General features: G+C 48.4%; 372 protein-coding genes, 1 tRNA gene, 10 pseudogenes and 1 CRISPR repeat array (1 of these 384 cut by a window edge). Of the genes and pseudogenes, 218 read left to right on the top strand and 165 right to left on the bottom strand.

Annotated elements, in window-relative coordinates; translation table 11 throughout:
* Positions 1-268: 268 nt before the first annotated feature.
* The 6 genes from ACIDITHRIX25_RS69860 (at position 269) to ACIDITHRIX25_RS69885 (ending at position 8,062) form a co-directional block, all read left to right on the top strand.
* Positions 269-1,249 carry a bifunctional riboflavin kinase/FAD synthetase gene (locus ACIDITHRIX25_RS69860; protein WP_201732226.1) on the top strand — a complete coding sequence of 327 codons (981 nt, stop codon included), beginning with the start codon at positions 269-271 and terminating at the stop codon, positions 1,247-1,249.
* 78 nt (positions 1,250-1,327) lie between these two features.
* Positions 1,328-1,585 carry a 30S ribosomal protein S15 gene (rpsO, locus tag ACIDITHRIX25_RS69865; RefSeq protein ID WP_201732227.1) on the top strand — a complete coding sequence of 86 codons (258 nt, stop codon included), beginning with the start codon at positions 1,328-1,330 and terminating at the stop codon, positions 1,583-1,585.
* A 410-nt stretch (positions 1,586-1,995) separates the two neighbouring features.
* Positions 1,996-4,491 carry a polyribonucleotide nucleotidyltransferase gene (locus tag ACIDITHRIX25_RS69870; RefSeq protein ID WP_201732228.1) on the top strand — a complete coding sequence of 832 codons (2,496 nt, stop codon included), beginning with the start codon at positions 1,996-1,998 and terminating at the stop codon, positions 4,489-4,491.
* Positions 4,492-4,540: 49 nt separating this feature from the next.
* On the top strand, positions 4,541-5,347 hold the full coding sequence (dapB, locus tag ACIDITHRIX25_RS69875; protein ID WP_082058341.1) for a 4-hydroxy-tetrahydrodipicolinate reductase: 807 nt from the start codon (positions 4,541-4,543) through the stop codon (positions 5,345-5,347).
* A gap of 94 nt (positions 5,348-5,441) precedes the next feature.
* Entirely contained in the window at positions 5,442-6,368 is a 927-nt protein-coding gene (gene dapA, locus ACIDITHRIX25_RS69880) for a 4-hydroxy-tetrahydrodipicolinate synthase (protein ID WP_052603870.1), read from the top strand.
* Positions 6,365-8,062 carry a ribonuclease J gene (locus tag ACIDITHRIX25_RS69885; protein ID WP_201732229.1) on the top strand — a complete coding sequence of 566 codons (1,698 nt, stop codon included), beginning with the start codon at positions 6,365-6,367 and terminating at the stop codon, positions 8,060-8,062. Before dapA ends, ACIDITHRIX25_RS69885 begins: the two co-directional genes overlap by 4 nt.
* Positions 8,063-8,287: 225 nt before the next feature.
* Here the strand turns inward: ACIDITHRIX25_RS69885 and ACIDITHRIX25_RS69890 are convergent, their stop codons facing one another.
* Positions 8,288-8,446: a hypothetical protein gene (locus tag ACIDITHRIX25_RS69890; RefSeq protein WP_213333383.1), complete on the bottom strand. Its 159-nt coding sequence runs from the start codon at positions 8,444-8,446 to the stop codon at positions 8,288-8,290.
* Between the two features lie 52 nt (positions 8,447-8,498).
* Between ACIDITHRIX25_RS69890 and ACIDITHRIX25_RS69895 the strand changes: the two genes are divergently transcribed.
* From ACIDITHRIX25_RS69895 to ACIDITHRIX25_RS69920, 6 genes are all read left to right on the top strand, one after another.
* Positions 8,499-10,946, top strand: coding sequence for an FtsK/SpoIIIE family DNA translocase (locus ACIDITHRIX25_RS69895; RefSeq protein WP_201732231.1), 2,448 nt, complete (start codon positions 8,499-8,501; stop codon positions 10,944-10,946).
* 234 nt (positions 10,947-11,180) lie between these two features.
* Positions 11,181-12,467, top strand: coding sequence for a D-alanyl-D-alanine carboxypeptidase family protein (locus ACIDITHRIX25_RS69900; RefSeq protein ID WP_201732232.1), 1,287 nt, complete (start codon positions 11,181-11,183; stop codon positions 12,465-12,467).
* Between the two features lie 204 nt (positions 12,468-12,671).
* The gene (thrB, locus tag ACIDITHRIX25_RS69905; protein ID WP_201732233.1) at positions 12,672-13,556 is read left to right on the top strand and encodes a homoserine kinase; all 885 of its coding nucleotides are present in this window, start codon (positions 12,672-12,674) and stop codon (positions 13,554-13,556) included.
* 9 nt (positions 13,557-13,565) lie between these two features.
* Positions 13,566-14,906: a 30S ribosomal protein S12 methylthiotransferase RimO gene (gene rimO / locus ACIDITHRIX25_RS69910; protein ID WP_052603876.1), complete on the top strand. Its 1,341-nt coding sequence runs from the start codon at positions 13,566-13,568 to the stop codon at positions 14,904-14,906.
* Positions 14,907-14,913: 7 nt separating this feature from the next.
* Positions 14,914-15,474, top strand: a complete 561-nt coding sequence (locus tag ACIDITHRIX25_RS69915; RefSeq protein ID WP_052603877.1) for a CDP-alcohol phosphatidyltransferase family protein — start codon at positions 14,914-14,916, stop codon at positions 15,472-15,474.
* Positions 15,475-15,610: 136 nt separating this feature from the next.
* Entirely contained in the window at positions 15,611-16,852 is a 1,242-nt protein-coding gene (locus tag ACIDITHRIX25_RS69920; RefSeq protein ID WP_201732234.1) for a competence/damage-inducible protein A, read from the top strand.
* Positions 16,853-16,887: 35 nt separating this feature from the next.
* On the opposite strand, the gene ACIDITHRIX25_RS69925 is transcribed toward ACIDITHRIX25_RS69920, so the two are convergent.
* Positions 16,888-18,282, bottom strand: coding sequence for an NAD(P)/FAD-dependent oxidoreductase (locus ACIDITHRIX25_RS69925; RefSeq protein WP_201732235.1), 1,395 nt, complete (start codon positions 18,280-18,282; stop codon positions 16,888-16,890).
* Positions 18,283-18,864: 582 nt separating this feature from the next.
* Between ACIDITHRIX25_RS69925 and recA the strand changes: the two genes are divergently transcribed.
* The 5 genes from recA to ACIDITHRIX25_RS69950 all read left to right on the top strand — a co-directional run bounded on the left by recA (position 18,865) and on the right by ACIDITHRIX25_RS69950 (position 23,860).
* Positions 18,865-19,935: a recombinase RecA gene (recA, locus tag ACIDITHRIX25_RS69930; protein ID WP_052603880.1), complete on the top strand. Its 1,071-nt coding sequence runs from the start codon at positions 18,865-18,867 to the stop codon at positions 19,933-19,935.
* 637 nt (positions 19,936-20,572) lie between these two features.
* Positions 20,573-22,042 (top strand): tRNA (N6-isopentenyl adenosine(37)-C2)-methylthiotransferase MiaB, encoded by a 1,470-nt coding sequence (gene miaB / locus ACIDITHRIX25_RS69935; protein WP_201732236.1) that lies wholly within the window; start codon positions 20,573-20,575, stop codon positions 22,040-22,042.
* Between the two features lie 300 nt (positions 22,043-22,342).
* Positions 22,343-22,576 carry a hypothetical protein gene (locus tag ACIDITHRIX25_RS69940; protein ID WP_201732237.1) on the top strand — a complete coding sequence of 78 codons (234 nt, stop codon included), beginning with the start codon at positions 22,343-22,345 and terminating at the stop codon, positions 22,574-22,576.
* Positions 22,536-23,678 (top strand): IS1380 family transposase, encoded by a 1,143-nt coding sequence (locus ACIDITHRIX25_RS69945; protein WP_201732238.1) that lies wholly within the window; start codon positions 22,536-22,538, stop codon positions 23,676-23,678. The genes ACIDITHRIX25_RS69940 and ACIDITHRIX25_RS69945 overlap by 41 nt, the downstream gene beginning before the upstream one ends.
* The gene (locus tag ACIDITHRIX25_RS69950; RefSeq protein ID WP_201732239.1) at positions 23,639-23,860 is read left to right on the top strand and encodes a hypothetical protein; all 222 of its coding nucleotides are present in this window, start codon (positions 23,639-23,641) and stop codon (positions 23,858-23,860) included. The genes ACIDITHRIX25_RS69945 and ACIDITHRIX25_RS69950 overlap by 40 nt, the downstream gene beginning before the upstream one ends.
* A 315-nt stretch (positions 23,861-24,175) precedes the next feature.
* Here ACIDITHRIX25_RS69950 and ACIDITHRIX25_RS69955 read toward each other — a convergent pair whose 3' ends face one another.
* Entirely contained in the window at positions 24,176-24,835 is a 660-nt protein-coding gene (locus ACIDITHRIX25_RS69955) for a pyridoxamine 5'-phosphate oxidase family protein (RefSeq protein ID WP_201732240.1), read from the bottom strand.
* A gap of 230 nt (positions 24,836-25,065) precedes the next feature.
* Positions 25,066-26,622: an aldehyde dehydrogenase family protein gene (locus tag ACIDITHRIX25_RS69960; RefSeq protein WP_200891137.1), complete on the bottom strand. Its 1,557-nt coding sequence runs from the start codon at positions 26,620-26,622 to the stop codon at positions 25,066-25,068.
* Positions 26,623-27,749: 1,127 nt separating this feature from the next.
* Between ACIDITHRIX25_RS69960 and miaA the strand changes: the two genes are divergently transcribed.
* On the top strand, positions 27,750-28,676 hold the full coding sequence (gene miaA, locus ACIDITHRIX25_RS69965; protein ID WP_201732241.1) for a tRNA (adenosine(37)-N6)-dimethylallyltransferase MiaA: 927 nt from the start codon (positions 27,750-27,752) through the stop codon (positions 28,674-28,676).
* Between the two features lie 647 nt (positions 28,677-29,323).
* The gene (locus ACIDITHRIX25_RS69970) at positions 29,324-33,973 is read left to right on the top strand and encodes a PAS domain S-box protein (RefSeq protein ID WP_201732242.1); all 4,650 of its coding nucleotides are present in this window, start codon (positions 29,324-29,326) and stop codon (positions 33,971-33,973) included.
* A gap of 520 nt (positions 33,974-34,493) precedes the next feature.
* Here ACIDITHRIX25_RS69970 and ACIDITHRIX25_RS69975 read toward each other — a convergent pair.
* Complete coding sequence (locus tag ACIDITHRIX25_RS69975) at positions 34,494-36,041, bottom strand: metallophosphoesterase (RefSeq protein ID WP_201732243.1); 1,548 nt, start codon at positions 36,039-36,041, stop codon at positions 34,494-34,496.
* A 650-nt stretch (positions 36,042-36,691) separates the two neighbouring features.
* Here ACIDITHRIX25_RS69975 and dapF point away from each other — a divergent pair.
* The 5 genes from dapF (at position 36,692) to dapE (ending at position 42,287) form a co-directional block, all read left to right on the top strand.
* Positions 36,692-37,597, top strand: coding sequence for a diaminopimelate epimerase (gene dapF, locus ACIDITHRIX25_RS69980; RefSeq protein ID WP_213333384.1), 906 nt, complete (start codon positions 36,692-36,694; stop codon positions 37,595-37,597).
* A 27-nt stretch (positions 37,598-37,624) separates the two neighbouring features.
* Positions 37,625-38,890: a GTPase HflX gene (gene hflX / locus ACIDITHRIX25_RS69985; protein ID WP_082058345.1), complete on the top strand. Its 1,266-nt coding sequence runs from the start codon at positions 37,625-37,627 to the stop codon at positions 38,888-38,890.
* Between the two features lie 74 nt (positions 38,891-38,964).
* Positions 38,965-40,074, top strand: coding sequence for an aminotransferase class I/II-fold pyridoxal phosphate-dependent enzyme (locus ACIDITHRIX25_RS69990; protein ID WP_201732245.1), 1,110 nt, complete (start codon positions 38,965-38,967; stop codon positions 40,072-40,074).
* Between the two features lie 295 nt (positions 40,075-40,369).
* Positions 40,370-41,188 carry a 2,3,4,5-tetrahydropyridine-2,6-dicarboxylate N-succinyltransferase gene (locus ACIDITHRIX25_RS69995; protein WP_201732246.1) on the top strand — a complete coding sequence of 273 codons (819 nt, stop codon included), beginning with the start codon at positions 40,370-40,372 and terminating at the stop codon, positions 41,186-41,188.
* Position 41,189: 1 nt separating this feature from the next.
* A complete protein-coding gene (dapE, locus tag ACIDITHRIX25_RS70000; protein WP_201732247.1) occupies positions 41,190-42,287 on the top strand; it encodes a succinyl-diaminopimelate desuccinylase in 1,098 nt (365 codons plus the stop codon).
* Positions 42,288-42,410: 123 nt separating this feature from the next.
* Here the strand turns inward: dapE and lexA are convergent, their stop codons facing one another.
* On the bottom strand, positions 42,411-43,067 hold the full coding sequence (gene lexA, locus ACIDITHRIX25_RS70005; protein WP_052603893.1) for a transcriptional repressor LexA: 657 nt from the start codon (positions 43,065-43,067) through the stop codon (positions 42,411-42,413).
* Between the two features lie 121 nt (positions 43,068-43,188).
* On the opposite strand from lexA, the gene ACIDITHRIX25_RS70010 reads away from it, so the two are divergent.
* Positions 43,189-43,695: a LysM peptidoglycan-binding domain-containing protein gene (locus tag ACIDITHRIX25_RS70010; protein WP_201732248.1), complete on the top strand. Its 507-nt coding sequence runs from the start codon at positions 43,189-43,191 to the stop codon at positions 43,693-43,695.
* Between the two features lie 302 nt (positions 43,696-43,997).
* The gene (nrdR, locus tag ACIDITHRIX25_RS70015) at positions 43,998-44,456 is read left to right on the top strand and encodes a transcriptional regulator NrdR (RefSeq protein ID WP_052603895.1); all 459 of its coding nucleotides are present in this window, start codon (positions 43,998-44,000) and stop codon (positions 44,454-44,456) included.
* Positions 44,457-44,747: 291 nt separating this feature from the next.
* Here the strand turns inward: nrdR and ACIDITHRIX25_RS70020 are convergent, their stop codons facing one another.
* The 4 genes from ACIDITHRIX25_RS70020 to ACIDITHRIX25_RS70035 form a co-directional block, all read right to left on the bottom strand.
* Entirely contained in the window at positions 44,748-46,073 is a 1,326-nt protein-coding gene (locus ACIDITHRIX25_RS70020; protein WP_052603896.1) for a sugar ABC transporter permease, read from the bottom strand.
* Between the two features lie 2 nt (positions 46,074-46,075).
* The gene (locus tag ACIDITHRIX25_RS70025; RefSeq protein WP_235347486.1) at positions 46,076-46,885 is read right to left on the bottom strand and encodes an ATP-binding cassette domain-containing protein; all 810 of its coding nucleotides are present in this window, start codon (positions 46,883-46,885) and stop codon (positions 46,076-46,078) included.
* Positions 46,886-47,031: 146 nt separating this feature from the next.
* A complete protein-coding gene (locus ACIDITHRIX25_RS70030) occupies positions 47,032-48,303 on the bottom strand; it encodes a sugar ABC transporter substrate-binding protein (RefSeq protein ID WP_052603897.1) in 1,272 nt (423 codons plus the stop codon).
* Positions 48,304-48,776: 473 nt separating this feature from the next.
* Positions 48,777-49,565, bottom strand: a complete 789-nt coding sequence (locus tag ACIDITHRIX25_RS70035; RefSeq protein WP_052603898.1) for an inositol monophosphatase family protein — start codon at positions 49,563-49,565, stop codon at positions 48,777-48,779.
* Between the two features lie 1,200 nt (positions 49,566-50,765).
* Here ACIDITHRIX25_RS70035 and ACIDITHRIX25_RS70040 point away from each other — a divergent pair.
* The 6 genes from ACIDITHRIX25_RS70040 to ACIDITHRIX25_RS70065 all read left to right on the top strand — a co-directional run bounded on the left by ACIDITHRIX25_RS70040 (position 50,766) and on the right by ACIDITHRIX25_RS70065 (position 55,874).
* Positions 50,766-51,794, top strand: a complete 1,029-nt coding sequence (locus tag ACIDITHRIX25_RS70040) for a GntG family PLP-dependent aldolase (protein ID WP_052603899.1) — start codon at positions 50,766-50,768, stop codon at positions 51,792-51,794.
* Positions 51,795-51,837: 43 nt separating this feature from the next.
* Positions 51,838-52,557, top strand: coding sequence for a PIG-L deacetylase family protein (locus tag ACIDITHRIX25_RS70045; RefSeq protein WP_052603900.1), 720 nt, complete (start codon positions 51,838-51,840; stop codon positions 52,555-52,557).
* Complete coding sequence (locus ACIDITHRIX25_RS70050) at positions 52,558-52,926, top strand: uroporphyrinogen-III synthase (RefSeq protein WP_052603901.1); 369 nt, start codon at positions 52,558-52,560, stop codon at positions 52,924-52,926.
* A 136-nt stretch (positions 52,927-53,062) separates the two neighbouring features.
* A complete protein-coding gene (locus ACIDITHRIX25_RS70055; RefSeq protein ID WP_052603902.1) occupies positions 53,063-53,440 on the top strand; it encodes a DUF3040 domain-containing protein in 378 nt (125 codons plus the stop codon).
* A gap of 149 nt (positions 53,441-53,589) precedes the next feature.
* Positions 53,590-54,846, top strand: a complete 1,257-nt coding sequence (locus ACIDITHRIX25_RS70060; RefSeq protein ID WP_201732249.1) for an acyl-CoA dehydrogenase — start codon at positions 53,590-53,592, stop codon at positions 54,844-54,846.
* A 524-nt stretch (positions 54,847-55,370) separates the two neighbouring features.
* Complete coding sequence (locus ACIDITHRIX25_RS70065) at positions 55,371-55,874, top strand: HNH endonuclease (protein WP_201732932.1); 504 nt, start codon at positions 55,371-55,373, stop codon at positions 55,872-55,874.
* A gap of 501 nt (positions 55,875-56,375) precedes the next feature.
* On the opposite strand, the gene ACIDITHRIX25_RS70070 is transcribed toward ACIDITHRIX25_RS70065, so the two are convergent.
* From ACIDITHRIX25_RS70070 to ACIDITHRIX25_RS70085, 4 genes are all read right to left on the bottom strand, one after another.
* Entirely contained in the window at positions 56,376-56,762 is a 387-nt protein-coding gene (locus ACIDITHRIX25_RS70070) for a tetratricopeptide repeat protein (RefSeq protein ID WP_201732250.1), read from the bottom strand.
* Between the two features lie 5 nt (positions 56,763-56,767).
* Positions 56,768-57,286 (bottom strand): tetratricopeptide repeat protein, encoded by a 519-nt coding sequence (locus ACIDITHRIX25_RS70075; protein ID WP_052603907.1) that lies wholly within the window; start codon positions 57,284-57,286, stop codon positions 56,768-56,770.
* On the bottom strand, positions 57,283-58,308 hold the full coding sequence (locus ACIDITHRIX25_RS70080; RefSeq protein WP_201732178.1) for an IS630 family transposase: 1,026 nt from the start codon (positions 58,306-58,308) through the stop codon (positions 57,283-57,285). Before ACIDITHRIX25_RS70080 ends, ACIDITHRIX25_RS70075 begins: the two co-directional genes overlap by 4 nt.
* A 63-nt stretch (positions 58,309-58,371) precedes the next feature.
* On the bottom strand, positions 58,372-60,687 hold the full coding sequence (locus tag ACIDITHRIX25_RS70085; RefSeq protein WP_201732251.1) for a trypsin-like peptidase domain-containing protein: 2,316 nt from the start codon (positions 60,685-60,687) through the stop codon (positions 58,372-58,374).
* Positions 60,688-61,593: 906 nt separating this feature from the next.
* Here ACIDITHRIX25_RS70085 and ACIDITHRIX25_RS70090 point away from each other — a divergent pair.
* The 9 genes from ACIDITHRIX25_RS70090 to ftsW all read left to right on the top strand — a co-directional run bounded on the left by ACIDITHRIX25_RS70090 (position 61,594) and on the right by ftsW (position 72,661).
* Positions 61,594-62,286: a lipoyl protein ligase domain-containing protein gene (locus ACIDITHRIX25_RS70090; RefSeq protein WP_052603910.1), complete on the top strand. Its 693-nt coding sequence runs from the start codon at positions 61,594-61,596 to the stop codon at positions 62,284-62,286.
* Positions 62,287-62,676: 390 nt separating this feature from the next.
* Positions 62,677-63,237, top strand: a complete 561-nt coding sequence (locus tag ACIDITHRIX25_RS70095) for a division/cell wall cluster transcriptional repressor MraZ (RefSeq protein WP_052603912.1) — start codon at positions 62,677-62,679, stop codon at positions 63,235-63,237.
* Positions 63,224-64,243 carry a 16S rRNA (cytosine(1402)-N(4))-methyltransferase RsmH gene (gene rsmH, locus ACIDITHRIX25_RS70100; protein WP_052603913.1) on the top strand — a complete coding sequence of 340 codons (1,020 nt, stop codon included), beginning with the start codon at positions 63,224-63,226 and terminating at the stop codon, positions 64,241-64,243. The genes ACIDITHRIX25_RS70095 and rsmH overlap by 14 nt, the downstream gene beginning before the upstream one ends.
* Entirely contained in the window at positions 64,240-65,169 is a 930-nt protein-coding gene (locus ACIDITHRIX25_RS70105; protein WP_052603914.1) for a hypothetical protein, read from the top strand. Before rsmH ends, ACIDITHRIX25_RS70105 begins: the two co-directional genes overlap by 4 nt.
* 2 nt (positions 65,170-65,171) lie before the next feature.
* Positions 65,172-67,229: a peptidoglycan D,D-transpeptidase FtsI family protein gene (locus ACIDITHRIX25_RS70110; protein WP_201732252.1), complete on the top strand. Its 2,058-nt coding sequence runs from the start codon at positions 65,172-65,174 to the stop codon at positions 67,227-67,229.
* A 26-nt stretch (positions 67,230-67,255) separates the two neighbouring features.
* Complete coding sequence (locus ACIDITHRIX25_RS70115; protein WP_201732253.1) at positions 67,256-68,755, top strand: UDP-N-acetylmuramoyl-L-alanyl-D-glutamate--2,6-diaminopimelate ligase; 1,500 nt, start codon at positions 67,256-67,258, stop codon at positions 68,753-68,755.
* Entirely contained in the window at positions 68,752-69,792 is a 1,041-nt protein-coding gene (gene mraY / locus ACIDITHRIX25_RS70120) for a phospho-N-acetylmuramoyl-pentapeptide-transferase (protein WP_052603917.1), read from the top strand. Before ACIDITHRIX25_RS70115 ends, mraY begins: the two co-directional genes overlap by 4 nt.
* A gap of 91 nt (positions 69,793-69,883) precedes the next feature.
* On the top strand, positions 69,884-71,221 hold the full coding sequence (gene murD, locus ACIDITHRIX25_RS70125; protein ID WP_201732254.1) for a UDP-N-acetylmuramoyl-L-alanine--D-glutamate ligase: 1,338 nt from the start codon (positions 69,884-69,886) through the stop codon (positions 71,219-71,221).
* A 72-nt stretch (positions 71,222-71,293) separates the two neighbouring features.
* Entirely contained in the window at positions 71,294-72,661 is a 1,368-nt protein-coding gene (ftsW, locus tag ACIDITHRIX25_RS70130) for a putative lipid II flippase FtsW (RefSeq protein ID WP_052603919.1), read from the top strand.
* 606 nt (positions 72,662-73,267) lie between these two features.
* On the opposite strand, the gene ACIDITHRIX25_RS70135 is transcribed toward ftsW, so the two are convergent.
* On the bottom strand, positions 73,268-74,644 hold the full coding sequence (locus tag ACIDITHRIX25_RS70135) for a tryptophanase (protein WP_052603920.1): 1,377 nt from the start codon (positions 74,642-74,644) through the stop codon (positions 73,268-73,270).
* Positions 74,645-75,500: 856 nt separating this feature from the next.
* On the opposite strand from ACIDITHRIX25_RS70135, the gene ACIDITHRIX25_RS70140 reads away from it, so the two are divergent.
* From ACIDITHRIX25_RS70140 to ACIDITHRIX25_RS70215, 16 genes are all read left to right on the top strand, one after another.
* A complete protein-coding gene (locus ACIDITHRIX25_RS70140; RefSeq protein WP_502756195.1) occupies positions 75,501-76,376 on the top strand; it encodes an FAD binding domain-containing protein in 876 nt (291 codons plus the stop codon).
* Between the two features lie 2 nt (positions 76,377-76,378).
* Positions 76,379-76,876: a (2Fe-2S)-binding protein gene (locus tag ACIDITHRIX25_RS70145; RefSeq protein ID WP_052603922.1), complete on the top strand. Its 498-nt coding sequence runs from the start codon at positions 76,379-76,381 to the stop codon at positions 76,874-76,876.
* The gene (locus ACIDITHRIX25_RS70150; RefSeq protein WP_201732256.1) at positions 76,873-79,251 is read left to right on the top strand and encodes an aerobic carbon-monoxide dehydrogenase large subunit; all 2,379 of its coding nucleotides are present in this window, start codon (positions 76,873-76,875) and stop codon (positions 79,249-79,251) included. The genes ACIDITHRIX25_RS70145 and ACIDITHRIX25_RS70150 overlap by 4 nt, the downstream gene beginning before the upstream one ends.
* Positions 79,248-80,141: an XdhC family protein gene (locus ACIDITHRIX25_RS70155; protein ID WP_201732257.1), complete on the top strand. Its 894-nt coding sequence runs from the start codon at positions 79,248-79,250 to the stop codon at positions 80,139-80,141. The genes ACIDITHRIX25_RS70150 and ACIDITHRIX25_RS70155 overlap by 4 nt, the downstream gene beginning before the upstream one ends.
* 1,855 nt (positions 80,142-81,996) lie before the next feature.
* Positions 81,997-84,987, top strand: coding sequence for a bifunctional diguanylate cyclase/phosphodiesterase (locus ACIDITHRIX25_RS70160; protein WP_201732258.1), 2,991 nt, complete (start codon positions 81,997-81,999; stop codon positions 84,985-84,987).
* Between the two features lie 1,958 nt (positions 84,988-86,945).
* Positions 86,946-88,094 (top strand): UDP-N-acetylglucosamine--N-acetylmuramyl-(pentapeptide) pyrophosphoryl-undecaprenol N-acetylglucosamine transferase, encoded by a 1,149-nt coding sequence (locus ACIDITHRIX25_RS70165; RefSeq protein ID WP_152625759.1) that lies wholly within the window; start codon positions 86,946-86,948, stop codon positions 88,092-88,094.
* 52 nt (positions 88,095-88,146) lie between these two features.
* Positions 88,147-89,541 carry a UDP-N-acetylmuramate--L-alanine ligase gene (murC, locus tag ACIDITHRIX25_RS70170; RefSeq protein ID WP_201732259.1) on the top strand — a complete coding sequence of 465 codons (1,395 nt, stop codon included), beginning with the start codon at positions 88,147-88,149 and terminating at the stop codon, positions 89,539-89,541.
* Positions 89,541-90,506: a UDP-N-acetylmuramate dehydrogenase gene (gene murB / locus ACIDITHRIX25_RS70175; protein ID WP_201732260.1), complete on the top strand. Its 966-nt coding sequence runs from the start codon at positions 89,541-89,543 to the stop codon at positions 90,504-90,506. The genes murC and murB overlap by 1 nt, the downstream gene beginning before the upstream one ends.
* 161 nt (positions 90,507-90,667) lie before the next feature.
* Positions 90,668-91,480, top strand: a complete 813-nt coding sequence (locus ACIDITHRIX25_RS70180) for a cell division protein FtsQ/DivIB (protein ID WP_201732261.1) — start codon at positions 90,668-90,670, stop codon at positions 91,478-91,480.
* A 1,344-nt stretch (positions 91,481-92,824) separates the two neighbouring features.
* Positions 92,825-94,012 carry a cell division protein FtsZ gene (gene ftsZ / locus ACIDITHRIX25_RS70185; protein ID WP_201732262.1) on the top strand — a complete coding sequence of 396 codons (1,188 nt, stop codon included), beginning with the start codon at positions 92,825-92,827 and terminating at the stop codon, positions 94,010-94,012.
* Positions 94,013-94,512: 500 nt separating this feature from the next.
* The gene (locus tag ACIDITHRIX25_RS70190; protein WP_201732263.1) at positions 94,513-95,274 is read left to right on the top strand and encodes a purine nucleoside phosphorylase YfiH/LACC1 family protein; all 762 of its coding nucleotides are present in this window, start codon (positions 94,513-94,515) and stop codon (positions 95,272-95,274) included.
* Positions 95,275-95,333: 59 nt separating this feature from the next.
* Positions 95,334-95,996: an alanine racemase gene (locus ACIDITHRIX25_RS70195; protein WP_201732264.1), complete on the top strand. Its 663-nt coding sequence runs from the start codon at positions 95,334-95,336 to the stop codon at positions 95,994-95,996.
* 166 nt (positions 95,997-96,162) lie between these two features.
* Entirely contained in the window at positions 96,163-96,798 is a 636-nt protein-coding gene (locus ACIDITHRIX25_RS70200; protein ID WP_052603935.1) for a cell division protein SepF, read from the top strand.
* Positions 96,799-96,808: 10 nt separating this feature from the next.
* Positions 96,809-97,081: a YggT family protein gene (locus ACIDITHRIX25_RS70205; protein ID WP_201732265.1), complete on the top strand. Its 273-nt coding sequence runs from the start codon at positions 96,809-96,811 to the stop codon at positions 97,079-97,081.
* A 181-nt stretch (positions 97,082-97,262) separates the two neighbouring features.
* On the top strand, positions 97,263-97,937 hold the full coding sequence (locus ACIDITHRIX25_RS70210) for a DivIVA domain-containing protein (protein WP_201732266.1): 675 nt from the start codon (positions 97,263-97,265) through the stop codon (positions 97,935-97,937).
* Between the two features lie 1,119 nt (positions 97,938-99,056).
* Positions 99,057-102,158 (top strand): fibronectin type III domain-containing protein, encoded by a 3,102-nt coding sequence (locus ACIDITHRIX25_RS70215; protein WP_213333385.1) that lies wholly within the window; start codon positions 99,057-99,059, stop codon positions 102,156-102,158.
* 629 nt (positions 102,159-102,787) lie between these two features.
* On the opposite strand, the gene ileS is transcribed toward ACIDITHRIX25_RS70215, so the two are convergent.
* Positions 102,788-105,961: an isoleucine--tRNA ligase gene (gene ileS / locus ACIDITHRIX25_RS70220; protein WP_201732268.1), complete on the bottom strand. Its 3,174-nt coding sequence runs from the start codon at positions 105,959-105,961 to the stop codon at positions 102,788-102,790.
* Between the two features lie 395 nt (positions 105,962-106,356).
* On the opposite strand from ileS, the gene ACIDITHRIX25_RS70225 reads away from it, so the two are divergent.
* The 3 genes from ACIDITHRIX25_RS70225 (at position 106,357) to ACIDITHRIX25_RS70235 (ending at position 108,588) form a co-directional block, all read left to right on the top strand.
* The gene (locus ACIDITHRIX25_RS70225; RefSeq protein ID WP_201732269.1) at positions 106,357-106,923 is read left to right on the top strand and encodes a TraR/DksA family transcriptional regulator; all 567 of its coding nucleotides are present in this window, start codon (positions 106,357-106,359) and stop codon (positions 106,921-106,923) included.
* Positions 106,924-106,960: 37 nt separating this feature from the next.
* A complete protein-coding gene (locus ACIDITHRIX25_RS70230; RefSeq protein WP_213333386.1) occupies positions 106,961-107,509 on the top strand; it encodes a signal peptidase II in 549 nt (182 codons plus the stop codon).
* Positions 107,510-107,604: 95 nt separating this feature from the next.
* On the top strand, positions 107,605-108,588 hold the full coding sequence (locus ACIDITHRIX25_RS70235; protein ID WP_235347493.1) for an RluA family pseudouridine synthase: 984 nt from the start codon (positions 107,605-107,607) through the stop codon (positions 108,586-108,588).
* A gap of 406 nt (positions 108,589-108,994) precedes the next feature.
* On the opposite strand, the gene metX is transcribed toward ACIDITHRIX25_RS70235, so the two are convergent.
* From metX to ACIDITHRIX25_RS70250, 3 genes are all read right to left on the bottom strand, one after another.
* On the bottom strand, positions 108,995-110,128 hold the full coding sequence (gene metX / locus ACIDITHRIX25_RS70240; RefSeq protein ID WP_052603987.1) for a homoserine O-acetyltransferase MetX: 1,134 nt from the start codon (positions 110,126-110,128) through the stop codon (positions 108,995-108,997).
* A gap of 29 nt (positions 110,129-110,157) precedes the next feature.
* Complete coding sequence (locus tag ACIDITHRIX25_RS70245; protein ID WP_052603944.1) at positions 110,158-111,447, bottom strand: bifunctional o-acetylhomoserine/o-acetylserine sulfhydrylase; 1,290 nt, start codon at positions 111,445-111,447, stop codon at positions 110,158-110,160.
* A gap of 907 nt (positions 111,448-112,354) precedes the next feature.
* A complete protein-coding gene (locus ACIDITHRIX25_RS70250; RefSeq protein WP_201732271.1) occupies positions 112,355-112,636 on the bottom strand; it encodes a hypothetical protein in 282 nt (93 codons plus the stop codon).
* Positions 112,637-112,890: 254 nt separating this feature from the next.
* Here ACIDITHRIX25_RS70250 and ACIDITHRIX25_RS70255 point away from each other — a divergent pair, with 254 nt between their 5' ends.
* Positions 112,891-113,832, top strand: a complete 942-nt coding sequence (locus ACIDITHRIX25_RS70255; protein ID WP_201732933.1) for an IS1595-like element ISAxf1 family transposase — start codon at positions 112,891-112,893, stop codon at positions 113,830-113,832.
* Positions 113,833-113,950: 118 nt separating this feature from the next.
* On the opposite strand, the gene ACIDITHRIX25_RS70260 is transcribed toward ACIDITHRIX25_RS70255, so the two are convergent.
* The 3 genes from ACIDITHRIX25_RS70260 to ACIDITHRIX25_RS70270 all read right to left on the bottom strand — a co-directional run bounded on the left by ACIDITHRIX25_RS70260 (position 113,951) and on the right by ACIDITHRIX25_RS70270 (position 117,756).
* Positions 113,951-115,321 (bottom strand): CHAP domain-containing protein, encoded by a 1,371-nt coding sequence (locus ACIDITHRIX25_RS70260; RefSeq protein WP_201732272.1) that lies wholly within the window; start codon positions 115,319-115,321, stop codon positions 113,951-113,953.
* Positions 115,322-115,624: 303 nt separating this feature from the next.
* Positions 115,625-116,287 carry a dienelactone hydrolase family protein gene (locus ACIDITHRIX25_RS70265; RefSeq protein ID WP_152625770.1) on the bottom strand — a complete coding sequence of 221 codons (663 nt, stop codon included), beginning with the start codon at positions 116,285-116,287 and terminating at the stop codon, positions 115,625-115,627.
* A gap of 521 nt (positions 116,288-116,808) precedes the next feature.
* Entirely contained in the window at positions 116,809-117,756 is a 948-nt protein-coding gene (locus ACIDITHRIX25_RS70270; protein WP_052603950.1) for a sigma-70 family RNA polymerase sigma factor, read from the bottom strand.
* A 1,764-nt stretch (positions 117,757-119,520) separates the two neighbouring features.
* Between ACIDITHRIX25_RS70270 and ACIDITHRIX25_RS70275 the strand changes: the two genes are divergently transcribed.
* The 4 genes from ACIDITHRIX25_RS70275 to ACIDITHRIX25_RS70290 all read left to right on the top strand — a co-directional run bounded on the left by ACIDITHRIX25_RS70275 (position 119,521) and on the right by ACIDITHRIX25_RS70290 (position 124,368).
* Positions 119,521-120,714, top strand: coding sequence for a hypothetical protein (locus ACIDITHRIX25_RS70275; RefSeq protein WP_152625762.1), 1,194 nt, complete (start codon positions 119,521-119,523; stop codon positions 120,712-120,714).
* A 229-nt stretch (positions 120,715-120,943) separates the two neighbouring features.
* Positions 120,944-121,900 (top strand): ABC transporter ATP-binding protein, encoded by a 957-nt coding sequence (locus ACIDITHRIX25_RS70280; RefSeq protein ID WP_201732273.1) that lies wholly within the window; start codon positions 120,944-120,946, stop codon positions 121,898-121,900.
* Positions 121,890-122,693 carry an ABC transporter permease gene (locus tag ACIDITHRIX25_RS70285; RefSeq protein WP_052603954.1) on the top strand — a complete coding sequence of 268 codons (804 nt, stop codon included), beginning with the start codon at positions 121,890-121,892 and terminating at the stop codon, positions 122,691-122,693. Before ACIDITHRIX25_RS70280 ends, ACIDITHRIX25_RS70285 begins: the two co-directional genes overlap by 11 nt.
* A gap of 208 nt (positions 122,694-122,901) precedes the next feature.
* Positions 122,902-124,368: an NAD-dependent succinate-semialdehyde dehydrogenase gene (locus ACIDITHRIX25_RS70290; protein WP_052603955.1), complete on the top strand. Its 1,467-nt coding sequence runs from the start codon at positions 122,902-122,904 to the stop codon at positions 124,366-124,368.
* Positions 124,369-124,969: 601 nt separating this feature from the next.
* Here the strand turns inward: ACIDITHRIX25_RS70290 and ACIDITHRIX25_RS70295 are convergent.
* The 6 genes from ACIDITHRIX25_RS70295 to ACIDITHRIX25_RS70320 all read right to left on the bottom strand — a co-directional run bounded on the left by ACIDITHRIX25_RS70295 (position 124,970) and on the right by ACIDITHRIX25_RS70320 (position 133,489).
* Positions 124,970-125,878, bottom strand: coding sequence for an aldo/keto reductase (locus tag ACIDITHRIX25_RS70295; protein ID WP_201732274.1), 909 nt, complete (start codon positions 125,876-125,878; stop codon positions 124,970-124,972).
* Positions 125,879-125,987: 109 nt separating this feature from the next.
* Positions 125,988-128,072, bottom strand: coding sequence for an IS1634 family transposase (locus tag ACIDITHRIX25_RS70300; protein WP_201732275.1), 2,085 nt, complete (start codon positions 128,070-128,072; stop codon positions 125,988-125,990).
* Positions 128,015-128,218: an IS1634 family transposase N-terminal domain-related protein gene (locus ACIDITHRIX25_RS70305; RefSeq protein ID WP_201732276.1), complete on the bottom strand. Its 204-nt coding sequence runs from the start codon at positions 128,216-128,218 to the stop codon at positions 128,015-128,017. The genes ACIDITHRIX25_RS70300 and ACIDITHRIX25_RS70305 overlap by 58 nt, the downstream gene beginning before the upstream one ends.
* Before the next feature lie 1,830 nt (positions 128,219-130,048).
* The gene (locus ACIDITHRIX25_RS70310; protein ID WP_201732277.1) at positions 130,049-132,751 is read right to left on the bottom strand and encodes a bifunctional acetate--CoA ligase family protein/GNAT family N-acetyltransferase; all 2,703 of its coding nucleotides are present in this window, start codon (positions 132,749-132,751) and stop codon (positions 130,049-130,051) included.
* A gap of 95 nt (positions 132,752-132,846) precedes the next feature.
* Positions 132,847-133,341 (bottom strand): RrF2 family transcriptional regulator, encoded by a 495-nt coding sequence (locus tag ACIDITHRIX25_RS70315; RefSeq protein ID WP_249685618.1) that lies wholly within the window; start codon positions 133,339-133,341, stop codon positions 132,847-132,849.
* Positions 133,322-133,489 (bottom strand): hypothetical protein, encoded by a 168-nt coding sequence (locus tag ACIDITHRIX25_RS70320; RefSeq protein WP_201732278.1) that lies wholly within the window; start codon positions 133,487-133,489, stop codon positions 133,322-133,324. Before ACIDITHRIX25_RS70320 ends, ACIDITHRIX25_RS70315 begins: the two co-directional genes overlap by 20 nt.
* A gap of 131 nt (positions 133,490-133,620) precedes the next feature.
* On the opposite strand from ACIDITHRIX25_RS70320, the gene ACIDITHRIX25_RS70325 reads away from it, so the two are divergent.
* The 6 genes from ACIDITHRIX25_RS70325 to ACIDITHRIX25_RS70350 all read left to right on the top strand — a co-directional run bounded on the left by ACIDITHRIX25_RS70325 (position 133,621) and on the right by ACIDITHRIX25_RS70350 (position 140,762).
* Positions 133,621-134,823, top strand: coding sequence for an alkaline phosphatase family protein (locus tag ACIDITHRIX25_RS70325; RefSeq protein ID WP_235347494.1), 1,203 nt, complete (start codon positions 133,621-133,623; stop codon positions 134,821-134,823).
* 115 nt (positions 134,824-134,938) lie between these two features.
* Positions 134,939-135,445 (top strand): bacterial proteasome activator family protein, encoded by a 507-nt coding sequence (locus ACIDITHRIX25_RS70330; protein ID WP_201732280.1) that lies wholly within the window; start codon positions 134,939-134,941, stop codon positions 135,443-135,445.
* Between the two features lie 429 nt (positions 135,446-135,874).
* Positions 135,875-136,348 (top strand): ribose 5-phosphate isomerase B, encoded by a 474-nt coding sequence (rpiB, locus tag ACIDITHRIX25_RS70335; RefSeq protein ID WP_052603960.1) that lies wholly within the window; start codon positions 135,875-135,877, stop codon positions 136,346-136,348.
* 8 nt (positions 136,349-136,356) lie between these two features.
* Positions 136,357-137,445, top strand: a complete 1,089-nt coding sequence (locus ACIDITHRIX25_RS70340) for an alpha/beta hydrolase family protein (RefSeq protein WP_201732281.1) — start codon at positions 136,357-136,359, stop codon at positions 137,443-137,445.
* 447 nt (positions 137,446-137,892) lie between these two features.
* The gene (locus ACIDITHRIX25_RS70345) at positions 137,893-139,107 is read left to right on the top strand and encodes an amidase (protein ID WP_201732282.1); all 1,215 of its coding nucleotides are present in this window, start codon (positions 137,893-137,895) and stop codon (positions 139,105-139,107) included.
* A 398-nt stretch (positions 139,108-139,505) separates the two neighbouring features.
* The gene (locus ACIDITHRIX25_RS70350; RefSeq protein ID WP_201732283.1) at positions 139,506-140,762 is read left to right on the top strand and encodes a cytochrome P450; all 1,257 of its coding nucleotides are present in this window, start codon (positions 139,506-139,508) and stop codon (positions 140,760-140,762) included.
* A 507-nt stretch (positions 140,763-141,269) separates the two neighbouring features.
* Here the strand turns inward: ACIDITHRIX25_RS70350 and ACIDITHRIX25_RS70355 are convergent.
* Entirely contained in the window at positions 141,270-142,763 is a 1,494-nt protein-coding gene (locus ACIDITHRIX25_RS70355; protein ID WP_213333387.1) for a MutS-related protein, read from the bottom strand.
* Positions 142,760-144,358 carry a MutS-related protein gene (locus ACIDITHRIX25_RS70360; RefSeq protein ID WP_201732285.1) on the bottom strand — a complete coding sequence of 533 codons (1,599 nt, stop codon included), beginning with the start codon at positions 144,356-144,358 and terminating at the stop codon, positions 142,760-142,762. The genes ACIDITHRIX25_RS70355 and ACIDITHRIX25_RS70360 overlap by 4 nt, the downstream gene beginning before the upstream one ends.
* 1,059 nt (positions 144,359-145,417) lie before the next feature.
* On the opposite strand from ACIDITHRIX25_RS70360, the gene eno reads away from it, so the two are divergent.
* Both eno and merB read left to right on the top strand, forming a co-directional pair.
* On the top strand, positions 145,418-146,680 hold the full coding sequence (gene eno, locus ACIDITHRIX25_RS70365) for a phosphopyruvate hydratase (RefSeq protein WP_201732286.1): 1,263 nt from the start codon (positions 145,418-145,420) through the stop codon (positions 146,678-146,680).
* An 857-nt stretch (positions 146,681-147,537) separates the two neighbouring features.
* Positions 147,538-148,167, top strand: coding sequence for an organomercurial lyase (gene merB / locus ACIDITHRIX25_RS70370; protein ID WP_052603970.1), 630 nt, complete (start codon positions 147,538-147,540; stop codon positions 148,165-148,167).
* Between the two features lie 320 nt (positions 148,168-148,487).
* On the opposite strand, the gene ACIDITHRIX25_RS70375 is transcribed toward merB, so the two are convergent.
* Together ACIDITHRIX25_RS70375 and ACIDITHRIX25_RS000000104085 are read right to left on the bottom strand one after the other, a co-directional pair.
* Complete coding sequence (locus ACIDITHRIX25_RS70375; protein ID WP_052603971.1) at positions 148,488-149,915, bottom strand: DHA2 family efflux MFS transporter permease subunit; 1,428 nt, start codon at positions 149,913-149,915, stop codon at positions 148,488-148,490.
* Positions 149,916-150,072: 157 nt separating this feature from the next.
* Entirely contained in the window at positions 150,073-150,678 is a 606-nt protein-coding gene (locus ACIDITHRIX25_RS000000104085) for a TetR/AcrR family transcriptional regulator (protein ID WP_201732935.1), read from the bottom strand.
* 198 nt (positions 150,679-150,876) lie between these two features.
* Between ACIDITHRIX25_RS000000104085 and ACIDITHRIX25_RS70380 the strand changes: the two genes are divergently transcribed.
* A complete protein-coding gene (locus tag ACIDITHRIX25_RS70380; RefSeq protein ID WP_201732287.1) occupies positions 150,877-151,455 on the top strand; it encodes a beta-class carbonic anhydrase in 579 nt (192 codons plus the stop codon).
* 1,122 nt (positions 151,456-152,577) lie between these two features.
* Entirely contained in the window at positions 152,578-154,185 is a 1,608-nt protein-coding gene (locus ACIDITHRIX25_RS70385) for a hypothetical protein (protein ID WP_201732288.1), read from the top strand.
* A gap of 105 nt (positions 154,186-154,290) precedes the next feature.
* On the opposite strand, the gene ACIDITHRIX25_RS70390 is transcribed toward ACIDITHRIX25_RS70385, so the two are convergent.
* From ACIDITHRIX25_RS70390 to ACIDITHRIX25_RS70400, 3 genes are all read right to left on the bottom strand, one after another.
* Positions 154,291-154,767: an arsenate reductase ArsC gene (locus ACIDITHRIX25_RS70390; RefSeq protein ID WP_052603976.1), complete on the bottom strand. Its 477-nt coding sequence runs from the start codon at positions 154,765-154,767 to the stop codon at positions 154,291-154,293.
* A gap of 404 nt (positions 154,768-155,171) precedes the next feature.
* Positions 155,172-156,197: an IS630 family transposase gene (locus ACIDITHRIX25_RS70395; protein ID WP_201732289.1), complete on the bottom strand. Its 1,026-nt coding sequence runs from the start codon at positions 156,195-156,197 to the stop codon at positions 155,172-155,174.
* 1,048 nt (positions 156,198-157,245) lie between these two features.
* Entirely contained in the window at positions 157,246-157,443 is a 198-nt protein-coding gene (locus tag ACIDITHRIX25_RS70400; protein ID WP_201732290.1) for a hypothetical protein, read from the bottom strand.
* 1 nt (position 157,444) lies between these two features.
* On the opposite strand from ACIDITHRIX25_RS70400, the gene ACIDITHRIX25_RS70405 reads away from it, so the two are divergent.
* From ACIDITHRIX25_RS70405 to ACIDITHRIX25_RS70440, 8 genes are all read left to right on the top strand, one after another.
* Positions 157,445-158,866 (top strand): ABC transporter substrate-binding protein, encoded by a 1,422-nt coding sequence (locus tag ACIDITHRIX25_RS70405; protein ID WP_201732291.1) that lies wholly within the window; start codon positions 157,445-157,447, stop codon positions 158,864-158,866.
* A gap of 118 nt (positions 158,867-158,984) precedes the next feature.
* On the top strand, positions 158,985-159,905 hold the full coding sequence (locus tag ACIDITHRIX25_RS70410) for a TIGR03620 family F420-dependent LLM class oxidoreductase (RefSeq protein WP_052606810.1): 921 nt from the start codon (positions 158,985-158,987) through the stop codon (positions 159,903-159,905).
* Between the two features lie 73 nt (positions 159,906-159,978).
* Positions 159,979-161,211: a M24 family metallopeptidase gene (locus ACIDITHRIX25_RS70415; protein ID WP_052606809.1), complete on the top strand. Its 1,233-nt coding sequence runs from the start codon at positions 159,979-159,981 to the stop codon at positions 161,209-161,211.
* A gap of 87 nt (positions 161,212-161,298) precedes the next feature.
* Positions 161,299-163,059: a class I adenylate-forming enzyme family protein gene (locus ACIDITHRIX25_RS70420; RefSeq protein ID WP_201732292.1), complete on the top strand. Its 1,761-nt coding sequence runs from the start codon at positions 161,299-161,301 to the stop codon at positions 163,057-163,059.
* A gap of 146 nt (positions 163,060-163,205) precedes the next feature.
* A complete protein-coding gene (locus tag ACIDITHRIX25_RS70425) occupies positions 163,206-164,171 on the top strand; it encodes an ABC transporter permease (protein WP_152626141.1) in 966 nt (321 codons plus the stop codon).
* A gap of 106 nt (positions 164,172-164,277) precedes the next feature.
* Positions 164,278-165,114, top strand: coding sequence for an ABC transporter permease (locus tag ACIDITHRIX25_RS70430; protein WP_201732293.1), 837 nt, complete (start codon positions 164,278-164,280; stop codon positions 165,112-165,114).
* Between the two features lie 11 nt (positions 165,115-165,125).
* Complete coding sequence (locus ACIDITHRIX25_RS70435; RefSeq protein WP_201732936.1) at positions 165,126-165,338, top strand: ATP-binding cassette domain-containing protein; 213 nt, start codon at positions 165,126-165,128, stop codon at positions 165,336-165,338.
* Positions 165,339-165,373: 35 nt separating this feature from the next.
* Complete coding sequence (locus tag ACIDITHRIX25_RS70440) at positions 165,374-166,924, top strand: dipeptide ABC transporter ATP-binding protein (RefSeq protein ID WP_283770406.1); 1,551 nt, start codon at positions 165,374-165,376, stop codon at positions 166,922-166,924.
* A 606-nt stretch (positions 166,925-167,530) separates the two neighbouring features.
* Here the strand turns inward: ACIDITHRIX25_RS70440 and ACIDITHRIX25_RS70445 are convergent.
* From ACIDITHRIX25_RS70445 to ACIDITHRIX25_RS70460, 5 genes are all read right to left on the bottom strand, one after another.
* Positions 167,531-168,322 (bottom strand): hypothetical protein, encoded by a 792-nt coding sequence (locus ACIDITHRIX25_RS70445; protein ID WP_201732295.1) that lies wholly within the window; start codon positions 168,320-168,322, stop codon positions 167,531-167,533.
* A gap of 116 nt (positions 168,323-168,438) precedes the next feature.
* A complete protein-coding gene (locus tag ACIDITHRIX25_RS000000104090) occupies positions 168,439-168,573 on the bottom strand; it encodes an AAA domain-containing protein (protein ID WP_152626142.1) in 135 nt (44 codons plus the stop codon).
* A 3-nt stretch (positions 168,574-168,576) separates the two neighbouring features.
* Positions 168,577-169,260 (bottom strand): DUF4011 domain-containing protein, encoded by a 684-nt coding sequence (locus ACIDITHRIX25_RS70450; RefSeq protein ID WP_201732296.1) that lies wholly within the window; start codon positions 169,258-169,260, stop codon positions 168,577-168,579.
* Entirely contained in the window at positions 169,260-169,475 is a 216-nt protein-coding gene (locus ACIDITHRIX25_RS70455) for a hypothetical protein (RefSeq protein WP_201732297.1), read from the bottom strand. Before ACIDITHRIX25_RS70455 ends, ACIDITHRIX25_RS70450 begins: the two co-directional genes overlap by 1 nt.
* Before the next feature lie 377 nt (positions 169,476-169,852).
* Positions 169,853-170,623, bottom strand: coding sequence for a DUF5995 family protein (locus tag ACIDITHRIX25_RS70460; RefSeq protein ID WP_201732298.1), 771 nt, complete (start codon positions 170,621-170,623; stop codon positions 169,853-169,855).
* A 247-nt stretch (positions 170,624-170,870) separates the two neighbouring features.
* Between ACIDITHRIX25_RS70460 and ACIDITHRIX25_RS70465 the strand changes: the two genes are divergently transcribed.
* From ACIDITHRIX25_RS70465 to ACIDITHRIX25_RS70495, 7 genes are all read left to right on the top strand, one after another.
* Positions 170,871-172,145, top strand: a complete 1,275-nt coding sequence (locus ACIDITHRIX25_RS70465; RefSeq protein ID WP_201732299.1) for an IS1634 family transposase — start codon at positions 170,871-170,873, stop codon at positions 172,143-172,145.
* 18 nt (positions 172,146-172,163) lie between these two features.
* Positions 172,164-172,685: a hypothetical protein gene (locus tag ACIDITHRIX25_RS70470; protein WP_201732300.1), complete on the top strand. Its 522-nt coding sequence runs from the start codon at positions 172,164-172,166 to the stop codon at positions 172,683-172,685.
* Positions 172,682-173,710: an IS3 family transposase gene (locus ACIDITHRIX25_RS70475; RefSeq protein WP_201732301.1), complete on the top strand. Its 1,029-nt coding sequence runs from the start codon at positions 172,682-172,684 to the stop codon at positions 173,708-173,710. Before ACIDITHRIX25_RS70470 ends, ACIDITHRIX25_RS70475 begins: the two co-directional genes overlap by 4 nt.
* 98 nt (positions 173,711-173,808) lie before the next feature.
* Positions 173,809-174,171 (top strand): hypothetical protein, encoded by a 363-nt coding sequence (locus ACIDITHRIX25_RS70480; RefSeq protein WP_201732302.1) that lies wholly within the window; start codon positions 173,809-173,811, stop codon positions 174,169-174,171.
* Positions 174,172-174,320: 149 nt separating this feature from the next.
* Positions 174,321-175,346, top strand: coding sequence for an IS1634 family transposase (locus ACIDITHRIX25_RS70485; protein ID WP_201732303.1), 1,026 nt, complete (start codon positions 174,321-174,323; stop codon positions 175,344-175,346).
* Positions 175,347-175,966: 620 nt separating this feature from the next.
* The gene (locus ACIDITHRIX25_RS70490; RefSeq protein WP_052607011.1) at positions 175,967-176,215 is read left to right on the top strand and encodes a type II toxin-antitoxin system Phd/YefM family antitoxin; all 249 of its coding nucleotides are present in this window, start codon (positions 175,967-175,969) and stop codon (positions 176,213-176,215) included.
* 102 nt (positions 176,216-176,317) lie between these two features.
* The gene (locus tag ACIDITHRIX25_RS70495) at positions 176,318-176,611 is read left to right on the top strand and encodes a PIN domain-containing protein (protein ID WP_200891328.1); all 294 of its coding nucleotides are present in this window, start codon (positions 176,318-176,320) and stop codon (positions 176,609-176,611) included.
* Positions 176,612-176,896: 285 nt separating this feature from the next.
* Here the strand turns inward: ACIDITHRIX25_RS70495 and ACIDITHRIX25_RS70500 are convergent, their stop codons facing one another.
* The 5 genes from ACIDITHRIX25_RS70500 to ACIDITHRIX25_RS70520 all read right to left on the bottom strand — a co-directional run bounded on the left by ACIDITHRIX25_RS70500 (position 176,897) and on the right by ACIDITHRIX25_RS70520 (position 180,160).
* Positions 176,897-177,307 (bottom strand): type II toxin-antitoxin system VapC family toxin, encoded by a 411-nt coding sequence (locus ACIDITHRIX25_RS70500; RefSeq protein WP_200891329.1) that lies wholly within the window; start codon positions 177,305-177,307, stop codon positions 176,897-176,899.
* 4 nt (positions 177,308-177,311) lie between these two features.
* Positions 177,312-177,665 carry an AbrB/MazE/SpoVT family DNA-binding domain-containing protein gene (locus ACIDITHRIX25_RS70505; protein WP_200891330.1) on the bottom strand — a complete coding sequence of 118 codons (354 nt, stop codon included), beginning with the start codon at positions 177,663-177,665 and terminating at the stop codon, positions 177,312-177,314.
* Between the two features lie 45 nt (positions 177,666-177,710).
* Positions 177,711-177,968 carry a hypothetical protein gene (locus tag ACIDITHRIX25_RS70510; protein ID WP_052607014.1) on the bottom strand — a complete coding sequence of 86 codons (258 nt, stop codon included), beginning with the start codon at positions 177,966-177,968 and terminating at the stop codon, positions 177,711-177,713.
* Positions 177,969-178,619: 651 nt separating this feature from the next.
* A complete protein-coding gene (locus tag ACIDITHRIX25_RS70515) occupies positions 178,620-179,555 on the bottom strand; it encodes a hypothetical protein (protein WP_201732304.1) in 936 nt (311 codons plus the stop codon).
* Positions 179,540-180,160 (bottom strand): hypothetical protein, encoded by a 621-nt coding sequence (locus ACIDITHRIX25_RS70520; protein ID WP_052607017.1) that lies wholly within the window; start codon positions 180,158-180,160, stop codon positions 179,540-179,542. Before ACIDITHRIX25_RS70520 ends, ACIDITHRIX25_RS70515 begins: the two co-directional genes overlap by 16 nt.
* 607 nt (positions 180,161-180,767) lie before the next feature.
* Between ACIDITHRIX25_RS70520 and ACIDITHRIX25_RS70525 the strand changes: the two genes are divergently transcribed.
* Complete coding sequence (locus tag ACIDITHRIX25_RS70525; protein WP_052607018.1) at positions 180,768-181,970, top strand: IS4 family transposase; 1,203 nt, start codon at positions 180,768-180,770, stop codon at positions 181,968-181,970.
* A 463-nt stretch (positions 181,971-182,433) separates the two neighbouring features.
* On the opposite strand, the gene ACIDITHRIX25_RS70530 is transcribed toward ACIDITHRIX25_RS70525, so the two are convergent.
* From ACIDITHRIX25_RS70530 to ACIDITHRIX25_RS70550, 5 genes are read right to left on the bottom strand one after another with little or no spacing between them, the layout of a single operon-like run.
* The gene (locus ACIDITHRIX25_RS70530; RefSeq protein ID WP_201732305.1) at positions 182,434-182,745 is read right to left on the bottom strand and encodes a hypothetical protein; all 312 of its coding nucleotides are present in this window, start codon (positions 182,743-182,745) and stop codon (positions 182,434-182,436) included.
* Between the two features lie 25 nt (positions 182,746-182,770).
* Positions 182,771-183,286 carry a transposase gene (locus ACIDITHRIX25_RS70535; protein ID WP_201732306.1) on the bottom strand — a complete coding sequence of 172 codons (516 nt, stop codon included), beginning with the start codon at positions 183,284-183,286 and terminating at the stop codon, positions 182,771-182,773.
* Positions 183,287-183,291: 5 nt separating this feature from the next.
* On the bottom strand, positions 183,292-183,558 hold the full coding sequence (locus ACIDITHRIX25_RS70540) for a transposase (RefSeq protein ID WP_249685680.1): 267 nt from the start codon (positions 183,556-183,558) through the stop codon (positions 183,292-183,294).
* On the bottom strand, positions 183,455-184,255 hold the full coding sequence (locus tag ACIDITHRIX25_RS70545) for an IS1595 family transposase (protein ID WP_249685620.1): 801 nt from the start codon (positions 184,253-184,255) through the stop codon (positions 183,455-183,457). The genes ACIDITHRIX25_RS70540 and ACIDITHRIX25_RS70545 overlap by 104 nt, the downstream gene beginning before the upstream one ends.
* Before the next feature lie 8 nt (positions 184,256-184,263).
* Positions 184,264-184,941: a transposase gene (locus ACIDITHRIX25_RS70550; RefSeq protein ID WP_201732307.1), complete on the bottom strand. Its 678-nt coding sequence runs from the start codon at positions 184,939-184,941 to the stop codon at positions 184,264-184,266.
* Between the two features lie 153 nt (positions 184,942-185,094).
* Here ACIDITHRIX25_RS70550 and ACIDITHRIX25_RS70555 point away from each other — a divergent pair, with 153 nt between their 5' ends.
* Entirely contained in the window at positions 185,095-185,895 is an 801-nt protein-coding gene (locus ACIDITHRIX25_RS70555) for a helix-turn-helix domain-containing protein (protein ID WP_201732308.1), read from the top strand.
* A 297-nt stretch (positions 185,896-186,192) separates the two neighbouring features.
* Here ACIDITHRIX25_RS70555 and ACIDITHRIX25_RS70560 read toward each other — a convergent pair whose 3' ends face one another.
* Positions 186,193-186,807: an ImmA/IrrE family metallo-endopeptidase gene (locus ACIDITHRIX25_RS70560; RefSeq protein WP_201732309.1), complete on the bottom strand. Its 615-nt coding sequence runs from the start codon at positions 186,805-186,807 to the stop codon at positions 186,193-186,195.
* Between the two features lie 3 nt (positions 186,808-186,810).
* Positions 186,811-187,173 (bottom strand): helix-turn-helix domain-containing protein, encoded by a 363-nt coding sequence (locus ACIDITHRIX25_RS70565; protein ID WP_201732310.1) that lies wholly within the window; start codon positions 187,171-187,173, stop codon positions 186,811-186,813.
* A gap of 113 nt (positions 187,174-187,286) precedes the next feature.
* Here ACIDITHRIX25_RS70565 and ACIDITHRIX25_RS000000104095 point away from each other — a divergent pair, with 113 nt between their 5' ends.
* The 3 genes from ACIDITHRIX25_RS000000104095 to ACIDITHRIX25_RS70575 are packed head-to-tail and all read left to right on the top strand — an operon-like array spanning position 187,287 to position 189,329.
* Positions 187,287-187,556 carry a DUF3892 domain-containing protein gene (locus ACIDITHRIX25_RS000000104095; protein WP_201732311.1) on the top strand — a complete coding sequence of 90 codons (270 nt, stop codon included), beginning with the start codon at positions 187,287-187,289 and terminating at the stop codon, positions 187,554-187,556.
* Between the two features lie 11 nt (positions 187,557-187,567).
* Positions 187,568-188,431, top strand: coding sequence for a CBASS oligonucleotide cyclase (locus ACIDITHRIX25_RS70570; protein ID WP_201732312.1), 864 nt, complete (start codon positions 187,568-187,570; stop codon positions 188,429-188,431).
* A 4-nt stretch (positions 188,432-188,435) separates the two neighbouring features.
* Entirely contained in the window at positions 188,436-189,329 is an 894-nt protein-coding gene (locus tag ACIDITHRIX25_RS70575) for an S-4TM family putative pore-forming effector (RefSeq protein ID WP_201732313.1), read from the top strand.
* Positions 189,330-189,578: 249 nt separating this feature from the next.
* Here ACIDITHRIX25_RS70575 and ACIDITHRIX25_RS70580 read toward each other — a convergent pair whose 3' ends face one another.
* From ACIDITHRIX25_RS70580 to ACIDITHRIX25_RS70605, 6 genes are all read right to left on the bottom strand, one after another.
* Positions 189,579-190,118, bottom strand: coding sequence for a DUF8108 domain-containing protein (locus ACIDITHRIX25_RS70580; RefSeq protein ID WP_201732314.1), 540 nt, complete (start codon positions 190,116-190,118; stop codon positions 189,579-189,581).
* Positions 190,108-192,723: a TrlF family AAA-like ATPase gene (locus ACIDITHRIX25_RS70585; RefSeq protein ID WP_201732315.1), complete on the bottom strand. Its 2,616-nt coding sequence runs from the start codon at positions 192,721-192,723 to the stop codon at positions 190,108-190,110. The genes ACIDITHRIX25_RS70580 and ACIDITHRIX25_RS70585 overlap by 11 nt, the downstream gene beginning before the upstream one ends.
* The gene (locus ACIDITHRIX25_RS70590) at positions 192,716-195,835 is read right to left on the bottom strand and encodes a type I restriction endonuclease subunit R (RefSeq protein WP_201732316.1); all 3,120 of its coding nucleotides are present in this window, start codon (positions 195,833-195,835) and stop codon (positions 192,716-192,718) included. The genes ACIDITHRIX25_RS70585 and ACIDITHRIX25_RS70590 overlap by 8 nt, the downstream gene beginning before the upstream one ends.
* Positions 195,832-196,971: a restriction endonuclease subunit S gene (locus tag ACIDITHRIX25_RS70595; RefSeq protein ID WP_201732317.1), complete on the bottom strand. Its 1,140-nt coding sequence runs from the start codon at positions 196,969-196,971 to the stop codon at positions 195,832-195,834. Before ACIDITHRIX25_RS70595 ends, ACIDITHRIX25_RS70590 begins: the two co-directional genes overlap by 4 nt.
* Positions 196,964-198,553, bottom strand: a complete 1,590-nt coding sequence (locus ACIDITHRIX25_RS70600) for a class I SAM-dependent DNA methyltransferase (RefSeq protein WP_201732318.1) — start codon at positions 198,551-198,553, stop codon at positions 196,964-196,966. Before ACIDITHRIX25_RS70600 ends, ACIDITHRIX25_RS70595 begins: the two co-directional genes overlap by 8 nt.
* Before the next feature lie 239 nt (positions 198,554-198,792).
* Positions 198,793-199,776 carry a hypothetical protein gene (locus ACIDITHRIX25_RS70605; protein ID WP_201732319.1) on the bottom strand — a complete coding sequence of 328 codons (984 nt, stop codon included), beginning with the start codon at positions 199,774-199,776 and terminating at the stop codon, positions 198,793-198,795.
* A 216-nt stretch (positions 199,777-199,992) separates the two neighbouring features.
* Between ACIDITHRIX25_RS70605 and ACIDITHRIX25_RS70610 the strand changes: the two genes are divergently transcribed.
* The 10 genes from ACIDITHRIX25_RS70610 (at position 199,993) to ACIDITHRIX25_RS70655 (ending at position 207,559) form a co-directional block, all read left to right on the top strand.
* A complete protein-coding gene (locus tag ACIDITHRIX25_RS70610) occupies positions 199,993-200,328 on the top strand; it encodes a hypothetical protein (RefSeq protein ID WP_052606194.1) in 336 nt (111 codons plus the stop codon).
* Positions 200,325-200,534: a hypothetical protein gene (locus ACIDITHRIX25_RS70615; RefSeq protein ID WP_201732320.1), complete on the top strand. Its 210-nt coding sequence runs from the start codon at positions 200,325-200,327 to the stop codon at positions 200,532-200,534. The genes ACIDITHRIX25_RS70610 and ACIDITHRIX25_RS70615 overlap by 4 nt, the downstream gene beginning before the upstream one ends.
* Complete coding sequence (locus ACIDITHRIX25_RS70620; RefSeq protein ID WP_201732321.1) at positions 200,531-200,761, top strand: hypothetical protein; 231 nt, start codon at positions 200,531-200,533, stop codon at positions 200,759-200,761. The genes ACIDITHRIX25_RS70615 and ACIDITHRIX25_RS70620 overlap by 4 nt, the downstream gene beginning before the upstream one ends.
* Before the next feature lie 13 nt (positions 200,762-200,774).
* On the top strand, positions 200,775-200,963 hold the full coding sequence (locus ACIDITHRIX25_RS70625; protein ID WP_201732322.1) for a hypothetical protein: 189 nt from the start codon (positions 200,775-200,777) through the stop codon (positions 200,961-200,963).
* A 274-nt stretch (positions 200,964-201,237) separates the two neighbouring features.
* Positions 201,238-201,852: an MT-A70 family methyltransferase gene (locus ACIDITHRIX25_RS70630; RefSeq protein WP_201732323.1), complete on the top strand. Its 615-nt coding sequence runs from the start codon at positions 201,238-201,240 to the stop codon at positions 201,850-201,852.
* On the top strand, positions 201,839-202,075 hold the full coding sequence (locus ACIDITHRIX25_RS70635) for a hypothetical protein (protein WP_201732324.1): 237 nt from the start codon (positions 201,839-201,841) through the stop codon (positions 202,073-202,075). Before ACIDITHRIX25_RS70630 ends, ACIDITHRIX25_RS70635 begins: the two co-directional genes overlap by 14 nt.
* Positions 202,062-204,260: a type IV secretory system conjugative DNA transfer family protein gene (locus ACIDITHRIX25_RS70640; RefSeq protein ID WP_201732325.1), complete on the top strand. Its 2,199-nt coding sequence runs from the start codon at positions 202,062-202,064 to the stop codon at positions 204,258-204,260. The genes ACIDITHRIX25_RS70635 and ACIDITHRIX25_RS70640 overlap by 14 nt, the downstream gene beginning before the upstream one ends.
* A 217-nt stretch (positions 204,261-204,477) precedes the next feature.
* Positions 204,478-205,290, top strand: coding sequence for a replication-relaxation family protein (locus ACIDITHRIX25_RS70645; protein ID WP_201732326.1), 813 nt, complete (start codon positions 204,478-204,480; stop codon positions 205,288-205,290).
* 135 nt (positions 205,291-205,425) lie between these two features.
* Positions 205,426-205,812: a hypothetical protein gene (locus ACIDITHRIX25_RS70650; protein WP_201732327.1), complete on the top strand. Its 387-nt coding sequence runs from the start codon at positions 205,426-205,428 to the stop codon at positions 205,810-205,812.
* A gap of 43 nt (positions 205,813-205,855) precedes the next feature.
* Entirely contained in the window at positions 205,856-207,559 is a 1,704-nt protein-coding gene (locus ACIDITHRIX25_RS70655; protein WP_349632141.1) for a recombinase family protein, read from the top strand.
* On the opposite strand, the gene ACIDITHRIX25_RS70660 is transcribed toward ACIDITHRIX25_RS70655, so the two are convergent.
* The 5 genes from ACIDITHRIX25_RS70660 to ACIDITHRIX25_RS70680 form a co-directional block, all read right to left on the bottom strand.
* Positions 207,516-207,592 (bottom strand) — tRNA-Val (locus ACIDITHRIX25_RS70660). The two genes, ACIDITHRIX25_RS70655 and ACIDITHRIX25_RS70660, sit on opposite strands and share 44 nt — an antisense overlap.
* A 489-nt stretch (positions 207,593-208,081) precedes the next feature.
* Positions 208,082-209,164, bottom strand: a complete 1,083-nt coding sequence (locus ACIDITHRIX25_RS70665) for a queuosine salvage family protein (RefSeq protein WP_201732329.1) — start codon at positions 209,162-209,164, stop codon at positions 208,082-208,084.
* Entirely contained in the window at positions 209,161-209,958 is a 798-nt protein-coding gene (locus tag ACIDITHRIX25_RS70670) for an SDR family oxidoreductase (RefSeq protein WP_201732330.1), read from the bottom strand. Before ACIDITHRIX25_RS70670 ends, ACIDITHRIX25_RS70665 begins: the two co-directional genes overlap by 4 nt.
* Positions 209,955-210,728: a mycofactocin biosynthesis peptidyl-dipeptidase MftE gene (mftE, locus tag ACIDITHRIX25_RS70675; RefSeq protein ID WP_200891276.1), complete on the bottom strand. Its 774-nt coding sequence runs from the start codon at positions 210,726-210,728 to the stop codon at positions 209,955-209,957. The genes ACIDITHRIX25_RS70670 and mftE overlap by 4 nt, the downstream gene beginning before the upstream one ends.
* Complete coding sequence (locus tag ACIDITHRIX25_RS70680; protein ID WP_201732331.1) at positions 210,725-211,534, bottom strand: adenine nucleotide alpha hydrolase family protein; 810 nt, start codon at positions 211,532-211,534, stop codon at positions 210,725-210,727. Before ACIDITHRIX25_RS70680 ends, mftE begins: the two co-directional genes overlap by 4 nt.
* A 1,163-nt stretch (positions 211,535-212,697) precedes the next feature.
* Here ACIDITHRIX25_RS70680 and cas3 point away from each other — a divergent pair.
* The 14 genes and pseudogenes from cas3 (at position 212,698) to ltrA (ending at position 231,019) form a co-directional block, all read left to right on the top strand.
* Complete coding sequence (gene cas3, locus ACIDITHRIX25_RS70685; RefSeq protein ID WP_201732332.1) at positions 212,698-215,463, top strand: CRISPR-associated helicase Cas3'; 2,766 nt, start codon at positions 212,698-212,700, stop codon at positions 215,461-215,463.
* A complete protein-coding gene (locus tag ACIDITHRIX25_RS70690) occupies positions 215,460-217,076 on the top strand; it encodes a type I-E CRISPR-associated protein Cse1/CasA (protein WP_201732333.1) in 1,617 nt (538 codons plus the stop codon). Before cas3 ends, ACIDITHRIX25_RS70690 begins: the two co-directional genes overlap by 4 nt.
* On the top strand, positions 217,073-217,606 hold the full coding sequence (locus ACIDITHRIX25_RS70695) for a type I-E CRISPR-associated protein Cse2/CasB (protein WP_201732334.1): 534 nt from the start codon (positions 217,073-217,075) through the stop codon (positions 217,604-217,606). The genes ACIDITHRIX25_RS70690 and ACIDITHRIX25_RS70695 overlap by 4 nt, the downstream gene beginning before the upstream one ends.
* 43 nt (positions 217,607-217,649) lie before the next feature.
* Positions 217,650-218,870: a type I-E CRISPR-associated protein Cas7/Cse4/CasC gene (gene cas7e, locus ACIDITHRIX25_RS70700; RefSeq protein ID WP_201732335.1), complete on the top strand. Its 1,221-nt coding sequence runs from the start codon at positions 217,650-217,652 to the stop codon at positions 218,868-218,870.
* Complete coding sequence (gene cas5e / locus ACIDITHRIX25_RS70705) at positions 218,870-219,640, top strand: type I-E CRISPR-associated protein Cas5/CasD (protein ID WP_201732336.1); 771 nt, start codon at positions 218,870-218,872, stop codon at positions 219,638-219,640. Before cas7e ends, cas5e begins: the two co-directional genes overlap by 1 nt.
* Positions 219,637-220,278, top strand: a complete 642-nt coding sequence (cas6e, locus tag ACIDITHRIX25_RS70710) for a type I-E CRISPR-associated protein Cas6/Cse3/CasE (protein ID WP_201732337.1) — start codon at positions 219,637-219,639, stop codon at positions 220,276-220,278. Before cas5e ends, cas6e begins: the two co-directional genes overlap by 4 nt.
* Positions 220,279-220,310: 32 nt before the next feature.
* Positions 220,311-221,243 carry a type I-E CRISPR-associated endonuclease Cas1e gene (gene cas1e, locus ACIDITHRIX25_RS70715; protein WP_201732338.1) on the top strand — a complete coding sequence of 311 codons (933 nt, stop codon included), beginning with the start codon at positions 220,311-220,313 and terminating at the stop codon, positions 221,241-221,243.
* Positions 221,244-221,245: 2 nt separating this feature from the next.
* Positions 221,246-221,536, top strand: coding sequence for a type I-E CRISPR-associated endoribonuclease Cas2e (cas2e, locus tag ACIDITHRIX25_RS70720; protein WP_201732339.1), 291 nt, complete (start codon positions 221,246-221,248; stop codon positions 221,534-221,536).
* A 21-nt stretch (positions 221,537-221,557) separates the two neighbouring features.
* Positions 221,558-224,818: direct repeats of the CRISPR family, unit length 29 nt; unit sequence CTCTTCCCCGTACACGCGGGGGTCATCCC.
* A gap of 120 nt (positions 224,819-224,938) precedes the next feature.
* Positions 224,939-225,307, top strand: coding sequence for a Druantia anti-phage system protein DruA (locus tag ACIDITHRIX25_RS000000104100; protein ID WP_201732938.1), 369 nt, complete (start codon positions 224,939-224,941; stop codon positions 225,305-225,307).
* Positions 225,300-225,989 carry a transposase family protein gene (locus ACIDITHRIX25_RS70730; protein WP_201732340.1) on the top strand — a complete coding sequence of 230 codons (690 nt, stop codon included), beginning with the start codon at positions 225,300-225,302 and terminating at the stop codon, positions 225,987-225,989. The genes ACIDITHRIX25_RS000000104100 and ACIDITHRIX25_RS70730 overlap by 8 nt, the downstream gene beginning before the upstream one ends.
* Positions 225,968-226,267: an ISAs1 family transposase gene (locus tag ACIDITHRIX25_RS70735; RefSeq protein WP_201732341.1), complete on the top strand. Its 300-nt coding sequence runs from the start codon at positions 225,968-225,970 to the stop codon at positions 226,265-226,267. Before ACIDITHRIX25_RS70730 ends, ACIDITHRIX25_RS70735 begins: the two co-directional genes overlap by 22 nt.
* A gap of 264 nt (positions 226,268-226,531) precedes the next feature.
* Positions 226,532-227,475, top strand: a pseudogene (locus tag ACIDITHRIX25_RS70740) (IS1595 family transposase).
* 15 nt (positions 227,476-227,490) lie between these two features.
* A complete protein-coding gene (locus tag ACIDITHRIX25_RS70745) occupies positions 227,491-229,167 on the top strand; it encodes a putative transposase (protein WP_201732342.1) in 1,677 nt (558 codons plus the stop codon).
* Positions 229,168-229,750: 583 nt separating this feature from the next.
* Positions 229,751-231,019, top strand: coding sequence for a group II intron reverse transcriptase/maturase (gene ltrA / locus ACIDITHRIX25_RS70750; RefSeq protein WP_201732343.1), 1,269 nt, complete (start codon positions 229,751-229,753; stop codon positions 231,017-231,019).
* 113 nt (positions 231,020-231,132) lie between these two features.
* On the opposite strand, the gene ACIDITHRIX25_RS70755 is transcribed toward ltrA, so the two are convergent.
* Together ACIDITHRIX25_RS70755 and ACIDITHRIX25_RS70760 are read right to left on the bottom strand one after the other, a co-directional pair.
* On the bottom strand, positions 231,133-233,181 hold the full coding sequence (locus ACIDITHRIX25_RS70755; protein ID WP_201732344.1) for an IS1634 family transposase: 2,049 nt from the start codon (positions 233,179-233,181) through the stop codon (positions 231,133-231,135).
* Complete coding sequence (locus ACIDITHRIX25_RS70760; protein ID WP_201732276.1) at positions 233,124-233,327, bottom strand: IS1634 family transposase N-terminal domain-related protein; 204 nt, start codon at positions 233,325-233,327, stop codon at positions 233,124-233,126. Before ACIDITHRIX25_RS70760 ends, ACIDITHRIX25_RS70755 begins: the two co-directional genes overlap by 58 nt.
* 355 nt (positions 233,328-233,682) lie before the next feature.
* Here ACIDITHRIX25_RS70760 and ACIDITHRIX25_RS70765 point away from each other — a divergent pair, with 355 nt between their 5' ends.
* Both ACIDITHRIX25_RS70765 and ACIDITHRIX25_RS70770 read left to right on the top strand, forming a co-directional pair.
* On the top strand, positions 233,683-233,946 hold the full coding sequence (locus ACIDITHRIX25_RS70765; protein WP_201732345.1) for a DUF2249 domain-containing protein: 264 nt from the start codon (positions 233,683-233,685) through the stop codon (positions 233,944-233,946).
* A 75-nt stretch (positions 233,947-234,021) separates the two neighbouring features.
* On the top strand, positions 234,022-234,342 hold the full coding sequence (locus tag ACIDITHRIX25_RS70770) for a metal-sulfur cluster assembly factor (RefSeq protein ID WP_201732346.1): 321 nt from the start codon (positions 234,022-234,024) through the stop codon (positions 234,340-234,342).
* Positions 234,343-234,378: 36 nt separating this feature from the next.
* Here ACIDITHRIX25_RS70770 and ACIDITHRIX25_RS70775 read toward each other — a convergent pair whose 3' ends face one another.
* Positions 234,379-235,731 (bottom strand): hypothetical protein, encoded by a 1,353-nt coding sequence (locus tag ACIDITHRIX25_RS70775; RefSeq protein WP_201732347.1) that lies wholly within the window; start codon positions 235,729-235,731, stop codon positions 234,379-234,381.
* Positions 235,732-235,801: 70 nt separating this feature from the next.
* Between ACIDITHRIX25_RS70775 and ACIDITHRIX25_RS70780 the strand changes: the two genes are divergently transcribed.
* The 5 genes from ACIDITHRIX25_RS70780 to ACIDITHRIX25_RS70800 all read left to right on the top strand — a co-directional run bounded on the left by ACIDITHRIX25_RS70780 (position 235,802) and on the right by ACIDITHRIX25_RS70800 (position 240,230).
* Positions 235,802-236,560, top strand: a complete 759-nt coding sequence (locus ACIDITHRIX25_RS70780; protein WP_052606212.1) for a DUF2249 domain-containing protein — start codon at positions 235,802-235,804, stop codon at positions 236,558-236,560.
* Positions 236,553-237,080: a DUF2249 domain-containing protein gene (locus ACIDITHRIX25_RS70785; protein ID WP_249685622.1), complete on the top strand. Its 528-nt coding sequence runs from the start codon at positions 236,553-236,555 to the stop codon at positions 237,078-237,080. The genes ACIDITHRIX25_RS70780 and ACIDITHRIX25_RS70785 overlap by 8 nt, the downstream gene beginning before the upstream one ends.
* A 92-nt stretch (positions 237,081-237,172) precedes the next feature.
* Positions 237,173-237,892, top strand: coding sequence for a helix-turn-helix transcriptional regulator (locus ACIDITHRIX25_RS70790; protein ID WP_201732348.1), 720 nt, complete (start codon positions 237,173-237,175; stop codon positions 237,890-237,892).
* 904 nt (positions 237,893-238,796) lie between these two features.
* Complete coding sequence (locus tag ACIDITHRIX25_RS70795; RefSeq protein ID WP_201732349.1) at positions 238,797-239,639, top strand: hypothetical protein; 843 nt, start codon at positions 238,797-238,799, stop codon at positions 239,637-239,639.
* A gap of 162 nt (positions 239,640-239,801) precedes the next feature.
* On the top strand, positions 239,802-240,230 hold the full coding sequence (locus tag ACIDITHRIX25_RS70800) for a hypothetical protein (protein ID WP_201732350.1): 429 nt from the start codon (positions 239,802-239,804) through the stop codon (positions 240,228-240,230).
* 2,038 nt (positions 240,231-242,268) lie between these two features.
* Here ACIDITHRIX25_RS70800 and ACIDITHRIX25_RS70805 read toward each other — a convergent pair.
* The 9 genes from ACIDITHRIX25_RS70805 to ACIDITHRIX25_RS70845 form a co-directional block, all read right to left on the bottom strand.
* Positions 242,269-242,859: a TetR/AcrR family transcriptional regulator gene (locus ACIDITHRIX25_RS70805; RefSeq protein ID WP_052606217.1), complete on the bottom strand. Its 591-nt coding sequence runs from the start codon at positions 242,857-242,859 to the stop codon at positions 242,269-242,271.
* A gap of 18 nt (positions 242,860-242,877) precedes the next feature.
* Positions 242,878-244,482 carry an AMP-binding protein gene (locus ACIDITHRIX25_RS70810; RefSeq protein ID WP_201732351.1) on the bottom strand — a complete coding sequence of 535 codons (1,605 nt, stop codon included), beginning with the start codon at positions 244,480-244,482 and terminating at the stop codon, positions 242,878-242,880.
* A gap of 15 nt (positions 244,483-244,497) precedes the next feature.
* Positions 244,498-245,652: an acyl-CoA dehydrogenase family protein gene (locus ACIDITHRIX25_RS70815; protein WP_201732352.1), complete on the bottom strand. Its 1,155-nt coding sequence runs from the start codon at positions 245,650-245,652 to the stop codon at positions 244,498-244,500.
* Positions 245,653-245,789: 137 nt separating this feature from the next.
* Positions 245,790-247,343: a class I adenylate-forming enzyme family protein gene (locus tag ACIDITHRIX25_RS70820; protein WP_201732353.1), complete on the bottom strand. Its 1,554-nt coding sequence runs from the start codon at positions 247,341-247,343 to the stop codon at positions 245,790-245,792.
* Entirely contained in the window at positions 247,336-249,126 is a 1,791-nt protein-coding gene (locus ACIDITHRIX25_RS70825; RefSeq protein ID WP_201732354.1) for an acyclic terpene utilization AtuA family protein, read from the bottom strand. The genes ACIDITHRIX25_RS70820 and ACIDITHRIX25_RS70825 overlap by 8 nt, the downstream gene beginning before the upstream one ends.
* A complete protein-coding gene (locus ACIDITHRIX25_RS70830) occupies positions 249,123-249,938 on the bottom strand; it encodes a TIGR03084 family metal-binding protein (RefSeq protein WP_052606222.1) in 816 nt (271 codons plus the stop codon). Before ACIDITHRIX25_RS70830 ends, ACIDITHRIX25_RS70825 begins: the two co-directional genes overlap by 4 nt.
* Positions 249,938-250,702: an enoyl-CoA hydratase/isomerase family protein gene (locus ACIDITHRIX25_RS70835; RefSeq protein WP_052606223.1), complete on the bottom strand. Its 765-nt coding sequence runs from the start codon at positions 250,700-250,702 to the stop codon at positions 249,938-249,940. Before ACIDITHRIX25_RS70835 ends, ACIDITHRIX25_RS70830 begins: the two co-directional genes overlap by 1 nt.
* A complete protein-coding gene (locus ACIDITHRIX25_RS70840; RefSeq protein WP_201732355.1) occupies positions 250,699-252,690 on the bottom strand; it encodes an acetyl/propionyl/methylcrotonyl-CoA carboxylase subunit alpha in 1,992 nt (663 codons plus the stop codon). Before ACIDITHRIX25_RS70840 ends, ACIDITHRIX25_RS70835 begins: the two co-directional genes overlap by 4 nt.
* A gap of 11 nt (positions 252,691-252,701) precedes the next feature.
* Complete coding sequence (locus tag ACIDITHRIX25_RS70845) at positions 252,702-254,300, bottom strand: acyl-CoA carboxylase subunit beta (RefSeq protein ID WP_052606225.1); 1,599 nt, start codon at positions 254,298-254,300, stop codon at positions 252,702-252,704.
* Positions 254,301-254,500: 200 nt separating this feature from the next.
* Here ACIDITHRIX25_RS70845 and ACIDITHRIX25_RS70850 point away from each other — a divergent pair, with 200 nt between their 5' ends.
* Positions 254,501-256,150: an AMP-binding protein gene (locus tag ACIDITHRIX25_RS70850; protein ID WP_052606226.1), complete on the top strand. Its 1,650-nt coding sequence runs from the start codon at positions 254,501-254,503 to the stop codon at positions 256,148-256,150.
* An 823-nt stretch (positions 256,151-256,973) separates the two neighbouring features.
* On the opposite strand, the gene ACIDITHRIX25_RS70855 is transcribed toward ACIDITHRIX25_RS70850, so the two are convergent.
* Positions 256,974-257,192 carry a ferredoxin family protein gene (locus ACIDITHRIX25_RS70855; RefSeq protein ID WP_349632142.1) on the bottom strand — a complete coding sequence of 73 codons (219 nt, stop codon included), beginning with the start codon at positions 257,190-257,192 and terminating at the stop codon, positions 256,974-256,976.
* On the opposite strand from ACIDITHRIX25_RS70855, the gene ACIDITHRIX25_RS70860 reads away from it, so the two are divergent.
* On the top strand, positions 257,086-257,337 hold the full coding sequence (locus tag ACIDITHRIX25_RS70860) for a hypothetical protein (protein WP_249685623.1): 252 nt from the start codon (positions 257,086-257,088) through the stop codon (positions 257,335-257,337). The two genes, ACIDITHRIX25_RS70855 and ACIDITHRIX25_RS70860, sit on opposite strands and share 107 nt — an antisense overlap.
* An 18-nt stretch (positions 257,338-257,355) precedes the next feature.
* Here ACIDITHRIX25_RS70860 and ACIDITHRIX25_RS70865 read toward each other — a convergent pair whose 3' ends face one another.
* Genes ACIDITHRIX25_RS70865 through ACIDITHRIX25_RS70880 form a run of 4 tightly spaced genes read right to left on the bottom strand, consistent with a single transcriptional unit; the run spans position 257,356 to position 264,035 of the window.
* Positions 257,356-258,684: an FAD-dependent oxidoreductase gene (locus ACIDITHRIX25_RS70865; protein ID WP_201732357.1), complete on the bottom strand. Its 1,329-nt coding sequence runs from the start codon at positions 258,682-258,684 to the stop codon at positions 257,356-257,358.
* Between the two features lie 13 nt (positions 258,685-258,697).
* On the bottom strand, positions 258,698-260,014 hold the full coding sequence (locus tag ACIDITHRIX25_RS70870; RefSeq protein WP_201732358.1) for an electron transfer flavoprotein subunit alpha/FixB family protein: 1,317 nt from the start codon (positions 260,012-260,014) through the stop codon (positions 258,698-258,700).
* Positions 260,011-262,041 (bottom strand): mycofactocin system FadH/OYE family oxidoreductase 2, encoded by a 2,031-nt coding sequence (locus tag ACIDITHRIX25_RS70875; RefSeq protein WP_201732359.1) that lies wholly within the window; start codon positions 262,039-262,041, stop codon positions 260,011-260,013. Before ACIDITHRIX25_RS70875 ends, ACIDITHRIX25_RS70870 begins: the two co-directional genes overlap by 4 nt.
* A 2-nt stretch (positions 262,042-262,043) precedes the next feature.
* Positions 262,044-264,035: an oxidoreductase gene (locus ACIDITHRIX25_RS70880; RefSeq protein ID WP_201732360.1), complete on the bottom strand. Its 1,992-nt coding sequence runs from the start codon at positions 264,033-264,035 to the stop codon at positions 262,044-262,046.
* A gap of 763 nt (positions 264,036-264,798) precedes the next feature.
* Between ACIDITHRIX25_RS70880 and ACIDITHRIX25_RS70885 the strand changes: the two genes are divergently transcribed.
* From ACIDITHRIX25_RS70885 to ACIDITHRIX25_RS70895, 3 genes are read left to right on the top strand one after another with little or no spacing between them, the layout of a single operon-like run.
* Positions 264,799-265,098, top strand: coding sequence for a hypothetical protein (locus ACIDITHRIX25_RS70885; protein WP_201732361.1), 300 nt, complete (start codon positions 264,799-264,801; stop codon positions 265,096-265,098).
* Positions 265,091-265,345: a hypothetical protein gene (locus tag ACIDITHRIX25_RS70890; RefSeq protein ID WP_201732362.1), complete on the top strand. Its 255-nt coding sequence runs from the start codon at positions 265,091-265,093 to the stop codon at positions 265,343-265,345. The genes ACIDITHRIX25_RS70885 and ACIDITHRIX25_RS70890 overlap by 8 nt, the downstream gene beginning before the upstream one ends.
* Positions 265,342-265,584, top strand: a complete 243-nt coding sequence (locus tag ACIDITHRIX25_RS70895; RefSeq protein WP_201732363.1) for a hypothetical protein — start codon at positions 265,342-265,344, stop codon at positions 265,582-265,584. The genes ACIDITHRIX25_RS70890 and ACIDITHRIX25_RS70895 overlap by 4 nt, the downstream gene beginning before the upstream one ends.
* A gap of 360 nt (positions 265,585-265,944) precedes the next feature.
* Here the strand turns inward: ACIDITHRIX25_RS70895 and ACIDITHRIX25_RS000000104105 are convergent, their stop codons facing one another.
* On the bottom strand, positions 265,945-266,148 hold the full coding sequence (locus ACIDITHRIX25_RS000000104105) for a transposase (RefSeq protein ID WP_502756205.1): 204 nt from the start codon (positions 266,146-266,148) through the stop codon (positions 265,945-265,947).
* A gap of 119 nt (positions 266,149-266,267) precedes the next feature.
* Between ACIDITHRIX25_RS000000104105 and tnpA (ACIDITHRIX25_RS000000104110) the strand changes: the two genes are divergently transcribed.
* Entirely contained in the window at positions 266,268-266,516 is a 249-nt protein-coding gene (tnpA, locus tag ACIDITHRIX25_RS000000104110) for an IS200/IS605 family transposase (RefSeq protein WP_502756196.1), read from the top strand.
* Between the two features lie 458 nt (positions 266,517-266,974).
* On the opposite strand, the gene ACIDITHRIX25_RS70905 is transcribed toward tnpA (ACIDITHRIX25_RS000000104110), so the two are convergent.
* The 3 genes from ACIDITHRIX25_RS70905 to ACIDITHRIX25_RS70915 all read right to left on the bottom strand — a co-directional run bounded on the left by ACIDITHRIX25_RS70905 (position 266,975) and on the right by ACIDITHRIX25_RS70915 (position 271,326).
* A complete protein-coding gene (locus ACIDITHRIX25_RS70905; protein WP_052605375.1) occupies positions 266,975-267,460 on the bottom strand; it encodes a MarR family winged helix-turn-helix transcriptional regulator in 486 nt (161 codons plus the stop codon).
* A 48-nt stretch (positions 267,461-267,508) separates the two neighbouring features.
* Positions 267,509-270,703, bottom strand: a complete 3,195-nt coding sequence (icmF, locus tag ACIDITHRIX25_RS70910) for a fused isobutyryl-CoA mutase/GTPase IcmF (protein WP_201732367.1) — start codon at positions 270,701-270,703, stop codon at positions 267,509-267,511.
* 317 nt (positions 270,704-271,020) lie between these two features.
* Complete coding sequence (locus tag ACIDITHRIX25_RS70915) at positions 271,021-271,326, bottom strand: antibiotic biosynthesis monooxygenase family protein (protein ID WP_052605373.1); 306 nt, start codon at positions 271,324-271,326, stop codon at positions 271,021-271,023.
* 1,312 nt (positions 271,327-272,638) lie between these two features.
* Here ACIDITHRIX25_RS70915 and ACIDITHRIX25_RS70920 point away from each other — a divergent pair.
* Both ACIDITHRIX25_RS70920 and ACIDITHRIX25_RS70925 read left to right on the top strand, forming a co-directional pair.
* Complete coding sequence (locus ACIDITHRIX25_RS70920; RefSeq protein ID WP_201732368.1) at positions 272,639-273,460, top strand: class I SAM-dependent methyltransferase; 822 nt, start codon at positions 272,639-272,641, stop codon at positions 273,458-273,460.
* A gap of 159 nt (positions 273,461-273,619) precedes the next feature.
* Positions 273,620-274,438, top strand: coding sequence for a thioesterase family protein (locus ACIDITHRIX25_RS70925; RefSeq protein WP_201732369.1), 819 nt, complete (start codon positions 273,620-273,622; stop codon positions 274,436-274,438).
* Here ACIDITHRIX25_RS70925 and ACIDITHRIX25_RS70930 read toward each other — a convergent pair.
* The 3 genes from ACIDITHRIX25_RS70930 to ACIDITHRIX25_RS70935 form a co-directional block, all read right to left on the bottom strand.
* Positions 274,428-274,676, bottom strand: a complete 249-nt coding sequence (locus tag ACIDITHRIX25_RS70930) for a hypothetical protein (RefSeq protein ID WP_152625949.1) — start codon at positions 274,674-274,676, stop codon at positions 274,428-274,430. The two genes, ACIDITHRIX25_RS70925 and ACIDITHRIX25_RS70930, sit on opposite strands and share 11 nt — an antisense overlap.
* A gap of 408 nt (positions 274,677-275,084) precedes the next feature.
* On the bottom strand, positions 275,085-275,222 hold the full coding sequence (locus tag ACIDITHRIX25_RS000000104115) for a LuxR C-terminal-related transcriptional regulator (RefSeq protein WP_201732940.1): 138 nt from the start codon (positions 275,220-275,222) through the stop codon (positions 275,085-275,087).
* Positions 275,200-275,730 (bottom strand): response regulator, encoded by a 531-nt coding sequence (locus tag ACIDITHRIX25_RS70935; RefSeq protein WP_201732370.1) that lies wholly within the window; start codon positions 275,728-275,730, stop codon positions 275,200-275,202. Before ACIDITHRIX25_RS70935 ends, ACIDITHRIX25_RS000000104115 begins: the two co-directional genes overlap by 23 nt.
* Positions 275,731-276,213: 483 nt before the next feature.
* Here ACIDITHRIX25_RS70935 and ACIDITHRIX25_RS70940 point away from each other — a divergent pair, with 483 nt between their 5' ends.
* The 5 genes from ACIDITHRIX25_RS70940 to ACIDITHRIX25_RS70960 all read left to right on the top strand — a co-directional run bounded on the left by ACIDITHRIX25_RS70940 (position 276,214) and on the right by ACIDITHRIX25_RS70960 (position 279,938).
* The gene (locus tag ACIDITHRIX25_RS70940; protein ID WP_201732371.1) at positions 276,214-276,786 is read left to right on the top strand and encodes a hypothetical protein; all 573 of its coding nucleotides are present in this window, start codon (positions 276,214-276,216) and stop codon (positions 276,784-276,786) included.
* Positions 276,787-276,897: 111 nt separating this feature from the next.
* Entirely contained in the window at positions 276,898-277,488 is a 591-nt protein-coding gene (locus ACIDITHRIX25_RS70945; RefSeq protein WP_201732372.1) for a hypothetical protein, read from the top strand.
* Between the two features lie 480 nt (positions 277,489-277,968).
* A complete protein-coding gene (locus ACIDITHRIX25_RS70950) occupies positions 277,969-278,271 on the top strand; it encodes a hypothetical protein (protein ID WP_152626215.1) in 303 nt (100 codons plus the stop codon).
* 86 nt (positions 278,272-278,357) lie between these two features.
* On the top strand, positions 278,358-279,308 hold the full coding sequence (locus ACIDITHRIX25_RS70955; RefSeq protein WP_201732373.1) for a hypothetical protein: 951 nt from the start codon (positions 278,358-278,360) through the stop codon (positions 279,306-279,308).
* 156 nt (positions 279,309-279,464) lie between these two features.
* Positions 279,465-279,938, top strand: a complete 474-nt coding sequence (locus ACIDITHRIX25_RS70960) for a relaxase domain-containing protein (RefSeq protein ID WP_201732941.1) — start codon at positions 279,465-279,467, stop codon at positions 279,936-279,938.
* Between the two features lie 335 nt (positions 279,939-280,273).
* On the opposite strand, the gene ACIDITHRIX25_RS70965 is transcribed toward ACIDITHRIX25_RS70960, so the two are convergent.
* From ACIDITHRIX25_RS70965 to ACIDITHRIX25_RS71015, 11 genes and pseudogenes are all read right to left on the bottom strand, one after another.
* On the bottom strand, positions 280,274-280,579 hold the full coding sequence (locus ACIDITHRIX25_RS70965; RefSeq protein ID WP_201732374.1) for a hypothetical protein: 306 nt from the start codon (positions 280,577-280,579) through the stop codon (positions 280,274-280,276).
* 281 nt (positions 280,580-280,860) lie between these two features.
* On the bottom strand, positions 280,861-281,715 hold the full coding sequence (locus tag ACIDITHRIX25_RS70970) for a transposase (RefSeq protein ID WP_201732375.1): 855 nt from the start codon (positions 281,713-281,715) through the stop codon (positions 280,861-280,863).
* Positions 281,716-281,872: 157 nt separating this feature from the next.
* On the bottom strand, positions 281,873-282,466 hold the full coding sequence (locus ACIDITHRIX25_RS70975) for a hypothetical protein (protein ID WP_201732376.1): 594 nt from the start codon (positions 282,464-282,466) through the stop codon (positions 281,873-281,875).
* Between the two features lie 455 nt (positions 282,467-282,921).
* Complete coding sequence (locus ACIDITHRIX25_RS70980) at positions 282,922-283,239, bottom strand: hypothetical protein (protein ID WP_213333390.1); 318 nt, start codon at positions 283,237-283,239, stop codon at positions 282,922-282,924.
* Between the two features lie 525 nt (positions 283,240-283,764).
* Positions 283,765-284,256, bottom strand: coding sequence for a hypothetical protein (locus tag ACIDITHRIX25_RS70985; protein ID WP_213333392.1), 492 nt, complete (start codon positions 284,254-284,256; stop codon positions 283,765-283,767).
* 5 nt (positions 284,257-284,261) lie between these two features.
* Positions 284,262-284,855, bottom strand: coding sequence for a hypothetical protein (locus ACIDITHRIX25_RS70990; RefSeq protein WP_201732376.1), 594 nt, complete (start codon positions 284,853-284,855; stop codon positions 284,262-284,264).
* A 583-nt stretch (positions 284,856-285,438) separates the two neighbouring features.
* Positions 285,439-285,663 (bottom strand): hypothetical protein, encoded by a 225-nt coding sequence (locus ACIDITHRIX25_RS70995; protein ID WP_201732379.1) that lies wholly within the window; start codon positions 285,661-285,663, stop codon positions 285,439-285,441.
* A 613-nt stretch (positions 285,664-286,276) separates the two neighbouring features.
* Entirely contained in the window at positions 286,277-287,230 is a 954-nt protein-coding gene (locus tag ACIDITHRIX25_RS71000; RefSeq protein WP_201732380.1) for a class I SAM-dependent methyltransferase, read from the bottom strand.
* A gap of 1,100 nt (positions 287,231-288,330) precedes the next feature.
* Positions 288,331-288,528, bottom strand: a pseudogene (locus ACIDITHRIX25_RS71005) (transposase); the annotation flags it as partial.
* A gap of 58 nt (positions 288,529-288,586) precedes the next feature.
* Positions 288,587-289,231 carry a response regulator gene (locus ACIDITHRIX25_RS71010; protein ID WP_052607128.1) on the bottom strand — a complete coding sequence of 215 codons (645 nt, stop codon included), beginning with the start codon at positions 289,229-289,231 and terminating at the stop codon, positions 288,587-288,589.
* Entirely contained in the window at positions 289,228-289,893 is a 666-nt protein-coding gene (locus ACIDITHRIX25_RS71015; RefSeq protein ID WP_201732381.1) for a sensor histidine kinase, read from the bottom strand. The genes ACIDITHRIX25_RS71010 and ACIDITHRIX25_RS71015 overlap by 4 nt, the downstream gene beginning before the upstream one ends.
* Before the next feature lie 67 nt (positions 289,894-289,960).
* Here ACIDITHRIX25_RS71015 and ACIDITHRIX25_RS71020 point away from each other — a divergent pair, with 67 nt between their 5' ends.
* The 3 genes from ACIDITHRIX25_RS71020 to ACIDITHRIX25_RS000000104120 all read left to right on the top strand — a co-directional run bounded on the left by ACIDITHRIX25_RS71020 (position 289,961) and on the right by ACIDITHRIX25_RS000000104120 (position 292,537).
* Complete coding sequence (locus tag ACIDITHRIX25_RS71020) at positions 289,961-290,278, top strand: hypothetical protein (RefSeq protein ID WP_201732382.1); 318 nt, start codon at positions 289,961-289,963, stop codon at positions 290,276-290,278.
* 1,284 nt (positions 290,279-291,562) lie between these two features.
* Positions 291,563-291,718, top strand: coding sequence for a helix-turn-helix domain-containing protein (locus ACIDITHRIX25_RS71025; protein WP_349632143.1), 156 nt, complete (start codon positions 291,563-291,565; stop codon positions 291,716-291,718).
* A 429-nt stretch (positions 291,719-292,147) separates the two neighbouring features.
* Positions 292,148-292,537, top strand: a complete 390-nt coding sequence (locus tag ACIDITHRIX25_RS000000104120; RefSeq protein ID WP_502756197.1) for an IS30 family transposase — start codon at positions 292,148-292,150, stop codon at positions 292,535-292,537.
* 215 nt (positions 292,538-292,752) lie between these two features.
* Here the strand turns inward: ACIDITHRIX25_RS000000104120 and ACIDITHRIX25_RS71030 are convergent, their stop codons facing one another.
* Positions 292,753-293,010, bottom strand: coding sequence for a type II toxin-antitoxin system RelE family toxin (locus tag ACIDITHRIX25_RS71030; RefSeq protein WP_201732385.1), 258 nt, complete (start codon positions 293,008-293,010; stop codon positions 292,753-292,755).
* Positions 293,007-293,255 carry a type II toxin-antitoxin system prevent-host-death family antitoxin gene (locus ACIDITHRIX25_RS71035; RefSeq protein WP_052607135.1) on the bottom strand — a complete coding sequence of 83 codons (249 nt, stop codon included), beginning with the start codon at positions 293,253-293,255 and terminating at the stop codon, positions 293,007-293,009. The genes ACIDITHRIX25_RS71030 and ACIDITHRIX25_RS71035 overlap by 4 nt, the downstream gene beginning before the upstream one ends.
* 554 nt (positions 293,256-293,809) lie before the next feature.
* Here ACIDITHRIX25_RS71035 and ACIDITHRIX25_RS71040 point away from each other — a divergent pair.
* The gene (locus tag ACIDITHRIX25_RS71040; RefSeq protein ID WP_201732386.1) at positions 293,810-293,968 is read left to right on the top strand and encodes a hypothetical protein; all 159 of its coding nucleotides are present in this window, start codon (positions 293,810-293,812) and stop codon (positions 293,966-293,968) included.
* 318 nt (positions 293,969-294,286) lie between these two features.
* Here the strand turns inward: ACIDITHRIX25_RS71040 and ACIDITHRIX25_RS71045 are convergent, their stop codons facing one another.
* The 6 genes and pseudogenes from ACIDITHRIX25_RS71045 to ACIDITHRIX25_RS71070 all read right to left on the bottom strand — a co-directional run bounded on the left by ACIDITHRIX25_RS71045 (position 294,287) and on the right by ACIDITHRIX25_RS71070 (position 298,442).
* Entirely contained in the window at positions 294,287-294,637 is a 351-nt protein-coding gene (locus ACIDITHRIX25_RS71045; protein WP_052607132.1) for a hypothetical protein, read from the bottom strand.
* A gap of 9 nt (positions 294,638-294,646) precedes the next feature.
* Entirely contained in the window at positions 294,647-295,045 is a 399-nt protein-coding gene (locus ACIDITHRIX25_RS71050; protein ID WP_160291926.1) for a TetR/AcrR family transcriptional regulator, read from the bottom strand.
* 406 nt (positions 295,046-295,451) lie between these two features.
* On the bottom strand, positions 295,452-295,628 hold the full coding sequence (locus ACIDITHRIX25_RS71055) for a hypothetical protein (protein WP_160291927.1): 177 nt from the start codon (positions 295,626-295,628) through the stop codon (positions 295,452-295,454).
* A gap of 1,069 nt (positions 295,629-296,697) precedes the next feature.
* Positions 296,698-297,264: a hypothetical protein gene (locus ACIDITHRIX25_RS71060; RefSeq protein WP_201732388.1), complete on the bottom strand. Its 567-nt coding sequence runs from the start codon at positions 297,262-297,264 to the stop codon at positions 296,698-296,700.
* A 674-nt stretch (positions 297,265-297,938) separates the two neighbouring features.
* Positions 297,939-298,200, bottom strand: a pseudogene (locus ACIDITHRIX25_RS71065) (Txe/YoeB family addiction module toxin).
* Positions 298,200-298,442 carry a type II toxin-antitoxin system Phd/YefM family antitoxin gene (locus ACIDITHRIX25_RS71070; protein WP_201732389.1) on the bottom strand — a complete coding sequence of 81 codons (243 nt, stop codon included), beginning with the start codon at positions 298,440-298,442 and terminating at the stop codon, positions 298,200-298,202. Before ACIDITHRIX25_RS71070 ends, ACIDITHRIX25_RS71065 begins: the two are co-directional and overlap by 1 nt.
* A gap of 695 nt (positions 298,443-299,137) precedes the next feature.
* Here ACIDITHRIX25_RS71070 and ACIDITHRIX25_RS000000104125 point away from each other — a divergent pair.
* On the top strand, positions 299,138-299,278 hold the full coding sequence (locus ACIDITHRIX25_RS000000104125; RefSeq protein WP_502756206.1) for a helix-turn-helix domain-containing protein: 141 nt from the start codon (positions 299,138-299,140) through the stop codon (positions 299,276-299,278).
* Between the two features lie 276 nt (positions 299,279-299,554).
* Positions 299,555-299,863 (top strand): hypothetical protein, encoded by a 309-nt coding sequence (locus ACIDITHRIX25_RS71075; protein ID WP_052606851.1) that lies wholly within the window; start codon positions 299,555-299,557, stop codon positions 299,861-299,863.
* Between the two features lie 960 nt (positions 299,864-300,823).
* Here the strand turns inward: ACIDITHRIX25_RS71075 and ACIDITHRIX25_RS71080 are convergent.
* From ACIDITHRIX25_RS71080 to ACIDITHRIX25_RS71110, 7 genes are all read right to left on the bottom strand, one after another.
* Positions 300,824-301,006 (bottom strand): hypothetical protein, encoded by a 183-nt coding sequence (locus ACIDITHRIX25_RS71080; RefSeq protein WP_052606850.1) that lies wholly within the window; start codon positions 301,004-301,006, stop codon positions 300,824-300,826.
* Positions 301,007-301,487: 481 nt separating this feature from the next.
* Entirely contained in the window at positions 301,488-302,567 is a 1,080-nt protein-coding gene (gene mftC / locus ACIDITHRIX25_RS71085) for a mycofactocin radical SAM maturase (protein WP_201732391.1), read from the bottom strand.
* A 51-nt stretch (positions 302,568-302,618) separates the two neighbouring features.
* Entirely contained in the window at positions 302,619-302,897 is a 279-nt protein-coding gene (mftB, locus tag ACIDITHRIX25_RS71090; RefSeq protein WP_052606848.1) for a mycofactocin biosynthesis chaperone MftB, read from the bottom strand.
* Positions 302,898-302,953: 56 nt separating this feature from the next.
* A complete protein-coding gene (mftA, locus tag ACIDITHRIX25_RS71095; protein WP_349632144.1) occupies positions 302,954-303,031 on the bottom strand; it encodes a mycofactocin precursor MftA in 78 nt (25 codons plus the stop codon).
* Between the two features lie 1,573 nt (positions 303,032-304,604).
* Positions 304,605-305,576, bottom strand: coding sequence for a quinone oxidoreductase family protein (locus ACIDITHRIX25_RS71100; protein ID WP_201732392.1), 972 nt, complete (start codon positions 305,574-305,576; stop codon positions 304,605-304,607).
* Positions 305,577-306,199: 623 nt separating this feature from the next.
* A complete protein-coding gene (locus ACIDITHRIX25_RS71105; protein ID WP_052606689.1) occupies positions 306,200-307,462 on the bottom strand; it encodes an aminotransferase family protein in 1,263 nt (420 codons plus the stop codon).
* A 147-nt stretch (positions 307,463-307,609) separates the two neighbouring features.
* Positions 307,610-309,286 (bottom strand): PucR family transcriptional regulator, encoded by a 1,677-nt coding sequence (locus tag ACIDITHRIX25_RS71110; RefSeq protein WP_201732393.1) that lies wholly within the window; start codon positions 309,284-309,286, stop codon positions 307,610-307,612.
* A gap of 580 nt (positions 309,287-309,866) precedes the next feature.
* Between ACIDITHRIX25_RS71110 and ACIDITHRIX25_RS71115 the strand changes: the two genes are divergently transcribed.
* Complete coding sequence (locus ACIDITHRIX25_RS71115) at positions 309,867-311,390, top strand: class I adenylate-forming enzyme family protein (RefSeq protein ID WP_052606691.1); 1,524 nt, start codon at positions 309,867-309,869, stop codon at positions 311,388-311,390.
* Positions 311,391-311,885: 495 nt separating this feature from the next.
* On the opposite strand, the gene ACIDITHRIX25_RS71120 is transcribed toward ACIDITHRIX25_RS71115, so the two are convergent.
* On the bottom strand, positions 311,886-312,728 hold the full coding sequence (locus tag ACIDITHRIX25_RS71120; protein ID WP_201732394.1) for a PhzF family phenazine biosynthesis protein: 843 nt from the start codon (positions 312,726-312,728) through the stop codon (positions 311,886-311,888).
* A gap of 518 nt (positions 312,729-313,246) precedes the next feature.
* Between ACIDITHRIX25_RS71120 and ACIDITHRIX25_RS71125 the strand changes: the two genes are divergently transcribed.
* Entirely contained in the window at positions 313,247-314,725 is a 1,479-nt protein-coding gene (locus ACIDITHRIX25_RS71125) for a phospholipase D-like domain-containing protein (RefSeq protein WP_201732395.1), read from the top strand.
* 390 nt (positions 314,726-315,115) lie between these two features.
* On the opposite strand, the gene ACIDITHRIX25_RS71130 is transcribed toward ACIDITHRIX25_RS71125, so the two are convergent.
* The 5 genes and pseudogenes from ACIDITHRIX25_RS71130 to ACIDITHRIX25_RS71150 form a co-directional block, all read right to left on the bottom strand.
* Positions 315,116-315,337 carry a type II toxin-antitoxin system antitoxin gene (locus ACIDITHRIX25_RS71130; RefSeq protein ID WP_201732396.1) on the bottom strand — a complete coding sequence of 74 codons (222 nt, stop codon included), beginning with the start codon at positions 315,335-315,337 and terminating at the stop codon, positions 315,116-315,118.
* A gap of 3 nt (positions 315,338-315,340) precedes the next feature.
* Positions 315,341-315,525: pseudogene (locus ACIDITHRIX25_RS71135) on the bottom strand (SPFH domain-containing protein); the annotation flags it as partial.
* A 587-nt stretch (positions 315,526-316,112) separates the two neighbouring features.
* On the bottom strand, positions 316,113-318,314 hold the full coding sequence (gene katG / locus ACIDITHRIX25_RS71140; RefSeq protein ID WP_201732398.1) for a catalase/peroxidase HPI: 2,202 nt from the start codon (positions 318,312-318,314) through the stop codon (positions 316,113-316,115).
* 609 nt (positions 318,315-318,923) lie between these two features.
* A complete protein-coding gene (locus tag ACIDITHRIX25_RS71145; protein ID WP_201732399.1) occupies positions 318,924-320,396 on the bottom strand; it encodes a glycosyltransferase in 1,473 nt (490 codons plus the stop codon).
* Entirely contained in the window at positions 320,389-321,498 is a 1,110-nt protein-coding gene (locus tag ACIDITHRIX25_RS71150) for an NDMA-dependent alcohol dehydrogenase (protein WP_052605197.1), read from the bottom strand. Before ACIDITHRIX25_RS71150 ends, ACIDITHRIX25_RS71145 begins: the two co-directional genes overlap by 8 nt.
* Positions 321,499-322,650: 1,152 nt before the next feature.
* Between ACIDITHRIX25_RS71150 and dnaE the strand changes: the two genes are divergently transcribed.
* Positions 322,651-326,205 (top strand): DNA polymerase III subunit alpha, encoded by a 3,555-nt coding sequence (gene dnaE / locus ACIDITHRIX25_RS71155; RefSeq protein ID WP_201732400.1) that lies wholly within the window; start codon positions 322,651-322,653, stop codon positions 326,203-326,205.
* A 182-nt stretch (positions 326,206-326,387) separates the two neighbouring features.
* The gene (locus ACIDITHRIX25_RS71160; RefSeq protein WP_052605199.1) at positions 326,388-327,065 is read left to right on the top strand and encodes a hypothetical protein; all 678 of its coding nucleotides are present in this window, start codon (positions 326,388-326,390) and stop codon (positions 327,063-327,065) included.
* 1,833 nt (positions 327,066-328,898) lie between these two features.
* Here the strand turns inward: ACIDITHRIX25_RS71160 and ACIDITHRIX25_RS71165 are convergent.
* Positions 328,899-330,500: a YncE family protein gene (locus ACIDITHRIX25_RS71165; protein ID WP_201732401.1), complete on the bottom strand. Its 1,602-nt coding sequence runs from the start codon at positions 330,498-330,500 to the stop codon at positions 328,899-328,901.
* A 913-nt stretch (positions 330,501-331,413) separates the two neighbouring features.
* Between ACIDITHRIX25_RS71165 and ACIDITHRIX25_RS71170 the strand changes: the two genes are divergently transcribed.
* The 3 genes from ACIDITHRIX25_RS71170 to ACIDITHRIX25_RS71180 all read left to right on the top strand — a co-directional run bounded on the left by ACIDITHRIX25_RS71170 (position 331,414) and on the right by ACIDITHRIX25_RS71180 (position 335,538).
* Positions 331,414-332,442, top strand: a complete 1,029-nt coding sequence (locus ACIDITHRIX25_RS71170; RefSeq protein WP_082058554.1) for an XRE family transcriptional regulator — start codon at positions 331,414-331,416, stop codon at positions 332,440-332,442.
* A 105-nt stretch (positions 332,443-332,547) separates the two neighbouring features.
* Positions 332,548-333,459, top strand: coding sequence for an extracellular solute-binding protein (locus tag ACIDITHRIX25_RS71175; protein ID WP_201732402.1), 912 nt, complete (start codon positions 332,548-332,550; stop codon positions 333,457-333,459).
* Positions 333,460-333,696: 237 nt separating this feature from the next.
* Positions 333,697-335,538: an ATP-binding cassette domain-containing protein gene (locus tag ACIDITHRIX25_RS71180; RefSeq protein WP_201732403.1), complete on the top strand. Its 1,842-nt coding sequence runs from the start codon at positions 333,697-333,699 to the stop codon at positions 335,536-335,538.
* A 160-nt stretch (positions 335,539-335,698) separates the two neighbouring features.
* Here ACIDITHRIX25_RS71180 and ACIDITHRIX25_RS71185 read toward each other — a convergent pair whose 3' ends face one another.
* Positions 335,699-336,409, bottom strand: a complete 711-nt coding sequence (locus tag ACIDITHRIX25_RS71185) for a GntR family transcriptional regulator (RefSeq protein WP_201732404.1) — start codon at positions 336,407-336,409, stop codon at positions 335,699-335,701.
* Between the two features lie 593 nt (positions 336,410-337,002).
* Between ACIDITHRIX25_RS71185 and ACIDITHRIX25_RS71190 the strand changes: the two genes are divergently transcribed.
* Entirely contained in the window at positions 337,003-339,138 is a 2,136-nt protein-coding gene (locus ACIDITHRIX25_RS71190) for an acetate--CoA ligase family protein (RefSeq protein WP_201732405.1), read from the top strand.
* Positions 339,139-339,186: 48 nt separating this feature from the next.
* Here the strand turns inward: ACIDITHRIX25_RS71190 and ACIDITHRIX25_RS71195 are convergent, their stop codons facing one another.
* The 3 genes from ACIDITHRIX25_RS71195 to ACIDITHRIX25_RS71205 form a co-directional block, all read right to left on the bottom strand.
* Positions 339,187-339,777 carry a peroxidase-related enzyme gene (locus ACIDITHRIX25_RS71195; RefSeq protein WP_201732406.1) on the bottom strand — a complete coding sequence of 197 codons (591 nt, stop codon included), beginning with the start codon at positions 339,775-339,777 and terminating at the stop codon, positions 339,187-339,189.
* 204 nt (positions 339,778-339,981) lie between these two features.
* Positions 339,982-340,632, bottom strand: coding sequence for a hypothetical protein (locus ACIDITHRIX25_RS71200; RefSeq protein WP_201732407.1), 651 nt, complete (start codon positions 340,630-340,632; stop codon positions 339,982-339,984).
* A 103-nt stretch (positions 340,633-340,735) separates the two neighbouring features.
* Entirely contained in the window at positions 340,736-342,757 is a 2,022-nt protein-coding gene (locus ACIDITHRIX25_RS71205) for a thioredoxin domain-containing protein (RefSeq protein ID WP_201732408.1), read from the bottom strand.
* A gap of 247 nt (positions 342,758-343,004) precedes the next feature.
* Between ACIDITHRIX25_RS71205 and ACIDITHRIX25_RS71210 the strand changes: the two genes are divergently transcribed.
* Positions 343,005-343,769, top strand: a complete 765-nt coding sequence (locus tag ACIDITHRIX25_RS71210) for an SDR family oxidoreductase (RefSeq protein WP_052605209.1) — start codon at positions 343,005-343,007, stop codon at positions 343,767-343,769.
* 1,295 nt (positions 343,770-345,064) lie between these two features.
* Here the strand turns inward: ACIDITHRIX25_RS71210 and ACIDITHRIX25_RS71215 are convergent.
* Positions 345,065-346,201, bottom strand: coding sequence for an AMP-binding enzyme (locus ACIDITHRIX25_RS71215; RefSeq protein ID WP_201732409.1), 1,137 nt, complete (start codon positions 346,199-346,201; stop codon positions 345,065-345,067).
* Between the two features lie 239 nt (positions 346,202-346,440).
* Here ACIDITHRIX25_RS71215 and menB point away from each other — a divergent pair, with 239 nt between their 5' ends.
* Together menB and ACIDITHRIX25_RS71225 are read left to right on the top strand one after the other, a co-directional pair.
* On the top strand, positions 346,441-347,283 hold the full coding sequence (menB, locus tag ACIDITHRIX25_RS71220; protein ID WP_052605817.1) for a 1,4-dihydroxy-2-naphthoyl-CoA synthase: 843 nt from the start codon (positions 346,441-346,443) through the stop codon (positions 347,281-347,283).
* A gap of 123 nt (positions 347,284-347,406) precedes the next feature.
* Positions 347,407-348,270, top strand: a complete 864-nt coding sequence (locus ACIDITHRIX25_RS71225) for a 1,4-dihydroxy-2-naphthoate polyprenyltransferase (protein ID WP_052605818.1) — start codon at positions 347,407-347,409, stop codon at positions 348,268-348,270.
* A 455-nt stretch (positions 348,271-348,725) separates the two neighbouring features.
* On the opposite strand, the pseudogene tnpA (ACIDITHRIX25_RS71230) reads toward ACIDITHRIX25_RS71225, so the two are convergent.
* From tnpA (ACIDITHRIX25_RS71230) to ACIDITHRIX25_RS71240, 3 genes and pseudogenes are all read right to left on the bottom strand, one after another.
* Positions 348,726-349,022 (bottom strand): annotated as a pseudogene (tnpA, locus tag ACIDITHRIX25_RS71230) (IS200/IS605 family transposase); the annotation flags it as partial.
* 250 nt (positions 349,023-349,272) lie between these two features.
* Entirely contained in the window at positions 349,273-350,298 is a 1,026-nt protein-coding gene (locus tag ACIDITHRIX25_RS71235; RefSeq protein WP_201732410.1) for an IS630 family transposase, read from the bottom strand.
* A gap of 242 nt (positions 350,299-350,540) precedes the next feature.
* Entirely contained in the window at positions 350,541-350,696 is a 156-nt protein-coding gene (locus ACIDITHRIX25_RS71240; protein ID WP_201732411.1) for a hypothetical protein, read from the bottom strand.
* A 1,202-nt stretch (positions 350,697-351,898) separates the two neighbouring features.
* Here ACIDITHRIX25_RS71240 and ACIDITHRIX25_RS71245 point away from each other — a divergent pair.
* The 4 genes from ACIDITHRIX25_RS71245 to ACIDITHRIX25_RS71260 all read left to right on the top strand — a co-directional run bounded on the left by ACIDITHRIX25_RS71245 (position 351,899) and on the right by ACIDITHRIX25_RS71260 (position 358,665).
* A complete protein-coding gene (locus ACIDITHRIX25_RS71245) occupies positions 351,899-352,162 on the top strand; it encodes a hypothetical protein (RefSeq protein ID WP_152626029.1) in 264 nt (87 codons plus the stop codon).
* Positions 352,163-354,139: 1,977 nt separating this feature from the next.
* Complete coding sequence (locus ACIDITHRIX25_RS71250; protein ID WP_201732412.1) at positions 354,140-355,192, top strand: zinc-dependent alcohol dehydrogenase family protein; 1,053 nt, start codon at positions 354,140-354,142, stop codon at positions 355,190-355,192.
* 819 nt (positions 355,193-356,011) lie between these two features.
* Positions 356,012-357,871: an FAD-binding protein gene (locus ACIDITHRIX25_RS71255; protein ID WP_201732413.1), complete on the top strand. Its 1,860-nt coding sequence runs from the start codon at positions 356,012-356,014 to the stop codon at positions 357,869-357,871.
* 212 nt (positions 357,872-358,083) lie between these two features.
* The gene (locus ACIDITHRIX25_RS71260) at positions 358,084-358,665 is read left to right on the top strand and encodes a TMEM165/GDT1 family protein (protein ID WP_052605825.1); all 582 of its coding nucleotides are present in this window, start codon (positions 358,084-358,086) and stop codon (positions 358,663-358,665) included.
* A gap of 573 nt (positions 358,666-359,238) precedes the next feature.
* Here the strand turns inward: ACIDITHRIX25_RS71260 and ACIDITHRIX25_RS71265 are convergent.
* The 3 genes from ACIDITHRIX25_RS71265 to ACIDITHRIX25_RS71275 all read right to left on the bottom strand — a co-directional run bounded on the left by ACIDITHRIX25_RS71265 (position 359,239) and on the right by ACIDITHRIX25_RS71275 (position 363,736).
* Positions 359,239-360,603 carry a sensor histidine kinase gene (locus ACIDITHRIX25_RS71265; protein ID WP_160291826.1) on the bottom strand — a complete coding sequence of 455 codons (1,365 nt, stop codon included), beginning with the start codon at positions 360,601-360,603 and terminating at the stop codon, positions 359,239-359,241.
* Between the two features lie 7 nt (positions 360,604-360,610).
* Positions 360,611-361,393 carry a response regulator transcription factor gene (locus ACIDITHRIX25_RS71270; protein WP_152626030.1) on the bottom strand — a complete coding sequence of 261 codons (783 nt, stop codon included), beginning with the start codon at positions 361,391-361,393 and terminating at the stop codon, positions 360,611-360,613.
* Between the two features lie 1,539 nt (positions 361,394-362,932).
* Positions 362,933-363,736, bottom strand: a complete 804-nt coding sequence (locus ACIDITHRIX25_RS71275) for an alpha/beta fold hydrolase (protein WP_201732414.1) — start codon at positions 363,734-363,736, stop codon at positions 362,933-362,935.
* 189 nt (positions 363,737-363,925) lie between these two features.
* Here ACIDITHRIX25_RS71275 and menD point away from each other — a divergent pair, with 189 nt between their 5' ends.
* Both menD and tyrS read left to right on the top strand, forming a co-directional pair.
* Positions 363,926-365,689 carry a 2-succinyl-5-enolpyruvyl-6-hydroxy-3-cyclohexene-1-carboxylic-acid synthase gene (gene menD, locus ACIDITHRIX25_RS71280; protein ID WP_201732415.1) on the top strand — a complete coding sequence of 588 codons (1,764 nt, stop codon included), beginning with the start codon at positions 363,926-363,928 and terminating at the stop codon, positions 365,687-365,689.
* A gap of 445 nt (positions 365,690-366,134) precedes the next feature.
* Positions 366,135-367,424, top strand: a complete 1,290-nt coding sequence (gene tyrS / locus ACIDITHRIX25_RS71285) for a tyrosine--tRNA ligase (protein WP_201732416.1) — start codon at positions 366,135-366,137, stop codon at positions 367,422-367,424.
* An 18-nt stretch (positions 367,425-367,442) separates the two neighbouring features.
* On the opposite strand, the gene ACIDITHRIX25_RS71290 is transcribed toward tyrS, so the two are convergent.
* A complete protein-coding gene (locus ACIDITHRIX25_RS71290) occupies positions 367,443-367,850 on the bottom strand; it encodes an HIT family protein (RefSeq protein ID WP_201732417.1) in 408 nt (135 codons plus the stop codon).
* 102 nt (positions 367,851-367,952) lie between these two features.
* Between ACIDITHRIX25_RS71290 and ACIDITHRIX25_RS71295 the strand changes: the two genes are divergently transcribed.
* Both ACIDITHRIX25_RS71295 and ACIDITHRIX25_RS71300 read left to right on the top strand, forming a co-directional pair.
* Positions 367,953-368,498, top strand: a complete 546-nt coding sequence (locus ACIDITHRIX25_RS71295) for a flavin reductase family protein (protein ID WP_201732418.1) — start codon at positions 367,953-367,955, stop codon at positions 368,496-368,498.
* A gap of 68 nt (positions 368,499-368,566) precedes the next feature.
* Positions 368,567-369,730 carry a ribonuclease D gene (locus ACIDITHRIX25_RS71300; protein WP_201732419.1) on the top strand — a complete coding sequence of 388 codons (1,164 nt, stop codon included), beginning with the start codon at positions 368,567-368,569 and terminating at the stop codon, positions 369,728-369,730.
* A 90-nt stretch (positions 369,731-369,820) separates the two neighbouring features.
* On the opposite strand, the gene ACIDITHRIX25_RS71305 is transcribed toward ACIDITHRIX25_RS71300, so the two are convergent.
* On the bottom strand, positions 369,821-370,042 hold the full coding sequence (locus ACIDITHRIX25_RS71305; RefSeq protein WP_052605833.1) for a hypothetical protein: 222 nt from the start codon (positions 370,040-370,042) through the stop codon (positions 369,821-369,823).
* A gap of 239 nt (positions 370,043-370,281) precedes the next feature.
* Between ACIDITHRIX25_RS71305 and ACIDITHRIX25_RS71310 the strand changes: the two genes are divergently transcribed.
* The 3 genes from ACIDITHRIX25_RS71310 to ACIDITHRIX25_RS71320 all read left to right on the top strand — a co-directional run bounded on the left by ACIDITHRIX25_RS71310 (position 370,282) and on the right by ACIDITHRIX25_RS71320 (position 373,233).
* A complete protein-coding gene (locus ACIDITHRIX25_RS71310; RefSeq protein WP_201732420.1) occupies positions 370,282-370,575 on the top strand; it encodes a hypothetical protein in 294 nt (97 codons plus the stop codon).
* A gap of 254 nt (positions 370,576-370,829) precedes the next feature.
* Positions 370,830-371,618, top strand: a complete 789-nt coding sequence (locus ACIDITHRIX25_RS71315) for an alpha/beta fold hydrolase (RefSeq protein ID WP_201732421.1) — start codon at positions 370,830-370,832, stop codon at positions 371,616-371,618.
* Positions 371,619-371,640: 22 nt separating this feature from the next.
* On the top strand, positions 371,641-373,233 hold the full coding sequence (locus ACIDITHRIX25_RS71320) for a Mur ligase family protein (protein WP_201732422.1): 1,593 nt from the start codon (positions 371,641-371,643) through the stop codon (positions 373,231-373,233).
* 849 nt (positions 373,234-374,082) lie between these two features.
* On the opposite strand, the gene ACIDITHRIX25_RS71325 is transcribed toward ACIDITHRIX25_RS71320, so the two are convergent.
* The gene (locus tag ACIDITHRIX25_RS71325; protein ID WP_052605837.1) at positions 374,083-375,201 is read right to left on the bottom strand and encodes a D-alanine--D-alanine ligase; all 1,119 of its coding nucleotides are present in this window, start codon (positions 375,199-375,201) and stop codon (positions 374,083-374,085) included.
* Positions 375,202-375,558: 357 nt separating this feature from the next.
* Between ACIDITHRIX25_RS71325 and ACIDITHRIX25_RS71330 the strand changes: the two genes are divergently transcribed.
* On the top strand, positions 375,559-376,233 hold the full coding sequence (locus tag ACIDITHRIX25_RS71330) for a PH domain-containing protein (protein ID WP_201732423.1): 675 nt from the start codon (positions 375,559-375,561) through the stop codon (positions 376,231-376,233).
* Here the strand turns inward: ACIDITHRIX25_RS71330 and ACIDITHRIX25_RS71335 are convergent.
* Positions 376,214-377,017, bottom strand: coding sequence for a class I SAM-dependent methyltransferase (locus ACIDITHRIX25_RS71335; RefSeq protein WP_152626033.1), 804 nt, complete (start codon positions 377,015-377,017; stop codon positions 376,214-376,216). The genes ACIDITHRIX25_RS71330 and ACIDITHRIX25_RS71335 overlap by 20 nt on opposite strands.
* Positions 377,018-377,549: 532 nt before the next feature.
* On the opposite strand from ACIDITHRIX25_RS71335, the gene ACIDITHRIX25_RS71340 reads away from it, so the two are divergent.
* The 7 genes from ACIDITHRIX25_RS71340 to ACIDITHRIX25_RS71370 all read left to right on the top strand — a co-directional run bounded on the left by ACIDITHRIX25_RS71340 (position 377,550) and on the right by ACIDITHRIX25_RS71370 (position 387,160).
* The gene (locus ACIDITHRIX25_RS71340) at positions 377,550-378,767 is read left to right on the top strand and encodes a CaiB/BaiF CoA transferase family protein (RefSeq protein ID WP_201732424.1); all 1,218 of its coding nucleotides are present in this window, start codon (positions 377,550-377,552) and stop codon (positions 378,765-378,767) included.
* Positions 378,768-378,950: 183 nt separating this feature from the next.
* Positions 378,951-379,979, top strand: coding sequence for a Rieske 2Fe-2S domain-containing protein (locus ACIDITHRIX25_RS71345; protein WP_201732425.1), 1,029 nt, complete (start codon positions 378,951-378,953; stop codon positions 379,977-379,979).
* Between the two features lie 93 nt (positions 379,980-380,072).
* Positions 380,073-381,530 carry a purine-cytosine permease family protein gene (locus ACIDITHRIX25_RS71350; RefSeq protein ID WP_052605842.1) on the top strand — a complete coding sequence of 486 codons (1,458 nt, stop codon included), beginning with the start codon at positions 380,073-380,075 and terminating at the stop codon, positions 381,528-381,530.
* Positions 381,531-382,395: 865 nt separating this feature from the next.
* A complete protein-coding gene (locus tag ACIDITHRIX25_RS71355) occupies positions 382,396-383,772 on the top strand; it encodes a type IV secretory system conjugative DNA transfer family protein (RefSeq protein ID WP_052605843.1) in 1,377 nt (458 codons plus the stop codon).
* Between the two features lie 555 nt (positions 383,773-384,327).
* Entirely contained in the window at positions 384,328-384,708 is a 381-nt protein-coding gene (locus ACIDITHRIX25_RS71360; protein WP_052605844.1) for a hypothetical protein, read from the top strand.
* Between the two features lie 717 nt (positions 384,709-385,425).
* Positions 385,426-386,058, top strand: coding sequence for a trimeric intracellular cation channel family protein (locus ACIDITHRIX25_RS71365; protein ID WP_052605845.1), 633 nt, complete (start codon positions 385,426-385,428; stop codon positions 386,056-386,058).
* 532 nt (positions 386,059-386,590) lie between these two features.
* Positions 386,591-387,160: a carboxymuconolactone decarboxylase family protein gene (locus ACIDITHRIX25_RS71370; protein WP_052605846.1), complete on the top strand. Its 570-nt coding sequence runs from the start codon at positions 386,591-386,593 to the stop codon at positions 387,158-387,160.
* A 390-nt stretch (positions 387,161-387,550) separates the two neighbouring features.
* Here the strand turns inward: ACIDITHRIX25_RS71370 and ACIDITHRIX25_RS71375 are convergent, their stop codons facing one another.
* Positions 387,551-388,822: an anaerobic sulfatase maturase gene (locus ACIDITHRIX25_RS71375; protein WP_201732426.1), complete on the bottom strand. Its 1,272-nt coding sequence runs from the start codon at positions 388,820-388,822 to the stop codon at positions 387,551-387,553.
* A 594-nt stretch (positions 388,823-389,416) separates the two neighbouring features.
* Positions 389,417-389,695: an Lrp/AsnC family transcriptional regulator gene (locus ACIDITHRIX25_RS71380; RefSeq protein ID WP_052605848.1), complete on the bottom strand. Its 279-nt coding sequence runs from the start codon at positions 389,693-389,695 to the stop codon at positions 389,417-389,419.
* A gap of 789 nt (positions 389,696-390,484) precedes the next feature.
* On the opposite strand from ACIDITHRIX25_RS71380, the gene ACIDITHRIX25_RS71385 reads away from it, so the two are divergent.
* Both ACIDITHRIX25_RS71385 and ACIDITHRIX25_RS71390 read left to right on the top strand, forming a co-directional pair.
* Positions 390,485-391,381: an HTD2 family dehydratase gene (locus ACIDITHRIX25_RS71385; protein WP_052605849.1), complete on the top strand. Its 897-nt coding sequence runs from the start codon at positions 390,485-390,487 to the stop codon at positions 391,379-391,381.
* Positions 391,365-391,859 carry a DUF5522 domain-containing protein gene (locus ACIDITHRIX25_RS71390; protein ID WP_052605850.1) on the top strand — a complete coding sequence of 165 codons (495 nt, stop codon included), beginning with the start codon at positions 391,365-391,367 and terminating at the stop codon, positions 391,857-391,859. Before ACIDITHRIX25_RS71385 ends, ACIDITHRIX25_RS71390 begins: the two co-directional genes overlap by 17 nt.
* Before the next feature lie 610 nt (positions 391,860-392,469).
* Here the strand turns inward: ACIDITHRIX25_RS71390 and thiL are convergent.
* Positions 392,470-393,432, bottom strand: a complete 963-nt coding sequence (gene thiL, locus ACIDITHRIX25_RS71395) for a thiamine-phosphate kinase (protein ID WP_052605851.1) — start codon at positions 393,430-393,432, stop codon at positions 392,470-392,472.
* A gap of 110 nt (positions 393,433-393,542) precedes the next feature.
* Here thiL and ACIDITHRIX25_RS71400 point away from each other — a divergent pair, with 110 nt between their 5' ends.
* Positions 393,543-395,336: a phosphoenolpyruvate carboxykinase (GTP) gene (locus tag ACIDITHRIX25_RS71400; RefSeq protein ID WP_052605852.1), complete on the top strand. Its 1,794-nt coding sequence runs from the start codon at positions 393,543-393,545 to the stop codon at positions 395,334-395,336.
* Between the two features lie 1,141 nt (positions 395,337-396,477).
* Here the strand turns inward: ACIDITHRIX25_RS71400 and ACIDITHRIX25_RS71405 are convergent.
* The 3 genes from ACIDITHRIX25_RS71405 to ACIDITHRIX25_RS71415 form a co-directional block, all read right to left on the bottom strand.
* Positions 396,478-396,651, bottom strand: coding sequence for a CsbD family protein (locus ACIDITHRIX25_RS71405; RefSeq protein WP_082058676.1), 174 nt, complete (start codon positions 396,649-396,651; stop codon positions 396,478-396,480).
* 649 nt (positions 396,652-397,300) lie between these two features.
* Positions 397,301-397,471 carry a hypothetical protein gene (locus ACIDITHRIX25_RS71410; protein WP_160291830.1) on the bottom strand — a complete coding sequence of 57 codons (171 nt, stop codon included), beginning with the start codon at positions 397,469-397,471 and terminating at the stop codon, positions 397,301-397,303.
* A gap of 526 nt (positions 397,472-397,997) precedes the next feature.
* Positions 397,998-398,582, bottom strand: a complete 585-nt coding sequence (locus tag ACIDITHRIX25_RS71415; RefSeq protein ID WP_052605854.1) for a TetR/AcrR family transcriptional regulator — start codon at positions 398,580-398,582, stop codon at positions 397,998-398,000.
* Between the two features lie 105 nt (positions 398,583-398,687).
* Between ACIDITHRIX25_RS71415 and ACIDITHRIX25_RS71420 the strand changes: the two genes are divergently transcribed.
* The 3 genes from ACIDITHRIX25_RS71420 to ACIDITHRIX25_RS71430 all read left to right on the top strand — a co-directional run bounded on the left by ACIDITHRIX25_RS71420 (position 398,688) and on the right by ACIDITHRIX25_RS71430 (position 400,971).
* Entirely contained in the window at positions 398,688-399,338 is a 651-nt protein-coding gene (locus ACIDITHRIX25_RS71420; protein ID WP_200891259.1) for a peroxiredoxin-like family protein, read from the top strand.
* A gap of 187 nt (positions 399,339-399,525) precedes the next feature.
* Complete coding sequence (locus tag ACIDITHRIX25_RS71425) at positions 399,526-400,245, top strand: mycothiol-dependent nitroreductase Rv2466c family protein (RefSeq protein WP_201732427.1); 720 nt, start codon at positions 399,526-399,528, stop codon at positions 400,243-400,245.
* A 39-nt stretch (positions 400,246-400,284) separates the two neighbouring features.
* A complete protein-coding gene (locus tag ACIDITHRIX25_RS71430) occupies positions 400,285-400,971 on the top strand; it encodes a haloacid dehalogenase type II (RefSeq protein WP_201732428.1) in 687 nt (228 codons plus the stop codon).
* 387 nt (positions 400,972-401,358) lie between these two features.
* Here the strand turns inward: ACIDITHRIX25_RS71430 and ACIDITHRIX25_RS71435 are convergent, their stop codons facing one another.
* The 3 genes from ACIDITHRIX25_RS71435 to rpmB form a co-directional block, all read right to left on the bottom strand.
* The gene (locus ACIDITHRIX25_RS71435; protein ID WP_052605857.1) at positions 401,359-401,679 is read right to left on the bottom strand and encodes a YbjQ family protein; all 321 of its coding nucleotides are present in this window, start codon (positions 401,677-401,679) and stop codon (positions 401,359-401,361) included.
* 515 nt (positions 401,680-402,194) lie between these two features.
* Positions 402,195-403,244 carry a ferrochelatase gene (hemH, locus tag ACIDITHRIX25_RS71440; RefSeq protein WP_201732429.1) on the bottom strand — a complete coding sequence of 350 codons (1,050 nt, stop codon included), beginning with the start codon at positions 403,242-403,244 and terminating at the stop codon, positions 402,195-402,197.
* A 14-nt stretch (positions 403,245-403,258) separates the two neighbouring features.
* On the bottom strand, positions 403,259-403,450 hold the full coding sequence (gene rpmB / locus ACIDITHRIX25_RS71445; protein ID WP_082058824.1) for a 50S ribosomal protein L28: 192 nt from the start codon (positions 403,448-403,450) through the stop codon (positions 403,259-403,261).
* Positions 403,451-403,575: 125 nt separating this feature from the next.
* Between rpmB and ACIDITHRIX25_RS71450 the strand changes: the two genes are divergently transcribed.
* From ACIDITHRIX25_RS71450 to smc, 11 genes are all read left to right on the top strand, one after another.
* Positions 403,576-405,276, top strand: coding sequence for a DAK2 domain-containing protein (locus tag ACIDITHRIX25_RS71450; RefSeq protein ID WP_201732430.1), 1,701 nt, complete (start codon positions 403,576-403,578; stop codon positions 405,274-405,276).
* Positions 405,277-405,459: 183 nt separating this feature from the next.
* Positions 405,460-407,703 carry an ATP-dependent DNA helicase RecG gene (locus ACIDITHRIX25_RS71455; RefSeq protein ID WP_201732431.1) on the top strand — a complete coding sequence of 748 codons (2,244 nt, stop codon included), beginning with the start codon at positions 405,460-405,462 and terminating at the stop codon, positions 407,701-407,703.
* Between the two features lie 523 nt (positions 407,704-408,226).
* Positions 408,227-408,706 carry a pantetheine-phosphate adenylyltransferase gene (gene coaD / locus ACIDITHRIX25_RS71460; RefSeq protein ID WP_082058826.1) on the top strand — a complete coding sequence of 160 codons (480 nt, stop codon included), beginning with the start codon at positions 408,227-408,229 and terminating at the stop codon, positions 408,704-408,706.
* Between the two features lie 22 nt (positions 408,707-408,728).
* Positions 408,729-409,289 carry an ATP synthase subunit B family protein gene (locus ACIDITHRIX25_RS71465; protein WP_052606866.1) on the top strand — a complete coding sequence of 187 codons (561 nt, stop codon included), beginning with the start codon at positions 408,729-408,731 and terminating at the stop codon, positions 409,287-409,289.
* Positions 409,290-409,295: 6 nt separating this feature from the next.
* Positions 409,296-409,802, top strand: coding sequence for a YceD family protein (locus ACIDITHRIX25_RS71470; RefSeq protein ID WP_201732432.1), 507 nt, complete (start codon positions 409,296-409,298; stop codon positions 409,800-409,802).
* Positions 409,803-409,928: 126 nt separating this feature from the next.
* The gene (gene rpmF, locus ACIDITHRIX25_RS71475; protein WP_082058827.1) at positions 409,929-410,108 is read left to right on the top strand and encodes a 50S ribosomal protein L32; all 180 of its coding nucleotides are present in this window, start codon (positions 409,929-409,931) and stop codon (positions 410,106-410,108) included.
* Positions 410,109-410,110: 2 nt separating this feature from the next.
* Positions 410,111-411,088 (top strand): phosphate acyltransferase PlsX, encoded by a 978-nt coding sequence (plsX, locus tag ACIDITHRIX25_RS71480; RefSeq protein ID WP_052606868.1) that lies wholly within the window; start codon positions 410,111-410,113, stop codon positions 411,086-411,088.
* A gap of 30 nt (positions 411,089-411,118) precedes the next feature.
* Positions 411,119-411,424 carry an acyl carrier protein gene (locus ACIDITHRIX25_RS71485; RefSeq protein WP_235347860.1) on the top strand — a complete coding sequence of 102 codons (306 nt, stop codon included), beginning with the start codon at positions 411,119-411,121 and terminating at the stop codon, positions 411,422-411,424.
* 10 nt (positions 411,425-411,434) lie between these two features.
* Positions 411,435-412,268 (top strand): ribonuclease III, encoded by an 834-nt coding sequence (gene rnc / locus ACIDITHRIX25_RS71490; protein ID WP_052606869.1) that lies wholly within the window; start codon positions 411,435-411,437, stop codon positions 412,266-412,268.
* Positions 412,269-412,276: 8 nt separating this feature from the next.
* Positions 412,277-413,131 (top strand): DNA-formamidopyrimidine glycosylase, encoded by an 855-nt coding sequence (gene mutM, locus ACIDITHRIX25_RS71495; RefSeq protein ID WP_201732433.1) that lies wholly within the window; start codon positions 412,277-412,279, stop codon positions 413,129-413,131.
* 64 nt (positions 413,132-413,195) lie between these two features.
* Positions 413,196-416,708 carry a chromosome segregation protein SMC gene (smc, locus tag ACIDITHRIX25_RS71500; protein WP_201732434.1) on the top strand — a complete coding sequence of 1,171 codons (3,513 nt, stop codon included), beginning with the start codon at positions 413,196-413,198 and terminating at the stop codon, positions 416,706-416,708.
* 109 nt (positions 416,709-416,817) lie between these two features.
* On the opposite strand, the gene ACIDITHRIX25_RS000000104130 is transcribed toward smc, so the two are convergent.
* The 13 genes and pseudogenes from ACIDITHRIX25_RS000000104130 to ACIDITHRIX25_RS71560 all read right to left on the bottom strand — a co-directional run bounded on the left by ACIDITHRIX25_RS000000104130 (position 416,818) and on the right by ACIDITHRIX25_RS71560 (position 424,881).
* The gene (locus ACIDITHRIX25_RS000000104130) at positions 416,818-416,916 is read right to left on the bottom strand and encodes a transposase (protein WP_160291899.1); all 99 of its coding nucleotides are present in this window, start codon (positions 416,914-416,916) and stop codon (positions 416,818-416,820) included.
* Positions 416,877-417,170 (bottom strand): annotated as a pseudogene (locus ACIDITHRIX25_RS71505) (transposase); the annotation flags it as partial. The pseudogene ACIDITHRIX25_RS71505 and the gene ACIDITHRIX25_RS000000104130, both read right to left, overlap by 40 nt.
* A 443-nt stretch (positions 417,171-417,613) precedes the next feature.
* Complete coding sequence (locus ACIDITHRIX25_RS71510; RefSeq protein ID WP_052606873.1) at positions 417,614-418,312, bottom strand: hypothetical protein; 699 nt, start codon at positions 418,310-418,312, stop codon at positions 417,614-417,616.
* A 38-nt stretch (positions 418,313-418,350) separates the two neighbouring features.
* On the bottom strand, positions 418,351-419,505 hold the full coding sequence (locus tag ACIDITHRIX25_RS71515) for an IS1634 family transposase (RefSeq protein WP_201732943.1): 1,155 nt from the start codon (positions 419,503-419,505) through the stop codon (positions 418,351-418,353).
* A gap of 80 nt (positions 419,506-419,585) precedes the next feature.
* Positions 419,586-419,948, bottom strand: coding sequence for a hypothetical protein (locus tag ACIDITHRIX25_RS71520; protein WP_152625796.1), 363 nt, complete (start codon positions 419,946-419,948; stop codon positions 419,586-419,588).
* A gap of 98 nt (positions 419,949-420,046) precedes the next feature.
* Positions 420,047-421,075, bottom strand: a complete 1,029-nt coding sequence (locus ACIDITHRIX25_RS71525; RefSeq protein WP_201732301.1) for an IS3 family transposase — start codon at positions 421,073-421,075, stop codon at positions 420,047-420,049.
* The gene (locus ACIDITHRIX25_RS71530; protein ID WP_201732435.1) at positions 421,072-421,593 is read right to left on the bottom strand and encodes a hypothetical protein; all 522 of its coding nucleotides are present in this window, start codon (positions 421,591-421,593) and stop codon (positions 421,072-421,074) included. The genes ACIDITHRIX25_RS71525 and ACIDITHRIX25_RS71530 overlap by 4 nt, the downstream gene beginning before the upstream one ends.
* Before the next feature lie 61 nt (positions 421,594-421,654).
* A complete protein-coding gene (locus ACIDITHRIX25_RS71535; RefSeq protein ID WP_201732436.1) occupies positions 421,655-422,407 on the bottom strand; it encodes an IS1634 family transposase N-terminal domain-related protein in 753 nt (250 codons plus the stop codon).
* Positions 422,408-422,608: 201 nt separating this feature from the next.
* Positions 422,609-422,836 carry a transposase gene (locus ACIDITHRIX25_RS71540; RefSeq protein WP_201732437.1) on the bottom strand — a complete coding sequence of 76 codons (228 nt, stop codon included), beginning with the start codon at positions 422,834-422,836 and terminating at the stop codon, positions 422,609-422,611.
* Positions 422,833-423,408, bottom strand: a pseudogene (locus tag ACIDITHRIX25_RS71545) (ISL3 family transposase). Before ACIDITHRIX25_RS71545 ends, ACIDITHRIX25_RS71540 begins: the two are co-directional and overlap by 4 nt.
* Before the next feature lie 252 nt (positions 423,409-423,660).
* The gene (locus tag ACIDITHRIX25_RS71550) at positions 423,661-423,939 is read right to left on the bottom strand and encodes a transposase family protein (RefSeq protein ID WP_201732439.1); all 279 of its coding nucleotides are present in this window, start codon (positions 423,937-423,939) and stop codon (positions 423,661-423,663) included.
* A 331-nt stretch (positions 423,940-424,270) separates the two neighbouring features.
* Positions 424,271-424,663 (bottom strand): type II toxin-antitoxin system death-on-curing family toxin, encoded by a 393-nt coding sequence (locus ACIDITHRIX25_RS71555; RefSeq protein ID WP_052606769.1) that lies wholly within the window; start codon positions 424,661-424,663, stop codon positions 424,271-424,273.
* Positions 424,660-424,881 (bottom strand): ribbon-helix-helix protein, CopG family, encoded by a 222-nt coding sequence (locus ACIDITHRIX25_RS71560; protein WP_052606768.1) that lies wholly within the window; start codon positions 424,879-424,881, stop codon positions 424,660-424,662. The genes ACIDITHRIX25_RS71555 and ACIDITHRIX25_RS71560 overlap by 4 nt, the downstream gene beginning before the upstream one ends.
* 509 nt (positions 424,882-425,390) lie before the next feature.
* Between ACIDITHRIX25_RS71560 and ACIDITHRIX25_RS71565 the strand changes: the two genes are divergently transcribed.
* The 7 genes and pseudogenes from ACIDITHRIX25_RS71565 to ftsY all read left to right on the top strand — a co-directional run bounded on the left by ACIDITHRIX25_RS71565 (position 425,391) and on the right by ftsY (position 429,256).
* Positions 425,391-425,705 carry a transposase gene (locus tag ACIDITHRIX25_RS71565; RefSeq protein WP_052606767.1) on the top strand — a complete coding sequence of 105 codons (315 nt, stop codon included), beginning with the start codon at positions 425,391-425,393 and terminating at the stop codon, positions 425,703-425,705.
* 44 nt (positions 425,706-425,749) lie between these two features.
* The gene (locus tag ACIDITHRIX25_RS71570) at positions 425,750-426,304 is read left to right on the top strand and encodes an IS3 family transposase (protein WP_249685626.1); all 555 of its coding nucleotides are present in this window, start codon (positions 425,750-425,752) and stop codon (positions 426,302-426,304) included.
* Between the two features lie 25 nt (positions 426,305-426,329).
* Positions 426,330-426,533, top strand: coding sequence for a hypothetical protein (locus tag ACIDITHRIX25_RS71575; protein ID WP_249685628.1), 204 nt, complete (start codon positions 426,330-426,332; stop codon positions 426,531-426,533).
* Positions 426,490-426,582 carry a hypothetical protein gene (locus ACIDITHRIX25_RS000000104135; protein ID WP_502756207.1) on the top strand — a complete coding sequence of 31 codons (93 nt, stop codon included), beginning with the start codon at positions 426,490-426,492 and terminating at the stop codon, positions 426,580-426,582. Before ACIDITHRIX25_RS71575 ends, ACIDITHRIX25_RS000000104135 begins: the two co-directional genes overlap by 44 nt.
* A gap of 39 nt (positions 426,583-426,621) precedes the next feature.
* A pseudogene (locus tag ACIDITHRIX25_RS000000104140) lies at positions 426,622-426,966 on the top strand (IS1634 family transposase); the annotation flags it as partial.
* 366 nt (positions 426,967-427,332) lie between these two features.
* The gene (locus ACIDITHRIX25_RS000000104145) at positions 427,333-427,788 is read left to right on the top strand and encodes a zinc ribbon domain-containing protein (RefSeq protein WP_201732440.1); all 456 of its coding nucleotides are present in this window, start codon (positions 427,333-427,335) and stop codon (positions 427,786-427,788) included.
* A 196-nt stretch (positions 427,789-427,984) separates the two neighbouring features.
* Positions 427,985-429,256 (top strand): signal recognition particle-docking protein FtsY, encoded by a 1,272-nt coding sequence (ftsY, locus tag ACIDITHRIX25_RS71585; RefSeq protein ID WP_200891304.1) that lies wholly within the window; start codon positions 427,985-427,987, stop codon positions 429,254-429,256.
* 1,345 nt (positions 429,257-430,601) lie between these two features.
* Here ftsY and ACIDITHRIX25_RS71590 read toward each other — a convergent pair.
* Both ACIDITHRIX25_RS71590 and ACIDITHRIX25_RS71595 read right to left on the bottom strand, forming a co-directional pair.
* Positions 430,602-431,174, bottom strand: a complete 573-nt coding sequence (locus ACIDITHRIX25_RS71590) for a sulfocyanin-like copper-binding protein (protein ID WP_201732441.1) — start codon at positions 431,172-431,174, stop codon at positions 430,602-430,604.
* Positions 431,171-431,383, bottom strand: a complete 213-nt coding sequence (locus ACIDITHRIX25_RS71595) for an SHOCT domain-containing protein (protein ID WP_052606762.1) — start codon at positions 431,381-431,383, stop codon at positions 431,171-431,173. Before ACIDITHRIX25_RS71595 ends, ACIDITHRIX25_RS71590 begins: the two co-directional genes overlap by 4 nt.
* A gap of 1,071 nt (positions 431,384-432,454) precedes the next feature.
* Between ACIDITHRIX25_RS71595 and ACIDITHRIX25_RS71600 the strand changes: the two genes are divergently transcribed.
* Complete coding sequence (locus ACIDITHRIX25_RS71600) at positions 432,455-433,408, top strand: 1-phosphofructokinase family hexose kinase (RefSeq protein ID WP_052606760.1); 954 nt, start codon at positions 432,455-432,457, stop codon at positions 433,406-433,408.
* A 143-nt stretch (positions 433,409-433,551) separates the two neighbouring features.
* Here the strand turns inward: ACIDITHRIX25_RS71600 and tnpA (ACIDITHRIX25_RS71605) are convergent, their stop codons facing one another.
* Positions 433,552-433,875, bottom strand: a complete 324-nt coding sequence (gene tnpA / locus ACIDITHRIX25_RS71605) for an IS200/IS605 family transposase (RefSeq protein ID WP_283770407.1) — start codon at positions 433,873-433,875, stop codon at positions 433,552-433,554.
* Positions 433,876-434,350: 475 nt separating this feature from the next.
* Between tnpA (ACIDITHRIX25_RS71605) and ACIDITHRIX25_RS71610 the strand changes: the two genes are divergently transcribed.
* The 3 genes from ACIDITHRIX25_RS71610 to ACIDITHRIX25_RS71620 all read left to right on the top strand — a co-directional run bounded on the left by ACIDITHRIX25_RS71610 (position 434,351) and on the right by ACIDITHRIX25_RS71620 (position 437,812).
* Positions 434,351-434,983 carry a zinc ribbon domain-containing protein gene (locus tag ACIDITHRIX25_RS71610; RefSeq protein ID WP_201732443.1) on the top strand — a complete coding sequence of 211 codons (633 nt, stop codon included), beginning with the start codon at positions 434,351-434,353 and terminating at the stop codon, positions 434,981-434,983.
* Positions 434,984-435,563: 580 nt separating this feature from the next.
* Positions 435,564-436,226, top strand: coding sequence for a PAQR family membrane homeostasis protein TrhA (gene trhA, locus ACIDITHRIX25_RS71615; RefSeq protein ID WP_502756208.1), 663 nt, complete (start codon positions 435,564-435,566; stop codon positions 436,224-436,226).
* A gap of 404 nt (positions 436,227-436,630) precedes the next feature.
* Complete coding sequence (locus tag ACIDITHRIX25_RS71620; protein WP_201732445.1) at positions 436,631-437,812, top strand: NAD-dependent epimerase/dehydratase family protein; 1,182 nt, start codon at positions 436,631-436,633, stop codon at positions 437,810-437,812.
* A gap of 621 nt (positions 437,813-438,433) precedes the next feature.
* On the opposite strand, the gene ACIDITHRIX25_RS71625 is transcribed toward ACIDITHRIX25_RS71620, so the two are convergent.
* On the bottom strand, positions 438,434-439,981 hold the full coding sequence (locus ACIDITHRIX25_RS71625; protein WP_201732446.1) for an AMP-binding protein: 1,548 nt from the start codon (positions 439,979-439,981) through the stop codon (positions 438,434-438,436).
* A 294-nt stretch (positions 439,982-440,275) separates the two neighbouring features.
* Here ACIDITHRIX25_RS71625 and ACIDITHRIX25_RS71630 point away from each other — a divergent pair, with 294 nt between their 5' ends.
* The 5 genes from ACIDITHRIX25_RS71630 (at position 440,276) to ACIDITHRIX25_RS71650 (ending at position 447,021) form a co-directional block, all read left to right on the top strand.
* On the top strand, positions 440,276-440,500 hold the full coding sequence (locus tag ACIDITHRIX25_RS71630; protein WP_052606755.1) for a hypothetical protein: 225 nt from the start codon (positions 440,276-440,278) through the stop codon (positions 440,498-440,500).
* 692 nt (positions 440,501-441,192) lie between these two features.
* On the top strand, positions 441,193-442,296 hold the full coding sequence (locus ACIDITHRIX25_RS71635; RefSeq protein WP_052606754.1) for a Gfo/Idh/MocA family protein: 1,104 nt from the start codon (positions 441,193-441,195) through the stop codon (positions 442,294-442,296).
* A gap of 690 nt (positions 442,297-442,986) precedes the next feature.
* Positions 442,987-444,075 (top strand): ABC transporter substrate-binding protein, encoded by a 1,089-nt coding sequence (locus tag ACIDITHRIX25_RS71640; protein WP_201732447.1) that lies wholly within the window; start codon positions 442,987-442,989, stop codon positions 444,073-444,075.
* Complete coding sequence (locus ACIDITHRIX25_RS71645; RefSeq protein ID WP_201732448.1) at positions 444,068-445,879, top strand: ABC transporter permease; 1,812 nt, start codon at positions 444,068-444,070, stop codon at positions 445,877-445,879. Before ACIDITHRIX25_RS71640 ends, ACIDITHRIX25_RS71645 begins: the two co-directional genes overlap by 8 nt.
* A gap of 38 nt (positions 445,880-445,917) precedes the next feature.
* The gene (locus ACIDITHRIX25_RS71650; RefSeq protein WP_201732449.1) at positions 445,918-447,021 is read left to right on the top strand and encodes an ABC transporter ATP-binding protein; all 1,104 of its coding nucleotides are present in this window, start codon (positions 445,918-445,920) and stop codon (positions 447,019-447,021) included.
* A 627-nt stretch (positions 447,022-447,648) separates the two neighbouring features.
* Here ACIDITHRIX25_RS71650 and ACIDITHRIX25_RS71655 read toward each other — a convergent pair.
* The 3 genes from ACIDITHRIX25_RS71655 to ACIDITHRIX25_RS71665 all read right to left on the bottom strand — a co-directional run bounded on the left by ACIDITHRIX25_RS71655 (position 447,649) and on the right by ACIDITHRIX25_RS71665 (position 450,561).
* Positions 447,649-449,079, bottom strand: coding sequence for an NAD(P)(+) transhydrogenase (Re/Si-specific) subunit beta (locus tag ACIDITHRIX25_RS71655; protein WP_201732945.1), 1,431 nt, complete (start codon positions 449,077-449,079; stop codon positions 447,649-447,651).
* 5 nt (positions 449,080-449,084) lie between these two features.
* On the bottom strand, positions 449,085-449,387 hold the full coding sequence (locus ACIDITHRIX25_RS71660) for an NAD(P) transhydrogenase subunit alpha part 2 (protein ID WP_052606749.1): 303 nt from the start codon (positions 449,385-449,387) through the stop codon (positions 449,085-449,087).
* 61 nt (positions 449,388-449,448) lie between these two features.
* On the bottom strand, positions 449,449-450,561 hold the full coding sequence (locus tag ACIDITHRIX25_RS71665; RefSeq protein WP_201732450.1) for a Re/Si-specific NAD(P)(+) transhydrogenase subunit alpha: 1,113 nt from the start codon (positions 450,559-450,561) through the stop codon (positions 449,449-449,451).
* 752 nt (positions 450,562-451,313) lie between these two features.
* On the opposite strand from ACIDITHRIX25_RS71665, the gene ACIDITHRIX25_RS71670 reads away from it, so the two are divergent.
* The 7 genes from ACIDITHRIX25_RS71670 to ACIDITHRIX25_RS71700 all read left to right on the top strand — a co-directional run bounded on the left by ACIDITHRIX25_RS71670 (position 451,314) and on the right by ACIDITHRIX25_RS71700 (position 458,145).
* A complete protein-coding gene (locus tag ACIDITHRIX25_RS71670; RefSeq protein ID WP_201732451.1) occupies positions 451,314-452,330 on the top strand; it encodes a hypothetical protein in 1,017 nt (338 codons plus the stop codon).
* Between the two features lie 48 nt (positions 452,331-452,378).
* Complete coding sequence (locus tag ACIDITHRIX25_RS71675; protein WP_052606745.1) at positions 452,379-452,957, top strand: TetR/AcrR family transcriptional regulator; 579 nt, start codon at positions 452,379-452,381, stop codon at positions 452,955-452,957.
* A gap of 318 nt (positions 452,958-453,275) precedes the next feature.
* Positions 453,276-454,598, top strand: a complete 1,323-nt coding sequence (locus ACIDITHRIX25_RS71680) for a glycoside hydrolase family 3 N-terminal domain-containing protein (protein WP_052606744.1) — start codon at positions 453,276-453,278, stop codon at positions 454,596-454,598.
* Between the two features lie 821 nt (positions 454,599-455,419).
* Positions 455,420-455,971 (top strand): hypothetical protein, encoded by a 552-nt coding sequence (locus ACIDITHRIX25_RS71685; RefSeq protein ID WP_052606742.1) that lies wholly within the window; start codon positions 455,420-455,422, stop codon positions 455,969-455,971.
* 182 nt (positions 455,972-456,153) lie between these two features.
* The gene (locus tag ACIDITHRIX25_RS71690; RefSeq protein ID WP_201732452.1) at positions 456,154-456,678 is read left to right on the top strand and encodes a hypothetical protein; all 525 of its coding nucleotides are present in this window, start codon (positions 456,154-456,156) and stop codon (positions 456,676-456,678) included.
* Positions 456,679-456,710: 32 nt separating this feature from the next.
* Positions 456,711-457,640, top strand: coding sequence for an IS3 family transposase (locus ACIDITHRIX25_RS71695; RefSeq protein ID WP_283770408.1), 930 nt, complete (start codon positions 456,711-456,713; stop codon positions 457,638-457,640).
* A gap of 208 nt (positions 457,641-457,848) precedes the next feature.
* Positions 457,849-458,145, top strand: a complete 297-nt coding sequence (locus tag ACIDITHRIX25_RS71700; protein ID WP_201732453.1) for a hypothetical protein — start codon at positions 457,849-457,851, stop codon at positions 458,143-458,145.
* Positions 458,146-458,301: 156 nt separating this feature from the next.
* On the opposite strand, the gene ACIDITHRIX25_RS71705 is transcribed toward ACIDITHRIX25_RS71700, so the two are convergent.
* Positions 458,302-458,439, bottom strand: coding sequence for a hypothetical protein (locus tag ACIDITHRIX25_RS71705; RefSeq protein WP_160291929.1), 138 nt, complete (start codon positions 458,437-458,439; stop codon positions 458,302-458,304).
* Positions 458,440-458,663: 224 nt separating this feature from the next.
* On the opposite strand from ACIDITHRIX25_RS71705, the pseudogene ACIDITHRIX25_RS71710 reads away from it, so the two are divergent.
* The 3 genes and pseudogenes from ACIDITHRIX25_RS71710 to ACIDITHRIX25_RS71720 all read left to right on the top strand — a co-directional run.
* A pseudogene (locus ACIDITHRIX25_RS71710) lies at positions 458,664-459,365 on the top strand (reverse transcriptase domain-containing protein); the annotation flags it as partial.
* Positions 459,366-459,978: 613 nt separating this feature from the next.
* Positions 459,979-460,722 (top strand): group II intron maturase-specific domain-containing protein, encoded by a 744-nt coding sequence (locus ACIDITHRIX25_RS71715; protein WP_349632145.1) that lies wholly within the window; start codon positions 459,979-459,981, stop codon positions 460,720-460,722.
* A 248-nt stretch (positions 460,723-460,970) separates the two neighbouring features.
* Positions 460,971-461,373 (top strand): annotated as a pseudogene (locus tag ACIDITHRIX25_RS71720) (IS1595 family transposase) (its annotated part continues 589 nt past the right edge of the window); the annotation flags it as partial.

Raw genomic sequence — 461,373 nt, forward strand, 5'->3', positions numbered from 1 at the left:
ATTGTCTATGGGCATTTATCGGAAGGAGACGGCCGTTTCCTTAGGAAAAGTCGAAGAGATTGTTTTGAAGTCGAGCTTTTTGTGCGTGGGCTAAGTATGAGGTGAGCGAACATTCAAAGTGAGCTTTGCGATCGAACGTTGGCAAAATGAGTTTCCGGTGGCCGACTTCGTAGGGCTATCATTCATAGATAGAGATAGTGATAATTCTCGGTAGTCGATGCGATTAGAGAAGTTGCAATGACGGCAAGGAATCGATTGTTGGAGAGATATGAAACTTTTGACCCCAGCCACGCAGACGCCGTTAGCGGCGTCGGTTGTAACCATTGGAACCTTTGATGGTGTTCACCTTGGCCATCGCAATCTTTTGGAACATGCTAAGCGGCGAGGTGACGCCTTGGGAATTCCCAGTGTAGCAATAACCTTTAATCCTCACCCAGCAACCATAGTCAGAGGTGGATCTGCACCAGCTTTGATCAACTCTTTTGAGGAGCGGCTAGCGCTGTTTGAAGAGTTGGGAGTGGACTATTGCTACCTGGTTGAGTTTGACCTAGCCAGATCCCAAGAATTGGCGTCAGATTTTGTAAAGGGGACGTTGGTTGGAGATCTGGGCGCGAAGGTTGTGATAGTTGGCCCGGATTTCCGATTTGGTTCGAAACGAGCCGGTAATGTGGACCTGCTCCAAGAGATGGCTGGAGACTGTGGTTTTGTAGTTGAATCTGATCTATTGGTCAAATTGGTAGGTGAGATCGCCGCATCGGTTGGAAAGGTTCTTCCGGAGCTACAAGATGAAGGAGAGGTGGTGGTCTCCTCTACGTTGATTCGAAGGTTGATCTCGCTCGGTAGTGTCGAATTGGCGCATCGCCTTTTGGGCAGAGACTTCTACATAGTTGGTTTAGTCACGTCGGGCGATGGTAGAGGTGGTTCAGAGTTGGGCTATCCAACGGCGAACGTCTCCTATCAGGATAATAGAGTTCTGCCAGTGGATGGTGTTTACGCCGGGTGGGTTCAGTATCAGCAGAGTCGTTACATGGCTGCAGTATCTGTAGGAACTCGTCCAACTTACTACCCCAAAGAGGGTAATCGATTGATTGAGGCGTTTCTTTTGGACTTTGATGGTGATCTCTATGGGCGGGAGATCCAAGTGGGATTTACTCACTTTTTGAGGCCACAGAAGACTTTCTCCAATTCAAAGGAGTTAGTCGATCAGATTGAACTTGACGTTGAGGATGTAAAGGTAAAGCAAAGGTAGGCAAATTACATCTGAGCAACTAAGCTTATGAATTCGTGTTTCACAGAAGTTTTTAGAAGCTCTTCGCAAGGTGCAGGAATGATTGACAAAAAGGCGATAATCGCAGAGTTTGGTAAAAATGAGGCAGATACTGGATCTCCCGAGGTGCAAATAGCACTTCTTAGTTCCAGAATCTCGCATCTAACCGATCACTTAAGGCAGCATAAAGGTGACCACCATACGCGTCGTGGACTTATGATGCTAATTGGTCAAAGGCGACGTCTTTTGGACTACGTAAAGTCCAATGATGTGGAGCGTTATAGAAGTATTATCGCTCGTTTAGGAATTCGTCGTTAGTCGATTTTTTAGAGTGTGAGCTTGAAGTTTACGTCTCGGGCCTGGCGTTTATTCGCCAGGCTCTTTGTCTATGTCAAGCTTCATTTGAAAGGACGTCTATATCTTCGGCGATATATGCGTTGGAATCGGCTAATTTGTAATATGTAGCAGAATGAATCGCACCATATAAGCCGCAATTTCCATGTCAAGGGTGTAAGGCTTGCAGCTGCCAGTGGAGTGGGCCCGAATTGAAACTTCAATTGGGTTTGGACCTAGTCCACTGGGAACTGTGAGAATGCGAATTTGCCAAGGCGAAGCTGGTGCGACTTGTTATCTAGGTATAGGCCCGCCTAGTTATAAAAATGGTGCTCAACTATAGAGTCGAACTCTTCGCATGAGCGATTAGTTCGACGTATCAAATCAGAGGAAGTATGAAAGAAATTATAAAAGTTCAGGCCCAAATATCAGGGACTGAGAAGACCATCTCATTTGAAACAGGCCTCTTAGCGCCGCTTGCAGATGGATCAGTCGTGGCTCGATTGGGAGACACGATGGTTTTGGCTACAGCCGTAGCTTCAAAATCAGTCAAAGAGGGTATCGATTTTTTCCCATTGACAGTCGATGTCGAAGAGCGAATGTACGCAGCAGGAAAGATTCCGGGCTCGTTCTTCCGTCGTGAAGGAAAGGCGACAGACTTTGCCGTATTGGCATCGCGGCTTACAGATCGTCCGATTCGACCGTGTTTTCCAAAGGATTTTCGTCACGATGTACATATCGTGGGAACTGTCTTGGGCGCTGACTCCGAGAATCCTTATGACGTTCTTTTTATAAACGCTGCATCTGCCGCTTTGATGATCTCTGGAATTCCATTCAATGGACCAGTTGGTGCGGTTAGGATTGCATACTCGAGCGATGGTTCATGGATTGCAAATCCATCCTATCAAGATGGAGATGACTCCTCTTTTGAACTAGTTGTTGCTGGTCGACAAGTGCGTTCTGGCGAAAGTACGGGCGACATTGCAATAATTATGGTAGAGGCTGGTGGCACGGCGGCATCTTGGAAGAATTACCAAAGTGGAGCACCTATGGTAACCGAAGAGGTCATTGCTGAGGGATTAGAGGCCGCTAAGACTTGGATACGTGAGTCGATTGCACTTCAGCACTCTCTAGTAGAGGCCTTTGGAAACGTCGTTCCGATGGCATACACGCCAGTGGTTGACTATTCCGATGAAGTCTATAGCCGAGTGTCTGCCATAGCTATGGATCGAATGCGACAAGCAAACGTCGTTGCCGGTAAGACAGAGAGGGCCGCAGCACTCGATGGTGTAGCCATAAGTGTTCAAGAAGAGCTAGCTGGGGAATTCCCAGATGCTTCGAAAGAGATCTCGGCAGCAATTCGATCTATCACCAAGACAGTTATTCGCGAGCGAATAGTAAACGATGGTGTTCGAATTGATGGTCGGGATACGACAACCATCCGTCCATTGACAGCGGCTGTAGGTCTTATTCCTACTGCTCACGGGTCGGGGCTCTTTCAGCGTGGCGAGACTCAAGTCCTAAATGTCTGCACCTTGGGTATGCCAAAGATGAACCAGATGCTGGATTCGCTTGGCACCGATGACTTCAAGCGTTATATGCACCACTACAACTTCCCACCTTTTTCTACCGGAGAGGTTGGATTCATGCGGGCACCAAAGCGACGAGAGATTGGTCATGGTCTTCTGGCTGAGCGAGCTTTGCTACCTGTTATTCCACCAGAGGATGAATTTCCTTACACGCTACGTTTGGTTTCAGAGGCGCTGGCCTCAAATGGTTCAACCTCAATGGCGTCAGTCTGTGGATCGACTCTTTCTTTGATGGATGCAGGTGTTCCCATTAAGGCTCCTGTTGGTGGCATAGCGATGGGCCTAGTGCTCCATGATGGCAAATACACCACTCTTACAGATATTTTGGGTGCCGAAGATGCCTTTGGTGACATGGACTTCAAAGTGGCTGGGACCTCAGAGTTTGTGACTGCACTTCAACTTGATACCAAGATCGACGGCATTCCAGCAAGCGTTTTGGCTAGTGCTCTTTCGCAGGCAAAGACGGCCCGATTAGAGGTTTTGCGAGTTATCCTAGAAACCCTTCCGGCTCCAAGGCTTGAGCTCAATCACAATGCTCCAAAGATCGTTAATTTTGAGATTCCACTTGACAAGATGGGTGAAATCATTGGGCCGAAGGGCAAAGTGATAAACGCAATCCAACAAGAGACTGGGACAGAGATAACGCTAGATGAAGATGGAGAGACCGCAATGGTCACCATCGGTGCCAAGGAGATGGCAGCCGTCAATGAGGCTAGAGACCGCATTCTTGCGATCATCAATCCACCTCTAGCGCAAGTCGGTGGCCATTACTCGGGTAAGGTCGTTGGCATAGCCAAATTTGGCGCTTTCGTAAATATTCTTCCTGGTCGTGACGGACTGTTGCATATCTCAAAGATCGGCGGAGGACGTCGAATTGATCGGGTTGAGGATGTTTTATCCATGGGCCAAGAGCTACGTGTTGTAGTTGATGACATTGATCCAAATGGTAAACTTTCGCTCTCGTTGGTGACAGATCGTGACGACGACGATGACAACGACGACGACGATGATGATGGTGGCGATAGATTTGGCGGTGGTAGCCAAAGTCCCATTCATGATCGAGCCCCCGTTGCTCACGAGCCAGCTACACCCAGAGGCGGCGATCGGATAGAGCGAAATAAGTACGAAGAGGACGACATTGAGGTCGTCTCCTTTGAAGCTGCTTTTGAGGATCAACTGCGTGCTGAATACGGTGATCTAGGTCCCGAGCAAGCTGAGCCTCGAGCATTCGCCGGCAATGATGGTGGTCGAGATCGTGACCGAAATCGTCGTTCCCGTCCACGTCGTGACAGTCGTAGATAGTATCTGATATTTCGTTGGATTTTGGTCGGAGGATTGACTTATCAATAAGATTCGAGTAGCAGTGTTTGGCGCGGGTGGTCAGATGGGCGCAAGCGTCTGTAGGGCTGTGCTTAACGATGATGATTGTGAACTTAGTAGCGCCCTAGATCCTCGCTTAGCTGGGATCGATCTAGGGCAAGCGACGTCAATCCTCGGAACCGGCCTTAGTATCTTGGGAGAACGGGATGCTCTTGAGCCAGATAAGGTTGACGTAGCAGTTGACTTTACCGAAGCGGAAGCTTCTTTCGAGAATGCTCTTTTTTGCGCCAGGAATTCAATTCATATCGTGATAGGCACGACTGGGTTGACAAGCCGGCAGATTGAGATTCTCAAAGAGGCTTTTTCAAAGTCGAATTCAAATTGTCTAATCGCTCCGAACTTTGCGATTGGCGCGGTCTTGATGATGCGTTTTGCCGAGTTGGCCGCTCCGTTATTTGAGACGTGCGAGATAATTGAGTTTCATCACAATCGAAAAGCTGATGCACCGAGTGGCACCGCACTTGTAACTGCTGGTCGAATCGCCTCGGCCAAGAACGGTGGTTTTGCTCAAGATGTAACCTCCGCTGAGCTTGATGGAGCACGAGGTAGTCGGGTCGATAAAAATATCTCTATTCATTCTGTGCGAATGGCCGGAATGGTCGCACATCAAGAGGTTATCTTTGGGACTACGGGCCAGACCTTGAGTATCAGGCACGACTCCTATGATCGGAATTCTTTTATGCCAGGGGTGCTGTTAGCGATTAAAGCGATCTCCGAGCGCGATGGGTTGACCATTGGAATTGAGTCGATTTTGGATGATTATTTGGGTTTAAGGTAGAGATAGTCAATTGGTTCGAATGACTTGCATTTGATCTGGTTTGACAAGAGAGCTAGTCGGTATTTGACGTTATTGGTTAGCTGGGGAGTAGGGAATGGGAAGAGCGCTAGATCAGTTTGGTTCAGTAGTCACAGCTATGATCACCGCCTTTGATGAAGATGGCGAGTTGGACTTAGATGCGACGGTTTCAGTTGCTAAGTATCTAGAAACTGCCGGCAACAGTGCATTGGTTGTTTCGGGTACAACTGGCGAGGCTTCGACGCTTACCGATGACGAGAAGCTCTCTATATGGGATGCAGTCTCCTCAAGTGTGAATATCCCGGTAATTGCTGGCTCTGGAAGTAATGACACCCTGCACTCTGTTTCCCTTACCAAGCAGGCGACAAAGCTGAAGATCGCTGGTGTCTTGGCGGTTGCTCCCTATTACAATCGCCCCCCTCAAAGTGGAATCTTCGGTCATATCCGAGAGATGGCCAATGCGACCGATCTACCTGTGATTATCTACGATATTCCCGTTCGCACCGGTCGAAAGATCGCTACTTCTACGATCTTTGAGTTAGCCAACAGTTGTGACAACATAGTTGGACTCAAGGATGCAGCGGGTGACCCTAGTGCCACCGCTACAGTGATTGCCGGCCTTGGAAGCGGCTTTGACGTCTATTCAGGTGATGACGCTATGACGTTGCCCTTGATGGCCGTAGGTGCAATAGGCGCCATTGGTGTCGCGACGCATTGGGCGAGTGAATTTTTTTCAGCGATGATAGAGGCCTTTAATTCTGGCGACCATCGCCGTGCCATGTCGATCAATGCAGCACTATTTGAATCGTATGGCTTTGAGACAGGCGATTTCGCGCCTAATCCCATGCCAACAAAGGTAATGATGAACGAAATGGGCTTTAGGGTTGGTCAGTGTCGACTTCCCATGGGAGCACCCCCTCTCGGCCTTCAAGAAGATGCGAAGCGAGTCTTGGCTAATTTGAAGGAAAGCGCCCAAAACTATTCAATTAAGGTGAATTTTTGACAAGCAAAATTGATAACAGCCAAGATCACGTCAGGGTAGTTTTCCTTGGCGGGTTAGGTGAGATAGGTCGCAACTGCGCAGCGATTGAGATGGGTGATGAGATCTTGATCATCGACTGCGGTTTGATGTTTCCAACTCACGACACCCCTGGTGTGGATTTGATTCTTCCGGACTTCTCTTACCTCTTGGAAAATAAAGATAAGGTGATTGGGGTCGTCATAACCCATGGTCACGAAGATCATATCGGTGCACTTCAATTTCTCTTACGAGAGATGAGCCTTGATATCTACGGCTCGCAGCTAGCGCTTTCGCTAGCTAGCTCAAGGATAGAAGAAGCAGGCCTAGGCGCAAAAGCCCGGATGCACTACGTCTCTGACCGCGAGGTCCGAGATATAGGTAGCTTTGTTGTAGAATTTATCCCGGTTACCCACTCTGTGCCCGACTCTTTTGCGCTTGCAATACGAACTTCGATCGGCACAATTGTTCATTCGGGCGACTTTAAGATTGACCTTACCCCTGTGGATGGGCGACTGCCCGATCTCGCACGTCTTGGTCAGATCGCTAGTTCTGAGGGCATAGCCCTGCTGTTGGCTGATTCGACCAACGCAGAGGAGTCAGGTCACTCTGACTCTGAGTCAGAGGTCGGCCCGGTGCTCGGACAGCTGTTTGCGACCAATAAGACCAAAAGAATCGTGGTCACCTGCTTTGCTTCGCATATCCACAGAATGCAACAGATTGCTAATGCAGCTCTGGAGGCAGGCAGAATGATCTTTCCCCTTGGGCGTTCTATGGGGAAAAACATTGCGCTTGCTCGCTCTATTGGTCTATTGAATATACCCGAAGCATCACTAGCTGATATAGAGAAGGTTAATTCCTATCCTGATGATCGTATCTGTGTTATCTCCACAGGAAGTCAGGGCGAGGCGATGTCTGCTCTTACCCTAATGGCGGCCAATGAGAATAAGTTTCTTAAATTGAATCAAAATGACCTTGTAATCATCTCCGCTGATGTGATCCCCGGTAATGAGTCAGCTGTTGGCAAGGTTATCGATGGACTTCACCGTCGTGGAGCTGACGTGGTCCATGCAGGGATAGCCAAGGTTCACACATCTGGCCATGCCAAGCGTCAAGAGTTGAGGCTATTGCAGACGATCTGTAAACCACGTTTTTTTGTTCCAGTACATGGTGAATTTCGACATTTGAATTCTCATTCCCGACTTGCAAATGAGATGGGTGTGCCAAAGGATAACATAGTTGTCTGCCTAGACGGTGATGTGCTTCGATTGGATCGCGAGAGCTTGACCAGAGATGGCAAGGTCCCCGCGAGCTATCTTTATGTCGATGGGGTTGTGGATGGCCTCTCTAAAGGTGTCCTTCGGGATAGAAAGACCCTCGCCTCAGAGGGTGTTGTAGTAGTTGTGGTCTCTGTCGATGTAGCTAGTGCTACGATAATTACCGGTCCTGAGATCGTAACCCGAGGATGGGCCCATAGTGACAATGATCGTCCTGACTCTATTGCCGAGCTTATTGAGGATCTAAAGGCAGCGATTAGGGCGACTATTACCACCACGATTGGTGAGGCAGGCTCTGACTACGACACGGTATCTCGACATATTCGTACCACGACTGCGAAACTAATCGAGAAGCGTACCAAGATGCGACCGATGGTTATCCCAGTTCTGACAGAGATTTAGCTCTCCGTTGGCTGGATAAATCTATAGGTCTTTTCATCTTCGGTTTATCTCAAGAGTATTAAAATTGATTTCTTTGGGTTTTTCCTAGACTTTTCGGGTTCAAGTGATCTATAGTACCAAATTGTGCTCAACTCTACGATAGGTCTAGCCTTTAGTGATGCACGGTACTACACTTATGTAGTTATTCAAATTTTGGATGCTTGTAATTTCAGATGAATGAATCGTCTAGTTGTTCAGATTGGAGGTTGAGACACTGAAAAGCACTGGTGAAACCCGTAAAAAAGCAAGTTCGAGCCGTATTATCCAGGAGCCAAAGCCGATAGCAAAGCGATCTTCGGGGTCGACTTCAAAGAGCAGGGCAACCTCTCCTCGAACGTCAGCCATAGCCACTGTCCCTTCAAAGGGATCATCAACCAGCAATAGGCGTCCTGCTCATTTGCGTGCCAGAAGGACAGAGGCGGATGTAGCAGGTTTGATCATTCTTGGTGGCGTTATCTTTGGAGTACTATCTCTCTTTTCAGTACTAGGTGGAGTTGGAACTTCGTTTGATCATCTCTTCGCCGCGGCCTTTGGCTATGGAAGGGTCTTGTTCTACGCTTATATCGGATATTATGGACTGGTGCTTGTCTTAGATATAAGGCCATCGCTCAAGCGTCGGTATCTATCTAGCGGGGCACTTACAATAGTGGCTTTGTTGGCCTTTTCCTCCTTTTTGATCTTTGAGCTTCTACATCCTCATCGCAATCCATCATTAGCGGAGCGAGGCGGCCTTATCGGGTGGTATACCTTTCGAGGCATTGCCGCATTGGTCTCTCCCGGTGGTGCTGGTATATTAATCTTTGTCGTAGTTGTCTTTTCTCTTTTGGATCTTTTTGGCCATTCCCCAATCGCTATCGTTCGGCGTTATCGCTACCGTATTGCTCGCCATTTCAACGACGGATCCGACGCCAGAGAGATTCAAGGAGCGCCTTTGTCCTTGGACGAGCCGCACACTAGCTCTCCTCCTCTGGTGCATAAGCCAACTAGGTCTAGATCTCGATCTAGGATGCCATCGGTTCCGGTATATGACTACGCCGAGGATTCTCTATCGAATGAGGCTTATTTAGGGGCTGATCGGGGAAGCAAGGATCTTGGAAATCCTGAATCAAAGGTCATAAACATACCGGTGCAGCCGTTAGAAGCTGTGGCCGAGGGGTCGGATTCACAAGAGCTAGATGAAGAGCTGCTACTTGGGGGCTCAAATGCAGATGCTTTCGACTCCTCTCCAGCCGATGAGGATCTGGATAGCCAAGATGGGGTTGCTCAGGACTTTGACGAAAAGGCAGATGAGCGAGTTGTTGCGTGGAAGCTTCCTCCGGGTAATATTTTACGACGTTCAGCGGTCCGCGCCTTAGACAAAGATGAACTTTGGAAGCGTGGTCGTATTCTATGCGACGCCCTAGCAACCCATAAGGTAGAGACTTCACTGGTTGGAATGACTGTGGGTCCTACTGTAACTCGTTACGAGTTGGAACTTGGTGCGGGCGTCAAGGTGGCTCGTGTGACATCTTTAAACAAAGATATTGCTTATGCCATGGCGGCGGCCGATGTCCGAATATTGGCGCCTATTCCAGGTAGGAGTGCCATTGGGGTGGAAGTCCCAAATGAGCGCAGAGTAATTGTTGCATTGGGTGACGTTCTTGGCGCTCCAGAGGCGGCGGCTAATTTGCACCCTCTAGCTGTGGCTATTGGTCGAGATATCTCGGGCAAGGCGACATTGGCGAATCTCGCAGAGATGCCTCACGTTCTGATAGCCGGGTCGACCGGTTCTGGTAAGTCTTCTTGTTTGAATTCTATTCTGACCTCAATCCTGATGCGTTCCACCCCAGATGAAGTTCGGATGATTCTGATCGACCCAAAGAGGGTAGAGCTAGGTCAATATAATGGTGTCCCGCACCTTCTGACTCCTGTGGTCACCAATCCCAAAAAGGCGGCGAACGCCTTAGCCTGGGCGGTCAAGGAGATGGAGCAGCGCTATGATCTCCTATCTGAGCTTGGTGCTCGAGATATCGTGGGTTACAACCAGATAGTCGAAAACCTTCAGAGGGAGGCCTCTGAAGAAGATAAAGCGGATTTGCCGTTCGTTGATGCTGCAAATGAGACCTCATCCGAGATTGAGTTGGGTCCATCTCCATTGTTCGATTCCATCAAAGAGAAGTCCTATCGCCACCTTCCTTACATCGTTGTTGTCGTTGATGAGCTCAATGATCTAATGATGGTAGCCGCTAGGGACGTAGAAGAGTCGATCTGTCGTATTGCTCAGATGGCTAGAGCCGTCGGAATCCATCTGGTGATTGCCACTCAACGTCCTAGCGTAGATGTGATTACGGGGTTGATAAAGGCCAACATCCCCTCTCGTATGGCCTTTTCTGTCTCATCCTTAGCGGATTCGAGAGTCATCTTGGACCAACCAGGAGCTGAAAGATTGATCGGTAAGGGTGACATGTTGATGCTAGGAGCATCAACGTCTCACCCCCAGAGGCTTCAAGCTCCGTGGGTCGCGGAAGAGGAGATTCGCAAGGTAGTAGCTTCCTGGATTCGACAGGGTAGAACCAGCTTTGTAGGTGACTTCGAAGTGGTTGAGACTACAAGCGACAGTTCCGATTCCAAAGAGGATGAGGACGAATTGTTCATGGCAGCGTTGGAGCTAGTTGTTAGCTCTCAACTCGGGTCCACCTCAATGCTCCAGAGAAAGTTGCGGGTCGGGTTTTCACGCGCCGGTCGCCTTATGGATTTGCTTGAGCGTAGGGGTATTGTCGGCCCGCTAGAGGGCTCGAAGCCGAGAGTGGTATTGATGGGTAAAGAGGAGTTTGAGAGTTATAAAGATCAGCGACTGATAGGTTAGCTCTTGGGTGATTCTGGTTAATTACTTTTGATGATTACACCAGCTCAAGAATGGCTATTAGCTATCTTTTTGGTTAGTTGGCGCCAAAGCCATGAACCAGATCTTCCAACTTCAATTATTCTATTTCATCGGAGAAGTTCAATTTGTAGCGGTTCGTAGGACGACCTTTTCAATTGAATTTTTTATTTTTTTAATTTAGATGGGATTCGGTAGTTGGGTAGAAACGATTCATGGGTGCCTCGTGCTAAAACATCAGGCGGAGGTTACGGCTATTATCGAAGAGATCGTGCCAGGGGAGCTAAGAGATTACTAATTGGGCTGCTTGTGATCTTGGTTTTAGTTGGTGCCCTAGGGGCGTTTCAGCTTCTTAGGACGCCTCCCCAACCAAAATTAACGACATCGATCTCCTCCAGCCAGGCTATCGCGGGCCCCGCTCCAACTCTTACATGGCCATCTCAAGGCGCGGCAGACGTTGGATTGGAAGGAGTGGGCAGTGTTGGAAATCACGGGACAAAGACTCCGATAGGGTTGGCTTCGGTGGCTAAGATAATCACAGCCTTGGTTATCATCCATGATCACCCTCTCGCTGTGGGCGCCCAGGGGCCCAATCTTACTGTAGCTCCAGGCGATGTGAGCAACTATCAATCCATGCTTGCCGCTCAGGATTCGGTGATGGCTGTCGTTTCTGGTGAAGTTCTAACGGAGTATCAGGCGCTTGAAGCGCTCTTGATTCCTTCTGCTGATAATGTGGCTAGCCTTTTGGCTCAGTGGGATGCCGGCTCTATAAGTGCCTTTACTCAGAAGATGAATCAGATGGCTGCCTCGTTGGGCATGAAGAATTCGAAGTACGTCGATCCGAGTGGATTGGATTCCAATACAGCAGGTACCGCTCCGGATCAACTTCGTGCGGCTCAAGCTCTACTAGCCAATCCGGTCTTGGCTCAGATTGTGGCGATGCCCCAGGCTACTCTACCGGTAGCTGGAGTCGTCTATAATGTGAATGGACTTGTGGGCCACGACAATATCACTGGAGTAAAGACAGGCTCCACGCCAGCGGGTGGTAACTTTGTATTTTCTGGAACCACTACACTTCCAGCGAACCCCGCCCTGCCTCGAAGTGTTAGTTCGAATCCTCAGGTAATTGGTGTGATCTTGGGACAACAGGGCTACACCCCGCTTCCTACCGCGCTATCTGCAGGAAAAGCATTGCTTGATTCTTTTCGGAAGATTCCCAAGAATATCAAAGTTATCAACCAGGGTGCGATTGTCGGTTCGATCTCGGCCCCGGGACAGAGCGCGGTTTCAGTCGTTACCGCCGCCTCAATATCATTGGTTGGATGGCCCGGACTGACAGTTCGATACAGGGTCCAAACGTTGAAGAATTTGCCCTCCTCCTTTGGTAGTGGCTTCAAGGTTGGGACCTTGACCGCGACAATCGGTTCGGAGAGCGCTAGTGTAAATCTCATTGTCAACGGTAGCGTAAAGGCCCCTACAATAGCTTGGAGATTGCGAAGACTTTAGGGGACGTTGTGGCGGTCGGCAGATATTATCAGTTATGATTTTCTTCAATGTGATGGCTAAGTAGACATCGTATCTTTTCCAGTTTCTTTCAAATCGCGATCCTATCTTCATCAACAGCTAGCCCTCTTTAGGTAAATATGGGCTATTAACTAAGTAAGGATTGGCCCACATATTGAGTTTCCTAGGTCAAGAGGTTGATTTTTCATGAAGGTAAGGGTACCGGCTTCGAGTGCCAATTTGGGTCCAGGTTTTGATGTTCTTGGGTTGGCACTGTCGATCTATGTAACGGTAGAAGTGAACGAAGCAGAGAGCCTTTCTATAGTCTCTAGTGGCTTTGGTTGTGATGTGCCAAACAATGCAAGCCATTTGGCGGCGGTTGTTGCTCAAGAAGTTCTAGGCCATAGCAATGTTTCTATAGAGATTGATTCTCAGATTCCCCTGGCTCGAGGTTTAGGTTCGTCGGCAGCACTGTCTGTTGCTGTTGCAGGAGCCTGTGGAGCCTATGATGCTTTTGTAGTTGGCAGTGATTTTGATGGTCACTGTGAGAACGCAGCGGCTAGTTACTTTGGTGGGTTGGTAGCAGGGAGCAGGGTTGGAGACTCTTGGGAGGCTATCTCCATTCCTATTGATCCCCGGTACGGGGTCATTATTGTGGTTCCAGAGATTGAGATACCTACTAAAGATGCTAGAGCAGTTCTTCCTAAATCCATTGCCTTTGGTGACGCCGTCTTTAATCTAGGGCGTATGGCTTTGCTGATGGGCGGTCTAGCAAATATTGAGGCGATGCGATTTGAATTTGGAGAGGATAAGTTGCACGAACCATATCGTGAGGTTATATTCCCTGGGGCGATTACCATCAAAGAGATACTTGGCGATAACGGTGCACTTCTCGCCACCTGGTCCGGCGCGGGAAGTTCAATGATTGGGCTATTCGATCGATATGACATTGCAACCTCTATCTCGACGATCCGTGATGAACTAGCTTCGGCGAATGTTGCGGCTGAGGTGTTTGACGTAGCGATAGATACCGAGGGAATCTGTTTTTTGGAGGATCTTGACGATCCAGATGATCTCGACGATCGAAGCTAAGGGCGATTTATGACAAAGAAGGTAAATGAGAGCATCTGGATCGAGACACTCGGTTGCGCTAAGAATGAGGTAGATTCTCAGAAGTTGCACTTTCGAGCTCAAGGTTTGGGTTACGAAAGCGCCAAGACAATCAAGGATGCATCCATGGTTGTGATAAATACTTGTGCCTTTATAGAGGCTGCGAGGGCGGAATCTATCTCAGTGATCTTAGATGCCCTAGAAGATAAGGCAAAAGAGGCCAAGATCGTTGTGACCGGTTGCATGGCAGAGCGCTACAGGCAGGAATTGACTGACGCTCTTCCAGAGGTTGATCTAATAGTTGGCTTTGGCGAGGAATTTATGCATCACGAGACCTCTGGCATAGAGGGCTCTTCTATTAAGATCTCAAAGACTAGACGCAAAGGGGCGCCATCGATGGATCTCGATCGCTCCTTTGACCTATTGAATCTGCCAATTGGTCCTAGCAATAGCCCTTTTTCATACCTCAAAGTAGCTGAGGGTTGTGACCGCAAGTGTGGATTTTGCGCAATTCCATCTTTTCGAGGCAAGCAACAAAGCCGAGACTTTGATGACTTGGTAGCGGAGGCTGAGACTTTAGCTTCTCCAGAGATTATCGTTATCGCTCAGGATTTGGCTAGTTATGGCAGGGATCTATACGGCAGCGCTCGGTTGGTTGAACTGGTTCGGGAGTTGATGGATAAGATAGAATGGGTTCGCCTTTTGTACCTCTATCCGAGTCAGCTGAACTCTGAGCTTATTGATTTGATAGGTTCATCTAGAGTAAATTATTTTGATCTTTCTCTACAACATGTTTCAAAGACGCTTTTGAGACAAATGCGTCGACCGGGATCTGGTTCTGAGTTTTTAGAGAAGATTAGAAGGATTCGCGAGCTTTACCCAAGTGCAGTCTTTCGAAGCAATTTTATCATCGGATATCCTGGTGAGACTGAGGATGATCACGACGAATTGCTTGAATTTATTGAGGCTGCCCAGCTGGACTGGGTTGGATTTTTTGGCTATTCCAAAGAGCAAGGGACCTATGCTGACTCCTTAGAGGGCCAAATCCCAAGTGAGGTTATAGTAGATCGACTCGCACAGGTATCCCAAGCTCAGGAGGCGATCACGGCCCTTAGGCGACGCTCTCATATTGGACGCCAGCTTGAGGTCGTGGTCCAGAGTAAAGGGGTTGGTCGCTCATATATGGAGTCGCCTGAGATTGATGGTCTGATCGTCGTTCCATCAAATCTTAAGGTAGGCTCTTTACAATTGGTGAAAATCCTAGATTGTATCGGGTTAGACCTTGTTGGTGAGCCAGTTGAGGTTGTTTCGGACAAGGAGAGCGGGAGATAGTTTAGAGGTGTCGAGCTACACATTTGGACCTAGCGCAATTGCGACTCCGGCTAATATCATTACCGCGGTTAGGGTCGCATTCACCCCAGTCATAGCAATATTATTTATTCATAAGGGGCCTTCCGTTTTAGTTGCTCTGCTGTGGGTCTTTGTCTCGGTGACAGACGGTGCTGACGGATGGTTGGCACGACGTCAAGGTACCACTCGATCTGGCGCTTTTTTAGACCCATTGGCAGACAAGATATTGGTCTTTGGCGTCTTCTTTGCAATTGTTGCTAAGGGATATGCTTGGTGGTTGCCGATAGCAGTGATGGCCGTTCGGGAGGTTGCTATGTCGTATTACCGCGCACACCTGGGTCGGCGAGGAGTATCCGTACCAGCTCGGCCATTGGGCAAGGCTAAGACTGTGGCACAGCTATTGGCGATCTTTGTCATAGTCACTCCAGGAATCGGTGGATTGCGTGGTCCTCTTTCGGTCTCTTTGATTTGGATTGCAGCAGTTCTAGCATTGGTCTCAGGTTATTTTTATTTCATCGATGGATCTCACCCTGCGCCTAGGGCACTTTAGAGATAATCTGGAGTCGTTTGCATTTTTTTTTCATTGTGATCCAATAGAGCTATGAGTTGCCAAATGTAAAGGCGATCAGCCTTTTGGTTTGTGGCTAGGTCTCTAAGGTTTTTGTTTTCTAAAGAAAGTAGCAAAGTTGCGCGTAGAGATCGTTGCGGTTGGAACTGAGTTGCTGTTGGGTCAAATTGTTGATACGAATTCAACTATGATCTCGCAAAGGCTCGCGGATGTTGGTTTGGACTGTTTCTTTCAAGCCAAGGTGGGAGATAACCTAGAGCGTATCAAGCTTGTCCTTCGTGACGCCCTTTCTCGAAGTGATGCGGTTATTGTCTGTGGTGGGCTTGGGCCAACCCAGGACGATATAACCAGGGAGGCTATCGCTGGCGTTATGGGTGTTCCCCTTGAGATGCATGAAGATATTGCTGAGTCTATCAAGGCGATCTTTTCGTCTAGGGGACGGACGATGTCTCAGAATAACCTACTCCAAGCCATGGTCCCTGTCGGAGCTAGTGCCATAACTCAAGTGCGAGGTACCGCACCTGGACTGATAGCACCTGTAGGTAGAAAAGTAATCTATGCAGCACCTGGAGTTCCATACGAACTATCTGAGATGTTAGATCGTGCTATTATCCCTGATCTTTTGGAGCGCCAAGGTGACAAAGCAAGCATCGTCTCTCGTGTGATTCGATGTTGGGGTCTCTCAGAGTCGGCATTAGCTGAACGCCTTGATCCGCTTTTTCAAGAGATCGACTCAACTAAGGCTCCGATCACATTGGCCTTTTTGGCCAGCGGCATTGAGGGTATAAAGGTTCGCCTTAGTGCCCGGGCTGATACCAAAGAGGCGGCAAGTCAGGTGATAAGCCGATACGAGGCAAAGGTTCTTGAAGTCGTTGGCGACCATGTCTTTGGCTATGACGATACCACCATGGAGGCCGCTGTCGGTGAGTTACTTTTAGAGAGATCTCTCACCTTGGCTGTTGCGGAGTCTGTAACTGGAGGTTTAGTGGCATCTCGTATCGTTGCGGTTCCAGGAGCATCGCGGTGGTTTAGGGGAGGTGTTGTGAGCTATGACACCGAGGTAAAGCGAACCCTATTGGGAGTAGTAGCCGACGATGTGATAACCGCCCAGGCCGTGATAGAGATGGCGATTGGGGTTCGATCGGCGATCAAAAGTGACGTCGGCTTAGCTTTTAGTGGAGTTGGGGGACCGGAGGGCGTTGGAGATCATGCCGTAGGAACTGTCTTTGTTGGGGTTGACCTTGGTGATGGAGCTCCTTTTGCCCATGAGCTAAAACTGCCGGGGGATCGCGAGCGAATTCGACAGTTCTCAACAATCTCGGGTTTGGATCTGCTTCGTCGTCGGATACTCAAAGGGTAGCCACTCCTTTGAGTACTTAATAGATGTCTATTTGGTTACGAGTCAAATCCATAGCCTAGGGCTCTGGTTGTTCTGAGCCACAGCCCCTCTTTGGCAGTGAGGTCTTCTCTGGCAAGAGCATGGCGTGTGACCTGGACCGCTGCGTACCTAAAGGGTTCAGGGGGCAAGATTCTTGGCTTTGATTTCGTATATTTTAGGCAGAGTAGCTTTGAGTTTGGGTTGAATAAAAGGTCATTGGTGACCTGTGCGCCAAAGCGAGTAGCTGCTACTCCAAGGCCGGTGTAGCCGGTTGAATATGCAACTTTTTTATCGAATATGGTACCGAAAAATGGGGAAAATCTAGTGCAGGTGTCTATGGCTCCGGACCAGGCGTGGCTAAATCCAATCCCCTCCAAGTTGGGAAATGTCACGAAGAATTGGTTGGCCAACTTCTCGTATGTCTTTGGCCTCCATTCATAACCAGCGTCAAGTCTGCCTCCGTAGTGGTAGATCGCGTCGTATCCGCCCCAAAGTATGCGATTGTCAGACGTGAGGCGGCAGTAGTGAAATTGATTGGCGATATCTGAAAGTCCCCATCGTCCTTCCCACTTAATCTCTTCTAGTTGTGCCCTCTCTAATGGTTCGGTCATTAGAACATAGTCGTAAACGGGCAGAATGTAACGGCGAATCTGAGGGTTCAACGAGGTCGCCACATTGGTGGCCAGAATTGCTTTGGATGAGATAACCTCCCCAAAGTCACTTTGCAGATGCAGGCCACTACCCCTAGCTCGTAGCGAAGTGACTGGCGTATTTTCAAAGAATTCGATACCGAGCTCTATTGCATGGTTGTAGAGTCCGATGCTAAGGCGATATGGATCAACGATTGCGGTTAGCTTCGGGTTGAAGATCGCCTCTTGATAGCCAGTGACATTGATCATTGATTTTGCATCTTTGGCACTAAGGAGCTTCGCATTTTGACCATATCGGTTGCGAAGGTCCACTGTCTCTTTGAGGTCCTGATCTTTTCTAGTGGCAAATTCCAATGATCCAACTACTTGGTAGTCACACTCGATGGAGTTGTTCTCGATGAATTTGCCAATGGCTAGGAAGTTCTCAACCCCTAACTTTTCTAGATCATAGAGTTCGTCGTTAAATTGCGATTGTCCCTGCTCTAGGCCGTGTGTGAGGCTGTGTTGGACAAAGCCTCCATTTCGTCCACTTGCGCCACTTCCAATACTTTGCGCCTCTAAAACTGCGACTCTAATTGCGGGGTTGGCCTCTTTTGCTAAAATTGCACTCCAAAGGCCGCTAAAGCCACCTCCTATGATTGCTAGGTCAACCCTGATTGAGGTCGTCAATCTAGGCGAGGAGTATTCTTTCGGCCCTTGGTTGTCTATCCAGAATGGCCGATGTAGGGTCTTTGATAGCGATTGTGTGAATCTATTGTTCATTGGGGATCTATGCATCTTTTGTGCGTCCTTTGAATAGTCATTTCAAGTGATGAATTCGCGGCGAATCTGATTGAACTGATAGGTCGTAGGCGATTGCAGTGATCGTGTGATCGATCTTGAGTTAGGTCGGCGGTCTCTTATGAGATTTCGATAAAGATGCTTATGCAATAGCTACTTGACCCAAGATTCGCTTTGGCTGTAGGAAGTCGTCTATTGTGCATATTATGGTCGGGCAATGTGGAAAGCTAAAAGGTGAAAACCTAAAAGCTGCGCCCTTGGTTCTCTCTATTTCTGTTTGTCATCTGCTATCGAAGCAATATCGGTTTTGGGAAAGCCGGTAATACTAAAGCCAAGGTTGAAAAAGAGAGTATCTCACCTCCAATGAAAGATATAGATATATCCTATACTCAATTAGAAATAACTCTCTGCTATCGAACATATGTTCTTATTCGTGCTAATCTAGTACCTTAGGTTTTTAAACTACACAATTGAAGTTCGTTGTTACTTTGAACTGATAAGTTTCGTCCCGGAAGAAAAGTCCGTGGTGCAGATCAATTTGAAAAGAAAGTAAGAGGAGATAAAATGGCCGCAAGAGTTCCAAAGCAGAGTAGCGAGGGAATGGACAAAAATAAAGCCCTCGAGATGGCGATAGGCCAGATAGAGCGTCAATTCGGCAAAGGCTCAATTATGCGGATGGGCGCGGCTCCTAAGATGGCAATAGAATCCATCTCCACCGGGGCTATGGCACTTGATCTTGCTCTTGGCGTTGGTGGCCTACCTCGAGGTAGGGTAGTGGAGATCTTTGGCCCAGAGTCCTCAGGTAAATCAACACTGGCGCTACACGTAGTTGCAGAAGCTCAGCGTACGGGTGGTATTTGCGCTTACGTGGACGCTGAGCATGCGCTGGATCCAGTCTACGCTAAGGCTATCGGGGTGGATATCGATGCCCTTTTGATCTCGCAGCCTGATACCGGAGAACAGGCCCTAGAGATCGCTGATACCCTAGTTCGATCAGGTGCCTTGGACGTTCTCATCATTGACTCTGTGGCAGCACTTACGCCTCGTGCCGAAATTGAAGGGGAGATGGGTGACTCTCACGTAGGGTTGCAAGCTCGGCTGATGTCTCAAGCACTTCGTAAGTTGACAGCTAACTTGAATCGTTCTAACACAATTGCTGTCTTTATCAACCAACTTCGTGAAAAGATCGGCGTTATGTACGGATCTCCGGAGGTGACTCCAGGTGGAAGGGCTCTGAAGTTTTACGCTTCAGTCCGATTGGATATTAGGCGTATCGATCAGATTAAAGATGGCGCCGATATTGTAGGTAATCGTACCCGTGTCAAGGTTGTTAAAAATAAGGTAGCCCCGCCTTTCCAACAAGCAGAGTTTGACATTATGTATGGTAAGGGCATCTCAAGGGAGGGGTCGCTCCTTGATGTGGGAGTGGACCTGGGATTGATAAAGAAGGCTGGCGCATGGTATACCTATGAGGGCGAGCAGCTAGGTCAGGGGCGTGAGAACGTGAAGTCCTATATCGAGTCAAACCCAGTTTTGATGGCCGAGCTTGATGAGAAGATTAGAGCTGTCGTCGTCGTGGATCATAAGGCGGAATTTACAGAGGAAGACGACGAGCCGATCTATTTAGACGAGTGATTCTTTCTCGATGAAATTCGCTTTTTTGCGGTTTCTATGAAATTTGATTTAGGCTGCTCTTTGATTATATCTATTCAAAGGCAATAGGAATGGTACTAACGCCCTAACGGGGTGGGTGCGGAAGGTTATCGCTGCACTGTTAGTGAGCCTAGTAATCAGCTTTATACGGCACTTTTTATACAGCACTCCCCGTGCGCATTTGGAGCATTCTGGCTGTTCACTTTTGTGAACAGCCAGAATGCTCTTTCATCAAGGTTTTAGTTGTGCCCAAATTGCAACCAGACCATTAATATCCGGTAGCTTTGGGTTGGCTTAGGTTTGGTGTGTGTCGATCACTTGGTCGATCGCCTTTACCCTCATGAACTTAGCGAATTCACCCACCCCTTTTTTTATGATTTTCCTCGAGGTGCCTTTGGCACTTTTGTTGTTAGCACTTTTTATAAATATTTCATTTTATGATTTAGTGTGCATATCAATACTTCAGGGGCAAATCATTTAAATGAGGTTCGCGTTTTATGGGTCTCGCGGAAGTTGTCGGAGTCTGGGTTGGCATTGGACAACCATGCGAGGTTTAACTTGATCTCACTCTGGGTAATCTCAAAAAGACAATCGAGCATTGGTTGATAGGCTATAAGTCGTGGAGAAAAGTTTTTTTGTTAGGACATTTGGTTGTCAGATGAATGAGCATGATTCAGAGCGAATATCTAATCTTTTGATTCGCGATGGTTATGTCTCGAGCGATAATGCCCTCACGGCCGATGTAGTGGTTCTAAATACTTGTTGTATCCGAGAGAATGCTGACACCAAGCTCTATGGAAACCTAGGGCATTTAAAGGCTATCAAGGACGAGCGAGAGGATTTCAAGATTGTAGTGGCCGGTTGTCTGGCCCAGAAGGATCGCGATCTTATCCGCAAGCGTGCTCCCTGGGTAGATTTGGTGGTGGGTACCCACAATGTTTCAAGGGTAGCAACACTTCTGGAGGAGACTTCTACCAAAGGGCCAATAGTGGAGATCCTTGAGGAGTCGATCTTAGATCAAGAGTTCTTTTCGTCGCCGGGTCCTCGATTGAGTCTTCCCTATTCGGCTTATGTGACCGTGCAAATTGGATGCGATAATAACTGCGCCTTTTGCATAGTCCCGCAAGTTCGCGGTAAAGAGATCTCTCGTCCCTTTGGTGAACTCCTTGGTGAAGTTCGACAACTAGCTCAAGATGGAGTTACCGAGATAACGCTCTTGGGGCAGAATGTAAATTCGTATGGTCGTGACCTTACGGTTGACGCACGGCGCAGTGGAGTCTTTGATTCTAAGATCGTTGGTGAACAATATCTAAGTGAGGAAGGGGCAAGGCTACGGCCGCTCTTTGGCGACCTTATGCGAGAGGTAGCTCAAATAGACGGCATTTCTCGAGTTCGCTTTACCTCCCCTCATCCAAAGGATTTGAGGCCCGAGACAATTGAGGCAATGGCCTCGACTAAAGAGATAATGAACCACCTGCATTTTCCTCTTCAATCGGGGTCCGATCGGATTCTTGCTCTCATGCACCGTGGATATAGCGCAGAGCGCTACCTAGAGAAACTCCGTGATGCACGCCTTGGTATTGACGACTTAGCTGTTACTACAGATATTATCGTCGGCTTTCCCGGTGAAACCGAAGAGGACTTCGAGGCCACATTGGAGGTGGCGGCGAGTGCACAATATGACGGAGCCTATACCTTTATCTACTCTCCTCGACCTGGAACCGAGGCCGCTGCCATGGTGGATCGCTTCATAGCTCCGGAGGTGATCTCTGATCGTTTCGATCGTCTTAAGGTTGTGATTGAGCGAAGCGCTCTGGCCCGGCACGAGGCTCGCATTGGTAGGGTTGAGGAGGTCTTGGTCGAAGGGCCGAGTAAGAAGAATCCAGATCATATGAGTGGAAGAACTGCACAGAATAAGTTGGTGCACTTCAACAAGGAACCGCAATTCAACAGTGCTGAGCGGTTGGGCGTGGGTTCTTATGTGGAAGTGGAGATTACTTCAGCTACGCCATATTTCCTAAGGGGAAGATTGCTGAACGTGGTGCGTTCTCCGAGGCATCGAAGAAAGTTGCAGGTAGCGGCTTATTGAATTCGCTCTCTGGAGTTGGTTCTTATTTTGAGGTTGATGCTCGAGGTAGGTTAGCTTAGGGATTTGTTTGGCGAACTTGGACCAAAGGGCAATTGTTCGCTCGTAGGCAATGTTTATATACCTGCTTAGCTCGAGCTTAGTGATTTTAGGGTTGAGTCACATAATCGATTTTAGTCTTAGCCTGGATCCACCGAAAATTTAGCCGCTCAACTTTGATTTTGGCATAGAAAAGGTGCTCTGAACTGGTAGAATGATGTTTGAAGACACTTCAAATCCATCAGTTCAAGGAGCACCTTTTAGATGCGAGCATCTACTAGTGCTTTAGAGTGTTTGATAGTCACCTTTGACGATTCGAACGCAGTTTCCAACAGTGGGTTAATACTCCCTATCACCCTTGCTGAGAGACTTGGCCTTAGGGATCTCTTTGATTTACACATTGACCTCGAGGATCGTCCTGGACGAGTAGATGTTGGCAGAAAAGCTATGGCTATCATTGCATCTATCTTGCATCGCATCTATCTTGGCCGGTGGTGATTGCATTGATGACACTGCAATCCTTGAAAGCCCAAATGCACAAGTGATTCTTGGTCAGATAATGCCAGCACCATCTAGGTTTGGTGTCTTCTTGCGTAGTTTTGAGACCAGCGACATCGCAGATGTTGAACGAGTTGCAGCTTTGTTGCTAAAACGAGCCTGGCTAGCTGGAGCAGGTCCAGGTGATGAGTCACTCACCATTGATGTTGATTCCACAATATGTCAGGTATATGGAAACAAAAAAGAAGGAGCTTACTTTGGTTATACCAAAGTAAGGGGATATAACCCACACCTAGCAGCAGTTGGTAAAACAGGTGACATTCTTGGAATAGTGACACGTGAAGGCAACGCCAATACCGCTCGTGGTGCCGGGGAGTTTGTAACCCAGGTAATCAACAATGCCAGAGCCGCTGGAGCAACTGGTGAAATAACCATGCGTTTTGACTCTGGGTTCTTCTCAAGAGCCGTTAGAGACGCAGCTAGTGCGGGTGATGTTCGCATTTGCATTACAACACGGATGTCCAAGAGACTAAAAGGTATCATCTCCGATATCCAAGAGGATGCCTGGACTTCAATTGTCTACTGGCTTGAAGGTGGAGCTGATGTAGCAGAAGTGAAATATCGCGCATTTGCAAGAGATAGACAAGACGTTCGTCTTATCGTACGAAGGGTCAAGCCTACTCCAGGGTCTCAGCTGGCACTATTTAGTGACTATGACTATCACGCATTTATTACCGATCGACAAGGCGAAACGCTTTTCCTTGAGGCTGATCACCGAGCACATGCCCAGATCGAACTAGTCATCAAGGATCTCAAAGGAGGTTCTAGGTGGAATCATGTTCCATCCCGATACAAGAACGCTAATGCCGTTTGGTTGGCTCTGGTCTGGTTAGCCATTGGTGCAATTGCACACAACCTGGCGCGGTGCAACTGCACAACCTGGCGCGGTGCAACTGCACAACCTGGCACGGTGCAACTGCACAACCTGGCACGGTGCAACTGCACAACCTGGCACGGTGCAACTGCACAACCTGGCACGGTGCAACTGCACAACCTGGCACGGTGCAACTGCACAACCTGGCACGGTTCACTGCACGAATAGGTGCTATTACAGAAACTGTAATAACCACACCAAAGCTTCGACGGTGTTACTTTCAGATCGCAGGACATATCACTCGTTCAGCTAGAAAAGTAATACTGCATCTTGAAGAACACTGGCACCATAAGGATAAGTTCTTAGAGGCTCTTGATCGGATCAGAAAGTTTGAGATCGCCATCACCTGAACATCTGGTTACCTAACACACTGAATATTACTTGAAACAACTGCTCTAGAAGACAAGGGATTAGGTCGCTATACCCAAAATGAGATTTCAGAATCTCAAAAATGACCAAAAAGGCTCAACCACAAAGGGAATAGGTCATATTTGGCACTCTGAAACCAGTTACGAGTCATAGACCCTCCGTCAAACCTAAATCAGTTCCGAAAAACCGACTTGGATTCACACCGAAGGGCTCAAGCTGGTCCAATTCTGTGGATTCAGGCTTAGGAGCGATGGCGGATTTTATTAATTCCAGGGGGTAATAGCGCCAAGTGTTGATTATCGAAGGAACTTTTCAGCGATCTTAGCTGGGTCCGTTGCTGGCGAAGGTGCTGGCGAAGGTGCGTTTTGTACATCGAAGCTTCGGTTGCCTAGATTGATCTTTGCGGTCCAAGTTGTTTTAGATTCCAGTTGTGAGAGTTCAGTTTTTGAGAATTTCAATAGAGCATCCTCGATTGCTACCTCGATAATTACGGTTTGTCGCATCTCCTTTTCGTTGGGTGCTCGCACTTGATCCCAGCGGCCAGGGAGGATGAAATCCGTCAGTTGTTTTAGTGCCTTTAGCTTTAGAGCAGAATTTACTATCTCTTTAGGCGAGCCTGCGATTAGTACACTTTTGTAGTCCATTGTGTGATCAAAGATGGAGTCTGGTAATACTAACGCAGAGGTGGCATTGATCAGAATTGTAATCTTTTGGTTTTTTAGAGATGCACGAATGATTGATGACGCTCTAGATCCATGGAGTAGGATCGTGTCACCAACTCTTGCATAGAGTGTTGGAACCATTTGGACGGTGCCGTCAATTTCTACGCCAATGGTGCAGGTCGCGTATTGATCTATGAATTGGTATATGGCATTTTGGTCATAACTTGTCTGATTTAAGTTACGACGGAATGCAAATGGATTTCGTTTAGCTCCTAGATCGAGTGGTGAATCCATTTATTTGCTCCAAAAATTAGATTGCAAAATTGATGTTAGTCGCCGTTTCACTGGCAAGTCACTGAAACTTTATAGTGCCCATCAAAGTTATGGCGAAGTGGTATCTCCTTCGAGAACCAAACGATTCATAGGGGCTCTGCGATGAATCAGGTGGCTATTGTGCTGAGTCGGATTTTATACCGCAATCTTCGATTAGTCACCTGATTCAAAGGTTTTGTGTTGGTGTTTTATTAGATGTTTGGATAGAGGTGGTAGTCGGGGAAGTTTCCAAATAGTCGTTCGCCAACCGGTCCTTCAGTAACGGCCTGTACTAGGTACTGACCTCCGACAAAGGCACCTTTCCAAGATGCTCCCGTGCCGCCAAAGGGCTCTTCGCGGTCGCCTCTTGAACGAGGTTGATTGATTCCTACTTTGTATGCATTTACCTCTTCGGCGAGACGTTTGGCTAGGTCGATATTGTCACAGGCAATCGAGGAGACCAATGCACCGTTGGAGACGTTCATGGCGCTTAGCATCTCAGCTGGCGTGTCCACGATAACTACTGTATCTACTGGTCCGAATGGTTCGGAGTGATAAAGTGCCGACGAACTCGGTGGGTTGAGTATGGAAACTGGGGCAAAATATGCATCCTTGTTTTGACCAGGAACGAACCTACTCTCTGCTAATTCTCCACGAAAGAGCGGGATACCTCCTTTTGCCATAGCCTCCTCGACCTTGAGTGCAAGTTCTCTCGCTTTGGTTGCATTGATTACGGGGCCGAAGTCAACATCGGGCAAGGGGTCGTTCACATTGGAGACGGCTAGGGGATTTCCGATGGTGAGGGAGTCGAGAACGGGAATATAGGTCTCTAGGAATTGATCAAAGAGGGACCTTTGTACGACAAATCTTGGGTACGCAGTGCATCGCTGTTTTGCATATTCGAACCCTTTTTTCATGTGACCCGAAAGCGTCTTCCAATCTGAGAAGTCCCAAATTCCCCAAGCATTAAGGCCTTCTTGCTCAAGCATGTGCCGCTTGTCGACTCTTACTAGTTCCGATGCGATCTGTCCTCCAGTATCCCTACCTCCTACGAAGGCGAGGCAGCCAATTTCGGGTGATCGAACTAAAACGGGGCTGAGACGTCCGCCAGAGCCAGAGACCAGAGTCACTGGTAGCCCTTCTTCGTTGGCGTAATGCATCGCCAAGGTAAGAGCTGCTACGCCACCATCAGTAGGAGACTTTGCGATAACGGCATTTCCAGCTAACATCTGCACAAACATTGAATGTGCTAATACCGAAAGCGGGTAATTCCATGAGGCAATGTTGGAGACTGGTCCTGGTAGTGGGGTGCGACCAGCCATCATGGCATCAATATTGTCTAGATACCATTCCACTCCTCCGGTGGTTCGATCCACCGAGGTGAGGGCCTGTCGATATGGCTTCCCAATCTCCCAGACAAGCAGGAGAGCTAGAAGTTCACGGTTCGCCTTGATTCTATCGATTGCCCGGCGAACTCGTTCTTTTCGTTCGCTTAGATCGACTAAGGACCAGTTTTGATGGTCTTTTACACAGGCGATCAGAGCCTGATGTGCGTCTTCTGCATCCAGCATTGAAGGTCCGATTATGGAGCTTGCATCAATCGATGAGATGGCGTTGTGTGGATGTCCAATACGTTGCCACTTGCCGTCCCAAAGGTTGTTGATCCTATCGCTCTCAAAGGCGGCTGGGGCTTCGGCCCTAGCACGAGCATATACTTCGTTCCAAGTTGCACCTGGTTTGATAAACTTCTCTTGATTTTGTATTGTCACACCTATATTGTTTCCGCTAGGTACAAAGTTTCAGGCCGCATATCAAGAAAAAGAGAACTTGTCAATACAAGTTTTTTTCGCATTTTTGTAAATGTCGACATCGCAATTGGCCAATACTAGCCAGATCGTCGTTTTCTACGCCACGGCTAGAATTGCCGCGAACTGGCGACAATGAAGATGGCGGGCGTTCTCGTTTCTGGCCAGGCGGTGTCCGGCGTTTAGGTGGCATGAGCGTAGTACTGGCTTTCTATCGAACTTAGGAACCAGTCGTTTAGTTGTCCTTGTGGCAAAACTCAGGGAACGGGAGTACGCCGAGGCCGAAAGGCGAAGACGAGAGTGCCGGATGTCACCACTGGGGCGGACTGGGGTGCATTAGCGATGAAGCTCTTGTAATGAGGGTGGAGCAAAGGCCCCAGGCGAACGGGCCGTAACGGACTAGTCAACCCAGCAGTGAGGATGAGCCAACACTGACGCGAACCGCCTTGAGAGTGTAGAGCCTCATGGTCTGCCGTGGTATTTAGTGGTGAAGTAAAGCGGTTCGACCACCAAGACCGAAAACATCACACCCATGACCAATTTAAAAGCAGCATCTCTAGCTATAAGATGACTCGCGCCCACAGTACTCTAGCTTAGCACGCTTCAAATTCGGAAATACAGTTAGCATTACTCACCAGAAAAGTCAGATTATTTCGCTGGTGAATAGGTCAACGAGTTTGACTTTAGAAGAGATTGAATCCTATCCGTTTTCGAACGATAGGGTGTTGCTTTCAGATGCGCTCGCTATTTGAATTGTATGGATTTGTTTTAAACTCAGCAAGATTTAAACCTAGCAAAATTCAAGAACAGCGAAATTCAACCCGGCATGGTTGATGGCTACATTGTCTTGTTGATTTGATTTTGCTCTTGAGCGGGGAGACTTGCCTTGAGTTATAGTCAAGTATTCGTATAGGTCCAAGCTCAATATGACTCGCTATAAATGGGGTAAAGCTGGCAGTGGGTTAGTGGAACTAACGGCGAGTAACTATGCAGCCCGAAGATGCTTGCCAGCTAAGAAATGAGGCTGGAGATGGATTTTGCACGTTATGTTGAAGATGCAAGTATGAACCGACTGGAGCGATCAAACCGAGATGTCAGAGCACCGAGGGACCAATGATCCACGAAAGATGGCCATTGTGGGCGCAACCGGTGTGGGAAAGACGGCTATTTCTATTGAGATTGCTCACGCATGGCCCAAAGTAGCTCTTCTTTCTTGCGATTCCATGGCTATCTATCGTTACATGGACATCGGGACTGCCAAACCTAGTGCTGACGAACTTGGTGGAATACACTATGGGTTGATCGACCTTGTCGATCCAGACGAAGAGTTTTCGATCGCTCAATTTCGCCAAGCCTCAAATTGGTATTTAGGGCAACTTTCTAGAGATGAGATCGCGCTCTTTGTTGGAGGATCAGGGCTTTACCACACTGCGGTCTTTGATAATCTAGAGATTCCTCCGAATAATCCAACAGTTAGAGCTTTTTTGGAAGAACAAGCGCTTGAGCGTGGCTTGGCCCCCCTTTGGGCGGACCTCGTCCGATTGGATCCGGTTGCATCCAGTAGGATTGACCCGAATAATTCGAGGCGAATTATTCGGGCTCTCGAAGTTATTGAAATTACTGGCCGAAGGTTTTCAGAATTTGGGGGAGGGGTAGATGCCTATCCTTTATCCAGTGGTGAGATAGTCGGAATCGAAACGGACCTTTTGAAGGCTCGAATTGACTTAGCGTATCGAATTGATCGATTGATTGACTATGGCTGGATTGAGGAGGCGCGGTGGCTCAAGGAGAACTTTGACCTGTCGCGGACTGCCCTTCATGCGATTGGCTATTTAGAGCTATTTAGATATATCGATGGCGCTCTCTCTCTTGAAGAAGCCAAGGAAGCCACTTTGACTAGGACGCTTCAATTCGCCAAAAGGCAACGATCTTGGTTCGGACGCGATCCTCGTATCGTTTGGTTTCGAGAGATTAAAGAAGCTCAAAAATATATCCTGGACCAAATCGACACCTTGTGACGTCTCAGCGATTTAGGACTCCCAGGGGCTCCCATTTGTCGGAATTATCCGCTGCCTTTGCTCAAAATGGCTAGCTTGTGGTGAATTCGCCGTGAATTCGCCTTCACTTTTCTAATAATTACCTGGGCTAATAATAAGTGGGCCCAGCATGAGTCAGAAGATCCCTCTATGCGACTGTTGGTCATAGAATCCACCGTCACTAGTTGCCTTTGTGCCTTGCATGGGAGAGCGTAGCTCGGGATCCATGGAGCTTTTGACGCTCGGGATATTTCTTAGCTTGGCTTTTGTATTCTTTATATTGAATCCGCGATTTGCTTGAATTATAGTGTTGGATGGTACTACTTTGAAAGCGTAGTACATTGGGTTTAGTTTATTGATATCTTTTTCTCCCCACAAGGTTTGGATCCATTATTTTGCCGATCGGATGATTTGGTCAAGGATCATTTTTTCTAAACGAATAGGTAATTCGTGACCTTCAATTCGCATTTGTATCGGTTTTGCTTCTCGGTGGCAGTAATGGGTGGGATGTTGGCACTTCAAGTTGGGGAATCCAAAGGAATTGGTTCGGAAATGGCTAAAGGAAATGGTTATCAGGAATCGATAATAATTTGAGAGGCCAAATGGTCGCAATGAGAAACGGCGTCTAAGTGATTGATTTCGAGAATTTGGAGCCCAGAGGTCATAAATTAACTAACGCGCCTCGTGAGATCATTGCCGGGGCGATAGACAGTTTTGTTGACTTCTTCTTTAGCTCGTACTCCAAGTTTTCTCATGTGGCGGATATATTTAGCCTCCTGACGCCCGAGGAGACCGAGAATTTACGGCACCAATTTGTTAAACTTTTAATCGACCTGCTTGATCCACAAAAGACGGTGGAAGATCTCCTTGGTCTCTTCGGCGGACTCGGTCAAGCGCATGCGACCATTGGAGTTCGACCGGCTTGGACTATTGCGTTGAATCACCAATTGATCGAGATGCTTTCGACCCACCTTTTAGGAGGAGGCATTGCTCGCCCGCTGGTTGACGAGTATTGTTTTGGCGTATCTATGCGCCTTGACATGTTGATCAAGTCTGTATTTGATAGCGAGACCGCGATCGAAGAGGAGCTGGATTTACTGTTCGATCGCGTAAGCGAGATGGTGGCTCAAGCGAGTACCTCGGCTGATTTGATAAGAAATTTTCTAGGACTGCTTCATGGCCTCGATGGTGTTGATATGGTTGCATTTGGACGACCTGATGGTAACGGGGTTGTCCAGTACGAGTATTATGTGGGCGATAAATTCTCAAAATATCAAAGACAAATGGAGCTAGGAAATGTCTCGCCGATCTCGGTCCGATCGAGTGCTGCTTCGGGGATGGGACCTAGCGGAAGATCGTTTCGATCTGGTCGCGTAGAGGTCTGCAACTCGATTGCAATGGATCCAGGAATGGCTCCTTGGAGAGAGGATCTAATCTCTCTTGGATTGCGCTCGGGAGTCGGGCTTCCAGTTACAGCTGGCAATGGTGATGTTGTTGCGGTCATAAATGGATATTCCAGGGTTCTTGGGTATTTTGGTATGAATCGCAGGCGGCGTATTCTAGAACACGTCTGCCACCTATTTAGTGACGCACTTTCTCGGCTGGATAGTTCGGATCTGATAATTTCCCATGGCGAGCGTAAACTTTTTAGATCGTTACTCTATGGTGGTGGACTTGAGATCGTCTATCAACCTATCGTCAACTTACGCAGTGGTGATCTCTATAAGGTTGAAGCGCTAGCTCGCCTTCGAGATTCGAATGGAGAGTTGTTGTCGCCGGCGCGATTCCTTCGTGCCTTTGGATCGGATGACCTATTTTATCTATTTGAACAGGGCTTGAATACTGGTCTGTCTGCTATCTTGGCCTGGAGAAGACATGGTCTTTCATGTGGCCTTAGCGTAAATTTTCCGCCTCAGGGCATGTTCGATGATAGATATATAAAGAGCATCGAACGCAACCTTAGCGAGTCTGGTGTCGATCCTTATCTTTTGACCCTTGAGCTTACAGAGGATGAAGATCTTCTGCTAGGCGATGGTCTTTCTTCCACAGTTTTACATCGCGCTCGCGCTATGGGGGTCCACCTTGCACAAGATGACCTAGGGGCTGGATACAGCTCGCTTTTGCGTCTTGAGAGTGTCGGCTTTGATGAAGTAAAGATCGACCAAGAGCTAATTAGATCTCCAACCGACGTTGCGCATTCTGTAGACTTGGTGGCGCATTTGACAGATTTAGCCCATGACCTTGGAATGCGTGTCGTAGTAGAGGGTCTCGAAAACGACTCCCTGGTAGAGGCCGTGGCTATCTTGGGTGCGGACTTCGGGCAAGGTTACGGTTTGGGCCATCCGGTTAGTTTTGAGGGTATTGTTGAGTGGTCTAACCGCTTTCGATATGACGAGCCAGCTGCTAGTGTTCGCACTTCACTTGGAGCGCTGGCCTATCTTAGAAAATGGTCCAGACGGGTAATTGCTCTGGAGACTTTTCTGAAGTCAATCGATGTGAGCGATCTGGTCTCAGATCTTAAATTGAGGATAGGTGGCTTAAACAGCGACCTCATAGATCGGAGAATCTTAGAATTTGTCGAGGATTCTAGGCAAAATGCTGGCCTAGGTTCACTCTTGCGTTTAGAGGAAGACCTAGCTCGATTGATAAATCTCAATTTAGAGATCTCTCGATCGATGCCTGCGCCAACCGCGCACGAGGGATCAGCCTTTGAACTTTCTACTTTAAATTCTATTTCACTACGCCAAATGAAGGATCTCCATTCTCTTCAGGGCCGATTGCTCGCAGAGATTGAAGAGGGCATTTCTCCATCTCAAGTCGTCGAGGATGCATTGATCGAGATTGAGAAGTTGATTCCTGGCTCCATGGCGAGCGTTCTAATCTTGGATGATGACGCGAATCTTAATGTTGCTTGGTCTCCAAGCTTGCCTCCGCTTAAATGGCCTTTGCTTAGTGGCCTTAGTATTTCGAACTTTAATGGATTAGATGGTCTTGCAATTCTTCAAAACAAGGAGATCTTTGTAAGCAATGTCCGATCTGACCCGGGATGGAGCGATCTTCGAGAAGCAGTTGAAATCCTTGGAATCTCAGCCTGCTGGTCGGTTCCCCTGAGGGAGAACTCGGCCGATACTATTGGAGTACTCTCGATTTTTATATTTAATGAGGGGATTGTTCGAGAGTTTGACTCGATGTTGTTGCAGATGGTTGGTTCGATTATCTCTCTATGTTTGAAACTCAAGAAGGCCGATGAGATAGGTGCAAGTCGCCAGGAGTTTTTGTCGACACTTTTTGAACTTCCAACTGCTTATAAGTTTTCAATAAGAGCTAGTGATGGCGGAATCGTCCAAGCTAATCGTGAAGCCATCGATCGTTTTGGTTATAAAGAAGATGTAATAAGGACCCTTAGTGTCTTTGATTTAATCCCGGAGTTGGATAGAAGACGTTCGTTAGTCCTTCAATTTCGTTACGGCGTCACAAGTGAGTGGGCGGGAGAGCTTGTCGTCCGTGATCATCTAGGTGGTAGCTTTCGCATGCATTACCATACGGCTCTCCATGGCGAGGGAGAGGATGCCGAGCTCTTTCTGGCACTTGTTGAGTTTCGAGACGGGGATGAATTAGTCGCTCAATTTAGACATGAAAGAACTTTAAATGATCGAATTATGGCTTCGGTGGCTGCATCAGTTATGGTCTTGGACAAAAGGGGCCAAATCACACGATTTAATCGTGGGGCCGAACTTCTAACTGGCCGTAGTAGCCATGAAGTACTTGCGAACCCTGAATTATGGAGAAGCTGGATCGACCCGAAGGACCAAACTCTAATTGAGGAGACCTTTCTTAGGGTTATGAAACATGGTGACTCCGGGGTAAACGAGGTGTGGCACCATCATCTAGATGGGACGAAACGACTGGTGGAGATGCACTACACGTCGGTATTGCAGGAGCTTGGCGACTCCAATGCAGCCATTGTCATCTATGGCATTGACGTCACCGAAAGGAGTCGTAATGCCGCTCTGGTCCGCGACGACTTGGACTTTATCGCTCAGGTTATAGAGGCAATTCCCAAGCTGATCTTTGTCTTGGATCGCTCTGGTCGAGTTATACGTTGTAATCGCGTTGTCTTGGAGTTCACGGGGACTTCACTGGAGGAGATAATGCGAGAGCCATTTCGGATAGTCGAATACTTTTCTCCAGAGGCACAACCGGTGGTTCGAGCATGGTTTGTGGACGCATTGGCTGGCAACGTGAGCCAAAAAACTATATCAGCTTGGATTCGCGGAGACGGTGAGCGTCGGGTTATCGAGTGGATCAATAGTGCAATCTATGATCTTGATGGCCTGGCCTCGTCCTTTGTTATTGTAGGAACGGATATCACCGAGGCTCGGATCGCCGAGAAGCAACTTCAAAAGGCAGCAGTGGTCTTTGAACATACCTCCGAAGCCATTGTGATAGTTGACGCTGATTCCCGAATAATTGACATAAACCCTGCCTGCGTACGAATGACTGGTTTCCAACGTGAGGATTTAATTGGCCAGAGTTCTCGTTTTCTCGCTAGTGAGTCTGCGGACTTCACCTTTTATGATTACATGAACACCCAATTGCGATCCGAGGGCCACTGGAGTGGATCGCTGGAGCAAAGGCGTAAGGATGGGTCAACTTTTTCGGCCTTTGTCAACATCTCCACCATATTTGGGAAACGAGGTGCGCCCGAACTTTATGTTGTGCTCTTTTCTGACATCTCGGATTTGATGGACTATCAAAGCCGACTGGCTAAATTGGCATATTTTGACCACCTAACCAATCTTCCAAATAGAAGTCTCGTCGGAGAAAAGATGGCCGACCAGTTAGCCCTTAATCGGCGCTTTGGCGGTATGACTGCATTGGCATTTTTGGACCTTGATAACTTTAAGCCCGTCAATGACAGGTATGGCCATAGGACCGGGGATGAATTGCTGATTACATTGGCTAGGAGGATTGAGTCCGCAATTCGCGAGGTTGATACTGTAGCGCGAATCGGAGGGGACGAATTTGTATGCATTTTAGGGTCTATCGATGAAATAGAGGTTGCTAGTGAGATTATTGGCCGGATAATGCAGGCCATTGGAGCTCCAGTTGCAATCAATGAAGAGTGTACTCAGTGGGTGACGATAACCGCCTCTATTGGCGTTTCATTTTCTAAGACGGGTAACGATGATCCTGATGCGCTATTGAGGCGTGCGGACCATTTGATGTATGAAGCAAAGCGCCGTGGGGGGAATTGCTATGTCTTTGAAGGTGAATGACTCCAAGGAACTCTAAAGATATGATCCATCTTTAGTGACGTGGTCAAACAAAGTTGGATTTATGATCTTGGCCGAGATTCTTTGAATTAGGCAATCTCCCCACCCATGAGTGGTAATTGTCTAAAGTGCTGGCAGATTTGCTAAGGGTGATCAAGTGATAGTTTTTGGCTTCTTGGCTGGGAGACCAAGGTCCGATATCGATCAGCTAAGAATATAGATCAAGCAACTACGCCAATCGAACGATGCATGCCTTTATGGCGCCGTCCAAAGGCCGCTTCCGAAAAGGTTATTGATCAAATCGCAAGACATGGCATCATAACGGTAAGCAGCGTAGCATTTGATGTTTTTTCACCAGAGGATTACGCGTGAGAGGGTCAAAACTGAGAAATGGCTTGCTCGTGCACCCGCTTGGCTATTTTGTCACCTTTGGTTGCCAACGGCTGGGGGCGTTGATGAGGTGTGGCAAGATTTGAGCAACGAGAATGATCGCCGAGACCGATTTAAACAGAACTAGATGGACCTAGTCGATGGCTCCAAACCATAGACGAACGTTTTGGTCCTCTGGGGCTCCTTCTAGGAATGAGTCGATTCCGATGTAGGGCGAGTTTGCTGCTATGAGCTGGTGCCAGCTTGCTAAGTCGTAGATGCTCGTTATCGTCTTTGGCTTAGCAGAATTGGAATGATGCATCGTAAGTTCTACCTCGATTTCGCCATTCTCATAATCGTAGATCGAGGCTTCGCGGATAGAACAGGGCCAGTCCATCATTGAAGCGGAGGTGATCTGAAAGAGTCCAGTGTCAGCTCTATTTGGATTAGGGATTGCTAGAATTCGGTTTTCATGGGTATGACCGCAGAACCAAAGGCGAATTTGGCGATAACTGTGAATAAGATCAACTAAGGATGACCTTGTTACCTCCGGGTTGCCATTGAAGTCGATCTCATCTAGGCCATGGTGAGAGACGATGATGCCAATGGGTGATGGGGATTGGATCTCATCGAAGCTTTGAGCAAGCGCTGATTTGAGCCATTCAAATTGCTCGTTGTCAATGCCTCCCCTGGCACCACCAGATCGAACAGCGGTGTCCAAAAAGATATAAACGATTCCTTTGATCCGATCGAGATGGACGAAGTTGAAGTTGGCTTCGAGTCCGCCTTTATCTAGGAAGCCGTGGCCGTTAGGAAGGCCAGGAGTTTCTCTAATCATCTCTATGAATTCGTGAGATTGAATTAGTCGGCGCTGGGAGCTTGGCTCGACTGGGCGTCTTTCCGCCTTTGAAAAGACCGTGGACGGATCGGTCTCGAACTTCCTTGAGGCCACAAGGTAGTCGATGTTGTCTCCAAAGTCAAATGCTTTTTGGCCTCCAACCGCGAGGGCATTTGAAGCCTCGGTGCAAGCTCCCATTCCTTGGATAAGAACTTCGTGATTTCCGTTGGAGAGCAGCCACGGTACCAATAGCCCTTGGTTTGGGTATTTGTCATTGATTGCTTTGAATAGGCCCTCTAGGGTGGGGTAGCCTAGTTCGGATTTAGGTTGGTCGTCGATAGAATCTGGGTGCCAAAAGAAGTCATCGTTCCACTCCGTTGACTGAACCCCAAAGTATTGGCCGAAGGTCTTTTTGAGCTCCAATGCTTCACCACTAAGTAGACTGAGCAAAGTTTCGGCTTCGTTTGCTTGTGAGTTGTCGATGGTGTCGCCAGTTATCAAACACATATCAATCGAACTCTTCGAAGAGAGTTCGTTGATGTATGCAATTGCTTGAGCGATCGCAAAGGGGATTAGGGTTTCTTGAGCCCTGTGACCCGGAAAGAGATCTTTGGCACTTGCGATTCCAAATAGCTTATTGACAAATTCAAACCGTGTCGGGGAGGAAGGATCACAGAGTTGGAAGTCTGTGATGTGAACCAGCCGAGCGCGAGGCTCACTTGGCCTAGGTGAAGCGAACTTGCTATGGAGATCTTCGCGGTCGAGGTGAGGCTGGCCTTCGATGGCTCTAAGAGCCAGGAACTCCCGTGACCTGCCCGTTTGAATGACCTCTCCCTCGGATAGTCTCTCCAGCGAAGTGTCCATCTTTTTTACTCCTAGTTGTTTGGATCCTGATCCATAAAACTCTAAATCCGTTTTCAAGATAGCCTTTAGGTCGCTTGAAGGATATCTTTGGAGCTGTTCCCTATTAGAAGCAGAGGTTTTGGCTTTTCTTTGTCTCTTTTGATCCATCAAGAGTCACTAGAGCGTCTCGATCCGTATCTATCGATTCAACAAGTATCTCGATTTGAGAAGTATCTCTAGTTGATGAGACGCTCATAAAGTTTCTAAACCTGGAAAAGGCGCTTGGTATCTTAGCTGCATATATGAGATGGGGATCAACATAATAGCTGTGATACTTTCAAGATCAGGTTGACGATTGTACCTAAGCGGGGTGTGCCATGGGGGTGGTTCAATCTAACTCCTGAAGGTGAATCTCTAACGCCTTTCTCTAATGTAACATTCAATTATGTCTGGATTAATAAAAGGGTAAAGTTGCATTAAATTTAGATCAAATCTTTCATAAGATTAGCTGAACTATCGCGCCCAGTTCGTTCAAGGAGAAATCTGGACCTAATGATATTTTGGAGTCCGTCGACAATCTTCCAACCCGGTATCGCTTTCAATTGATCCTGGCTGTAATCGGTGACTTACGAGTACTCGTTGTAATATCATGAAGTAGTCGGTTCAAAGTTATGCTTGTAGTGGTGAACAATTTGCGCTCCTTATATAAATTCGAAGGGCTCGGTAACGATTTTCTAGTCACCTTTATCGATTCAAATAATGATCTCCCAGATGACATCTCAAAGCGAGTTGTCTCACTTTTGGATCGCAGGCATGGAGTAGGCGCAGACGGGCTGATAGTCGGATTTGTTGACGAAAGCTCGCGTCTAAATATGAGACTTTTTAATGCCGATGGCTCGGAAGCAGAAATCAGCGGGAATGGTATTCGATGCTTGGCTCATGCAAGTAGGAAGTTTGCAATTCTGAACGATGATCACTTTGATATCTCTACCAAAGGAGGAGTTCGCTCGATCTCTGTGCTAGGGGATCCGAAAGATACGAGATGTGAATTTTCGGTTTCGATGGGCGAGGTATCCGTGGTGGGAGAGGTCTTTTCACGTTCCTACTCCTTTTTGGGAGTTGACTGGATGGGAACTGTGCTAAATGTGGGCAATCCCCATTTGGTATTAGTCCCCAAACTAGAGTCAACTGGGTCGATATCACGCAGCGGAGTTAGTAAAGAGATCTTTCATAACTTGGATATCCAAAGGTATGGTTTGGATCTTCAAGGCGAATTTGACGGTGGAATCAATGTAGAGTGGCTCAATCTTGCTCAAATTGGTGACACATTGTCAGATTTCGTCGATATGCGCGTCTTTGAACGCGGGGTAGGTGTAACTTTAGCTTGTGGATCAGGTTCGACGGCGAGCGCGTACTTGCTGATCTCTCAAGGTATGGTCCAAAATCCAGTCGAGGTAATAAATCCTGGTGGTCGTGTTGGTGTCTTCTATGATGAAAAAAGTGGCGAGACTATATTAAACGGGGAGAGCAATTTTATTGGTACAATCGAAACATCCCACGAGGTATTTTCCTTGTGAAGCCATTTCTTGGTTTGAAGTAGTCAAATGACATTAATTGAACGTAGTTTTAGGGAGAAGATTGTGCTTGTCGGCGCAGTCTTCCCTGGGGATTCACCAATGGCAGTTGAGGAGTCGCTTACTGAGTTGGCACTTCTTGTCGATACTGCGGGGGCCGACGTAGTTGGCCGTCTTACTCAGCGCATGGCCGCTCGGGATCCAGGGTATTTCCTTGGAAAGGGAAAGGTTGAAGAACTCAAGGAGCTTTCATATGCAACTGATTGCGATACTGTTATCTTTGACGATGAGCTAACTCCGGCTCAACAGCGGAATCTTGAAAAGGTTCTTGGTAGGACTGCAATCGACAGAACCGCACTGATCTTGGATATCTTCGCACAAAATGCAAAGTCGATGGAGGGTAAAGCCCAAGTCGAATTGGCGCTTTTGAGTTATCGTCTTCCACGTCTACGGGGTAGAGGGATCTCGCTTTCCCAGCAGACCGGTAGGATCGGAACGCGAGGTCCAGGCGAGACCAAACTTGAAGAGGATCGCCGTAGAATTCAGGCCCGGATATCACGCCTCAAACATCAATTGGATGACTATGCAAAGAATAGGCGAGTCCAAGCATCTTCGCGGGTGGCATCAAGAACTCAGACTGCTTCTTTAGTTGGCTACACCAATGCAGGGAAGTCGTCATTGATAAATGCTCTGTGTGATTCGGATGTCTTTGTAGAGAACAAGTTGTTTGCAACGCTCGACACTCGAACCCGTAGGATGTTGCTCCCAGGTGGCGAGGGGTTTCTGCTCTCGGATACCGTCGGCTTTATAAAGAAGTTGCCACACCAATTAATCGAGTCCTTTAGGTCAACCCTCGAGGTCGTTCGTGAGTCAGACTTCTTGCTACATGTCGTAGATGCAACTTCACCGGATCCTCACGGTCAGATGCGTGCGGTTCGGGAGGTTCTGATTGAAATAGATGCTGAGAACGTTCGCGAATTATTGGTCTTTAATAAGATTGACTTAGTCGAAGACCTATCGACTTTGCGGCTGGACTTTCCTCAAGCTGTATTTGTATCGGCGGTTCGTGGTGATGGCTTGGAGGAACTTCGTCTTCAAATTGCTGCATTGATAAGGGAACAGACCAAGATCTATTATCTCAAAATCGCCCTATCTAGAGGGGATATTTTAGCTCGACTCCATAGTGAGGGTGAGATTCTATCTATGACCTCAACCGACGAAGGCTATGAGATAACAGCACGTTTAGATAGTGGAAGTCTTGGTCTCTTTGAGGAGTTTGTCGTTCCGTCACTTTGACTTCGGTCCAACTCTCAGTTTTGATGCCTCAACAACGTTTCATTCTATGGATATGAGGATCTATTGTCTTTAATATGACTAGTGGTTTTGTTCCTCCTCCATATCCTCATGATCGTCTCGGTGAGATTAAAAAACTGCCAATCGAAGCCGGTCTGGAGGTCGTTGATCTCTCGATCGGAACTCCGATCGACCCCCTTCCTGATTTTGTCGGTGAGCTCTCCTCTCAACTTGTGAGTGCGCGTGGTTATCCAAGTTCGATTGGATCGGCTGACCTTAGAGATGCCTGTTTAAAGTGGAATTATGAGCGACTCGGAGTTGAACTAGAGGCAAATCAGCTAGCGGCTTGTGTCGGACTCAAGGAGTTTGTGGCATCGACCCCTAATTATCTGCGGTTGCGAACCCCAGATCGCGATGTTGTGTTGTATCCCCAGGTGTCCTATCCTACCTATGCAATGGGGGCGCTTCTCGGTGGATGTACACCCATCGCAGTACCCCTCTTGCCCTCAGGTGAGCTTAACCTTGGAGCCATCGACGAGGCGATCTTGGAGAGGACTCTCTGTCTGTGGGTCAATTCGCCTTCGAATCCGGCTGGAGCGGTGAGCGATTTATCCCGCGCAGTTGCCATCGGGCGAAGATTTGGATTTGTGGTCATCTCTGATGAGTGTTACGTTGAATTCACTTGGGACGGTCCGCCTAGAACGATATTAGAGCACGGAACTCAAGATTTGCTAGCTATACACTCTCTCTCTAAGCGATCAAACTTTGCAGGTGGTCGAGTTGGCTTTTATGCTGGAGATGCCACTCTGGTTGAATACCTAGCCGAGGTGAGAAAACATGGCGGCTTGATGATCCCTGGTCCGATGCAGGCTATTGCAACCAAGTTGCTTGGAGACCAAGTTCACGTAAACCACCAAGCAAACATATATCGAGAGAGATTGACGATCTTGCTAGAGATCGTTGAGAGGCTTGGCTATTTAGCGACATTTCCCCAAGGTGGTTTTTACATTTGGTTACATGGCCAGGACAACGAGGATGGTTTTGCCATCGCCGCCGCATTCGCCAAGGCGACAGGGATTATTGGCAGTCCAGGAGAGTTCTATGGTCAAAGTAGTCGTAACTATCTTCGCCTGGCAGCTGTGGCACCAACTCAAACACTCTTTGGGATCTTAGAGAGATTGCGCTAGCACGTGGACTTTTAGGGCTGCCGTTTGGAGCTGTCGAACCCAAAAAGGCTGTGGTCTTGTTTTGGAACTTCCCTTGAGATCTTACCAAGCAGCTCTACTAAGAGATTCTAGAAATTGGGGGCTGGCCTTTTTGCCTTAGCAATGGCCATGAGAATTATCCTATTTGTCGAATTGTAATTGTTTGGTTGGGCCCAAATGCGACTTGTGTGACATTGGCCTTGGTAGTGTGATAGTTCGATATTGAAATTGAAACTTTGTGTACCAAAATTTGTTTGACATTGGAAATGGAGGATTTGTGCTCGAGTCGCAAATCGAAGAATTATGGCAATCGCGTGATAAATTAAATCCGAATGATTTAGATGCCTATCGAACTATTGCTAAGGTTATCGATCAATTGGACTCTGGTGATCTGCGCGTCGCCTTTATTCAAGAAGATGGCAGTGTCTTTGTGAATGAATGGATCAAACGAGCAATCCTCTTGCTCTTTAGGGTCTCTCCTATGGAAACGACCAACTCCAACCCCTTTGAGTTTCGAGATAAGATTCCGCTCAAGTCTAACTATGAGGCCATAGGAGTTCGAGTGGTTCCAGGAGCCTCTGCGCGCTGGGGATCATATCTCGCACCAGGAGTCACAATGATGCCAAGTTACGTCAATCTTGGCGCCCGTGTTGAGGAAGATACCATGGTGGACACTTGGGCGACCGTGGGTTCGTGTGCGCAGATTGGCAAGCGCGTTCATTTGGCAGGTGGGGTTGGAATCGGTGGAGTCCTTGAGCCTCCTCAAGCGGCACCTGTAATAATAGAGGACGAGGCGTTCATTGGGTCCCGTGCGATGATCACCGAGGGGGCTCGAGTTGGTAAGGGTGCGGTCGTGGGCGCTGGAGTGATTTTGAATCCGTCGATTCCAGTCATTGATACAGAATCTGGCGAGGAGATATCAAGGGGCCACATTCCTCCGTGGGCAGTCGCAGTAGCGGGTTCACGTCGTAAGCAATTTAGCGGTGGAGAGTTCTACCTACCCTGTGTCCTTGTGATAAAGCGACTAGACAAGGGGCAACGCCACGACAAGACCGCTCTAAATGATTTTCTACGCGAGAGTGGAGTTGCTCTTTAACATGGAAAGTAGAGACCTTCTTGATCTGGCCTATGAGTTAGTCTGCATCGACTCTCTCTCAAGAAATGAACGAGAGATTGCTGATTTTATCGAGGGTCGACTGAGGGTCTCGGACTTCTATGATCTGGTTCGAATCGGCAACAATATAGTGGCGACCCCTAGCGGCTACATGGATGACCAAGGAATAATAATCGCTGGTCATATTGATACTGTCCCACCATCGCCTAACTTGAAGCCAAAGATTGTCGCAGATTCCCTATGTGGTTTAGGTGCTGTCGACATGAAGGGCGGCATTGCGGTAATGATGAAGCTACTTCTATCGCAAATTGGCGGCAAGTACGTTAGATATGTATTTTATGCCAGTGAAGAGATAAGCCGGAGCTTCTCTGGACTTCTTGAGATTGAAGCTTTTAACCGAGGGCTTTTGAGGGCATCGGGGGCAGTGCTCATGGAGCCAACCGGAGGATATATAGAGGCAGGTTGCCAGGGTACTGCTAAATTCAAAGTGACAATTGCCGGAGAGCGAGCTCATAGCGCTCGACCTTGGATGGGAGTCAATGCAATCCATCGTAGTTATGCACTTCTTGGAGCGCTCGACAGCTATGTATCCAAAGCGGTTTCTATTGATAGCTGTGACTTCAAGGAGTCGCTTCTTGCTACCTCGATCAATGGGGGAATAGCCGGCAATGTTGTCCCGGATCGGGTCGAGATCGGCGTAAATTACCGATTTGCACCAGCGGGGAATGATTCGCAATCGCTTTTGGAGATCGAGGAGTTTCTAACTTCGAAAATTTCCAGTGATTACGGAGATAAGGTAGAGCTTGTTGACTGGGCTCCTTCGGCCCCACCCAATCTTGGAAATAGCCTTATCTCTAGCTTGTCAGATGTCGCTGGTGGGAAGGTAAGGGCCAAACTGGGCTGGACGGATGTTGCATTTTTTTGGGAGCGTCAAGTTTCAGCTTGTAACTTTGGACCTGGTGATCCAACTTTGGCCCATACCGATCAAGAGATTGTATCTATACAAGAGCTAGATTTCTGCTATTTGACTTTATCTCAAGTAATTGGATCTCAAGTAATTGGATTACGGTCGGAGAAATAGCCCTTTCGTATCTTTTGCCCCTAACTATATCTCAACTTCGTTGAGAGTTGATTTTAACGAAGTTGTCGACTTGGTTGTGAGCGTCACCTTTGGACAATGGTGAAATACTAAGCTAGCAAATCTTTAAAATTGTCTTTGAAGAAAGACAACGCGGCCATAGATTGCTACTTGATCCATCGGATATTGCATTGGGCTATAGGCTGGGTTGGACGGCTTTAGGACGATTCTATTTTTTGCCCTATCGATCTCAATTCTCTTTACCGTAGCCTCGGTTTCGTCCCTTAGGCCGGCAATTACTAATTCACCAGTTGTAGCGGTGGACTGTTTTCGAGCGACGATGATGTCGCGCTCGAAGATTCCATCGCCAATCATTGAATCACCCTTTACTCTCAGGGCAAAGAGGGTCGTGGCGTCCCCAAGAAAAGCCGGTATTAGTGCAACTTCATCGGTTGGATTTTCAAGGGCGAGGGCTCCTGATCCAGCTGCAATAAGTCCGATTACGGGGATCGAAAGGGCATCGTCATTAGATGAGGATAAGGACCTCGATGACATGTTCACGGTTAGCGCGCGTGGCTTGGATAGGTCGCGCATGAGGAATCCCTGTTTTTGGAGAACTTTCAGGTGAAACTGAACAGACGCTGGTGACGAGAGCGAACATGCTGTAGCGATCTCTCTTACAGATGGCGGATATCCACGCTCAATTTGAGTCCGCTCTATATACGTGAGGATCTCACGACGCTTGACGGTCAAAATCTCGTTATTTGGCGGCTCAGTTGTCATAGTGACATGTTATCACTTTGTTCGAGGAAATACAACATTTGTTCTATTTTATCGAACGTACATGTGTTCGATAAACTAGTATCAGTGTTCGAGAGGTTATTGCGATTGGGGAGTAATTTCAATGTTGTCTAGCGAAAATTCGGCGTCAGGTTATTTAGATACCACTAAGTATGGAATCGACAGATCAGCCATACCACCTCGGATTAGGTCCGACGTCTATCTTTATGAAGGTGATAATATGAGCCACTCTCAAATGAGTTTTGGATCATATCTGAAAGATCGGCCAAATTATCGGGCAGTCTATGCCTCGAGCGCCGTGGCGTTACACGCTAAAACCAGGACCGCAAAGGATGATCGCCTTTCATTGTCGGAGACGATGAAAGGCGCGATCTTGGTAGGTTTTGTGTTGCTCTCTCTCTGCTTATCTCTCTATTTCAGCTCCATGGGAGTGCCATCAAAGATCGCTTTGGCTTCGGTTCGTCACTATGTGGTTCAACCCGGAGATACGGTATGGACGATTTCGCAACGCTTTGCGAATGGTCAAAGCGTATTCTCGGTTGAAGAGCGTATCTTGGCTAAATTGGGTACGACGACGATCTATCCAGGCGAAGTTATTGCGATCCCCTAGGAGGCTATCGAAGCGTTCAAGGATCCATAATTTTTGGTGACACCTTTTCTCTTTCGTTGTGGTTTCTTTGTTATGTGGTGCTTTAGTAAAGGACTTTAGAAGTCCAAAGGCCAATAGTCCAGTTTTTGATTGTCCCTCAGAGCCCTTTAGCATCGGGGACGGACCTTGTTTATCAGCTTTGTCTAGGCATTTCTCTTTTGGTATCGTCCTATGGTAGTGTATTTTGGACTACGCTTAGTCTTTGGCTCCATATGATAGAATCAGGGTCAAGTTAACTAGGGGAAAGTGACCAGGGAGAAATAGTGCGCTGTCCTACTTGTGGGAATCACGAAGACAAAGTTGTTGATTCCCGAGTGATTGAGGATGGTAGGACTATTCGTCGGCGCCGCGAATGTATCTCGTGCCAGCGCCGTTTTTCGACTTTCGAGAGGATTGAAGAAGTCCCCTTGGTGGTCATAAAGCGCTCGGGGATTCGCGAACCTTTTGACCGTGGAAAGCTTTTTGGCGGAATTGCGGCAGCTCTAAAGAATCGACCATTTGATTCGTCCTTTATAGAAGCAACTGTGGCCGACATAGAAGAGCGGTTTCGCTTAGCATCCTCCGACGTAAATTCCTCTGCGATTGGGATTGCGGTATTAGATGTCCTGCGCCAAATCGACAAGGTCGGTTATCTTAGGTTTGCCTCGGTCTATAAGGATTTTGAAGACCCAGATGACTTTGAAAAAGAGGTAGCGAGCCTAAAGATCGATCTTGAACTCTGATCGATTGATTCATTGAAGTTCTAAGCTTTTTTGCCTACGGTGGTCCCCAAGCCTTGCGATGCTTATCTTACTCGCAGGGGCTATAAAGATTTCGCCAGATTTGACTTATTCTTTGGTTTTTGGTGATCTCGAAGTTATGAGTATCACGCATACCAGGTCAGCTCCGCGAATGCGAAATAGTCTATGGTCGGATTTGGCTTGATCGTGAAGATAAGACAAGAGACAGCCTTAAGTGGGGGAAGCTGCCTCTTGTCTTATTTGGTTGGGGGATCTTATAGCCCTGTGGGTTTATTAGCGGGTGGTTTTTCCTCTACGTGCTAGTGCATCGATAACTACAGCTGCTAGTAGAACTAGTCCAGTAACGATGAGTCGAAGCGCAGCGCTAATTCCAAGAAGGCCCATTCCATTGTCGATACCTGCGATGACAATGCCACCAAGTACAGCATGTATTGGCTTGCCCTTGCCACCAAATAGGCTGGTTCCACCTATGACTGCCGCAGCTACCGCATAGAGCACCAAGGTGCCTCCGTCGAGGCTTGTTGAGACCGAACGAAGACGCGACGCATAGAGAATGCCCGCAGCTCCAGCGGTGAAGGATGCTAAGGCGAATGCGATTGTCTTGATAACGGCAAGATTGACGCCACCTCGACGCGCTGCTTCGCCGTTACCACCGACAGCATAGACGTAGCGACCATACTTTGTTCTTCCGAGAAGAAGGCTCCAAGCCGCTACAAAGGCTATGACGATGAGGACCACCCAGGGGAGTCCTTCGATCGGCACTAATACGCCACGGTTCGCATTGGATATCAAGACCAAGACCACACCCGCAATTGCGGCTCCGGCGATCTTAAAATATACGAGAGAGGCTGGTGTATGGTGGAGTGAATTCTTGCGTTGTCTGAATTCACGAGCCAGCGTTATGGCGGCGTATACCGCCACAAGCGCAATAATCACTATCCAACCTGCGGTCGGAGTAATACTCGCATTTGCTAGATCGTTGAGAACGTTCGAGCTTATTGGTAGAGTTCCACCATTTCCAAGAATGAGGAGCATTACCCCTTGCCAGCCTAGAAGACCCGCAAGTGTCACGACAAAGGAGGGTAATCCTACTCGAGTGATGATGGTTCCCTGTATGGCTCCAATTGCTCCAGCTACCAAGAGTGCAACAATTATGGCTGCCCACCATGGCCAGTTGTGTTGTGCAGAGGCCAACTGCGCAGTTATGATTCCAGCAACGCCAGCTACATAGCCAATGGAGAGGTCGATCTCGCCCAGGAGCAATGCATAGATCTCTCCTAGTGCGAGCATGATATATACCGCACCTTGGGAGAGTAGGTTGACCAGGTTTCCAGCAGAGAGAAAGTTTGAATTCAGCGATTGGAAGATAATCGCGATGATTATGAGGCCAACCAGTACGGGAAGGATCCCTGAATCCCCATTTTTTACCTTGGAGATTGAACTAGAGATATATTCCGAAAGGGTGTTTACTTCGACGTAGTTTGCCCCAGCAGCGGCGGGAAGCGCGTCGTCTTCGGCCACTTTAGCGACGATATCGTCTTTTGGCTGGTTCTCATTGGTGTCGAGAGCCGATTCATAAGGTTGCATATTTGGAGCCATCGTCAATTCTCCTTGCTTTCAATTCCATGCGAGTTGGCCTTGGCAGCTGTTCGCGTTGATGATCCAGTTGTCATAAGGTCAACTATGATTTGGCGATCAAATGCTTTTACATCTTCTTGGGCGACCATTCGTCCCAATCGTAGTACCGCGATTCGATCTGCAACTTCGAAGACGTCATTCATATTGTGGGAGATGATTAGCACTCCAAGACCACGTTCGGCTAATCGGCGTACTAAATCAAGTACCATTCTCGTCTGAGCTACGCCTAGTGCTGCGGTTGGTTCGTCCATGATGACCAACTTTGCATTCCACATCACGGCTTTGGCTACAGCGACAGCTTGACGTTGACCGCCAGACAGTGATGCTACTGGTTGGCGAATTGAACGAACTGTTGTCACTGACAGACTCGCGAGTGTCTCTTTGGCAGATTGTTCCATGGAGTCTTCGTCTAAGAGACCTTTTCTGGTTCGTTCGCGACCTAAAAACATGTTTTGTACGATGTCTAAGTTGTCACAGAGCGCTAGATCTTGGTAAACAGTCTCGATGCCGAGATCCGCGGCATCCCTGGGACTCTTTAATTTGATGTGTTTTCCTTCAAAGACTATCTCGCCGCTATCAGCGCTATGAATGCCAGCTATGCACTTTACGAGACTAGATTTCCCAGCGCCGTTATCGCCAACGAGAGCAGTTACTTTGGCTAGGGGAATCGTTAGGTCTACATCCGCTAATGACTGAACTGGTCCGAAACTTTTCGATACTTTATAGAGTTCAAGTAATTCATGAGAGTTAGCCATAGTTTGACTTTCTGGCATCTCCACATCCTTCCTTCTTGATGCGTTGCATTGCAACATGAACAATACAAGAACCGGGATCCCAGCAGTTGCTTGGAGATCCCGGTTCGGTTTTGTTAGTTGAAGGCTGTCCCCAATGGTGCAGTCAACTATTTAGTTTGATTGACTTAGATGCCGTTCTTTGTACAAAGGGCGGCGACTGTTCCAACACAAAGTGCAGACTTTTGGATGAATCCATCTTTGATAACAGTTGATGCCATGTTGCTAGCCGTAACCGTAATTGGAGTCAAGAGTACGGATGGAACATTGGTGGTTTGATTGTTGGTCGTGCCATTTACCAAGCCCGAAGGAGGCGTAATGCCAGCTCGGAGGTAGGTTGCCAAGGCTACAGTTGCCTGAGCCTCAAGGTAGATTGGCTTGTAGATCGAGGAGCACTGGTATCCTTGGAGGATATTTGTCATTCCTTGAAGGGTTGCATCCTGGCCTGTGGTAGGTACCGTAAATGGCTTGACATTTAGTGTCTTGAGGGCGGAAACGACAGCATTTCCGAGTCCGTCGTTAGCCGTTACAACCGCATTGATATTTGGATGTGCGGTATAGGCCTGCTGGAAGTCGGTCAATGCGACTTGGTTGTCCCAGTTGGTAACAGCTTGCTCGCCGACTTTGGTGAGTTTACCTGAGGCGAACGCAGGAGCTAAGACTGAGTTGTAGCCCTGAGCGAAGAGGGTTGCGTTGTTGTCTGTTGGCGAACCATCAAGGATGTAAACCTGTGGATTCTTTACGTTCCATGCAGTTACGCAGCTCAAGAAGGATTGTCCAATTAGCTTTCCTACCTGTACGTTGTTGAAGCTAACGTAATAGCTGGCGCTGCCCTTGAGGGTAATGCGGTCATAGTCGATGACTTTTACGCCGTGTGCTGCAGCGTATGACTCGATTGAGGCACCTACGCCGGAGTCGATCGGATCCACTGCCAAGACGCTAGCACCGTTGGTGATCGCAGCTTGTGCATCAGAGAGCTGTGTTGCGTCGCTGCCCTGTGCGTTTTCGATGATGTAGTTGCTCGATGAGTAACCAGCGTCTGCAAAGGCTTTGGCTAGATATGGAGCATCGAAGGCCACATAACGAGCAGAAGACTGAGTGTCAGGAAGGATGACTGCAACTTTACCTTTTCCTTGGCTTACAAGTGGCTTGAGGCTAGACATAGCAGCGAATGTGCTGTCGAGCGATGAAGTTGTTACCTGAGGGACCGCCGCCGTTGTCGAGGTCGCAGCTGCAGCTGTTGTGCTTGACGAAGATGACGAAGATGAAGTGCTACCGCACGCTCCTGCGATCAATGCCAGAGCTGCCGCAGCAAGTGCGCCTCGGGCGATCCGGCTCCCATTGGAACTGTTGAACCCCGCTAGTCCTTTGAGTCTGGAATTTGTCCGGCTTGATTTCATTGTTATTTTACCCCCATCAAAGATGATGTTTTAGTTGCCCCAAGCACCCCGCTTAGAAGCTTTCTCGAATGACATTAGTCACATGATATTAATATTTCAATTCACCCCTGGACGTTTTTTTTCAAGTGAATTGAGTTTTGGGGCATTCTTATTTATTTTTTGATAATTGATTATCAAGATGAAATAGTTAGATTTCACTATTAGTAAAATCTATTTTGATTACCTAGCCAAGCCGTATGGTCGGTGCGATTTTGCATAGCAAATACTAGTTTTATGTCGTTTAATTTGCTAATTTACGCTGTATAGGTTTTAGTAGAAATGACTCTAATTGATCAAGAATACAGTTCTAATCCAGGGAGCTATTTTCGAGTCATAACCATTGAAATCTATTCTTGTTGGATAATTGGACATTTGTAACGAGCGAATAGATGTAGTATTTTGACTCGAAAAAGGTAGAAAAAAGGTAGAGATCGTCACTTCTTGATCAGGGCTCGCAGCTCTTTGTGAATGAGTGAATTTGAGGCGACCATCATTTCATATGACGGTTCATCTAAATCTCCGCCGCTTATTTGTCCGCCGGCTTCAGTTACTATTAGGGCTCCTGCCATGTAGTCCCATGGCTGAAGGCCAATTTCGTAATAGCCATCAAGTTCGCCACATGCGACCATGCAAAGGTCAAGCGATGCCGCGCCCATTCGTCGAATATCTCGGATTTTAGTTATGATCCTTGAAATTACCTCTCCCTGACGAATACGAATTGTGTCGGAATAGGAGAATCCCGTTCCGATGAGTGCTCCGGAGATCTCAGATAGGTCTGTGACCCTTATCTTTATCCCATCAAGCATGGCACCCTCACCAGCAATCGCTTCAAAAACACGCCTTCGGGGGATATCGCGTACCACGCCAGCAACTGCCTTTTTTGTATTGCGATCGCGGATCGCTATGGATATGGCGTATGCAGGAAATCCATAGACAAAGTTTGTGGTTCCATCGATCGGATCGACTACCCACTCGTAGTCACTGGTGCCGGTGATCGATCCATGTTCTTCTCCGAGGATGGAATCGTCTGGGAACCGAGTGATGATCTCTTTTTGTATTAGGGACTCTACTCCTCCGTCGATCTGGGTAACCATGTCGGTTCGGGAGGATTTGGTGGTGACTGCGAGTTTGAATTCTGGTGCTGATATTGATTCGGTTATGAAGTTCGAGGCGATAAGCGCAATCTCGAGGGCGGCATTGTGGCGTAGTGTTATCTCGTTCATGACTATGAACTTAGTTCGATTTGTCTCTGGGCGACTCTTTGGGGTCTTGCTAAAGGCTGTAAGACCTGCTTTTTGGATCGACTAAACGATAGCTTCTGGAAGTGGTTATTGCCTTTTACGGAGGTAGTTACTTGCCCGATGGCTATGAGTGAGTGGTTATGGTTGGGTAGTTAAGAGCGAGGTAGGTGCTTGAGGTCGTTGCCTTATTACACCCAAGATTTCATTACAGCCATGGTCTCATTGCGCTCATGTCTTAGTGATTGTTGCTTTTCGATCGCTGACGTGATTCTTCGTTAATACATTTTCGTAGCTTTGTTTGAGCGAACCTTGTCACCTTATCGCACCGCGGCATTATCTGAATTACACAAGATTGCCAAATGGATGTCAGTTATTTCTCATTCCTCACACATATCTCCAAAAGAGCTAATACGTCGATGACTCCGGTATGGCCATGTGACTTAGGGGGCGCTGGAGTTCATGGCGATTCCATGAGCCGTTGTTTGCTCTTATGAGAGTGTTGGTTAGGGATCGACCTTTCTAGATCGAACTTGCGATGGGCTTTAGGTTTGTTGTTTTACAATTTTTTGCTTTACCTGATAGTTGTTGACCACTTTGGATTTTATCGCCTTGCTTTTGCCCTTAATCGGAAGCTGGTCTCGGTAATTTAGGGTTAGTTTTTCATCTATTGGTTCCTATTTCGGTGTCGATAGAGTGCTGTTGACATATAACGATGAAGGGTTGATCTATTTGTCATTACTGATAGGTATTTACTATATTGATTTGGATATTTTGCGCCCTTGTCAAAAGCACCTTCTTCTCGAAGAAATGTTTTTCAATTTATTTCAAAAAAATTCCAAACTTTAATTAAATTTTTACCTCTTTGGAGAGATTTTTGACCAAAGGTCTTCTTTTTGGCTTCACACGGAGGAGAGGGAAAGGGAAAGGGATAATTGCATGAGCATCTTTGGTTACACTTTTCTCAGTCGATTTAGATAGGGTCGCCCTGTGATGTCGCCCTGTGATGTCGTACTGTGATGTTGCACTGTGATGGTTTGTTGAAAATATCTTGGGCTATGATAGCTCGCTGATGGATAGGGCTTGTGAGGTTGGTGACATAGACTTAATCATCCAATTTGTTTGTAGTTCGAACCACAAATGATAACTATCGTCTATTACAACGGTAGCTAAGCTTGATTAATTATGACAATAACTCAAGTTGACCTGAGATCCGATACAGTTACAAAGCCTACTCCTCAAATGCGTAACGCTATGGCCAATGCTGAGGTAGGGGACGACCTGTACCGAGAAGATCCAACAGTAGCCAAGCTCGAAGCTATCTATGCCGAGCGAGTGGGTAAGGAGGCCGCGCTCTTTGTTCCATCTGGAGTGATGGCGAATCAGATCGCTATACGATGCCATGCCCAACCGGGAAGTTGGGTTGCCGCTGGGCGATATCAGCACGTTGTGGTCTTTGAGTACGGCGGTTCAGCTAGAAATGCAGGAACGACTTTCTATCTCTTGGATGACGAGTCGGGGTCATTTGGTGGCGAGGCGATCCAAGAGGCGACATCTTCTCAGGGTTATTGGGACGTCCAATTTTCTCTTATTTGCCTGGAAAATACCCACATGCCATCGGGAGGCCGTATCTGGCCCATCGAGCGCCTCGAAAGCGTCCGTCAAGCCGCTGGGGGCCTAGCGATTCATATGGATGGTGCACGGCTTTTCAATGCCGAGGTTGCCAGTGGGGTTGCAGCTGCAACATTTGCATCTTATGCCGATTCGGTAATGACATGTGTTTCTAAGGGTTTAGCTGCCCCGGTTGGTTCTTTATTGGCTGGTAGTAGTGAGTTCATAGAGCGTGCTCGCTATGAAAGAGGTGTGCTTGGTGGTCAGATGCGACAAGTAGGGGTATTGGCAGCAGCGGGGATCGTAGCTTTGGAGACGATGGTGGACCGTCTAGCTGAGGATCATGCTCGAGCGCGTCATCTTTCAGAGGCGGTCAAAGCGCGCTTCGGTAGCTACGTTGGAGAAGATTATCTGCCTGAGACCAATATTATCGTCTTTGACCATCCTCAAGCAGATGCAATCTCAACCTACCTCAACTCTCAAGGTGTCTTGGTGAATCCAATTGGTCCCAGAAAGTTGCGCTTTGTTACTCACAAAGACGTAGATGACTCCCAATTGGACTATGCCTATAAAGTCATTGTAGATATCCCAGATGATCTTTAACTCTCTTAGCGAAGTTCTCTTTCATCACAGGGTGCATTATTAGATGGCAATGCAATTGATCAAGCAAGTGCCCAAATCTGTGCTTTGTGTTTTTGCCCATCCAGATGATGCAGACATAGGGGCAGGCGGAACGATTGCGACATGGGCACAAAAAGGAGCGGCGGTAACGCTCATTATTGCATGCCTAGGGGAAAAGGGAACTACCGACTCTTTGATCTCGACCGAGCGTCTCTCTCAATTGAGAGTTAAGGAGATCTCTGAGGCTTCAAAATGCTTAGGAGTATCGTTGGTAGAGTCGTTTTCGATTCCTGATGGAGAGGTTGAAAATGATCTCGTACTGCGTGGTCGCATCGTTGAGAGGCTTCGTTCCTTGCAACCCCAGGTGGTTCTGACACACGATCCGACGGCGACCTTTTTTGGTTCTACCTACTTTAATCACAGGGACCATCGGGAACTCGGCTTTGCCGTTTTGGATTCAGTCTTTCCTGCTAGCCATCTTCCTCACTATTTCCCCGAAGCTGGAGCGCCCCATAGGGTGTCGACCGTCTTGCTCTCGGGAACCCAAGAGCCAAATGTGGCCATCGATATTTCGCTTGGTTTGGAATTAAAGACAAAGGCAGTCTTGAGCCATCGTACGCAAGTGGGGGGTCGTTTTGTCCGCCTTGGAGAGTCGATCGATACGACTGCTAAAACTTTGGGGCGACGTTTAGGCGTTCCGTATGCAGAGACGTTTCGACGTATTGTAAATCAGGTGGAGTCATAGATGAGAATTATTGAGGTGGAAGGCTCTTCATATCACGAGCGAAATTTATACTCTGTGGGTTTGATCGAGAGGCTTACCGAGGCCGGATATAAAGTTGTGGTTCATGCAACTCTTCGACCTAGGCTTAGCGACGATCTTTCAGAGTTGATAAGGGCGGGCGCTTCACAGGCGATCTTGTCGGGTTCGGGAGTTAAGGCGATCGTGACAGGATCGACTGAAGATGAAGTCCTACAGCACAACGTCGATGGGCCGGGGTTGGTGAATTTGACTCTGAGAGCTGGAAGCGATCCTGTCAAATCTCGAGTCATATCTTCGACAGATGAGCAAGAATTTCGTCATTTATCTGAGATCTGTCAAAATTTATCTTAATTGGCAAAAATATTCCGCAGCTAAAGGCATAACTCTTGTTTGTCGACTTATTAAAGGAAGTTTTGGGTTGTAGCATTGTTATGAGATATTGTTGAATAACAGGTTAGTGTTATCACGAGCTTCAAAGGAGGATACCTTGCCTCTTTCAGAGCATGAGCAGAACATTCTGCGAGAGATAGAGAGAAATTTTTACGAGTCGGATCCGAATTTCGCGGCTCGCGTAAGAGAAGAGACGGTTTATAGACACGCAGGCCGAAACTGCAAGTGGTCAACGTTGACCTTTGTAGTCGGATTGGTCGTGACGGTCTTGACCTTTTCCATCTCTGTTTTCCTTGGCATTTTTGGGTTTTTGATAATGTTGGCGTCAGCCGTAATATTTGAGCAAAATCTACGTCGCCTCGGAAAAGCGGGTTGGGCGGATTTGACAAGTGGGAGAAAACCATCTGGTTCCACAGTCAAGGCTAAAGATCTTGGTTCTAAGATCAAGAATAAGTTTGGAAAGAAGGACAAGTAGTCCATACTTGACCTTCTAGTTTTGCTAGATGATGGCAAGGTTAGATCGGCCTTGGAGGGAAAGACTCTTTGATATTGCTCAGAGAGTCTTTTGTGTGGCAAATTGATTTTGGTTCGTTTTCACTCCTATTTTGCGATAACGTTTGAGCTATGGAGATTAGTTACCCACCACAAGCTCAGGAATTTCGTAGAAGCGTTCAGGAATTTTTACAATCGAATTTGCCCTCAGGATGGGCCGGAATCGGCGCACTCCCATCGGAAGATGTCCCCGAATTCACCAACAAGTGGCGCAAAACGCTCTTTCAAGCGAACTACCTTGCCCTTGCATGGCCCAAGGAATACGGCGGTGCTGGTCTAAGCGCAATGGAACAGGTCGTCCTAGCCGAGGAGTTTGCCAAAGCTGGAGCTCCCATGGGTGGCCCTAATGATACCTTTGGAATTCAAATGGTTGGAAACACCATTATTCGTTGGGGTACTGAAGAGCAAAAGCGATACTTTCTTCCTCGAATCCTCTCTGGAGAGGACCTTTGGTGCCAAGGGTATAGCGAGCCCAATGCAGGATCTGACCTTGCCAACCTTGGAACGCGTGCTTACCTTGATGGGGATGAGTGGGTCATAAATGGCCAAAAGATTTGGACTTCCGCCGGTCACTTGGCTAACTGGATCTTTGTGCTGACACGCACCGATCCTGATGCTCCAAAGCATAAGGGAATCACATTCTTGCTAGTTCCTATGAGTCAGCCTGGTGTTGAGGTGCGTCCAATTCGGATGCTATCGGGTGAGTCAGAGTTCAACGAAGTCTTTTTCACCGATGCTCGAACCGCAGCTGGCAATGTGGTTGGGTCGGTTGGCCAAGGATGGTCAGTCGCTATGACACTTCTGGGCTACGAGCGCGGTGAGGCAGCAGCTACCTTGCCCATTCGTTTCCGAATTGAACTTGACCGCTTAATTGCTCTTGCTAAGGAGACCGGAGCTAACAACGATCCAATTATTCGCCAACGTATCGCATGGTGCTTTTCCCGTGTGGAAGTTATGCGCTACCTGGGCCTTAGGACTTTGAGCGGTTTTCTTGCGGGTCAACATCCCGGTCCTGAAGGATCGATCTCTAAGCTTTATTGGAGTGAATACCATCAGGTTGTCACTGAGTTGGCCGTGGACATTCTTGGAAGTCGAGCCCTAGAAGTTACAGGGCGGAAGCCTACCTCTGCTTTCCAAACCGACGATCCAGGCTCCCCGAACTCCTCAGGTTCGTGGGATACCACCTTTTTGAATGCCAGGGCAGGTACCATATACGCTGGAACATCTCAGGTTCAGCGAAATATCTTGGGTGAAATGGTCCTCGGGCTTCCTAAAGAGCCTCGCATGGATGAGGGTCCTTGGTCGAAGATCCCGCAGTCTGTGAATTAAGGCAAAACGATAGCTCTAACTATTGGTTTATTCTCAATGGTTAGAGCTATTGCTATTAGGGTAGATACCCAGGGATCTATTTAAAGACGGTGGCTAATCGACGATGTTTAGAAGGTTTAAAGCGACTATTCGATTGCTTATATGGACGACCGTCGCTATCGTAGCAGTTTTGAGCCATCCCAATTTGTATGTTATTGCCATAAGACAAAGCCTTGCCTATATCAGGCGCGATTGGTATCGGGCTTTCCCGTATTTGCCAATACCAGACTTGAATTATTTGAGATTTCGGATGGAGACGGTCTATGGGACCCCCGATGCTCTGCCGGCAAGCAAGGACCTTTTAGAATATCTTCGATGGTGTCGCACACAACGAAGTCTATGGGTATAAGATAAAAGTCAAGATTTCTTTGCGAGGCTGGTATGACGGCGATGCATTCATACAAAAGAGATGATGGCTTTCGACGGGGTATAGCCGTCGCTCTTTTTTACCTCAGTCCGATCCGATTTGATGAATTGAGTCGATGATGAGTCGGGCTCTCGTACTTAATGCAAGTTACGAAGCCCTTGCCATCGTGTCGTCTCGGCGGGCAATTTCATTGGTCCTTTGCAATAAGGCTGAGGTATTGCACGAGACCGGCGACTACTTTCACTCGGAGCGCTGTGTTTTCCCTGAACCATCGGTTATTCGCCTCAAGTACTACGTAAAGGTTCCATTCCCAAAACGGGTGGCTCTAACCCGTCGTGCTGTCTTTGCTCGCGACAACTATAGGTGCCAATATTGTGGTGCACCAGCTGAAAATATCGACCACGTAGTTCCTAAATCCAGAGGTGGTGGCCACTCTTGGGATAATGTGGTGGCTTCGTGCAAACCGTGCAACTCCAGAAAGGAAGACCGGTTTCTACACGAGACTAATTTTGTCCTTCGCCGAGCTCCTATGCAACCACGTGCAAAAGCGTGGATCTGGCTTTTGGGCAATCCTAGAGACGAATGGCTTCCCTATATAGGCGAACCTTCAATTTCCGCCTGAGGAGCCTCTTGTGAATGGTCCGACTTTGGTTTGAATTATGGACCACCGTCGCCGGGGTAGTCACAACCAAATAGCCAGAGCGGGAGACCCTGTTGGCCATTTGGTTGTTATAACGATGATGTGTTCGACCACCGTCGCTTTCCAAAAGCGCTTTGGAGGACATGGAATCAACGGGAGCTGATGGCAAGCACCACCAGCTCCAATGCTACTGAAATCCCCTGGGATCAAAGTTCCGAAGTTAGATGCGTTGGAGTTGCGTATTTTTAGATTTTCGAACTCAGTGACAGTTCTTCCAAGTTCCTCTCTACTCATTCCTTGGCATCGTCTCTGACTCAGACTTGTTTTTCGCGCCGAGACCCAGTTGTTGCAGTCGTGCACCTTTGTTTACCGCCTGTTTACCGCCGCTGTCGCCACCAATTCGCGTATCTTTGGTGTCGGATCGTCTCCAAAGCGAGCCACCATCTCGTCATAGACTTCGAGTGCGTCCACGGGGTAACCGATTTATTCTAGAGATTCACTCATGTACTCTGCCGCTGTCGCCACCAATTCGCGTATCTTTGGTGTCGGATCGTCTCCAAAGCGAGCCACCACTTCGTCGTAGAGTTCGGCTGCATCTTCGATCTGACTAAGTTCGCCCAGTGTTATGTATCTAGTCACCATCGCCATGGCGACCAATTCGCGTATCTCTGGCGTCGGATCGTCTCCAAAGCGAGCCACCACTTCGTCGTAGAGTTCGGCTGCCTCGTCTAGCTGATCAGTTTGACTTAGCATTAAGCCCTTGGACAATAGCGCCGAGGCGACTAATTCGCGTATCTCTGGTGTCGGATCATCTCCAAAGCGGTCCATCACCTCGTCGTATGCCTCTACTGCCTCGTCGAACTGATCCATTTGACCTAGGGTGTACCTTTTGAGAGCAGCGCATCAAAAACCACCTCGCGTATTTCTGGCGTCGGATCGTCTCCATGGCGAGCCACCACTTCGTTGAAGACCGCGATCGCATCTTCGTGCTGATCGTTTAGAGTTAGCGTTACTCCCCTGGAGTACATCGTCCTAACAACCAATTCATGTATCTCTGGCGTCGGATCATCTCCAAAGTTAGTATCCACTTCATTGAAGACCGCAGTTGCATCTTCGGGCTGACCATTTTGACCTAGTAGTATGCCCATGGATAGTAGTGCTGTCGCTACCAATTCGCGTATCTTTGGTGTCGGATCGTTTCCAAAGCGATTAACTACTGAATTAAATACCGTGACCGCATCTCGGGGTCGACTCGATTCCTTTAATACCACGGCCTTGGCCATCAGCGCATGCACAACCAATTCATGTATCTCTGGCGTCGGATCATCTCCAAAGCGATTAACTACTGCATTGAAGACCGTGACCGCATCTCGGAGCCGACCTATAGAGCTCACACTCTGACTTGCTCCTTGAAATCAAGTAAAGAGTATGGGAATGTCGTCGTGTTGAGATAGTCGACTAATTCCTTTGTGACTGGTTCAATCTTGGGAATGAAGCGATTGTGGGTTACAGCAGAGCGCCCTTGCTTCCAAACGTGTTCCTGGGGATTGAGTTGCGGAGAATACGGAGGGAAATGGACTGCTTCGATGTGATGCTCCCTAATTGCCTCTTGAGCGACGCTCCCTCTGTGCCATCCTGCCCCATCCCATATAAGCAGAATCTTCTCTCTTGGGTAGATCTTGCGGATCGCCAGCAGTATGGCCGCTGTTTCATGCATAGTCTGGCGCTCTGTTGCAAATGCATGCTCCTTGCCTGTCTTGAGGTTCAAAAACCCATAGATGCTCCGGTTCATTCTGGTTCCATTGGTCTCAATTACAGCTGGTGTGGTTCCTTTCGGTATCCACACTTTCTGAGTAGTTGTCGCCTGAGTGAGAACCATCTCGTCTTCACAGAGAATCACCGTATCTGGATCAGAGAATGCCTCTTTCAGACGTTCTTGCTGCTCGTCTTTCCATTCAGCTACCGCTTGTGGATCAGCCTTCTCGTACTGTTTGCCCGGCAGATGGAAGCTGAACTTACTTTCCCGAAACAGAACGTAATAGCTAGTCCTAGAGGCATAGAGAACACCGTATCTGCGCTTGAGTACTGTAGCCAGGATCCGTGTTGACCAAAACGGGGAACTGCTATAGCCGTGGTCATTGGGAGTTGTAGTCGTGAGCATGATTGCCACTTCATCTCTTTGAGACTTTGAGAGAAGTACCGGAGCGTTGTTATGGCGCTTGTCCTTGAATGCCTCAGTGCCAACGCTGCGGAATGACCGTCGAATTCGCTGTACATGCTTGACAGAGAGGCCTGTCCTGTTGAGGGGACTCCCATCTTCAAGGGTGAGAACTGCCAGCGCCCGCTTATATTCGTCGATGTTTTCAGTCTTCGCCATGAATGCTTCAATAGTGGCGAGTTCCTCGGGTGTAAGCATGTCATGAGAAGATTAACACACTTTACAAGAAATTAAAAGGGCTCATTGGAGCATTTCAGAGTGTTATGCGATTAATTCCTCTAGTGCAATACCCTTGGCTAACAGCGCCTTGACAACCAATTCGCGTATCTCCGGCGTCCGATCGTCTCCAAAGCGATTAACTACTGCATTAAATATTGGGACCGCATCTCGGAACCGACCCAATTCCCCGAGTGTCGCGCCTTTGGATGATAGCGCCCCGACGGCCACCTCGTGTGTCTCTGGTGTTGGATCATCTCCAAAGCGAGCTATCACCTCGTCATAGACCTCGGCTGCAGCTTCGTGCTGACCGTATTGACCTAGCGCTGCACCTTTTGAGAAAAGTGCCCCGACGGCCACCTCGTGTGTCTCTGGTGTTGGATCATCTCCAAAGCGAGCTATCACCTCGTCATAGATCGCAATTGCATCTTTGTGGCGGCCCTGTTCGCTACATAACATTCCCATAGTGAGCATTGCCCTAGAGTTGCCACCATCGGAGAGGGGACGCCAGGCCGATTCAGCCCACTTGGAATTCGACTGATTGCAGGCAAATAGTCCAATTGTAAATCTTTCGTCATCTGAGCCCACAGCATCTAGTGTGGCACGCCAAATCGCATCGGGAACTTCGGCGGTTATGCTTTTTGCATCTTCATCCTGGAGGTAGTTATGGACTTTTAGATAGGTATCATCTACCTTGGATAGAAGTGACTGGCTTGACATGCGGCCTTTGCCAACGACTGGTTCCGTTGCCCAAGTAAGTGCATCACTTACTTCTTGTTCGTCAGGGGCTAGAGAAAGTGCGATCGACTCAGTGAGCAAGGAAGTGGCTGTGGCAATTGCAATTGGCCTAGCATTGCCGGTACGGTACCAATCCAACACGGTACGCACTAGTTGATAACGATAAGGTTTGTCATCATTTGATTTTGCTATCCTGAGTTTGTCTGCTAGTTCCGTTCCAGCTGCACACCAAACACTTGGGGAGTTGTTCTTCTTGACCCACTGGCGGAGAGCTTTATTTTTGACATGATTTTGGAGTTCTGATCGCTCTTTTTTGCTCCAGCTGTTTGACCATTCTTTCTGTAATACTAAAGTTTTGTGCATCTTGGCATCACCGAAGGGTTTATGCATCTCTAGTTGATTTTGTCGAATGGTGCCAATTACTACTAAGCCTTCGCTAAGCAGCTCGCTGATTGTGCCTTTGAAATTTAACCCCACATAGTTCTCTACATCCTCTAGCCAGACCACTGCTGGTTTGATTGAATCTAGAGGCAACTCTAAAAGCTGACTGAACAAAGTAGCCTTTGGGCATAGGAGATGGTAGTTAGCAAGCTTGGCTTTGGCTAGTTCTGCCATTGAGCGTGATTTGCCGGAAGCAGAACTACCAACGATTAATAACATGCGGTGACTAGATATGGCTTCATCGAGAGCTTTTGTTAGTTCACCATCTTGGTCTCGTTTGGTATAGTCCAAATAGGCAGGCTCACCAATGATATTTGCACGCTTCACCCCGAAGGCCTCTAATTCGGCTTCACCAAGAGTAATAGGTAGTCCGCTAGCACCGAGACAGACACCTTGGAGGAGTTCTTCGATAAGTGGTGCAGCCTCTATTTCGACTGGTATTGGGTGTCCCAACAACTTCGTGAAGCCTTCGGCTAGGCCAGGCGAGTCACTTATAGCATCAGCTAATGGAGTTACAAAAAGACGATGAGTATCCCGCTCTTGATCGACAGAAGCTACAACACCTACCAATCGTCCAGCGGACAAGATGACTCCACTACCCGACATCTCCTGCCAACCTTTACTTGTTTTGGGGTGAGATCTATCAACATCCAAGAGAAAGGTACGCTTGGGCAAGGTCTTTTTATTGGTCTGGGCAGGCTTTGCTTGGTTTGTAAGAAGTAATGTCCCTAGAGCTTGTTCGCTCTGGTAAATATCCTCAGATGGAAGGCCCGATTCACTAGGTTGGATAGCGGTCTCAGGGAAACCCAAAACTTCGCAATTATGTTCGGCATCCCCATCTAGCATTACGACTTGTGGCGATGGAGAATTGGGTTTTTGCCATTGATTGTCACTTTTTGGGTCATCAACTTGTAACAGCGCAAGGTCCCAATCTAAGTCGTGACTTATAACTTTCATGGTCGCCCAAGAAGATGTTGTCGCACCTTGTTTGACCATCCGAGCCAGAATCGTACCCCCATTTAGTGCACCTGCAATAACGTGACGGGCAGTTAGTACTCCATCATCTCCAATGATCACTCCCGTTCCAGCTTGACTCTGGGGTTCATCGGCTAATACTTTTGCTCGAGGCTTATGGGAGCCTGCCCAAACTTGGGCTAAACGATCATTCCAAGGGCTTGTCATATCTATTCCTATCTACATGACTTAACTTGATTGGCAGCGACATTCAATGGGGAGGATTTGCTGTTTTTTATAGAGGCCGGGTTTGAACGTCAGCAAAACGCTCTGTGTTTGAGGATTGAGTACCTCTGGCATTTAGTGCGTACTAGGGAACTGCACCAGAGACGTCGTTGGCGGACTTGATTGCAGCCTGAAAAGCTATTGTAAGCCCTGACAGCTCCAAGCAAATGGGTTTGCTCGCACTGTTTGCCCAAGCCGTCTCAAGTTCGTTCCGAAGTGCTCTATTGCAACAGCTAATTCCACCTCATCTTCTACCTTAGCGATCTCTTTCATCAAAATTACTACTTAGTCAGTCCCATCAAATCCATCTAATAAACCCTAAGCAATGCTACCGCTATAAATAATGCTCCTTCATATCCAGCAGGAGATCTTGCTTATATCGGTTTTTGTACCGGCTATTTATTTGTGGTCTGCTGTTGATCTGGGACGTCTCTTTTTCTATGGGTGATTTTGAGCCCTATTCGCCATGGCGTCTAGGGTCATTATAAAAGTTGAAAATATGATATCCAACTTCATATTTCGATTCTTCAGTTAATTCTTTGTTTTCAAATTAGATAAATGAGCAACCATATCGTCGAAATGTGCTCTGAATAATCGACGGAATTAAGTTACTATTCGATGAGCAGCTTTCAAGGTGCTTCGAGACCCTCGCTAAGGATTCGTTGAACTTTTGAAAGTGGAACCGTTGGTCGTTACCACAGGTCACAAAGAGACGTTCTTCCAACCAGCCGGAGAATTCTGGGCATTTTGGCCTTATTCGTTACATTCGTTGGCATTTGTAACGTTAGAGTTTTAAGGTGAAAGGCTTCTAAAAACCATACTAAGGTGTCTGTGCTGGAGTGGCTATAGGTGAAGGGTGGCCCCTTGGTGGGATTTGAATTGCATGTCGTCGAAGGTGGTGCCGCAGACTTTCACCGAGACCATATCATACCACCGCTCACGCGCAGCGTGTTTGTGTCTCGCCTTCAACGGCCAGCTATCATACTTGGTTCAACCCAAAAACTGTCCGATGATATGGTATCAAAAGCCAAGGAAATCGACTTTGAACTGGTTCGACGATCTTCGGGCGGCACAGGTGTCATTGCGCTTCCTCACGAATGTGTCTGGATCGATATCTCTTTTCCTGTAGATGATCCTCTAATTGAGGCAAATGTGAGTAGATCGTTTGACCTAGTTGCGCGAGGGTGGTTCGACGCACTTTCTTTTTTGGGTGTTTCTGGCCTTGAGGTCAAAGGTCGACCGATCGTGATGGACCCATTGGCTTCACAAGTCTGCTTTACCAGCAAAGCTCCGGGTGAGATCTTGGTCGGCGGCAGGAAGCTAGTAGGAATGGCGCAACGACGAAGTCGCCACGCGTGTTTTATTCACACGATGTGTTACATAAAATTTCCTTACGATCTAACATCGCAACTCCTATTGGGAGAGATTGATAGTGTAGATCACCTACGTCAGATGGTAACAGATCTCATCGATGTAGCGCCTTGGGTTGCCCAAAGCGATGATCTTACGATTGGCAATCTTATCGGAGAGGCAATCTTTTAGCACTTAGATCCAGGTTGAAGGATCTCTAACCTTTTGTCGCCTAAACGTGGCGCTGCCTTGCTTTTGAGCCTTTTCCTGGCTAAGGGCATCTTGTTGCAAATAGGACTTAGATTTTGCTGGAGCAAACTGTGCTAATTGATCTTCGATAGTTGTGGCTTTCATTCGTTGAGATCTGGCGCAATTGACAAAATCACCTTTTGAATGATCGTATCGACTCATTAGTGGGGGCTTGTTTCCCTAAAGCGTCCTTTGGGGGACGTGGGCAATCGTTCCCCGTCCCCCCCCCCGATTTTATATTCCTAATCTAATCGTTACTTTCGTGCTCATTTGCGCGACAAGTTGTACTTCGAGATGGGAGATTTTCTACCAATTGCATCCTAAATCGCCCCTATGAATTCACGCCGGGCATTTGGTCACCCACAATTTGTGATATTGCGAGGTCAAGTGCTTGAAAATTGCTTGACAGTGGGTGAATATGGTGTAGAGTGGGTCATTAGGGATGATTGTGGGGCAAATGTTCGAAAGGGGGTACTGATGGCAGGCACGTTGAGCCATTTCATTGGTACTCATGAACATTCGCTCGATGCGAAGGGACGTATCACGCTCCCGTCACGCTTCCGCAGCAATCTTGGCGACGCCTGTGTAATTTCAGTTTCCCAATATGGAGATAAGTGTCTAGTTCTTTGGCGCATGAGCGATTTTGACGACTATTGCGCTATTCAACGAGCGAAAGATATTAGCGATATCGACGTAAGACGACCTGTCAAGGTCTGGCTGGCGGATACGTTTGACCAGGAGATAGATGCCAGCGGTCGTCTAGCCATCCCGCAGCGATTGCGAAATATGGCAGATTTGACCCGTGAGGTCGTCGTCATAGGTGCGCTCGACACCATTGAGCTGTGGTCTCCATCCAACTGGGATGAATTTAGGGGTGTTAATGCAGCATCCTAACTTTGAATTTGCTCCTGGAGAGTTTTCATCTTCATATCACGCGCCAGTTATGTGGCGCGAAGTGGTGGAGATCTTCGGCGATCTTGGCGGAACTGTTCTGGATGGGACGCTTGGCGGAGGGGGTCATAGCCATTCCATTTTGGCCAACCTAGCTGCCATGCGAGTTATTGGGATAGATCGAGACCAAGACGCGATTGACTTTTCGATTGCGCGTCTCTCGGCCTTTGAAGGACGGTTCTTGAGCTTCAAGGCGCCTTTTTCAAAGCTCGCCGATCTACTTCGCGGTGCTGAAGCAGAGAGTTTTATGGCAGAATCACCGCTAGTGGGCGGTCTCTTTGACTTTGGTGTGAGTTCACATCAATTCGATAGTGCCGAGCGAGGGTTTTCCTTGCGTTTGGATGGTGCTTTAGATATGAGGATGGACAGGGATTCCCAATTGGATGCGATTGGGGTTTTGTCAAATATCTCCGAAAACCAACTAGCCGATGCAATACGTGCAAATGGCGAAGGTCGATATGCCAAGGCTTTGGCTAGGGCGATAAAGATGGAGATTCGCGCTGGCTTGTCGAGCACCTTTGAACTAAGTGAATTGATAGACCGAGTTCTTCCTAAGGGATATACCAAGGGAAGACGTGATTCTCAGGCGCGGGTGTTTCAAGCTATACGGGTTTTGGTGAATGTTGAGATGGAGGAGCTTTCCTCTCTTCTTGAAAATATCCCTGAGGTTTTTCCTGTTGGTTCGCACGTCGTTTTTATCTCTTATCATTCCGGGGAAGATGCAAAGGTCAAATCCTTTATCTCTTTGATGCTAAAGGGAGATTGTCACTGTCTGGCCCAGCTTGGATGTGTCTGTGGAGCAGTAGCCCGAGCGCGGTCAATTGTTCGATTGGCAACCGCTAAAGAAGATGAAGTCGCTATAAATCCCAGGAGTCGCTCGGCCAAGATGCGAGCGATTGAGTTCATCGAGCCGATCGCTATTTCAACGATAAAAGGACGGTCAAAATGAGCCAGATCGAGCATTTAGACGACTTTGAAAGTGCAAGGCTAAGCTCATTCGAGGAGTGGCTCTCGGGTCGCAGCTTTCGTGAAAGTCCGTCTTTGACTAGAACCGCTACAGATCAGGTTCCACTCGTTCACGGGCTTCCAACTGTTCCCAAGGAGAGCTCCACCGAAGGCTCGCCTTCACATCTGCGAACTTCCTCGGGTGGTGGCAGGGCCCGCCGAACAAGATTTAGCGGGGTTGCCATAAACGCACCTATCGAAAGAGTTGATTCGCCGCCGACTCCGCAACCTCTAACACATGCGCCTCGCCACTTAAAGTCACTTCCAACAGGTAAGACATTTAGGAATTCGCGGCGGAATGTGCTTTTGCGACGTGTCTATCTAGGCATCGCGATAGTAGTTTTGTTTGGCGGTATCTTCGTCTCGGTCATGGCTAGGGCAGAGATTGCAAAGATGCAGTTAGAGGTAAACACTATCGCACCAGAGATTGCATCTTTGACTACGACAAATAATGAGCTAGCCCTTCGCAGCGAGGCCCTTTCTGCGCCAGCTCGGATTGCGCAATATGCCCAGACTAAGTTGCATATGGTCTTTTCATCTGGACCTGGAACCACTTCGACCTATACGAATAGTTCCGGAATTTCCCCCACCTCGACCCCTCTTTCTCTCTATTACACTCCTGGCGGAAGTGCTCCAGTTACCACGAATGTCTCTGGATCCAAGGTTGTGAAGACAGCTGCTCCTTCAAGTGCGTCGTCATCTGCCACTGCTGCTACACAGGTTGCATCTGGTAGCTCTTCGTCTTCGGTTTCAGCGAGCTCGTCGGCGTCGGCGACCACCCAGCCGTCAGCTGCTTCGACTACTACTACTTCGGCGCCTATTCGTACGATTACAATGCAGAGCTCAAAGACGGCCCGCAATGGAGGTTGACTGTGGCCAGATTTCCACGTTTAGGTAAAGATAACACTTTAGGTAAAGATAACAAGGGTGGGGGCGGTAGGCCAGCTTCACCATCGCCAAAGTCGCGCTCGTATCAGCGCGACTTTGAGCCTAGCGCTTTTAAAGGGGCTGGCCCAAAGGGTCATAGAGGCCTTTCATGGCTTCCAGTCTCTCGTTCGCGCGTCGGCTTTATTAAGGTAGTTTCACTCTTGGTCTTAGGCGCCCTTATCGTTCGCCTTAGCGTAGTTAGTCTTGCACCATCTACGAATTACCGACTATTGGCAGCTGGAGAGGGCTACTCAATCTTTAAAATCACTCCGTCAAGAGGAACTATTTTTGATTCGTCAGGTAACGTTTTGGCCGTATCAGAGCCTCGTTATACTGTTGTCGCGGACCCCTTACAAGTTAAGAATCCAATTGCGGAGTCGCAGATTCTTTCTTCTATTTTGGCGATTTCACCATCGGTTATTCGTGCTCATTTGGTGGCCAGTGGCCAGTTTCAATATATCGCCCATCAGATAACTCAAAGTCAGACCGCAAAGATAAATAAAGAGCTTTCGTCACTGGCGGGGATCGCTTTAATCCAAGAGCCTCTTCGAGTGCGTCCTAATCAGGCGATGGCGGCATCGGTTATCGGTGGTGTCTCAACGTTCAACGGGGGAGTGGGCGGGATTGAACAGAGTTACAACTCTCTGCTCACTGGAACTCCAGGAACCGAATTAGTCAATACTGCTCCTTCGGGGGGTGCACTTCCGGGTGGAACCAAGATCTTGACTCCATCGCGACAGGGAAAGAATCTCACAACTACCTTAAATACTGCTATTCAACTTCAGACTGAAACGGCTCTTTCGAATGAGATGGTGGCCACTCAGGCACGGGCTGGCGTTGCAATAGTTATGAATCCGACAAATGGCAATATTTTGGCGATGGCTAATCTGGTAGCTGGCGCACCTCCCACCTCAAGTGCGTTGACTGGCGAAGCTCCAATAAACCTTCCTCAGCCTAAATTTACCTTTACTCAACAGTCTTCGATCAATATGGCTGTTGACTACGTCTATGAGCCAGGTTCGGTCGCCAAGATTGCCACCTTTGCGGCCGCCCTCTCTAGGGGGATAATCACCCCTGGAACAGAGATGGTTGTTCCAGATCAAATAATTGTTGGTGGTACTAACTTCCACGACGCTGAAGTTCATCCGCCTACAATTATGACCCCTAAGGATATCTTGGCGCAATCCTCTAATGTCGGCACAATCACCATCGCTTCGCATCTCACTCCCCATGAGATCAATGCATCGTTTCGCAATTTTGGGTGGGGTGTGGCATCGGGATTGAATCTTCCTGGAGAGTCTTTGGGGTTTTTGGATCCGTCTAAGAAGTGGTCAGGAACAGCTCCTGGCTCAGCGCCAATTGGCCAGGATGAAGCAGTGACCCCTCTGCAAGTTATTGACTCCTATAACGCTATTGCCAACGGGGGCGTCATGGCAACTCCTCGACTTGTACAAGCAGTGGGAACCACACCAGCAAAGGTAATAAAGCGCAGGGTAATATCGAAACCCCTAGCATCGGTGATGACTGGACTTCTAAGTGGTGTAACTGGTGCTAACGGGACAGCGCCAGCCGCGACGGTATCAGGTTTTTCGATATCGGGTAAGACCGGAACTGCATCGATTGCCTATCCGAACGGAAGAGCTGGCTACATTCCCCATCAATACATGGCTACCTTTGTTGGATTTACGACCGATTCTTCGGTTCCCCTATCGGAGATGGTAGTCCTGACTGAGCCGAATCAACTCTATGGTGGCCTTACCGCGGCAAAAGTCTTTTCATCAAGCATGACATATGCCCTATACCATCTTGGCGCTAAGGTTGTAGCCCCTTCGACTCCTCCTTCCTCGTCAATAGTGACTAGGCCAACGGTAAATTCGAAAGTTCCTGGGACGGCCATTTCAACCTGCTCGCTTCCGCTTGCTCGTTTTGGTGCTAGTTTGATCGCCACAAAGTGCCTAGGAACCACTCAGGCTCCACTAATATCTCGTATTCGGCTTGATTAGGTAGCGGTATCATGGATCACTGTGAGTTGTTAGACTGGGCAAGCCGGGAACTAAAAAATGCATTTCTCTTTGAGGAGGATCTCATTCGATTATCGAGGCTACTCATGGCTGCAGGGATCGGTGATTTTGCTCACCACTGCCCAGATCGCGAAGTTACCGGGATTACCATCGATTCTCGAAAGGTGACCCCTGGTAATCTTTTTGTTGGTCTTCCAGGAAGAAGTTATGATGGCGCCACATTTGCGAGGGATGCCTTAAGTCGTGGTGCCTGTAGTGCGATTATCAGTGATTATCACAAAGACGATCTAGAGGCTGAACTGGAGGGTCTGTTAGTCATTGAAAGGCTGGATCGTAAAGTTTTAGCTGATCTTGTCTATGCGTTCTATGGTGATATCTCAGAAAAAATTAGACTTATAGGTGTAACTGGAACCAACGGCAAGACAACTATCACCCATATGGTTGCACACGTCTTAAATGTGCTTGGTTCACCATCTCGAGTGATTGGTACCTTAAATGGTGAGCTCACGACCCCCGAGTCGCCTGAACTGTTTAGCAGGATCGCAAGTGCCATCTCAGATGGTGCCTCCAACCTGGCGATGGAGGCGTCCTCGATCGCGATCGATCAGGGGCGAATCAATAACCTCACCTTTTTCGTCTCGGTCTTTACTAATCTCACTCCAGATCACCTTGACTATCATGGCGACATAGAGAGCTATTTTTTAGCCAAAACCAAGCTCTTCCAGGGCGGTCGAAGCCGTTTTTGTGTGATCAACAGAGATACTCCATATGGACTTAGACTGCTTTTGTCTGGCAACATTTCGGGCACTAGCTATAGCATAAGTGACGCGACAGATCTTTCCTTGAAGATGAGTGAGATCACCTTCACCTACTGCGGTCGTGGCTTTATGGTTCCATTGACCGGAGAACATAACCTTTCAAATTCGCTTGGGGCAATTGAGGTCCTTCGATTGATGGGTTTTGGACTTGGGGAGATCTCTAGCGCCCTATCCACCTTTAGTGGGGTTCCAGGACGGCTAGAGCTAGTTAGTGGTGACGATCCAACCCGGGTCTTTGTTGACTATGCGCACTCTCCCGATGCTCTAGAGCATGTTCTTTCCTCGCTAAAGAATCTTTTAGAGGATGAGGGTCGTCTTATTTTGGTCTTCGGAGCTGGTGGTAATCGCGACTCTATCAAGCGTTCACTGATGGGTGAGGTAGCTGGCAGGTACGCAGATATGGTCGTTGTGACCAATGACAATCCTCGAAATGAGGATCCCAAAGCGATAGCTATGGCGATATTGGCCGGTTTGAGCGATTCTAAAAGAGACGTTCCCAGCGTCGTTATCTACGATCGTCGTAGCGCAATTGAGCATGCGATTATGGCTGCGGGCGATAAGGACGTTGTTTTGATTGCAGGCAAGGGCCATGAACGCTATCAATTGATTGGACCTAATCGTTTTGAATTTATCGATGGTGACGTGGCTCGATTGGTTTTGAATTTAAAGAGGCAGGAGCTGATAACGTGATCGCGATTCTTGTCTCGTCGGCACTTGCATTTTTGGTTGCTGTCCTGGCAACCAGTTATCTGATTAAGTTTTTACGGGCCTATAAGATTGGCCAGCAGATCAGAGAAGATGGGCCAAAGCGTCACGTCTCTAAGGCTGGAACCCCAACGATGGGTGGCATTGTAATTTTACTGGGAGTTCTAGTCGGATATTTGGGAGCTCATGCCAACTTGGGAATTCCAATCTCCTCTGGTGGCTTGCTCGTTCTGTTTGCTGCTCTTGGAGCGGGGTTGGTTGGCTTCTTGGACGACTTTATCAAGATCAGGAAGGCTCGTTCCCTTGGTCTTACAAAGTCGGCCAAGATCCTTGGTCAGATTATTGTGGCAGGCCTCTTCGCCTTTGGCGCCCACTTTTGGGCACATGTGCCATCGTCGATCGACTTTGTGCGTTTCAGTGGTTTTGCTTTCCACGTTCCCGTCTGGGCTTGGATAGTCTTTGCGACCTTGGTAGTCATAGGTTCTTCAAATGCCGTCAATCTGACTGATGGATTGGATGGATTGGCCGCAGGATCGGCAATCTTTGCCTTTGGGTGCTTGACGATTATTGGATATTGGCAATTCCGTCACGAATCTGTCTATCACGTCTCTAGTGCTATCGATATAGGAATAATAACCGTAGCGATGTGTGGGGCTTTAGCTGGATTTCTATGGTGGAATGCTGCGCCCGCAAAGATATTTATGGGAGATACGGGCTCCTTAGCGATTGGGGCGGCCTTAGGAGCTACCACACTGATCATGGGGCTAGATCTTTGGCTGGCTATTCTTGCGGGGCTATTTGTTATCGTAACATTGAGCGTGGTTATTCAGGTCATCTCATTTAGAGTATTTCATCGTCGTGTCTTTAGGATGGCACCACTTCACCATCACTTTGAATTGATTGGATGGCCCGAAACGACAGTTATCGTCCGTTTTTGGATGATGGCCGGAATCTTTACAGCGATCGCGCTTGGCCTTTTCTATGCTGACTTTCTCTCTATTGGAAATCTGATCAAACAATGATTGAGCCTACGACCCCATCTTTAGCAGAGGGCATATCCATGGATCGTTGCGGTTGGTTGCGACACGCTACCTTGGGACCTCGAGGTGGCCGATGAAGCCTTTGACCCAGGAGAACCAAGGTGATTCAGCGACTGGACATTCTAGCCAATCAATTCTGGTGGGAGGCTACGGACGCGCGGGTAAGAGCGCGGTAAGGCTAGCAAGACAACTTGGATGCAACGTGATAGTCTTTGAGTCGAATTTGGCTATCGATCTTCCTGGAGATCTGAGCGTGATTCGAGATGAAAATGAACTTGCGGATCTGATCGTCGATGTTGATAAGGTCATCGTCTCCCCGGGTATAGAACCAACCCATGGTCTCTTTAGCGATCCATCAAAGGTTCAAAGTGAGATGGCTTTCGCCAGAGAGCGCATTACTTCACCTATTATCGCTATTACGGGGACGAATGGAAAGACGACTGTATCAACGCTATTGGCTGAGATGGCTGAGCGATCGGGGAGCAGCGTTAGGGCTCTTGGAAATATCGGAACGCCCCTAAGTGAGGCTGTTGGTTCTAATCTTGACCTTATAGTACTTGAAGCCTCCTCTTTTCAATTGGCCTATACCTCTAACCTTGCACCTATTCAGGCGGCGATTTTAAACTTTGCCCCTGACCACCTGGATTGGCATGGCTCTATTGAGCACTATCTAGCTTCGAAGATGCGAATCGTTGAGGGGATGGATGACGATGCGCAGGTTTGGATTTCGAACTTCTCACCCGAAGTATCTGGCTCCTTGGACGCTATCGGGCGTTCCTACAGGCAGATTTTAGGCGAGGGTGGCGACATCTTTGAGAACGAGTTGATAGTTCTAGGGCGATCGATCGGGCCGATCTCTGACCTCAAGAGACAGTTCAACCACGATTTGACGAACTTTCTATTTGCAGGTGCGATAGCAGCCTCCTTTGGTTGTGACTACGATGCAATTCGTTCAACGTGCCTTGAATTTGAGGGGTTGGCCCATCGTATGCAATACGTTGGCTCCTTTGGGGGGTATCAGGTCTTTGATGACTCCAAGGCAACCACTCCGGATGCTGTTATCTGTGACATGGAGTCTCTGCAGGACGTGGTCTTGATTGCAGGTGGCAAGAACAAGGGGTTGGACCTATCGGTTTTGGCGATTTTGGCACCAAAGTTACGTGGTGTAGTTGCAATCGGAGAGTCCGCAAGTGATATTGAAGGTGCCTTTGTGGGTCACGACCTTTCTGTCGTGCGAGCTTTCTCTATGGCTGATGCGGTCGAAGGTGCCTTTGGTATGGCTCAAATGGGTGATTCCATCGTTCTTTCACCTGGTTGTACCTCCTGGGATTGGTACTCTTCCTACGTTGAGCGAGGCTTGGACTTTCAGAGTTCAATTAAAAAAAGTGCTCGGTTGCGTGGGCTGATATGAGAGTTTTTGGTTCATGATGTTAGGTCGTTGTATCTTATCCCATGATTTGAGTGGGGTTTCGGAGGAACTGGTATGAATTTGGATTCAAAGGCAAAGCCGGATCGAAGATTTCATCTGATCAGCGGTGGCAACTCCAACGTCTCGACAGCGGAATCGAATTTGGAGACTGATCAGGAAGATCTACCTGGCGAGGTATCTGGTTCGGAGTCCGATTCGGGCCATGGCATTTTTTCTCGCAGGCGCACTAGTGGGCGTTTAGGGACTCTATCTCTCGATGGAATGGGCTATGACGAACTAGAGGATGAGTTAAGTCAGAGCGATCGCATCTATGAGCGAAGCTCGCTTAGTTTTTCATTAATCGCTCTGGTTTTGGTCCTTCTCTTGGTTGGCTCTGCCATGGTCCTATCAACGTCATTCGTCCCTTCACTTGGTTTAAAGGGTTCGGGCTCTCCCTTTTCGATCTTTGAACGCCAGGCGATCTGGATCGTGATGGGCTTGTTTCTATTCTTTGGTATCGCTCGAATCAACCCCAAGCGAATTGCACCATTTGCTCGATTGGGAATTGTTCCAGCCATAGTATTTCTAATAATTGTGCTTGTGCCAGGCGTGGGACTTGCTGTAGGTGGGGCCAAGCGATGGCTTGGGATCTCCTTCTTACGTTTTCAGCCCTCTGAATTTGCGAAGTTAGCTGTCATCTTGTACCTGGCTGGCTTCTTTACGCCGGCGGTTCCTATTCGTTTGCAACGATTTTCAAAGGCTCTTCCGGCTATATTGCTGGTTGGATTGATCTGTGGTCAGGTTCTGCTTGAGCCCGATATGGGTACCGCCATGGTGGTCGGATCGATTCTGATTGGGATGCTCTTTCTAGCGGGTATGCGTATGAGGGTCTTTGCACCATTTGCCTTCGCAACTATTTGCCTTGCCACAGTGGCAGCGCTTGCTCGAAGTTATCGACGCCAGAGACTCCTCTCATTTCTTCATCCTTGGCAGAATCGGTTGAGCTACTCCTATCAGGAGGTACAGGGGCTTGTTGCATTTGCTACAGGTGGAGTTCATGGTGTTGGAATCGGCGCCGGTTCAGCAAAGTGGGGGTACCTGCCCAACAGCCAGACGGACTTTATTTTCGCTGTAATTGGCCAAGAAGCCGGTGTAATCGGCGGTCTTTTTGTGCTTGGACTATTGGCAGGTTTGACCTATGCCATCTTTAGGGTGGGGCTGAGAGCGCCAAGTCGGTTTGAGTTTTTGGTTTGTATAGGCATGGCTCTTTGGGTGGGGAGCCAAACACTGCTAAATATTGGCGCTGTTTTGGGTCTCTTGCCCGTGACCGGGGTTCCCTTGCCGTTGATCTCTGCCGGAGGCTCCTCGCTCCTCTTTATGATGGCTGGCCTTGGAATAGTTCTAGGGGTTGCTCGTCATAGTGATCCATCTCTGCGACGTTAATACCAGCATCTGATTGATACGGAGCTGATTAATACAGAGCGAAATAGCCGACTTTTGGTTATTCCCAGCGGGTGATTATAATGTTGAACCCAGTTGAATCGTGGTTTAGCTTTGTCTGTGGCTTTGTCTTGCGATTTGAAGATAAAAGGTAGCTCTTTTGTTTTTATCAAAGCGCGCCGGAAAACCCCGTCCGTAAGGGCGGGGATGATGTCACGGAGATATAAGGATGCGCCATTTAGGATTGCATGATCTCTGTGTCGAAAAAGGGTTGAACTCTACCCACTTTAGGTGCTTTTTGGGCTGGATGGTAGATGGACGCGGCCAAAGGTAATTTTTGCTTCTTATGGGGATTTATCCGGCGGAGATCTCTTCTTCTAAGTTGACAGCTGTCCATTTCTATTGCCATGTCATTGCCACTTTGTGGATCTTTCAGGGCTGGTTCGATTCAGGACGTTTGCTCCAGAGGCGCCATGGTTGTTGCACCTCTGGATTTTTGCACCTAGGACGGTGATTGTGATGGTGATGGCTATGGATCGATCATGGGAAATCAAAAGGTAAACGAAGTAGTCGGTTGAAAACTTTTACTTTAGGTCTTTGATTTTAGGGTTAATTGAGTCTTTCAAATTCCGCGGTAAAGTGCCTCAGAAATTGCGGAGCTTTAGTTATCTTGTACCCCTTTAAACCCTTGGCATCCTCAGCTACCTTTTTTGCGACCTCTATAACATAGTCAATGTGGCTTTGGGTGTAGGTTCGCCTTGGGATCGCAAGGCGAACTAGATCCATAGTGGCTGGAACTTCAGTTCCCTGCGGAGTCATCCCAAACATGACAGTACCGATCTCGCATCCGCGAATTCCGCCCATCTCATAGAGGGCAACGGCTAGAGCTTGTCCAGGGTATTGTAGCGGTGGAATGTGGGATAGAAAAGCACGGGCATCTATGTAGATTGCGTGGCCGCCGTAGGGCTTTACTACAGGAATGCCCGCCTTGTCGAGTGCATCGCCTAGGTAGGAGGTGGATGTGATTCGATATTGGAGGTAGTCGTGTGAGATCGCCTCCTTGAGCCCTACTGCGATTGCCTCTAGGTCTCTTCCGGCAAGGCCCCCGTAGGTTGGAAAGCCCTCGGTGAGAATGAGCATGTTTCGTGCTTTTTCGGCTAGAAGGTCGTCGTTACAGGCGAGCCATCCGCCGATATTTGCCAGAGGATCCTTCTTGGCGCTCATGGTCATTCCATCAGCGTAGGATATCATCTTTTTTACTATTTCTTTTACATCCATATTCTCATAGCCGGCTTCTCGAAGACGTATGAACCAGGCGTTTTCTGCAAATCGACAGGCATCCAAGAAGAACGCTATGTTGAATTCATGTGCAATCTTAGAGACCTCTTCAATGTTGGCCATCGAAACGGGTTGGCCCCCACCTGAGTTGTTTGTTATCGTCAGCATGATAATTGGGATATTTTGAGGACCAACTCGGTCGATCAACTCTCTTAGAGCGTCAGTATTCATATTTCCCTTAAAGGGATGAATAGTTGCTGGGTCTTTTCCCTCTTCGATGACCAGATCTACCCCTTGAGCTCCAACAAATTCAATGTTGGCTCGGGTTGTATCAAAGTGTGTATTGGAGGGGATGACCATGCCATCTCCAGCGATAGATGAAAAGAGAATCTTCTCTGCCGCTCGACCCTGATGGGTTGGAATTATGTGCTTGAAGTCGAATAAATCAACGACTGCTTCACGAAAGATCTCCCAGGATGGTGAGCCAGCATAGGATTCATCCCCATGTTGAATTGCCGCCCATTGGTCCCTGCTCATCGCTCCGGTTCCAGAATCGGTGAGCAGATCTATTAGGACGTCTTTGGCGGGAATATTAAAGACGTTGTACTTTGCTTTTTCGATAGCACTCTTTCGTTCATCCCGGCTCATTAGCTTGATCGGCTCCACGGAATGAATTCGAAATGGTTCTATTATTGTGTTGAACTCCATGGCTCGATGTTACATTGTAGCGTTACCAGATTCCGTAGTTAGATTTTAAATCTGCAGCTCACAGGTATATTTTAGGGTCAGAAAATGGTGCATGTTTTTTTGGAACAGACACTTTGTTGACTAAGGTTTGCGGTTCGTGCCGAAGTTGCTCTAATAGCTAGTCAAATTGTTCGGCGATCGGTGAGCTTCTTTCACAAGAGAAAGTGACACCTTTGTGCCTCACTATTTGGTTTTTCTTGGGTAAGTGCGTGATTCGTTGTCTCTAAGGAAGATATTGGTTACCCGGTCCTTTCTATAGGCTGTTTTTGAATACCGTTGTTATTGATTTTTATGAAAGTTGAACCTCTTGCTTGCTGGGTAATTAGATAGCAATTAGTTCGTGAAATGGCATCTATTACTTTGAATGATCTTTGGTGAATTAATTTTTATATTTCTTCATTGCAATATAATTTTGGAATTTCTGGATCACTCTGAGATTATCCCACGCCGAACAAGGGCTATTTCTTGTATTTCTTGAATCAACGCCTCTTTGAAATGAGGATCTACGAAAGCACCTTGCTGAGGAGACTACCTCTGGTTCGTACCTCCAAAGATCCGTAATGACTCAAAGATCCGTAGTGACTCAAAGAGACCTCTTCTTGATCGTTCTTTTTGTTGACGGTAGATCGGTGATTCGAAGCCAGCTTGCTCTTCTTTTTGGTGGCTTTGGAAAATTTGATATCACTTTGACATTTGAAGTTAAATTCCGATTCGCCAATTAAATGTGGTGTAATATCGCTTAGCTACAAGATGTACTTATGTGGTTGCCTGGGTTTGCTTCTGAAGCTTAGGCGCACTATGAAGTTGGGGGATATGCATGCAGGTGCCAGCACCGGTGGAATATGAACGCGCTCTGAGTGTAGATGACGCTATCGAGCGTCTCACTCGCTTAGGGCCCGAGGCTCGATTGGTAGCGGGAGGACACAGCCTATTACCAATGATGAAGCTGAGACTAGCTAGACCCGAATGTCTGATCGATATAAATGGATTGGCAGATCTCTCTTTCATAAGACGTGACGGGAATGTGCTTCGGATTGGTGCTATGACGCGCCATAGCGAGCTTTTGGCTTCTCAGGTCATTTCCGAAGTTGCGAAGATAATCCCAGACGCTGAAGCTGTCATTGCGGATCCGATTGTAAGGAATCGTGGAACTGTAGGTGGTTCCATGTGTCAAGCAGATCCCGCTGAAGACCTCTCTGCAGTCTTTGCCGCCCTAGATGCCATGGTTGAGATTCGAGGGCCACGAGGGACCAGAGTTGTCTCAGTAAATGGTTTTCATACGGGCCCCTATTCTACGGTTGTGGAGCCCGATGAGATCTTGACTGAAGTCTCATTTGTAACACAAAAGAATTTAGGTAGTGCCTATGAAAAGGTAGAGCGCCGCGTTGGCGATTGGGCTATTGCGGCTGCGGGTGCCGTTATCGCTCTCCAAGATGGAAAGATTCAAAGAGCAGGAATCGGCTTGGCCGCTGTTGGTGCTCCTGATTTTCGTGCCAGTCGCGCGGAGGCATATCTATTGGGTAAGGATGCCACCCCCGACCTATTTGATGAGGCAGCAAGAATGGCTAGTGCGGAGTGTAATCCTAACTCTGACCAGCGTGGACCAAGCGCATATAAGCGACACTTGGTGGAGGTATTAACCAGGAGGGCTCTCGATGGGGCACTAAGTAATTCCAAGGGAAAGGCAAACTAGCAGTGCGTGTGAATATTGAGGTAAATGGAGTCAACTATTCCGAGGAGATAGAGCCTAGACTTCTGTTGGTTCACTTTATAAGAGATCAAATCGGGCTAACCGGAACGCATTGGGGCTGTGACACATCCAACTGCGGTACGTGTGTCTTGTGGTTGGATGATCTTCCAGTTAAGTCCTGTACTGTCTTGACGGCAATGGCAGATGGCCACAGAGTGCGAACGGTAGAGGATCTTGAACAAGGTGGGGAACTGGACCCAGTGCAGAAGGGCTTCATGCAAGAACACGGCCTTCAGTGTGGCTTTTGCACCCCAGGAATGCTGATGACCGCTCGTGCCCTTTTGGATAGAAATCCCAATCCAAGCGACCTTGAGATTCGAGAGGCGATCTCAGGACAGATCTGTAGATGTACGGGTTATGAAAATATTGTTAGAGCGATTCGATGGGCGGCTGCAAACTCTTCTTCGAATGGCGCTTTGGATGTAGCGGAGGTTGCGCAATGACGACCACAGAAAATCAAGCAAATCCGATTGGCTTTGGAAGAATGTTGCGCAAAGAAGACGCACGTTTTCTTCGGGGCAAGGGAAACTATGTAGATGACCTCAATTTGCCTGGGATGTTGCACGGTGCGGTTCTGCGATCTCCCTATGCCCATGCTCGCATCAAGTCAATTGATATCTCCGCAGCTCAAGCTCATCCTAAAGTAAAAGCGGTTATCACTGGGGAAATCCTTGAGACGCTGAATCTGGCTTGGATCCCATCACTCTCTCATGACGTGGTAGCTGTTTTAGCGACCGATAAAGTTCGCTTTCAAGGTCAAGAGGTTGCCTTTGTGGTTGCTGAGGATCGTTATTCCGCAAGAGATGCGCTGGAACTTATTGAGGTTGACTACGAAGTTTTACCACCGGTGGTGGATGCCAAAAAAGCACTTGATAAAGATGCGCCGGTGATTCGAGATGACATCGCTGGCAAGGTTGATAACTTTATTTTCGATTGGGAGTCGGGTGACAAAGCTGCTACAGATGAGGTCTTTGCGAACGCTGCCATTGTAGTCGACCAAGATATGTTATATCCTCGAGTCCATCCTGCACCGATGGAGACTTGCGGGGCTGTTGCCTATATGGATCCGATAGATCAAAAACTTACGATCTATTCCACAACTCAAGCTCCACATGCACACAGAACCCTATATGCCCTAGTGGCGGGATTGCCAGAGCATAAGTTGAGGGTGGTCTCCCCTGATATTGGTGGCGGCTTTGGAAACAAGGTTGGAATCTACCCGGGTTATGTGCTGGCTATAGTTGGATCGATCCTTACCAAGCGACCAGTCAAGTGGATGGAGGATCGCTCTGAGAATTTGATGAGCACCTCCTTCGCACGTGACTACCACATGAAGGGTTCGATTGCAGCTAGCGCCGATGGAAAGATTTTGGGTCTAAGGGTAGATGTCTTAGCCGACCACGGTGCTTTCAATAATACCGCTCAGCCGACCAAGTTTCCCGCAGGGTTCTTCCACGTCTTTACGGGTTCATACGATCTCATGGCTGCACATTGTTCTGTTCGGGGTGTCTATACCAATAAAGCACCAGGGGGCGTCGCCTACGCATGTTCGTTTAGGGTTACTGAGGCTGTCTATCTCGTTGAACGAATGGTTGATCGTTTGGCTCAAGAGCTAAAAATGGACCCTGCAGAACTGAGAATGAAGAACCTCCTTCGCCCAGAGCAATTCCCATATACATCTCCGACGGGTTGGGAGTACGACTCCGGTGAATATCCTCGGGCCCTTCGCTTAGCAATGGATATAGCTGGTTATGAGGAGCTTCGAAAGGAGCAGGCACAAAAACGGGCCAAAGGCGAGCTAATGGGAATAGGCATTAGCTTTTTTACCGAGACGGTTGGCGCTGGTCCTAAGCGCCATATGGATATTTTAGGGCTCGGAATGGCTGACGGCTGTGAAGTTCGTGTTCATCCTACCGGTAAGGCGGTTGTTCGGCTATCGGTTCAGAGTCAAGGACAGGGCCATGAAACTACATTTGCTCAGATCGTCTCTGAGGTAACTGGTATTCCACCAGAAGATATTGACGTGGTACACGGTGACACCGACAATACCCCATTTGGCCTTGGCACCTATGGATCTCGTTCGACCCCGGTATCTGGCGCAGCCGCAGCTATAGCTGCACGACGTGTGGTTGATAAAGCACGAATTGTGGCTAGTGCCATGCTGGAGTGCGCACCTGAAGACCTGGAATGGGAGAAGGGCCGCTTCAACATCAAAGGTGATAAGTCAGTGGGCAAAACCATGGCCGAGATAGCACTTGGTGCTCACGGAACGGTAGAGCTACCAGAAGGGGTAGAAGGTCACCTAAATGCTGAGTGTGTCTATGATCCGCCGAATTTGACTTATCCATTCGGAGCCTATATTTGTGTTGTTGATGTGGATCCTGCAACTGCCAAGGTTTCGGTACGGCGATTCATTGCTGTCGATGACTGTGGTCCAAGAATCAATCCGATGATCGTTGAAGGTCAGGTACATGGTGGTCTTGCAGACGGAGTGGGAATGGCCCTCATGGAAGTTATTGCCTTTGATGAAGATGGCAATAACCTTGGTGCGTCGTTTATGGACTACCTTATTCCTACTTCCTTAGAATGTCCTTCTTGGGAGACCGGTGCCACTGTAACGCCGTCCCCACATCATCCTCTTGGGCTAAAGGGGGTTGGTGAATCGGCTACAGTAGGATCGCCGCCGGCGGTTGTCAATGCAGTCATTGATGCGCTAGCTCCGTATGGCGTCAAGCACGCAGATATGCCGCTTACGCCAGCTCAAGTCTGGCAGGCAATGCAAGGTGCGCCCTATAGGACGGATTTGGCAATCCAGTGACACGAATCGATGTAATGGATAGAGCAGCGGAGTTGCGACGACAGAGGGTTCCCTTTGTCTTGGCAACTGTAGTGCGGGCCCAATCGCCAACGAGTGCAAGGCCAGGAGACTGTGCGGTGATTCTTTCGGATGGGACGATCGAAGGTTTTGTTGGTGGCTCTTGTGCCTTGACTACAGTTAAGGCTGAGTCGCTGCGGGTTCTCTCAAGAGAGTCCTCGGCACTTTTGATCATCTCGCCCCATAGTACTCAAAGCGATGAAAATGACTCAGATGGCGAGGTGATAAGGGCCTTCAACCCTTGCCTTTCAGGCGGGACCTTGGAGATGTTTTTAGAACCTTCACTTCCTGAGCCGACGATTGTGATCTATGGTGACTCTCCAATTGCTCAGGCACTTTTAGATGCAGCGGCAGTTGTTGGCTTTAGGCCACTTGAGGGCACTTTCATGGGATCTAAGGAGCTTGAAAGTGACTTCGTCGTCATCGCTACCCATGGGATCGACGAAGAGCCGGCGCTTATTGAGGCCTTGGAGTCAAAGGCAAGTTATATCGGCCTTGTGGCTTCAAAGAGGCGGGGAGCTGGCGTTCTAAGTCTTCTAGAGGATAAGGGCTATGACCTAAGTAGGATAAAGTCTCCAGCTGGACTAGACATCGGTGGGCGGACTCCTGGTGAGATTGCAATATCCATCTTGGCAGAGATAGTTACCCGAAGAAATTCAAGGTCGCACCGAGCTGAAACTTTGGCGCCCAACTATCCACAGATTGGGATTGACCCAATCTGTGGGATGGATGTAGTGATCGACGCCAGCGCCATTACTGTCAATTTAGGTGGCATCGACTACTACTTTTGTTGTAATGGTTGCAGAGTTAACTTCCAAAAGCAACATAGCTGATCGAGGCGGAATCCTTACCTCCGCATGGAGCATCGTGCTGTTGATGCGGTTTTTCAACCACACTCGGATTAGCGAAACAGAGATTAGCAATACCGTGATAACCAAGTGCTAAGGCGACCCCTTCGATCAGTCGATATTATTGATTTGGCCAGGAGATCGCGCTTTTCTTGGCCAAACCTTTTTGGAAAAGTACTTGAGGGTTGCATGGAGAAGCTGTGTTGCGCTGTGGTATAAGACTTTCGGTCCATCTTTTTCGACTCTAATCTCATCGATGATTAGGAAAGATGATTTGTTTATGGGCTTAGAGGTAGATGGTCTCAAAAATCTAAATCTTCCCAGGAAAAGGAGAATAGGTTGTCTCGAACTCCTAGTTGAGGTACCGATTATCCCCACGAATAATTCAGTTTGAGATACGACTAACGGTACAAGAATGGAGGTGGCTTAGATCGTATAAAAGTTACAAAGCTATTGCAGGTTCCGAAGGAGATTGCCAGGAGAGGGTAACTACCTAGGCAACCCAAGAATATGTTAGATTGGCGAGTGAGCGAGATCTACTGGTTGATATTTGCTCCTAGGATCGATTGATCTACTTAGGCGCGGGGTAATATGAGCATCGGGCCGGTCGAAAGTCTTTTGGGTTTTGTTTTTTTTGGAATACTAGATTGTTTCTCGAGCGCGACACTCTATTGCATCAATTGACTAGCATGTGTCAATAGAGGGTGTTTTCACCCCTAATTCTGGGCTGTGATGATTCGAGACCGCGCTCATCAAGGTGAGTTTCTAAAAGCTCGAGTCAGAGTGAACACTGGTCTTTCTGAGGCTTGGCTAGATTCGTTTATAGTTGTCGATTGGACACCCTAAGGCATTGACTGAATGCCAAAGGAGTTTTGGGGTGACCAAGATTACGACTCTTGGGTCTATTACCAGTGGATATAGATATCTAAAGTTGACCGTTTGAAATGCTTAGGCAAGTTTATGAACCATGGAATTGATCGATTTTCTATCCGTCGTGCCATGCAGTGTTAGATCGATATCAAGGCAAAGGCAAAATTGTCGAACGCTCTTTCTTTGGTGCCAGATCATGATACGCCTTAGGGAATCCCTCATGGCTGATATCCTATCGAGCATTCACATTACAATATCTGGGATGAGATGGCGATAGTGGATCAGTGCAGATATTACCAAGAGATCAATTCGCACTAGATTGCTGGTGAGTAGTTCATGATTTTTATGCAATTGGGAGCTTTTGCTTTTCCAAATGGTCATTTTGTGTGATAAGTTTCGGTTCATTGTATAGCCTTTTGTCCGCCGTCTATGAGATCGCTCTTTTCTAACTGGGGCGGCACGAGGCCAGATAGGCGAAATTAAAAGTTTGATTTATAGTTTGATGAAATTATAAATTACTATAGTTATTTAAGTTCAACTAATGAGAATCGATTATAGGTCGATATCCATTGATAGGTTTTCTAGGAGCGGAACGCCTAAATTGGGGCAAGACTGTGGTTATGCGTAGGTGAGCTTCAGCTCCGATGAGCTTTGAAAGTAGAGTTTCGAGAGATCAAATGGATCAAGGAAGCTCTATTACAAGACGGTTTTTTGTGGCATCAGGTGAATAAAGATGAGGCTCATGGGATTGAGTTGCGCATTGCTTATGAGTTTGGGGTCTCTATTGGCCATATCACTGAGAGATAATTCGTATTGCTAAAAGGACGATCCGAATTTGAGATTCTAAATGAGAGATTCAGGCGTTTATGAGGGGTGTATTGATTGCTTTATTTTCACTCGCTGGGTAGTTTTGGATAGATCATTGCCAGAGGTAAGCCCGGAGTCAGTTTTGGATAGAGGGAGGAGCTAAATGGACGAGAAGTTCGAGAAGATGTCACGTCTTTATCAGGCCCTCTATGAGATCAATGAAGCTATTTTGCGTCTCGAAGATGAAAGCCACCTCTTTCCGCTGATCTGCGACATTGCGGTTTCTCTTGGTGGAATGAGACTTGCTTGGATTGGGCGCCCGGATCTCGAATCAGGAAGTATGACTCGCCTAGTCTCTTCTGGGGCTACTGCGTATTTAGATGGAATTGAGATCTTCGTCGATCCATCTTCTGACTTCGGACAAGGCCCAACTGGACACGTTTGGCGTGAAGGTCAAAATGTCATAATCAATGATTTTCACTCTTCTGAAATGACAGATCCATGGAAAGAGCGTGCTGTTACCAATAGAATTAATTCATGTGGATCTTTCCCAATCTTTCGTGGCGGTGAGATCTTTGCGATCTTTACGGCCTATCACGAACAGATAGGTGCTTTCGATAGCGATGTTGTTGCGCTCTTGGACGAGCTATCTCGTGATGTAACTTTTGCTCTTGAAAACTTTGACCGAAACGCGGAAATCGAGAGAAGTTCCTCTGAGCTCGCTGCTAAGGAGCGCCACTTCCGCGCCTATTTCGAGCATTCGATGGTTGGAATGATAGCATTAACCAAGGATGGGATGATCCTAGAGGCGAATAGTCGCTTTTGTGAGATGCTCGGTTACAAACAAGATGAGCTCCCCAGAAATATCGTATATGGCCTCTCGCACCCCGATGACATTGAGCTGAGTAAGGCGTTTTTAGCTAGAGCTTCTCAGGCGACTGGTGGTTATTTTGTCCTAGATAAGCGCTACATCCATAAGGATGGCTCAACTATTCGTGTTCATAATACCGTAGGGGTGGTCACTGATGCTTTGGGTAACTTCGACTATTTAGTCGCTGCAGTTGAAAATGTAAATGAGCGTGACGAACGGCGCAATCGGATAGAGTTACTCGGTCGAATTATCGATAATTCTCTCAACGAAGTGCTAATCTATGAAGCCAAGTCGCTGCGCTTTACATGGGCCAACCGTGGATCATTGGTTAACCTTGGTTATAGCGCTTTAGAGCTAAATGAGATGGATGCTCTGGCGATTAAGCCTGATTTTGATTTGGCCAGCTTCATGGAGCTGGCCTCACCGCTATTGGATAAGACTAAGGAGATATTGGTCTTTGAGTCGGTCCATCAACGCAAAGATGGGTCAAGATATCCAGTAGAAGTTCACCTTCAGATTGCCGAAGTGGGCGAGGAGCGTTTCTTCGTCGCTGTTGTATTGGATATTACCGCTCGGATTGAGAGTCGAGATCGTCTTCTTACTGCGGCGAGTCTCTTTACTAACAGTAGAGAAGGCATAGCGATTGCTGACGCCGACTTTAGGGTCACTGCTATCAACTCCTCTTTTACGAGGATTACCGGCTATAGCGAAGAAGATGCAATCGGTACTTATGTAGCACCGACTGATTCACCGATGGTCTTTGATGGTGGTTTCGGTGAGGATTGGTCGAAGCTGTTGCGGAACGGTGAGTTTGACGGCGACCTATGGAGCCATCGCAAGGATGGATTCGGGTATTTGAATCGATTTTCAATTCGCCACATTCGTGACGATCGAGAGATGGTGGTGGGCTACGCCGGATTTTATAAGGATGTCACCCAGGAGAGATCAAACGAGGAACGCCTTCGTAACGCCGAGATGACTGACTCTTTGACCGGTCTTATGAACCGCAACTCCTTCATGGTGGCCACGGTTGAACTCTTTGAGTCAGAGTCAAAGGCAATGGGTGGCGTTGCTCTTTTGCTTGTCAACCTCGATCACTTTAAAGCTGTCAATGAGGCCTATGGCTATTCGATAGGCGACGTCGCATTGCAGAGGCTTGGTAGTCGGTTTGAAGCTATGATAGATCCAAAGAGGCCGATCTGTCGCTTGGGCGGCGATGAATTTGCGATGGCCGTTGCCACGAAGGATCCACTCGATGCGCTGGATTTCGCACAGTCTGTTTTGGGATTGATAATTCAGCCAATTGAGACGGATGCCGGTGAAGTTCACTTAGGAGCTTTCATTGGCATCTCGCTTTACCCGGATGATTCTAGTGACTTTGAGTCACTCTTTATCTTGGCTAATTCGGCTCTAGAACGCGCTCGTCATGGTGGTTCAAATAAGATCCTTCTTTTCGACTCCTCGAATATTGGGGCCTATACTCGATCCCTCGAGATCCAGAAGTCTTTCCGAAGGGCGCTTTCCAATGATGAGCTGTACTTGGTTTATCAGCCGATAGTTTCGCTCAGGGATGGGTCAATTCGAAGTTTTGAGGCTCTCTTACGTTGGAATCATCCTAAATTGGGTGAGGTCCCGCCATCCGAAATAATCCGAATCGCTGAGCGATCTGGGTTTATAATTCCACTGGGAAATTGGATAATTAGTCGAGCCCTCGCGCAGTTGGCTAGCTGGCATCGTGATGGGGTCGATGTGGCGATGCTCTCGATCAATGTATCAGCGATTCAGTTTTTAGACGGCAGCTTGGTCTCGATCTTGGGAGACAAGCTACGCCAATATGGTCTTGGAAATGGCGTGGTAGAGGTGGAGATTACTGAAACTATCGCTATGACAAATGTTGATGAGTCACAGGTACAGATCGAAAAGCTAAAAGATTTAGGCGTGGGCATCTCCATCGACGATTTTGGCACAGGCTATTCGTCTCTCAGCTATCTTCGTAAATTTCCCGCCACAACGATCAAGATCGACCAAAGCTTTACGAGTGAATTGGTTGAGAACGTTGAAGTTAGCACCATAGTAGAGTCGGTCATAAGGATTGCAGATGCTCTGGGCGCTGAGATCGTGGCGGAGGGGGTCGAAACTATAGCACAATTTGAGGTTCTGCAACGTATGGGTTGTGCAAACGTGCAGGGATATCTTATTGCCAGGCCAATGTTGCCGGAAAAGGTGGCACCTTTTATTGAAAAAGTAGCGCAAGATCCGTGGTATTTTTTATGCCAGGAGTGAAGCTAGTTCCCCTTGGGACTTTCCTTTTTGCGACTAACTACGCTTTTCTAATCGATTTTGAATCAAATGTTGATTCAAATTCTTGCCCTTCGGGTTTGTTTATTAAGTAACTTTGGGTTGTTACTGCTTCGATTCGATGCGGATGGTAATGAAGTTAATGGCAGGTTTTGGGCGATAGCGAAATCAAAAAAAAGTAGTTACGGTCGAAAATTATCAGGAACAATAGCGCCGACTTATCGTAATATTTGGAGTTTACCATTAGTGTGATGACACTAGTCTCCGGAACGCTCCAGTCCATAACAAGCGGTATTCCAATTCTGAAGGTCATCATCGCCTTGGATCTGTGATTTTGCTATTTTGGGACGGCCTTGGCTTTTTTGGCTTCCCCTTCATCATTTGGATCATCAAGACCTCATAACCGGTGCCTTCTCCCTGTGGTCGTGAGAGTACTCCTCGAAGTGCTCCTCGAAGTGGTCGCGATTTGTATTTCATAGAGATGTAATTAGCTGCTGTTGAGCAGCCATCGACAATTGGTCGTCTTTGACTTGGTCGATGGCTCTTGATAATTGTCGCGTAATGAGTCTTATAATTTGCGGTGATTGGTTAGGAGATAGGTTGTTTGATGACCTATCTTGAATTGATAAAGATGGCAGTAAATGAATATGTTGCTACTTTTTGGCTGACTAAATGGCGGTCATTGCAAATAATTACCATGGTTTATTAAAGTTGAAGATTTGATTCCAGTGACTTATCTATAGGGGCAACTAGAAATCATTTAAAGTTTTTCATGGCTGTGATTAATATCTTAGTATTGTCGCGTTTTGAACTTGGTATTTTATAAGGGTTATTTTAATCGTTGAGAGGTTGGATCTCGCTAGTGAAGGGTGAATTTATTTTTAATATAAAACCTTTTGCCGAAGTAGTCTGTGCTTTGATCTGGCTTTGATCTGGCTTTGATCTGGCTTTGATCTGGCTTTGATTTACATGGTAGGGGTTTCGGCAGGTGGTTCTTGGCTGTCTGCGAGTAAGGCTGTCTGCGAGTAAGAAAGTGACTCCTTGAGGGTTGCTTGTCCATGTGACTACAGTCTCAATAGACCTGTAGCTTCAATCGAACTGCCAAGGAGAAAGCTGTTGGATGGAAGATCATCGTCGTTTCTCTTCCTCAGGTCTCTATATCAGCTATCGCGTCGATTTCTTAGCGGCAAGAGACGATCGACAGAGCTGATCGGCAGAGATTAAAAAGCTTGGCAACGAATCCTCCCATAGAGCGAGTTGGGTCATGCATATGAGGTGGATATGCTAGTTGACCCTATCTGTTGAGGCAATTGTGCTACTGCGATTAGAAGATTCAAAGAGTGCTAGGGCTTGATTTTTGAAGGTGACTTTGATGGTGATTTTGAAGGTAAAAATTGTCCCATTGCTATCAACCTTGGAATTTGGACTTTCTTGTTGAGCGAGTAATCACACTTTGTTTTTGATTTGCCTTAGCGCTAGGGCATGTGATTGCTATCTCGTTAGTGCGTATTCATATTTTATGTTGCTAATAGTGTTGCTAACAAAGGTCTTTGAATGCCCTTGATTAATTGGCCTCGGTAAAGCTGAGGCCTTTGGATCTTATTTGAGCGGACTTTGACGCATTGGTTTGGCCTTTATTGTCGCCATTAAATCTTAGTGGATGAACCGTTGAGTGATCGATTACATTGCGACCATGGATGCGAAAACCTAACTCAGGGCGCAAGCCCGCCAAGGCATTAGGCGCTAGGGTTATTCTTCAAAAGGAAATCGTCGCTGGCTGTAGTGTGCGCCGGATGCATCTATTGAATAGATGTCCGAGCGCGCAACGAGGCGGCCATAGCGTTGCTTGGTGCGTGCGATGATGGTCCAAAGATGGTGAAATTTTCAAACTCGATTCTCGAGAGTTGCAACTCGAAGTCTTAAAGTTAAAAAGTAGGTACGATATGAAGGTTGTCATAGGTGCGGCAGGCACCGGCGGTCATATCTATCCAGCGGTGGCAGTAGCGCAGTGTCTTGAGGATAGATCGATTTCGGCGAGCGAAATCTGTTTTGTGACCTCTAGTAGGCCGGTCGAGGATGCTATTTTTTCGCAATTGCCCTATGGTAGAGAAAGACTTGATGTAAGGGGAATTACCGCTAGCTCAACAGTACTATCCAAAGTACGAGGCGTTGCCTCCCTTGTATCTGCATCTTTTGCGATAAGGGCTTTGCTCAAGGTGCAGAGGCCGAAGGTCGCCATCGTCTTTGGGGGCTACATCTCAGTCGTTGTTGCACTGGCTAGTTATAGCTTGGGGATTCCAGTTTTAGTAGTGGAGACAAACTCTGTTATGGGGCGAGCCAACCGGTTGATCTCCAAACTAGCCAAGGAGATCTTTTTAAGTTTTGAAGAGTCAAAGATCCATCGGGGCAAGATCGATCCCAATGGTTTTGCGAACCGCTCGGGAGTCCCTCTAAGAAGAGAGATAATGGCTGTCGATGTCTCCAAAGAGGCAAGGCGGGATCTCTTTTCGAAAGCGGGCTTCGAGGTTGATGAGATAGATAGCTTTGTTGTTATCTTTGGCGGTTCGCTAGGTTCAAGAAGAATAAATGATGCAATTATTGCTACCTTATCTAACTTCCCAAATCGCTTCCCAAAGGTGGGCTTTTTTGTTATTACAGGAGAGCGTGACTTCGGGGAGGTTCGACAAGAACTAACAGAAGTATCAAAGGTGTCATCGGCGCAGGTCGTCTTTGAAAACTATAGTGACGAGCTCTATTCATATATGGGAAATGCGGATCTTGTGATCTCGCGCGCAGGTTCGAATACGGTGGCTGAGCTCGACTACTTTGGAGTGCCAGCTATTTTGATTCCGCTTCCGAACTCCCCAGGCGACCACCAGACAAAGAATGCTCGTTGGTATTGCGAGAGAAGCGAGGCAGTCTTTGTAAGAGAAGGCGACTTTTCCCCGGCACTTCTTGGCGACATGATCGAGAAATTGATCAGCTCGCCAACCAAAGTTTTTCACCAAAGTTTTCCCAATAAGCCAAGTGACGACGAAGTTGGCGATGCTGCAATACGGATCGCGAAAAGAGCCATTGATTATGCTCTTTAATAAAGGTTTGTCCGCATAGATCTCTAGGGATACTTCCATGAAAGGAGTCGCCATGAAAGACCTTGTTATGCCGGAACGAGTCCATATAGTTGGCATTGGCGGAGCTGGAATGTCAGCAATAGCTATGGTTCTATCTGAGCGTGGTGTAGAAGTTAGTGGCTCAGATTTGAAGGCGTCGTCCTCCTTTGAGCGGCTCAGGGGCTATGGGGTCGAACTGTATCTAGGCCACCAATCCTCAAACGTTAGAGATGCACAAGTGGTAGTTATCTCATCTGCGATTCGACAGAGTAATCCAGAGGTGCTGGCGGCACTTCAAAAGGGAATACCCGTTTTGGATAGGTCTGAGTTTTTCCCGATTCTCCTAGGCGATAGCAAGGTGATTGGCGTGGCGGGAACACATGGTAAAACCACAACTACATCGATGCTGACACTTTGCCTGTTGGCTGGGGGCCTTTCTCCATCTTACATTATCGGTGGCGAACTGAACGAGACGGGAACCTCTGCAGCTAAGGGTGCTGGGGACTATTTTGTGATCGAGGCCGACGAGAGCGATAAGAGCTTTATGGCGCTAGGTGCTTATGGTGTAATTGTTGGAAACTTAGAACCCGACCATATTGAAAATTACAACGGCTATGAAGACCTAAAAGACCACTTCTTTAGATTTGTCAAGAACGCCGAGGGGCCTAAGTTGATTGGCTCCTATCTTGGAGATGTAGGTGACCTTCTTTCGATAGAGGGCGTTAAAACCTTTGGAGTCCGCGAGACCGATGACTTCTGTATCTCTAATGTCTCTTTTGGGGAGTATCAGACGCACTTTGACCTGAACCAGAGAGGTTCAGTGTCCCAGAGGGTTGAATTAGTGGTACCGGGGATGCATAACGCATTGAACGCTGCTGGAGCGATCGCAATGGCGGTCTCATTAGGTGTCGGGATTGAAGTGGCGGCTAATTCGCTTTTGGAATTTACCGGGGTTTCTCGCAGATATCAGCGAAAAGGGGAGGTTCGAGGAGTTCAATTTATCGATGACTATGCCCATTTGCCTTCAGAGATTCGTGCGGTGATTGAGGCTACGAGGGCTCAATGGCCACATAGTCGCATAGTTGTGGCTTTTCAGCCACATCGTTACAGCCGGACTGCGAGATTGGCTGACGAATTTGGAGACGCGTTAGCCGGCGGGGACTTAGTCATTATAGGCGACGTATATTCCGCAGGTGAGGATCAAATTCCTGGAGTATCTGGTGAGCTGATTGCTGTACATATGAATACCAACCATCCGAATGTTGAGGTTTTGTATCACCCTAGTCGCAGCGATATGGCTGACTTTTCCTTGGCCCTTATTTCAGAGGGCGATATCTTTTTAACACTTGGCGCGGGAGACATCACATCTTTGGCCCAAGAGATGATCGATCGTGCAGGGCTGCGACGGGATGGAGCACAAAGAGGCTGATGGATCACCACTGGAATTTCAATGGTTTGAGAGATGCCCTTGCGCTGGCTGGTTTGTCGATCTGGTCTGATCCATCTCTAGCTTCTCGTACTACTTATCGAGTGGGCGGCTCTACTGCAATTGGTGTAACTCTTGGGACTAAAGAGCACCTTTTGACCTTCTATGAGCTGATCAGAAATGAGGGTGAGATACCGATTTTTGTGATCGGTAATGGTTCGAATTTGTTGGTCTCTGACTCTGGTTTTTCTGGGGTTGCACTTTGCTTAGGGGGTGACTTTGATCGCATTGACTTTGAAGGTTTGTCCGCTAGGGCAGGATCTTCTGTGCATTTACCCATTCTTGCTCGACGGTCGGGCGGCATCGGGTTGAGTGGCTTTGAGTGGGCAGTAGGGGTGCCAGGGTCGATTGGTGGTGCTATTCGTATGAATGCAGGTGGCCATGGTTCGACTATGGCGGATTCGGTTGAATCGATCGAGATCTATGATCCAAATGAGCCTTTGGGCTACAAAAGTTTGAGCGTTAGTCAATGCGGATTTGGATATCGAAGTTCGGGACTGTCACCCACAGCGGTAGTTTTAGGTGCGACGATTCGAATGGTGGAGGGGGATCCGCAGCTGTCCAAAGCCAGAATTAGCGAGATTGTGACATGGCGTCGGAACAATCAGCCAGGTGGGCAAAATGCTGGAAGTGTCTTCGTTAATCCTCCTTCAATAAGCGCCGGTAGCCTCATTGAACAAGCGGGGCTAAAGGGATTTACCTATCGCGGTGCCAGTGTTTCACAAAAGCATGCGAATTTTATTCAGGCAGAGCCCGGAGCTTCGGCCCTTGACGTCATAACTCTTATGGCTAAAGTTCGTGATATTGTCGATGCTAAGTTCTCGATACGACTTCATAGCGAGATTCGATTTTTAGGATTCGACGAGACCTACGGATTGGAAGGGTTAAACACCGTCAAATCTCACTAGGTTGGAGCTCTCTTTGGTGACGATCTCGCCTTAGATTTTCCGAACACTATGGTTGCTGGATATGGGTGGCGTGTTATCTTTGTTTTGTCGATGGATCGTTCCACGACCGATTCGGTCGAATCTCTATAGTACTTTTTGACTAGAAAGCGTTTTTTATAAAATTGGATGATAAGAGTGGAATTGACCCGCGGATAAAGCGTCGAAGGAACCAGATTGCGAAGCGATTTCTCCGGCGTAGAGTTGCTATCGCTCTGGCTTCACTTGGTCTCTTTTGCCTAGGCTACTTGGGGGTCATCTCCTCTCTTTCTATCTTTAAGATTACAAAGACGAATATTGTCATAAAAGGCACTTTGGCAAGTTCTTCTTTTGTCAGCGGGATCGTCTCGAAGTATCTTCACATTAGCTATTTTTCTGTCCCCACAAGTACGATCCAAGCTTTATTGCTCAAAAATCCAAAGATCAATTCGGCCTTAGTTGAGAAGAAGTTTCCAAATACTTTGGATGTGCTAGTCACCTCTGCCCAGGCAACTTTTGTCGTAGCCACAGACTCACTCTCCATTCATCGCATAGTGATAGGTCAAAGAGGACAAGTCCTCCCGGGCGTTACGCCCCCAGTCGCCATGCCAGCAATCTGTAAGGCAACCGACCCCTATGGCGGAGTGATAGTGGACTTTAACTGCGCCACATACACCTCGGTTTCGATGGTGAAACCAGCATTTTCTAGGATTGCATATATCGAGGGGCACCTTGGTGGTCTATTGAATCTGCCGATTGAATATTTCGTCTTTCCGGGAACAGGTGTGGGGTTTGAGGATTCAAACCATACATTTGTCTACATCTCCAATCAAGATAAGATCAGTGCTACCGTTGCTGAACTTGGACTTTTAGAGAAGGCGACTCCACTTGCCCCAGGAAGCATCTTGGACTTGACCGATATCTCTCATCCGTCGTTGATACCGCCATCTTCTTCCTAGAGGGCCAGGGTAATCTTGGTCAGGTCGCTTAGGCCAAAAGTTACCAAAAGTTAACTGTGTGATTCTGCTGTGTGATGTTTGAATGGGCAAGCGCAATAGATGGATCGAAAGTGGCCTATCGCCTATTGACTCTGGGTTACTCTCTTTCTGGTCTATTTTCTCTGGGTTTTGCATCTTATTCGGCGACGGGTTGGGTGAAGAACGGCCCTTTGTGTCGTTGATTTTGCCGGGGCTGATTCGTTGATAGTGGCCAAGTCAAAAGGGCAGAGGTGCCTTTTGGGGAGCTCTGGACTTATCTAACTCTGAAACTGTCATAAGGGCTCGTCGTTTGATTGACCCTTCAAGATATTCCTTTTCCCAAGCGATGAGCTTGGAATTTGAATTTAAGCGAATCGTTTACCTTCGGGAGAGTGCGATGTTGTCTTGATTATTTTGGAATGGTTTTGGCGTGTAATTGCGGTTTGTGGTTTGGATCGATTCGCTGCGAAAAGGGGCTATTTATTTTTGCGGTAATTGATCTAGGGGCGGTGAATTGGGATTTTGCCCCTAGGAGTTGTGAAAGACGGAAAATGAGAAGGTCCTTATTTGAGGTTGTTTTAGTAAGTTGCGATAAAAGAAACCCCATAAATAGCTTTTGAGGATTTTTAAATTGTGCATGGTAGATATCATTATTATGTGGAATTATTTGATTGATATGCAATTGAATTGTTGCTTTGAAAGATCTCTTGGGCCGATGTTGATGAATTGATCATGACGGTCACTTTTAGTCGCATCGACAGAACATCCAGAGTTGGCGATCTGGTGGCTGGATGGACTTTTCGACTCCGGTGCTAGGTTGATTGTTTCTTGAAATTTATTAAGTATCCATGTCGTAGCTAGAGAATGTTCTGATTTGCGCTTTGAGTGCTCACTTAGTCCACCCAATTACAATGGATACGAAATTATGGAAATACGATCATATTGGCGCGATGGTTGGGCCGCCGGCAATTAGATGGCGCAATTACCAAAGTCGCTAGTCGCTATTTTATAAATAATTATCTCTTGAAAGTTCCTCAAAGTACTGAGAGAATTACATACTCAGCGTTATTAGTGCGCGCAGAGAAGTACTTCCAGAAATGCTTAATTCCTTTAGTGTTCTATCGGTTGGTGGAGAGTTGAAACCGCTAGAATAATCCGCACGGACTTGCGATATCGGCCGCTATGTGTCGAGCCGTAAAAGTTGGAGATTACATCTAGGCATGAACTTACGAGATGGCACGTTCTACGTGGCTATGTTGGGGGGACCTGGTTTGATTCAAAGACTCGGTGCAATTGTCTAAGAGATTTCTGATGGGGTGAATATCGATGATCAATGTCGATTCGCATAATTATGTGGCGATGATTCGAGTGGTGGGTATCGGTGGTGGCGGTAGTAATGCCGTCAATCGAATGATCGACGCTGGGCTTCGTGGAGTTGAATTTATAGTTATCAACACGGATGCACAGGCATTGGTTGGCTCTGATGCAGATATTCAGTTGCAGATCGGTAAGGACACAACCAGAGGTTTGGGTGCAGGCAGTGATCCAGAGGTTGGCAAATTGGCCGCTGAAGATCACCGTGAGGAGATTGAAGAGGCGCTCCGAGGGGCGGACATGGTCTTCATAGCAGCTGGAGAAGGCGGCGGTACTGGTACTGGTGGCGCACCTGTAGTAGCACAGATTGCAAGATCCCTAGGAGCGCTTACCATCGGCGTTGTTACACGTCCGTTTGCATTTGAAGGACGTAATCGCTCAAGACAGGCAGAGGCGGGTATTCTACGCCTTCGCGAAGAGGTCGATACCCTTATTGTGATACCGAACGATAGGATTATCTCAGCTGCAACCGATCGGACCACTCTTGAGGATGGCTTCAAGATGGCAGATGAAGTGTTGATGCAGGGCGTTCAAGGTATCACCGATCTTATAACCAAGCCAGGATTGGTCAATACTGACTTTGCCGATCTTCGAAAGATAATGGAAAATGCCGGAACTGCGATCATGGGCGTGGCCACCGCTACGGGTGAGGATCGAGCAGTCACGGCCGTCAAGCTAGCAACTACCTCGCATCTCCTTGAATCTTCAATGGAAGGTGCTCGGGGTGTTCTGATAAATATCGCGGGAAGTCACGATATCAAGGTTCTAGAGGTGAATCGTGCGGCGCAAGTCGTCCAAGAGTTGGCGCATGAAGATGCTAATATCATCTTTGGAAATGTGATTGATGAGAGTCTCGGGGATTCGATAAGGGTTACCGTTATCGCCACCGGTTTTGGACTCAATGACGCTAAGAGCCAAACAGTCGAATCGATTATGAAGAAAATCGATATTTCTTCAATCGATAAGTTTAATAACGAGGCTAATAGCGCGAGTGTTCGTGGCGGCGCAACTGAAGGGTTGAATGGCGATCACGATTCGTTAGCATCTAAGAAGTCAAGCAATGGCTCCAATCATAAAGCTAACTTTGACGAGGATGACAATGGAGATATCGACGTTCCGTCTTTTTTAAAGAACCTCTAACTTGAAGACTTTTCCCAAATGGGATTAAATTTTACTTTTAGGTAGATCTCTCTGGTCTGTTTTTACCGTTGTTTTGATCGATGGCCTCACTAACGCGCATTGCCGTCTAAGTAATTTATTTGCATCTTAATAATTAGGACCATGCTGAGCTAAGAGATCAGACCAAGAAATCGAGTTTTGAATTCAAGGTGGAGATATTTCGCCAACGATGGATAAGGTTTTACGACGAGGATGATCCTGAGCAGTACTTAACGATACCGGGAGAGGATACTAGGACAAGACAAGACTCAAAGGTCACCTGGGTAGGCATGTGATCCAATCGGTCTATCGGATGTTTCTGTTTTTTGCTTTTTAGCAATCGTCTAGCCGAGGGATCGAATCGAACCTTTCGATCGAGTATTTTGGCAGATGGACCTGAGATAAGCCCGACAGAGATTGTGCTATTTGCTCTTGGTTTCTATTTGGGCATTATCTAACTGTTTGGTCTTGTCCTTGTTTGCGTGAAGGAAGGTACCGCTAGTGACATTAGGCGTTCTTCATATATTGATTGGGGTCTTTTGATGGAGCTTCTTTATCGCCATGCAGATGGAAGGTCCGCCTTTTTCTCGAATCGAAGCGATGGCAACGCTAGGAATAGCGAAGTGGCCGAAAAGCTGATTGTCGCGGCAGGCGGCAGATACCAAAGTCGAGCTTTACTACGTCAGACCCACTCCAGCATCATAAGAGATAGTGCAGAGCTTTCTCAAGACGGTGAAATTGGCAAGGGGCAACTGAGAGAACCTCTAGAGGGAGATGCGATTTTTGTTGATGAACCCCGTTCCGTCCCAATAATCTTGGTGGCAGATTGTGCCCCTGTTGTTATCTTTGATTCTTCCTCATTGTGCTATGTCGCTATTCATGCGGGCTGGCGTGGAATCTATGGCGGCATTATTCAAGGGGCTATCGATCGCTTAAGGGCAGCCGGATCTGGTGAACTGATTGGCGTGGTTGGTCCTCATGCGGGGATTTGTTGTTATGAATTCTCCAGCGGTGACGCCGATATCTTCTCCCAAAAGGTTGGAACCAATGCCAGCGTCCCGCTCGAGGGCGGAGCTGTTGCGCTTGACATCTATGGATCAATTTCGCATCTCTTTCAAAAAAGTGGCGTCCTTCTGCAAAGTACGCGGCCGCCTTGCACGATCTGTGATGAGAGGTATTTTTCATATAGAGGTGGAGATCTTGCCTCTAGAATGGCCATGTTTGTCGTAGGCTCGGATTCATAACTGTGGAAGTAGGGATAATTCTCGAGTTGATCTGCATATCGAACTAGGAGATGGCACCTTTGGAAGACAGATCTGAACTTATCTATGAAAACTACCAAAAGGTAAAAGACAGGGTCCTTCGTGCTGGTGGGTCTCAAGTTAGTGTCGTGGCTGTTTCAAAGCGAATTGACGTTGATGTGATTTCAAAGGTCAATAAATTGGGAATAGTTGATTTTGGAGAAAATTACCCTAATGAACTTTTGGAGAAGGCCACCGTTCTTTCAAATTCCGTTCTCAACTGGCATATGATAGGTGCGATACAAAGTCGTAGAATTCCCAGTCTTGCTGGTGTCGTTGGGGTATGGCACAGTGTTTCGAGGATAAAAGAGCTCGAACTATTGGCTGCTAATGACTCAAAATCAAAGCTTTTTTTGCAAGTTGATTACTCGAAGTTGCAGCAACGGTCGGGATTTGCTGTATCGGAGGTTGAACAGGCCCTAAAGAAGGGATTATCGCTTTCTTTGAACGTAGTCGGTCTAATGACAATAACCCCGGTTGTCTCTATGCCAGAGCGCATTTTTATCTTTAGGGATCTTTATCAACTTGGTAGATCTTTGGATCTTTCGGAATTTTCAATGGGAATGACAGATGATTTTGAGGCGGCGGTCTCAGAAGGGTCTACGATTGTAAGGGTGGGTCGAGCGATCTTTGGGGATCGGGAGATAGTTCAAGGCAAGAACTGACAATATGAACAACTACGAACGTTCATAGAATGTTAAGTATTTTGAGATCATCCTCTAGGATGAATTGCTCGCTTTTAGAATTAAAGATCGTAAATCGTTTTGATTTGGGTAGTAAAGCTCCAATCGGTTTGCAAGTTGGAACATAGATGAAAAGTATGGAGAGATAATGGCTCCCGCTATGAGGAAAGTACTTGAATGGCTGGGTCTCACCGATTCGCCTGAAGAATTTGATCCGGAATATGATCCCCCTTATGGGGTTCGAAATGGTTCCGAGCTCAGAGAAGAAACCTATCCAAGGGGTCCCAACGTTCAGGTTTACCAAGATAATCCGGAACGACCTCCAAGGCAGGCGCCTTCCCAGGTTCACGCCAAGGCACCAGAAAATGCTGCACATGGGGGACGAAATCCCTTTGGCATAGATTCGGATGTCGCCCTCAAAAATGAGGCGAGATCGAGGCAACCAGTGGATCTACCAGATAGAGGTAAGATGGCAAGCGGAATTCCAACTATACGTCCAATTATAAATCAGGTAAAGCCTACAGTTCATATCGTCTACCCCAAGAGGTTTAGGGATGCCACTGAGGTGGCCGATCTTATGCGAGATGGCCTTCCTGTTATTTTGAACCTTCAAAACGTAGAGAGCGACCTGCCAAGACGTATGATTGACTTTTGTTCTGGAGTTACCTATGCTTTGCAGGGTAAGATGGAGCGAGTAGCCGATGGCGTATTTTTATTGAGTCCGAGCAACGTTACTGTTTCTCAAGAGGAACGCGCAAATCTGTCCGAACGCGGAGTATTTTAGGAGTAGAGCATTGAGGATCCTACAGGAAATTCTTTACCGAGGCCTCGAGGTCTATGTTCTAATAATAATTGGACAGATTCTCTTGAGTTTCTTTCCAACACACCCAGGAAGCCCCTTGTATAGGGTCAACATCTATCTCAGAAGAGCCACAGATCCGGTATATCTACCTCTTCGTCGGATTATTCCTCCGGTAGCTTTTGGCTCGGCGGCTCTGGATCTATCTCCACTGATCATCCTTTTGGTAATACAGATTTTGATGAGGATCGTCAACCCGGGCCCCTAGGGTCGAGTTGCCCAAATTTGCGCTCTAGAGCTACTTTGAGGGGCAAGAGTACATCAAAGAGGATCGTCGATTCTCTCATTGGGGTGTGATCGTGCTGCCAAAGGGTACATATGACCGCAATCCTTTGAATTTGTTTGAAAAAACCATCCTTGTAGTTTTGTAAGTTGCTACCCTTTAAAGGATGGACTTTGACGCAAAGGCGATAAGAGAAGCGCAATTTCGCGAGAAGATGCGAGGTTACAACCCAGACGATGTCGATGCTTTTTTAGAGCAGGTTGCAGCCGGTGCTGAAAGTCGTGAAAAAGAGATCAGAGATTTAACTTCCAAACTGCTTCGATCTGAACAAGAGGTCGAGCGATTGAAGGTTCGATTAGCCCAAGCTGAGGCAACTCAAGGTGGTGGCTCATTCCAAGTCGAGCCGATACCGGCACAGGCACCACCAGCCTCTTCTATTCCTGCCGGAGATCGAATCTTGTCGATCTTCCTCCATGCCGAACAATCGGCGGACGAGATCATCGAAAAGGCTAAATTCACCGCTGAGGATACCTTGTTTAGGGCTCGCCAAGAGTCCGACATGATGCGTACAAAGGTTGCGCAAGAGGTAGCTGAGATGCGGGATGCCGAATTGACACGACTCGAGATGGACGTCTCGGATCACAAGAGGCGTAGGGATGAGCTCAAGAGCGATATTAAGCGTTTGGGCGCTGTAGCCTCTGAAGCCCGTTCTACGGTTCGTCTAGCCCTTCACAGTGCGCTTGACGCGGTTGAGAACTCATTTGCTGATTTATACAGCGAAGAGGGCGAGAACCCTCAACTTCCGGAGTCAACAGAGTCTCCGTCGGAGTTCAACGGATAGTTTTTGTAGCTTTGGATGGATCCATTGGTACTTAGGTTGATACTCTTCCTAGGTGCCAATGGGTATTTTATTTTAAAGCCACTTGACAGTCGAGATAGGCTCCTTCTTCCGAGCGGTGAGGGTGAAATGAGCTTTTTTAGTCGTGGCGATGTCATAGGTGGTCGGTGGAGCCCAAATAAGCGATGAAGCGATGGCTTTATACGACTTCGCTTGTGCCGGGTGCAAGAGGATTTTAGCATTTAGATTAATAGTTAGTGGCGTCCAGGATACCTTTTGATTGGATGTTTTCATTGCAGTTTTAGATGGCGAATCGCTACAGCTGTTCTCGCCTTCACAAAATAATTCAAAGGAGAAATGAAGTCAATGGATGGTAACCCACAATCCCGATGAATATATGCGATAGCTGGGACAGAAATTAGCTCATAAGGCCTAAGCTGCGCAAGGTATTGTTCGGTTCGCTCCTGCCTCCAAAGCTATTGAAGGCCAAATTGATAAATTGGTACTATCGGAACGTCTGATATTTTATTTTACTTCTAGGTAGTCCGTTGTCATCTCTCTTTTTCTGGCTCCATCTCTTTTTCTGTTGCCATCTCTCTTCTTCTGGAGTCGTTGGTCGTTGGTTTTTGGTCTTCTGAGATTACTGAGTTTGTGCTGGTTGATGCACGATCGCTTATAACGGGTACTGCCTTATTTAAGCCCATCATTTTTGAGACACTGAGGTCACCAAGACCGATGTGGAGGACTATGAATAGCCACTCTGATTCACACTCGACTGGTTTGTGGCGGGCATGAGTCAAAGTGTAGTTAAAAGAGATCTGGTGAGCCGTGGTATTTTCGAGTGACTACCAAGGGTGACGATCTTTGTTTTTTATATATTGAACTTTGAATTTTTTGCCGAGCCCAAAAGATGCTTAGAAGTAGATGGTTTTGAATAGGTCGATGGGCTCGCCTTGATCCTTATTATGGAATTTTGATTTACGTATTTAAGGACAGCTTATCCGCCAGGTTTATGCGTAGCATGTGATAGCGTGGTTATTTGTTGGGGAATCAAATACTGCTCTTGAAGTTTTTAGAAGTTACCTCTGGGATTGTGTATTTAAATGAAGGGTCGCACCAGATATGTTTAATAGTTGCAACTTACGTCTTTGGCCCTTCAAAGTATTGTCATCCGATAGTGCCAATGAGCATCGTGCCAATAGGTATGGTAACAATAGAAGAATGTGGTCCCTTTTGGGTACTCGAGGTTTGAGGCGTACGCGAGATATAGCGCTGTCAATCGTTTGTCTTTTTGGCATGGTTGGGATTTTGATAGCCGGACCTGGACCAGCTTATGCTGGTTCTTCTTCTATCACAAGGTACGTATCTACGAGTGGAACTGATAACGGTGGTTGTACTTTCGCATCTCCATGTTTGACTATTGCATACGCAATAGCGCAGTCCAATGCCGATGATACTATCGATGTTTTGGCAGGGAACTATAATACATCAGCAAGTGGAACTATCGTCATAGGTAAAGATATAAAGATTCTTGGGGCGGGTTCCTCGACAACTTTTGTAGGTGGAACTGCAAAGAATAAAAGGGTTCTAGGCCCTGTGTTTAGAATAAAAAAGAATACGACTGTTTCAATATCGGGTTTGACCATTCAATATGGCAATGGTATCCACAAGACTCATCCGTCTCACAATGGCGGTGGGGGAATCTACAACAAAGGTAATCTAACTCTTTTCAATGACACTATCTCGCACAATGTGGCTTTACATAGCTCTCTCGGTGGCGGTGGAATCTACAGTGGCGCATCGGGTATATTACTGGCGAAAAATGATGTGATTTCCTACAATCGAGCCAAATCCTCCAAGGGCGGTTTGGGAGGTGGAATTTCTATCGATGGAAAGGCAAAACTTATAGGCGATAAGATCTCACACAACCATGCTCGCGGACAAGATGGCGAGGGTGGCGGACTCTATTTTTCTGGCAGTAAGAGCCTGGTTGCAACCAATGATATATTTAGCTACAACGCAACACCAGGGGCGCTCAGCGGTGGTGGTGGATTGGCCATAAATGGTTCGAGTTCGGCCAAAATTAGTCTGTCCAACGATTCAATCACCCATAATGTCTCCGGTGCACGGGGACAAGGCGGTGGAATCTATATCCTCAAAGGCACAGTGAACTCTAGTTACGACATTATATCGAATAATCGTGTTGGTAAAAACGGCGGTGGTAAATCTGGTTACGGCGGGGCTATCTGCAACTGGTTTGGCACTTTTAAGTCATCTATGGATCAGATAGAGAACAATAGCGCCAAGGGAGGTCATGGCCTTGGGGGTGGAATATTCAGTTATGTTGGCGGCCAATTGAATGATGACGAAATCTCTAATAATAGTGCCTGGTCTGGCGGCGGATTCTATAATGCGGGTTCGGTTACCCTGACGAATACGACATTCTCCGGTAATTTGGCAAAGAAGTCTGGCGGCGGATTCTATAATGCGGGTTCGGTTACCCTGACGAATACGACATTCTCCGGTAATTTGGCAAAGAAGTCGGGCGGCGGATTCTATAATGACAATTCAGCAACTGTAACGAATTCGACCTTCTCTGGTAACAGCGCCCCAACTAGAGGAGGTGGAGCAATCTATGATTCATCCGCTGCAAAAACCACACTTGCTGGGGATATTCTCGCTAATTCCACCTCCGGTGCAGCGTCCACCACTGGATCACCGCCCGCAACTGCTGCAATTACGGCCAACTGTGCTGAAAAAAGTGCGACTAGTAGTTTTTTTGACTTCGGCTACAACCTTTCAAGCGATAGCTCATGTGGATTTACCTCGACATTTTCGCTAAGTACCACTGCTCCCAACCTTGGATCTCTGGTCGATAACTCTGGACCAACTCTAACGATGGCCATTGTGCCAGGTTCGCCTGCTTATGATGTTGTGCCGGTTTCAAGTGGACTTTGTGGTCCGCCTGCAACTTCAACTAGCTTTGTTCCAAGCGGTGCTGTGATACCTTCAAGTGATCAGCGAGGATTTCCTCGTCCAACTGGTGGATCTAGTTATTGTTCTATAGGTTCATTTCAATACCAACCAATAGTTGCTGCCATAACAGTGCCAACTCCCCCAACTCTAACTTCAGCTACCTCCTCGTTGGGCTCGCCGACAGCGCCATCTCCTAGCTCGTCGCCAGCATCTGTAAGTCTTAATTGGAATCCTCCAGCTAACGACGGTGGCTCCGTGGTGAGTGGATATTACATCTACGAAGGTACCTCTGCGGGATCGGAGTCAGCCGTCGCGGTCAATTCATCTCCGATTGTGGGAACTTCCTATGTGATAACAAACCTAAAAGAAGCAACAACGTATTATTTTTACGTAAAGGCACTTAACCAAGCGGGCTTCTCTCAAAGCTCAAATGAGCTTTCGGCTACAACTTCGGCGCTATCTCCGTCCACTTTGACCCCGGCTCTATCTCCATCTGCGATCTCGGAGGGATATAGATTCACAGCTGGAGACGGGGGAGTCTTTGACTACGGATCAGCGGCATTCTACGGCTCGTTGGCTAATAGCCATCTAAACCAACCAATAGTTGGAATCGCCTCCACACCTGATGGAAAAGGCTATTGGTTAGTTGCAGCCGATGGAGGCATCTTCTCTTTTGGAGATGCAACGTTTTATGGTTCACTGGCTAACCATAATCTAAACCAACCAATAGTTGGAATCGCCTCCACACCTGATGGAAAAGGCTATTGGTTAGTTGCAGCCGATGGAGGCATCTTCTCTTTTGGAGATGCAACGTTTTATGGTTCACTGGCTAACCATAATCTAAACCAACCAATAGTTGGAATCGCCTCCACACCTGATGGGAAAGGCTATTGGTTAGTTGCAGCCGATGGAGGCATCTTCTCTTTTGGAGATGCAACGTTTTATGGTTCACTGGCTAACCATAATCTAAACCAACCAATAGTTGGAATCGCCTCCACACCTGATGGAAAAGGCTATTGGTTAGTTGCAGCCGATGGAGGCATCTTCTCTTTTGGAGATGCAACGTTTTATGGTTCACTGGCTAACCATAATCTAAACCAACCAATAGTTGGAATCGCCTCCACACCTGATGGAAAAGGCTATTGGTTAGTTGCAGCCGATGGAGGCATCTTCTCTTTTGGAGATGCAACGTTTTATGGTTCGATGGGATCAATTCCGCTAAATAAGCCAGGTGTTGGAATTGAATGATCGGTCATTTCGGGATCTATAGGTTTCAGGATGGCCCTAGACTGACTCAATTGAATCGAGATCTACTTCTCATTAAATCACCCATTAAGCGTCCGAAGGGATCAGTTAAACTGGTCTTTTTGAGCTGGAGTTGCATTCTTAGAAACTGCTAAAAACTTGTAATGTCGATTCTAATAAGTGGAGATATGTCGAATATTGGTCCTTTTAAGATCGCCCTTACGAGGATTGTTGATGACGTCTTATAAGGGCGATCTAGCTATTTGGTCGAATTCATCGGATCTTGAGATATTCGATTTGGCTATATTTAGCACTAGGTAGCGATAGAACTTCCGGTCGTATTGTCAATGGATTCATCGGCTAGCATGCCTACCCGACTAGGGATTTCATCTTATTGCGGCTACTATAACCAGATAGTTGTGTGCTCAGTGCTATCTATTATGTGCGAAGTAAAAAGATCTATGAGGGCGAATTATTATTCTAAATCGCCCTCATAGATAGTTGTACTGGTAGCTGTAAGCAATAGCTATCTGTAATTAATGCCTTTACCGCGGCAATTGAATATGGTCGACAATCATGGTTCTTTGTAAGCAGTTAATTTGCTACAACTCCTGGTCTTGGTTCTTCCTGGGCTAGGCCTTTTCTACCTCAATTGTCCAGTTTTCGCTGGATGTACTTGCTTCATCCATAGAGAGCGAATCTGCTAAGGTTTGAGTAAGGATGTAGTCGATCCACTTTCTTAGTGCTCCAATTAAGTTAGCATCTTCCCTTACGGATACCGTAATATTAATGCGGTCTGTTATGTTTAGATCAGCTTCTTTTCGAAGATTTTGAACCTGGCGAACGAAGTCTCGGGCTACACCTTCAGCGATCAATTCTTCTCCGGGCTCAATGTCAAGTACCACTACCCCGGTCTGTTCAAAGAGGGGCCGAGACGCCTCTTTTGAGATCACATCCACTGTGAGTTGGAATTCGCCTTCTAGAAGCTCATAGCCACCAGCTGTGACCATTCCCTCCGGTGTTTTTATCCAGTTGTTTGTTTTTGCCGCGTCAATTACCGTTTGAGTTGCTCCACCAAGGCGAGGTCCTAGCTTGCGGGGTACTATCGCAAGGGTCTCTTTAGCTAAGACGGACGTATCTTCGAGGAGTATCACCTCTTTTACGTTGGTCTCTGAGGCGATTAGGTCGATAAATGGTGTCAGACTAAGGGCGCCTTTAGTGGCTATCGTCAGGCTGGCTAGAGGGAGGCGGGCCCTGAGCCCTCGTGCTTTTCTAATCGAGTGGGCCTGCGAACAGGCTTCACGCACTAGATCCATCTGCGAAACTAGGTCGTTATCTAAGGGTAGTCCTTGTGTTGTGGGCCAGTCAACTAGGTGAACACTTCTCTCATCTGTGAGACCTTTATAGACATATTCCGAGACCATAGGAAGCATTGGCGCCACTATTTTGCATAGGTAGACCAAGGCGGTGTGGAGGGTATTGTATGCATCTAACTTATCTTGGTCGTCGGTGACCTTTTTAGGAGTCTCGCGCCAGAACCGATCTCTTGAGCGACGGATATACCAGTTCGTAAGAGCCTCTAGGTAGTCTTCTATCCCAGTTGCAGCACCGTATAGGTCGTATTCATCGAGAGCATTGGTAGTGGACTCAATCAATGCCGACGTCTTTGCGAGGATATATCTATCGATTAGATTCGTGGACGAGGAATCTAGGGTACCTTTGATTCCATCTGCGTTGCCATAGAGGCTTAGGAAGTAATAAGCGTTCCAGATTGGGTTTATGACTCGCTTTAGAGCGTCAACTATCGATTCGCGATCGACAATAGCGTCTTGTCCCCTTAGAACCGGTGACGACAGAAGGAACCAACGCATGGCATCGGCGCCAATTTCTTCGAAGACTTCCCATGGGTCGGGGTAGTTGCCCAATCTCTTTGAGAGCTTTCGTCCATCTTGTCCCAATAGGATGCCGTGGGCCATACAGTTTTTAAATGGCGGTCGATCAAAAAGGGCAACGCCAAGGACATGGAGGGTGTAGAACCAGCCCCTAGTTTGGCCAATGTATTCCACAATAAAGTCAGCAGGGAAGTGTTCTTCGAAGTTTTCGCGATTTTCAAAGGGATAGTGCAATTGCGCATATGGCATTGACCCAGATTCAAACCAACAATCTAGAACGTCAGTAACTCGGACCATTTTGGATTGTCCGCTGGGATCGTCTGGGTTTGGTCGCGTAAGCTCATCTATATAGGGCCTATGAAGATCCTTGGGCCTAACTCCAAAGTCTGCCTCAAGTTCATCCAATGAGCCATAGACGTCGACACGGGGGTATTGGGGGTTGTCGCTCTTCCAGATTGGAATCGGAGCACCCCAGAATCGATTTCGCGTGAGCGTCCAGTCTCGCGATCCTTCGAGCCACTTCCCGAACGATCCATCTTTTATGTGGCTTGGCGTCCAGTTGATCATTTGATTTTTGGCGAGCAGGCGATCTTTGATGGCTGAAACGCTTACGAACCATGAGCTTTCAGCCTTGTATATAAGTGGGGTATCGGTACGCCAGCAGTGCGGGTAGGAGTGTTCATAGTTCAAAAGGGAGATCAAGAATTGGTGTTCGGTTAGGTATTTTACGATCTCTGGGTTTGCTTCAAAGACCTGAAGTCCTACATAGTCCACGACCGGATCTATGAATCGAGCTCTTGAGTCGACTGGGCAGACGACTTCGATTCCGTAACTCTCACACAACTTCTGGTCATCCTCGCCAAAGCCAGGAGCCATTTGGACTGCGCCAGTACCTTCTTCTGTGGCTACAAAGTCTCCGACCATTACTAAGAATGCATTGGGAGCATCGCTAAAGTAGTCAAAGATCGGCTTGAATCTGCGCCCTTCGACTTCACGGCCCAGAACTTCACCTAGGTAGGTTGCTCCTTCAAGCTCTTGGGCATAGTTTGAGGCGCAAGCGGCTGCCAGAAGGACCTTACGACCCCTTAGGGGGTGGTCAAAGACGCTGTAGGAGATCTCAGAGCCCAGTGCTATTCCAAGATTGGACGGCAGGGTCCAGGGCGTCGTCGTCCACGCCCAAATCTCGATCTCTCCACTAAGAAGGGGATTGGTCTCATTTGCATCCTCTATGAGGCGAAAACCAACAGTAACCGAAGGATCGACTCTGGGTCGATAGGAGTCGTCCTGTCGAGTTTCAAAGTTGGATAGAGGGGTTTCACACTCCCAGCAGTAAGGCAGAACTCTTCTGCCTTCATATATCAGTCCTTGGCGATGAAGTTTTGCGAATGCCCAAATCACCGATTCCATAAAGTCGATATCCATCGTCTTGTAGTCGTTTACGAAATCGACCCATCGTGCTTGCCTACTGACGTATCGATGCCACTCGTCAGTAGTGCGCTGAACTAGACCTCGACAATGGTCATTGAACTTGTCTATTCCAAAGTTGATGACTTCATTTCGTCCGGTGACTCCCAGCTCTTTTTCTGTCGCCATCTCTGCGGGCAGACCGTGGCAGTCCCATCCGAAGCGCCTCTCGACTCGAAACCCTTTCATCGTCTGATATCGTGGGACAGCATCTTTTACGAATCCGGTCAATAGATGGCCGTAATGTGGGAGGCCATTGGCAAATGGGGGGCCGTCATAAAAGACGAACTCTTTGTCACCTTGGCGACGATTTTCTATCGACGCTTTAAATGTGTCGTCTATCTTCCAGAAGTCGAGAATCGATTCTTCAATTTGTGGAAGACGTAATCCAGGGGTCAACTTTGGATATTGCGTTTTATCGTTGTTCTCGTTTGGGTGATTAAAGGCCATTTAACCAAATTAGGCGGTTTTAGTGGCAATCGAATCCGTCTAGAGCAATGCGATTGGGATACAAGCTGGCGGTGAGCTACAGGGCCTAGGTAATTCTCGGATAGTGTATAATCTTCGAAAACATTAGAGCACTAGAAAAGTGATAAGGTATTTTGTCTTCGTAATGGTTTGAAGGTGGATGGTTAACTCCAGCATCCAGAGGCTAATTCGCATGATTTCTTTGTTTTGCCATCGTCGATTTAGCAGCCAATTGGAAGTTTGCAGATATTGTGTCAGTCGATTATGAGTCGATCTCGAAAAATTGACTCAATCTGTATACGGGCATAAGTTTGAAAGGCTCGTCGTTTGATCTCTAACGGCGAATGTGATCTTAGGTTTACAAGATTTGAAGGTTGATGACAGAAAAAAAGAATGTTGCTAAGGTAGTTTCACCAATGAATAAACGACCCGCAGGTATAAAAAGTAACGCCATATCGGCCGATTCAATAATGGACGACCGAGGAGATGTCAAAGGCAATCAGGAGGCTGTGATGGCAACATTGACCAAACAAGAGATCGATGCTCTTAGCGACGACGAGTATGATTCTTTGAGCCACGAAGATTTCATAGCAGCTCAAGTAATTCTCCTTGAGGCAGAGAAGTCGGTCTATCTCACCCAGGCTGAGATGTTCAAAGAAGAGGCTGCAACCTTAGCAAGAGAGTCCGAGCCCGGCGACGTTCAATTCGATGAAGAGTCTGGTGAAGGTGGCAATTCGACTATGGAGCGTGAGCGCGATCTAGCGTTGCTTGCCTCGCATATGGCAACGGTCTCTGAGATTGACGAGGCGATTGAAAAGATTGCTAAGGCCGCCTATGGTAAGTGTGAGAACTGCCATAGTGAGATTCCGAGAATTCGTCTAAGGGCTCTGCCGTATGCGCGACTTTGTGTTCACTGCAAGAGTGGATCGATAATAAGGCGTTGATCCTAGCTATCATCTTTTGGTAGGTGCCTACCTAAAGATGAAGAGGCGGGTTTATCTTCCTGCCTTGAAGACTCAGATAGACCCTTTGACTTTTTGTAAAGGAAGATTATTGACGGCTCGACTTTTGAGGCTCCGATTTCTTGGATTGCTTGTCGCGGGAATCTGGATAGTTCTAGATCAGATATCAAAGACCTGGGCTCAGAGTAATTTAATGGGTCATCCTCGTTTCTTATTTGGACATGTTGGCTTCGAGTTGATCTATAACTCTGGGTTTGCTTTTGGCATCGCCTCGGGCTCTTCGGCAATCATCACTATCTTTGGCCTTATCGTATCAGCAGGCTTAATCTTCGCCCTATGGCGTACTTCACGTAGGACGATTGCCCTAGGAATTGGCCTCGTCTTGGGGGGTGCCTTGGGCAATGTGGTGGATCGCCTCTTTCGTCACAATGGGGGCGCGGTAATTGACTTTATCCATTCAGGATTTTGGCCGACGTTCAACCTGGCTGATATGGGTGTAGTGGTGGGACTGATTGTTATTATGGTTGGTTCTCGTCAGCGACAGGCATCATCGTCATCAAATCGTTAAGGTCGCTAGGCTAATAGGTACTGTTTCTGCTTCAACTTTTTTGTTCGAAGTAGAAAGAAGTTCGGACTAGAAGACTGCAGGTAAATTTGAGCAATGTGATCCGAATCGATGAACCTAGTGACGACGACACCTTGGTATCTTATGATGTGCCGGAGTCGTGTGTAGGACTGAGGCTTGATCGGGCGTTGTCGACCCTTACGGGTTGCTCAAGGGCGCTCGCGGGTTCAACTATTGACAACGGTCAAGTTGGAATCGACGGCAAGTTGGCAACGTCTCGCTCTACAAAGCTTTCTAGCGCCAACGTAATTACCTTTCCAGCCACATTACTAGAGGGCGTCGAGGATATCCCTATTGAGGCTGATGGGAGCGTTGACTTCGATGTGATCTATGCAGATGAGGACATCATAGTTATCGATAAGCCTGCTAACTTAGTTGTCCATCCTGGAGTTGGAAATCCCTCAGGGACTCTCGCCTCTGGATTGTTATTTAGATATCCAGAGATTGTTGGTATAGGTTCTCCTTTGCGGCCAGGAATTGTGCATCGCCTTGATCGTCCCACAACAGGGTTGATGGTGGTGGCTCGTTCGGCTTTAGCCTATGACCTGCTCGTTGGTCAACTCAGCAACCACAGCGTTGAACGCCGTTATCTGGCCCTGGTACACGGAGTAATACTACCTCCGAGTGCACTTTTGGAAGGGCCAATTGGAAAGTCAACTCGTGGTTTTGGAATCATGTCTGTTAGTGCCCAAGGTAAGTGGGCACGGACTCACTATAGCCGTTTGGCCATCCTAAGCCTAGGTGATGAGATCTACTCTTTGGTGGACTGTTCGCTGGAGACTGGGCGGACCCATCAGATTCGGGTTCACCTATCTTCTCATGGATTTCCGATCGTGGGGGATGTGGTCTATGGATCAAAGTACGACTTTGGCCCTCGAGTCTTTTTACACGCCTACGAACTGAGTTTTTTGCATCCTCGAACTAATGAGGAAGTTCGATTTAGTGCTCCAGCACCTCTCGATTTGCAGGAACTGATCAGTCAAATGACCATTGTCGAAGGGACAATCGACTATTTCAATTGAGGGATCTTCCTCAATGGCACTCCTTAGTGGTTAAGGTGAGCGTGTTCTATTTACTCCCAGAGCACTTCTAGATCGACCTAAGGATCTACCATGGAGCTTTGCCCGGTTGGTTTTGCTAGTTAGGCTTTGGCCCAGTAGCTCTATGTCTAATAACCATACAACTATTAGCGATGCAGCTAGTAACGATCTTTCTAAGAGTCGAGCGCGCCTTTTTTGGAAACGCTAGACCAAAATGGCTCCAACTTTGGAGCGTTCGAAGGCCTCACTGGTTGAAGATGGGTGTGTGGTCGACTCTGGATTTTCATTAGAGATTGAGTTATGGGCGAATCGAGATGAGATTTGTCATTTCTAAAAACTATCCAGGGGGATCTTCCTAAAAGATTGAACTAGGCCAGGATGGATTGAACTAGGCCAGCGCCTTGTTTATGAAAGTGGCGACTGCGCTCTCTTCAATCAGAAAACCATCGTGTCCATAGGATGATTCGATACCGACAAATGATTCGGTTGCCCTTATGGAGCTGGCAATCTCTTTTTGTTGATAGAGGGGATAGAGGCGATCCGATTCGATGCCAGCCACGAAAGTCCGGGCTTTGATTTGACCCAATGCTCGGTCTACACCCCCACGATCACGTCCAAGATCGTGGCTGTTCATAGCTCGTGACAGGGCTATATAGGTATTTGGGTCGAAGCGTCGATTGAGCTTCTCACCGTGGTAATGGAGGTAGCTTTCAACCTCAAATGCACGTGGGTCTAGAGGTTCCTTGCCTTTTACCAATGTGCGACCAAACCGATCGCCAAATTCTAAATCGCTTCGATAACTCAACATCGCCAATTTTCTAGCGATCATCATCCCTGCGGTTGGTCCTTGGCCGTCACCCACGCTGTAATAGTCGCCGCCATGAAAGTTAGAGTCTAATTCGATAGCTTCGATTTGGATTGAGCAAAGGGCAATCTGCTCGGCGGATGCCGATGCGGTTGTAGCTAGTACTATCAATCTTTCAGTTGAATCGGGCTCTAAGACGGCGTGTTCAAGTGCCCTCATCCCTCCCATGGAGCCCCCGATGACCGCCTGCCATCTCTCAATTCCAAGGTAACGTGAGAGTTCTATTTCGAGCCTTGCTTGGTCACGAATTGTAATTTTGGGAAAGCGTGAGCCAAAGGGCAACATGGAGGAAGAATCGATTGAGGATGGGCCAGTAGTTCCTTGGCATCCGCCAAGAACATTTGGGCAGACCACGTAGTAGCGGTTGGTATCAATAGCCATGCCTGGTCCTATCTGGCCATCCCACCAACCCGGTGTAGGATGACCTGGACCCGCATTTCCTACGGCATGAGAGTCACCAGTTAAGGCATGTAAAACAAGAATCGCATTTGACTTGTCAGCCTTTAGCTCTCCCCATGTCTCATAGGCGACAATAGTACCCCTGAGCTCCCCTCCGTATTCGAGGTGGAGGGGAGTGTCAGAAAATAGGGTGGCGAACCGCTTGTGACCGGGATCAGATTCAGGTAAATGAATTTGCCTGCTTATGAGACCGTGCAGCTCGGTCGGTTCGCCATGGTCAGCCACTTCTACTTTGCAGCCCGGAATCCGGCTTCAAGGTCGGCGATGATATCGTCAATACTCTCTAGTCCGACTGAGATACGAATCAGATCCTCACTTACGCCCGAGGCCAGTTGTTCCTGGGGAGTTAGTTGCGAATGTGTTGTCGATGCCGGATGTATAACGAGTGAACGCACATCTCCTACGTTAGCAAGGTTTGTGTGAAGTTCAAGCGAGTCTACGAATGTCTTTCCGGCTTTTAGGCCGCCTTCTATCCCAAAGCTTAGGACTGCTCCTGCCCCACGAGGTAGAAGTTGGCTTGCTCGTGCGTTCCACTTTGAGGACTTTAGGCCTGGATAGTTGACCCAGCCTACCTCTGATCGCGACTCTAGGAACTCTGCAACTGCCTGTGCATTTTGAACATGTCGTTCCATTCGCAGCGAAAGGGTCTCAAGGCCTTGGATGATTAGAAATGCATTGAATGGAGAGATAGCTGCCCCGAGGTCTCGAAGGCCTTGGAGGCGAGCTTTAGCTGCATAGGCGCCTGGACCTAGTGCCTCCCAGAATTTGAGGCCATGATAGGATGGGTCTGGCTCGGAAAATCCAGGGTGACGTGGGCTCTCACCGAAGTTGAATGTTCCGCCATCGACGATGACGCCAGCGACAGAGGTGCCGTGGCCGCCAATGAATTTAGTTGCCGAGTGAACTACGATGTCGGCTCCATGCTCTAGTGGACGGGCTAGGTATGGTGAGGCAAGTGTGTTGTCGACGATCAGTGGCAAAGAATTCCGATGTGCTACGCCGGCTATTCCAGGGACGTCAAGGACATCACCGCGTGGGTTGCCGATCATTTCGCCATAGAGTGCTTTGGTGTTTGGCTGAATTAGAGCTTCCCACTCCTTGAGATCGTCAGGATTGGATACAAAGCTTACCGAGATGCCTAGCTTTTCGAAGGTGTAACGAAACAGGGAGTAGGTGCCACCATATAGTGACGATGAGGCTACTATGTGGTCGTTAGCACCGGCCAAGTTCAAGATAGCCAAGGTTTCAGCTGCTTGTCCCGAAGAGGTTGCTAATGCGGCTACGCCACCTTCGAGGCTGGCTATGCGCTCCTCCATAACTGCCTGTGTTGGGTTCATGATTCGCGTGTAGATATTGCCGACTTCTGTCAGTCCAAAGAGCGCAGCGGCGTGATCGGAGTCTCTAAATTCATAAGACGTGGTCTGATAGATCGGAACGGCACGTGCTCCTGTTGTTGGATCTGACGTTGCTCCAGCATGAATTTGGCGGGTTTCAAAGCCCTTGTAATTTGAGGTCATGACTTACAATATATATTGTTGACCATATTAGTCGGCTTTTTGTGACTTGTAAAGTAGATTCTAGAGGGTTCCAGTTGCTACTTAAGTTTATTGCATTGACCAAGGGGACTCGTAGAGGTCTAGATATTGGTCTCTTCCCACCCTTGCCATAGGGGAGAATGGCATTTAAGTCGCTCGTTTTTTTTGGGCCCTTGGATGACTTCTCTGTTATCTTTGAACGTTGATTCCATAATTTTTGGACTACCTCGCCGAAATATTCGGACCAACTGATTTTTCGTCTGATTAACTTTCTTTGGTGTCTTAAAAAATGCGGATACCAAAGGAAGTGCGGGCATTTCGCCTTGCTTTTCTAATATGCACCTGGCTACCTGGCTACCTGGCTACCTGGCTACCTGGCTACCTGGCTACCTGGCTACTTGGCTACTTGGCTACTTGGCTACCTCTACTACTTTCGCCATTTCTACTATATTTCAGTCTTTTTTTCAGCCGATTCTAGGGTATCATGTGAATGTAACGGTTTTAGTCGATTCATATATGGTCTAACCGAGAGTTATCAATTAAAAAAGTTAGCTGACTCAGATCTATAATGAGTAAAAATGACGCTCCTAACACTAATGTGGGTCAGCAAGACCCTAAAACCGATCTGTTGTTCCTGCGATAACAACTTTTGGGTGTTTGCAAGAATTGAATGAAACGTGCAGAACTTCTTGAACCCTAAATTTGAAGTTATGAACACGGATTTCTAGGATTGTAACACAGTATGCCAACTTTCTAGTCAAGAAGTTGTATAACACTGAAGGTGTCAGAAGTAAACGATACTGTTATCTTTTGCGTTAAAAGTATCGCCATTAGCCGGTGAGGGCCAGATTCTTGCTTTACGGGAGACCATCGTGATCAGCTGTCCTTCTCAAGTGCCAAGATGGATAAAGCAACATTTACGATGCTCGGCCAGATTGCCCTGAAAACTTCTCGGGCGGTCATTGGGAAAACCCCAACCAACTTGCGAAGGTTTAGTTTTATATCCAAAACCAACCAAAGCTTCAATGATTTCCATGGATTCTTTGTTATCTTTTATTTGGGGCCCAGCCTCGGCATTAGGACCGTGTGTAAATCCATAATGGCGCGAGATAATGGCCTTCATTCTTTTTTTTCTCAAGAAGTGATAGCCAGAGGGATTTTGCGTGCCCACTCTAGGGTCCAGGGGAACCGAGAGTGGGCCGTCACGCTAGGCCGTCACGCTAGGCCGTCACGCTAGGCCGTCACGCTAGGCGGTCATCCGATATGTATTTTTCGTGTTCATATTCATCCATTCCAAATGGCCGTTGACAGTTGGTTTTTTTTGATATATATATACATACTTATCAAGTTTCGTAAGTTTCGCCTCCACCGAGACCAGATTGGAGCTAATCTTTAGTAGAACAGATGTTCGATTAAGGAGGCATGGTGGATATCTCAGGCTTTATGGTACGCTTCGCTTCAGAGGAAGCATGTGAAGATCATTTGATCAAATTGCGGTGGAAAGAGGGATTTAGATGCCCAAAGTGTGACTCTGACCAGTTTACCTTAATCAGGCCAAACCATCGAAGAAATGCAGCATCTCGAGCTCCACTTTTTCAATGTAAATCTTGTCACCGTCAAACTAGCGTTACCTCCGGAACCATCTTCCATCGAAGCCATATCTCTTTATCCAAGTGGTTCTCCGCTATCTATCTATTGTCCAACGACAAGCGTGGTCTTTCGGCTACTACCATTGCTAAATTCGTTCAAGTATCTTATTCGACTGGCTGGTTGATGCTAAATAAGCTACGAAAAGCAATGGCTGACCGAAATGGTTTATATAAACTTGGAGGAAACGTCCAGGTAGATGAGTTCTTTTTAGGTGGTGAGAGCCATGGCGAAGGCAGAAGAGGAAAGGGAACAAAACAAACCAATGTCCTAATTGGAGTGTCGATTAGCAATGGTGCTCCTACTCATTGCTTCATGGAAGTAATCAAAGATACCACTGCTAAATCACCCAAAGATGTTTTTGTGAGACGTTTAGATTCCGATACCAAGCTGATAAGTGATGGTAACCCAAGTTACGGGGTATGTGCTCGAGACCTTGGACTAGCGCATTCGATCACTCTATCCAAAGACGAACAAGCACATGTAACATTCAAATGGCTCAACATCCTGATAGGGAACTGCAAGAAATTTATCGACGGAACATACCACGGACGTGAGGAACATAAGCAACTTTACCTCGAGGAATTCGCATACCGATTCAACCGAAGGCACTTTGAAATGTCCTTGGTAGAGCGACTTCTCAATACATGTGTGTTTGCGTCTCCACATCCGCTACTCCGCGAATCTGATTCCAAAATGGCTCTTGCTTACGAAACTTGATAAGTATGTATATATATATATCCGTGGCTGAGATTCAGTGGAGGATGGCAAATGCACTAACCGGTCATCTGCGACCCTTTGATGCGTCTTTCAACTCTTTATAGTCTTATGTCTGAGGTTATTGGGGCTCGCCATAGCCATAGATAGGGTCGCCATTCACCTCTGTGGAACGACCAGCTTGAAATGGACCATTGATCGTGACTCCAAGGTATCCATCCGGGCCTGGCCCTGAGTCGCCTTCTACGGTAATAATAGATCCATCGGGCCATACTTGGACAACAACGCCAGCGTGGACCGACGTTGCGGTATTGGCTGGACTTGTTCCGTAGAATGCTATGTCTCCAGCGGCTGGCGTGGAGGTGCCGCTAATAACATTCGTGTGGGTGGCAGCCCAATTATAGAGGTCGCCAGTAAAGCCATCTGACACGCTGGGTACGCCACCTCGATTCCAGACCCAGGAGCTAAATAAGGCGCACCACTCTTCACAAGGTCCATAAGGGTTGCAAAATCCTCCACTAGTGACTGGTCCTACTTGAGATTGAGCTGCTGCCACGATTGCGGAAGAGTTACTGAAGGTTCTTTCATTTGCGATGGTGGAAAAGCTGTATTTGAAGGAGTCAGGTGACAGTAGCCAGTAGCCGAGATTGTTTGGAGAAGGAATGATCGAACTGATTGGTGTATTAGGTAGAGCTGATCCAAGTGAGCCATAAAAGCGGGCATCCCCAAAGGTAAAGACCCCTCCATCGTTGGCCACCAACCAATAGCCTTTGCCATCAGAGGTAGGGGCCATAGCCATAACCTGAGCATTTAGACTCTGTCCGCCCATGGAGCCATAAAATGGAGCATCCCCAAAGGTAAAGACCCCTCCATCGCTTGCAGCAAGCCAGTAACCGAGTCCTGATGGAGTCGCGCCGGCTCCTACTACGGCAGCATTTAGATGTTGCCCTCCCATGGAGCCATAAAAGCGGGCATCACCAAAGGTAAAGACCCCTCCATCGGTTGCTACTAGCCAGTATCCTCCGCCTGACGGTGTCGAAAGCATGGCGACTATTGGTCCATTTAGTTTGGTCTGTGAGAGATCGCCGTAGTTCTTGGCGTCACCAAAGGCATAGACTGCTCCATCTGAGGCCGCCATCCAGTAACCTCTCTGATCTGGAGTTGGCACAAATGCGATTATAGGCGAATTCAAAGCGGTCTGTGAGAGATCGCCGTAACTATTGGCATCGCCGGTCGTAATTACCTGTCCATTTGCAGTTGCGTACCACTCTCCAGCGCCGCTATGGGTTGTCGCTGCTCCAATTACGACCGAGGTTGGCGTGATTTGGGGCATTGGCGCCGAAGGCACGGCTCCAAAGCCGACCATTCCAGGCGTTGAATATGAAACCGGGGTAGAGACCTTAGAGATGTTTAGCGGAGAGTCGATTGCGCCAATCAAAGCACCGAGTGAGAGTGAGAGTGTAATTGTCCGTATGACTTTTGGTTTTTTCATGGTTGGGTTGCCCTTTATATAGTTTTTTTAAGACCCTAACTATCTGGAGATGAATCTATCTTTAAATAGTTAAAGCCTCGTTGCACAATGGTTAAATTGTTTTATCGGATATGAGAGATCTACAAAGTGGCCCGTTGCTACAGCTCGCCTTCTTCAGGGCGACTGAATTTGAGCATCTTGGAATTTCACCATCGCTTGGGCAGCCCAAGGGGTATCACCTAAAATAAATCAAGGACCGCAACAAGTTGTCGGGACCGTCTGAAAGTTGTGGACTGGTGGAAGCCTAGTGCGCCTTCGTCTCAATTACTCGTTTGTTTTAGAAGCTAAGTGTTGGGCGAAGAAGACCAGTAGCCGTGACCAAGAATCCTCAGTAGCTTGTGCGTTGTAGTTCTTGGAGGATGGCGAGTTGAAAAAGGAGTGTTTGGCCCCTTGATAGATCTTGATATCGTGTGCAATTTCATATTGCGCCAAAGTCGCCTCCAGTGCACGCCCAGACTTGGCAGTTACATCTGAAGCGGGGAAGGATCCTACTATCGGACAAGCGCGGCTAAGCGCCTCTTTTGGCCTTGGATTGAAGCTGTAGAACGGGGCTATCGCCCTAAGTCTGTTGTCCGATGTGGACCATGCCAGCGCCAAGGATCCACCAAGGCAAAAGCCAACCGCGCCAAGGCGGGCTTCATCTACATATTCAAGCTTGGCTAGGTCGGTCAAGGCTTGCTTCAATTGGTCGATGGCGAAATGGTCTGTCGAGCTTGTCAGCATTTTAGAGAAGATCCGAGCCATGCATATGGCCTTAGTCTGGTTTGAAAAGAGATCTACCGCAAGTACGACGTATCCCTCAGCGACGATCTCTCCCGCAATCCTTCGGATATCTTCGTTTAGTCCAAAGATCTCATGGATTAGAACCACTCCAGGGCGCTTGATCGAGGGGTCCCATGAAGGATCGCTAAAAAGTTCTGCGTCCATAGATGTTGATTTCACATTGATCTGGATCTTGTCGTTTCGAACTGGCATTCATCCGATTATATGGCTCGATTGCGCTAATTTGATCAGCCAGAGCCATCGGTAATAGATCTAAGTTGGACTAATCCTTTTTTGGCGGGGAGCATTGACCTTGGAGATCTCAGATCATCTTTGTCGGGGATAATCGGACCTTAATTACTCTATTATTCTTGAGTTTAGGTAGTACTTTTGTCACCTCGATCTACGCCATCATCTATGGCTAACGCCTCGGCTAGCTCCTCGGCCTGGGATCTTTGAAGGACCCGTGGGGTTGACTGTTTCATCTGGCATTGTAGCGACCTTTGAATTTTGTCCCAGATGATTTTTGCAATTGGTGAATTGGCGCAATTTTCGCCGGTAAAGCTAGATAAAGCAGAGATAAATAAAGTATGGATCCATAAAATAAAACACCACTGCTAATGAGACTCCGCAACTAAGTAGAATGCCATCGGTAGTGGTGTTTTAGAATTTTTTGTCTGATTATCTTAAGCAGCTGGAGCTTTGAGGCCGGGATGCTCAGCGAGTCGATCTAAAGCCGCGGCTTCGAGACGACGCGCTCGTCGAGGTCCAATTCCAAGATGTTTGGCAGTCGCTTCTAATGAAGCAGGTCTGTTGCCATCAAGGCCGAATCGCAGAATAACTACGGCACGCTCTAGGGGATCTAGCTCTTCGAGTGCCTTTCGAAGTTGATCGCGCGTGAGCGCTTCGTCTACCTCATCCTCAAACGTGTTTTCGCTACCGATTACCAGGTCGCCGAGGCTTGTCTCTCCTTCGGGGCCAACTGCTTGATCAAGAGAGGCTACAACTCTAGCTGCATGCCTCACATCTGCCAATTGGGCAGGTGAAAGATTCGCACTCTTTGCTATCTCTAATTCCGTTGGATTACGTTGGTTCTCATTTTGCAGCTCTCGAGTTACATTATCAACTCGACGTGATCTCTCTGCGGCCTCCATTGGAAGGCGAATGGCTTGGCCGTGGTTATGAACTGCACGCTGCAGGGATTGCCTAACCCACCAGGTGGCATAGGTAGAGAATTTGAAGCCTCTTCTCCAGTCAAATTTTTCGACAGCACGAATCAGTCCGAAGGTGCCTTCTTGAATTAGGTCTGAGAGTTCGACTCCGCGATCTTGATATCGGCGTGCCCAGTGGACTACTAGGCGAAGGTTTGCGGCCACCATCTCAGACTTAGCCGTCTCATCTCCGGCACGTACGCGCTTAGCTAGTTCCACTTGTTCTGCTGGAGAGGGTAGAGGGTGACGTGCTAAATCATCTAGGAAAAGACGTACTGCATCTGCGCCTAAACCTGAGATATTTAATATCGCATCAACCGTCGCTGCGTCATTTTTCGATCGCCTCTTGCGAGGAGCCTTTAATGCCGGGTCTACTTTTTCCTTCTCAACTTTCTTGCGTGTCGTCACTGTCGTCTTCGTCATAATTTTAAATGCCTTAATAAATTTTGAACGCTACATTCTATCTTAATGTAGCTATGTCACGTACACAAACTTTGCGCCAAATTTCACTTCGACGTTTTATCGCCTTTGCTTGACGTCTCGTAGATTTTGCCAAAATTTGGCCGCATTTTCATTGGAATGAAACTAAGTTCTACAAATGAGTTCGTCATAATCGAAGTGCCGCCTTTAACTGTTTGGACAATCTGGTTGACCTAAAGTAGCAGATGCGCGACCACCGTATCCTTAGTTTCACCTGTTTTATGGAACAAACTTTATTAGCGACTAATTTCGTAAACGATACTATTTATCTAACGATTGAACCGATGCACTCTCCGAATCTGTTGCGGCTACTTCAGCTGGCATAAAACCTAGAACTTTTAATTATGCCATAAAGTTGGCCATTATGCAAGTGCCAGAGAGTCCATTGTTGGTTGTTTTTCTCTCAGGCGTCTTAGAGATTTAGGCAATTTAGTTCAGCTGGGCTATAGGCGGATGATCATATTTGCCTATTAGGACCAGAGTACATTCTCATTATCTGCGCGAGAGTGGCTCCCAAGTTGTATTGCTGGCGTCTCGACCTTGCTTATCTTTTGCTATCCAGCTCATCAATTTGAGCGTAGCCTCAAGTAGCTAGAGATCTAGAGTGCCAATTGGCCAACTAGACGACGCATGAATCTTCTCGGTGTGTTGACTTGGGTAGGGCATCCCATCGGGTCACGGTGGTTGCAAAGGCGCAAGAGTATTGGTGTGATTTATGATCGCTGATCGGATGTTGAGGCAGATGGGCCTGTTGGCCTTATTCGATTCTTGAATCTATCAAATGCGAGATCGATCTTTTCATTTCCTTTCTCTAACAATCAATTTGTCATGATAGTGTCAGCGAACCGTCTCTTGTGGACTTTTGAATCTGAAGACCTTGGAATGGTGATTAGGAAGTCTTGAATCCAAGGTTAGCTTGCGCAATAGAGTATCGATCTGGAGATTGTGGATCTGGATGCCAAATCTTGCCATTGCCTGGAACCAGTCCTGCTGCCGGGTAGATTCTGGGTAATTACGACATGGTTAGTACAAACTAGTTAGTTAGGCGTTTGGTAAGTGCCGATTAGATGACGACGCTAGAAGATGAGGTACTGCTTTATTTCGCCTTGAGCACTCTGTGTGATCGCCCCAAGGCTGGTGTTTTTTCGCTATAACGAATCACTCTGTGCCTATGAGAGATCACGTAAGGCTGCGACCATTTGGTTAGTTGGCCCTGAAAGACGGGACGGACCTGGAAGATGCGGGTCACTTGATCTAGAACATCGAGATCTCGCGTGTACCTATTCTCGAATTTGATGACTTTGGTTGTGGATTTTCCCAGATCAAGTCCAAGTTTACTTTGAAAACATGTCGCATTGCATGTTGTCTTGTTTGGTCTAATCTTTGGTGAAATTGAGTGTTTTCTGTAGTTACTTGGCGAGACCACTTGAAGGCTTGCAATCCCTAATCCAGCATTTCTAATTTTCAATCATAGGATCGTCGTTTCGGTCATGCTCCCCGCCATCTAGAAGCTTAAATTGGTTGACAAGGAAAGGTTGGTCATTGGAGCGGTAGTTGTCTATTCTGTGAGGTAGGTCAAGCTGGGCTCTATGAACTGAGAGTCATCAAACATTCAGCCAAAGTTAATATTTCTGATGTAATAAAATGAATATAAAACAGTGATTTTGCGTTAAACGATATACAAGAGACGAAATGGATGGTTTCAAGATGAATTTGAATACCGGCAATACTACAAATGATGGCTCAAAGGCCAATAGCTCCTTTCGAGATCGAAATCGACGGCGTTACATCTCTCGTCTGGCTATACCTTCAGTTTTGGGAGTCGGAGTAGTAGCAGTAGCTGGTTTTTATCCCGGTGTAGTCTCTGCATCTGTACCCAACCTTTCTCCGATTAGCGCATCAGCCTTGATCACCAAGGCACTTAGTGCAAAGGCACCTATCTATTCGGGCTCGATAATTGAGACTGGCAATAGCGGGATCCCTTCCCAAGCGATATCAGCTTTAGGTGGCAAGGCGTCTTCGAATCCACTTACCACGCTTTTGACCCAAGCGCTCACCTCCTCGGTGTCGGCGAACTACTGGGTTAATGGAACTGGAAGCTTGAGGGTTCAAATCCCAAATGCAACTGGAGAGTCGGATCTATATTCGACTAATGGCGTGACATGGCTCTACAACTCGACCAACAATAGTGCGACCAAGATCGTTAGCGGACAAAGCCAACCGACCTCTCCAACTTCGGCTCTTGCCAAATCAAATGTGGTCACTCCAGCAGCTATTGCCTCCAAAATTCTCGCTTCTTTGCCTGCAGGATCCACCACTTCGGTAGATAGTTCGTCATACGTTGCAGGTCAAGCTACCTACACTTTGACCGTTCATAGCAATGATCCAAATTCGTTGATAAAAGATGTAAGATTCTCAATCGATGCCACTACCGGGGATACCTTGGGTGTCTATATCGATTCGTCCTCTTCTTCGACGGTCTTTTCTTTGGCGTATCAGTCGCTTTCTTATCAAAAGCCGGCAAGTTCCGTCTTTAGTTATTCGCCAGCACCGGGCACGACTCTTAAGACGACAGTTCTTGGTGGTACAAGTATGACACATCCCCCGATGATCTCTTCAACAGCTCCTGGTACTAAAGCGCCTTCTCTAACCCATAGGGTTATCGGCAGTGGCTTTTCTGAGGTAGTTGTTTTGAGTGGGCCCGCTGGCTCAGCTTCGTCCACTGGTACTTCAACATCTAAAGCCTTGGCAATGCTAAAGGCAATAGGGGTTCCTAAGACGACTTCGTTGGGTAGCGGATATCTGATCACGTTGAACTTTGGCTCTGCGTTCATCTCTCAAAATGGAACGGTAGCCTTTGGAGCAGTGCCAGGTTCGGTGCTGTTGAACGACCTAGGCTAAAGCATGGCGCATTTCTAGATAGTTGAGCTTATGAATTTTTGAGGGTTCTGTTCGACTTTGAACCTTACTAATGAGATTTCAAAGCGATATTTGTCATTTTTACTTGAATCGATAAGGAATCAGAACTTTATCATTTGAAATTTTGGCTTTCTGATTTGTAAATGCGGACGTTTGTAATGCGCTACCTCTTCCTTGATAGGGGTAGCGCTTTGTTCAGTTAGGTTTTCTTTTGGAATATTTGATTCAAACCACAGCCCTTACCAAAGAGTATGGTGGGCGCAAGGTGGTTAATTCATTAGATCTTGTCGTGCCCGAGGGTTCAATTTATGGATTTTTGGGGCCAAATGGATCTGGTAAGACAACTACGATTCGAATGCTTCTTGGTTTGATCTTTCCTACTTCAGGAGAGATGAAGGTTTTGGGGAAGTCGATGCCAAAATACTTAGATCAAGTCCTTCCTCATCTAGGAGCAGTGGTAGAAGGACCTGGTCTATATCCGTCGTTATCGCCGAGTAGATACTTAGAGCGCATGGCGAACAACTCTAAAGCAATCCGTAAAGCCGCAGCAAAAGCTTCTCCAGAGCTGGCTGCCCTTGAGACTGATATCGCAGCTGCTTTAGATCGAGTCGGCTTGTCCAAGGTGGCTCAACGGCGCTCCAAGGCGCTGAGCCTAGGCATGAAACAGCGCCTGGCACTGGCAAATGCGCTTTTATTTCCTAGACGACTACTGATCTTAGATGAACCTACAAATGGGATGGATCCTCAAGGAATCGTCGAGATGCGTGATCTGATTATGGAACTGTCAAGCTCGGGAACTACTGTCTTTATCTCCTCACACATTCTCTCTGAGATAGAGCAGCTCTGTAGCCACGTTGGAGTGATTCAACACGGAGAATTGTTATTTCAGGGCGAATTGAGCGAGCTGCAGAGCCAACTTCCTACGAAGTTGGTAATTGGAGTTCGGGAGGTAGAAGAGGCAAAGGCTCTGCTCTTGGCAAAATACTCCTTCGAATTTCAAGATGTGAGTGGGGGCCTCTTTTCGGTTTCGCGCGGTGAAATCCCAATCGAACAGATCGTGAAAGATTTAGTTCAAGAAAACTATGGTCTATTTAGAATCGCCGAGGATAAATCAACCCTCGAAGAGGCATTTGTGCACCTGACGGGGGTAACTTCTGATGTTTATTGAAGAACTTCGCTTTATATTATTCCGTCGACGTACGTTAATAAGCTTTATCGTATTGGCCGCAATTCCAATTATTTTAGGGCTAGTCGTTGCTACCTTTGGTGTCGGCAATGGTGGAAATGGACCGAATCCATTTATCGATCAAATCACCCATAACGGCGTATTTCTCTCGATTACCGCAATTACCACCTCGCAGTTTGTGATCATACCCCTGATAATCTCAATAGTTGCTGGTGAAGCTTTTGCTAGCGAAGCGGCATCTGGGACGCTTAGGTATCTTCTCATCTCTCCAATTCGTCGTTCTCGCATCCTTATTATCAAGTCTTCGGCAATTTTGACGTACGCACTATTGGCGAGCCTCTTTATGGTTGTAATTGGTCTGATAGTGGGTGCACTATTGTTCCCAATAGGAGCCGTAACAACCCTCTCTGGTTCGCAGATTCCTCTTAGTCAAGGGATTATCCGAGTGCTTGGATTGGGGTTTTTTGAGGGTATCTCAGTTTTTTCGGTCGTTGCCATTGGAGTTATGGCGTCTACTCTTACTGACTCCGCAATTGGTGCATCTGCAATCTCGTTTGGATTTGTTGTAATTGTCGAGATCCTCAATACGATTCCGCAGCTGATTCACTTTGCTCCTATAATGCTTCCCAACTATTGGGGTGCGGGGACGGATCTGTTTAGGAACCCAGTCATCTTTAGCGGGATCTATAAGGACTTCTTGGAGCAGCTAGGGTGGATGGCTCTTGCGTTTTCGATAGCGTGGGCGAGATTCTCGACAAAGGATATCACCTCTTAATTACCCCTAGGAGTCGAGAGGTCTTTTATTTTAGTTCTAGATTGTTTTGGACTTGGTGCCAATAGTTAGACTTCCTCTAACTATTTAGGGTTTTGTTGTGTTTTCCTACAACCGAAAACTCCGACCTGTTGTTGATAAGGTCTTGTTTTTGGGTACCTTATTGGGGTAACTTTAGAGCATATGAATTTTGTGAAAGAGGACGTTTTACATGCGTGATGAGGAAAGTAAAGTACTTGCATCTATAGAGAAGCGGCTCTATATTGGTGGCGAATGGATCGAAGCTAAAGGAAATGCTACTTTTGACGTTGAAGATCCTGCAACGGGAGCGACGATTGCCAAGGTTGCTGACGCCACACCTAGCGACGCTCTATCAGCCTTAGATGCTGCGCATTCCGCCTTTGGCGAATGGTCACAGACGGCTCCTCGCTATCGGGCTGAGATAATACGCCGAGCCTATGAACTGATCATGCAGAAACAAGAAGAGTTGGCTCTTTTGATGACTCTTGAGATGGGAAAGCCCCTTCCTGAAGCCAGAGGTGAGGTTGCATATGCTGCCGACTTCTTTCGTTGGTTTTCAGAGGAGGCAGTCCGTATCGACGGACGCTATTACGTTGCGCCAGATGGTAATTCGCGAGTATTGACGCTCAAGCAACCGGTGGGCGTGGCCTATATGATCACCCCTTGGAATTTTCCCCTTGCTATGGGAACCAGGAAGATCGGCCCAGCTCTCGCGGCGGGGTGTACTGTTATTCTAAAGCCGGCTGAGCAAACGCCGCTTTGTTCTCTTGCTCTCATGTCGATCATGGTCGAGGCAGGACTACCCAGTGGCGTCTTGAATGTGATTCCCACGAGCGATCCAGCCGCGGTTACCGACGTCTTGTTAGAAGATCCAAGACTGCGTAAGTTGTCCTTTACCGGTTCAACTGATGTAGGTCGGATGTTGGCTGGGCGAAGCGCCAACAAGCTCTTGCGAGTCTCAATGGAGCTAGGCGGGAATGCACCATTTATCGTCTTTGACGATGCAAATATCGACCTTGCGGTGGATCAGGCGATGATTGCCAAGATGCGCAATATGGGCGAGGCGTGCACCTCGGCGAATAGGTTTTTAGTGGCCGCGTCGGTCGCCGACGAATTCGCGCAGAAGCTTGCTAGTCGCATGGGTGCTCTCAAGCTTGGACGAGGGACCGAGGCGGACAGTAACGTTGGTCCTCTTATCGATCTCGATGCCATTGCTAAAGTTCAGAGACTAGTAGGAGACGCTATTGCTCTAGGAGCTAAGGTTTTGACAGGTGGTGAGGCTGTTGCGGGAGATGGATACTTTTACAAGCCTACAGTTCTTGTAGACGTACCTTCAAACGCAGCTATCTCTACTAATGAAATCTTTGGTCCAGTGGCACCAATAGTTACCTTTGCTAACGAGGAAGAGGCCGTTCGTTTAGCTAATTCAACTGAATATGGGCTCGTTGCTTACATCTTTACATCTAACGTCTCTCGTGCATTACGTGTCTCGGAGTCCCTTCAAACTGGAATGGTTGGCCTCAATCAGGGAATGGTATCCAACGCCGGCGCGCCATTTGGTGGCGTAAAGAGTTCAGGTTTTGGTCGCGAGGGTGGCTTCGAAGGAATCGAAGAGTACCTAGACCTAAAATATGTAGCTATCAACCACCGCGCCTAACTTAATTAAAGGCGGGTAGGTTTTAGATATTTGTCCATCTCAGGCTAGCTTTTTGGCTGGCATGAGATGGACTTTTATTTAACGTCTACGATTAGATGGCGAACCCGAGATGGCCAGTGAAATCCCATCTGAGAAAGTTTTCTTTAACTCAATTTGGAGTCTTTTAAAATCAATTGATCCCTTCTTTGGACCAGTCCACGATGCGATTTTGGTCACCTTTGGAATCACTACTGGCGCATTTTGTGAATTCTCTGTAGAAATGTTGCCAATGGTTGGATTTTTGTGATTGCTTAGCGAAAAATGGAAGATTCGACATTAGCCAGCCATTCCATGAGCCAACCAGCCATACATGAGTCATATAGGGTCAATTTACTTGGTGGTTATCGTGGATTTGCTCACCATGGTCTATTAGAACTGCGGGTTGGTGAGTGCCCAAAGGAGCTCGATTGCTTCTGTGCGGTTGTGGTGCTGTCTGTTCCTTGTAGATAGCGCTATATGTTTCAACATAGGCTTGAATACAAGTACATTTGTCGAATCGAATCCAATCAGTAAGTTATCGACTCTTTGGTTTGGCTAATCGTTGAACTGTTGCAATTCTGATTTAAATTCCAGCGACCGGATGTGGCAGATATGGTGCCTGTAGTCTTTCTATCTCGGTATGGGTCAGGCTTATCGATGTCGCGTCAATCGCTTCGCCCAATTGTGCCATAGATGTAACGCCAATGATTGGTGCTGTGATAATTTCCTTGGATAGGATCCATGCCGTTGCCACCTGCGCCCGTGAGATCTCTCGTTCGAGTGAGATCTTTCCGACTTCATCGACAATTTCATGGTCATCATCGCGGCTATGACGAGCCGATATGGCCTCTAGCTGGCCCCGCCTTGTGCTCTCATCCCACCCTCGAGCAAGGCGTCCTCCACCGAGAGGACTCCATGGGATGACCCCAATACCACTCTGGTCGCATAGGGGATGCATCTCCCGTTCTTCCTCTCGATAAAGGAGATTGTAGTGGTTTTGCATCGATATAAACTTAGTCCACCCATTTGCCTCCGCTAGATTTAGCATCTTTGAGAATTCCCACGCATACATAGAAGAGGCTCCTAAATACCGAGCTTTACCCGCTTTTACGATATCGGTGAGCGCTTCGAGAGTCTCTTCTATGGGGGTGGTTGGATCTGCTCGATGGATTTGGTAGAGATCCACATAGTCGGTACCTAGTCGCTTGAGACTTTTGTCTATTTCGGTCATTATTGCTTTTCTAGAGAGGCCGCTATTGTTTGGGCCGTCTTTTATTCGTCGACCCACCTTTGTGGCGATGACTACCTCTTCGCGCTTGGCGAACTCTTTGATAAGGCGACCGGTTAACTCTTCGCTGGCGCCATCCGAATAGATGTTGGCAGTGTCGAAGAAGTTTATGCCAGCTTCAATGGCACGCTTTAGGATTGGACGAGCTTCCTCTTCGCCGAGGGTCCATGGTTGATTTCCTCTTGTGGGATCCGCAAAGGCCATACAACCCAAACATATCCGCGATACCTCTAGAGTGCTATTGCCTAACCCATCTTTCCGAAAATCAACCTATTCTCCCAGCTAGTTGAGTATGTGGTCTTACGTTGGGACACTACAAATGCGTCGCAATGGTCTTGATCCGTTTAAGGGGATCACTAACTCCTAAGAGACGGTAGATCTCTTTGTGAACCGGCTCAGAAACACCACTAGTGCGGATGTGATAGACAACGCCTTTATCTGATGTAAGAACTATGGTGGCTCGGCGGTGACTGTTGAGTTGCTCTTTGATGGTTGACCATCTTCTCTTATCGTTATTTTGCCTCAAGGTCAGCTCAATAGCACTAAGGAGGTGATAGGCAAGTACTGAGATGAAGAGGTGAGCAGCAGTTCGGCTAGCTAGTTGATGATAGACCGGTCGAAGTCCAAGATCACTCTTGAGGGATCTAAAGGCATCTTCTACTTTAGTGAGAGTCGTATAGATATTCCAGATCTCACCTGCATCTAGCTCGCTATGGCTGGTGTCTATGACGTAGGCTCCTTGGAGATTATCATCTTTGGCTTTAGTGGGTTTTTCTGTAATAGTGAGATTGATTACTTTGTCAAAGCGTCTCTTTTTGATGATCTTGCCATGGTCTTGATGATATTCAAGGGATATCTCGTATTTGGAAGCAATACTTGGGTACTTGGCCTTGATGCGTCCGATACGCTCTGAGACAACTGTGGTCTTAGATATAGAACCCTTTGTGATTGAGGTATTCAACGAAGTGATATCTACTAAGAATCTCTCGTTAGCTTGACTAGAGATCGCTGATTCCTTCTTGGATCTCCCCAAAGAACGACACAACACCACGGTTGTGGTGTTGTTGTTGGAGGAAGAGGAGGAGATGGAGGAGGAGATGGAGGTGGAGATGGAGGTGGCGTTAGTATCAGTGTCGGTGCTGTCGCTGATATTGTTGCCGGTGTTCTTGCTGGTGGCACCATTACGGATATAGTCGTCAGTGTCGGTGCTACTGTCGCCCTTGATGATTTTGGTGTCGTTGCTGCTGTCGCTGTTGCTGATACTGTTGCTAGTGTTGCCGGAGGTGGTGTAACTGTTATTGTCGTCAGTGCCGGTGTCTTCTTCTAGCGTTTGCACTTGTCCTTGTACTTGTGTTTGCACTTGTCCTTGTACTTGTGTTCTCACTCGCCCTTGTGGCTTTTGTGGTTCCACTTGTAGCTTTTTCACCAGTACTGGGGATCCTTGGGCATCGTAGATCTCGGTGAAGCCTTCCATCTCCATGAAATGGCTTCGATAGAGACTCTTTTTGTTAGCTCTCTCAATTACTACGTAGTTGAGATTGCGCTTAATGAGAAGTTCTAGGTTTGCCTTGGTAGCAATTCCCCTATCCATCACAATGGTAGGAACAACATCCCCAAAGAGAGATCCATCCGATAGAGACTCCAAGGCATCAAGTACGCTAATGAGAGTTCTAGGCTCAGAGGTATTGCCCTCATGTATCTCTGAGTAGATGGGTAGTCCCCGGTGATCAACAAGTAGTGCCAGAGAAACTAATGTGCAATCAAAACGCTTCTCTTTGGAATGTCCATGTTTAGCTAGGGAGTTCCCCTTAGTAGAACCTTCGAAGTAGGTGTTGGTTAGATCAAAGAGAAAGAGCCTGGTATTCGTCCTAAAGAGATCAGAGCTAGCTTTATAGAGTGCTGGCTCTATGACGCCTTTAGCGTCATAGAGCTTATCTGCAATTGCATAGACCTTATCCTTGTGAAACTTAGAGAGATCGATACCACATATCTCAGGTAATGAAGAGTTGGAGTTGATATAAGAATAGGTCTTTCGATCAGATCCAGGATGAATAAGACGAGCTATTATCGTTGCCTTGGCAATGCCAAGAGATTCACCCGATAGACCTGCACTCTCTAGGATCTTATCGAAGCTAAGAGCTTCATAGAACGAGTTTCCTATGAGTTCTGGACCGATACTTCTACTATTGATAGTCTTAGCACTAGAGAGATCCACCATCTCAAGGTCAGCCTCAGTAGTTCTTGTTTCTTTAGCGGCTGCAACTTCGGAACGAATTGCATACTTAGTGATTGCCAGATCTGCGTATCTGGCAATAATAGGATCTGATTCAAAGAGTGAGGTTACTCCAGAGAGTCCCAGGTAATAGCATTGGCAATTGCATTGGCCAGAGCTGGCCACAATGACTTATCCAGGTCCAGTTCGGTCAAGGTCATTACTATACGTTGACGGGGACCTTTTTCACAGCGGTAGGACTCAACGAGTTGGTACTTACTGTAGCTAACGCCGGTCTTTTTATTAACTGTTGGAGTTTCACGGATAAACACAACAACACAATAGCACCATGTCAGAGCTAATGCAAGTCATAATCAACACTACTCAAAAATTAGGACACTACATTCGCGACCCAAAAAGACCTAATACCCATCTACCAGGGCATCTATAAATCGCCCAAGTCGAAAATCGCCCAAAATCCCCTCAAAAGGGACCAATTAGGGCGATTTTTCGGGAAATCAGCGAAAGATGGGCTAAATTTCTAAATAACATTGCGTCGATACTATCGCTTTAAGTGCATAAACCAACTCACATTAACGACAACTCGCATTTAACTGTGGCTAGAGGTTGAAGTTCCATTTTTATGAAATCGCTTACGATGCGACATAGGGGTTCTGTCAGAATAGGATTGAACAAGACTCCATTGGAGAGCCCTGTGGAAAAAGGCTATAAAGCAATTGCCAAGATCTTGTTTGGCCTAGACGATATTAATGTGATAGGCCTCGAAGATAATGACGGTGAGCCTTTGCATATTCACATTGAGTGTTCTAATTCGCTAAAACAATGTCCAACATGTGGATGCGAAGTTCACCATAATGGCCTAAGTGTTGTTGAGCTTAAGTGCCAACCGGTTTTTGGTCGTAGCGTCATTTTTTTGCTCTAAGCACAGATGGCTATGTGCAGATTCACAATGCCCCAACCGTCTTTTAGCGATGTTGATCCATGAATAGCTCAATATCAAATGCCTACAAGGCCGTCTTCGTCTAAGTGATCGGGCAGGTAGATGGGCGAACCGTGTCGCTACATCCGAGCATCGTAGCGCTTCTTGTGCAGATAGGGAACTTGGCTGTGATCTCTAGGTGTTAGGGGTGGTGTACTCCTTGGGAGAACTCATACCTTCTGGGATGATGAGATCTAAGCCTGGCACTCTTGCAATGTTACCAAAGGGCCTAACCAAGCTATGAACAGCTAGGTTAGGGTGAGAAAGCGTGTCGCCTTTTTTGTGACTAACTTCTATAACTTTACGTATTCGAAGACTTCTTGATGGCGGCAAGGTCAACTGGGACCTTTTAGAAACAGTAACGGTGATATTTCGTTAATCTTCAGCGTGGCAAATGGATATTCATAGCCTTATTAAGTTGATCTTGTCTAGCTACTAGTTAGAGTTCCCCGTGGTCGAAGGTCATTGGAATAAGCCTAAAGCCTTGCTTACTGCTCATTCTGACTATTTTCCTAGCAATTTGCCACAGGGTTAGTCAATCTTGGTAATCCAGCTCCTAGTGCAGATCTGTATTTTGTTGTATTAGGACCCAGGGGCTATTGCGATGCGATCCGTCGCACCTTATCGTCGCGACAGAGGGATTTGGTTCAAGTTGGCGCTTATATCGTGTCGTTTCCATCAATCTGATGCCCACCAATGGCGGTTATATTTCAATTTTTTCAGATAGTCGTAGATTCATCAGGTGGGATAGATGTTCTGGTGGGTGTTTGGGTTCGCCGTTGGCGAACCCAAACACCCACATAATGACTTTTAAAGATCTCGATTGGGTTATGACTCGTCGCCCAAGGAGCCATTAGACGAGTCAATACAAATCTCTATGGCCCAAAGCCAGAGGCTTAATCTGATTCAGAAGCTAACTTGCCACCGTTGAATCTGAAGTCCCAAATCGACGATCTAGCCTCCTTGGACATCTTTTCAAGACAGTCTGGGGATGCCGAAATTGACATGGCGGATCCTTGAGTTGGGCCGGGGAAAAAGAGAGATAGAGGAGAGAAGGAGAGGTCCTTCTCCGGTCCAAGTAATCCATCTAGAGAGCGCTAGGGACCTTTGATGAATTAGGCGAACTACTTGGTGGGTCTTTGAAGTGTACATGTCAATCCGGTCAATTTAACGATCTGGTCAGTGCGCTAGCCATTGGTGACCAGTCGTTAACAAGAATCTCTACATCCTTTATATAGGCACCAGTGGGGGTGGAGACCAAAGTAGCTTCCAGGTTTGATATTGCATAATGGTCATCGATGAGTGATCCGAGTCGAGCGATCAGGTCATAGATTGATGTCAAGTCGTGTGCCATTCTTTTTGAGCTACCTTTGATGAGCCCTATTGCGGGAATCGAGTCGATAAAGGGTTCTATATCTGAGGTATATAAGGGCAATGTGGCATATGCCTTTGAATCTAGATATTCTGAAAGCTCGCCTGCAACTCCCATGGAAAGGATTGGACCAAAGAGTCGATCGTGGACTATTGAAACTTCAAATTGAGTAGCAACCTCGAAGCTTAGATACCCTATGACCTCAACGTGATCCTTGGCTGTGATGCCGTATTTTTCTAACAACTGCAGCCCCTCTTGACCAACGATCCAGGCTGTTGCTGGACCACCTGGTTGGCCGTCTTCCATTTGGACTCGCGACTTGTCTAGCGAATTTCGAATTATCAGCGCTGCTCCGTCTGCGTCGACCTCATTAAATTCGGGGACCTCTCCATCGTCCTGTGACTTCCAAGCGGAGTGGTCGGCCATTCGAGATAGTACGGTTGCCGCCATCTCCGGGAAGTCGAAGCTAGGTATTTCTCTTGGGTGGCGCCTAAGTTCGACTTCGATTCCTGGAAGTGCTAGAAAGTTGGCCAGAACTGGTTTTGGCTGGGAGCTATTTTCTTGTTGTGCTGCCTTGGATATTGCTGCTGCAACCCCCTTTGCCGCTGTAATTGCGGGAAGTTCAGTTGTTCCCCTACCATTGGAGAAGAAGCTGGCCTCTCTCAGATTGCTCTTCCCGGTCATTCGACCCGTGATCGTTGGCACATAGAGAACGAGAACCGAATCAACGTTTTCATCGTTCAAGAGAACCTCTAGAACTTTCCCATAGGTACTTGGATCAACTTCTGGGCCGAGTTCAATAGGGTTTGAGATTCGTTTGTTGGAGATTAGTGCGCTCAATGCCTCTTTTGAAGTTGATGTTAGTTTGGCCATAACCAATCCGCCATTTTCACAGGCATCTTGGGCTAGTGGAGCTGGTCCTCCTCGATTGGACAAGATCGCCACGCGCCGACCCCTAGGAAGGGGTTGGGCTACCATCCCATGGCCTAATTCAAAGAGTTGCTCCAGCGAATCGACCCTTATGACGCCGGTATATTTCATTAGAGCATCCACGGCAATGTCGACAGAGATCGATTTTATGATCTTTCCAGACGGGGAAAGTGCCTGCCCTTCAGAAGGTGTTTTTTCTGAGAGGTTCCTAGCAGAAGGCGTTTTACCTGCGGTGTATTTCCGCGCCTTTACCGCGATTATCGGCTTATTGCGCGCTACTCGTCGGGCGACACGAGCGAAAGTTCGTGGATTTCCAAAGGTCTCTAGATATAGAAGTATGACATCGGTATTGGGATCTAGCTCCCAATAGTGAAGTAGGTCGTTGCCGGATACGTCTGCTCTGTTCCCCGATGATACAAAGCTCGATAGGCCAATTCCGCGCCGCCTAGCCTCTTCGACTATCGCGAGGCCAAGAGCACCCGAGTGTGAGATCAGTGCCGCACGACCTGGTTCTATCCCAAATGGTGCAACTGTGGCATTTAGTGAGACTGCTGGATCTGTATTTGCGACTCCCATAGAAGCGGGACCCACCACGCGCATCCCGTTTCGACGGGCTGCGCGAATGATCTCTCGTTCTGCCAGCGCTCCTTCTTCGTCGGTGTCGGAAAAGCCAGATGAGATGATGACCAGTCCGCCAACTTGCTTGTCGGCGGCCTCTGAAATGAAACTGCGAATTTCACTTGCAGGAATTACCACTATCGCGAGATCGATTTCGTCGGGGATCTCTGAGATGCAAGAGTATGCCTTGACTGAGGAGACGTAGGTGGTCGAGGTGTTGACAGGATAGACCGGACCCGCGAAGCTGCTTTCTAGAATGTTTCGAAAAATTACATTGCCCACTGAATAGGGATCGCGCGAAGCGCCTACGACCGCAATCGAACGAGGAGCTAAGATTCGTGCTATCGAGCGAGCAACGGCCCTCTGCTCGCGAGCTTGCATTCGCTTGACCGACTGTAGGGTTGGGTTTATCTCAAATCGAACTCTAATTACACCATCTTGGAACGATCGTGTATCTTTGAAACCTGCATCCCTAAAGACTCTAAGCATCCGTGAATTTTCAGGTAGCGTGTCTGCGATGAAGGTGTGGATACCTGCTTCCTTGGCAGCTTCAACCAAGAACTCCAACATGATTGTTGCTAAACCACGACCTTGATGTGCATCGTCTACTAAAAATGCGACTTCAGCAGTGGAGTGGCCAGGTAGCCTATCGTATCTAGCGACCGCAATTATATCGTCCCCCAATAGGGCGACAAGGGCCATTCGATCTATATAGTCAACGTTGACAAATCTTGAAAGCATTGCTTCGCTGAGCCGGGGAAGTGGCGTGAAAAACCGAAAGTAGATCGTCTCGGGCGAAAGCCGTGAGTGCATTGCCTCGATTCGTGGCGCATCTCCTGATTTGATGGGCCTAATGGCTACCGTTCCTCCATCAGATAGGACTGTGTCAGTCTCCCATTTGAACGGGTAAGAAAATGGCCGGGGATCTGAACCTGTATCTAACACTGGGCTCCTATCTGAGAATCTTGGATGAAGTTGACCTACCTAATTTGGATCGCGAATTGGTAAGTACGCTCTATAGGCGATTCTACAGCTTTTATTCAGGGATTCAATGATAAATGGTGATCTGGAGTTTTGATAGATTCAACGCTCTCGCCTCGAGCCCTCTTGACCATATTTGCAAGTGTAAAAGAATTGAGGTGCTCTCGCATATGTTGGCCAACTTCGTCCCATACGCTCAAGAGAACGCATTGGCCCTCATGCTCGCACGCGCCATTTTCATGAGGCAGACCAAAGTCTCCCGCTACGATAGGTCCGTCCACTGCACTCACTATTTGACCTAGAGTAATGGTTTCTGGAGAGCGCGCCAAAATGTAGCCGCCACCGACGCCTCGTTTGGATCGCACAAGGCCAGCACCTTTGAGTGCAAGCAAAATCTGTTCTAAGTACGGTTGAGGTAGGCCAGTTCGTTTGGCAACCTCTTGGACCGAGGTAGGCCCCGGTTCATCTGAATGTAATGCGAGTGACAGTAATGCTCTTGATGCATAGTCGCCTCGGGTCGATACTCTCACGCATTCAATCGTAGCGTCGGCCATCCAAAGTACCTACGTCTGGCCAAAGTTGTGATTGCACGTAAAGGGTGCCTTCGATGGTGTCGAAGTCGTTCTTTAGGTGTTTGACGCTTTTTCTAATTATCTCGGTCACAAAGTTTATCTCGGTCACAAAGTGGAGCACTGGAGCCACCGTTTTCACCAGTGCCGATTTGCGATAGCTGGTACCATCGCTAGACCCAAGAGGCCGGGGGAATCTATTTGATTTCGAAGTTGTGATAATATGGAGGTTCAGGTTATGGGAAGTTTCGTGGTCAGGTGAAAATGGTTCAGGAGACGATGTCGACTCCAATTCCAACGTACTCGGGCGCGTGTATATCTAACGTCGTAGGCGCTATAGCCATCTCGTTGGCTAAAAACCGTGACGGTGATAGGTGGCCAAGTCCGGATCGTATATATTCAAAATTGGACTCTAGTGCCTCCGAGATGGACCTAGATGCGAGCGACTGGTTCCCAAAGGCGATTCAATCGGCAAATCAGACTGTTCTGTTTGTGGTGGATGGTTTGGGGAGCCATCAATTAGAACGATATGCCAAGGATCTGCCGAATTTCTCGAGACTCCTGGGAACGACAATCTCTTCTGTGGCACCAACTACTACCGCTACGGCACTCACATCGATTGCTTCTGGCCTTTCACCAATCCAACATGGGATCGTTGGATATCGCATGCGACTGGAACCTGGTATAATCTTGAATTCTCTTACCTGGACTGGTAGAAATGCTCCAGAAGGGTTTTCACCGGATCCACGGACTGTGGTAACCAATGAGCCATTTTTTGGTCTGGATGCGTCGATCGTCTCCAAGTCGGCCTACGCCAACACTGGATTTACCCGAGCATATTTAGGCGACTCCAAATCCATTGGGTTTAGGTTTCCATCAACTATGATTGCGGAGGTTGGTGGCTTGCTCGCAGAAGGTGCTCCATTTGTCTATTGTTACTACGAGGGCCTTGATTCCGTAGCTCACGAATATGGCTTTGGTGGATACTACGAGGCTGAACTCCGGGTCGTCGACTATTTTTTAGGCCTTTTGATCGACCTCTTGCCAAGTGGAGCGTCGTTAGTTCTAACCGCTGACCATGGTCAAGTGGAGGTCGTAGGGCCGCCCATTGTCTTGGACTCTGGAATTGATAAATATGTGACTCAAATGAGTGGCGAAGGGCGTTTTCGATGGCTGCATTTGCAGCCAGGCTCGCTACAGAGGTGCCAGGAGAAGGCAAGTGAACTCTATGGGGATTTGGCTTGGGTGCTCACCAAGCAAGAGGTAATAGAGTCAGGCCTCTTTGGTCACTTTGATTCATCGCGGGCCTCCGTATTGGGGCGACTTGGCGACTTGGCCCTTGTTTCAAGGGAGCCAGTGGCATTTTATGATCCAACAGATGCGGGTCCAATGGAACTTATCTGTCGTCATGGTTCGCTCACCAAGGAGGAGATGGATGTTCCTCTCATTGGGCTTTTAGCTACTTGACTTGAGCTTAGAGATCGGTGATCGCTTGCAAAGTTAGCCTCTTGTTGAGATTGCTTTTTGCGAGTCGAGATATCAGCGTGGTGTTTTTTTCAAATTTCGCCTAAATTGTGTGGTAATGACTGAAGAACAAATTGAGCATCCAAACCAGATTCTATTCTTGCCAGAGTCCAGCGATCCGTTGACCGCTACGCAAGAGGGCGAGAATGACCTAGAGGGTGAGACTGAAACCGTTTCGTCGCCATCTAAAGTTCTAAGAATCGGAACTATGATAAAGACCCTTTTGGAAGAGGTTCGTCAATCTAGTCTCGACGATTCTGCTCGAGCACGTCTAAAAGATATCTATACGACTTCAATCGTGGAACTCAAAAGTGGCCTTTCCCCTGATTTGGCCTCAGAATTGGACCGACTTTCACTTCCATTCGTTGAAGTAGATGCACCATCTGACTCTGAGTTGCGGTTAGCCCAAGCTCAACTCGTAGGGTGGCTTGAGGGACTTTTCCATGGAATTCAAGCGATGTTGTTCGCTCAACAAGCTCAAGCGAGATCCCAATTAGAAGAAATGCGAAGGCGTGGACTGCCTGCTGGTACTGAGGATGCTCATCGACCAGGTACTTATCTTTAGTCAAATCGGCCTATAGACATTGCTCGGGCGTTCTTTCTATTGGTTGAGCCGCCCATGGAAGCAATGCTATCTTTGGAAAACTTTGACTAAGGCTATTAGGATAAATGGCCTTTAATCCAAGCGATTCGAGAGCTTTGTAGTTTTTGATTCTCCTAGGCATCCACAAAGGCGATTTTAGGGATCAGTTGAGCTAAATGGCTAAGGATTGACTAAGGAAAACAAAGAGCCGATTTTGATTTTATAGCGGAGAGTTTTTATAGTGATGATTTGATTCGGGGTAAAGGGTGTGCCGTTTCTGCTCGAGCCTGAATTGGTGATTTTCTGTGGTAAATAATTTCGCCTGTCAAGTCGTGATCTCGTTAGATTTTTACCAAATTAGGCTATTCAAATAGGTTTGAGCCGAAACAAGTTGATGTAGAGGGTGACGTCGTGAAGATAGCTATTGGAAGCGACCATGCGGGCTTTTTGCTCAAGAAGGATTTGATAGATCACCTCGTGGGCCTGGATTACAAGGTTGAGGATTTGGGTACTCATTCGATTGATCCGATCGATTATCCAGAGATTTGTGCCAGCGTGGCTAGGCGAGTTCGTGGCGGCGAGGTCGACTTTGGCATAGTCCTTGGTGGAAGTGGCCAAGGCGAGCAGATAGCCGCAAATAAGATTCATGGTGTTCGTGCAGCTCTGTGCCCGGATGAATTTACAGCTCGGTTGGCAAGAGCCCATAACAACGCCAATGTCATCTCTATGGGCGCTCGGGTAGTGGCCCCCGCCTATGCGGTTGCTATTTTGGACGTCTTCCTGACTACCCCATTTGAAGGTGGACGTCATCAAAGTAGAATCGATCAAGTCGCCGAATTGGAGCACGAAGAGGCTTTATTTGAGGCAGTTGCACACGGGAAGTAAGATAGCAATTGTCTTCAAATAGTCAAGGAAATAAAAGCTCCTATCGTCTTGGAAGACGCGCCAGACTGATTAGGTCGCTTATGATCTTTTTGATTTTGGTCGGCGGCGGAATCTATGGCATCACTAAGTTTGCATCTAACACATCTACATATACAAAGGTAACAGTACTGCCCACTATCGGGCCCGCTTCGGTATTTATACCGCCGGGATCAGCTAGGGGTAGAACGGCATACACCTATGCAAGTTATCAAGTAGCTGTCGCTGAAACTGGCACGAAGTTGTGTGTGCCGAACGGTACATCACCTACTGGCGCTGCTCTTACAACTTGTGGTCTTCGAACGCTTCAACTCGGAGTCTATTACCCGGCGCTATCATCGGGCTCTAATATCGTTCCATATCGCGGGAGCGACCCACTGCCCCTTGTCGTCTTCGCGCCGGGGTACGATCAGTACTATGGTGCCTATGCTCCCTTGATCGAGGCTCTAGTGACCTCGGGTTTCGTGGTAGTGGGAGTGAACTTTCCACTGAATGACCCCAGTTCTCCTGGCGGTCCAGATGAAGCAGACATTTTAAATGAACCTGGGGATATGACAGCGGTCATTAATTGGGCGCTACAGTCGAATCAGACTCAAACTTCGCCACTGTATCAACTGATAAATCCCAATAAGATCGTGGTGGCAGGTCAATCCGATGGTGGTAACGTTGCTTTGGCAACTGCATACAACACATGTTGCCGTGATTCACGAATAAAGGCCGCGATAATCTATTCCGGTGCAGAGCTGCCGACATTCCCAGGAACCTACTTCCCTTCGGGCTTGTCGATTCCACTTTTGGTAGTGCAAGGTACCGCAGATACCATAAACTTGCCCAGTGCGTCCGATCAGATCTTTGCAGGAGCGCCCTCGCCAAAGTACTATCTTCACCTAATTGGAGCAGATCATTTGGCGCCATATACAACTCCAGGGCAATTTCTATCTATAACTGCATCGGTTTCAGCCTCTTTTATCAATGGATATGTGAATGGATTATCTGGCGAAATCAACAAGATGGCTATTACTGGTAACGTTCCCGGAGTTGCAACCTTCCAATCAGGCTGATCGATTTTTTATAATTTGGCATTCATAAAATCTTCTTGGTCAAATTTAAATTTTGTTGGCCTTGGAGTCGCAGATAGTTTTTCGTCGGGCTTTGCTTGATCTGCGTTCGCACCCTGTTCGATTTTATCAAATTTGAAATTAGAGATCGGATTAAGCGTTGCATAATGTGTAGCGCTGCCAGTGCGATTACTAGAAACAGTGTGATTACTAGAAACAGTGTGATTACTAGAAACAGGGTGATTTCTGGTGGCAATGAGGGTTGTTGCAACATTTGGATTTTTGCTTGTGAATCACCGACCCACAAGCAAAAAAGCCAAATGTTTGGCAGGTCTATGGCAAAGTGACATGGAAGAGCAGGCTATTTTGGCGGGCCGAGTTTTCCTAATGAGGCTTGTAGGGATCGATTCTGTGTAAGGATTGGCTAGGTGGGCGTTGGGAGTTTGTAGAGTGGGCACAGCGACAGATAATTATAACTGGAGGATTGGGGACTATCGAGGGCAGGACTTCGGCGGAATAACTATCGCCATAAAGGACCTTATTGATCTCCAAGGGGTTGTGACTACCGCAGGATCGCGCCTTGTAGCCTCTAGGGCGCGCAAAGCGACCAAGGACGCAAATTGCTTGGTCCGTGTTCGAGATGAGCGTCTGACCATCGTTGGCAAGACAAATTTAACCGAACTCGCCTTTGGTACGACGGGAATCAATCATTGGTGGGGAACACCGCCCAATCCTATCGATCCATCGTTGATTCCAGGAGGATCATCTAGTGGATCTGTTGTCGCGGTAACTGGCGGCTTTGCTAATATTGCTCTTGGTAGCGATAGCGGCGGTAGTATTCGCATCCCAAGTGCTGCCTGTGGCGCATATGGGCTCAAGACCACCTGGTCGAGAGTGTCCAATGAGGGTGTGTGGCCTCTGGCGCCTTCCTTGGATTCCATTGGGCCGATCGCCAACGATATGGACGGCCTTGCCTATGGGTTTGGCCTATTGTCCAAAATCACAGACCTTGCCGTTTCTGATCGGCCCCTAAGGGTAGGGTTGATTTCAAATTCTCAAGATGAGTCCTTCAATAGTCTCTTTCGAAGCCTCGTTCGAGAAGTCGGATGGGAGTTGGGCGAGGTGAAAGAACTCGATCTTCGGTTGGCACATGAAGCGGCTTCTGTCATCTTGGTCTCCGAAGCCGCCCGTTCGAACTCAAAACTGTTCAACGAACTTCATCGGGTTGACCCAGTGGTTCGGTCACGACTTCTCGGAGCGGATGAGATCGCCGACTCTGAGTACGTTCGGGCTCTTCGCTATAGGCATAGCTTTGCCCATCTTCTTGATACGGAGTTCGAAAGATATGATCTTTTGATAAATGCAACTATACCGTTTGATATTCCAAAGCTTTCCAATGCTTATTCGAAGGTTCTCAACACAAATACAATTCCCTTTAATTTCTCGGGGAATCCAGCATTGGCAATTCCTTTGTCGGTTGACTTTTCCTCTGAGGTGACCGGATCCAAAGTAAGTATTCAGGGCGGTCAGATAGATATGCCAGTTCCGGTTTCACTTCAGGTAATTGCTCCCATGGGTAGCGAGGAGTTGTTGCTCTTTGCAGGAAGAGAGATTGAGTGTAAGGGTCTTTCTTATCTAAGAAGTAGCACTCGCGCTATCAAATGAAACAGCATCAGAGAGATTCTCAATATTTGCCTTGAATCATTTCAACCGATTCTCGATTTCCGACTTGGAAATTGATTGCCATTTGTTTTTGTAGCTGCTACGAAGTGTTTCAAGTGGACCATGGCTTTTAAATTGGCATCTCAGTAGTTGTCAATCGCTGGGGTTGAAGGTGTATCTTGGATAGTTGTAAATTCTCGTTTAGAGTCAAACAATTGTGATAGCATCACCTAATGGCGATATAATCGAAAGCAATACTGAGCCGTCTCGGATCTAAGATATGCAGGATATCTCCCAAGGTTTCTTAGACAATAATGGGGTTAGCAATTGCTTTTGGTCTATCTCTAATTTCATCTGTCGGTACTTGTTGTACTTTGTCAATGGTGTAGGAGAAACTAGAAGTGAAACCCAAGGTTGTCTTTTCGATCGATGAGATAAATCTATCAGATCTTGACTTTTGGAGAGAACCTCTCGAGGTGCGTGAGGCTGCCTTTGAAACTCTACGTAGAGAACGTCCCGTCGCCTTTATGGAGGAGATGGATTACGGGTTTTTGCCAGCAGGGCCTGGTTATTATGCAGTCTCAACCTATCGTGATGTGGTTGAGGCATCTAGAAGGCCAGATATATTTTCTTCAGCTAAGGGTGCTACGAGTATCCCTGATCTTCCAACCCCGTTTCTCGAGTATTTCGGTGGAATGATCAATGTTGATGATCCACGTCATGCCAGGCTGAGACGAATTGTTTTGAGAGCCTTTACGCCTAGGAGACTTGATGCTATCGAGGCTCAAATAGCAACTGTCGCCTCTCAACTAGCAGATAAAGCGATAGAACTTGGCACCTTTGACCTGGTTGCTGAGGTCGCCTCTCAACTTCCCTTGACGATTATCTGCGAGATGATGGGGATTCCACTCTCGAAGCGTCAGGAGGTTTTGGAGAAATCGAACGTGATTTTGGGGGTCGGCGATCCTGAATTCGTACCTGAGGGCGAAGATATTGGCATGACGCTGCTCACTGCAGGCTTTGAACTCTCCGAATTGATGAAGAACCTTGCACAAGAGAGGATCGATGACCCAATGGACGATATTACCTCTGCTCTGGTCAATGCAGAGGTCGATGGCGAGGCCCTGACACCAGATGAACTCGCATCATTTTTTATTCTTTTAGTAGTGGCCGGGAATGAGACGACGCGAAATGCAATTACCTGGGGAGTGGAGCTGCTCTCTCAATATCCACGTCAAAAAGAGCTTTGGATGAGCGATTTTGATCGCTTTACCCCAAGTGCAATCGAAGAGATCGTGCGATTTGCTTCTCCAGTTATCTTCATGCGTCGCACCCTCACGCAGCCCTATGAGCTCTCTGGCGTCACCTTGGCAAAGGATGACAAAGTTATTTTGATGTATGGTTCTGCCAACAAGGACCATGAAGAGTTTGAGGATCCCTATGACTTTAGGGTTGACCGGATGAATAACAAGCATGTTGGATTCGGTGGATATGGCCCCCACTATTGTTTGGGAGCTCATCTAGCTCGTCGAGAGATAACCTTGATCTTCAGGGAGATCTTTGGAAGAATTCCTAATCTTCATCCTGTATCTCCTCCCTCTAGATTGACGTCATCTTTTATCAATGGAATTAAGCACCTAGAAGTTTCGGTCGTATGATTTCTCGTTGTTGAGCTAGTGGTGATATAGGGCATTGCTAGCTCAATGACGGGATGATAACTCAAATTAGATAGCTCAACCGCGATAGCTCAGATTAGGTAGCTCCTATATGCGTGATCGCACTGCGGTGATAATCGTGATTTATGTCTGGGACTGTACTGAATTGTACGGTGCTGGGCTTTGGTCAAGACCTAATTATGCAGTGGTGGAGGCCATATATGATATCTAGCGCTGACCGCCAATATCTCCCTAGCGATCGATCTGAAAACTAGCGATCGATCTGAAAAAGAGATCTAAGCCGATAGATTTTGTTCTCCATTTCAAGTTTAGCTTGGTCAGACTAATTTAGATGGTGTTTCAACCAAACGCGCAGCTGCAAGCAAACGCGCAGGCCAAACTAACAGCCCAACCTGGTCTAGCACTACTATGGGATCTATAGGCTCCTTCCTTCCTTCCTTCCTTCCTTCCTTATCTTTCTGAGCTGGCCCAATGCAATAAAACAGGATGTTACCAACCACCAATGCGGTTGTATACGTCCTCGCCGTAGCTTGTAGAAAGTGGTTCGCCCGGTGTTAGCTTAAAGTTTCGCCCCGCCGTACCTTGCCGTCCTGCTTGAAGAAATAAGGCTGAACTCGCATCGCTTTGGTAAAACCTCAAAGCCAATTCACTTAGGTGGGTAACGACGATCGTTCGCACGTCGGAATCGATCAACGCCCTAATTACTTGATAGGCAATTTCGGATCCCTCTCGCTCATTCGTAGCTGAAAACGACTCATTGAGGAGAACTATGCACTTTGGCGTGATTGCGTCGACCACTTCGCTCATTCGGGCCAATTCCTCGTCTAGTTTTCCACTTGTCATGGACGAGTCTTCTTCTCTAACGAAATGTGTAAAGAGGCCTTCGCAAACGCTTGCAGTAAATGACTTGGCTGGAACAAACATTCCAGAGCGCATCATTACCAAAGCAACTCCAACGCTACGCAAGAAAGTCGATTTACCACCGGAATTCGCTCCAGTGATAACAACTAGGGAGTTGTCGTCGGCGTTAGCATCATTACCGATGACAGACGTTTGGCTGCGCAATGAAAGACAGACATCGTAGAGCCCTATGAAATTTAGGAGTGGCGGACTCCAAGGTTTGGCGACGGCATTACATGTTGGTTCATTCTTAGCCGATAATATCTCCTTCAAGTTGAGGGCGGCCACGAAGAAGGCTAGCTCAGTACGGAGCATGGCAAAGAAATTGGTAAGGTGGTCAGCCGCTTGCGTCAAGGAGTTTGCGGCTGAGTTCATACCCTTGCTCATGATAACATTCAGTGCATTCATACCAGCTTCATCGTGCGAGTTGATGTCAAAAGAGTAGGATTTTCTACCTCCAACTCCGAGGCGCTCCTTCAGGGATTGTTTGGTATTGCGCGAATCACGCAATACGTAATCCATGCCTGTGTTCCCAAAGGTTAGTTTCGCACTGATTAGGGTACCATCTCGAAATTTTAGTTGGTTGAGGTTATCGTCAACTACAGAAAAATAGTCGTCACTGAGCTCTTCTTTTAGTACTCTAAAGAGGGTAGTCCAGCCTTCAGAGCTAAAGGTTTCTCCGTGCTCGTCGACAATTTTGCGTAGCTGTTTTAGGTAACCCATAAACATGCCAATTACTTGAGGGGACTGCGCCATCATTCCAGTTGGACTGTCCTGGCGCGTAAACCAGAACATCTTGTGCTTGTCAAAAAGAGCTTTAACTGCAATTTCATAGATTTGACGTACAATCTCAGAATGAGACGAGCAGTCATCTAAGACCGACTGGCGATAGGCAATCTCTGTGGGATTAGTCAATCCATTCAAAAGCGCGACTCGTGAAACTTTGAGTAAGAACTCATCACCTCCAGCCATAGCTCCCAAAAGGGTGTCAAGGTCGAGGTCGTGTACGAGGTAGTGCTCATTAGGGGGTAGCGGTTGGAGAAGATTGAAATCCTTATCGCGGAACATCAAATGTGCCTTCATGACTTGAGTCGCCCCCTAATGTCATCGTAGGTTAGTTGGTACTTCTGTGCAATTGCTAAGGCGTATGCAAGGCCATCTGCTGGCTGTCGAACTATTTTGAAAGTGCGATCGGCAGGATTCGTGGGATTGACAGTGCTTGTCATACTTACGACCCAAGGGCCTATTCGACTCAATTCGTCGATAAAGGTAACCACTACGCACAGCGCATCGAGGTTTTGGATCTTATCAATTACTTTCAGACCTAAACCAAGAGCATCCAAAGCAGTGGTTGAAGCGAAGATCTCGTTCATAATAATGATGCTGTTTGAGGTAGCTTGATTCAAAACGGCACGAATCCGAATTAGGTCTTCCTCTAATTTTCCACTTTGGTAGGTAGGGTCCTCCTCTTTACCAAAGTGAGTATATAGCTGATCATAGAGGTATAGTTGGGCTTGTTGGCCGGGAACCAGACATCCGATGCTGGCTAAGTAGTGGATCTGCCCAAAAGTCCTAGCAAAAGTGGTCTTTCCTCCTTGATTTGGACCTGAGACTACAATAATTCTCTCAATACCCTCGAGATGTAAATCATTGCGCACAACCACCATTCTCTGAAGTTCCAATTTATGAGCCAGGGCGAGGTCGAAGGTCTCAACCGCTGAAATCTCTTTCGAAGTTTCTAGGATCTCCGGGATGCAAAATGAAAGGCCTTGTGCTTTTAGTGGTGCAATAAAGTCGAGATAGGAGAGATAGAACTGAATCTCACGTTCAAAAAGAGTGACCGTTCGATTTAGAAAATCGCTCTCTTGTTCGCAGAATGACTCAATGGATGAGAAAAGATCACTAAAGAGAAGCGCCACGCGGTCGACGATCATCGCCTCCACGTGATTCATATTGGGCCAGTCTGAAATAGATCGGCGGTAGTCTTTGACGGTACTTTGCTGAAATCTCTCGAAGGTCTTTATGATCTCAGCGCCGTAATCTTCTTCACCCTCGTACTTGACAACTCGAACATGAAGTCCTTTGAGATTGATGCAATAGCGAACTTGGGAGAGTTGATCTTTCAGCAAACTCGTAGCGCTAGCGAGCTGCTCAAAAGGACTCGATGAAGCATAAGCGTTTAGAGATTCTCGAAAACCCATCAAAGCGGCAGAGTTGATCTCGGTCTCCTTTAGCACCCTAACAAGACTCGCTACAGCGTTGCAGTAGCGATGGGCAGCATCTAAGTGAAGGGCGCGACGATGCTGCACGAAGGACGACTTGGCGGACCAAGCTAGCCTTTGGCGGACCTCGAGCATCTGACTTTCGAACGTTCTGATACTGCTGGTAAGAGCCTGGTTCTCAAGGTCGCGCCACACCTCGTACCGAAAACGAATTTCATCTGCGTCATGAAGGTGATCATAAAAAAAGGGTAGAAGTTGATAGTCGTTTCGGTCCTTATTTATTGACGAAAAGACCTGATCAAGTAAGAGGTCATGAAAACAGTTCGGCTCAGATTCACCACCGTCAGCCATAGCCTCTTTGGGCTTCGAATAAAGGATGCTGCAGGTTTGTCTTGCCATGGCAGATGAGGGATCTATGTTATCAACTGGAGCATCCAGTCGGCCGAAGGTCGTCATTTCCCGCACCTACAGATTTTTGGATCCACCTTAGAAGGCGCTACGGTAGCTCCAAAACACGAATCGAGGCCATCGATTAGAAGAGATGTAGTTTCTAAAATTTCCCGTCGCGAACGCGAGTAACTCTTGGTTCTAATCTCAGCTTTCATTGTCTTCTCCTTAAAGCCGTCAATTGACAGGTAGAAGCCATTAGCCATGAAAGCAGTTCGGACTACGGTCCGCCGGAGCATCATCCGACATCTATAATGATAGCCGATCCCCCTCGAATCTGCAATGATGCCAAGATAGGGGTAGGTCCCAAATCAACCGACGGGCATAGGGTCGCCTTGGCCGAAACGAATATATTTGCCAATGCGATTCAATTTCACCTTCGATAAAGCCGGATACTTGCCGCTAGCTTACTACCTGGTAGCAGCAACATTCTTATATAAATCTTTATGAACTATGGTGACAAGTTGTTCAAGTCGTCAAATGACACGACAGATAAAATTCATTCAGGTGATCAGTAAGATGAAGTTCATTCGAGCCATTTGGACAATTGGCAAACTTGCAATCGCAAGGGTCATAAACAGCTTGTCTGGCCCCCCCAATAAATTTTATGTGAGAGTAGCTTTTATGTGAGAGTAGCTTTTATGTGAGAGCAGCTTTATGTGAGAGCAAGAGGTCTGCTCCCATCCGTTCGACCCAGTGGATACGACCTAACACGCCTCGCGATGGTACCTTGTATTTTTTATCCTTGAAGCGCGGATCGTCTCACCTGTTTTTAGTATCGATTGCCAAAGAGATACGCCAGAATCGTTTTTATGGAAAAACCAACCTGTTCAAAGAGTCATTTACATCTCCTGCATCTCGATGGGAAGGCTTGATTGCATGCATCGGTTTAAAGTCTATAAATCACGCCGAATTATGGAAAATAGATCGATATGTAGTTCAGAGATTGCTGAATCCGAAAGGCAATTCGACAAAGCTATACCATTTGCTCGAGATAGTTAACACCCACAAATTGGAGAGACTCGCCAAAACATGTTAGCTTGACACAAAAGCCTAAAGGAGATCCAGATGGTAAAAACGGTATCCAAAGTCTCAGCAGTCCAAATACTTGATTCTCGTAGCCGACCAACTTTGGCGACAACTGTCACCTTGAGCGATGGAACCTCAGCACGTGCAGGAGTTCCTTCGGGGGCTTCGACTGGTTCGCGCGAGGCTGTCGAAGCCCGCGATAGAGATTTAAGTCGATTCAATGGAGGCGGTGTACTTGATGCCGTAGCACATGTGAACGGCGAGATCAACGCTGCATTGGCAGCTAGAGCGTTCGCCAACCTCGCCGAAGTTGACCAAGCGCTGATTGACCTGGATGCAACAACGAATAAGTCACGATTGGGAGCCAACGCGATTGTCGGAGTCTCCATCGCTGCCGCCCGGGCATTCGCTAACTCCGAAGGGCTGGCACTTTGGGAATATCTACAACCGGCCGGAGTCAACGCAAGACTTCCAGTGCCGCACTTCAATGTCGTAAATGGAGGCGTGCATGCACCCAACAACCTCGACTTTCAGGAATTCATGATAGCGCCGATTGGCGCACCATCAATCGCCGAGGCGGTTAGAGCAGGATCAGAGATATATACCAAACTTAAGCAATTGCTTGCTAGCAAGGGGTTCGCAACAGGCCTAGGCGACGAAGGCGGCTTTGCCCCGCAGATCGACCGCCCAGAAGACGTTCTTGCGCTTTTAGTCCAGGCTATCAACGAAGCAGGGTACCGACCCGGTCGCGATGGAGTAGCTATCGCTCTCGATCCGGCATCCAGTGAATTTTACCGTGATGGATTCTATAAAATTGCCGGCGAGTCGCTCTCGAGTACCGAGATGATCGATCGGTACGAGGAGATTATTTCGACCTATCCGGTATGGCTTCTAGAGGATGGACTTGCCGAATCCGATTGGAGCGGATGGGAACAACTTACAGCTCGACTAGGCGATCGCGTCGAGCTCGTCGGTGACGACCTCTTGTGTACGAACCCTGCGATCATCAAAGAGGCTATTGCCCGCCATGCTTGCAACGCTAGCCTGATCAAGGTAAATCAAATCGGTACCGTAAGCGAGACGCTTGAGGCTATGCGTATCTGCCGCGACGCTGGGTGGGCGCAGTTTGTCTCACATCGCTCAGGAGAAACCGAGGATACTTTCATCGCTGATTTGGCCGTCGCGACTGGTTGCGGTCATCTAAAGAGTGGGGCACCTGCTCGTGGTGAACGAGTGGCTAAATACAACCGTTTGATTGAGATAGAGACTGTAAGCACTCTGGGGTACGGATTGACTACCTAGGAGAGAGAAACAGTCATCTCGTTACAAATGAGATTGATTGATTTGCCTTGCCTAACTGCCTTGCCTAACTGCCCGGAGCATTGCTAGGAAAGCAATTTTGCAATGGGCAGAACATTTTGCTTATGGTCACTTACAATGACCTTCGACCACTGGGATCTCTAGCTAATATCAAGATAGCTAATAGCGCCTAGCTGTGCTAGCTCAGCTTGAGAGGGCTCTGCTGTTAGGAAATATCGGTATTGCCTTTGCTCAAAGCTTCTAATTGACCTTGACCTTGACCTTGACCTTGTAATTGTAATTGCTATTGGTCTTGTAATTGCAATTGCAATTGCAATTGGTCTTGACCGTGCCATTGTCGCTGCCAATGCCACGGAGTGTATGAATCCGAAAAGTCAAGGAAGCCGGTCACGGATAAAGACGACAGGCTTTATTGGCTTTACCAAGTTGCTCATAGTCTAAGTAGGTCATTTGCGCGACATGACAAGGGTGACAGGTGGGATCTCCCTATTCCATGAGGTAAGATTTCGCCCAAGAGCTATATCTTCGCTGACTGCTAGGGCCTTATTTACCTTGGCGCCAATGTGGAGGGTTGAGATTTGCCTATTTATTTGCAGCTAGGTGAGCGGCGGTTGAGCTGTTGTTGAAGTTGAGTCGAATTTGTATCGATCTCTCACATGGGTTTTGTTCTTGATATTCTGCATTGCTTAAACCAAGTACGACCAAGATGATTGGTGGTCTAGCTTAGGAACTATGCGAGCGCCTATTGCCATTGCAAGGTGAACCTGGGTTGAGGCTAGGTTTGTTATGAGAAGAAATGGTTCGACAGATAACTCAAAGGCAAGAATTAAGGGTGGCAAATGATGGAAGATTCAACCGCGGTAGCAGCGGTTCTAGACACAATGGTGTCGGGTGATGAGACTACGACTTCAGTACGTAGAGTCGTCTTTTTCTCTCTTTTAGATGGGGTTTCGCTCAGCTTCTCAGAGATCGCAACCAAGACGGGGTTGGCGATAGAAGTTGTAAGATCGGTCGTTGAACAAGCGATCCTGGGTGGCGTTGCTACGATTGACGGGCCTCTTGAGGGTGATCCCAAGGTCGTGGGCGCAGAGGGACTTACCTTGGTTGAAAGTCGTCACAATCTACTCATTGATGGTGTGGATCTTTACACTTGGTGTGCGTTTGATATCGTAGGAATTCCAGCAGCTCTGGGTGTCGACGCTACGGGTGAGACTACGTGTGCGACTTGCTCTGCTGTAATTTCAATCGTAATCACAGGTGGTGAGCCTCTAGAATCTGATGTTGTGGGATGGTGGCCACTGGGTAGCACTGGACCGGTAAATGAATCGTTCTGTCCTACCGCTTCAATGTTTTGTGATCCCTCCCATCTTGATAGTTGGAGGCGCAATTCAGGTGCCAATGGAGAGATGCTATCTCTGGTCGACCTAGCTGCGCGAGGCCGTATTACCTGGGCCAAGTTTGCAAGCTAGGGCGCAATACGATAGAAACGGTTCGCAGGGGATTCCTTCCAATTGCTTGATTAGCCTCTCCGAGTTGGTCCTTGGGCGATGGCCATTTTGGTAAGTTTAGAGGCTTTTTGGCCGTTAACTTGCAGTTCTCAATGGCCATCAATTGAGCAAAACTGGAAACCTGCAAAGCTAACTCATGGTGCAACCGCAACCGCGTCCATTGCACAATTTATATGCAATGGATGCAGGCAATTTCATTTGAAATTAGGGCGAGTTAGTTGGAAAAGAAGGCCGATCCGTCTTTGTAGCTCGAAGCGTCGTATTTAAGTTTAAGTTTCGAACTATTTGATTTGCAAAGCGAGCATGCTGGAAAGTTCGACATTGTCGTTGGTTGCTTTCTTTTTTCGGCCTACTGAAGTTGGAATGAAAAGTGAAGCAATAGATCCAACAAGTACAACTATGGCCCCGACGATTATCGCGGATTGGAGTCCATTGACAAAGCCTATAGCAGAGCCATATCCGCCAGAGGTGGAGAATATTGCGCCAAGTGATGCGATTCCAATGACTCCTCCAACTTCGCGAACGGTGTTATTGACACCCGATGCAACACCTTCAAGTTCCCTTGGTACTCCAGCTAGGGTAGCTGAGGCGGTGGGTACAAAGAACATTGCCATCCCGATCCCAGAGATTACAAAGGCCATGACGATCGAACCATATGAAGTTGTTATTGATACCTGAGACGCTATCCATGCGAGACCTCCAGATTGAAGAGCTAGTCCAATCGCTACGATGCGTCCAGCGCCAAATCGATCAACGATACGACCCATGAATGGTACGACTAAAAGCGGCATGGCAGTCCAGGGGAGAATTCTGACCCCCGATGCAAGTGGTGAGAGACCTCGGACGATTTGAAAGTACTGAGCGAGAAAAAAGACCGATCCGAACATTCCAAAGCTCATCAAAGTTGAGGCGACATTGATAGCGCTAAAGCCACGATCTCGAAAGATCGAAAGCGGGACCATCGGTGACTTAGATTTAAGCTCCACCGTAATGAAGGCGGCTAGCCCGATAGCGCCAAAGGCGAAAGACCCAAGAACTAGGCTCGAGATCCAGCCATGACTAGAACCATTCACAAGAGCGTTAGTAACGCCAAATAGGCCAATTGTCGCGGTTATCAGCCCGAGCGGATCGAGTTTCGCATCTTTTTCGGAGGTTGATTTCAGGCTTATTGCAGCTATCGCGAGAAGTATCATTCCGACTGGAACGTTGAGCCAAAAGATCCATTGCCAAGATGCACCTTCAACTACCGCACCACCAAGGAGTGGCCCTAGTGCAATGGCTAAACCTCCAATTGCACCCCAAATTGAAAGAGCGAAGTTACGACGCTCATGGGGGACACCGCTGGCGAGGATTGTGAGGCTAAGTGGAACCATGAGTGCGCCGCCGATACCCTGAATGGCTCGAGCGGTTATTAGTTGAGTTGAGGTGGTGGATAGCCCCGCATAACCCGAAGTGATAGTAAAGATAGCGATCCCTAAAAGGAAGATTTTCTTGGTTCCAAATCGTTTACCAAGACCGGCGCCAGTTAGTAGGAGGCTTGAAAAGGAGAGAGTGTATGCATTTACCATCCATTCGAGTGAGGAGAGATTTGCATGAAGATGGACCTTAATCACAGGCAATGCGGTGGTGACAACGAGGTTATCCAGGCCAGCCATGAATTGCGCAAGGCCCGTAGCGATGATAATCAGTGCCAGCTTTGAACGTTTCATCGCGGTATCCACCTAGTTATTTAGTTAGTAAGTGAGTAGTTACTAACTTATCATATACCGAACTACGCTAGATGTGTTCCTGGCGCCGGTTAGTTTTAGATTTAATTTTTTCCTTGGCCAACTGTGTTATGAACACTTGGCCACTAAGGCGTCTTGGCTAAGGTAATGAGATTATCTCGTTGGCAGTAATCCACTCGGGTTCTTCTTCGAACATTTGCATTCCAGCTAAGACTGTTAGGAGCATACCTTTGGAGAAGATGTCGACCATTTGAACGTTGCTTGCTCCAGTGCTCGCTTTGATAAAGTCCCAGAGGTCGCAATAGCGACTTCGAACTAAAGGTCCAATCTCGGGCTCGCTCCCAAGGGCATAAGCTTGGAGCTGAGATCCGAGAAGGTCTTTATCTAATAGGTACTTAAGGTAGGTAGCACCGATTGCCTCTAGGGCCTCTTGTCCGCCTTGATTTATAATCGCCTTGGCGAATTCATTTTTGACTAGATCAAACGAATAGTGGATGCATCCCTGGAAGAGGCTCAGCTTGGTTGGAAAGAGTCGAAAGAGATAGGCTTGAGAGATCCCAGAGTTCGCGGCTATTTGTAAGGTCGAACTTCCTGAAAAGCCATTTTTAGCAAATTCTGCTAAAGCGGCGCGAATGATTACTTGTCGTCGTTCCGCGACGCTTATGCGCTTTGAGGGGGCGGATTCTTGCGCATGGGACTTTTTCGCAAGGGAACCTTGCGCTGTGGTTTTGTCGCTATTTTTTATTGCGTTTTTTTCCTAAGTTCCTCTTGCACGCTACACCTTGTCTAAAGCTCTTCCTACCCTACGATACATGCAAAGGGGGTTAAATCGGCTCTAGCAACCCTAACGGCAAATGTCGCAAAACATGATCGGTTAAGTCATAATTCAATTTAGAATGCCTCTAAATAGTTATTTGAGTACACGTAAAGGGGTAGTGAAGCTATGTCGGTTTTGAAAGAGGTACTTGATGCAAATTTGCAATATGTGAGCGAATTTGGAGACAAAGCGCAGTTGGCGATGCCACCAGCTCGTCGCTTTGCGATCTTGACCTGCATGGATGCTCGCCTTGATCCTGCTAAGTACGCTGGTCTGAGCGAAGGTGATGCTCACGTCATAAGAAATGCAGGCGGACGTGCCAGCGACGATGCAATTCGCTCGCTTGTAATCTCTTATAAGTTGCTTGGAACTCAGGAGTGGTTTGTGATTCACCATTCAAATTGCGGTATGGAGTTCTTCAACAATGAATTGATGGGCGATCTTTTGGAATCCAGTTTGACGACAGCAGCTTTGAGTGACAAGGGGTTTGTAGACGTCGGTGAGGGTTCTGGTTCGAGCGAGGGTAAGTACATTAACTGGCTTACAATCGCAGATCAGGCGGCATCGGTGATTGAAGACGTTACGCGGATTAAAGCTCACACCTTGGTACCCAGTTCGATTCCTGTCTATGGCTTTATCTACGATGTTGCCACCGGAGCGCTTCTAGAAGTAACCGAAGCTACCAAGATAGGTGTGGCTTCCTAACGGGAATCTAGGTCCAGTACGGCATTTCAAGCCGCTGCAACATTCCCGCCCAGCACAACACGTCAAACAAATGGAGGGTAGTGCAGCTATTTATTGGCTGATAGCAACTGCGCTGGCGATGCGAGTGGGCTGGCGATGCGAGTGGGCTGGCGATGCGAGTACGTGCCTTTCGCTAACTGCCACGGTATGGGCCACTGGTTACTTGACGAGGTGCAGCTCTTTTTTATTTATTGCCAGAGGATTCTTGCAAAGTAGTGTTTACAAGGTAGCATTTTAAGGGTGGGTTATATCGGATAAGAGCTGGCGCGCGGTAGTTGTAGCTCGTTAGATTTTTGGGATACCAAAAGTGATAAGTTACGAGAGCATTCCTGATAGGTCTAGTTCCTAAAATGCAGAGAATAAGGATTTAGACTCAGCTCCTAAGGCCAGGGGTTTGCAGATAAATGGGCCAATCAGACTAGTTCTGATTGGCCCATTTTCCGTTGATGGTTTTAGGCTGTCATATTTCCGATTGCGCTGGCTACTTTAGCTGAATTTTATTTGGTTGTAGGACGTCTTGTGGTTCTGTCGTCTTGTGGTTCTGTGGATTGGTGGGCGAGGCTTATCAACGGCCATTAGAAAATGCATAAATATTGCTGTTTGGAATGAATGGATATGGCCACATGTATGCATTTTGCGTGGCTGCTACCTTGCAGTTCTCGATGGCCATTGACATTGATTGGTTTAAAAGCTCCCCTAAGAAAGGGTTGATTGATCCATGTCTATGCTATGGGAACCATAACCAAATGGTGAGTGGGGCAATTCAACCTGACGTATTGGGGCCATAGTAATCTCGCGTTTTCAGCTTTTCGGAATCTACCAAAATGTCACACGGCGTCACATCTCTGACGGCCTTTTGTCCCTAGATAATTGATCAATGCTTCTAGGGAAAGCCCTTATTTCAACAGATGACGCTCCGGGCATTATCAATAGCTCGAAACAATCTATCTTCGGGTAACAGGTAAAAAATAGGAGGAGCGGCCCAGTGGGCGGCTCCTCCGCTTTTAGAAGGTGGCTAAATGCCTGCTTGCATAATAGCATAAGATTGTCCTTCCGTGCGATCAAATGAGTCCAATTAAGTGAGTGTACGATGATGCGACCAAGACCTTGGGCCGGCTTTTAGATTTTTTTGGTCACAACACCCCGTGGCCCCGTCGTCTATGGGGTATTGGCGTCGTCCTTGGATTGCGTGAGATAATCGAATATAACAAAGTCGCAAGGGAAGGGAATCTTTCTAATGATGGCCTAAAATATGCCATCGCTTCTATGATGAAGGAGATCGTTTTCGATAGGGTTATTCTCTCGTTCGTCAACGAAGTTAACAAAATTCTGGAGAACGTCCCCGCCAATGAAAAAACATCGATTTATTTATCCGAGCACGACGAAGCAAAATTAGAGCAACTGACTCAGCGCCTAGACGAACGATATTTCGACTGGTGGATTGAGTCTGCTGAAAAAGGCATGCTGCCGCCCGTTGAACGTACGGCAAGATCAATAGCGGCTTACCTTCTCGATAATGGTTTCAGTCCGGATCTATTGTATCGATGGCTTGACGGCTACATGCGGAACAACGAGGAGCCGAATCTCACGGAACTATTTATTCAGGCGAAAGACATGGTCAGCAAATCTCTCTCTAGGCCATACGAAGTTGTAGTACCGTGCGTCGCGCCCATCCAAATAAATAAGCTACCATCAGCTGTTAGTTGGATGAATCCCAGTGAGACAGCGGCGTTTATATCGGATCTAAGTCTCCAAGGGCCAAAGCCTCGCCAAAATGGTTCACTTGTACTTCGTGTGGTAGCACGTGACAACTGGGCAGCCATAGAAGCAGCCAACGATCTCGTGGTCCGCGTGGTAGCACGGATGCAGGTCGGTTTTCCAAAACGAGTATCGCTTGCTCCGGTGGGGAAAGCCTATATCAAAGGCACCTCAAAGGAATTCGAACTTCGTTCTCGTCGGCGGCAATTGGACATTCACGCCCTCGATCGGCAAAATGCCGTATTCAACGTTGATAGTGCCGACTTCCAACAGTTGGACGACGCCCTTGAGCTAGCTTCATACATGAAAACTGGCAGTATTGGAGCGGCTATTACAGGAGGGTGGGCAGCAATAGAAGGACCTCTTGTTTACCCGAAGGAGCCCAACCGAGTAGCTGCGGATCGGTTAGCTGCTATCGTCTCTTGTTCGGTGGGTCGCGCGGAACTGACCTCGATCGCGTTCGCACACTCAAACTATGGCAATGATCGGCTGGCTGATGAACTACGGAATTTGGACACCGAGGCCCCGAACTACGAACGCGTCAGATTGGTAGAAGGTCATATTCGAAAGTCAGGCACTATGACTCTCTCCGACCCAAGCAATCAAGCTGCCTTGGATCGGGTTGTAAAAATGATAAATTCTCCAGCAACCGAGATATCGCACATCAGACAATATGTCCAAGATACATTTCGTCGCCTCTACAATCAGCGCAATTTGGTCATGCATGGAGGCTCTTTCCGTTCCGTAGCACTTCCTGCTACGTTGAGGACAGCACCTCCACTCGTAGGTGCTGGTCTTGACCGTATTGTTCACGCCCAGTTGCGTCATGACCAGACTCTCTCTCCACTGTCATTGGCTGCACGAGCCGATAACGAACTTGCCCTTCTCGGTGAATCTGGATCCTCCTGGATTGTTGACTTGCTTGGACGCTAGCAGCTAGAACCTTTTTACAAGAATCTTTGGAACTACGACCCTTGTTTCTCGTTCCTTTCCAAATTGCCGGGCCGTGTCTACTGGACCTTCGATTTCATCATGCGTTTAATCGTCGATCCCGATGCGCTTTAGCCGTTCTATGAAGTTAGGATCTGAAAGTGAGTAATCTTTCGATAACAGTTCTATGAAACTTTCGATGCGCTGATTCATAAGCTCATATGCCGCCTCAAATGCCTCGTCGATCTCTTCCTCGGTGCCTTGAACGATAGAGGGGTCGTCAACTCCCCAATGGGCACGAAGTGCATTACCGAGATAGGCAGGACAACTTTCACCTGCCGCAGAGGAGCAAAGGGTAATTACTATTTGGGGAACCACCGGTAGATCATTCCATGATTTTGAATGAAGTCCTTTTACCGGTATTGCTTTTTTGATTAGAAGCTCGATTGCTCGTTGATTGACCGCTTTGTTGGGGTTACTTCCAGCACTGGACGCATGCCAGCCATTGCTAGCTTTGGAATTGAATATGGCTTCGCTGATGATCGATCTACAGGTGTTGCCGGTGCATATGAATAGTATCTCCACTTATGAGTCCTTTGGTCGGTACGAATATCAAGATGTCAAGTAGGTAAAATTGCTGCTGGTGATTATGACATGCTAGACACTTTGTTATGCAAATCGTATGGCCATAATTTACTAGTTTTGGGGATCAGTCGGGTTTGATTTTCCTTATCTTAGCGGGCTCTATTGTCGCGGATCATCGTGGATCATCGTGTTATGGGGTTGGTGTATTTTCAGAGTTCCAAAAAGTTGTCTAGGAGATTGTAAGCGTTGTCGACTCTTCTTGGATCGCCTAGTTTCTTGTGCAGGATAGATGGGGTTCCTTTTGATGGCCAGTATTTTTCGCTGTAGCTCTGTAGCTCTGTAGCTCTGTAGCTCTGTAGCTCTGTTTTGTTCAAGGTGCAATTGATTTTGGACGTTTATAGAGCTCACACTCTGACTTTCTCCTTGAAATCAAGCAAAGAGTATGGGAATGTCGTCGTGTTGAGATAGTCGACTAATTCCTTTGTGACTGGTTCAATCTTGGGAATGAAGCGATTGTGGGTTACAGCAGAGCGCCCTTGCTTCCAAACGTGTTCCTGGGGATTGAGTTGCGGAGAATACGGAGGGAAATGGACTGCTTCGATGTGATGCTCCCTAATTGCCTCTTGAGCGACGCTCCCTCTGTGCCATCCTGCCCCATCCCATATAAGCAGAATCTTCTCTCTTGGGTAGATCTTGCGGATCGCCAGCAGTATGGCCGCTGTTTCATGCATAGTCTGGCGCTCTGTTGCAAATGCATGCTCCTTGCCTGTCTTGAGGTTCAAAAACCCATAGATGCTCCGGTTCATTCTGGTTCCATTGGTCTCAATTACAGCTGGTGTGGTTCCTTTCGGTATCCACACTTTCTGAGTAGTTGTCGCCTGAGTGAGAACCATCTCGTCTTCACAGAGAATCACCGTATCTGGATCAGAGAATGCCTCTTTCAGACGTTCTTGCTGCTCGTCTTTCCATTCAGCTACCGCTTGTGGATCAGCCTTCTCGTACTGTTTGCCCGGCAGATGGAAGCTGAACTTACTTTCCCGAAACAGAACGTAATAGCTAGTCCTAGAGGCATAGAGAACACCGTATCTGCGCTTGAGTACTGTAGCCAGGATCCGTGTTGACCAAAACGGGGAACTGCTATAGCCGTGGTCGTTGGGAGTTGTAGTCGTGAGCATGATTGCCACTTCATCTCTTTGAGACTTTGAGAGAAGTACCGGAGCGTTGTTATGGCGCTTGTCCTTGAATGCCTCAGTGCCAACGCTGCGGAATGACCGTCGAATTCGCTGTACATGCTTGACAGAGAGGCCTGTCCTGTTGAGGGGACTCCCATCTTCAAGGGTGAGAACTGCCAGCGCCCGCTTATATTCGTCGATGTTTTCAGTCTTCGCCATGAATGCTTCAATAGTGGCGAGTTCCTCGGGTGTAAGCATGTCATGAGAAGATTAACACACTTTACAAGAAATTAAAAGGGCTCATTGGAGCATTTCAGAGTGTTATGCGAATAGATGGCTCTTTATTGCTTTATATATCGACTGAATGCTTCGCTGGTGTGTCGGCGAGAATTTAGAGGTGACACCCCTCGTTGTGGGGGTGAGTCTGTCGCTTGGTTTGTCGTAGAAGGTTTTTCAAGTGAACTCCCTACTTCTGAGCTGACTTAGAGCTTCACAAAGATTTGAGGGTGGCGACAGCAGTTGAAATTTGGTAGTAATAATTTGGTAGTAAAAGATACAAAATAGTTCCCAAGGGCTAGGTGGATCACAATATCATCACAGGCATTACAGCTCTCTTCATCGGCTTGGGGCTATCAAGTGTTCTGCTATCGTTTGGGTAGCCATCGCGCCATCAAGAGTTGGGAATGCCACGATTTTTCCTGGAATGTGGATCTGTCGACTTTATTTTAACTGTCCAGTTTTTCGTCGGCTTTTTTTGGTCCACCGGAGGTATCTTTGCTGAGTAGAAAGTGACATCGATAATTTGCCGGCTCTAGAGCTTTTCTGCCTAGGCGGCAACTCTACTTACCATTGTATTTCCGTTGAGCTACTTGTTCCTATCGGTAATCTTCGCCACACCTTTGCTTGGCTGACCCCAGGTTTAAAGAATGTCTGCTTTGAGCTTCACGATAACTTCGTCCATCTTGATTATGATTTGAAACCAACATTAGCAGCGGGTCGAACAATTGAGAGTATTCCATAGGGAGTTGAACGGCGCGCGTTCGTCGATAAATAATGTGACTAAATTCACAAAATGACTTGCAAGGGCTACCGATAGTTTGATATCCTTTATTCGGACGTCCTACTAAGTTCGTCTCTGCTACGAGGTATTAAAGATCAATAGCTTCGGGCTTACTATCTTTATTAGCTCGTAGGGGCTAAATGGGGAATGGCATTAAGCCAAAGCAGTTGCTTTATTCGGTAAAGGGTACCGTCCAAGCACTGGTTTATGTTCAAGTTTAAGCATTCAGTTATGGGGGAAATTACTTTATGTCAAACGATCGTCAAGGTATACTTGGTAGTGAAATATTGGAAATGGTGTAAGTCGACGTAACTTTCTTCGTGGTTTAGGTGGAGTTGCAGCCTTCGCCGCCGGCGGTTCCATTCTTGAGGCGTGTGGTACTACTACTGCTTCAGGCACTACTACAACTACAGCTCTAGCCTCTAAGCCTCGCCGTGGAGGCACCTTGCGCGTTGGCGCGACTGGCGGTGGCTCCGCAGATTCGTTAGATGCACAGAACGGATATACAACTATTGATGGAGCTAGAATCGGTCAGCTCTATCAAGCGCTGGTTTCCTACAATGCCAAGGGCGAGCTTGTTTATGAACTGGCTGAATCCATTACTCCTGATGCTACAGCGACTAATTGGACGGTTCGTCTAAGGCCAGGAATAACTTTTCACGATGGAAAGCCACTTACAGCCGACGACGTCATCTTCTCTATTCAACGCATTATGAACCCTAAGAGCCCGCTTCCGGGGGCTGCGTCGCTTGGACCGATCGATTTAGCAAACCTTAAAAAGGTAGATAATTTAACTGTCAAGATCCCCTACACTCAGCCATACGCAACTCTGCTTGATCAGATGTCCTACTATTACTTTCAATACATTGTTCCAGTAGGTTATGATCCGACTAAGCCAAATGGTACCGGACCTTACAAGTACAAGAGTTTTACTCCTGGACAACAAAGTACTTTTGTGCGCAATCCGAATTACTGGAAGGCTGGCCTTCCCTACTTGGATGAAGTAATAATTACAGACTTCGCCGACGAAGCCTCGATGTTGAATGCGCTTCAGGCTGGTGAACTCGATGCAATCGGCGGAATAGGTGCGCAGAGCTATAACAGCCTAAAGTCGAATACTGGAGTGTCTACTCTTTCGAGTAAATCCGGAGCCTTCCAGCCTTTTACAATGCGTGTCGATCAGAAGCCATTTTCGGACGTGCGTGTTCGTCAGGCGTTCCGTCTAGCAGTTAACCGTCCTGAGTTGATCAATAGCTCCCTGGGTGGTTATGGTTTTGTTGGAGCGGATGTCTCGTCTCCATTCGATCCTTATTATGATCATTCGCTCACTCGCCAACAGGATATTCCACAAGCGAAGCATCTTCTGAAGGCGGCTGGCTACCCGGAACTAGCTGTCACTCTAGTTACTTCACCGATAGCGCTCGCGACCGTTCAGATGGCAGAGGTTTTTGCACAACAGGCCTCAGCCGCTGGCATTAAAGTGAAACTAAACGATGTTAATTCGACGACTTTCTTCGGTCCGAACTATCTGTCTTGGACATTTTCTCAGGACTATTATGCCTATACACCTTATCTTGCTCAGGTTGCAGCATCCCTTGCAAAGAACTCACCCTTTAACGAGACACATTGGACCAACGCTCATTATAACTCCCTTTACCAGCAGGCAAATGCTGAAGTGAATACTCAGAAGAGGAAGGCGATCGCTCAGGAGATGATGCTGATCGATTTTAACGAAGGCGGGTATATTATCCCTTGCTTCACAGACGTCAACGACGCTTTCAACGCTAAGCTCGCTGGCTTCCAAACTTCGGTCCTTGGGATTCCACTTAATAATTTTGACTTCGAGCAGATATATTGGGCAAAGTAGCGCTTAATCTCGCTGTATTTTATTGAGCATAAGCTTCGAAGACCATCCAGTGGGTCTGCGTCAATTTGACGCAGACCCACTGGATGGGGAATAAATGTTATGAAAAGGGTAGGAAATCATGGTTGATGAAGTAATGAAGCTTCCCAAGATAGGACTATGGACGGCGGCGCTTGATTACGTGCCGACTAGTCAGGCTCAGACTTATGCAGCTGAGCTGGAAGAACTCGGTTATGGATCGATTTGGCTTCCAGAAGTAGCTGGTCGTGAGGTGTTTGTTCACTTAGCGCTCCTTCTCTCGCAGACTAAACACTTGGTAGGTGCTACGGGAATAGCTAATATATGGGCTCGTGACGCCGTCTCGATGACCGCATCGACCAAGAGCTTGACTGAGGCGTTTCCGGAACGCGTCGTTGTGGGACTGGGTGTGAGCCACCGTACTTTAGTGGAAGATCTTCGGGGTCATTCATACGAGACTCCTTTGGTTGCTATGAGCAAATATTTAGATGCAATGAAGGCAGCACCCTTTACTGCGTCGCGTCCGACAACTCCGTCAAGAGTTGTTTTAGCAGCACTTGGTCCTAAAATGATTGCTCTTGCGGCTGAGAAGACCGATGGTATTTTGACCTATTTTGTGCCACCAGAGCACACCGCTGAAGCTAAGTCGGTGATGGGGAATAGAGGTACACTCTGCGTGGAACAGGCGGTACTACTAGAGAGTGATCCCATTCGTGCGCGCGAAATTGGCAGAGCACATACAGCTATTTACATAGGCCTTCCCAACTATCAGAACAATTTCAAGCGAATGGGCTTTGGCGCTGATGACTTTGAAAATGGAGGTAGCGATCGTTTGGTTGATACTGTAGTTGCTTGGGGAAGTGAAGAACAGATCATGGACCGAGTAAAAGCTCACTTCGATGCCGGTGCTGATCATGTCTGTGTTCAGATGCTCGCGCCAGGTCGCAGGGACGTGCCCCATGAAGCTTGGAGGGCACTGGCACCAAGTTTGATGGACCTTGCTTCATCTGTAGCCAAGGGCTAATGCTGCATTTAGTGTCGTTGATTAGTGAGGTTTTTTATCCAGTGAGCTGGATGTATTTTGAAGGGAAGCAAATTTGAAAGAGTCGAAAGTCGCACTAGATCGTTCGGTTTTGGGCCAAGTCGCTACACAGCAGTTTCTTGGAGTTGATTTGGAACGAATGCGCTACCAAAGATATGAAAGACTCCAATCCGAAATGGTCAAGCGTGATATTGGCGCATTGGTATTGACAGATTTAGTTAATGTTCGTTACGCTACGGGAATGGCTGTCTCGCCATTGTGGAACGCATCGCACCTATCGAGCTACGTATTGATTCCTGTAACAGGAGAACCGGTTGTTTATGGATATCCGCAGGCACTTTACCGTGGCAATGTTTTTTGGAAAGACGTGCGGCCGGCGAGGCATTGGCAGTACAGATTTTCAGGTAGATCCGCGGAAGAAGTGGCTTCAGAGGCCGTTGAGGATCTTTTGTCAACCTTGCGAGAAAGAGGGTTGCATGGCGAAAGAGTCGGAGTCGATCGACTCGATGCCTATGGTTTTTTTGCGCTGACTTCTGCTGGGGTGAAGATATGCGACGCCGACGAAGTGACACAGGCTTCAAGAAAGATCAAGACGTGGGACGAGATTGAACTTTTGAAGCAATCAGTAGCGGTAGGTGAGGCATCTCTTTATCAGCTTGAGCAAGCCATTCGTCCTGGAATCTCCGAGAATGAACTACTCGCCGTCATGTGGGCGGAGATGTTGCGATTAGGCGGCGAGTATTCTTCCACGCGCTTAGTGGCGTCAGGAAGTCGGACAAATCCGTGGTTCCAAGAGGCCTCTAGTAAATTGGTGCGACCTGGCGACCTAGTGGCCGTCGATACAGACATGATTGGTCCCGAGGGTTATGCCTGTGATATATCTCGAACGTTCCTGTGTGGAAGTCGTCCGACTGCCGATCAGAAGGAAGCCTATCGTGTTGCGGTTGACTTTATCTCCGGAGTTGCAGCGGCTCTTCGCCCAGGATTGGGTTATAGAGAACTCCTAAGAGGTGTTCAGTTGCCGCCCGAACCATATCGACAACAGGCTTATTCTGCGGTTGTTCACAGCCTTGGCATGGAAGATGAGAGTCCATATGTTGGCCTCGCAGATCTCAATGGTGACGGACCTGACGAAGAGTTTGAACCTAATATGGTTCTTTGCGTAGAGTGCTATGCGGGCGTCCCGGGAAGACAAGATGGGGTAAAGCTGGAAGACGAATACCTGATCACATCCGATGGAGCCGTGCGGATCTCTCAGTATCCCTTACATGATCTTCTCGATGTTTGATATGTTCCCCCAGGAGCGTCGGCTCAGCTGCTTAGTTAATTTGCTAGCTGAGCCCATGACGCACTTTGTAGACATAGGGCGATAGATATGGAGAAAGGCCAGCCAGCATTGCATATTCAATACTCCGAGATTGAAACTCGTTTAACGAAGCCAGGAAGCTGCTTTGAAGTAATGGTTGAGGATATCGACGGTCAGCCTATGAGAAGTTGGAAGTACGCGCAACCATCTTTGCGATCCGTACTTGAGTCAACCCAGGCCTACGGAGATCGGACCTTTCTCGAGTTAGATGGCCTTCAGATGTCGTATGATTCCCACTTAGTTGCGGCTACGGCTTTTGGATGCTCACTCTTTGAGGACTTCGATATTGGTATCGGAGACAGGGTTGCTATCGCCATGCGGAATTGTCCCGAATGGAGCGTGGCCTTCTTTGGAGCCGCTGCAGTTGGTGCAGTGATCGTGTCGCTGAATGCATGGTGGACTGGAGAAGAGCTGCTTTATGGAATAGCTGATGCCGGAGTAAAGGTGCTGGTAGTCGATAGGGAGCGTTGGAATCGACTGATGCCAGAGATCGATCGCTTGAGAACCATCGGTGTTGAGCGTATTTTTTTGGTCGATCCAGACGCCCAGTCCGAGGTAGACCAATCTGATATAGAGATATTGGCGGACTTCAACGTCTTCCTAGAGCGGCCAGATCAGGATTCGCACAGCCAGCCGCTATCGCTTCCCGCAATTGATCTATCGTCTCAAGATCTCGCGACTATCTTTTACACCTCCGGTACTACTAGTCGTCCTAAAGGTGTGCTTGGAACGCATGGAAATATCTGCTCTAACATGATGACCAGGCAGTTCGCTCGAGCAGTTCGTCGTGAGGCGCTTTCAGGTGCAAGTGAAACTGGTGTGGATGTGGACGGAGACGTCTATCTTTTGACCGCACCGCTCTTTCATGCAATGGGATGTCACTCTGCATTGCTGGGAACGATTGCTTGCGGAGGAACGCTCTTGCTGATGCACAAATGGGATGCAGATAAAGCCTTGACCTTAATAGAATCGCGCCATGTGACCACTTTCGGCGGAGCGCCTACGATGATACGCCAAATTATAGATGCGCTTGAAAATAGGCAGGCGGATCTAGGGAGCTTACGTGAACTTCTCGTTGGAGGCGCGCCTTTGTCTCGGGCACTCGTATCACATACTAAAGATGCACTGCCTGACGTTGTCTTAGAGAACGGGTATGGTATGACCGAGGCGTCTTCGACTATCTCGTTTATCTCGGGCTCTGATTGCGAGAACAACCCAGAAAGTGTTGGTCCTCCGATACCAGTTTGTGATGTGAAAGTTATTGGACCCGATGGATCTGATTTGCCATGGGGCGAATCAGGAGAATTGTGTATTCGCGGACCAGGAGTTGCATTGGGCTATTGGCGTGAACCGAAGGCGACCGAAGCTGTATTCGGTGGTGGATGGTTGCGAACAGGTGATATTGCCGTTATCGATAAGAATGGCCGAATCAACTTGATAGATCGTGTCAAAGACGTGATTATTCGAGGTGGAGAGAATATTTCATCGGTGGAGGTCGAGGGAAGGCTTCTCGAGCACCCCTCGGTCTTGGACGCCGCCGTCATCGCTGTTCCGGATCTGGTATTAGGTGAGCGAGTGGGTGCTATCGTCGTACTTCGCCAGTCAATGGACGCAACTGGGGACGAATTGAGTCAGTTTCTTTCAGAACGTATGGCGAGGTTTAAGGTTCCGGACCGCTATTGGTTCCGCGAAGGTGAACTCCCGAGGGGGCAATCGGGAAAGATTCTAAAGCGCTCACTTCGAGATGAACTTGGCCTAGACGGTCTCTAGGTGCCTAACGGGGTCCAAGGTCAAGATAAAGTTCGAATGATTGCTTGAAATAGCTCGAAAAGTTAGAAATAAGGGGGTTGACTTTGGCTTTAGTTGAGGAAATAGATAATAAACAAGATCGAGTGTCCGTAAAGGCGACTTCTTGGATGAGCGATCATCCTATGGTGGCTCTACTTCTGAGACGAGGTGGAATTGGAATAGTTACCTTGGTGATTGTCTCGATAATTGTATTTGCGGCTACAGAGGTACTTCCGGGTAACGCTGCATATGCAGTTTTGGGACATACTGCGACACCGGCAAGGCTGCACGCCATGGAAGTTCAACTTCATCTGAATCGAAGTTTAGTTGCTCAATATTGGTCCTGGTTTTCTGGGATGCTTACTGGTCACCTCGGGACGTCTTTAGCAAATGGTCAAGGCGTCTGGCAACAAGTCGAACCTCGCCTAATCAACTCTGGAGTCCTAGTATTGCTTTCGGGAATCATCGGAGTCTTCCTCGGAATGCTCCTTGGTGCCATTGCTGCGCTACGGCGAGACGGTTGGTTCGATCATGTGTCATCTGTAATCCTGTTGGGTATAACTTCGCTTCCCGAATTCGTAGTCGCAATCGCGATGATCATCCTCTTTGCTACTGTGGTTACCCACCTCTTTCCCGCGGTGTCCATAATCCCACCTGGTACATATGCATGGAGTGCCCCGAAACTCCTCGTGCTTCCGGTTCTGACGCTTGTGATAGTAATAATTCCTTATATCATGCGAATGACAAGGGGAGCCATGGTCGAAGCTCTAGAGTCTGAATACGTCCAGTTGGCACGTCTAGAAGGTATCAAGAGTTGGAAGATAGTGATAGTTCACGCTCTCCCAAACGCGATCGCTCCGACCATACAGGTAATTGGGTTAACGGTTCTATATCTAGCTGGAGGAATCGTCATAGTAGAGGATATCTTCAATTTTCCCGGCGTTGGACAAGGTCTCGTAAGCGCCGTGGCGAATCGTGATATTCCTGTGATTCAGTTCATGGTCTTCATCCTTGCTGCATTATACGTAATTGTAAACATATTGACGGATGTAGTTGCTCTGCTCGCAACGCCTAGACGCAGGTTGGTGCACTGATGGCGACGGTAAATCACGGGTCAAATAGCCGTATTGCCAGATTTAGGCGCTCTCAATGGATTGAATTAGTAGTTCGGGCAGCCCATACGCGGCGTGGAAAATCGGATTGATCATATCTGGAATAGTGGCAGTTATTGCTTTTCTGGGGCCACTTGTGGCACCACACTCTTCACTTAGTTTCATCGGAATTCCGTTTTCTCCAGCTTCGGCCTCTATGCCGCTTGGGGGAGATATCTTAGGGCGGGACGTTTTATCTCGCGTTCTTGACGGCGGATGGTTACTTTTATTGATGGCTCTGGGGGCGACAGCCTTTGGTATCGTTCTTGGAGGAGTCGCGGGTATGGCCGCTGCCTATCTCCGAGGTCGATCCGACAGCATTATCATGCGGACTGTCGACGTGATGCTTGCATTTCCAGCACTTGTCTTCGTGCTCTTGCTAGTCAGTCTTGTGGGCCCTAAACTTTGGTTGATTATGATGGCAGTTGGCCTTGTCCATGCGCCAGCGGTGGCTCGTGTTCTCCGCTCTGCTACGTTGGATGTTTCGGAGCGCGACTATGTCCGTGCTGTAGAACTCCAAGGCGTGAAGTCATGGAAGATCATGCGCCAAGAGATTTTGCCTAACCTTGTGAGCCCATTGATGGTTGAAATAGGTTTGCGGTTAACATATTCGATAGTTATTATGGCTGGACTTGCATTTTTAGGCTTTGGACAACCACCTCCATCTCCTAATTGGGGATATATGATCCAGGAAAATCGCATCGGTCTTAGTGCAAATTCTTTAGCGGTAATAGCTCCAGCGGCACTTATCGCGCTATTTACCATAGGAACCAATACCTTTACAGACGCAGTTGCTCGGGTTGCAATTGGTCTTGAACGCAGTAGCGGATCATCAGAGGATGAAGTTCAAGCATCCGATGTCCGCCTTGGAACAGGGGAGAACTAGTCGTGACAATCATGGAGGGTGCAAATCGACTTGAGGTTAGAGATCTGCAGGTGCGGTTGGTGGGTCGTCCTGGAGACGTAGTCGATCAGATCTCATTTTCCGTGAGGGCGGGGGAGATCTTCGGTTTGGTTGGTGAGTCGGGGTCGGGTAAAACTACCCTAGCACTGGCACTTTTGGGGTATACGCGACGAGGACTTAAGATTACTCGGGAAGTATTTATCTAGATGGAAAGGATATTTTAGCACTCGATGCTGCTGGCCTGCGAGAAGTTAGGGGTTCTAAGATCGCTTATGTTCCCCAGGATCCTTCAGCATCATTGAATCCAGCATTAAGGATTGGTCACCAGATTCGCGAACTACTTAGTGCCCATCCCGAGGTTACAGATAACGTCGAAGGACGAATGGTAGAGGTCCTAAGGGAAGTCAATCTTGATCCGGATTCCGGGATACTTCGGCGTTTTCCACATCAGCTATCAGGTGGTCAGCAACAACGTGTTGCGCTAGCAATGGCGTTCGCCTGTAGGTCCTCGGTGATCGTCTTAGACGAACCGACTACTGGTCTTGATGTTACAACCCAGAGGCACGTTCTGGAGACGGTGAAGACTTTGTGTGCTGCATACGGGGTAGCCGCTATATATGTAAGTCATGACCTTGCTGTCGTTGGTGGTCTTGTTAGCCACGTGGGAGTCATGTATGCAGGTCGCTTGGTAGAAGTCGGCCAGACCGAGGGGGTATTTGCGTCGCCTATGCACCCCTATAGTCAGGGACTGCTAGGTGCAATTCCATCGCCTGATCGAGCCGAAGTGCTTTGGGGTATTCCAGGTCAGCCGCCTCGACCTGGAAGTCGCCCTGTTGGATGTTCGTTTGCCGCTCGATGCCCAGAAGCAATAGAACTCTGCTTAAGGGAAGACCCGCTACCGATTGAGATCGGAGAACGCCAAGTTAGATGTATCCGCGTGACGGATAGAAAGTCGTTCTCTGTTCGTGTTCGAAATTCAAGGGCGCAGATTATTCCATCGTCAGAGCCACCTCTTTTGGAAGTTCGTGCGTTATCGACGGCTTATGGTCAAACTAAAGTGCTACACGGGGTAGATCTGAATGTTCCGAACGAGTCCTGCACTGCAATAGTTGGTGAATCAGGATCGGGTAAGACTACGCTCGCTCGTTGTGTGGTTGGGCTACATGGTAGTTTTGATGGATCGATTCTCTTTGATGGAGATGAGATGAACAAGAGTGCTCGACGACGTAACTCAAGTCAACTTCAGCGGATCCAATATGTCTTTCAGAATCCGTACACTTCTCTCAATCCTCGCAAGACTATAAGTCAAATTCTTTCTCAACCATTAGAACATTTTATGAGATTGACCAGTTCGGACCGAGCGGAGCGAATTTCTCGGGTTTTGGACGAAGTTTCCTTGGGTTCAGCAGTTGGTAGACGCTTCCCCGATGAGCTGTCTGGCGGGGAACGTCAAAGGGTAGCCATAGCACGCGCAATTATAGTGGAGCCACGACTTCTTGTGTGTGACGAGGTTACCTCTGCGCTAGACGTGAGCGTTCAGGCTGTCATAGTGGAACTACTCAGAAGGTTGCAGAAGGAGCGGCAGTTGTCAATGCTCTTTATAACGCATAATTTAGCTCTGGTTCGAAGTATTGCACAAAACGTGGTAGTTGTTTCTCATGGTCGAGTAGTCGAAGCCGGAACTGTCCAAGACGTCCTGGAACGACCCCAAGATCCATACACCATTCGTTTGATGCAGGATATTCCAAAACTAAATAGCGTTGCCTCGGCTTTGCCTCAGAGCAGCTCGTAATTAATTGATTCGCTACTCTTGTGAGTTTTTTTTATTCATAATTTAGGTAGATGAAGGAAATCATTGTGCCTTTCAAAAGGCTTACCCGTTTACCCATGGTAAGGCGAGCGCAGTTGCGTAAGAAGATCAACCAGAATCAATCTGGAAGGTGGTCTCGCTTTAACTGACCTTGGCGTTCAATGACTTCAGACTCCTTTGGGGAGCTGTCGCAAGCTTCACTATACGTTCGCCGAGCCGTCAGCGAACGTATAGGGAAGCACTTTTCACATGTTCGTGATCGGCCCGTTGAAATTCAATTACGGTTCGCGAATGCGCTGTCCCGTCGAAGGTTCCAACAAGTGAATCAGATAGTGACCTGCTTCTACGATCGACATCAGCTAGACGTACCCCAAGGTCACTAAGACACCGTCAAGATTTATGCTTTGTGAGCGGATATCTGCGAGGAGGCCTCCAATGCGGAACTTTTGAATTTAGCGTTCAACCGAGTTGATTCAGGAATCCTAAATAGTGTTGTTGCGTCCACTGAATGAAGATTTAACAGCTCGCTAAGCTCGGCGAAAGACTTATCCAAAAGATCTGGCCGTGCTGTCAATTTGGCGAGATCTTTTAGTTGGAGACTGAGTCGCTGATAGACTTCCTCGAGGTCCAGTAAATTAGTCGAAATTTTTGGAACACACCGCCCTTGGCGCTTTGACGCCAGGCTTCCGAAAGGTCTCGTGCTTTCTTCACAGCAACGAAAAGTTCGTTTGGTGAGGGCCTAGATCCAATCCAAAAACTCAACGCCTGCCTTCGGGCCTGTCGATAGGAGCTATTGGTAATTTTTGCAATAGAACTGGCGATGCCATTCGCTTCGCCCGGTGCAAGCTTGCTTGTAATCTGCGCAAGTGGAAGTTCGAATATTTCCTTTTCAAAGAGGTCAAGGGTAATCTTTGTATCTCTAAAGAGTTGAAGGATGGCTCCCCATGCCGCTACACCGTTCGGCCTACTTGGACCATAGCCATCGGCTGACCTTGAGAAAGTTTCAAATGCAGATACCAGCGTATCGGTGTTGAGCGTTGTAAGTACATCAAGGACTTTCGAAGCGGCTTCGGGAGGCGTAATTGTGGCGTCAACGAAAGCCGTGACCCAAGGGCTGCTTTGGGGCGAAAGTGTCAATTCATCCAAACCAATAAAACTTTCTAAATCCGCTCGAGCATTTCTAAGTGAATCTCCGCTCAGACGTGCAAGTGCGTCGCCTCGAAGCCGAACCATTGAGGTTACTGAATCTGATAAGGCCATGAGCCGTGACTGGGTTTCGTAAATGCTCAGACCCCATGGTTCGCGACTCTTATGTAGTGCGTTGGTAACTTCTATTAGAGTGCGTCTATGTCGGGTTAGATTTTCATGTGCATCAGCCATATCCGGACGGGCAATAGACGAGGCAGAGGTAAGGATTTGGAGATATTCTCGGCTCGCTTACGTCTCGACCCCGCTCCTTTATGGATGTCAAGCACCAAATCTTCAAGTCCTACGCTCTATAGACGATCTACTACCGCGTCGATTGCAGCGCGTCTTTCAGCTATGAAAAGGATTTTTCTACCCCGAGCAGCCAAAGAGGCTATAAGGTTTGGTATCGTTTTTGATTTTCCGGTGCTCGGCGGTCCGTCAATGACCTAGTCCGCTCCTCCGACGACTGCATTGATGACATAGGATTGACTAGCGTCAGCGTCAAGAACTAGAAATTCATCTTGGGGTGGTTGTCGATCGGGGTCAGGGAGCGTTACCTTTGGATGTCGACCTCGGAGAGACTCTAGCGAGTTTGGGTCGCCAGCGAGGGAAGAAATAAGGTCTGATGCGACTAAGGCATCAAGTGAACTCTCGAGGTCGAGGACCATGGGAAGCTTGGCATAGGAGAAATTGCCAATCACGATGCGGGGTTTTATGGCGAATCCCGCAATTTCGACACACGCCTTTGAAAGCCCTTCAAATAAAGGATTGGAGTCGATCGAATCGGAGTTGTCTTCGTTTACATTTAGCAGATCGATAGAGGCAGTATCTATTTTGTATTCAGTCTTAAGCATGTGCAAAAGCGAAGGGTTGATCTTCCATTCTTCTGCTTGTTCCACTTCAAAGTCATCCTCAATACTGTTCTTAGGCTTTAGAGCGACTCGCCGTAACAACACCGGCGCCGCCAGAGTTGCTTCGCTATTGGGGTTGTTCCAAGTGGCCATTTCCCAAGCTAGGTATAAGGTCTGGAGTCCCTTTTCTTGAAAGTTCTCGCTTGCTTTAGCGTTGATGGTGCGCACGCGGCGAGCCGCTATTTGGCGTGCCGTATCACCAAACCAATTCGAAAGCATTACTTTTTTCCCACAAGAAGAGCTTCGATAGCAGTTTCATTTTCGATCGACACCGGTTCAAGCGTCAAGGTTCCCTGCTTCGGATCGCGGTAATAGAGCAAATTATTTCTGCCGACAAGGTCTACAAGCTCATTGATCCAACCCCTCGATGCCTTCGCAACGAGTTCGATGCGCTTATTAGTAGATTCAGGTGGTGTCTTGACCGTTGCGTTCAATTCGCTAAAAAAAAATCTCCACTCGCATTTAGGGCCGATTCGCAACAGAATATGCGAAATAAGATGCTTTTGTTTGAAGATCATTTAGGTTCGCACATTTCTCGAGGTAGACCGGCAAATTCAGCTTCCCTCAAATATCCTAAATCATAAAGAATGGATGAAGATATTCTTGGTTCACAGAATAGGGTCCCCGATAAATGGGCTTGTGAATTGGAGAGCAGAGTCATTCGACTTGCGAGGCGATCTCTTTCAAAATATTGTCAAAACCCACTTGCAAGAGCTAGTGGGTTTCAGCCGTGCTACCATTTCCTCGATTTATAAAACTGAGGTTACCCAGATTTAGTAGACACTGATTTTTGGAAGGCTAGCTCCCCAAACTAGTATGGCGCGACTAAAAGTAATATCCTGGCGGCCCTTAGCAGCCGATTGCCGATTTTCTGACTTCTAATGTCAATTTGGGCCAGTGTTGCGTCTGTATCTAGGAGCTTTTGATAGTTTCTCCAGGCGATAATACGCCAGTACAGAATCGTGTACATTGCTGGCCGATAATACAGGAACTGGAATCGGCGCTTTAGGAAGTCCAAACGCGTATTTTGCTCGGTAAACGAGCCAATTATCTGTTTGCCGCTTCTCATTAGTAATTTATCAATTCTAACCAAGTCGCCCAACAGGTTTTCGGCGACGGAATTATTCATGACTTTCGATAAGACGTAAGGTAGATCATTGTTAATGTGGGCATTCGCTCCGAGTAACAGAGATATGATAGCCGGGTAAGGCCGTCCCTTGATAGTATTCATCATGGACCATGAGACCCTCAAAGTTTCACTATTATCGAAAGTTTCATTAATTGCCTTGAAGTAATACCCGGCAAAGACGACGATGAATTCCTCGATAAGCTTCGGATTTATAAAGTAATCATCTTTTATTGCGTCCTGGATTATTGATGTCACAATCAAATATGCATTGTTAAAGACGGAAAATTGCATCATATCCATGCCACCGAGGTTTTTATCCAGCAGCTGAATTTGGTCAGTGACTGCTTTGATGCTTTCTAGCTTGGCTACGTCGATATGGTATCGATTTGATTGAGCCATTTCTCTAGTATATCGATCAGAAGTTTGATCCGTCATCAAATACGAAAAATGCATGGATGCGGCCATGTGGGATGAATGAATGAATCACGTCCACCGTTAGCCCATCTTTCGCTGATTTCCCGAAAAATCGCCCCAATTGGCCCCTTTTGAGTTGATTTTTGAGGATTTTCGGCTTGTGTCATTTATAGATGCCCTGGTAGATGGGTATTAGGTCTTTTTGGGTCACGAATGTAGTGTCCTAATTTTTGAGTAGTTTTGATTATGACTTGCATTAGCTCTGACATGGTGCTATTGTCTTGTTGTGTTTATCCGTGAAACTCCAACAGTTAATAAAAAGACCGGCGTTAGCTACAGTAAGTACCAACTCGTTGAGTCCTACCGCTGTGAAAAAGGTCCCCGTCAACGTATAGTAATGACCTTGACCGAACTGGACCTGGATAAGTCATTGTGGCCAGCTCTGGCCAATGCAATTGCCCAGAGACTCTCTGGAGTAACCTCACTCTTTGAATCAGATCCTATTATTGCCAGATACGCAGATCTAGCAATCACTAAGTATGCAATTCGTTCCGAAGTTGCAGCCGCTAAAGAAACAAGAGCTACTGAGGCTGACCTTGAGATGGTGGATCTCTCTAGTGCTAAGACTATCAATAGTAGAAGTATCGGTCCAGAACTCATAGGAAACTCGTTCTATGAAGCTCTTAGCTTCGATAAGATCCTAGAGAGTGCAGGTCTATCGGGTGAATCCCTTGGTATTGCCAAGGCAACGATAATAGCTCGTCTTATTCATCCTGGATCTGATCGAAAGACCTATTCGTATATCAACTCCAACTCTTCACTACCTGAGATATGTGGTATCGATCTCTCTAAGTTTCACAAGGATAAGGTCTATGCAATTGCAGATAAGCTCTATGACGCTAAAGGCGTCATAGAGCCAGCACTCTATAGAGCTAGCTCTGATCTCTTTAGGACGAATACCAGGCTCTTTCTCTTTGATCTAACCAACACCTACTTCGAAGGTTCTACTAAGGGGAACTCCCTAGCTAAACATGGACATTCCAAAGAGAAGCGTTTTGATTGCACATTAGTTTCTCTGGCACTACTTGTTGATCACCGGGGACTACCCATCTACTCAGAGATACATGAGGGCAATACCTCTGAGCCTAGAACTCTCATTAGCGTACTTGATGCCTTGGAGTCTCTATCGGATGGATCTCTCTTTGGGGATGTTGTTCCTACCATTGTGATGGATAGGGGAATTGCTACCAAGGCAAACCTAGAACTTCTCATTAAGCGCAATCTCAACTACGTAGTAATTGAGAGAGCTAACAAAAAGAGTCTCTATCGAAGCCATTTCATGGAGATGGAAGGCTTCACCGAGATCTACGATGCCCAAGGATCCCCTGTGATGGTGAAAAAGCTCCAAGTGGAACCACAAAAGCCACAAGGGCGAGTGAGAACACAAGTACAAGGACAAGTGAAAACACAAGTACAAGGACAAGTGCAAACGCTAGAAGAAGACACCGGCACCCCTAGCCCTCAGAGTCTTTGCCGGAAAATCTACTACAGTCATATATAGGGCGAGGATAGAGGAGTCATGAAAAAGGTATACCCAAGAGAACAAAAGGAACGAGTGCTGAGGAAGCTCTTAGAGCTAGGCGATGGTGGAAATGCTCCAGAGGGTGCTATTACCGAGCTTTCTAATGCTGAAGGAATTCCACTCAATACGCTCTACACCTGGAACGCGTCACTGAAACGAACTGGTGCCGTTGGCAAGTTCTCAGCATCTGGGAATCCGTCGCTTACGCTCTCGTCGAAGGCAAAGTACGAGATTGTTGTTAGAACTGAATCCATGACCGAACTCGAACTTGGTACCTACCTGCGAGAACATGGGATTCTTGCGGAGGATCTCGATAGCTGGAAGTCGGCCTGTCAAGAAGCCAATGACCGCTCTAGTATCGCTGCCAAGGAGTACCGTGCGAACTTAGCCAATGAACGAGCAAAGGTGACACTCTTAGAACGAGAACTTGCTCGTAAGGAGAAGGCACTAGCAGAAACTGCGGCTCTGCTGGTGTTGCGGGGAAAAGCCCAGGCGTTCTGGGGGGACAGGGAAGATTGATCCCTCTCTCAGAGCGCCAACGAGCCGTAACTCTCATTGCTGAGGCCAATAGCGCTGGTGTCAACCTCTCTTGCGCAGTAAGGGAGGTGGGAATCTGCGAGAGCACCTATGAGCGTTGGAGGAAGGCAGGTGGAGTGGATGCCACCAAAGCATCACCTAAGGAGATCTCAGATGCGATCCTCGAAGATAAACGACTCACCAGGGTCTATCCAACCCCACCTAATGCCCTGAGTGATCAAGAGAGGGCCGAGATCCTAAAGGTGTGCGCCAGTCCTGAGTACCGCTCACTGCCACCGGCTCAGATTGTCCCAGCTCTAGCGGATCAAGGAGTCTATTTAGCATCAGAGTCCACCTTCTATCGGGTCTTAGGAGACGCGGGACTCAATAAGCGACGAGGACGGGTAGCGCTGCCTCGTAGGCGTTCTGAGCCCAATCATGTAGCTAAGGGACCACGTGAGGTTTGGGTCACCGACATTTCCTACCTGCCAGGGCCTATCAAAGGTCTCTTCTACTACCTGCACTTCATTATGGACCTGTACTCCAGGAAGATCGTCGGCTATGAGATCTACGAGAATGAATCATCTGAAAATCTAGCAACTGTCCTAAAGAGGGCCACTTTGAATGAGGGTTCACTCGCTCCTTCTGTACTACATTCAGACAACGGTTCACCTATGAAGGGGACAACCCTAGTGGCACTGTGTTACCTACTTGGTATAGCTGCCTCCTACTCACGTCCCAGGACGTCGAATGACAATGCTCACATGGAATCGATGTTTCGCACAGTCAAGTACTGTGCGAGCTATCCCCACGATGGCTTTGCCTCCCTCATGGCGGCAAGGGTCTGGATCGAGGGATTCGTCCAGTTCTACAACGAGGAGCACCATCACTCTGGCTTGAACTTTGTGACCCCAAACCAAAAACACAACGGCGAAGATGTCATGATCCTCGCCAAGCGAGTCAAGGTCTACGAGGAGGCCAAAGCCAAGAATCCAAAACGATGGATCAATGCCAACACCCGGAACTGAAAGCCAGTTGTCTCTACGTCACTTGTTCCAACAAACCAGACAACGACAGCATCAAAGTCCACCACTGCAGCGTCTGATTTGAACCTAACGAGTCTGCCATGAATGCCAGACCTCCGTTGCGTCACGATAGCGTCACGATAGCGTGCCCTGTCTGTGGAGGCAACTTCCCCTTGTCAGGGAGGAGAACCTATTGCTCCGATGCTTGTCGGGCTCTTGCTTATCGACGACGTCACGATATAGGTAGCATTCTTCCAGTCACAGTTCCAGGGTCAAAGTCACATCGAGGCTTCACCGTCTATGAGTGTAGGTGTTGTGGTGAACGATCCCTCGGAGAACAACGCTGCTTAGAGTGTAATACCTTTATGGCTCGAGTAGGAATAGGGGGATATTGTCCCTCCTGTGACGAACCAATCTCCATTACCGATCTACTTGGGGAGGAGTTGACACAAGCGAGAAAATAAATCGGGGATAGTTGACTTATTGCTACCCCGGTCGAGTGGATAGCAACTAAGATATATAACAGTTACTTCCAGCAAATACACTGACGGTTACCGGCACTGACGACAATAACAGTTACACCACCTCCGGCAACACTAGCAACAGTATCATCATGAGCGACAGCAGCACCGGCACTGACGACTATATCCGTAATGGTGTCACCGGCAAGAATACCGGCACCGATGACACCAAAATCATCAAGAGCGACAGCAGCACCGGCACTGACGACTATATCCGTAATGGTGCCACCGGCAAGAATACCGGCACCGATGACACCAAAATCACCAACAGCAACACCACCGACACTGATACTAACGCCACCTCCATCTCCTCCACCTCCATCTCCTCCTCCATCTCCTCCTCCATCTCCTCCTCTTCCACCAACAACAACACCACAACCGTGGTGTTGTGTCGTTCTTTGGGGAGATCCAAGAAGGAATCAGCGATCTCTAGTCAAGCTAACGAGAGATTCTTAGTAGATATCACTTCGTTGAATACCTCAATCACAAAGGGTTCTATATCTAAGACCACAGTTGTCTCAGAGCGTATCGGACGCATCAAGGCCAAGTACCCAAGTATTGCTTCCAAATACGAGATATCCCTTGAATATCATCAAGACCATGGCAAGATCATCAAAAAGAGACGCTTTGACAAAGTAATCAATCTTACTATTACAGAAAAACCCACTAAAGCCAAAGATGATAATCTCCAAGGAGCCTACGTCATAGACACCAGCCATAGCGAGCTAGATGCAGGTGAGATCTGGAATATCTATACGACTCTCACTAAAGTAGAAGATGCCTTTAGATCCCTCAAGAGTGATCTTGGACTTCGACCGGTCTATCATCAACTAGCTAGCCGAACTGCTGCTCACCTCTTCATCTCAGTACTTGCCTATCACCTCCTTAGTGCTATTGAGCTGACCTTGAGGCAAAATAACGATAAGAGAAGATGGTCAACCATCAAAGAGCAACTCAACAGTCACCGCCGAGCCACCATAGTTCTTACATCAGATAAAGGCGTCGTCTATCACATCCGCACTAGTGGTGTTTCTGAGCCGGTTCACAAAGAGATCTACCGTCTCTTAGGAGTTAGTGATCCCCTTAAACGGATAAAGACCATTGCGACGCATTTGTAGTGTCCCAACGTAAGACCACATACTCAACTAGCTGGGAGAATAGGTTGATTTTCGGAAAGATGGGTTAGCCTTTATCTCTCTTGTCACGGTTGAAGGGGACCTACCTAAGGACTGGCTATCTGACTGATTGGATCACCGCGAGGTATTCCATGTGTGATATTCTCAGCCTCATTAGTACACAGGGTATCTTTGCGAGGTATCCAGATATCAGGTTTTCCAATCACGACCTTGTCCACGCAACATTACATCGATACGGAGTGAGAGCACCCAATTTCATTTGCACTGATCATTTGGAATTACGCTCTGATACTTTCCCCTGATATCGTAATCTTTGAACAAGATCGCGTTGGAGGATAGTGATGTGAGTAGTCATCTAATATCCCTCGTTCGATTTTTAATGTCGCACGAGAAGTGTCAACCGATCGTTGCGCTCACCGGTTGAACCCAAGCCGGCGCCGGACCTTGAGGGACATAATAAGAACCTGAAGGATTTCCAAATAGAGGACTCCGCGCTAGTCGGTGAGTAAATTCGCCCACTTGAACCGCATGGTTGGCGATCACGAGTAAACGCAGTGGCCCGAATTGTAGCAATATGTCGCACGATAGGTCACACTTGTCTCATGACAAAGATCATCGCTCAATGTGAACTACGCAATAACAGCGCCAAGGTGATCGATGAAGTAGTGGCTGGCGAGAGTTTCGTTGTGACCCGTAATGGAATCCCAGCAGCCAAGTTGCTTCCTCTTCGCACGCTACGCCCTACCGTGGTGCCAAAATCCAGCATCGCAAGTTTCATCAATACCAGGCCCAATTTCGATGCGAGGCTCTTTCGGGCCGACCTTGACAACCTTGTCAATCAGGATCTATAGATGACCACGGAGCTACTTGATACTTTGGTAGTCATCGATTGAGATGATCCTTTGGTCTAAAGAGCCCTTTCTGAGGAGATCTCGGTCAGCGCTATCATACTTGTGGAATTGGTCGCCGACCCAATTCTGGCATTCACCGTTACCGAACAATTAATTCGTCAGGTGCGCCTGCAGCAGACCGAAGCAATCTTAGAGCCAATACGATTCGATGCAGCTGCCGTGCGACGCTTTGGCCAGATTGTTGCAGCCGTTTCAAGTGCCGGTCGTACGCACCGATCGCGCATTGTGGATCTATTTATTGCGGCAATCGCTTACGCCAACGGCCTTGAACTTTATACGCGCAACCCGAGCGACTTCATTGGGCTCGAAGAATTGATTCGAGTTGTGGCCATCTAATCGTCGTACGGTTCGCGCGGGCAAATTTTGTCGGGCGGATTTCAGCAGAAATTACTTGCGGCCGCGTTTTCTTAAGAACTGTCATAACTATCCATTTCCCCCTTTAGCACCCATAAGGTGCCTACTATGCAAACGATGCTTTTGATTAGAGAATGCGGCTTGTCTAGATTCAAGATTGCGTGGTCGCAAGATTCCAAAATCAGTGGTCGCAAGTTATGTCATAGTCAGTGAACAGTCCCGTTCGATCCGACTGGGACTTTCCGGAGTATACGAATGTATTCGCAACTAATCTCGAATCACTTCGATGTCGACTTGGAGCGCCCTGTAGATGGGTATGGCTCGTGCATCACGGGTGAGAAGGACCAGAGCACTCTCCGCTGCTGCGGCTCCAACGAGCGCGTCATACACCGATCCACCGGCGATTCCGAGGCTCGCGAATTTTGGCAAAAGCGCTTCGGCGGCCGACGTTGTCAGGTACTTGATTGATGGGAAATTCGCGCTCATCAGCCGAAGTACGGCTTCCGGTGATCGGCGAGCAGGTGGGGGCAGACGCGTCAGGACCGAGAATGTCTCGAATGCGGCATGACCCGCTAGACCCACGCTGCGGTTGCCAATGGCGTTCAGAGTGGCCAAGTGGTGATCGTGATCCTCGACAACGACGGCAACTGCCACACTCGTGTCCGCAAGAATGTCCACTCCACTACTTTTGATCGGCATCCCTCAACTCCCGGACAAACTCATCAGTGATGGTGGAATTGGAAGCGGGAATGACAAGACGACCGTCTTTCTCAATGAGCGAGTCGTCGAAAACCGGCTGGATGCGCAGTGACGCGCCATCGGCCGTTATCTCGACTTCGCCGGAATGAAGTCCTAGCCGGTCCCGTAGTGCCTTCGGCACGACCAGACGACCTGCCTTATCAATGGTTGTTTTCATACCATGAATATACCAGATGAATGGTATAAGAGCGTTAGTCGACAATAAATTCTTTGACGAACAGACGTGGATGGAATTGTCGGCTCCCTGAACCTGACTGCTCGAAACTATAATCGACACCCTATTGTCCTCGCCGTAAACCGATGGGCCAAGTTTTTCTCAGCGTTAGTTTGGTTGGGCGCTCTCACGTATGAACGAGGATGTGCGGGCAGCTTTGGATACAAGCTTGTTGGCATGCAACTTACTAATAGAGACCAAGACGATAATGGCTGCCTGTGACGGGGCTCGCAAAATGGTCGCAACGAACTCGGCTTGTTCCGACTCGTTACCCAAGTGGCCGTCCAAGGCGTTGGCAATCACCGGCCTCCGTAAATTGCTCCGAATTCGTATTACAAAGGAGAGATCAGTTACCGGCGCGTCCACCTACCCCGGACTCCATGAACCCCTTTTAATCCACAGACCTGGCAGCAGGTCCAGGACCTACTCAGTGCTCACAACACCGCCGGAGCGAACCAACAACCACTACCAGCGAGGAAATATCTTTTGCGGGACCTGCGGGTCTCGGGCTAATGATCACAACAGCACGTAACAGATGAGGCACCGAATCTCTCTACATTGTCTGCACTGGTCGAGCGAGAAGGAGCAATCCCGCTCGATCTGCCTAAAGAGCGAACAGGACCGGATCGCTGATCAACTCGCACGGATTTCCGATCTGGTGACGAGTCTCGATGCGAACTTCGAGCAGGCACAAGAAGTACTGGGCGATACGCTGGATCTGACTCGAGCCTGCCACGGCGCCGACATGGAATCAAGCGATGACACGCGATCAGACCGTCCGATTTGACGGCTCATCAGCCACAAGCGGGTACTTGATTCCACACTCCTCTATGACGCGGTGAGCACGATGGACACCATCACCTTGATAGGTTCTGTCATTCATTGCCTTCTCAAGGTCGCAGATAGACCCCTTAGGGATCTGCTTACCAGTGTGCTGAGCAGTGGCGATGACTATGCGAGTGCAACAAAGCCACAGATTGACTTCGATGACCAACTTTACTTAGATCTAGGGAGGAGTCATCGTCGTACGTACTTAGCTCCAAGGCCGTCGATTGTCTCTTCAAGGGGAATGATAAAGTCTGCGATCCAGTACCTACCACACGGCCCACGACTGAGGTGCAAAAGATCTTCTAGGACTCCGAGTACCTCATAGAAAAGGACGGAATCAGGCGCACTTGTGGGATAGCGCACGCGTGCTATCAACGAATATCCCCCGGGTCGATCAAGAAGATCTCCATAGGACGGTAAAGAAACAACTGAGGGATCATCTTGCTCGTAGAGGACCGCCTTATAGAACGCATCAAGTAGCAGGGGTCCAAAGGAAAGGAGCGGTTCGTAAAGCAACTCTTGCGCCGCCTCCCTCCAGCCTGGCACCGTGTCAAAGTTGACCTCTTTTTCCATCTCCTGAGGAAGTGTTCCAACGTGTTCCCGCTCCCAGTCGTCATACTCGCTGAGAACCTGATAGATGAGACCCCAGCTTCCTCTTGCTATTTCCTCGTAAGGGGAGGGAATTGATTCTAACGGAATCAACTCATCCACGAAGGCAGAAAAGGTGGCCTCCTTTGACTCTGCCAGCTGAGGAGCTTCGAAATAGCGAGCGACAGGCCAAATCCTCGGTGCTCGCAGAGCTGCTCGCAGTCCTCTGCGATCATCGATTTCTAGTTCGAGGGGGATTGCACCGTCTTCTAGGACCTGGTTCAACCACCGACCCTCATTACACTTAGAGACTCTGCCTAAAATATCGGATCCACATACAACGACCAGCCCTACTTCTGCACGAAACTCCAATCTGCCTGCCAACACAGACGTCCCTGAGGCGTCCTGAACCAGAACTCTTTGCCTTGCGAATAGTTCTTGATCTGTTGCTGGGTCGAGATGAAGATACCAGATACGGCTAGACAACAGCCGCTGGCGATCAGTCATACCGCGAACTTGGATTACCTTGGTTGGCATGTCACATCCGTCGGCCCTGAAGAATTATTTAGGGTCACCGTAACTCCATCACCAACGTAAGTCGCAGTAGCTGTGCTGTAGTAGGAGTCAGTACGACCAGTCACACAGGCACCATACGCACCGAGACTTACCTCGCTCATATTGGTTTTGGTATAAGATCTTGCGTCCAACAGCTCATAAACACAGTAAAAAAAGTTGCAATACCTCAAGTACAGATAAGTGTTTATAGAAATAGAGCTCTGGACCGCGCCACCGCAGCCGACCGTCCACTGAATTCCTATGGTACCTGGACGATGACTACTGTTGTGAAAGTAGGCTGGTGTCAGCTGACAGTCAGTATGAGGTTGGATAATTATTTGAGGGTTTGTGGTTCCGACCTTTGCAGTGAGCTCCGATGTTTGCAAATAATTTGTGCTACTTAGAGCTTGCTCCTTGCCTACCAGGGTTGAATTTACTATACCATTAGCGCCCATTGGCTCGAACGAAGGTTTCAAAGTTGCGCTAACGTTACTGGTACTACCTAACCCCACCCCGGTTCCTAGGCTAAATATTCCAATACTAACGGCTAAGACCGCCCCCTTCTGAACGATTTTCCACACCTTCATAATTCCCCCTTTTCAGTAGTCCTGCTTACCTGGGTTATCATGTGGTTCACATGCAAATCTTTACACATCGTGGCGACGAGTGTACGAAATTTGGAGATATTTCCGAAAGCGTATTATCTGTTTAGGGGTTTGCCAGAATGCTCACGGGAATGCTAGTTCGGAACAGAAAGTGGTAGCTGGGCTGGCAGATGATTTGGTGTGATTAAGGGTTCTAGATACTGGGTTCGTGATCGACAATCCAAATATTGCCGAGTACCAAGGTACTCTTTGGAATTGCTGATCTGATTGAGATGGGTGTTGTGATCAAGGAGTGGCCACGTGGTGGAATAGATATTAGGCAAAGAGTTTCACCCTCACCTTGTATTAGCGCTTGGTAAGGCAGTCTCTTGGCCTATTGAGACTGAGGAGGCCGAGAGGATAGCTGCTCGTCTATGGGAGGACTAGACCGTTTTCCCGATTGACTTGATGAGTTCAACGAGATGAGACCGGCTGATGATTAGGGAGCTTGAGTTCGGGGAAGGGCGGCGGGAGCTACATGTTGGTGATGGTAACCAGTCTTAGCCTCAATACCGTTCAGTTAAGGATTCCTTTGTGGTAATGTGTATCTATGCCACGTTCTGGTTGGGTAAAGCCCGCAACTGATCGGCGATTGTCCGATCTCGTCTCAATTGGCCTGCTTGCGAGGGTGTTCCCTCCAGATGTTATCGATGAAGCGATCGAGGATGCTGGCCGGAGGGAGATCCGAAACCGAGTTCTTCCCGCCCGGGTGATGGTCTACTTTGCCATCGGCATGGCGATGTATTCAGAGGGATCCTATGAGGACGTCTTCTCCCAGCTCTCCGATGGCCTGTCATGGTCCAAGGGGTGGACTGAGTCGTTGAAGCCTCCCTCGAAATCAGCTCTTTTCCAGGCTCGGCTCCGTCTAGGAGCAGAGCCACTACGTCATCTCTTCACCAAGGTGGTGCGCCCCTTGGCCACCCCAGATACTCCCGGATCCTGGTTCGCCGATAGGCGCGTGATGGCGATCGACGGCACGTGTTTAGATATTGCCGATACCGAGGCCAATGAGGCTCACTTTGGTCGCCCTCCCTCGAGTCGAGGGGACCGCTCTGCCTTCCCTCAGGCACGCCTGGTGGCTCTAGCCGAGTGTGGAACCCATGCAATCGTCGATGCCGTCATCGGCCCCTGTACCAGCTCTGAGGTTGAACTCACTCGAGAACTCATGGGCCGTCTTCGTCCCGGGATGCTCGTGTTGGCTGATCGTGGCCTCTATGGGTTCAACCTGTGGGAGCAAGCTAGCGGTACCGGGGCTGATCTGGCCTTTCGAGTCAAGTCCACCCTGTCCCCGCACCATGAACAGACGCTGGCCGATGGCTCCTGGATCGCCTCCATTCGGCCTACCTCTGGGACGGGTCGTGGCGGGAGAGATCCCCATAAGGTACGCGTTATCGACTACACCATAAATGGTGATGATCGCTATCGGCTCATCACCACCTTGTTGGATCCCGTCATCGCTCCGGCTAAGGAGTTGGCCCAGCTCTATTCAGAACGCTGGGAGATAGAGACCACCTTTGACGAATTAAAGACCCACCAACGAGGAGCGAGAGAGGTCTTGCGTTCCAAGTCTCCAGAACTCATCTACCAAGAGATCTGGGGACACCTGTGTTGTCACTACGCCATCAGAGTCCTCATGGCTGACACAGCAGCGCATTCAGGACGTGACCCAGATCGAATCTCCTTTGTCGCTACACTACGTATCGCCCGGCACTCTGTCGCAAAGGGTGATTTTCCCCCCAGTAGGAACAGCTGAATCCGAACTGATCTGGCTCTTTGCCATGAACACCCTCGCGAAGCGCCTCAATCCGCCTCGTCGATTGCGCTCGAACCCTCGAGTGGTCAAACGTAAGGTCCCCAAGTGGACAGCCAAGCGCCTTAATCACCACCATTGGCCCTCAACCTGAGCATCCGCCGCAGATATGTGTGCTGGTGCTCAACTGAACGGTATTGAACTGAGCCTGAATCCACAGAAATGGACCAGCTTGAGCCCTTCGGTGTGAATCCAAGTCGGTTTTTTGGAACTGATTTAGGTTTGACGGAGGGTCTATGGCTTAAATCTGGTTTCAGAGTGCCAAATATGACCTAATCCCTTTGTGGTTGAGCCTGTTTGGTCATTTTTGAGATTGTGAAATCTCATTTTGGGTATAGTGACCTAATCCCTTGTCTTCTAGAGCAGTTGTTTCAAGTAATACTCAGTGTGTTAGGTAACCAGATGTTCAGGTGATGGCGATCTCAAACTTTCTGATCCGATCAAGAGCCTCTAAGAACTTATCCTTATAGTGCCAGTGTTCTTCAAGATGCAGTATTACTTTTCTAGCTGAACGAGTGATATGTCCTGCGATCTGAAAGTAACACCGTCGAAGCTTTGGTGTGGTTATTACAGTTTCTGTAATAGCACCTATTCGTGCCAGGTTGTGTGCAGTTGCACCGTGCCAGGTTGTGTGCAGTTGCACCGTGCCAGGTTGTGTGCAGTTGCACCGTGCCAGGTTGTGTGCAATTGCACCGTGCCAGGTTGTGTGCAATTGCACCAATGGCTAATTAGACCAGAGCCAATCAAACGGCATTAGCGTTCATGTATCTGGATGGAACATGATTCCGCCTAGAACCTCCTTTGAGATCCTTGATGACTAGTTCGATCTGGGCATGTGCTCGGTGATCAGCCTCAAGGAAAAGCGTTTCGCCTTGTCGATCGGTAATAAATGCGTGATAGTCATAGTCACTAAATAGTGCCAGCTGAGACCCTGGAGTAGGCTTTGTTCTTCCTACGATAAGACGAACGTCTTGTCTATCTCTTGCAAATGCGCGATATTTCCCTGTATTTCCCTGTATTTCCCTGTATTCAACTTCTGCTACATCAGCTCCACCTTCAAGCCAATAAGGAATTGAAGTCCATGTTTCTTCTGGTATGGCTGCAATAACCTGCTTCAATCGTTTTGACATCCGTGTTGTAATGCAAATGCGAACATCACCCGCACTAGCTGCGTCTCTAACGGCTCTTGAGTAGAACCCAGAGTCAAAACGCATGGTTATTTCACCAGTTGCTCCGGCGGCTCTGGCATTGTTGATCATACTTATCAAGTTTCGTAAGCAAGAGCCATTTTGGAATCAGATTCGCGGAGTAGCGGATGTGGAGACGCAAACACACATGTATTGAGAAGTCGCTCTACCAAGGACATTTCAAAGTGCCTTCGGTTGAATCGGTATGCGAATTCCTCGAGGTAAAGTTGCTTATGTTCCTCACGTCCGTGGTATGTTCCGTCGATAAATTTCTTGCAGTTCCCTATCAGGATGTTGAGCCATTTGAATGTTACATGTGCTTGTTCGTCTTTGGATAGAGTGATCGAATGCGCTAGTCCAAGGTCTTTCAGCACATACCCCGTAACTTGGGTTACCATCACTTATCAGCTTGGTATCGGAATCTAAACGTCTCACAAAAACATCTTTGAATGATTTAGCAGTGGTATCTTTGATTACTTCCATGAAGCAATGAGTAGGAGCACCATTGCTAATCGACACTCCAATTAGGACATTGGTTTGTTTTGTTCCCTTTCCTCTTCTGCCTTCGCCATGGCTCTCACCACCTAAAAAGAACTCATCTACCTGGACGTTTCCTCCAAGTTTATATAAACCATTTCGGTCAGCCATTGCTTTTCGTAGCTTATTTAGCATCAACCAGCCAGTCGAATAAGATACTTGAACGAATTTAGCAATGGTAGTAGCCGAAAGACCACGCTTGTCGTTGGACAATAGATAGATAGCGGAGAACCACTTGGATAAAGAGATATGGCTTCGATGGAAGATGGTTCCGGAGGTAACGCTAGTTTGACGGTGACAAGATTTACATTGAAAAAGTGGAGCTCGAGATGCTGCATTTCTTCGATGGTTTGGCCTGATTAAGGTAAACTGGTCAGAGTCACACTTTGGGCATCTAAATCCCTCTTTCCACCGCAATTTGATCAAATGATCTTCACATGCTTCCTCTGAAGCGAAGCGTACCATAAAGCCTGAGATATCCACCATGCCTCCTTTATCGAACATCTGTTCTACTAAAGATTAGCTCCAATCTGGTCTCGGTGGAGGCGAAACTTACGAAACTTGATAAGTATGTTGTTGATTACCTGAGTTACAAACTCTCCGGCACCACGAGCGGTATTGGCGTTGCCTTCACGTGTCACTATTCCAAGAATGTCACCTGTTTTACCAACAGCTGCTAGGTGTGGGTGATACCCCCTTAGGTTGGTATAACCAAAGTAAGCTCCTTCTTTTTTGTTTCCATATACCTGACATATTGTGGAATAAACATCAATGGTGAGCGACTCATCACCTGGACCTACTCCAGCTAGCCAGGCTCGTTCTAGCAACAAAGCTGCAACTCGTTCAACATCTGCGATGTCACTGGTCTCAAAACTACGCAAGAAGACACCAAGAGTGGATGGTGCTGGCATTATCTGACCAAGGATAACTTGCGCATTTGGGCTTTCAAGGATTGCAGTGTCATCAATGCAATCACCACCGGCCAAGATAGATGCGACGATAGCCATAGCTTTTCTGCCAACATTTGCTCGTCCAGGACGATCCTCTAGGTCAATGTGTAAATCAAAGAGATCCCTAAGGCCAAGTCTCTCAGCAAGGGTGATAGGGAGTATTAACCCACTGTTGGAAACTGCGTTCGAATCGTCAAAGGTGACTATCAAACACTCTAAAGCACTAGTAGATGCTCGCATCTAAAAGGTGCTCCTTAAACTGATAGATTTGAATTGTCTTCAAACATCATTCTACCAGTTCAGAGCATTTTTTTAATTCCAAAATCAAAGTTGATCGGCTAAATTTTCGGTGGATCCAGGCTAAAGAGCGAACAAGATCGGATAGCAAGTCGATTGGCACGAATTGAAGATCAGTTTGCTAGCCTCGATGCGAACTTCGGGCAAGTACGAGCAGTATTGGCCGACACGCTCGATCTGACTCGAGACTGCCATACTGCGTACCTGGAAGCGGGTGACAACACCAGGCGACTTTTCAATCAGGCATTCTTCGCCAAGATCTACATCGATGAGGATGAAGAGACACGCGAGCAGACCGTCCGAGTTGACTACAGCGAGCCCTTCGACACTTTGCTCTCACGCCTCATTCCAGCGAGCGTTCATCGCACTCTTGACATAGAAAAAACCGCCCCCAGGGACATTCTGATAGGCGGTTTGAGCGACACGTTGACCGGCACCGAAAAGGTGCAGGGTTCTCATACGGATACTTTGGTGGTCCTCGCCAGACTCTTCTCGAACTCGACCCCATCTGCTCTCTGCCGTGCGATAAACGCCTATCGTCAACTGGACCTGAGCAGGATGATCTGTAAACGAGTCGGTCGGGTGCACCCTAACCGAGCGAAGCGGCTAAGCGACACGCAACTCGCCCGTCTGGTTGACCGATATGAATCCGGCGCAACGGTATACGAGTTGGCCTCAGAGTTTTTGATTGACCGCCGTACCGTCTCGATCCGCCTTAAACAGCAGGGGGTCATCATGCGCTTGCAACCGCCTGCGGAGGAGACTGTCGACGAGATAGTGCGACTCTATGAATCAGGCTTGTCTATGAGCAAAGTAGGTCAACAAGTCGGCTACTCGGCAGATTCGGTTGGTAGCCACCTGCGAAAGCGTAGAGTCAAAACCAGGGAACCACGATGACGACCATAGACCATCGTTCAGAATAATGCGACCAAATGATCTCGCTTAACTCTGTCATCTTCCATTGTGTTGTTGCTCAAGTGGGTGACAATCATCGACACAAGTTCAGCGCTACGTGACAGAATCAGGCCAACTGGCTAGTCCCCGCTTATGCCCCATAATACAACCCTTCCATCACCTAAGCTGGTCGAGCCGAAACACCCCACGCTTTGATGTAATGTCGTGGGTATGCGACCACTAGAGCTTCCGTGTCACGAAGAATCAACGTTGATTGCGTCAAACTCGCTAGCTCAAAAGTCAAAAGCTTGCATACTTCTGTCTATAAAAAGGCTTGCCATAATATGATTCTTCCAAAATTTTCCACTTTGCATGAATCAAACTGCCTGTGGCCGCGTATCCTAAGCGCTCACCGCGCTTTGCTAGGCCTGCGTAGCTTAATGTGGTACCAGTCTCTCGCTTAAGCTCGACAATGGCTCGCTGTACTGTTTCCAAACCCACGGGTTGGCGAGGACTGACACCACGTTGGTGAAGCTCGTCCACGAAGAGAGCTTCAGGTAAGAGTAGTTCTGCTGCGAATACTTCTGCGGCGATTTCACGCACATCTGAGCTATTCTCGACAGTGCCACAAGCGCCGTTATCGATCAGATGATGCTTTAGCTCGTGCGCAAGCGTAAATAACTTTGGGTCATTTGGTAGGTCTTTATAAACCATCACCGTCGGACCATCTTCGTCACATATGTATACTCCTCGCAAAACACGCAGCTTGACCGGCCAATAAATAAGATCAATTCCTTGGTCCTTGTATATCTTGCGCATTTGCTGAAGCTTAAGAGATGGACCATCGATACCATATTTTTCTCGAACCAGGAGAGCCTCGACTTTGGCATGAGCATAAGTTTGGCTTCGGCTCATTGCTCAGCCTTTGTTTTTTCCGATTGCTTTGTGTACATACTTTGCTCGTCTGAACTCAGCGAAACGAATTAGTTCCTCAACATCGCCAACCGGTAAAGCTTCTGCTGCTCGTAGTAAAGCTTCTGTCTCTTTCTTGACGGGATCTGTATCTTGCGGAAAAAAAGTAAGTATGGACTGCTGGAAGAAGCGAGCTAGCTTATCCAAGTCAGCCAAATCAGGCTTGTATGCTCCAGTCTCCCACCTTGACACTGTATTAGCAGCTACACCCAACTGTTTTGCGAGCGCTTCCTGTGAGAGGCCCGTCTCTCCGTAGGTGGTACGTAGCTGCCGTATTCTGCCTGCCACATATTTCAAAACATCTGTCATTAAATATGTCCTCCTGTTTTAGTAAATAAATATCCTATAACTGTTGACATACGCTATTGAGCTACCATATACTAAAAGAGTATCATAACTCAACATGAGAAGGAAGTATAAAAATGGTCCAAATCACTGCGATCCATATGGTCGGGACAGAACATCACCAACATATTGATGAAATGAAGTGGGTCAATTCTGGCACGGGCGCCACGGGTGCGAGTACCCGCGAAGCTATGGTCACTTTCGTTCGCAGTAATCCCGACCAAGCCTACGTTCAGGGGCCAACGATGAGAGCGTTCCTGCGAGTACGTGAGGCAACCCCGCCTTACGTCCAAACCTACGCCGATAGCACTTGGACAGATAACTTATTGAGCTTACCGAGGTATTAGGAGGTAAACAAATGGCCAAGACAGTTACAGCATCATTTGCTAAGCTCCGACAGAACTTGGAAATCACGGATCTTCAGGCTTCAACTGTCTCGACGAGACAAACGAACGTAAGAAAAGCCGTTGAAAAGGACTTCACGGTACTTAAGTCGTTCCTGACGGGCTCATACAAGAGATCAACAATGATCGCTCCCCTCCATCAGGCTGACGTTGACATCTTTGTAGTCTTAGATGCTAATTACTTTAAAAGCGACGGGCACGCGGCCTTGCTCGGCGGAATACGGGCGACTCTACTGAAGACATATCCCAGCACTCCTAAAATCAGCCGAAATGGACACGCCGTGACGATTTCGTTCACTGATTTCGAAATTGACGTGGTCCCAGCCTTTAACCGCAAAGGCGGTGGCTTTTTGATACCGGACTCAAGTAACAAACGATGGATCGAGACGGATCCAACTATTCATGAGACCTACATGAGCAAGTCGAACGCTGACCATGGTGGGACAGTCGTTCCAGTTGTCAAGATGATCAAGGCCTGGAATCGGGAGATTTCACGAAGTTTCGTTCCGTTCTACCTAGAGCTAATCGCTGTAGAGATCTTTGCTGGCGTAACCCTCAGTTCAGATTCAAGCGCAGTTCGTTACTTCTTTGACAAAGGCCGTGAACGGATCAAAACGAAAGTCAAGGACCCTGCTGGTCTTGGAGAGCAGATTAATCCTCTCTTCGCGACCAAGACTGTCTTTGACGCAGTCAATCGCTTTCAGGTCGCTTACGACAGAGCGATCAAAGCTGAGCAGTTTGATAAGAACGGCAATACTTCCGCTGCAATAGTCGAATGGAGAAAGGTATTCGGAGATTACTTCCCGGCATACGGTTAGTTCTATGGCACAATTTTCCTCTTCGAATCCATCCATGCATGACATTGGTGTTGCGCAACACAGTGATCGCAATCTTCGCAGGCAAGAAGCCAAAGACCGCTTCTATAAAATAGGAAACCGTTGGCACTTTTGGGGAGCGTCAGCAGCCATTGTCTTGGCGCTAGCATCGCCACTCGTGCTCGTGTACGAACCAGACTGGGGTCCGTTGCTCGGAGCAATTGCTGGAGTATGGATCTTCATGTCCCGCCTCCTTTTCGAACCTCTCAAGCAGGGCTACCAGGTAAAAGGGGCCTCTGCCCAAGAAATGTTCGATTGCGATGTCCTTGGCCTCACCTGGAATGATGCACTGATTCGTCAGCCTTCGGAGGAGGAGATCCGATCGGCAAGTAAAAGATTCAAAGATCCGAAGTCAATAAAGAAGCATTGTGACTGGTATCCCACCGATGTTGATATTGCCTGGCCAAGAAGTGTAATCACTTGTCAACGATCGAATGCCGTCTGGGCCAGACGTCAACATCATGCATATGGATGTTTTCTTTTGGTCTCCGCATTCGCATGGGCAATCTTCGGTGTGATCATCGCACTTTTACAACAAACGACGCTCGCCGGATACCTGACGACCATTGCTCTCCCATCGCTCCCAGCTGTCCTTGACGCCATTGATCTATCGAAGAAGCATTTCCTGGCATCATCCCGTCGCCAACATCTTGAAGACGAGACAAATGCACTGTTCGATAAGAACGATTGCTCGCATGAGGCATTGCGGGAGATCCAAGATCAGATATTCGATTTGCGACGTGATGCTCCACCAGTTGCTGGGTGGTTCTACTGGATTTTGTCCAAGACCTACGAGGCAGACATGCGTTATGCTGCTAAAGAAAGAGCAGTTCATGACTGAGGTATCCCAGATTCTGTGGATACCAGTTATGCCAACCTACGATGTTGGTGAAGAGGATAACGCAATGATAGCAACGAGGTGGAAGTTGACGCTAGAGTGAGAAAATCTAGTTAAAGTTAACCTCCACCAAGCCCTCAGGCAGTATGGCGTGGAGATGAGAAACCCCTGGGACCATCCTCGTCACCGCCGGTGCTGACGCTCCAGATCCATCTTCCGACACATGACCACCTCAGACGAATCGATAACCAACTAAGTGCCAGCTGATTCCCATAGTTGCCGAAAGTTGTCGAGTTGCTGGAACGCGTCTGCAGGTTCTGCCACAGAAAGCAGCAAATAGGCATAGTCTCCAAGGCCATGCATCAGGCGAAGATACCGCAGCTTTTGGTTTCGGTTGCGTACGTAGCTGTTTGCGCCTAACACTGACCCCACAATCGCGAACAGTACGCCTACCACAATCAGGACCCAACCCCATCGTCCAGACTTAGCGATGCCAGCGCCTATTGCAGCGACCACCGCGCCGACGCCTGCACCACCGCCAGTGATGATTGGCCCCAAGCGCGATTCCCAGGCCTGTGACTTCTGCTTATCGCGAGCCTTGGTGTAGTCGCGTACGATAACATCACGCAACACTTCCAGATCAGTCAGGACTCGCCATCTCCACCCGTCAGGCTCCACTAGCCCCTGGGCCTCGGCGTCTTTCCCGGCTGCAACTTGCGCTGCCTGCAAGGCATTTCTGGCCCAGCCGAATTTCGCTTCGATACGTTCCGCTGAATTCTCGCTAGAACCCATAGAGGTGTTGCCTCGCATTGAAGGCTGCCGACCCGCCTTCCAATATGTTCTCCGCCAGCACCCGTATCGGTGCATCGTCCAACGAACCCACACCGTCAGCTACCGGCCTGCCGTGCTGACCGTCCCCTTCAAGAGTCACGATCAGCTCCGCATCCCCGAGGACCGGCACATTAGCATTATGGGTGCTAGCAATGATTTGTCGTACGCCCTTTAGCTTCCTTAAATGAGCTACGACACCGTCGTACACAAACCGATTATCCAGATCGTCCTCGGGCTGGTCGATCACCAGGGGAGCTGTTGAGGCGCCGAGAAGAAGGAGCAGTAAGGCTGTAGCGCGCTGACCCTTCGATAGCTCGTCCATGGTCCTGAGTTCCCGCGTGCCTTTGACTGAGGAGATATCGAGCTTCACCTCCACTGCATGACCGACCAAAAGCTCCTCCAGTTCACGCAGAAGCGCTTCTCCGGCATTTACCAAGCCCACAGCCTGCGCTCCTTTGATTCCTAGCTTTTCAAGTTGTGACCCCCCAGAGCGTATCGCCTTTACAAACGACCGAGGGGAGAAGTCGTCGGCATCGACGGCGGCAGCTATCTGAGTACGAGCGCCCGAGATATGTTTCGTAATCACTTTCATGATGTGGCTCCGATCGGGGGCCGCAATTGGCACCACGACGACGACGCCTCCAGTAGCTGCGTTCGCGGACCGTACCGCTTCATGTAAGGCTTCGACTTGCTTGCGCTCCTGAGATGCCAATTGACCTAGAAGCTTGTCTCGATTCTCTTTTAACTTCTTCAGAGCTTCAGTCTGACTGGCGAGACGAGGCTGCTTTGCCAGTAGATCGTCGAGTGCCCGACTCGTATCTAGGTACTTGTCAGGTTCTAGACCTTCTTCATGGAGCTTTCGCAGCACCTCCGCATGTCCATCGCGTTCGTCCTTGACTAGAGACTCCCAGTCCACCTGCGCTCCCTTGATAGCTGATTCTGCCTGGGATACCGCCTCGTATGCGTCTTCGGATAGCTTCTTCAGCGTTGCGGCGAGTTTCGAAGTGGCGGCAGAGATTCGTTCCAAGGTCTCCTGTCTTGGTGAACCGTCTACCCCTTCGTAGAGCGCGGTTAGCTGAGCCTCAAGCTGTGCATCACCTATTCCGCCAAGTGCCTCGGAAACGGCACGGACCCTCTGTCGTCCCTCCGCAAACACGGACTCCTCCCTGGTAAGTCGCTGCAAATCCTCCAGCCGTGTCGCAACATTGATCTTCTTGTATTGGTCTACCTGCTCTTTCAGGCGGGGGATATCGTCGAGCTCACCCTGCAGTGTTGCCAGGTTGTCCTCTACGCGCTTCAGCTGAGTGCGGTTCTCGCTAAGCCTCTCGAGAACGTCACGGAGCTCAGGATGTTCCCTTTCATCACCCGCAAAGCGGCGTAGCATATCGGCGACGTTCTTCGGGCTACTGGCCAACTCAGCAAGTTCGTGCTGCCCGAACACCTCTACTGAGCCGACAACGTCGATAGGCAGCAAGCTCGTAGCTGTCCCGCTCGCGTCCCGTACGACAGACGGATTAGGCACGACCCGCTCGACCATGTAGCGATGAGGCGCCGGAGCCACCGTTTGTACTTCTACTCTCACCACGGTTCCGGACCGCAAGACCTTTTCTACAATAGCCTTATGGTCACGTTTAGCGTCATCGCCTATCGGCTCCACATCCAACGCGTACCGAAGGCTCTCGACGATAGTGGACTTTCCGGTGCCTCGCCCACCTATAAGGGCAGTGAGGTCGGTAGAGATGGGGATGGTAACTCCATCAAGGAAGCCACCAGTCCAGCTGATCTGTTTCAGTGTGGCCCGTGGCTGACCTGTTGGGTCAGTTGGGGAAACTCGTGTTTCTGGTGTGCGGACAGCCAGCTTAAGGCTCTCTAATCTCGCCCCACTGAGCTTGAACCAAGTCGTCGCTCCCTCCGTCCTGAGCTGATCCGGGTGCATGACGTCGTCGGCATGAATAACCGCGAGCGGGTGCTTCCGATCGTACGGCTTCTGGCCCTTGACAATCTTCTTCTGGTCTGTACCTTCGCTTTGCCCGGGGGTAACGGCTATCGCATGAAGGTTTGGATCCTTGACCATTGCCACGAGCGGTTGACCCCTTCGACCCGTAAGCATCCCTCCATTGGGAACGTTAACGTGAGAAGGAATCACCAGCGCTCCCTTGTCGGTCATCCTTTGAAGAATGTCCTTAAAGGAGTCCCCGGTTGTGCCGTTCACGCAGGAAGGCTCTACACCACACGCACCTATTGCTGCGTTTACAGTCGACAATTTCGTACCTGACTCAAAGATCACCAGCAAGTGAATGCCTTCGGCTGAGTTGGCTTCGAACCCCGGTAGGGCCGCTATTCCGCGGCTCTCCGACGCAGTAATGAGGCCGCTGGCTGTATCAACACACCAATGGTCTGTGATGGCGATCAGTCCGATTCCGAGGTTCTCGCACTCATCGAGCAATGCGTTGTTGTATTCGCTCTCTGATGCGAAGAACTTCGATGGTTCATTCCTTCCTTGATAGCTATAAGGATTAATCTGGAGTGCAACACGAATCCAATGAGCACCAACAGGATTAGTCATCAGCTTCTCCATAGCTAGAAGTGGAGCTAGCAAGCAGACTGGCTTGCTGCAGCACGAGCTCCACAGCCTTCTCCTCAAGATCGGGTGGGTAATCGTATTTCGCAAGAAGACGCCTGACCTTTGCGCGCATCTCAGCCTTGACTGACGCCTTGAAATTCCAGTCGATCGTGATGCTGTTCTGAACTTGAGTGACTAAGTCAACAGCGATCTTTTTGAGGACCTCATCACCCATGGTGAGGACGGCCGAGTCGTTCTGGACAATGGCGTCATAAAAAGCTGCCTCGGCAACACTGAGTCCAAGTTGCTCATGGCGGGTATTCTGGTCGCGCATCTCCCTGGCGAGCTTTACTAGCTCGGCGATAATCTCGGCGGTTGTGAGCGCTCGGTTGGTATAGCGATTTATCGCCTCGTCAAGTTGCTCCGAGAATTTGCGTGCCTGGACAAGGTTGCTGCGCTGGATGGTGCGAATCTGGTCGTTGATGAGACGGCGTAGCAGCCCCATCTGGAGGTTGGGCTTCTCCTTGCCAGCGAGCGAGTCCAAAAACTCGTCACTCAAGATGGATAGGTCGGGAGTGTCAACACCAGCGAGCTTATAAATATCGATGACCGCGTCGGCAGACACCGCCTCGTTCACGAGCTGGGAGATTGCGGTATCGATCTCCACGCCTCCGCTACCCGCCCTCCCGGAATCAGGGTTCTGAATCTTGATAATTGCTGCCCGAACGTCAGCAAAGAGGCGAATTTCGTTACGGATCGCTACTGCTTCGTCACGTGCTCCGCACAGAGCGAAGGCGCGTGTAAGTGCAAGAACCTGGTCGAGGAAGCGACTTATCCGATCGGGATCCGCCATCACGAAGTCGAGAACCGATGCATGCTGACCAAGCCGCTCGGAGGCCGAAAGCAGCGGCGAAGAGTCGAACGGACAGCCGTGCAGAATGGCACGAATAACGTCGTGTTTCTCTAGCATGACGGCAACCATCTCTTCGATCGGGACGCCAGCTTGATCCTTATCCGAGGGAGAGTACTCGGCAAGGGCTTTCCGAAGGTTGGTAGCAACGCCGATATAGTCGACGATCAGACCACCCGGCTTGTCACGGAAGGTGCGGTTCACTCGAGCGATCGCCTGCATCAGGCCTGCGCCCTGCATCGGCTTGTCGACGTACATCGTGTGCAGAGCTGGAGAATCAAACCCGGTGAGCCACATATCTCTGACGATGACGATCTCCAGCGGATCGTCAGGATCCTTCGCTCGGTTCTTCAGCTCGGTGCGAGTCTTCTTGTCATGAAGGTGACGTTGATATGGAGTTGGGTCGGCTGCGGAGCCAGTCATGACAACCTTGATCTTCCCAGCCTTCGGGTCGTCACTGTGCCAGTCTGGTCTTAGTTTGACGATCCTGTCATAGAGCTCGACGGCAATGCGACGACTCATTGCGACAATCATGGCCTTGCCAAACAACTCAGCTCGGCGCTTCTCCCAATGGTCCACAATGTCTGCAGCGATCAGATCCAGACGTTCGCTAGCACCAACAATGGCTTCCACTCTGGACCACCGCGACCTGGCGCGAATCGCATCGGACTCCTCGACCTCCTCTGTTATCTCGTCGGCTAAAGCGTCGATATCTGCATGGGCCTCGTCGTCGAGAGAAACCCTCGCTAGTCGGGATTCATAGAAGATCTTGACGGTCGCGCCATCCTCAACCGCCCGTGTCAGGTCGTAGACGTCGATGTAGTCACCAAACACCGAACGAGTGGACTTGTCTGCGGACTCGATTGGTGTGCCGGTGAAGCCGAGATAGGTGGCATTCGGTAAGGCATCGCGTAAGTGCTTGGCCAAGCCTGATTTCAACGTGCCGTCCGCTCCAAGTGTCTCAGTAAAGCCATACTGCGAGCGATGCGCTTCGTCTGCTACGACCACCACGTTCCGGCGGTCCGTTAGAACAGGATTCGAGTCGCCACCGACTTCGGGGGCAAACTTCTGGAGCGTCGTGAATAGTATTCCTCCCGAAGCACGCCGAAGAAGCTGGCGGAGTTCGATTCTACTATCAGCCCGAACCGGCTTCTCGGGAAGGATCTCGGCTGGAGCAAACACTTCACCGAAGAGCTGATCATCGAGATCGTTGCGGTCCGTAATGAAGACAAGTGTGGGATTGTTCATCCTGGGGTCACGCATGAGCTTCGCTGCGAAGAACACCATCTCGAAGCTCTTGCCAGATCCCTGAGTGTGCCAGACCACGCCACCACGTCGATCACCATTCGGTCCTGCTGCCTCAACCGTAGATTCGACTGCGGCGTTCACTGCCCAGTATTGGTGATACTTCGCAACCCTCTTGACGAGACCTTTACCCTCGTCGCTGAATACAACGAAGTTTTGTAAGATGTCTAGAAAGCGCTGCTGGTCGAAGACACCCTTGATCAGGACCTCGAGTGCCGGTCGGTTGGTAACCACCTCGCGGCCATCCATCGTTTTCCACGGCGCATAGTGCTCGAAAGCGCCTGTGAAGCTACTCATGGCGGCACTCGTGCCATCACTGATAACTGTGACCACGTTCGGAGTGAAGATTGACGGAATATCCGAACGGTAGGTCTGCACCTGGTTCCAGGCGTTCCTCAGAGTGGCGTGCTCGTCGGCGAGGTTCTTCAATTCGAAGAGCGCTACCGGAATGCCATTCAAAAACACCAGTACGTCGGGCCGACGGTTCTTGCCTTCGATGATCGTGAACTGGTTAACAGCAAGCCATTCATTGTTCTCGGCATGCTCAAAATCAATTAAGCGAATACGATTCGTGCGTAACTGACCATCAGTAATCCTGCGCTCAACTGGCACTCCATCACGCATCAGCTCGTGGACGCGCTTATTCTCCGCCACCGGATTTTGGGACTCCGCGCGATCCAGTCGCTTGACCGCCTCATCGACAGACGCAGAATCGATACCCTTATTGAGTCGTGTCACTGCCTCACGAAGGCGTTCGTAAAGATATACCTGATTCCAAGTAGACCTTTCTGAGAGAAGTGTGTCAGGAGCAATCTCAGGGCCGAACGCTGTCGAATATCCAAGCTCTCGCAGGTACTCCAGCGCAGCCGCCTCGACCGTTGACTCATTCAAGATGTTCATGCCACGGTCTCCTGCGCCTCTGACACTCGGATACGACCGGAGAGCAGCTCTGGAAGAAGCACATCACGGATATTTGATAATTCGACGACTTCCCGACCCAATGAATCTGTCCGAGCAACGAGTGGTCGAGCTAACTTCGCGAACCGTTCCTGAGCGTCCGCTGACACCATCGGCGCTAGATATGTCGGAATAGCGTCTCCTGAAAGATGTAGCACCGTAGTGCCGCTTGTACGGCTCCGACAATATTGGCGAAACGTCTCATCGGTGAGAATTCCCAACAAATATTCATTTGAAATCACATCCGTCGGTCGAATAATTGCAAGATCGAGTGAAGCCACCAGTGTGTCGGCCGTATGATCAGATGGAACTCGGACGGCACGCCCAACCACTTCAGCTCCCTGAGTAAGGTCGGTCTGTGCAATGACCACCTCACCCGGTTTGATTACCTGAGATAGCTTGTACGGACCGCTGTATGGCTTCAGCCCTTCTGGCTTGTAACCACCGGTTCGGGCAAACGACTTGAGCGTTACGAGGGATGTCCTCGACGCCTTGAGATCAGCGCTCCTATAAGAGACACCCTTCGTGATAATGGTCAGCTGGGAGAGGGGTAGCCGTTGAACGGACTCCTTAACTTGCAAATTCTGAAACTCGAGGGATAACAACTCTTCCATCACTGCTATCTGACGCCTATTCGACTCAATCTTGTCATCCAGCGCTCCGAGCGTCGCTGAAATCGCTAAACGATCCGATTTAGCTGGAGCATCAAACTCGATAGAGTTCAGAATTGATTGATTCAATAACGGTTGTCCCGAACCAACTCTGCGATCATTGAGATTAAGCGAGGAAAGCACGTAGTACCAGTAACGTGTCTCGGCGGGGTCCTCGGGTTGGCAGATTATTGCGTTATCAGTTACCCAACACGCACTGGGCACAAAGTAGCAACTGCCGCAATAGCTTCCAACGCGCCCGATGACTATACATTGCTCGGATACGTTGGATACCGCACTACGCCCAATGATTCCGTTCGAGCCATAAACCGGAAAAGCCCCATCATCGGTACGACGGGGAGAAGATTTGCCATTTCGAAATTTAAGCCAGTTCTCAAGTACCGGTCGCAAGGCAACGCCACTAAGCATCTACGACTCCGAGTCTTTCTCGAATAACTTCTTCGAGCCGTCGCCCTTCCTCAAACTCGGCAAACAGTTCCTTCTTGAGCCGCTCAATCTTTTCTTCAAGCGGCTCGGCGTCTGCTTCTGCCTCCTCGGCGCCGACATACCGCCCAGGAGTTAGCACGAAGTCGTGATGCTTGATTTCGTCTAGGCTGGCCGCTCTAGCAAACCCCGGGAGGTCCTTGTATCCGGCCTCGTGGTTGCGCCAGGCGTGATAGGTGCCCGCGATCTTGCCAATGTCTTCGTCATCGAGGACGCGCAGGCGGCGACTCTCCATGACGCCAAGCTTTCGGGCATCAATAAAGAGAACCTCGCCTTGACGTTTGCGGTGACCATTGCCATGGCGGTCCTTGCTGACGAACCACAGGCAGACCGGGATCCCGGTATTGAAGAACAACTTGTCCGGCATGGCCACGATGCAGTCAACCAGGTCGGCTTCGACGAGCTTGCGACGAATCTCTCCCTCGCCGCTGGTCTTGGATGAGAGCGAGCCATTCGCAAGGACGAAACCAGCGGTACCCTTTGGAGACAAGTGATATATAAAGTGCTGCACCCAGGCGAAGTTGGCGTTACCTTCAGGTGGAGTACCGTACCTCCAACGTGGATCATCTGCGAGTTTGGCATCCCACCAATTGCTGACGTTGAAAGGTGGATTTGCGATGACAAAGTCTGCCCGCAGATCTAGGTGTAAGTCATTAGCGAAGGAGTCATCGGAGTGATCACCCAAGTCGGCCTCGATGCCTCTAAGCGCAAGGTTCATCTTGGCCAGTTTCCAAGTGGTGTCGGTGAATTCCTGGCCATAGATAGAAATGTCAGTACGCTTGCCGCCGTGAGCTTTCACGAACTCGGCAGACTGCACGAACATTCCTCCCGAGCCACAAGCAGGGTCATAGACACGACCGTGATAAGGCTCCAACATCTCAACCAAAGTCTTGACGATGGACCTCGGGGTATAGAAGGCTCCAGCGTCCTTGCCAGTCTCCTTGCCAGCGAACTGACCTAGGAAGTACTCATAGACTCGGCCTAACACATCGTCGGAGCCGTGATCGTCGGACTCGGTAAAGCCAATGGATCCGATAAGGTCGACGAGTTGACCGAGGCGACCCTTATCAAGACCCTCCCGGCCATAGTTGCGGGGCAAGACACCTCGGATCGACGGATTCTCCTTCTCGATCAGATCCATCGCCGCATCAATATCTTGACCAATTGTGGGAAGCTTGGCTCGGTCCTGAATGTGCTGCCAGCGAGCGTTAGCTGGAACCCAGAAGACATTGTGGCTGGTGTACTCGTCTCGATCCTCGATAAGGCGTGCGCGACGTTCGGCGTTCGGGATGAAGTCACTGGAGTCGGGATCGCTTAGACTCGCTTCGATCGCTTGGCGACGTACCTCAAACCGGTCGGAGATGTACTTGAGAAAGACCAATCCGAGGACGATGTGCTTGTACTCGCTCGGTTCCTGGTTGCCCCTAAGCGCATCCGCAGTGTCCCACAGGCGCTGTTCGAGCGACTTGGCTGGCTTCGTCGCAGTCTTGCGTGGCTGACCCGCCATCAGTGATACTCCTTACGTAATCCCTTAAACTGGCGCCTTGATTTTTGCATAATTCTCCTTATTATAACATTGTATGCAAAATCCAAGAATCTGAATACAACACTACTGACCGCCTGTTACAGGATGCATTACGAGGAAATATTGGACACTCAAATCAAAATCGAAGCAACTAACTTGTCCTTAATTTGCGTGTTCATGAGGCACCAACATCCAACTTCATTCCAATCTTCGATAAGCACTCACCATTCCCAGGCAATACCGCTATAAAGTCCACCGTATAAATCGTGGAACTCAACATTGACACCCCGCTCGTCGCCAAACTCGAGGGTCTTACCGATGTGGGGAGTTCCGGGTCGTTCAAAGTACGTGAGTCCACGGTAGCTCCAGATGGTGTCTGGCCGATCGCCGATGAACACTGCTCCGAATGAGGCGAACCGGGTGGGCTCGTGAAAGGCCTGACTCTGCTCAGTGAGCGCACCCGGGGTGCCAAGGTCTGGATCAGCTAGAAGCCGAAATTTAAGGTCGTAGGTCTCGCCTCGCCTCATCGGCTCCTTGTACCAGAACTGATGAGTAAAGCTCTCTCCGATGCGTTCAGTTTTGACCGTGAAGTCCCCTTCGGGAATCGGCCGCCCAGGGTAGGAGCTGCTGATCGAGATGAAGTCAGCTTCGTCGAAGGCAGCAATGAGCTGGTGCCACTCCCTATTCTCCTGCCAGGCACGGTTGCGGACCACCGTCAAAATACGGGCGGCCTGCTGGACAAAGCCGTTGTGAGACTGCGGCACCGAAAATCCGGTTGGGGACTTTGGATACCAACCCGTGACGAGTTGCTTACGGAGGCTATCCATAGCTGTTTCTTCTCGGTCGGCGACAGCTTCAACCTTGATGCCGTGCTTGTCGCCGTAGTGTCGGCGCCGATCCTTGAGGTAGGTCATGCCCTCGGTCTCCGGGGCGAGGCCGAAGACATCGAGCAGTATCTCGGGCTGCGGATCACGAAGCGACTCAATGGCCGATATGAAGCGTTCCAGCAACACCTCATACGATTCGTTGTCCCCGCCAAGAAGTTGACGAACGAGATTGGCTCTGGCGATACGAGCTGGGGAAAAGCCAGCCTCTTTGTGTAAGTAAACAAGATCTTGGAGAACGTTGTAAGCCTGCTTGGGATCCCACGCCGATGGTTCAACCCATCGATACGACGACCGGACTGACTTTGATTGCGACTCCAATTCCTACTCCAACTCTGTTCGTGCGCATATCTCCAATGCAAAGCCAGCTCTAACCTCAAGGATATTCGGTTGAGCAATATGGCCGAATACCAGCGATGAGGGGTGTGGATGGCCCGCTGTAACGGACCACCCACGGTGTCATCGCAACCCACTCGGATTAATGAGAGAAAGGAGCAAAGACATTATGAAGGCTATCAACTATGGGGTGGTGATCGTATGAGCGAGCTGGCCACATACAACGGAGGTGGTGGTGCGCTCGCCAGGGATGCACGTCGTTTTGGGCGTGAGATTTCACGGGGCCGCCTCGGAACGCAGATCCGAACCAGCCAGGTCGATAATGCAACCGACGTGACACTTGCGAAGGTTGAGAACTTGACGATGGCTACTGGCAACGCCATGCAGCAAATCACACGGGTTTCCCAGGCACAGCGTCAGCTGGAGATGATTGCACCCGATGCTGCTCAGCGTCTCGCGTTCATTGCCGACGACCACATGCTCGGCTGTGCAGAACTGCTGTCCGACTTGCGGCGCGACCTGCACCGAATCAGGTGACCGCGCTGGTAGCGCTGGGCATTGCCGTCTTGGCACTGGCGCTCTCGGGCGCCGGTGTCTGGGCGCTCTTGGCTTGGCGCCGGTATCGTCGCACCTTCGATAGCTTCGCTGAGCGTTTGTCCGTTGACACTCGTCTTGAGCAGCTCACCGTACAGGCATTGTCTGCTATGCGTGAAGCCGCACGTAGAGCAGGTGGTCTTACGTGACGGCAGCAACAAACAGCGGTCTCTGGTCAATCGACCAGCGCCGGATGGTCAAGGGTGATGTCATAGTCACACGCAATGTGGTCGACACAATGAACAAGACGGTCAACACACTGTCCCATGCGACAAGCGAGCTCGCCAACTCTGCTGCAGCTACTGATATCCATAAGCTGGTCCAGCCGTCTCGCAGGAATCTTACTCGATCCCCTGCGGTCCTGGCCCAGGTATGAGAAGTAGTCGGGAATGTTAGACCGGCTCATCGGTATCTGCTTCACGCTGCTTGCGGTAACGGTGGCGATCTACGTAGCGGTAAGGCTCATCGAATCGATTGCGGCAGCGTTGGTCGGTATCGTCGCCGTGGTCGGAGGGCTCGTCGTCCTGGGTTTCATCGCAAGTCTGTTCTGGCGGAGAAATCGCATAAATCGTTGGTAATCGGAAGAACGTTGTTTATTCCACAATGCCACTATTGGTGAACATTACGAGACCATAAATCGCATGAATTGCAAGAGGTACTCGGCGTCGCTTCGAACGTCTTATCGGTAGTCGCGTCGCCGACCTCTGCTATTGCAAATGATCCCCGAGATGTTTTTAGCTGTAATCACCCCGGGGATGCTCCTCGCAATTTTCGGTGGACTTCTACATCAACCTAATCAAAATCCCGTGCTTTCGACGGCAATCGAAAACTCGGGCAGAAAGGAGCTTTTTAATGGTAACACAAAACTTTTTCTCAAGGAGCGGCCCGGAGTCCCGGCAGCCGTTCAAGACCATCTTGGCCGACCCGCCGTGGGACGTTCAGCAAAAGGGTGCACTCGGAGCGGCGTCGCACTACAAACTTATGACGCTGGATGAAATTCAAGCTATGCCAGTGGCTGACCTAGCTGCTACCGATGCCCACTGCTGGCTATGGGTCACCAACGCTACTTTACGCGCCGGTTATGACGTCATGGAGTCATGGGGCTTTACTCCTCGGTCGCCTTTGACCTGGATCAAGCCACGGATCGGCTTGGGTCAGTATCTTCGGAACGCAACCGAACACCTCATCCTCGGTACACGAGGACATGCTCCGGTCAACTTTCGCGCGCAGCCGACGTGGATGTTTGCTCCGCTGCAGGAACACTCACATAAGCCAGAGGAGCAGTACGCGGTGATCGAGCGGGTCAGCGATGGTCCGTACCTCGAGCTGTTCGCTCGACGGCGGCCACGCTCAAGCGCCAACTGGAGTGTGTGGGGAGACGAGGTCGATGCCGATATTGTCATTCCCGGCTACCCGGTCCCTTCCGATATGGGCCACCAAGGCGGAGGTCGTCATGCCGAGGCGTAGGAAGCGCAAGACCAACTGGAAGCGCCAGGAAGAGCGGGCCTTACGGGTGCGTGGCGTGCGACGGGGCACTCCAGATGCGAAGAAACTCTCGAGGGCGTTCATCGGACTGGCGCTCGCTCGAGCCGAGGTCGAGGCTCAGGCACAGGCGGAGGCAACGAAGGTTAAGAATAACTATCGCCAGGGTGGCAATGGCGACGAAAGTGATCGAGATGAGGCTTCATAATCGCTCTCGCTCCAAGAGTCCAGGCAGCAACTGGGTGTTTTCCCAGTTGCATCTGCCTCGTCCGCTGGAGGTCGATCAAGTCGATGCAATGCTGCTTCGAATGGCCGCCGACAGGGCCGCACCGCCGCTGGTCTTCGAGGTTCGCAGCGAGCATGGCCAACTCATCCAGCATCTGGTCGGCACGCCAGCAGAACACGTTCTATGGGTGCAACGCACGCTGCGGCACCTACTTCCGGAGCTGGATATCGACGGCATCGATCAACCGCGTCTTGCGGTGGACCGTTCGGTCAGAGTGAGGATGCGTCCACGGGCGTTTGCCTTAGCTACCGAACGTGCTGAGGTGACGAGCTTGAGCCTGCTCTCTGCTTTGTATGCACGGCTAGAGGCGGGGGAACGTTTAGTGGTTCAGATCGTGCTCGGTCAGCGAATGACACCGAAGCATCTGCCGAAGGAGATTGCCGATCCTACCCAACCGTGGTGGCAGATGTTGACGATCGGCGAGCGCTCGGCGGGTAAGGCTGTACGAGACCAAGTTGACACAAGATCCGGTCAGCACGGTTTCTTAGCCGTGATCCGCATCGGGGTGGCAGCGAAAGAGCGAGAGCGCAGACAACAGCTGGTCATCGGCGTACTTGGAGCCTTGTCGACGGCCATAGATCGAGGCACCTACATGGACCTGATCATCGAGCCACCAGTTCGGCTCAATACCCCTCAGTTACCGAGGCACTGGAATTTGCATCTCGGAGCTACCGAGCTGACGGGCCTGCTGGGCTGGCCATTAGGAGATTACGACCTGCCGGGCGTCGCTCCTCTTCATCCTCGCCCGCTGCGAGTGCCTGAGAAGGTCAACAGATCAGAGCGGCTCTTCGCCGTTCCCGGAGGCCCGGGACCTAGAGCGCCCATAGGAATCGCTGCTCGGGATATCACGTCACACCTGCTGGCGATGGGTCCGACTGGCGTTGGTAAGTCGACAGTTCTGCTCAACCTCATCGCCGCCGACATAGCGGCTGGGCGCCCGGTGTTGGTGATCGATCCGAAGTGGCAGCTGATACGTGACATAGTCGAGCGGGCTATACCTCGAGCGAGGATCGATGATGTGGTGATTATCGATCCAGCCGAAGCGAAGTCTGGAAAGGTGGTCGGCTTCAATCCACTCAACGTTGGAGACCGAGATCCTGACGTCGTCGTCGATGGGTTGGTAGCGGTTCTTAGGCAAGTATTCCACGACGGTTGGGGACCTCGCACCGAGGACATCATCCACTCTGCACTCCTCACGCTCGCCAGGGTTGGTGCTACTCGCAAGTCGCCCTACACGCTGATTGATCTTCCTCGGCTTCTAGCGGACGAGAGGTTTCGACGTGGAATCATCGGAGAGGTTATGGACGACCCCGGTCTCGCATCGTTTTGGTCTGGTTATCTGGCCATGTCTCCCGGCGCACAAGCACAAGCGATCGCTGCACCGATGAACAAGCTACGTCAGTACCTACTCAGGCCGAGTTTGCGAGCCATCCTCGGCCAGGCCGATCCTCCGTTCCGCGTTCGGGATATGTTCAAAGACAACAAGGTCGTGCTCGTTCCGCTCAATGAAGCACTCATCGGCCCTATCACAGCCCAGCTACTCGGTTCCCTGATCGTGGCTGAGACGTGGTCGGCAACGATGGAGCGTGCGAGCGAAGTTGATCCATCCAGCCGTCCAGCGACAATCGTCATCGATGAGGTGCAGCAGTACTTGCACCTGCCGGTCTCAATTGACGACGCCCTGAGCCGTTCCCGGTCCAACGGTGTCGGCTGGCATCTCGCCCATCAGCATCGAGCTCAACTCCCCGCTTCCACTCGGGCGGCGATTGATACGAATGCAAAATCCAAGATCATCTTCCAGCTCCTTGATCCTGACGATGCATACGCTGTTGCAAAGCAGGCTCCCAGTCTCCAAGCAGTCGACTTCCTCAGCCTTGGTCAATATCAGGCATATGCGAACCTGACCGCTGGTGGTGCTCCATCGGGATGGGCACTGATCCGAACGCTTCCACCGCCGCAGCCAACCGGTCTCGGGGAAGAAGTTCGTAACCGTAGCCACAATCGATATGCCAGCCCTATCCCTCAATCTGCACATGCTGCATCAACTCAACCACATTCACAGGGAGCGGACGGCGATGAACTGGGACGGAAGAGGAGACGCAAATGACTACCTATCTCTTACCAACTTGCCCAACCCTATTAGAGAAGAGGAACAGAGGTCGAGGGTTTGTCAACGTCATCTCGGTCGTCGTGCCACGACCCTCAAGTGTCTTTTACTCATGCAGGTCGTTGGCCAAGTTCCGCCCTTGGCGGGAGGGGACTGACCCCGCATTGCGGGGTCGCGAGGGGCGACGGGAAGCTAAACGAGTGACAGGAGGTCCGACATGACGCGCTCGGATCTCGACACCCTGAAAGACCGCCTGACCGAGCGGGATTACAAGCTGCTTCGTAACGTGGAAAAGTTCCGGCTGCTTTCCACTAAGCACATCCAGCGACTCCACTTCGATCCCGTCCATCCAACACCGACAGCATCAGCGCGTGCTTGCATTCGAACACTGTCACGGCTTCGGAACGTTCTGGTGCTCAAGGCGCTCGAACGCCGTATCGGTGGAGCCAGAGCTGGATCAGCGGGATTCGTCTGGTACGTCGGTCCGGCCGGTGAACGAATACTCCAGAGCCTTGACCCTCCCGTCATTTCCGGACGACGCAATTACCGAGAACCATCTCGGCACTTCGTCGAGCACACTCTGGCCATATCCGAACTGGCCGTGAGGACTATCGAATCTGGGCGTCAGGGTGACTTAGAAGTGCTCGAAGTCCAAGCCGAACCCGCCAGCTGGCAACAATCACTTTCGAGATTTGGAACGGCGCTAACGCTCAAGCCAGATCTTCGTCTGGTCACTGCTTCTGACGACTACGAGCACCACTGGTTCATCGAGGTTGATATGGCAAGCGAACACATGCCGGTAATTATGCGCCAGTGTGCTGCGTATGAAGCCTTTCGGGCAACGGGGCGCTACCAGGCGACACACGGCCTTTTCCCCGCCGTTCTCTGGGTGGTCCCGGGATCCGCCCGAGCGGAGGCCATTCGGGCCGCCGTGGCGGCGACGGCGGGCCTGAATCCGGCCCTGTTTCGGGTCTGCACCACAGGGGAGTACCTGGGTGTTGTGGCCGGTCCTCCCTCTGAGAACTCCTGATCTGTTTTTTTGCAGGTCAAAGAGCTATTTCCGACTTGACTTGTCAACCAAAGAGAGCGTCAATGTCTGAGGCTCCTGAGCCAAACGACATCGGGAGAAATATCACTAAACAACTAACTGAAAGGAGGTTTACACATGAAAGAAGAAGAACAAGGATTACAAGCAATGCGCTATGAGGGCATGGGTGATCCAAACAAGCAAGAACGACATACCAAGACCCTTGCAATTCGCGTCGAGGAAACTTTGCACGCGCAATTGCGCTTCATCGCCCAGTTGCGAGAAACCAGCATTACCGACGAGATCCGTCAAGCCATTGAAACTCGCATCACCTCAGCCCAGGATGATCCCGAGATCATCGCTCGTGCTCAACAGGCTCGTGATGAGCTGGAGCGAGAAGCGGCGGCTCGCAGTGCGGCAATCGCTGGGTTCTTAGGCAAGCCCGTAGTCACTGCCGTCGTCGACAAATCACCCGGCCCTGCCACCAAAGTGCAGCAAAACGCCCGTAAGACAGAAAACGAATAGGAAAGGAGTGCCCATGTCAAGCGATTCTGCCATCCCGGGAGTAATGGGTACTGCACCTTCAAAGGCTGCAATCACCTACCTGCGCGTCTCCACCGCCGACCAAGCCACTCGTGGCGGACGAGAGGAGGGGTTCTCTATTCCTGCCCAGCGTGAAGCTAACACCCGAAAGGCTACGTCGCTGGATGCGCTCGTAATTGAGGAATTCGTCGATGCGGGAGAATCCGGTACCTCAGCGGCCAAGCGGCCTGAACTCCAGCGCATGTTGTCCTATGTTCGGGAATATCACGTGGATTACTGCATCGTCCACAAACTCGACCGTCTCGCTCGGTCCCGAGCTGATGACGTCGCTATCCACTTCGCCTTGAAGCAAGCGGGAGTTACACTGGTTAGCACCAGCGAGAACATCGACGAGACCCCATCAGGGATGCTCATGCACGGCATCATGAGTAGCATCGCCGAGTTCTACTCCCGCAACCTCGCCAACGAGGTCACCAAAGGGCTGGTCCAGAAGGCGAGCGTCGGCGGCACAGTTTCCCGAGCGCCACTTGGCTACAGAAACATCCATGTCAACGATGCGCTCGGACGAGTCAACCGAACTGTTGAGATCGACACCGAGCGAGCGCACTTGATCACCTGGGCGTTCTTTCGATACTCCGAAGGTGATCCAACGCTTCGGACGCTGCTCGATGAACTGACAGCTCGTGGGCTTACCACACGAGCAACACCCAAGTGGCCATCCAAGCCGTTGACAATCACCGGCCTCCATAAATTGCTCCGCAATCCGTACTACAAGGGAGAGATCCGTTACCGGGACATCACCTACCCCGGACTCCACGAACCCCTGGTTGATCCACAGACATGGCAGCAGGTCCAGGACCTACTCAGTGCCCACAACACCGCCGGAACGCACCAGCGAACAAACAACCACTACCTCCGAGGCAGCGTCTTTTGTGGGTCCTGTGGTTCTCGGCTGATGATCACAACAGCCCGTAATAGATGGGGCACCGAATACCTCTACCTTGTCTGCTCTGGTCGAGCGAGAAGGGTCACCGACTGTCAACGACAGGCGATGTCAGCGGAGATGGTCGAGGAAATCATTGAGGACGAGTACCGCACTATTGCACTCTCGCCAGCGTTGCGAGACAGCATCGAAGAGCTTGTCTTGGAGGACTTCGACACCTTACAGGCCGGTTCCGCAACCGAGCGAAAACAGATGGACAACCAGCGCATTGAGCTAACCGCCCAACGTCAGAAGCTGCTCGATGCTCACTACGCCGGAGCAATTCCACTTGATCTACTGAAGATCGAACAGGACCGGATTGCTGGTCAGATCGCACGAATTGAAGATCAGTTTGCTAGCCTCGATGCGAACTTCGAGCAAGCACGAGCAGTATTGGCCGACACGCTGGATCTGACTCGAGACTGTCATACCGCCTACCTGGAAGCCAACGACAGCACCAGGAGGCTCTTCAATCAGGCGTTCTTTGCCAGGATCTACATCGATGAAGATGACGAGACACGAGAGCAAACTGTCCGAGTTGACTACAACGAGCCCTTCGACACTTTGCTCTCACGCCTCATTCCAGCGAGCGTTCATCGTACTCTTGACATAAAAAATACCGCCTACCGGGAAATCCCGACGGGCGGTTCTAGCGTAGCATCAAGCGGCATCGCTGAGGTGCAGGGTTCTCATACGGATACTTTGGTGGGCGCTAAGGGACTCGAACCCCCGACCTCAGCCGTGTGAAGGCTGCGCTCTAACCAGCTGAGCTAAGCGCCCGGAGTTAACAAGCATAGCCGGAGATTTGAGTTCGATTTCAATTAATTTAGGTTAAGCCCTTGGTGGCTGGAGGCTGTTCGCCGAAAGGATTCGTGTGTTTTGAGGCTTGGGAATTTGAGCGTTACTCGGCTCAGATGGTTTAATGTTTTAGATTCCAAGAGCTATAGCACTGTCCAAGGCTCGTCCTTTATGGATTATTCAGTTGATCGATTGTTTGATTGAAGTGGTCACGCATCGATTGGACGTTTTCATTTGCCGATGGTCGCTATCCGTTATTGCGAACAGTGGATCACTTGATCTAGTTCTATGTTCGAGGCAATGCCAAGGTGAGCTTGACGGGGATTTTATGGGTGAGGTTCAAGAAAAGGGCTTCATGGGTATTTTCTCAGTATCAATGGATCATGATCGATTCAGATCTCAAGGAGTTTTGCCAAAGTCCCTTCGAAGGGCCACTTGGGTAAAACAGAAGTCGATTCAGTAGAAGCCGATTCAATAGAAGATACTTTTGCACTTATGTGATAGTGACAGTCTGTATTTGCCCGATAACAACGGATCATGTTTTGAGGTCCAAATTGCGGCGTCAATTTGATTGGGATAAAGAGTAATTCCATCACCCAGGAGCTTTGCGTGAATCATCTCCACACTTTGAATAGTTGCTGCACGAATCTCTACCTCCGCCCATGAGCTATATTCGAGGCGCCCCCCTAGTTGAATGTGACTCTCTAAAGCGGGGTCATATTCTAGGACTTTTTCAACCCGAAGGACATGTGGAAGTGAATTATCAGCAAATGCAGTAAGCTTGTGGATCCCTGAAATGCAAAAAGGTATTTGAGCGACATCTAGATTTTTGTGGTGGAAGCGCCAAATCATATCGAGATCCGAGAGGATTATCTGTGCCTTTTTGAGGGGGTAAAAAGCTATCTCATTGATCTCATAGTAATCAGCCAAGGCTGGTAACTCAATTAGAGTCTTGAGGCAGTCATCAACATCGCGGTTTAGGTACTTTGCGAATTCGACAAAGCTGTCGGCGAAATTACCTTCTAAGTACATACCCAGTTCGTTTACAGCTTTTACCAGGAGATCTATCAAAATTGATACTTGAGGTGAAGGATCTCTTTGTTGGAGGATCTCGGTCATTTGGTCCGAAGTGATGGTGGTTAGGTGAGATGGTTTGAAAGGGTAGTGATCCACGAAATATGAGGTAAGCCCCTGTGCGAAGGTGAGATAGCCAGATCCAGTTGAATTTTTTTGAAGATCCTTGAAGTATCCAGAGCCAAAGTTGAGATAATCAACGACTATTACAAATGCAAAGCTGGCGATTGGGTCGCTCAGAATCCAAAATCTAGGGTCTAACTCTTTGTCGTAGTCGATTGCATATTGCAGAAGTCGATCGCTATATGAATTTAAATGAGCTTCATTGATTGTGACCCATGAAGACGACAAGGAAAGTTCTTTAGCGCCACTTCGGATATCGCTTGTTCCGCTAAATCTTTTGGGAGAGATTGCGACCTTGAGCGGGGTTACAAAAGCCGAATTATCCTGATTGGGGCTGGATGGGAGCCGTGTTGTCAAAGGTGCATTCCAGCATCGACAAAGATTTCAGCTCCGGTGATGGCAGAGGCAGCCGGTGACAATAGAAAAGAGATAGCTTCTGCTATCTCTTTTGGATTGATTAGTCGACCCAGGGCATGGTGTATTGAAAACTCTTCTACGTCGCTAAGGCCATAAAGGACAGCCGATTGATCCAACATTGCACCCCTGGTTGATCCCGGACAGACCCAATTGACATTGATTTGATCGGGTGCCAGCTCTAGAGCAAGGGTTCGTAGGTATGCAACCATTGCGCCCTTAGCAGCGCAGTAGGCACCAATTCCACCGAGTGCCTTTGAAGCTGCAACCGACACAACCGCCACAATTGATACGCTTGAGCTGCGCTCTTTTGTCTCTTTCATGAGAGGTATGAAGGAGGTGATGGCGTTGTGTAGCACCACTAAGTTAGCATCGATCATCGATAGAAGTTCTTGTGTTGAGGTCTCAACCAGCGACTTTCCACCAAGAATTGCACCTGCGGTAATGGCAAGTTGATCAATGGGTCCCATATCATCTTGTATTTGGGTTGCGATACGGGCTAAATCAGCACCATTGGTTGCATCCGCACCATATCTGCTGATCTTTTCCTCAAGATCACCATAGGTAGCGCTTTTGATATCTCCCATTTGATATCCAAAGCGCATCGTCACTTCACTAAAGTCGACTACTGCACATCTACGTCCTGATGATGCGGCGATCTTCGCGACCTCGGCTCCGATGCCTCGTGCTCCACCTAGTACAACTAGGCAACCTTGATCTGTCGTTAGATCACTCATAGGGTAGGCCAATTGATCGCTTTAGGTGGGATAGACTTATAAAACCGATCGTAGGTCTCGATCAGTGCATCACTGAAAGCTCCTAAAATGGCTGCACCTTCAGTGGCGCTTGAGCCGGTTGGGTCGCCTAAAACACCGTTCTTTGAGACCGCAGATACCCCTAGGTTGCGCATGACTTCCATGATCTCTGAAGGCTCAGCGACACTACCGGGCCTAGCCAGGCTCATCTGTACTAATTCAGGAACCAACGCTAACATTGCGGAAGTTTCTGTTCTTCCAGCATGAAGATCTGGAGCCTCCATCCCCTGGGCGCCACCTGGTCCGCTCCATCGATAGGCTGCTTTTTGAAGAATCTCAAGGGTGGGCCACCAGGCGGTTGCGAACCTGCCTTCGCTTCTAAGTTTTTGGACCGCTTTTGCCATTGCCTCTACGTTACCCCCATGAGCGGTGACAAAGATGATTCCAGCAAAGTGATCGACGCTTCTACCTAATTCTAAAAGGACGAGTTCGAGGGCATTTTGGCCAATTGATAAGGTGCCTGCAAAGGAGGAGTGTTCGCCGCTGGAGCCGAAGTTGACGCTAGGTGCCAAAAGAGTGCTCTCGGCTCGACGTGTTGCGAGTGCCTCGGCCAGCGCGATGGTCATAATTGAGTCGGTAAATAGAGGTAGATGCGGGCCGTGTTGTTCGGTGGATCCCACCGAAAGAATGATCACTGACCTCTCGGCAACGGCTGCAACCTCGGGGTGGGTCATCTGAGCCAGAACCCTCAATTTGACTCCTTGTGGCGCGAGACTGCCTCTAGGACTATCTCTGCGGCTGAGTCGGGATTAACTTCAATTAGTTCACGTCGTCTAGCATCTATCGCCCCTCCCATTAGGGATCTAATGCGCATTATCGCACGATCTCCAATTGGGCTTTGTGTGATAGTGGTTGGCGCACTTCGCCCTTGGTCATCTAGATACCAGGTAGCAGGTAGGCCATTTGAATCTTGTAAGCCCACAGTTTCAATTTGAGCTGCTTTAGCCTCGATCAAAGTGATCAGATCTCCGCGTATTTCAATATTTGTTGGGGCGCATCCAAGTGCGATTGGTAGCTGTGTGAACTCCGAGAGGAGATGTGAGCTTCCATCAAAGTGCTCAATCGTGAACTTGCCTTTGGTCTGTTTTACCCCTTCGACGCCAAAGAGGTACCCTATGGATAAGTTTCCAGCTACAATTGCGCCAAAGAGGCCACTTCCAGTATCTGCTGAATAGTCTCCAAATAAGAGAGCCATTGGAGCTATTGATCTGATTAGCGATGCCAATTGATCCTTATACACAAAGGCTGCACCTTGGGATGGGTCACCAATGGCTAGGATCGCTCGATCGACTCCTAGGCTAAGCGCCTCTAAAAGTGCATCTTGGTCATGCGCTTCACCTAGGGTTATCGCGATGGTTTTACCGCCGGAGGTGCCACTTAGATCCCTTGCTATGGCGATGGCATTTCGTTCTGATGGAGTTAGACCCCCAAAATATCGTCGGGAGGTGTGATCAACCTTGCGATATGAGTTTTTTACAAAGACAATCGTGTCCTTCAATTGGCAACCTCCGGTCTTTATTATTTAATTCTAGGACAGATTATGAAGTTATGTGACTTTTACAAAAGAGTCGATTCGCAAAAAAATATAGTTAAAAACTATAAAGATAAGCATTTTCTTGATTGTATTCTTATTAATTTGGATTAGATATCATGCCAGTACTGATCCGGTTTTATTTAGAAGCGCCAATAAATGATCTAAATCCCAGATTGCACGTATCGAACGATCCAACTCTCGGATCTTCTTTTCGATTCTTCGCCAAAGGCCAAGGCAAAGGCCAGCCATCTTTCCGCGTGCGTCATGAATGAAAGAGGTTGTAAATCCGCTACAAGCTGATAACAATCATACTGCAATGCTACATAGATGATGGACCTACGCCCTCCGGGATCGCCCTCCGGGATCGCCCTCCGGGAGGAGATTCCAAACCACCTTATCGATAATGGCACGGGGCGTTGTCCATAGAGCGTTGTCCATAGAGCGTTGTCCAAAGAGCGTTGTCCAAAGCGGTACTAAAAAAGTTAGAGCAATGACTCTTTCACCCTAGGTGTCAAGGGAGTTGGCATCTATTCGAATAGAATACCAACCATGCAGGGCGAGAACTAGAGGCCTGAGATCTCAGAGGGAAGGTGGGTATAAATCACGCCACAAGTCCGTCATCGATCAACACAGCCAGGAGGTTTCCTATTTGCGAGCTCCAATGGTCCGTTGCGTGACGATAGTGCGACGATTTTGTTATCCAGCTTCGATCTCATGAGTCCAAAGATATTTAGGATTGTCAATTAGTTAGCCAAATTGGCAGACCCAAGTGTGGTCATTTGATCTAGTTGCCGACTTGTCGTCGGCAACTAGATCAAAATTTCGCCACGGATAAGTCGATCAATGAGGAACCTAAATTAACTAGATTTTGGCGGCACGAAGGTGCCAGAAAACCATTAATCCGAAACTAACCAAATGTGCCAACTATCTTGACACTCACCGCCCGTGAGCAGTGATTTTCACCTCGCCGCAGCAATGCCTACGCTACCGGTTGACCGTACAAATAATCACGATCTAGACGTACGCACTGATCTACCAGATTTAAAACTCAATGTGTCACACCCATTTGATAAGATTCGTGCCGGCCAGGCTTGGAAAAGATTGAGAAGGGAAAGGAGATCTAGACAATGGAAGCATGGGGGAAATACGGTAATAACGCTGATAGCACACCTTATCCGTTAATCGCTCATCTTCTCGATACCGCAGCCGTTAGCACGGTTCTGTGGGATAGTTGGATCAGTAATCCCGTCCGGGATCTTATCGCCCCCTTATTTGGGAGCGATCCCCGAGCCGGAATTGCACTATTGGCTGGTTCCCACGACTTAGGTAAGCTCGACCCGCTATTTCAGGGTCAGCTTCTTATGCCGAGTTCTCGTCGAGAGAAGTTCGCTAGGTTTATTGCTGACCTAGGCTTACCTGTCCCTAACGAGGACTTGGTTAACGAATTCTCGAAGTACTCACAGTCATTGCGGGGGCACCTGCGACATGAAGCACTTAGTGCCCACATTCTTGAGCGACGAGAAACGCCCAGGTGGGCCTGCGCCGTTATAGCTGGACATCACGGCCGATACCAGTCCGACCTATCTTTTATGCAAACAGCCCGCATTAGGCAGCATCGCAAGACACTCGACGATAACGATTGGAACCGTCTCCATAATCACCACCTCTCAATTTTATACGAGGCATTGGGCGTAAACTCCGGCGGACTTCGGGAAAGCTTGCCCTTGGGATATGGAGCAGTCATTCCTATACTGACAGGTCTGGTTGTGCTCGCCGACTGGTTTGCAAGTGACGAAGCTTTTGTGTCCTCCGCACCTCTTGAGAAGTTGCAGGCCAACCCACGCTCTTATCTCAATGCTCGGACGGTGCAAGCCGAAACATCCCTTGATCGATACCTTGGTCGTCCCGTGCATAAGTGTGGAGAATTCAAAGACCTGTTCACATTTGAGGCGGACCGACCCGTTCAAGAGTGGGCTAACGAAGTCTCTCATGGCCCCGGCCTCACCATCGTAGCAGTCCCGACTGGAGAAGGAAAGACTGAAACGGCACTATGGATCCATTCGGTCCGACCAGACCTCAACGACGGGCTCATGTTCGCACTTCCAACCACCGCGACAGCCGATGCTATGTTTGACCGAATCCGCACCTTCTTTGAAGACACGAAAGCCCTCGCTCATCTCACCCACGGTCGAGCTATCTTGAACGCCTTTTACGCCGAAAGCGCTGCAAGTCCAACGGGTATTTGTGACGAAGACAGCGCATATGCCGATGTCGATTTGAAGACAGGGCTCCGACCGAGTAGCTGGTTTAGTGGTCCGCATCGCGGTCTCACAGCACCCGTCACTGTTGGCACGTGTGACCAGGTGCTTGCAGCATCTCTATCCCATAAGTACTTGCCGCTCCGGCTTGCATCGCTGGCGAACAAGCACGTGATCCTTGATGAGATCCACACGTATGACCCTCATCAGCAGCGGCTGTTAGTCCGTCTACTCGGTTGGCTAGGGTTCTGCCGGAGCCGGGTGACGTTGCTGTCCGCAACACTCCCCCGCCAACGACTCATTGAATGCGTGGACGCGTATCTTGAAGGTTGGAATCGGTTTGATGAGAACGCTATCTCCATCAACAATCAACTAGCAGATTATGTGTATCCCGCCGTAGTACGTACAACACCAGAAGGCACCCTTGATTCCGTCAATCTCACTTCATATCGAACATACGTCCATGAAATAATAGTTCAGCCGATCAAAGGAATTGATGACGCTTTCGACCGTGCTACAGCCAAATTAGCCCATGATCGATGGGACCCTGGTAAAAACCAGCGCGTCGCCCTTATTGTCAACACCGTCAATCGGGCACAGCGGGTCGCACATCTGCTACGAGAAATGGGCCACGATGTACTACTTTTGCATTCAAGGATGACCGCCAACCAACGTGCCGAGGCTACATCAAAGTTGATGGGCAGATGCGGCAAGAAGGCCGGACAAGGGTCGATAATGTTCGTAAGTACCCAGATTGCTGAATCGAGCCTCGACATAGACGTCGACTTGTTGATCACCGATATCGCTCCTATGTCCAGCTTGATCCAACGGTTTGGCCGCCAGTGGCGACACTCACAAAATTCCGCTGACGGAAATTGGGTACACCCATCCCATCTGCAATACCGCTCGGGCAACCCGCTGGCGATCATATTAGTTTCGATGAATGACGAAGGAAGACTCCATGACCATGGCCACTATCCCTATACGAGGGCTGAGATCAACAAGACACTCAATGAGACTGCGGCTCTTGATGGTGGCAACCGAACTGAACTTCGGATCCCAGGAGACGTCCAAGCCGCAGTTGACGCGGCGAACGTCTCCTGGAATGACTTGGTGAGTGCCAACGACGAAAGTGTAGGCGAACTCACTAACCATCTTGCGCGTGTTGTCTCCGCTGCACAGACTGCAAAATTCGCCGGAGTCGACGCCAGTTCACTAGCCGTAGACTGGCGAGAGGCCAGCCATTGGGAAGACAACAGCACGCTCCACCAAATGACAGTTGGAACCCTTTGGAACGATGAAGCGGTAACTCGGATGCGCGAAGGAGAAACCGTCCAGGTGCTCATTTACGACCCGAGTGGGCAAAATCCTTACGCATTGCCTTATTTCGCTGACTCCATCAAAGCGGTCTCCGGAAAGGCGCAAATCAAGGAGATCCTGGGCTACGTCATCCCAGTATCAGGAGTCTTGGTCAGAGACCTGCGCACGGCAGCCCAGCCATTAATCCCATCTGGGTGGGAGAACCACCCATCCCCTCTGATTCAATCCCTACTCCCGATCCCCGTAGCATCGCTGGCCGGGATTGCAGAGCTGACAGCAGATGGACTCGTCAAAACAGAAATGAGGAATAAGTGAGCACCATAACCCCTGAGACCGGTGCAAACATATTACGACACCAACTACTGGAGGCACACGCAACCCCACAAGTCGATCTTGTTTCGAAGCAGTGGATTCCCATAATCGACCTCACGGGAAACGTCCGACAAGTAGGCGTTGAGGATCTCTTGCTTCACGCCCATGAAATCAAAGACCTAGCAGAGCCCGACCCAATCGTCCGAGCAGCGCTACGTAGGTTTATTCAAGCACTCGCCGCGCAGACAGTTCGTCTGGCGGGAGCAAATCATACCAGATGGTTAGGCCAAGCTGAGAATAACTCCGGATTTACGGAATGTGAGGTAGCTGCATTAATCGCAGACCAGCGTAAACACCTTTGGCTCTATCACCCGGAGTTCCCGTTCCTCCAAGACATCCGACTCATCGAGGCGTTAACCAACCCAGAGGCGCTTTCTGTTGATGAGCTTACGGCTCACCTGCCGGGGCGAAACGAAGCTGCATGGTTCGTAAAGTTTAACGATCCACTAAGTGGCAAAGGTATTGAACCCGCCGCCGCCGCCCGAGGGCTGGTTGCCCGTTGGTTCTACCATCTGCCCGGTAACTCGTCGTCCGTGCTGACTCCTCCGGACGGAACCAATGGCGCTCAGTCAGGCGGGGCATTCTCGGAGGGGAAAGCAACAATCACCCATGCATTTCGTGTGAGCCAGTGGAGCCTGGCGACGACGTTGCTGCGTAACCTTACTGCTGACATGGTTAAAAAACCAGCCAATGAGTCTTATGCAGGTCCAGCATGGTCGCATAAGAATCGCAGTGCAATTAGTCACGATGCGCTGTATCTCTCCACCCTAACCGCTTCCTCGACGTTGCTTACCTCCATGGGGGTCGTCGGACACATCAAGCTGCTGGTCCGTGGTCCTATCCCACAGAACAAGGAGACCGTAAGACAAGCAAGGGAAGGCGCCCTCCAGGTAGACCCACATCGGATCATCATCCAATCAACAAAAAAGAACAGAAAGCTTGATACTCGAGTGATCCGTAAAAGTCCGTCTACGCATCCATTGTGTATTTTGGATTCGATACACCGGGAGGCGCTCACGACCGCACAAGGGCATTTACGAGGCATTATCACCGACGGAGACTTGTGGCTCACCGGAGCAAATGGACGTCACGACGAAACTATAGAACTCTTCCTCGCCGATAAACAGGGTAACCCTGCTAGTCCTAAGTGGTCGGAGGTGCGAACGGTCAATCTTCTCGCTGCGCATATGGATCCAGAAACCTCTGAATTCCAGTTCTTGATACCAATCCTCACCGAATGTTTTGACAATAAGAATGGCATTATGGACAAGCTGAAGTGGGCTATCTGTGATGCATTAAATGATAACAAACCGAAGGACCGCAGCGATGCAACTAATCGCTTGGTGAAAATAGCACAAGGTAGATGGTTGGAACTAGCGGCCGCTCAGATCGAATACGCCGCTGTCAACCAAGCACCGACCGACAAAACAAACCACGCGCTCTATGCGAATGCTCGCGAAGTATTCCAAGAGGTCTTAAGACCGTACGGCGCCACCACACGTTATGCTGCCTCGGTTGTTCGAGCACAAAAACACATATGGGAGAAAAGATCATGACCGATGTACCATCACCACAACGCGACGCTATCACCACCCCTACCCCAACCAATGCCCCAGCAAGCGGATACGTAACATGGCTCTTGGAGGCACGCCGACAATCATCCACCCGCAATGCATTGCGGTACGGTGGAATTGACGCGACAGCCGACCGAGCATATCCGTACCTTGCGCGCTTCTGGGAAGGTACCCCCTGGCTCAAAACTCCGTTACTTCTCCATGCATCAGCCGCCGCAACCTTCTCACACATCGGGCAGGCAAATGGAGTCAGCTTTGGCCATCTCGCCAAGGCCCTTCAGTCCCGCGGCGTAATACAAGAAGAGACAATCGGAGCTCGACTACTTGCGGTCCAGACTATGTCATTACCTAACGCTCATCGGCTTCTATCGGGACTGCTCCACGCTGCAGATAGCGAGGAAATCGCTCTGGATTGGGCTTCAGCATGGGACACCTACCGTTGGTGGGACCAACCGAACCGGAAACGCAGACGAATAACACGGCGAAACCTAATAGAAAGCTTCTACTCATAAAAATGAAATGTGAAATGTCAATCTTTGAAATGAAAGGTAAAGAATGAACTCGTTAAATATTCACATCCTGTTCTCGTATGCGGCAGGTAATCCAAATCGAGACGATGCCGGGTCCCCGAAGGCGATAAGTTATGGCGGAGCGATAAGAAGTCGCATATCGTCTCAAGCAATGACCAGGCCAAAACGAATCCAATTTGAGGCTAAGACGGATGGCGAGAAAACTCACCGCTCTATTTTGGTCGGCAATGAAATAGCACGGATGGCAGAAGCAATTCTCACCAGACAAGGCACCATCGTCGATGAGAAACTCCAGGCAATGTTGTTCAAAGGCGCTACTAAATCAGCGTTAAGCTTGGTTATGGATCCAGGTAAAGCAGACAAAAAAGCTGACGCACTCCTCCTGAAGCCAAAGAAGGAAACAGGTGCAGAGGAAGGTTCCAAAAAGACTACTACCGAAGAAGCTGAAATTGGCAACACCTTGGTTTGGCTCGCTGAATCCGAGATCAATGAGGCGGCCCTTAAATTGGCCAACAAATATGACGAGACTATTGACCCTTCAGCCTACGTCAACCCTCAACGAACGCGGAGCCTGAGTATCGCTGCGTTTGGCCGGATGTTCGCACAGCGTCCCGATCTCCAGAATGAGGCGGCAATCCAACGTTCACATGCTTTCACTACTCACGAAAGTGAAATTGAGGTGGACTACTTCACCGCTGTTGACGATATGCGGGTCTCCGACCGAGGAGCAGGACACATTGGCATTACCATGCTCACCGGCGGCGTCTACTACTGGCACTGCAACGTCGATTCTGGGCAACTGTTCGCGACCTGGTCGGCTGCCAACGAAGAGGGGGCACGAGATAGGCTCATCGCCCTGTTCGTTGCCTTGTTCGAGACTTTACCCACCGGAAAGCAGAACACCACTGGATATCAGGGACTCCCGTCCATCGTCCTTGCTGTCCCCGCACACTCTGCCGTAAGTCTCCAAACTGCATTTGAAACTGCTATCACAAGTAAAGATGATGGATATCTCCAGCCATCGGTCAAAGCACTACTCGAGGAACATCATGTAGTTCAACAAGCCAAGCCAAGCCACTTTGGTCAGGCCGCAATATCACTGGCGGCCACGGCATCTAAAAAGGCTCTGGACGAAACTAACTTTGACCAGACATTGATAACCATAATGGACCTTGATCATCTTGCGGAGTGGTGTGCGGATCACCTGCTTGCCGAACGTCCTACTGACTCGAACCAGGAGTGCTAATGTCTACAATCGTAGCCCGTTTAGCCGGTCCATTGCAGTCTTATGGTGAGCAGACTCGGTTCAGTGCCCGAGGCACGTTGCCCTTTCCGACTTATGGAGCACTGATTGGGCTAGCTCGTGCCTCCCTTGGCCTTGGTCGCCAAGTCGAGGTGGAAGCCTCCCAATGGTTGCGAAACCTGTCAATGGCAATCCGGGTAGACAAAGCCGGGACGTTGATGGTGGATTATCAGACCATCAACCCACCGAAAACCTCTGCTTATGCCTGGTTAAACACCAGTGACCGGAAACGGGTCGAACACACAATACCTACTGGATCGGGTGGAGCATGGGTAATTAAACATCGAAGGCCTCCGATGGAAACAGAGCGCAGCTATATCACTGACGCATCTTTCACTTGGCTCATTGAGGGTAACGACGACGAGATAGACCGGCTAGGGAACGCACTGATGGAACCCAGATGGCAACTGTCACTTGGACGAAAAGCATGTGTTCCAGATTGGCCGTTGTTGCTCGGAACCACCGACCTACCGATGATGCAAGCCGCGGCTGTCGTTCCGGCAATTGGAAGTAAAGAGGGCCGGTTGAAGATGCACATCCTTGCTGGAACGAAACCCCCGGACGCTCATACGGTAACGTACGCTGACGACCCCATCGGTAGTCACCCTCATGATGGCTACCGATACCGGGAACGCCACATAATTGACATCACACCACCGGTTCTCAGAACTAGACGAGAACTATTGAATTGGGCAAAGGAGAACCTTCGATGACAACCGTCACAAGCGAAAAAATAATCCCGGACAATACAACAATCATCCTGACACGCGTTCCTCTTGCTTTCCCTCCACTCGCTGAAAGGGTCAGGGATTGGTCCGACCGAGACGCTATGCATCGAGCCGTCATGACCTTGTTCGATCCACAGCTACCAGGAGATGCAGGGTTACGTCGAGCTGCGTCTTCGATCCTCTTTCGAGTCGAAGGCGATCAACGGAACCCCTATCTGCTTATCCAGTCGCATGTCGCACTCGCAAGCATGAGCGACAGTTTGGTCACAACGGATCTGTCTGGACTCATCCCGCGACTAGCACCTGGCACCGTTGTGATGTTCCGGATCGATATAAATGCCGTCCGTTGCCAATCCAGATCGACACGCCGTCTGCCGATTCCAGAGCCGGAGATCCCCGAGTGGTTAACCGGCACAACGATGAGTCGAGGTCTAAGTGAGATAGCAGTGGACGACCTCAAAGTGAGAGTCTTGCGAGCTGGAAGAACGCCTTTGAGAATCGCTCGCATCGATGGAAATGCGGTTGTCCGCGATCAAGGAGCGTTGGTTGCATTACTTGATGAAGGCGTTGGGCGAGCTAAGGCCTATGGCTGTGGCCTCCTGAGCGTCCTGCCAATCGGATGAATGACTCTCCAACAATAACATGAGGAGTACCTATGCCTTACTCTGACGGGGCGATGCGTCTGCTTCGTCCCTCTATCAAAGACTTACCACAGCTCACCGACCGAGTGAGCTTCCTCTTTCTTGATCGAGCCCGAATCGAGCAGGGGAGGACCGGCCTAGAGGCATGGACGGAATCTCCAGAGAAGGAGGCCAAACGCACCGCAATCCCTGTAGCCACACTCGCTCTTTTGGCGCTGGGTCCCGGTACCAGTATCTCTGCACCAGCGATGGCCATGCTATTTCGATCTGGCACTGTGGTCATCTTCACTGGAGCCGACGGAATGATCGGCTATTCCTCTGCCCGATCTTTGGCTACGAATGGCAAGTGGGCTGCGGCACAGGCGCGATTGTGGGTTGACCAGACGCAGCGCAAGGCGATCGCCCGTCGGCTCTACCTTTACCGTTTCCCCGAACAGGCGATTCCTGAAGGTGTCAGCCTCGACGTTCTACGGGGTCTTGAAGGCCAAAGTGTCAAGCAAATCTATCGCAACATGGCTAAAGCACACCATGTCAAGGGATTCCACCGGGTGACAATCGACGCTCAAGACCCGATCAATATAGGTCTCAATCGGGCCAACTCCCTTTTGTACGGCGTAGCGTTGAGCGTATGTTCTGCCTTATGCCTCAACCCTGCACTAGGTTTTATTCACGACGGTGCGGCTGGTGCTTTCCTTTATGACTTGGCCGATGTATTCAAGGTACGCATTTCTATACCAGTGGCATTTGAGGCCGCAGAAGACAATGAACCCATGAAAGTGCTTGGGGGTCTATTACGGAGGTCTCTCCATCGCCACAAGGTTTTGGATGAGATGTTTAGCATGACACAAGACCTATTGGCCGAAGGATGTATCCCACACGATGGGGAGGACCGTTTGCTTGGAGACGGCGGATTTGTCCCTGGTTTGAAGAATTGGCATCTGGAGTAGGTATGTTCATTGTCTTAGTTGTTGAGTCTGTGCCGGATCATCTCCGAGGCTATTTAGAGAGATTCCTATGTGAGGTGCGCACCGGAACATATGTCGGGACGCTATCGTCGCGTGTCATTGACCAGATGTGGGAAGCGACAATTACCCACGCAGGTCCGGGAGATGTCGTAATGGTAAATCCCGAGAATACAGAGTGCGGATTTCGCGTTCGAGCTAGGGAGCATCCACGATGGCAGCTTGTAGATCACGATGGGTGGTTACTGCCGCAAGTATCAAGCTATCATTCCGACTAATATAAGAGCAGGTCGAGAAGGCTCTTCCCCGTACACGCGGGGGTCATCCCTTATAAATTCATGGTTTCTATCGCCTATTGACCTCTTCCCCGTACACGCGGGGGTCATCCCTATCGAACTACCACTTTTTACAGTTACAGGTGCTCTTCCCCGTACACGCGGGGGTCATCCCTTGAATTCTATAGCGGCTAAGCTTGGTGTGAGGCTCTTCCCCGTACACGCGGGGGTCATCCTCGTTCCCTGTGGAAGTAAGTTAGGAACTTTAGCTCTTCCCCGTACACGCGGGGGTCATCCAGATCCAAATACCACTGAGTTACAAGATCTGTGCTCTTCCCCGTACACGCGGGGGTCATCCCTGGTATCGAGGCGTTAGTAATATTTGCATCCACTCTTCCCCGTACACGCGGGGGTCATCCCTGAGGATTACACCAGCGGTAAATGTCCATACGCTCTTCCCCGTACACGCGGGGGTCATCCCTTGGTCTGGTTCGACGCGTCGCAAACCGTTATCTCTTCCCCGTACACGCGGGGGTCATCCCTCTCGGAATTGGAGCCGAAACCTCTTACGGCTCTCTTCCCCGTACACGCGGGGGTCATCCCTCAAAGAATCGAAGACGCGCTTATGGGCGTAGCTCTTCCCCGTACACGCGGGGGTCATCCCTTGGAAAACCCGCGGGATATCTTGCGGTCATCCTCTTCCCCGTACACGCGGGGGTCATCCCAAAGCATGGTTGAGACTCAGACTCTAGTCTCCCTCTTCCCCGTACACGCGGGGGTCATCCCTCCCTAGCTTTGCGGGCGTAGGTTTTGTACAGCTCTTCCCCGTACACGCGGGGGTCATCCCCAGGCGAAGGCTAATGCCTCGTGGTCTACCAACTCTTCCCCGTACACGCGGGGGTCATCCCGAAAGCTCCAACAACGTTTCGGTAATTGATGCCTCTTCCCCGTACACGCGGGGGTCATCCCCGTACATCGTTCTGACCCACTGCTCAGGCTCACTCTTCCCCGTACACGCGGGGGTCATCCCATCGGCACCAAGCTCGATTCCGCAAAAGGGAACTCTTCCCCGTACACGCGGGGGTCATCCTAACAATGTGCGATGACTACGGGAAAACGTTTTCTCTTCCCCGTACACGCGGGGGTCATCCTTCGACGGTATCGCCAACCCAACCGTCATGACGCTCTTCCCCGTACACGCGGGGGTCATCCTCAACGACAAAGCTACCAATGCCACAACCCCAGCTCTTCCCCGTACACGCGGGGGTCATCCCTGAGTTCTCTCCAAAAGAATTAGCGCTTCATACTCTTCCCCGTACACGCGGGGGTCATCCCTCCACCAGTTGAGACTCTATCCATCTGGGCTCTTCCCCGTACACGCGGGGGTCATCCCTTTTTGGGCGAGTACCAAGAGACGATTCAACGCTCTTCCCCGTACACGCGGGGGTCATCCCATAGCCATTGCCATAGGCGACGCCATTAGAGTCTCTTCCCCGTACACGCGGGGGTCATCCTTTGAGCCGCGCTTCCCGAAGCCTTGCCATAGGCTCTTCCCCGTACACGCGGGGGTCATCCCTAAAGCTTCCTTGAAGAACGATGAGCTGAGAGCTCTTCCCCGTACACGCGGGGGTCATCCCTTTTGCTCGAAGCCGTCTTAGGCAGCATGTCACTCTTCCCCGTACACGCGGGGGTCATCCCGCGCCTTCCTCGACGCCTGGCATGTATGCAGGCTCTTCCCCGTACACGCGGGGGTCATCCTATTAGTTGCCATGGTGATATATGTACCAACTACTCTTCCCCGTACACGCGGGGGTCATCCCTAAAGCCAGAGGAAGACGCCAAAATGTTACAGCTCTTCCCCGTACACGCGGGGGTCATCCCGAATCAAGGTTTTACATTGGCGGCAACGGATTCTCTTCCCCGTACACGCGGGGGTCATCCCTAACAAACATTTTCAGAGGACAACCGGACAATCTCTTCCCCGTACACGCGGGGGTCATCCCTCGTGGTTCTTATCTCCAATAGACACGCTAGACTCTTCCCCGTACACGCGGGGGTCATCCCATTAGTCAAGCTTCGCGACTGGCAGCAGGACACTCTTCCCCGTACACGCGGGGGTCATCCCAAGATCAGAAGCCTGCATTGTCCCAGACCAACCTCTTCCCCGTACACGCGGGGGTCATCCCTTTGAAGAGATATTTAACTGCTCATGCAGGGACTCTTCCCCGTACACGCGGGGGTCATCCTTAAAATTGGCTTCTTTTCCCTCTTAGCAGCTGCTCTTCCCCGTACACGCGGGGGTCATCCCGCTATCTGATGCGCTTCGTCATAAATCACAAGCTCTTCCCCGTACACGCGGGGGTCATCCCTTATACTGCGCCTGTTCAACAGCTTCCGTACGCTCTTCCCCGTACACGCGGGGGTCATCCCTCCTAATGAGGAGTTACAAAGGAGATAGGGAGCTCTTCCCCGTACACGCGGGGGTCATCCCTTCCATTATACCACTTTCTTGTAGTCGATACTCTCTTCCCCGTACACGCGGGGGTCATCCCTCATCGAGCTTGCGCCTAAAGGCCTACCCAAACTCTTCCCCGTACACGCGGGGGTCATCCTAGGTCAAACACAGCTATTACCGCCCAACCAAAGCTCTTCCCCGTACACGCGGGGGTCATCCTTTCTTCCTCAACAATTAGGGGGGAGGAGGCAACTCTTCCCCGTACACGCGGGGGTCATCCCTGTATAGGTAACACCATTGGCAAAGCCAGTATCTCTTCCCCGTACACGCGGGGGTCATCCCTTGCATCCCTGCTTGCTTCAATATCACAGATCCTCTTCCCCGTACACGCGGGGGTCATCCCATACCCATTGCCATAAGCAACGCCATAAGGGTCTCTTCCCCGTACACGCGGGGGTCATCCCATCCGAGTGGCGCTCGGCCTCTAAACCACGATCTCTTCCCCGTACACGCGGGGGTCATCCCAATGGTGTCTACCCCGTCGGATATAGCGAAGACTCTTCCCCGTACACGCGGGGGTCATCCCGCTAACAAAGGCGAACCGTTAGAACAGGTAGCCTCTTCCCCGTACACGCGGGGGTCATCCCCGCCGAGGCTTGGATCAGCGTTTATCGCCGAGCTCTTCCCCGTACACGCGGGGGTCATCCCACTATTGAGGCTAGCGCTGTTCCAGGTGCACCCTCTTCCCCGTACACGCGGGGGTCATCCCATGGCTTATCGCAATCGCCGCCGATAGGGAAGCTCTTCCCCGTACACGCGGGGGTCATCCCGCCACCTATAGCGTTGCCAGCAACATTAAATTGACCCAGGATCAGCAACATTAAATTGACCCACCCCCCAGTACGTCGTGACGAGGTTCCCAGCTTCAATAGACTTTTAGATGAGTACCACTGGCTCGGCCACAACCTCGTCGGCGAGGCTATCCGCTACATCGCTCTGAAGACGAACGCGTTGTCGCTCTGGTCGGCTTCGGGTCTGCTGCGCTGAGCCTTAGTGCGAGGGATCGCTATATCGGCTGGAAACCCGAGATCCAGTTCCGCCGACTGCGCTATGTGACGAACAACCAACGATTCTGCGTTCTCCCTGGCCAAAGCAGGCCGAACCTCGCCTCTGCTGTGTTGTCGCGGGTACTGCGCAGGCTTTCCTCGGACTTCGTTCACAGCTACGGGCATCCGGTGCTGTTAGTAGAGACCTTCACTGATCCAATGCGCCACGCTGGCACCTGCTACAAGGCTGCGAACTTCACCCAAAGTGGGTGAGAGCCTCGGATATGGGAGGCGCAACGGTACCTATGTACATCACGGGCAAAAGAAGACCTGTTGGCTCTACCCGCTCCAGAAGAATGCGCCAGCTATTCTCTCGGGCGACTTCGACCATCCACTACTCAAAGGAGACAAGACGGCTACGATGGTTGACTTGAACCGGCTGGTGATTGACGGAGACCTCGGTCTTATCGCAAGACTCCAAACGCTTCCTGACCATCGTAAACCAAGGGGGATTCGACATCCGCTCTCCTCAATCCTCACGGTCTGTGTCGCTGCAATGGCCTCTGGGTGTCACAATGCGACCGAAATCGCAGAGTGGGCAGCTGATCTCCCTGAAGACGCACTTGCCCGGCTCTCTGTGCGGCGAAGCCCACAAACCGGACGTGCTGTCCCTCCGTCTGAGCCGACGGTGCGTCGGACCCTCAATGCAATCGACAACCAGGCACTAGATAGCCTCGTCTGCGAAGTGCTCCAAGAGCTTGTTGGTACTACCCGCAGCGATGACAAGAAGAAACGCAAGAAAGACAATGACAAAGATCAACTTCCCACCAACAGCGACACCGAAGGCACTGAGGCGTTCGGAGTTGGCTTTGATGGGAAGTATAACTACTCAATACTCAACTATGTGGTGCGATCAAAGAAGACGGCCGTTGCGTGCATCTCTTTTCTGCGATGACGCACCAAGAGCGTGTGGTAATTGCCCAGAGCGAGGTCGATCACAAGACAAATGAAATCAAGGCATTCAAGCCGCTACTAGAGGAGTTGGACCTCTTGGGCATGGTGGTGACAGTTGACGCGATGCACGCACAACGTGACCACGCAGAGTTCCTGGTCACCGAGAAGCATGCGGACTTTATCCTTCAGGTCAAGGCGAATCAGCCCAGCGCCTACAACGTGATTAGCACCTTGGAACAAGGGGCCTTCTCGCAACGTCACAACGTTACAACCTCATAACGAGACCGATAAGGGCCATGGACGCTACGAGACCCGCTCGATCCAGGTCTCAGACCTCCGGTAGTTGAGCCGCAATCCCTGTTTTGAACAGGGTTTCTTTTATGTTAGGAATTGCATAAGTCGTTCAATAGTGCTATGATAAGGAGATGAGAAAACGCCGAGAACAAATCGAATCATACTTATCAAGTTTCGTAAGTTTCGCCTCCACCGAGACCAGATTGGAGCTAATCTTTAGTAGAACAGATGTTCGATAAAGGAGGCATGGTGGATATCTCAGGCTTTATGGTACGCTTCGCTTCAGAGGAAGCATGTGAAGATCATTTGATCAAATTGCTTATGCTATGAGGGATTTAGATGCCCAAAGTGTGACTCTGACCAGTTTACCTTAATCAGGCCAAACCATCGAAGAAATGCAGCATCTCGAGCTCCACTTTTTCAATGTAAATCTTGTCACCGTCAAACTAGCGTTACCTCCGGAACCATCTTCCATCGAAGCCATATCTCTTTATCCAAGTGGTTCTCCGCTATCTATCTATTGTCCAACGACAAGCGTGGTCTTTCGGCTACTACCATTGCTAAATTCGTTCAAGTATCTTATTCGACTGGCTGGTTGATGCTAAATAAGCTACGAAAAGCAATGGCTGACCGAAATGGTTTATATAAACTTGGAGGAAACGTCCAGGTAGATGAGTTCTTTTTAGGTGGTGAGAGCCATGGTGAAGACTAAAGAGGAAAAGCAACGACCCAAACCAATCTCCTAATTTGAATATCGATTAGCAATGGTGCTCCTACTCATTGCTTCATGGAAGTAATCAAAGATACCACTGCTAAATCACCCAAAGATGTTTTTGTGAGACGTTGAGATTCTAATACCAAGCTGATAAGTGATGGTAACCCAAGTTACGGGGTATGTGCTGAAAGACCTTGGACTAGCGCACTGGTTCACTCTATCCAAAGACGAACAAGCACATGTAACATTCAAATGGCTCAACATCCTGATAGGGAACTGCAAGAAATTTATCGACGGAACATACCACGGACGTGAGGAACATAAGCAACTTTACCTCGAGGAATTCGCATACCGATTCAACCGAAGGCACTTTGAAATGTCCTTGGTAGAGCGACTTCTCAATACATGTGTGTTTGCGTCTCCACATCCGCTACTCCGCGAATCTGATTCCAAAATGGCTCTTGCTTACGAAACTTGATAAGTATGAATCGAATTGCTTCCGGGTATACCTGCGCCATTCAAGCTCACTAAGACGATGGTAAACGGCGAGATGGTGGTGAGCTGGGGGCCTCGGGCAGTTTTCGTCTACGATCCAGCGGACCTAGGAATGCGAAACTTGGCCATCGTGGCACTTACTTCGGCAGGAGCCTCGGGCATAGAGGTGGCTGCTCTCTTTGAGTTGCGACCCGAATACATCTCGAGATTGCGCGGCAGAGCATCCAAGGGCGGTTCCGCCGCTTTGGTCCCACCTATGGGACGACCCCGGCTTCTCAGTGATGAGGCGATTGCTCAGGCCTATGCCATGGCGGATGCAAACCGTCCAGGGACCGAGATCGCCGCTGCAATTTCGGTCTCGACCGCCACTGTGAGCCGTCTTCTGGCACGGCGAGTTCGCCCTGAGTCCGAACAACTACGCCTCAGTGTCATTGATGGGGTTGAAAAGCCCGATCAAGCAAACATAGAAGCCGAATCCGCCATAGTAAAGCCCGATCTTGGAAACAGTAGCGACACCGACAATCTAGTAGTTACCCGCATCAGCGATGGGATCCGCCAAAGTGCCTATGCAGGGGCGATGCTTTTGCATGGCTTTTTTGATCGAGTGGGTGCCAGTGCTGTGTTCGGTGTGTTGCCATCAGGTAGCGCACGCCGCTACGACGTGAGCGCCACGTTGCTTGTTGCAACCTTTGGATTCGCACTTGGTGCATCGTCACTAGAGGGAACCAAGCACCTATTGGACACTGACGCCGGAGCACTGGTCGGCTTGGAACGCTTTCCTCATCTTCGAACCCTGCGCCCCCGGCTCGCTGGCCTTGCCGAGGAGATTGATCCTCTTAGAGTACAAGTAGCTCTAGCCAAGGCAATGCTAGAGGCCGACGATAGCGCTCCGGAAGTGTTCTTTGTTGACGATCACTTCGTTGCCTATACCGGGTCTGCTCCACTGGCTAAAGGTTGGAATACCCGCCGACGACACGGCGAGCCAGGTAGGAACGACACGTTAATCGTCGATGAGAATTGGCGGGCCATCTGTTTTTCATCTGGAGCACCGTCGTCGCTCTCCAAAACCATGTGGGGTCCTCTTGAACAGCTACGGGTCATCTGTGGGGACCGCCCGGTGATGGTCGGCTTTGACCGGGGTGGTGCCTACCCCAAGGTCTTTGCCGAGTTGAACAAGGCCGGCTTCGACTGGGTCACCTATCGCCGTGCCCCTCTTGAGGTACCTAGTGTTTTACCTAAACACTCATGGGTAACCATAGATGGATATCGACACTACATCCAAGTAGCATCAGAGACTCTTCATCTAGAAGATGTCGGAGCGCTCCGCCAGATCAGCATCTATGAGGATGGTCAGGTGGCATTGCAGATCCTCACCTCTGATTTGGTGAGCAGTGCTGCTCGCCTAGCACACACCCTGAGATCGCGGTGGCGCATCGAAAACAGCTTCAAGTACTTACAAGACCACCACAGCATTGGTTGGTTGTGTGACTATCGCATGGATCGCCGCCCTAATGTAGCCAAGGTAACCAATCCCATGCGCACTCAAGCCCATAACGCACTCAAGAGCGCTGAATTAGCTGTTGCAGAGCTTGAGAGATCTATTGGAAGAAACGCTACTACCCAAACTTCGACGTGCGTCATGAATGAAAGAGGTTGTAAATCATGTAGAAGCTGATAACAATCACACTGCAATGCTACATAGATGATGGAGGTAGGCCCTCCGGGATCGCCTTTTGGGAGGAGATTCCAAACCACCGTACGGGGCATTAGCTAAAGACTGTTGTCCAAAGCGGTACGGAAAAGTTAGAGCAATGACTCTTTCAGGTATGAGTTAAGAAGACGAGTGAAAACAAACCACTGACGAAGCGTTCGAAATTGGTATGGATGATGTCGAAACCGAGGGACGTCGAACTTTCGGGACAACTTGGAGACTAACCCAATTAGTGCTCCTTGGGCATCCGGCGTGTAGGTGGCGTGAGCTTAACATCAGGCGTTTATGTGGAACATGAGAACCCAGTCCTAGACGTTCTTGGCTAAGCCCACATGGGCTAAGCCCAAAGATGAGGAAAAACCTACAAGTTGCAGATCAACAAGAGGGAAAGTACCAAATGCCTATGGATTGGGGGCGGACCATCCCGTAGTAGCTACGAAGTCCTTGTAATGAGGATGTAAGCCAAAGAGATGGAGTAAACAGCAGATCTAGTTGTAATTGGCAAATGAACAACTTCTCAAGGTAAAAGTTGAGGGGGAGGGATCAAATGTCAAGACCACGACAAGAAAAAGCTTTTGATATCGACAAGTACGTCGTACTTAAAGCATACAAAGAGGCAAAAGCCAATCGAGGAGCACCAGGGATTGATAAGCAGTCCATCTCAGTCTTTGAGATGGATCTAAAGAACAATCTCTACCAACTCTGGAATCGAATGGCTTCTGGAAGTTATTTTCCAGCGGCAACTAGATATGTCGAGATAGACAAGTCAGATGGCGGTAAAAGAATCCTAGGTATTCCAACCGTCAAAGATCGCATCGCCCAAGGGGTAGCTAAAGCCTACATAGAGCCAAGATTGGAAGAGGTCTTCCACGAAGACTCCTATGGTTACAGGCCGAATCGCTCAGCCCATGATGCCATTGAAAAAGCACGCAAGAGATGTTGGAAGTACGATTGGGTCATTGATCTAGATATCAAGGCCTTCTTCGACACAATAGATCATGAACTGCTGCTAAAAGCTGTCTCTATGCACGTATCAGAGCCATGGATAATTCTCTACATCAAACGTTGGTTGAAAGCTCCAATGCAAAACAAAGATGGACAACTAATAGATCGAGAGCAAGGATTACCCCAAGGCGGGGTGATTTCTCCGATTTTGGCGAATCTGTTCTTACATTACGCTTTTGACAAATGGATGGTAAAGAACTTACCCTATGCCCCGTTTGAACGATACGCGGATGACCTTTTGGTACATGTGGAAACAAAGAAACGAGCCGAAGAGATCCTAGAGGCTATAGGTCAGAGAATGACGCAGGTCAAGTTGGAGTTACATCCACAAAAGACCAAAATCGTCTATTGTAAGGACTCCAACCGTAAAGGAGAGTTCGAACAAATACGCTTTGACTTTCTAGGATTTACCTTTGCACCACGCTACGCCCGCAATAAGTTCAAGCAGCAGTTTAACAACTTCCTGCCAGCGGCTTCAGATAAAGCGGTAGAAGAAATGGGCAGAGAACTTAGGCGGTTTCGTATTCACCTCCAAACAGGCCAAACCATAGCCGAACTCGCCAGGCTTTACAACCCGGTGATCTTAGGCTGGATCAACTACTATGGACGCTTCTACAAATCCAGATTAGGCCAACTCCTCCGACGTATCAATATCTATTTGATTAGATGGGCACGCAAAAAGTACAGGCGACTTAGCATACGAGCAAATGCTTGGAAATACCTATCTCAAATAGCCGAACGTGAACCCAATCTTTGGGCTCACTGGTCATTTGGGGTAATACCAAAAGTCGGTTCGCTAGGAGCCGTGTGAATTGAGAGGTTCACGCACGGTTCTGTGAGAGCGGGGAGGGGAAGTTCCTCCCCGCCACTCGACAATCAACCTATTCTCCCAGCTAGTTGAGTATGTGGTCTTACGTTGGGACACTACAAATGCGTCGCAATGGTCTTTATCCGTTTAAGGGGATCACTAACTCCTAAGAGACGGTAGATCTCTTTGTGAACCGGCTCAGAAACACCACTAGTGCGGATGTGATAGACAACGCCTTTATCTGATGTAAGAACTATGGTGGCTCGGCGGTGACTGTTGAGTTGCTCTTTAATGGTTGACCATCTTCTCTTATCGTTATTTTGCCTCAAGGTCAGCTCAATAGCACTAAGGAGGTGATAGGCAAGTACTGAGATGAAGAGGTGAGCAGCAGTTCGGCTAGCTAGTTGATGATAGACCGGTCGAAGTCCAAGATCACTCTTGAGGGATCTAAAGGCATCTTCTACTTTAGTGAGAGTCGTATAGATATTCCAGATCTCACCTGCATCTAGCTCGCTATGGCTGGTGTCTATGACGTAGGCTCCTTGGAGATTATCATCTTTGGCTTTAGTGGGTTTTTCTGTAATAGTGAGATTGATTACTTTGTCAAAGCGTCTCTTTTTGATGATCTTGCCATGGTCTTGATGATATTCAAGGGATATCTCGTATTTGGAAGCAATACTTGGGTACTTGGCCTTGATGCGTCCGATACGCTCTGAGACAACTGTGGTCTTAGATATAGAACCCTTTGTGATTGAGGTATTCAACGAAGTGATATCTACTAAGAATCTCTCGTTAGCTTGACTAGAGATCGCTGATTCCTTCTTGGATCTCCCCAAAGAACGACACAACACCACGGTTGTGGTGTTGTTGTTGGAGGAAGAGGAGGAGATGGAGGTGGAAGAGGAGGAGATGGAGGTGGCGTTAGTATCAGTGTCGGTGCTGTCGCTGATATTGTTGCCGGTGGCACCATTACGGATATAGTCGTCAGTGTCGGTGCTGCTGTCGCTCTTGATGATTTTGGTGTCGGTGCTGCTGTCGCCCTTGCTGCTGCTGTCGCCGGTATTCTTGCTGGTGGCACCATTACTGCTATTGTCGTCAGTGCCGGTGTCTTCTTCTAGCGTTTGCACTTGTCCTTGTACTTGTGTTCTCACTCGCCCTTGTGGCTTTTGTGGTTCCACTTGGAGCTTTTTCACCAGTACTGGGGATCCTTGGGCATCGTAGATCTCGGTGAAGCCTTCCATCTCCATGAAATGGCTTCGATAGAGACTCTTTTTGTTAGCTCTCTCAATTACTACGTAGTTGAGATTGCGCTTAATGAGAAGTTCTAGGTTTGCCTTGGTAGCAATTCCCCTATCCATCACAATGGTAGGAACAACATCCCCAAAGAGAGATCCATCCGATAGAGACTCCAAGGCATCAAGTACGCTAATGAGAGTTCTAGGCTCAGAGGTATTGCCCTCATGTATCTCTGAGTAGATGGGTAGTCCCCGGTGATCAACAAGTAGTGCCAGAGAAACTAATGTGCAATCAAAACGCTTCTCTTTGGAATGTCCATGTTTAGCTAGGGAGTTCCCCTTAGTAGAACCTTCGAAGTAGGTGTTAGTTAGATCAAAGAGAAAGAGCCTGGTATTCGTCCTAAAGAGATCAGAGCTAGCTCTATAGAGTGCTGGCTCTATGACGCCTTTAGCGTCATAGAGCTTATCTGCAATTGCATAGACCTTATCCTTGTGAAACTTAGAGAGATCGATACCACATATCTCAGGTAGTGAAGAGTTGGAGTTGATATACGAATAGGTCTTTCGATCAGATCCAGGATGAATAAGACGAGCTATTATCGTTGCCTTGGCAATGCCAAGAGATTCACCCGATAGACCTGCACTCTCTAGGATCTTATCGAAGCTAAGAGCTTCATAGAATGAGTTTCCTATGAGTTCTGGACCGATACTTCTACTATTGATAGTCTTAGCACTAGAGAGATCTACCATCTCAAGGTCAGCCTCAGTAGCTCTTGTTTCTTTAGCGGCTGCAACTTCGGAACGAATTGCATACTTAGTGATTGCTAGATCTGCGTATCTGGCAATAATAGGATCTGATTCAAAGAGTGAGGTTACTCCAGAGAGTCCCAGGTAATAGCATTGGCAATTGCATTGGCCAGAGCTGGCCACAATGACTTATCCAGGTCCAGTTCGGTCAAGGTCATTACTATACGTTGACGGGGACCTTTTTCACAGCGGTAGGACTCAACGAGTTGGTACTTACTGTAGCTAACGCCGGTCTTTTTATTAACTGTTGGAGTTTCACGGATAAACACAACAAGACAATAGCACCATGTCAGAGCTAATGCAAGTCATAATCAAAACTACTCAAAAATTAGGACACTACATTCGCGACCCAAAAAGACCTAATACCCATCTACCAGGAAATCTATAAATCACCCAAGCCGAAAATCCTCAAAAATCAACTCAAAAGGGGCCAATTGGGGCGATTTTTCGGGAATTCTGCGAAAGATGGGCTAAGATTCCGACGCGGGAGTGCGAGTGCCAGTCTGGTTAAGCCGGGGCAGCTTTGATGGATATTTAAGGACTTTGCCTCGGCCTTGGTCGCCCGGCCACTATTATATCTAGCTTAGAATAGAATAAATAGTAGCCGAGACTACTGGTGATTGATTGGAAGGTGAGGAAGTGGTGACTGACAATGGATGTGGAAAGGCCGATTTGGTACTCGACGTCAGGGCAATGCTGGCTGGAGGGCAAGAACCGTTCGACGCGATTATGCAGGGCGTCGCCGCCTTAGAAGAAGGTCAGGACCTCGTGGTAATCGCGCCGTTTGAACCTGTCCCCTTAGAAGGCGTACTTTCCGGCCAGGGATTCACCTACCAAGTTACGGAATTCTCTCCGGAACACTTCTCCGTCACTTTTCATCGGGACTAGTAGTACGCAATGATGAAATTGGGAAGATACAAAGAAACAGTTTTGGGCACTCAAACTGGAAATGTGGGGTAGAGAATGGTGGAGGAAACGGCTAAAAAAGAGATCCTTGATCTGGCATGGTCGGCGCTTCGAGGGGTTATCGATCCAGAATTAGCGTTAGATATTGTTGCATTGGGTTTGATCTACAGGATGGAGTTCGTAGAAGACCGGCTCGAGTGCGACATGACCTTGACAACAGTGGGCTGCCCGGTCTCCGAATCGATGCCGATCCAAGTTCAGGAGGTACTAGAGCGTTGCTGTAGTACTGAAGTAGAAGTCAAGTTGGTGTGGAGTCCTCCATGGGGTGTAGAGATGATCGACCCGGTAAGCGCCAAGGCACTTGGCCTTCGCCGATAAGAATAACTCGAGGTTGATGCTGATGGATCTTCGACGTCAACCGGCTTCTGATTGACTCGCATCACCGAAGTGTGAGAGCATTCGAGACGGCCTAATCGCTAGGTTCAATGATACCGATATAGCGGCCAGGGCTAGCGCCGCAGACCCGATGGAGAATAACACCCCAGTCATAGTCGCCAAGCCGACGATGATAAATGTGAAACCCGATGTCACTATGACAAAGCTGGCCCTGGCCACCGATGGATTTAGCAGGTCGGAGAAGACCAAGGGTTTGTTATTGCGGGTGAACTTTACCCCCGAAGCACGCAGAGTCCCCCAGGTGATAAATGGTACGACCTTGTGAGCGTGACCGATAACCGCAAGTGCGATCCAGGCGCCGAGGGATACTATCTCAGCAGCTGCAAGTTGCGTCCGCAACTGTGAGCCCGGCTTAGACAGAACGGAAGCGATAGCGAAGCCGATGGCTCCAACTAGGAATATCGCCGAGACGACGACGTATCCCTGAAGTAGCTCCAACTTGCGCCGTCTCCCGGATACTACTCTCGCCAGGGTATATAGGTGTGAACAAAGGGCAATTACGATAATTACCCCCGCGGCTGTTGCGATCAAAGTACTCGATGCGAGCATTCCAATCACGAAGATGGTCACTCCAATTGCAAGCCCCCAAATCGCTATCTGGCTCGATCTGTTTGACTTTCGATGAGAGAGCATAAACATCGGCCAGAGCTTTTCAGATACGGCAACGTAGCTTATGCCTAGCCAGCCCAGGATGCCGATATGGGCATGCGCAATGACCAAATTCGGAGACAAAGCGAAAAAGCTCTCGTGAGCATTGCGGTCCACTGCGTAGGTGATGCCAAAGCAGGCCACAGCGACGAGCATTATCGAAGATATCCGGGCGCCGGTAATCGAGATTCCCTTCCCTCTTACCATAAGTGGTTTGGAGAGGTTGATCACGAGCAAAATGACACCAATCACCGCAAGTATGCCTGAGGCGACGACCATTGGGTTTATCTCGAGGAGGAAGCTGGTTGCAAGACCGATCGAACCCGCTGCGAAGAGTCCGCCGCCCCAGTAGGAGAGTTGGGGGTGTCTGAGCTTCTGTCCCGAAATGACCGGGATGAACTGGTGCATCGCACCAAGGACCGCCATCGACGCCACGCCCAGCATGAACATGTGGGTCATTCCTATTGCCAAGTGACCCATTGGATTGTCAACTACCCTTGAGCCGAGAAAGATCCCGAGGATTCCATCTGTGAAAAGCGCAAGTGCGGCAATAGAAAAGAAACCAAGGGGCAGCCGTGGTGGTGGGACGCTCTTAGGCATGCCAAGGTTTGAATGGGAGTAGTTGCTAGCCGGACCCGGAGAATCAATTGGAACGCCATTCACGATTGTGTTACCTCACTTATGCCGAAGCCTATTATATTTCTATTGCAGAGTATAATAAAAAGGAGACGAAGTGAGCGACCATGTTGAGAATTTAGAGTCCAATGGTGCATATATTCCAGTGGCATTGGGGAACAAGCCGACCGAAGCACAACGAGTGCTGAGCGCTATCGAAGCTCACCACGCCGAGATGGCACAGAGGCTCTCAGCATTAGCGAATTCCATGGCAAAAGGGGCATCGCCCGAGGCCCACTCGCTGTTGGCGAATGACTTCTCCAGTTATTTGAGAAGCGATATCCTTCCCCACGCACAAGCAGAAGAGACCAGCGTCTACCTTCGAGCGCAAAAAGTTGGCCTGGCGGATGTGGTTGAGACGATGCTTTTCGAACACCGCTACCTACGGGCAAAGATCGATGAGTTCGAGACCCTTTCTGGATCGGAACAGGCAGCTGTCGCGCTGGTGATCAGCGAGGTATTTTCGATACATGCCCAGAAAGAGAACCTCTTTATCTTGCCGCAGGTTCTATCTTCGGTCGCAGATGACGAGGTTTCCCAGGTACTCTCTGAGATCCAGCGGGAGTTCGTCAAGTCAAAGAGCACTCCAGTTATCTCAACGATCGATCTGCGGCCACTGCCACCAAGAGCCCGCCACGACGTCGTCTTTTCGAAGATACAATCCATAAAGAGCGGTGACGCAATTACGGTATTAAACGACCACAACCCCAAACCACTCTTCTATCAGATCGACGCTCTTTGGCCCAACAGCTATAGGTGCACAATCGCCCGGGTTGACGATAGGACATTCACGATGGAGATTACAAAGCTTGGCTAATGGTGACCCAAACCTTGATCTCTTGGTCCCTTCGTTGAGTGGTGTTGTCATTGACCTTTCCAAGGCCTTAGCCAAGTCTGGCGAGCCACGATTAGCGGCGACCCTTCTGTCTCGGGCATGGGTTGAGCTCTATCGAAGCGGCGAATTTGCAAAGCAGGCCAAAGCGATGGAGGCTACGATGCACTCAATATCTCGTCTTGATCATTCCGACGTTGATCGAGGAGGCCTGGACCTCAAGAGGCCCGACGGCCATGAAGCGGACTCGCAGCCGGTCGACTTACGACCCCTCGCTCCGATCGATAGACATGCAGAGGTAATTTCCCGCTTTGAAGCCTTGGCGGATGGCGATGAGTTTGTCCTCGTAAACGACCACGATCCCAAGCCGCTCTACTACCAGCTCAAGGCGGAGTATGACAAGGTTTTCGATTGGGATTATCTAAAAGGTGGCCCCGAAGAATGGATAGTGAAGATCACCATTTCGCCTGGTCAACAATCTCGAGATCAAGAGGATCAGTGTTGATCCCGCACGGCTTTAAAAACAGCTATGGTTCCGGACTAAGTTGTCTTGGTGGGGTGGGTTTAATATGGTGTGCACGCTAGGTGGAGTAACAAATGGCAGATACTGTTTCTGAGCTTCCCGGGGGAAAATTGGCACTTTCACCGGTCTTCGGGCCCGGTGATGAGTTGCGGAGTAGGGCGGTGGCCCTAGGAGACCCGACCCGGTATCGGATCTTCGAGCACCTGCTTAAATCGGCCGAACCTGTCTCAGTTTCCGAACTGACCGAATTCACCCGACTCAACCACACCGGAATTCGCCATCACCTTGAGATTCTCCGTCGATCGGGACTCATCGACGAATATCGTGAACCGCCCAAGGGGCGTGGCAGACCTCGCCTGCTATACGAAGCGTCGGCGGAAGCCAAAAGGGGCCCGACGAAGGCGTACGAGCGTCTGTCATTACTTCTAATTGAAGCCATGACTACACAAAGTTCCGTTAGGACTATCGGGAGAAAGGAAGGCGTCCGACTTGCGACCGAATTAGCGCCGAAGTATTCCGACCCTGTTCGGGTAATCCATGAGGCGATGATTGGGTGGGAGTTTTCGGTAACTCTCGTAAATAATCGAGATTTTGCTGCCGTCGTCCTCAATAAGTGCCCACTTGAATCAGCGGTCAATCTCGCCGGCAAGACAGTATGTGGGCTGCATATAGGAATTATAGAAGGAATCCTATCCAAATTACAGGGCCTTGAGCTGACCGATTTCGAGATTCATCTCCCGAAAGTCGCCGCGTGTAAGATCGAACTACGACGTCACACCGAATCTGCGGAATAGCTATCGGGACTACGACGTGGCGAGTTATTTGTTTCGATCTGCAGCGGTCGTAAAGTAGTTCTCTTTGACCTAAGCAATTTAGCCAGACCCGAAGTGAGCGCTTCTTCCATCGTGCTTCTTCTATCAAGCTTTGCATAAAGACGCCCATCGCGCTAACAGGATGCCCTAAGTGGGTTCAGCGACTGCTTTGTTGATACGAATCAAGGCTCTGACCGCGCTAGCTTGTTGCCAGGCGACGTGGCATTGCTAGAAAAATCCTATGAGACTTAAGATAACGCCAAAATGAGACTCTTTCTTCATGTAAAGTGAACCGCTGCAATACTCCTAAAGTCCTACGAGATGAAGAAGTCCCCAAAAGGGATATTCGCCAACGCACTATCAATGGATGATATAGCTCGAGTTCTTGGATCGCTGGGATGTACTACTAGTAATAGAGTGCTCATACTCCACGATCAGAAATAGCTAGCTTTGTCTCATTGTCAAAGACAATTCGAACATACAAAGAGGAAGTTATGGTTGGAATTGAACCCTATATCTTGAAAAAGGCTGTCGCCGAAAAAGGGGTCGAGGGTCGAAATAATAAAACTCGATCGGCCATTGTTAGAAGCTAAGGTCTTTACGCGGCAAAATCAACGCTTGGCTCGGTAATGCTTTCATGCGGTCCGATTGAGCTAAAGCTTGCCTATGAGAGGGTTAGTTGATCCGTGTATATGTCAATAGAGCTAATTGTTTAGAGTGGCCGGTCTGTAAAAACTTGGGGAAGAGATCAATTAAATATGAACCTTTATGGAAATAGAGCAACATGACCTGATATAAATATTGTTTGGTAGTTCTCTTTGCATTTTAGGCAATGTCTTAGTTGTGTTACCTTTTCATTCAAGGAATTGTCGTAGGAGGTTCCGGAATGCCGATTGATGATCACGTTCTTTACGCTTACTCTATCCATGGACGGAATCACAGCGGTGACGTTATTGACTATTCCGCGCTAATAAGGGGCCTTGGGCTAAATTCTTCCTCATTTCAATATTTTTTCGACGGTAATCCTAACGAAACCTTAGCCGTTAGTGGCGACATCTACCCAAGGGACAATATCTGGGAGTTACGATTCCACCAGGAGATTCTGCTCGATCGAGCAGATCTCCAATCGCCCTTTAGATCCCTCATAAAAGAATCATCTCTTTTTGTTGATCCAGACAGTAGGTTTGTTGCCATTGAAAAACATCGTAATGGTCTTGATTCTCTCCAAATTAGTTCTTTTCTCCAGACTTTGGGTAGGGTAAGTGGATTTGATTCCGACCTTATTATTGACCTTAATCCGGTTATTTCGGAATCTTTCTACCAGGAACTACAGCGCTATGTTCGAATTCGGGCAGTGTCGTTAATGATGTCACGCCCGAACTTTAATTGGACTGATAATGCCAATGAGATAACCGACTTGGCCGAGCTTTCGAACGCTCATTCCGTGGAAATAAAGATGTCGGCACCCCGTGGTAGGTGGTTATCAATGGATAGAGGAATCGTCTACGATATCAAGGAGCTCTTACTCAATAAGATTGGGCCACTTAAGAGTGCGAGAGTCGTTGGCTTTAAGGCGGTCGACGGCCGTGAAAGTACTTTATCTTCAAATAGCTATCATGAGCGCAAGGCAATATCTATTGAGGAAGATTCCAGCCAAGAGGAGCGACGAAGTAATCTCGTCCGGGAAGTCAAACATTTTCTAGTTAGCTTTGAGCCCGTTGCTAGATAGCGATTCATCCCGAGATATTCTGAAACGCGCTTTATGAGAAGTATAAATAAACGGACGAGCAATCAAAACAATTTTTGGTCTTGTCAAGTATGGCAAAGACGCCATAGATTGATATCGTTTCCCGCGTTTATCATCGCGATAATCGTAGGGGGTTCGGCTGCGATGGAAATTCCACACATGGCTGACATGCGAGACATAACCTCCAATCTTGCCGCAACCGCATTAATTTTCGCCTCCATATCCTTCGGAGCTTGCCTAACCGGAGCAGTTGTGGCTCTCACCGTTCCATCTGAGAAAGCAAGGGAAGATTGGGCGTCACGTGGGCTAACAAATGGTTCATTTTCCCATTTCAGTGATCTTATGTTCGTGTTCACTTGGTCGGCGATATGTCAACTTGGCGTCGTAGGAGCTGCCATCGGTCTATATCTTTCCGAAGCACCTCTATCACCAGCAACCCCTGAGCACGTCTACTTAGCGCTACCCATTTTTCTTGAGATTCTAGGTATTGTCGGTGTCATTGCATTTGCTCAACTTATCGCCGTCGTCTCTACAATCTCTCAAATCGCCGTAGCGGTCAGCGCTAGAAGATAATCGAACCTCAAACAGAGGTGACTGTATCTTAAATGCTAAATTCACGACCGGGCGATAGTTGGTTATGGCGCTCTATCTGTGCGTAATAGTGTCTCTCCAAGTCGTTGTCTTTCTATGTTTATCGAATGATAGAGAGCTCGTTAAAGTAGATTTGAGATGCTTTTTGAGTCAATCAAAGGTCCCCATTTCACAGTCAGTAGGTTGTGTAAGCGGTGATTCAACCTAAGGGCTATGTTTCATGTTTATTTGTCCTTTTTAGAAACAGGAATTAATTAAATTTCAGCTAAAGATCGGAGACCGATCCTTTGGGATTCAGGGCCGTGATGCCTTTGTTTGGATGTGTTTGGTAGGGGTAAGACTCAAGATTGGAGCCTGGAATAACTCTATCTAGCAAACCTATTGGCGCAAGTGTTTCTTGGGTGTTTGTTTTTCTTTCATACCGGACTGGTGTCTTGTAGCTTCTATTCCAACTTTAATAAGGAGCGTTATCTCGGACTAAAAAGAGTTCGCAAAGCAGGGAAACTGGGCACTTGTGCACAGGGCCGCTTTGCTAGTTTGATGGGTTCAAAAGGAGGTTGGATGGCCATTTGATGTGGTAGTTTGACGGGAATTTCAAGTGCCGGCAAATTTTGGTTTCTAGTGATTGTCGCATTCTGTCTTTAGAATTTTTAGAATCTCTCGGGTTTTTAGGATCTTTGACGTTGGAAAAACAAGTTCGTATACAAGGAGGGCTAAATTGAAGCTGTAGGGCCAGGTAAAAGATTACCCAAAGGGCATGCGAGCCGAGTTGATTGACTGCGCCGGCTGCTCATTTATCGATGATGATCCCTAACCAGCGCACAGTATTTTGAAGTCGACCCTTTTGGCGAATTGTATCCTACTGGTTAGGGGTTGTAATAACTAGGACCGCTGCGGTACTTCCTACCAGCGAGGTGGTGAGCTTGCTCTTTTACACTTTCAATACGGCCCATAACGTGCGGCCCGCGACTACATCGCGACTAGGGAACCCAGTTGACGATGGCAATTACCGCCGACAGTTCGGAACCGAAATGTGAACTGATATGGATAGGCTGGGCAGATCCGTGGAGTTAGCCGGAGAGGATAGCTTTGTGGGCTTAGGCGTTATCTGGCTCAGGGCTAGATGGTGCATGATTTGAGATTTTAGTGATGTGTTAGCTACTTTTCTCATCTCGCTGACCCACGAACAGCTACCCTTTGGTTAGCTACTTTCACAATCTCGGTTGGAGTTCTTGCACCCTCCCGGCAAAAGAGAATCGCAATACACCGAGCCCTGTCCACTTGGGTATATAGTGACTTTGGCGTTTACGTCATACGAAAAGTCGCGCGCGGTTTCCTTTGTGGGATGGGTAGTAGTCGGTGTGCTTGCGCTCGGCGCCTTGGTTGCACCTTTACCATCTTTGCGACCGTGGCCCTTTTTGGTGCAGCTATTGGAACTATCGCCCTGGCTATCTGGCCGGCTGGTCGAGGTGGTGCTGCCTTTGGAGCTTTAAGCGGGGCGGGTGGTGTGCTTGTATATATTGCGTGGCTAAATCGTCAGGGACCAGAAATGGTGTGCAAAGCCACTTCGACATCTAGCCCGGCGCATTCAAGAATGGAATCCGTGGATTTGGCTTATCGTCGCAGCCGTGTTGGTTATAGGCGGAATCATCGGATTCTTAAAATATCGAAGGTAGACGGGCCGACTCGAAAGTGGTTGGGCTTTAAGGCTGAGCTTGAGACCCTGTTCAGAGAGTCAAAGTTGTACGCTTTGATGTTTTATTATCAAGACCCGCTAGAGACGCTGAACTAGTGCCCTTTTTGCCTCCACTTCATTCATTTTGGATTGATTTATCAATACGATTTCCATGGTGTTTCAACAATTAGATTCAGCGACTTTTGAATCGGAGATTTGTGACTCTGCAAGAATTGAAAATTGACCCAGAGGCGTCGAGAAAGATGTCGTGGAGCATGAATATTTGCTACTGCCAGGCGAATTATCCAGAGAACAACACAGCAGACTTTTCCATAGCTACGAAGGCTAGGTAAGGTCAAGGACGGCCATCGCTGCGGTTGTCAGTGTTTCTTTTAGACGATCTTTCGGTAGCCCGACGTTGTGAAATAAGGGCGACTGGATAGCAGCGATAGCAGCGTGCGTCAGTGTACGAGCGGTGGCATCATCAAGCTCACTTCGCACTTCACGGAGCAGGTGCACCCATTCTTCAACATATAATCGCTGTTTTCGGCGTAGCCTTATTTGATCGTCGTCAGGAAGGCTACGAATTTCGTTGTGATAGACCTGCGCGATTGCGCGGTCTCGCACTACGAATTCGACCTGCCCTTCTATGAGACCTGCGAGGGCGACTTTGATGTCAGAAGCTTCCTCAAGAGTGCGTTGCTCGTCTCGAAGGAGGCGGTCGATAAAGCGATCGAAGAGAGCCACTAGGATCGCCGACTTGCTCTCAAAGTGGCGGTAAATACCTGAACCGGTGATGCCTGCCTCAAGACCGATATCGGCCATTGATACTGCGTGAAAGCCGCTGGCTGAGACCAGTTCTGCAGCAGCTTCGAGGATCTTTTCCTTGCGCGCGGGATCCCTGGTACGCAAGGGAGTCTCGCCGGGGACAGTCATGGTTTTCTCCTTGGGTATTTAATCTTGGGGTGGATTATAGAAGTGGCTGAACTCTTGGCGGACGAGGTTCTTTTGGATCTTGCCGGTCGAGGTCTTAGGTAATGCATCAACCACGATTATCGCTTTAGGCGCTTTGTAGGGATCGATGATCGTCTTGACCTTGGCAATCACGGCGTCTTTGTCGATAGTGGTCCCTGGAAGGGGCACTACCACTGCCGTTACCGCTTCGCTCCAGCGCTGGTGGCTGAGACCTACTACAACGGCTTCAGCGATGTTAGGATCGGCAGCATAGATAGCTTTTTCCACCTCTATCGAGGCGACGTTTTCACCTCCAGTCTTTATCACGTCCTTGTTGCGGTCAGCAAACCATAAGATTCCATCGCTATCAAAGTGGCCGACATCGCCGGAGTGGAACCAGCCGCCTTTAAAAGCTGCGTCGGTAGCCTCTGTGTTGTGTAGGTATCCAGTCATGGTATGAGGCCCTCGATAGACGATCTCACCTTGGGAGCCTTGGGGGAGGAAATTGCCGGCTTCGTCCATGATTCTCACCCAGACGTTAACTACTGGGGTTCCCACTGCGCCATTATGGGTGAGTTGGTGTTCGGGACGAAAGATCGTCGTAGTGGGGCTCATCTCCGTCTGTCCAAAGAGTAGATAGAAGCCACAGCCAAATACTTCGATACACTTTTTCAGTTGTGCCTCGGGCATTGGAGCCATGGCGTAGAGGGCGCGGCGTAAGCTGGAGAGATCGCGGGTGGCGATATCGGCTTGGTCAAGCATCGCTCGATACATCATCGGAAGGCCAAAGATCTGAGTGATATGGTCAGTTTCGATAAGATCGAGAAGCCCCTTTGCATCAAATCCTCTCTCGATGTAGATCGTGGCGCCCACCATTATCGCTGGGGTGCAGTGACAATTGAGCTGTGCGGTATGAAACATCGGCATCATGGCCACGAAACGGTCATCGGCTGCGAAGCGTCCTTCTAAGGCCATCGTCATCGACTCTAAGTAGATGGCGGCATGGTTTCCGATCACACCTTTGGGAAAAGAGGTTGTCCCGCTTGTGTATAGATATGTGAGAGCGTCGCGGTCGGCTATGAGTGCTTCGGGCTCGCTTGGGTTTGTGTCGGCTGAAAAAGCCACAAAGTCTATTCCTGTCAATCCTGAAATGGAATCGCTATGGGCGGCATGAGTTCCTTGAGCAATGATAAGATCTTGGATCTTGGCCGAGGTTGCAATCGCTGGAGCAATGGCTTTCATAAGCTGGGTTTCTATAACAATCCCCCGCGCACCTGAGTGATCGAGCACATATGCAACCTCTTCGGGCCGCCACCCGAGGTTGATTGGCACGCAGACGATTCCTACCTTGGCACATGCATAATAAGTGACTAAGAACTCCACGCTATTTGCAGATGCCAGTGCCAGGGCGTCACCACCTTGGTAACCCTTGGCCATCAGTGCATTTGCCATGCGGTTCACCCAGGCGTTGAAGTCTTGGTAATTAAGTCGTAGATTGCGATCGACGACTGCTAAGGCATTGGGATAGCGATAAGCGCTTCGGGTGAGGCTGTCGCCGATATTGATGCGATGGATTAAGTTGTCAAAGAGTGGAGAGGTTGTCATGTTGGTGCCTTCTTTCTAATATGAGCGGGGAAGCCCGAGAGAATGCTGAGCGACGAAATTGAGAATCATCTCTCGATTGACCGGGGCGATGCGAAGGAGACGGGCCAATCCCCAGTAAGGAACGAGGCCGTACTCGGTGGCTAAACCATTGCCACCATGGGTCTGTATTGCGGCATCGATGGCCGAAAGTGCCGCCTCTGCTGCGGCATACTTTGCCATATTGGCGGCCTCTCCTGCGGGAAGGTGGTTGTCGTGAAGCCAGGCCGCCTTTGTCGTCATCAGGGCAGCTAGTTCTACTTCGATCTTGGCCTTGGCGAGGGCGTGGGATACTCCTTGGTGTGCACCAATCGGGGTATCCCATACCACCCGAACGTTAGCGTATTGCGCGGCGCGTTCTAGGCAATAGCGCCCGATCCCGACACAGAGCCCAGCGCCGGTAATTCGCTCGGGGTTGAGACCCTGAAAGACTTGCTTGAAGCCGTCGCCCTCGGTTCCGACAAGACGGTCGGCAGATACTTTGACATTGTCAAAGTGCAAAGTGAATTGGCGTTCTGGCAACGTAACCGAGACTGGCAGTGGAATTTTTGAAAGTCCAGGCGCATCGCTGTCGACGATAAAGAGCGAGAGGCGTGCCTTTTCGTTCGGAGGTGAGGTTCGTGCAACTACTAAAATCGCATCCGCTTCGTCGACGCCAGAGATGTAGTATTTTTCACCGCTAATACTCCAGCTATCACTATCACCAACACGGTGGGCGAAGGTCGAGAGTCGATGGGTATTGGAACCTGCTGATGGCTCAGTTATGGCAAAGACGATCTTGGATTCACCCGAGGCGAGCTTAGGAAGCCATCTCTCGCGCTGGCTTTGGGTGCCGTAAGTGGCGATCACCTCGCCGGATATTGCGCTTGAAACAAGGAGAAGTAGCAGTGGAGTTCCGCGCGCAGCGCTTTCTTGACAGACCATGGTTAGTTCGACGAGTCCAGCACCGCCCCCGCCGTATTGTTCGGGGAGATTGATGCCAATATAACCGTGGTCCCCAAGGGCTCGCCATAGTTCGGTAGTTGGGGTGCGCGATTCCGCGTGACTCTGGTAGTATTCCGCTCCAAAGTCGTCACAGATCGCGGCGACCGCGACCCTGAGCGCTACGTGTTCTTCATTTTCGGTAAAATCCATCTGGTTTCCTCTTTTAGTCATCCTCTTGTCCACACAGCCTTAATTGTTGAGCTTTAATTTCCCCAGGTAGGCCATTTGGAGGCGATATATGTGGGCAAAATTCACCCTTGAGTTGTTATTGTTATTTCCGACCATGGTCACTTTAGGGTTTCATCTCTTTTGGTGAGTTCGCTAAGGAGGTGGCGTTGAAGTTTGCCGGTGGTGGAGCGAGGAAGATCCTCGGCGCGCATGAAAGTTATCTCACGCGGACGCTTGTATCCCCCGAGACGTTCTTTGCACCAGTTTGTGATCTCCTCCTTGGTGAGTGACGCGCCGGGCCTAAGTACCACAACTGCGCTGACGGCCTCGCCCCAATGTTCGTTGGTAATTCCAAAGACGCACACCTCCTCTACCTCAACCATTGAAGCAATGACCTGCTCGACTTCGGCAGGGTAGATGTTTTCCCCACCGCTCTTGATCAAGTATTTTTTGCGATCCACAAAGGTAAGGCTGCCGTCACCATTTCGAACCAGAATATCGCCGGTGTGGAGCCAGCCACCAGAGAAAGCTTCGGCGGTGGCCACAGGGTCATTCATATACCCGCTCATAACCGAGGGTCCTCGCACTAGGCACTCTCCGGGGACTCCCACTGGTGTTTCGCTTAGATCGTCATTTGCGATTCGAATCTCCATAAGAGGAGCGGGAATCTTGTTCATGCTAGGTGTTTCGCCAGGACCAGATAGTCCATGCGCAATGAGATAGCTCGCTTCGGTCTGCCCGAAGGCATCGTAGAAGTCTATATTCGCTGAGGCGGTTAATTCGGTGACGATGTTGGGCATCATATTGGCATAGCCGATCGCAAAGCGCAAACTCGATAGATCGAAGTCACTACGGGAAGGGTCGTGTAAAAAGTCGGTGATCACCCCGGGTAGGAGCAAGGTCCAGGTGAGCCGGTCGCGCTCTATTACCTTAAACATCATTCGGGCGTCTGCTTTTCTTAAGGTGGCATAGGTTCCACCACTTTGGAGGGTGGCATATAGAGATTCGTCTCCACCGCAATGAAAGAGAGGTAGCCAACCTACAAAGCCATCGTCTGGGGTCAGAGAAAACCACTGTGCCAAGCGCATCGCTCGTATTGCGGCTGCCCCCTGGCTGATCATGGCTCCTTTGGGCCGTCCGGTGGTACCACTGGTATAGAGAACGTTGTAAATATCAGATGACGTAATCTCAATTGCCGGCGGTGGGGGATTCTCTTGCGCAATCATGCTTTCATAGTCAAGATATCCCTTTGTTGGCCCGTCGTAAGTGATCACCAAGGTGGTTTCATTTGAATCAATAAACCCTAAAAGTGAAGGGATTAGTGCGCCAGAGACGATTATCGCCTTGGGAGCGCCAGTTGACAAGCAGTAGGCGATCTCGTCGGGGTGAAAGCGGATATTGATCGTCAAGGCGATGACGCCAAGGGACGAAAGTGCGCAATAGGTCTCGACGTATTCGCTCCGGGTCTCAGAAAGTATCGCTACCTTATCACCTTTTGATATTCCAAGACAATAGAGAGAGCTAGCCAGTCTATGGGACCGCTCAGCGAGTTCGCCATAGGTATAAGCCGCACTTTCAGAGGTAATTGCCCGTCGTTTCGAAAAGATGCGAAAGCTTCGACTAAAGAGGCTATTTAGTGTGATCTGGCATGCAATTGAAGATTGGTCATCCATCGCTGGACTCTTTTGCTAAGAGTTGGATGGGAACCTCGACATATCGTGATCGAATGTACTCGCCGAGCCCTTTGGCTTGGGGATCAAGGCGTGTTGAAGAGGCAACGCCTTCACCGAGGAGACCGATCACCACGAAGTTGATGGCATAGAGATTGGGTAAATCGAAGCGGCGGATTTCTAAATCTTTGGCTTCGGGAAGGAGCTTTCTAAATTGATCTACATCTAGGTAGTCAAAGAGCCACCCAAAGGCCTGAGCGTCGCGCGCCCAGATTCCCACGTTGGCATTGCCCCCTTTATCTCCCGAGCGTGCTCCGCAGAGGCAACCCAAGGGGACGAGGCGCGCTGGCTTTGGGGCAACTTTGGGAAAGTCAAAGGTGGCCGTGTGAATAAGGTCGGCCTTAGGTTGGTTTGATTGTGGTGGCCCCGCTATGGTGAGGCTAGAGCCATCTTGGAGCACCGCGGTGTGGGTAACCAATGATGCTGGGATCAAAGTTGGCCAATAGATAACATATGCACTCTCTGACGTGGGTGGGGAAGTGGTATGAAATCCTGGATAGCCACCTAGAGCTAGTTCAAGTACCCCATTAGAAAATGACCGGCCAACTTTTGTGGGGTCTGGGTCTTTGAGGGTGATGCGTAGGTGCGCTGTGGCCAGCTCATTGAAAAGGGCGTCTTCTCGTTCAAATCGAATCAGCTGTACATCCACTTCGTCGAATTGCTCTGGGCCACCGAGGATTCCAAAGAGCTCTTCGGTGGCCCAGGCGGCCTTTTCTTCTATGTGAAGGCCGGTGAGTACCATGGTCATGGTGTTGCGGTAGCCACCAAAATAATTAAGAGCTACTTTGAGGTTTTGTGTGGGGGCACTTCCGCGGGTCCCAGTGACGAGCACTTGGTTAGTGTCGAGTTGCGCGAGGTTGATGGTGTCAAAATGGGCGATGACATCGGGATTGAGATACTGGGGTTCTGCGATCTCATAGAGCAGTTGTGCGGTGATCGTTCCCACCGAGACCAATCCCCCGGTATCTTGGTGCTTGGTGATCACCGAGGTGCCATCGTGGGCGACTTGAGCGATTGGAAAACCAGGATAGCGACGATCAGTGATTTCGTCCATGAATGCATAGTTGCCTCCTGTAGCCTGAGGTCCGCATTCGATAATGTGGCCAGCTACAACCGCACCGCTAAGTGCGTCATAGTCGTCGCGGCGCCAACCATGCCAGTAGGCGGCGGGTCCCACCACTAAGGATGCATCCGTGACTCTCCCGCAGATCACTATTTCGGCACCGCCCTTTAGCGCCTCGACGATTCCCCAAGCCCCGAGATAGGCATTTGCGGTGATCGGAGCGACATTGGCCTCTTTTAGGGTAAGTCCGGCGTCTAAGTTGGCAAGGTCGTATCCCGATTCGAGAAAGTGAGGGATCGAAGCGATGATGTCGTCTCCGGTGATATAGGCGACATTGACGCTGATTCCGAGACGCTCAGAAAGTGTGCGAATCTCTTCGGCCAATGCCGCCGGATTGAGGCCACCTGCATTGCTTACCACCTTGATGCCGCGATCGACACAGCTACCAAGGACCTGTTCCATTTGTGTGAGAAAGGTTCTGGCGTAGCCGGCGCGCGGATCTTTCTGGCGCGCCTTCCATAGAATTGCCATGGTGAGTTCCGCGAGATAGTCTCCGGTGAGAAAGTCAATCGGGCCACCTTCGACCATCTCCTTGGCAGCTATGAGGCGATCTCCGTAGAAGCCTGAGCAGTTTCCGATGCGAACTGCGCGCTTTTGGGTCATTTGGATCCTCCTTGGTCTGCGAGGGATGCTTGAGTCTCTCGCCCTGGTCCCACAGCACCGGCATAGGCCTGGGCGATGTGCATCCACTCCGAGGAGATTGGGCCACTGGTGGTGATCTTGGTTTCACTAATGTTGCGGCGCTGGGTGACCACGAGACAAAAATCCAGAGCACTTGCTACCACCACTTCTTTTGCCTCTTGCGGGCCGAAGTTCCAAATGGAACCATCAGGAGCGCCAAGTTCTACTCGCACGGCTTCTTTTGGTATTTGGAGGTTTCGAAGCGTGTAGGAAAACTCTCGGGTGTTAAAGCCGAGATGGGCGATGTGGCGCAAACGATTTGTTGGAACGATCTGAAGCGCCAACGTATCGGCAATGTCGACGCCATGGGCCCAAGTCTCCATGAGGCGAGCGGTGAGAGAACTTGCGGCGCTCATATCCGGACCGTACCACTTTAGACGCTGGCGAGCATCGATTCCAGTGAAAGCGCTAACAAGGTCGGAACGGGCTTGCTTTAGCCATTCTAGGAGCTTGGCTGGAGTGACGTCGTGGTATTTCTTTGCCACCTCATCGGGAAAGGAGTCTCCGTAGGCGCTAAGCGCACCAGCGTCACTTTGAAACTTCTCAGGGTCATCTAACGACAATAGCGCTGCCTCGTCGAAGTAGGCGAGGTGGCTCACCTGGTCTCGGATTGCCCAACCAGAAGCAGGGGTCGGTAACTCCCAGGCGGAATCCTCCAGTGGAGCGAGCATCGCTACTACCACTTTAGTTTCGGCGACGAGATCATCAAGTAGGTTGCTCATGTCAATAGCCATTATTTTCCACTCCAATTCGGTTGGCGCTTTTCTTGGAATGCGCGAGGTCCCTCTTGCGCATCGCTACTGAGATAGACGGGAGCCCAGATGCGTTCAGCCTCCGCGAACGCTTGTGTTAGGGGCATCTCGGAAATTAGCCGCGCTGTCTTCTTTGCTGCGATTACCGATAGCGGAGCATTGGCGGCGATAGTTTCAGCGAGCCTCTGGGTGGCCTCGACTAGATCTTTAGCGGGGACGACTTTGTTGATGAGGCCGAGTTGATAAGCTCGGAGTGCGTCGATGGGCTCTCCTGTAACCAGGATCTCCATCGCTACCTTTTGAGGTATTATCCCTGATAGCGGCGCCGCCCAAGGCGAACCGCGTCCCACTTTGACTTCAGTGATGGCGAACCTAGCGGTTTTGGCTGCAACGATCAGATCGCAGTTTTGAGCGAGTAGAAATCCTCCCGCATAAGCGATGCCATTTACCGCTGCAATGGTGACTTTGTCGGTATGGATATTTCGCCCTAGCTGGGGGACGAAGTCGACCGGTGGAATCTCAAGTGCGGTCTGGGCCATCTCCACTAGGTCTCCGCCAGCACAAAAGGCCTTGTCGCCGGCGCCGGTGAGTACCAACACGCGGGCGCTCTTATCGTCGTTGAAGTGGTGGAACCCCTCGAATAGGCCCTCGCGGACCGCTTTATTTAGAGCATTGCGCGCTTGGGGGCGGTTGATGGTAAGCCAGGCGACTTCGCCCCTAAGTTGATAGGTGACTGTATCGTTCACTGGCCCCCCTCCATTACCGCGAGCACGAAACCTACATCAACGGCTTGTCCGCTTTTTATGTGCAGGGCCTGGATGGTGCCGGCGGCTGGTGCACGCACGGTGTGTTCCATCTTCATCGCTTCGAGCACTACGATTGGGGCTCCAGCGGGGACCTCTTGTCCAATGGCGGCCAGAACCCGAAGTACAACTCCAGGCATCGGTGCCAACAAGGATCCCGGAGCGTCCCGCGAATCGGGCTCGGGAAAGCGAGGTACTTCCACTAGGGCACAAGTACCTAATGCGCTATCGACGTAGCAGGTTTGTCCGACTCGATGGATCTCGATGCGGTGGCGCACTCCTGCGATTGCCAGATCCACCTGGGTCGCGCTGGCGCAAAAGAGGACTATTTCGCCAAAGGAGGAGTCGTCTACTTGAGCTTGGAGACCGTTTCGGCCAAAGCGATATGAGACCTCGAGTTCTTGGTTTCCGATCGCCCAGCGCTGTCGCTGAGGGCCATTTTGAACGTTGCGCCAACCCGAGGGGAGGCTTATTTGGACTTTGGCATCCCTTCGTCTTGTAGCTTGGTCAGCCAAAGATGCCGCTAGACAATGTATTGCGATTATCTCGGGGCTATGGGTGGAGGCGATGAGCTCGATCGGATTGTGGCGTACCAAATATCCGGTGTCAATAGCCCCGCCAGCAAAGTCATCTTCGCGTAGGATGGCCACTAGGAGGTCGCGGTTGCTGATTACGCCGTGAATTTTGGCTTTAGATAGCGCTCGGGCAAGAAGGCGACGTGCCTCATCTCTGGTTGACCCATAGGCGATAACCTTAGCGAGCATCGGGTCGTAGTGGATATCCACTTTGGATCCCTCGGCCACCCCGGAGTCTACCCTCAACCCTGCGAAGGTGGGAATTTCAAATTTCACCAGTGTCCCGCTGGAAGGGAGGAATCCGGCGGTGACGTCCTCGGCATAGAGGCGGGCTTCTATGGCCCAGCCACGAATAGAGGCATTGAGGACCGCTGGGGGCAGGGCGATGCCCTCTGCTACGCCGAGTTGCAACGCCACGAGGTCAAGGCTGGTTATTGCTTCGGTTACGGGGTGCTCCACCTGAAGGCGGGTGTTCACCTCGAGGAAGAAGAACTTTCCATCGGTGCCCATAACGAACTCAACCGTCCCCGCACCGACATATCCAATTGCTTGCGCTGCTTTTACTGCGGCGGCACCTAATTCAGCGCGAAGATCATCGGTTACCGCCATCGATGGTGCCTCCTCAATGATCTTTTGATATCGCCTCTGGATCGAGCACTCTCGCTCGAAGAGGTGCACAGCATTGCCATGGGTATCAGCAAAGATCTGTACTTCGATGTGGCGAGGAGACTCCACGTAATGTTCCAGAAATACCGTACCATTGCCAAATGCGGATTCTGCTTCACGCCGTGCCGAGGCGATGGCATGGATGAGTTCGTTGGGGTTATTGACCGCGCGCATCCCACGTCCACCCCCACCAAAAGCTGCTTTTACCAAGAGGGGATAGCCAACTGTTCGGCCAGCTTCGTCTCCAATATCACTTTTGAGCTCTTCGTCGTCGGCGATGGTGATTCCACTTAGGACCGGAACTCCAGCTGCAGCCATGAGTTCTTTGGCGAGAATCTTAGATCCCATCGAGGCAATGACATTAGGCGCAGGACCGACAAAGATCAACCCTGCTTTGGCGCAGGCCGATGCAAATGGGGCATTTTCTGAGAGAAAGCCATAGCCAGGGTGAATTGCGTCGCAGCCGGTTCTTAATGCCGCAGCGATAATGAGATCGTCGCGTAAGTAGGTCTGCGATGGTGCGTTGCCCGCCAGGGCAACCGCCTCGTCGGCCTCTTTGACATAGGGCGCATCGGCGTCTGAGTCGGAATAGATCGCTACGGTGGCGATGTCCATCCGTCGTGCGGTGGCAATAATACGGGAGGCGATTTCGCCGCGGTTTGCGATGAGAAGTTTTCGAATTGGCGCCATATCGTTGCTCCTTACATCCGAAAGACGCCAAAGCCCTGGCGTCCTTGTACTTGATTTGAGTGTGCTGCTGAAAGTGCGATCCCAAGGACCGTACGGGTATCACGGGGGTCGATGACACCATCGTCATAGAGGCGTGAGGTGATGTAAAAAGCGTGCGATTCGCGCTCTATCTGCTCTTTGATTGCGAGGGTTCGGGTCGCATCGGCCTCTAAATCGAAGTCACGCCCCGCCGCCTCTGCCCCTTGGCGCGCCACGATGGAGAGCACCCCGGCGAGTTGTTGTGCTCCCATCACTGCGAGTTTGGCATTGGTCCATGCGAACATGAAGCGCGGATCAAAGGCTCGACCCGACATTCCGTAGTTTCCGGCCCCAAATGAAGCTCCGATGTTGATGGTGATGTGGGGTACGGTGGAATTGGCGACAGCGTTGATCATCTTCGCGCCGTCTTTTATGATCCCATCTTGTTCATAGGTGGTTCCCACCATATATCCCGTTGTGTTCTGCAAGAAGATCAGCGAGGTGTCGCTCTGATTGGCTAAAAGAATGAACTCGGTTGCCTTCTTTGCCTCATCGCCAAAGAGGACGCCGCGAGCGTTCGCTAAAATCCCCACTGGATAACCATGGATCCAAGCCCAGCCCGTAATAAGGCTTGTGCCATAAAGTGCCTTGTATTCGTCGAAACGCGAGCCATCCACGACTCTGGCAATAACATCTTTGGGGTCCATAGGAATGCGAAAGTCGCCTGAAGCGATACCAAGAAGCTCTTCGGGATCATATAGAGGTGGATCAACCTTCGGCGACGGAGGTGGGCCGAGCTTGCGCCAGTGGAGATCGCTAATGATCTGGCGTCCGATACGGATGCAGTCGAGCTCATCGAGGGCAAAGTAGTCCGAAAGGCCAGAGACACGTGAGTGCATCTCGGCACCGCCGAGAGCTTCGTCGTCAGCGTCTTCCCCTGTGGCCATCTTGACCAATGGGGGTCCTCCGAGAAAGACCTTGGCGTGACGATCGACTAATACCGCGTAGTCGCACATCCCTGGAACATAGGCGCCGCCGGCAGTGGAGTTTCCAAAGACTAGGGCAATAGTGGCGATACCCATCGCAGATAGTGCGGTGAGATCATGAAATAACCGTCCTGCGGGAACGAAGAGTTCTGATTGGGTGGGAAGATCCGCTCCCCCGGACTCCACGAGATTGATAACCGGAAGGCGGTTACATCGTGCAATTTCCAGGGCGCGCAGGTTCTTTTTTAGACTGATGGGATTCATTGCGCCGCCTCGAAGTGTGGGGTCATGAGCAATGATGACGCACTCTACGCCCTCTACTATCCCGATGCCGGTCAAGATACTCGCGCCAACTGCAAATTCGCTACCCCAGGCCGCGAGAGCGGAGAGCTCCAAAAAAGGTGAGTCTTGATCAATTAGGAGTTCGACGCGTTCGCGTGCCAAAAGTCGCCCGCGATTGTGATGGCGCTGGGCATACTTCGGACCACCTCCAGCGCGGACCGCTTCGAGTTGCTCATCCAAGGCGGCGACCGCCGCGAGCTGGTCACGTCGATTTTGGAGATAAGTCTCACTAGAGGGGTCGATAGTGGATTTTAGAACTGGCAAGTGTAACCTCTCTCAGACCAGACGAATGTTACTGGTGATTCACTAAGAAGTACTTTAGATGACGCTAAAGTAGATTCTTGCAATAATTTGGCTCATTTATTGAAAAAATATGGCTATTTCACGATGACCGATGCCAGATTTGCTAGCATCAAGGAAATTAGAATTCACTAGTAGTAGCTATTTTTAGCGGGGAGCCGGCGATGGACATCGATGTGACGAGCCTAAGTGGTCGGCGCGCGATCAATAGATGGGAGCGCACCAGCATTGGTGATGTTATTGAGCGCGTCACTTGGAGCTACCCTAACAAGGAGGCGATTATCGGGTGGGAGGGAGCCTATGGCCACCCCGAGTTTGCCCGCCTTACCTATCGCCAGGCAGACGAGCTCGCCAACCGCTTCGCCAATGCGCTGATTGCTCGGGGTCTTACCCAAAGCGATCGAGTGCTGCTCTTTTGTGAGAACTCAGTTGAAGCCTTTGTGGCTAAGATTGCTATCGCCAAAGCTGGTGGAGTGGGGGTTCCGCTTAATCCCTCGCTAGCACCTGATGTAGTGGCAGAGCTAATTGCTCGAACACAACCACGTTTTAGCGTGGTTGACTCCGAACTTTGGGTGCGTGCAAAGGAGGCTTTTAGGGCTGCGGGCTTAGGTGTGGATGTAACTATTCCCATCGGCGGCGGCGCGATAGATTCAAGCCTCACCTTTGGCGACTTCGTGGCGGGCTATCCCTCTAGCGAGCCCAAGGTGGTCATTCACGGCGATGACATCTGGGAGATACTGTTTACCTCTGGCACTACCGCGCTTCCCAAGGGGGCGATGATAAGCCACTCCGGCTCGGTTATGGGTGCCTATAGCTTTGCCCTTACCCTAACTCGGGGTATTCACATCGAATGTGACCTAAAGTTGGCGACCTTTCTTCCAATCATCTATCACGTAGCTGACCAGGTCTTTACTTTTCCAGCCTTTTTCAGCGGTGGGACCCTTATTATCGGAAGGCGCCCGGTAGCGGAATCGATCGTAGCGGCAATCACCCAAGAGAAGATTACCGCACTCTGGGGTGGATCACCAGCGATGGTAAATGCTCTTGCCAAAGTGGTCGCGACCGATAGTGGCGAACATGATATTTCTAGTCTCAGTGTGATCGTCTATGGCTGGGCGGCATTGTCGCCTGCGACCCTTCAAATTCTCAAAGAACGCGCCGGCACCGATCTTGTTGCAGTAGAGATCTTTGGTCAAACTGAGTGCATATCCTGCCATCGCTTTTGGCCAGATAAATGGCCTGAAGTTTATGAGAGAACTGCACCGGAGCACAACTACGTGGGGGTGCCAAACCCCATGCTGGCATCGGTGGTCGTTGACGCTATGGGCGAGTCACTCGAGGGCCAGCCCTGGGTGGCCGGTGAGGCGATCTATCGATCGCCAGCTGTTACGGCAGGATACTATCTCGATGCCGCCGCCACCGGAGAAGCCTTTCGTGACGGATGGTTTCATTCAGGGGATAGCTGTGTCTATGACGAGCAAGGTCTTCGCATTATGGTCGATCGCTTCAAGGATATAGTGAAATCTGGTGGTGAAAATGTCTCTACGATTCGTGTGGAAGCGATTTTGCACCAGCACCCCGGGGTGACAAAGGCTGCGGTTATTGGAGTCCCAGATGAACGTTGGGGCGAGGCGGTTACTGCAGTGGTGGTTCCCCTCGAACTCGGAGGCACAAGCGAAGGCGAGATCATAGCTTTTTGTCGCGAGCGCCTCGCAGGCTTTGAAACTCCGAAATCGGTAATCTTTGTCGAAGAATTGCCAGAGACGGTGGGTGGCAAGGTCTTGAAATACAAACTCCGCCAGCAGTTTCGCTAAAATTGCTTGACCAATAAAAAACAGCCCTTCGTGATTGGCGAGCGGCACACTGACCCAATCACCTAGGCCCTGCCTCATGTTATCGTTTTCTTTGCATTACAATCAGGCATTACAATCAGGCATTACATTTGCGACTTTGGTAATCCAAGGCCAAGCCCGCTTGGCCAGCTAAATACCCAAATGGTCATTTCGGCATTCCAAAGCTCTTTATAAGTGGTTTGTGTAATTCTATGCCAATACGTTTTTCTTATCAACTAAGCCATTTCTAAATGACAGTTTTGATATTCCGCGGCTTTACTGGCCAGTTCGCTCACTTGAGGATTCCTAGCCATCCCGAGTCCTTGATGGAAGATCTACTGTAGCCAAAAATAGGGCGAGGATCGATAGTGGTCCCTTTCAGCAAATGCACTGACGTCTTCCGCCCCAACAACTGCTGATACTAATTATTAGCCACATAAAATGGGATAAGCACGGCTCGGCAATGGGTCGCGCTTATCTGACTAGCTCACGCCGGTTTTTTTTTGTTAATTGTTGGAGTTTCACGGATAAACACAACAAGATAATAGCACCATTTCAGGGGTAATGCAAGTTATCATTAAAACTAGCCAAAAATTAGGACACTACATTCGCAACCCAAAAAGACCTAATAGCCATCTGCGAGGGCTTATGTAAATCACCTCAGTGGAAAATCGTCCAGAATCGCCTCGAAAGGGGCCAATTGGCGCGATTCTTCGGGAATTCTGCGAAAGATGGGCCAACGAAAAGTCAAAGAAATAGGCAAGGCGCTGCACAAAGTTGCGACTTAGCTAGGTTGTCTGCGTGACTAGGAGTGCAAAAAGTCTACCCCATAGCCGCCAGTTGGGTAGTTCCATGTGATTGCGCCCTCTTGGTTGCAGACCAAATAGCAAGTCCCACATTCAAAGCAGTTCTCGTAGTTGAAGATCATCGAACCATTTGAAGTTTCAACAAATAATGAGGCTGGACAGGCTATGAGACATCGACGATCTGAGCAGCTTTCACAGATCGTTGAATTTAAGACTATGTGGGCTTTAGGTGAGATCCTAAAGTTCACACTCTCAAGAACATCATCGACGATGATTTGGTCATTTTTCTTTGGAGCAACTGTGGTTTTTGGGCGGTTGAATACGATCTTTGGGGAGTTGTCGGGCGTCATCTTCACCTTGTAGTTTCATTGGTAAATTTATTCATTTGAACGATCGAAACCCTCTGATTCCTAGTTGAATCAACTCTTTCTTTGAGATCTTGTTTGCCTTTATCGCCGAGAATATCGCCTTTGGAATACCAACCTTTGGGAGGGGGTCTCGCACTTTGAAGAGTTCGTCAAAGATGTCGCAAGCGAGTTTGGGCATCTTGTTTTGTACGATTGGAGACATCACCAGCTCTGGGGCTGATTGAAATCTAGAGTGATTCTTACCCACAAAGCTCTCATCTATCTGTCTCTTGTAGATCGAGAGGCCCTCTTTTGTAACGTCGCCTTTTCTAATAGCTTGTGCGCTAGCCCTACCGGCTAGATCTCCTGATGCTATTGCATAGTTGACACCTTCGAGCCATATGCCAGCCGCTAGGCACATAAATCCACTGTCACCAGCGATTAAAAGGCCATCGCTATAGAGCTCGGGCCAACCTTTTTTTCCTGCTTCAGGAATCAAATGAGCGCCATATTCTAAGTCAGTTCCACCTTTTATGAGGTCTTTGATCGATGGGTGGTTGCACAACCCAGAGAGGATCTCCTCAGGACGAACTTTAGATTTTGAAAAAGAATCGAGCGAGAGGACGACACCAATTGAGATCGATGACCGATTGGTGTATAAGAACCCCCCTCCGCTTACTCCCATGGTGCACCCAAGGATCTCAATATCGGTGCCCTGGAAGCTATTTGGCTGATTGAAGCGTTCGTTTATTGTGGTCTCGTCTAGTTCAATTACTCTTTTGACCCCAAGGGTGTAGTGGTGCGAGCTGAGCTCGCTAAAGAGGCCAGCCTCTTTAGCTATGAACGAGTTCGCACCATCGGCTGCGATCACCACCTTGGCGCTAAGTGGAATATCGCCCCGATCCGTATAGACAAGCGTCTTTGCGTTTTTTGCAAGGGAGCGATCTAGGGAGGTAACTGTCGTTGCATTTAGCAGAGTGGCGCCTTCTTTTACCGCTTGGTCGGCCAACCAAGAGTCAAAGAGGGAGCGCTTTACGGTAAATCCATTTGGAATCTCATCTACCCAGTTGGGGTTGTCAACCACCAGTGAGGTGGATCTATTGCCATCTATTGCCATCGTAACTCTTCGTGAGATGGCTCGTTCTATCGGGGCATCTTCTAAAAAGTTAGGAATTAGCTCCGATAAGATAGCAGGGTAGACGACCCCGCCAAAGAGGTTCTTTGAGCCAGGAGCTCTTCCTCGTTCTATTAGACATACCGAAAGGCCCAACCTGGCAGCGCTAATTGCAGCGCTTGAGCCCGCGGGGCCGGCACCTACCACGATTACGTCCCATTCGACATTTGGGTTATGGTCTTTTGTCAACTATGGCCCTTTGTTAGTTCGAAGTGGTGGAAGTGGCATTAGATGTTACTCGAGCTATTATTGCCTCGATCACCGCTGTTGCATCTGCTTTTATGGATAGGTCGGCCGAATTTGTAATTGGCGCACCCTCATCTATATTGATTGAGATCATCTCCTGGGCTCGAGCGATTCCACCCATGTGTTGAGGCGCCCCAGAAACTCCAAAGGCCACATAGAGTTTTGGCTCTATCGAGATGCCAGTAGTTCCAATTTGCCTATCGTGGCCACACCAACCAAAGTCAAAGGCTACCCTTGTGGCCCCGTATTGAACCTCAAGGAGTTTGGCTGCTTCTACCACTTTGGCAAAGGCAGCTTTGGATCCAACTCCGGCTCCGATTCCAAAGACAATTGGAGCATCGAATAATCCAGCACTTTGATCCTTGGCAACTTCGATGACGGTGGTCGAAATTATAGGGTCACCCTTATCATTTGTAAGTTGCCAGGTTTTTGATGTTGCTAACTCCCCAATCAAATGCCCAAGGCATTCTCCGTCTTTATAGATGAGATGAGTGCTAGTAAGAAGTGGTAGTTGCCCGGGTGCACAAGATTCGTTGTTGTCGTCATTGTCATTATTATTGTCGTTGGCTTGGCCTTTTGCCAGTTTATTTCCCATGGCATTTGCCAGTTCGTATGCTAAGTCATTGGCGAGATTGTCTTCGATTTCGCCGGGAATATCGGGGGAGTCTGTGGAGGATTGCATCGATGGCACTTGGCTTGAGAGATGATCTTCAATCCATCTCATTGCGTGGTTAGCGGCGATGCTGAGCTCTTGGGATTGATTAGATTTGGCTCCTCTGTGGTCGTTATGGAGGTAGTAAGCGATCAGGTTGTTTTGAGCGATGGGGTAGCAGCGGATTTTTTTCGATCTCTCTCTGACTCTAAAGGCTTGAGCTCGTACCTCTTCTAAGGGTCCGATAGCGAGTCGATTCAATGTTGCGCTTAGACGACCGGCTAATGCGATTATCTGAGCAGTTCCGACGATTACGACATTTTGATTGGCGTGTCTTTGGATCAATTCGCCAAGGGCCGTTGCTTTGGCCTCACAGGAGTCGTCTTCTAGGATAAGGAGATTGACGCGTGCTTTTTCTTGGGCTTTGGAAAGTGACAAGAGCGCCTCTTTTAGGGCTGAGCGATGGACCATGATCGCAAGATTGATTGAGATCGATCTTGAAGAGATCGCATTTAGTGGACCCGGTACATATGGCCCATCTATCACTACGATTATTTGTGGATTTGAAGTTGAGGGGTTATTTGACGGTCTCGAGTTAGGCGATAGTTTGTTTTTGATCACCTAAGGGCTCCAAGGCGAGATGAGCGAGATTCCCCTAGTAACAAAGCAAGACTTTGGGGTGCTCTTTGGCCCTCTAAGATCGCGCTATGTGCGCGCCGAGGCGACAATGCGTCACCAATGGCAATGGCTGGAATTTTGGCTTGGAGCGCGTGATGGTAGAGCTCGTTGTTGGAGCGTCTATGGGTGGCTAAAAAGAGATGATCTCCATAGATTGAATCGGTCTTACCGATTATATGATTTAGGGTTCCAAGGGTTTTTTGAGCGACATGGGTTCCAAGGGTATTTCGCAAGAAGGTAATATTTCGTCCCGCCATCGACGCCCTCCACAGCTCCAAGTCCAAGGTAACTCCAAGGTCTTGAGCAATAACCATCGAGGGGGTGATAAAGACGACATTTACCCCCCGGTCCAAGAGATAGGTCGCAGCCGAGGTGGCTTGGTGAAAGCCTAATTCATCAAAGATGATTGCGGTCTCACCTGCCTTGGGCTGGACCCTTTTCTCAAAGAGCCAGTTGACGTCGCTGATGCTCATTTGATCTTCGTCCGACCCCTGATAGTCAGAGATCCAATATGGTTTGTTGTGTGATGAGCCAGATGCCACAACTATTGCATCCGCATTGAGCTCCGCTAAATCGTCTTCAGTTATCTTGGTGTTGGTGGTTATCTCAACTCCAAGTTCTCGAAGTGCATTTAGCTGATTTCTAACCAGGTCGCCAATCTCGTTTCGAGCGGGGAGACTAGCGCCAAGAAGGATTTGGCCTCCGGGATTTGGGCTCGCCTCAATTAGGGCAACTATTGCGCCGGCTTGACTAAGAGAGATAGCAGCCTGTAGGCCAGCGGGTCCCGCCCCGATAATTGCGACCTTTGGATAGTCTTGGCCCTTTGCTTTGGATCGAAAGTTCACCTTTTCTTCGGGAGTTGCCTCTCGTCCAGTATTTGGATTTTCAATACAGCCAAGCCATCGATTGAGTCCCATGCGACCAACACACTCTTGATTGCAAGAGAGGCAGTACCTAATAGCTTGAAGATCCTTACCCTTTGCTTTATTGGCGAAGTCTGGATCAGCGATCTGTCCTCTAACGACTCCGACTAGATCGCAGTGGCCTAAGGCGATTGCCTTATCAGCTTGAAGTGGATCTTTGAATCTTCCAACTCCAACAACTGGTATCGAGACCTCTTTTCGAATGGCGCTTGGGATAAAGAGGCTGTATCCAGGTGGTATCGCCATCGAGGCTTCGATGGCAAAGAGAGAGGCGGTTGCAACGCCAATGGAGCTATTTATGTAGTCGACTGACTTTGTGGCATCGACCGCTTTGGCGACTTCAACCGCTTCGTCGATTCGCATCCCTCCTTCGATTAGCTCATCTCCACAGATCCGAACACCCAGTGCCTTGTCGGGGCCAATAGTAGCGCGAACACGATCGATAATCTCGAGCATTAATCTCGAACGATTTTGAAGATCCCCGCCCCACCTATCTGAGCGATGGTTGGTCGCGCCCGATAGAAAACACCGCACGATCGAAGAGTGAGAGCATTGAAGCTCGATCCCGTCGAAACCTCCCTCGATGGCATTTTTGGCTACGTTGGCGTATCCATCGATCACTTCGAAGATCTCATCTTCGGTTACTTCGTGGGGAACTTCTCTAAATAAGGGGTCATAGATTGGCGATGCTCCCCAGACCGCTCTTCTTGAGTACATACCCGATGCTTGAGAGCCGTTGTGGTTGATCTGTGCGAAGATTGGCGTTCCATGAGCGTGAACTGCGTTAGTAATAGCCCTGTATCCCTCGATTACTTTTTTGTCGAAGCCGTGGATCAGCTTTTCATAGGGCCAATCGGTGGGATGGACCGAGTGTTCCTCGGTGATGATCAGACCTGCTCCACCATTTGCACGGGCTTGATAGTACTTTACGTGTTGGTCAGTCGGAAGCTGATCAACGGCATAGTTGGTTAAATGCGCCGAGAAGATTATTCGATTAGAAAGCGTGATTGGCCCAAGTTTGAGGGGTGAAAATAGGTAGTCGTACACCTCTAGTGGCCCCCTTGATTTGTAGATGCATAGAGTTTTTCGATGACTCCCTCGATCGCGACTTTTGCGTCATAGGTTGCATGGGCCAGCGTTCGTGGAGCTTGTGCGTCACCGATTAATTCAAAATTAAGATCGCGCCATCGTATGTCATTTGCCCTATAAGGCGAAGCATCGACGATAATGTCACAAGGAATCTTGATTAATTCAGAACTAAAGGAGCTTATCAGGTGGAGTCCGTCGTGTTGGACTATTGGGGAGACGGCCTCGTAGGTGACTTCGTTCCCACTTCTAAGTAGTCGATGATTTGCGCCAACTAAGTCATTGGTAAGAGAGAGGCCTGTGCCAATGATTGAATCAGTGGTGACAAAGTGAAAGGAGATATTTTGAAGGATCAAAAAGTCAGCTAGTGCAACCGCGGTCTCGGCTCCAATTGGATCATAGATAACTATCGATTTTCCGGCGAGCTCTTCTGCCGTACTAAAGAGCTCAATTGGCGAGATTACCCTTGGCCCTAAATCGAATTGTCCAAGGTCGCAATGGATTGGAATGGTGGTATTGAATTGAGAGCCTGATGCAATGATGATTGGGTTTAGGGACGACTGTCGCTCCATCAATTCATCTGGATCCACCTCGTATTCTAAGAGCAATTTTATGGGGCTCTCATTGATCTGTTTGATGTAGTAGCTGAGAAGCGCCTGCATGTGATAGTTAGGGTGAAATGGGGAGTATTTTGCCAATAGGCCACCTAGATGCGAGCTAGCTTCATAGATGGTGACTTGGTCGAAGTGACCAACAGCCTCAAGAGCCGCGTGCATGCCGGCTATTCCACCGCCGACTATAGATAGACGTGGCTTGGGCTTGTCCATTAAATTTCGATGCGTCACAGACTTTATCTGGGTCTTTGGCTGGGTGTCCTCATTTCCGACGCGTGGGTTTACAGTGCAATAGATCGGAGGGTTTCTGGAATCTCTCACGCAGCATCCGCGATTGCATGCAATACATGGGGTTGGTGCAAGATCTTTGGCTGATTTGGTTACGAACATGGAATCGGCGATCAAGACTTTTGTTAGATCGACCAGGTCCGCACCTAGCTCATTTAGAGCGAAGTTGGCATCTTCGATCGTGTAGATTCCACCACCAAAGACGATTCGGGGGCGTGATTCGACCTTTGGCGGCATCCTCTTTATGGCATCAGCCATGAAGAGGATGCCAGCGTGAAAGTCTGGGTCGGTCTCGCTTTGACTGTAAATTCCACCGCGCTCGATCGCGATGTAGTCAAAGCGATCTCGAAATTGATCGGTAATTTCGTGAGCATTTTCGGGGCTGATTCCTCCCCAAGGGGCTAATTCGTCGATCGATAGGCGAAGGCCTATTAGGCGATTACCCATAATTTTGCGAGTCGCTTCGGTGAGCTCGTTCAGAAGCCGAAGCCTATCAGAACCATACTCGTCGTCTCGGACGTTGGTTAGCGACGAGAGAAATTGGCGAATTAGAGAAAACTGTCCTCCATTGATCTCAATACCGTCACAACCAGCCTCGAGTCCGATTTTGCAGGCATTGCAAAAGCCATTGATTATCTCTTTGATTTGATCTTTCGACGCACCGGTACAAAGCTCTCGTGAATTTGTCTCTGGAAATGGGCTAGGTCCCAAGAGGACTTGTTGAGAATACGCACTTGAGCCTTGGCCACCGCTATGGCTTAATCCAAAGATTACCTTGGCGTTAGTTTCATGGATTTGGTCGACGAGGCCACGAAGAGATGGCCCAAGCAGAGGAGCAAGTGGAGCATACTCATAGGGCCAGTCATCACTTGTAACACTGGCGTATTCTGTGACGATTATTCCAACTTGGTTTATCGCTCGCTCTTTTAGGTAGCTTATGTAGCGTTGGCTGAAGCGGTCTCTTCGATTTAGGTTTGTTACATGTGGGGCGTGATATGATCTGCTTGAAAGTTCATAACTTGAAATTTCATATTTATCAAAAAGGCTCTTCAACTATCTGGTCCCAAGTTCGGAATGTGCGTCTTTATATTTATAGTCCAAAGCTGATGGCTAGATCAGACACTATTTGAATTGCCAGAGTAAAACTTGCTTTTTTGTAATACGAATCCAAATTCAGGGTCTCACAATTTGGTGGGCGTTCACTCCCTTTATGAGTGGAGGGGTCTTTGACAATGGTTTCGCATATCTAGGGAGTCTCTGTATAGGTTGGATATCTAATAGAAGTAGCACCGCGCTAAACCGCTACGAATTGAGAATTTTACACTGGCTTCCCAAGAGATTACACGAAAGTTCCTTTTGGTCGATCGATCCATTGTCGTTGAGGAAAGAGGGTGTCTTCTTGAATGAAGGTATGCCCTGTGGTGTTTTTAAGTGGAGAAGTGATCCCAATTGTCTTTGGGCGATAGCTTTTAGATCGATCTGAAGCTGAAACCGAAGCTCGTAAAGTCGAGTTGATGGCTCTCAGTATGGTTTCATGAGTTTGACTACTGTTGGGCCAGCGACTTCCTCTAAGGATGATTTTAGATAAGCGATACTGGAGTGACAAATGCGAAACGGGAGCAAGGCAATCCAACTTAGTGGTGGAATTTCTTGAAACGGTGGAAGTCGTTCCCGAGTTATGGACTGTTTCACTCTGCGTCCCGAGTTTAACTACTGTTGGGCCAGCGACTCCCTCTAAGGATGATTTTAGATAAGCGATACTGGAGTGACAAATGCGAAACGGGAGCAAGGCAATCCAACTTAGTGGTGAAATTTCTTGAAACGGTGGAAGTCGTTCCCGAGTTATGGACTGTTTCACTCTGCGTCCCGAGTTATTTTCTGGCTGCTAGGTGGAACGGTGGCTTTGGCGGGTTTGGCCGTACTTGTCTTCTGGGTCAGAACTGGTCTTCTTCCTACATTGACTATTGGGGAATCTTTTGCGCGAGACGCATTCGGGTTAACCGCTGGTGTCGGTGCCGCGGTCGGCTTGGTAGCGAACTATCGGGGACAAAAGTCAGCGGTGGAAGTTGCTTTAACTGACCGCTATTCTAGGGCAGCCGAGCATATGGGTGCATGAAAAGGCGGCGGTTCGCCTTGCTGGTGTGACAGCGATGGCACGCCTTGCCCATGACTGGGGGACCCAACGCCAGATGTGCGTCGACGTCCTTTGTGCCTATCTTCTTATGCCATTTGATGCATCTTATTCTGAAGAGATACAGGTCAGCGAAACATTAGCAGTCTTATTGCAAACCACGTTCGTGAAGATGAAAATGACGCTCTCATCTGGAATAATCGTGACTTTGACCTGTCGGAAGCTGCTTTGATAGATATTCAACTTGAAGGCGCAAAGTTTCGTGGTAAGGCGTCATTCGAAGACGTCATCTTCTCCGACAAAGCGTACTTCGCTATTGTCACCTTTTGCCTTAATGCGTACTTCCCAGATGCAAATTTTGTTGATAAACCTACATCGAAGGCGGTCAGCTGGGATCAAGTAGTCTTCGGCCTTTCCAAACCTCCTCCGGATAATGTTACGGGACTCATAGAAGGTGTTGCCCCCGTTTGATGGTCAAACGATGGTCGCGCATAAGTAAGATTGGAACCCGTTGCAAATTGTGTGATAGTGAGAGAATATGAGGGAAATACAAATGACGTGATTCTCTTTGCAACCGCGGCGTTCGGTTTAATCGTTTTCGTGACACTGGCATCGGTTGTTGTCAGACTTTAATTGAGGCTCAAAAGGTAATTTAATCAATTTGTGATTACCGTAGATTTGTCGGCTCTCCTAACATATATGTGGATCAAGCAACCCCTTCGTAGGGGAGCTTGAGATCAATCGGACCGCATGAAAGCATCACCAAAGCAAGTGTTGATTTTGCAGAGTGAAGACCATAGCATCTAGCAATGGCGGATCTAATTTTATTGTTTAGACACTCCACTCTTCCGTTGGAGACACCCTTTTCAAGCTAGGGGGCTCAATAGCAGCCATAATTCCATCTTTATGGGTTCGAATTGTCTTTGACAATCTGACAAAGCTAGGTATCTGTGATCGTGAAGCACGAGCACACCAGGAATCCAAGAACTCAGCTACTTCGTCATTGGATAATCCACTACCGGATATACCTCTTATAGCATTATTTACTAAGCACTATATTCCATTACATGAATGATGATTGGCGCAATGAAAGGCATGTTGTCTATTAATTACATGCACACATCGTATTAGCACCTAAATATCGACGTAATGTGATGACGCACACAGTAAGTGACGAGATAAAGTCTGCGATTCTTGAGGTGTGTACTCGTTTTGATGTCACCCTTGATGCTTTTGAGACAGACGGTGATCATGTACACCTGCTAATTACCTATCCACCGAAAGTTGCTTTATCAAGGCTGGTGATGTCTATGAAGACGCTCTCCGCCATGAGGGTGAGGGCAAAGAACTGGCCGGAGATCCAAGATGCTTTGTGGGGAAGTCGCTTCTGGTCGCCCTCATAGCCGATAGTGTTTTGTGGTGGAGCACCATTAGAGACGGTGAAGAAGTACATAGAAAATCAGAAACTCCCTAGACGTAAATCAGGGAGACCAAGAAAGGATGAGGTCGCTTGACCCCTCCCTTACGGAAACCGATTGCGCTCCCGTTGGTTCAATGGCTCCATTTCATCAACGAATTTGAATCCCATAGGCCTTGACTGGATACTTCAACTAGATCGCTTAGCGAGATAGCTTGGCTAAAAAATGATCCTAATAACTTAGTCAAATAATTTGACTGGGCGATATCAACGGGTAATTGCGATAGTTGAGCGACTTGGACTGGGTTTCCCACGGTAATGGCGGCTGAATTAGGGGAAGTTTGTCAAAAAACCTCTTCGGCAACAAGTGCTGACTGAACCCTGTCGCTTAGTTGTATTGTGGTCGAGAGGTGTGGGGGATTTCTTTGCAGGTGATCTTGCGGATTATTTGCTTAAACCCCTAACAGCGTTAATCAGTTTGATGAGTTCGAGATTTTGATTTTCTTTGAGATGTCCTATTCCAAAATCTACGTCATGAATTGCTTTTGTTGCTTCTTGCGCCAATTTCGTTCCAAGATCTGTAATGCGGGCTAGCGTCGTTCGCCTGTCGGTAGGGTGAGATATTCGCTCTACCAGTCCATCACTTGTAAGTTTGTCAATGATATTGGTGACAGATGTTGGGTGGATCATGAGGCGCTGTCCTAATTTGCTTAGCGGAAGTTCCCCTTTCTTGGTGAAAGAGAGAAGCATCAACGCCTCGTACCTAGCAAAGGTGAGTCCATAGGGCTTTAGGGAGTCGTCGGCAGCCTTCAGTATCAGCTGCTGGGCTCTCATGATTGAAGTTGCTGCAGCCATGTAGGTAGAATGTTCGGGCCATCGTTTGTCCCAATTAGCCTTAGCCTCGGCGATCGGATCGAAGTCATCGTCCATGTGTATTCAGATTCACTTTCAGTTGCATGGAATCTACATCATTTTAAGCTACACATTACGGCGGTAGATCCCGCCAACTTCAAAGAGCGCATTTGTGATTTGACCCAAGGTAGCTACTCGAGTCGTCTTCATCAGCTCCCCAAAGATATTCCCGTGTTCCAATGCTACGGCTTGGAGCCGCTCTAGAGCTAATTCTGCTTCGGATTTGTTTTTTTCTTTGAATTGGGCGACTCTTTGAACTTGTCCCATCTTTTCTTCCTCGGTAGCACGGGCTAGCTTGAGTTCAATCTGTGGTTGATTGGAGTCTTCAGGAGCTAAAAAGGTATTGACCCCGATGATTGGTAGCTCACCTGAGTGCTTTCGCTCCTCGTAATACATTGAGTCGTCTTGGATTTTGCTTCGTTGGTAGCCCATTTCCATGGCACCTAGCACGCCACCGCGTTCCGAGATCCGCTCTAATTCCTTGAGGACTGCCTCCTCTACAAGATCAGTCAATTCGTCGATGACAAAGCTTCCCTGCAGCGGATTTTCATTCATTGTCAGCCCCCACTCTCGATTGATGATCATCTGAATAGCTAGGGCACGCCGTACGGATTCATCGGTTGGCGTCGTAATCGCTTCGTCGTAGGCATTTGTATGGAGCGAGTTGGCGTTATCGTAGATTGCACAAAGTGCTTGAAGCGTCGTTCTAATGTCGTTGAATGAGATCTCTTGGGCGTGAAGAGATCGACCTGACGTTTGAATATGATATTTGAGGCGTTGTGAACGGTCGTTTCCGCCGTAGATGTTCTTGATCGCTATCGCCCAAATTCGTCTGGCCACCCTACCAATGACGTTGTACTCAGGGTCCATTCCATTCGAGAAGAAGAATGAGAGGTTGGGAGCGAATGCATCTATGTTCATACCACGCGCAAGGTATGCCTCCACGTAAGTGAAGGCGTTAGCAAGGGTAAAAGCTAACTGCGTTATGGGGTTGGCACCTGCTTCAGCGATGTGATATCCAGATATAGAGACTGAGTAGAAGTTGGACACGGCGTTCTCAACGAAGAACTCTTGTATATCACCCATTACCTTGAGCGAGAATTCTGTTGAAAAAATGCAGGTATTTTGGCCTTGGTCTTCCTTTAGGATATCGGCTTGAACTGTTCCTCGGACTGTCGATAGAACATGGGCTTCGATCTCGCTTTGTTCCGCGGTGGTTGGTTTTCGTCCCAGATTTGCTTCAAAGATCTCTAACTGCTGATCGATTGCCGTATTGAAGAACATGGCAAGGATCGTTGGGGCGGGGCCATTGATGGTCATCGAGACTGAGGTCTTGGGGTCGCAGAGGTCGAAGCCGCTATAGAGAACTTTCATATCGTCAAGGGTTGCTATTGACACTCCAGAGGTGCCAATTTTGCCATAGATGTCTGGGGGCAGATCTGGGTCACGGCCATAGAGGGTGACAGAGTCGAAGGCGGTTGAGAGACGAGTTGCACTTTGCCCCTTTGCCAAGAGGTGAAAGCGGCGGTTTGTTCGAAAGGCGTCACCTTCTCCTGCAAACATTCTGGCTGGGTCTTCATTGCGACGACGATAGGCAAATACTCCCGCTACATAAGGAAAGTGGCCAGGGAGATTTTCGCTCTTGACAAAGCGATAGATATCAGCCTTTGAGCTATATCGGGGAAAGCTGATAGCAGGAATTTCATTGCCGGATAGCGAAATTCTGTTGTAGCTTTCACTATGGTTCTTGGCTAAAATTTGCTCTTTGGTCTCTTGATAATGCTTTACGACTTGAAGTTCGTTTTGGCCGATCGCATCTTCCAGCGACGATATCTCGTTAGCGAGTTGGGGGATTTCAAGTAGCGTTTGTGTATATTGAAGTGCTTCTAGTTTCCTGATCAGTTCCGCAGTTTTGAGGGTGAATTGGTGATATCCACGAATTGTCGAAGCTACATCAAAGAGGTAACGAACACGATCGTTTGGAATTATCTGTCGCTCGTGGGTTGAATGACGGGTTTGGGTCCCCTTGATCTGTGTTCCAACTAGATCGCTTCTTCTTTGTGCAATGAGACTTGAAATGTATTTATAGAGGGCGGTTGTGCCGTCGTCGTTAAACCTTGATGCAATCGTGCCAAAGACCGGGGCGTCGCTAACATTTAGGCCACTTGAAAAGTGCTCTCTAACCCACTGACGTGCGACTAGGCGAAGTGCATCTTCGCCACCGCGGCGATCAAATTTGTTGATGGCGATGACATCTGCGAAGTCGATCATGTCGATCTTTTCGAGTTGGGATGCAGCTCCAAACTCGGGTGTCATTACATAGAGTGAAAGATCCGCAATCGCAGTTATTGCAGTGTCTCCTTGTCCGATTCCAGGGGTCTCTACGATAATTACGTCGAAGCCTCCCGCTTGGAGTACTTCGAGTATCTGCGCGGTGTAACTTGGAATTTCACTAGAAGCACCGCGGGTTGCAATTGACCTAAAGAAGATATTTGGGGAATCGATCGCATTCATCCGGATACGATCTCCAAGCAGAGCGCCACCACCACGGCGCCTCGTTGGATCGATAGCAAGTACTGCGATTGAGATCTTGTCCGAGTGATCAATTCTAAAGCGACGAATAAGTTCATCGGTGAGTGATGACTTACCGGCACCTCCAGTTCCGGTTATTCCAAGGATGACGCCTTTGTGCCCGGCGCTGGCGTATTGGCTGATCGCGTTTTTGGATGATTCATCAAGAGTCCCATCTTCGATATTTGTTATCGCCCTCGCGATTGCCCTGGGGTCGCGAAGTGGAATTCGTGCGACATTATCTGAGGTTATGATGGGAATTCGGTGATCGGCGGCTTTTATCAGCAGGTTGATCATCTTTACTAAGCCTAATTTTTGTCCATCTTCTGGTGAGAATATCTTTGCTACCCCATATTGCTCCAGTTCGGCGATTTCATGAGGGACGATAACGCCACCTCCACCACCAAAGACCTTGATGTCGGAGCCCTCTTCCTTGAGACGATCTACAAGATATTTGAAAAACTCTACGTGTCCGCCCTGGTATGAGCTAAGGGCGATGCCTTGAACGTCCTCTTCGATAGCAGTCTCGACTATCTCCTTGACTGAACGATTGTGACCTAGATGAATGACCTCGGCGCCCTGGGACATCAAAAGTCTGCGCATTATGTTTATCGAAGCATCGTGGCCATCAAAGAGTGAAGCGGCAGTTACGAACCTTATTGGACCATCTGGGAGATGTAGGTCATTCATATTCATATGATATAAGATAGTCGGACTTCCTACTATTTGCAAGTCAAACGAGTCAACAGTCGAGTTAACTATTTAATTGACTCTGTTAAGTTATTCGATAAGTGAACTCGGACCTGTAGGTCGCTCTTTTTGATGAAGGTGAAGGTTTATTCCTTGCAGTCGTTTCGATTTGGCGGCGCAGATAGAAATCAGTTTTGGGTCTGCATTGATCCAAGCTAAGGCCTGTCGTTTCAATGTGGCGTATTCAGGGTAGAACAGATCTCTTTCTGATAGGTAAAAGTTGCCTCGATCAGTTCGGAATCAACTCAAAATAGAACTCAATAAGCGCGGTTAACTGTTGCAATGCGAACCTTATAGGCCTGATACCACCTTTGCCTTCCTATCTGCTGCACCGCCTCATGTTCCATCACATGCTTCCACCTTTGTGCACAATCTTCGTCGCGCCAATATGAAACCGTAATACCAAGGTCGTCGCGAGCACTTTCAATCCCTAAATATCCATCTTGGATTTTGGCTAGGTGTTCCATTTCCTTGGCAGCCTCCATGTAGCCTTCGGTGTCCCGAGAGAGAATCGAGGTAAATATCACAGCGGTATATGGTGGTTGGGGAGTTTGAGCAAACATGGATGCGATTTTAGAGCCGCTAAGGCTTTAACGCTGGCAAGGATCACGAGATCTTTTTTATGAAGTCATCCGGGGAGTGGAAGTCATCTTGGTGGTGCTAGCGAGGTTGTATCGGAGTGGAATATTATAGATTAAGCAGCCATGGAGGGAATCTTTGGAGATAGATTTAAAACCCATCGTTTAGATCTCGCTTGGGCTGGGTGGTAATCGTTTGATCGTCGTCGAAGATGACACCAGATTACAAGATTACATAGGAGTGAGGCCTCTGTTATACCCTGTTCAACAATGGAAGACGGAACTCCTTGCCATTAGCCAATGAAGTTGTCCTACTGCTCTTATCTCTTCTCCAGATGGTACAAAACAAGGAGATACCCCAGCTAGTTGTGTGGTCGGGTTGGCCTTTTCTGTCGCTTTTTTCTAGTAGAGGTTGCCTTATTCAGACAAGCTCGGCCCGTTAGAACCTCTCATCTATAAATGGTAATTTGCCTAGACGTTTGAAGCCATTATTACCCAAGAAAGAGTGTTTGATTGCCTTGGTGAATCTCGTTTAGCTATTGACTAGCTTTTAGGACAACTTCGCCAAACCTGGCATTAATCTAGGATCATGAACCGGATAGCCTCAAAATGGGACGGTTTTCTATTGCCGCAGAGCGAGCGTTTTTCGATGGGGTAGCTGAGAAAACTTAGGATGCCCCAGCCTTGACAACTCCAGCCTTTACAAAAGGTCTTCTCTAGGTGAAGTGGACCAAGAGGCTCGCGAACGTATCTGATCACAGAAATGAATCAATGTAGATCTGGCTCCATAAAGATGAAATCGAAGGATTAGGTTTGTCGAACCTACGCATGGGCAGCAATAATAGACTACTAACTTCAGGTGTCAGAAGCTACGCCAATATAGAGCTGAACAGGGTAGTAGTGATTTTGTGGCTCAATTGAAATTCACCAGGGCACGGTCACTCTTTCTTGCGCGTAGAGTTGCATATTTAGTAAATTGCAATTTGTAAAATTGGATTTTTCCGTTCCGAAATGCATTGTGTCAGAGATGCGACGATTGCTGCTTTGAATCAACTTTCGATTCACCGGTTGGAGCTGGAGCTTCCATGGGCTGAATTTAGATATGAAATTTGATTGACGCAGTCAAACAATGTCGAAGAAGTAACCCTGGCTAGGATTATCTTGGTAGTTGGTGTTGGATGTGGCTCTTTGGCCTTGCAAGTACAGGGGCTATTGGCTAGTTGTATCTAGCATTTGTGTGTCATGGCTTTCTGGCGCGGATATAAGATCTCGAGGCGATTTGAGAATAGGGGTAGACGTGCTGGGTGAAGATGAGATGATTGCCGCCAATAGAGGTTATTGGGAGGCGGTGGTTGAGTCGCACTTTGACTCTGACTTTTACGAGGTCGACAAGTGGCTCTCGACTGGTCTTTCGATGCGAGAGCGAGAAGAAGATCTTCTTGGGGATCTAACCGATAAAGACGTTGTGCATTTGCAATGCCACTTCGGCAAGGACTCTTTGTCGATCGCTGCAGCAGGCGCGAGGGTGATCGGAATCGACTATTCGCAGACTGCAATTGAAAAGGCGAGAGAGTTAGCTCGTAGAGTTGGCCTTTTTGAGCGATGCAGCTTTGAAATATGTTCAGTTGAAGAGGTTGCAGTAACCTTCGTTAAAGATTTGGCTGATCTTGTCTATTTGAGCTTAGGTGCTATCTGCTGGATAGCAAAGATTGATTCTTGGGCTAAGGCTGTCGATCATCTTCTAAGGCAGGGCGGAGTGCTTTTTATGCATGAGGTCCACCCTTTGGCGCAAATGGTTGAGCGGGTGGATGGAAATTGGTCCCTCTCGGGTGACTACTTCGAGAAGGATTCACCAATGATAGACGAGTCCGAAGGAAGCTATGTGGATGGTTCAGATGATCTAGGCACATTTAAAACCTACATCTGGAATCATTCCATCGGCGAGATAGTCACGGCGCTAACGTCTCGGGGCTTTGTTATCACGCATCTTGAAGAACATTCTTGGACCTCGTTTTTGAATGCTGAAGGAATGACCAAGAGCACAAATGAACACTTCGTCCAACCCGATGGCTGGGTCCAATTGCCTTTGAGCTTTACCCTTATGGCTACGAAGCGCTAGCGCTCGAGCAAATTTATTCTATATTCCTGGGCTGGTGCTCGGAGTGGAATTTGTTGGCGAGCTAAGGCCAAATCTTCCACATGTTTTTCATCTAAGTAGTAGTTGGCTCTAGGAAGTTAGGATCTATCTCTTAGTTGAGATGCGGTGCAGGGAGTGGTTTTGAAGAAGTTATTTTCGGGTGTATCTAAGTTGGAAAAGATAGGTGAGGGTCATTATGGTGCGATCATAGATGAGGATTTCACCATCGCTGGTAAGCCAAATGGCGGTTACCTCTTGGCTTTGGTCGACCGAGCAATCCTTAGCGAGACAAGCTTTGGCGATGTCTTATCCTCAAACTGCACATATCTGATATCTCCTGATCCAGGACCCGTCGAGATAGATGTTACTTTATATCGCAGCGGGCGCAACTTTGCTCAACTCGGTGGGCAAATGACTCAAGGGGGCCAACTTTGTCTTGTGGTGACAACAGTTGTCACCACTTTTGATCCATTGGCAAAGCCTTATTGGGAGCGAGATGAGCAATTCCAATCGGTTACTCCATGGGATCAGTGTCTTAGCATTCCAGTTCAATCCCCTGGAGGTTTCAAAGCTGCGATTATGGAACAGGTTGATATTCGACTTGATCCCAACGTCAAGATATATAGCGAAAACTTTCCATCGGGCAGTGGCGAGTTACGGGGATGGTTGAGACTTCCAGAGGGTGAAGACTTTGACTCGGTTTCGCTTCAGTATGCCCTGGACTCTTTTCCGCCAGCAACCTTTGAGATCGAACGGTCTGGCTGGGTGCCGACACTAGCGCTAAATACCTACGTTCGTACGAGGCCAGCACCTGGGTCGCTGTGGATAATGCAGCGTGCCAACCTAATTCAGGGTCAATTGGTCGACGAAAGATGTTACGCATGGGACTCTAGTGGGGCATTAGTTGGCCAAGCTACTCAAATAGCAGGAGTTCGCCTGGGCGAGTACGCTATCGGATAAATGGAAAGTTCTTAGTGGCATATAGCCTTCTATCTCCTTTTGTAAGAGCACACTCGTTTCCATCGAGTGCCGCAACTGCATCAAAGATCTCTAAACCTGCGATGAAGACAGCAGTGGCTAGTCCATCGGCGATTGTGAGAGATGGTCCAACAACGGTTGCAGATAGGTTGTCAATCTTCCTGTAAGGTAAGCGGTGAGTTTCAGGACAGTTGTTGCATTTGCCTACTTTTAGATCCATTGACTCTAGAGTATGGCAGTTTGTTCCAACTTGCTTTGCAAGCCAGAAAGACCATACCCTAGGTGTCTTTTGAGGGTAATCTTCCAGGAATTTAAAGCTCAAAAAACCTCGAAATCATCTTTTGGGCTGTAGATTTCTCGGCGATTAACTTAAAAAATGCCTAGGCTCTGCTCTTCCTGGTTAGCGAATCAGTTCAAACGGATTTGTGTAATATATTTCTAAAAGAAGCTGCCATATTCTGGAAATGGTAGATATTAACGCGGGCAAATTCGAGAACTATCCTGAAACTCACCGCTAGGTGTTGCCTCGGTATGAAAGTATCCTTGCTTGATCTTGGTATCGAGATTTCTAGCTATCCACCTAAAGAGCAACGTCAACGCTTCTCCCTGTGCAATATGAGATCACAAGTTATTCTACCAATTCCCCACCTTTTGCAACTAGGGCTGCCCTTGACCTTACAGTTAACCTATCGTGAAGATGAGCGACGTGTGACCGGATAGTGTTTTCTGAGATGTACAGCAGGCTAGCTATATCTGCGTTCGCCAGCCTGCTGTACTACTAATTTCAATATATCAAGCTCTCTAGATGAGCACTTAGAACTCAGCACTTCGACGTGCAGTTTTTGAGGCTGTTTCGCAGTAAGACTGGTGACAAGGTTTCGCAACATCTTTGGAGAAATAAGAGCATCTCCTCTGTGCGTAGTAATGATCGCGCTATAGAGATCTTGGGGTGGGTCGGACTTAAGGATAAAACCTTGGGCTCCAGCGTGAAGGGCTGAAAGTACCATTTGATTGAGATCGAAGGTAGTTAGGATCACAATCTCTGGAGCCCCAACAAAATGATCCTTGATTTGTTTTGTCGTCTCTACTCCAGAGAGTCCGGGCATTGAAATATTCATAAGGACTACGTCACGCCGCAAAGTTTCAATATATGAGATCACTCCATGACCATTTTGTAAGCTGCCCACAACTTTCATATCATCTCTTGAGGAAATTAGAACCTCAATCGACTCTATGACCTCACGCTCGTCATCGATAATTAGGATACGAATCATTGAATTTTCGTATTGTTCCAAGGAATAAAGGCTGTGAAGCTACCTCTATTCGAACCCGTAACTAATGCTTAGCCGGCGCACCCACCTAGAAATTGGGCTCTTGTTTGACAATTAATAAGTCCAGTCCCATGGCGGCTTCTTTGGTTACGATCATCAATAGGACCATTATCCAAGTGTTTATTGAAAAGCTTTCATCAAGAAAATAAAGGCCGAAGAACCCAAAAATCATCTTTTAAGCAGATGCGACGCGCAAAATAAATAGTTAGCGTTACTACCAGTGTTCTATGACTACGGAGGTTGGCTTCGAATGTGGTGATGGCCATGGAATTATTTATAGCAGAACCAATAAATCAAGGCCTTATCCACGATAGGCGAACTTGTTTAACGAGCCGTATCGACGAACGCTATCAGCATGATAGCTAATAAGCAAGAGGGGGTGTTCACAGTGGGTATTAAAGAATAACAGGAAGGATCGCAGTTGGTTTGGGGGCATTGGCTGTTAGCGCGGCCGCCATTGGCGTTAGTGCGACCGGCGCATCTGCTACAGCAGCTCAAGGTGCTGATCTAGTTGCCGTTACGCACGTATATTTGTCGAACATCGTTGTAAGCGAAAATGTTGCGATTCAAATTCCTCCCCAGCTAACGCACAATAGTTTGCTCACGCCACTGACGGCCAGCGGATGCACAGGAGCACCTCCAGGGTTGGGTCAGTTTGGAGTGTTCATCAGAGTAACCGGTTACGGCACCTACGTATCGAACGTGGTAAAAAGTGCCTATGCGAGCTACAGTGGCTGCAGTGCTGCGCAGCTCATCCGCAATGGAGCGGTTATAAAGCAGGCGCCAATTGTGTGTTACGGCAATCCGAATACATACTGCTTCGGATACGGTTGTGGACAAGCTGGAACCATGCTTTGCGTAACGTTCAGCTTTTACAGCAACTCTTGGTTCCACGTAGGCGATAAGTTGTGCGTTCGCTATGTTGGGGAGGATGGTACCACTCCGTTCCAATGGAATGGCGGCTCATCTACGCCCATGTCGTGCGAGACCATTGGCTGAAAGCTACAGTCGTAGCTATTGCTATTTGGTTATAGGTAATCGATAGGGCTCCGTATTCAATCCTTGAGTGGCGATACTTAAATTAGGGCAGGAATTACAAGGAGGAACAGTGTGTACGCAGAGATTCAAGGGGCCCACAGCCTATTTAGAGGAGGGGTGCTCGGAGCAACCTTCACTTTCGTTGCTTCGGCAGTTCCCGTCTTATCGGCGTGTGTTGGAATTGCAACTCGCCCGTGGCGTCGTTTTGAATTGATTGTGGCCGCGGCGGTAGGAGCAGCGATCTCGCTGCTGGCTAATCTTGGCTTGCTTTCATCGATGCTGTTCTCCGCCTCTGCATCTAGGGAAATCGGCGGCGCCATGACAGTTGTTCTCATCTTCTTGGTCGCCGTTGTTGTGCCGTTTTTCGCAGTGCGACTTGCATTAGATCGAAACGGCTGGATTGTATACGCTAGTTTGGCAGGGCTCTTTCTGGACTTGCTGTTGAACGCATCGCTTCTCGGATGGTCAATTTCGAGTCTGTCGGTGCAAACTGTGGTTACCAGCATTGATATTATTGCGGCGGTCGTGCTCCCGGTGGTAGTCGTAATTCGTCGAAGCTTAAAGCTAGAACGGTTGGTTATCTCATTGACACTTAGTCTCCCGGTCGCAATATACATAATGATTGGGATCTCCTCAGCCTTTTGGGCTGGAGGACGTATTTGATCGAGCGTTTCAAGCCAATCCAAAATCAATATTTAACTTTATTATCGATTAGTTGATAAATTTGAAATACTTTTCCAGTGAATATCAGAATAGCTATCGCACTTGCCTGCTTTTAGATCTACCTATTCCAGAAAAAAGCAGCTGGTTTCAACAATTCATTATGCAAAGCCGTTTCAACTTGCTTTGCAAGCCAGAAAAACCACGGCCTAGGTATCTTTTGAGGGTAATCCGCCAGGAATTTAAACCCGAAAAACCCAAAATCATCTTTTAAGCAGATGCGACGCGCAAAATAAATAGTTAGCGTTACTACCAGTGTTCTATGACTACGGAGGTTGGCTTCGAATGTGGTGGTGGCCATGGGGATGCTTTATAGCAGAATCAATAAATCAAGGTCTTATCCACGATAGGCGAACTCGTTTAACGAGCCGTATCGACGAACGCTATCAGCATGATAACCATTAATAAGAGGGGATGTTCACAATGGGAATTAAAAGAATAACAGAAAGGATCGGAGTTGGATTGGGGGCATTGGCGTTATCGAGTGTGGCGGTCGGATTAACTGGGTCTGCAGCATGGGCGAGTGGCGCACCTCGCCCCCAAACCCCCAAACCCGCATTAATATGCAAGCCAGGAGGTACCTGCGGATCTGTAGCATACTGGGCAGGCGAGGAATGCGATAATCCCGGTGATTATGCGCTCGACCCTTATGGCACACCGCTTGAGTGTCATTACGTCGGGACTGACGCGTATGGCAGTCCGATCTTTATCTGGGTTGAGGCTTGAGGATATGTCTGGGAATAACTTGAAACTCAGCTTCGACTGGGACATGTACTATAGCCCTCAATTCAGTATGGTGCTCATAGGGAAAGGTGCATGCATTGCGATCGATCAAAGTTGAAACTTCGCCTCTTCCCTCCGCCGAGCTTGTCGAATACCTAAGTAGCCTTCTGGTTCGTGACTTTTCCGACACCGTACGTTGGCTTCCGAGACGATTAGGCGCTGGCGCATTGTTTGGGGGCGAGGTACTCATCTGTGCAGACTGGGCTTATCAGCTAAATCTCGGACCCTCGGTCAAAGAGGCGCTCTCCTACTTTCAGCTGGACGGTGCTCTCGGACTCCATGAGTTGGGACTGTCAGTAGTCGACGAACTTGGTTTTATTGGTGAGCGGAGTGGAGCATGGGAGTTGACCATAGGAGAGCCTAAAGCTTTGGTACAGTCCCATCGCGATGGGCAAGCGGTTATGAGTTCTGCTTGTCGTTCTGCTCTCTATCAAGCGACCCTGCTTGCAGCATACGAGGAGCTGGAGGTTGTGCCGTCGGCCCTCTTTTTCCTAACGTTAGCCTTGTCATCATCCATGGTCAATCGCCTAGGACAACGTGCCCTAGTGATTGATGAGGGCAGATTATTTTCGACGAATAGCACTTACGACGATTTTCAACGAAGATTTTGCCAAGTTCCCTTGGAAGAGTTTCTCGCTTCTGAGACCCCATTGTCGGCTCGGTATGCGACCGATGTGGAAGCAATTGTAAGCGCTTTGTTCGACGGATCCATACCGGAGTTTCAATTTCCGACTGGCTTTATCCCCTTGTCAAGGTTATTGGTTGAACAGGGTTTGGCTCCTGGGGGTTGGGAGCCTGGGAAATGGCGTCCAGTAGTTCTTAGTGATGATTCAGCGGAGATTTTACGTCTGTCGAATCTACTCAGTCGCCGTGGAATGCTCTATCAATCTCTTCCGAATAAAAGTCACGCGATGCCTCGATATCTGTATGTAAGGAGTGAGGACATGCGCCATATTTGGGCTAACTTTCGAGGGGAGTAAAACCTTTATCTCTTGTGGGTCCAGCTTCCACACATTTCACTATGAGTCGCTTGATTTGGCGTTGACGATGGCAGGTTCGAGTTGTGCTAACCACCTGTTCCAACCCAATCTGTTGCGAGCCACCTACTCCAACCCCCGAAAAACAAGACAGCACACATCTATCAAGGCGACGGGAGAGGTGCTGCCACCTATTTTTCAGATGGGCTAGGCATAGAGACGACAGGTGGCTATTACTCCGAAGGCGGATCGCAATTAATTGCCGAACACACTTGGCAAAACGGCAAAATCGTATCAAGCCTTGGTCTAGATGAAGCCGCCTTCAAAGCTTGGGTTGAGGGGATCGATCCAATAACAGGTGAGCACCGCGGAGGAAGAGGTGGAGGCCAAGAGCGACAAGGTGTGCGCTTTGTCGAATTCAACGTGAACAATCCCAAATCTCTATCTATTGTTGCATCTCAGAATCGCGAGATCGCCGATGCTCTTGATGAAGTCTTGGATCGCCAAGCCGATGCAATCTCTAGCTATCTCTCGCGTACTTCAGTAACTCGTATAGGCAAACGAGGAGCACAAGAACAAGTAGGAGGTCTGGTCTTATCGGTAGCCCGTGCACGACATATGACAAGTCGTTAGGGTGATCCTCATCGCCATCTACACCTCATGGTCAACTGTAGAGTACGCGCAATGGATGGTACTTGGCGTGGATTAACCTGAATCCACAGAATTGGACCAGCTTGAGCCCTTCGGTGTGACTCTGAGTCGGTTTTTTGGAACTGATTTAGGTTTGACGGAGGGTCTATGGTTTAAATCTGGTTTCAGAGTGCCAAATATAACCTATTCCCTTTGTGGTTGAGCCTGTTTGGTCATTTTTGAGATTCTGAAATCTCATTTTGGGTATAGTGACCTAATCCCTTGTCTTCTAGAGCAGTTCCTTCAAGTAATATTCAGTGTGTTAGGTAACCAGATGTTCAGGTGATGGCGATCTCAAACTTTCTGATCCGATCAAGAGCCTCTAAGAACTTATCCTTATAGTGCCAGTGTTCTTCAAGATGCAGTATTACTTTTCTAGCTGAACGAGTGATATGTCCTGCGATCTGAAAGTAACACCGTCGAAGCTTTGGTGTGGTGATAACAGTTTCTGTAATAGCACCTATTCGCGCCAGGTTGTGCAGTTGCACCGCGCCAGGTTGTGCAGTTGCACCGCGCCAGGTTGTGCAGTTGCACCGCGCCAGGTTGTGTGCAGTTGCACCGTGCCAGGTTGTGTGCAATTGCACCAATGGCTAACCAGACCAGAGCCAACCAAACGGCATTAGCGTTCTTGTATCGGGATGGAACATGATTCCACCTAGAACCTCCTTTGAGATCCTTGATGACTAGTTCGATCTGGGCATGTGCTCGGTGATCAGCCTCAAGGAAAAGCGTTTCGCCTTGTCGATCGGTAATAAATGCGTGATAGTCATAGTCACTAAATAGTGCCAGCTGAGACCCTGGAGTAGGCTTGACCCTTCCTACGATAAGACGAACGTCTTGTCTATCTCTTGCAAATGCGCAATATTTACTGTATTTGACGGTATTTCACTTCTGCTACATCAGCTCCACCTTCAAGCCAATAAGGAATTGAAGTCCAGGCATCCTCTTGTATATCGGAGATGATACCTTTTAGTCTCTTGGACATCCGTGTTGTAATAGAAAAGCGAGCATCACCCGCACTAGCTGCGTCTCTAACGGCTCTTGAGAAGAACCCAGAGTCAAAACGCATGGTTATTTCACCAGTTGCTCCAGCGGCTCTGGCATTGTTGATTACCTGGGTTACAAACTCCCCGGCACCACGGGCGGTATTGGCGTTGCCTTCACGAGTCACTATTCCAAGAATGTCACCTGTTTTACCAACTGCTGCTAGGTGTGGGTGATACCCCCTTAGGTTGGTATAACCAAATCCAGCTCCTTCTTTTTTGTTTCCATATGCCTGACATATTGTGGAATCAACATCAATGGTGAACGGCTCATCACCTGGACCTGCTCCAGCTAGCCAGGCTCGTTCTAGCAACAAAGCTGCAACTCGTTCAACATCTGCGATGTCACTGGTCTCAAAACTACGCAAGAAGACACCAAGAGTGGATGGTGCTGGCATTATCTGACCAAGGATAACTTGCGCATTTGGGCTTTCAAGGATTGCAGTGTCATCAATGCAATCACCACCGGCCAAGATAGATGCGACGATAGCCATAGCTTTTCTGCCAACATTTGCTCGTCCAGGACGATCCTCTAGGTCAATGTGTAAATCAAAGAGATCCCTAAGGCCAAGTCTCTCAGCAAGGGTGATAGGGAGTATTAACCCACTGTTGGAAACTGCGTTCGAATCGTCAAAGGTGACTATCAAACACTCTAAAGCACTAGTAGATGCTCGCATCTAAAAGGTGCTCCTTGAACTGATAGATTTGAAGTGTGTTCAAACATCATTCTACCAGTTCAGAGCACCTTTTCTATGCCAAAATCAAAGTTGAGCGGCTAAATTTTCGGTGGATCCAGGTTAAACAAAAGCTGCAAATTATTAGCTCCCATCAGACTCAGTAGACTCCTGCAAATTTATAGGTGGGCGAATCGTAACGCTGTACGTTATTTGCTTGGTTGCCGCCCCATGCGTTGCAATTTCCCTGTGCAGTGCACAAACGGAATTGGCTGACTACGTAATATTGCGAGTACTCTGACCCCGCCAAGATAGGTCCGTAGCCGCCTGCGGGTAGTGTGAGACTGAAGCCGCTTCCAAGCCCCTCCGTATATGACCAATTGATGTTAAACCCAATTAACGCCGAGATCTCCCCGACGGGGATATTGCCTATGCCTCCGCCAATGCTCGCGCTAGTCGTAATAATTTTGTTACATTGATAACTAGCTGGGAACGGTTCAGGTTGGACGTAATTACAGGTCCCCCAGTCGCCAGCGTGCATTCCCTGGTAAACATTTTCAATACTTCGATATTGGTAATAATAATTCTCATTCATAGGTATGGGTTTTTTGGAAATCACACTCTTCCCAGAGACTGTCGAGATATTCGCGCTTTGCGCAGATGCAGTGGTTGCACTAACGCCAATGGCTGCCGCACTAACAGCCAATGCCCCCAATCCAACTGCGATCCTTCCTGTTATTCTTCTAATATCCACCGTGAACATCCCCTCTTGCTTATTAGCTATCACGCTGATAGCGTTCGTCGATACGGCGCGTTAAACGAGTTCGCCTATCGTGGATAAGGCCTTGATTTATTGGTTCTGCTATAAATAATTCCATGGCCATTACTACATTCGAAGCCAACCTCCGTAGTCATAGAACACTGGTAGTAACGCTAACTATTTATTTTGCGCGTCGCATCTGCTTAAAAGATGATTTTGGGTTTTTCGGGTTTAAATTCCTGGCGGATTACCCTCAAAAGATACCTAGGCCGTGGTTTTTCTGGCTTGCAAAGCAAGTTGAAACAAACTGACATATTCTAGGGTTGGCGGATCTAAAAGCCCCTAGAGCAGCTATCTCAGGTTTCCATTCGAATGTAAACCCGTAGGATCCGACAGTGCGACCCGGCAACAGATCAAATCCGATTCACGTCAAACATCACTTAGTTGATTCACACACCTACACTTCTCCTTCGAAACGCTCTACTGGACCACAGTTCGACCAATAGAAGCGCAAATAACAAGGACGGAACCAAAATGCCGGAGGAAAGTGGATTACGGTGTATAAACATCTGACCGACGGTCAAAAGGCTTACCAGGACCATCGAATACTTAAGGAGTCGCCGAAACTCTGGATCCTCGCCGAGTCGCCTCAAGCCTACCGACAATACCGTCGGGAGGGCCACGAAAGTTACGGCCCCCAAAATCAGGAGCTTCACTAGGAGAGAAGTGGAACCTGAAGCTCCGAATCCCAATTGATCCCTATTCAAATATAAGTCGACCGCACCCAGTGCTCCAAATAAGGATCACTGGGAATGCGCGCAGTAGATTGTGTTTCATGCTATGGTAGCTCACCTTCACTAGACTTCACAGAAGTACGGACCGATACCGGTATTGCGCGACCGCTAATTGCGACGGATACAAGACTCTTGATAAGGTTCTAGTTGGCTGGACAGTGTCTTTGGATCGAGCGTGAAAATGTGGATTACCACTCCTTGGAGAGTTCGGGGGCGACACCAAGGCCATCAACCAAGACAACGGGCGTTTGAACAGGTGGCTCCTTTATCCGGATCGCGTGAACACTTGTGGGACGCTTGCGCCACGACAGTGGCGGAGGGGTGCCCCCACAAGTGTTCTTTGGCCCGGACTTCGACCCCAAGCTATCAGAAGGACGCCAGCACCCATCGCTGCACAAGTTGTGAGATCATAAGCCGGCGAACTAACATGTGTCCTCCGATGAGTTAAAAACTGAAGCGACTGACGCCCCAATGTCTTTAGTCGAAACTAGATCCAAGTCATCCAGGTTCTGCCACGCCGGTTGAACCCTGTGGGTCCACTACGGCTATGCTCCAACGTGTCCTCTTGGCTGCTTTGATCACAATCTTGGTTGGCCATGGCTGTTTGGCGGGAAGGGTTTCCATTGACCCTCCACCTCCATTGGGCCAATTACACGTTGGATCGTCAGCTTCTCCGCCAGGTAGCACTCTAACGAGCAGGGACCCCTTCCCCTTGCAGTTCGCAACAATAGCAAGTAGGCCGCCAGGGAGATTCTTAGGATTCTTAGGGCCAAGGTAAACCTGATTAAGGTTGATTATCTTTGGTCCGGTACCAGTTCCAACATAAAACACCACCTTGTCAGCAACAGCAGGGATCAATTTTACGCTTGACACGTCCGATGTATTTCCACAGCTCGCCAGCAAGCCAGCTGCCATAACACAAATCGCAAGATTCGTTAATTTTTTCGAAAGACGATGCTTAAACAAAAGCTGCAAATTATTAGCTCCCATCAGACTCAGTAGACTCCTGCAAATTTATAGGTGGGCGAATCGTAACGCTGTACGTTATTTGCTTGGTTGCCGCCCCATGCGTTGCAATTTCCCTGTGCAGTGCACAAACGGAATTGGCTGACTACGTAATATTGCGAGTACTCTGACCCCGCCAAGATAGGTCCGTAGCCGCCTGCGGGTAGTGTGAGACTGAAGCCGCTTCCAAGCCCCTCCGTATATGACCAATTGATGTTAAACCCAATTAACGCCGAGATCTCCCCGACGGGGATATTGCCTATGCCTCCGCCAATGCTCGCGCTAGTCGTAATAATTTTGTTACATTGATAACTAGCTGGGAACGGTTCAGGTTGGACGTAATTACAGGTCCCCCAGTCGCCAGCGTGCATTCCCTGGTAAACATTTTCAATACTTCGATATTGGTAATAATAATTCTCATTCATAGGTATGGGTTTTTTGGAAATCACACTCTTCCCAGAGACTGTCGAGATATTCGCGCTTTGCGCAGATGCAGTGGTTGCACTAACGCCAATGGCTGCCGCACTAACAGCCAATGCCCCCAATCCAACTGCGATCCTTCCTGTTATTCTTCTAATATCCACCGTGAACATCCCCTCTTGCTTATTAGCTATCACGCTGATAGCGTTCGTCGATACGGCGCGTTAAACGAGTTCGCCTATCGTGGATAAGGCCTTGATTTATTGGTTCTGCTATAAATAATTCCATGGCCATTACTACATTCGAAGCCAACCTCCGTAGTCATAGAACACTGGTAGTAACGCTAACTATTTATTTTGCGCGTCGCATCTGCTTAAAAGATGATTTTGGGTTTTTCGGGTTTAAATTCCTGGCGGATTACCCTCAAAAGATACCTAGGCCGTGGTTTTTCTGGCTTGCAAAGCAAGTTGAAACAAACTGACATATTCTAGGGTTGGCGGATCTAAAAGCCCCTAGAGCAGCTATCTCAGGTTTCCATTCGAATGTAAACCCGTAGGATCCGACAGTGCGACCCGGCAACAGATCAAATCCGATTCACGTCAAACATCACTTAGTTGATTCACATACATAAACTGATTGGATGTCTAGCGGTCTATCTTCCTGTAAATCGCTTTCTCTATAGAAAGCATGCGCTTACAGTAGACCATACAAAAGCGGCCATCTAATCGTAAACATTCGGCCAACCCGTTAGAGAGTGACCTCCCGGGCCAATCTGATATTCTGTTGCGCTTTCAGAAAGACGAGCTTTGCGAGAGTCGTCACCTTCTCGGTGAGCGCGCCAATCTGGCCTTCGAGTTCACTAACCCGTGCTTGAAGCTCGGCGTTCTCAGCCTGAAGACGGGCATTATCGCCAGCGAGGCGTTCTGCCTCCGCCTTCCAGTACGCTGACTCGGTTGTATGCAAACTGTCCATGACTACCAGTTAACACTATCTAGCGCTTCGTGTTCAGCCCCTGTTTTCGTCAGGGGTGGTATGGGTTCACCGAACGTTTACATCTAAACAGCTTGTAATATCGAAATATTGGTTTTCATACAGATAATTTGAGATGGCCTTCTCCACAATCTCGGTTTATGTGACGCATCTCCGCTTTTCTCGGCGCTCATCGACACAACGTTGCTCGAGGTCGCCAATAAGGGCCTCCGGCAATTCAAAGATTTTCTTGGTTCGTGTCAGGTCAGCGAAGGTGCCGTTGCAGGTCCAATATTTGGCATCCTTTTCACTTGAGCTGTTTCATATCCTCCGTCTAGAAAATCCTCCACAGACTCCGTATCGATTCAATTGACGATTTAGTGGATCAGTTATTTGCTACCTGAAAGCTCGCTGTGATTGTTTATCACATCCGAGCTATAGGAGATGGTCTAAGGCGGTTTATCAAAATCGACTGTCTCGAACTGGATTGCACTGGAGCGGAGCGATCAGCAAAAGCTCTGAAATTCGAGACGTTACAACAGACCACTCTCCTAGTCGCCCGAATCTGTTGGCTAGGAGAGTTCATCAAAACCACATTAAATTGATTTAACTTGGCTCAGCCCTGGGTTGCAATGATGATGTCCGCCATTGGCGATATAGTTCTACTTCTTGCTCTTTGTGGTGTCCACCTCGTTTTTCGGAGTGCTTCGAAGAAATAATCTCTGGTGAAGCCAAGCTCGAGCCATCCGTATTTTCGAGTACTCCAAAGCGATAGACCATCAAGACGAAGACCCCAAGGATACGATAGAGCACCTATCGGCTCACTGGCGAAAGCGACGCGGCCTCCCGGGCGAATGACATTGTGCAAACGACGCAGCATATCCAGATGGTCCGAACAGTGATGAAAGGACTCAAAGAAGATAGCGATATCATAGTCATTTCCGGGATCGCACGTCAGCATATCTCCTTGAAGAACTCGAATTGGTGACCCAGCGCGACAGGAAGCTTCTATCAACTTGACAAAGGACGGGTCTATCTCAACTACGGTCACGTCGCAACCGAGCAGAGCGAGCTGTTGCGAAAGGTTCCCCCAGCCTGCACCGAATTCCACTACGCGGTCACCAGGCTTTATTCCGAGTGTCTTGATTATGAAGCCATAGGCAATTAGTTGATCTCCTATCAATCCTGATGACCCTGTTGAGTAGGGGAAGGGGCGCCTGAGCGCAATACCTAGATCAAAGTCCGAATGTTCATTTTCGACACCGTATCTCTCCTTACCAGATACCTGTTCGTAAAGCTTCCACTGAGCATTTTTGTAGGCATTGGAGAATGGATCATCTGGCATTGGCGGCGCAGCAAGTTGGATTCCGTCAAGAAAAAGCCTAGCCTCGTCTTCGGAGCGCTCGAAGAGAGTGGCTGCACGGTCGAAGACCCAGTCGAGGTCCGCAACAGAGTTTATTGTAGTCAACTCGCGCTTAGGTGTAAGGCGGTCATAGAGTTCGTCTGGAAGAAAAAGCAGACCTTTCTCGTAGACGGAGCGTAATCGACGAAGTGAGCTGGTCAAATGCATTCCCCAATCCTAGCAGAGTCAAGAAATGGCCAGCCACAAAACTACAGTGGCTGGATCAACTTTAGACAATGAGAAGCAAGGATGTTTAAGTCCGCTTTAGAGTTAGTCTCCATGCCTTGATCGGTCGGAAGCTCGCCGGAATCTTTTGGAGTTCTGGACGATCTTGTTCTAAAAGTGCTTCCAGGCGGTTTTTTTTCCGAGGTCTTCTTTGTCGTGATCGAGGAATATGGGTAAATCGATTTTTGATTATAACTTCCTACCCAGCTTCTCTATTAGTCTTGATTAGTCTTGAAGGAGGCATTGATCCACCCGTTAGAAGATGCCTTTGAATCCTGGAAAGCAATTCGCAGTCGCTCCAAAGTAGAACCGGGTGCTTGTTTCAAAAAGATTTTCGTCAAATGGGAGATAGCAGCACCCTCGAAACTCTCCTGGTCGTTTGCGGACACTTTTTATTGGCAAGTCACGCTCGATCGCCTGAATTTTCTGTCCAGCCGGGTTTAGGAGGAAGGAGTCGTGAGAGCCGAAGTGCAATCTCTTGAATCTCCTCGCCAGAAAGGATTTCACCTTCGGCAATCCTTCTCGCAAGTGTGTTTGGTTCACAAACAAAGACATCTCCGATGAAAAATGGTTTGGCGGACCAACCCCACTTGGCGTCCGTAAAACAAAGAGCGCTCAAAAATTGATACGCCCCGGGTTTAATGGAGACTCCATTATCGCAGAACCAATCGGTTCTCTTGGGTACGCATTAGCGTAGCAGAGACGGATGTCAATACCCCTAAAAGCACGATATTTGATGGAATTTGAGCTGTCTGGCCAACTAGTTGTTTAGATTAAATCTTTAAAATATGGCTGGTTCTTTACTATTTAGGACATCTCTCACTACCACCAACTTTGTAACAAACAAATCCACAATCACAACAGAAGCATTTGTGGTGATTGTTGACTTAAAATGCTGGGTACATCAAAATACTTACGGGAACTTTGATGGAGCTCTGGATTTAACGATGGAAGGTTAGTTATCGAGATCGACGTGGGCGACTGGTTCGTCACAATGAGGACAAAGACGACCCGTTCCAATACGGGTGCGCTCTATCTCGTTGAGTAGTTGTTCCTTTAGTCTCACCGACATCTATCGAAGCCTGACGTACCCAAGTACGTAGCGTCTCGGGCGTCATTTACAGCTTCTGAGCAACAGATTGAATAGCTGCCCACTGTGGGGGATACTCACCTCGATGGTCCGTGACCATTCGTATTGCTCGATCACGAACTTCGGGTGAATACTTCTTTACTCTTGCCATAATGATGACTCCTTAACTGAAAGACTAGGGGTCTCTAAGATTTCCGGGGCGTATCAGTTTATTGTCTCAGTTCCCAGCCTTTGGCAACTAGGGCCGCCCTTGACTTGACCATCAGCTTCTCTCTGAGATGGGCGACGTGTGAACGGACAGTGTTTTCCGAGATATATAGCTGACTGGCTATATCCGCGTTAGTCAGCCCGTTGACTATTAGTGCCAATACATCAAGTTCTCTCGATGAGCACTTGGAGCTTAGCACCTCGGCATTCGTTTTTGGTGCCTCTTTTGTGGCAAGCCCTGTGATCAGACTTCGCAACATCTTAGGCGAAATAAGAGCATCTCCTCGGTGCGCCGTGATGATCGCGTTAAAGAGATCCTGGGGTGGGTCCGACTTGAGGATAAACCCTTGGGCCCCAGCGTTAAGGGCAGCAAGTACCATTTGGTTGAGAGCAAATGTAGTCAAGATCACAATTTCCGGAGGTCCAACAAAACGGTCCTTGATCTGTTTTGTCGTCTCCACTCCAGAGAGTCCGGGCATTGAGATGTCAATAAGGACTACGTCAGGAGTTGCGGCTTCAATGCATGAGATGGCTTCATAGCCATTTTGTGCACTACCTACAACTTCCATATCATCCCGTGAGGAAATGAGGATCGAAATCGAGTCAATAACCACACGTTCGTCATCAACAATTAGGACACGAATCATTGAGCTGCCGAGTTGATCCAAGGAATAAAGGCAGTGAAGCTTCCTTTATTCGAATCTGAAACTAAAGAGAAGCCAGCATACCCACCTAGAGATTGGGCTCTTTTTTGACAATTGATGAGTCCGGCCCCTTGGTGGTTTCTCTGGTTGTGAGTATCCATAGGACCATCATCAAGAAGTTCCAGATGAATCCCTTTCGAACTTTTTGATAAAGTAAAAACCCCTTTATTTGATACTGAATGGTTTGAAAGGTTAGTGATTGCCTCTTTTGCTAAATGTATGATTGCATTGCAGATAGTATCTTCGGTGATTATGGTCTGGTCTGGGCATGCAAAACTGATTTCCAGTCCTGCAGAATTTGCCGAAATAACGATTTCTTTGACCAAGGGTACAACATCTTCGAAAGGTTTCGCCATAAGTTGGAGTTGGGATGTACTTTGGTCTTTTGATAAATCTAAGACAAGGTCACTTAAAGATCCCATAGCTGAGCGTGCTCGATGTGCTAATGACTCAAGAACATGGTCAACCGACGAAGGGTCTTTAGCGGTGGTGATCCGAGCCACTTCGATACTCAGCGCCAGCAAGGAAAGATCGTGTCCAAGCAGATCATGTATCTCTGCAGCTATATGTAGGTTGGCAGTGGCCAAACGCTCGGCCTTCTCCACCTTAACTATCTCAGCAGAAAGTCGATTATTTCTCAAAGTTACTTTTATCAGGTATCCGATCCCAATTGTGGCTCCAACCACAAGGCAAGAGAGAAGTGCTTCAGCTGCCTTTCTTTGCGGCCCAGTGAAAGCAGTTAGTGCGGATGCAACCAGTATCAACAACGATACCGGCAGCCAAACTCTCTGGGGAGCCCTACAGATAAATAAGGCTAACAATGCAAGTGCTGCAAGAGATAGTGGAGTAGGAATATTGCCAACACGGCTAAAAGTAAGAAAGGCGATCCAACAGGTTAACGTGGATGCTAACGGAAATATCTCGAATAGGGCGATTGCCAAAGCTGCAATCACAACTAGGCATGCGCTCAGCAAATCAGGGCTTTTATAACCTAGACGAGCGTCAAGTGGCTGCCACCAAAACCAAGGTTGTCCAGCGGCAACAAGCAGTAGTCCTCCAAGTGCCTCCAGACGGTTGATTCCTCTAAAAGCTCTAGAAATTTGTGGAACCATAAACTTCAGTTTATCTCATTATGATTTGGCAAGCAGAAGAAGTGGCGCCCGTTCATTTGCCGAGAAGCATTCATCAGGAATAATAAGGTCCGACGAATCTTAAAATCATCTTTTGAGCAGATATCAACTTCATAGTAACTATTTAGTCTTATTACCAAGGTTGACTAATTGAAAAGTGGGATCCGATTTGGCGACTATGAGGATGACAGATATTCAACTACAGCCCAAGCGCAGTCAAATGGCTGAGCCCGCTCTCTTTGGCCGGAACTTCAGTTCATGCATCGTAGCGGAGCATTGATAATAAGGGTTTCAACAGTTGGCACAGATATGAGCTATATGTAATGTATTTGCGTGAGTGGGCACTGTCCCAAGGTATTCATCTTCAAACGGCATTAAAGTGATATCGTGCCGGTACTTTACCTGTTCCTGCGGGTAAAGTTGGACAGCTTGTATTGGTTGGAGACTTAGAATCTCAACCATCTGCGTCTAAGTCTGTCGTTATATTAGCACGGGTGTCTTCAGTGAACCAGAAGCCAGACTTAGACCGCCAGGTTGCTAGAGTCCTCGCAAGGGGTGCGGCAGCCGATACAACGCCGCAGCGGCGACTATTGGGTCGCCGAAGGTCTTCCCTGTAATACAGTGTAAAGCTACGTCGTCAAGAACATTGAGCTGCTCAGGTTTCGCTGCTGGATGAGCCGAAAGAGTGATGAAACAGTGCCGCTAACTCATTCTGCATCGTCAGGTAACTGACCTCGTCGATGGTGAGGAGGCGTGGATCGACAAAGAATCGCATGTTCACCGCCCATCTCACCTAGATTGCTGCGCGATGAAACTGGCGACTCCACTCCTCCCATGGCTAAGCCATACAAACGCTGATTGTAGAAGTTCAAGGTACTGAGATACTAGATAATCCAATACCTAACATTGGACCCAACAAATCCCACGCTTTCAGTCTCACTGAGTCGCACTCTGCTTTATCTCACGGAGCTAGTTCATACCTTGACGTGCCTAGGCGTAAACTGTCTGAAACCCCGTACTGTTCAATGGAATACTATCCATCTGTCGCTGGCAACAATGTTATGCTGCGCGGACAAGTTCGTGATGTAAAGCCAGGTATTTGGATTCCACAAAGGGTGCCTTGTGCGCAAATTAGGCTGAGGATATCTTAAATGGAATTTCATCCGGCGATTCAATGAGTCAGATAGCCAGATCCTTAGGTAGATCTCCTTCTACTGTTACAAGAGAGATAAAGGCTAATGGTGGGCGTGATTCGTCTCGAATCTGGCCAGCCCATCTCAAAGCCCATTTCGAAACATAGGGCAATACCAAGCAGTCTAAGGCGTCAAAACTCACCTACAAGGCCCGAGGTTTTAAAGTGACATTGTTTCCAGGTAACATCATGACTTGAGGAACTGTGGTCCCAGCGAGAGATCGCTAACCGGCTTCGAGTGGACTTTGTAGATAATGAGGTAATGCAAGTGAGCCACGAGACGATTTATAAGACCCTCTACATGCAGGGTCGTGGTGAACTTAGAAAATAAACTTGCTTCGTGGCAGATATCAGGAAAAACTAGGGTGTACCACAAGGGGACAACCCAAAAAGAGCGGTCCGATTGCTGATATGGTGATGATCTCTAGCCGTCCCGCAGAAGCAGACGATCGTGTTCTTCCTGGCCACTTCGAAAGGTGATCTAATCATTGGCAAGGCCGAAAAGGGTGCTGTTGGAACTCTAGTGGATCACTGCAGGTGCTTGTCTTGTTATTGCCTGTTCAAAATGACATCAGTGCAGTTGTGCTCGAGAGAGCTATGACCAAGGCGATCCAAACTCTTCCTTCTGGGTTGATTAAATCCATAGCTTGGGACCAAGGGTCGGAACTAGCCAGGCATAAAAACTTCTCTTTAGCTACCGGGATACCCGTATTCTTGCTTGATCCACATTCGCCTCGGCTAAGAGGGTCAATCAAGAACACCAACGGACTGTTACGTCAGTACTTGCCAAAGGGAACTGACTTGAAAAAGTACTCAGGCGATGACTTGAGAATGATACAAAGAAGTCTCAGTGCAAGGCCTAGAAAGACTCATGGCTATAGGATGCCGGAGGAGAGGCTAAGCGAACTCGTTGCCCGCTCTAGTTGAATTCGCCGACACCTATTAATGTCATGTAAAACATTTCCTTGGCTTAGTAGTGATGAATGGTTTCTAGAGCCCATGCATCCAGTGCCGAAGCGAATCCTAGGTGATCCATCCGTCATGTGAGAATCGTAACCAGAATATAAATGGGAGGATTTTCATGAAGGATGAAAATACGCACCAGATCGGACATCCTTGTGGCGAGGGGTCAGCTGGTTCGGTTACTGATAAACCTCTCGGTGGTGGCCAATGATAATAACCACAACTAGCAGGACTCCGTCATCGATTGTATAAAGGATCCGGTAGTCTCCAGCTTTGAGCCGATAACGTTCACGACCCCGAAGCTGCCGTGAGGCAGGGGGACGCGGATCTCGAGCGAGAAGCTCGATCACTCCCTGAATTCTAGGTTGAACAGAGTGGTCAATCTTTCGAAGTTCGCGAAGTGCCGCAGGCCTAAATTCAATTAGATACTTGCTCACAACCAGCCGAGATCTCGCTTTACTTGCTCCCAGGGGATATTGTTTTCCTCTTCAGCCAAAGCGATGTCAAACGCGGTAACATCATGAGACTCTTCGAGCGCTTCGAGCATTTCGTCGTATTGACTAGGGCTGATCACCACTGCCGCGCGCCGTCCGTAGAGTTCAAGTTCTACCGGCTCAGTTTGGGCAATCTCGACCACTTCCGAGAGTCTCTCGCGTGCTTTGCTTACAGATATTTTGACCATAAGAATATTGTACAAATTATCTATGATGGGCCGATGTCGGCTATCCAGACACTTAGGGCGAGTGGCAAATTCAGCATTGGTGATTATGACTCGGTCGCTTTTAGCTTTCAATTTCATCGAGACGGTTATCTACGATCAAGTCGGTTAATTTAGCATCCCTTATTTTGACTTTTAATTTAGCACTAGAAATGTCAACTAATCGTTGCACCTACCAGTTGAACCCAAGGTTATCGTTAGTTTCAGGGTTTTACAACCACAGAGGTGCGCTCCGGATGTGATGGCCATGGGGATGATTTATGGTAAAACCATTAAATCAAGGGCTTATTCGCAGTAGGGAAGTCGTTTGAGGTGCCGTATTGACGAACGTTCTCAGTATGGTAATAAATAACCAAGTGGAGATGTCCGCAGTGGATATCAAATGAATAGAAGGAAGGATCGGAGTCGGGTTGGGTTCGAATGGTTGCACCTAGTTTCAAGGGTATTTCCAGTGATCTGACGGATGTTTCATCTAAAACGGGAGTGCAAAGAAGAGCTTGGTTTTAGGGGAGGGAAGAATGAAAGTTAATAGAGCATTGATTGCTGGAATAGTGTTGTCCGGCAAAGCTATCGTCATAATTTTTACGGTGACTTTCCTGGCTTCACTCTACACGGGACTTGTATCCTGGAGCCTCCATTCCAAGTTTGCTGAGGAGCGTTCCCCGGTACTGATGTGACGCAGTGAAGGAGGTGAGCGAGGCTGAAGAGCAAAGAGTCGCGCCGCTCGTTACTCCTCTTCAAAGAGACGCCAGGTGGTGATCTGGGGGAACTAGTTTGGTCGCTGCATCAATCGTCGCTGAGGTATGGTTGCTAGTTAGCGTTTCACCTCATCTTTGGAGTTGGGAATTGGAGTCTGCATTTTAGCGAGGCTGAAATGAAAAAAAAGGGGGTGGATGCAAAGATAGGCTAAACGGGCCGTGTGCCGACTTTGTACGTCGCTGCGCCTGGTCCGCTTCAGGTACCGGTTCTTGAATGATAGAAAATGGAACTCCATTTCAGGCGATAGCGTCTTCGATTGATGATACGACATCGTTGGGATTTTCAACTTCTATTACCAGCCTGGTAAAATCTTCTTCGGCAAGCTCTATGACAACGGCTTTTGCAGGATTGTGTACCTCCCAAAAGACTTTTTCGCCTTTGTGGTAGAAAGTTCCCGCATATAGAAGTCCGGGAATAGAGGTGCCTGGAGCCCGAAGTCCTCTCGGCATGCTAAAAGCGCCGGGATCGGCGGTTACCCCACGAACATGATTGAGAGGAATGACGAGCTCGTTGCGCAGCGCCAGAACTTTGCCAATTCCTTTAACTTGCAAAATTAGATCGCCATCTTTGATTGACACTATGACCATTCCAACTCCTTATTGATTAATTGGCATATCAGCTCGAAGCACCAAGCGCGCGAACAGCATTTCTGCAGGGCTTTGCTGCTGGCATTTCGCCAGTACTTGTAGCGCTTGGACAATCAAACCTGCGACTTCCTTATCTGTACGAGCACGTTCCCACATCGCCACTATGAGCAGATCCTCAAGTAGTGATATGTCTGTGAGTAGGTCGCTACACAGCGAATGTACTTGCTCGGATAGACAAGCTCGAAACAGGCCAGCCTTGCTAGCAAAGGCTTGATAGATGCTTCCTCGTAGTAGACCAGTTCCTTCCACCAGCTGGTCAATTGAAGTGCCAGAATAGCCAAACTGTGCAAAGACTTGCGTGGCACCTAGTAGTACTTGTTCATTGTCAAATTCACGCTTACGGGCCATAGTTTTAATATACACCATTATTGAACGATCAGTCAAGAATTATCTATCGTATTTTAAATCATCGAGAATATGAGCATGAAATGGTTTCATCCTTGGCCCTTTGTCCATTAGCTCACAAAGGAGTAGGTCGCAGCGTTGAGTGGTAGACCGTGGTGGTTCCAATTAGTTTGTACGTGAGGGTATCCCTTGTGAAGGAGATTATTTTGAGTGTTCCTTTGACCTTCGGTCAGACGAGGACCTCGGTATTGTTGTGCAGGTCAGGTACTATGACACTAGTGGCAGGACTAATCACTTGGGTTTCGGTATTTATACATAGGTCAACTCCCTCCAAGGCGATTGCAGTATCGCTGCCTGCCGTAACGCCGATCAAAGTATTTCCGACCCAACCTTGCCATTGATTCTCCTTCTAAAACGGCGGGGTAAAAGCACTCGGAGTATTCTGCAAGGAGACTGGAACGATCTTGGCGACCTTAGGTCCGAAAGTTACGACACCCGCATACGACCCATTTGCATCTTTGAGGAACCCAGGAGTATTCGGTGAAACATAGGGTTTCCTTGGTGGCTTGGACCTTGCAAGGGCCACTTCTTCCTGTGGTAGATACCACGCGCATTCAACTTCTGATTAGGCTAGCCCGCAGGTGCTGCTTTGATGGTTACACCGTCGATACATAGTGTCCGGCTGGTTTATATAACTGACCGACTGGACAGTATTGCGGTGGTGACGTCACGTTAGGAAAGGTGACATTCTTAGGTGGGATCGCATGCAGAATTGTTGGAGTGGTACCCGAGGGGCGACCGGCAATGCGAAGAATATCCCAGTAGCAGCTAATAACACAACAAGTCCGGCGATAATGGTGGCGTCTCGAGCTCACCTCGAAGGTTGATTCGTTCGATAAGGCGCCTTTTCTGTAGTAAATAATTTTTGACGCTCTAAATATTGTTGCTGGTAACGAATATGGGGGACCCTGACAATCTCGCTCAGGATAGCGATGCCGTCGGTTAGTCTCCAATGCGGCTCGTGTCAAATCTAAGTTAGAAAATACGCGGTATTATTGCCATTCGCTAGCGACTGCTTAGCGCGTTCTACACATCTTCGTGAGGGGTCCTGCGGTGACGAGGGCTCTTGCTACAGGGGGCGGGGATCTAAGGCGGTAAATTGAAGCTCGTAGGACGCCGTCTCGCCCCTAACTTTGACATTATAACCAAAACCCGTTCCATTATTTGCCGGATAACCGACGATGAAGACCTTGGCGGAGATGAATCATCATGTTTGGGTCATGCTGCCATGGTCTAGTTTCTTCGAGTGTTTGGGCAGAGCGATTTTTGGAATGACGACTCACCGCTCAATCCAGACGAAAGGATTCTCGTCTCAATCCACTCTGATTCTTGAGATGTTCTTCGAATCCACCGTGCGGCGGATTTCACCTAGAAGGCAATTGTGCAATTTCTAATTCGACTCTTTCAGGTGGTATTTTTTGACTCAGAATGCAAGTACTATGCCTTGTTCGGCATTAAGTGCGGAGCTTAAAATCCAAAACGGGTAAAAATCCACTTATGTAATTGTCGCCTAGTAGGCATCAAAGAACTACCAGTTCATCGATAGATGTGGCGTTACTGTTACGATTATGTAGATCCTATGGAGATAGGCAGGGTCATTGGTTCGGTCCACTTCCTCTAAATGTCGCATATCCAGGCGTAGAGAGTCCCATCGCCACCCCAAGGACATGCCAGAAATTGGGCGATTGTTCAACCCAGCGGATCGCTCCGATGCCTTTAACCGACGCGCACCCTGTTGAGTCAATCGTCACTTTTGGGAATTCTCGGTCGCCGGCAAAGAATGCTAAACGATAGGTGATACCGAAGTCAGCAGGACAGTTGATAGAGCCACTTGGCATTTTTGGCAACGCGCAGAGCGCTCTGGCCACATTACGCACCAATATGGCATTAGATACAGCGACGTTGGTGGGAAACGAAAAGCGCATGTGATTCTGGGGAAAAGCGTCGCTACGGCGGACAGTCAGTCGGTCTAAGGCGGCAACAGACTGGCAAAGCGCTGAGGGAGATGCCAGCGGTCCTTGAGATGGAGATTGAGGAGTTCCTGTAGTTTTCGAATTGTTGCAAGCTGCGAGAAGTAACGGCCCAAAGAGCATTGTGATCTTCGCCAATTGAATTCTCCTTCGCCGGTTGTCTCTTCGACGCTCCAAGTCCATACCCTCCATTTGCCTCCTTAGTTCGATATCCCTCATGCAGATATGCCAGCTCACATTAATAGCGGCTCAATTAAATGGGAGCCTTCCAGTATTTCGTGGCGGTGTTTCTCATTTAGAATAGCAAGGAGATTTCACTTTATCACAAATTGCGACCTTTCTGTAGGTGGCTTATCCCAATTGGAATCAGTGGAAGTACTTCAAGACATACTGCCCTAAAGTGGGTTTAGGGCGTTAACTGTGGAAAGTTAACTTCTAAATCAGATTAATCCTCTGGTTTTGGTCCATAGAGATGAGGGTTGATTCGTCTAATGGCTCCTTGGGCGACTAGTCATAACCAGTTAGAGATCTTTAAAAGTCATTAGGTGGGTGTTTGGGTTCGCCAATGGCGAACCCAAACACCCACCTAAACATCGATCTCAACTGATGAATCTACGACTATTTGGGATTTGGCAAATCGCCGCCCTAATCCGATCTCGACCTTCTGCTCGTAGTGACATCTAAAGGAGTGACAGCCGAAGCAAACAACGCTTTTAACGTTCCGACTTTTGCCTCGATGCCATGCGCAACGGAATGCTCGATTCATTACGGATAAGCTTTTCTACGGTAAGAACATTGATTAAATTTTTGTCTTCAAGGCGGGAATCTAACTCGACTGCGGTGCCTATAGTGACGTGCGGCGGTATTCAGTTTTCGTAGTGGTAACGGGCCTGAAGTACCACTAGGTCGTCCCCATCAATTAGGTAAACCAGACCGATGCTCCTCGTCGATACGTCTCGACCAGCAACCTGCAAGAACGTGACGTAGTTGTTCGGGCTTGCCGATACCGGTCCCCGGATCTCTGAGAGCATCCTTGATTAGCCGGTTAATTCGATTGAGTATCGCCTTGTCCACTGATTGCCAATAGAGGTAATCGTCCCAACCGTTGGGGCTGAAACAGAGGCGCATCAGCTAAGTTCGTGCTCTCTTCGTTGTCCTTGGCGAGCTTGATTCAAGCTTTCGAGTAGACGCATCGCATTGGCTGGTACGCGTAGAAGAAACCCCGTCTCGGTCAATGCGTCATAGTCCGCCTTCGAGAGTAGAACGGCGTCACCTCGCATTGAGGTGATCTCAGTCGGTTTTCGATCATTGTTTACTTGTTCTATAAGCGGGAATAGGTTTTTGCGTGCATCACTAGCGGTTATAGCCATGCTGATGTCTCCTAAAAGTGGTACCACTTATTGTACCACTATGTTTGCATCATGTAGGTAGGTAGTACGTGTCAACCTAGAATTCAAAGCAATAACCTTGGCACTACTAGGCCAATTGAGTCGTGTTTCTCTTCTTGCAAGGCAACTATCTGTGCCCTTTGTCATTTTCACCGCCAAGCCGGTATCAGTGTCTAAGGTCGCACGTAAGTGCTCCAGGTATTGGAGAGTAGGTAGAACAAATAGGGTACCAGTCAGCCGATCTAGCTTTGGAGGGCAGATCAGATTGTTGGCTTTTCAGCGAGTAGATAAATTGAACCTATAGTCGCAGACACCTTGACGTTTTGCAACATGCCACTTCTAATGTTAATGGCCTGAGAGAGTTGAGACTCAGGGTAGGACGTAGTCGATATTGAAGTTTATATGAGCGTACATGCCCTTCCTAATTCGTAATTGAGGCCATCGGGCCAGAGGCTCAGGTAGATCCTCGAGGGTTTCGGCGGTGTGTGAAGGCAGCTGAGGAGCGGCTTGGTAAATATGAAGGCTACGGAGGATAATGAGCATATTGATCATTACGGGGTTGCAACTGTTTCCGCAGGAGAGTCATTCAGATAGGATCTATAGGTCCAGAGTTTTGCAAGCAGTGGGAACGAATAGCGCTAGCGCGTGCCGTGGCCATTGAGGTAATCAAATACCGGATGGAACAGGGTATCTTCCGGACCGAGCTAGGTCGAAAACTGGGAATGCATCAGCCTGCAATTTCTCGGTTCGAGGAGGGAGATCAAACTCCAAGTATTGACATGCTTAAACGGTTGTCAGAAAAGTTGGGAATTGACTAAGTGCTTATATTCATTCTGGTGAGTTGTTCGTAGAGTGTTCCACAAAGTCGACGGCTTAGGAGGTCAGTTTATGGCTTTACAGCCGGTGCAGCCTAGTGAATTGTCACAAGTGTGAACTGCATTTGGTAGCGCGATCCTCGGTGGGTTATTTGTTTTGGTTGGAGGTTGGATCCAGGGAGAAGGGACCAAAAACAGACAACAAGAGATGTATCCCAAAGGGCATCTCAAAGAATCTTAATGAGCCTGGCATAACTATAAGGTGTAATCGTTGAAGACGTGGTTTTGAATCAACTCGTTGGAATCAGATCATCATTTAACAATTTTTCTCTTACCACCACCTCCGAGGCTCCGTTTATTACGGAACTTAGGCTTATTGAGCGAATACATAACCATATTGAATTGATTTACTGCCTTATTTTACGAGCTGATCAAGGTAAGGGAGTTTTTGTCGATGTGGCACGCAAACATTCTGGGATGGTGACGGGGAGTCTTGAGGCTCATATTTGGAAAGATCAACTACCGATCTATAAAAAGCCTCCTTTGCGAAATACTGCCGAACTATGGGCTTGGGCGCGGGAAGTATAAGGGATTACGGAATAATAACTTGATCCACTGGCTCGCCTCAGATGATTCAAACGATGGCCAATCTTAGATCTCTCGATTTCTGTGATCAACCCTAAGCTACACTTCGTGGAGATTCCTCACATCAGTATTCCCTTCGATTCAGCGCGCGCCACCTCAGCTGGGAAGTCTCGCCAGCATGTCAGCCTCGGATCTGGCGAGGTTCTGGTTCACTAGGTCCATCGGCCGGTATCTTAAATACCAAAGTTAGCTACAGAATATCAAGGCGTGCGTACCCGTTGCAGAGCAGTAATAAAACCCAGTGATGCTACCCATTTTCGCAATATTATCTGCGGTTCGACTGCTCGGGCTAACTAGCAACGAGTAAGCATCAGCATAATCGAAGTAAACTTGCACTGATTGCCGCAACGCGTTATAGGTAGTAGACGGCTTGGAATCAACATTGCCAGGGTAATACCTTGGTGGTTGCGCGTTTCCTGATTAGTATTAGTTAGTCCTGATCATTTGTAGCTTTCGAAAAATAACGAGAGCGATTATCACGGGAAGCTAGAGAGCCATCAAAAGGTATGAGCCTTTTTGAACCGCGTAAAGGACGGCAAAGACCAAACCCAACGTTCCCATGGATGATAAAGTGAAATTCATATTGTCATGAAATCTCACCATGTCAATATCAGCTATTGATGCCAACCGTAATTCTCACCTCATTCCAACGAGTCCTCTATAACCGCTGTGGTTAATCTGGGTTTCGTGCTGTTATTCGTTGATAGGACCTCTCGGAACAATCCACTTGACAGTATCCAGCAGCCTGGACAATCTCGACGTTGATGACCGGACCATTTATGAAGCGTATCAGAGGACGTCGCATTTGGGGAAATAGCAGGTGCGCTGGGAGAGTGCAAAGACCAGTACTACTACCATAAGTATGATGGCGCGGTTCTAGAGCCACATGTGTGGCGTCTGATCTCACGGCTTGATATAGGCATTTAGCCCGATAATGACGGGTTTGCCGTCGATCATGGCGCTGGTGACCATGTTGCCATGCGAACTGGCCACCACCAGGGTCTTTCCTGAGGATGATGGTGTTGGTTCCTGAAGTTCGATTTCGATATACAGCTTGTTGTCTTTGATCGTGACTTCCATGGTTATTCCTTCATTGAGTCGGGCGTTGCCATTTTACTGCCATTGGCGCTAGAGGTGGTCGGGTGGTACAACAAGTCATGGGCTCTCAATTTCTCGCCCTTGCTTTTACACAGAGAATGGTTTCTGGTGCAAAGATATTAAGCAACGAATTCAACTGACTATTCCACAGCTTGGAGATCCGCGGCGCGATAGAGGGTGTGGAATTATCCATTTAGTCAATGGTCATCTGAACGTAACTTTTATTATTGCAATCGGTATTTGGTTCGATGGTCCGAGAATGACACCGAGACTACATGAAAATCCCTAGAACTCCTTGTTGAAGCTCGATCGGACACAAATTACAGCACGATCAAACGCAGCGATCTGAATAAGCGCCCTGAAGAATCTTTGGAACGACTAAGGCCTTATTGACTGCTCGAGCCTCCTTTGCATGGACCAGAGATAGAGTCTCTTATCGAAAAAGCATAAGATAATCAGGGCAAAGCGGCTAAGAGTTGATTGTGATCTTTTGTCGAGGACGAATTGAGATGCGATTGGAAGTCGGTGCCTGGCCATTTCCCATGACGCAATCTGGGTCTGGGTCGTCAATTTGTCCACCGGTATGGAACTTTGTTGCCATGCACCCACCATTGCATTGCGAATAGGCGCTGCAGGATTGACATGAACTAGGTCCATTGCTAGAGCGCAACGACGAAAAGAGCGGTGCGTCACTCCAAATCGCCTGGAATGAATTTTCCTTTATATTTCCAGCTTTAAAATCTGGGTGTATCGTAAATGGACACGCGTAGACATCGCCAATTGGGTCGATTAGACAGACTACCTTTCCGGCGCCACACATATTGAGGCCCTCAAGAGGATCGCCTAGCGGCGAGAGGTGGAAAAATGAATCGCCAGTTAAAACTTCGCGATGATTCATTAGCCACCCATACAGCTTTTGCTGTTGAGTCGTTGAGGGATTTAGCTCTTTGTAGCTTTGAGTGCCACGTCCTGAAGGACGAAGGCGTGTAAGTCTAAGGCCAGCACCAAAGCTATTTGCGAGGGCCAATATCTCGTCGAGGTGGTCCACGTTATAGGCGGTGGCGACCACTGAGATCTTGGGGTTTAAAAAGCCCGCGTCGGATAGGTTAGAAAGTGCTTCGAGCGCCTTGTCGAAGGACCCTCTACCTCTAATCGCATCGTTTACCTCAGAGGTGTGGCCATCGAGTGATATTTGTACGTCAACATAATTCATCGTGGCAAGGCGTTTAGCCGCTGCTGGGGTAAGGTAGTAGCCATTTGTGGAGAATTTGACGCCAATGTTAGAGTTTTGGGCGTATTCGATAATCTCGAAAAAGTCCCGTCTCATCATGGGCTCGCCGCCGCCGATATTGATATAAAAGATCGACATCTCTTGAAATTGGTCGATTAGCGACTTTGCCTGGTTTGTGTCTAATTCGCCAGGCGCTTTAGGCCCGGAGTCGCTAAGGCAGTGGCTGCAACTTAAATTACAGCCATAGGTCAGCTCCCAAGTTAGGCAGATCGGTGACGATAGTCCCTTAGATAGGATGTCGTTGAGAGCGCTGGCCATTTATTTTCTCCTAAAAATAGTTGCTCGCCATAACATAGTTGCTCGCCACAGTTACTCTAATTCTTCGCCTTTGGGAGCTGTGGCAATAGAGGCGAGAACGCCACGATGAATTAATGTATCAATCGTATTCAACACCGATGATCTGGCATAGCCTCTTTGACTAAGCTCATCGGCCATTTCATTTGTGTCCATACCCAGGGGTATTAGGCGAAGGAGTGGTATGACGATCGGTGATTTGGCTAAAAAGAGGTCTCGCTTTGCGAAACTGTAGAAGAGCGCTCCAAAAGACTCTTCTCGGTAGGCAAAGTCAGGAGATATGACGATATTCATTTAGGAAGATCCTACTTTTGGTTAACTCTTGTGGAGGATCGAAGCTCGAAAGCTAGTTAGTAGACACCGCACATTCCATCGATCGAGACTTCTTCGATAATTAGTTCTGCCTCAATGAGGTCGGTCTCATCGATATTGGTTGTTTTGGTCTCTAGTTCGTTTGGCAAGTTAGGTCCCTTTCCGATTCGTTCTGCTTTGTTTATTTTCGATCTTAGCCTCAATCCACCGAAATTGAACGACTATAGGCTAAAGGGACGCCACTAAGACTATATACCTAATTTACGCAGAATGATAGTGGACCATACAGAGTGGGTCAAAGCTTGTTTCAAAGGTTCGATGGCGCTCTCGCGCTTTGCTCAGTTGGATTTATTGGTGATGGCTAACCTTAGAAAATCCCACTCTGACTTCCTTGGTCGATGCTCCCTCTCTGGGAATTTATGGAGTCCGCAGTGGCCTATATGTTTGATTGACCCTCTGGTCGAGCATCAATTTTCTAATTTCCATAAGGACCATTTTGGCCCAGTCTCAAATAGAGCGGTTTACTCTTTGGTGACGTATTGCTGATCTTGCTGGATGGGTAATGCCTCTGGTCGGTTTAGTAAATTATCTTCCCGGCTTTGGCCAGATAGTAATTGATTCAGATTTATCGCTCAGTAAATGTGTAGGTCGTGTCGGGTTTTAAGAGCTCCAATCAAATGCCATTCAAATTGCATTTGCTACCTAACCTCCCGTGCTCACGTACTTCCAGGAGGATCCAGCTGCTTGGTCTTTGATCTCGATTTTGCTCTAAGCAATCTCCATTTTTGTAAGCACTTGTGTACGTTCTTTGCCCCTGGTAAGACTCGAACTCATCAGAGCTCTTATCTTCCAATGGCCACAAGGATCTTTGCTATCGGATAGGTCTCTGACTTAGCTGGCGTCAGGCCCGTAGTTAGGGGAGTTGTTTCATTCGAGATCTCACCGCCTTTGAGGTCAGGAGCCTCGTGAGAGGCGATGACTTAGGTGTGCGAGATATGCCTCAAGCGATTTTACTTAATTGACCTGGGACTAATTGAAACCGTGGAACTTGACAGTTGCTGTGATGGACGCGACCTTGATCACTTTAGATATCATGTGATTGCGCCGGAGATGTTCTCCTTCCGTAGCAGAATATCTACTTCCGGCAAAAAGTAGATCGGTGCCACAAGGAGGGATTTATTTCTACTATTGGGCTTGGTTGCCTGCCTGTTTGCTTGGTTCGTCTTGATGGTTATTAGACAGTTAACATCTTTGTCCTTGTAAAGTAAGCGCCCATTTTCTCTTTGTCCATCAACCAACCTCCATTAACCAACCTCCATTAACCAAGCCAATGGTTACAATAGCGACTAAGCGCGCAAAAGCTAGAGCAAGAACGTCCTGCAAGGGTTAACTTCGATCAATTGCCAGAATAACTGCTCGAACGACTCTGCGAGTAGATACTCGACTAGGGACTCGAGCAATTCGAGCAGTGGACTAAAGCCAGTGATCTCGTTTGAGCAGTGGCCCATCTTAATCTTGGGTGATGAGGGTTATATATTTACCACCCAAGATTAAGATCAACGAGCTAGGTTTTAGGTGGAATTAGACCTTGGCCTATTTTGCTTTCAAAGCTCTAACTAGGACAATTACAATGATAATGGATTCCCAGGATGCGATTCTTTGGTGTGTGCAAAGTTATTTTTCGAACGGCTAAGCACGGAGCAGGATCTTTCCTGTCGAAGCTCTAGAGAGAATCGCTCGATGAGCTAGTGCGGCTTCGCCTAGATCGTAGATTGATCCGATCGATAAATTTATAGATCCATCTTCTAGAAATTTTAGCCCTTCCTCCATTATGGGAGCTACCTGGTGTGGGCGATTTCGCCGCAAGTTACCAAAGCTGTATCCGCAAATACTTCTGGAGGTGGGGTGAAGTTCGTTCGAATAAGCGATACCCGGTGTTGAACTTGCCATTCCAAAGGCGACAATAGTCCCGAACGAATTTAAGATCTTTAGGTCGGCTCCGATGGTCTCTCCTGCAACTGAATTGAGACTGATATCGATGCCCTCAGGCGCAATTTTGCGGATTTCTTGCGGATAGTCATAGTCGTCGCCATATAGAACGCCAATAGCGCCTAGCTCTTCAACTACCGGTATCTTGGCTGGAGTTGAAACCAGTGCCAAGATCTTTGAAGCTCCCATTGCCCTAGCCATCTGGATTGCGGTGGTGCCAATTCCTCCTGCCCCAGCATGAATCAGAATTGAGTCCCCTGGAGCTAGAGTTGCAGCTTTGTGTACTAAGGCGTATGTGGTGCCAATTAAAAGAGGGGCAGCTCCGGCCTCTTCGTCACTTAGGTTACTTGGCGGTATAAAGAAGAGGCCATCGGTGGCGGTTGTGTATTGGCCATAGCCACCGCTGTCGCAAAAGGCCATTACTTTTTGACCTATGAGTGTTGGGCTCAATAGTGCTCCTACCTCGACAATGGTCCCATAGGTATCGATTCCAGGTGTAAAAGGCGGTGGTCCTCCTGGATAGTTGCCAGTGACCGCCATGATATCTGCAAAGTTGACCGATGAATAGATAGTTTTAATGAGGACTTGATTTTGTGAGATTGAAAGATTTGGTCGCTCCACAAGTTCCATATTCTCCGGAGCCCCAAAGTTGTTGACGACGATTGCTTGCATGATTGAAGTAAAACTCTACTTTCCTAAAGGGTTGACATGGTGGATTGCCTTAGTGGGTTGGCCCCTATGGAGCTAACTCTATCCTATTTAATGTCTAAGGGCCTTTGAGCTATTTGAATTGCAATGATCTTCGAATTTTACCGATGAGCAACGAAGTTTTCCCGATCCGCCACGCCAAAGCAACAATTGCGCATCGACGAGGTTAAAGCGACAAAATTGCACCTCTGCCTCTGCTTCTGCCGGATCTTGTGAGACGAAATCGAACATTGTGGATTTGGCACTAAGTGAGACGATAGATCTCAAGGTTGTGGAGTACTTGTTTTATTGACACTTCATGTACTTCTTTGGACAATTATGGTTGGCAAAGGCAATTTTTAGTTGATCCAAGCGCCTTCAATGCTCTTGATTAGCGCTCGGATTCAAATATCACCCGGACTTTATCTCCGCATTGGCGCTAGATCTCATCGGCGCTATCACAAATGTGGCTAACTTCTCCTTTGTAGTGACTGCTTTAGCCTTTTATGTCACCTGTTAGATCTATTGTCTATTGGAGGTTGCCTTTTATTAGATGTGCCATGAGAGGCGAAACGCTCTCAAAGTGCCTCTTGCATGATGGTTTATTTCTATCGTGGGGCCGATACCACCTCTTTGAGAGCTTCAATGAATGTGTTGCCAATCAACTCAATCTCTGACTTTGTTATAGTCAGTGGGGGAGAGACGGCAATTGAAGTTACTAAGGGTCGAACCAGAACACCACGGCGGCGCATCGCACCTTGGATCTCACCGAGTGCACTTGGAAATCGGCTTTGAAAGTCGCTCGAAATTTCGATAGCACCAAGAAGTCCTAATCCCGAACGTACCTCCGTGACGATAGGTGAGTCGCTAGATGCCATGAGCGCCATTGATAGGTCAGTCTCTAGAAGTTCTCCATTTGGTATTAGGTTTTCAGATTTGAGGATCTTGAGATTTGCAATCCCGGCGGCGCATGCGATTGGGTGGCCAGCATAGGTCGGGCCATGTCTGAATGTGGCACCGGAGTCGTTGAAAAATGGATCCGAGATCTTCGGCGAAATAACGACGCCGCCTAGTGGTATGTAACCACTAGTGATCCCTTTGGCGAAGGTGATCATATCAGGGACGACCCCAAATCGCTCTGGGCCAAACCAATATCCGAGCCGACCAAATCCACAGATCACAGAATCCACTACCAACAAAGCACCAATTTCCATGCAAATAGCGGCTATTGATGTAAGGTATCCCTCGGTGGGAAGGTGCACACCCCCAGCACCAACAACGGGTTCCACAAAGACTGCTGCGATCTTGTCGCTACCGACTCGAAGCGCCAGCTCAGAAAGGGCACGGGGGTCGTCTCGATCGATGATCGCTATGTCGTTTATGAGCGTCCCGTAACCGACGCGGTTCGGGAGGATTCCCGCCATGGATGTCCCAAAGCCGTGGGTTCCGTGGTAGCTTCCATCTCTAGAGACAATGATGGTTCTTTCGGACTGGCCAATTTCGAAGAAGTAACGCCTAGAAAGTTTTGCTGCGGTCTCAATCGCGTCGCCTCCGCCAGATCCAAAGAAGATCTTTGAGCCTGTAATTGGAGATATTTCGGCAATTTCATGGGCCAATTCCTCGGCAGGTTCGTTTGTAATATCGCCAAATGTCGAATAACAGGCAAGTTTTTCAGCCTGTTGGGCAATGGCCGTGACAATCTCTTGCCTTCCGTGACCCACGTTTGCATACCATAGAGAGGCTGTGGCATCCAAGTAGCCGTTGTCATTGGAGTCAAAGACGTAGTTTCCGCTCGATCGAGTAATCGTAAGACGGTTGGAACTAACCGAAGCCATATTCGCAAAGGGATGCCAGAAGGATGTGTCGCTCATTGGGGCTGTCTTTCAAAGTGATATTTTTACAATCTCAAGCTATCATTTTGACTTCGAAACCTTTGAGGGTTGATCGCGAAATTTTGAAGGGACCGTTGTTATTTGCTACAAAGGTAGTCAAAGATTTTTCAATTAATCCCAAAGTAGTTAGGGGATGACCTTAAGTGCGACGTAGAGGTCTACCAATTCGCCAAAGCAGTCTAAATCGACCCCGACTGCTTCATGGACCTTGTTGAGGCGGTATCGCATTGAATTGGGGTGAATCCCCAGGTTGGTCGCTGCAAGATTGATGTCTAAGTTGGAATCCAAATATGCCTTAAGCGTGGCTAGGCTATGGCGCTCAAGCTCAAATATGGCAAGGCGATCCTTTTGTTTGCAAGCAAATGACGTCTTGTCGGCTTGGGTGATCAACCATGTCACCATATTGCAGTCGTCAAACCAAAGTACTCCAGTCCCCTGTGATCCCTTCCTGGCGTCGCTTCTGGCTGATTTTTCAATCAGTTCACCATATGCAGCGTTAGCCTGGCGATAGGCAAGGCTAAATTGACCTGGACCATCCACGGCCTTCGATATCCCGAAATTGAGGTTTTGTGGCGTCGATATCTCGTTCAGAATCTTTTCAATTACATCAGCCTTTGCTTGGATGATTGCTACATACTTTGAGTTGTGGCTATCCCAGATGGTTGGTGTAAAGTTTTCGGTCAAAGCGTCAATCTGCTCCCCAATGCTCTCTTTTAGATCGCGAGATGTTTCAGAGGAGGGGGAACCTACTATTACGTGAACTGGCTCAGAGAAGTCGATGCCAATTTCGATCAATCGTTCAAAATGGGTTCGATAGCCCTTATGCGTTGCACCTTTAACGGGCCTGATGCCAACCAGTTCAGCTAGAAGCGCACGTTCTGAGGAGCGTCGTTCATTAAGTTTTTCGGCGTTTGTAGATAGAGCAATGGACAATATGTGACCGGCGGATCGGATAAGGGGCAACGAAAGGTGAAAGCCTGGTTCTACCTTGGATTCATTGGTCTTTATCAATGCCAGCCACATAGTCTCTTGAGTAGGTGTTACTACCGCAAGGGCTAGCCCTGGTCCATGTGGGGTGTCGAATTCGATCAACTGCGAAAGCGTGGTTGCCGGAGTGTCACCGAGCCGGCTTCGACTCACAACCTTTGGGTCACGTAGCTGTCTGGGTCCTTTAGTGGTTAGACCGAGTTGCTGATTGATCTCCGCTAAGGCATTTAGCTCCAAGTTGTCCGATGATGCAACTAGCTCTCCACTAGAACTAATGAGTGCAACTTGGGATAAGACTAACGGAGATAGTCGCTCGACTAAAGATCGAAGGGGCTTTTGGTTAAGGAGAGAGTCGAGGAGGTAATCTTGTACTGAGACGAACCTTCTAAGGGCGCCAACGTTTGGCGAGAGAAGCGCTTGATTTACAAATGCAATTATTTCGGCAAAGCCAGTAGCGAAGGGAACGCTAAAGACCGGAAGATCTAGTTCGTTGGCGACTTCGAGTATTGAAGATGGTACCGATTTGAAGTTGATGCCCAAAGCGAAGCCAAGGGCGGTAATTCCACCATCGACAAGTTCTTCTATCAACTCTCGTTGTTCTTCAGGTTTCCCCTTTAATCGAAGACCCGTAGTGAGGGCGATCCAATGTGAGGAGATCCAACGAGTTGGATTTGAAATTTCAAAGGAATGAGCCCCAGTTACAGGTCGATTCAATGAGTTGGCTTTGGGGGTCAAAAGACTCAAACCAAGCGATGGTTGGGACAGCACTTCACCTAAGGTGAGCTGGGTGGGTTGGGGGGTTTTTACATCAACCATTTCTTTGGCTTTCGTGGGAAACAACGGTGTATTCATCATGGGCCACGGCTATTTTGAATCATTTCTGATGGAATTTTTCAATTTATGTCCCTGCGGGAGAGAAGAACCACGGCTATCACTTCTTATTTATGGATGTATTTAGATGTAATTAAGCGATTTGGCGAGATTGGCACGTTGGAGCTTTGGAGAGATAGAGAAGGTACGGGAACCTATCTCTCGTTGATGTGACAGTTTTGTTATTTTCAGATTGATCGCCACGGAATAGCCCTTTATCCCATATTTGTGCTCTAATGATAGCCACCTCGCAACCTAATCTCCAAATTTCAAGTTGACCTGGAATCTTATTTAGTTAGCCGCTCTAGATCAAAAACTTTCTCTATGACTTTCTCTATGATCTCGACCTTATTATCGTAGATAGCTACCAGGTGGTAACATGATAGCTATAGTCTTGATTGGACTGTGGCTGCCTCGGATCTTTATGGATAAGGACCTTTGTATTTAGCCGATCGAAATCAATCAAGTCGGTTCTCAATCAAAACAGATGAGGGAACGGGTCTTGCCTCATCGTAAGGAGCTAGTAATGGATCGAATCGGAATCGTTGGAACGCGACATCGCTTTGATGAAAGTGATATAAGCAGAGGCAAAGACGGTATTTTGCACTATATGGTAGGCGACAATACATTGGTTGAACTACTAGCGAATTCAGCCGCACGCAACGCAAATAAAATCGCCCTCAGGGAGTTGAATGGACGATCAGTCGATTACTCGGAATTGCTGAAACTTGTTGAGGAGGTTGCAGGGGGTCTCCGCCATAGAGGAGTGAGCCCCGGTGACCGGGTGGGGATTCGTCTTTCCAATGGGATTGATTGGGTGGTATCTTTCTTTGCTATCGCCTTTGCCGGAGCGGTCGTCGTTCCGATAAATACTCGCCTCGCTCCAGCAGAGGTCGAATTCATCACCGAAGACTCAGGCTTGGCCTATCTCTTTTTGCCTAACGAAGAGTTGCCGCGCGGTGATTCGTATCGATTTAGTGAAGCCACCCGTGAGACGCTTGCTGGGATCCTCTATACAAGTGGCACTACGGGACGCCCTAAAGGTGCGATGCTCAGTAACGAAAACTTCGTCTCAAACGTTGAGACAGTTAAGCGAGTAGTTCCCATTGAAAGCCACGACTTGATGTCGTTGGTTGCAGTGCCACTCTTTCACGTTACGGGGCTCAATGCCCAGATGCTCCCGACGATTGCGATGGGTGGAACTCTGGTATTGATGGAGACCTTTGATATCAACGTCTTTATTGATTCAATTGAAACCTATAATATCGATACTTTAGTTGCAGTGCCAGCGATCTATTGGTTTGCTTTGAATCAACCATCGTTTGAGGGCGTTGATACCTCGTCTGTGAAATACGTTCTTTATGGTGGTGCACCAATGCCGCCAGACCTAGTTCCAAAGATGATGGGCGCATTTCCAAATGCCCGTTTAGGCAATGGTTTTGGATTGACTGAAACTTCCTCGATAGCTACATTTCTTCCTCATGAATTTGCAAAGGAGCACCCCGAATCGGTAGGGTTTGCATCTCCAGTCACAGAAGTCGACCTAGCTGAGGTTGATCCGGTTACTGGCGTTGGCGAATTGATGATTCGAGGTGCCAACGTTGCAATGGGCTATTGGAACTTAGATCTAGCCACCAAGAACTCCTTTGGTCAAGGTTGGTTCAAGAGTGGGGACATGGCGAGGATCTCAGATGAGGGCCTAATTGAGATCGTCGATCGGCGCAAAGATATGGTAAATAGGGGCGGAGAAAATGTCTACTGCGTCGAAGTAGAAAATGTACTCGCTGAATTTGTCGGTGTTTTAGAGGTGGCTGTCATCGGTGTTCCAGATGAGATGATGGGGGAGAAGGTAGGTGCTGTGGTCGTTCCTGTCCCAGGGGTCGACTTTGATCCAGCGGCTATGGTTGCTTTCGCTAGAAGCCGCTTGGCTGACTATAAGGTTCCACAATACGTATGGGTGAAGAAAGATCCGCTTCCGCGAAATGCCGGAGGAAAGGTCCTAAAGCCGAACCTTAGAAGCGATGCAAAGTGGGGCGTAGCTATCTTTTAGGGATGGTGTCTTGCCAATAGGTGGCTTTGGCGTATTGAATGTGACGCCAAGGCCTTGTTTTGCCCAACTGGTGACGCCGCTAAAAGACGGTTTCATTTTATCTGTGCGGCTCTTCGGGCAAGTTTGAAAAGCTAAATCCAACATAGGCGATAGCATTGACGATCAATCCCGAGGCGTTAGTTGAATACCTTTAGGGGGTAGATTTTTGGCGTACAAGCGCCATATTTGGACTATCAGGCCAACAGTTAAGCATGCATGGGATGATGCAGTGTGCTTGGCCAATGCTCTGGAAAATGGCGCGTCAGGGACTGCTGCAATAGCTATTTGAGCTAGAACTTGGATTGAGCTAGCTTGGTTTGACTGACTGAAGCTAGCTCGTCTCGTCGAGGGACTGTTTTCGAGAGGTCATTATCTATAAAGGTTGCAGAAAAAGGGCTAGAAGAGTTGTCGGCCTGTTTTTTGGTATGGTGTGATCTTGCGGCACGTCATCTTGAATTAGATAATTGCTGATCCCGTAAAAAGAGTTTTAGTAGCACCACCTACCCATACCTCTCCGTCGGTATTAGTAGTAATTGAGATCTCACCCTTTCTGCCAAGGCGCAAACCCTGCGATACCTTGTATCCTTCCGTAAATTCACCGGACCTAGTTATCCATTGACCAACTGAGGCGTTCATGCTTCCACAGACCGGATCTTCGGCGATACCGATCGCCGGAGCAAAGGTGCGCATCTCGAAAGCGTACTTGGAGCCAGCCGGGTAAGCTCCAATAGCTCCCACCATAGCATTCGGGATAATTGTCAAATCGGGTTCCAGGTCGAGTACCTCTTGAGCAGTTTCAAGTCGAATTACTGCCCAACCAGGACCGTTATCTACCCATTGGTGAGCAAGTATATTTTTGCGCTTGATTCCAAATGAAGCCGCGATCTGTTCTAAATAGTTTTCGTCAAGGTTTCCGGATCGGACAAGATTAGGTGCTCTAAAGGATAGTTTGCCCATCTCGTATCGAACTTTGATAAGTCCGGCACCGCATTGTTGGATGAGCGTTTGTCCGTGATTTGCGACTCCACCATTTTCGAGCCATGCGTGGGCGGAGCCGAGAGTTGGGTGACCCGCGAATGGCAACTCGCCACCGGGAGTAAAGATCCGTACAAGGTAGTCGGCCTCTTGGGTGGTTGGTTGAAAGATGAAGGTTGTCTCGGACAAGTTTGTCCATCGAGCGACTTGGAGCATCTCTTTATCGTCTAATCCTTCTCCATCAAGGATTACGGCTACGGGGTTGCCGCAATACGGAGTCGTTGAAAAGACGTCGACTTGGGCGAAGATGCGTGGGCGAGTCATTGAAAATGAGACCTTTCGACAAGGTTTCCGGATTGGATGGAGTTATTCTATTTCATCTTCTGGCTCGGAGTTTTTCAGCGGAGTTTTTGTAGCTCTATTATCTGTTTTGTGCTCTAGATGTGGGCGAGCTGTTTGAAATAGTCGATTGGTGTGGGTCGCGCGGTCTGTATTGGCTTTGGAAGGCGGGATATGTCTATCTCGTGGCGTTTGGCTCTTGGATTTTGGTTCTCCTTAACGGGTCATAGTCGGCTAGTAGTCACGAGTGGTGTTTCTTTGGAAATCATAAAATTGGATACGGTGTTAAATCCGCGCATGTCGAGTCTGTCCTGTGTGCGTAGGTCAAAGGCTCTAAAGCAAGTCCAGAGATGACGTGAAGGCCACACCTATGCTTGTTCGGTGGGGGATCGTCATGTGGTTGACTCGTTAGATTGGTTACACCAATGCGCTAACGTCATGGTATCGATTCGCCGGTGGTTGTTCTATTGGAGCCTTGGTCTATCTTTATCAAAGGAGGTTTCGTGAGTTTCCGTCGAACTTCGGTATTTTTAGTCGCTCTGCTTGGCCTTTTTGTTACAAGCTGTGGTTCGGCTACTTCCCTGGCAGGTTCTAGCGTCTCTTCGACGACGCTAGGAGTTAGGAGTTCGGTTTCTACGCGCCCTAAATCGCATAAAACCTCGAGTAACGTTTCATCTAGCTCAACCACCAAAGCATCCCCTGTTAGCTCACCTTCAACATCGGCGGCGGCGACTATTCCAACGTCGGCTGCGGCGACTATTCCAACGTCGGCTGCGGCGACTATTCCAACGTCGGCTGCGACCGCGGCTTCAAATGGTAAAACTACCTTTATTGCGGAGCCACAAGATGGCCTTGGCCCCTGGAGCAGCTTGATCTCTTCGGCAAGTGTATCGATCTTTGTAAATGAATATCTATTTACAGATCAAACGCTTGCATCCGCGCTTATCTCGGCTGCAAGAAGAGGCATATTGGTTGAAGTAATCGTCGCCGGAAACCCCTACAAAGATTCGGCTGCGCCCGGAAATGCGATGGCACTCTTTAGTGGCTCACCTGTAAAAATCAAGGTTGCTCCGGCTAGGTTTTCGGGATCTTACTCATTTGATCATGCTAAATATATGGTTGTCGATCCTGGTAGAGCATCACAAAGGGCGATCTTTGGCTCTCCTAATGCCACCTATAGCGCGATGGGGACATACAACCTAGAAGATGCCGTCGATACTACATCACCACTGCTTGTATCTAGTTTGTATAAGATCTTTGAATCGGACTGGAATGGCGTCACTGCGGGAAACTCAGTTCGCAGCGCACTGGTGGTGTCACCCGGCGCATCTGCAGCGATATCGTCGATTTTATCATCGCCTGGCCCATTAGCGATTATGGCTGAAGAGTTGGGTTCTGCATCCGCACTCTATAGTTTGATTAGTGCTCACTCCTCAAGCGCTCGAGTGCTATTGCCTGATAATCTGAGCTACTCCGAATTGCAATATGCCAACGCTATGCTTCAAGGTGGGGTAGCAGTTAGGATCCTCAAGAGTCCCTACGTCCACGCCAAACTTATCATAAACGCCAATGAGACCTTCATAGGATCGCAGAACTTTTCCAGCGTCTCATTGGATAATAATCGTGAAGTTGGCGTAATCCTGAGCGATCCAGCTATCCGTAGCGCGGCTCTAGGGTGGTTTAACACCGAGTGGAATCTTGCGACTCCCCTTGGACAGACTGCTTCATCTTTCACTTCGACACCGACAACCACAACTACCTCGACTATTCCAGTTACCGCGACTCAAAGTGTTTCAGGAACTGGAGTGTCGATTCCATATCTTTCAGATGGAATCTCAGAGAGTCAAGTTTTAGCGCTTTGGGGTTCCCCGACATCAACGGGATCAGACGTCTACAACTCGATTCCTGAGTTAATTTGGATCTATTCATTTGGAAAGGTTTATTTTCAAAATGGTCAAGTGGTCTACGTGACACGGAGCTAGGGCGACCTGCTCCTATACCTGCCGTCCGATAAGTATAGTTATCTCAAAGAGCGAGCTGATAACTCCGCCAGGTCGTTGAGAGTCAATTAGATCTATGGGATTTCAAGATCGCAGATAACTTTTCGCCCCGCTTTTAATGACACATTGTCGATTATTAAAGTTCAAGATTGACAGCTCTAAATTGCTCTTTCTAATTTATATGGCCTACAAGTAGTCTTGTAGGCCATTTCTTGTAGATAACCTTGTCTTTTATCGACGAGATTTTTCATTGATTTACAATGCAACAGAGCAACAGGGCTGAGATAAACAAGATAGAGAATGCGCATTCGAAGTTGCGCGGAAAATGTTTTAGCGTTCGCTTGCGCGACATTTTGATTCACTTCGGCTTATTTACCAGGCGTCACCCAAATCTTGGGTTTGTTCGCCGGGCGGACGGCCACGTTGAGGTAGTGGTCGTGTAGTTGTAGGCACTCGTCCTGCTTCGACAAAAGCTCGTCGAAGTATCATCTCGATCTGTCCATTTATGCTTCGAAGCTCATCTAACGCCCAATGAGCTAGTGCATCATGAACCGCTGGATCTATGCGCAGTGGGACCTGCTTACGTCTTTCCACTGCTTAAGAATAAAGGGTCCCGGCGTTAACTACCAGAGAAACCGGTTGGTCACCACAGAGAACAACCATTAAATTACTCACCATTGCCGCTTTAGGCTCTTCGTCGAGTTCGACGATGCCTCGTTCGCTAAGGCGGGTGAGTGCCATTTAACCATCCCTACTGCGCCATCGACAATTCGAGAGCGAGCGACTTCTCAGCACATGTGTGTTTGCGTCTCCACATCCGCATATCCGCGAATCAGAGTTTGAAATGGCTATTGCTTACGAAACTTGATAAGTATGAAACCCAATCAACTAAACCCAGTTCGAAGAGGTGGCCCAATAAAGAAGGGGATTTAAATCGTCCTGGATTACCCTGACAAACTTTGGTGTCGGTTTTTGTCTTTATGGTCTGGGTGAGAAAAGAGCCAACGTGTAGTAGGGGGTAATCCTGTGGTGGTCTAAGTGCGAGAGCCTCGCGTAGCGTTTCCTTGTCAGGTACGAATTAAGTGAATGAAGCCTAACAAGGCTGACTTTAGTGAATTTGATTTAATGGCTAGATGGCATCAGAGCAAAGGCCGAACGGTCTCTCTTCTTCCACAGGGCCTATTTTCACACGAGTTAGTTTTCGGATCAATGGCGATGGGCGGTTGTTTCTGAGGCATTTTGTCAAAGCCGCATCCGTCAGAACCCGAAAGCAATAAGGCCAAATGATATCTAGTCGTCGCATGCTAGTTTTGGATACAAAGTTGGCGGTAGGGCTGTTTTAAGCAAGCCTACCGCCAACCTGTTTTGTTTAGGCTTTGCCGAAGCGGTCAAGATTCATGACTTTGACCCAAGCTTTCGCAAAGTCAGCCACGAACTTTTCTATACCATCTTCGCTGGCATAGACTTCTGCAATAGCGCGCAATTGAGCATTCGAACCAAAGATTAGATCTACTGGCGTAGCGGTCCAAGTTACTTCGCCAGTCGTTCGATCATGTCCCACAAAGACGTTCTCAGACGATGAGGAACGCTTCCAATCAATATTCATGTCGAGTAAGTTGATGAAGAAGTCATTGGTTAGAGCCTCCGGGTTTTTTGTGAAGACTCCGAGGCTAGAACTGGCGTAGTTGGCACCAAGGACTCTTAGTCCGCCTATTAACAGCGTCATCTCCTTCGAAGTTAGAGTCAATAGATCCGATCGTTCGACTAAGAGATACTCGGGAGCTAGCTTGTGGTTGCTTTGGTAGTAGTTGCGAAATCCATCGAAAGTTGGCTCCAACACCGAGAAGGAGTCGACATCGGTATCGTTTTGGGTCGCATCGCCTCGTCCTGGAGTAAATGCAAGACTGATGTCGATTCCCGCCTTCTTTGCGGCCTTCTCAATTGCCGCACACCCTCCAAGGACGATTAGGTCCGCCAGAGAGATTGCCCTATTGGAGGTCTGATCTTTGTTGAAGGATTCTTGGATCTCTTTGAGGACCTGTAGACGATCGGCCAATTTATCTGGCTCATTCACCTCCCAGTTTTTCTGGGGCTCGAGGGCAATTCGCGCACCATTTGCACCACCGCGTCGATCTGTTCCACGGAAGGTCACAGCCGAAGCCCAAGCAGTCGAGACTAGTTCAGAGATAGTTAGGCTCGAATCTAGGATTCTTTGCTTCAGCTCATCAATATCGCTGCCTTCGATGAGCTCATAGTCTCCCTTAGGAATAGGGTCCTGCCAAATCTCTCGCTCACTTGGGACAAGGGGTCCGAGATATCGCGAAATAGGCCCCATGTCACGATGGACTAGTTTGTACCAAGCTTTTGCGAAGGCTATCTCCAACTCGTATGGATTTTCTAAGAAGCCTCTAGAGATTGGTCCATAGATTGGATCTAACTTGAGGGCTAGATCTGTAGTGAGCATCATTGGAGCGTGGCGCTTTGTTACATCGTGGGCATCGGGCACATCTCCCTTGGCCGACGGGTCACTTGGTGTCCATTGCTTGGCACCCGCCGGACTTGTGGTGAGTTCCCAGTCGTATTTAAAGAGGTTTACAAAGAAGCCGTTATCCCACTTCGTCGGATTGTTAGTCCATGCTCCCTCTAAGCCGCTGCTCATGGTGTCGTCTGCATTGCCCTTTCCAAAGGAGTTTTTCCACCCAAGGCCCTGCTCCTCAATGGACGCACCCTCTGGCTCTGGGCCAACATAGGTTTGAGCGTTTGGTACCGCGCCATGGGTCTTTCCGAAGGTGTGACCACCAGCAATTAGGGCCACAGTCTCCTCGTCGTTCATGGCCATACGGGAAAAGGTCTCCCTAATATCCTTTGCTGCGGCTAGGGGATCTGGATCTCCATTTGGTCCTTCGGGATTGACATAAATGAGCCCCATCTGAACAGCCCCAAGGGGGTTTTGTAGCTCTCTATCTCCGCTATATCTTTCATCGCCAAGCCAAGTCTCTTCGGGGCCCCAATAGGTATCGTCCTCTGGTCCCCAAATGTCTAGACGTCCAAAACCAAAGCCGACAGTTTTTACGCCCATTGCCTCTAGCGCGCAGTTGCCAGCAAAGATAATCAGGTCGGCCCATGAGATGGTGCGACCGTACTTCTTCTTTATCGGCCAAAGTAGCCGTCTCGCTTTGTCTAAATTGACATTGTCTGGCCAACTATTCAAAGGCGCAAAGCGCTGCGTTCCACGACTACCTCCTCCGCGTCCATCAAAGGTTCGATAGGTGCCGGCGCTGTGCCATGCCATCCGGATAAAAAGTGGTCCGTAGTGGCCATAGTCTGCTGGCCACCAATCTTGTGAAGTGGCCATAACCTCAAAGATGTCTCGTCTTAGACCTTCAATATCGAGGGATTTGATCGCCTCTGGGTAATCGAAGTCGTCACCTAATGGAGTTCGAGTTGCTTCGTGCTTGTCCAGGTGGCGTAGATTAAGTTGGTCGGGCCACCATTCTTGGTTCGGTCGAGCTTCGAGAGTCGTAGATGGCTTTGGTATGGGACATTCATTCTCCACGCCTTGGTCCGTCATTATTTTTTCGCCTTTCTCCTTGGTTTCCTGAGATGACTCTTGGGATCTCAAAACTGAATCCTTTTGACTTAGCTCTCTTTTACGGGTTGCTTGCTTATCTTTTGGTTATTTAATTTCTAGTCGATGAGAAGTGAGATCCTGTTGCTCTTAGTGTGGAGGATCTTGTACGGAAGGTTGATGGTTAGAAGGTCGATGCTTAGGTTGCTTGCACCTTTCATAACAGCCGAATCCTCTAAAAAGTTCGCGTTTTGGCTCTTTTGTAGATAAAGCCCCTCAAAACCAATAGATCGTATGTGGAAATAGTTTTCATATGATCTAAGTTATCCTTGGTTTTGGTCGGGTTCAATACCCTGGGAATCATTTGAGTTAAATGATCTTCTAGTCGTTGTATCTGCCAAGCCCAGAGGGGCCAACCGTTTTCGAGCTATAACCCTGAAGAACAGCTCAACAGCACCACTTTGCAAATACCAAATAGCACGGAGCGATATTTAAAGCTCCAATTGACAACAAATCTCCCGTGGCGCGGCGTTGTAATTGAATGTTGAGTGGGGCCACTTGCTCAGACCTGCTGGGGCCATTGTGGTCAATTGTTTACAGTTCGCAACTGAGTTAGCTTTTTATGGAGTTCAAATAGAGGGCGGCTTTTGCCTTAGCGGCCTTTGCGAGCGACTTTGAAAATGATAGATTGAAGGTTGGTTTGATCGCTGTCGGAGTTTGAGCCGTTACCATTCCTGCTACCACCCCCATCGAATAGGAGATGTCATCTAGCACTGAGATTGCTAAAAGCGATATTTTATGGTTGTTTTTTTTGTTGACCCATAGATTTGAAATTCCATATAACACAGCAATTTTGATGCTCCATTGTCGCAACCTTGGGGACACTAAGGATCCTATTAGGAGAAATGTTCCTCTCGATCTTATGATATTTTTGGTCGATCGGCGCATTTCGACCATTGAGATGTCGATCAGTTCCTTACTATTAGGGCGCGTATTTATGTTTAGTAACTTAATTGTTCGTCTTCGATCTAGGCAAACAGCCGCTGCCCTGAGTGCCTCGCCTAGAAGAGGCGCAAACATAGAGATCAGAGCAAATTCATCTACTACCTCATGGCTGATTTGGCGACCATATAATTTTGCGAGTGGTCCACTGGAGCGTCCATAGCCAAAGCGTTGTTTGCAAAGGGATATAAGGCTATCTCTACTTGGGTGAGAGACGGTATTCTTGGCGTTGTAATAGATCGTTCTTTGATCTAGCAGTGCTCTTTTGATCAGATCGACGTCTTCGCCCAAACGCATTGATTCATCAAAACCCCCCAAAGCACAAAAGGTCTCCTTGACTATCGCTATGGCAGTTGAGGGCAGATAGCTACAGGATCGTTTCGATCCAACAAAACCTTCTCGCTCGCCTAGATCTAGCGCGGAGTTGGTGCTTTCGTAGTTATCTATCAGTTTTTTAATGGACCTACCTGGCGCCGTGTCCCAAGAGTCAAGGGTTCGGATCCTGGGGGCAGCGATCTCGATTAGCCCTGGCAAAACAAGGGCGACTGTCTCATCTAGAGACGAATCAAAACTAAGAGCGCAATCTAAAAATAGAAGCAGTGATCCGCTGGCCTTTGCAGCACCGGCATTTCGTGCCCGTGCGGGACCATAATTTTTATCTAATGCTATGAACTTTGCTCCAAATTGCTCCGATATAGCTCTATTTTCGGACACAAAGCAAGAGCCATCATCGACGACAATTATCTCCAATGCGCATCTGAGTTCCTTTGCGCATTTCAAGGTGTTTCTTAATCTATCTGGCGGATCAAAACAAGGAATAATTACAGATGTATCTCTGGCTTTTAGTTGTTTGGACGGCATGGGGGAGACAGCGACGAGGCCAAAGTTCTGCAACCTCTCAAAGAGACGTATCTCGCCCGGGGTTGAGATAGAAATAGGTGATTCAAGTGCGCGTTTGATCACAAAAGTGCCCGCCTCGGAGAGCTTGAGGGCTATCCTGGCGGGCACAGAGATGAGGTTTGGGCCGACTAGCTCACATTCGCGTAGCGAAAAGTTGTAGGAGTCCCAAAGTCTATTAATCAAAGAGGATCATGCCACGAACGTTCTTGCCGTCACGCATATCCTGATATCCTTGGTTTACTTGATCTAGAGTGTAGGTCGCGGTCACCAATTCATCGAGCTTTACGATGCCGTCCATATAAAGGTCAAGGATCTTTGGTATGTCGAATCGGGGATTAGCCGAGCCAAAGAGCGATCCGCGAAGTTGCTTTTGATAGAGCGTCATATCCAAGAGGCTTAGCTTTACATCGACTTGTGAGAATGGAGAGATGGATGTGATTACGGCTTTTCCGTTCTTGCCCAGCAGAGCCATTACTGGAGCTACCAAGTGACCCTCGCCGACGCCGGTAGTGATTACAGCTGAGTTAGCCATAAGGCCATTGGAGATTTCAGTTATAAGTCCGAAAGCTTCGTCTAGGTTGGCGGCTGAGTGGGTAGCGCCGAAGAACTTTGCGGAATCTCGTCGTGCTTCGACCGGGTCGATTGCAACGATGAACTTTGCGCCAGCCAATCTAGCCCCTTGGATTGCATTTGTGCCAATGCCTCCAACGCCTACAACAGCTACGATGTCTCCGGCTCTTACTTCAGCAGAATACAGAGCAGATCCGATTCCGGTAGTTACGCCACAACCCACCAAGGAAGCCTTGTCCAGTGGTACGTCATTTCGAATCTTGATCGCCGAACTCTCATGGACGACAACATAAGGTGAGAAAGTTCCAAGGCAGCACATGGTCCCAATTCCTTGGCCCCGCGCTGTAATTCTTTGGCCCCCGGCAACTTCTTGACCTGACATGATCAACGCGCCTAGTTCGCAGAGGTTCTGATGGCCCGTAGAGCAAGCGCTACAGCGACCGCAAGACGGTATGAATCCTAGAACGACGTGATCGCCTTCTGCCAAAGAGGTAACGCCAGGTCCAACTGCTTCTATGATGCCAGCCCCTTCGTGACCACCAACGATTGGCAATACTGCTGGTAAGTCACCGGTAACTAGGTGTTCATCCGAGTGACAGAGGCCGGATGAGGCTAGCTTTACCCTGACTTCTCCATAAAGTGGATCGGCAAGTTCTACTTCTTCGACGCTCCACTCCTGATTGGTCCCCCATAATACTGCTGCACTTGTCTTCAACGGTCCCCCCGTTCATTTGAGGGATCACAGCGACCCCATACCTGAATTAATAATACGCAATAGATGCATCTTAAGATGGTCATTTTTCTATACGAGTTATTAAATATTTTCACAAGAAGGCTCGATGGAAAGATCTTGCGCTACCTTGACTTGGCTATTTTGAGATAAATCAGTCACATTCAGACCAAGTAATTTATTCGGGGGGTAATTTTTGCCCATTTAGTCTTATTTGCCTCTTGGAGGTGACGTTGCCACCACGCCTTGAAAGTGATGTGTTGCATCTAGTTGCGGCAGTCGAGATTTGTGTATTTGGAATTCGATGATCCCTCTGGAGTGACCCATTTGGGGGCAATCTGTTTTCCAGATTGAATTGGATGCAATTAGAGCGAGAATTTGTTTTGACTAATTCGATCACAACAGGGGTGCCTCCGTGGATCTTGAGACAATTGTTATGTCAGCCCGATTGTCATTGCTCGGCGAATTCTTGATGATTCACAATTGTTTGCATTGTTTGGCTTTTTCATGCTTGCTCTTTTGAATTGACGCTGTTTGGTTCTGTGGTTGCGGGTTACTTTTTTTGTATGGATTGAAGATCTATCTGCCAGACCTAGCTGACAGATGTCAATGTTTGATCCCAAGGCCTAGGCCTCTTGTCGATATGTGGATAAAAGCAAGCTGCCACGCAGTTTGGATAATGGCGTCATGAGATCTGATGGCAGATTCTGGTTCGCCAGAGGTTTTTAGGAGGTGTTGTCTGATCAACTTGTTGGTTCACAAGGGATTTTCGTTGTTTTTTGGGTGACTTTGGCAATTGGGGTTGCCATGGAGGAGGGTGGTCGGGGCGGAATCTGACTCTTTGATCAATTTGATCGATTCTTTGGCAAAGTGTTTTTCGGTTTATATCTCCGAGGCGAAGTCCTTTGGGAAATAGGTTTCTTGTCATATCTTTGAGAGGGCGGATTTGATAAAAGTCCATATCCCAAGGGTGCTTGTCGCAGTTGAACCTATGATCATGGTTGATTCTGGCACTTTGCTATCGACTAAATGTCGTAGAGGTGATTTTTGTCGAGGTCTTGAAAGTTAGTGTGGTAGCTAAGGAAAAAGTCGCGACCTCTACTACGTGCTTGACTCAGAGGGATGGAGTAGCCCAAAATGGACTCGTTTGTACACTTGCATAATCACACCGAATATTCAATGCTCGATGGTGCGGCGCGAATCGAAGATGCCGTTAAAAAGGCGGTTTTAGATGGCCAACCAGCGATGGCAATTACGGATCACGGCAACATGTTTGGCGTGCTTCCGTTTTACGAGACGGCGCGCAAGAAAGGGATCAACCCCATAATTGGCATTGAAGCTTATATGGCCGGGGGTTCTAGGTTTGAGCGACCTCCTCGTCGGGGTAAGGTAGACGAATCTAACGAGCGCGATGCTAAAGAGAAGCTTTATTATCACATTATCTTGTTGGCTGAGAACAACCAGGGATATAAAAACCTTATCAAACTCTCTTCGGCGGCCTTCCTGGAGGGTTACTACTATAAGCCTCGTCTTGATTACGAACTTTTAGAGAAATACCATGAAGGTGTAATCGCAACAACTGGCTGTTTGGGTGGTCTGGTACTACAAGCACTAGCGAGAGATGATATCAAAGGTGCCTATGATCACGCCTCGAAGTTAAAGGATATCTTTGGACCGGAGAACCTTTTTGTTGAGCTCCAGGACCATGGAATCGCACTTCAAAAGAAGACCAACCCACTTTTAATTGAATTGGCCAAGAAGCTAGAGCTTCCACTTTTAGCGACAAATGACGCCCACTATACCCATCGAGAAGACCACCGTGCCCACGACGCTCTTCTTTGTATTCAAACGGGTCAAGCACTCTCTGACGAGAAGCGCTTTCGTTTTGAAGGTGAGGAGCACTTCATAAAGACCTCACAGGAGATGCGTGAGCTATTTAGCGAAGTTCCAGAGGCATGTGACAATACATTGCTAATAGCAGAGAGGGCCAATGTTGAGATCGAGTTTGGAAAGCCCAAACTGCCTGAATTTCCTGTGCCGATTCAATATCAAAAGGAGCGCTACGATGAATCTGCATCGGCCTATCTGCGCGAACTAAGTTATGAGGGGGCGCGAGGGCGTTATGGACAGGAGCTCTCCGAAGCCGTTATTGAGCGTATAGATTACGAACTCGATGTCATCTCAAGGATGGGATTCAGCGCCTATTTCTTGGTCGTTTGGGACTTGATCCAATTTGCTAAAAGAAGCAAGATACGTGTGGGTCCCGGTCGTGGATCAGCGGCGGGGTGTTGCGTAGCATATTGTTTGGGTATCGTTGATTTGGATCCAATTCGGTACGGCCTTCTCTTTGAACGCTTTTTGAATCCAGGACGAATTCAAATGCCTGACATTGACATGGACTTCGACGAACGATATCGCCAGGATATGATACGTTACGCCTCTGAGAGATATGGCTATGACCACGTGGCCCAGATCGTGACATTTTCTCGAATCAAGGCGCGAGCCGCTGTTCGGGACGCTGCGCGAGTTCTATCGATGCCATATGCCCTCGGTGACAAGATTGCAAGAGCAATGCCGCCATTGGTTATGGGGCGAGATACACCACTTTGGGCTTGTTTGACTGAGACCGAGGCTTATAAGGATGGATATCGGATCGCTGCTGAATTACGCGAAATAATCGCGAGTGATCCAGATGCTAAGACGATTGTGGATGTTGCATCGGGCTTGGAAGGACTTCGACGACAAGATGGAATCCATGCCGCAGCGGTTGTAATTACCCATGAGGCATTGACTGAATATCTACCGATTCAACGCAAGCCAGATGCTGGATCGAGTTCGGATTCGGCTCCAGTGGTGACTCAATACGAGATGCATGGTGTTGAAAATCTAGGCCTTTTGAAGATGGACTTTTTGGGCCTTCGAACCTTATCGGTGATTGAGCGCGCCCTTGCATTGATAGCTGAGACAACTGGTGAAGAAGTCGATATCGATAACATCGAGATGGCAGACGAAAAGACTTTAGCTATGTTGCGTGATGCGGATTCAATTGGAGTCTTCCAACTTGAAAGTAAGCCGATGCGGGCCCTCATGAAGTCCCTAGCGCCAACGGCCTTTGACGATATTGCAGCGCTCGTCGCCCTCTATCGTCCAGGTCCGATGGCAGCTAATATGCACAACGACTATGCGGATAGAAAAAATGGTCGCAAGCCAATCAACTATGAGCATCCGGATCTAGAGGAGATCTTGGGCGACACCTATGGACTGATGATCTATCAGGAGTCTGTCATGAAGGTGGCGCAGAAGTTTGCCGGCTACACCCTAGCTGAAGCAGATGACTTGAGAAAGGCCTGCGGTAAAAAGGTTCGAGAATTGATTGCTGCGCATCGAGAGAAGTTTGTCAACGGGTGTGACGTTGCTGGGTATGGCCGGGCCCTCGGAGATACACTTTTTGACATTATCGAACCCTTTGCAGACTACGCCTTCAACAAGTCTCACTCTTTCGGCTATGGATTTGTGGCATATCAAACTGCCTATCTAAAGGCTCATTTTCCATCTCAATACATGTCAGCTATTTTAACGTCGGTAATGGATGATAAAAATAAGACAGGGATGCTCCTAGCCGATGCCAAAGAACATGGCATTGCAATCTTGGTACCTGATATAAATGAGTCTCGTTCGGACTTTTGGCCCGTTATCGATGGCGACAATCTGTCGATTCGCTTTGGTCTATCTGCAATTCGAAACGTTGGGGAAAACGTTGTCGGACTTATTGTTGCAGAGAGGAAGGTAAATGGGCCATACGAGAACCTAGAGAACTTCTTCGCTAGGGTTGACCCCAGCGTGCTAAACAAGCGATTGATTGAATCTTTGATAAAAGCCGGCGCTTTTGATTCCTTTGGCCACACCAGAAAGAGCCTCATGGCCGTCTATGAGAATGTGATTGAACGAGCCATCCGAAAGCGTAAGGAAGATTTAGACGGCATAATGAGCCTCTTTGATGCCCCATCTGACGATGGCAAGCCTTCACTTGGATTTGATATCGTACTGCCAGATCTTCAAGATACGAAGGGAGATGTCCTCAGCTTTGAAAAAGAGATGCTTGGCATGTTCGTTTCTGACCACCCAGTCAGTGGATATGAGAAGTTCATAAAGAGCAAGACTGATAACACCATTGCTGAACTCTCGGATCTAAAGGGCACCCCACGTGAGAATGAGATGATGGTAATTGGCGGTGTTGTCACCAACCTTTCAAAGAGGTATACAAAACAGGGTGCACTAATGGGCAATTTTTCATTGGAGGATCTGACCGGCTCTATGGACGTCTTTGTCTTTGCAAGGGTCATGGCTGACTATGGAACGATGCTCGAAGATGACAAGCTTGTTTTGGTAAAGGGACGGATGGATTTCAGGGAAGATGAAGCCAAATTTATCGCCTCTTCCTTCGAGGAGATAGATCGTTCTAGTGAATTTAATGATTCGCTGACGATTCGCTTGGATGCATCCCAGGTAACGTCAGAGTTACTTGGGGCCATTCGCGCGACTCTGGAGCGCCATCCTGGGAATTCCATGGTGCGACTTCAGGCAGGAGGTCTCCTCTATGACCTAAGTGGAGAGATTAGGGTCAAGGTCGACTCCGGAAGCTTAATTGGCGAGCTCAGGGAGTTTTTAAATTCCGAAAGTATCGTTCTTTAGATTAACCCGGCCATAGAATGATTACCCAGCTCAAGGGCTCCTTGGGCACATTGGAGAGGTCTAAGACCCTGGCTTTAGCCATTGGATGGACGCCTAACGATGTGACATTTGGCATTTCGGACTAGGCTTGTAGAAGGGAACGTTTCGATTCCTGGTCTTAATCCAAGGAGACTGTGGGGCTTATGTCTGTCGAGATAACGACTCGTGATTGCTCACTTTTAAGCGATGGCGAACTTGACGCAATGGCGGAACTTGTGGCATCCAGTGAAGTCAACCTAGATTTTGGTTACCTCTCAAAGGCTCGTGAAGAGTGGGTCTTAGTTACAGAGGTCAAAGTTGATGGTCGACTTAGGGGTTTTTCATTTTACACTCTTGAGCGAATTGGTGGAACGCCTGCAATTATTATTGGTGCTCTCGTAGTCGAGAGAGGTCCTCAGGCACGAGAGACGCTCTATCGGGTCAGAGAGGGTCAATTCAAAAAGGCGCTGTTAGCCTTTCCTGATGAAGATGTTTTGATGGGATCAAAGCTTCTTGATGTTGGAGCTTTTGAGATCTTCGAAGATCTCGAAGATATAGTTCCAAAACCAGGTCATAAACCGACTGGTGAGGAGCGAGCTTGGGCTCGACGCCTAGCCCGGCGATATGGAAGTGAAAATAGGGTAGATGATCGCACATTTATCTTTTCTGGAACGGGTGAGATTACTGGTTATTCCGGTTATGAGCCAGCGGTTCGATCTTCGGTCTATGCAGATTTTGCAGATTTTTTTACACCACTAGAGTCTCAAAAGAATGACTCGCTGATTGCATTTGGATGGATTATGGCTGAAGAATTGGCCAAGTTCGTAGCTACTGACGACTGATATTTTACGGGCCAGGTTGCCTAAAAGATGATTTGCTTGCCCCGAAAATGTTTGAGAAGACGCGTTTCGGGGTTGGTAGCTTCTCTTTAGCAGATATTTATCTCATTTCAGCAGATTAATGCCAAGGTAAATTAAATTATGAGTATTATTCTTTTTCTCTAATAAAAAATTAGAGGCAGGGGATAATTGTTATTGGGACTTCATTGTGCTCGTTATTGAGAGCTCCCCTAAGAGCGCCGATAGTTTTTCCTGAACCTCACTCACCCTCCTTGTTCGCTTGAGCTCCTTGGAGAGGCGCTCATTTGCCTTCTCCAGCGTTTTAGCCTTGGAGTTATTAGATTTGGGCCTTGGTCCCCGTGGCTTGGCAAGTGATAGATCGACCTTCAAGCCCAAATGCTTGCACCATCTCGACATGTGGGAGCTATGCAACCCTTCCCATCTAAGTAGGGGACTTTTGCCTTCGGAGTCTAGAGAATCGTACTCTTTGAGTATCCGAGCTTTGTAGCTCGTGGAAATTAATCTTCTGGTGGCCTTTGGGGGAAGCTATATTGCTAAGGTATCTTCTTTATGGTTGTCCATAGATCCATCCTAGGATCGATCCGACGATGCGTTATCTAATTGCATTGTTGAATCATCAACTTCTCCGCCCTTACCAAATACTTTTAAATAACTGTCCAGGGTGAGGTCGACACTGAGGTTCGTCGGCTGATTACTTACCATTCTGGAGGTTGAAATAAGTAGTTAGCTTGTGGTTGCTCAAATCCTACATCAGGAAGTGTTTCGCTTTAGTACGATGGGATAAATCGACCCGCCTGCGACGAGACCCTCGCGCAATACTATGGTGGAGGCGGGAATTACCCGAATGCTTTTGAAGCAGATTTTCTTTGGGGAGCCTGTGCATTTTTCAACGTTCCCACACTTGCGGCTCTCGCCCAAGCAATCCAGGAGAACGGTGCCTACCTAAATAACTGGCTTCGAATAAGCCGAACTGTATTTGACGATTTCGCAAATCAGTTTAAGACTCCAAATAAAGAAATAGGAGTAGGGTTTTCTATTGGAGATCCGCTTACTGCTGACTCAATCAACGCTGCCGTATCTATGTGGCATATGCCTTCGAAACTACTTATTGGAATCAGCTACCCTTTGTGCTACTCCTGGCTTAGAGTCGTCCATAATCCTCAGAAAAGCCGTAGATGACTTTCTGATCCAACAACGGGAGGACTATGTGCCAATAAATATCAAAAAACCAGCCATCTAGCCATTAAATAAGGGACCTTGGAAATAGGCTTGACGGATCAGGAAAGTCTGGTCCAAAGATTTCGGCGAGATGGTTAAAAGTACTGGTGCTGTGTTCAAAGATTTATGCGAGATGGTCCAAAGAATAGGAATAGTCAGCCGACTTATCAAGAAATATAGGTGGTAGACAAAATGAATGCTCCACCACTGGTTCTTGGGCGCGATCGCAGCATCAATTACTTTACTGGCATATGGTTCTGCGTTACTCGAATTAGCGGCCATCTTGGAATCTGAAGAAGCCCTTGTGCTAATCAGTTTGTAGGGATTCTGACCAATCGATAATTTATGTCGGTTTATGCCCGATCGACGATCACATTTACGAATTGAGTTAACTCTGATAAATCGTTGATGCTACGCCTGACCTATCTTGAAGTAGCGATTGGCCCAGAGTACGGTAGGCAATATTGCTTGAATAATCAGACAAAAGTGTAGTTGATTGGACTGCTCATTGGATCTGTGGATAACCGGGGTCATCTATCATCATGGTTGTTAGGATCTAAATTCATCTCGCCGATCGGTAATTTATCGATAGATAATTTAGAAACTGGCGCCGGCAGCAACCGCTTGGCTCCAGGTATAGCTATAGTCGCTAGCTGGTATCACGTCGTTTTGTGGTATCGCGATAAAAATCTGAGCGAGTGAGACCATTCCGTTCATGGCTTGGTATCCGGCCCCCATGATGAGTTGGTAACCGGGAGCGGAATGAAGAATATTATCACGATGGCCCCAACAGCCACTGGTATTATTCGCAGTACAATCTAGGTTTCCGCTTCCTAGTCCATCGTTGTACATCCAGTCGTAGTCAGCAGCTAGGGCGCTGTAGTCTTCGGCCCAAATTGATCCGTAGCCATAGTAGCCAGTCACTCCTGGTATGGTCTCCATTGCGTAATTGGGATCAGTTGCCATAGCGGCTCCTCGGGATGCATCAACGTTGAGTTGGTTGACGAGGCCGACAAAGATTGGAAGGCCTCGGGAGCCCCTCTCTATGTCGATAATCACGAGCGTCTGTTCGGCTGGGTTCAAAGTTGCAAAGTTGCTAGGTAAGGTGAAAGGAGCGAGTTCCTCGGAATTCAGCCTTGCGCTGTCCAATGCAGCTACCTCGAGATTTTGACAGGCACCAGAGTTGGGGCTTTGCCAGCATGTAGTGGCAAAGTTCGGAGAGGCCGCGATGTTACCTGTAGGATTTTTGGGTGGGAGCAATAACCTGGGGTTTGTGGTCGGTGTTGGCGTTGTTGGGCTGCCAAATACAACTGGAGCGCCAGCTATAACTTTCGCGTCGCCCAATGAGGTTGGGGAACCTTGGTCGTCTAAGATAAGGTACCCTTTCCCATCCTTGCTGGCAATTAAGGCTTTTCCAGCGCTGGCAGTACCATAAAAGCCAGCATCTCCAAAGGTAAATATCCCACCATCTGCCGCCACTAGCCAGTATCCCTTTCCATCTGGAGTAGCTGCCATTCCAACGATTGGTTGATTTAGCTTGATTGCTCCAGTTGATCCATAAAAGCCAGCATCTCCAAAGGTAAATATCCCACCATCTGCCGCCACTAGCCAGTATCCCTTTCCATCTGGAGTAGCTGCCATTCCAACGATTGGTTGATTTAGCTTGATTGCTCCAGTTGATCCATAAAAGCCAGCATCCCCAAAGCTAAAGACTCCACCATCTGCCGCCACTAGCCAGTATCCCTTTCCATCTGGAGTAGCTGCCATTCCAACGATTGGTTGATTTAGCTTGATTGCTCCAGTTGATCCATAAAAGCCAGCATCCCCAAAGCTAAAGACTCCACCATCTGCCGCCACTAGCCAGTATCCCTTTCCATCTGGAGTAGCTGCGATTCCAACGATTGGTTGATTTAGCTTGGTACCAGCCAAGGATCCATAACCAAGAGCGCTTCCGTAAGTTTTTAAAGTTCCGTTGCTCTCAACTGCCCAGTACCCGTTTCTACCAGGTGTCGGGGCAACTCCTACCACTGCATTTGAATAACTATTGCTTGATGGCCGGTACGCTACGTGGGTAATTGAGCTAATTTGTTCGCCAGCGCTAAGGTAGTTGGTATTTTGCGGTAGCGAGGGCGGGTTTACTATCGACGCAGCACCAAGGAGAAGGCTTGCTCCTAGGATTGGTTTTTTCAATGCTCTCATGCCGTCCCTATTTCTTTTTCGCGGGGCTATGCACCATATATCGGCATGAATTCACTATTAGTAATAAATTTCGGAGATTTGACTACAGATTTGAGTGAAATGCACCGATTTCAACGGTTTGGGAGGTTTTCCCACCAGTTGCTGGGGAAAGATAAGCCATTTTCTTCTTCGGGGCCGTAACCAAGAGTGACCAATGAAAAAGCCCAATCTAAAGGCGATAGAACTACCATGACAAGGAGCCAAGCTTTTCTTTGAAGTGGAGATGCGGAAGCCGAATCTTTTTGGGGTTAGGACTATCGAATGTGCCATTGCTTTAATCTTTGCAACTGCGGACTTTTTCGAGTTTCTTGACCGCGACGCAAATCACTAGACGTTAAAGGCCTATTTGAATGCTCTGCCTATCTGGTAGTGCGATTGATTTTTGTTCGTTGAATCGACCTATTAGGTTCGCTATCGTGATGAGTCGACGATTTTCTCTTGGCTAACTTTTTGTAATAGGTAAATGCGACCATTGCCTCTAACACCACTTGGAAAAACCAGATCGTTTCTCGGTTTGCTAACATAGTGGTCCGCCGGTGGATCGCATGGTGGTCTGGGAATTTGCTTTAGTCGATCCTTGGATCAAGGGAATGTTCTTTTCTTTGGTATCGTATATCACCTAGATATTCAGCAACTTGCCGATTTCTATCTCGTAATGGATGCCTTTTTTTGTGGTAGTTGCCATTGCGAACGCCAAAGTTGGACTGAGAGTGATCTTTCAAGATGTGGCTATGAGCTTGTGATCTCTTGACTGCTTTGATCCCTTGAAATCTGATTTTCACATGAGTTATTTCATGGTGATTAAATCTTGCACCATTGACATGTATAGTTTGCTTTACCTTGATAATATTTATGGAATGGAAACTTTACCTAAATGGCACTGCATTGGGATAGAGCGAACTTCTGGAGGATTTTATTGCTAGATATTGCGACAAGGCGAAAGCAGTTAGGGATATCCCAACGCGAGATGGCGGCCACCCTTGGTGTCACTCGTCAGACGTTGTCCAACATCGAAAGAGGTGATGAGAATCCAAAAGTTGGTCTAGCTTTGGGTATAGCCCGAATACTTTCTTCGACAGTGGAGGAGGTCTTTGGTGTCGGAAGTCCAGCTCTAGAGACGAACCCTGTTGACGGTCCAGCTGCCTGGGGCGAGATCAATGGTCTCAAGAAGTTTCGCGCTATGCCAAAAGGAGTATTGGATAGCGCGTGGCAGATTCCAAATGCCAGGTTGAGCCAGTCCGGTGACTACCAAGCGAGTGAGAGTGGCGCGCTCTTCTTTGACGGTTGTGATCCAATTCTTGGAGCGATAGTTAATTTTTTGTCCCATCGGATCCCTGTCAGTTGCCTTTGGTGGTCAGTTCAAAACAGTGAGGCTTTGGCGCGAGTTCGCGGAGGTGACTCTCACTTTGGTCTGATTCATCTACCTTTTGGGCGCCATCCGCAACTAGGAGCATTCCCGGGTTATTTGACCCTTGAGGTTGCTAGTTGGAATCTGGTAATGGTTACTAAGGACGGTAATCCTAATCACCTTAGGAGACTTGAAGATATCTTTCGTCCGACTGTCAATTTTGCATATCGGTCGATAGGATCTGGAGTTCGAGAATATACCGATGAGTTGGCTAATCGTTTTGGGGTAACGCCCAATCCAGAATTATCCTTTGACTCTCATATCTCTGCTACCAATGCAGTTCGTTTTGGGATCTATGACGCCTCTTTGGTTGCCGAATCTGTCGCGCGACTTTGTGGCGCATCCTTTATCACCCTCGATCGACAGACCTCTTGGTTGGTCGTTCCGAGCTCTTCGCTAGATGACCTAGATGTTTCAAGAGCTTTGGAGGAGATTCATGGCGGCGACTTTCGGAAGCTATTATCCGGCGTGCCAGGCTATGCCGTAGCAGCCTAGAGGCTGGGCTTGATCTATCTCCAATTCTGGAAAATTTATTGACACCTTGAAGTCCAAGTGACTTATTTACCACCTATCTCGGATCGAATTTGGAGCGTTTTTTTAATGAATGGAAAATTAAAAGTAGTATTTAGTGCGGTGGCACTAAGTTCAGTTTTGGCGGCGTGTGGAAATGGAGCTGCCTCTTCGGCGGCCTCTTCTCCGGCTACCACATCATCACCGACGACGACCTCTATTGGAGGAACAGTTAAGGTTGCCTATGCGGGATCGTTGGTGGGAGCCATGGTCCAAAAGATAGGCCCCGCCTTTCAAAAAGCTACAGGCGTAACTTTTTCCGGGTTGCCAGGTGGTTCAACGGGGTTGGTAAATCAAATCAAGTCCGGAACTTCTTCCTTTGACGTCTTTATCTCAGCGGCCAGAAGCGCTAACGATCCTCTTATGGGGGCTGCCAATAAAAACCTTGAGACCTGGTATGCCGCTTTGGGTACTGCTCCCTTGGTAATTGGATACAATCCAAGTTCATCTTTTGCTCCGGCGCTAAAGAGCCAAAAGTGGTACACGGTGCTAGCTAAACCAGGTATCAAGATTGGTCGAACTGATCCAGCTATAGACCCCAAGGGCAAACTAACTCTTGAGTTATTTGCTAAGGAATCGGCCATCTTGGGCAATCCGTCTTTGACATCGTCGATCTTGGGAGCAGCAGAGAATCCAGCTCAGGTATTTCCTGAAGAGGCACTTGTGAGTCGCCTCACCTCTGGTCAGTTGGATGTGGGCTTCTTCTATTCGAATGAGGCAGCATTTGCCAAGATCCCGACGGTGCCGACGGGGCTAAACCTTGGGGCCAACTTTACGATAAGCATTTTGACAGGAGCACCTGATTCGGCCCAAGCAGTTGCTTTTGTGAACTTCCTTTATTCGCCCGAGGGCCAGAAGCTTCTAAAAGAGGTTGGCCTTGTCCCTGAATCTCCGACTGTTACGGGGAGTCTAGCAAAGGCACCTAAGGGCCTTTCGTTGTAAGATACTTCTGCGCAGATCTCAAGTTCAGATCTTATCCATCAAAAAAGGTGGGAGTTCTTGTGAGGGCTGCGATGGTACTTACTTGGGATAATCCCAAGTAAGTACCATCCAAATGTGGCTCTGTGGGCTAGGTCGGAGCCGATTTTCAATTTGAAGGTATCTTTTTCTTCGTCAAAACCCGTTTTGCAAATAGATTGTCTTATTGTTGGTATTGGGCTTGTAGCCACAGGAGGTAGATTGCGCGCGGAGTTTATCACTAGAGATAGAACGGGGAACTCTCTATCTTTTGGTGTCTTGGCCCTTATCTGTATCGCCTTTGTTGTTTTTCCAATCCTGGGACTCGCATATTACTTTTTGATACATCATTCCGCGCCTATTCTGTGGTCGTCTCTCTTTAGTGCAGTGGTGAATTCAGTAGTTCCGTCTCTGGTCGCAATCACCATCGGAATGATAATCGCAATTCCAACTGGTTTTTTCATCTCCCGAGCGACTAGTAAGGGCGCGGCATTTCTTGGATTTGTTCTTCGTTTGCCGCTAGGAGTTCCACCACTGGTTGCTGGCATAATGCTATTGATTGTCTTTGGTCCGAATTCTCCGATTGGCAAGGTTTTTCACGGACGCCTCACCAATACGCTAATCGCCATCACCATTGCCCAGCTATTTGCTAGTGTCCCATATGTCATAGAGGGATCACGCGGCGCATTCGCCCTTTTGGATGAGGAGGTAATGGTAGTTGCAGATTCGCTGAAGATGAAGTTGAATCGACGCCTCCTCTCAATCTATCTGCCTATGGTATGGTCAGCGATTCGATCTTCTTTGGTCCTTGGTTACCTAAGGGGATTTGGCGAATTCGGGGCAGTCCTTTTGGTTGCCTATAACCCTACTTCACTCCCTATCTACACCTATGTCTCCTTCGAGGGAGCTGGACTACCATCGACGGTCACACCGGTTCTTGTGACTCTGGTCATCTCCGGCACCGTTGCCTATTTGATATCTCGAATTGCATGGCCCACCAGGGTTATTGAGGGTGGATTTTCCTACTTTCGCAGCCAAGCTAAGAAGCGATATCAGTCCAATTCAAAGGTCGAACGCGGTGACTTTGTGGATGGTGCTTCTTTTATATCGGTCGAGGGAACTGTAGGCGGTTTTGAGCTGGACATTAATTTCACTATCGAACCAGGATGCAGCGTAATCTTGGGTCCAAGTGGATCAGGAAAGACCCTGACCTTGCATTCTCTAGCTAACCATCGCATAAATGGTGTGAAGCTCTCCATCGATGGTCCTCTATGTGGGGCCCTTCACTCTTCTATTGGTTATGTACCACAGCGCCTTGGCCTATGGCCACATATGACTGTCGAGCAAAATCTGCGCCTTTGCATTGATGCCTCAGGTTCGGATCTGGAGATCTCTGAAGTATTAGAGGGGTTAGATATTTTGGAGCTACGGGGGCGTATGCCAAAGGAGCTCTCAGGCGGACAGTACCAACGAGCAGCGATCGCTAGGGCAATGTGCAGTGGTGGCAAGCTGCTTATTTTGGATGAACCCCTCTCCGCATTGGACCTCGCACTCAGGCGCTCTTTTTTGTCGCTATTAGCCGAGCACGTCAAGTCAAAGGTCCCATATCTGATCATGGTGACCCATGATGTGGATGAGGCACTTTATCTGGCGGATTCCATCGTGGTTATGAGTCACGGTGAGGTTCTACAGCAAGGGACTCCCTCAAAGATTATCGACTCTCCTTACAATCGGGCTGTAGCGGGGATAGCCGGATTTGATAACATCATTATCGATCGCGACCAACAAGGAAATGGTTCATTGGGTGATCGGGCCTATTTCTACTCGAGTGATGTTGTGCTAGCTCCCATTGATGTACTTGTCGAAGTAGGGCTAAAGGTTCTTGGAGATTATCAGGTGGTTGAGACACGTCCTTCAACCCGTGGTCGATTGGTTACCCTTAGCAATGGGGAAAATACTATTTCAGGATGGATTCCACCTGAGCGCATTACCGCTTATCAAAATGGCGAGATCGTCGGTGTCGGTATAAGAAAAGAGAGATATTTTAGGTTTCCCCCAGAGTAATAGCTAAGGGCCGTGATTAACGAATCTGCTTGGCCTTAATTTGGGTTTATCTGATTGGCTTGTAGCACTGAAGGGGACCAGGTAAGTCTGGCATTAGATATGGCCGGGATGGGATTTCGCCAAGGCTTTACTTTTGGGCCTTGATTCCATATTGACTGTCTTAGATGTTTCCATCCAAAAGGGCGTCGCGTGTCAATCTAGCATGGTCGGTGATGGCTATGATTAAATTCTCACGATCGTTTTGCCGCAAAAGAGTGGCAAAGCCTTTGTGTTCTTTTACTATCGTCTCGACTCGAACAGGGTTCAAATAGAGGAGAATATTGAACATTCGAATCTGGCGATCGCGAAGCGATGAATAGAGATTTGCCAAAATAGAGTTTGCTGTCGCATTCAAAATTGAAGTATGAATAGTTCGATCCAATTCGGCAAATTCAATCGGATCTTTGTCTTCTAACGCCTTCATTTGAAGTTGAACGAGGGAGTCAATTTCGTCGGCTACAAAGACAGCCATGTGGGTATCGAAGACTTTTTCTACCGCGAAACGCTCCAGTAAAAGCCTGGTTTCAAAGACCATCTCAATTTCTTGCTTAGAGACCGGAACCACCATCGCACCTTTTTTGGGGTACAGACGAAGAAGGCCCTCCGATTGAAGGCGCAGAAAGGCTTCACGAACAGGAGTTCTTGAGATTTGAAGTTGATCGGCAATCTCTCCTTCAGAGATTAATTCGCCTCCAGGGAAGGTACCAACCAAGATCTTGTGTTTCGCAAGGTCATAGGCTTGGATTGACGCAGGTATTGTCGTTGATCTCCTTGTCGCAGCCGGTTTTTTAGGCGGATTACCATTGCCTGTAATTAGGCCTTCACTGTCCATCTTTTAAACTCACCTTCGTGCTTATCTGTGGTCTTTTTGCTCAGGCAATTGGTTGCCGGGTGTGGACAAGAAGCAATCATATTTACGTATATTAGGGTTTATCAAAATGCCAATACGCCTATCAGGTGCGTTGATACCTTTAAAGTTCTGTCAGCTATTTTAGCATGGCGACTTTCTTTGGCATGCATGTCGCCATTGGCGGCGTGATATCTTCGATTCTTGGCTAAAGCCAAGGTGGTGATGAGAGGTCTTGGAACCTTTTTAACTTTGGATAAGAAGAGCCTTCGCTAATTGATTGGAATAGAGATTTTCCGCCCGTGGAAGACCAATTGTGATGGGATCGCTCCTTGGTGCTTTGACTTTGGTTTTTGAGATACCTTTTGGGGAGCGGGATGTGCTTTCTTTTTGATCTACCCCGACTTCTATCGACAATTGCACGGTTGGATATCAATTGGGCGTGACTTTTAGGATCAGAAAGAGAGAGTCAAAGCCGATTACGTTGCGTTTCCGGTGGTTTTTTAATCGGCGAAAGCTATGTTATTTCGCAATACCTTTGGTCGCAATAGTATCTCTGTAGAATAGGAAGTGTTTTAGTGGATCGTACAGCTCTGGATGGCCTATTTAGTCCAAGGTCAATAGCGATCGTAGGTGCCTCTAACGACCCCAAACGCATTGGAGGTCGGCCTCTAAATGCGACTATCAAGGCGGGCTTTGAGGGGCCTATCTATCCAATAAATCCTAATTATGACGAAGTTCTCGGGCGCAAATCCTATCCGCGCCTTTCTGACCTTCCAGAGGCAGTGGACTTAGTTGTAGTGGCAGTTGGCTCTAGGTATGTAGAGAGCGTTATAGAAGACGCTGCGATGGCGGGGGCTCGTTCCCTTGTGGTCTTTTCCTCGGGCTATTCGGAGCTTGGTTCCGATGGACGGATTGCTCAGGATCGAATAGCTTCACTGTGTCAGTCGAATCAAATGGCGATGCTCGGCCCTAACTGTTTGGGAGTAATCAACCAAAAAGCCAAAGCCATGGCCTCTTTCACAGCGGCTCTCGATCTTGATCTCATCAAAGGCGGAAATATTGGCTTTGCCTGTCAAAGCGGTGCCTTTGGCTCCTATTTTTTGACCCTGGTAAGCCGCAGGGGTCTTGGGATCAACCTATGGGTGGCAACTGGAAATGAAGCCCAGGTTTCGGTGGCGGATGCTATCGAATATATGGCGGATCTCGATGAGATAAGCGTAATTGGAGGATACATCGAAGGCGTGCAGGACTGCGATCGTCTTCGAAGTGCCCTGATCAAGGCCCATGATGCGAAAAAGCCGGTGGTATTGATGAAGGCCGGCGTCACCGAAGCTGGCGCCAGGGCGGCAATAAGCCATACTGGATCGATGGCTGGAGACGATCAGGTCTTTAGTGCCTTCGTCGAACACTATGGTGGCTATCGCGTTTCTGACCTTGATGAGATGATCGATCTGATCCAGGGTATCTCTCTGGGTGCATATCCCAAGGGTAAGAATCTCTGCCTTTTGACTATGTCTGGGGGTGCTGGGATATTGATGGCAGATGCCGCTGGTGAGGCCGATTTAGCTCTGCCGTCACCTTCTCCTGAGGTCAAGGACCATCTCAGTGCGCTCGTTCCCTATGCTGCACTAGACAACCCAGTTGACTTTACCGGTCAGTTCATAAATGACCCAACCCTGGGTGGACAGTTTCTAACAAAATTGTCCGATAGCAATCTTTATGATGCATTCGTCACCTTCGTCGGCCACACCGCTCTCGATGAAACAATTGCAGCTCCAGTGCTAGAGACTATTTCTACGCTGTCGACGCAGGGCGGAGCTCCCCATTTTTTAGTGGGCTTGACGACCCCGCCGCTTGAGAAGCTTCTCTTGCAAGCTAAGGTTCCGTTTTTGACTAATCCAGCCAAAGCGGTAAAACTGGTTCGCTCGCTCTATGAGGTAAGTGAAACTTTAGCTCGTCCGATCGAATCGCTGGCATGGCAGGGTGATCCTCATATTGAAGCACTTTTTGACTTATTGGTCGCTAGCCAAGCTGGGGCCGAAGTCGTGCCTGAGGTGGCTAGCCTCTCGTTTTTTAGATCTTGTGGGATCTCAACTGTGATGGCGATTCGAGCCACCTCCCCGCAGGAGGCCCTTAAAGCTGCCCAAGAGATCGGCTTTCCGATTGTCTTGAAGATTGACTCCCCGCAAGTGCCACACAAAGCAAAGGTTGGAGGGGTGATGCTCTCCATAAATAGCAAACGAGAACTCGAACACGCTTGTTATGAGATGATGGGCAAGGTGGCTAGACGAGTTTCTGGTGCTGAGATCAGAGGTTTCGTGGTTGAGCCTATGGTCTCGGAGGGGCTTGAGGTGATATTGGGGGTTCGACGTGACCGCGACTATGGATGTGTGATCATGGTGGGAAGCGGGGGAGTCATGGCGGAGACCTCTAGTGATATTCAAATTCGCCTAGCTCCGATAACACTTCAAGGGGCGATCTCAGCGATTGAAAGGACCGAATTTGGTAAAGCTATCCGAAGTGGGGTTCTAGCTCGAGATTACGACTTTGAGGGATTGGCTCAATTGATGGTGACCCTCTCAAAGATAGTGGTCTCAAATAAGCGAATCTCTGAGATAGATTTAAATCCGGTCCTCTTTCGCCAACGAGACAAGGATCCCATAGTTTTAGATGCGCTCGTCGTCTTGGCCCCAGAAAAGGTTCCTTCGTGAGTAATTTTTCCAAGGTTCCAAGGGACTTTTAGAGGTCGTTTAGAGTGATTAGTCTTTCTTTGTGAATGATCTTCCCATTGTATAAAAAGCTTCATTGGGCTTCATTTGGGTAAAACCTGCCAGTCGATTCGACAAAGCAAAGAATGCGGTAATTGCACCTATATCCCAGATGTCATCGTCGCTTAGACCGATCTCGGTCAAGAGCGCGTAGTCGTCGGTGGTAATTTGATCTGCATTATCAGCAACCTTGAGGGCAAATTCGCAGATGGCGACCTCTCTTTGGCTTAGTGGTGCAAGGCGATGGTTGATCGCCACGGCATCGGAGATAGTTGGGTCTTTGGAGTAGATCCGCAAAATAGCACCATGAGCTATAACACAGTAGAGACAGTTGTTCTTCGCTGAGGTGACGACCACGATCATCTCTCGCTCTTTTTTGGAGAGTCCCGAATCGCGCAACATCAATGCATCGTGATAGGCGAAAAAGGCTCTAAATTCATCGGGTCGTAGGGCGAGCTTTAAAAAGACATTGGGAATGAAGCCACTTTTAGCCTCTACTTCGGTGATTCTTTGAGCAATATCTTTATCTAGGGTGGATAGGTCTGCTAGTGCAGTTGTGAAGTAGGGACTGGATTGGCTCATTGTCGCTCCTATTGCTCTTTAATAATTGGCTCTTTATCTAATTTCTAAAATAGTGCATTAAAATTTTATAAATTAGCCGCTATGGCTATGGCCTCTTTCGCTGGGCATTCTTGGCTCTCTCTTCATCCTTTTTGCGCCGGAGCCCCGAACTCCTACTTCGAAGGAGGTAGTTGCACGCAGTGACTATGTATACCCAGTGATCTGCTATGGTTCTGGTAAAACCGAGACTACTACCTTTTTGCAATAGCCTTTGTTTACCCGGGCTAGTGCTAGCAGGAGGAAGTGTGGTCGATATCCAAGGTGCGATTCGATCTCTTTGGAGTTTTCGAGGCGAGGCAACTCATTGGGGTAGGTTGCAATCACACGCGGATCTCTAACTGGGAAGAAGTGGACGCTGGGGCCGAATGGGAATGTTACACCTAAGAGGCCAGATTTCTGATTTCTCTCCATGGCCACATGCTTGTCAACTTGTATTATCGTGGTTGATGCGAAGTTGCCACTCAGTTGAGCATAGGCAATCGAAGGTCCCAAGCCACCCAAAATCTTCATCCCCTGGGCCAGGAGATTTCGCTCAATCGATGTGGTAATTTTTTTGGGACTAGTTGCGATAGGCGCTAATTTGTAGGTTCCCCCGAAGATTACATCAGGGCGGGAAGCATCTGGTGGGCGATCTCTTTGAATGCCATCTAGTCGATAGGTCTGATAGGTATGGAGGCCCAATGGCACCTCATTTTCATCGAGTTCGATTCGGTTTATGAATCCACTTTTAAGGTTTAATCCAAAGACCTCAGATCCGAGTCGACCAAGGTGCACAAAGTCGATGGTATTTACTTGTATTTGGTGCTTAGCGGGCATTATTTCTCACCTCAAACGGAAATTTTCAATAGATTGGTCGGCTGTTCTCGTTGGCGGGATTCGCTCAAGGTAGAACTTGATCCATGCCAAATGGCTAATCTGCTCAGGCTGATTGTCCTTCGCGCATCGCATGCAATTGCTCGGCTAGAGATTTTGGATCGTTAGTCGGAGCTGAGCAGGTAAAGTCTTTGCAGAGATAGGCATAAGAATCAACTTTGCCCTCCCAAAGTGGACCAATTCCGCCCGAGCCATATGTGATGTATAGGTTTGGTATGTACTGACTTCTCACTGACGCAAGGAGCTCATCTTGTGTACCCACTACAACTAGTTGACCAATTCCTGCGCCCAGCTTGGCCAACTCCCTAACTACCACAGGAAAGGCACTTGGGTGTTTGGTGGTCATCTCCGCTAAGTTTTCGACCAACCCCATTGCTAGGGTCATTGGTTCTTCGTCACCAAGGAGTTCGCTAAGGGAAATTAAGCTAGAGATAATGGTGGATGTAGCAGATTCATAGGCTGAATCGAAGATGTCGTTGGACTGTGCGATCAACTGCGTAGAGGAACGCGCGGTTGTGTTGAAGTTTCCAGATTCAGGGTCGAAAAATTCCTGGGTCATCTTATTGAAGATCGTTTCGGCATATTCAATGATCGCAAAGTCACCACCAAATTGGACTAGCGCTAGAGCGGCATTTAGCATTTGGGCATAGTCGCCAAGTACAGCAGGAGCTTTTGAGTAGTTCTCGCCAGATGGCGCTAGCCGTAATCCTTGGCCACTTAGGTTGCAGGAGTCGAATAAGTGCAGAAAGACCGCTCTAGCTCTCTCTAGATAGTCGGGCCTATTGAGGTAAAAGCCAGCTTCCGCCAAGGTGGCAACCATCATCGCGTTCCACTCTAAGACAGCTTTTGAATCTTTTCGAGGGGCATTTCGACTATTTCGAAGTGCTAGAAGAAGCTGACGTGCTTCGTCAATTTGTGGAGTTGTGGCAAGGTCATCACGATCTGGGCGATGTAAGATGTTGCGCCCCTCGAAGTTCCCAGAGTGCGTTATGCCATAGGCGGAAATAAATTCTTCAGCTTTGTCTCTTAGGGTCTCGCGTACCTCTTCGATTCGGAAGATATAAAATGCTCCCTCTTCTCCATCGCTGTCAGCATCGAAGCTGGAGGCAAAAAGGCCGTCGGAGCGAGACATCTCTAAGATTACAAAGTCTAAAGTTTCTACAGTTGTTCTTAGGTAGTTTTGATTTTTGCTTGCAAGATAGGCTCTCAGGTAAAGTCTGCTATTTAGGGCTTGATCATAGAGCATCTTTTCGAAGTGTGGCACCATCCAAAATGCATCTGTTGAGTATCGCGCAAAGCCACCGCCAAGATGGTCGTAGATCCCACCTGCAATTACCGCATCGAGGGTCGTGGTCAGGGCGTTCATGAGATCCTTGGAGACATCAACTTCTCTCGACATCAGTGCGATGTCGAGAACGCTTTGCCAGAGGTGTGGTTGGATAAACTTAGGTGCTCTAGCTGTTCCGCCCCATTGGTCGTCGTAGATCCGATAGAGGGCGTCGCAGAAGTCGCGGGTAAGTTTCTCGGTATCGAGGGTCTCTATCGATCCGTTATTTTGAAGGGTAGAACGTGCTGCAATCGATGCTCGAAGTGATTGCGCTTGGGATTCAACTTCTCCCCGGGACTCTTTGTAGAGGCGAGAGAGCTCCAAAAGGACTCGACGAAAGCTCGGCATTTGGGTGCCCTCTTTGGGCGGGAAGTAGGTACCGCCATAAAAAGGTAGTCCATCTGGCATTAAAAAGACAGACATGGGCCAACCACCGTGGCCGGTCATGGATTGAACTGCTTCCATGTAGATGGCATCGACATCGGGATGTTCTTCTCTGTCGACCTTGATCGAGATGAAGTTTTCATTGAGGATGCCAGCAATCTCGGGGTCTTCAAAGGATTCATGGGCCATCACATGACACCAATGACACGCTGAATAGCCAATGGATAGAAAGACCGGCAGGTCTAGTTCCTTGGCTTTGTCTAAGGCCTCTTGAGACCAAGGCCACCAATCGACAGGGTTATTTGCGTGCTGTAGAAGGTATTCACTTTGTGAATTGGATAATCGATTACTTACCACTTGTGCGACTCCGTGTCTATTGCCCAACACAGTCTAGGCAATAGTGCTTGAGAATTTCTAGATATTTTTTCTCACGTCAATGATCCAAGTATGGATCCATGAGGTGGAGGTTTGCTTAACATGCTAATTGAGCTTGTGCGATAGTTCGTAGATGGTTGCCGCTTAGGAGGCTATTTTTTGGAGCTATTGGGTCACTTCTTTATAAAGTTCAAGCGCTGGCTTCTGGTTTGTGCCATTGTTTTTAACTATGGAAATAACTTTTAATGATTCGGTTGTGCTTGTTACCGGTGGTTCTAGAGGAATTGGCAAGGCGATAGCCACTGCCTTCGCCCAGGCTGGCGCTCGAGTAATGATTACATCGAGAAAAGCTGATGCCCTAGAAGTGGCAGCTGCCGAGATAGCCAGCGGAATCGATGCCTCAAACATCTCTTTCGTCGCTTCAAATGCAAGTGATCCTGATGAGCCAGAGCGAGTGGTCAGCGAGACGGTTGAGCATTTTGGCCATGTAAACGTTGTGGTAAACAATGCCGCTACGAACCCTTATTTTGGTCCTTTGATCGACATTGATGCAAAGCGCATGGACAAAATCATAGAGGTCAACCTACGAGCACCACTTTTGTACAGTCAAGCGGCATATAGAAAGTGTTGGATGGACAAGACCACTCCCGGCAATATCATCAATATTGCTTCGATCGGTGGCATGGGCGTCGAGCCAGCAATCGGATATTACAACATCTCCAAAGCCGGAGTCATCCATCTTACCAAGCAGTTGGCGAATGAGCTTGGTCCGAATGTTCGTGTGAATGCCATCGCCCCAGGGCTCGTTCGGACCGACTTTGCTAGGGCGCTTTGGGAAAATCACGAGAATTCAGTCGCATCGCGTCTTCCGCTGCGTCGAATCGGTGAACCCACTGATATAGCAGGTGCTGCGTTATTTTTAGCGAGTAGCTATGCCAGCTGGATCACTGGTGAAACTCTGGTAGTTGATGGAGGAGCACTCGTACAGAATTAGCTTCTTTCCCCGACGTGTTGATCCTACCAGGATGGGACCCTCAATCGATCAGGATGGGACCCTCAATATAGTGCAATACCTCTAGGTGCTGCATGCTATTGGAGACCTGACATTGACTGTGGTGCTTGGTGTGAGGTTTCGCCTTGGTCGTTGGGTTACGGAAAGGAACTATTGGAGGTGACGTGAAATAGAGAGGTGGAGACGTTGATTTGTGGCACTGGCCATAGCTGTCTTCATCTCTCCTAGGGATATCGTGAATATCTTGAAGAGGCGGACGCTGATAATCCAGAATTGTAATTTTGGGATCTTGCTAATCCTTTCTTTGAGAAGTGTTCGTGTTGCCTTTAGAGAGTTTGCTCCAAGGATGTCGCGATTACTCTCGCCTTATGTGCAAAACCCACAAATTGCTCCCGGTCCAGATGGGTTCGAAAGGTAATAGACACCGAGCATCGCGCATTGGTAGAGTGATTTATCGTTCTAGGGGTTGCCCCTGTTAGATTCTGGGCCATCGTGGTTTTGGTTTTCTTTCTCGTCGCACTCTCTTTTGATTGCCATGGTACGCGCGCATTCTATATCTGTTTTGGTTTTTACGCTACGGTTTCATACCATAAAAGCCAAATCGACCCAAGTGCTTTCGACTGAGGTGAAAATGAGGATTCCTAGGTCGTTATATATGGCTGACCTCTAATGATGACGTGGTCAGGTTCTGTTGGTTTGTTTTGGCGGATTTGTTAAATTAAAGAGCCATTACTTGATGGCTTCCTGAGGAAACTTTTAGTTCGAGGTAGATATTTTGGCGGATCTGTAGATCCTTTAATTTCACTTCCCCACACGGGGTCAACCCATTTATTAAAGTCAGATAAATCACATCTGATTGGCTTTTGGTAAGTGTTGGTTTTTGGGTTCCTTAGAAAGGATGCAGCTCTTTGGGCGACAGGAGACGCTCGGCGCTGAGATATCAAATCCTCTGTCGCCTTTGGTGAAGCCTTTATCAAGTCCTCTTCGGCTTCGACTACCTGAGCTTTATCATATCGAAATGGACGTTCGAGAAGGAAGGTCTCATCTGCTATCGCGTCTTTGCCTATATTGGCGACATTTGGATCGCTAAAGTATCCAATTGAAACTAGCGAGTCACCGTTACGCTAGTTAGTAGCGTAACGGAAAATGGTTGACAGTCGGTTATGGATGAAGAGTATCTTGTGGTCACTGGCCCTAGGCGTCGCAACTTTGGGTAACTTTGTAAAGGTGGTCAAAGATACAAAGATAAGGGCGTGGAGTCTCCTGGAATAGGTGAATTAATCGGTATTCGCCAGAATTTCGCTGACTATCTCCCTGACCTGATTTTTCTTTATCTTGCCAAGTGCTGTCTTGGGGAGGCTTTCTAAAATTACAATCTTGCGTGGAGCGTAATACCTTGGGAGTACCTCTCGGACATGATCTTTGACTTGTGATAGGGAGATCGGTCCATTTGTTATGAGTGCGGCAACCGTGATTTGGCCAAAGTCCTCGTCGTCTATGCCTACAACCGCAACGTCTAGCACTGCATCGAGGGTTCGAATTCGTTCTTCAAGGAGAGATGGCACAACCTTTTCGCCTCCGGTCACAATCATCTCGGCCGCTCGTCCCCAAACCGTCAGTTTTCCATCTATCATTGCCCCTACGTCGCCACTGTGGAAAAATCCATCCGAGTCGGTTAGAGGACTACTGTCTCGATAGCAACTAGCGAGCATCGGGCCGGCTATTAATATTCCTCCGTCCTCTTTGATCTTCACCTCTACGCCATCGAGGGGGACTCCGTCATAGACGCATCCTGATCCGGTCTCGGTCAGTCCATAGGTAACAGAGGCGTTTCTGGGTACATTTTCAGGAGGTACTCCGGCTCCCAGAATTAGATATTCAAAGTCGCCCGGATTGATTTGAGAGAGATTGGCTCGCACGATAGACATGTAGACCTTGTTTGCCTTGGCAATCTCGGTGAATCTATCGTATTCAAATCTCTCAAATGTTTGAAGTGGCATCTGTGAGTATTGAGCTTTTGTGATCGTAGAGAAGCCACCTATGTGGCTAATAGGCAAAGCGTTGAGCCAAAGGCCATCGCCTATTTGAGCTCCAATTCGCTTGAGAGTGGCATGGGCTGAGGCTTCCATTGCCAAATGACTATGTTGAACGGCTTTTGGATGGCCCGAGGTTCCCGAGGTTGTAGCCACCAAAGCACAATTTTCGATTAAATCGTGGATTCTTTCCCGCCTTTGAATCGATCCATCAGCCCGCACGACCTGATCCGGGTCGATTTTAGAGATCAATTCATCAAGAAATGGAGCAGGTGCCCTCGGATCTAGAACGCAGACTGCATCTCCTTTGTCCCAGCATCTATGAATTTCATCGACTAGAGCATTTGATTGCGACTCTATAAAGGTGATAAGACGTGCCACAAAAACTAAGGTTATAAGTAGAAGTTGCTTTTGACGGCCGATTCAAAGCCTCTTTGCTCCAAATAAGAGATGGATCAATTAGAGTTGGATCAAAACAGATTTGTCTTAGAAGGCCTGAGTCAAAGTCATAAAGTAGCTATGTTGTTGCCAAAATGGGCTGGCTCGGAATGCTGAGTTGCCCCTAAAGCGTTATTGATAGCTGCCGGGTTGGCAGTTGTTGAATTTGAAGGGTAGTTATCGTGGGTTCATCTTTGTTTGGCTGGGTTAGCGCAGGCGACTTCGTAGACATCAAGTATGAACATTTGGATGGGATCGCTAAGATCACCATAAATCGCCCTGAGGTTCGGAATGCATTTAGACCTCAGACATTGGTGGAGCTGGCAAAGGCCTTCGAAGATGCAAGAAACGATCCGAGCGTTGGCGCGATAATTCTAACTGGCGAAGGGGATCTGGCCTTTTGTTCAGGTGGTGATCAGAGGATCCGGGGCGAGGATGGATATATCGGGAGTGATGAGCTTGGAAAAGCGGGTATCGGACGGCTAAACGTCTTGGATCTTCAAGTTCAGATTCGAAGACTTCCTAAACCCGTCGTTGCCATGGTTGCAGGCTATGCCATTGGTGGTGGCCACGTCCTTCATCTGGTATGTGACCTCTCGATTGCAGCTGAGAATGCTAAGTTTGGCCAGACTGGGCCAAGAGTCGGTAGCTTTGACGGTGGCTATGGCGCTTCATTGCTGGCTCGAACGATCGGGCTAAAGCGTGCCAAGGAGATTTGGTTCCTCTGTCGTCAATACGACGCACAGACAGCTTTTGATTGGGGCCTTGTAAATGCGGTTGTACCTCTAGAGAACCTAGAGGCGGAGACTGTCAAGTGGTGTCGAGAGATGCTGGATCTTTCGCCTTTGGCTCTAAGAATGCTCAAAGCTTCATTCAACGCAGCTGACGATGGTTTAGCCGGGGTTCAACAGTTGGCCGGCGACGCCACTTTGCTCTTTTATATGACCGAAGAAGCCCAAGAGGGACGGGACGCCTTTAAAGAGAAGCGAAAGCCGGACTTTGATCAATTCCCAAGGAGACCATAACTTTTCATCGTGGATTGCAGGGTTTTTGTACATTTATCAAATGTGAGAATTTTTCTTCGGGCTATGGTGCTATTGGTGTCTTTTTCTAGTTTCGATTACTCACAAGTCAGGTTGGTTAGCTAAGTGGCTACTACTAAGGAATGGGTTGCAGGAGCTCGTCCCAGGACTCTACCCGCTGCTCTGGTACCAGTTGCCATTGCAAGTGGTGCAAGTGGCAGTCATTTTGTTTGGGATAGAGCAGCTTTGGCTCTTGTGGTTTCTTTGGCGATTCAAATTGCGACGAACTACGCAAACGACTATTCCGACGGTAAGCGGGGCACTGATGACGTTAGGGTTGGCCCAATGCGTCTTGTCGCGAGCAAGAAGGCAACTCCAAAGCAAGTTCTATTGGCAGCGATGGTATTTTTTGGCGTAGCAGGTGTTGCGGGCGGCGTCTTGGCGCTGATAGCTGCTTGGTGGCTTTTGATCGTGGGGGCTTTGGCGATTTTGGCTGGGTGGTACTACACCGGTGGCAAACATCCTTATGGCTACCTTGGCTTGGGCGAGGTCTTTGTCTTTGTCTTTTTCGGGCTGGTTGCTGTTCTGGGCACCTACTACGTGCAGGTATCCAAGGTTGATTTGACTTCAGTGGTCTTGGGATGCGCTTCGGGGTTTTTGGCAGTTGCTCTGCTGGTGATAAATAACTTGCGCGACATCCCAACAGACAAAGCTTCTGGCAAGGCGACCTTGGCCGTGCGGATGGGCGACACCAGAACACGAAAGTTCTACGTCGGGTTGATGGTAATGGCAGTACTGCTTCCTCTTTTGCTCGTTGGGACCTTTCCCTATCTTTTGATACTTTTGATACTTTTGATTCCCCTTTGGGATCCTATTAATTCGGTACTAAATGGAGCCAAAGGAAGAGATCTCATTGCAGTTTTGGGTAAGACGGGTCGGCTTCAAATTCTCTTTGGTCTCTTGGCTACTCTTGCTCTTGCTCTCAAATAGCTGCTCTCAAATAGCTACTCTCAAATAGCTATCTGTTGAGATCAAATTGTTGAACGAAGATCCAGTTTCCATAGCGAGAATTTCTTTGCAACCTCTGAGTTGTCGAGTAAGGGTTTGACCTGACGCCTTTACCCATCTATATGGTCTATTTTGACGGGGTCTTTTCAATAAATGTTCCAAAGGGCTCTTGGCGTTATGGGTTCTTCGGTGAATTTATGGTTCTCATGGGCAGTGAGCACGGGGACAATTGCGCAATTCGTAAATCAACTCTTTCAGGTGGTATTTTTTGACTCAGAATGCAGGTACTATGCCTTATTCGACATTAAGTGCGGAGCTTAAAATCCAAAACGGGTAAAAATCCACTTTTGCAATTGTCTCCTTGGGAGTTTCTGGTTTTCTATGTACTTTCTCACCGTACTTCTTCACTTTCTCTAATGGGGCCCCACCACAAGACACTATCGACTATGAGGGTGACCAGAAGTGATTTCCCCACAAAGCATCTTGGGCTTCCGGCCAGTTCTTTGGCTTGCTCTCATGGCCGATAGCGTCTTCATGGACATCACCAGTCTCGATAGAGCAACTTTAGCTGAGTTGGTTATCGACAGGTGAGCATGATCACCGTCTGTCTCAAAAGCATCGGAGATGGAATCAAAACGAGTACACACCTCAAGAATCGCAGACTTGATCTCGTCACTTACTCTGTTCGTCATCACATAACGGCGATATTTAGGAACCAGTACAATGTGGGCACGAAATTGATATAGACCACATGCCTTGGGTTACGCCAATCATCGATCATATAATGGAATATAGCACCTAGTAAATAATGATATTTCAGATGTAGAAATGGTTAGTAAAAGCCCACAGTACACAACAGCAATCGTGGCCATCTTCTTGATAGTCGAATCCGATCGCCTAGTTCACGACTCATGCCATAATCAAGACATAGCGCAGCACTGTCATGGAACCAAGGCGTCGATTGGGTTCATGGCCCTATAGAGCTCACACTCTGACTTGCTCCTTGAAATCAAGCAAAGAGTATGGGAATGTCGTCGTGTTGAGATAGTCGACTAATTCCTTTGTGACTGGTTCAATCTTGGGAATGAAGCGATTGTGGGTTACAGCAGAGCGCCCTTGCTTCCAAACGTGTTCCTGGGGATTGAGTTGCGGAGAATACGGAGGGAAATGGACTGCTTCGATGTGATGCTCCCTAATTGCCTCTTGAGCGACGCTCCCTCTGTGCCATCCTGCCCCATCCCATATAAGCAGAATCTTCTCTCTTGGGTAGATCTTGCGGATCGCCAGCAGTATGGCCGCTGTTTCATGCATAGTCTGGCGCTCTGTTGCAAATGCATGCTCCTTGCCTGTCTTGAGGTTCAAAAACCCATAGATGCTCCGGTTCTTTCTGGTTCCATTGGTCTCAATTACAGCTGGTGTGGTTCCTTTCGGTATCCACACTTTCTGAGTAGTTGTCGCCTGAGTGAGAACCATCTCGTCTTCACAGAGAATCACCGTATCTGGATCAGAGAATGCCTCTTTCAGACGTTCTTGCTGCTCGTCTTTCCATTCAGCTACCGCTTGTGGATCAGCCTTCTCGTACTGTTTGCCCGGCAGATGGAAGCTGAACTTACTTTCCCGAAACAGAACGTAATAGCTAGTCCTAGAGGCATAGAGAACACCGTATCTGCGCTTGAGTACTGTAGCCAGGATCCGTGTTGACCAAAACGGGGAACTGCTATAGCCGTGGTCATTGGGAGTTGTAGTCGTGAGCATGATTGCCACTTCATCTCTTTGAGACTTTGAGAGAAGTACCGGAGCGTTGTTATGGCGCTTGTCCTTGAATGCCTCAGTGCCAACGCCGCGGAATGACCGTCGAATTCGCTGTACATGCTTGACAGAGAGGCCTGTCCTGTTGAGGGGACTCCCATCTTCAAGGGTGAGAACTGCCAGCGCCCGCTTATATTCGTCGATGTTTTCAGTCTTCGCCATGAATGCTTCAATAGTGGCGAGTTCCTCGGGTGTAAGCATGTCATGAGAAGATTAACACACCCCACAAGAAATTAAAAGGGCTCATTGGAGCATTTCAGAGTGTTATGCGAATAGGTGTCAAGGAGAGTGAAAAGCCAAGCGCTCTGCGAATAAGTACGACATCCAAAGGTTTCTCAACTCGCTAGACCGCCAAGATCGTCCACTACACGCCCATACCACTGAAATAATCGCACATGATCTGCATGAAGCAATAACCACCTTTAGGACAAATAGCAAAACAGCTATGAAAGTTCGATCTCCTTGGCACAAGAAGAACTACCGCCCTCTATCGTTCTCAGCTCTATCGTACTTAAGGGGGTACGGTTGGCGTATCTCCAAAGGCCAACTCCACCTATCACTAGGAAGAGGCCGTCCACGTATTGACGTAGCGATTCCAACTGTTTTGGACTCTTATGTCTAACAAGAATGTTGACCCTGAAGTGTTAACCCAAGCTATGGGGGTGAGATACAACTGTGTTGGGACCAAGATCACAGATAGTTCAACCTAAATTTCCCTTACAAGACGGTGCGTGACGGCTCTTAGTCTGATAAGTTGTCCTGAGCGTTGGTGATTCTCCGGTTTTGGTATCAGTAAAATCTCTTTCGAGACACTTGGTGTAGTCAATGAAGACGGTTAGTTCTCACTCGTCTTTCAACTCTCACTTGAAAGAGTCTTTTCTCTAACTTTTTAGTACCGTTTTGGACAACGCTCTCTGGCTAGTGTTCCGTATTTTAATCGATATAGTGGCGGCAATTTCCTCCCTAAAGGCGATTCCAGAGGGCGAAGGTCCGTCGCTTATCATCAAAATTGCACTGCGATTTCTATCGCCTTGTAGGGGATTTACAACCTCTTTCGTTCATGACGCACGACCAAGTTCGGTCTAATTCGCTGGGCTAGACGGCAATAGAAAGGATTCATTACCAGCATCTCGTTGACCTTGTAATGGGTGAGTGCTGCCAAAAGAGATGCACTTATCTTAGCTGTGCGCTAGTGGATTGTCTTGTGAGATCTCTGAGCTCTCAATGTTTTGAGTCGGACCACCAGAGGTTTTTACGTACGAAGCTTCAAGGACGGAGGTAAGGACTTTATTTGGCTGATCATCTCGATAGCCCTACCTCCAGCTCGAATGGGCCATAACCTTCATCAAAGACCGCAATGACTTTCTAATCCTATTATGGGATGATTATGGCTAAACAAATCTCATAAAAAGAGGCGCCTGGTAGTAAACTTCTGGTACATTCGTGAGGAAAGCAAGGTTCAATAACGAGTGATTACGAATTGTGTGACTTAGGTTCGTGAAGCTAGCTCCATAGGTGCTCTAGTGATTCTAACAATAGGAGAATATGGATATGGCTCCCGACTCGATGGAAGAGGATCTATTCGAGAATTACAGCCAACGAAAACCTGACAGTCGAGGCCTATATCTTTGCTTTGGTCGGTAATGATACGCCGTTCTTACCGTAGCTTAGAGGAATTACTTTTTGTGATCTCAGGAGCGGTTGGTAATCGTAAAGGGGACTTACGAAAATTAAATTACGTGATTTTATTCCCGTTATCATACTTTTAGTGTTGGTAGCTTGTGTCGTTGATGATATTCGGTTGCACCATCCGCTTGGAATGATTGTCTCGCCGATATTCGTTTCAGTCTTTTTGTCTAATTACTACTGGGGATCCCCACGCGGCGAGATCCACTTACTGTGGTTGAGCGTCGGATTAGTAGAGATCTCGGTGGCTTATACTTTTCGCCACGAGGGGCTAAACGTTGTTGCATTTCCATTGGCGGCGATAGGAATAGTCACCATGATAGGGGCGGTAGTCGTCTATCGCAAGAAAACACGCTATCACTCGGAGATATTAAATTGATTCTCGAATAACGGACTACCTAAACATTAGCGGAACCAGTAGATCAGCAGCCCTTTATCTTGAACGGACAACAAGGTGCCATCTCTAGAGACTAACCATCACTAATGGTGAAAGATAAGCAGAGAGATAGACGTGGGTCATCTCATTAATCTTTTATCATCAAGTCGATCTACATGGTTGTGCACTAGCTTTTGTATAACCGTTAGCAGCTTTTTTTATGACTTGGCCCTATCCATTGCAAAATATATCCATTAGAGAACATATCCATTAGAGAACTAAGCACACGAATAAACACAGACCCACTCTGAGGGCTAGGGCTCGGGGGCACAATGCTTTGAGCTTTCATCGCTGTTGGTGCTAGGCGGTTCTGGCTAGAGATATCAAATGGCTTGTGGAGTTCACCACAAAAGTGACTTTAGGCAACGAGCAAATGTCATCCCAATTTGAGAACGGAGAAGAAGCTTATGATAGAGCGACACATTGAGAGCATTGTGGTAAATAATTACGAGCGAATAACGGTTACCCCGCAATTGCTCATCATACTGGCGGGTCCCCATTTAATGGTCCAAAATTAATGTGATTTTTGGATCGGGTTATTTTTACATGTTAGCGACTCTAAGGAAAATTCATAGAGCTTTTTGCGTTTTGTTTGTACTTGTTCAGCACGCGGCTTCGATCGTGGATGCAAGCTAATACGTTTGCGCCACGGCCATCAAAAGTAGCGCCTTACGTGCGTGAAGCTCTTCGGAATACGTCGGGTGAGCCAATGTACCTAGATTCGGAGACTTGGTTAGCTGGGTAAAAGTTGTTATATAAAATACGGTCAGGGCAGTTTCTGAAGCTTGTGGTGGTCATGGTTTTCGTGGCCATTGTGGTATCGCCGAGAAGAACCCCTGCTGGTTTCGCACTGGCTTTCGGGATGGCAGGCGTTATCTCCTTCGTTCTTCTTCCTGTGGATCAGTTGTTTAAACTGTGCATCAAGCGTAATCTAAGTACAGCCAATGGTACGGATTAGCCGACATTGATCGAGGCAAAACAAGGGATGAAGGTGAACGTGGGTCATTTTGCCGTCCATTTCGTTACCAGGTAGGCATCTATGGCTTTTAGCTAGTTTCACTATAGGCGGAGCAGATTTTTATGACCTGACTTTGCTGTGACCTCGGATTCAACTGTAGCTATGGGCCAAAAGTTCCTCCAATGAAGTCACTTTTGGCTTGGTATCGAGGTCCAGTCAGAATTGGACTTGGCACAACTCGCGCTCGAGATTCTCTCTCTGGAGCGAGAACTTAAAGTTGTGGCTTCGATCTCGCTTGGCCATAGTTGAGATTAGTTTGATTCGTCTCGGAGAAAGGATCTACCAAGGGTTGCATCCTCACGTTGACTGCTTAATCGTCTCTGGCTCGGCCTTTTAAATTTGCAAATACTGTTCTTTACCAAGCATGGCTAAGTTCACCATAGTGGCCTAAGGGTTAGTGAATTATAAATCTGGCGACTATGGGTTAAAGTGTCGTTCTTTTTTGTCTTATCCCAGATGTCGATGCTCACAAACGCAGTGGAAATAGAGGTTCATTGGTGACGATAATCCTAGGATCGATCCACATCAAAAAACCAAAAGGTCGCGATGGTCTAAATGATCAAACGGGACCTTTTATCTTTAGTACTAGGGACTTTTGGAGCTGGTGTCTATTTTGACTGTTGGCCATAGGCTCTTTGGTCGGGACTGATTAGATAGGAATCTACTCTATTGACCCCTATGAGGGTTGAGAGATTGATCAGTTAACCGGATGCGAGAGGCACAAAGATCTCGAATAGGGGCCTTTGTCACAAGAGAAACCAAAGCTAGCCCCTAATCAATGCATCGGAATTATGGTTGGGTTATGTAGGGAGCGTTCGGTGCCGATTCGCTTTTGGTTGTTGCTAAGACGCAACTAGAGCTGGATAAATGGTGTCACCCATCGACTCCAAAGGAAGGCAGTCATGAAAGCACTTATCTATAGAGGTCCTGGCAAAGTTAGCTGGGACACGGTTCCAAACCCTGTAATTCTGCAGCCGACCGATGTAATTGTAAAGATGGTCGCCACCACTGTTTGTGGTACGGATCTTCATATTCTAAAGGGCGACGTCCCTGAAGTTAAACTTGGTCGGATTCTTGGACACGAGGGAGTTGGTGACATCGTTGAGGTAGGAACTGACGTTGAGCGATTTAGCGTTGGGGATCGAGTAATTTTGTCGTGCGTAAGCTCTTGCGGCAAGTGCTCCAACTGTCGACAGGGTCTTTATAGCCACTGTCTTGATACAGAGGGACTCGCGGGGATTGGCTGGATCTTTGGGTATATGATCGACGGGACTCAAGCCGAGTATGTTCGAGTTCCCTTTGCTGAGAATTCGCTCTATAAACTTCCAGAGGGCGTATCGGTAGCTGAGGGCATCTTATTGTCGGATATTTTGCCAACGGGATTTGAGATTGGAGTTCAGTACGGCCATGTGAGCCCTGGCGATGTAATTGCTGTGATCGGATCTGGACCTGTCGGATTAGCTGGGGTTATGACCGCTCGTCTTTACGGCCCCTCAAAGATTATCGCTATTGATCTAGATGAATCTCGCCTAAAGCGTGCATTGGAGTTCGGCGCGACTGAGACGGTGAACTCAACCGATGCTGATTGGAAGGAACAAGTCTTAGCGTTGACCGATGGAGCGGGAGTCGATGTCGCCATCGAAGCCGTTGGGCTTCCTGGCACATTTACCATGGCCACGGAGATCGTTCGCCCTGGTGGTAGTGTTGCTAATATTGGTGTGCATGGCAAGGCGGTCGAGCTTGCGCTTCAAGATTTGTGGATCAAGAATATTGATATTTCGATGGGCCTTGTGAATACGAACACCCTTGGTATGTTGTTAAAGCTCGTAAGCCAGCACATCTTGCCGATCGATAAGTTCATTACCCATGAATTCTCGTTCGATCAGATGTTAGAGGCCTATGACGTCTTTGCGAACGCTTCGCAACACGACGCGTTGAAGGTCATGATTTCATAGGTTGCATTTAAGGCCGAGATCTGCTGTCGAGTTGGCTCTATTGCCCTTTGACTAACAGGGCTTGGCTAACATCCGATGGCTAGCGCCAATCGGTGGGCGAGGGTCTCGAATGAAAAAGTTTTGAAACTCTCGCTCACCAGGTGGCTTTTACACAAACTTGAATGTTTGACGGTGTAGCTCACATGGTCGTCATGAACTTCAAATTGATGATCCCTAGATCACCAGATTCACTCACTACGCGAAAGTGAGAAAGATCCCTGAGGCGAGGTTTCTACCCTAAATGCAAGGCAAAGATGTGGCGCTTCGGGGAGGACTCCAAGCAAAGCACGACCAACCCATGTTGGATGGAGGCGATGGGCAACCATCGACCTATTTAGATTGCATCTCTATGGATAGGAGCTCAAGCACTGAAGCTGCGATTGAGCGATGACTGATGAGACAAAGAGTACCTATAAATACGTAGGTATTTTGGAGGGGATTAACTCTCGGTTATCAAGATAGCGATCGGGATAGACCAATTGTCAGGTTCCTCATGACTATTAATAAATTTAAATTTATGAAGTTGTTCACCAGATCGCTGGATGAAGTTGTCTCATTGATCCACCGACATTCAACTGCGATCTATACCATCTTGGCTAATGGTATCACTTGTGCTTTTGTGACCTGTTTCGCCTTCATGGATGGTCGATCTAGATCTTTCTATCTTACTGGGATTGGGAGATTGGCTAGTTGTCTCGGGTAATCGTGACGGTTGGAGAATTGGGCAGAAAGTGCAGGCAAAGATGTGTACCCAATATTACAGGGAGATCTTTTAGCGAGATGAAGATAGCCGTTTTGATAAAGCAAGTCCCAGCAATTTCTGAACTGGCTATGGGTGAGGACGGTCGTATTCTTCGTGATGGTATCGCTTCAGAGATGAACCCATATTGCCGCCGAGCCCTCTCCAAAGGGCTAAGCATGGTTGAAGAATATGGTGGCACCTGTTTAGTCTTTACCTTTGGACCTACAAGTGCACTCGAAGTGCTTCTTGAGGCGCTTTCAGCCGGGGCAAATTGGGGCTACCATATAACCGATCCTTCCTTCAGGGGCAGTGATACATTGGCGACATCGAAGATCATTGGCCGGGCCCTAGAGAAGTTCGGTCCATTCGATATCGTTCTTACTGGGAGAAACTCGATCGATTCAGATACCTCCCAGGTGCCCCCTCAGATTGCCCAAGATCTGAAGCTTCCTTTTTTAATGTCTGCCAAGGAGCTAACCCTTCGAGGCAACCAGGTATTTGCATACCTAGAGGACGACGAGGGATATAGCGAGGTCTCGGTTGATTTGCCGGTAGTTATAAGTGCTGCAGAAAGATTATGCGAACCCACCAAGGTTCCAAAAGAGTTGTTCGATCCAACTAGCCACTTCAAGGTGACTGTGCTTGGCGCTGAGGAACTTGGCTTTTTTGAGAAAGAAGTTCCATCGTCAATGACAGCGGTAGTGGGGACCAAGGTTCATAGTTCAATTCGCATGCGGAAGCGCTTGATCGGATCTGTCGATGAAATTTCCATGGAACTCGCAAGTGAACTATACGAAAGAGGCGCATTTCGCTCTATCGTTGCTCGTTCGGGGTCACCGGATCTCGTTAAGAATTCTCTTGTTAGCGAATCTTCCCAGGATGATTCTTGTGAAGATGATTGGGACGAAGTTTCTTTTGCCTTCGATGATATGAATTTGGATACGCAGCAGTCTCAGGATTACGTGGCGGTATTGATCCCCGGTGGTTTTGTCGAGCAATCACGTGCGCTCACTGCGCGTGCGGGTGAGGTTGCGACTTCCTTTGGTGCTTCATTGGTCGCCTTTGTCGTGGGTAATGTGACTCCTAGAGAGATCAGCCAGATAAACGCAGATGAAGTCTTTTTGTTAAAAGGCGGCTTCGCTCCCTTGGAATGCGCACAGTATCTGAGTCAATGGATGAGCCAACATCCAACGCGCGCACTTTTGGCCCTTTCGACCACTGCTACTACCGAAACTTTAGCCCGGGTGGGTGTTATCGGCTCGTATGGGATGATCGGTGACTGTATAGATCTTGAAGTAACAAACGGCCGAATAATTGGCCATAAGCCCGCCTTTGGTGGATCCACAATCGCATTGATTGAAGCGCTGTCACCCACAACTCTTGCAACATTGCGTCCGGCTCTAAGGGCCTTGGGGACCGCTCCAAGACGGATAGCCAAACGACATGTTGTGGAGAGTAAAGGGCTATCGTCGATTGTGTTTGGCGTACGTAGCCATCTTGATGACTACGGGGTTTTGGAAAATGCCCCCATTATCATTGGCGTTGGTGCCGGTGTTGAAGGTGGAGACTACCTTAGCTTGGATCCAGTAATTGACCTATTGGGGGCATCAATTGGTGCGAGTAGACGCGTAACTGACAAGGGCCTGATGCCCAGAACCCGCCAGATCGGAATAACGGGATCTTTTGTTAGCCCTGATCTATATATGGCAATTGGTATTTCGGGTAAATTGAACCATATGATAGGGGTTGTCGGAGCTGATACGATAGTTGGAATTAATCCCAATCCTTCAGCGCCGATCTTTGACCATTGCGATTTTTCAGTGGTCGCAGACTTTCGTGTAATGATGCCAGCTCTTTATCGCGAGTTCTCGAGAGTGCTTATGGAAGGCCCGTTATAAAGTTGTAGACCATTCGATCGACGTCAACTTATTGAGCGCTTAGAACGGTATCTTTGCTGGTCTGCCTAACCTCTTCGATGAGATTTTTGTGTCCTGGTAGCCTAATTGCCGGCTAAAGCCATAAAGTCCTGCAATGTATTATTAACTATCGCATCCAAACGAAGTTTTGGTCGATTGTCACAACTCTTCAATAGTAGGGTTAGGCTGTTTTTGTGTCTTATCTGGGTATCTATCTCACAAGTCTGGTAGTGATCTTCGTTGGAGAACTTCCAGATAAGACGATGATCTCGACGATTATTCTTGCTCGATCTTTTTCGCGCACCAAGCTATTTATAGGCGCAGGTCTAGCCTTTATCTCACAAACAATAATTTCGATCGTTGCTGGCCGATTGGTGGGAACGTTGGCTCGCACACTAGTTGTCGACGTCTCGACTGCATGCTTTTTTATTCTTGGCGGAGTCGTATTGTATCGCGCGATCAGAAATAAAGAAGAGGATGCAACTTCAACCGCATGGGTTAGAGAAAAGGTGCGAGGCCAATCGCAACTAGTAGCGGCCTTTTTGATTGTTTTTATCGCTGAATTTGGCGACATCACTCAACTTGCCACCATAAGTTTGACAGCTCGATTCAATTCGACACTTATGGTCGGCCTTGGTGCAGTTAGTGGGCTGCTTCTTGCATTGTCGGTTGCCTTAGGGGCCTCGGTTGTATTGGATCGGATACCAGAGAGAAGGCTTGAAATATTCGCGGGTGGGGCATTGGTGGTGGCTGGTATTTTAAGTCTGTTTCAATAGTGGCGCTTCGGCTTCTATCTGATTGGTTATCCTATTCGACGGACTCCGCTAGTTAAGGCCCCACCACAGTCCCCGCCAGCTTGCCAATACCTACTTAGGTAGCTTTGTAGTTGGCATTACATCTGTTTTAACTTTTCGTCGCGAAACTAATCATTTAGCCACAGCGCCCACCTGTCCAACTGCATAGAAGCGAAGAGTTCGCCGCAACATGGACCATCTTTTGGAAGCGTGATTGCCTTGAATCGGCTATTGCTTAACTTGTGTATAATCTATTGGCGATAGGTTTTGTAATCTTTAGTAAAAGACAACCAAATGAGGTTGTTTGTAGTTCGAGACTACAGGGCTTGCTTTGTCACTTTCCTCATAATCAGAATGATCTTGGCTAAGCAGATCATTAGAACTTTGCTGGCCTTGATTCATAGATTCAAGACAACGCCCTCTTTGTGAAATCACAGCAGGAAATCGAAACGGGAAAATGCAGTCAATGCCTAGATTAGGAGAGTTCTGTATTGTTTCCGGGCGGAATGCTATCTATTTTTTGGGATAGTTTGCTCTGTGGATTCAAATAAATCTTCACATTTTCTTGTTGCCATACGGAAGATATATTGTCAGCACGGCCCCACCTGAGAGTTGGTTGCTTGCAACTATAGATCCGTTATGTAGCTTTACGATCATCTCGGCGATGGAAAGGCCCAGACCTGCAGTGTTGACTCCTCTGGTGTTGTAATCTTTGCTAACGGCGCGGGAGAATGGCTTGAATGCTTCAGAGATGAATTCCGGTGGAAATCCAGGCCCCATGTCGCTGATTGAGATTGATATTTGATCGTTTGTGATTGCACTTGAGATGGTGATGACTGAGTCATGAGGTGCGAAACGCAGAGCATTTTCCATCATATTTTCGATGACTCGTCCAAAGTGGGCCGGATCGACTTCAACCCTAATTTGCTCATCTAGATCCAAAACGAGCAGCACCTCTTTTTCTAGGGCAGCACTTTGATATGGGGTAATGCTCTCAATGATGACATCTCCAATTGGAAGCAGTCGCTTTTGAAGTTCTATCTCGTGTCGTTCGCCATTGGCTAACATCAACAGGCTATTACAGAGCAGATTCAAGTTCATGATTGAATTAGATGTGTGAGCGATCAACCTCGTAACCTCTTTGGGGTCTCGATTAGGAGTTAAAGCCAATTCCAGATCGGCCATTATTCTCGACAGAGGCGTTCGAAGTTCGTGACTAGCAGAGGCAACAAAGACTTTCTGCCGCTCTATAGACTCTCCTACGTCGGATAGAAAGTGATTGAGTGTGATCGCCAGAGAGGACAGTTCGTCTTTGGTCGCTGGGATGGCTAGCGACTTTGTGGATCCCTCATTTCGTAGTCGTTCCGCCTCCAATCGAAGACGCTCAACTGGCTTTAGAGCTCTGGTAGCTAGCCAAAATCCCCCAAAGGCAGCCAATAGGACGAGCAGGGGTATCCCAAAGATGATTCTAGAGAAGATAGTTCCCTCTGAATCTGTTAGCTGATCGGTTCCAAGTCCGATGAGGAAGATCTGTTTGGTTCTTTCGTATTGGATTGCCTGGGCGAGGTACCTTTTGCCGTCGCTTCTTTGGCCTAGAAGTAGATATGTCGGCGATGCATCAACCTTGGACAATTGACTTTTTGAGAGTTGACTTGAACTTCCGGCTTCGATGGTTGAATAGAGCAATTGGAATTTGGCGTTGTAGATCTGGAGAAATTCGGGATCGCTATTCAATTTCGCCTTGAGAGCGGTAGCCGTCTGGGGGAAGATAAATTGGCTGGTTTGTGACTCCAAGATTGCAATGCGTGCATTTAGATTTGCCTTGATCGTTGATTTGATGGTATTGGCGTTGCTGACGTATAGGTACCAACCGCCAAGCGTCGTTAAAATAAGCGTGGCGATGGCGAAGACTATCGCCATTCTCAATCTAATTGACATTTTTAGAGGTGATGAGTTTGAGACGATAGCCTAAGCCGTGCAAGGTCTCGATCTCGATGTCACTGTTTACTCCGCAGATCTTTTTTCTTAGTCGTCGCATATATTGATCGACAATATTTGGAGCAACCTCTGTCGATTCGTGCCATATCGAATTTATTAAACTCTTTCTTGAGACCACAAAACCAGCCCTTTGGATAAGGGTTTCAAGTAGCTGAAGCTCGCGGGGGGTTAGTGCGATTTCAATTCCGTTGCGACGCAGACTACGAGAGAGCGGATCTAACGTCAATGAGCCAAAATATACCATTGGGGGACGAAGAGTTAAGCCTCTACGGCATAGAGCTTTGAGCCTAGCTGCGAGTTCCACTAGCGAGTAAGGTTTTACCAGGTAGTCATCGGTGCCCGCATCAAACCCTAAAATTCGATCATTGAGGGTGGAAAGAGCCGTCACCATAATTATCGGTGTCCAGTCGTAATGTTCTCTGACGTACTGGCATATTTCAATCCCGCTTCCATCGGGAAGCATCAGATCAAGAATGACAGCATCGTAGCTAAAGCGCGATAGCGACTCTTTGGCCTGAACTAGAGTTGTCTTTACTTCGACGATAAAGTTATTCTCAGATAAAAATTGACTTACCGAAGATGCCAATTCGATGTCGTCTTCAATTAGTAGGATTCTCGATGGACCCTCAGGTCCAGCACTACCTTTTTTTTGGGGACCATATGCTAATAGTGGGACAGAATCGTCTTGTGATGAAATATCCTGTGAACTCAAGACAGATGCCTCATTTTGATTGTGCTTTCGAGCGATTTTTGTCGATGCCAAAACCGATATGAACTAATTTCTAGTTTATATCGGTTTTGTTGATGGGCGCGCTCGCGTGAAATTGCAGCTCCGATGAGATAGATCTAAAAGTACCATTCCGTATATTTCAATGCTTATCCTAGATATCCATCTTGGAATATGGCAATTGCAGTTCCGATGAGATTCGACAAATGACATATCTTTCGCGATGGTTCATCTATTTGGAACCGAATCTAACGATTGCTGATTTGGTGGTAGCTCATCAAGATGATGGCTTGAGATGTTCGAAGTTTGACCTATTATACGAGCCACACAGTCACAGATAAATTTCAAATTAGATATGACTAAGGGGAGGATAATTTGAAATATCCTGACTTGGTCTTCTAAGAAATAATTGATCAGATGAAGATAAATCTCTCAGATCATTATTGTTAATTAGCCACGGCTAAAAAGGTGGAAATCTGCAGATCTATCACATCTAGTGGGTAGTCCTGATATTTAGTGAATCCCAAAACCTGGATTCTTTATGCACTCTCAGCTTGCGCAAGCCGTCGTTGTAGTCGTGGATTGTCCTTTGGCGATCTCTATCGTTTGCGGGTTGTGATAAGGATCGGACTCTAGCAAGGTTTATGACAGACGATATTACCGAGTCCTGGCCTTTCCTTATTTACGATGATATAGCGGGAGTTTTTTGTGATAATAGTTGGCAATGTCGAAATTATGATTTTGTTCGGATAGGATTCATATGTCGCTATACAATGAGGCTATTTGATTGAATTGAATATTGACTGCTCACTTTGTGTACCTTATTTATACGTCGATAATTTTTGAATATGAGTGGTTAAGGAAATATTTTATTGTAGTAGGAATATGCATGATGTAGTCTATTGGTGATTTAAAATCTTCTAACTATAGTAATTTAGAATCATAATAATAAAGCATAAAAGCTTTTTGTTTCGGTTTATTACAGGTCATATTGATTGGTACAACTGTAAAGCTGAATGCATATTCTAACAGTTGATCAATGTGTTTTACTTCATTATTAGCGTTTAGGTTGTTAAGAATTAGATTACTGTTAAGGCGGAGTTTACCTATGCGCCGGCTTTGATTCCAAAGTCGCGAAGGTATTTCCACTTTGGGCGTTATTTTCTTGCTGGCAACTCCCGAAGTTCGATTTCGACACCTTTGAGATGAATCGGATTGGGGCGTCAATAGAGATGGCGCGGTGAATCAAGATCGAAAGTTTGATTCTTGGCAAGCTAGGCCGACCTATACAAACTTAGAGGATGGTCATTATGCCCGAGGGGGATTTTGGTGGTAGAAATGGAATCAGAGCGCTCTGATTGTTACTTGTTTATTTAAGGTTGCTTGTATTACTTCTTTAGGGCTGCTTGGTGCGCACGAAAATAATCGACCCTCCTGCAGGATTCCTATGACTTTGTCTATCTCAACTGTTATACCCATTACGACTTCGACTATGACGAAAAGAGCTCGCAGCGGTAGTTGTCTTTATATGTTGGATGCGGTGAGAAACTGGGATATGGCTATGGCGCATTCGTATGGGCGTTCGCCCAAGAGATAGTGCCCGCTAGAGGCGACCTCAATGAGATCTAGGTTGTCTCTGAGGCGCTCTTTCATGAGGTGGCCGATTTGGCCGAATTTTGCGTCGTTTTGGCCATAAAGATAAGCAAAGGGCACCTTTAGCGATGCTAGTTCTTCAAGAAGGTAGCTTTGTCCGGCTAAACCCGTTGATTTTAAAGACTGTGCCAGCTTTATGGGTTCATTCACAAGGCGTGATCCAATTTGAGCTTGATCTGGATGAATTCCTCCAAAGATTGGCGCAGAGAGCCATTTCATCAAGAACTTCCTGAGCTCTGCTTCGTTAGTGATTTGCGATAGTGATAGTGCTAGCTTCTCATCGCTTTCTCTGCGACTTTGGAGAGCACTTGAATCGATCAAGCCCGGATTTGCCCCTATCGCTATGAGGCCGGCTGCGGCTTCGGGTCGATGGATCGCTATGTGGTAGGCGATTCTACCTCCTAGGGAGTATCCGATGAAAACCGCGGAGCCGAAGGTGTCGCCTAGCATCTCCGCGATCTCTCTGAGATTTAGGTTTGGAGGGTTTTGGCTATTGTGGCCTGGTAAATCGACTAAGTGCAGGGGTCGATTTGTTAGCTTTGCGAGGAGGCGCGCAAAGGGAGTAAGGGTTTTTGCATTTTGGGTAAAACCGTGGATTAGCACGATTTTGTTTTCGTCTTGTAACTTTGTTGGAATCGCGCTTGGCGCTATTGTGTGGAAGAGTATCTTAGCCATTTCCCGGGACCTTCGTTAAAGTCATTCTTGGTGATTGATGATAGCCTAGATATGTAAGGATAAATTTAGGGAACTTTTTCCTTATCTTAGAAGGTTGAATCTAATTTGAGGTTTTGGCGACTAAGAAGTGGCGGTTAAGTTCTCTTTCTTCGTTCTTGGTTGGAAGATGTTTTGTAAATTGGGTGTAAGTTGACTTTCGAAATCGACGAGGCAGTTGGTAATCAGTTCGTGGCTATGACAATAGTGGATGAGCTCTATCGAAATGGAGTTCGCTATGTCGCCATCTCTCCTGGATCGAGATCTACTCCGCTAGCTTTGGCGTTCCTTGCTCACCATGGTATCTCTGCTCGAGTCATTTTAGATGAACGCAGTTCATCCTTTTTCGCGCTCGGGCTAGCGAAGGCTTCTAATGCTCCCGTTGCTATTTTGACTACCTCAGGTACGGCATCTGTGGAGTTGAGCCCCGCCATAACCGAGGCTTACTACTCGGGTCTACCTCTGATCGTACTTAGTAGCGATAGGCCGCTTGAGCTCTATGGAACGGGATCTTCACAGACGATAAATCAGACTGAGCTGTATTCTGGTTTCGTGGTGGGGAGGATCTTGATTGATGCTGGCGCTAAAGGAGCTTGGAGCAGTATTCGATCATCGATCTCAAGGGCTGTCCTAGAGGCCAAGGGTCTATTTGGACCTGGGGGACCGTTTCATTTGAACGTCTCGTTTAGGGAGCCGTTGATTTCACCCCAATACGAACCAAACGGGCAGTTTCAGGGTAGGGGAAACGAGGAGCCTTGGTACGAAAAGATAGATCTCGCCTCGCACGACAAGACTTACGAGTTCGCGCGCACTCTATGCTCGGTCAGACGTGGTCTCATAGTGGTTGGAGAAGATCGTCAATTAGAAGCTATATTCGCGATCTCTGAACTACTTGGTTGGCCGACGCTAGTCGATCCTCGTGCTGGAATCGTGAGGCGTTCTCGTTTTGCCATTACCCACTTTGATTCAATTTTACGACAAGGAACCCTAACGGAGGCCTTGACTCCAGAGGTCATACTATATTTTGGAATGCCATCTGCCTCTAAGGTGCTTTCGCAATTTATAGCGAGGGTCTCGTCGAATGACAATGGCCCACTGACCAAGGTCTTTCGATCTGGGCGTAGAGCATGGGATCCAGAGGGCACGGCTTCGGGGTTCATAGTTGGCAACCTTGAACGATTGGTAGCGCAACTTTCTGGCCAAGCAATCGAAGAGCCCTCTAAACATATCGAAGCCTTTACCAACGCCTTTTTGGACGCTGATGGCCGAATTGAAAAGGTTATCGAGGGCTCTTTGGACCTTGGCGTAGAGACTCGTTCGATTCGTGAGGTAGTTCGACATTTGCTCCCAAGTGACCTCTTGTTTGTATCAGCATCGATGCCAATTCGCGACCTTGAGAATTTTGCCTCAAATGAGAATAGCTTTCCGGTGATCCTGGAGAACCGAGGCACCAATGGGATCGATGGGATTATCGCGACTTTTTCTGGAAGTGCTAGCCATTTAAGTGCGCTCTGTCCCGATACGATAGCGGTTTTGATCTTGGGTGACCTCTCGTTTCTATACGACGTCTCATTTTTAAGGGAGTTCTCCCGTCTTGATTTAGCAGCTCTAATCGTCGTTCTTGACAACAATGGTGGAGGCATCTTCTCGTTTCTTTCACAAAAAGATATCGTCGATGAGAAGTCGTTTGAAACACTCTTTGGAACTCCACATAATAGTGACCTAGACCGCATTGCTAGAGGGTTTGGGATTGATGTAGAAACATCAAAAGATGCATCACGAATTCAAAGCGCAATTGAGGAGGTCAGAGGAAGCAGAAAGACCTCGCTCCTGGTGATCAAAAGCGACCGAGACGAAAATCTGGCGGCTCATAAAAAGATAAATGAGGCGATCGCAAAAGAGTTCTCCATCGATTGATTTATCATTCATCACCAAAGATGAGCCAAAACCCATTAGAAATCGCCACCAAATAGTGACCAAGACTTTGAGAGATCTCTGCTTGTTTGGAACGCTTTAGTAGCGGCTGTCGTCACCTTGGTTTGGGGTTCATCAATTATGGGGCCATTGAGTGGGTAGCTACATGGGCGACGAAGAGTCAAAGAGGCAGAGTCGGCGAGGAAAGATCCCCAGGTGGGAGGTTCTAGGGTAGTGCTGGCTATCTGCAGTGCTGGCTATCTGCGGTTTTGGGAGGTTTTAGTTCCGATCGATTTGCTCTTTACATATTGACGATATCAACGATATTGACCAGGGATAGATTTAGATGGAAACGTCAAACAAAAAATAGATGATCCATGCAATCCAAGGTGAGTGATGGTCCTCCAAGGAACAAATTCACATCGCTAGTGCCACTAGGATGATTGCTATGAGCGCTTCAAATTTCAGGGTTTCGGAAGATCTTAGATGGCGTGGTCTTATCTATCAAGTAAGTCACGACCAAGTTATAGATCTAATTGATAACGGCGAAGCGGTAGCTTATATAGGTTTTGATCCATCTGGGGACTCTTTGCACGTTGGCAACTTGATCCAACTGCTGAATCTGCGTCGTCTTCAACTGGCTGGTAATTCAGTTATCGCGTTAGCTGGTGGGGCCACAGGTATGGTCGGCGATCCATCGGGGCGCTCCCAAGAGCGCAATTTGCTTGATCAAGATGTCTTGGAGTCCAATGTGGCCAAGATTAGAGTGCAACTCGGCAAATTTTTAGACTTTGAATCCAAATCGGCTAAGGCACATCTCCTAAATAACGCTGATTGGCTATCAAACTACAGCATCTTGAACTTTCTCAGGGATGTTGGCAAGCATATTACTGTAAATCAGATGATGATGAAAGATTCAGTACGAGTTCGTCTAGACGAACGCGATAGCGGCCTTTCCTTTACTGAATTTAGCTATATGCTCTTGCAGGCTGCCGACTTTGCTCATTTGAGTGATACCTATGGATGTAATCTCCAAATGGGCGCCTCTGATCAGTGGGGAAACGTGGTCACTGGAATTGAACTGATTCGAAAGACCCGGCAACGTAGCGTCTATGGAATAACTTCGCCTTTGTTGCTGAAGGCCGATGGGACAAAGTTTGGAAAGAGCGTAAACGGAGGTGTCTACTTAGACCCAGAACGCACTTCTGAATATGAGTTCTATCAGTTCTTTCTTCGTTCTCCAGATCAAGAGATGAGCCAACTCCTAAAGTTCTTTACCTTTTTTAGCCGTGATGAGACTCAAGACCTAATCGATAGTTCCATCCAACGACCAGAAGAACGCGAAGCTCAGCGGGCATTGGCTAGCTCTATGACCGAATTGGTCCACGGAAGCGATGGTCTAGCGATGGCTGTCAATGCCTCCGAGGCTCTCTTTAGCGACGACCTCTACTCGGTGGATGACAGGGCGTTATCGATGGCCTTGGCAGGTGCGCCTCGAAGTGTAATTGCTCGAGATCTCTTGATTCAGACGGCTAATATCGTCGAATTTATCCTTGGTGCTGGATTGGTGACATCCAAATCAGAGGCAAGGAAATTGATTCAACAGGGCGGACTCTATCTCAATAATCGTCGAATTGAAGATGATCAGAGAGTCGTTACTCTGGATGATTTGCTCGGAATTGGAGCGGTTCTACTTCGAAAGGGAAAGCGAGACTATCTTCTGGTGGATGCCAAATAGTTAATCAAGCAGTTGAGGTTAGATTGAGGCTCCTAGAATCTCGCGATAGTATTGCATCTGCTGCTGCGACTCGTACTTCAACGAGGGACTAGACGACGCCCGATAGCCATCGTGGTTGCTTCTTGGCACTACGTGAAAGTGTAGATGTGCAACGCTCTGGCCAATAACGTTGTTGTTGAATATCAGATTGCCGCTTGCTTTTAGAGCTGCACGTTGACATTGGGCAACTTTTTTTACTACCACCATCAACGAACCAAGGGTTTGTGGGTCGCACTTGGTTATCTCTAAGATGTGAGCATTTGGGACTACTAGGACGTGACCTTTTACGACCGGTGATCGATCCAGAAAGGCGGTAGTCTCTAAATCTTGGTAGATGATATATCCCATCGAGTGTTCCTCGATGATATCGCAAAATGTGCAGGTCACTTTGTTGATACTATCAATTAGGCTCGACAAATAGGGAAAGTTTTGCGACTTAGTTAAGGTTGCACCAGAGGTATTGGATACGCATTGAAATTTGAGTCACCGATGGAACAAAGTGAGCCATCGAAAGAGACCTCGAGAGATCAAGAGGAGTTGACATATTTGCGTGACCAAAGGCGCCTTCTGTGGTCCTTGCCCACCGGGCTGTATCTTTTGGGAACCAATTACGACAAAGCACCTCATTTGATGACGACCTCATGGGTTAGTCAGGTGGCGACTTCTCCAAAGATTTTGATGTTTTCGGTAGAGGCCTCTTCGAAGACGGCCCGAAATCTGGACCATACAAAGACATTTGCGCTTTCAATATTAAAGACCGCTCAACGTTCATTGATTAGGCGATACGTAAAAGGCGACCAAGTCGTTAATTTTACAGAAGATCTTTTGGAGATTGAGGGGAATACTTTTTCTCTAACCTCTAATTTGGATCCATTTGTTCCAGATGGCGTTGGAGTGATTGAGGGACAGATTCAATCGAAGGTAACTTTCGAGAGTCATTTCGTGTTTTTTGGCGAGGTCACTAATATGGCGCTCTTTGACAGTGAGTGCGATGTATTATCCATGGCCGATACAAAGATGAATTATGGAGGTTAGCAAAGGAAAGACAACTCCTTTGCTAGCGCTAAGTGAGAAGCTAGGTTTCTTAGGAAGGTTTGAATTAGGTGGCACATCGCTATATTGAACACGTTAGAACACTGGAGGAGGCTGTTAGGTTCCTTTCGCGCGCTGAATTGGTCGCTATCGATACGGAGTTTCACAGAGAACGAAGCTACTTTGCCAAATTGGCGCTTGTACAAATTGCAGCTGACGACGAGGTATTTTTAATCGATCCGTTGCGAGTAGACTTGGCTCCACTGGCAGAGGTGTTTGAATCCGATGCCGAGGCGGTTTTCCATGCCGCTAATCAAGATTTGGAGATTTTAAATCGTAAGGTTGGAACTGTTCCAAATAAGTTTTTCGACACGCAAATTGCATCCGGTTTTCTTGGTTATTCAACGCCTTCGCTTGGATCACTGGTGGAACAATTCTTAGGAATTGAGTTGGATAAATCTGATCGTTTGAGTGACTGGTTAGTTCGGCCACTCGAGGAGAATCAGCTCAAATATGCGGCTCAAGACGTACTTTATTTAGTTGATTTGCGCGATGCCATAGTGGACGCTGTTGTAAATTTGGATCGTTTGGATTGGTTAGTCGAGGAGTTGGGTGACTACATTTCACAGGACTTTTCGGGGATGATGGAGCCAAATCGTGCCTGGCAAAAAATTCGGGAGATACGGGGCCTAAAGGGTAGAAGTAAACAAGTAGCTATAGCGGTAGCGGCCTGGAGAGAGACAAGAGCTATCGAAGAGGACCGCCCGCCTAGGTTTATCTTGGCTGACCTAGCAATTGCTACCATCGCTCAAAACTTACCCAAAAGGGTCTCCGAGCTCAAAGCCCTTCGAGGAGTGGATTCTCGAAGTTTATTAAATGGGGCGGATATCGAGATAATCTCTGTAGTTGCAAAGGCGCTAGAGGCACAAGGACTGTCCGATGAGGAGATGTCTATGCCAGATCCGATTGAGCTTCCCGGTGGCGCTGCGGTATTTTTGAACACTTGGTTGACGAGCAGAGCTAAGCAGCTCAAGATCGACGCCAATCTTTTGGGGAGTCGCAGCGACATCATTGAGCTATTTGGTAGTGTTCCTCAAGGTAGGTTGTCCAAGGGGTGGAGAAAGTTGGTTGTTGGTGATTACGTTGACCGACTGATGAAGGGTGAGATAGCGCTAGCCCTTGGGGCGAACGGTGAAATTGAAATGGTAGAGAACTCTGGAGAAGTAATACATTAAATTCTCAGAGCGGAAGATAAATTTCTTCTCCAGAGGTTTCATGGTAGATTGAGTGTCGATTTTGAGGTCGACAATGAACATAGTTGGTGATTAGTTAGGTCTAAGGTCGATGCGAAAGACTAGGATTCCGTCCTCTAATGACGCGTTAGCGTCACCGAGCATAGCAAAGTCCATATAGTCGTCTTTGGCTTGTTGGATAAATCTCTGTCTTTCGGGTCCCTCTACTGGGGGAATTCCTCGAGCTTTAACGGCGCGAGCGCGGGCTTGGAATCTTTTAATCATCTCTTCGGGACTAAACTCAGTGTTACTCATAGTTAATAAGTTATCTTGAATGCAAAGTATTGCAAGCACCGTTAACGATGCGCTACTAGGCTGTTTTGGGTAAAATTGGCATCTTGAATAGACAGATGGTCACGACAAGCTTGTACCCGTCGGTGACGGCGAAGGTAGCGGATTTGGGATTGTTGCGGTTTTGAGTTATCGGCGATGTGCATCGCCTTCCGCGACTGGAAGTTTGGCTCCTTCGCTCGAAGTATTAAGGGGAGTAATAGGTGAAAAAAGGACGACATAGGCGTTACGAAGAGGCACGGATGGCCAAGCGAGCCTTTGTCAAACCTGTCGTTCGTTGTGTTGAATGTAATGGTGACTCGGTGCGCGGGCATGCAGATTGGTGCATGGCCGCCTCAGAGGAAGAACAATTGCTCGAAGAAGGGGAACTGTATTCCAGCGGTGCCCTGGACGACGATGATGATGACGAAGATGAAGAAGATGACGACGACGATGATGATGATGAATATGACAGAGACGTCAAGGGTGTTCATCGCATTATTGACGGACGTCATTAGTTGAGATTTGATAGTGCAGTATCTTATACAGTGCAGTATCTTATACAGTGCAGTATCTTATCGAGCGCCAGACTTGATGGGTTGGCTTATATGGGTGCTTAGTCGCTTTTATAGGTCTTCCCATGGACGGCCCTGAGGTGATCTTTGTTGCCTCTTTCGGACTAGATTCAAATGGGCTCACTTTCAATTAGTCTTGCCCAATTGGATGATGGTCGCTGAGATTTGTATTTTGATTGGTTTATGAAAGCGTAGAATTGCTCCGAGCTTTTGATGATGGAAAGATATTCGCAAAGATTGATGGCCATGGCCTTCAACTTGTTGTAGCGCTTCATGGTTGGTCAAGAACTTCAAATGATTTTTTGAAGTTGGTGTCAACTTTGGACATGAATCGTTTCAGGTTAGTTCGTTTTGATCTACCAGGTTTTGGCGAATCTGCCCCTCCGGACGAGCCGGTGGGAACACAATATTATGCGAGTGCTATAGATCGCGCGATCTGTGAACTCCTTAGTGGCGATGACGCCTTTGGAGAGGATTCCAGGGTTATCTTAGTGGGCCATTCTTTTGGTGGCCGGATCGCGATTCGAATCGGGGCCGCTCGTCCGAAGTGGCTTGGGTCGCTGGTTGTATCTGGAGTTCCTCTCTTTCGAGGTGGCTCGTCTCGCTCTGTGCCTCTTTCTCTATCGATCGCCAAATTCCTAGCATCGAAGGGGATAATTGGAGCGCCTCGGCTGGATAAGATCAAGTCAAAACACGGCTCGTTGGACTATCGAAATGCTCAAGGAGTGATCCGAGATATCCTTGTCAAGTCGGTCAATGAAGACTACTCCGATGCTCTAAGTATGATCGAAGTGGATACATTTTTGATCTGGGGCGCCCTAGATAGTGCTGCCCCAATAGATATGGCACGGAGGGCGCTTGAGATCTTGCCGCGTGGAAAGTTGGATGTGATAGCTGATGGTGACCATTTTGCCATCTTTAGTGATCGCTCTAGCCTCTCGAAAACGATTGACGAAATAAGCAATAATCGCTTAGGAACCCTTTGAAAGGAATCGGCGAGGGCCAAATATGATTCTGTCGCAAATTAATGTCGCAACTTCGCCGATCTTCCTCGTGGTGGCATTTGCTATCTCTGGAGTATCGGCAATTCGATGGATACGTGTGGCTCAACGCGAGCACTATGTGCCAGGATATGTCTTTCGATTCATGCTTCGGTGGTACTTTGCTCGCGACAACGCTTGGAATTTCTCTCTTTCGTTTGTCATGATACTTTTGCTCTTTGCAACCACATCAAGACCGGCAGTTGTCTCTTCGTCGGTCTTTTGTTTCATTTCGGTCGGCATCTTGACATTGGTTTTGCCTTTGGGACTGGGTATCAAAGGTCGAACTTCGCCTTTAAAGTGGACCCGTCGTGCGCGATTGCTCTTTGGCGTGACTCTCGCTATAAATTTCGTCATATCGGTTGCCTCTTACTTTTTTGGTTTGGCATCTTCAGTTGGTGCTGTTGAGATGGCAATTGCATCTTTGGTAGTAGAGTTAGGTACCTGGATTACCGCCCCTCTAGAGGAGCGTTCGATAGCCCCTTTTGTAGCGTCGGCAACTTCGAAACTTAATTCGATCAATCCCAAGAGGGTTGCAATCACTGGCTCCTTCGGAAAGACTTCGACCAAGGTCTATTTGGCTCAATTGTGTCGGGAGTCGATATCAACTCTGGCTTCTCCTGCTAGCTACAACAACCGAGCTGGATTGGCTCGTACAGTTAATGAGAATCTCCTTCCAGGTACTGACCTCTTTATAGCTGAAATGGGCACTTTTGGGCCTGGTGAGATTGCCGCTCTTGTTGAATGGGTGCGCCCAACTGTGGTCGCGATTACTGCCATTGGCCCTGTTCATCTTGAGCGTTTTGGCTCTGAGGAGAACATACTCAAGGCAAAGACAGAGATAGCCAAGTATGCAGAGGTCGTGGTGTTGAATGTCGATGACCCCCGCTTGATGGTTTTGGCGAGCGAGCTTGAGCGTCAAGGCAAGAAGATCTGGCGTGTTTCTGGCGTGGAACTTGCACGCAGTGTCGCAGTATTGACAGATGACGACGGTCGTAACGTCGTCTACCACGATCAAAGGCGCATAGGTTCGACTATGACACCCGTTGCCAAGACCAATTTGGCAGTCGCGGTGGCTATGGCTTTAGAGCTTGGAGTCACTGAAGCTGCAATTGGGAGCGCTCTTACATCTCTAGAGCCTGCCAAGAACCGTATGAACATAGCCAAACTTGAGAGTGGGGCATCGGTAGTTGACGATACCTACAACTCAAATCCTTCTGGTGCGCGAATGGCTCTTTCGCAGGCGGCAACGATGTTATTTGCCGGTTCTAAGCTGATCGTGGTTACCCCAGGAATGGTAGAGCTAGGAGATCGTCAGTACGATGAGAATCGACTTTTCGGCGAAGAGATCGCCTCAGTCGCGACCGATTTGGTTATCGTGGGACTAACCAATAAACGAGCTCTACATCGAGGAGCACTTGGCGAAGTCCAATCGGGACGTTCTAAGGTGCGAATCACATATCAACCCACCAGAGATGCAGCGGTCAAATGGATCAAAGCTAACTCAACCTCCGGTGATGTTGTTTTGTATGAGAATGACTTGCCTGACCACTATGCCTGACCACTATGCCTAAATACCCAGACGCCTAAATGCCTCTTTGGTTAGATAAAAACAGGCCTTGAAATGCCTATCGGCTATAGGTAAACAATGGTATTTCTTGGGCGCAGCCTATGGCGTCTTTGGCCGCCCCTTCACAGATCTATGAGTGCCTATAATAGAACGCCCGAACAATGGTACAGGCTATTTTACTGGACCCAAATTCTATTCCATAACGTGCCCGCCCTGCCTTCTGAGGGCTCCTTCGGCGCCCAAGGAGAGATGTGCACCATCTGGCTTACGAGCCAAGTGTGCCCCGTGCCATCACGAAAGAGAGCTTGACCATTGTTTCTCTTACTGTCGGCTGACCAGTAAATCTCCGTGGGGTGTTGCGGTTCACTCACTGGGTGGCTTTAGGGTTGAGGCGGTCGCTATCTATCTCGATAGCGTGACTTTCTTCGACTTCGACCACCTCGCGGCCAGAGGTGTTCAACAAGTCATCTATACAACTGACTATTCCACAACTTGCGACCACGCATAAGTGGAGCTTGCTACCACCATCAACGTATCTGAAATTCGATACTAGATGTCTCGTTTTTCGAGATTTATTATGGATAAACCTCCCTTTATTGGATTAGAAAGTCACTTTCGTCTTTCCGCAGGGTTGTGGAGAACTCCTTTGGTGCCTAGAACAGGCGCCAAAGTCACTAAAGGATTTTGGCGACTTTGTCATGTCCAATATTACTAAGACGCTAAGTGAGCGTGGTAGTAAATCTATTGAGATGAATGATACGGCCACTTTGAAACGATGGGGGCCGTATCGTTCATCTCTTATTTCAAAAGGCAACGTGGCAAATCAACCAGCAGTGAAATCTATCCTAATTTAGATGCGATAGTGCCAGCGGATGAGAGCGCCGATCCATCAGCTCCTGCGGTGGTAGGTGCGAAGGTGCTAACTTCGGTTGCTTCAGCAATTAGGTCTAGGAGTAGATTTTCAAATGGAATCATAGGTTCTATGAATAGATACTTAGAGAGACTTCCAGGTATGGTATTTATCTCATTGACATAGAGTTCATCGACTCCGTTTGAGAGGAAGTCAATTCGGGTTATTCCTCTCAGTGGCACCGCATCTACAAGGCGGTTGGCGTAGTTGTAGATTGACTCCCTGATGACATCCGATAGTTTTGCTGGAAGTTCACGAGGAGCCTCCACCATGCCTGTGCCGCCTACGTACTTGTCCTTGTAAGTTAAAAATTCCCCGCCAGACTTGTCTCGTAGCGGTCGTTCAATGGCCGACAGAACTAATTTAGGGAATGTTTTTACCGCAATTTGTAGATCGAAAAGATCGCTTCTAAATGGTTCGATTACTGCACCCAGTTTTAGATGAACATTAGTTCGCAATCTAGCCTTAGCGGTTTCGAGATCGCTAACCACGTCAATTCCGATGGATGAGCCCCCGTACCTAGGTTTTAGGATAAATGGTGAACCGAAGGTGATTGTTTGTGGTTGGGTCGTATGGCTCAGGAGGTGCCGGTCTAAGTGGGCTATCCCCAAGTTTGCGCATAGGCCAGCGAATGCGAGCTTGTCCATTCCTAAACTAGCACCTAAGGCGCCCGGGCCGCTGTATTTGATTCCCGCAAGATTTAGAAGGGCTTGTAAGCTACCATCTTCGCCGGGTCCGCCATGTAAGGCATTCAAAACAACGTCAATCTCAAGTTTTTTTGGCTTAGAGAAGCTCTTGCCGCCCTGATAGAACCCAGGAGAATCCCCGAGGTGAATTGTAAGTTTTTCTACCTTTGCTGGTAATCCGCTTGCGAAAGAGGAGGCCTCACAGCCATTTGGAAGCAGAAAAAAGTCCCCACCTTTTGACCAATAAATACTAGACACCTTGTGGATGGAGTTCAAAAGACCCCGTTCCGCTTGGAGGCCTGTCAGGATGGAGATGTCGTGCTCTGGTGATATGCCTCCAAAGAGAACAGCGACGTTTGCCATATCTTTTCTCCTACTTCGTATTTAGTCATAAATTGTAATTAGTGCGCAAATGAACCCGCTGGGGCATTTTTTAGATTTGCGCTACTTCAAGATGTCCAGCCTACCCGAAGATCTCTTTAGAGCCCATCTGAAATTTTTGCCGCCTAAGTAATTTAAGGTCTTTATTATTTGGAAGGAAAGTAGGAAAATTCACTCGGACCATCGATTGGTAGCAAAGCCTTTCACGGTTCCATCCTGGGGATTTATCAATTTGACCATCAAATATTCGATCTTTGGTGATTTTATGATCTGACTTTGATCATATTGGCATCAAAACGAACTCGAAGGGTTCCCTCAAAAGGCTACACTTTCCTATCAGTGCAAGATCATTTCGAAGACAAAGCCGAACAGCGCTTCACCGATGCGGGTGAAGAGGTCCTTTATGTGACCAATCCGCACTTTCTATACCTCTTTCGCGCTGTGGCGTCGGCCTTTGTCATGGCGGTACTCTTTTTCACTTCGATATTTATCTTGCCTTGGCTGCCGATCCTGATTAAGTTTTTGCTTGGCTGTCTTTTGATTGTAGCGGTTTGCTACTTTGTCTTTAAATATCTTCAATGGAGGCGAATTGAGTGCGTAGTTACTCCAAGGAGGCTGATTACGGCGTCGGGAGTTTTTACGATCCGAAGTTCGGAGGTTCCACTTGAGAGAATCGGTGAGATAACACTCAATTCGCCTCTCTTTGAGAGATTGATCGGAGTCGGTAATCTGAGAGTCGCCTCCCTTGGCGAGGATTCAGATATTAACCTGCACTTTATCCCACAACCGGCCAAGCTAAAGGCTGCTATTAATAGAGCCAGAGAGGCACGTAACACCAAAGGGACAGGTGCTGCAGCGCCAGCGGCTCTCTTTTCGGCACTCGATGAGATAGCAAAGTTGGGAGATCTTTTTGATAAAGGTCTAATAACTCGAAATGAGTTCGAGCGCTATAAAGCGATATTGTTTGCACGCTTCGAACGAGACCATGGTGCTCCTATGAGCGGTGACTCTTAAAGCTGATAGATACCACAGCAGTAGGCGCTGGCGGGTTTAGGCTCAGAAAGTGAGAAAGCTCCTCGTAGTGATCCTTGGTTATACATGCTCGAGCAGCTATCCTACTTAGCTCTGTCGGATCGCGAAAGTCTCCACGAGGACGCTCCCATCGGTCGATCTTTGGTTCGAAACCCAATGCACGAACGATTTCGACGATAATTTCGTAGTTGGGGTCGATGGGTCGTTCATAGTGATGAAATTTGGTCCAGATTTCACGCGTGCTGAAGTGTGGATGCATAGCAGTGACTTCTATTACCACCTGAGCTGCAGAAGAGTCGACCAATGCTGATATGAACTCTACAGGCGATGCAATGTTATAAAGGACGTTCGCACAGACCACAACAGCGGCACTGACTGGTTGCGAAGTCGGCCACTTGCTCGTCAAGGTCGTGAGTTTTTGGTGCGGTATCTGAAGGGTGTCAGCGGCTATTTTCAGATGGGCAAGCATCTCTTGGCTCGCATCGAGAGCTGTTAGATGGGAAAATGTCTGGTTCAGCAAGAGTGAAATGCCACCTGCTCCGGCCCCTACGTCAAGCAAGCTACGGTCGCTTGGGTCAAGTCGCTCGAGAGCCTCTCTGACTTCGCGAACTGTTGGTGTTTGTGCTCGTGAGAAGTCCGGATAGAAGAGCAAAGGATCCAAGCGGAAGGGTTCAAGGCCCTTTGCCTTGGTGAAGGAATCTGGAATCGCCCATCTCTCTAAGGACGTTGACCAAAATGAATTTAGCTTCTCTAATCGTGACTTCATAGACTTTTCGTTCAAGCAATTGGATCTTTATATCAAGACAATAGCCCTAAAAACTATTCCGAGCCACTCCAAGGCGACAACAAGATCATATTTTGCTTGCATCGATCGACTAATTTCACCTTAGGTAATAGGCCAATCGTTTCACTCGCAATTGGGAGTGAAACTTGGACCATAGGATAAAGCCGCAATTCAAACGGCGCCATTTAGGTTTGACCTAGGGTGGCCTTCTCGTCGTAGTTAGTTTTAGCCGTCACCAAGGGAGTGCGCGCTTTTTCTTTTGCATCTACGACCTCGATCTAAAGTCCAAAGGATGAAACGCTTTCGAGGGCAAGATTGTCTAGAACAATTGAGATTAGGGCGATTGCAACTTTGATACTAGTAACCTTTTGAATCAAACGTGAGGTAGCGTTTTGATACTGTTGAATCAACCCTGGGGCGCCGGCAAGCCATTTACTCCAAGGTAGGAGCCTCTAGAGATTGACTTTTGACCCCGGTAACATTTTATTAGGCTTATTAGAGAGGACTAAATACCATGGTTGGAAAGGGTGACGGCCAGAATGTATCTAATGTCGCTGTGCCTAATGACGCTTTGATCGCCTCGGGTAGCGGTGGCCAGGCGATGATAAGTAACTCTGCGCCGCTTTTAGGTTTTAGAGTGCTGGAGTTTGCCGGAATTGGTCCTGGTCCATTCTGTGGGATGCTCTTAGCAGACTTAGGGGCGACAGTCGTTAGAGTCGATCGAGCCATAGATGGTGATAAAAAAGATGACCGCGAACTTCAAGAGCGATACCTATCAGATGTGATGGGCCGCTCTAAGTTGTCGATCGACCTCAATCTAAAGGACCCTGCCTCCCGTGGAGTCCTGGAGGAGTTGATTGCCAAGAGTGATGTGCTCTTAGAGGGATACAGACCCGGAGTGATGGAGCGTCTAGAGCTTGGCCCATTGGATGTCGAGAAGATAAATCCCACGATGATATATGCCAGAATGACTGGTTGGGGCCAAAGTGGACCATTGTCGGCACGTGCTGGTCATGATATGAACTACATCTCCCTTGCCGGTATCTTGTCGATGATTGGTCCGTTTGAAGCCGAACCTGTGATCCCTCTAAACCTCGTTGGTGACTTTGGCGGCGGTGGCATGTTTATGGCGTTTTCGATCGCTGCAGCTCTAGCTGGGCGTGCTTTAGAGGAGCGATTCATGGTGATTGACACCGCTATGTTTGAAGGGGCGGCGACGCTTGCATCGATGATCTTTGGTATGCGCTCGAATGGCTCTTGGATCGATGAACGCGATAGCAACCTGTTAGATGGCGGAGCGCCATTTTATTCAATCTATAGGTGCAAGGACGGAGGATATGTGGGGGTTGGAGCTTTGGAGCCTCAGTTCTATGCGACTTTGATTGATCGTTTGGGACAAAGTGAGAACGAACTTTTCTCAAAGCAGTACGATAAGGCAACTTGGCCGGCGATGCGAAGTGCCTTTAGCGAGATCTTCCTTGGTCAGAATCGGTCCTACTTTGAAGAGCTCTTGGGCGACATAGATGCTTGCACCTTTGGGGTTTTCACTCCTAGTGAAGCGATTGACCACCCCCATAGCCGTTTTCGTGGCTCATTTAGTGAAGTTGGAGGAGTGTCTCAACCCTCTCCAGGGCCAATCTTTAATGCGACACGTCCTAGTGTGCCAGGGTTGCCTCCTTATCCTGGACGTGATCGGGAAAAGATCATGGAGATCTTTCAAATTCAAAGGTAGCGTGACCGCTACAGAAGTTGTATCGGGGCCGTAGGAGATAAAATTGTGTAACATATCCGTAATCGAAAAACTGATCGGGTCTAGTTCTTGTATCAACTAGATTCATCGTATTCAATTGTGGGTGAAAGACCCAAATAGTGATGGATGAATAGTCAAGCTAATGGAACCATCAGGGAGAATGCTGTGACGTCGCAAAGTCTCGACGTTTTGAAGAACGATGATCCACGGCTAGGCTATTTTTATCACCCTGTCGCTCTTGAGACGGAAATCACCGATGGATGGGTGAAGGCAACACTTCTGGATGTCGATTGGCTGATCGTCAAGACGTTTGATGGTTCCCTGGTGGCATATCGAGATAGGTGCCCTCATCGAAGCGCGCCATTGTCTACGGGCACTGTTTGTGATGGCATAATCAGTTGTGGCTATCATGGGTGGCGCTTTGATGATAGCGGCAGATGCATAGAGATCCCAGCCATACAAGATCAAGCTCATATTCCACCCACAGCCCGTCTAGAGGTCGCATATGGAGTTATCTGCCGGTATGGAATAATCTTTCTCGCCCCCAAGGAGCCTAACGCACCGATAATTGAGATCTCTGAGGCGACAGATAGTGCCTTTATGGCAGGGTATCTGGTTCCAAAGAATGTCCGCCAGCACTGTGGTTATTTGGCTGACAACTTTCTTGATATGGCGCATTTCCCCTTCGTTCACACTCAAACTTTTGGCGACGAGGCGACGAGGCTGGTTGACAATTATGAGATTATCTCCAAGTTGGGTGGTTTTACTGCGCGTTATGCACATCAATTTGCCAATCGTGAAGATCCAGGCGTTGCTTTGGGGGAGCGAGAGTTGATTCAGCGACGTGAACTGATCTACACCTATGTGGCGCCTTTTAGCTTGAGCTTGCGTATATCATTTTTGGAAGCAGATGGCGTCAATATGATCGGATTTTTCATATCGCCGGTAAGAGATGGTGTCTCTCGCCTGTTTTGCATTCTCTGGCGAAATGATATGAATGGTTCGCAAGCCGAGATGGATGAAGCGGTCGCCTTCGAGGAGCGTGTTCTTCAAGAAGATCTACTACTTCATGAGCAGTATAAGACAGATGGTTTCCCGCTGGATTTACGCTTTGAAGTCCATACCAAAGCCGATCGTATTACGGTCGCTCTTAGGAATGAACTTCGACGCAGATTGAGTGAGGATGCGATGTAACCTCTAGGCCTCATGGCTACAACTAGCTTTGAATGTAAGTCACATATTTCATAGGAATGCACCCCATAATTAGTCTGTTTAGGAGAAAATTAATTGGTAAAAGAAGCTTTTGAAATACCTATCGCGGAGTCTGGTCCCGTTGGTATTGAGCGGCGCGGTATTGACTATATACCTGCCCGTGAGCGCTGGGCTAAGCCGGTAAACCTCTTTTGGATGTGGGGAGGCGCGATATTCAATGTAGAGATATTGGTCTATGGCGCTGTCTTGATGAGCTTTGGCCTGTCGTTCGCTCAATCTGTAATAATCATTCTGGTTGGCAACCTCTCTTACTTTCTTTTGGGACTTACCTCTCTTCAAGGACCCGAAGCCGGGACGACGACCTTTACGATCAATCGGGCAAGCTTTGGACAAAACGGTTCTAAGTTAATAGCCTTCTTCAACTGGCTGACGCAAGTTGGCTTTGAGACAGAAGGGCTGGCTCTGATCGTAATAGCGGGCATTGCCCTCTTGTCGAAGGCCGGAATTCATACATCGACTGGAGTTAAAGTTGCTATCTTGCTGGTAGCTGCTGCGATTCAGTTGCTTCTGCCGCTCTTTGGCCACCAGGCCATTTTGAAGGCGATGAAGATGCTGTTTTTGCCCTTTGTCCTATTGTTTATCGTATTTGCGATCTTAGGACTTGGCAAAGTCAATCTTCACTCGGTGGCACATGGCGCTAACTGGCAGACTATGACCGAAGGACTTGCCTTTATCCTTGCCGCATCTGGCTTGGGTTGGACTGAAAATGGTAACGATTTCTCTCGTTATTTGCCTCGCGAGAGCTCGCACAAAAAGACAGTCGGCTGGGTCTTTCTTGGAACTTACATTCCATCGGTTGCACTTATGATTCTTGGCGCGGCCGTCGCTACTTATGTTGGCAGCGCATCGGGGAGCATCACCGGTATTGCTGAGAAGTTCACTCCTTGGTTTATATGGCCGTATTTGATCGTCTCCATCATTCAGTTGTTCGCGATCAATAGCTTGGACCTTTACTCCTCTGGAGTTACCTTGCAGGCGTTGGGGTTGAAGATCTCTCGTTGGCAGGCTGTTATCTTAGATACTATAATCTGTACTTCGCTGACGGCTTATGCTATCTTTTCTTCCTCCTTTAATACCCTATTGCAGGAGTTTATCCTCTTTATAATCGTTTGGGTTGCCCCTTGGACTGCTGTCTATCTGGTTGATTGGCTGCTTCGAAAGCGCCGTTATTCCGCTTTGGATCTGCAGCGATCAAAGGGAGGCATCTATTACCGTAATGGTGGTGTTCACTGGGTGGGTATCATCGCCCAGGTATTGGGTATGGCGGGAGCTATGTTGACAATTGACGTTTACCCCCATTACGTCTCGATCTTTTCGAACGCGACCAACGGTGCGGATATCTCGGTGTTCGTAGGATTTTTTGTAGGCGGTATCTCTTACTGGCTGTTGGCGCGAAATCAGGTAACCAAGGAAGCTCTAGAGCAACCTCTAGAAATTGACGAGTTGGCTATTGCAAATATCAATCCAAACTAGTGCCAGAGATTTAAGATTAATCTGTTGGGCTTATAGCCCCGATATGACTTGATGATCTAAAGATATGATCCCTTTGGATCCTTTGATGTTCAAAGGATCTAAAGGGATTTTTTTATCAGGGACCGCCGATAGGTGCTTGAAGATAGCGTAGATCTACATTATTTGGACTGTTATGCCAATGAGTTAGATCTGGATAGAGCTATACCCACCCCTGTATTTTTAGCAATGCGACTCTAGTGATTAGTTTCGAGCAATTCGTTTCCAGCAATTGACCTTGAAGGGGCTTGGCAATTTCGATGCAGCAATAGTAAAGCAGCGTCAAAGCATTCTTTGATATTTTTACCTTCGATGAGCTTGAGCTCTTTAATAGAAAGAAATAGTCAATGGCGTCGATTGATCAATTGCAGGTGGTTGCGGAAATACAAAGAGCGTCAATACAAGGTAGTAGTGGGATATCTTTTGCATGAACTAATCTTCAATGGCTATCAATAAATGGTGCTTTAGAATAAATGGGTGGCTCCACCCCTCACCGATGTAGTGGTGCTGGAGCTATTCCAATTTCGTTAATGGGGTTTTATGGGTGCATTAGCAGCGGCGTTAGTTGGGCGGTATCGAATCGGGAGCCAGGCCGATCGAGATGGGAATCGTTTGGATTTATCTATGTGAGGTTTCAAGTTGTTGATCGAGATTGACCTAAAAGTCTTTATTGGCCAAGGCTACTTTGATTTTTTAGAGGGTTTTAATCGAATGAATCTAAATTTAATTGTCGCGTGGAAGGCCTTAATTCTCTTCTGTTGAGCAGATCTTTTGATTTTCATTAATTTTTATATAAGATAAAACTAAATTGTGATGATTGGTGCGGCAATTGTTTTACGTAGGTAAAGGTAAGCGCGGTGAAGTTCGCCTCTCGAGTGAATCCCATCTATTGGTTTTGGGTCCTCCTCGCTGTGGAAAGACTAGAAATATCGTCATGCCTAACTTGAATGAGCTCGATTGTGCTGTAGTGGTCACCTCGACCAAGGAGGATATCTTCAACGAGACCTTTCGCATACGCCAGAAACTTGGGCGGATTTGGATCTTTGACCCACTAGAAAGTGTGCCCCTGGACGACTCGCAGACGATTCGTCTCAACTTTTCGCCCGTTACTTCTACTTGTGACTTTGAGAGAGCAGTACTTATGGCACGTGCGATGTTGGGTGCGAGCGTAACTGGTGCAAGGGGCGGCTCGCTATCTTTTTGGGAAGAGAGAGCCGAGGCGGTAATTGCTCCGCTGCTCTTGGCTGCCAATGTGGCAGGTTGGTCCATGGTCGAGGTGATGGATTCTATTGAAAATAAGGAATTAGAGTCCGCTATATCGATTTTGGAGGCTAATTCGCATCCAGAGGCGGCTCGGACCTTGGCCTCAATATCACTTTCGGCACCCAAGGAACTCTCGGGAATTACTTCAACTGCAGCGGGGATATTGTCGGGATATAGGACGCCGAAGGTTCTACGATCGGCAAAGATGGCTAACTTTTCTCCAAGTGACTTCGTTAGCTCCAAAGACACCGTATATATTGTCGCACCCTCAACGCATCAGGCTATTTTGGCACCGATTGTACTGGGTCTTCTTCAATCGATCAGAGAGGCTGCCTATAGCCAGGCTGCTTTAGACCAACGAATGGCCAAGTCTTCTCGACCTCGACCCTCAGTAGCTCTGCTTTTAGATGAGATGGCCAATATTGCGCCGATTAGAGATCTTTCTTCTATTCTCTCTGAGGGCGCATCGCAGGGGATTTTGGTGATGGGAATTTTGCAGGATCTCAGTCAAGCCCGATCTAGATGGCCAGGTTTGAGCGATGGCTTTCTTACTCTCTTTGGTAACACAGCAATCTTTCCTGGGATAGCCGATGTTCGCACCCTTTCGGATCTATCTATTCTCTCTGGTGAGCGAATTGTAGAGCTCCCTACGAAGTCTAAATCTACCAGAGGATATCGCCAAGAATCGCTCACATCTTCCTTCAAGCCCCTTTTGGCCCCTCACGAGATCTCGACTGGGATAAAGGGCGAACTCCTACTCTATGTGACGAGGAGTGGCTTTTCGAGAGTCCTAGTTGACAACCGTGACAGTCCGAGCTTCTCATTTCGAAAAAGGGGATTTGGTGATACGACGAGAAAAAGAGAGATCCGAGCGTCATTTTCTCGTCGACTCTCCCAGGGCAATTACAAGGACAAGAAGAGGGATGACGGCCTTTCGATCTGAGTTTTTCAATTTCACATATCCAAAGGGCCACCCTGGTAAATAAGATGCCGAGGGATCCTAGAGCCTCAGCGCTTGAATTTTTGCGATACTGGCGAACCCAATAGATAATAAAGCTAAGCGCTGTGGTGGATGCTTGGTTGGTTAGGCAAGCTAGAGAGGTATTTTGGAGTTAGGAGAACACTCGAATTTATGGGGGCACTCGACCTTGGCCGAAGTCGCCTTTTGAGCATGGATCGACGCGACTGGAAGTGATTTTGTGGAACTTATTTAGATTTCTGGAGTCGGCTTAGTGAGGATCGGTGTTAGCTTGTGTTGCTGAGACGATTGCCCTTTGGCGGCCAGGCCTATTTTCTTGCATTCCGGGGGTGTGGTAGCCTCTATGAGAAAACAGAGTTTTTGGTGGCTTTAAGAGATCGACGAACCTTTTGGTAGTTCATTTTTCCTTATATTCTTTGAGGTCTCTTTGGTCTGTCGACAATATGGTGGTTTGCTCTTACGACCCTTACGTCGATGAATATCGCTAGCGTGGATGCTAGGAGGTAGCAAGAGTAAATCATGATAGTTGGATCAGTAACTAGCTTTCACGCGGCATGGGCTTGGATAGTCATTATAGGAAACGCATTGGCGGGGATTTGGACGCTTTTGGCGATTCGTTACCCAGCGCTACGAACGCGTGCGTTGTGGTGGTTTACTATCTTTGTCCAAGGCGCGATATATGTTCAAGTCCTTACAGGGATCTACTTGGTGGCTTCGGAGCACAAGAAGATGATTGCTTTTCATCCTTTTTATGGATTCGTGGCGATAATTGCATCGGGTTTTTTATTTGCATATCGCGATTCAATGCGCCATCGACTCTACTGGCTATATGGCATCGGCGGCCTCTTTGTCTCAGGTCTTGGGATACGCGCATATCTCGTTGCCCAAAGTTTCCATTAGCTTGGTGCCTAGTTCATTTTCCGCTTTATTGAGTGGTCGGGTGACTTTGACGTTGCGCTTGGTTCGAACGATTGCCAGGGTTTTTGAACTGCTTATCGCTGACACTTACCAAATAAGAGCCCCATTTATTTCTTTTCGTCTAGGAATTATCTTTTCCTGAATTGTCGTTGATGGATTTTCTCTTTCTGAGGTGGCATTACAGGAACGTTTTTCCAACTGGCACTTTATGGTCGTAATGTTCTCGATCAACTAACTTTTGTGCGCTGACTATTTTTGGTTCTACATATCCAACTTTCCTTTCGCTCGTGTCGAATGACTACTATGTTAGGCTGGTGAGGTCAAAGAGATCTCTCCAGTATCAGATGATGGCGGAGAGCAATCCTATTTCATTTTGATTAACGTCAAGCCGTAACTATTTGTGACTGCAGAGTTAGTTAAAGTCTTGGCGGAGTGTTTCGGCGAAACTCTAATCGCAAATGTGGATGGCAATATTGATCTGGCGAAAACTTCAACCTTTCATTTATTTTCGATAGGTGTCTAGGACAATGTCTCTATAGCGTGGGTTGGTCATAGCGTCTCTTGGAGCTATGAATTTCATCTTTTTGAGGAGACTACATTGAAGGGGTCTGATAGGCGGTTCTTTGGCCAGCTAGAGCTGATTCAGAAGTTTGTTTGCTCATGGTACAGTAGAAGATTTGACGGAGACTATGGATATTTATGACTGAATCAATGTTGCTTCTTGTTCTGAATCTAGCAGGAGTTTTTTTCTTTGGTCTCAACGGTTCACTGATTGCGTTGCGCCAGACCAGCCTTGACCTTATTGGTGTCGTGGTTGTTGGAATGGTGACTGCCCTCGGCGGGGGTACCATTAGGGACGTCTTGATCAATTCACTTCCACCGGCGACCTTCGCCGACTGGAGATATTTGGCTGTCGCTGCAGCGGGAGCCCTTATTGCCTTCCTCGTGGGCCATCATTTGGAGCGCTTTATCTCCGTCATTGACGTAGCTGATGCTATTGGATTGAGCCTCTTTTGTGTGGCCGGTGCGGACAAGGCTATGGCCTTTGGCCTTGGACTCTCTCAGTCGGTTATTCTTGGTGCGATCACTGCGGTTGGAGGGGGGATGATTAGAGATGTGATCATCCGTCAGGTTCCTACCGTACTCACCAAAGGTCTATATGCGGTGCCCGCAATAGTTGGTTCGATCTTGACTGTCGCCTCGATTCGCCTTGGCATTTATGGAACCTCGGCAATTGTCATCGCTGCTTTGAGTTGTTTTATAATTCGTATTCTTGGAATGTATTTCAATTTGAATGCGCCCAAGCCGCCTTTTAGAGACAAGATACAATAATGTGTGGCGACGGAGCTTTTGTTTATGCACATACCAATAGCTCTTTTAGCGTGGATAGGTGCCGCAAATTCGCATCTAGAACAAAGGATCTGATCTAGATATTAGAGGCTGGCACCGCTAGGTATCAACGGCAATTAGAAAATGCATGAATATCGCCATTTAGCATGAATAGTGCCACGTAAAATACATGCGCAATGACCGATAGAGAATGCCTCATATTGTTAGAAAAAGAAGAATTAAGGGCCTTGTCTACGGCAACGTTGAACTTTGACGACTCCTAATGTCTGGCGAGCCCAAAATTTAGGAATAGCTAGTTTGGGAATATCTCTCAAGTTTGACTTCCATTAGGGCTACTGGAGGCAATGTGCCTTGCGCTTAGGGGCTCGTAACTCGATAAATTGATATAACAAGATCACAGGCCCAGATCACAGGCCCAGATCACAGGCCCAGAGTGGTTTTGCGATACGATAGGGGACCGGACTAAGGGATCTTTAAGTTTATAGCAGCTAGCCTCCGAGAAAGAGTAAATAATATGGTGAAAGAGCGAGCCAGTCGCCTCGTAAAATTAAAACCCGACGATTTATCTCAAGATCAGGCGGTGCTCTACGATGAGATTGTATTTGGCCCAAGGTCAAAAGGATCCCAGCAATCGTCCCTTGTCGATAGCGACGGAGCTCTAAGGGGACCGTTTAATGCAATGTTACTGGCGCCTAAGCTAGGTCATGCTCTTTCTCAGTTGGGCACGACAATTCGCTATTTTGGTGAACTCTCTGGTCGAATTCGAGAGGCCGTAATATTAATGGTTGCCAAAAAGTGGGAGTGCGACTTCGAACGGAGCTCCCATGAACCTTTGGCGCTAGAGGTCGGTCTCACCGACGAAGACCTCTCGGCGATCTCTCAAGGTGGCTTGCCATCGGCGAAGACTCCTTCAGAGGCAACAGCATTTTGGGCAGCAAGTTTGCTTTTGGGAGCTGCAGATTTGGACGATTTGGATTTTGAACGCTGCGTTAGAGATCTTGGTGAGAAAGGGATCTTCGAACTCACAACCTTGATTGGTTACTACTCGACTCTCGCTCTTCAAATGCGAATCTTTGGGATTTAGGCGACTCCAAAGTAAGCAGGTTAAAGCAATTGGACACCACCTCTATATCAAGTCGCATTCTGGGGATTGCATAATAATACGAGATATTGCGATGAATAGCCGCTATAGTTACCAGTGAGTCGGAGTTTCTGGCGTATTTTTATCGCGGTCGCTTTGGCTAGGGTATAAGCGCAATTACTCGGTGTGAATTGTTAAAGTGCACATATTTAACATGTGACTTTTTTGTGATTCAGTCAGTTGTGATTCAACATAAAGCAAGGTTGGCAAAATAATTTAGTAGCCTTCTTCTTGGCTATCACGATTGCGTCTGATTGGTATCTTGGTCAGATCTTCGTCTAGGCTAGATCTTTAAGTGGGGTATTTTGTTTCATTAATGCCTTAGGTAATCTGTCAATTTATTCTTTTATTGATGCAGCAACTTTTGAGCTTCTTGCGACTTCCGCATGGACATTGGTCGTTTCTTTGAGCATGTTTGATCGCTGTGCGAAACTCCTTTTCTCGCTGTGCGATTTGATCCATTATTTGGTGAATCGGTTGCGACCTTCTCTTTAGTACTACCATTTCGCTAATGTAAGGCAGGATATGGCTATAGGAGGAGAGATATCCTTCGCAGAGGTAGTTGAGGCCGCTTTGGCCATCTTTACTGGTTGCGAATCGATCCTTTGGGCATCCGCCGTTGCAAAGTTTTCGCACTGGGCAACTCTTACATTGGTCTGGTAGTCCCGTTGATTTAGTGGCTCCAAATTCGACTTGTCGGTCCGAGGTCAGGAGTAGTTCAAGACTATCTCTTTGGATATTTCCTAAGTAATTGTCGTTATTTACGAAGTGGTCGCAACTGTAGATGCTGCCGTCGTGTTCCATGGCTAAGACATTTCCGCACTTTGGGGCCATAACGCAAAGATTTGCGGGCTTATCGTCAACGACAAGGAGACATTCGAGAAAGTTTTGGATTCCGATTCGTTTTAGGTCGTATCGAACCCATTCATCAAAGACCTCATTTAGAAAGTCGCCCATCTTTCTTGGTTCGACTGATAACGGTAGGAGCGTTCCGGTTTCGTCCCTAGCGACTACCGGTAGGAACTGTAGCCAGCTCACTTTCAGATCTAGGAAGAAGTGATATACCTCTTGAGGGTGATTTACATTAGTGGAATTAAGGGTGCATAGGACGTCAGGTTCAATTCCATTGGTGCGAAGCTGGTTTAACCCTTGGAGCACCTTTTTGTGGGTTGGTCTATCAAGGCGGTCTTTCCGATTTATATCGTGGAGATGTTCGGGTCCATCGATGCTAATGCCGACACTGAATTTATTCTTCTTTAGAAGTTTACAGAGAGCATCGTCGAGGCGGGTGCCGTTCGTTTGAAGATTGTTCCAAGCTGACCACCCCTTCGGAAGATGGCGCTTTTGAAGTTCGATGACACGCTCAAAGAACCCTTTACCGGCAAGGGTAGGTTCTCCTCCATGGAAGGCAAAGGGTACCACGGGGCCGCTACTTGCTGCGATAGTTGACTCTATGTAATGCGAAAGAACCTCGTCGGACATTCTAAAAGGTTCTCGTTTTGGAAAGAGTGAGCGTTTGTCAAGATAGTAGCAATAGTCGCACGAAAGGTTACAGACCGGACCAACAGGCTTTGCCATCACTAGAAATGGTGAAGATAGGGCCATCGTTTAGCTCCTGTACTGGATAAATTTGTAGGTTAGACCTCGATTAAAGGCTTACCTAGGTTTCCATAGAACCCTAGACCGTTTCTTGACCGAAGGATCAATTGTGATTTCGTTTAATATAGTTGGTGCCGCAATTTGTTTAATCAACGCCTCCTCGATGGCGATAGGGTTTCTTCGCCCTGGGGAACTTGCAGACCAACGGTTTGCTTTAGAGTTGTTTGTGATGTTTCTACCTTTAACTTTGGTATTTGCGGGAAATCTTGGCTGCAAGGGGGTTCGTTCCGTTTGGTTACCCATGGGCTTAGTTGACGCGAGGTTCAGAAAGTTTCCCATGAAGGCTAGGGGAGTTGGGTCTTGGGGCTCGCTAGGCAACATTGTCCATCTAAATGGCGAAGGCTTGGCTCTTTAGGTTTTATTTTTTATAGTGGTCGAAGTCATTTGGTGGAAATTCGAATCGAACCTGTCTGAGGTCACCAAGGTCTGATAAAAACCTAGATCTAGGAGACGTTCAAGGTTTATGGAGTCTTATAAAGGTCCCAGCATGACAATGCTTTAGGCGTACAACCCTAGTGTCTCTTCGAGGGTTGCAGGGTTCTAAAGATCATTTTCTCGGTGGGGTGAAGGGTCTTCAGGAAGATTTAGATGACGTGTAGTCGGACACGTGAGGGTTCGCGTCACACCTGGGATCTTTTGGATTGCTCCTGTTACTGAACGTCCTAAGGTCAGCAGGTCGCTAGCGTGCACTTTAGCAATGATGTCATAGGGTCCCGTAACTTCATCTGCTGACTCTACTCCAGGTGCGTCCCTAAGGGCTTTTCCTACTTCGGCTACCCGTCCGATTTCTGTCTGTATCAACACAAATGCTGCTATCAAGGTTGCTTCTTCCTAGTTTTTGCTGATCCATTAATGTAATGGCCAGATTGTAATCTAAGGCATGGATCTCATCTGCCTGCCTTTAGTTAACTCTCAGAGATTCCTAACAACCTGGTGAAAGGTAAGGCCAACACCCCATAGTAAGCGGGTTCGAATTTGAGCCTAGCTCAGAGGCAGATTAGTTTGTGCGAATTATTTCTCGGGTTATCGCTGTTCGGAGAGCGATTGTCGGCGGCGGACTAGAAATTTTGCTCCGTTAAGGTTGATTTGTGCTCGGTATCGTATCAGAGATATCGGTACTCCAAATTGGCCTTTTGTCTCCAAGACGTTAGAGGGTGAGTTCATGGCGTAATATTTAGAGCGTTATCTTGGGCCTCCCATTAGCGTATTGGATTCGACTTTGGAAGTAATAGGATATTATTTTCCTGTTTTGGTTGATTTTGCGTTTTTTGCAAAAGTTGATAACCCTAGGTGTCGAAAGGTAAAACTTAGCTAAATTTCTTTCGTGGATCTTGCTTCTTTGAATCAGTACTTGTTGGTGGATAACCTTTGATATTTTTGAAATATTCTTGATGTGGTAATTTCTAAAGGCTAAAATAGTCTCAATTATTCAAAGGTATTTGATATCTTAGTTTTGAAGCCGCTCTGTGGTTTGAACTCAACGAATCAAGATCTGAGCGAATAGCTACGAACTAGCGTCCTTGAGTTGAAGAGGAGAGCAGTTATCATTTGGGTTAACCAAAGGCTGTTGGTCACTTTGGCCCAAGATTCGCAAAGATGGAGCAGTTGATGACGATATCGTTTGAAATTAGCCAATCATATCCGACCCGAGACCAAAGTGATTTGGAGATCTTAGATCCGAGTCGGGTTCGCGCTCTCCATCGTCTCTTTGACCGAAGCGACGATGACTTCGACCTCGACGGTGGCCTTTGCATTCTCGATCATTGGGTCTATTTCTGGAACGATTTTCCCACCTCTCTAATTGGTGATGACGGACATGAAGTGGTGGGCGATTTTCTTCGGGAATATAACTTCGCTAACCCTCGTCGTATGTATGCCGGTGGTGAGATCAGATCGCTCGAAAAGCTAGAGTTCAATACCCAGACCAGGATGGTATCGAAGATTGAGGAAGTCGTCAATAAGAATGGACGTTCCGGGGCCATGGTCTTTGTGACTATTAGACACGAGATCTTTCAATCTGAGAGGCTATGTCGAACGGAATCTCAACGTCTTGTCTACTTGGAAGGTCCGAGCAATGCTACTTATCCCGAAATTGTAAATATCGGTGCGCACTATTTACCTAGGGCTCTAATTGACTATGGGGAGGTCTCTGAACAAGGAGATCTGCGTGCACATATGATAGCGTCAGCTTCAGCTCTATTTCGCTTTTCGGCGCTTACTTACAACTCGCACAGAATACACTTAGATCGTCAATATTGTCAAGAGGTTGACCATTATCCGGGGTTAGTTGTCCACGGTCCGCTCTTAGCGATGGCGGCTTTGGAGGTAATTTCACGGATGGATCCAAGTCGGCAGTTGCGTAGCTTTGACTTTCGAGCTCATGCTCCGGTCTTTGAGGGCGAGTCGGTGGAGCTTTGTGCAAAGAATGTTAATGATGACAATGTTGAGGTTCATCTTTTCAAAGGTGATTTAGGGGTGATGGTGGTTAATGGGCAATACTTCTAATGAGAATATCCCAGATGCAGTCACTTCGCTGATGTCGATAATGGTAGGCATGGGTTATAGCGTTCCAGGTGACTCTCATCTGGCCGATGACTGTGTTGAGATAGCTCAAAATAGTGATCTAAAGAGCTTCTTGAACGGTAAGGATGGGTGGATATTGCCCGACCCGTCGCGATTCAACTATCGCCGCAAGGATGCATATGTGGTCCTAAGGGCATTTATCGAGGCGGTCTCTAATGGATCTGGCCTCTATAGAGATCCTTTTTCTAAGTACCATACGATGACGCCATTGTTTCATATGAATCGCGGCTTTTGCTGTAAGAGTGTCTGTCGGCATTGTCCGTTTTTGACGCGGGTCGTCTATGACGACAAGACAGTGGGATTGATTGAATGTGCACTTCAGGGCGTGGTGTTGGCCTCAAAGACCCCAGTAAAAAGCCGAGTAAAGACTTCGACAAAGACTGCAGCCATGAAGTCCTAGGATGCAAAGATTTCCGCGTACAAGTGCTTAGATTCTGTAAGTAGATTCTATACTAAGTGGATTTTCGAGTTGTTGATGGGGCACGCAGAGCGTGGTGGATAGTTCTGATTGACTTCTAGTTGTTTCAGCATCGAACTCTTCCTATATTCTCCTTTAGGAAATTGGTGATCAGGTGAATTTCGACTCCTTATCCATGATTCACAAGGAGTCTCGAACCTGATATCTGATGGTTTAACTTTGCCAGCAGGTTATTCGAGGGGCTCTTGAAGTGACTTTTTGGGTTGTTGGCCTAGCGTTTGCGACAAAGCATTTGCGATAAAAGTTTTATCTCTTAATCCAGCATCCTTGTTGCTTGATAAAAGAGATCGAGTCAATTCGCTGGTTTTCATACTCAAAGTCTCACAGAGGGTCTCGGAGGCAAGGGATCGTTTTTCCTTTTGAGGGGGCACATGACATAGAGCAGACGACACAGAGTTAGGCGGCAAGCTATAGACAACCTTTGTCGAAGCTTTTGAACTTACTCTCTGGAGCTGTTTTTGGACATCCTTTGGTAGTCAGGTAAGTTTGGCCAGCTACAGGGCGAAATTTACCTTTTGCCGTGGTCGCAGGATTAGTTGAAGTGCTGCCATCCTTTTGGCTGGTAGGTTTTTCCAAAGAGGTGACGCTGGTCTGGCATGGCCGTGCACTCTCCAATTAGATATGGTGCCGTAAGACCCGCTTTTTTAAAGGCCTCTAAGATTTGTTCTGGCATTGAGGCTGTAAATATCAACTCGTAGTCCTCGCCACCATTGAGGGCGTCAGATAAACTTGCTCCCCTGGCAATCGGTACGTCTGTGAGGTTGATGCCAACTTTTGATCCCTCTGCTATATGCTCAAGATCGCCTAGGAGGCCATCCGAAATATCAATGGCGCACCCAATACCTAAGGCGGAGATCAAAAGTCCCGCTTTCAGAGCGGTGTTTGGCTCAAGATGGGCTCTTATGGCATCTTTTTCATCTGAACTTTGAGGAAGCGCTTGGTTTTGAAGAAGTTTAAGGCCCATGGACGCACCCCCGAGTGGTCCTGTGACAAATATTGACTCTCCAGCTATGGCTCCAGAACGAACCATGACGCGACGCTTGGAGTCGATCTCTCCAATTGCGGTGATGGAAATTGAAAAATCTTTACCAGAGGAGATATCTCCGCCAATTAGCCGAGCACCGAATCCCTTTGCAGCTAGGTCGAGCTCCGTAAGGAGTTGATTTAGATCTACGTCGCCTGGAGAGGTTATTACGGCGAGTAGATACTTAGGAGTTGAACCCATTGCGGCTAAATCCGAGATGTTGACCACAACCGCCTTATTGGCGATCTGACTAAGGCTGAAATATTCACGGCTAAAGTGCACCCCCTCGACTACTATGTCCGCGCATACTACAAGCCGATTGGGTAATGAGATAACAGCTGCATCATCGCCGCCCGGAACGATAATTTCATCATTTGTCTCTTGGCGTGCCCTGTTGAAGGAATTTAGAATCTCGAATTCACTGAGTTTGACTTTTGAACTATTATTTTTTCTTATCCCCTCAGATTTCACCTAGTGCCCTATTTTCTGTAATAATAATTATTCATAACATTGTGGTAAACAGATATCAGTTTTCGACCATTACGAATCGTCTAAATCGATTCGAGAGAGAGGAATACCCGGTGAACTATCCTACTTCGAACAAGAAGCTTATCGATTGGGTGAATGAGATAGCGGATTTATGCGAGCCTGACGCAATTCATTTTTGTGACGGCTCAAAGGAGGAGTTTGATAGCCTTGCAGGCGAACTAGTCAACAAAGGTACCTTCAAGAAGCTCTCGGATGTGCGTCGGCCTAATAGCTATTGGGCCCACTCGGACGCAAGTGACGTGGCTAGGGTGGAGAACCGTACCTTTATCTGCTCTAACGTTGCAGATGACGCGGGTCCTACCAATAATTGGATGGATCCATTTTCGATGAAATCGACGATGACAGAGCTCTATCGCGGTTCGATGGTGGGTCGGACTCTATATGTGATCCCATTCTCTATGGGGCCATTAGGATCGCCTTTTTCAAAGATCGGTATAGAGATAACGGATTCACCCTATGTCGTGACCAACATGAGGATCATGGCCACCATGGGCACCGCGGTCTTGGAGGAGCTAGGCGCAGATGGTGATTTTATTCACTGCTTACACTCAGTTGGAAAACCTCTAGCTTCAGGCGAGCAGGATGTTGCATGGCCATGTAATCCGCAAAATATCTATATCTCACACTTTCCAGAGACGAGAGAGATCTGGTCATTTGGATCAGGCTATGGCGGAAACGCTCTTTTGGGCAAGAAATGTCTCGCTCTTCGGATCGCCTCAGTTGCGGCTCGGGACGAGGGGTGGCTCGCGGAGCACATGTTATTGTTGAAGTTAACTTCGCCTGCCGGAGAGGTTCATTACATGACTGGGGCCTTTCCATCGGCTTGCGGCAAAACTAATCTAGCGATGTTAGTGCCAACACTTGCGGGTTGGTCGGTTGAGACATTGGGCGACGATATTTGTTGGATTCGAGTCGGAGAAGATGGTCGGCTTTGGGGACTTAATCCTGAAGCTGGGTTTTTTGGTGTCGCTCCTGGAACAAGCTATGCAACTAATCCTAACGCCATGGACACTATGGTTCGCGATACGATCTTTACCAATACTGCTCTCACCGCCGATGGTGATGTCTGGTGGGAGGGCATCGACGGTGAGATGCCTTCGAGCCTGACCGATTGGCAAGGGAACCGCTACGATCCTGCTAGCTCTAAGCCGGCCTCTCATCCCAATGCTCGTTTTACCGTAGGCGCAGCACAGTCTCCGCACATTGCGCCAGAGTGGAACGACCCTAGAGGTGTTCCGATTTCAGCGATCTTATTTGGCGGTAGGCGACGATCATTAGTTCCGCTGGTTTCAGAGTCGAAGTCTTGGGAGCACGGCGTCTTTCTAGGTTCCACTATGGCGTCAGAGACGACTGCTGCTGCGGTTGGTGCCGTTGGAAACTTGCGTCGTGATCCTTTTGCCATGTTGCCATTCTGCGGATATCACATGGGTGACTACTTTGCACATTGGTTAAGTTTTGGGGATAACAAAGAGCTAAAACTTCCTAAGATATACCTTGTCAATTGGTTCCGAAAGGACGCTGACAATAAGTTCCTTTGGCCGGGTTACGGTGAGAACTCAAGAGTGCTAGCGTGGATTGTCGACCGCCTTGAGGGACGAGCTCAAGCGAGTGAAACTCCATTTGGATACGTTCCAGTTAGCGACGACCCAAACTTTGATGGCTTATCTATAGATAAAGCCCGCCTAGAGCTCTTGAACCAGGTTGATTCGACAGAGTTGGCTAGTGAAATAGAGGCGATTTCGGCACACTTTGCAACCTTTGGCGATAAGTTGCCTGCTCAACTTATCGATCAACTAAATGCGCTGATGGGATCCAACGGTAACTAGGGGCTAAATAGAGGCCATAGTTTGCCATCAAAGTTGCCCATAGTGCTGTGTGGAGCAGTATTAGGTGGAGTAGCACTGTGTCGAGCTAGCACTGTGTCGAGCTAGCACTGTGTCGAGCTAGCACTGTGTCGAGCTAGCACTGTGTCGAGCTAGCACTGTGTCGAGCTCGCTGGGCCTAATTATGAAGACGCTATGAATAAGGGTTTATAGTAGGGAGCCTCTGGCGCAAGGGTTCTAATACAAGGGCTCTAGTGCACCTGTAGCGATTGTGGTTGAAGATCATTGAATTGCTTATGAACGCGAAGCGTTTAGAGGCAATTCAATGATCCCGTTCTAGCCAATCGTCTCTAGCTAATTGTCCACGAGAACCACAAGTTTTTGGTAACCCAGATACATCGGCGATTGAATCAGCTTAAAAGGTCTGCCATAAAAATGTTCGGAATCGTTCGGAGTTGCGCAATTTCCTCAACCATCCTGATCCTCACCGTAGTCAAAGAGAACTTGCCCAATCACTCAAATTGTTTTGTTGAGTGCTTATATCCTGATGCGAAGCTTACGAGAGACGGTAATCCAGGTTATGGAGCATGTGCCCAAAGAACTTGGATTAGAGGATTCGATTACCCTATCAAAGGACGATACGTAAAATACAACATTTAAATGGATCAAGATCCTCAATGTGAAATTGCTAGAAATCTATCAAAGTGATCTATCACGGACACAGAGGAGCGTACCCAACTCATGCTTGGCAGAATTTCTATACCGATTTAACCGAATGCACTCTAAAAATTCATTGGCCAGCTACTTCTCAATAGATGTGTCTTTGCTTTTTTGCATCCGTTACTTCGACTTCGAGAATCAGAGTTCAAATGGCTCCTGCTTGAGAAATTTGACAGGGATAATTTGTTATGACGGCTGGATTGGCAATTGTGGCATTTAAAGAGGGGTAGATTACGCCAAATGGGATGTGTGGTCTTTTGTCGTGGCTGGGGAAAGGTCATTCAAAACGTTAATGAACTAACGAAACGATGAATAAGATCAGGATAATTAAAATTGCAATGCCAATTAGTCTGCGGATCACGACTCGTCCTCCTTTCTTCTTTGAATGAAAGGATTTGACCTTAGGGTGCAATCATCAACTTGGTCAGGTCTTGAAGACATCTTTTGCCTTTTCGGCTATTCGTTTGAGGTTGGCTCGCGCCTGTTGGGACTTTCCATGCGCCTGTAGGCTTCTGTTACCGGTGATTTTACCGATCTTTGCCTTTACTTTGCCGATCAACTGCTGAACCTTGTTTTTGATTTTGTTTTTGGTGCTCAAAGCGTGCTCCTTAGATATGGGTTTGAGGGATTGACGTTGAGTTTTGAGACCGAGCGTGTCGATCTATTGTGGGTCAGGTAGGTCGGCGGTGAAGGATGATACTGGCCGCACAAGATCTGAGACCATTGCTTGGAAAAGTTAGCCTTTTGGGAGGGGTCGCATTGGCACCCTCACTTACGCTCTTGGGAAAGACTTTGATGCTGAATCCATTTTGCCTCCACTTCGACGTGCCTAGCCGTTGGCTGGGTCGAAGGAAGCAGGGTCTGGGCCACCTTCCATATTTATTTTAGCATAGAAAGTGGGAGATTGGCAATGATTCTCTAAAGAGTGCTGTTAGTGAGTAGTACTTGCCTTCCAACGCCTGCCAGGTCATGTGCTGCGGATACAAACCTTGGCTCTCCTTAAACTCGCAGGTTCCGCATTTAAAAGGGTCAGAACGCCGATGACGGTGCCTCTGAGTCGCATTGGCAACGCGTGCACGGAGGCAACCGGCATTAAGAGCTTGGTTCGAGAATTGGGGCCACCGCTTGCCGGTGAGTGCCAGTCCTGGTTTACGACCGGTAAAGCAGTTCAAAGGCAGTCTAGGCGGGTACCTTCCTCTGACTGCAGCTCCAACAGTGAATGGATTCCGATTAGGACGCCATCATCCTTAGGGTACGGTCGGGACCATTTGCATTAGCCCAGCAGCTGCGACTTCGATAACATCGACACAACGATGTGCCAAGACAGTCAACAGCTCGACGAAGTCGAATCCTACCATTAGTGTATCTGCTAGTTCTACTAGCGTCTGGGTTAACTTTGCCTCTCGGGAGGTAGTCACCTTCTCGCACTTCCTCTCCAAGTGGGCTGGTTTGGTCCATGGCGGTTAACCGTGGGCCAGAAACGAAACGCGTTTGGCGTAACCTCTAAGGCCCGCTATTGGACGGTACAGTGCGAGAGCTCTGTGAAGGCGCAGGATTTCTGCGTGAGATTTGCTGTGTCGGGCTGCTGGAAATTGAGAATCGTAAACAATGGAACTAAAGTGACCCACCTCCAACGATAAAAATTACCGTATAAATTAAACAATGCTCTTACGTGGAGAATGCAACCAACGCGATCGCAGTCTCTTTCCGCTAGGGGAGGGCAAGCCGCCTCAGCCTTCTCGGCCCTATGGGAAATTGTAACACCGGACAGTGAAAATCTAATAGCGTTCGTAGTCCAGGGATGATGAATCTCATCATTACATTTAGGCCATGAAGGATAGATCGCCAATGTCTTTGGCTGGCGGTTTTCTAGTAGCTTGAAGCTTTGCATGTCTTTATTCGCATGTCTACAATTGGGTCTCAGCCTAGAGTTGCGGTGGTCGATTAAGGTTGGGAGCCACCATGGCGATGTAGGAGTTCGAGGGCACCCCGGCGGGCATGACCCACGACGGTGGCGTCGTGGTCAAGGTATGCGGCAGCCATAGCGCCGTCGTATAAGGAAACGATCATGGCAAGGAGACCGGGGTCCCGGTTGGTTTCACCAATGAGTTCGGAGAAGGTCTCTCTGACACGTTGACGATGGGCAGCGACCTGCTCGGCGACTGGACCTTGATGAGGGAACTCTGCAGCTGCGTTGATGAATGGGCATCCGCGGTAACCAGGGCTTGCGGCTCGATCGGCGAGGAGATCGAAGGCCGCGATCACCATCGGGGTGGAGGAGGAAGATGGCTTCATTCGGAATCGATCTACTCGCTCGCTCACTGCAGTGGTCCAAGCGAGGCTTCGGCGGGCGAGGTAGGCAGCGACGAGTTCGTCCTTGCTTGCGAAGTGGGCGTACAGGGTGGCTTTGGCGACGCCGGCTTCGGCGATGACCCGGTCGACTCCGATTGCATGAATGCCTTCGGCGTAGAAAAGGCGGCTAGCAACATCGAGAAGCCGATCGTGAGCGCTTAATATTTTTACAACCATCTTTTTAATCTTATCTTGAGGAAATAAATAGACAGATCGGTCTGTTTTTTCGTCTGTACGATGGATCGACGTGTGTGAACACAGATCAACAACAGGGGAGACAATATGACTATAAGTCTTGCGGAGCAGCTTAAGGCGCAGAACCAAGCAGGCAGGGCAAGGATTCCCACCGAGAAACTAGCAGTGATGGACCGGGCAACGGCAGATGTGGCCGCCTCGGGAATCGTGGGATCAAGCCTTGGGGTGGGTGCTATAGCTCCTGACTTTAGCCTGGCGGATGCTAATGGATCTAAAGTAGAGCTATCTTCCCTTCTTGCGAAGGGTCCGGTGGTGCTTGCCTTCTATCGGGGTGGTTGGTGTCCATATTGCTCAACTGAGTTGAGAGCGTTGCAGGCCAAGCTACCTGAGATTACTGCAGCAAACGGTACTTTAGTGGCGATATCGCCTCAGACCCCGGACAATTCGTTGTCGACGGCGGAAAAACTTGAGCTCGCTTTTCCGGTCCTCTCCGATGAGGGCAACCGTGTCGCCGATTCCTACGGGCTTGTCTTCACACTCTCCGAGGATTTGCGAGAGGTCTATGCCGGTTTCGGCCTTGATCTTCCTAAAGCCAACGGTGACGATACTTTCCAGCTGCCTCTGCCGGCAACCTATGTTCTCCGTACTGACGGGACCATTGCATGGCGCTACGCGGACGCTGACTATACCAAGCGCGCCGAGCCCGATGAAGTTATCGCTGCTCTGAAAGCACTATGAGCCCAGCAATAAGGATCTCGAATCAAGAACTCGTCGGCTAGGCCGGCGTGTTCTTGATTCGAGGGGATGATATCATCCATTTGTCTTTGATCAATTCAATGTTCTATTTCCGACCTTATGTTGAAGATTTGGTCGGGGCCGCCCAGTTCTTAGTTGAAGAGGGCCACTTACTTAGAGGAGAAGCATAATGGCAGAACTTGACTTTTATTTTGACCCTGTTTGTCCATTCGCGTGGATGACGAGCAAATGGGTTCGCGAGGTTTCGGGGCAACGCGATTATAGCGTTGAGTGGAAGTTCATCTCGTTGCGTCTCGTGAATGCCAAGATCGACTACGCGAGCCATTTTCCAGCTGGCTATGAGCGAGGCCACGCAGCTGGTCTAGAGTTGTTACGAGTCGCCGCAGCAGTTCGCAAGGAATATGGGAGTGAAGCGATTGGATCACTGTACGCGGCCTATGGGGCGGAGATCTTCGATTCGCCCCCCGGTCGTCAGGCTGACCTGCATCGAGACCCGGAGGGTTTTGCGGCGCCGATCCTCGAAGGACTCGGACTTCGCGTTGGGCTGGCGAGTGCGGTGTTTGACACCACCTTTGACCCTGAGATCCAAGAAGAGACCGATCGAGCGCTAGCCTTGACCGGTCGGGATGTAGGCACTCCGATTCTGCATTTTGAGCCTCCTGAGGGTCCTGCATTTTTTGGCCCGGTTATTAGCCGACTTATGAACCCTAATGAAGCCGCGGAGCTATGGGACCACGTTGTTGCACTTGCACGTTTTGGTGGTTTTGCAGAGCTGAAGCGGTCACTGCGCGAGACGCCACAGCTACGCGCATTCGGGATCGAAGAGGGAGTGGTTGGCGCCCAAGAGGATTGGCACCAAGGACATCGTCGCGACACTGCGGGAAGCTGAGGCTATGAATAGGACTCTCCTCAGTCGATTCGGTATATCGTGAGCGCGCCTGCACAACGACCATCGGTCGTAGTCTTCGATGTCAACGAAACCCTGTTCGACCTGTCCGCGCTCCGTCCTAATTTTGAGGCGATGGGTCTACCTTCTTATGCTCTTGATTGGTGGTTCGCGGTCGTGTTGCGTGATGGTTTCGCACTCGCTGCTGCTGGGGACGCGTCAGCCTTCGTATCTCTGGTTGAGATTGCCTTAGATGAGGTCTTCGCCTCACTTGGTCGCAATCCTCCCACGGATGTGGCTGCCGGCCTGCTCGACGCCTTTAGGGAGTTACCGGCTCACGCTGACGTAGGGCCAGCCTTTAGACGATTGGTCCAAGCCAATATCCCCGTAGTTGCTCTTACGAACGGAAGCGCTTCGGTTACGGCTGGCCTGATCGAGCGGGCGAGCCTCTCCCATCTCGTCACCCACGTGCTCTCGGTCGACTCGGTAGGTTACTGGAAGCCACGGCCAGAGGCATACCACTTTGCTAGCAGGGAGGTAGGAGTTGAAGCGGGGCGACTCGCCATGGTTGCGGCACATCCTTGGGATCTCAATGGCGCTTCGCGGGCTGGTCTTGTTACCGGTTGGGTGAATAGAACAGAAAGACCGTGGCCCAGGGCCTTTACTCAGCCTCATGTTGAGACTTCAACGCTTGATGGTGTTATAGACCAACTATTGGCTTTGCCATAGGCGTAGCGGTTGATGAAGCGGTCTTAAGCCTACTGTCGTGGGTCTCGATTGACTGGTCCAAAATTAATGTGATTTTTGGATCGGGTTGCTTTTATATCAACAATTCTAAGCAAAATCCAAAGGGCTGTTTTGTCAATTAGTACCAGTTGCTTGAAAGCGCCCGTGGTCCAAGATCATTGGAGTGTGCCGAAAAGTGAAGCTTTTTGCGCACTCCAATGATCGCCAATTGTCGATTGGGTAGCAATGCTCGTAAATATCGTGCCTCGTGGTGTGCCATTGGGCAATGGCTTGACTTTAGTGCTTATTTTTATTGATAATTGCTTTATGCCGAGCTAGGTGGCTCCGTTTGCCATCTCTCCGCAAAAGACTATTTCTAAATTAAAAGTTTCAAATGGCGCGAACTCGTACCGACGTTCCATATGCACAGATTTCAGTTCCCATGTTTGCCATTTCACAGGTGTCAAAGCGGAATGCAATTACTGCGTTGCCGCCTTTGGCCTCGGCTTCCTCAATCATACGCGACATGGCTTCGTTTCTGCTTTCGGTAAGATTTTTGGTGAGTCCCTTCAATTCTCCACCCACGATTGATTTGAGACCAGCTCCAAATTGTGAACCAATATTTCGCGAACGGACTGTCAGACCAAATACCTCTCCCAGTACCTCATCGATCTCGTATCCAGGCAGATCATTCATGGTGGTTACAAGCATCTTTACCTTCTTAAGTTGTGTCTTAGTCCACTTATCTTATAATTTAGTCCTAAAAATTCTCACTGCGCACTGAAGATTGGCAATTTAATAGTTGTCTAAGTTGCCGTAGTGGGGGATTCAGTGTTGGCTTCTTTCGTTTGAATTCATGAGTTTCTAATAGATTTTATATGCATCCTATGGACTGGCTAAGTCGCTCCGATGGCAATAGCTTCAAGCGTAAGTTGTAAGATTTGTTGCGGGGAGCTTGCCCTGGTCCTTTTGCTTTTTTGGATGCAACTCATTCCTTACCCCTAGAGGTTAGCTACGAAAAAACGGTGTCACTATTTATTAGAAATCGAAGGTGACAAGCCTTCCTGAACCCACAGATATGGCTCTCAATTGTCAGATTAATGGCCAATAAAGGGCACAAAGAGCCCTTTATGGAGTCACTCAATTATTCAAATGTCAGTCAAATAAGACCCTGTCCCAAGTCATATTTGGCTGGTACTTTTGTCTTGTCTGGTGAGGTCGTCGTGTTAGCTGTGTCTTTGACCATAATCGTTTGGCGACGTTGGGGGTATTTGGCAGCAGTTCGTCCGACATTGCAGGGCTGGGCGATCAAAGCCCTCGATATGGGGCGCTGGTCTTTGGGAGGTTACCTCCTCGATTAGGTCGACGATTAAGTCGCTGAACGCAGGATCGTCTGAGGGCGTCACTACTCTCTCAAAAGATGCTCCGAGTTCTTTGGCACTGCTATTGGCCAAGGTGTCTAAATCGTAGATGACTTCCATGTGGTCGGAGATAAAACCGATAGGAATTGTCACGAAAGCCCTCTTTTGATCTATCTGGTAGAGGTTGGCGATTTCGTTAGAGATATCTGGCTCGAGCCAGGGCTGACTGGGTGGGCCTGAGCGTGATTGATAGACACGTCTTGCTTCAAATTTAAAGTTAAAGTGATGGTTTACACGACTGAGAATATGATTTTGGACTACGTCAAGCTGTTGGACATAGTCTGAGGTTGATGCCATCGACAGTGGGATCGAATGGGCACTAAACAGGAGAGCGATCTCATCTAGGGGATGCATCTTGGACAGCTTGTCTATTTTTAGGATGGTGTCATTGATAAAGGGATTCACAAAGGTTGGGTGATCCCAGAATTGACGAAGTTTGGTCAACTTGATTGGAGCATTTAGCTTCTCTAGGACGTCGGCTACTTCCGTTTTATATTGTCGACATCCAGAAAAAGAGCTATAGGCCGACGTGACGAAGTAGAGTGCCTCTTTAATCCCATCGTCTATCATCTGTTGGATTGCTTGTTCTAGGTATGGTTCCCAGTTGCGATTGCCAAAGTAGACGGGCAGATCAATCCCCCTAAGCGCGAGCGATCCCTCGAGGCGCTCGATGAGGTTGAGATTGATCTCATTAATAGGACTTTTCCCCGCAAACATGTAATAGTGCTTTGAGACTTCTACAAGGCGCTCGCGGGGTATCGGTCGATTTCTCGTAACGTTCTCCATAAATGGAAGTACGTCATCGGGTCCATTGGGCCCGCCGAAGGATAAAAATAAGATCGCTTGGTTAGTCACCTAACCAATAATAGCTAGACGGCTTTGGTAACTTTGTCAGAACGAATGCAAGAGGTACATACATTGATTCGCTTGTTGGTTCCATTGACGACTGCGCGGACTCTTTGTATATTTGGATTCCAACGCTTCTTATTTCTTCTATGGGAGTGGCTTAGAGACATTCCAAAGTGAGGACTCTTGCCACATAATTCGCAAACTGATGCCAACGCACTATCTCCTCGCGCTTTTTATTTTAAATCAAAACAGCTGTATCAGCATAGTAGATAACTGGGCGAATTAGCCCCTAAGTTCCCTATTCTCTTATAGCATTGGCTCAGGGAGTTGTTTGAATATGGAAGACAAAGGGCACGTGCTCTTGAAGTTGTTGAGCACTTATGCACGGATTCTTGAAGCATATCGGGATCGAATAGACCGATTGAATGTATTTCCAGTTCCCGATGGGGATACTGGAACAAATATGTTTTTCACGATTCGCTCGGCTGTGGATGTGATCGACGCGCAAAGCGCCTCCGAGCAAAGTCAGTCGGGGAGCGCCGGGAGCGCCGGAAGGTTTAAAGAGATCTCAAAAGGAGCACTCCTAGGAGCTCGAGGCAACTCCGGGGTCATCATGTCCCAGGTCGTAGCCGCCTTTTGTAGTGTCTTTGGGGCTCATTCGGATCAACCGGTCACAGCCAAAGACGTTGAGAGTGCGTTGGAAGAGGCCAACACTCGTTCTCGAGGCGCAGTATTGCGCCCCGTAGAGGGAACTATTCTGACGGTTATCTCTGACGTTGCCAAAAGGGCTAAATCGTTGGGCGAAAACCTCGATCTGGGCGACTTCGTCCGGGGCCTCTTTGACGAAGCACAGGCATCCCTTGAGCGGACTCCTTCTCTTTTGGCTCCTCTTGCTCGTGCGAATGTGGTCGATTCAGGCGGCGCCGGATTTGTTCTATTTGTTGCTGGGCTTTGTCGAATTCTCTCCAATGGCGACTTTGATTGGGGCACCGATCGTCCTTTTCTCTTTGAGAGTCGAGTTCCAGGTCCAACTAGATCGAAAGAAGATGACTTTGTAGCCCCTAGCGAGAGCCATGAGCTGGGTCCGCGGTACGAAGTCATGTTCATCCTTGAGTCCCACGATGAGAACGTCATGGTGAACTTTCGTGAGGTTTGGGCAGGACTTGGAGATTCGATCGTGGTCGTTGGCCAAGATGGAACTTATAACTGCCATATCCATACTGACGACATTGGTGGATCGATCGAGGCAGGCATTGCTGGTGGCTTACTATCGCGAATTCGAGTCACTGACCTCTTTGAAGAGATCGCCGAAGAGCGTTGGGTTGTTGAAGCCCACGGAGCTGGAGCTCCAGACCCTTTTAGCGCCGAGACCGACGTCATACCAAATACAGCAGTCGTGGTGATTGCCAATGGGGACGGTATAAGGCGCATCTTTCGCTCAATGGGGGTTCATCGGATCGTACAAGGCGGCCAATCGATGAATCCGTCAACGGAGGAGATTCTCTTGGCTATAGAGGAAGTTCCCGGTGACAATGTCATTGTATTGCCAAATAATACCAACGTCACTCCTGTTGCCCAGATAGCCGCTGAAATCTCAAAGAAGTGTGTCAGAGTCATTCCTACCAGAGGCGTGGTAGAAGGCCTCTCTGCACTTGTCGAGTTCGACCCGATGGTTTCCATTGACGAAAACTTTGAGTCCATGAGTGAATGTGCCAAGAGGGTAACTGTTGCAGAGATCACTCAAGCCGTTCGGGATTATTCCGACGAATCCGGGTTAGTCCACGCTGGTGATTTTATCGGCCTATCGCGCCAAGGATTGGTTGCAGTTTCTAAGTCGCTTGAAGATACAGTTGTGGATACTATTGGGAAGTTGCTTGAAGATGACTCAGAGATCGTAACCATAATTGAAGGCGAAGGGTCAACTTCGGCGATAACCCGGGAGATTACGCAATGGTTGAATATAAACTTTCCCGAAATAGAAGTTGAATTGCACCACGGTGCTCAGCCGCTCTATCCATATCTTATAGGGATAGAATAGGCGTATCCATAGTTGTTTGAGATGGTCAAATGCGACCGTGACTTTGACATAGTTGTTATGTAGTCGACTTTTTAAATCGAGTTCAAAAGGCTCCTTGGTTACTTGGTGGCTGTACCCGTAGCCGGGTCGATTCAAGCATTGGCAGCGAATCCCCGTGGGTCTTTCCTGGTAGGTTAAGATAACATGAACACGTGTTCGAATTATTTGGATCTGGTCAACCTTCCGATCTCCTCGGTTGATGGAATTACCCCAGCTAAGGCGAAAGCTTTGGCCGAGGGGGGATTCCTAACGGCCTACGATTTGGCCACCTATTTCCCTCGACGTTATGTAGATCGACGCTATAGAAGCGGGATATCTACTGCTTCTCTTGGCCAAGATGTTCTATTGCTCGTGAAAATTAGTGAAGTGAGAGCTAAGTTTCAAGGTAAAGGCCGTGAGATAATTGAGGCAATTGCAGCTGATGAAACAGGAACTATCAAAGTTGTATTCTTCAATCAGTCTTGGAGAAAGCACCAGCTCAAAGCCAATATAGAGGTTGCTCTCTATGGAAAAGTAGAGAAGTTTGGCCGTTTTTTACAGATGGTAAACCCTATCGTTGATCTCATAGGAGATCGAACGGGGCGGATAGTACCTATCTATCCTCACTCTGAAAAGTTTGGCTTCCGCTCTGATGAGATGCCCAAGTTCATTGGAAAAGTGTTAAATTACACAGCTGGTTTGATCGATCCACTTCCCCGGAATATGCTTCAGGGGCTCGGTTTGATCTCGCGATCCAAAGCGCTTAGGGCGATCCATCAACCTCAGGACCCTATCGACCATAAGGATGCTCGGAACCGCTTGGCTTTCGATGAATTTTTGCGACTTCAAACCCATTTGGTCGCCAAGAAGGTTTCGTTGGAGTTGGCGGCCGGGGGAATCTCCCATAATTCAAATGGTGTGCAGTATCTAACTTCGATGAGGATCGCTCCGAAAGCATCTTTTAGTGCGCGCTCGCAGGGAAGCTACCAACCGACCCTAGGGGACTATAGCTCTGATAACCTTTTGGTGAGATTTCTCTCTTCGCTCCCGTTTGCGCCAACTCAGGCTCAGATAAGAGTGATCTTTGAGATTAGTAACGATATGGCATCGCGGGTTCCAATGCATCGACTATTACAAGGCGATGTCGGAGCCGGTAAGACATTTGTAGCGGTGGTGGCTGCTTTGATAGCTGTGCAATCGGGGTACCAGGTTACTATTATGGCTCCGACCGAGGTCTTGGCGGATCAGCACTACATAGGGATCTCAAGACTGCTAAGTGGCCTTGATGTTCCAAATTCTGGCGACGGCGGGCTCTTTGGAGATAAGGAAAGACCACTAAGCGTTGGTCTTTTGACCAACAAGGTCACCGCTTCGAATCGGCGTCGACTCTTAGACGAGCTCTCAAAAGGGGAGTGCGACATCTTGATTGGTACCCATGCGCTATTGAGCGAGGGTGTTAGATTTTTAAATCTGGGTTTGATCGTCGTAGACGAACAGCATCGCTTTGGTGTAGAACAGCGTGCGATCTTAAAGGAACGATCGATCTCTTCCGGAAGCTTCGAGCCCGATACTTTGATTATGACGGCGACACCAATTCCACGTACCGCAGCCATGACCATTTTTGGTGATCTTGACTATTCGGTCCTCGATGAGCTTCCACCAGGTCGAAGTCCGATCATTACCAAGTGGGCAAAGAATGAGGAACAGCTCCATGGGACTTGGGTTCGGGTTCGTAGAGAGGTAGCCCAAGGTAGGCAGTGCTATGTAGTTTGTCCGCTGGTGGAAGATTCAGAGAAGATTATGGCAAAGTCGGCGACTGCGATCTACGAGGAACTCTCTGTCGGTGAGCTCTCGGGTCTACGTCTGGGTCTTCTCCATGGTCAGATGGCTACTAACGATAAAGCTCTCGTCATGGAGCGCTTTCGAAACCATGAGATCGATGTCCTGGTGGCAACCACGGTGATCGAAGTTGGTGTGGACGTTGCCAATGCTACGGTGATGGTCATCATGGATGCAGGACGTTTTGGCATCGCACAGATCCATCAACTCCGAGGCCGTGTCGGACGAGGCGCCCATCAGTCTTATTGCTATTTAGTTCAATTGGGTGAAGTGGAAGAGACTACGATCTCTCGCCTTTCGGCTTGTGTAGATTCTAGTGATGGTTTTGTCCTAGCCGAGGCTGACTTGGAATTACGTGGCGAGGGAACGCTACTCAACGCTAGACAAAAGGGACGTAGTGACCTGCGGATCGCCTCTCTCTTTCGCGACCGGGACCTTTTAAACCAGGCGAGGTCGGTCTCAAGGACGATCGTTGGAAATGATCCAACCCTCTCAAACTACCCAGCGCTAAGCGCTGAAATAGAACTCTTTGTTGGTAATGATCAAGGCGACTTTATTACGCGTAATTGAATTATTCTTGCTCAAATGACACTAGATTATGCACCTGGTTTCATAGCTACAACTTCATCCTTGACCACTTCTTTGATGACGTGTTCTTTGATGGGCCTATCTTAGATGGTGAAATTAGGAACTATAAATCTTCACTAAAGGCCTAGAGCTGTGGCTGATCTGGGGTCTTTTAGGTGGCGCTGGCGGAGGGATAAAAGAAGTTGGGCACCTTGGATGCCCCCCCTGTACTTGGCCTTATTCGATTCTTCCTTACTATTTGCCTCCTTAGCGAGTGGGACGATCTATTATCACTCTATTTTCACTCTATTTTCACTCCGCCCTGGGCGGTTCCTTGTAGTTGAATCAAATCGTCAAATTGCACAACACCCCAACTATAACGAGGTTACGCTAAAGGTGTATGGTGATACCTATGTCTCGTTTCGCACGTTAGCGCAAAGCTAGATACGATTGATCGAGATAAGAGCTATCTCTTTAGCAATATCGGCATGAACAAAGATTTATCAGTTGGGTGGGATAGCAAAAGTTGAGAGTTGCACTATTTCCTGGATCATTTGATCCCTTTCACAACGGCCATATGGAAGTCGTCGAGCGAGGATCTCGTCTCTTTGACAAAGTGGTAGTTGCGGCTATGAGAAACCCTCAAAAGGCATCTGCTCTATTTAACCTTTCAGAGCGACAGGAACTCATAGAGGCATCAGTCTCTCACCTTGACAATGTAGAGATCGTCGCGCTCTCTACATTGGTTGTAAATCTTGCCGAAGAAATTGGAGCTAACGTTATCATTCGAGGACTCAGGGCAGTCTCTGACTTTGAAAATGAACTTCAAATGGCTCAGATGAACCGACAACTCTCCGGGATAGATACAATCTTTATTCCAACGTCATCTGAATATTCATTTTTAGCGTCGCGACTGCTCCGAGAGGTGGCATCCTATGGGGGTAATGTATCAAAGATGGTACCAGAGCCTATAGCTAACGCGATACTTGCTAAATTTAGAGAGTGAGTTCAATAGGAGACCGGGGATTATGACGCGTTTTGACCAAGATCCCGAAAGACAAGATGTTGCTCTAAGTGGCATCTTGGACCGCATGGAAGAGATTGTCTCCAGCGCCAAGGCTATGCCCTTATCGGCTTCTGTTTTGGTGTCGCGCGACGAGATGCTGTATCTGATTTCTCTCGCCAAGGACCGCTTTCCTGCTGAGATGCGCGAGGCGCAATGGATTATCAAGGAGAAGGCGGAATATCTCGATCGGGTTTCCCTCGAAGCCCAAGAGATAATGGATCAAGCTAGAAATCGCGCAGAGGCGATGGTCTCAAAGCAAGAGGTCGTTCGCCAAGCCCAAGCAAGCGCTAACCGAATAGTGATGATGGCCAGAGAAGATGCCGCTCGACTGCGATTTGATGCCGAGGACTATGCCGACCAGAAGCTAGCTGAGTTTGAGATTGCACTCTCTAGGGTCATGAAGGCTATAAAGGCTGGACGTGAAAAGCTAGCCCACACTATGGCGCCGGTTGATCCGCTACCTCTTGAGGTCGAGGTTGGATTTGGAGAGGGAGAGATACCCTTTGATCAAGATTTGAGTTGATACGTTATGGGCAATAGAGATTTTAAGGTTTCGGTTACCAAGCTGCTGAGCCATCCAGGAGAACCTCTAGAGGTAGAACTTGCAGGCCTAATAGGGGATCAGTTCGTATCCTCTGCGTGGGTCGAGGAGGGTTCTACTACGCATTTATCGGGTTCATTGGAAGCAGTGCATTCGGGAGTGATGTTTAGCGGCGTGGCAAAGGTGAATATCGTAACGGAATGTCGTCGATGTCTTTGTCATAGCAAAGCGGACCTCGTCGTAGAGATTCGAGAGCTCTTTGAATCTGACTATAAAGAGGACGAGGGGGACACCTATCCAATCCACGGTGAATTTGTCGATCTTGAAGAGATGGTCAGAGATGCCGTAGTTTTGGCCCTTCCACCGGCACCTCTATGTAAGGAGGAGTGCGCGGGCCTTTGTGTTACCTGTGGGGTCGACAAGAATTTAGTTAGCTGTGGCCATGATAATCAGGGGCGAGATCCTCGATTTTCTATCCTTGATCAGCTTCGTTAAGGCCGGATGTGTCGGAGCACCATTGTAAGGGTGTTAGAATCTTTTGGGCAAAGTTCAAGTAATGAGCTTTGGTGATATTTTCTAGCAGCCTTACTTGTTTGCTAGTGATTCGAAAGAGATGTTAAGATGGCAGTTCCAAAGCGTAAGGTATCCAAGCAAAAAGGCAGAAGCCGAAAGGCGAGTGCATGGGTCCTAAAGGCTCCTTCTAAGAGCACTTGTCCTCAATGTAACTTTGCCAAGAGGCCTCATATCATTTGCGCTAACTGTGGCTGGTACCATGGCCGTCAGGCTGTTGAGGTTCGATAGTATTGCTTCCAGTTGCTATTGACATGATGGGTGGGGATAATGCCCCCTCGGCAGTTATCGAAGGCGCTAAGAGGGCCATCGATGAACTTCATGCACCGCTGATTTTGGTCGGTACTCAAGAGGTAGTTGGTCCGCTTGCGAAAGAGGGATTTGAGGTCGTTGTTGCATCCGAGGTTATTGAGATGCACGACGATCCGGCTTCGTCCGTTCGAAACAAGCGAGATTCATCTCTGGTGCGATGTGCCGAGCTTGTAAAGACCGGTATGGCTTCTGGAATGATATCAGCCGGGAACACCGGGGCCGCGATGGCCTCTGCCCTTTTGAAGATCGGACGCCTTCCTAAGGTCGCTCGTCCGGCAATAGCGACTGTGATACCGGTGCCAGGTTCGACCCCGACTGTAGTGATTGACTCGGGAGCAAATTCAGAGGTAATGGCACCTTGGTTGGTGCAATTTGCTCAAATGGGTACCGTCTATTCGCGTGAGCTTTTAGGTATCGAAAAGCCCCGCGTTGGAATCCTGTCAATTGGCGAAGAACGGGGCAAGGGAAATCAGCTCGTCAAAGAAGCCTTCCCCCTCCTAGAGGTCGCGAATTCAATCAACTTTATTGGAAATGTTGAAGGTCGCGACGTGATGAGCGAGAACGTCGACGTTATAGTTTGCGATGGTTTTGTGGGCAATGTTGTTCTAAAGACCCTCGAAGGCTCCATGAAGACCTTGGCCAAGGCGATATTTGGGGCACTTGGTAGTGGTGAAGATGGATCCAAGATCCTCGACCTAGCCCTTCCTAAACTTTTCCCAATTTTAGATCAATTGGACCCTGATACCCATGGTGGCGCTATGTTGCTCGGTGTAAATGGAATTTGTATTATCTCACACGGCTCATCGTCTCCTAAGGCGATTTATAACGCGATTGTTACCTCAATGCGATTAGCAGAGCATGATTTGGCTGCTAAGTTGGCCAAATCCGTACTTCTTTAGATTTGAACTGTAAAAGATCAAGACACCCTAGTGACCCCGGAGGTCAATGTGACTGGAAAAGCAACCTACTCCACAAAAGATGAGATCTTTGAATCGATCAAGAATAATCTTGCAGATATTCTGGAGATAGACCCTTCTGGTATTTTAATCAATCAGTCATTTACTGAGGATCTCAGCGCTGACTCACTCGCGCTAATTGAACTTGTTGAGGCGATGGAAGAGGAATTTTCCGGCGGTGATCATACTTTTAGAATCGAAGACGAAGACCTTGAGGACCTCAAGACTGTCTTCGACGCCGTTGAGTATGTTGCAGCAAAGCTTGAAATCCTAAAGTAGGCCCTAAAAGTTGGGTAAAGGTAGAGATAATCTAGAGTCATCTTCAGAGCGTTTTTCTCCGATTAAGGCTTTTTTGCCCACTCTTTTGAACCTTATCTCTGCTGTGGGACCGCCAGAGATAAAAGGTAGTTCTTTATTCATAGACCTTGGAAGTAGCGACCTTGCGTTAATTGATAGTGGTGAGGTGGCTCTGATCCTTCGTGAAATCGTTCCTCTCCTAGAAGTTGCGCTTACTCATCGATCAGCCTCTTTGGAAGATCCATCCTTATTAGACAATGAGAGACTTGAGTTCTTAGGTGACGCAATCATCGAGGCTCGGGTCTCATGGTCGCTATACCTTCATTACTTAGATCGTGATGAAGGGTTTTTAACGCTAGCACGCTCTTCTTTGGTCAATACTGATGCTTTGGCTTCGATCGCTATCATGTTGGGATTGGATGACTTTGTAATTTTGGGTCTTGGAGAACGAGCAACTGGTGGCACAGGGAAGCGTACAATTTTGGCTGGCCTCTTTGAAGCAGTTGTTGGTGCTATCTATCTGGATCTAGGTGCTGCTTGTGCTTGGGAGTTGATCGATCGTACCGTTTTGATAGATGTTGAGAATATATCTCTAAGTGAGACGCTCTTAGATCCAAAGAGTCAGTTGCAGATCTACTTTGCCAAGGCTAGCCTAGCCATGCCGGTCTATGAGTCCACTAAGACCGGACCTGATCACGCTCCATTATTTGTCACAGATGTGATCTTGGCCGATGGACGCCGTCTAAGAGGTGAAGGTACCTCCAAGAAGGAAGCAGAACAAAGAGCGGCTCGAAGGGCGCTAGTGGATTTAGAGATCTTAGGTTAGACAGTGCAATGCCAGAGTTACCTGAGGTTGAGACCTTACTCCAAGGACTATCCCCTTTAGTTTTGGGCCGTAGAATTGAACGTGTAGAGGCACTTCGTGATCGAACGGTGCGCAAGATCGCCTCATTCGAAGACTTTGAGGCTTCGGTTGTCTCAACGCAAGTAGTGGCGCTAAGGCGATATGCTAAACATCTGATTGTCGATTTAGCTCGCAATCATGAATTCATCGGTCATTTGATTCTTCACATGGGAATGAGTGGTCAACTGCGCTCATCTGGCCTTACGGGAGAGGAGTCAGTCTATGTTCGTCACTCCAACTTTAGAGTTCACCTAGATGATGGCACGATTGTGGCCTTTATAGATCCACGAACCTTTGGTTGGATTGCATTTGACAGCTATGACGGTGATCCAATGCCTATTAGTTTGCGGAGGTTGGGACCCGATGCAATTTTATCTTCTGACCCCTTGGCGCTAATTAAAGCTCGTGCCACTTCGAGTTCGATTGGGATTAAATGGCAGCTTTTGGATCAGGCTCTAATTGGTGGAATTGGCAACATGTATGGCGATGAGATCTTGTTTGATGCCGCGATTGCGCCCTTTAGGACGCCCTCTACCTTTTCAGAGGAAGAATTTATCACTTTGATCACTTCGATAAGAAAGATTCTCACCAGAGCTATAGAGCTGCGCGGGTCGAGCTTATTCGATCGGACCTATCGTGATATCGCCGGAGAGATTGGTGCGGCACAGAAGTTCCATATGGCATACGCTAGAGAAGGCGAGCCGTGCCTACGATGCGGTGATCAAATCGTAAGAGTCGTATCCAAGGGCCGCTCCTCTTTTTTTTGTCGGATCTGTCAGATCTGATCGATCAGGAGCTGCTTTTGTGTTTGGTGTAAATGTATCTTTGCTCTGGAAGTTAGATAAATAGATGTATCTGAAGTCTCTCTCGCTACGCGGCTTTAAGTCTTTTGCAGACAGCTCTACCATTGAGTTTGCCCCAGGGATCAACGTTGTGGTTGGGCCAAATGGATCGGGCAAGTCCAATATCGTAGATGCCATCTCCTGGGTTCTTGGCACACAGACACCAAAGGCGCTTCGTAGTGCCAAGATGGAAGATGTCATCTTTGCGGGTGGCCAAAGCCGGGGAGCGGCTAAGTCTTCGAAAGTTACAATAGTCCTAGATAATGCGGAGCGACGCCTTTCTTTAGAATTGGCCGAGGTGGCAATAACACGTCATCTATCGCGTTCGGGCGAGTCAGGGTATGAATTAAACGGTAGGGACTGTCGTTTGATCGATCTGAGTGAACTACTACTAGATGCCTCAATCGGACGTGGCCAACACACCATCATCTCTCAGGGAAACCTAGATGTAATATTAGATGCTAAGGCTAGCGATCGTCGCTTGACCATAGAAGACGCCAGCGGTATCGCTAAATATCGAAGGCGCCAAGACCGCACGGCGCGGCGCCTCGGGGTCGTCGAAGAGGAGTCAGCCCGCGCACAGGAACTTTTGCGAGATATCAACCGGAGGATAAAGCCGCTAGAGCGTCAAGCAAAGGCGGCCAAGCGTCACATCGATTTGGGTGATGAGATCGCTCAATTGAAGGCATATATCCTAGGGTCACAATATCGTGAGCATCTATCGCTCTCACAAGGTGGCGATGAAGCCGAGGCGGTACTCAAAGAGAAGATCGATTCGCTAGGTGCTTTAGTGTTTACCTATCGCCAACGCCTCCAAGAGCTAGAGGCTAAGGCTCTCTTGATCGATGATTCCAAACTGATTGATGAGATGAGGCGACTAGATGCACTTTTGGCCCGAGGATCACTTACACTAGCGCTTGGGCGAGAGCGTGAGAAGCAAAATTTAGCCAGGATAGCGCTGCTTTCTAATCGATCGGGCATTATTGCCCTGGAGGAAAAGAGTAAAGCGCTCACTCTGACTAAAGAGGAGTTGCATGCATCGATTCTTCGAATGGGTCCCGAATTGGACGACCTCGAAGAAAAAGAGGCGGAGCTAAAGAAGCGGTCCTCACTCGTTAATATGGAGTCAGTTGCAACCTTAGAATCCAAAGAGCGAGAGATCTCGTCAGCTCAACGCAGCCTTTTCGCTAAAAAGAGTGAGCTGACAAGTGAGCTAAACGCCACCAAGAGGGAGTTCGATAGTGCTTCGCGCGCTATAGAGACAATGGACTCCCAGGGCACCAAGACGACCTCTCGCCTTGGTGAACTAGATAGCGCAATCTTGGCAAGTAGCGAACTTCTTGAGCGCGCAAACCTGCGTCTTGAAGAGATCGTCCCTGTGCTGAGTGCATTGGACCAAGAGATCGATGCTCGTGAAGGCTCCCTTTCACTTTTGCGGGAGGCTGGGGCCGAAGCGAATGCAATTTGGAGCACCCTTGAATCTGCACTGTCCAAGCTTCACTCTAAGTCGCAGCTAGAGACTGCTTCAACTGTGGATACACCTATAGGCGTGGTTACAGAGCTAATTGAGGTAAAAGAGGGCTACGGCGAGGTCGTAGAGGCAGCTTTAGGCTCTTATGGCTTGGGAGTGGTCGCCTCCAATCGTCAAAAGGGAGTTCTTGGCTTTCAAAAGATTAAGGAGTACTCCGATAGAGCGTTGATCGTTGCTGGCTTTGAGGGCGCGCAATGGCAAAGTCTTTCGTTCCGTGAGCTACCTCGATTGGTCTCAATCGGTTCGCTGATACTTGATGTTCATCCAGCAATTGCAGCTATTGTTGCAAGATGGATTGGCGATATTTACCTCTTTGAGGGTTCAATGGATGAGGCCGAAGAGATTGTGAAGGCGCATCCAGAGATAACATTGGTTACATCCAATAGGGATCGAGTTACCTCCTTTGGTTTTGAGGCTCCTGAGAATGCAGCCGTCGTCTCTCGGCGCGCGATCAATGAGGCGCGCGACCGAAAGGATCAGCTGCGCAGTGAGGTATCGACTCTTACCGGCGAAGTCAGCCTTCTAAAGACGAAGAGGCGTGGTATCTCAGAGGAGGTCTCTTCAAACCAGGCGGTCGTTCGTCGGTCGTCGATGGAGATTGAGCGACTTAGGGGAGAGCGCAATCGAATAAATGATGCTAAAGGACGTTTTGACCAAGATCAAGAGGCCTCGCGCCACTCCTTAGCTCGAGCTTTGATTCGTATAGATGAGCTAAATCTTGCCCTAGTTCCCATCGCCGAGGAATTAAAGGCGGTGGAGGAGGAGTTTGGGATGGTTCGAGGTGACTTAGATGACCATCGCGTTGAGCTTGCCAATCTATCTCGTTCGCGAGCAGCGCTTCGCCAATTGCGATCCCAATTGGAGGTCAAATTGGCTCGTTTGGGAGAGAGGTTGGCCGGTGTAGATGCGGAGCTAGCCCGAAATGAAATCGAAATCATACAGATGCAGGAGAAGTACGCCAGCGATGAGATCGAAGTCAAACGTTTGAATCGTTATGAGATCGGCTACCAGGGCGTAATTACAGAGGTCTTGCGGATTGAATCGTTGGTGAAGACGATCTCAACTGACACTTCTAGAGAACTCGATGAGGTCAATATCTCCAAGGCCCAACTATCCAAGGAGATCTCGATGTTGCGAAGCGAGATCGAAAGACTCTCTTTCGAGCGTTCTACTGCATCCGAAGAATTAGTGGCTTTGCACGATTCGATCCGTGAAGCCTCAATTCGTAGCGCCGTAGTCTCCGAACGAATTTGGCGGGAGCTTGAAATTGCCCCTGAGATAGCGATGCAGATTCCTATTTTGGCAGGGATCGAGCCGACTCAAGCAGCTTCAACTCTTCAAGCAAGACAAGATGAACTTGTTAGTTTGGGACCAATCAACCAGTTGGCTAAGGTTGAACTTGAAGAACTCTATGAGCGTCATAAATTTATTACAGACCAGTTGGCTGATATAAATTCGTCTCGTTCTGAACTAAGGAGCATCTCCCGTCAGATAGACAAGGAGATGAAAGAGGTCTTTTTGAGTGCCTATCGAGATATCGATAATAACTTCAGGGAGACATTTGAGCTGCTATTCCCAGGAGGAAGAGGTTCTTTGGTCTTGACCGATCAGGATAATCCTCTCGAAGCTGGCCTTGAATTCGATATCTCTATCCCCGGCAAGACACTTAGGCGACTACCGCTTCTATCAGGTGGAGAGCGGTCTTTGGTGGCTCTTGGCTTTTTATTTGCGGTCTTTAGATCGAGGCCCTCTCCCTTTTACGTCTTAGACGAGGTGGAGGCGGCGTTAGATGATCTCAATCTGTCCCGACTATTGGTACTTTTGGAGAGTTTTGGTAGTCATGCACAACTTATTGTGATCTCTCACCAAAAGAGAACGATGGAGATAGCTAACCGACTTATTGGAGTGTCGATGGCCGAGAGCGGCTCTTCTAAGGTTGTGATTGAGAATCTAAAAGCGCGACAACTGACCTTGTCGAGCCAAGATTGAACCAACGGAAGCGCAATCCCCTTCCGTAAGGGAGGGGGTCAAGCGACCCCATCCCTTCTTGGTCCTCCTTCTTTACGTCTAGGGAGTTTCTGGTTTTCTATGTACTTTCTCACCGTACTTTCTCACCGTACTTCTTCACAGTCTCTAATGGTGCTCCACCACAAGACACTATCGACCATGAGGGTGACCAGAAGTGGTTCCCCCACAAAGCATCTCGGACTTCCGGCCAGTTCTTTGGCTTGCTCTCATGGCTGCGAGCGTATTCATCAACATCACCAGCCTTGATAAAGCAACTTTAGCTGCGTTGGTTATCGACAGGTGAGCATGATCACCGTCTGTCTCAAAAGCATCGGAGATGGAATCAAAACGAGTACATACTTCAATGAGAGCGGATTTGATCTCGTTACTTACTCTGTTCGTCATCACATAACGGCGATATTTAGGAACCACTACAATGTGTGCATGAAATTGATATAGACCACATGCCTTGGGTTACGCCAATCATCGGTCATATAGTGCGCTATATCTTGCATTAATTGCTGCATTAATTACTGCATTAATTACTGCTACAGTAGTGATATATGGTGTTCAAGTCTACGCCGGATAATGAAGGTGCATCCTATAGGGCCGCTGTCATCTCGGTCACCTTGACAGGCGTATCGTATCGCCTAGTTCACGACTCATGCCACAGTCATGCCATAATCAAGACATAGCGCAGCACTGTCATGGAACCACGGCGTCGATTGGGTTCATGGCCCTAGGCGTCAAGGAGAGTGAAAAGCCAAGCGCTCTGCGAACAAGTACGACATCCAAAGGTTTCTCAACTCGCTAGACCGCCAAACCCATCTTTCCGAAAATCAAACCATTCTCCCAGCTAGTTGAGTATGTGGTCTTACGTTGGGACACTACAAATGCGTCGCAATGGTCTTGATCCGTTTAAGGGGATCACTAACTCCTAAGAGACGGTAGATCTCTTTGTGAACCGGCTCAGAAACACCACTAGTGCGGATGTGATAGACGACACCTTTATCTGATGTAAGAACTATGGTGGCTCGGCGGTGACTGTTGAGTTGCTCTTTGATGGTTGACCATCTTCTCTTATCGTTATTTTGCCTCAAGGTCAGCTCAATAGCACTAAGGAGGTGATAGGCAAGTACCGAGATGAAGAGGTGAGCAGCAGCTTCTGCTAGCGCCTTTTCTTTCCGTCGAAGTTCAGCTTCAATTCGTACTCTTGCTTTACGCTCTTTATCAAGCTCTACCTGGTGAGCCCTATTAGCAGCACTCTTATTGTCAAAGGCTGACTCTAAGGTATTTCGCCACTCCTCTAAATCTTCTGCTAGAACACCATTAGCTCTCAACCATGAACCGAGTTCGTGCTCATTCATAGCAGCTGTGTCAACAACAGCTTTGATCTTGTTGATCTTATCGCTAACTGCATTTGCACTGATCTTGCGCTCTGAGTTCCACTGGTAGACAACGTTTGCATTGATACCGTGATCTTTTGCGATCTTTGCAATAGCGCCAGCCTTCGCGGGCTCTGAGTTATCGAGCTCATATAGAGCCGCTACTACTTTATTCTTTAGTTCCGCAGGATACCTTTTCATGTCTATTCCATCTTCGCCCTCTTAGAAACAAAATCAAGCTAGGTGACAACAATCTTGGCAGAGAGGGTCTTGATGCGTCCGATACGCTCTGAGACAACTGTGGTCTTAGATATAGAACCCTTTGTGATTGAGGTACTCAACGAAGTGATATCTACTAAGAATCTCTCATTAGCTTGACTAGAGATCGCTGATTCCTTCTTGGATCTCCCCAAAGAACGACACAACACCACGGTTGTGGTGTTGTTGTTGGTGGAAGAGGTGGAGATGGAGGAGGAGGAGGTGGAGGTGGCGTTAGTATCAGTGTCGGTGCTGTCGCTCCTGGTGATTTTGGTGTCATCGGTGTCGGTATTCTTGCCGGTGGCACCATTACGGATATAGTCGTCAGTGTCGGTGCTGCTGTCGCTCTTGATGATTTTGGTGTCGGTGCTGCTGTCGCCCTTGCTGCTGCTGTCGCCGTTGCTGCTGTCGCCGGTATTCTTGCTGGTGGCACCATTACTGTTATTGTCGTCAGTGCCGGTGTCTTCTTCTAGCGTTTGCACTTGTCCTTGTACTTGTGTTTTCACTTGTCCTTGTACTTGTGTTCTCACTCGCCCGTGTGGCTTTTGTGGTTCCACTTGTAGCTTTTTCACCAGTACTGGGGATCCTTGGGCATCGTAGATCTCGGTGAAGCCTTCCATCTCCATGAAATGGCTTCGATAGAGACTCTTTTTGTTAGCTCTCTCAATTACTACGTAGTTGAGATTGCGCTTAATGAGAAGTTCTAGGTTTGCCTTGGTAGCAATTCCCCTATCCATCACAATGGTAGGAACAACATCCCCAAAGAGAGATCCATCCGATAGAGACTCCAAGGCATCAAGTACGCTAATGAGAGTTCTAGGCTCAGAGGTATTGCCCTCATGTATCTCTGAGTAGATGGGTAGTCCCCGGTGATCAACAAGTAGTGCCAGAGAAACTAATGTGCAATCAAAACGCTTCTCTTTGGAATGTCCATGTTTAGCTAGGGAGTTCCCCTTAGTAGAACCTTCGAAGTAGGTATTTGTTAGATCAAAGAGAAAGAGCCTGGTATTCGTCCTAAAGAGATCAGAGCTAGCTCTATAGAGTGCTGGCTCTATGACGGCTTTAGCGTCATAGAGCTTATCTGCAATTGCATAGACCTTATCCTTGTGAAACTTAGAGAGATCGGTAACCGTCAGTGTATTTGCTGGAAGTGACTGTTATATATTTTAGTTGCTATCCACTCGACCGGGGTAGCAATAAGTCAACTATCCCCGATTTATTTTCTCGCTTGTGTCAACTCCTCCCCAAGTAGATCGGTAATGGAGATTGGTTCGTCACAGGAGGGACAATATCCCCCTATTCCTACTCGAGCCATAAAGGTATTACACTCTAAGCAGCGTTGTTCTCCGAGGGATCGTTCACCACAACACCTACACTCATAGACGGTGAAGCCTCGATGTGACTTTGACCCTGGAACTGTGACTGGAAGAATGCTACCTATATCGTGACGTCGTCGATAAGCAAGAGCCCGACAAGCATCGGAGCAATAGGTTCTCCTCCCTGACAAGGGGAAGTTGCCTCCACAGACAGGGCACGCTATCGTGACGCTATCGTGACGCAACGGAGGTCTGGCACTCATGGCAGACTCGTTAGGTTCAAATCAGACGCTGCAGTGGTGGACTTTGATGCTGTCGTTGTCTGGTTTGTTGGAACAAGTGACGTAGAGACAACTGGCTTTCAGTTCCGGGTGTTGGCATTGATCCATCGTTTTGGATTCTTGGCTTTGGCCTCCTCGTAGACCTTGACTCGCTTGGCGAGGATCATGACATCTTCGCCGTTGTGTTTTTGGTTTGGGGTCACAAAGTTCAAGCCAGAGTGATGGTGCTCCTCGTTGTAGAACTGGACGAATCCCTCGATCCAGACCCTTGCCGCCATGAGGGAGGCAAAGCCATCGTGGGGATAGCTCGCACAGTACTTGACTGTGCGAAACATCGATTCCATGTGAGCATTGTCATTCGACGTCCTGGGACGTGAGTAGGAGGCAGCTATACCAAGTAGGTAACACAGTGCCACTAGGGTTGTCCCCTTCATAGGTGAACCGTTGTCTGAATGTAGTACAGAAGGAGCGAGTGAACCCTCATTCAAAGTGGCCCTCTTTAGGACAGTTGCTAGATTTTCAGATGATTCATTCTCGTAGATCTCATAGCCGACGATCTTCCTGGAGTACAGGTCCATAATGAAGTGCAGGTAGTAGAAGAGACCTTTGATAGGCCCTGGCAGGTAGGAAATGTCGGTGACCCAAACCTCACGTGGTCCCTTAGCTACATGATTGGGCTCAGAACGCCTACGAGGCAGCGCTACCCGTCCTCGTCGCTTATTGAGTCCCGCGTCTCCTAAGACCCGATAGAAGGTGGACTCTGATGCTAAATAGACTCCTTGATCCGCTAGAGCTGGGACAATCTGAGCCGGTGGCAGTGAGCGGTACTCAGGACTGGCGCACACCTTTAGGATCTCGGCCCTCTCTTGATCACTCAGGGCATTAGGTGGGGTTGGATAGACCCTGGTGAGTCGTTTATCCTCGAGGATCGCATCTGAGATCTCCTTAGGTGATGCTTTGGTGGCATCCACTCCACCTGCCTTCCTCCAACGCTCATAGGTGCTCTCGCAGATTCCCACCTCCCTTACTGCGCAAGAGAGGTTGACACCAGCGCTATTGGCCTCAGCAATGAGAGTTACGGCTCGTTGGCGCTCTGAGAGAGGGATCAATCTTCCCTGTCCCCCCAGAACGCCTGGGCTTTTCCCCGCAACACCAGCAGAGCCGCAGTTTCTGCTAGTGCCTTCTCCTTACGAGCAAGTTCTCGTTCTAAGAGTGTCACCTTTGCTCGTTCATTGGCTAAGTTCGCACGGTACTCCTTGGCAGCGATACTAGAGCGGTCATTGGCTTCTTGACAGGCCGACTTCCAGCTATCGAGATCCTCCGCAAGAATCCCATGTTCTCGCAGGTAGGTACCAAGTTCGAGTTCGGTCATGGATTCAGTTCTAACAACAATCTCGTACTTTGCCTTCGACGAGAGCGTAAGCGACGGATTCCCAGATGCTGAGAACTTGCCAACGGCACCAGTTCGTTTCAGTGACGCGTTCTGGGTGTAGAGCGTATTGAGTGGAATTCCTTCAGCATTAGAAAGCTCGGTAATAGCACCCTCTGGAGCATTTCCACCATCGCCTAGCTCTAAGAGCTTCCTCAGCACTCGTTCCTTTTGTTCTCTTGGGTATACCTTTTTCATGACTCCTCTATCCTCGCCCTATATATGACTGTAGTAGATTTTCCGGCAAAGACTCTGAGGGCTAGGGATGTTTAGCTAGGGAGTTCCCCTTAGTAGAACCTTCGAAGTAGGTGTTAGTTAGATCAAAGAGAAAGAGCCTGGTATTCGTCCTAAAGAGATCAGAGCTAGCTCTATAGAGTGCTGGCTCTATGACGCCTTTAGCGTCATAGAGCTTATCTGCAATTGCATAGACCTTATCCTTGTGAAACTTAGAGAGATCGATACCACATATCTCAGGTAGTGAAGAGTTGGAGTTGATATACGAATACGTCTTTCGATCAGATCCAGGATGAATAAGACGAGCTATTATCGTTGCCTTGGCAATGCCAAGAGATTCACCCGATAGACCTGCACTCTCTAGGATCTTATCGAAGCTAAGAGCTTCATAGAACGAGTTTCCTATGAGTTCTGGACCGATACTTCTACTATTGATAGTCTTAGCACTAGAGAGATCCACCATCTCAAGGTCAGCCTCAGTAGCTCTTGTTTCTTTAGCGGCTGCAACTTCGGAACGAATTGCATACTTAGTGATTGCTAGATCGACGTATCTGGCAATAATAGGATCTGATTCAAAGAGTGAGGTTACTCCAGAGAGTCTCTGGGCAATTGCATTGGCCAGAGCTGGCCACAATGACTTATCCAGGTCCAGTTCGGTCAAGGTCATTACTATACGTTGACGGGGACCTTTTTCACAGCGGTAGGACTCAACGAGTTGGTACTTACTGTAGCTAACGCCGGTCTTTTTATTAACTGTTGGAGTTTCACGGATAAACACAACAAGACAATAGCACCATGTCAGAGCTAATGCAAGTCATAATCAAAACTACTCAAAAATTAGGACACTACATTCGCGACCCAAAAAGACCTAATACCCATCTACCAGGGCATCTATAAATCGCCCAAGTCGAAAATCGCCCAAAATCCCCTCAAAAGGGACCAATTAGGGCGATTTTTCGGGAAATCTGCGAAAGATGGGTTAACGAAATGTCGGTGTTACGGTTGCTAGAAGGTCCCAATTGACCTTGCCACCGCTAAGGAGTGTTCGAATGCGGAAGTTGTAGAAGTTAGTCATGCCAAAGGCGACACGCTTTGTCACCTTGACCAAGTTGTTCATAGCTTCAGTAGGTCCATTGGTGACATGACAAGAGTGCCAGGCTAGGATCTCCTCTTTCCAAGATGTAAGAGTTCTCCCAAGGAGTGTCACCTCCCCTGACACCTAGGGTTGGGATTGTCAGCTCCTGTAAGTTCTAGAAATAGGCTGTCTGCATATCTACGTGCAAGGCTCGGGTCAGAAATGGTATATAGCTCCCTTAGGGCCTCTTTGGCCTGCCAAGCAGTAGCAACCTCATTGCCTGGATCACCGGCTTTGAGTAGTCCAACGAGCTTATCTTTGGCATAACTAGTCAATCGTTCATCTGCCATAGTTAGTAATCGTCGTATTCTATACAAAGGATCACCTGCTCTTGCGCGTGACCCACAGAGCTCGTTCTGAACTCGACGCCTAGTTTAATCGATTCGTTGGTTGGCCAGCTTGATCAGGTGAAATGGATCGGCTACAAGGGTTGTCTTTGGCAGAGCCTTTCTAAATACGGCTTTGTAACCACCAGGTAGATCGAGGGTTCCCCATTTAACTCCATCACGCCAGCTTTGTTCTTGACTTTCAATCCAAGCCTTTGGATTGGCTCCGCCTCGACCCGCTACAACATCTAAAGCTACACCACGTCTCACATCTAGAAATAGTTGTAGCCCAATTCTGTTTGTGATACTTACCTTCACGGTAGAACAAGACCTCGTCTAGTCCCAGAGCATCCACAGCACCAAAACGTGAAGGATCATCCACCAATGCAGCTCCATAGGCAACGACTGCGTCATTTATCGTATGCCAATCACAGCCAAGTTCCTTAGCCACACAAGAAACGCTACGACGCTGGGCTCCAACAGCATAAGTTGCCCATCTAGCCGCCCGATCACTTAGGCGAAGACGACCTTGTGGGTATTTGAAATTGAGCTATTTTTGGATCATCATCACTAAAAGAGAAGTTGGGGGCAGTGTTTGTTTGCACATCGCCATCTGTGCTTAGACCAAAAAAGAATAACCTTGCGACCAAAAGACGGTAGGTCTACAACCTCAACAACTCTGAGGCCATTATGGTGAACTTTGCCTTCAGCGGTTGGACATTGCTTTTGTGAATCAGAACACTCAATGTGAACATGGAGCGGTTCACTAAGATTATCTTCAACGCCTATCAAATTAATATCAACTAAACCAACCAAGATTTTAGAAATTGCTTTATGATCTTTTTCCACAGGGGCTCTCCATTGTGAGTTTTGTCAAATCCCATTCTGGCAGAACCCCTGTACCACTTCCAAAGCGACTTCATAAAAATGGAACTTTAACCTCTAGCCACCGTTAAATCCGAAGTGCCAGATAACCGTCAGGAACGATAGCTGAGAGGGGTTGCGCGAAAATATCATTCAAACAAAGAATGATATCTGTAAATAAATCTACAAATCTGAGCCTGAATCGCCTAATTGGTCTTCAACCTATATCGTGAATAAGCTAATTTAGAAATAGGTTCGAGGACCAACAAAGGTGGTCCAGAGACTCCGGCACGGTGGTCCAGATAATCTGGCATCGTCATGCAGGAAGTATTCGACTCGATATCCACTTTGTTAATTCTTCCAGCGTTATGTCATCTGAAGCAACTTTTATCATGGTCGAAACGATTTCGTCGTTCGCCCCAGTTTTCCAGGTATAGTTGTTTCGGTGCACGAACTCTCTAAGGCACACGTAACTAGATCTCTTGTTTCCATCTGGTAGTGGATGGTTTTTGACGAGGTGCATCACAAGAACCGCAGCTTTGAGGGCAAATCCCTGATAAAACTCGATGCCATCGAACGATGAAGATGGAGAATAAAGAGCAGACTCGGCAAGATCAATTCGTACAGACCTAGCTAGGACTTTTGCATCAATTCCGAGAACGGCCTCTGCGATTATAAGAAAATCTGCGAGATCGATATATCGAGTCACATTTGAGCAAGCTTCTCGAAAACATCCCGTTCAGCTTCAAATAAATTAGTAAGCCGTTTTTGAAATTCTGGATCTGCCCGGCGGGAATCGATATATTCATTTACGGCAACGCGGACAGCCTCCGAGACTGACAAGTTGTCGGTTCGAGCGACCAATTCAAGGGCCTCCGCCGTAGAGGCCTGCATTCTAACTGTCGTCGTTCTCTTAACCGTATTCATGACATCATTATAGCACTCCTTTGTATTCTGAGTCGACTGCAATATGCTTTAGCTTCCCGGTGAACGATACATCACCGAAGCTTCACCACGGCTCATTAAGCTTTCCCCTGTCTGCAGGGAAAGTTGCCACCTAGATTGATTTATGTTTCTAAGAGGGCGAAGTTGGAATTGAGTTGAGAAGGTATCCAGAGAATCTTGTTAATTGCCATTGGGAACTGCAAGTTAGCGGCCACGAAAAATGCACGCGAGCGGCCATCACTTTTGCATAATTTACCACAGCTCGCGTTTACTGGATATGTCTTTTTCTGTTCTTAGTAGATATTTCATTCGGTCCTTCTATGGACATTTCTTGTTGGGGAGAATATAAGCAACTTGTTGCGCGCTCTAGCTCCCTCTCTGCCAAGATTGTTGTCACCCTAGCTTGATTTTTGTTTATAAGAGGGCGAAGACAGTGAACCTTCTCACGATACGCGACACGACTCTCCCTAAATCAAAGGAGAATGGTAGTCATGGGAGAATTGCATCCAAAAGAGGCAACGCCTCGTAGAAAGTTTGACTCGGATTTCAAAAGTGACGCAGTCAAACTTGTAGAGATTGGAAATCGATCCATTAAGCAGGTGGCTAATGAGTTGGGTATCTCGGAGGCAACTCTTAATAATTGGGTCTACAACGCTCGGAGAGCAAAGAAGGCTAATGCCGGTGAAGGATCGGTTGTGGCCGACGAGATCGACCGTCTCCGCAAGGAGAACGAGCAGCTCAGAATGGAGAAGGAAATCTTAAAACGATTTTCGGCCTTCTGGATAAAGGACACAGACGGGAACTGATTTACCAGTTCATAGATATCCAGAAGGCCGATTTTCCAATCAATGTGCTCTGTAGGGTCTTAGCTGTGTCGCGTTCTGCCTATTACCGCTGGTCGGTGAGGAGGAAGTACCTCGAAGAGCTACATAACACTCGTGAGAATCTCAAAGAGAGGCTCCTTGAGGCATTTGTAGCTAACCGTAGGATCTACGGAGCACCGAGATTGACTCATGAGCTCAGAGATAGCGGTATTAACGTCTCAAGAGTGACCGTAAGTCGCCTGATGGCAGAGTTATCCATCACTGGCGCTTGTGGAAGAGCTAAGACGATCACGACCAGGCCAGATAGACACGCCAGGAAGAGTTCTGATCTAGTTGAGAGAAACTTCTCCGTCGATGAAACAGACAAGCTACGGGTGAGTGACCTGACCTACATCGGCACAAGAGAAGGCTGGTTGTATCTGGTGTGCATCATGGACGCGATTCAAGTAAGGATCCTTGGGTATTCGATGAGTGATTCAATGGACACCCAGATGTTCATCGATTGCCTCGATAAAGCACGATCTACCAGGGGAAAGGTATTGATGTCAGATACCATTTTTCGCATCGACCATGGATCTTAGGTACACAAGTAATGAGTTCAGGGAGATGCTACGACTCTCTCAGTTCTCCCAGTCGATGGGGAGCGTTGGGGATTCCTACGATAACGCTATGGCTGAGGCGCTATGGGCGTCATTGAAGAAGGAGCTCGTATATCGAATAAGTCTTCGACACCAGAGAGGAGGCAAGAATAGAGATCTTCGACTGGATCCAATGGTACAACCGGAAGAGGAGACATTCAAGTATTGGTGACATTTCGCCAATTGATTTTGAAAAGTCAGCTATGGTGAAAGCTGCATAGATAAGCGGAGTTCCGTGTCGCGTTTGGTGAGTAATTCCAGAAGATGCCTTTAGATCCCTCAAGAGTGATCTTGGACTTCGACCGGTCTATCATCAACTAGCTAGCCGAACTGCTGCTCACCTCTTCATCTCAGTACTTGCCTATCACCCCCTTAGTGCTATTGAGCTGACCTTGAGGCAAAATAACGATAAGAGAAGATGGTCAACCATCCAAGAGCAACTCAACAGTCACCGCCGAGCCACCATAGTTCTTACATCAGATAAAGGCGTCGTCTATCACATCCGCACTAGTGGTGTTCCTGAGCCGGTTCACAAAGAGATCTACCGTCTCTTAGGAGTTAGTGATCCCCTTAAACGGATAAAGACCATTGCGACGCATTTGTAGTGTCCCAACGTAAGACCACATACTCAACTAGCTGGGAGAATGGTTTGATTTTCGGAAAGATGGGCTAAGGTCATAGGCAAGCTCCAGCGCAAGATCAGCCAACACAAGATCAGCCGGTGCAAACCTGCCCTGGATCAAAGAAGTATATAAGACTGGTAACTGCGAAGAGGAAAGTCAACTCCCTTGACACCTAGGGAAGACAAAATCATCACTTTGTGACTTTGACCATCAGGTGTCCAACAAGCCGGCCAATCACGTCATTAACCACAACACCGCCACACTCATAGTTGGTGACGTAAGAGGGATAGAAAAACATAGTAAAGCCAAACGATCCATGGGTCGCCACGGTCGCCAGCAACTATCCCAGTGGTCAAGAGGCCCTCAGAGCAATACCTCAATGAGAAAACTAACTTAGAGATACAACCCCTAAACGAGTCATACTCTAGCCAAACTTGCCCCGCGTGCTTAAGACGCAAGCGACCATCAGGTCGGCACTACCGATGCAAGAGCCCTATCTGTGGGTTCAGCTGTCATCGAGACGCCCTAGGAGCAATAAACATTCTCCAGAAGGCGATATACGCAGAGTGCTCTTCAATTGGACTAGATACAACAATCTTAGTCACGTATCTTCGAGCTGAAAAACATTGGTCACTCAATCAACGCAAGACACACCAAAAGGTGCAGTGCCCTAAGGCCAGAGCCCGAAGTAGTGCCCAGAACCGGGCCTTGTCTGAGATATCTCAGACAGGCAAGCCGAAACTAGCGAACTCATCTACCAGTACCAATTCATTAGCACCAGACCAGTCGGTCCCGGTGGCGTGATGGGAGCGATGTCAGGTAACCCCAACCAAACAGACGGAGCCAGAAGCCCCGTCCGTGAGGACGGGGAGGTTCACCGGTAGCAGGTCCGCATTTGGTGAGATCACCTCACGACTTTAGTTCTTAGGGTTGGCTATAGCTTCGTGAGGATATTCAAATCATTCCTAGGGAGGCAATTTAGGCAATAGACTCAATCGGCGTGCAGACTGTAATTACACTTATGATTGTCGCGGTTGTGATCGTGGGCATACTCCTTTATCTGGGACCAATGAAGGCTAGAAGAGGCGGTACTATATCCAAGGGTGCTTCTAATCCGCAACTTAAAAAAGGAGCCACAGCTCCAAAGGGGCCATCGACGACAAAGAATCGTCAGGACGTTAAGACATCATCCAAGACACCGTCTAAACCCGCATCTAAAACTCCGCCAAGTACTCCTTCAAAGAGTTCACCAAAACCCCCAGCCAAGGCGACTGAGGTCCGTGTAAATCCAGATCTTGCCACCACCGATCTAAAAGGATCCAGGACCGAGAGGCCAGAAGCTCCCTCTAAGGACACTCCACCAAAGCCGCATGCAACTCCTAGCCTTGGCGATGCACTTGGTAGATCTAGGGAGACATTCGGCGGAAGAATTGCTGGGTTATTTCGCCGCGGTTCTTTGGATGACTCCTTTTGGGATGATCTCCAAGATGCGCTGATCCTATCGGACGTTGGTTTTGAAACTACCACCAAGATCCTTGAGGGTGCACAGGCTAAGGCTAAAGTCTCCAAGGCTAAGTCTCCAACCGAAGCGGTTGAGATTGTGCGATCATCGATGCTTGAGATATTATCTAAGGCCGATAGAGCTCTAAAAGTAGATGGCGACAAGCCTATTGTCTGGCTCTTTGTTGGCGTAAATGGTGTCGGCAAGACCACTACGATCGGCAAAGTTGCAGCGATGTTAGGAGATAGAAAGCTCTTATTGGCCGCCGCTGATACCTTTCGAGCAGCTGCGGCAGATCAACTGAGCTTGTGGGGCGAGCGTGCCAATGTGCAGGTGATTTCTGGTGCACCTGGTGCAGATCCCTCGAGCGTCCTGTTTGACGCGATCGCTAGCGCCAAGGCCCGTGACTTCGACATTGTGCTCGGTGATACCGCTGGACGCCTACAGAACAAGACCAACCTCATTGAAGAGCTCAAGAAGATATATCGAACTGTAGAAAAGGCTCAGGGCAACCTGGGTGAAGTTCTCTTGGTATTAGATGCAACGACAGGTCAAAATGGTCTCTCACAAGCCAAGGTCTTCAGTGAAGCCGTTGGAGTGACTGGCGTGGTCCTAACTAAGTTGGATGGATCAGCTAAGGGGGGAATTGCCTTTGCGATCGAGGATATCTTTCAGATTCCAGTAAAGCTGGTTGGTGTCGGCGAATCCATTTCGGATTTGATTCCATTTGACCCAGAGGCATACGTCGCCTCTCTCATCGAGCGGTCTTAATTGAGTACCGGACGGACGAATTCTCTCTATTGTTGATTGAATTCTCCCCAGGTTGCCATGAAAAGCGACTATTGACGGCGTTCTAGCGCAGGATAGTGTGGTTAATTGAAGATTACACCTTGGTGATTAGCTTTTTCGTTGCGGTCGATACCTGATATTGACTATCACTTCGTCTCTGAAATGGGACTGCGCCTTTGGAGATTTCAGATTTGGATCCTTTTGTTGATTCGTTTGCATGGATGCAGAGCAAAAGGGAGCATCCTTGGAGATTTTAGATTTGGATCGTATCTTTCCATAAACAATCATTGGCAAAAGTCGCTGGCACCAGGTGCAAATACCAGGTGTAGTCAAAAGAATTGCCGTATTTGGATCTGTGATTTGTCTCCTGGAACTTTGTGACTCAATTGATCCTGAATTTTATTTTTCGATCAATACAACTCACCGCTAAAGACAGTTCTGCATTGTTGGGTGCCGATCACAAGGGAGCCGCCTAATATTTTTATTAGAGGTTACGGGTTGCTTTCCTCTTTTAAATTTCGCAAGTTTCTCCTTTCGCTAGTTTATGATGGAGGTATTAGCTAGTTTAACTAATACCTAGATCGACGCTTGGATCGACAACTGGATCAGCCACTTAGTCCTGCTGTGTGCTTTGATTATGATCTTGGTAGGCCATGGCTCTTTGGCGGCGCCGGAAATTGAAAAACTCCTACCACTGCCAAGGTGACGGTAGGGATGAAGTTTTCACCTCCAGGAAGTACCTTGGCCCATAGGATTGCGCTGCCTTGATAGACTGCCTCCATGCTCAAGAGGCCAATAATAAGGTAAAATGGGTTTTCGGCCCAGATTAAAATCTGATTCAACTTGATGGTCTGGGAGCCAACTCCCCAAAACTAAAAGTATACATACGAACTTGTCGCTAAGTGGTGGAATCAGCCGAGGCAATGGGTGTGACTAGGGTAGACCTCAACCGCTGATTCGAAGGCGAAATAATAGCAACGCTAGAAAGAGTATTGATGGATCGACCTCCTGCGGAGCTACCCCTGGGAAAGGGCCCTAGTGAGGCGCCCGCACTTTGGTAGAGGTTTTTGGCATAAGGAAAAGCGTTGCCATAGGGGTTTTAGTTCATGAGCGACTAGCGGAGTTGGTCTTTCCTTGGTTTCTTTGAGGATTGCCTTTAGACACGAGTTCTTACAGGGATATTTATTCATGACAATCAATTCGCCGACCGCTTGTCCCTAGCCTTCGCATCCTTCTTGTAATACTGTTAGCGCAGATATTGGGTAACAGTAGCTGATCCTGGCTATGAGGTTGAAGTTTTGATATTTGATAGCTTTTTTATTAATGGCTACGTAACTGTAAAGCTTGAATACATCCCATTCGTATAGTGCCAGGGAACATCGCAAAGAAGTTCGTACTTTCCAGTTGCTAGTTTAAGCGTTATCCAGCTCCTAGAACCTGCCACAATTCCGCTACCAGCTCCAGCCCCGCATGAGGTGGATGCTTCGCCAAGGCTTTGAGATTCGTTTATCTTTCCGTTTTCAGCGACAGTTCTGGTCCCAATGCCTGCTGCTGGCATTGGCAACACTAGAAATTCGTGGTTCAGTGATCCATAGTTGCTAACCACAAATGTGATTTGACCAGCATGAACTATCGATGGGCTCGGATTCAGAGCCAGCATCATTATCCCATGTCCCATCATTGACCCATGTGCCATCTCTGAGCCTCCATGGTCGTATAAGCCAACCTGAACAACTTGTGCTGCTGGGTTTTGAGGCTGACAGCTCCCGCTCGCTGTGAGAGAGTGTATTGTACTTTGATGGGTCGACGAAGCGACACCATGGACGATAACTGTGGATGTACCAGCAAGAATAATGACCCCAGTGGCTATAAATCCTGTGGTTCTGAGTTTTAGATTCACCTTTTTCCTCGGAGTGTTTCGAGCGTTCTTTGATATTCGTCAGGGTTGATCTCTCCGTGGGCAAGACGATTTCGAAGGATGCCCTCGACATCTGCTATGCCTTGTTCGGCTTTTTTGTTAGTATTTTTGAAATGTCTTAGCGCGATTACAACGCCTAATGCCACTACCGCCCATAGCAAAATCATGGCAACGGCCATTAGGATCCACATTCCGCTTCCCCATCCGCCGCTTCCTCATCCACCGTTTCCCCACATGTACATCATCTAAATTCCTCCAGTGGTCCTTAATTCATTGATGCTACGATTCGAGCGACTCACCTACTAGAGGCATAGGTCATCGTTTGTTCCCCGAACGACACGAATAACAAGAGTTCATTGGAATGACTAGGGATTTGTGTCTAGCTAGAAATTATCCTTTGAATTAATTGGAGTCATCCTTCTTAGGGTCCATTTTCCTTGAAACGCCTTTAGGGACATAGCCATCTCGTATTGCGTGGGTAACTAGGAAATTGGATGGTCACTCGACCAACCCAAGCACCAAAGGAGAACCACTGATGGCTTAGCTCTCGGATAATTTCCGGTTGGCGAATATTGACCACTACTATCTTTTGGCTGGGTCGACTGGTTGAAAGCGGGGTAGCCAACCCGTTCATTTTGCGTTGTCACGGTGCAATTTAGGCTGACGTTGCGAGGGCTTATTGCAGAACCTCTTCTTTGAACTAGTTTGGATTGCATGCGCACCGCCTAAGACAATCCTCGATCTGTAGGTTTCAAGCTTGTTTTGGCCTGCACTTGATGCGATCCTATAGGGCGCTTGTTGTTGGGGCGCTTGTGTTTTGTTTGAAAACTAATTCGCACCAAGCAGATCCATAGAATAAATGGGAATCAAGTGCCGTTACTAAAGAATGGTCTCTTATTCTAATCTATCGGGGTTATAGTCGAAAAGACTTTTTGAAAAAATTACACTATTTCAGCATGATTAATTAGATTAGCTAATAACGTTACCTTAACTTTTTTCAATTGGCAAATCTGATTGAAAAAAGTAGCAGTGGATGGATTTTCGTTGTGGCTTTTTTGGCAGTGATCTATAGATTCCCTTTGAGGGAGTTGTCTATGGACCAGTTTAGGTTTATTTGGAATTTACCCATGATCTGAGTACTCGGTGGCTATATTCTGGCTGCTCTTTGTTGCCTAGGTTAGGTTGTGGCTCTTGTTTTTTTTCAAGCAGACGATTTTGGTAATGGTTGTTTTTGATATCCACATCAAGGGGATTGGGTTGTCATGACCGAAAACGAGATGCCACCGATCTCGGTGCTGACGTTGAATCCTGCGGTAGATATATCCTATGAAATTGAAGAGCTCCATGCAGACCAAAAGAACTATGCAAGGGTTACCAGGAATGATCCTGGTGGCAATGGCGTAAATGTTGCTAGAGCTTTAGAGCGCTTGGGCCTTTCGCCTCGCCATTTTGGCTTTTCCGCAGGGAAGATTGGCTTGTTGTTAAAAGAGCTTCTTCACGAGCAATTGGCCGATGGTCGCTGGATAGAAGTAGAAGGTGAGACCCGGCTCAATGCCACATTCATACAGGCAAGTCCGCCGGCTCAGTTTGAGATAACAGGGGTTGGTCCGTACATTCCTCCTGATGCAGCCGAATCCCTTAGAAGTCAATTTTTAGATCATTGTTATGGTGGCTATGGGATCCTTACGGGTTCTATGCCTCCTGGAATTCCATATGATTTTTATTCGAGGATGCTCGACGACCTAGACAAGGTTGGCGCTCGGTCGATTTTGGATACCAATGGCTCCCATTTGCGCTTAGCGATTGAGCACTGTCCATTTTTCATAAAGCCCAATCAACATGAGATCGAGCAATTTTGTGGTCGGCGGCTCCATGGCCTTGAGGATATTGCTATAGAAGCTAAGAAGATCCATGAATCAGGAGTAGCCTATGTTTGCGTCTCAATGGGTCGAGATGGTGCGCTCTTAGCATGTTCAGAGGGAACATTCTTTGGCTACGCTCCACGGGTAGAATGTAAGTCCAGTGTGGGAGCCGGTGATTCCATGGTCGGTGGAATGGTTACAGCGCTCATAAGGGGAATGGGTTCCAAGGAGATGTTGGCGCTTGGTGTAGCCTGTGGTAGTGGTACGTCGCTACGAGTAGGCACCGAACTCTTCATTCCTAGCGACATAGATCATCTGATTGATATGGTCAGGGTCGAATCAATCTTGGTTTGAACCAGCGGAAGCGCAATCGGTTTCCGTAAGGGAGGGGTCAAGCTACCTCGTTCTTTCTCGGTCTACCTGATTTCCCTCTTGGGAGTTTCTGGTACCCTATGTACTTTCTCACCGTACTTTCTCACCGTACTTTCTCACTTTCTCTAATGGTGCTCCACCACAAGACACTCTCGACTATGAGGGTGACCAGAAGTGGTTCCCCCACAAAGCATCTTGGGCTTCCGGCCAGTTCTTTGGCTTGCTCTCATGGCCGATAGCGTCTTCATAGACATCACCATCCTTGATAAAGCAACTTTGGGTGGATAGCTAATCAACAGGTGAGCATGATCACCGTCTGTCTCAAAAGCATCGGAGATGGAATCAAAACGAGTACACACTTCAATGAGAGCGGATTTGATCTCGTCACTTACTCTGTTCGTCATTACATAACGGCGATATTTAGATATCAATACGATCTGTGCATGTATAGCAAATGCCTTTTATGGTGCCAATCATCGATCGTATAATGGAATATAGCATCTAGCAAATAATGCTATTTCAGATGTAGAAATGGTTAGTAAAAGCCCACAGTACACAACGGCTATCGTGCCTATCTTCTTGACAGGCGTATCCTATCGCCTAGCTCACGACTCATGCCATAGGGCGGCACTGTTATGGAACCAACGCGTCGATTGGGTTCATGGCCGTAACCGTCAGTGTATTTGCTGAAGGTGACTGTTTTCCTTTATTGCTATCCACTCGACCGGGGTAGCAATAAGTCAACTATCCCCGATTTATTTTCTCGCTTGTGTCAACTCCTCCCCAAGTAGATCGGTAATGGAGATTGGTTCGTCACAGGAGGGACAATATGCCCCTATTCCTACTCGAGCCATAAAGGTATTACACTCTAAGCAGCGTTGTTCCCCGAGGGATCGTTCACCGCAACCGCTAAATACATAGACGGTGAAGCGTCGATGCGACTTTGGAACTGTGACTGGAGAATGTCACCTATATCGCGACGTCATCAACCACAACACCGCCAGGCTTATAGTTGGTGATGTGAGGGGTATCGAGAAAGATACCAAAGTAAAACGGCGCATAAGTCGCCATGGCCGCCAACAACTATCCCAGTGGTCAAGAGGAGTACAGGAGCGATATCTGCAAGAAAAGACCAAGCTAGAGATAGAACACCTAAACGAGTCTTACTCCAGCCAAACTTGCCCAGCGTGTTCAAGGCGCAACCGACCGTCAGGTCGGCACTACCGATGCAAGAACCCTAACTGTGGGTTCAGCTGTCATCGAGACGCCCTAGGAGCAATAAACATTCTCCAGAAGGCGATATACGCAGAGTACTCTCCAATTGGACTAGATACAACAATCTTAGTCACGTATCTTCGAGCTGAAAAACATTGGTCACTCAATCAACACAAGACACACCAAAAGGTGCAGTGCCCTAAGGCCAGAGCCCGAAGTAGTGCCCAGAACCGGGCCTTGTCTGAGATATCTCAGACAAGCAAGCCGAAACTAGCAAACTCATCTACCAGTGCTAATTCATTAGCACCAGACCAGTCGGTCCCGGTGGCGCGATGGAAGTGATGTCAGGTAACCCCAACCAAACAGACGGAGCCAGAAGCCCCGTCCGTGAGGGCGGGGAGGTTCACCTACGGAAATGACATTTGATCGGAGAGTTATTAAAGGCGTATTGACACATTGGTTTCTATGAAGGGTTGGGGCCCTTTCGAGCATTGACTAATTCATTAGCTCTGAGACCCTGAGGCTATCGAGCGCCTAAAATAGTGCTTGGACAAACTGCCATTTTTTGTCTCACTACTTCTCGTTTTGATTACAGCAATAAGATATTTCTCTCTGATCTTGTGAGAGTTATTCAGTTTGTTGACTTTCGGTAAGATCTGAAGGGTGCCCTAAAGGGCGATCTAAAGGGTAGTGGGCGCGGCAAGCTTTTTGCAATTGTACCCAAGTGCTGCTTTGGAACAAAGAATTGAGCCATATCGAGGAGTCTTACCTCTTCTTGGATCGTCTAAAGTGGATCTCCCTAGAAAGGCTACCTTCGGCGATAAACAATTTGAGTGCGAAATCAACGGTAATGACGTATTTCACTCTTGGTAAACTCTGTCGCTTATCTTGCGGAGGCCCAGTTCGTGCTAAGATAGTAAGGGTGTCTTCGCTCTCACCTGATACCACGGGATCGCCAATAAAACCAAAATACCGAGGCGTTTCGCATCAAGGGGCGTTTTTTGTCTTCATAGCATTGGGGATTTATTTACAGTTTGATGTAAATGGTCTATCCAATCACCTTATAACTCTCGTTTATTCGATATGTGTTACTGGAATGTTCGGAGTTAGTGCGCTCTTTCATCGTCATACCTGGTCGCCAAAGGCACGGCGTCTAATGCGACGTGCCGACCACTCGATGATCTTTTTAGCTGTCGCTGGAACATATACACCCGTTGCATTTCTAGCGTTGTCACCCTTTTCCCGCAATCTGATTTTGGCACTGGTATGGGGCGGCGCCATCGGGGGCATCGTCATGAAACTTCTTTGGATTGATGCCGCAAAGTGGTTAACTGCCGTCATCTATGTAGCCCTGGGCTGGGCCGCAGTTGGAATCCTTCCACAACTTCTTCATAATGGTGGTGGATTGGCTTTTAGCCTCTTGGTAACTGGAGGCATCCTATATACGATAGGTGCCGTGGTCTATGCATTCAAGCGACCTGATCCATCTCCCACGATCTTTGGCTATCATGAGATCTTCCATGCCTTAGTTATTGCTGCTGCCCTTTGTCACTTTGGGCTCGTCTTAGTTCTGGTGAACAAGTAGGCACACGTTTGATCGACGGTATATCTTTGGAATTTAAATTCCTAGGAGTTGCTTTAGATGTCTCTTTAGTTAAATGCATAGGTTTCGCTTGATTTAATCTTTGCATAACATTCCCCTGGCAAGATTCAAGGGAGTTCTTAAATTCGCGGTTAGCGTTCCTTTGTGATTCTTTGGATTGTTATCTGGGTCATTTGATGGCGGATTAGGGTTCTCTGATTTGGTGCTACAGAGTGTGGAATTCAGACCGGATTTTGATCGCCCGCGCATATGAAAATGTGACAGATAGTGGCTAATCCATGAAGCGATTATAGTTAACTATAATGTTTGGCGAATACTAGGCGATAGCTAATGTATTACCCGCGTGAGTGACATGTTTTTGCAAGTTGGTAGGAGTAGAGAGTTTGATGAAGAAGATTATTGTTCTTGGTGGTGATGGTTTTTGCGGATGGCCTACATCCCTTCACCTGAGCTCGCTCGGTCAAGAAGTAATGATCGTCGATAACATGTCAAGGCGTAAGATCGACATCGATCTTGAGACCTCTTCGTTGACACCAATTTCGAATTTAGGTGAGCGGATCTCTACCTGGCATGAGGTCTCCGGCAAGACGATAGAGTTTAGAAATTTAAACCTAGCTTCTGATTTCGATCGATTTGTCACTATTTTGCGCGAATTTCAACCCGATGCAATAGTTCATTTTGCTGAACAACGCTCTGCGCCCTATTCAATGAAGTCCACTGATAATAAGCGCTATACGGTAGATAATAACGTTCGGGCTACGCATAATGTCTTGTCAGCAATTGTTGAGGTGGGGGCCGATATCCACCTAGTACACCTCGGCACTATGGGCGTCTATGGCTATGGATGGGCGGGAGACTCGTCGATTCCTGAAGGTTACTTAGAGGTTACTCTAGACACCTCTTCGGGTCCCAAGCGCAAAGAGATTTTGCATCCTGCCGACCCTGGCTCGGTCTATCACATGACCAAGACTCTTGATCAACTTCTCTTTGCCTTTTATGCTAAAAACGATCGCATCCAGGTGACCGACTTGCATCAAGGTATCGTATGGGGTACACAGACCGCACAGACGGCACTCGATGAGCGATTGATTAACCGTTTTGACTATGACGGTGACTATGGGACCGTCCTTAACCGCTTTTTGATGCAGGCTGCTATTGGATTTCCTCTGACAGTGCACGGCACAGGGGGCCAGACGCGAGCGTTCATCCACATCAACGATACCGTTCGATGTATAGAATTGGCGATCTCCAATCCACCTGAACGTGGTGAGCGACCAATGATCCTAAATCAGGTGACAGAGAGTCATCGGGTTCGTGACCTGGCGGAGATGGTCTCTAAGATGACGGGTACTGAGGTTCAGTTTTTGCCGAATCCTCGGCTTGAGGCAAATGAGAACACTCTAAACGTCGAGAACAATAAGTTCTTAGACTTGGGCTTAACCCCTACAACCCTATCTGAGGGTCTTTTGACAGAGGTTCGAGACATCGCGCAGAAATATTCCTTTAGAGTTGATCGATCCAAGATTCTAGCTAAGTCTTTGTGGCGCAAGGGAATGATCTCTCAATAACTGCGCTTAGCTGCTGGAATTCTCCTCGAAAAAAGAGAGGCTGAGGGATCTCTGACGAATTAGTGATAGGCAAGCAGCTATTCATCTGTTAGTTGCACCTAGTGATCAAATTGGTTTGATCACTAGGTGCAAGTTTTTAAAGATCCAAGGTACCGTGAGCGATGAATCCAACTATTGAGACCTAGGAGACGATTTAATAATTAATTTTTCAATGATTTTGGAATTAGAGCTGTTGTGGGTCGCATCTTCACCGATAACCAACAATATGTCACTCAAAAGATCTACTTAAAATAGGCGACCTTTGAATCGTTAGATTTTTCCTATCTCTATTCTCTGGCGAAAAGGAATCGTTGCTTCTCGGAGATACCTAATGAGTTCACTCATTATGATGCATCCAATACAAGGTTCTTTCTCCAATACAAGGTTCTTTCTCCGGTGCTGATTCTCACGAATACGAGAGTCACATACGCCTCTTTCTACTCGGCCGATATTCCAAGTGGTATTAGCTCGCTATAAGTGATGAATCATCCCATAATCAAAAGTAGCATCTGCAAACTGATGGCCAGGGTAGATATCATATCGCCGACCTCAACTGGGCATAGACGATATAAGGGCCATGGGCTAGATTATCTTAGAGTCCCTATCACGCCAATATTCGTCGCGCAATAGACGCTTGTATAGTTTTCCAGTTGGGGCGCGGGGAAGCTCGAGCCGAAAATCTATACTCCGGGGGCATTTTATCGGAGCGATCAATGAGCGGCAATAGTCGATTAGTTCACTTGCTAGTTGTGGCGATGCGATCGATGGGTCGAGCAGTTCCACCACGGCTTTGACCTCTTCGCCGAACTCTTCATTTGGAACTCCAATTACGGCTGCATCGGCTACTAAAGGGTGAGTAATGAGAATGTTTTCAGCCTCTTGTGGGTAGATATTCACGCCGCCAGAGATGATCATGTAGCTGCTTCGGTCGGTGAGGTATAGGAAGCCATCTGAATCAAGATGGCCAACATCTCCCAGAGTGCTCCAGCCCCTGTCATTGTGGGCACTTTCCGTCTTGGCTGGATCATTATGGTACTCAAATTGTCCACCATTGGCGAAGTAGATGACGCCCTCACTACCTATTGGGGCATCAACTCCTTCGTCGTTTAGAATGTGTATCTCGCCTAAAAGGGCTCGTCCAACGGACCCAGGATGAGCGAGCCAATCAGTTGGCGAACAGGCCACATAGCCATTGCCCTCTGTTCCTGCATAGTATTCATGAATTATTGGTCCCCACCAATCCATCATCTCTCTCTTGATTTGGATTGGACAAGGTGCCGCGGCATGAATGATGGACCTAAGGGATGTCAAGAGGTACTTGGACTTAGTCTCTGGGTCGAGCTTTAGGATTCGAACGAACATCGTTGGCACCACCTGGCTGTGGGAGATCTTGTACTTCTCCACATATTCGAGGTATCTCTCGGGATCAAAGTGATCCATGATTACCACGGTCCCACCTAAGCGATGAGTGGACATGCAGAATCTCAAAGGTGCTGCGTGATATAGAGGTGCGGGGGAGAGGTAGATGGTACTCTCATCGAAGCCATACAAAAACGCCATTAGTTGAGTTAGCCTAGGTAGCGCGCCGCCGAAGGGATCATTCGATAGTGGCCACTTAATTCCTTTAGGTCGTCCGGTTGTTCCTGAGCTATAAAGCATATCGTTGCCTTCAACAGGAGTTGGTGTAGCGGCGGTTAGGTCCCTGGTCGAGTAATCCCTAAAGGCTCTCCATCCGTCTTGTTCTTCGCCTAGAACAACTCTTCGTAGAACATTGTTGTTGCCCTCTAACGCTGCATCGATTAGCTCTACCTTTGAGGGTGAGGCGAATACGACTTTTGCTCCACAGTCTTTTATGATATAGGCGACTTCATCGACTAAGAGGTGGGTGTTTAGTGCGGTATAATAGATCCCGCTTCTTTGGGCTCCCCAGGCAATTTCAAGAAGCTCTGGTTGGTTCTCCATCATTATGGCTATCGAGTCTCCAACTCCTACCCCTAGAAGGTTTAGGTAGTTGGCAAGAGCAATTGAGCTTGCCTCGAGTTCGGCGTAGGTGACGATTGAACCGTCGACTGCACTGATTATGGCGGGCTTGTCAGGTGGTATCGGTGCCACTGTAATTTGACCTGTCATAGTTTTCTCCAATTGCTGGTAGCGGTGCGTACCTAATTTTTTGGGCGGCCAAGTTCTGGAATCTCGTAGAGTTGACCTTTGGGGTCGGTTACCCAAAAAAACTTATCACGCTTAAATATGAAGGGTCACACTTTTTTAAATCTGTGTCATTTAATTTGTAACTTATGAAGGTGACGATTTTGTCCATCGAATCTGCCCCGGAACGGCGGTGAGGGTCGTTGGGATTAAGGCCTTTAGTAATTTTTGAATTCTGTCGATAACGCTAGAGAGCGTTAAGCTACGAGAGGAGGAAGATTGAACTCTATTATGGCAGGCGGAAACGCAGCGGGTGGTCTTGCGAAAGCAGTTATGAATCTACAGCAAAAGGTGATGTCTGAACTTATTGCAGGTGGAACACACCTGGCCAAGGCGGGTCCACCGAGCACACAGGCCGCAGCGCCAACATCAACGCCCTCTAATGTCTATAACGGCCAAAATGCCAAGGCTATGTTGGCCCAGGGTAGCGCCCTGTACGGGTAACTCTTTTGAGCTTATGGAATTCCTTTGTCAACAATTGAGTTTCACGGCAAATCAGAGCTGATTCGTTGGGCAAGAGCCGAATTAATTTGATTGTAAATTCCAATTATTAAAGCATTTGGATTGAGGCAGCCGCCGCCTCATTCCTGTCAAAATAAGAAAAGGCAAGAACCTACTCACCTCAAAGTTCGCGTTGTGTAACAAGCGCGTTCTCGATACTGCCCCAGTGGGATATGCAAAAGTTAGTCATTCATCGTAATTCTGATTAATACCAACTGCGTGCGCTATTTATTTTGACAATCTATAAATTGACTTGGTATCGCGGCCTTTTAGGTTATCTTTGGCTAAGGTTGACCTTTGTCGAGAAGTTCGTTAGAAGAGCTATATCTTCATACGTCCACATCCAATTTAATCGCTAAAAGGTTGATCAATCGATGTTTTCGAAAGCCCTTTCGGCGAGATTCAGAGGGTGGTTGATTCTTCGATCTTACCCCCATGGTTATTAGATAACTTTGCCCTAAATCTTTCATGTGGCTCAAACCTTCCAATCTTTCCCTTTTATCCATTGAACTGATCCATTGAACTGGGCATTCGATAGCAAGGTCGCTAGAATTGCAGCCCAGGATATCTCTCCTGTGTCAATCAATCAATGATCTATTGGCGGGGCGAATAGAAGTCTATTTAAGGTGGAAATAGTGGACAAGACGCTCCGTATTGGTTTTGTTGGTTCGGGGTGGATGGCGCGCGCTCACGCTCATGCGATCAGGACGATTGGAGAGTTGGGGTGTTTGCCTTTTGTGTTGAAGTGTGATGCTATTGCCGGTCTTCGCTATGAGAGTACAATTCGGGTTGCTTCTCGACTGGGATTTGAGCGTCCAATGCGGCACTGGGAGGAAGTTGTTTTCGATCCTGCAGTTGATATAGTTGCGATACTTGGCCCCACCTCAAACCATTTCGAGATGGTTTTAGCTGCTTTGGAGGCAGGTAAAGCGGTCTTGTGCGAAAAGCCTCTCGCCCCGAGCCTCCGAGAGTGCGAGCAGCTGGCGCAGAGAGCTAATAGATCAGGTTGTCTCTCGGCGCTGGGATACAACTATCGTTTTGTACCGGCCATAACCCTCGGAGTCGAGCTTTATAGATCCGGTCGACTCGGTGAGGTACGCTCTTTTCGCGGGATATACAATCAAGGCTGGGCAATCTCCAAAGAAGCTCGAAAAGGGTGGCGATTTGACGATGTGCTGGGTGGATCGGCTGTTGGCGACTACTCGCATGTTATAGATTTAGCACATCTATTTGTTCCTGGCTTTGAAGTTCTGTCATCAGGCCTGTTGTCGTACAATGCTGAGAGCGGTAGCACCGCAAGGATTAAGAGCCAGACAGCTTCCGAAGATGCCTTCGTCTGCTTGGGAATGGGACCTGGGTCCAGCGTTTCGTTAGAGGCGTCTCGAATTGCAACCGGCTATAAAAACTTTCTCTTCCTGGAAGTCACGGGCTCGCTTGGATCGATTCGATGGAATCTGGAAGATCTAAATAGGCTCTACTTTTATGATGCTTTGACGGATAAGGGCTTTGGCGGCTTTGTGGACATACTTGTAACGGAGCCCCACCATCCTTATATGGAAAATTGGTGGGCGCCGGGTCACATAATTGGTTGGGAGCATACCTTTGTTCACGAATGGATTGAATTCATAGGGCACTTTGCTGGCTCTAAAGTTACTACGAACCCGACTATGATTTCGAGCTTTGACGATGGGGTTTTGGTCGCTAAGACTTCGGAGGATATTCAAAAGCTAGCGATCTAGGGCGTCTTTAGAGCATGAGTACTCGAGAGTGTCAAATGTGTAATCCAAAATATTTAAAGGCGTACCAGTGGGACCTTGTTCTTAAAAATTATGCCTTATTTCACCGTTGAGATTGGCGTTCTACTGTCTGTGACAGCGGTGAAATATCCATTGTTGGAACTATCGCCGAATCCGGAGCTTTTCGCTTGATCCAGCCTTGAGACCGAGCATTCATATGAGGGCGTGACTACTTTGCTATGGCCCTGCAAGTCCCGACTTGGATGAGATTCATACCGACCTAAAGTAAATGCATCGCTATGGGTCCAGTTGGTCAGGGAAAATCAGGCCATGGCATCGCAATAGTCAGTATCGATGCGCCTTTAGGTAGGTGCGATCGTTTTTTGAGCGCCACAATAGTTTCTTACATCTAAATCCTTGGCTCTAAATTCACCCTAGCAATAGTGGATCGATTGATTGGGAGGAGCCCTGTACCGAGTCTTTGACCTTCGGTCTTACAAAGCTTTTAGGTAGGTTGGCCAACCCATAGAGATCTGGTCTGTGTATCGATAGATTCATAATTTTTCGTATTTTTAAACTTAGAGTTTCCTGAATTTATCCAAAGAATTTGTTTACTAACTGTTAGCTAAAGCTTGTCGTAGATTTGTTGACGGTTTACTCTATCCGTTAAAGCGCCCAAATAGCTTGGCTGTCATGACAAACAAGAACCAAGCACCAAAGTTTGCTTCCAAAATAATAGGACAAACAAGACTAAGACGTTCAATAACAGTTGCAATGTTTTTTGGAACGACATTGGCCGCCTGTGGATCATCAGCATCGGCCACAACCTCTGGAACTTCCACCGCAGCCAAGACGCCGCTTTATCTGCTTTCCTCAGAAGGCTATGACTCTGCAGAATGTTCCGCATTTCAGAAGGCGACTGGAATCGTCTGCAAGCTCTCAGATAATAGCACGGGACCTACATTGGCTGAGATTCAAGCAACCAAGAATAATCCTCACTGGGGCGTGGCTTGGACCGATGGGAATGCACCATATGCTGCACTCGATCTCCAGGGAATGCTTCTCAAAAACTTTGAGCCAACCACTGGGACCCTTACCTCTCTTGGTCAGAAACTTGTACCGACAGATAAGAGCTACATCCCTACGGGTCTTACTACCGCAGGAGCATTTATCTACAACTCTGCAATTGTAAAGACACCTCCTCAAACCTGGCAAGATCTACTTTCGCCGCAGTGGAAGGGCAAAGTTGGAATGAACAATCCAGCAGTGGATGGTCCAAGTTATCCAATCTTGGCAAGTCTCTTCAAAAGCCTCGGTGGCGTAAGTCAAGGCGAGGCATTTATGACCAAGTTGAAGGCCAATGGCTTTTACGTCTCGTCCAATAGTATCGCGGATGATCTTTTGGCTGGAAAAGTAGAGATCGCAATCGGTCAAAATACTTCTGGACTGGGACGCGCTTTCAAGAACCCTAACATAAAGGTTTACTATCCAAATCCTTCGGCAGCGCTTCCGAGCACAATGGCAATTGATGGCAAGGCATCGGCTGGTGAGATCGCTGATGCGAAGGCTTTTGCGAATTTTGTCTATAGCCCAGCAGGCCAAAAGGTTATGCTCTCTGGAGATCCGCAGGGAGATTCGCAATTCTTCCCGATCATCCAAGGCAGCGTAGCTCGTTCTAATGTGCCAGCGGCCTCTTCGATTCCATTTAGCTTCCCAAATCCATACAAATGGGGTCCTCTAGAGGCCTCGATCAATACCTGGTTCACTACTAACGTTGCTTAAAGAGAGCGTTCCTACCGTATCAACATCTGGCGGGGGTGCATCGGCAAACGATGATGCGCCCTCGTCGCGCCCAAAGGGTTTATTGAGCGGCCTCTCTTTTGAGAAGGTCGCACTGAACTCTGCGCGGCCACTGCTTTGGGTCATCCTCGCAGTTGTCTCTATAATCCCAACCGTTAGCTTTTTGATCTTGGCGTTCTCACCTCGCCTCTTTGATCAAGGAGCCTCGTGGTTTGGAATTGTCTCCTTCCGTCAGTCGCTCTCGGGCAACGAATTGGCTGGAATGCGAAATAGTATCCTTATTGGAATCGGTGCCTCTTTGATTGCAACGGTTCTTTCGGGGGCCTTAGCGTTGATAACTCAGCGTACCGATCTTCGGATTGGCCGTTGGATTCCCTCTGGTCTCTGGGGTGTTCTGTTAGTTCCTACCTATGTAGTTGCCGTTGGTTGGGAAGAGATTCTTGCGTCTGGGAATCTATTTTCTCAGATAGGTTTGGTCTCTCCTGCCCTTCGAAACCTCTTCTTGGGGCCACTTGGAATTGTCCTTATCCTCGGATTTTCCGGCGTTCCTTTTGCCTACTTTGCCATGGCTCCTGCTATTGCTGGACTCGGACGGAGGTACGAAGAGGCTGCGCGAATCCATGGAGCCGGAGTGTCAAAGACCTTTAGAACAGTTGCACCTATTATATTGCCCGCACTATTTAGTGCATTGATAATCGTCTTTGCGGAAGCTCTAGGAGATTTTGGTGTTGCGTCGACCATCGCCGCTAATGCTAATATTCCTGTTGCAACTACGAATATCATGGCAGCAATAGCAACGTTTCCTACTAACTTCCCAGAAGCCGCTGCGGTAAGTTGGTTTTTAGTTTTGGTGCTTGGTATTGTTCTTAGCGTTCAGAACCGGGTCCTTCGAAAGCGTAACTTTGCTGTTCTCTCTGGTAGGTCAACCTTTGGAACGAGGGCCCATCCAAGCGGAGTCCGCCGCTTTGGTTTGAACGCATTTATGGTTGCATTCTTCTCACTTACTCTGGCGGTACCTGCGCTTGGGGCTGTTATTTCGACCCTTTTGCGTCCATATAGCGCATTTAGTTGGTCTAATCTAACTTTGAGTGCATATACGACCCTCTTCTCGGGACAATCTCTAGGTGGGCCAATTTTGGTCTCGCTGAAGATGGCTACCATCAATGCAAGCCTGACCTTGATCATCGGTCTAGCTATTGCCAAGGTTCTCACCTCGCCCAAGCCTGGTTTTACTGGACGGTTGACCGACGTAGTCTTGGTAGGTTCTGTGGCGCTGCCTGCTCTGGTTCTTTCGGCCGGCTTTATCTTTGTCTTCAACCTACCACTTACTATCAGCCTCGGCATTAATATCTTTGGAACCTTGATCCTTTTAGGTATTGGCTACTTGGCGATAGCGCTGCCATCTAATTCCCGTCTTTTGATGGGCCCTGTGGCGCAATTGGATGGCTCTTTGATGGAAGCTGGGCGAATGCATGGTGCAAGTACCTTTCGGGCCTTTCGCAAATGCGTGCTTCCTCTCTTGGCTAAGAGCATGGTGTGGGCGTGGTTGTTGACCTTTGCTTCCACCTTCGGTGAGCTCCCAACCTCTCAGATGCTCGCTCCAACTGGGGTTCGCACTATGGCCACTGCTATTTTGGCGTCTTTTCAAGCCTCGCACTTGGCTGCAGCTACCGCCTTTTCGGTGGTTCAGATGTTGATTGTTTTAGGCGTTATCGCTTTGGTCCAGGGTCTCTTTAGATTCCTTGCACCGATTGGATGGAGAACTATTGGAATGGTGCGACGTTGAACTTGCAAGCCCCTAGTTCTTATGAGATTGGATTTTAAATGGTTGATAGATTTATCAAAGCAAAGGCACCTGTGATTATCTTCGACTCGGTCGAGAAGTTTTACGGAGAACAAAAAGCCCTTTGTGACATCAATATGACGATCCAACCAGGTCAATTTACAGTTCTGCTTGGACCATCGGGAAGTGGAAAGTCCACCATGCTTCGATGTCTTGGTGGTTTGGAGCATATCGATTCCGGGGTGATTCGTTTTGGTGATGAGATTGTAAGCTCCTCCAAGGTCCACAAGGCGCCAGATCGTCGTAATCTATCCATGGTCTTTCAGGATTTTGCCCTATGGCCTCATATGACCGTCTTTGACAACGTAGCATTTTCTCTAGGCAGAACCTCCATGGATAAGAGTGAGGCTCAAAAGCGAGTGATGGATCTTCTGGAGAGAGTTGGCCTTGCTCACTATTCCAGCCGCTTTCCCTCTACGCTCTCTGGTGGAGAGCAGCAGCGAGTCTCTTTGGCGCGTGCGCTTGTTGGAGCCCCTGACGTTATTCTCTTTGATGAGCCACTCTCAAGCTTAGATGCAGATCTTCGCGAGCGACTTCGAGTTGAGATCGCCGACCTTACTCGCGAGGCGGGAGCTAGTGCACTTTACATTACACACGATCAAAGTGAGGCATTTGCATTGGCTGACGTGGTTGGTGTTTTGAATAAGGGTGAGCTCGTCCAAGTTGGAAAGCCCGAGGAGATCTATCGAGCACCGGCATCGCCATTTATCGCTCAATTTACGGGTGTGGCGGGAGAGCTATCTGGACGGGTTACTCAGGAGTTTGAGAACGGAATTTATCGGATCGAAACGGCAGCTGGAATTCTAGATGCACGCGGTGGCGGATCTGATCGCCTGGAGTGCCAAAACGTGACACTTCTAGTTCGAAGTGCTCCGATTCGTCTTATGGCGAACGCCTCTGGAGCCGGGGAGCTTCCAGGAAGGGTAGTGGATGTGGCCTTTAGGGGCCGAGGATATGACCATGTGATTGACCTTGGCCATGGTCGTCGCCTTCTCGGTGTCTTCTCTGAGGATCGCTGGGAGCGAAATGAGATAGTTGGTGTTCGGATTCCGCCGGAGGCTTGCATAGCCTTCCCGTTGAATTAGCCACTTCGACCTCAACGCCAATCCATAACTAAAGAGAGAGATCGACTTAGATTTTGACTCTAGATCCCATGGCTTGTAGCTCTCGCTTCCAAGCCATGGGGATCTTTATCTTTTTGCTCCTTTTGTGTCAAACTCTAATCGGCTAGCGATTGACGTGACTTGCTTTTATTCGCTGAGTCAATTTCGATAAATGATTTATTTGTCAAGACCTTCTTTGTTGTGGGGGACTATGAGCGTTAGTCGAAGATGGTACGCACCCTTGCGCGGTCTCATCCCCTAGTGGAGGTCCATCGTTATTGATAGTTCGAAAACGGATTCTTAGCTAAGAAATTCACCTGGTCGCAAGTCTCAATATTCACCTGGTCGAAAGTTGAAAAATACTCAGATCCGATTTGTGGTGTTGGGCGGATTCAGTCTGGGCTCGGAAGATGCGTGGCACCAAAGAAGGATTGCAAGTTCTTGGACGTGGTGGCTTTGACGAGATCCGCTGAATTGAGAAGGGGTGGTCAGAAAATAGACCAACTTGTGGTTTTGGGCTAAGTGGCTTTGCTAGTTTTAGTTCGTTGGCCTTTGATTTCCAAGTCCGCAGGCGCTTCCAACGGCGGACTTGGAAGGTGGAATTTTACCCTATGAGGCCTTGACGCTTGCGAGCAGGGCGAGCAAGGAGTCTTTTGCATCTCCAAAGAGCATGATAGTATTAGGGGCATATAGAAGTGGGTTGTCAACACCAGCAAAACCCGGTCGCATCGATCTCTTCAAAAAGACGACGTTCTTAGCAGCGTCTGCATTGAGTATCGGCATCCCATAGATCGGGCTACTTGGTTCGTTCCGAGCAGCAGGATTTACGACGTCGTTAGCTCCAACGACAAGGACCACGTCAGCGTCTTTGAATTCGTCGTTGATCTCGTCCATCTCGCGAAGTTGCTCATAGGGGACGTCGGCCTCTGCAAGTAGGACGTTCATATGGCCGGGCATTCTTCCTGCGACTGGATGGATGGCATAGGTAACTTCAGCCCCCTTTGCCTCAAGTGCCCGAGCAAGATCTCGTACCGTATGTTGTGCTTGGGCGACGGCTAAGCCGTATCCGGGAACGACTATTACCTTCTTGGAATAAGCCAAGAGAACCCCAATATCCTCTGCATTTCCGGTGCGGACGCTGGAGGTGCCGCCCGTGGTTGAATTCGAGGCGCCAGATGGCTGGTCTATCACTTTGCCGACGCTGGCGAACAATACGTTTCGAATTGACCGCCCCATTGAATCCGACATCATCTTTGTCAAGAGGGTGCCTGAAGCACCGACCAAGGTGCCGCCAACGATCAAAACAGTGTTGCCTAGGACAAATCCACTAGCAGCGACGGCAAGGCCCGTAAAGGCGTTCAAGAGGGAGATAACTACCGGCATGTCGGCGCCACCGATGGGAAGTACGAATGCAACACCAAGGATTATTGCAAGTAGAAGTAGCACGCCAAGGATCGCCAAGCCGGTTCCGAAGGCTATAAGGTAGATACCGATTACAACTATAGCCAGGAAGACCGCTGCATTTATGAAGCGCTCTCCCTTATAGGTGATTGGTACCCCGGTCAGGATCTCTTGCAACTTTGCGAAGGCGATGATTGAACCCGAAAAGCTTATCCCGCCTATAGCAACCGAGAGGATACTTGAGAGTGCGGTTATGACTACGCTGCGATTGGCTACGCTAAGTCTTAGATATTCGATTACCGCTACAGTAGCTGCCGCGCCTCCTCCAACGCCATTGAATGCTGCCACCATCTGTGGCATTGCTGTCATCTTTACTTTGCGTGCCGAGAAGCCTCCAATGACGCTGCCAATAATGACGCCTATGACGATTAAGGTTGTCTGGTTGCCATTTGGGTGGATCTTGGTAAGACTTGCCGCAATTGCTAGTATCATTCCAAATGCAGCGATGAAGTTTCCACGGCGGGCACTTTTGGGCGAACTGAGCCCCTTTAGTCCCAAGATGAAGAGGCTGGCCGATATTAGGTAGATGAGCGCCAAAGTATTTGACGAAATTAAATCTACGCTCCCTAAGAGATTCATATCGCTCACTTTTTGACCTCGGTCTGACGGCGAGTCTTAAACATCTCGAGCATGCGATCAGTTACCACGAATCCACCTACTACATTTATGGTTGCCAAAATAACCGCTACCAGGCCGAGAGTTTCACCGAGAAGGCCGGTGGTTGAAGCGGTAACGGTAATTGCGCCAACGAGGATGATTCCATGGATCGCGTTACTCCCTGACATAAGTGGCGTATGTAAAATTGTTGGAACCTTTGAGATGACCTCGATTCCTACGAATGCCGCTAAGACAAAGACGGTCAAGAAGTTAAGGGTTGCGGTTGTCATAGTTCGAACTCCATTTGCAAGTTTGGCGGTTTATTGATTTGTGGGAGAGACTTTACTACCTTCATGCTTTTGGCTTCCATAGGAGTTGCCCATCGTGACAAAGGCACATTGCGCTTAGGATCTCGTCCTCGAGATTTACTGAGACCGAATCGCCACTTATCAGTAATGAAAGGACATTAAATAGGTTGCGAGAGTAAGTTTGACTGGCATGACTTGGTACTTTGGTAGCCAAATTGGACTCTCCGATGATTGTTATCCCTCGGTAGGTTACATCTTCACCTTCCTTGGTTAGCTCGGTATTGCCCCCGCTTTGTGCTGCTAGGTCCACGATCACCGATCCCGCTCGCATCTCGTCGATCATCGATTTGGTTAGGAGGATCGGGGCCCTACCTAGTGGAATGGCTGCAGTTGTTATAACCAGATCGGCATTGGCAATCTTTGTCGTTAGGAGTTCTCGTTGTTTTGCGAGGTACTCTTCGCTTTGGGCGCTTGCATATCCGCCTGCACCTTCGGCTGCTTCAAGAGGAAGTTCAACGAATTTTGCACCCAAACTTTCGACCTCTTCACGGGCTGCTCGTCGCACGTCAAAAGCCTCCACAATTGCACCTAGGCGTCGGGCAGTGGCGATGGCACCGAGACCGGCGACACCCGCACCTAAAACAAATACACGGGCTGGGACTAAAGTGCCAGCAGCTGTCATGAGCATCGGCATAATCTTTGGAAGGCGACTAGCTCCCGTTATCACCGATTGATATCCAGCTAGGGCTGCTTGAGAACTCAGTGCATCCATTGATTGAGCTCTGCTTATTCTCGGTAGTAGCTCAAGCGAAAATGCGCTAACTCCCACTGAGGCTAATTTGGCTATTATCTGGCCGTTATGCGCAGGTTGTAGGAGGCCAAGTAAGATTGACCCTTTGGGCATCATCTCAATTTCGCTCTCTTGAGGGGACCCTACTCGCAATATCAAATCCGAATCTTCATAGAGCTCTTGTGAGGTAGAGACTACCTTAGCTCCAGCATCTAGGTAGGCAATATCGCTTATGAAGGCGCCTTGGCCTGCGTTGGATTCAATTACGACATCGAGTTGCTTGCCCTTCATCTTTACAACCGAATCGGGGACCGCTGCCACTCGGGTCTCATTTGGACTCTGTTCGTTGGGAATGGCTACTTTCACGAACCTAACCTCGCTTTGTTTTTGGTAACATCTATAGCTTCACAAAAGTTAGAGTCAGAATTTGGTTCTCCTAGATTTTGTGGTAGTTATCGCCGATATAGTACTTAATCTCTTATTTTTTCTAGCGAATGAAACGCCAACCCGTAATTTCATTCGATACGACAGATCCCTTCCCGTGCTTTTTGGCCGATGCCGTTATGTCACCGTCTAAATTCTGTGTTCTTGCCGCCAGTTCGTGACTCTAACACCAATACATTCGAATGTAAAAATGAGATAAGTGCACGCCAGGATGGATCGTTTAGGTACGAACTAAATTTCGGTAATTCAATTTGTGATCGAGTCGTACCTCTTTAGATCTTCTGAGGTCTCGGCTATTTATAATTGTTAGTCCTTCGGGTTTGGTGATAGTTAGTTTGATCTTTCGGGATTTGGATGGTTGGTCTCGGTAGAAACAAAGACCACAACCTATAGTGATTGTCTTGGAATCGTCTTGGGGTACCACTTGGTGCTATTGTGTGCGCAACAGGCCTTTGCGATTGGGCCTTTGCGATTGGCAAACTGGGCAATCCCGCGATCTCTAAATGTCCTAGTCCCATTGCAGATTGTCGCCAGATAGCCATTCGTCTTTTAGCAACCTAAGTTGAACGCCTAGACAATGCGATGAGGTGACAAAGTTCACCCCCAAGTTTGGTGGGTGGAACGCCTCTGTGAATTAGACTGACTGGTCAGTACTATAAAAGAAAGGTCAGAGAATGGCTCAAGGAAAAAGACCCCCAAAGATTCTTCTATGGCTGCTAGGTCTCGTAGTTCTGTTAGTTCAGATTGGCTTTATAGCGTCATACGCAGGGGCATTGCACTCACCTAGCCCGAGAAATATTAAAGTAGACCTTGTGGCTCCACCGGCGGTGGCTAAGGCAATTGTGCATGATTTTGCTGCCAATAATCTGTTGTCATTGCAGGTTGCATCAAATGTGAACATAGCTACGGATCGTTTAAAGAGTGATAAAACAAGTGGCGCACTTATTATCAGTCCATCGGCAGGTGAACTCTTAGTTGCTTCAGGTGCAGGCCCTAGCGTGGTGCCAGTGTTGACGACGGCTTTTGGAGCTGTTGTCACATCTTTGCATTTGAAGTTGACGGTCAGCGACGTAGCACCACTCCAATCCACTAATTCCAATGGGTTAGTTGAATTCTACCTAGTGATCGGTCAGATCGTCGGCGCCTATCTGTTTGCAGTTGTATTGGGCCTCTTTGGCGGTATGACGCCCAATACAGCTTCCAAGGGCCTTTATCGCTTGCTTCTGCTTTTGATCTACTCTCTCGCATCTGGTTTTATAGGGGCATTTTTAGTTGAAAATCTTATGGGCTATCTAAGCGGTAACTATTTAGAGGTTGCGCTGGTCGGTTCTTTGGTAGTTTTTGGCGTAGGAGTTTTCACTGCAAGTCTTCAGGCTGCAGGGGGAATAATTGGCACTGGAGTTATTATTGTACTCTTTGTGGTCCTTGGGAATCCTAGCGCTGGAGGACCATGGCCAAATGTTATGTTGGGTAATCCATGGCGAACCTTCGGGCCATACCTGCCAAATGGCGCTGGTCTCGATCTAATACGCCGTGTAGTTTACTTTGGCGGTTCTGGGAGTCTCAAAGATCTTATCGTCCTATCTTCCTACCTTTTAGCTGGGCTAATAATCTTTGCAGCCATGGTTGTTAGGGGTAAGCCTCTTGTTGCACTTGATACGGAGAATGACGACTCAATTGAGTCTGAATAGCGCCAAGACTAATATTTGCTATGACATTTAGAGCCGGGAGGCGTGATCGTGGGACAAGAAGTTGCGGCACTTTCAAAGAGTGTACTTGACGCTAAGACCTTGGCTATCTTCGAGGCAGCAGTGGAGCTCTTTGGAGCTAAGGACTACTCGGGAACCACCATGGAGGAGATTGCGCTTCGTGCCGGAATAGCAAAAGGAACTCTCTTTTACCGCTATAAATCAAAAGAAAAACTGATGGAGAGCCTTCTTCTGGAAGGTATCTCCACCCTGCTTGGTCATATCGATTCGATTTCAGCCTCTAGTGACGTTAGATCATTTGTGGAGGTCATCTTTAGATCCTCCTATGACTTCCCATCCTTTACTGCACTGTTATTTGCCGAGCTTTGGCGCAATGATCGACCGTGGGCCAAGGTAACCAAAGAGATAGCTTCGAAATTGCGCTCTAAGGTTATGGAGGTATTTGACCCCTGGACACTTGGTCTAGATCCAATAATCGTCTTTAGTACAATCAGCCTTTCGGGTTTAGAGGCAGCCAGACCACAGGGGGAGGAGATCGGATCGATCGACGAGACAATAGTCGCGCTCTGTGGAGCCATTGAGAGGATGACTGGAACTTTCTCCAACTAGGAATAACTATCAAGCACGAGGCGTGGTTTTAGTTGCGAGTTGGATCTCAAGGCTGCTTCCCCGGAAGCCAAGGTCTATATGCGTGAGCCCAAGTGTCAATTGGGACTTGATCTATGCCTTGTTATTTGAGCAGCGTTACTTGAGACAGCGTTATGAAAAAGTTTCGCCAGTTTCTTATTTTTTTTGACGTGTTTACCTGAAGCTAAGCGCTACCTTTTTGGGCTATTACCTACTTCGCAGGGCTAGGCGTCTCCCAAGTGATGACAATGTGAAATGACACTCTAGAATTGCCCTAGTGGGTGGACTCTGGGTAAGTCAATGAGAAAAAATAGCCATGGAATTATCGCCGTTGCTCGGCGAAATCCAGCGCGAGCGTTGTTTTTAAAGCCTAGCTTCGTCTTTCTATTCTTATTGTCGATTATGGTCAGCGCTTGTTCTGGTGGGATTGCATCCTCGAATCTGCCGCCTTCCAAGGCTAACTCTCAGAAGGTAGAGCACAAGCAAGGTGGCTCTCACCAAGGTAGCCCCGTCGCCTCATGGGTAAAACCAATTCCTGTTGGTGACCGAGCTAGAGTCAAATTGGACATATTAGACAGGGTTGGTCCGTCGGTGAGTTACAACCTCGATCAGGTGCCCCTTGGCGAGTTGGCCTCGACGGTTTTAATCTCTTCTGCATCAGCCACCGATCTAACGAGTGCTTTAGGTGCGGTGGTCGATGGCGTGGGCGGTATCGTTCTCTTCGGAGGAGTTGGACCAAATAATTTAGCTGCGCAGATCGCAGCGCTTTCGAAGCTAGGTGGAGGTATTTTACCTCCACTCTTTATGAGCGACTCCGAAGGTGGAGCGGTTCAGAGGTTAACCAATCTTGTTACAAACGTCGTCTCTCCAAGGCAGATGGCATCGTCGCTTACACTCTTGCAAGTGGAAGGGCTAGCTTCGGAGGTTGGTATATCGCTGGCAAGTCTTGGTATCGGAATGGACTTAGCTCCAGTTCTAGATTTAGATAATAGAGTTGGGCCATCGGCGACAAATCCTGATGGTAGCCGTTCGTTTTCTATTAACCCACAAATTGCATCGGCATATGGTCTTGCATTTCTTAGGGGCCTCTCCGACGGCGGAGTCTATGGGGTGATCAAACATTTTCCTGGATTGGGTGGTGCTAACGCGAACACCGATCTAGCTCCGGCCACTACTCGTTCTTATGCATCGTTGAAGGCTGGAGGATTATTGCCATTTGAAGCGGCCATTGCAAGCGGAGCGAAATGGGTAATGGTGACCAACGCAAGTGTCCCAGGGCTCAGTGCTAGAGTTCCATCCACTTTGAGTCCCAAGGTTATGCAGTATCTATTGCGTGGAAAGTTAGGTTTTAAGGGGGTTGTCATGACGGACTCTTTGGAAGCTGGCGCCATCTATTCCTATCAACCCGATATCGCCAAAGCCGCCGTGGCCTCCCTTGTGGCTGGTGCTGACATGGTTATGGTAGCCGGAGGTGGGGGTGCTCAACCTCAGATATTCTCAGAAGTTCGAGCTGCCATAGTCTATGCAATCACAGCGGGCCAAATCACAAGAAGTCAAATAGAGACTTCGGTAGGTAGAATTTTGGTGGCTCGTGGCGTCCCTAGGAGCGAGATAGTCTATTAGCTAAAAAGTAAACTATATTAGATCATAATACACCCGGCTTCCCTCAAATACCGTCTTTAAGCCCTTGAGAGATCCTTCAATTTTTATGATTTGTACCATATAAACTAAAAATAAGCTTCAAAATGGTATCATTATATCTAAGAGTATGATTATTAATCTTGCAATTTTCATCACATATTTTTCATCACATATTTTTCATTTCATTGCCTGCGTTTAGCTTGTAATACGTTGTGATTTGTTACCTAAATAAGTCTTCTGATCTATTGCTAAGGTCTAAAATTTAGTTTCAATGTTCATGATATATAGGTTTTGGTTGTTTGAAATCAGCAAATGAAGAGAGTTCACATAAGCCGGGATCGCTAAATGCTGTCCTATCTGGCACCGAGAACCCGAAACCCCATTTCAAGATGGCTTTAGATCCAAGTTGTCCATTGGTTCAAGATCTTTGGGTATTGATGCTGATTTTGCCTAAGACCCCGACTTTTATCTTGACCAAGTGGTCGAATATGTCAGGTTTTATCTGCCATTAAATGGTGGACCACGTGCAAATATGGAATTTACTTGGCCTGCGAAGCGAGCGCACTAAACCAAAGATTGCTCGAGATCTAGCCCAAGAAGCTGGGGTGACTCTATATCTTGACGTGACATTGAGGTAAAGTCTTCTAGGGGAGTGCGAGTTGACGAATATCTATTTCAATAAAGCCTTTGTTGCATGGTCGTACGGTTCATATTTTGTAATCGTAACCCCTGGGTGTCAAGGGAGTTGGCATCTATTCGAATAGAATACCAACCATGCAGGGCGAGAAGTTTGATCGAACACGATGAAGCCTTATCCCAAGGATCAAAAAGAAGCTGTTGTCAAGAGGCTGAGGGAGCTGTTGTCAGATCCCAATGCACCCAGAGGTGCAATCGCCGATTTGGCTAAACAAGTCCAGATACCAAAGACAACTATCTACATCTGGAATCGTGAATTAAAGGACCAGATAGATCGCCAAGATCCAACTAAGCGAACCCCAGCCAGTTTATGGAGTTCAGAGGCTAAGTTCCAAGCCGTGCTTGCAACTGCAACAATGTCTGAGTTGCAACTTGGAGAATACCTTCGCACAAAGGGAATCTTGAAAGAAGAGCTAAATGACTGGCGTATTACCTGTTCAAAGGCGAACGATAAGACTGGTGAAGCGGTATCCAAATACAGATCTGCACTAGCAAGTGAGAAGGTCAGATCAAAGAAGTTCGAGTCAGAGCTAAATAGAAAAGAAAAGGCACTCGCAGAAACTTACACATTGCTGGAGTTGCTAAGGAAAAGCCCAGGCGACCTGTCGGGGACAAAGAGGTCGAATGACCTCCCCTTCAGATCGCCTACTTGTAAGTAGAACTTATTGAGGAAGCTCATAACGGCGGAGCTAGGCTTAGACTAGCGGTCAAGGAACTTGGACTGTCACTACGTAGCTTTCAGAGATGGAAAGCTGAAGGTGACAACACCCACGCCCTCTCTGCCAAGATTGTTGTCACCTAGCTTGATTTTTGTTTCTAAGAGGGCGAAGATGGAATTGACATGAAAAGGTATCCTGCGGAACTAAAGAATAAAGTAGTAGCGGCTCTATATGAGCTCGATAACTCAGAGCCAGCGAAGGCTGGCGCTATTGCAAAGATCGCAAAAGATCACGGTATCAATGCAAACGTGGTCTACCAGTGGAACTCGGAACGTAAAGCCAGAGTCATCAACTCAAGCGAATCAATCAACAAGATCAAAGCTGTTGTTGACACAGCCGCAATGAATGAACACGAACTTGGTTCTTGGTTGAGAGCTAATGGTGTTCTAGCAGAAGATTTAGAGGAGTGGCGAAATACCTTAGAGTCAGCCTTTGACAATAAGCGTGCTGCTAATAGGGCTCACCAGGTAGAGCTTGATAAAGAGCGTAAAGCAAGATTACGAATTGAAGCTGAACTTCGACGGAAAGAAAAGGCGCTAGCAGAAGCTGCTGCTCTATTGGTTCTTCAAAAAAAAGTACAAGAGACAGAGCTTGTTATGATCCACGGGGGAAGAAGGGGACGTCTAGTCTCTCCCCTCTGTATCTAGATCACAACGTTCGAGCTCAAGCTGTAGTTCTCATCAATGAAGCAATAGACGCAGGTGCCAGATGCTACAAAGCCTGTGAAGTGCTCAAGATATCGACTCGTACGTTTAGGCGATGGGAATCTGGTGTAACGGATCGCCGGCGAGGAGCTTCTCATAGACGTCGCTTTAATGCTTTATCGGAGGAAGAAAGAGAAAAGATCATCGAAGTGTGTACTTCGAGTACGTACTCGTCTCTTACCCCTGCCCAAATAGTTCCAAAGCTCGCTGATCAGGGAAGATATATCGCCTCTGAGAGGACCTTTTATCGAGTTCTAGCCGATAACAATCTAAACAAGCGCAGGAGCAGGACGAAGCCGCCGAAGAAGAGGTCTAGGCCAGTGCACACAGCGAGGAAACCAGGTGACATCTGGACCCTAGATATTACTTGGCTAAATGGACCAGCTAGGGGTATCTACTACTACGCCTATGTGATCATCGACCTTTATTCGAGGAAGATAGTCGGATGGGAAGTATACGAATCTGAAAGCTCTGAGCAGCTAAAGAGAGTTGTAAAGCGAGCAATGGCTAGAGAGAATATGGCCCCGAAAGTGATCCATAGTGACAATGGTTCACCCATGAAGGGGTGGTCACTAGTTGAGTACTTATATGAGCTAGATGTAAATATATCAAGGTCACGGCCTCGGGTATCTAACGACAATGCTCATATTGAGTCGCTCTTTAAGACGGTGAAGTACTTTCCAAGCTATCCCTATGGAGGATTTGCGACAATTGAAGAATCGCGTAAGTGGATGAGTGAATTCGTTGATCACTACAACAACGACCACCAGCACTCTGGCATCAAATTCGTAACCCCGCAACAGGCACACAGCGGAGAGCATATCGAGCTACTAAATAGAAGGCGCGAAGCTGTAGGTGGGAGCTCGCAAATCTACACCAGGACGGTGGATCTCGGGCAAATGTAGAGACTGGGATCCAGTATCAGAGGTACCTATTATTCCTACGAATAAATCGGTGGGAGATGAATCAAAAGGGAGGCAAAGGGAGGTAGCTTAGATTGTGCGAAAGTGACAACTTCCTTGGCAGGCTCCGCACGACAAACGCCCCTTTGCCACTAGGGCTAAACCCAGCTTTGCTCTAGATGAATCTGAACGTCAAGAGATCTTAGATACCATGCATAAGGAGGAGTTCTCGTCACTTCCTCCAAGTCAAGTAGTTCCAGCCTTGGCCGATAAGGGAATCTATCTCGGATCGGAATCTACCTTTTATCGAATTCTTCGTGACCACAAGCAAAACAACCATAGAGGTAGAGCCAAAACAGCAGTTAAACGTGATATTCCTAGTCATTTGGCAAATGCTCCCCTTGAAATTTGGGTCACAGATATAGAGCGCCACGAGGCGCCATTAGACCGTGTGGAGATGAAAGGACTCCACCTTGGACCTGTCGCAGCAGGGCCAATGAAGTTATAGGCAGTCTAATCCTTCAAACGCAGGCAAAGATGGCAAGCAGCCCTGATAAAGCCGGAACAGGTCAGCACTACCAGATGATATGGGTCCGGCAAACAAGACCGAAAGGTGTACGTGAGGAACCAGCGCAGTAAAGCTTCTCAAGTAAATCCCACCAGCTCAAATCTGGTAGATATGGGCTGGGTAGCAGCGCGCATCGATGCTTTTGTATCGAGAACTCTTTAGTTGGTCGATGTCGCCAACTAAGAGGCCACGGAGAAAGCCTGCGGCGTAACCGTGGCGATGCTGCAGGGGCAAAGCTGGGCACCTAATCGGTCAAACGGTCTAAAGGTGAACGTGGGAACCATTCGAGTGGCTCCCTCTCCGGCCAGCATCCAGCTGGCAGAAGGGAAGGTTCGTTGTCGACTGATGCTATTCGAATGGGACGGAGGGGTCGTAGTAGTCCGAGGACGGGAAAGCCGTCCACATGGCGAAGGACCCCAGCAAAGTTATAGAAGAATCTACATAAATGGAGGACACCTGTGAATACGGGCGCATCTGGCTTTGACCTCTCGGAGGCCGAAACCAGAGTACATCAAATGCAGACGAAGCTGTACCAATGGTCAACTAATGATAAGGAGCGTGTCTTTAGCGATTTGTATAACCTCGTCTATGACCCAGCCTTCCTCCAGGTGGCATGGGCCAGAGTCAGAGGCAACAGAGGAGCAAGAACGCCTGGCGTTGATGGAATATCACCAATTTCCATCTCTGATCCTAATGAGTTCCTAGATGAGCTTCGAAGGAGTCTGAAACAACGCCAGTTCACACCCACCCGAGTTAGAGAACGTAAGATTCCCAAAGCTTCAGGCAAAATGAGAAGATTAGGGATTCCGAATACTTCCGATCGGGTGGTACAAGCAGCGCTGAAGCTTGTTTTGGAACCAATCTTTGAGGCGGATTTCCTGCCATGTTCGTATGGCTTTCGTCCCAAGAGACGAGCACAGGATGCAATTGCTGAGATTCACTTCTTCGCTAATTCCCCTAGAAGTTATGAGTGGGTATTTGAAGGAGATATCGAAGCTTGCTTTGACGAGATCGACCACGGAGCCCTCATGGCACGGATTAGACGTCGTATTTCAGATAAGCGCATACTAACGCTCATCAAGGCATTTCTATCTGCTGGTATTCTCTCGGAAGAGGGAATTAACAGAAGAACCATTACCGGCACTCCGCAAGGCGGGTTATGCGAAGCTTCGCATAAGCCTCCTTGCGTGAAGTAAACGATTATGCGAAGTTGAAAAACATACCCGCATTTCACAGGGTATCTACCGGTGCACTAGCTTCGCATAATCGGGTATCAATTCCTCAAAGACCTGTCAAGGAGGCAAGGAGGTCAGCATCGTCCTTCCATTCGAGCAAATCTGGCGAGATCATGTTGGGATACGCCTTTTCGAGAGCTTAGCGTTTCAACTCGGTATCGGCTCGGGCATAAATCTCGGTAGTGGAAATATCTACATGCCCCAAGAATCGAAGACCTAATTCCTCAGTGAACTGCTCGGCTCTTTACTTTCAAGAAACGTTGCCGCCCACATGGTTCCACATGCGGCGATAGTAGTTGGTAGTCGCCTGGGTATAGTGCAGCCGATATAGCTCGGCTTCCAAGTCAGTTGTCAATTGTGAAAATGATTCAGGAATCAATTTAGTGCCTCCTCAATGGACTATGGAATCATAAAGATCTGCCACTCCATTTTGGAACACCATGGCGTTATGCGAAGTAAATCAGACCCAAATACCACCGTGAAATGCGGGTATGTCTTTCAACTTCGCATAATCGTTTACTTCACATAAGGAGGCGTCCTGTCTCCACTGCTTGCAAATATTGCTCTTTCGGTCCTAGACGAATACTTCTCAACAAAATGGGAAGCACTAGGTTCGCAATGGACACGTGATAAGCACAAACGTAATGGTAGAGCCGTTTTTCGACTGATTCGATATGCCGACGATTTTGTAATCATGGGATATGGTGCCCGTAAGGATGTGGAACTACTAAAAGACGAGGTCAGTACTGTCCTGTCGCAAGTAGGTCTACACCTATCGGAGTCCAAGACCAAAATCTGTCATATCGAAGAAGGTTTTGATTTCCTCGGATGGCATATTCAGCGCCGAAGACAAAGAGGCCGAGACGGAAAGATGGCGGTCTATACCTATCCTTCAAAGAAAGCCTTACTTTCTGTAATGGCTAAGGTCAGATCAATCACCAGACGTGAAAAGCATCGGACACTTGCCGATCTTCTAAGAACTCTGAATCCGGTTCTTAGAGGATGGTGTAACTATTTTTACCATGGAGTTTCTTCTAACACCTTCAATTACTTGGACCACTTCAGTTGGTGGCGGGTAGTGCGATGGTTGAGGAAGAGACACCTTGGTTTGAACTGGGGAACCTTACATCGACGTTATCTCCCTGCTTGGGAGATAACAGATGGAAAGGTAGAGATGTTCCGGCCTCAAAAGGTATCGATTATTCGATATCGTTATCGAGGTTCTAAAATCCCCACACCATGGACAAGTAAGTTCGGTTCACCAGCTGTATCGTTGGCATGACTTTGTGGAGAGCCGGATGCGGTGAGAGTCGCAAGTCCGGTTCGGAGGGCGGACCAGAGAAACCCACCAGTTGAAAGGCTGGCAGGGCGCTCTGGTCCGACCCTACTCCTGGCTGCGTGGACCGGTACGTGGAGTTTTTTACTATCTATATTTTGTAACATACTTATCAAGTTTCGTAAGTTTCGCCTCCACCGAGACCAGATTGGAGCTAATCTTTAGTAGAACAGATGTTCGATAAAGCTGTCTAGGTGGATATCTCAGGCTTTATGGTACGCTTCGCTTCAGAGGAAGCATGTGAAGATCATTTGATCAAATTGCTATTGCTATGAGGGATTTAGATGCCCAAAGTGTGACTCTGACCAATTTACCTTAATCAGGCCAAACCATCGAAGAAATGCAGCATCTCGAGCTCCACTTTTTCAATGTAAATCTTTTCACCGTCAAACTAGCGTTACCTCCGGAACCATCTTCCATCGAAGCCATATCTCTTTATCCAAGTGGTTTTCTGCTATCTATCTATCTATTGTCCAACGACAAGCGTGGTCTTTCGGCTACTACACCCTAGCCATCAGAGCCCTTGCTAAATTCGTTGAAGTATCTTATTCGACTGGCTGGTTGATGCTAAATAAGCTACCTAAGGCAATGGCTGAG

Source organism: Acidithrix sp. C25 (assembly GCF_904848545.2).

Bases quoted from the DNA above. Each gene is read 5' to 3' on its own strand.
- ACIDITHRIX25_RS69860 (WP_201732226.1), top strand. From the start codon at position 269: ATGAAACTTTTGACCCCAGCCACGCAGACGCCGTTAGCGGCGTCGGTT.
- rpsO (WP_201732227.1), top strand. From the start codon at position 1,328: ATGATTGACAAAAAGGCGATAATCGCAGAGTTTGGTAAAAATGAGGCA.
- ACIDITHRIX25_RS69870 (WP_201732228.1), top strand. From the start codon at position 1,996: ATGAAAGAAATTATAAAAGTTCAGGCCCAAATATCAGGGACTGAGAAG.
- dapA (WP_052603870.1), top strand. From the start codon at position 5,442: ATGGGAAGAGCGCTAGATCAGTTTGGTTCAGTAGTCACAGCTATGATC.
- ACIDITHRIX25_RS69890 (WP_213333383.1), bottom strand. From the start codon at position 8,446: ATGGCTGACGTTCGAGGAGAGGTTGCCCTGCTCTTTGAAGTCGACCCC.
- thrB (WP_201732233.1), top strand. From the start codon at position 12,672: ATGAAGGTAAGGGTACCGGCTTCGAGTGCCAATTTGGGTCCAGGTTTT.
- rimO (WP_052603876.1), top strand. From the start codon at position 13,566: ATGACAAAGAAGGTAAATGAGAGCATCTGGATCGAGACACTCGGTTGC.
- ACIDITHRIX25_RS69925 (WP_201732235.1), bottom strand. From the start codon at position 18,282: ATGAACAATAGATTCACACAATCGCTATCAAAGACCCTACATCGGCCA.
- recA (WP_052603880.1), top strand. From the start codon at position 18,865: ATGGCCGCAAGAGTTCCAAAGCAGAGTAGCGAGGGAATGGACAAAAAT.
- ACIDITHRIX25_RS69940 (WP_201732237.1), top strand. From the start codon at position 22,343: ATGCGAGCATCTACTAGTGCTTTAGAGTGTTTGATAGTCACCTTTGAC.
- ACIDITHRIX25_RS69955 (WP_201732240.1), bottom strand. From the start codon at position 24,835: ATGGATTCACCACTCGATCTAGGAGCTAAACGAAATCCATTTGCATTC.
- miaA (WP_201732241.1), top strand. From the start codon at position 27,750: ATGTCAGAGCACCGAGGGACCAATGATCCACGAAAGATGGCCATTGTG.
- ACIDITHRIX25_RS69975 (WP_201732243.1), bottom strand. From the start codon at position 36,041: ATGGACACTTCGCTGGAGAGACTATCCGAGGGAGAGGTCATTCAAACG.
- dapF (WP_213333384.1), top strand. From the start codon at position 36,692: ATGCTTGTAGTGGTGAACAATTTGCGCTCCTTATATAAATTCGAAGGG.
- hflX (WP_082058345.1), top strand. From the start codon at position 37,625: ATGACATTAATTGAACGTAGTTTTAGGGAGAAGATTGTGCTTGTCGGC.
- ACIDITHRIX25_RS69990 (WP_201732245.1), top strand. From the start codon at position 38,965: ATGACTAGTGGTTTTGTTCCTCCTCCATATCCTCATGATCGTCTCGGT.
- dapE (WP_201732247.1), top strand. From the start codon at position 41,190: ATGGAAAGTAGAGACCTTCTTGATCTGGCCTATGAGTTAGTCTGCATC.
- lexA (WP_052603893.1), bottom strand. From the start codon at position 43,067: ATGACAACTGAGCCGCCAAATAACGAGATTTTGACCGTCAAGCGTCGT.
- ACIDITHRIX25_RS70010 (WP_201732248.1), top strand. From the start codon at position 43,189: ATGTTGTCTAGCGAAAATTCGGCGTCAGGTTATTTAGATACCACTAAG.
- ACIDITHRIX25_RS70020 (WP_052603896.1), bottom strand. From the start codon at position 46,073: ATGGCTCCAAATATGCAACCTTATGAATCGGCTCTCGACACCAATGAG.
- ACIDITHRIX25_RS70025 (WP_235347486.1), bottom strand. From the start codon at position 46,885: ATGCCAGAAAGTCAAACTATGGCTAACTCTCATGAATTACTTGAACTC.
- ACIDITHRIX25_RS70030 (WP_052603897.1), bottom strand. From the start codon at position 48,303: ATGAAATCAAGCCGGACAAATTCCAGACTCAAAGGACTAGCGGGGTTC.
- ACIDITHRIX25_RS70035 (WP_052603898.1), bottom strand. From the start codon at position 49,565: ATGAACGAGATAACACTACGCCACAATGCCGCCCTCGAGATTGCGCTT.
- ACIDITHRIX25_RS70040 (WP_052603899.1), top strand. From the start codon at position 50,766: ATGACAATAACTCAAGTTGACCTGAGATCCGATACAGTTACAAAGCCT.
- ACIDITHRIX25_RS70045 (WP_052603900.1), top strand. From the start codon at position 51,838: ATGGCAATGCAATTGATCAAGCAAGTGCCCAAATCTGTGCTTTGTGTT.
- ACIDITHRIX25_RS70050 (WP_052603901.1), top strand. From the start codon at position 52,558: ATGAGAATTATTGAGGTGGAAGGCTCTTCATATCACGAGCGAAATTTA.
- ACIDITHRIX25_RS70060 (WP_201732249.1), top strand. From the start codon at position 53,590: ATGGAGATTAGTTACCCACCACAAGCTCAGGAATTTCGTAGAAGCGTT.
- ACIDITHRIX25_RS70065 (WP_201732932.1), top strand. From the start codon at position 55,371: ATGAGTCGGGCTCTCGTACTTAATGCAAGTTACGAAGCCCTTGCCATC.
- ACIDITHRIX25_RS70070 (WP_201732250.1), bottom strand. From the start codon at position 56,762: ATGGATCAGTTCGACGAGGCAGTAGAGGCATACGACGAGGTGATGGAC.
- ACIDITHRIX25_RS70080 (WP_201732178.1), bottom strand. From the start codon at position 58,308: ATGCTTACACCCGAGGAACTCGCCACTATTGAAGCATTCATGGCGAAG.
- ACIDITHRIX25_RS70085 (WP_201732251.1), bottom strand. From the start codon at position 60,687: ATGACAAGCCCTTGGAATGATCGTTTAGCCCAAGTTTGGGCAGGCTCC.
- ACIDITHRIX25_RS70095 (WP_052603912.1), top strand. From the start codon at position 62,677: ATGAATTCACGCCGGGCATTTGGTCACCCACAATTTGTGATATTGCGA.
- rsmH (WP_052603913.1), top strand. From the start codon at position 63,224: ATGCAGCATCCTAACTTTGAATTTGCTCCTGGAGAGTTTTCATCTTCA.
- ACIDITHRIX25_RS70105 (WP_052603914.1), top strand. From the start codon at position 64,240: ATGAGCCAGATCGAGCATTTAGACGACTTTGAAAGTGCAAGGCTAAGC.
- murD (WP_201732254.1), top strand. From the start codon at position 69,884: ATGAAGCCTTTGACCCAGGAGAACCAAGGTGATTCAGCGACTGGACAT.
- ftsW (WP_052603919.1), top strand. From the start codon at position 71,294: ATGAATTTGGATTCAAAGGCAAAGCCGGATCGAAGATTTCATCTGATC.
- ACIDITHRIX25_RS70135 (WP_052603920.1), bottom strand. From the start codon at position 74,644: ATGGAGTTCAACACAATAATAGAACCATTTCGAATTCATTCCGTGGAG.
- ACIDITHRIX25_RS70140 (WP_502756195.1), top strand. From the start codon at position 75,501: ATGCAGGTGCCAGCACCGGTGGAATATGAACGCGCTCTGAGTGTAGAT.
- ACIDITHRIX25_RS70150 (WP_201732256.1), top strand. From the start codon at position 76,873: ATGACGACCACAGAAAATCAAGCAAATCCGATTGGCTTTGGAAGAATG.
- ACIDITHRIX25_RS70160 (WP_201732258.1), top strand. From the start codon at position 81,997: ATGGACGAGAAGTTCGAGAAGATGTCACGTCTTTATCAGGCCCTCTAT.
- ACIDITHRIX25_RS70165 (WP_152625759.1), top strand. From the start codon at position 86,946: ATGAAGGTTGTCATAGGTGCGGCAGGCACCGGCGGTCATATCTATCCA.
- murC (WP_201732259.1), top strand. From the start codon at position 88,147: ATGAAAGACCTTGTTATGCCGGAACGAGTCCATATAGTTGGCATTGGC.
- murB (WP_201732260.1), top strand. From the start codon at position 89,541: ATGGATCACCACTGGAATTTCAATGGTTTGAGAGATGCCCTTGCGCTG.
- ftsZ (WP_201732262.1), top strand. From the start codon at position 92,825: ATGATCAATGTCGATTCGCATAATTATGTGGCGATGATTCGAGTGGTG.
- ACIDITHRIX25_RS70200 (WP_052603935.1), top strand. From the start codon at position 96,163: ATGGCTCCCGCTATGAGGAAAGTACTTGAATGGCTGGGTCTCACCGAT.
- ACIDITHRIX25_RS70210 (WP_201732266.1), top strand. From the start codon at position 97,263: ATGGACTTTGACGCAAAGGCGATAAGAGAAGCGCAATTTCGCGAGAAG.
- ACIDITHRIX25_RS70215 (WP_213333385.1), top strand. From the start codon at position 99,057: ATGTTTAATAGTTGCAACTTACGTCTTTGGCCCTTCAAAGTATTGTCA.
- ileS (WP_201732268.1), bottom strand. From the start codon at position 105,961: ATGGCCTTTAATCACCCAAACGAGAACAACGATAAAACGCAATATCCA.
- ACIDITHRIX25_RS70225 (WP_201732269.1), top strand. From the start codon at position 106,357: ATGACAGAAAAAAAGAATGTTGCTAAGGTAGTTTCACCAATGAATAAA.
- ACIDITHRIX25_RS70230 (WP_213333386.1), top strand. From the start codon at position 106,961: ATGAAGAGGCGGGTTTATCTTCCTGCCTTGAAGACTCAGATAGACCCT.
- ACIDITHRIX25_RS70245 (WP_052603944.1), bottom strand. From the start codon at position 111,447: ATGACCTCAAATTACAAGGGCTTTGAAACCCGCCAAATTCATGCTGGA.
- ACIDITHRIX25_RS70260 (WP_201732272.1), bottom strand. From the start codon at position 115,321: ATGAAAAAACCAAAAGTCATACGGACAATTACACTCTCACTCTCACTC.
- ACIDITHRIX25_RS70265 (WP_152625770.1), bottom strand. From the start codon at position 116,287: ATGGACGCAGAACTTTTTAGCGATCCTTCATGGGACCCCTCGATCAAG.
- ACIDITHRIX25_RS70270 (WP_052603950.1), bottom strand. From the start codon at position 117,756: ATGACGAAGACGACAGTGACGACACGCAAGAAAGTTGAGAAGGAAAAA.
- ACIDITHRIX25_RS70275 (WP_152625762.1), top strand. From the start codon at position 119,521: ATGAATTTGAATACCGGCAATACTACAAATGATGGCTCAAAGGCCAAT.
- ACIDITHRIX25_RS70285 (WP_052603954.1), top strand. From the start codon at position 121,890: ATGTTTATTGAAGAACTTCGCTTTATATTATTCCGTCGACGTACGTTA.
- ACIDITHRIX25_RS70290 (WP_052603955.1), top strand. From the start codon at position 122,902: ATGCGTGATGAGGAAAGTAAAGTACTTGCATCTATAGAGAAGCGGCTC.
- ACIDITHRIX25_RS70295 (WP_201732274.1), bottom strand. From the start codon at position 125,878: ATGGCCTTTGCGGATCCCACAAGAGGAAATCAACCATGGACCCTCGGC.
- ACIDITHRIX25_RS70315 (WP_249685618.1), bottom strand. From the start codon at position 133,341: ATGGCCGACGCTACGATTGAATGCGTGAGAGTATCGACCCGAGGCGAC.
- ACIDITHRIX25_RS70325 (WP_235347494.1), top strand. From the start codon at position 133,621: ATGGTTCAGGAGACGATGTCGACTCCAATTCCAACGTACTCGGGCGCG.
- ACIDITHRIX25_RS70330 (WP_201732280.1), top strand. From the start codon at position 134,939: ATGACTGAAGAACAAATTGAGCATCCAAACCAGATTCTATTCTTGCCA.
- ACIDITHRIX25_RS70355 (WP_213333387.1), bottom strand. From the start codon at position 142,763: ATGAAGGCACATTTGATGTTCCGCGATAAGGATTTCAATCTTCTCCAA.
- ACIDITHRIX25_RS70360 (WP_201732285.1), bottom strand. From the start codon at position 144,358: ATGACGACCTTCGGCCGACTGGATGCTCCAGTTGATAACATAGATCCC.
- eno (WP_201732286.1), top strand. From the start codon at position 145,418: ATGGTAAAAACGGTATCCAAAGTCTCAGCAGTCCAAATACTTGATTCT.
- merB (WP_052603970.1), top strand. From the start codon at position 147,538: ATGATGGAAGATTCAACCGCGGTAGCAGCGGTTCTAGACACAATGGTG.
- ACIDITHRIX25_RS70375 (WP_052603971.1), bottom strand. From the start codon at position 149,915: ATGAAACGTTCAAAGCTGGCACTGATTATCATCGCTACGGGCCTTGCG.
- ACIDITHRIX25_RS70380 (WP_201732287.1), top strand. From the start codon at position 150,877: ATGTCGGTTTTGAAAGAGGTACTTGATGCAAATTTGCAATATGTGAGC.
- ACIDITHRIX25_RS70395 (WP_201732289.1), bottom strand. From the start codon at position 156,197: ATGCTTACACCCGAGGAACTCGCCACTATTGAAGCATTCATGGCGAAG.
- ACIDITHRIX25_RS70410 (WP_052606810.1), top strand. From the start codon at position 158,985: ATGGTTGATGAAGTAATGAAGCTTCCCAAGATAGGACTATGGACGGCG.
- ACIDITHRIX25_RS70420 (WP_201732292.1), top strand. From the start codon at position 161,299: ATGGAGAAAGGCCAGCCAGCATTGCATATTCAATACTCCGAGATTGAA.
- ACIDITHRIX25_RS70425 (WP_152626141.1), top strand. From the start codon at position 163,206: ATGAGCGATCATCCTATGGTGGCTCTACTTCTGAGACGAGGTGGAATT.
- ACIDITHRIX25_RS70435 (WP_201732936.1), top strand. From the start codon at position 165,126: ATGGAGGGTGCAAATCGACTTGAGGTTAGAGATCTGCAGGTGCGGTTG.
- ACIDITHRIX25_RS70445 (WP_201732295.1), bottom strand. From the start codon at position 168,322: ATGGCTGATGCACATGAAAATCTAACCCGACATAGACGCACTCTAATA.
- ACIDITHRIX25_RS70450 (WP_201732296.1), bottom strand. From the start codon at position 169,260: ATGCTTTCGAATTGGTTTGGTGATACGGCACGCCAAATAGCGGCTCGC.
- ACIDITHRIX25_RS70460 (WP_201732298.1), bottom strand. From the start codon at position 170,623: ATGCATTTTTCGTATTTGATGACGGATCAAACTTCTGATCGATATACT.
- ACIDITHRIX25_RS70470 (WP_201732300.1), top strand. From the start codon at position 172,164: ATGAAAAAGGTATACCCAAGAGAACAAAAGGAACGAGTGCTGAGGAAG.
- ACIDITHRIX25_RS70480 (WP_201732302.1), top strand. From the start codon at position 173,809: ATGAATGCCAGACCTCCGTTGCGTCACGATAGCGTCACGATAGCGTGC.
- ACIDITHRIX25_RS70485 (WP_201732303.1), top strand. From the start codon at position 174,321: ATGAGCGACAGCAGCACCGGCACTGACGACTATATCCGTAATGGTGTC.
- ACIDITHRIX25_RS70490 (WP_052607011.1), top strand. From the start codon at position 175,967: ATGACAAAGATCATCGCTCAATGTGAACTACGCAATAACAGCGCCAAG.
- ACIDITHRIX25_RS70515 (WP_201732304.1), bottom strand. From the start codon at position 179,555: ATGCCAACCAAGGTAATCCAAGTTCGCGGTATGACTGATCGCCAGCGG.
- ACIDITHRIX25_RS70520 (WP_052607017.1), bottom strand. From the start codon at position 180,160: ATGAAGGTGTGGAAAATCGTTCAGAAGGGGGCGGTCTTAGCCGTTAGT.
- ACIDITHRIX25_RS70525 (WP_052607018.1), top strand. From the start codon at position 180,768: ATGCCACGTTCTGGTTGGGTAAAGCCCGCAACTGATCGGCGATTGTCC.
- ACIDITHRIX25_RS70535 (WP_201732306.1), bottom strand. From the start codon at position 183,286: ATGATCAACAATGCCAGAGCCGCCGGAGCAACTGGTGAAATAACCATG.
- ACIDITHRIX25_RS70545 (WP_249685620.1), bottom strand. From the start codon at position 184,255: ATGTTCGATAAAGGAGGCATGGTGGATATCTCAGGCTTTATGGTACGC.
- ACIDITHRIX25_RS70550 (WP_201732307.1), bottom strand. From the start codon at position 184,941: ATGCGAGCATCTACTAGTGCTTTAGAGTGTTTGATAGTCACCTTTGAC.
- ACIDITHRIX25_RS70560 (WP_201732309.1), bottom strand. From the start codon at position 186,807: ATGAGCCGAAGCCAAACTTATGCTCATGCCAAAGTCGAGGCTCTCCTG.
- ACIDITHRIX25_RS70565 (WP_201732310.1), bottom strand. From the start codon at position 187,173: ATGACAGATGTTTTGAAATATGTGGCAGGCAGAATACGGCAGCTACGT.
- ACIDITHRIX25_RS000000104095 (WP_201732311.1), top strand. From the start codon at position 187,287: ATGGTCCAAATCACTGCGATCCATATGGTCGGGACAGAACATCACCAA.
- ACIDITHRIX25_RS70570 (WP_201732312.1), top strand. From the start codon at position 187,568: ATGGCCAAGACAGTTACAGCATCATTTGCTAAGCTCCGACAGAACTTG.
- ACIDITHRIX25_RS70575 (WP_201732313.1), top strand. From the start codon at position 188,436: ATGGCACAATTTTCCTCTTCGAATCCATCCATGCATGACATTGGTGTT.
- ACIDITHRIX25_RS70580 (WP_201732314.1), bottom strand. From the start codon at position 190,118: ATGGGTTCTAGCGAGAATTCAGCGGAACGTATCGAAGCGAAATTCGGC.
- ACIDITHRIX25_RS70585 (WP_201732315.1), bottom strand. From the start codon at position 192,723: ATGACTAATCCTGTTGGTGCTCATTGGATTCGTGTTGCACTCCAGATT.
- ACIDITHRIX25_RS70590 (WP_201732316.1), bottom strand. From the start codon at position 195,835: ATGAACATCTTGAATGAGTCAACGGTCGAGGCGGCTGCGCTGGAGTAC.
- ACIDITHRIX25_RS70595 (WP_201732317.1), bottom strand. From the start codon at position 196,971: ATGCTTAGTGGCGTTGCCTTGCGACCGGTACTTGAGAACTGGCTTAAA.
- ACIDITHRIX25_RS70600 (WP_201732318.1), bottom strand. From the start codon at position 198,553: ATGGCGGGTCAGCCACGCAAGACTGCGACGAAGCCAGCCAAGTCGCTC.
- ACIDITHRIX25_RS70610 (WP_052606194.1), top strand. From the start codon at position 199,993: ATGAGCGAGCTGGCCACATACAACGGAGGTGGTGGTGCGCTCGCCAGG.
- ACIDITHRIX25_RS70625 (WP_201732322.1), top strand. From the start codon at position 200,775: ATGTTAGACCGGCTCATCGGTATCTGCTTCACGCTGCTTGCGGTAACG.
- ACIDITHRIX25_RS70630 (WP_201732323.1), top strand. From the start codon at position 201,238: ATGGTAACACAAAACTTTTTCTCAAGGAGCGGCCCGGAGTCCCGGCAG.
- ACIDITHRIX25_RS70635 (WP_201732324.1), top strand. From the start codon at position 201,839: ATGCCGAGGCGTAGGAAGCGCAAGACCAACTGGAAGCGCCAGGAAGAG.
- ACIDITHRIX25_RS70640 (WP_201732325.1), top strand. From the start codon at position 202,062: ATGAGGCTTCATAATCGCTCTCGCTCCAAGAGTCCAGGCAGCAACTGG.
- ACIDITHRIX25_RS70645 (WP_201732326.1), top strand. From the start codon at position 204,478: ATGACGCGCTCGGATCTCGACACCCTGAAAGACCGCCTGACCGAGCGG.
- ACIDITHRIX25_RS70650 (WP_201732327.1), top strand. From the start codon at position 205,426: ATGAAAGAAGAAGAACAAGGATTACAAGCAATGCGCTATGAGGGCATG.
- ACIDITHRIX25_RS70655 (WP_349632141.1), top strand. From the start codon at position 205,856: ATGGGTACTGCACCTTCAAAGGCTGCAATCACCTACCTGCGCGTCTCC.
- ACIDITHRIX25_RS70670 (WP_201732330.1), bottom strand. From the start codon at position 209,958: ATGAGTGATCTAACGACAGATCAAGGTTGCCTAGTTGTACTAGGTGGA.
- cas3 (WP_201732332.1), top strand. From the start codon at position 212,698: ATGGAAGCATGGGGGAAATACGGTAATAACGCTGATAGCACACCTTAT.
- ACIDITHRIX25_RS70695 (WP_201732334.1), top strand. From the start codon at position 217,073: ATGACCGATGTACCATCACCACAACGCGACGCTATCACCACCCCTACC.
- cas7e (WP_201732335.1), top strand. From the start codon at position 217,650: ATGAACTCGTTAAATATTCACATCCTGTTCTCGTATGCGGCAGGTAAT.
- cas5e (WP_201732336.1), top strand. From the start codon at position 218,870: ATGTCTACAATCGTAGCCCGTTTAGCCGGTCCATTGCAGTCTTATGGT.
- cas6e (WP_201732337.1), top strand. From the start codon at position 219,637: ATGACAACCGTCACAAGCGAAAAAATAATCCCGGACAATACAACAATC.
- cas1e (WP_201732338.1), top strand. From the start codon at position 220,311: ATGCCTTACTCTGACGGGGCGATGCGTCTGCTTCGTCCCTCTATCAAA.
- cas2e (WP_201732339.1), top strand. From the start codon at position 221,246: ATGTTCATTGTCTTAGTTGTTGAGTCTGTGCCGGATCATCTCCGAGGC.
- ltrA (WP_201732343.1), top strand. From the start codon at position 229,751: ATGTCAAGACCACGACAAGAAAAAGCTTTTGATATCGACAAGTACGTC.
- ACIDITHRIX25_RS70770 (WP_201732346.1), top strand. From the start codon at position 234,022: ATGGTGGAGGAAACGGCTAAAAAAGAGATCCTTGATCTGGCATGGTCG.
- ACIDITHRIX25_RS70790 (WP_201732348.1), top strand. From the start codon at position 237,173: ATGGCAGATACTGTTTCTGAGCTTCCCGGGGGAAAATTGGCACTTTCA.
- ACIDITHRIX25_RS70795 (WP_201732349.1), top strand. From the start codon at position 238,797: ATGCCGATTGATGATCACGTTCTTTACGCTTACTCTATCCATGGACGG.
- ACIDITHRIX25_RS70800 (WP_201732350.1), top strand. From the start codon at position 239,802: ATGGAAATTCCACACATGGCTGACATGCGAGACATAACCTCCAATCTT.
- ACIDITHRIX25_RS70805 (WP_052606217.1), bottom strand. From the start codon at position 242,859: ATGACTGTCCCCGGCGAGACTCCCTTGCGTACCAGGGATCCCGCGCGC.
- ACIDITHRIX25_RS70810 (WP_201732351.1), bottom strand. From the start codon at position 244,482: ATGACAACCTCTCCACTCTTTGACAACTTAATCCATCGCATCAATATC.
- ACIDITHRIX25_RS70815 (WP_201732352.1), bottom strand. From the start codon at position 245,652: ATGGATTTTACCGAAAATGAAGAACACGTAGCGCTCAGGGTCGCGGTC.
- ACIDITHRIX25_RS70820 (WP_201732353.1), bottom strand. From the start codon at position 247,343: ATGGATGACCAATCTTCAATTGCATGCCAGATCACACTAAATAGCCTC.
- ACIDITHRIX25_RS70825 (WP_201732354.1), bottom strand. From the start codon at position 249,126: ATGACCCAAAAGCGCGCAGTTCGCATCGGAAACTGCTCAGGCTTCTAC.
- ACIDITHRIX25_RS70830 (WP_052606222.1), bottom strand. From the start codon at position 249,938: ATGGCTATTGACATGAGCAACCTACTTGATGATCTCGTCGCCGAAACT.
- ACIDITHRIX25_RS70840 (WP_201732355.1), bottom strand. From the start codon at position 252,690: ATGGCGCCAATTCGAAAACTTCTCATCGCAAACCGCGGCGAAATCGCC.
- ACIDITHRIX25_RS70850 (WP_052606226.1), top strand. From the start codon at position 254,501: ATGGACATCGATGTGACGAGCCTAAGTGGTCGGCGCGCGATCAATAGA.
- tnpA (WP_502756196.1), top strand. From the start codon at position 266,268: ATGACGCACACAGTAAGTGACGAGATAAAGTCTGCGATTCTTGAGGTG.
- ACIDITHRIX25_RS70905 (WP_052605375.1), bottom strand. From the start codon at position 267,460: ATGGACGATGACTTCGATCCGATCGCCGAGGCTAAGGCTAATTGGGAC.
- icmF (WP_201732367.1), bottom strand. From the start codon at position 270,703: ATGAATGACCTACATCTCCCAGATGGTCCAATAAGGTTCGTAACTGCC.
- ACIDITHRIX25_RS70915 (WP_052605373.1), bottom strand. From the start codon at position 271,326: ATGTTTGCTCAAACTCCCCAACCACCATATACCGCTGTGATATTTACC.
- ACIDITHRIX25_RS70930 (WP_152625949.1), bottom strand. From the start codon at position 274,676: ATGGATCTAAAAGTAGGCAAATGCAACAACTGTCCTGAAACTCACCGC.
- ACIDITHRIX25_RS70935 (WP_201732370.1), bottom strand. From the start codon at position 275,730: ATGATTCGTATCCTAATTATCGATGACGAGCGTGAGGTCATAGAGTCG.
- ACIDITHRIX25_RS70950 (WP_152626215.1), top strand. From the start codon at position 277,969: ATGGGAATTAAAAGAATAACAGAAAGGATCGGAGTTGGATTGGGGGCA.
- ACIDITHRIX25_RS70970 (WP_201732375.1), bottom strand. From the start codon at position 281,715: ATGCGAGCATCTACTAGTGCTTTAGAGTGTTTGATAGTCACCTTTGAC.
- ACIDITHRIX25_RS70985 (WP_213333392.1), bottom strand. From the start codon at position 284,256: ATGGGAGCTAATAATTTGCAGCTTTTGTTTAAGCATCGTCTTTCGAAA.
- ACIDITHRIX25_RS70995 (WP_201732379.1), bottom strand. From the start codon at position 285,663: ATGGACAGTTTGCATACAACCGAGTCAGCGTACTGGAAGGCGGAGGCA.
- ACIDITHRIX25_RS71000 (WP_201732380.1), bottom strand. From the start codon at position 287,230: ATGCATTTGACCAGCTCACTTCGTCGATTACGCTCCGTCTACGAGAAA.
- ACIDITHRIX25_RS71010 (WP_052607128.1), bottom strand. From the start codon at position 289,231: ATGATTCGTGTCCTAATTGTTGATGACGAACGTGTGGTTATTGACTCG.
- ACIDITHRIX25_RS71035 (WP_052607135.1), bottom strand. From the start codon at position 293,255: ATGGTCAAAATATCTGTAAGCAAAGCACGCGAGAGACTCTCGGAAGTG.
- ACIDITHRIX25_RS71040 (WP_201732386.1), top strand. From the start codon at position 293,810: ATGAAAGTTAATAGAGCATTGATTGCTGGAATAGTGTTGTCCGGCAAA.
- ACIDITHRIX25_RS71045 (WP_052607132.1), bottom strand. From the start codon at position 294,637: ATGGTCATAGTGTCAATCAAAGATGGCGATCTAATTTTGCAAGTTAAA.
- ACIDITHRIX25_RS71050 (WP_160291926.1), bottom strand. From the start codon at position 295,045: ATGGCCCGTAAGCGTGAATTTGACAATGAACAAGTACTACTAGGTGCC.
- ACIDITHRIX25_RS71060 (WP_201732388.1), bottom strand. From the start codon at position 297,264: ATGGAGGGTATGGACTTGGAGCGTCGAAGAGACAACCGGCGAAGGAGA.
- ACIDITHRIX25_RS71070 (WP_201732389.1), bottom strand. From the start codon at position 298,442: ATGGCTATAACCGCTAGTGATGCACGCAAAAACCTATTCCCGCTTATA.
- ACIDITHRIX25_RS000000104125 (WP_502756206.1), top strand. From the start codon at position 299,138: ATGGAACAGGGTATCTTCCGGACCGAGCTAGGTCGAAAACTGGGAATG.
- mftC (WP_201732391.1), bottom strand. From the start codon at position 302,567: ATGGCCAGCGCTCTCAACGACATCCTATCTAAGGGACTATCGTCACCG.
- mftB (WP_052606848.1), bottom strand. From the start codon at position 302,897: ATGAATATCGTCATATCTCCTGACTTTGCCTACCGAGAAGAGTCTTTT.
- ACIDITHRIX25_RS71100 (WP_201732392.1), bottom strand. From the start codon at position 305,576: ATGCAAGCAATCGTCGTCAACAACTTTGGGGCTCCGGAGAATATGGAA.
- ACIDITHRIX25_RS71105 (WP_052606689.1), bottom strand. From the start codon at position 307,462: ATGAGCGACACATCCTTCTGGCATCCCTTTGCGAATATGGCTTCGGTT.
- ACIDITHRIX25_RS71110 (WP_201732393.1), bottom strand. From the start codon at position 309,286: ATGGTTGATGTAAAAACCCCCCAACCCACCCAGCTCACCTTAGGTGAA.
- ACIDITHRIX25_RS71115 (WP_052606691.1), top strand. From the start codon at position 309,867: ATGGATCGAATCGGAATCGTTGGAACGCGACATCGCTTTGATGAAAGT.
- ACIDITHRIX25_RS71120 (WP_201732394.1), bottom strand. From the start codon at position 312,728: ATGACTCGCCCACGCATCTTCGCCCAAGTCGACGTCTTTTCAACGACT.
- katG (WP_201732398.1), bottom strand. From the start codon at position 318,314: ATGACGGACCAAGGCGTGGAGAATGAATGTCCCATACCAAAGCCATCT.
- dnaE (WP_201732400.1), top strand. From the start codon at position 322,651: ATGGACTCGTTTGTACACTTGCATAATCACACCGAATATTCAATGCTC.
- ACIDITHRIX25_RS71160 (WP_052605199.1), top strand. From the start codon at position 326,388: ATGTCTGTCGAGATAACGACTCGTGATTGCTCACTTTTAAGCGATGGC.
- ACIDITHRIX25_RS71165 (WP_201732401.1), bottom strand. From the start codon at position 330,500: ATGAGAGCATTGAAAAAACCAATCCTAGGAGCAAGCCTTCTCCTTGGT.
- ACIDITHRIX25_RS71170 (WP_082058554.1), top strand. From the start codon at position 331,414: ATGGCACTGCATTGGGATAGAGCGAACTTCTGGAGGATTTTATTGCTA.
- ACIDITHRIX25_RS71175 (WP_201732402.1), top strand. From the start codon at position 332,548: ATGAATGGAAAATTAAAAGTAGTATTTAGTGCGGTGGCACTAAGTTCA.
- ACIDITHRIX25_RS71185 (WP_201732404.1), bottom strand. From the start codon at position 336,409: ATGGACAGTGAAGGCCTAATTACAGGCAATGGTAATCCGCCTAAAAAA.
- ACIDITHRIX25_RS71195 (WP_201732406.1), bottom strand. From the start codon at position 339,777: ATGAGCCAATCCAGTCCCTACTTCACAACTGCACTAGCAGACCTATCC.
- ACIDITHRIX25_RS71200 (WP_201732407.1), bottom strand. From the start codon at position 340,632: ATGCCCGCTAAGCACCAAATACAAGTAAATACCATCGACTTTGTGCAC.
- ACIDITHRIX25_RS71210 (WP_052605209.1), top strand. From the start codon at position 343,005: ATGGAAATAACTTTTAATGATTCGGTTGTGCTTGTTACCGGTGGTTCT.
- ACIDITHRIX25_RS71235 (WP_201732410.1), bottom strand. From the start codon at position 350,298: ATGCTTACACCCGAGGAACTCGCCACTATTGAAGCATTCATGGCGAAG.
- ACIDITHRIX25_RS71250 (WP_201732412.1), top strand. From the start codon at position 354,140: ATGAAAGCACTTATCTATAGAGGTCCTGGCAAAGTTAGCTGGGACACG.
- ACIDITHRIX25_RS71255 (WP_201732413.1), top strand. From the start codon at position 356,012: ATGAAGATAGCCGTTTTGATAAAGCAAGTCCCAGCAATTTCTGAACTG.
- ACIDITHRIX25_RS71265 (WP_160291826.1), bottom strand. From the start codon at position 360,603: ATGGCGATAGTCTTCGCCATCGCCACGCTTATTTTAACGACGCTTGGC.
- ACIDITHRIX25_RS71275 (WP_201732414.1), bottom strand. From the start codon at position 363,736: ATGGCTAAGATACTCTTCCACACAATAGCGCCAAGCGCGATTCCAACA.
- tyrS (WP_201732416.1), top strand. From the start codon at position 366,135: ATGAGCGCTTCAAATTTCAGGGTTTCGGAAGATCTTAGATGGCGTGGT.
- ACIDITHRIX25_RS71295 (WP_201732418.1), top strand. From the start codon at position 367,953: ATGGAACAAAGTGAGCCATCGAAAGAGACCTCGAGAGATCAAGAGGAG.
- ACIDITHRIX25_RS71305 (WP_052605833.1), bottom strand. From the start codon at position 370,042: ATGAGTAACACTGAGTTTAGTCCCGAAGAGATGATTAAAAGATTCCAA.
- ACIDITHRIX25_RS71320 (WP_201732422.1), top strand. From the start codon at position 371,641: ATGATTCTGTCGCAAATTAATGTCGCAACTTCGCCGATCTTCCTCGTG.
- ACIDITHRIX25_RS71325 (WP_052605837.1), bottom strand. From the start codon at position 375,201: ATGGCAAACGTCGCTGTTCTCTTTGGAGGCATATCACCAGAGCACGAC.
- ACIDITHRIX25_RS71335 (WP_152626033.1), bottom strand. From the start codon at position 377,017: ATGAAGTCACGATTAGAGAAGCTAAATTCATTTTGGTCAACGTCCTTA.
- ACIDITHRIX25_RS71340 (WP_201732424.1), top strand. From the start codon at position 377,550: ATGGTTGGAAAGGGTGACGGCCAGAATGTATCTAATGTCGCTGTGCCT.
- ACIDITHRIX25_RS71360 (WP_052605844.1), top strand. From the start codon at position 384,328: ATGATAGTTGGATCAGTAACTAGCTTTCACGCGGCATGGGCTTGGATA.
- ACIDITHRIX25_RS71365 (WP_052605845.1), top strand. From the start codon at position 385,426: ATGACTGAATCAATGTTGCTTCTTGTTCTGAATCTAGCAGGAGTTTTT.
- ACIDITHRIX25_RS71370 (WP_052605846.1), top strand. From the start codon at position 386,591: ATGGTGAAAGAGCGAGCCAGTCGCCTCGTAAAATTAAAACCCGACGAT.
- ACIDITHRIX25_RS71375 (WP_201732426.1), bottom strand. From the start codon at position 388,822: ATGGCCCTATCTTCACCATTTCTAGTGATGGCAAAGCCTGTTGGTCCG.
- ACIDITHRIX25_RS71385 (WP_052605849.1), top strand. From the start codon at position 390,485: ATGACGATATCGTTTGAAATTAGCCAATCATATCCGACCCGAGACCAA.
- ACIDITHRIX25_RS71390 (WP_052605850.1), top strand. From the start codon at position 391,365: ATGGGCAATACTTCTAATGAGAATATCCCAGATGCAGTCACTTCGCTG.
- ACIDITHRIX25_RS71415 (WP_052605854.1), bottom strand. From the start codon at position 398,582: ATGGTTGTAAAAATATTAAGCGCTCACGATCGGCTTCTCGATGTTGCT.
- ACIDITHRIX25_RS71420 (WP_200891259.1), top strand. From the start codon at position 398,688: ATGACTATAAGTCTTGCGGAGCAGCTTAAGGCGCAGAACCAAGCAGGC.
- ACIDITHRIX25_RS71425 (WP_201732427.1), top strand. From the start codon at position 399,526: ATGGCAGAACTTGACTTTTATTTTGACCCTGTTTGTCCATTCGCGTGG.
- ACIDITHRIX25_RS71435 (WP_052605857.1), bottom strand. From the start codon at position 401,679: ATGCTTGTAACCACCATGAATGATCTGCCTGGATACGAGATCGATGAG.
- ACIDITHRIX25_RS71450 (WP_201732430.1), top strand. From the start codon at position 403,576: ATGGAAGACAAAGGGCACGTGCTCTTGAAGTTGTTGAGCACTTATGCA.
- ACIDITHRIX25_RS71455 (WP_201732431.1), top strand. From the start codon at position 405,460: ATGAACACGTGTTCGAATTATTTGGATCTGGTCAACCTTCCGATCTCC.
- ACIDITHRIX25_RS71465 (WP_052606866.1), top strand. From the start codon at position 408,729: ATGACGCGTTTTGACCAAGATCCCGAAAGACAAGATGTTGCTCTAAGT.
- ACIDITHRIX25_RS71470 (WP_201732432.1), top strand. From the start codon at position 409,296: ATGGGCAATAGAGATTTTAAGGTTTCGGTTACCAAGCTGCTGAGCCAT.
- rpmF (WP_082058827.1), top strand. From the start codon at position 409,929: ATGGCAGTTCCAAAGCGTAAGGTATCCAAGCAAAAAGGCAGAAGCCGA.
- mutM (WP_201732433.1), top strand. From the start codon at position 412,277: ATGCCAGAGTTACCTGAGGTTGAGACCTTACTCCAAGGACTATCCCCT.
- smc (WP_201732434.1), top strand. From the start codon at position 413,196: ATGTATCTGAAGTCTCTCTCGCTACGCGGCTTTAAGTCTTTTGCAGAC.
- ACIDITHRIX25_RS71510 (WP_052606873.1), bottom strand. From the start codon at position 418,312: ATGAAAAGGTATCCTGCGGAACTAAAGAATAAAGTAGTAGCGGCTCTA.
- ACIDITHRIX25_RS71520 (WP_152625796.1), bottom strand. From the start codon at position 419,948: ATGAGTGCCAGACCTCCGTTGCGTCACGATAGCGTCACGATAGCGTGC.
- ACIDITHRIX25_RS71530 (WP_201732435.1), bottom strand. From the start codon at position 421,593: ATGAAAAAGGTATACCCAAGAGAACAAAAGGAACGAGTGCTGAGGAAG.
- ACIDITHRIX25_RS71560 (WP_052606768.1), bottom strand. From the start codon at position 424,881: ATGAATACGGTTAAGAGAACGACGACAGTTAGAATGCAGGCCTCTACG.
- ACIDITHRIX25_RS71565 (WP_052606767.1), top strand. From the start codon at position 425,391: ATGGGAGAATTGCATCCAAAAGAGGCAACGCCTCGTAGAAAGTTTGAC.
- ACIDITHRIX25_RS71575 (WP_249685628.1), top strand. From the start codon at position 426,330: ATGCTACGACTCTCTCAGTTCTCCCAGTCGATGGGGAGCGTTGGGGAT.
- ACIDITHRIX25_RS71595 (WP_052606762.1), bottom strand. From the start codon at position 431,383: ATGTGGATCCTAATGGCCGTTGCCATGATTTTGCTATGGGCGGTAGTG.
- ACIDITHRIX25_RS71600 (WP_052606760.1), top strand. From the start codon at position 432,455: ATGACCGAAAACGAGATGCCACCGATCTCGGTGCTGACGTTGAATCCT.
- ACIDITHRIX25_RS71620 (WP_201732445.1), top strand. From the start codon at position 436,631: ATGAAGAAGATTATTGTTCTTGGTGGTGATGGTTTTTGCGGATGGCCT.
- ACIDITHRIX25_RS71625 (WP_201732446.1), bottom strand. From the start codon at position 439,981: ATGACAGGTCAAATTACAGTGGCACCGATACCACCTGACAAGCCCGCC.
- ACIDITHRIX25_RS71640 (WP_201732447.1), top strand. From the start codon at position 442,987: ATGACAAACAAGAACCAAGCACCAAAGTTTGCTTCCAAAATAATAGGA.
- ACIDITHRIX25_RS71650 (WP_201732449.1), top strand. From the start codon at position 445,918: ATGGTTGATAGATTTATCAAAGCAAAGGCACCTGTGATTATCTTCGAC.
- ACIDITHRIX25_RS71655 (WP_201732945.1), bottom strand. From the start codon at position 449,079: ATGAATCTCTTAGGGAGCGTAGATTTAATTTCGTCAAATACTTTGGCG.
- ACIDITHRIX25_RS71660 (WP_052606749.1), bottom strand. From the start codon at position 449,387: ATGACAACCGCAACCCTTAACTTCTTGACCGTCTTTGTCTTAGCGGCA.
- ACIDITHRIX25_RS71670 (WP_201732451.1), top strand. From the start codon at position 451,314: ATGGCTCAAGGAAAAAGACCCCCAAAGATTCTTCTATGGCTGCTAGGT.
- ACIDITHRIX25_RS71680 (WP_052606744.1), top strand. From the start codon at position 453,276: ATGAGAAAAAATAGCCATGGAATTATCGCCGTTGCTCGGCGAAATCCA.
- ACIDITHRIX25_RS71685 (WP_052606742.1), top strand. From the start codon at position 455,420: ATGAAGCCTTATCCCAAGGATCAAAAAGAAGCTGTTGTCAAGAGGCTG.
- ACIDITHRIX25_RS71690 (WP_201732452.1), top strand. From the start codon at position 456,154: ATGAAAAGGTATCCTGCGGAACTAAAGAATAAAGTAGTAGCGGCTCTA.
- ACIDITHRIX25_RS71700 (WP_201732453.1), top strand. From the start codon at position 457,849: ATGCATAAGGAGGAGTTCTCGTCACTTCCTCCAAGTCAAGTAGTTCCA.